The organism is Halomonas sp. GT (assembly GCF_002082565.1).
GTDB lineage: Bacteria > Pseudomonadota > Gammaproteobacteria > Pseudomonadales > Halomonadaceae > Vreelandella.
Map to the genome: position 1 here is coordinate 2,470,235 of NZ_CP020562.1, position 461,373 is coordinate 2,931,607.

A 461,373-nucleotide genomic window follows, 5' to 3' on the forward strand; every position below is an offset into this window, starting at 1 on the left:
ACTCTCTACTGACAGCGATTGGTCAGACACTTACCAAGACCTAGGCAGCCATGGTGTCAGCAGCGAAGGGCCTGACTTTGAGCGGCAAGCTGCTGGCCAAAGTTTGCATGGCCACTTACTTTGGCAACTCGCCATGACAGACTTTTCGCCACGCGACCATGCCATTGCTGAAAGCCTTATCGATGCACTGGATGCCAATGGCTACTTAACCCAGCCTCTCAATGACCTTCGCGAAGGACTTAAAGCCCAAGGACATGAAGGCCTTAGCCAACGTGAGGTTGAAACAACCTTGCTTCGTCTTCAACAGTTTGAGCCAACCGGCGTGTTTGCTCGCGACCTGCGGGAATGCTTAATGCTGCAGCTCGCTTCACTACCCGAAGATACACCGCTGCTCATGCCTGCCAAGCGGTTAGTACGTCAATTTCTTGAAGCACTCGGCAAAGATGATGTGCGTCTGCTAAAGCGGCGGTTAAGTCTGGATGATGAGCAGCTTGATGACGTAATTCGCTTGATCCGCAGCCTTGATCCTCGCCCAGGAAGTGCCTTTGGCGACACCGATGACAGCTATGTAACGCCAGATTTAGTCGTACGCCATGACCACGAAGGATGGCACCTGGAGCTAAACCCAGAGGCGTTGCCTCGCTTACGCATTCAACCTGACTACGCAAGCCTCATCAAACGGGCTGACAAGAGCCAGGATAACCAATTTTTAAAAGAGCATCTTCAAGAAGCTCGCTGGCTCATCAAGAGCCTTTCTAGCCGAAATGATACGCTACTGCGGGTGGGCCGAGAAATCATAGCTCGCCAGATAGGCTTTCTGGAACACGGCGAAGAAGCCATGAAACCGCTGATTTTAGCCGATATCGCAGACGCCGTAGAAATGCATGAATCCACTATTTCCAGGGTCACCACCCAGAAATACATTCATACTCCGCGCGGAGTGTTTGAACTCAAATACTTCTTTTCAAGCCAAGTAAGTAACCAGGACGGCGGTGACAGTCACTCCAGCACCGCCATCCGGGCTCGAATCAAAAAACTGGTGCAAGATGAACCGCCCGGGAAACCTCTCTCAGACAGCCGCCTCGTGTCGCTATTGGAAGAGGGTGGCATTAGTGTGGCAAGGCGAACGGTGGCCAAATATCGCGAGTCGATGGGCATACCCTCTTCAAGCGAACGCCGCCGTTTACGCTAATAAAGCAGTGCTAACGAACAAAGTCTGTCTAAGGGCTTTGCAATAGCGCAAAAAGGGTTACAATCGAAGAACAGTCCGATGGATAAGGAGCACGTCAATGCAAGTAAATATCACTGGTCATCACGTAGATCTGACTGACGCCTTGCGTGACTATGTAAATGAGAAGCTGGAACGCGTTGAGCGCCATTATGACAATATCACCACCGTACAAGTGACCTTATCTGTTGAAAAGGAGCGTCAGCAAGCTGCCTGCACCCTGCATGCTGCAGGTGCCGATCTACACGCAGAAGCATTAGACAACGATATGTACGCTGCGATTGATGCACTAGCGGACAAAATTGACCGTCAACTCGTTAAACACAAGGAAAAAGCACAAGCTCGCGCCCAAGGCGCTGGCGTGCGTTAACTCAATGACGTTGGAAACTATTCTTCCCCCGGAGCGCGTGCTGTATGACGTCCCCGGGGGCAGCAAAAAAAGAGTGCTGGAGTTTTTCAGCACCTTTATTGCGCAAAACACGCCAAGCCTAGATAGCCAAGAAGTCTTCAGCCGCCTGATTGGTCGCGAGCGCCTGGGCAGCACTGGAATAGGCAACGGCGTTGCTATTCCTCACGCCCGTAGCCCTCATTGCAGCTCACCTATCGCTGGTTTTTTAAAGTTAGCTGAGCCCGTGGATTTCGATGCTATCGATGGCGATCCCGTCGATCTTGTTTTCGTCCTTTTAGTTCCCGAAGAGGCAGACGACACGCACTTAGCCTTATTAGGGCAAGTAGCGTCTATCATGAACAGCGTTGACACACGTCAGCAGCTTCGTAAAGCGGCTAGCCAGCGTGAGCTATTGGACCTTATAACAGCAAAAATTCGTGAACAATCTGTTACCTAGATGGTCCACCGCTAGACACTGCCTACTAATTTAACGTTAACCTCCATTTTTATTGGCATGCCAAGAGAAACTCTATGCAACTGGTGATCATTAGCGGCCGTTCAGGGTCCGGTAAATCTATCGCCTTACAAGCGTTAGAAGATCTTGGCTATTGTGCCATCGATAATTTGCCCGCCATGCTACTCGGCTCCCTTGTGGATGAGCTTCGTGAGCAAGGCGCACGTCCCCAACTAGCGGTAAGTATCGATGCGCGTAATTTACCAGCTGCGCTAAAGCAGCTGCCAAAAATGCTTGAATCTTTGCGTCAGAAAAGCATTCACTTCCAGGTTATCTATCTAACCACCGATGCCAGAATTCTTCTTGAGCGATACTCAGCTACGCGTCGTCGTCACCCTCTTACGCGTGATAGTGACATGACGCTTGAAGAGGCCATCAATAAAGAAGAAGAAACCCTACTCGACATCCGTGATCTTGCTGACCTAATGATCGACACATCGCGTCTATCGGTTCATGACCTCCGCCGCAGGATAACGGATCAAGTTGCCCAACAGCGTGAAGATAGATTAACGCTGACCCTAGAGTCATTTGGCTATAAACGCGGTGTCCCACTTGATGCCGATCTCGTCTTTGACGTGCGCTGCTTACCAAACCCCTACTGGGACCCTACGCTGCGCCAATACACTGGGCGTGACGCGAACATCATCAACTTTCTGAAGGGATATCCCGTCGTAGAAGAAATGCGCAATGATATCCAGACATGGTTGGAAAAGTGGCTACCCGCTTACCAAAATAGCCAGCGCAGTTATATGACGATTGCTATTGGCTGTACCGGCGGGCAGCACCGCTCTGTCTATATGGTGGAACAACTGGCGCAAATGCTGGTTAAACAAGCGGGAGAGGTTCAACTCCGTCATCGTGAGCTAGGCTTGCAGTACACTCTTAGTGAACAGCAGCCCTCCACATCCTCGCCTTCAACAAACGCACAATAAGCAACGCTTTTTCTTCACGACCCCACTCGGCAAAAAGGAACCAGAGTGCCAGAAAGAACCTTAACACTCACTAATCAGCGCGGCCTTCATGCTCGTGCAGCGACGAAACTCGTCAAGTGTGGCCAACAGTTTTCGGCCAATATTCACGTTTACAAACAACAGCAAATGGCAGATGCGGCCAACATTATGTCGTTATTGATGCTGGCCGCTCCCTGTGGCACTGAACTTAGAATCCATGCGGAAGGCGACGACGCCGAACAAGCACTAGAGGCCATTGAAGCACTGTTCGACGCACGTTTTGATGAAGACCACTAACATCAGTAAAACAGCGTCAGCCAACGTGTTAACTGAACTGTTACCTCCGTTGTTAGTTACCAGCGACGGTCATTGCATCAATTAGCCAGCTACCCGTGTGAATACTGCCACGGGTATCAATGTCATCACCGACAGCTACCAAACCCGCAAACATGCTATTCAAATTACTGGCAATGGTGAACTCCTCAATAGGGTGCTGTATTTCGCCATTTTCAACCCAAAAGCCGGCAGCGCCTCGCGAATAGTCGCCTGTTACGCCGTTAACCCCCTGCCCCATTAGTTCAGTCACCCAAATGCCACGCCCCATCTGCTTCAGCAAGTCATCGCGGGGCGTCAGCGGCGCTAACAAACGTAAATTACGCGCACCGCCAGCATTACCTGTAGATTGCATGCCTAAGCGCCGCGCACTGTAAGCAGACAGCATATAGCTGGCAACGCTACCCTGCTCAATAAAGCGATTGTTGCGAGTCTGAACGCCCTCAGCATCAAACGGCGAGCTAGCCGTCGCTCCGACCTCCATAGGCCGTTCTTCCAGGCCAAACCAGCTCGGGAATAGCGAGCTACCTAAACGATCACATAAGAAAGAGGATTCGCGATAAAGCGCTCCACCTGCCAACGCCCCCATTAAGTGACCTACCAGGCCGCTGGAAAGTGACGGGTCGAATAGCACCGGGAAGGTGCCTGTTGGCGGCCGTTGAGCACCTAACCGACGTAGCGTGCGTGACGCCGCTTCGCGGCCAACCTCCGCAGGGTCTCGAAGCATGGCAGGATTACGAGCCGAAGTATAATCGTAATCGCGCTGCATCCCCTTCTCATCCTGTGCAATCAGCATGCAGGAAAGTGAATGACTACTGCCTTTCTGGGTACCGAGGAAACCGTGGCTGTTAGCGTAAACTCGCACTCCCTCACCGCTAGATAGCGAAGCGCCTTCCGACTGGTGAATCCCCACCACATCACGCCCTGCTTTCTCACACGCCAGCGCCAAATCGATTGCTTCGTCTGTCGTCAACGCCCATGGATAATGTACTTTAAGATCAGGCAGGTCAGTTGCCATTAGCGACGCATCTGCTAACCCTGCGGCAGGATCCTCACCTGTATAACGAGCAATTGCCAGGGCCTTCTCCACCGTGGCTTTAATTGACGCACTGCTGGCATCGGTAGACGAGGCGCTGCCCTTGCGCTGCCCAACATATAGCGTAATGGCAATTCCTTGATCACGTGAAAGTTCGACAGTTTCCACCTCACCAAGACGCACGCTTATCCCAAGGCCTTGATCTACACTAGCGCCGACTTCAGCAGCATCTGCGCCTAATTTTTTTGCTAGCGCAAGTGCTTCTTCAGCGCGTTGCGTTAACAGTACCTGCTGGGCCGCTGCATCAAATGCTTGTGCCATATTGGCCTCCTTTTCGCCTGAATCGCATTGGCGGATCAATGTTGTGGTCGCAGCCTGATATAATGCTGCAAACGAAACTAATTAGTGAGTTCTAGTATGCCTAAGCAACGCCCCGAGCCCTTCGATAATGATGAACAAGAAGAGCGCCCTAGTAAGTCTCAGCTCAAGCGAGAAATGCATGCCCTCCAAGCACTTGGCGAAACGCTTATCGCGATGAAACCTGCCGAGCGCGCAAAATTTCCGCTTTCTGATGACATGTTGCGCGCTATAGAAGAAACCTCGCGCATCCGCTCCCATGAAGGCCGCCGTCGCCATATGCAATATGTGGGCAAGCTTATCCGCAAAGAGGATCTTACTGCCATACAGGGTGTCTTCGACGCTATCGAGCAGGAAAAAGAGCAGCGCGATCATGCCTTTCACCGACTAGAAAAATGGCGCGACCGGTTAGTCGAAGAAGGTGACAGCGCTGTAGATTTATTTATGGCGGAATATCCAAACGCTGACCGTCAGGCAATACGACAACTGGTGCGCAATGCACGCAAAGAGCGTGAGCAAAGTAAACCGCCGACCAGCTCGCGCAAGCTGTTCAAACACTTACGCGATACCCTGGCACTCTAACCCCTGTATGCCTTAATGACTGGGTCATAAAGACTAGGTCATAAAGACCAAGTGATGACAATCAAGTCACGCAGACTGGGTTCCGCCGACCGTCAGCTCATCCAGCTTAAGGGTGGGCTGACCGACGCCTACTGGCACACCCTGTCCCTCTTTGCCGCACACACCTATACCCGTGTCCATTTCCATATCATGGCCAATCATTGAAACACGCCCCATTGCCTCAGGACCGTTGCCAATCAAGGTAGCCCCTTTGACAGGCGCAGTAATTTTGCCATCTTCAAGGAGATAGGCTTCGCTGGCTGAAAAAACGAACTTGCCTGATGTAATATCGACCTGACCACCACCGAAGCTGACCGCATAAATACCGCGCTTAACGCTTTTAATAATGTCAGCAGGCTCATCTTGCCCTGCCAGCATGACAGTATTGGTCATACGCGGCATCGGCAAATGGGCAAAAGATTCACGCCGCGCATTCCCAGTTGGTGCCATATTCATTAACCGTGCATTAAGCTTGTCTTGCATATAGCCCGTCAAAATACCGTCTTCAATCAGCGGCGTGTATTGCCCAGGCGTGCCTTCATCATCCACGCTTAACGAACCACGGCAGTCAGCAACGGTAGCATCATCGACGACCGTCACCCCTTTCGCCGCAACGCGTTTCCCCATACGCCCAGAAAAAGCTGAACTGCCCTTGCGATTAAAATCGCCTTCAAGCCCGTGGCCCACCGCTTCATGAAGCAAAATGCCGGGCCAGCCAGCGCCAAGAACAACAGGCATTTGGCCAGCAGGTGCATCGACTGCCTCTAGGTTAACCAAGGCTTGGCGAACAGCCTCTTTCGCATAACGTTCCGCTACGTTTTCATCCCGCAGCCTAGACATTGAGTAACGGCCACCACCTCCAGCACTGCCACGCTCTCGACGGCCGTTTTTAGCCGCAATGACACTCACGTTAAAACGTACTAATGGGCGAATATCTGCCGCCAAGGTGCCATCACTGGCACGCACTAATACCACTTCATAAGTACCTGACAATGAGGCGCTCACTTGGCTAATGCAGGGGTCAGCCGCGCGTGCTATACGGTCTGCTTCTTTCAACATCGCCACTTTTTCGTCAGCGGTAAGTCCCGCAAGCGGGTCAAGCCCTGCATAACGACCAGCAGCACTAACAGCCACTACCGGCTGCCCGGGTAACTGCTTCCCACTACGTACAATACCAGCTGCCGTGCGGCCAGTATTCATTAGTGCATCTGCGGTAATTTGGTTGGAGTAGGCAAAGCCTGTCTTCTCGCCCGCTAAGGAGCGCACGCCAACACCGCCATCAATGTTATAGCTGGCTTCTTTTACTTCACCATCTTCCAGCACCCAACCCTCTTGCCAAGTACGCTGAAAGTAAAGGTCTGCATAATCAATGCCTCCGCCCATGGCATAAGACAGCCCTGTATCCAGGGCATCTAAATCCAGTCCACTTGGTGTTAACAAAATGGAAATAGCGGTATTTACATCGCTCTTATGTGCAGTCATTAAGGGCCTTCTAGAGTAATCTGCGGCGACGTCCACGGACCTCGCACGCGATAATGAATAGTGGTCGCTTGATCTAACGCGTTACCAAAAAGCTGGTCCGCTATAAAAAGAGCGCCACCCACAATCGGAGCACCTACGGCAATGGCTGCGATAGGCAAGCTTTGGCTAATAGGTAGTGTGACGCCTAGCCGCTGATCAAGTTCACGTTGTATAAGATTGACGCTTCCCGTCAGTGTTAACGTGGTAGATGGCGCTTCAATGGAAAGCGGCCCACGCAGCAGTAATTGACCCGCGGCGACATCTGCCGTGCCATGCACCCTATCAAACGCAGTCCCTTGACCTGTCACGTCCGAAAAATCGAAACGCAAGCGGCGCAATATATTGTCGAAGTTAAGAAGACCAACCAGGCGAGCCGGTGTAGATTCCAGCGTTACAAAGCGCCCATCACGCACATCGGTGCGAATATCCCCTTCCGCCCGACTTAACTCAAATTGCCAAGGGGCACCTGGCCACGTCAGCGCTGCGCTAACATCCGTGGCACGGCTACGCATGGCGACTGGTTGACCTAAGCGCTCTAACGCAGTCCCCACATCACCACCTTGTATCGAAACATCAGCGCGGGTATGGCTATTAATAGCGTTGCCTTCCCACACCAATTCTCCGCGGGCAGAGAGCTGCCCTAATGTCAGGCCGACTGGTGAAAGAGTAAAGCGTTGGTCCTGGCTTTGCCAATAAGCGGTTAACGGACCAAAACGTCCTTCACTAACGCTAATATCAGCTACTCTGAGCCTGCCATCCGGCAACTGGTTAAGCCATTCTGGCATCGCCCTCGGAGTGGCGTGCTGAGTTTCGATGGCATCCATCCACGAGCCTGGCGTTGGAGCACTGCTGTCATGTGCTGCGGCAGGCATATCAAACAGCCGATCCACCTCCAACGACGAGATGGCAATATCAAGCGGCAGCGCGCTATCGGGCTGATAATCCACTCGACCTGATATAAGGTCGCCGCTTAACTGCATCGCCAAGCGTTTTCCTTCAATATTGCCTGTCGCTTCTAACCGACCAAAACACGCATCACGGAAATGCACGCAAGGCGTACCAAGCATCACTGATATTGGCGCATCCCCACTACCGCCATTCGATGAAGACGGCGCCTGCATCAACGGTGACAGCGCTTCCTGCCAGTCATCAATAGGCAACTCATCAACCTGCGCGACAACGCTCCAACCTAGCTGCGTCGGCCAGTTATCAGGTGCGGCAGCACTGCCCAAAGCAATCACCCCAGCCAGGCCGTTATGACCAAGCTGTACGCGAGCATTGACGATGTCGGCTAACTGCGTTGTTAAGCGGCCACTATCAAAGTCCGCACTTAACCGCCATGGCCATGGCTGCTCAGCCAACTTACTAAAAGGCGGCGGCAATCTGCTTGTAATACCAAGCAAACGGCTTTCAAGGACGATCGAAGGTGATGGCTGCAGGTTGACCTGCCCACGCCACTGAGCACGCCCCTCAAACAATTGGCGAGCTTGCTCAGCGGGAATATTGACCAGCTGAAATAAGGTGGCGACATCAATGTTCCCACGCAGAGCAATACCGTCGTCCGGAACATCGATTTCTGCCTCTATAGAATTACCTGACAACTGACCTGACACATGCCCGAGCAAAGCACTTTTTTTATTGTGCTGCTGCCACGTCATCTCCCCCTGAAGGTCTTCTAGCGGAATGTCGATAGGCTGAAAAGCAAGCGTTGTAAAATTCGGTCGAGCATTAATTTCTAGCGCCAATGAGTCTGGCGCATTCAGCGGTAACGATAAAGCAATATCACCCTCAACACTGCCCTCTGCACGGACCTCATTAAGCAGAGGCATATCTATCTCAGGCATCGCCTGGAGAAATGCCAAAAGTGAATTACCATCACTGCTGACACTTCCCGACAAATTAAGCGTCTCATCAGCCATCTTTAGCATCCCGTCAGAGACGTCAATGCCCAGACTTTCAGCGTGCTGAATAGTCGCCTCCAGCACCTGATCTTTCCAAACCAATCTGCCCTCAATCTCCTCAAGCATGGGCCACTCAGGCGCGATAGGTAATCGTCCTTGCGTGACAGAGAGGGCCAACGTGGAAGAAATGTCTTCAGCAAACTGGCTTTCTGAATCAGCCTCTTCCCCGGTAAAGGGAAAGCTAAGCTTTAGCGAGCCATGGGGAACAACACCACCTACGTCAGTTAATAGCCACTCACGAAGCTCAGGCTCAAGGGCTTTAACAGGCAACCACTGAGAAAGTGGATAATTAAGTGCATCAACATTTGCAAACGCAATATCAAGCCCAAACTGGCCGCCTTGCTCACTCGCAATAAGACCAAAACCTCCACTTACCTTGGCACCATCCCAATCTAAGCGTAAATCTCTGCCACTGATCATGGTGCTTGGGCCGTCATAAACCCACTCCACCACGCCCTCTGCATGGCTCAACAGCATGGGTGACTCAAACAGTTCAGGAAAATTCAGCGAACTGCTACCGGCACTGTTAAACGTTACCCTGCCACGGAAGTCTCTTGCCTGCACCCAGGCATCTAACGGCCCCCCTCCTGGCGCTTGCTCCCAAGGCAGCACCGCCACATTGGTTAACGCCGCATCAACCCCCCAATGCCCCTCATGCTGACCTAAACGCAAACCCTGAACCTGGCCGCGGGGTGACAATGTCTGCAACACTCGAGTAAGCGATTCAGGCAGTAAAATATAGTCACGCCAAGCCGCCAAGGAAGCCAGTTCAAAGGCGCTGGTGCGTACTTCCCAACGATCAGGCTGATGAGACAAGTACCAATGCCGCGGCAACGCAGGGCCACCACTTCCGCCTTCAGGTCGTGCCCACTCGACATTTTCAGCATTACCACTAAGCCAGGCTTCGCCGCCATCACCGTCTCGTTGCCAAAGGGCATTGGCCTGAATATTTTGAAGTACAGCGTATTGAATCTCGTGACGCAGGGTCAGCTGTGGTACATCGACAACCAAGCGAGCTTCATCTAAGCGCCCTCTATGCCAACGTCCCCACAACGTAACCTCACCTCCCGCTTGCTCTAGGGATGGCATCCGATCGGAGCGTAAAACAGCGGCCAATGCCACTAAGTGATCCAGCTGCATGTCCAGTTGAAGCGCCGCTGAAAAATCACGGAAACCCTGTTTTCCAGGCTGCATTTCCACGTTCATCGCAATGGCCGGCAACGTTTCTTGGGCTTCTTGAGTCTCCATTTCTTGAGACCCAACTCTCTGCGAACCTTCGCTTTGAGATTCTAAAATTTTGACGGCACCTTCCAGGCGCGTCCGCCGCTCATCGCCATTGAGCAATAAGGTAGGCGCGTGCAAGGTGACGGCTTGCTGACTTCCATGCAGCACCAAGCGAGTATTATCTACCCACAATCGCTGGCGAAGAATCAGGCCAGCCCAGGCGTCCAACGCCTCTAAATCAACAGTCGGCTCCTGGGACATAACAATCGGCAGCTCTGCTGGTGCCGGCCAGCCCCAAGCAGCATCTTCCTGTTGGTATAAATGAAACTCAAGGCCTGTGATACGCGCGTCATTAAACACGGGCGCAATACTTTTCAACGTCGCCCAACCATCGAGCCGTAAATGTGCACTTTCAAGGGATATTAATTGCTGTCCATTAGGTGCCGCTGAATGCACGCCATCCAATTGCAAAACTAGGTCGTTACGAGCCAATGATAGCGATAGGTGCTCTATAATAACGGGCACTCCCACACGGGCCTCTAATAACGCTTCTATTTTCGGGGTTAACAGACTGGATTGACTAATTAATAAGCGGGCCAATAACAGGAAGACAGCAAGGCTTCCTAGTAGCGAGGCGATCACTACCAGGCACCATCGAGATAACGAACGTAGCGCTAACATTACATTAGTACGATGTCGTACTGTTCTTGGGAGTAGTGCTGCTCTACTTGAAAACGAATGGTTTTATTAATAAACGTTTCAAGGTCAGCCACCGCAGCAGACTCTTCGTCCAACAGCCTGTCAACCACCGGCTGAGAAGCAAGCACCATATACGTTTCTGCACTGTAGGCACGCTCTTCGCGTAATATCTCGCGAAATATCTCGTAACAAACAGTTTCAGGCGTTTTCAACGTCCCTCGCCCACTGCATGTTGGGCAAGCTTCGCACAATGTTTGCTCTAGGCTTTCCCGAGTGCGCTTACGGGTCAACTGCACCAAACCGAGCTCAGTCACCCCGGTACATTTCGTCTTTGCATGATCACGCTCTAGCGCTTTCTCAAGCACACGTAACACCTGGCGCTGATGCTCTACATCCGCCATATCGATAAAATCGATAATAATGATGCCACCAAGATTACGGAGCCTTAGCTGACGTGCAATCGCGGTCGCCGCTTCCAGGTTCGTTTTAAAAATCGTTTCTTCAAGATTACGATGACCGACATAACCACCCGTATTCACATCAATCGTGGTCATCGCTTCAGTCGGGTCGATAACCAGATAGCCACCGGACTTCAACTGAACCTTACGTCCCAGTGCTTTTTGAATTTCATCTTCAACACTATACAGATCAAAGATGGGGCGCTCGCCAGGATAATACTCGATACGGTCTACCGCATCTGGCATAAACTCTTCAGCGAACTCGACCAGCTTGACAAAGTTCTCGCGAGAGTCGATACGCACTTTTTCAATATCATCGCGCATGACATCCCGCAACGTACGCATAAACAACGGGAGATCGTCGTAGATCACACTGGGTGATGCAGCCGTTATTTTACGCTCACTTACTTTTCGCCAAATACGCAGCAGGAAGTACATGTCACCTGCCAGCTCTTCATCGCCGACGCCCTCTGCCGCCGTGCGCACGATAAAGCCGCCGGTTACTTCGATAGTCTGCTCATCAATTCCTTTATCTAGCAGCGCCTTCAATCGCTCCCGCTCTCGCTCATCTTCAATGCGCTGAGACACACCATGATGGGGAGAGTCCGGCATATAGACGAGATAACGCGAAGGAATCGAGAGATGGGTAGTGAGCCTGGCACCCTTGGTGCCAATGGGATCTTTGGTAACTTGAACGACAAGCGCCTGACCTTCATGTAACAGCTGACCAATAGTCTGCTGCTCATCATTAGGGGTGCCAGGGGGCATTACCTCATGGGCATGAATAAACGCTGCACGCTCAAGGCCAATATCAACAAAAGCAGCCTGCATACCAGGCAGTACACGCACTACTTTGCCTTTGTAGATATTACCTACAATTCCCCGCCTACGTGAGCGTTCAATGAGTGCCTCTTGTAAGACACCATTTTCCACCAGCGCAACGCGGGTCTCCATTGGCGTTAAATTGATGAGGACTTCACCGCTCATGCAAAATTCCTTATTGAGTCACAGTATCCTTGCCAACACAGCAGGCGGCGAAATGGCGGTTATCTTTGCTGATAGTAGCCCGACCAGATTGGCACCCCTTGCTGGCACAACAAACGTGTTGTTTCATATAGTGGCAGCCCTACAACTGCTGAATGGCTGCCCTTTATTTCTTCAACAAACACAGCGGCTAAACCTTGGATGGCATAGCCTCCAGCTTTGTCGACTGGCTCGCCGGTTTGCCAATAGTCAGCAATTTCCTGTTGACTGATTACGCGCATTTTGACGACCGTGGTTACACAACAAGAGAGTACACCCTTGGGGCCAGCCACAGCGACCGCTGTTAATACATTATGATGACGCCCCGACAACTTCTTAAGCATAACGGCTGCATCATGTTCATCAATTGGCTTACCTAGTATTTGCTCATCAATCACCACGGCTGTATCTGAACCCAATACAGGAAGGGTGGTTTTTGAAACAGCTGCTTGCGCTTTAGCACTAGCCAAACGCTCCACATAAGCTTGGGCAGACTCCCCCTCAAGGGGCGTTTCATCTACGTCACTTGGCATGACCTCGACCGTCACGCCTATCGAAGCTAACAGCGCCTTGCGTCTGGGCGATGCCGAAGCAAGGCATAACACAGGCGACGATATGGTGGCTGCGGCAGAAAGTGAACCATCCATTAAAGCAACTCCAGCAGCTTATTAAACTTCAATGCCCTCATGGACTATAAACCATTACACGCTTGCTAAACGTCGTTCGAGTGCTTTTAGCATGGTAGACCACCACGGCCACAGAATGGCGCTGATCAGTGACGGAATCAGAAAAGACAAATGGATAGAAAAATCCCCCGTCAGTGTGCGTAACCACTGCTCAATCAGCTGCACCAAGCCTAATAAGACCAGCACAAGAACAGATTGCTGCACTAGAGAATAAGCACGAAAGCGGGGGTAAACCAAAGCACATAGGAAAGCCAACAGCGATAATATTAACGCATGCTGACCGAGTGCAGTCCCTTCGATTAAATCCATAAGAATGCCAATAACAAACCCATGGAAAACGCCAACTCTATCAGGCGTTCGCATGCACCAGTAAATCAGCATTAGCCCTATCCACTCAGGACGATATACTTGCCACCCTTCTGCTAAAGGCATGACCTGTAAGCACAATGCAAATACAAGCGTAAACCATACGAAGATAAGCGACACTACAGGCGTCTTAGCCATTACTGCACCTCCCGTGCCGCATCCTGCTGCAAACCAATACGTTGAGCAGCGTGCAGTGCAGCGGCTGAAATCTCCATATCTTCACCCCAAACAGTATCCTCTATTTCTTCGCGGGGCGGCGGGAACAGCAATAGGAAGTGACGTGAACGCTGCAACTGAGCAGTTGGCTCTGCAGTTACTTGAGCAAAAGGCTGGCCTGGGTCGTGATAAACGTCAGTCACCCTAGCGACAGGATGACCGGGTGGGAAGCGGCCTGCCAACCCCGACGTAGTTAGCAGATCACCTTCGCGTATATCTGCCGTATCCGGCACATGCAAAACATTTACACTTCCGTAACGACCGGCACCCTGTACGATAAATCGCAGGCCATTACGGTTCACCTGAACGGGTAACGCATGGCTCGCATCAGCCAGTAACAAAACGCGGCTTGAGTACGCCGATACAGCGGTCACCTGCCCTACTAAACCAAAAGCATCAATCACCGGCTGACCAACATAGGCTCCATTTCGATGCCCTCGATCAACTACCATCTGATGACTAAAAGGGTCATTATCTAGCGACAGTAGCTCAGCGGTTATGTAAGGAATATCTCTACGTTGAGCTGCTTTCAGAAGATCACGTAATTCGGCGTTCTCCGCGGTCAAATTAGCCAACCGCTGCCCACGATGTGAAAGCGTCAAAATTTGCTCACGCAGGCGTCGATTCTCATCGACAAGCGCCTGCTGATCTGAAAGCGCAAGCGCACCCCAGTTAAGCAGATCGCTAGGCACGCTAACGACCCACTGAATTGGGGCAACAATCATCGTCATTTGGGCGCGCACATCTTCCATGCGGGTAAATCGCTGATCGGCAAACATTAAAATGCTTGCTAATAGCACACAGAAGAATAGCCGATACCCCGGCAATGACTCGTGCGAAAATAGCGGTTTAATAGGCAATCCCCCGCGATAAACCGCTACGATCAGTCGCTCGACAGCAACTCGAAGGTATGCTGATCAATCATTTCCAGCGCCTTGCCGCCACCTCGGGCCACACAAGTGAGCGGATCTTCAGCCACAATTACCGGCAGGCCTGTCTCTTCAGCGATCAATTTATCGAGATCGCGCAACAGCGCGCCGCCACCGGTCAGCACCAAACCACGCTCAGCGATATCGGAAGCCAACTCAGGTGGTGATTGCTCAAGAGCACTCTTGACCGCTGCCACAATAGATCCCAACGTTTCTTGAAGCGCTTCGAGAATCTCATGGGAGTTCAGTGTGAAACTACGCGGTATACCTTCCGCTAGGTTACGACCACGCACGTCAATTTCGCGCAGTTCGCCACCTGGATAGGCACAGCCAATCTCTTCTTTGATTCGCTCGGCGGTAGCCTCACCAATCAAGCTGCCATAGTGACGACGCACATATGCAGTGATGGCCTCATCAAAACGGTCACCGCCGACACGGATAGACTCTGAATAGACCACGCCGTTTAGCGAAATAATGGCAATTTCGGTAGTACCACCACCAATATCAACCACCATTGAACCCTGCGCTTCTTCAACCGGAAGCCCGGCACCAATTGCGGCGGCCATCGGCTCTTCGATCAAAAACACTTCACGTGCGCCAGCACCTTCTGCTGACTCGCGAATCGCGCGCCGTTCAACCTGCGTTGACATGCAGGGAACGCACACCAAGACACGAGGACTGGGCGTTAAGAAGGTGCTTTGATGCACTTTACGAATAAAGTGTTGAAGCATCTGCTCAGTCACGGTGAAATCGGCAATAACACCATCTTTCATCGGGCGGATGGCGGTAATATTGCCTGGCGTGCGACCGAGCATACGTTTAGCGTCGGTACCAACCGACGCCACGCTGCGCATGTTGCCAGACTGGCGGATAGCGACTACGGACGGTTCATCGAGCACGATGCCACGACCGCGTACATAAATCAGTGTGTTGGCCGTACCCAAGTCGATCGACAGATCGCTGGAAAACAGCCCCCTCAAACGTTTGAACATGGATGTTGTTACCTAGTGCAGACCGGGAACCCTGTGCGGATGCAAACGGTATCACCGCTACCCCTTGGCAGCAAGCACGAGTCGTGCCTAATACTGCCCGTTAGGGTCAATATGTGGTACCTTTTGCGGCTATTTTCTACGTCTGCTACACAAGACGAATTTAAGATGACCGTATGTATACCGCTGAACGCGGAATATGTTCCATTACGTTTGCGAGGAAAATTCGATCATGGCGCTTGAAGAATCTCATGTGCGCCGGGCCGCACACTTGGCCCGACTCGCCGTTAGCGATGACCAAGCCAGTGGTTTTGTCGACGATCTAAGCCGCATTCTGGACATGGTCGACCAGCTACAAAGCCTGGACACCGATGGCGTTGCGCCGCTTGCGCACCCGCTGGATGCCACGCAACGGCTGCGAGCCGACGAAGTCACGGAAACTAATCAGCGCGACGCTTTCCAGCGCTGTGCTCCGGCAGTAGAAAATGGCCTATATCTCGTCCCCCGCGTGGTGGAGTAGTCATATTACCACGCAAAGGCCGCTATTTTCTGCTCTTTCTATTCGCCCCCGAACGGAGCTTCCGGGTCATGCATGATAAAACCGTAACGCAGCTTGCCGCCTCTCTGAAAAGCGGTGAACTATCCAGCCGAGAGCTGACTTCGCATTTTTTACAGCGTATTGAAAAAGCTGATGGCTCGCTCAATAGCTTTATTACTGTCACCGCCGAGCAAGCACTCAATCAGGCAGAAGCTGCCGACAATGCTCGTGCTGCTGGCAAGGCTGGCAAGCTAACAGGCATTCCATTCGCACTGAAAGATATTTTTTGTACGCAAGGGGTGAAAACCAGCTGCGGTTCGAAAATGCTCGATAATTTTATCGCCCCTTACAATGCCACCGTGGTAGAAAAACTTAACGCTGCGGGCACCGTTAGCCTGGGCAAAACCAACATGGACGAGTTCGCTATGGGCTCTTCCAATGAAAATAGCTATTTTGGCGCGGTCAAAAACCCCTGGAACCTTACTGCGGTTCCCGGTGGCAGCTCAGGTGGCAGTGCCGCAGCAGTAGCAGCAGGCCTTGTACCTGCTGCGATGGGCACAGATACTGGCGGCTCTATTCGTCAGCCTGCAGCGTTTTGCGGCATCACTGGCTTGAAACCTACGTATGGTCGAGTTTCTCGCTATGGCATCATTGCCTACGCGTCTAGCCTCGACCAGGCTGGCCCAATGGCGAAAAGTGCTGAAGACTGCGCGCATCTACTCAATGTCATAGCGGGACATGACGTGCGCGATTCTACCAGCGTTGCCCGCGGCGTTCCCGACTACACAGAAACGCTCAACGCACCGCTTTCCGGTCTCAAAATCGGCCTGCCGAAGGAGTACTTTGGCGATGGTTTAGACCCTGAGGTTGAAAAAGCAGTCCGCGAAGCAGTGAGCGTATATGAATCACTGGGAGCGACTGTACGTGAAGTAAGCCTACCGCATACTCACTATGCGATTCCGGCTTATTACGTCATCGCCCCCGCCGAGGCTTCCTCGAATCTCTCTCGCTATGATGGCGTGCGCTTCGGGCATCGCTGTGATGCACCGGCCGATCTCATTGATCTCTACACGCGGTCTCGTGCGGAAGGCTTCGGTGATGAAGTTAAGCGGCGCATCCTGATTGGCACACACACGCTTTCTGAAGGTTTTTTTGACGCCTACTACACCAAAGCGCAGAAAGTGCGTCGTTTGATTAGACAGGACTTCCTGGACGCCTTTGAAGATGTAGACGTGCTGATGGGGCCAGCATCGCCAACGCCCGCGTTTGATCTTGGCGCTAAGAAAGATCCGGTGTCCATGTATCTACAGGACATTTACACCATCGCCGTTAACCTAGCCGGCATTCCTGGCATCAGTGTTCCTGCAGGCTTTTCCAATGGCCGCCCGGTTGGCCTGCAAATTCTGGGCACCCACTTTGCAGAAGCACAGCTGCTAAACGTGGCTCACCAATTCCAGCAAGCCACTGATTGGCACTTACAACGCCCTGCTTTTGCCGAGGAGAACGCCTAATGCAATGGGAAACCGTGATTGGGCTGGAAGTACACGTTCAGCTCGCAACTCGTTCGAAAATTTTCTCCGGCGCTTCCACCGCTTTTGGTGCAGAACCGAATACTCAAGCCTGTGCTGTTGACCTTGGCCTACCCGGCGTTCTGCCTGTGCTAAACGAGCAGGCCGTTGCCATGGCCGTTCAATTTGGGCTTGCGGTACACGCCGACATTCCTGAAGTATCGGTGTTCGACCGTAAAAACTACTTCTATCCCGATTTGCCCAAGGGCTACCAAACCAGCCAGATGTATCATCCGATCGTCGGCGCAGGTGATGTTGAAATCACCCTAGATGACGAATCGACCAAGCGTATTCGTATTCATCACGCCCATCTTGAAGAAGACGCTGGCAAGTCGCTGCACGAAGACTTCCACGGCATGACGGGCATCGACCTTAACCGAGCGGGCACACCGCTACTGGAAATTGTCTCTGAACCGGATATGCGCAGTGCAAAAGAGGCCGCCGCGTATCTCAAAGCGATTCATTCTATTGTGACCTATTTGGGCATTTCCGACGGCAATATGGCGGAAGGCTCAATGCGCTGCGACGTTAACGTTTCAGTGCGCCCAAAAGGCCAAGAAGCCTTCGGCACTCGCGCGGAAATCAAAAACGTCAATTCGTTTCGCTTTGTTGAGCGCGCCATTGCTTATGAGGTCGAGCGCCAGATTGAGCTGATCGAAGACGGCGGCAAGGTCGTACAGGAAACCCGCCTGTTTGATCCTGAACGCGATGAAACCCGCAGCATGCGCACCAAAGAGGAAGCTAACGACTATCGCTACTTCCCCTGCCCCGATTTGTTGCCCGTAGTGTTAGATCAAGCTTACCTTGATCATCTTCGCAGCCAGTTGCCAGAGCTTCCTGCCGATAAGCGGGCGCGTTTCCAGAATGAGCTAGGCTTATCAGCCTATGATGCCCATGTACTATCTGCTAGCCGTGAAATGGCCGAGTTTTTCGAAGAAGTACAGCAAGTGTGCGGCGATGCTAAACAGGCTGCCAACTGGGTGCAAGGTGAACTTTCGGGTGCGCTTAACCGTGAAAACCTAAGCATTCAGAACAGCCCTGTTTCCGCAAAACAGCTCGGCGAGCTGATTAGTCGCGTACTTGATGACACCATTAACGGCAAAGCTGCTAAGCAAGTCTTTCAAGCATTGTGGAATGGCCAAGGCGATAGCGCCGACGCCGTCATTGACGCAAAAGGCTTGAAGCAAGTCACGGATACTGGCGCGATTGAAGCAATGATTGATCAGGTTATCGCTGAGAGTCCTGCTCAGGTTGCCCAATATCGTGATTCTGAGCCAGAGAAACGCGGCAAGATGATTGGTTACTTCGTTGGCCAAGTCATGAAGGCATCCCGCGGCACAGCGAATCCTCAGCAAGTCAATGGCTTGTTAAAAGAGAAGCTGGACGCATTGCTATAACGTCGACCAACAAGTGACCGCAATGTCATAGCGGCTGCTTCTGCAGCCGCTTTTTTGTGTCTATTAGCTTTATAGCAACTGACTTGGCTGGGTAAAGCGCTTTAGCTGCCCGCAACCGGCGGCCCATACCTCAGCCTCCAACTCTGCAATAGCGGCGGTAGGAAAGCCAACCCCCTGGCTCGGTACACCTTCCACTAAAAGCCCCACCAATTCGCCCACCAGCGGCATATGGCTGACGAGCATAATCGGGGCATCTGCAGATTGATTTAGCAACCAATCAATCACATCAGAAGGCGAATCTTCCGGGGTAATAAACGCCAATGTGTTTAGCGGCGCGCCCAAGGCATCACAAATCTGCTGAGCAGTCTGCTGTGCTCGCAGAAAAGGGCTGGCATAAATCGTCGGGCAAGGCAGCTCGTCCTGTTTAATACGCAAGGACAGCCAGTGAGCCATCGTGTCGGCCTCCTGCTCTCCCCGCTGCGTAAGTGGTCGAGCATGGTCTGGAAACCCTGACGCAGCTTCCCCATGTCGCATAATCAGCATGTTAGTTAGACCTCGACTCAAGCCACTACTCATGCTCGCCTCCACTATCGGCAGTCGCCTGATCACGATGGGCCTGCTGAACATCTTCACGAGGCAGAATAAATTCCACATCACTACTTTGCTCGCCCATCATCAGAGTACGCGCCATCTCCTGGGCGGGCACACCGTCAAACAGCACACGATTTAGGCCCTCAGCCAACGGCATATAAACACCCATTTCACGCGCTTTAGCGCAAACAAGCTTGACGGTATTTACCCCTTCAGCTACCTGACCTAATGCCGACACTGCCTCATCAAGACCTCGCCCCTCCCCCATGGCGTAACCAACCCGATAGTTGCGGGATAGATTTGAAGAGCAGGTAACAATTAAATCACCGACGCCAGCCAAGCCTAAAAACGTCATTGGGTTAGCACCTTGCGCAACTGCGAAGCGGCTCATTTCTGCTAATGCTCGCGTCATCAACATGCTTCGAGTGTTTTCTCCCATTCCCAGCGCTGCGGCCATACCTGCCGCAATGGCATAGATATTTTTAAGCGCCCCACCTAGCTCAACGCCATGACGATCATTGCTGGCATATACACGAAAATAGCGACAGCCTAACGCTTGCTGCACTCGCGTTCTGGTAAGCGCATCGGCGCTAGCAATGACGGTAGCGGTCAACTGCTTATCAGCGATTTCAGACGCTAAATTAGGCCCCGCAATGACGCCAATATGGGGGAAGCCTGTTTCCTGCTCAAGCACCTGGCTCATTAACAAAAAGCTATCTTGCTCAATACCTTTGGTAGTGCTGACTAAAATTTTCTCCGAAGTTAACCAAGGCTTTGCAGCCTGAACCACACTACGGAACGCTTTGGAAGGAATAGCAATCAGCACTAGTTCAGCGTCTTCTAGCACTAACTGGAGATCGGTGGACGCGATAACCGCGGGATTGATTACATAATGTGGCAGGTAGCGCCCATTGCGATGCTCGTGATTTATTTGCGTCACCAAAGCTTCATCGCGCATCCACTGACGCACCTTTGCGCCATTATCTGCTGCAATACTCGCCAAAGCGGTGCCAAAACTTCCGCCCCCCAGCACTGCGACATTCATCTGCTGCTCATCAGCCATGACGATATCCTGATCATTGGTCTCGTACGTTTAACACTTACTTTATCATCATCTCTATTAAAACAAGCGGCCCGCTTGGATATCCAAGCGGGCCGCATCAATCAACTACTGACTCATCACGCCGTTAAGACGTTATTAAGCCGCTTAACATAGGCGGCGGGGTCATCCAGATGACCACCTTCAGCAATAATCGCTTGATCCAGCAATATATGCGCCAACTGGCCAAACAGATCGCCGTCAGCATTTTCCAGACGCGCCACCAGGGCATGGTTGGGGTTCAGCTCAAGAATCGGCTTCACCTCAGGCAATGGCTGGCCAGCGGCTTCCATAATACGACGCATCTGATAGCCCATTTCGTGCTCAGGAAGCACCACACAGGCAGGCGAATCCGTCAGACGGTGGGTGATTTTCACTTCTTGAACACCACCGCTTAACGCTTCTTTGACGCGCTTAACCAAGTCTTCTTTGGCTTTAGCCGTTTCTTCCTGTGCTTTCTTCTCTTCCTCGTCTTCCACATCGCCAAGGTCCAATTCACCTTTAGCCACATCGGCAAACGACTTACCATCAAACTCAGTGAGATGGCTCATTAGCCACTCGTCAATACGGTCTGATAGCAGTAGCACCTCGATACCTTTCTTACGGAAGATCTCTAAGTGGGGGCTGTTTTTCGCCGCATTAAAGCTGTCGGCGACCACATAGTAAATCTTCTTCTGCCCCTCTTTCATGCGCTCAACATAGTCGGCAAGAGACTGCTCCTGGGCGGCAGTGTCGGTGTGCGTTGAGGCAAAACGAAGCAGGCCCGCAATCTTTTCGCGATTGGCAGCATCTTCACCGGGCCCTTCCTTTAGCACACTGCCAAATGTGTTCCAGAAGGTCTGGTACTGCTCGTTGTCTTTCGCCAGCTTTTTGAGCATATCCAGCGCACGCTTGGTCAGCGCACCCTTGATCTTATCGACTTTAGGATCTTGCTGGAGCAGTTCACGAGAAACGTTCAAAGAGAGATCGCGGGTATCTAATACGCCCTTGATAAAGCGCAAGTACAGGGGCAAGAACTGCTCGGCGTCATCCATAATGAACACACGCTGAACATAGAGCTTGACGCCTCTCGCACCATCACGATCAAACATATCAAACGGAGCACGGCCTGGCACGTAGAGTAGGCTGGTGTATTCCAGTTTGCCCTCAACCTTATTATGGCTCCAGGTTAGCGGGTCACTAAAATCGTGGGCAACATGCTTGTAAAATGCCTTGTACTCATCCTCAGTCACATCGCTTTTAGGACGAGCCCACAATGCAGTCGCTTCGTTAACCGTTTCCCACGTGGTGATTTCACTGCCTTCAATATCGTTGCCTTCGTCGTCCTTCGCCGTTTCAGTTTTCGGCATACGCACGGGCACTTCAATATGGTCGGAGTATTTGCGCACCAACCCTTGCAGACGATAGTCATCGGCAAACTCTTTGGCATCGTCTTTAAGATGCAGCGTGATTTCAGTGCCGTGACGCTCACATTCAATATCAGCAACAGTAAATTCACCCTCACCCTTCGAGCGCCACTCCACCCCTTCTGAGGCATCAGTGCCCGCTTTGCGAGTGCGCACCGTCACTTCATCTGCAACGATAAATCCAGAGTAGAAACCCACCCCGAACTGGCCAATCAACTTAGCATCTTTTTGCTGCTCGCCAGAGAGTTGCTTAAGGAACTCTGCGGTACCTGAACGTGCGATAGTGCCAAGATTCGCAATAACGTCATCGCGGTTCATGCCAATGCCGTTATCACGCAGTGTGATGGTGTTAGCCTCTCGATCATGCTCAATTTCAATGCGCAGCTCGCTGTCACCTTCATAAAGCGCATCGTTATCCAGCGCTGCATAGCGCAGCTTGTCACAGGCATCAGCTGAGTTAGAGATTAGCTCGCGTAAAAATATCTCCCGGTTGGAGTACAGGGAGTGGATCATTAAGTTTAGAAGTTGCTTAACTTCCGTTTGAAAGCCAAGAGTTTCTTCGTGGGTCGCCGTCGTCATGCGCTTAGCCCTCATTAATCACGTTGTGCTTGGCGCTCCTGACTAACGTTAGGCAGGAGCGGAAAAGGTTGTGAACTCAATATGGGGATAAGCGACGGGATTTCAAGAAGGTGAGCGAGAAGAAGCAGCTGGCGCTTCCTCTGCATATTTCCAATCACGATATTCTGACAGCTGGGCATCGACACGATTAAGCAGCCAACCTACGATCAAAACATCATCAACAACGCCAATCATTACTAGAAAATCGGGAATAAGATCAAAAGGCATGACAAGATAAGCAAGTGCTAGTGCCATCAGACCAAAAGCCGACCAGGGAATAGGGCGAAAGCTACCTCTTAGCACGTCACGCGTCATAGGCAGAAACAGCTTAAGTGCTCGGCCAATGCGTTTCACTGCCCATACACGTGTTTTGAGTCGTCGAAACAACCACCACGTAGACATTCGTGCCATCGTTATTGAATCCTCTAGGTATCGTAATTGTCAGAACATTATTTACACATTTAGTTCATCATCGACCCAGCAATAAAGTCCTAGCAATATAGCGGCTAGACACCATTAGCGAGCAAGAGGGAGCGCCATGCAAGCTTCGCCATTTCGATTAACGTTTCGCAGCCTATGTGCGGCGGTGTTCATCGGTTTACCAACTGCCTCCTGGGCAACATCTGACTCAGCGATGCGTGAGGCACTTGAAGCAGCACGCCAACAGCAATGGCAACAGATCAATGACCGTGCAATAGAAGGACATATTCTCAGCGGCTACGTTGACTACCACCGTCTGCGTAGTCAGTTGCCTAATGCCGCCCCCAGTCAAGTGCTGCAGTTTATCGAGCGCCATGCTGATTCACCGCTATCAGAATGGATACGCGGCCAAGCGATAGCAAAGTATGGTTATGCGGGCCGATTTGGCGACCTGCTTGCCGTTGCTGACGGCGTACCAGCAGGCACTGCTCGTCAGTGTTACTACTACACTGCTCTCTTGGATAGAGCACCTGCTGAAGCTCGCGAAGCGGGGCTTGAACTGTGGCTTGTAGGTAGCTCCCAGCCGGATGCCTGCGACCCGCTGTTCAATCGCCTTCGCGCGGATGGCACCATTGGTGCCACGGCAATTTGGGAGCGTAAAATGCTCGCTTGGCAGGCGGGCGAAGAGCGCTTAATCAGCTATCTAGGCGGGTTACTGAACAGTCAGTGGCAAACAGCACTGAATACAGCCGAAACGGTCAATAACTCACCAAGCGCACTTGCCTCAGCGCCTACCTGTCTTGGCCCTGAATGCGCTGCCACGGCGGCGTTTTATAAAGCTGCCATGCAGCGCTACACGCGAGAAAATACGCCAGCAGCCTTCTCAACGTGGCAAGCCATTGGGCCACGCCTCAACTTAGCCCATACTGACCGCCAAGCGATCGAAGAAGAACTTGCATTTTATGCACTCGTGCGTAGCGTCCCAGGCACCCTTTCCTGGGTCGACAGCGTCTTACCCTCGCTGAACAGCGAACGCGTATTAGAACTGCGTGTTCGCGACGCTCTGGCCAAAAGACAGTGGACCGATGTCGTCCACTGGATCACTGAAATGCCTAGCAGTCAGCAGGAAAGTAGCCGCTGGCAGTACTGGCTAGCAAGGGCCAATGAGCAACTGGGTAATCGTGACGCAGCGTTAGCGCGTTACCAACAAGCAGCAACCGACCGGAGTTTCTATGGCTTTGCTGCTGCCGAAAAACTCAACCAACCCTACCAGCTCAACTTAGAACGCAACCATTTTGACGAAGCCACCAGGGCACAAACGGCACGCCTACCGGTGGTTCAGCGCACCGAAGCACTCCTACGTATTGGCGAAGATGGTCTAGCCAACAGCGAGTGGCTGTATGCCGTACAGAATGGCACACCTTATCAGGCGCGGGCGCTCGCCGATTACGCCGCTCACCAGCAGTGGCATGCTCGCTTAGTGCAAACCACGATTGCAGCTGAAATGTGGGACGCGCTGGATTGGCGTTTCCCAGCGGCTTATCGTGATAGCTTCCTGCACTGGGGCCGCATAACCGGCGTCGACCCTTATTTACTGATGGCCATTACCCGTCGTGAAAGTGCTTACAACCCAGTCGCGCTCTCGCCTGCCGGTGCTCGGGGGTTAATGCAATTAATGCCAGGCACGGCAAGCCAAGTTAGTCGTCAACTGGGGCTAAATGATCCAGGCCCTTACGGCGTTTTAGAACCTGAACTTAATATTCGCTTAGGAAGCACTTACCTGCGCGACAAGTTGGAACGTTATCAAGGCAACCGGCTGGCCGCCACCGCCGCTTATAACGCAGGACCAGGCCGAGTAGATCAATGGCTGGGCAACAACAGCATGGAGTCATTTGACCTGTTTGTAGAAAGCATTCCTTTCAGGGAAACCCGAGATTATGTACAGGCCGTTTTGAGCTACCGGGTCATTTTCGAAAGCCTGGCAAACGGCGGCAACAGTGAAGGTGTTTCGCTGCTTAGTGAGAGTGAGCAGGCCGTTCGCTATGATCACGCACTGCTTGTAAGCCGATAAACTCGACTACCCGCCACTGGCACAGCGCTCGGTTATACCGGGCGCTGTTCTAACGCTAAACGAATGCCAAATACCACCAGCACCACACCGGTTGCGGCATTAAGCGTTTGTGCAAATCGAGCGCTAGCCAGCCATTTACTTGCCCCACCCACCATTAGCACCACGCTAATTTGCCAGATGTTGGCAATCACGAAATGAATCCCTGCAAGCCATAATGATTTCAGCAGCGCAGGATCAGTCGGTGAGATAAATTGGGGTAAAAATGCCATGTAGAACACGACGGTTTTGGGGTTCAAGACATTGGAAAGCAACCCTTCTTTGATGGGTTGCCAAAACGGCACTGGTGAGCCGCTTGTCATTACGCCCCGAACAGGCAAGGGAGTACCACGACGTGCCGCCAGCAAGCTGGAGATACCTAGCCAAATCAAGTAGGCCGCCCCCGCCAGTTTTAGCATATGAAATGCCCAGGCCGACTGCAGCAGTATCAGCGAAATCCCCAACGCTGAAATAGTCGCATGGACAAACAGCCCGCAGCAAATAGCAATACTTGTTGCAACACCATCTCGAACACCTCCGCGTGCAGTGTTGCGGATGACGAGCAGCGTATCAACGCCAGGGCTTATTGATAGCAGCGTTATCGCCACAAGGAACGAGACAAACTGAGCATCGATAAAGCCGATTTGCGTCATAAGAGAAAGCCCGCCAAAAGTTAAAAAATCTTAAGTTTGCAACTGGACGTCTGAATTATTTGCTTCTACAGTAATTTTGGCAGGCATTCACAACGGGTGCTTGCCCAATCATTAAGCATGTTAAGGATATGGACGATGGCGACTGGCACTGTCAAGTGGTTTAACGAAACCAAAGGTTACGGCTTCATCTCTCCTGATGACGGCGGTGACGATCTGTTTGCCCACTTCTCCGAAATTCAAGCTGAAGGTTTCAAGACCCTGCAAGACGGTCAAAAAGTCAGCTTCGAAGTAACTCAGGGTAAAAAAGGCCTTCAGGCTTCTAACATTCGTCCGGTCTAACGCCAGAGGAATACAACAAGGCCCGCTTAAAGGCGGGCCTTATTTGTCTTTATTGATAACACATTATTCCTGAGCGCGCTCAGCCTCTTGTCCCTCACCACCACGGTTCATACTTTCACTGACCGGCTGCTCACGTTCTAGAGCCTCGAACTGCTCTTCTAAGCGTTTTTGCGCCTCTTCAAAACGACGCTCAGTGTCTTCGATCAGCGCATCTACGTCAGTGGCTTCCAAATTATCATCTAAGTCAGACGTACCGGGTAAGCTGGACTCCGTTTCCCAACTAGGGGCTGGAGCGTCGCCGTCCATCGGCTCTAAGACGGATGTCTGCTGCTCTACTTCTTGAAATTGCTCATCTAAGCGACGCTGAGCTTCTTCAAAACGGCGCTCGGTTTCAGCAATAACATCATCGACATCTGAACGGGTGGTTTCACCAGGCATAGCACTGGCTTCATCGAGCGCATCTTCTGGGTCGGCTGCAAGCGTGTCTTCACCTGCCTGCATCTCTTCGTTATTAGGCAAGCTTGAGGCTTCTGATGCATTATTATCATCTCTTAGTGCCTCTGCTTCTTCTAGCTGCTCCGCCGCTTGGCGTGCTTCAATATCATCCTCGCTATCTTCAGCACTAGCAGCCTCATCTGCTTGTTCGCTGCCGTCTGCTGCGGTAGGTGCCTGCTGGGCATCAACATCACTGCTAGAGGCACTCTCTTCACTTTCTGTTGTAGTATCTTCCTGAGCGTCGCCGCAGGCACTTAGCATAAGCGCGAGACTGGCCAATAGCGGCATCCAAAAGCGATTTACCATTGGATTTTCTCCTTAACAGTGATTTAAATAATAAAAACGATTAGTGGCGATCATTAGCCGTCAATAGTGAGCACTCTTCCGGCAGCAGCACTTTAAGGGCAAGCGGCACTACTTCGACGCGAAATCGCTCATAGCGACGCGCCTCTCCGTCTAAGGTTAACGGCCAAGGCTCGTCATCTGGCTGAGTCGTCACCGACAGCTGGCTGGCGGTAAAATAACGTACAAAATGCCCTTCAGAGGGGAACTGTTGCAGCTCATTCAGCAACGTCGGCAACTCTGCTGCTGATGAAAAGTCCTTGACCAGTAGTACATCGAAACGGCCATCGTCGAGCTTAGCTCTTGGCGCTAATACTTGCCCGCCGCCAGATTGGCGACCATTACCTAGCGCGAGAAGTAATAGCGATGCTTCTTGCTCCTGTTCACCCCAATGCAACGTGCCACGATAGCTACGGTGACGCCATGCTTTTAAAGCGCCCATCAAGGAATATGCGCCACCGCCTAACATGCGCTTCAACGTCTTGGGGGTTGATGAGGTAATTTCAGCGCCAAATCCACCGGTTGTCATATTGACGTAATAACTAACCGCTTCTTCTGCGCCTGACTGAGCGGTCATTCTGATCACATCAATCGGCGATGGAGACAAGCGTCTTGCAGCTTCAAGCGCTGGCCCTGGCTCTAGCGGCAAGCCCAGGGAAGTAGCAAAATCATTGGCACTACCTAGCGGCACAATGCCTAGTGCTGGACGCAAATCGTGGGCAATCTGCATGAGTCCGTTAACCACTTCATTAACGGTCCCATCGCCGCCACAGGCAATTACCCGTGTAGCACCCAGCTCGACCGCCTGAGCGGCGAACTCAGCGGCATCGCCGCCTTCCCAAGTTGAGCGTACGGTAATCAACATCCCTGTCTTGCGCTGCTCTTCAACAGCTTCGCGTAGCGCCGGGTTTCCGGCAGACTTACCGTTAATAATCAGTAAATAGTGCTGCTGTGTATCTGTCACCGGCGCATTCCCTCTCCATGGTTAGTTCGCTGGCTTACCTTATGCCAGCGCTTTCTCAACAACTTCGAACACGTTTGACGATAAAGGCTCCTGCTTAATACGCACAAGCTCATCGCGCATTAACTGTTGACGTTCTTCGTCGAAACGCTGCCAACGGGTTAACGGTGTCACCAGCCGTGCGGCTATTTCGGGATTCAGGCGATTTAGCTCAATAACCACATCGGCTAACAGTGCGTAACCCTTACCGTCTAAGCGGTGGAAGTTAACCCGGTTTTGGGCAAAGGCTCCTATCAGGGCACGCACTTTATTAGGGTTCTTAATTGAAAATGCTGGGTGCTGCATTAGATATTGAACACGTTCAAGAACATCTGGCTGCGGGCGTGACACCTGTATGGTGAACCACTGATCCATAACCAACGGGTCATGTGCCCATTTTTCGCCAAAGGCCTTCAGTGCTGGGGACGCGATATCATCACGGTCACTATGAACCAACAAGGTCAGCGCATGACGAACATCGGTCATGTTATGTTCCGCAGCAAACTGCGTTTCGCAAAACGTAATGCCCTCTTCGTCCTCAATCGCCATTAAATAAGTTAAGGCGACGTTTTTGAGGCTACGCTGGGCGATCTGTTCGGGCGTTGGCGCGTAGGGTTCATCGCTTTGGTTCGCTTCATACACGGCGACAAATTCATCACGCAGCGCAACGGCTAACGACTGACGCACAAATTCGCGAGCGGCGTGTATTGCGTCCACATCTACAATCGGCTGCTGCTCGGCAATATAGGCTTCAGAGGGTAGTGTCAGCATTTCTGCCAGCACCGCTTTATCGCTCATAGAGCTGGTAAGCAACGTTCTGAATGCTTCCACAACGCGGCTGTCCATGACCTTTTCAACACCATTACGATGGGCAGCGATCAGATCATCTAACGCCAACATAGCAAGCCGCTGGCCCGCATCCCAACGGTTAAAGCCATCGCTGTCATGCGTCAGCAAAAATGCTAGGTCTTCGCGTGAATAAGGAAAGTGTAGCTTTACGGGTGCAGAAAAATCGCGCAGCAGTGAAGGAACAGGCGCTTCAGCAACATCAGTAAAAACAAACGTCTGTTCATCTTCAGTGAGATGAATCACAGCGTCTTTGCCTAGCGCCTCACCCGACAGTGTTAATGACAGGTCCTGCCCCGACTTGGTTCCCACAAGCCCCATACGCACGGGTATGTGGAGTGGCAGCTTGTCAGGCTGCCCGGGGGTCGCGGGGGTACGTTGACGCAGAGTCAGGTGATACTCCCCATGGGCATAATCGTACTCACCGTGCGCATCGATTTCAGGCGTACCCGCCTGGGAGTACCAACGCATAAACTGGCTGAGGTCCACATCAGACACCTCGGCCATGCAGCCCACAAAGTCTTCAATGGTCACTGCCTGCCCATCAAAACGCTCAAAATAAAGATCTGAGCCACGACGGAAGTCTTCCCAACCCAGTAAATTACGCAACATGCGCACAACCTCTGCGCCCTTTTCGTAAATCGTCAGGGTGTAAAAGTTGGTGATTTCAATAAAATGGTCTGGTCGGATCGGGTGCGCCGTCGGTCCTGCATCTTCAGCGAACTGAGCAGTACGGAAAAACGAAACGTCTTGAATTCGCTTAACGGGAGCCGAATTAGTATCGGCGGAAAAGCACTGATCACGAAATACAGTAAAACCCTCTTTTAAAGAGAGTTGAAACCAGTCACGACAAGTCACTCGGTTGCCTGACCAGTTGTGGAAATATTCATGGGCAACAATCCCTTCCACATTTTGAAAGGCGGCGTCTGTCGCGGTATTGGGATGGGTTAATACCGCAGCAGAATTAAATATATTAAGCCCTTTGTTTTCCATTGCCCCCATATTGAAGTCATTCACTGCCACAATCATAAACAGATCAAGATCGTATTCACGGCCATAGGTCTGCTCGTCCCATGCCATAGCACGCTTGAGGGAAGCCATGGCATGCTCGGTTTTATCTAGGTTTTCTTGCTCGACCCACAGCTGCAGCGTCACGTTGCGACCGCTCATAGTCTCAAAAAAATCTTCCACCTTATGCAAATTACCGGCAACTAAAGCAAACAGATAACAGGGTTTCGGGTGCGGGTCTTCCCAGGTCGCAAAGTGGCGCCCATTCTCCAGCGCACCTTGATCAATAGGGTTACCATTGGCGAGTAGCACTGGCTCACTGGTAGCGTCACCAATCACCGTTACCTTAAAAGTGGCCATCACATCAGGACGATCGGGGTAATAAGTAATTCGCCGAAAGCCTTCTGCTTCACACTGGGTGCAATACATGCCGTTAGATTGGTACAGCCCTTCCAACGCAGTATTACTGCTGGGAGCTAGCTCCACCTCACTCTCCAGCATAAAGGTCTCTGGCACATCTGTTATGTGCAGCACCTCATCCGTTAACTGATACGCAGCATCAGCCAAAGGGCTACCATCGATAGCGAGTGATATCAGCGTCAGATGTTCACCGTTAAGCACTAACGGCGCTTGTGAATCAGCGCTTGGATGACGCTCTATTTGCAGGCGTGCTTTCACGCGGGTTGCTGCAGGGTCAAGATCAAACGTCAGCTCGGTATGGGTAACTAGGTAGGCGGGCGGCTGATAGTCGCTTAAATAAACCGGCTGCGGATCAGACATAGTGCGTGACTCCTGTAAGCTTATAAATTATTTGATGATGCAGCGCCTAACGCTGCATCATCGTATTACTGTCGATCGAGTTAATTAATCACGGAAGTTATCGAATTGTAACGGTAGTTCAGGCCCCTCTTCGCCACGTAAAAGCGCCATCACGCTCTGAAGATCGTCGCGTTTTTTACCCGTAACGCGCACTTTTTCACCCTGAATCTGAGCCTGTACTTTTAGCTTACTGGCTTTGATACGCTTAACCACATCTTTTGCTTCAGCTTGGTCAAGCCCCTGCTTTAGAACAACCTCCTGTCGGGCTTTCACACCAGACAACACCGGGTCTTGAATATCCATACAACGGGCATCAATCCCACGTGCGATCAGCCGATTGCGCAACACATCGAGCATTTGCTTTAGTTGGAAATCAACCTCAGCCTCAAGCTGAACTTTCTCTCCTTCAAGTGAAAAGCTGGCATCAACACCTTTAAAATCAAAGCGCGACTGCACTTCACGATTTGCTTGGTCGATAGCATTGGACGCTTCGTGCTGATCAAACTCTGACACAATATCAAATGAGGGCATGGCACCATTCCTAGTAAGACATGACCCACTATTCTAGAGCAGCTAGCCCCCAACCGGCCAATTTCTTACATTGTGTATCTCAACACCTCAACCCTAAAAATCTATACAATATCTATAACTCATTGTACAAAACTGTTCATGGTAATGTTCAATTGCTTCTGAATGAATTAACCTAGCCATTATTTACTTAATCACCTACCGATGGACACCGACAATGAGCGATCGCGATGCACGTCACAAAGCGTCGATGGAAAAACTGAAAGCCCGAGTTGACGAGAAAGTTGCCAACGCTACCGAGCAGCGTGGGATGCTACTGATAAATACGGGTAATGGTAAAGGCAAAACCACCGCTGCCTGGGGAACCGTCACTCGCTCGCTTGGCTATGGTTATAAAGTCGGTGTCGTGCAGTTTATCAAGGGATTGTGGGAGTGCGGTGAACGCAATCGACTAGAAGAAGACGCAAATCTCAGTGTTGCCATCATGGCCACGGGTTTTACTTGGGACACCCAGAATCGCGAGTCAGATACCCAGGCTTGCCAAGAAGTATGGCAAGAAGCTGAAAAAATGCTTTCAGATCCAGCCACTTACCTCGTCGTACTGGATGAAATTACTTACATGCTGAAGTTTGGTTATTTAGATATTGATACCGTTACGCAAGCATTGATCAATCGACCGCAAGAACAAACGGTAATTATTACCGGACGCAATGCGCACCGGGATTTGGTGGCAATGGCGGACACTGTGACAGAGATGCAAGAGGTACGGCACGCGTTTAACAATGGCCTGCAAGCCCGTCGCGGTATCGATTTTTAGTTTTAATAGGCTTGCTTTAAAGAACTTGCTTTAAAGAACTTACTTTAAAGAAAAAGGGGCGATTTAATCGCCCCTTTTTCAATCGCCTAACAGCTTCAAACACTTACAGTCACACTAACTATTCGAGGAAGAGTGCTGGTCGTGAAAGAGTGCTGGTTTAGCCATCAAACGGATTACGCAGAACAATGGTTTCCATACGGTCAGGACCGGTTGAGATAATATCGATGCTGGTGCCTACCTGCTCTTCTAAGAAGCTGATGTAAGCACGCGCATTGGCGGGTAGATCCTCAACCTTTTTAGCGCCCAGGGTAGACTCTTTCCAGCCTGGTAGATCTTGGTACAGCGGCTCTACAGCTTCGTAGCCTTCTGAATCAACCGGATTATCCAGAACATCGCCATCTTTACTGCGATAGCCCACGCACACACGAATATTTTCCAGGCCATCCAAAACATCAAGCTTGGTTAGGCAGATACCAGAAACCGAATTGATCTGTACTGCATGACGCAACGCTACGGCGTCAAACCAACCACAACGGCGCGCTCGGCCCGTGGTTGCACCGAACTCATGCCCACGCTCAGCTAAATGACGGCCATGGTCGTCAAAAAGCTCCGTTGGGAAAGGGCCAGAACCAACGCGGGTGGTATAGGCTTTAGTAATACCCAGTACGTAGTCTAGGTAAAGCGGGCCAACACCGGAACCGGTAGCCGTTCCACCAGCCGTGGTATTAGAGCTGGTGACGTAGGGATAGGTACCGTGATCAATATCCAACAGCGAGCCTTGAGCACCTTCAAACAGGATATTCTCACCGGCTTTACGCAGATCGTGCACCATACTAACGGTGTCTGTGACCATAGGCCGTAGCTCTTCGGCCATCTGCATAGCAGTATCCAGTACTTCCTGGAAGTCCACCGCTGGCTCGCCGTGATAGTTCACCAACACAAAGTTGTGGTAGTCCAATACTTCGCCAAGCTTCGAGGCAAAGCGCTCACGATGAAGCATATCGCCTAAACGCAGACCACGACGTGCAACTTTGTCCTCGTAAGCGGGCCCGATCCCACGACCAGTGGTGCCGATCTTAGCAATGCCGCGCGCTTTCTCACGCGCCTGATCCAAGCGCACATGGTAAGGCAGGATCAACGGACAAGCCGGTGATAAACGCAGGCGCTCACGCACCGGCACGCCTTTTTCTTCAAGCTCACGAATCTCTTTGATCAGCGCTTCAGGCGACAATACGACGCCATTACCAATCACACAGGTTTTGCCTGGACGCAGCACACCAGAGGGAATCAGGTGAAGAACCGTTTTCTCACCGTCAATCACTAAGGTATGGCCTGCGTTATGACCGCCTTGAAAGCGCACCACTGCTGAGGCTGACTCGGTGAGCAGGTCAACAATCTTGCCTTTGCCTTCATCACCCCATTGGGTACCCAGGACTACGACATTCTTACCCATTATGCACTCGTCTCTTGTGTCAGGGTCATTGTCTGCCAACGACCGTCAATAAACTCAAGACGGCGGTCACAACTGTGCTCCGCCGGCCCAGTACGCTGCCCAGGCAGCGCTTGAATCACGCGTTCACCCTGCTCACGCAGCGCAGCAATGGCAGCGTTAAGCGACTCTTCTTCTTGGGCAGGCGCCCAAACAGCACCCTGGCTGGGTGAAGCCAGCGCCAGGGAGGCCAATTGTTTTAAATCCATAGAAAAACCGGTCGCCGGACGCGCACGGCCAAAAGCACGACCAGTATCATCATAGCGCCCGCCTTTGGCCAATGCATGACCATAACCAGGCACATAGGCAGCAAACATCATACCGGTGTGGTACTGATAACCACGCAGCTCCGCCAAATCAAAATAGAGCGAAACATCAAAGCGCGCCAATATGCCTCTATACAGCGCTTCCAACTGGTCAAGTGCCGCCATCACCGGCGCAGGCGCACCGGCAAAACGGTCACGCGCCTGCCTTAGCACGCTCGCATCACCATGCAGTTCACCAAGCGCCATCAGCATATCTGCCAGGGCTGGATCGCTGACACTACGGCGAACTAACTCAGCTAACTGTCCCGGTGATTTCAGCGCCAATGCTTCAAACAGCGCCCGCTCCTGCTCATCACTTAGCGCGGCTGCCTCAACAAGGCTACGATAAATGCCAATATGCCCCAGCGCCAGGTGAATTTCATCTGCGCCCGCTGCTTTTAAACTAGCCAACGCCAAATGAATAATTTCACCGTCAGCTTCTAAACCTGCGTGTCCAAATAATTCGACGCCTACCTGCACAGGGCTTCGACCGCCCTGGTGTTGGTCGGCTTTAGCACGCAACACATTCGTGCAGTAGCACAACCGAACCGGCCCTTGTCGCTTTAGCGAGTGAGCATCCATACGCGCCACTTGAGGTGTCACATCGGCAGATGCACCCATCATTCGGCCCGTTAGCTGGTCAGTTAATTTAAACGTCTGAAGATCTAAATCGGTGCCGGTACCCGTAAGCAAGGAGTCCAAAAACTCCACCGGCGGCGGCATTACTTGGTCGTAGCCCCAGCAATGGTAGAGATCAAGCAGCGCACGGCGCAACTCTTCCATGCGGCTTGCCTGAGGCGGCAGCACCTCATCCATGCCGTCGGGCAATAGCCAGCGGTCAGCGATGGTCATGTGAACAATCCTGCGAGACAATGAAGGCCCAAACAAGCAGCTACATCAAGACGCGTTTTAAGCGTTCATAGACAAGCGCTAGCGAAATGAGGGCCACAAAAAAACCGGGCGACGCCCGGTTAATTAAGTCTATCACGTTTGTGCGCCAGATGAACCCCGCTAAAACTGCATAACCTTGCGGGGCTGGATACACATATAATTACTCACCGCTGCTTGGTACCGCGCTGCGCAGATAGCGGAAGAAGTCACTATCTGGCTCAAGCACCAGCAGGTTGTTATCACCTGCGAAGCTTTCACGATAAGCGTTCAAGCTGCGCCAGAAAGCGAAGAATTCCTGATCCTGACCATAAGCCTGGGAGAAAATTGCTGCCGCTTCTGCGTCACCTTCACCACGTAGCGTTTCGGAACGCTCATTGGCTTGGGCAAGCAGTACCTGGCGTCGACGATCAGCGTTAGCGCGAATACGCTCAGCCTCTTCTTGACCTTGTGCACGCCATTCACGAGCTTCACGCTCACGCTCAGAACGCATCCGCTCAAATACTGCAGCCGATACATCTTCTGGCAAATCGATACGCTTGATACGAATATCACGAACTGCCACACCAAGCTCGTCTCTCATCAACTCATCAAGCTCAGCGGTAGGCCCTGTCATCAGATCATCGCGACGTTCGGCGATAATTTCCTGAAGATTTAAGCGACCAAACTCGTTACGTAAGCTTTCATCTACACGCGGTTGAATCAGGCGAATTGCCATCATTTCATCGCCGGCAGTGGCCTCGTAATAGCGAGTGGGGTTAATCACTTGCCATTTTACATAGGAGTCAACGATAACCGCTTTTTGCTCAAGGGTCAGGTAGCGGCTGGTATCAGTATCAAGGGTCAGCAAGCGCGTATCAAACTTACGAATCGTTTGCGCAATCGGAATTTTGACATGCAGCCCTGGCTGAATATTCTCTTCGATGACTTCACCAAAGCGTAGCTTTACAGCACGCTCAGTTTCATCCACTACATACAAGCTATTACTAGCTAGCCAAGCCACAGCGGCCAAGCCACCTACAATTAGCAGGGATCGATTATTAATCATTTAGCGGCCCTCCCTGCGAATGGGATTACTGGATGACGAGGATGAAGAATTGCTCTGACTTCCCCTCAGTGAATCCAGAACCCGCGGATCAATCGACTCACCACTACCATCACCACTGTTACTAGAAGAAGTATTACTGCCACCAGCATTACCACCACGCATTTGATCTAGTGGCAGATACATCAAAGGCGCATTTTCACTTACATCCAGTAGTACTTTAGGAGTATTACCAAAGACGTCTTCAATCGCATCCAAGTACATACGCTCACGCATAATGTCAGGCGCGTTGCGATACTCAGTCAATAATGCGTTAAAGCGGTTAGCCTGACCTTGTGCTTCAGCCACGACCGACTCTCTATAACCTTGACCTTGCTCAACGACACGCTGCGCTTGGCCTTGAGCCGCTGGGATAATGGCATTGGCATAAGCCATCCCTTCGTTAATGGTGCGCTGCCGATCTTCACGTGCGCGGATAACATCATCGAAAGCATCGATAACAGGCGCAGGCGCTGAGGTTGACTCAATGTTGATCGTCTGCAGACGAATACCAGCACCGTAAGCATCCAAATAAGATTGGAGGCGGCTTGCCACAGAACTACCTAAAATTTCACGACCAGAAGTTAAAATATCGATCATGTCAGTGCCGCCGACAACGTGTCGTAAAGCGGAGTCCAAGGCATTTTCGATAGAAAGTGCTGGATCACGTACATTCAATACAAAGTCGCGGGGATTAGCTACTTGATACTGAGCAGAAATCTCCACTTCAACGATATTTTCGTCTCGGGTCAGCATAGACTGTGTTTGGGAAACTGACCGAACACGGGTTACGTTCACCATACGAACATCGTCAATTAACGGCGGATTCCACTGCAGACCTGGGTCTACAATCCCCTGATACTCACCAAAACGCAGCACGACGCCACGCTCAGACTGGTCGACCAGATAAAAACCGGATGCGGCCCAGATAGCTAAAGCGACAACGACTAGCAAACCAGGTAGCGCTAGAGAGTTACGCGGTTTACCACCACCACTTTTACCACTCCCGTTACCACCATTACGCTTTTTGCCACCACCACCCAGCATTCCGTTTAACTTATCTTGGAATTTCTTCAGTGCTTCATCGAGGTCGGGAGGACCTTGATTATTGCCACCATTATTACCTCCACCATTATTTCCGCCGCGATCACCGTCGTTGTTACCACGTCGGCCACCACCGCTCCAGGGGTCGTGCTGGTTGCCACCACCGGGCTCATTCCAGGCCATACTTCTTCTCCACTAAGGTGTTCACCTGCACTTAGCCTCACGGTTAGCAAGGCCGGTGCTTTTAATATTATTACTATATAAATCTTGTACCATACTTCTACCCTGGTTCACATATACGCAAGCTCTTAAACGCCACATAGCCTTTTGGCTACCATTCGTCATTCTCGCGCAAAGCGACAGGTAAGTAAGTGTTGGCACGCTCACCAAGTTGAGCCATCAGTTGATTAAAATCGCGCCTGGGCAAGCGCACGTCTAGAACAGACTGTCCTTGCTCATCAAAATATTCTTTACGAACTGCGTTCAGCTCATGTAGGCCAGCACGAAGCTTACCTTGTTCCGGCGATAGCGTAAGCGAGAAGCCAATAACATCATTGGCTAGACGCTCGGTTAGTGCCTCATGAAGTAAGTCAAGGCCTTGCCCCTGCTGCGCAGAGAGCCACACAACCTCGGGGACGCCGTGGCCATCGCGCTCTATTCGCGGCGCACTGTCTAATCGGTCGATTTTATTCATGACTTTGAGAACCGGCACACTATCTGCGCCTATCTCTTTAAGCACACGATCGACTTGCTCAACGTTAGCATCACGATCAGGGTCAGCAGCATCAATTACATGTACCAACAGTGATGCTTCTGCAGCCTCCTGAAGCGTCGCTCGAAAAGCCTCAACCAACTTGTGGGGCAAATGGCGAATAAAGCCGACTGTATCAGCCATAACCACTGGGCCGACGTCTTCAATTTCGAGACGGCGAAGTGTGGGATCAAGCGTGGCAAATAGCTGATCAGCCGCATACACTTCGGCATTGGTAAGCGCGTTAAACAGCGTCGATTTACCAGCATTGGTGTAGCCAACTAATGACACACTATGAATTTCAGCACGCGACCGGGCGCGGCGGTTTTGGTCTCGCTGACTGCGAACCTTATCCAACCGTTTATGGATAGACTTAATGCGCCCACGTAACAAACGTCGGTCAGTTTCTAGCTGCGTTTCGCCAGGGCCGCGTAAACCGATGCCGCCCTTCTGACGCTCTAGGTGGGTCCAACCGCGCACTAGGCGAGTGGACATATATTCAAGCTGGGCAAGCTCTACCTGCAACTTGCCCTCATGGGTTCTTGCCCGCTGCGCGAATATGTCGAGGATTAAACCAGTACGATCGAGTACTCGACACTTGAGCTCATGCTCAAGATTGCGCTCTTGGGAGGGGCTTAAGCTGTGGTTGAAGATCACCAACTCTGCTTGGTGAGCTGCGAGCAGTGCTCGCAGCTCTTCCAACTTGCCTGACCCGATGAACGTTCGGGAATCAGGGCGCTGTCGGCTAGCGGTGAGTAACGTCGCAGGCTCTGCACCAGCAGAGCGCACGAGCTCTAAGAACTCACCCGGGTCTTCACGTGCTTGCTCATCATGAAAATCAACATGAACAAGCACTGCCGTTTCACCGGCATCTGGGCGCTCAAAAAACAATCAATACCTCGTGGACTCTCTAGCTATCCAACGGTGTTAGATTTCCGCGTCGGGCGCGGCGGGATCTTGTGCCGGCAAACGCACATTGCGCGAAGGCACTACCGTGGAAATAGCGTGTTTATAAACCATCTGACTGACGGTATTGCGCAATAAAATGACAAACTGGTCAAATGATTCAATCTGGCCCTGCAATTTAATGCCGTTCACCAGGAAAATAGAGACCGGAATGCGCTCCTTGCGCAAAATGTTCAGGTACGGGTCTTGAAGGGACTGCCCTTTGGACATGTTGCTCTCCCTAAAACTGTCGTTGGGGTTGGTTATAAATGGCGCGCCCTACTGGTGCTGCGCCGCAATCTTGTTGCCCGAAAGGCCTGGTGTTGTCAAAAGAGCCAGCCGGCCACTCGAAAACACTTGCTTACGAAATCACTATCTTACGCTAAGCACCGCTTTCACGCACGAATTTCAGCACCTTATCCAACACGTCAGGCTGCTGCGAGTCTACCCACGTAAGCGACGGCCAACTTCTTAACCATGTGAGCTGCCGCTTGGCGAGCTGGCGAGTTGCTATCACGCCGCGCTCAACTAATTCGTTTTTGTCGTACTTACCGTCTAAGTGCTCCCATACCTGACGATAGCCAACACTCTTCATTGCTGGCAAGCCAAGATGGATATCAGAACGTTGTTTGAGGGCGGCTACTTCATCTATCAAGCCTTCAGCCAACATTGTTTTAAAACGCACCGCAATGCGGTTATGTAGCAATTGGCGATCACTAGGGGCTAACGCTATCGACATCACCCGCCAGGGAAAGGTTTCTGGCTGCTGTTCCGCCCATAGTTCGCTCATAGGACGCCCACTTACATAATATACTTCAAGCGCACGCATTAGGCGCTGTGGATCATTAGGATGTATGCGCTGCGCTGAATCAGCATCCACTTCAGCCAGTATGCGATGAAGCGCCGCCAAACCTTCATTCTGCCTAATAGTTTCCAAGCGTTGACGTATGGCGGCGTCTGCAGCAGGCAAGTTAGCAACGCCCTCCACTAGACGCTTAAAGTAGAGCATCGTCCCGCCAACCAATAACGGCACGCTGCCCGCCGCGCTGATTTGCCGCATCTCCTGTAGCGCATCTTCACGAAAATCAGCCGCCGAATATGGCTCAGACGGGTCGCGAATATCAATCAAACGATGCGGTGCACGCGCCAACTCGGCAGCACTCGGCTTGGCACTGCCAATGTCCATCCCGCGATATACCATCGCGGAGTCTACGCTGATCAGCTCATGCCCCAAACGTTCATGCAGAGCCATCGCCGTGTCGGTTTTACCGGCTGCCGTAGGCCCCATTAGAAAAATCGCCCAGGGGCGTGTGTCAACCATCTGCTCTCAGCACTCCATTCGTTGTCTTCACCGACCCGCATCTATTGTCCACGTAAGAACAGGCGGTCGAGTGCTTTCATGCTCATTTGCGTCCAGGTTGGACGGCCATGATTGCACTGGTCGCTTCGCTCAGTGCGTTCCATATCTCGCAGCAAGGCGTTCATTTCATCAATGGTTAAGCGCCGATTTGCGCGAACGCTTCCATGGCATGCCATGGTCGACAGTAGCTCATGAATGCGTGCTTCAACCTGATGGGTTCGTCCAAACCGCGATAACTCTTCGAGCATTTGACGTATTAAGGCTTCGGGGTCTGCCTGAGCCAATAGGGCTGGTAATTGCCGAACTAGCAAGGTTTCTGGACCCGCTACATCTAGCTCAACGCCTAACTGGACAATGGCGTCGCGCTCGCTTTCCGCCGTTGCCACTTCGGCGCGACTGGCGGCCAGGGAAACAGGCACCAGCAGCGGCTGTGTATCAATTCCATTGGCTGCGGCCAATTGGTTTTTCATGCGCTCATAAACAATTCGCTCGTGAGCAGCATGCATGTCTACGAGCACCAACCCTTGAGCGTTTTGCGACAAAATATAAACACCGTGCAACTGCCCTAGCGCAAAGCCCAACGGCGGCGCCGTGGTTGCATCATGCGCAGGCATCGCCAGCGGAGCCTCGCGCACTTCCGTCGCTTTTGATGTGTTAATGCTTGGCGCACTCGGCTGCGGCGTTAATAGCGACGCTTCATGATCCGGATGCAGCGCTTGATAGCCCTGCATGAAGCGGCGAACTCGCTCTGCCCCAGGGTGGCGGTCAGGAGGGTCTGATAGCGCCATGCCCTGCTGCTGCCAACGGGGAGCGGGCGCTTGAGCATCAGCATCACCGGCATTGCCCTTGGCAACTGCATCTACTACTTCCCCCCCACGCTCACCTTCATGCTCATGAGGTGTGCTCTGTTCTTCTTCAGCAGGCTTAGAAGAAGCTAGACAATGATGCAGGCTAGAGTAAAGGAAGTCGTGCACCATCCGACCATCGCGAAACCGCACTTCATGCTTAGTTGGATGCACGTTGACGTCGACGACGTCTGGATCAAGCTCCAGGTAAAGCACAAACACTGGATGACGACCGTTATACAACACGTCGCGATAAGCCTGACGAACGGCATGGGCTACCAAACGGTCACGCACCACACGTCCGTTGACAAAGAAATACTGCTGATCTGCTTGGGAGCGAGAGTGCGTGGGCAAACCAACCCAGCCACTGATGCGCAACCCACCCGCTTCTCGCTCGATGTAGCGGGCATGCTCAATAAAGTTTTTACCCAACAGCGAAGCGATACGCCGCTCGCGAGCGGCTGGCGTCACACCCGGTGGCAATTGATGAACCACTTTCTGGTTATGACGCAGCACCCAGGCTACGTCATAACGCGATAGCGCCTGGCGACGAAAAGCTTCTTCAACATGGGCAAATTCTGTTTTTTCGGTGCGTAAAAACTTGCGTCGCGCAGGCGTATTAAAAAACAGATCCCGCACTGCGACACTGGTACCACGGGGGTGCGGCGCAGGCGTCACTCGCGCCTCCATGCCACGCCCCTCAGCAACCACTCGCCACCCTTGACGCGGGTCCTCTTCAGCATTAGAGATCAGCTCCAATCGCGAGACAGAGCTGATCGAGGCCAGCGCCTCACCACGAAACCCCAGCGAGCTCACGCCTTCTAGATCTTCCAGGCTATTGATTTTACTGGTCGCATGACGAGCAAGCGCCAGGGGTAAATCCTGCTCACCAATACCGATGCCATCGTCGCGCACTTTAATAAGCCGAGCGCCGCCTTGCTCTATCTCTACTTCAATTCGCTGACTGCCAGCATCAATAGCGTTTTCAATTAGCTCTTTCGTCACTGACGAAGGGCGTTCGACAACTTCACCCGCAGCAATTTGGTTTGCCAAACGAGGATCAAGCACATGAATGCGCGTAAGCGAAGAGATCAATTCAGACAACCGTCACCTCGGAAACTTATGATCATGAACGTGGAATGCGGAGCACTTGGCCAACACGAATAACGTCGCCGTTGATATCGTTGGCCTGTTTAAGTTGATTCACTGGCACACCATGGCGCACGGCAATAGCTGACAGTGTATCTCCCGATTGGATACGGTATTCGTTACCGCTCGGCCGACGCTGATTGTCACGCTGCCACGCCAATAGGCTCGCTGGCGGCGGGTTGCGCTCGAAATGATCACGCAAACCATTGAAAATAGCTGTTGATAACCCACTCTGATGAACCGGATCACGCAGGCGACGCTCTTCATCAGGGTTAGAAATAAAGCCTACCTCGATAAGTAGCGACGGAATATCGGGCGATTTCAACACCATAAAACCCGCTTGTTCAACACGAGATTTATGGAGGCGGTTGATACGACCTAATTGGTCGAGCACTTGACCACCAATCGACAACGAATCGTTTAACGTTGCCGTCATAGTGAGGTCTAGCAACACACCTCGCAGCACTTGATCTTTGTCGCGCAAAGAAAGGTTGCCGTCAACACCACCAATCAAGTCGGAGCGGTTTTCGCTATCAGCCAGCCATTGGGCAGTTTCGGACGTTGCGCCTCGCTGGGAAAGTGCATAAACAGAGCTCCCCTGGGGCCGCGGACTCGTAAACGCATCGGCATGTATTGATACAAAAAAGTCGGCTTTTTGTTCTCGAGCTAGCTGAGTTCGCTGACGCAGACCTAGATAGTAATCACCATCTCGAATGAGCACTGCTTTAAAACCATGAGTGCCATTCACTTCTGCCGCAAGACGTCGAGAAATTTCCAATACAACGTCTTTTTCACGAGTTCCAGCAGGACCAATGGCACCAGGGTCTTCACCACCATGCCCTGCATCAATAGCGATAATAACATCTCGCTGCGGATGCGGCTGTGCGGGCTGAACCTCGACAGGTGGTTGCTGCTGGGGTGATGGTGCTTCGTAGGTCACCTGCTCTTGAGACTGCTCTTGAGATTGAGACTGGGCTTGAGCCTGGGCCTGAGTATTTGCTCGTTGGGCAAGGATTTCTTGATCGCGAATCATCGCCTCAATGGGATCAATTGGATTTTCAACCGCACTCTCGCCAGGATACTCAAGATCGACAACCAAACGATGGCCATACTGATCGTTAGGTGGCAGCGTAAAATGACGTGGGGATATTTCACGATTCAGCTCCAGAACAACGCGAAGTCCGCCGCCGTCCCGAACACCCGTTCGTACTTCGTCGATGGCGCTTCCATCAAGTGGCAGCGTAGATACATCGGTATCTAAGTAACTTTCATCCAGATCAATGACTAACCGTGATGGATTCTCAAGGGAAAATACATTAGCGTTCGCCGCTGCCGTCAAATCAAACACCAAACGCGCATGATCAGGAGCCGCCCACAGCCGCATGCTCTCTACTGTTGCCGCTTGCAGCGATGACACGCCTGCCACCATAAGAACACAGCCAAACGACACATTGCGTGCCAGATAGTTTAATGCGCTGTTTATAGCCATTGAATTACACCACTTTCAAGCTTTTCACTGCCATGCTTGCTAACCATCTCGCTGATCACCCGTTCACCCAAGTCAGTTTCTGCGGTTAGCGTAATTAAGCGACCAGGATCAGCCACCTCCAGCGCCACTCGCAAATCAGGCGCGGGAAGCCAACCCTCACCTCGGCTCGGCCACTCAATCAAACAGAGCGCGTCATCGGCAAGCACATCTCGCCCACCAATGAACTCAAGCTCTTCTGGGTCTGCTAAACGATACAGATCTAAATGATAAATGCGTTGCGCACCCAGCTCATAGGGTTCTACCAGGGTATAAGTAGGACTTTTAACCGCCCCCTGATAGCCATAAGCTCGCAATATACCACGCGTCAATGTTGTTTTTCCTGCGCCTAAGTCGCCCTCTAAATAAACACGCCCGTGACCTTGCAGCGCCTGCCCCAACGCCTCACCAAAGGCAACGTGAGACACTTCATTATTCAATTGCACTTGCATGTAGGCCGCCTTCACGGGTTAATTAAGACTCGTGCATAGGATGCCAGATCACTTGCCAGCAAGCCACGCTCACCCGTTGCTTTAGCCGCTTCATCTCCAGCCTGAGCATGCACCATGACGCCAAGCCATGCTCCGCGCTCCATATTATCGCTCTGGGCAACCAGTGTTCCTAGCATACCGCTCAGCACATCTCCCATGCCGCCACTGGCCATACCAGGATTGCCATACGGGCATATTACTAACCCGCTAGGGCCAGCCACTAAGCTACCCGCCCCCTTTAAAATCACGACGCCGCCTCGCGCTCGCTGCAAGGCTCGGGCAGCCGCCGGGCGGTCTGCTTGAATATCTGCGACAGAACAGCCTAGCAACCGAGCCGCCTCCCCCGGGTGCGGTGTTAATACCCAATTATCACGACGCTCCTCAGGCCAGCGACTAGCCAATAGGTTGAGTGCGTCCGCATCAACAATTAATGGCACGTCTAATTGCAAGGCACTCTGCAGTATCGCTTGCCCCCAGGCTTCTTGCCCCAGCCCCGGCCCAACAACGATCACATCTGCCTGGGAAGGCAGTTGGCTTGCATCGGCGCCACCGCGAATACCATGGGCCATTACTTCAGGACAGCGCATCAAGCTGGCGGTCACATGCTCAGGCGCCGTTGCCAAGCTGACCCTGCCTGCACCTAAACGTGCGGCCGCTTGTGAGGCGAGCAACGCCGCACCACCAAACCCTGGCGCGCCTCCCATTACCACGACATGCCCCAGATCACCTTTATGGCTGATACGGGAGCGAGGCGTGAACACCTCGCCCAAAAGCTCATCGTCCAAACGCCATGCACTGGGCGGTATATCAAAAAATGCTTGCGCCTTGACACCTAACGGACGGAAGTCAATTTCCCCGGTATAAGCAGGGGCGTCGCCAGTATGCAGGCCAATTTTGTCGCCTATAAAGGTTACCGTGCAGGCTGCATTGACGGCCATCCCCATAACGGCACCTGTGTCTGCCGAGATTCCAGAGGGAATATCCAACGCCAATACCGGCTGATGCGACGCATTGATCACCTCAATCACTTGCCTTATTTGTCCGGCAACATCACCTGCTAGCCCGGTGCCGAGCAGTGCATCAACAATCACTTCGCCAACCAACGTGGTGTTTGACTGCCATTGGTCCAAACCAACGCCCGCCGCCGATGCCAGTTCGGCTGCGCGGGCAACATCCCCCGTCAGCGCCTCGAAAGGCCTAAGTGAGATGCGCTGCACTTTAAGCCCAGACTGCATAGCCAACGCTGCAAGGACATGGCCATCACCACCGTTATTACCGCTACCACAAAGCACTGTCACGCTTCGTGCATGCGGCCAACGGGAGCGGAAACTGTGCCATGCGCTGGAGGCTGCTCGCTGCATTAAGGCAAAACTTTCAATGCCGCCGGCAATCGTACGCCGATCAAGTTCACGTACTTGAGCCGCTGTATAAAGGGGGCGTAGCGAGGAAGTACTTAACGTGGGCACGATCTCTCCTTAATCTGGTGACGGTTAGCCGCTAGTATGTTGATAACTACTTATGCGTTAGCATAGCGCGCTTAACGCGCTACCGTTGATTTACCATGCAAAACTCCACCACCTTTTCACTATCTGATGATGACTTAACGCGTCTTACGGACCTAATCAAAATATGGGGCCGAGAGTTAGGTTTTCAGCAAGTAGGTATTACAGACACTCAGCTAGCAGCTCATGAAAAGCACCTAGATGCCTGGCTTGAAAAAGGCCACCACGGTGACATGAGCTTTATGGCGAAACATGGTACCAAGCGCACCCGCCCGGAGGAGCTTGAACCCGGCACCCAGCGAGTTATCAGCGTGCGCATGGACTATTTACCCGCTGAAGTAGAAAGTACAAAAGTGCTTGGCCAACCTAGCCGTGCCTATGTCTCACGCTATGCACTGGGCCGCGACTATCATAAATTAATGCGCAAACGCTTGGCGCAGCTAGCTAAAAAAATTGAGCAGGAAGTCGGCGCATTTGGTTATCGCGCATTTGTAGACTCAGCGCCCGTTATGGAGCGCGCCTTAGCGCAAAAAGCTGGCCTTGGTTGGTTTGGTAAAAATGCCATGCTACTCAATCCCAAGGCGGGCTCGCTTTTTTTCCTCGGCGAGCTGTATACCGACTTGCCGCTTCCTATCGATGCACCCTTTACTCAGGAACACTGTGGCAGCTGTAGCGCCTGTCGCACCGCCTGCCCAACCGGTGCCATTGTAGATGACAAGGTCGTCGACTCGCGCAAATGCATCTCTTATCTCACTATTGAACTGCATGGCGCGATACCCACGGAGTTTCGCCGCGCCATGGGCAACCGTATTTACGGTTGCGACGACTGCCAGTTGGTGTGTCCTTTCACTCGCTTCACCCGCGTTACCCAGGAAGATGACTTTGCGCCGCGCCATGACCTTGACCGCGCAGACCTCCTTAGCCTGTTTGCCTGGGGCGAAGACGAATTTTTGGATAAAACAGCAGGCAGCCCCATTCGGCGTATTGGGTACGAGCGCTGGCTGCGCAATCTCGCCATTGGCCTGGGCAATGCCCCCTGGAGTCGCGCGGTAGAGGCAGCCTTGTGGGCAAGAAGAGCCTACCCAAGCAGTTTAGTGCGTGAGCACGTTGCTTGGGCGCTCGAGGAGCAGCGCCTCAAGCGCGGTGCGAGAATTGCCACTGAAGACGCTTAGCCGATTTTCTAAACTATCTTACTCCTCTTCGTCTGTTACCGTTTCGAGGCGTAAAAACGTACTGCGATAGTGAGCTAACTCGGCAATCGACTCCTTGATGTCATCCATCGCCAAATGGACATTCTGCTTTTTAAATCCTACTAAGGCACCTGGATTCCAGCGCTTGGCCAACTCCTTAACGGTCGATACGTCCAAATTCCGGTAATGGAAAAACGCCCAAAGATCCGGCATTTCACGTTCAAGAAAGCGCCGATCCTGGTGAATGCTATTACCACACATAGGCGATGAGCCAGAGACCACATAGTGGCGCAGAAAATCGAGCGTTTGCTGCTCGGCCTCAGCAGTAGTCACCGTGCTCGCTTTGACGCGCGCCACCAGTCCACTTTCCCCGTGGGTCTTCTGATTCCAGTCATCCATTTGTGCCAGTTGGCTGTCAGGCTGCTTCACCGCAATCACCGGCCCTTCTGCTACGACGTTTAAATCGGCATCGGTAATTAGTGTGGCCACTTCAATGATGCGCTCTTTATTTGGATCCAGACCGGTCATTTCCAAGTCTATCCACACTAGCAAATCATCTCGCGGGGTAGCGTTGTAAGCAGTTTGCTCGCTCATTACATTCAATCCTTGACCAGTACCGCCACTTAATACGGCGATTAGAGTTAAAGTGTGGCTTATATTGCCTTAACCAGCACCCAATACAGGACAGTAGACTGCACAGGTGAGTACAATGCCACTATTGTACCGAGCATCAGGTGGTCATGAGCAAACGTAAATTAAGTCGCCAGCAACAGTGGCGAGTCGATAAAGTCCAAGCGGAACGTGCACAACGTGCTGAAAAGCGTGATGTGAAAGACGCTGAAAAACTTGCCGCTGGCGAATATGGTGCCGAACAACCGGGCCGAGTCATGGCTCACTTCGGGCGAACATTAGAAGTGCGCGATGCCGATGGTACGCCCGTGCGTTGCCACCTTCGTGCCAACTTAGATGGCTTAGTCACCGGCGATCGAGTGATTTGGCGAGCAGGCCAGGATGGCTCTGGTGTCGTCGTGGCCCGTGAGGAGCGCGATAGCGTGCTAAAGCGCCCAGACCCGCGTGGCCAGCTTAAACCTGTGGCGGCCAACATTGATCAATTACTGATCGTCTTTGCGGTAGAACCCGCCCCGCACCCTAACCTGATTGACCGATATTTAGTTGCTGCAGAAGCAACAGGTATTGCCCCCGTGCTGGTGCTCAACAAAACAGACTTGCTACCAGAAGATGGTGGCAAACTAGGAGAACTGCTTGAGCGCTACCACTCTCTGGGCTACACCGTGGTTCGCACCACCACTGCTAATGAAGCTGGCTTAGATGATCTACGCCAGCAGCTTGAAGGGCGAACATCGGTGTTTGTCGGCCAGAGTGGCGTTGGCAAATCATCACTGATCGATCTTCTGCTACCCGATGAAACCTTGCGCATTGGCGCGCTGTCAGAAGATTCGCGTAAAGGCACCCATACCACCACTACCGCTCGGCTTTATGCGATGAGTAGTGACGAAGTGACTGACGGCGAGCTTATTGACTCACCGGGTATTCGCGAGTTCGGCTTGATCCATCTTGATGAACAGGAAGTGACCGATGGATTTATTGAGTTTCATCCGTTCATTGGTCATTGCCGCTTCCGGGATTGCCGCCACCGCAACGAACCGGGCTGCGCTTTACTTGAAGCAGTCGAGGCAGGCAAGATTCATCCAGAACGTTTTGCCAGCTATCGGCGCATTCTCGATAGCTTAAACGCATAATTTTTATTAGCTTGATGCCTAATATGTCAATTGCTAAGGATAGGGAGCTGTCAATGAGCACCGCTAGCCATTCATCGGAAACCAACCTGCTGCCGCTGATTGTTGAGCCCGAGGAGCTTCAAGAACACCTGGATAATCCACAGCTGCTGATTATCGATGTACCAGCGAATGGCGATAGCTATCGCCAAGGCCATGTACCAGGTGCCCTTTACCTTGATTTTCGCTACCTAATGCGTGGCGAAGGACCGGTACCCAATGATGTGCCTAGCACCGAATTTCTCTCACAACTGTTCAGCGCACTTGGCCTAACACGAGATACTCACGTCGTCGCTTACGACGATGAAGGTGGAGGCTGGGCAGCGCGACTGCTATGGACGCTGGAGCTAATCGGTCACACCCGTTACTCGTATTTGAATGGCGGCATCCATGCATGGAGAGGTTCCGGCTTGGCAGAAAGCACTGAACCCACTGCTCCAACACCAAGTGAGTACCGAGCTGAAATCCTAAATCCGCATGCCTTAATCACCTGCGATGAAATCAAACAAAAGTTAGAAGATAAGCAGTTCGCCGTTTGGGATGCTCGCTCTAAAGGCGAGTTTGATGGTGAAAGAGGCAATAACAAGCACCTTGGTCATATTCCAGGAGCGGTCAACATGGACTGGCTCAACGTCATGGATCGCAATCGCGCACTTCGCATCCGCGATTACGCTGAGCTAATGACCGAACTAGGCGCGCTCGGCCTAACGCCCGAAATGGAAATTGCTACTCACTGCCAAAGCCATCATCGCAGCAGCTTCACGTGGTTAGTCGGTAAAGCGCTGGGCTTTAATATACGTGGTTACGCGGGCTCTTGGGGCGAATGGGGCAACCGCGACGACACACCGATTGAGAAGTGAAGATACGACTGTGACTGTTTCCCAAAAAGCGTTTTCTCTAATTCAGTACCCTCTCCCTCACCATGCGCTTTCGCGTTTAACAGGTAAGCTTGCCCAGTGCGATGCCCCCTCGGTGAAGAACAGGTTAATTAAAGCATTTATCAAGCGTTTTGACGTGGATATGAGCCAAGCGCTGGAGCCAGATCCCACCACTTATGCAACGTTTAATGACTTTTTCACCCGCGCTTTGAAAGCCGATGCTCGTCCATTGGGAGAGGGCCTGCTAAGCCCTGCTGATGGCACCCTGTCACAGTTCGGGCGTTTACAGGCAGGCCAGTTAGTACAAGCGAAAGGCCACACGTTTTCTGCCCAAACCCTGCTGGGTGGCGACAGCGCGCTAGCCGAAGAGTTTATGGGCGGCAGTTTTGCGACTGTTTACCTCTCTCCTCGAGATTACCACCGCGTACATATGCCGGTTACAGGCACACTGCGCGAGATGATTTATGTGCCAGGGCGGCTCTTCTCGGTCAACCAAGCAACCGCTAACTACGTGCCAGGGCTGTTTGCGCGTAACGAGCGATTGGTGTGTATTTTTGATACCGAGCACGGCCCAATGGCCATGGTATTGGTAGGTGCAATGATCGTCGCGGCGATCGAGACTGTCTGGGCAGGCCAAGTGACGCCGCTTTCAGGCCACCCTCAGCGCATGCGTTTCGGGCAACCCATTACGCTTGAAAAAGGCGCTGAAATGGGCCGCTTCAAACTGGGCTCAACGGTGGTGATGTGCTTTGCCAAGCCGGTGATTTTTGAAGACAACCCGCTGGGCGCCAAGGTACAAATGGGCCAAACACTGGGCGAGCCTTAAAACGCGAGAAATTAGTGTTAACAATTAGCTGTTGAAAATGTAAGCACGTCTTCCAGGCGTGCTTTACCCAGCGCCAGTTGAATAAGACGATCCATACCCAACGCCACCCCGGCGCTTTCTGGCATTCCATGGTCGAGCGCTGCTAGCAGCTGCTCATCCGTATCCACCTCAGGTAAACCTAAACGGCGACGCTCGGCATTATCTTCACTGAAACGCAGTCGCTGCTCCTCGGCATCAATTAGCTCATCATAACCATTTGCCAGTTCAACACCATTGAGATAAAGCTCAAAGCGAGAGGCTACCCATTCACCATCTGCGTCTTGATGGCGGCGTGCCAAGGCCGCCTGGCTGGCAGGGTAATCCACCACAACACTCAGTTCGTTTTGGCCAAGCGTTGGCTCAATCACGATGCTCATTAACAGATCTAGACAGGTGTCGCGCCCCTCTTCCGCTAGCGCATACGCTGGCATTTGGCCACGCTCTGAAGCCAAAGTGCGCAATGTGTCAATAGACGTCGTAAAGGGGTCTACCGCTAGGTAAGTATGAAACAGCTCACGGTAACGATAGTGCACCACAGGGCCTGCAAAACTCGGCAGAACGTTAGCAACCAGCGTGACCGTCTCATCAATCAGCTGTGCCAGAGTAAACCCTGGGCGGTACCACTCAAGCATAGTAAATTCAATATTATGGCGGCTGCCAATTTCACCATCACGAAAACTTTTAGCTAGTTGAAATATCGGCCCACTACCTGCGGCCAATAGGCGCTTCATATGAAACTCTGGCGACGTTTGCAGCCAAAGCCTACGCTGGCCTTTATCCGTACGCGCCAAGCTAGCGAGCGAGACTAAGTGCACATCGGTGCTGCCACCCTGCCCCAGTATCGGTGTTTCCACCTCCAGCACACCCCGCTCAGCGAAAAATGCACGCACCCCAGCGAGTAAGCGCGCACGCTCGCGCAACGTTTCGATACTTGCCGTTGGCTGCCAGCTAGCCGTCATTTACGTCCCCTCCAATGCTATAAAGCCACGCATGGTCATCACGTGGCTTTATAAAGTAGATGCTTTCGCGGCTAACTAACTACCGGACACTCGGCAGCGCTTATGTTTGAAAAACGCTTAGGCTCGAGAAACATAGTCGCCAGAACGCGTATCAATCTTCAGCACTTCACCCTGGTTGATAAACAACGGTACGCGGACAACCGCACCTGATGAAAGTGTGGCAGGCTTAGAACCACCCTGGGCAGTGTCACCTTTCAAACCTGGGTCCGTCTCAACCACTTCCAGTTCAATGAAGTTAGGCGGCGTAACGGAAATCGCTTTATCGTTCCAAAGCGTAATAATATAAGGCACCTGCTCCTTGAGCCATTTTTCAGTATCGCCCAACGCTTTCTTTTCAACAGCGTACTGCTCGAAGGAGCCATCTGTCTTCATGAAGTGCCACATGTCGCCGTCGGTGTAGAGATATTCCATCTCCAAATCCATGACATCGGCACCTTCCAGTGAGTCACCGGATTTGAAAGTACGCTCGCCAACACGGCCAGTCATCAGGTTGCGTAGCTTAACGCGGTTAAATGCCTGCCCCTTGCCTGGCTTAACCAACTCGTTCTCGACGATAGAACAAGGATCGCCGTCGAGCATTACTTTCAAACCGCCTTTGAATTCATTGGTAGAATAGTTCGCCATGATGCCTCTCAGTGTTTTATTTCAGTAACGTAGTGCGCGAAGCCATGCTTCGCCGTTGATAATGTCGTTGTAAACGTCGTCTAATAAGTGCGCGCATGATAACCCGAAGGAGGGCTTTTTTGCAGGAGAACATTATTATCGCTGATAAGCGCCCGTCTACCCAGATTTACGCGTCATGGCAGCGGCAGCTTTCCCAAGCGATTCGCGACCCGGCCACTTTGTGCAAACGCTTGAACTTGGACGACAGCTGGCTACCTGGTGCTTCTACTGGGCACCAGCTGTTTGAGATCTGTGTTCCCGACGCCTATCTTACGCGCATTGTCCCCAACGACCCCAATGACCCTCTGCTCCGCCAAGTACTGCCGGTAAGCGATGAAGCCTCAACACCGCAAGGTTACGTCACCGACCCGCTAGAAGAAGCAGAGCATCAGCCTGTTAAGGGGCTCATTCATAAGTACGCTGGCCGCGTGCTGTTAATTGCCAGCCCCGCTTGTGCAATCAATTGCCGCTACTGCTTCCGGCGCCATTTTCCCTACAGCGACAACTCTCCTTCCAGAGCGCAGTGGCAGGAAGCGCTGGATTACCTGCGCGCCGATACCACCCTTCGCGAAGCGATTCTTTCTGGCGGAGACCCGTTGGCCGCCAACGATCGTCAACTGGCGTGGCTGGTGGAGCAACTTGAAAATATTCCGCATCTCAAGCGGCTGCGCATCCATACGCGCCTACCCGTGGTGATACCCGATCGGGTTGATGACGCCCTTCTTGCCTGGCTAGCGGCGACACGCTTGCAAAAAGTCATGGTACTGCATATTAACCACGCCAATGAGATTGACCAAGCGGTCATTGATGCCTGCACACGCTTAAAGCAAGCGGGTGTGACGCTGCTAAACCAAAGCGTGTTACTACGCGGAATAAACGATAGCGTCAGCACGTTGGCCACTCTGTCCGAACGCCTGTTTGAAGCGGGCGTGTTGCCCTACTATTTGCATGTGGTCGACCCCGTACAAGGTGCCGCCCATTTTGACGTCCCCGATGAGGAAGCCAAAGCACTGGTTAAGCAGTTACTTGAGCACTTGCCAGGTTTCTTAATGCCCCGCTTAGTGCGCGAAGTGCCTGGCAAGACTAGCAAGACGCCTCTGTAGTTCCCATAACCATGCTAGCTGTCATCACCACATTAGCTAACGATAAGGAGGCCAACGCCTCCTTATCGGTCTGCTAGCGATCACGTCCATCAGGTATTTACTCTAACGTTTCTGCAGTGACATTGGCAGCCGGCGCTTGGGTGGAGTGATGACGGTTAATGGCACTAAGCACACCTTTCATCGACGCGCTGGTGATGCTTTCGTCGGTACCAACACCAAACACTGCTTTGCCATCAATACGCACCTCAACATAGGCGATTGCTTCGGCATCGGCCCCTTGTCCGCGGGAGTGCTCATGGTAGTCGATTATTTCCACGTCCTGACCGCTAGCCGCTAGCGCTTTGATAAAGGCAGCCAGTGGGCCATTGCCCTTGCCGGTTACCGTTTGGCGCTCGCCTCTGCTTTCCAGTATCGCTTCAATCGCAACTTTTGGGCTTTCTGGCTCCGAAGAAAGGCGATGGCTAATCAACACCAGCGGCGAATGCTGCTCCAGGTACTCGTCAGCAAACGCCTGGTAAATCATTTGTGAGGTAATTTCACGCCCAGTGCGATCAGCGACTTCCTGCACTACTTGGCTAAACTCAATCGACAGCCTGCGCGGCAGTTCAATGCCGTGCTCTTGCTCCAGCAGATAGGAAATACCGCCTTTACCAGACTGACTGTTAACGCGAATCACCGCCTCATAGCTACGCCCCACATCCAGCGGGTCGATAGGTAAATAGGGTACATCCCAAGGCGCCTCAGGGTGAGCACGACGATCTGCCATACCTTTTTTAATCGCATCCTGATGCGACCCTGAAAACGCAGTAAATACTAAATCGCCAACGTAGGGATGGCGTGGATGGACGGGTAACTGATTGCAGTACTCCACCTCACGCATGACGGGTGTAATGTTGGAGAAGTCCAGATTCGGGTGAACACCTTGAGTATAGAGGTTCATCGCAAGCGTCACGATATCCACGTTACCAGTACGCTCGCCATTGCCAAACAGCGTACCTTCCACCCGGTCAGCACCGGCCATTAGCGTCAATTCTGCCGCCGCCACGCCAGTACCGCGGTCATTATGAGGGTGCACACTAACAATCAGCGTGTCGCGCTTTTTAACATGGCGACAGAACCATTCAATTTGATCAGCATAGTTATTAGGGGTTGCGACTTCTACGGTGGCCGGCAAATTGACGATCATACGGTTATCAATGCTTGGCCCGAAGGTATCCATCACCGCTTCGACAATTTCCACCGCAAAGTCCATCTCCGTGGTGGTGAATAGTTCAGGCGAGTACTGGAAGGTCCAGTGAGTCTCTGGATTAGCGGCCATTAAATCGCGAATTTGCGCCGTAGCATCAACAGCGATCTGAACGCACTCTGTTTTATCTACATTAAACACTACTCGCCGAAACAACGGGTCGGTGGCATTGTAGACGTGCACAATGGCGTTTTTAGCGCCTTTAAGAGCTTCAAACGTGCGTTCAATTAAATGCGGACGCGCCTGCGTCAGCACTTGAATCGTCACATCATCAGGAATTTTATCCTGCTCAATCAACGAACGGACAAAGTCGAAGTCAGTTTGTGATGCCGATGGGAAGCCCACCTCAATCTCTTTAAAACCAACTTTTAACAGCAGGTCGAACAAACGCTGCTTGCGCTCTTGATCCATGGGGTCAATTAACGACTGATTGCCATCGCGCAAATCAACACTGCACCAGATCGGGGGCATGTCGATGCGCTGGTTAGGCCAATGACGATCAGGCAAATCAACAGCCACGAAAGGGCGATATTTTTTAGAGGGATCGGACAACATCATGGCGGCGCTCCTTTCGTTACTCTTTTTTGGCAACCCAGTTTTAGGTTAGTCGGCCTGGTCACTTGAAGTTGATGCAGTACCTTTATGGGCCATGGCAGCCTCCATACGATCAAGCTGCGCTTTTAATGTATGCACGTCGCTACGCAACGCTTGAAGCTGAGCAGAATCTCCTTCCCCGCTATCCAACTCCATCTGCGCACTCTCCTTCTGCATAACATCGAGTACGATACCAATCATCATATTGAGGAAAATAAACGCATTGAGAAAAATGAAGGTCAGAAAGTAAATCCATGCGTAGGGATACACTTCCATCGTGGGGTAAAGCACTGCGGTCGCCCAGCTTTCAAAGGTAGCCACTTGAAACAGCGTTAGCATGGCAAGTGAAATATTACCCCACAGCCCCTCATCAACATTATGAAATAAGAAGCTACCAACAGCCCCATAAATATAAAAGATAATAAACATCAGTAGCACGACGTAGCCCATCCGGGGGATCGACTTCAACAACGCCCCCAGCAACATTTGCAGCTCAGGGATCATCGACACCAAGCGCAAAACTCGGAAAATTCGCAGTAAGCGTGCCAGCAGTACCATCTCCGAGTCGTCCATGGGGATCAGGCTAGCGGTCACTATCAGAAAATCGAAAACATTCCAACCTTTCTTAAAAAAGCTGACTAAGTTGCGCTCGGCTGCCATTCTGATCAAAATCTCAATCAGAAAGAACACGGTTACGGCAATATCAAGATAAAGCAGCCACTGCTCTATTCGGGAGGTTTCCTCATAGGTTTTCGCGCCTATTACCAGGGCTGAAATCACAATGATGGAAATCACGACACCTTCAAACAGCTTGTTTGAGCGCAGCTTTTCGAAGCGGGCTTGCCAGGTATTGAATGGTTCACTCATGGAACTGGAGGTCTCTAAACGGTTGACGGCAACACTTTATACTAAAATCACGTACTTACTATACAAGTGATATCCTGTTGTTTCACTTGATGTATATCCGCCTCCCAGGTCGCTATTGCAACCTTGGTGTTTCACGATTTTTTTGCGCTGGATAAGCCCATGACACTGCTGTGGATAGCCTTACTGCCCCTGTTAGGCGTGCTGGTGCCGGCATTAAATGCCAAACGTGGCCGCACCCTGTGCTCGCTAGCGACAAGCATACTGCCCGCTGTTGCCCTGCTGCTGACACTGTTGCAGATCCCTGCCCTGTTAAAAGGTGAAGCGCTGCGTTTTAACGTGGCATGGATGCCTGAGCTAGGCCTTGAGCTGGCATTTCGTTTAGATGGCCTGTCGTTGCTCTTTAATCTTTTGATTATGGGTATCGGTCTTCTAATTTTATTATATGCACATTTTTACCTGGCCAAAGATGAGCCATTTGGTCGTTTTTATGCCTTTCTAATGCTGTTTATGGCATCGATGGTGGGCATTTCGATGTCAGACAACCTCATCTTACTCTGGTTATTCTGGGAACTAACCAGTCTTTCGTCATTTTTGCTGATTGGCTTTTGGTCGTACCGTAGTGATGCACGTAAAGGTGCACGCATGGCGCTTACTGTTACCGGCGCTGGCGGCTTGGCCCTACTAGCAGGTCTACTGCTACTGGGTGACATGGCGGGTAGTTACCGAATGGACGACGTACTTGCCAGTGGTGCTGTGATCGTAGCCGACCCTCGCTATCCGCTGATGCTTGGGCTGGTTCTACTCGGTGCATTTACCAAATCAGCTCAGTTTCCCTTTCAGTTTTGGCTACCTCATGCCATGGCGGCCCCAACGCCAGTCTCAGCATATCTGCACTCAGCCACTATGGTGAAAGCGGGTATTTTTCTGATGGCACGTTTACACCCTGCCATTGCAGGCAGCGAGCTTTGGAGCGTAGTGGTGCCGCTAATAGGCACTATCACGCTGCTCTACGGCGCTTGGTTTGCACTATTTAAAACCGACCTAAAAGGAATTCTGGCGTTCTCAACCGTCAGCCACCTAGGCTTAATCACCGTATTATTGGGTATTGGTAGCCCGATGGCGGTGTTAGCAGCCCTGTTTCATATTTTGAATCATGCGGCCTTCAAAGCGGCCCTGTTTATGAGCGCAGGAATTATCGACCATGAAACAGGCACCCGAGAACTCAAGCAATTAGGCGGTTTAAAAAAGGCGATGCCTGTTACAGCACTGCTGACCACATTGGCCGCTGCTGCCATGGCAGGTGTACCATTATTTAACGGATTTCTTTCCAAAGAGATGTTCTTTACCGAGACGCTAGCAACCCCGGTACTAGGTGGGCTTAGCTGGCTACTCCCTGCGCTAGCAGCGTTAGGAGGCATTCTTTCTGTGGCCTATTCGGTGCGCTTAGTGCATGCGGTATTTTATAAGCCTGCTACAGAAGCAACGCCTAAAGCGCCTCACGAACCTCCTCATTTGATGCGGTTACCGGTGGAAATCCTCGTAGCGCTTTGTGTCTTAGTCGGGCTTTTCCCCGCCTTTTTTGCCACTGACATTTTACAACTAGCGACACAAGCCGTTCTGGATGAGCCACTTGATTTCCACTTGGCTATTTGGCACGGCATCAACTTGCCATTGATGATGAGTGGGCTGGCCTTTGTTGTAGGCATCACACTGTATTGGCGTCATGCGGATCTACGCCGTTTTGTGCAACCATTCCCCAGTATTGATGCGCGTCGCGTCTTTGAACGCTTTATCGTTACCCTTGGTTATCGTGCCGAACAACTCATCACAAAGCTTGAAGGCAACTCTCTTCAGCGCTATATGGGCTGGCTGCTTTTTGCGGCATTGCTGATGGGTGTCATTGGCTTGGCAAGCATTGACGACTTAACTGGCTCGAAAGGCAATCAGCCAATTGATGGTATTGTTTTATTAGGTGCTGGCATGCTGATATTCGGGGGAATAGCAACGGCTGCTACCCATCGATACCGGTTAATCTCACTACTGATGCTTTCAGTGGTGGGGTTATTCGTAGCTCTCACTTTTGCTCGTTTTTCTGCCCCAGATCTAGCACTGACTCAGCTATCGGTAGAGGTTGTCACCATGATACTGCTGATGTTAGCGCTGTTTTTCTTACCCCAAAAAACACCGCGCGAATCAAGTCCCAAGCGCAACGTACGAGATATGTTACTGGCGGGCGCATTAGGCTTAGTAGTCGCTAGCCTCAACTATGCAGTGATGACGCGTGAAACGCTGTCGATTTCTGAGTTTTTCGTTGAAAACAGTAAACCCGGCGGCGGCGGGTACAATGTCGTCAACGTGATTTTGGTCGACTTTCGTGGCTTCGATACGCTTGGTGAGATTACAGTACTGGCCATTGCAGGCTTAGCCATCTTTAAACTGTTAAATCGGCTACGTTTGTTTATCCCACATAGCGATGGAGAAGGTCGCGTTTGGTCGCCGGATCGTTACCCCGCCATTTTAACGTCTATTTCAATGACATTACTGCCGCTGGCACTATTGGTTTCTGCGTTTATCTTCTTACGCGGCCATAACCAGCCTGGCGGCGGATTTATCGCCGGCTTGATTACTGCTGTCGCACTTATCTTGCTGTATATGGCACGCGGCGTAGAGTGGGCACAAGAGCGCCTAAACTTCCCCTTCCAGCCGGTGGCCGTAGTAGGCGTGGCTGTTGCAACACTCACGGGGCTCGGCAGTTGGCTTTTGGGCTATCCGTTCCTGACGTCATCCTTCGGATATTTTACGCTGCCACTGATTGGCACCTTTGAACTAGCCACCGCTCTGCTATTTGATCTCGGCGTTTATTTAGCGGTTGTGGGTGCAACGCTGATGATTCTGGCCAATCTGGGTAAAGTCACCACCCCACACCGCCCTGTCACCGAGCCCAAAGCAACTGATGATTCGAGTGCGCCTAATAACAAGGAGTCCCACTAATGGAAATGCTCTATGCCATTACGACGGGCATATTAACTGCGTGCGGACTCTACCTAACACTACGTGGGCGAACATTCCCCGTCGTAGTTGGTCTGACGCTGCTCTCCTATGCGGTCAACCTGTTTTTATTTTCCATGGGAGGCTTAACCACGGATGGCGCCGCCCTGGTAAATGAAAGCACGAACATTGCTGATCCGCTGCCTCAAGCACTGGTATTAACAGCGATTGTGATTGGTTTTGCGATGACTGCTTTTGTGGTCATCCTAGCCATGCGTGCACGCAGCGAAGTAGGTAACGACCATGTCGACGGCAAAAAGGAAGACCACGAATGATCCAGCATCTGATTGTTTTACCCGTGGTGATACCGTTAGTCGCGGGTATTTTGTTGCTTTATCAACGCCAGGGCTTGGTGCGCTATAAGCGTGCCGTCAGCGTTGCCGCCTCGATACTCCTGTTGTTCGTCTCAATAGCGCTGGTTAACCAAGCGGCGAGTGGCGACATTACTTACTACGCGCTGGGCGACTGGCAACCACCATTTGGCGTGGTGCTGGTGTTGGATCGCTTGTCGGCATTGATGGTGTTAGTAACCGCTATTTTAGCGGTCGGTGCGGTTATTTTTGCCTGCGGCGGTGATGATGAAAAAGGCAGTAACTTCCACGGCCTATTTCAATGGCAATTGCTAGGCATTAACGGTGCTTTTTTAACCGGTGACCTGTTTAACCTCTTCGTATTTTTCGAAGTGCTACTTCTGGCCTCTTACGCATTACTGCTGCATGGTGGCGGTAAAGCACGTATCCAAGCCAGTGTTCACTATGTCGTGCTTAACTTAGCGGGCTCCTCACTGTTTCTGATCGCCGTAGGCATTTTATATGGTGCAACGGGCACGCTGAACATGGCTGACATGGCGAATAAGCTGCCCAACCTACCCGCTGAGCGCGAAGGCTTAGTCACCGCTGGGGCATTGATGCTGCTGGTGGTTTTCGGTTTAAAAGCCGCTATTTTGCCTCTCTACTTTTGGTTGCCACGCGCTTATGCTGCCGCGCCAGCGCCAGTGGCAGCGCTATTTGCCATTATGACAAAAGTAGGTATTTACGCGATTTTGCGCGTTTATTCACTAATATTCAGCGATCAGGCGGGTGATTTAGTAGCGCTAGAACAACCTTGGGTATGGTGGTTAGCGCTAGCAACGCTAGCCGCAGCAGGTGTAGGCGTTATGGCCGCCCGTGATCTTCGTCTGCTAATAGCGTACTTGGTGCTTATTTCAGTAGGCACGTTACTGGCCGGAATTGGCATGCGCACTCCAGCGGCGACATCTGCACTGCTTTATTATCTTATTCATACGACGTTAATTACTGGCGGCCTTTTCCTACTAGCTGAGATGATTGGCCTACAGCGGGGAAAACCAGGCACCCGCATCGTCAAAGGCCGCCCATTGGTTCAAGGGAATGCACTGGCACTTACTTTTTTTATCGGTGCCATTGCCGTGGCCGGGTTACCGCCGCTATCCGGTGCTTTAGGGAAGGCGCTGATGCTTAACGCCGCCGGGGGTGGTGAGCGCCTGTGGCTTTGGCCTCTGTTACTATTAACGAGTCTGGCGTCGTTAATTGCGCTATCTCGTGCAGGCTCTACGCTATTTTGGCGCAGCCACCGTGGCAACCCAAGTGGTAGCCCTCTATCCCGTTACCAGTGGATTGGCATGCTTTGGCTGCTTAGCGCGGCCCCCCTTATGGTGGCCTTCGCAGGGCCCGTCAGTAGCTACACTCAAGCCACCGGAGAGCAGTTGGCCAACCCCCAACAGCTGATTAATTCGCTTCTGCCAGATGCTGGAGACGCCCAATGATTGCCCCCCGCGCTTGGCTCCCTACGCCGGTACTATCACTGCTGCTACTGTTGGTATGGCTATTACTTGTGCGTAGCTTTGCGTTTGGTCAGATTGTGCTAGGCGGCGCGCTGGCCATCCTCATCCCGTTATTGACCCATCGCTTTTGGGACGCACGCCCACGCATTGGTAAACCGCTCAAACTGTTGCGTTTTGTACTTCGCGTTTTAGGCGATATTGTCATTGCCAATTTCGAAGTTGCTTACTTAATTGCTAATCCCTGGCGTAAAGTCAAACCACACTTTATTGAATACCCGCTAATGCTTGAAGAACGCTTCACCATTACACTTCTCGCAAGCACCATTAGCCTAACCCCAGGAACAGTTTCAGCGAATTTGAGAATGGATGGAAAATCGTTGCTCATTCATGCACTTGATGTAGATGACGAGGACGCCTTAATTGCCCAAATTCGCGAGCGCTATGAGCGCCCCCTTAAGGAGATTTACGAATGCTAAGCGTTGCACTCGTGATCACTTTAGCGCTGGTAGTAATGGCGCTACTGATGAATCTTTATCGCCTTACTATTGGCCCTGACCTGCCAGATCGCGTGCTGGCACTCGACACCATGTATGTCAATTCGATTGCGCTAATCGTTCTGCTGGGACTGTGGCTCAACAGCAAGACCTACTTTGAGTCTGCGCTGTTAATTGCCATGCTTGGTTTTATCAGCACGGTGGCCGTATGTAAGTACATTTTACGCGGGGATATTATCGAATGAACCGTGTAACGCCTCAGGAGATGCGCCAATGTCGTTTTTTGTCGAAGCGCTAATTTCATTACTGTTGGTAGCAGGCGGCATTTTCGTCTTTATCGGCTCACTGGGTCTCGCTCACCTGAGAGACTTCTACATGCGTCTGCATGGCCCCACCAAGGCCACCACACTCGGCATAGGCTGCATGCTTGTCGCCTCAATGGGTTACTTTTGGAGCATCGACGGTAAGCCTGACGCGCAAGAACTGCTAATCACTCTGTTTTTGTTCATTACTGCACCAGTTAGTGCTCACTTGCTTGCCAAAACGGGCCTTCACATGCAGCTAAAGCACGCAGATAAGACCCAAGGTAAGCCAGTAGAACTTCGCTCAGAAGAAGTCGGTGAAAAACCCGTTCCGCACCCTGACAAGGGACATGGGTAAAAGGCAAGAACATTCGTTCTTGGTTGCTTAGCGCTGGCTGAAACGCCAGCGCTTTTTATATTTCAACGACGCGAGACAGTAGTGGGAAGCGACACTTTCCGGTAAGCTCCTTGCGTTTTGTTAGCCTGTTTTGAGGTAATTATATGTGGAGCCTGCTCAGGTTGTCGGCACTGTCATTAACCACGTTGATGATAGCGGGTTGCTCAGACCCCAAAATAGACACAAGCTCAATGCCAGCCGCCGTGGTATCCGTTGAGAAAGTGCGCGACTCACTCCCCACCTACAAGCGCGATGAGTTTGATCAAGCATTAACGATCATTGCCATGTCCTCGTTTAGCGGCATCGATTTACTCAATGCCCAACGTATGAATGCCGCCGAAATTGCCGAGTCAGCGAATGCCTACATGCATGGCCTAACGGGCGATGAGATTATAGAGCGCGCCGATAAAATGCTGCGCGAACGTCGTGCCCGCGAACGCGAGCAGGCGCTTCAAACGCTTGATCGTCTAGAAACCAAACAAGCACGAGCTAAGCACGACCAACAACAGCGCGCCCGAGTGAGCATTGAAAGTGCCGACTACTACATCAGCACTAGCCCCTACGGTGCATTCGAACCCGTCATTGATCTTCAGGTAACTAATAGTTCTGACCAAGAGGTATCAGAACTGTTTTTACATGGCGTATTGACCAGCCCAGGACGCGAGACACCGTGGGTCGATGAAACGTTTTACTATGTTATTGCTGGCGGCCTGGCACCCGGCGAGACCGCACAATGGAGCCTTGCCCCAAACCGTTTCGGCCCCTGGGGAAATGACCAGATTCCCCGTGATACAGAGCTAACCATAACGCTACAGGGGGTAAATAACGCGCAAGGTGAGCCACTTTGGGATTCACCATCGCTTAGCGAAAATGAGGCCGCGAAACTAGAAGCCCTTCGTGCGGAGTATGGCGGGGTTAACGCCCATACTGACAGCTAGGGCTAGGGCGGTGCTAAGGCGCCGCCTGCTCACTTGGTAGCATTATCAGTTAGTCGATCAGATCTGCTTCCCGATACCCAATTAAATACAGTACCGCATCAATTCCCAACGTTGAAATTGCTTGGCGAGCTTGTGCGCGAACCATCGGCTTGGCACGAAACGCAATCCCAAGCCCCGCTTTTGCCAGCATTTTAAGATCGTTAGCACCATCCCCAACGGCAATGGTCTGCTCTAAGGTGAAGCCTTCCCGTAACGCAATTTGCTCTAATAGGTCGGCTTTTCGCTGCGCATCGACAATCGGTTCTTTCACGTCACCGGTCACTTTGCCATTTTCAATGACCAGCTCGTTAGCGTGAATTTCATCAAAGCCAAGCTTGTCCTGCAGATGGCGGGCAAAGTAGGTAAAGCCCCCAGACAATATCACCGTGCGGTAACCAAAACGCTTTAAGTTAGCCATTAACCGCTCAACGCCATCCATTAATGGCAGTTCGGCAGCAATTTCTTTTAAGACCGACTCGTCTAAACCGGCTAGTTTACTCATACGTTCGCGGAAGCTTTCTTGAAAATCAAGCTCACCACGCATCGCTCGTTCGGTCACATCAGCGACTTCATCTCCGACCCCATGTCGGCGGGCTAGCTCATCAATCACCTCGGTCTTGATCAGCGTAGAATCCATATCAAAGCACACTAAACGACGATGCCGACGCCAGATAGTATCTTCTTGAATAGCAATATCGACACCATGCTGCGCACCTAGCGCAAGCGCCTTTTCGCGCAAGGCTTCTAACTCTGCATCACTTCCCCTGAGCCAACATTCAACACAAGCACCGTTAGCAGGCGAGTCACCTTCAAGCGCTTCGCGGCCTGAAAGACGGTGAATGAGTTCAACAGTGAGACCAAACTCTGCGGTCAGCGATCCTACTTCAGCTAATATTCCGGCAGGCAGCTTAGGGGCTAGCAGGCTCAAGATTAGTCTTGGTTGACTGGCCTGCTCACTCCAGCGCTGATAGTCGTCACCACTCACCGCAATGGCCTGCACGTCTAGCCCTAGCGTATCTCCCGCTTCACTAAGGGCGGCTTCCAAAGCGCTGTCCTGATCAAGCCCCACCAGCATTTCCAAAGAGAGCATGCCAAACGTCACGCTTTGATTAATATCCAACAGCCGGGCACGCCCAGCCGCCAACGCATTACCCAAGCCAGCTAACTGCCCTGGGCGCGCAACTCCAGTCGCACGAATCAAATAACGTGTTGCCATGACTTACTCCCCTGCCTCTAAACAATCTACTTTTTGGAAACCACGGGGCAGTTTGCTGCCTCGTCTACCGCGTTCACCACGATAATACGCGAGATCGTCGGCTTTCAGGGTTAGCTTACGCTTACCAGCATGGATAATGAGTTCACCACCCTCTGCCACAACGGCCATATCACGTACAAACTCCTCACGTCGAGCCGCACGCGGGCCAGGAATATCGAGCATTTTGTTGCCTTTCCCTTTGGCCATTTCAGGCAGTTGGTCTAACGGGAACAGCAGCAGCCTGCCTTCATTGGAAACCGATGCTACCCAATGGCCTTCGCCTTCCGGCACTTCCATGGGGGCCATGACGCTGCACCCTTTAGGAACACTCAGTACCGCTTTACCGGCTTTATTTTTGCCTGTCAGGGCCTCGAGCTGCGCGACAAAACCATAACCACCATCACTGGCCAACACGTATCGCTTGGTGGGCGGCGCCAGCATTAGCCCTGCCATGCGCGCACCTGCCGACACGTTAACACGGCCGGTAACGGGTTCACCCTGGCCTCGGGCACTAGGCAGGTTATGCGCCGCTAGGGTATAAGCGCGGCCAGTATCGTCTAACAACACCAGCGGTTGATTGGTTTTACCACGAGCCGCCAGTTGGAAACTGTCACCGGCCTTGTAGGAGAGCCCTTCCGGATCGATATCATGGCCTTTCGCCGCACGAATCCAGCCTTTTTCCGACAACACGACGGTAATCGGATCAGCACCTAACAACTCAACTTCAGAGAGCGCTTTTGCTTCACTACGCTCAACCAGCGGCGAACGACGCGCATCACCATGCTCTTTACCCGCCGCGCGAATCTCCTTTTCAATTAACGTGGTTAGCTTGGCTTCACTACCTAGCAAGCCTTGCAGCGACTTGCGCTCTTTCTCAAGCTCATCTTGCTCGCCGCGAATTTTCATCTCTTCTAGCTTGGCAAGATGGCGCAATCGCAGCTCTAGGATCGCCTCTGCCTGCCGCTCAGAAAGATCAAAAGCAGCGATCAACGCTGATTTAGGCTCATCCTCTTCACGAATAATACGGATCACTTCATCAAGATCGAGGTAAGCCGTTAGTAAGCCTTCTAGAATATGCAGACGGTCTTCGACTTTACTTAGACGATGTTCTAAACGACGGCGTACTGTCGCTCGCCGAAAACGCAGCCACTCGCCCAGCATATCGGGTAGCGGCATCACGCGGGGGCGGCCATCCAGGCCAATCACGTTCATGTTCACCCGCACATTCTTTTCTAAATCCGTGGTGGCGAACAGGTGTGCCATCAACGATTCAACATCCACACGGTTAGAACGTGGCTCAATTACTAGGCGAGTAGGCTCTTCATGGGTAGACTCATCACGCAGGTCGGCTACCATCGGCAGCTTTTTGGCCTGCATTTGCGCAGCGATCTGCTCCAACACTTTGGCACCGCTGACCTGATAAGGCACAGCGGTAATCACGATATTAGCCTCTTCACGCACATAGCGAGCGCGCAGTTTGACCGAACCACGGCCTGTTTCGTAGAGCTTACGTAGGTCTTCTTTCGGCGTGATGATTTCGGCATCGGTGGGAAAATCGGGCGCGGGTACAAATTCCATCAGATCGACAGTGGTCGCTTCCGGGTTCCGCAACAGATGACAGGTCGCCTCTACCACCTCAGACACGTTGTGAGGCGGTATATCGGTTGCCATTCCGACCGCGATGCCTGTACCGCCGTTAAGTAACACATGCGGCAAACGCGCTGGAAGCACTACCGGCTCTTGCATCGTGCCATCGAAGTTGGGAGTCCAGTCCACGTTGCCCTGGCCTAACTCGCTGAGCAGCACTTCAGCAAACTTAGAAAGCTTGGCTTCTGTGTAGCGCATGGCAGCAAAGGATTTAGGGTCATCAGGGCTACCCCAGTTGCCTTGCCCGTCTACTAGCGGATAGCGATAGCTAAACGACTGGGCCATTAGCACCATTGCTTCATAGCAAGCGCTATCGCCATGGGGGTGAAACTTACCCAGTACATCACCGACGGTACGTGCCGACTTTTTGTATTTGGCATTAGCATGCAGCGCCAATTCACGCATGGCATAAATAATGCGCCGCTGCACAGGTTTCATCCCATCGCCAATATTGGGTAAGGCGCGGTCTAAAATGACGTACATCGAGTAGTCGAGGTACGCTTTTTCGGTGTAATCGCGCAGGGACAGCCGTTCGACGTCACCCTCTGCTACCTGAATATCCATGTCGATCATATCCTACCTTAACAACAAAACCGCCCCAGTCGGGGCGGCTGATAAGCGGACACGCGGCCACTTAGCATGGCGCGCTATGTTAATTGATACCTTTCATGCGACGCACCCGACAGTGCAGGAGCCTGCGATACCGCCTGCGCACCGCCGTGAAACTCATCTAGCAAGCCTTTTAAACGCTGGGCCTGTAACGAAAGTTCATTAGCAGCCCCTGCGGCCTGGCTAACTAAGCCCGCATTCTGCTGGGTCACCGTATCCATCTGCGTTACCGCACGGTTAATCTCGTCAATGCCGTTGGTTTGTTCGCTCGAAGCTTGGCTGATTTCACTAATACGTGCTGTTACTTCCTCAATGGCGACTACAATCTCTTTCATAGCGGATTCAGCCTCTTGAGCATAACCGCTGCCCGTCGCGATCTGCTCAGACGTGGTTTTAATCAGCCCATTAATATTTCTAGCCGATGCAGCACTGCGCGAGGCAAGCTCACGTACTTCACTGGCAACAACCGCAAAACCTCTCCCGTGCTCACCCGCACGCGCTGCTTCTACCGAGGCATTCAGCGCTAGTATGTTGGTTTGAAAAGCAATATTTTCGATTACTTGAACAATTGAAGCGACTTCAACAGAGCTTTCGTTGATCGCTTCCATAGATTGCGCCAGCCTCGATACCTGTTGGCCGCCACGCTTTACTTTATCCGCTGATTCTTTTGCCCGCAGGTCGGCCTCTTGAGCGTTGTCAGCGTTTCGCTTCACCGTAGCCGCCATCTCTTCCATCGTTGATGACGTTTCCTGAAGAGAAGCCGCCTGTTGTTCTGTTCGGCTAGAAAGCTCCGTATTGCCTGCCGCTATTTCGGTGGATTCGCTGGCGATGGCATCGGCCACACTCCGCACATCACCAAATAGCCGCTGCAGTTTCTCCGAATATCGATTAACAGCACGACGCAGCTCGCCAATCTCATCTTCACGATAGATCGTTAGCTCTCGACTCGAGTTATCCTGACCCAGCTGATCGATTTGACGCGTAGTACTGCGTATTTGCGCTGGCAAAATACGGCCACCCCACCAGCCAAGTCCCAGCAAGAGTGCCAGCAAGGGAACGATAAATAGCAGCAGGTCACGTGTTAACGTGCGCGCCAAAGCTGTGACTTGCTCGCTAGGCGTTACTAGCCCAAGCGTCCACCCCGTACGCGGCATGTCAAACAAGCGTACCTCAGCAGGCTCTGCTAACACGCCTGCGCTTTCGATGCTCGCTTGTTCCCGGCCAGCAGTTATCGCCGTAACAACAGGTTGAAGCCAAGGCATATCACGGACAACGTCAGCTAAACCTTTCATCTCATCAGAGGCTTGCTCTACTCCAGGCAGATCAATGACATTGCGCTCATTATCCAGCACAAAGGCGTAACCGCCAGTACTACCGCCATTTTCCGCAAGAAACTCAGCCACACCGCCTAGCTGCATATCAATGGTGGCTACACCTGAAAAAGCGCCATCGATATAATACGGAACACTACAGGTCACCATGGCAACCCCTGTCGCTGGGTCGCGGTACGCGGCAGACCAAACGCACTGCCCTGGCGTCGCATCGCGAGCACTGCTATACCATGCTTCGTCGTGGTATGGCGCAATAGTGCTTGCGTTATAATCATCCAGAAACTCCAACGCTCCCTGAGCATTACGTGCCCAGAAAAAACTGAAGCGCTCGACACCTGGCGAAAATGCGCCTGGCTCAGGCCAAATACCGCCTCCGGCAATTGTCATATTGCCGTTATCATCGACCACATTGGGCAGTGCTTGTTGGTAAATCGCTTCATCTTGAGGAAGCGACTCGGCTAACGCCGCTAAGCTCGAGGTATTCCCCTCGACGCGAGCCAGCTGGCCATTCAGCGCATTCACGATAGAGCCGCCCGTACGCTCGATCAGTGACTGACTTGCATCGATCACCAGCGGCTGGCCACGCCATGCCATCACGCCGTAAATACTGACAGCCATTAGTAGTGTTAACACCACTGCAGACAACGTTAACTGCCGAGAGATTGTGTTGAACAAAGCTATTCCCCTGTCTATGAGCGTTTTTTACGCGTCTTAGTATGTAAGCTACCTAATTCAACTATCGGCCAAATAGCATGGCACTGTAATAATGCCGGTTAACGTCTGCCTGACGAGTTGGCTTCACATCTCTGGTCGTTAAAATAAGGCTGATGACACCTTTATAGGGATAACTAAACGTCTACATCAGCAAGATTGCCGTAATCCTCCAGCCATTTTTTGCGGTCACCGGCGCGTTTCTTGGCCAGCAACATATCCATCATTTCCATCGTGCCATCTCCCTCTTCCAGCGTTAACTGCACCAGGCGACGGGTTTCCACTGACATGGTGGTCTCACGCAGCTGTAGCGGGCTCATTTCACCCAAGCCTTTAAAGCGCTGAACGTTAGGCGTGCCACGCTTTTTCGCCAGCTGTTTGAGAATGGCTGCTTTTTCGCTCTCATCCAGGGCATAGTGCACTTCTTTACCTAAGTCGATTCGGTAAAGCGGCGGCATGGCAACAAACACATGCCCGGCATCCACCAGGCTGGGAAAGTGCTTTACAAACAGCGCACACAACAGCGTCGCAATGTGCAGACCATCGGAGTCCGCGTCGGCCAGGATGCAAATTTTGTGATAGCGCAGTTTCTCAAGATCTGCGCTGCCGGGGTCGGCACCAATCGCCACGGCGATATCGTGTACTTCCTGAGAGCCATAGATATCGTGAGTATCAACTTCCCAGGTGTTAAGGATTTTTCCGCGCAGCGGAAGAATAGCTTGAGTTTCACGGTTGCGCGCTTGTTTGGCGCTACCACCTGCCGAGTCACCTTCGACTAAAAACAGCTCACTCAGGGCAGGATCCTGGCCGGAACAGTCAGCAAGTTTGCCTGGCAGCGCGGGGCCAGAAGTGACTTTTTTACGGGCGACCTTTTTGGATTTTTTCTGGCGCTGCTGAGCGGCACTGATCACCATTTCGGCCAGCTGTTCGGCCTGTTCAATGTGGTGGTTAAGCCAAAGCGAGAAAGCATCTTTCAACACCCCAGACACGAAGCCCGCAATCGTGCGTGAGGAGAGCCGCTCTTTGGTCTGTCCTGCAAACTGGGGATCCAGCATTTTCACCGAGAGCACAAAAGAGGCTCGCTCCCATAAATCATCGGCGGTTAGCTTAATGCCCCGGGGCAACAGGCTGCGGTATTCACAGAACTCCCTCAGCGCTTCCAACAAACCTGAACGGAAGCCATTAACATGCGTGCCGCCCTGGGGCGTGGGAATCAGGTTCACATAGCTTTCCAGCAACGCGTCGCCGCCTTCGGGCAACCACTGAATCGCCCAGTCAACACCATGCTCGTCGTCGCTAAAGTGGCCTATAAAGGGTTCATTTGGCACCACGTCATAGCCATCGGTAGCTTCTGCTAGGTAGTCCTTTAAACCATCGGCATAGGCCCACTCAGTTTTGGTGCCATCAGGCTCTATCAGCGTAACCGCCAACCCTGGACACAGTACCGCCTTGGCACGTAACAAATGCTTTAACTTTGAAAGGGCAAGCTTTGGGCTGTCAAAGTAGCTCTCATCTGGCCAGAAACGCACGAGAGTGCCCGTCGCTTTTTTCGCCGCTTTGCCAATTTCATGTAGCTCTTCAACTTTTTCGCCAAACTCAAAGGCCATGGCATGGCGCGCGCCATTACGGGTAACTTCAACATCTAAACGGCGCGATAAGGCATTAACCACCGACACGCCAACCCCATGCAAACCGCCCGAGAAGCGATAGCTGGAGGAGGAAAACTTGCCACCAGAGTGGAGCTTAGTAAAGATTAACTCTACGCCCGACACGCCATGCTCAGGGTGCAAATCGATCGGCATACCACGGCCGTTATCCTGCACTTCAATGGCGCCATCGGGATGCAGCACCACGCTGATAGCCGATGCATGCCCGGCGAGGGCTTCATCAACACTATTATCAATGACTTCTTGAGCGAGGTGATTTGGCCTTGAGGTGTCGGTGTACATACCGGGACGCTTACGCACCGGCTCGAGCCCTGACAGGACTTCGATGGAACTCGCGCCGTACTGGGAGGCATCAAACTGGGTCATGTAACATCGGTTCCTAAAAAAATAGCGCTAGCAGCCGCTCTTAATTACTGAAACAAGTCATTAGCGGCTGGCAAAAGGACACAGGATAGCGGAAAAGAAAAAAGCTGTATATCCACCCATGAAAATGATGGATAACGTGCTACTCCTGTTCTGCCGCCCAAAACGCCTCAATTAGGCCACGACTGGAAGCATCCATCCGGGAAATATCACCGCCTCCATCAATAATCGCCTGGGTGTCGGTGGCAATTTTCTTACCTAGCTCAACGCCCCACTGATCAAACGGATTAATATCCCAAATGACGGCCTGTACAAACACTTTGTGCTCATACAGGGCGATCAGTGCCCCCAACGTAAAGGGTGTTAGCTTATCCAACAGAACCGTTGTAGAGGGCTGGTTTCCTCGATAGCGCTTGTGCTCTGGGCGGGGGCCTTCATCCTCTAGGGCGTCATCTCCCAGCATTAACACTCGTGACTGAGCAAAGCAATTTGCCAGCGCTAAACGGTGCTGTGCTTTTAAATGGCGACGTGTATCTGGGTCTTCCACCTCATCGTAGCGCTTCAGCGGTGCTATAAAATCACACACGACCGGCTGGGTGCCCTGGTGAAGCAGCTGATAGAAGGCGTGCTGAGCGTTGGGACCGAGTTGCCCCCACAGCACTGGACACGTTGAATAATTCACCGCCTGGCCTTGGCGAGTCACCGACTTACCATTGGACTCCATCTCAAGCTGTTCAAGATAAGCGGCAAAGTACTCTAAGCGCCCATCATAGGGCAGTATGGAATGGGCACGAATATCCAGGAAATTGACGTTCCAGATACCAGCTAACCCCAGCAGTACTGGCAGGTTTTCTTCCATCGGTGCATCACGGAAGTGACAGTCCATTGCATGGGCACCCGCCAACAGTTCGCGGAAGTTATCCATACCTACAACGAGCGCAATCGGTAGGCCAATGGTGCCCCACAAGGAGTAACGCCCGCCGACCCAGTCCCAGAACATCAGTTGATGATCTGAGGAAATACCCCACTCACTCATCTTTTCAGGGCTCGCCGACACGCCAATGAAGTGCTGGCGAACAATTAACTCTGCGCTTAATGGTGCGGCATTGGGGAGATCGCCATGCTCAGAGAGCTTTCCTAACAACCAGTCTTTGGCCGTATTAGCATTGGAAAGCGTGTCGATAGTGGTAAACGACTTGGACGATAAAACGAACAGGGTTGTTTCAGGATTAAAGCGACTTAAATAATCCGCAAGCTGGGAGCCATCCATGGTCGACGCAAAGTGCACGTCCAATGGATGCCCCTCTTTTGGACGATAATCTGCCAGCGCATGGGTGACCATTAACGGACCAAGATCCGAACCGCCGACACCTAAATTCACCACATGACGGATTGGCTTTCCAGTTGCACCACGCCACTGCCCCGCCTGCAAGCGCTGAACCAAGCGCTCCATTTGGGCAAGGCTGTCATGCACAGCGGCCACCACATCTTCCCCTTCTACTTCAAGCGTGGCATCAGCAGGTAACCGTAAAGCGGTATGGAGTGCGGGGCGATTTTCACTGACGTTGACACGCTTCCCACTTAGCAACGCATCAATCGCCCCAGGCATTCCTGCTTCATGCGCCAGCGCCAGCAAGTGTTCAAGGGTGTCATCATCCCAACGCTGTTTAGATAAATCCAAGGTTAAACCTGCCACTTGGCGCGTAAAGTTCAGCCAGCGACTACCATCATCACCGAATAAGTTTTTTAAGTGCATGTGTTGTAGCGTGTCAGCATGATGCTTCAACGTTTGCCATGCGGGTAGTGTATCGGGAGTCGTGCGTGTTGCTGAAGCCATATGCCCTCTCCTGTGGCGTCATTCCATGCAGCAGGAATCTGTTATAAACAGGTCTGTTCTGGTGTATCAAGGGCGCGTAAACTACGCAGCCTCATTAATAATCCTGGCTTGCCCATGAGTGATGCATCTTACCGCGACGCTATCTTTTCAACACCCTTAGATAAGGTGGCAAGGTTCTCCTTCGACGAACAGGTCGTTGCGTGTTTCCCTGATATGATCCGCCGTTCGGTGCCCGGTTACGGGCAAATCCTCGGCATGTTGAGCTTAATTGCCCAACGCCATTTGCGCCATGGCGCTCACGTATACGACTTAGGTTGCTCGCTGGGCGCATCTGGCCTAGCGCTGGCGGGCGCACTCCCCGCCGATGCCTTTCGCTATACTGGCGTGGATCTTTCACCCGCCATGGTGGCTAGGGCTAAGCAAACCTTTTTGGAAGAGTGCCCAGATCATGCCATGCAGATCGAGGAGGCCGACATACGCACCCTTGAGTATGCACCTTCCGGCATGATCATTCTCAACTTTACACTGCAGTTTCTCCCCCCCGCCGATCGCGATGCGCTGCTGAAGCGGCTTTACGATGCCCTTGAACCGGGCGGCGTACTGATTTTATCGGAGAAAACCATCGATGCCGATGAACGGGATAACGCGTGGCGGGTTGAGCGCTACCATGACTTCAAGCGCGCCAATGGCTACAGCGATATGGAAATCAGCCAAAAGCGCACTGCGCTGGAAAACGTACTGATTCCCGACACGCTTGATGCCTTACATGGCCGCTTAGCCCTAGCGGGCTTTCCTCGCTCAATGACCTGGTTCCAGTACTTGAACTTTACCTCGCTGATCGCCTTCAAGGAGGATTAAGGTGCCGCTGTTACCCGATGATCACCGCGCGCTTTATCAGGCATTTTTAGATCAAGCCAGCCAAGATGCCACACTGACACCCTGGCTTGCCAAGCTGCCAGAACAGCTGGCCAATGGATTAGATCGCCAGCGCCATGGCGACCTTTCCGCCTGGGAGAAGGCGGTTGCCAAATTACCTGCTTTGCCCGAAGATCGCCACGTCGATCTTACCAGCGATACAGTGAGCGTTGATGTCGCTTTGAGCGATAGCCAAAAGCGCCAGTGTTTTAACCTGCTGCGCAAACTGTCGCCCTGGCGTAAAGGTCCCTTTCGGTTAGGCGGTATTGATATTGACACCGAATGGCGTTCTGACTGGAAATGGCAAAGAGTCGCTCCGTATCTTGCGCCGCTAAAGTACCGTAAGGTATTGGATGTTGGCGGTGGCAGCGGCTACCACGCTTGGCGCATGGCCGGAGAAGGCGCAGCCTTTGTACTTGTCATTGATCCTTCACCACGTTTTTATTGGCAGTTTCAGGCGGTGCGCCACTTCGTTGGCAATGCCGACGGCGGCCGCACGCAGTTTCTACCGATAGGTATTGAAGATGTGCCTGAAAAGCTGGGATTTTTCGATACAGTATTTTCTATGGGCGTGCTCTACCACCGTCCTTCGCCACTCGAGCATTTACAGCAGCTAAAAGAGGCATTAGCCCCCGGTGGCGAGCTGGTGCTAGAAACATTGGTCGTTGAAGGCGATGAACAAACGGTATTTGTACCCGGTGAACGCTACGCCGCGATGCCTAATGTTTACTTCTTGCCTTCTTCAAAAGCGCTATGCCACTGGCTAGAACGGTGTGGCTTTACTAATGTGCGAGTGGTCGACGAAGCGCTAACAACACTTGACGAGCAACGCTCAACCGAGTGGATGACCTATCAATCGCTAGCCGATTTCCTCGACCCCAACGACCCAACCCGCACCATTGAAGGCTACCCCGCCCCACGCAGAGCGGTGATTATCGCCAACCGACACTAATACGGATACGTTATGTCGTACTTTCAGCAGGATAAGCTTTAATGAAACAGTTCTTAATTACATAGCCAGTCATAACTTAGTTCATAATGACGTGCTCAGTAACGACATAACGACGCTTGTTGTTACAGTCTCACTAATAGAACATCGAGGAGCAAAGATGGGTTTTTTAGCGTGGATTTTGTTCGGCCTTATTGCCGGCGTTATTGCAAAAGTAATTATGCCCGGTAAAGATCCAGGTGGTCTTATTGTGACTATTCTCCTCGGTATTGCTGGGGCATTTGTTGGTGGCTGGATCGGCTCACTGGTTGGGCTTGGCACCATGGGTGACTTTAGCTTTGGCAGTTTTGTGACCGCCATTGTAGGTGCATTGGTATTGTTAGCTGGTTACCGCATGATTAAGAAGTAATTTGTCTGCATCCAACGCACAACGCTGAAAAGCCGCTCAAACAAAGCGGCTTTTTTGTTACTCATCGAGGCTTTCCAAGCTTTAGCCAATCTCAACGCCGCAAAATCACCAGCCAGCGACCAAGGTTCATCACGCTGGCTAACGAAGCAGCAACGTAGGTGAACGCGCAAGCAGTAAGCACATGACGAGCGCCGGGCATGTCATAGGGCGGCACGTACTCTTTAAGCAGTGGCAACGCGCGGTTAAAGCTGGCATCGAACTCAACAGGTAGCGTCACTAAGTGCACCAGTGCGGCGGTGCCAAAACTAATGACGGCCATGGCGATAACCGCTGCCAGCCCACCGGGCAGCCTTGTGAGCACAAACAGAAAAGGTGCAGCCATCATTAAAATAGCACCTAACTTTTCTGCCTTTTGCGCTACTTGAACCAAACGGCTTCTGGCTAGCAGGGGCGCGTAGCCTTCATGGTGTTGAATAGCGTGCCCGACCTCGTGGGCAGCGACGGTCACCGCCGTCAGTGAACGGCCATCATAGTGGTCGGGAGTAAGTCGCACGCATCGCGATTCCGGGTCGTAATGATCACCAAACTCGGTACGCTCAACCCTCACACCATCAATACCCAAACGGCGAAGCAGATGCTCAGCAAGCTCCGCGCCGGTGCCAGGATAGTCATCTCGACCACGGGTATGGCGTTTTAATACCCACTTTGCCCATAGGTTAGGCAGAACAAAAATGGCCAGCGCCAACACAATTAACACAATGACCATGATCACACTCGCCGCTGATTAAGAACCTAAACTAACGACCTGCTAACTCGTGTTTAGTTTTACCATGAGCGCAAAACAGGCGCACTCATCTAAAGCATCTACTCAGGGTCATTGTGATGCGCGTCTACATCCCGCTGCACAGCCTGCAGCCCTCTGGCAGAAATATCGCCTTTAGAGTAGGCATGTTTGGCGATCAAAATACTGTCAGCGGCGAGTACTAATTCGCAATCAGTATGGGCAAGTTCATCTCGTAAACGCTGAATCGCCTCTTCACGCTGAGGATCTTTATCAACCCGACGAATATAGATCGCCTTGATTCGTGTCGGATATGCCTTCACCACCTCGGTATAAACTTCTGGATCGTGCTGGCCGCTGTCACCGATCAAAATGCAGGGCATATCGTGATAAAGCGCTAACATCCGGTCGATCAAATCACGCTTATGCGCTTCAGCCCGCCGCGGCCAAGGGCGGCGCAGAGAAATTCCCCACTCGCGTAGGAATAGAATAGGCCCAACAGGAATACGGTTAAGCTGAAAGAAGGTTTCCAACATCTCATAGATTGCCCAAGGCCCTCGGGAAACATACAAAATAGGCCGTTCAGCTTTCTCTGTTTCCCCTCGATACAGTGCCTGATAAAGCGATGCCACCCCAGGAAAAGCCGTACGTCGATGAGGTTTACGGACAAACAAGCGATACAGCATTTTGAGTTTTTCAGCGACACCGGTGAACATGACGGTATCGTCAATATCGCTGATCACTAGCAGATCTGCTTCAGGAGGCGGCACGTAAACTTCGACACTGGTCCGGATTGGCGAGTGGCCGTTAGCATGAACCATGATATCGGCACGATGCCAGGAAACATCAACAGGCAACGCGGTACTGATTGGCAGGTGTGCATCAAAATAACCATCACGGTCAGTTGTTAAACACAGCTGATTATCGCCAATGCGTATATCTACTTTGGCATCAGCAAGACCGCGCCGAAAGATACGCCGAGCAACATCTGCTGTGTCCCGCAACATACCTCGCCGAGGGATCGCCCGTCCCAGCGCGGCCTGACGAAACACGCGCCCCATGACAAACACCTCTCGCTGGGAACCGTAACCACGGTAGGGATGCACCATCATCCCGCCATGACCACTGTCCCGCTTCATAGGCTTTGCAATAACGTGGGCAAGCCTTTTGGCAAAGCTTGCCCACTGGTGGTACCACGCCATTAAGCGTGCTGACCTGAATGACGACCTTCCTGCAGCTCTTCAAGCAGCTTGGCGTTGAAAGCGTCCAAATCTTTTGGCGTCCGGCTGGTAACTAAGCCGCTATCCACAACGACAGACTCGTCGACCCAATTAGCGCCGGCATTTCGCAAGTCTTGAGCCACACTCGCGACCGACGTCATTTTGCGACCTTTCACTAACTCTGCGTTAATTAATATCCATGGGGCGTGACAGATAGCAGCCACTGGCTTACCCGCCTGAAAAAACGCTTTTACAAAAGACAGCGCATTATCATTAAGCCTAAGCTCATCAGGATTAAACAAACCACCGGGAAGTACCAACGCATGGTAGTCAGACTCGTTGGCGTTAGCTAGCGACCTATCGGCCTTATACGTATCGCCCCAGTCTGTTTCCGCCCAAGCCCGTATGGCGTCACCGTCAACAGAAACGACGTGCACCTCGACACCCTCTTTTTGCAAGGCAGCGCGGGGCACGCTTAACTCAGATTCCTCAAAACCATTGGTAGCCAAAATAGCCACGCGTTTACCATTGAGTGCTTGTTTCATCATGCTCTCCTTTTCGTGATGATAGGTATATCTACAGCACCTCTCCAGTGTGACGCATCTTATACAATCGTCAAGCGCAGTTACCCAAACACACTAGTAGTTAAGCGCCTAGGCGTTATACAGCACTTCTCCCAAGCCGCTCACGTTATAGCCTTGCAAAGTCCTCGCCCGCTGGATAAAACGCTCTTGACGAGTAAACGAGATAAGCGCTTGAACCGCTGGCTCGAAGTAGCTTCGCCGGTGCATAACCAAATCAAATGATTCTTCAATTAGCGGTATGAAGTGTAGGTGTTGACGGTGGGCTGCTGCTTCGACCCCAAGCCCAACGTCCGCTTCACCTTGGGCAATGGAAAGGGCCAAATCATCTTCGCTCAACGAAACGTTAGCTGCCAAGTTTAGTGTCTTCGGTTCAATCGCTGACCGCTGTAGCAGGCAACGCAGCAATTGAGCCGCACCTGCATCAGGCTGACGGTGGGCAAGCGTAGCCTTTTGCCGGGAAATATCTTTAAGCGTTTGAATGCCCAGTGGGTTTCCCGGCGCCACCAGCAACCCTTGTTGGCGCTTCGCCCAATGCAGCACGATTAAGTCCCGCACACCACCCAGCCCTAGTGCCGCTGGCTCGTTATAGCGCCCGGATTCAAAGTTGAGTAAGTGAATACCCGCCAGCATCGCTTTTTCTTCCATCAAACGGCGCAGGCCATCGCCACTGCCGTGGCACAGCGAAGCCAAATCACTACCGCTTTCGCGAACCGTCCACTCCAACAGTGGATCTTGGCTACCCGCCAATATCAACGGCAGCGGTGAACGCAGCGCTTGGTCACCTTCTAAATGGCTGAGCACCCACATATCGATATGCTGACGAGGAAAGAGCAATTTTCCGGTAGCGCGACTGCAAGGTATCTGGCCCTGACGCACCAAGTCATACACCTTTCGCTCTTTTAAGCGCAGGTAGTCGGCCACCTCTGCCGTAGTAAGAAATTCCTTTAACATACTCAGGCGCCTCGCAATTTACTGCATAAAGCTGCATATATTTCAGGCCAAAGTGCATTACATCAAGTTTACGTACATTATGCTAGCGGATGCACCTAAGGTGATTGAACTCATATGATGTCGGCTGCTAAAAAATGATGCTGAATAACAAAAACAAGAGTGCGAACGGCAATGACCCCAAGTGATAACCCATTTTACACAGCGTTTGCATTGATTCTGGGCATGGATCAGGGGCTAATCGCTATCGTGACGCTGTCATTGCAGGTATCACTCATTGCAGTACTGCTTGCTAGTGCACTGGCATTACCACTAGGCGCTGCACTCGCCCTTTGGCGCTTCCCTGGCCGCAATGCGTTGATTGTGCTGCTCAACGCGCTTATGGGCCTTCCCCCAGTGGTCGCTGGGCTATGTGTTTATCTGCTGCTTTCCCGCGCGGGGCCACTAGGTCAGTTTGGGCTGCTGTTTACGCCAACGGCCATGGTGATTGCACAAGTCATTTTAGTATTCCCGATTATTGCCGCCCTTACTCGCCAACAAGTAGAGACACTACATAACGAGTATGCCGAACAGCTGCGCTCTCTTGGTCTGAAGCCGCTACGCATGATGCCTACACTGCTGTGGGACGCGCGTTTCGGACTATTAACCGTGATACTCGCAGGCTTTGGTCGCGCCAGTGCTGAAGTCGGTGCAGTGATGATTGTTGGTGGCAATATCGATGGCGTCACCCGTGTAATGACCACCAGCATTGTGCTGGAAACCAGTAAAGGCAACCTCCCCCTCGCGCTGGGATTAGGCATAGTGCTGCTTAGCCTTGTGACGCTCATTAATGCATTGGCTCACACGGTCAGTGAAACGGCTAAAAGGCGGTTAGGATGAACGCCTCGTTTTCCCCACCGTCCCTGATGACGACCGTGCCCACGCTACATTTTGAACAGGTGAGCTTTGCGCACCGTGGCCACCGCTTGCTCGCCCCCACCACGCTGTCACTCTCAGGCTGCCAGCGCACACTTATTATGGGCCCCAATGGCGCTGGGAAGAGCCTGTTAATGCGTCTAGCTCACGGCCTGCTAACTCCCAATAGTGGTCACGTTAATTGGCAAGGAGTGCCGCCAACCCAAGCCATGGTTTTTCAGCGCCCGGTGCTACTACGCCGCTCGGCAGTTGATAACCTGACGTATGCCTTGGCAGTTAGCGGAGTGCCACGTCGGCAACGCAAGTGCATGGCCCTGCAGGCGCTCGAAAAATTTGGCTTAATCGCGCTTGCCAAGCGCCCAGCACGGGTGCTTTCCGGCGGTGAACAGCAGCGTCTTGCGCTTGCTCGTGCTTGGCTACTCAATCCTGCCGTGCTGTTTTTAGATGAACCAACCTCTGCCTTAGACCCTGCTGCGATCAAGGCGGTTGAAGATGCAGTGAACGAGTTTCACCAGAATGGCACCCGTATCATTATGACTACCCACGATCTGCATCAAGCCCGCCGCTTAGCCGATGAAGTGGTGTTTATGTATAGCGGCCAAGTGCTAGAACACACGCCTGCCCATCGCTTTTTTGACACGCCAGCTTCCGCCCAAGCGGGAGCCTTTATCCGCGGCGAACTTGTTTGGTAACCCCAGGAGCACCCCCTATGAAAAAAACTATAACGTTGGCTACCGCTAGCTTATTAACCTCTGGATTAGTAGGCCTCTCGTGGAGTGTCTCACTGCTCGCTGACGATGATTTCATCACCTTAGCGTCAACCACTTCCACTGAAAACTCAGGGCTATTTGACGCGATTATTCCTGTTTTTACTGACACAACGGGCATTGGCGTGCGTGTGGTCGCTGTAGGGACAGGGCAAGCGTTTGAGATTGCCCGCCGAGGAGATGCCGATAGCCTGCTGGTGCATGACACAACGGGCGAAGAGCAGTTTATTGCCGATGGCTACGCCAGCGAGCGTCTGGACGTGATGTATAACGACTTTGTGGTTGTCGGACCCAGCGATGATCCCGCAGCCATTAGCAGTAGTGCCAACGTCACCGAGGCGTTTGCACGTATCGCGGAAAGCGAATCGCCCTTTGCATCCCGTGGAGATGATAGTGGCACCAACCGTGCCGAACTGCGTTTATGGGAAGGCGCAGCGGTGACTCCTCATGGTGAATGGTATCGCGAGTTAGGTAGCGGTATGGGGCCAACCCTAAACACCGCTGCAGGGATGAACGCCTACACTTTCACTGATCGTGCAACTTGGGTAGCGTTTGAAAATCCGCAAGACTTAACACTGTTATTTGAAGGCGACGATGCGCTGTTTAATCAGTACGGCACTCTTCTGCTTTCTGAACAGCAACACCCGCACTTGAAGCATGATTTAGCGGCCCAGTGGCACCAGTGGTTGGTATCTGAAGAAGGACAGCAAGCGATTGCCGATTTTGACGTCAACGGCCAACAGTTATTTTTCCCTAACGCGCAGTCTTCGTCTAACACACAGTAGCGCTACTCCTTACGTAAAAGCCGCCTTGGTCTCGGTGACCAAGGCGGCTTTTTGGTTCAGCTCACGTACCTGCTTACCAGTACTTGCTAACAGTACCTGTTAACGCAGCAAGTCGCGCACATCCTTCGCTTCCCAATGCGGAAAATGCTTACGCACTAGCGCGTTCAAATCACGCTCAAAGGCTGCCCAATCGGTAGCGCCACTAACCTGCTCGCGGGCATCGGCTGTTCCGCGAATCATGCCAGCGCCAACCGTTACGTTGGTCAGTCTGTCGATGATAATAAAGCTACCAGTACCAGGGCTGGTGCGATAGTCATCCACTGGGATCGCGGCTGTTAACTCAACCTCACAGCGAGCAATCGCGTTTAACCCCAGCGAATCAGTGGCATGTCTTTCAAGTGTATTAACATCGATCTGATACTCGATGGCACTTACCTGCCCAGATAGATCTCGGGTGGCGAGCTTAAAGTCATAAAGCTTGCCCGGCGCCAATGCATCTTCATGCATCCATACAATATCCGCCATGAACGCATTAGAAAGCGGTAGGTCGGCGTCAGCACTAACAATCCAATCACCGCGGGAAATATCAATCTCGTCTTCCAGGGTGACGGTGATTGCTTGGCCTGGATAAGCGGCGCTTAAGTCGCCGTCAAACGTTACTATTCGCTCAACCCGTGACGTTTTACCCGATGGCAGCACTTTCACTTCTTGGCCTGGGTGTAGAATACCTGCCGCCAATGTGCCGCAATAACCGCGAAAATCCAGATTCGGGCGATTAACGTACTGTACCGGCAAACGTAAATCAGTGAGGTTTTGGTCACGACTGATTTCGACACTTTCCAGCAGCTCAATCAGCGTTTTACCTTCATAACCCGTACCGAAATACCAGGGCGTCTGATCACTGGGATTAACTACGTTGTCGCCGTTCAGTGCTGACATCGGTACAAAGCGGATATCCGGCGCACTAAGATTGGTGGCAAACGCACGGTATTCATCAACAATCTCGTTGAAGCGCTGCTCGGAGAACTCCACCAAGTCCATTTTATTTACCGCAATCACCAAGTGCTGAATGCCCAGCAAATCGGCAATAAAGCTATGGCGACGGGTTTGAGTCTGCACCCCATAACGCGCATCAATCAAAATAATCGCCAGGCTTGCCGTTGAAGCGCCCGTGGCCATATTTCGGGTGTACTGCTCATGCCCTGGAGTATCAGCAATGATGAACTTACGCTTTTCGGTGGAGAAGAAGCGATAAGCAACATCAATGGTAATACCCTGCTCTCGCTCTGACTGCAAGCCATCCACCAACAGCGCCAAATCAACCGTATCACCAGTAGTGCCACTGGTTTTAGACGCTTGGGTAATTGCCGCCAGTTGATCTTCAAAGATCATTTTAGAGTCGTGCAGCAGTCGCCCGATCAGCGTGGATTTACCGTCATCAACGCTGCCACAAGTGATAAAACGCAGTAGGTCTTTGTTTTCGTGCTCGTGAAGGTACTGCTCGATATTGTCAGCAATTAAATTGGATTGATGAGCCATTAGAAGTACCCCTCGCGCTTTTTCTTCTCCATTGAACCGACCTGGTCACGGTCAATGGCACGGCCACTGCGTTCACTGGTTTTGGTCAACAGCATCTCTTGAATAATCTCGGGTAGCGTGGCCGCCGTTGATTCCACGGCACCGGTCAGTGGGTAACAGCCCAGCGTCCTGAAGCGCACAAACTTCTCTTCAGGCACTTCATCGGGTGCCAGGGGCAAGCGATCATCGTCAACCATAACCTGCATGCCATCACGCTCAACTACCGGACGCTTGGCGGCGTAGTAAAGCGGTACAATCGAAATAGACTCAAGATAGATGTACTGCCAGATATCGAGCTCTGTCCAATTCGAAAGTGGGAAGACGCGAATTGACTCGCCCTTGTTAACGTTGGCGTTATATACATTCCAAAGCTCAGGACGCTGACTTTTCGGATCCCAGCGGTGGTATTTATCGCGGAAGGAGTAGACACGCTCTTTAGCGCGTGAAGCTTCCTCATCACGCCGTGCGCCACCGAAAGCCGCATCAAAGCCATGCTTATCCAGCGCTTGCTTTAGCGCCTGGGTTTTCATGATGTCGGTATATTTCGCACTACCGTGGTCGAAGGGGTTGATATTGGCGGCCCGCCCCTCTTCATTGGTATGCACAATCAGCTCCATTCCCGCTTCTTCTGCCATGCGGTTACGAAACTCGATCATTTCACGAAACTTCCAGGTGGTGTCCACATGCATCAAAGGGAATGGCGGTGTCCCTGGATAGAAGGCTTTACGCGCCAAGTGCAGCATTACCGAGGAGTCTTTACCGATGGAGTACATCATGACCGGGTTACTAAACTCAGCGGCGACTTCCCGGATAATGTGGATCGATTCAGCTTCTAGCTGCTTTAGGTGGGTCAAGCGTGCCGCATCAGGTGCGGCAGGCACCTCACGCTGGGACGCCGACGGCGCAGAAAACTGGTTCATTACCTACTCCCTCACAAAACGGTGCTTGCACGTGCAAACGCTATTTGCCGCCTGACGGTAGCGTTGCCGAAAGACGGTTATTTGAGAGTAGGGTAACGCCGAGTTAATAATAACCCAAAAGAATTAATAACTATCTTTTTATATCTTTATTGCCTAACCGTGTCTTAACAGAAGTGACATCACACAACGACACGCTCCACCCAGGTCTGCCATTCACTGCCATGGAGGTCAATAATTCGATAGCCGGGCCGAGAAGCTTCATCAATCGCAAACTGCTCAGCGCCGGGTAAGAACTGGTCCGCGATGGCAGGACAACCATACACGTCAATCTTGCCATCTGCGGTACAGTGTAACTGGGCATAGGCTTGGTGGGCATGACCAAACAAGATGATCTTAACCTGAGGATAACGGTTTAACAGTTGCCAAAACGCATCGCGATCTTTAAGGCCGATAGCATCCATCCACGCAGCGCCTACATCAACAGGAGGATGATGCATCACAATCACAGCTGGACGATCATCTTCTTCTAGGCGCTCAGCCAGTGCATTTAAGCGCTCAGCACCTAATTCGCCATGTGGCTGGCCAGCCACATGGGTATCCAACAGTAGTAATCGCCATTGGGCAAGATCGACCTCTTCCACCAGTGAATGCTCCGCTTGCATGAAAGCTAGCTGGTCGTGATTGCCAGGGATCCAGAACCATGGGCATGGCAATGATGCCAGCGCTTGGCATGCCAACGCATAAGAGGCAGCCGTTTCATCTTGGCTCACATCCCCGCTAAATACGACGATATCGGGCCGCTCAGCGATCACCGCTTCCAGCACACGCTCAAACTGCTGCCATGGAATTCCCGCTCGAGAGCGAGCCGACTTATCGGCATGCAGGTGCGAATCAGTTATCTGAACCAGTCGCATCAGGGTAACTCCGGCATATCATAGGCATGGCCATGGGCTAAGCCATGCGCCAGCCACTCACCTAGGAAGCGATTTAGCTGCAGCTTCTCATCTGGCTGGTGCATTCTGGCATTCGGATAACGATAGCGACCGCTAAAGTGGCGCTCACGTTGAAAATCAGTCACCTCTGCCATACGTACATCATGGTAAAGATGGACACGCATTCTGGGGACTTCGATAACCGCATCCAGCGGCCCACTCTGGGTTACTTCCACCATCGTGGTGTAGGGCGCCTGCTCCAGAATCTTAAGATGTAAATCGCCGAAATGTTGGTCATCGCCATGCAGCGCGATATCGCGTCGCTGGCCACTTTCCATATCACCTACCAAACGAAGCATGCGCATATAGTTGGCGCTACATTCGCCCTGCAGGGACTTTAAATCGGTGACATAGGCGGTTCTAGCCATGTTCACTCCTTTTCAGATTCGCTTGGCATTGTCGCTGCTCGATGAGAAGCAGCGCGCAGCGAAGCGCGCTGGCTCGCTAACCAATGTAGCCCAATCAAACACATGGCGTTATCGAGTCTTCCCTGCTCCAGGAGTTCCCATGCTGTTGGGAAAGTCACCACATGAACACGGATATCTTCGTGCTCATCATCAAGACCATGAATTCCCCCCATACCCTGGGTATCGACTAAACCACAAAATAGCGTCACGCGTTCGTTACACGCCCCTGGGCTTGGGTAATAGGTATGCAGTTTAGTCAGTTCGCCAACCTGGCAGCCAGACTCCTCCATGGCTTCGCGGCGGGCAACATCTTCAAGGGATTCGTCTTTATCTGCTAGCCCCGCCACCAACTCTAACTTCCAAGGGGAAAGCGGATCGTCAATCGCGCCAGCACGAAACTGTTCAACAAGTACTAACGCGTCACGAGCAGGGTCGTAAAGCAGCACGCCAACAGCATCGAAGCGGTTATGCACCTCACGCCGCATCGTGCCGCTCCAGCCGCCTTCAAACAGACGATGACGAAGCTCTAAGGCTTCCAAGCGGAAAAACCCCTGATAAAGAATTTCTCGCTGAATAAGCTCGACATCGTCTCGGCCTAACTGAGGCGGCGCTGACGCATCGGGCACTAATGAATTAGGGCTAGATGCCATGAAGCACTCCCAGTGTTAACAATCGTTCTATTATCAATGCTTACCACTGGGAATGCCAATGCGCCTATCAACCTTAGCGCTAGACGCCTTGGCTAAGAGTCTACAGCTCGCCGAGCAATACTTCGGCATCGCGGCGTAGTGCCTCATCAGATGCTTGGCGATTCTCTCGTGCAGTGCCGTTCACGGCACGCTGCGCATGCTCACGAGCAGCTTGGGTATTCCCCTCTTCTTTCAAGAACGCCGCGTAGTAATAGTTCACATCAATACCGTCTGGGCGGATCTCTAGCGCGCGCTGAAACATACGCTCAGCGGTATCGCTGTTGCCAAAGCCTAGCGGCCTGCCTGGTGCACGGTCATATAGCGCTCCTAGCGTGACATAAGCCGAACCATTGCCGCCTTGTGGGTCGATCTCAATAGCACGCTCCAGTACATCGCGGGCATCGCCAGCGGTGCCTAGTGCACCAAGCCCGCCGCGTTCACGCGCATAGGAAGCCAGTACGATGCCTTGCCAGATTAATACTTCCGCTTGATCAGGATGTTGGCTAGCCAGCTGTTCAGCCTCATTGACTAGCGCTTTAAGGGTACTCTCGCGCTCGTTAGCTGGCATCTCAGTGACGGTGTGCTCCCAACGGTTTTTTAGCGAGAATACATCGCCTTCATAGGCCGACACGCTTAATGGGGCTAGCGCCAAGGTGCTACCTAAGGCCGCTGCAATGAGTAAACGAGAAAAAGGGGGTGTGCGCATAATAAGCTCCTGGTTTATTTTTGTGCTTTCTAGCAAGTAATACGTCTGGTTTTGGGGCCTTAAATCGCCCACACCCATAATGTAACGAACGTTTGAATGAATCGCCAATAAATAAGCGCTTTGTGAACAACACTGCCATTAGCGTAAGCTGGTACTCTTTGAAGAGGTGAAAAACGCAATGAAAGGCCGAAATATGACGCGCTGGCGCGATCCAGCGAAAGACCCGCGCCAAGAACCCAAGAGCAACCTGATCACAGCAAAGGGTGCGGCTCGCCTGCGCGCTGTCCTGGATCATCTATCGCGAGTTAAACGCCCCGCCATTTCGGCCAAAGTCGGCGAAGCCGCCGCCCAGGGTGACCGCAGTGAAAATGCGGATTACACCTATAACAAAAAAGAGTTAAACCGCGTTATTGCGCGTATTGGGTACCTAACAAAACGGTTAGACGAACTGCAAATTGTTGATCGTCTGCCCGCTGACACCAGCAAGGTTTTTTTCGGCGCGTACGTAGATTTGGAAGATGAAAGCGGAGAGCAAGTTCATCTTAGGATTGTTGGCCATGACGAAATCGATACCAAAAAACGCTGGATCAGTATCGACGCCCCCATGGCCAAAGCACTGCTCGGGAAAGAAGTAGACGACGATATTACGGTGCTCACACCCAATGGCGAGACGTTCTACACCATCACGGCGATCCGTTATCCGGGCATGTAATCATCGCCTACTTAGGGCGGTAAGGACTACTCTTCTAACGAGTAATCTACCGTAGTGACGACTCTGATTCGTTTGATGTGGGGTGTATAGCTATCAAGATCCTCAATAGAAAAGTAGCCCTGGGTCGCTTGGCGTATTCCCCCGACACCGCTACCGGAATCTTCGGCAAACTGCTGAGCTGCATTGCGCGCATCAGCAGTCGCTTCAGCAATCATTTCAGGCTTGATCGCGTCTAGACCCGTAAACAAAAACTCGGTCCGGTATTCGTAGCTAGGCGATAGCAGCACGCCTTGACGTACCAAGGCAGTGGCTTGGGGCACTGCATCTATCACACCACTGACATCATCAGTACGCAGCAGCAACGTGGCCTCAGCACGATAACGCTCGTCTGGACGCTCGCCACCACCATACATATTGCTAAATTGATCAGTAATACGCGGTGGCGTTACGCTTACATTGCCCATATCGAAACCACGGGCATCCAAAAATTGGCGAATCAATTGCTCATTGCTGGAAAGTTGCTGTTCCAGGTCAGCAAGCGAATTTGCATTAACGGTATAGTTAAGTGGCCATAGCACCATATCCGCCGCCACTTCGCGCTCGGCCAAGCCACGTACAGTGACGCTGCGTGAAGATTGCTGCCAAACCTCAGCAGCCCCCTTGAAGTAACTGCCTCCCCACACTAAACCCAGCGCCAGCAAACCGCCCAAGATCAACGCACTGCCTATAATGGCCGTCGTACGAACGTTTCCTGTCATTTCCATCCCCTTCACACGTGAAGCCGAAACGCGGCTCACTATTGGCATCATAGACGCAAATAGTCGTCTCAGCGGTGGCGCTTGCTATTTGCCGGCACGATACACTTTAAAGCGCCGATTATCTGCCAAGATCTCAAAACCACCGAAGGTGCTTTCCAGTACATCGGGATAAGGAAGAAAGGCATTCGCGACTAGCAGAAGCTGGCCTCTGGCCGATAAATGATTGGGCGCTTCTGAAATAAGGCGCGAGCTAGGGCTATAGGTAATCTCTCGCTCCTGGTGAAACGGAGGGTTACTCACTATCAGATCAAACTGCTCGCCCTCAAGCGCTGAATAGACGTCGCTCTCCAGCACCCGACCACTAAGCTGGTTAGCCGCTAACGTTCGGCGGCACGCTTCCACCGCAAACGCACTGACATCCACGGCAGTGACCTGATGGCCTCGCGCTGCAAACCAAGCACTAATAATGCCGTCGCCGCAGCCCACATCCAGCACGTTGAGCGGCTTTTTAGGCAAGCTAGTCTCTATGCTTTCGAGCATTAAACGCGTGCCTTCATCAACCTTGCCGTGGCCAAAGACGCCAGGATGGCTCACCAGTTTTAAATCCAGCGCTTCAAAAGTTTGCCACGCATTGTCCGGCAGCTCCATCGCTACCGTACGAGTGGCAAATAACGAACAACGACGAGCGTTATCGAGCTTATCGCAGCGCATGCTCAACTCGCTGAGTATTTTTGGCACACGCTTAATGCCGCCCTGGTGCTCGCCTACAACGTCGACTGGGGTGTTTTCAGGCAGCACGTGGCATAGCCATGTTAGCCACCAAATCCCCAATTGATGGGCTTTCGGCCAGAACAGCACTACCTGCCCAGCCTGCTCGACAAACGGAACATCAAATGGGCTGGCGGCTGCTTTACCACTGGCCACCCACTGCTCACGCAGCGCCACGTCACCACTTATCATTGCCGTGGAGCGAGCTTGCAACCATGCATCAGCAGGCGGTGCAACAGGCCATAAATTAGCCGATTGGCCATAGAAACGTTCAAGAAGTTGGCAAGCAGGCAGTTGCGCGCTCATACATCAGCCTCGGGTTTGATGAAGGTATAAAGTAGATAGCGTCCTAGCCGCCAGTGAGGATCTTGGCGGCAATACTGCTTTTCGAGCGCCAGCAGCGTTGCCTGATCACTCTCCTCTGCAGAAGGATGGCGTAAATAATCCTGAAAAATTCGTATCCCGGCAACGGAATCCATGAGCAGACCGTTATTCGTTGCCCACTGGCACACTTCGTCGTGGGTAACCGGTGAGATAGGCGTCAACCGCTGTCGCTTCCCTTTGCCTTCAAGCTGGTCACTCAGGGCTTTTTGTAGGTTACCTTTAATGACGTTGGAGAAACGCAACGCATCGCGGTTAAACACCATCAAACTTAACTGGCCGCCGGGGGCAAGTAGACTAGCAAGCGTTTGCACGGCCTGCTCAGGCTCTCCTAGCCACTCAAGCACAGCGTGACAGGTGATGAGCGGCCAAGGCCCAGGCGCTTGCTGCGGCAGCGTCTGAAGAGGCGCAGCAAGATAACGAATCTGTTCTGGTGGCCAAGCACCTGCAGCAAATCGCTCGTCATGCCATGCGCTGGCATGGGCCAACATATCCTGAGAAGGCTCTGCCATGGTGACCGCGTGTCCACGCTGAGCAAACCACCCCGAGAGCTGTCCTAAACCACCACCAACATCAAGCACTGGCTGTGCTGTCAGGCGCAGCATTTGCGGCAGCAAATAATCCAGCATCGCCAGGCGCAGCTCGCCACGGGGCGCTTGATAAAGCGAACGAGAAAACTTATCGACCAAACCGTCAAAATAGCGATCTCCCGCCTGAGTTAGCTCATAGTCTTTTGAAATATGGTCTTTTGAAATATGGCTTTTTGAAGTAGGACTTGTTGATGTATTAAGGGGATGCATGCATGGCGCCAAGCGTTGACTTAAAGTCGCGTAGTTTAACCTGCCTGAGAGCAGAAGGCTTGCTCCGATAGTGGAGACGACGAGGGTTAAGTGTCGATGCCAAGCCATACCACGAGTATTGTCTTTCGGATCGAAAACAGCTAATTTGGGAACGTTCCCATTTATTTAAGAAACGCGCCACTTATGCCGTCATCTCGGGCCACCCTCATTGAAGTTGCCAAATTAGCGGGTACATCCAAAACCAGCGTCTCACGTTATTTCGGTTCAGAGCGCGAACGGCTAACCCCCAAGCTCCAGTCACAGATTGAACAGGCAGCTAACACATTGGGCTATCAGCCCAATCTCATGGCGCGTGGTTTAAAAGGCGGAGGCTCACGGCTGCTGGGTATGCTAGTGGCTGATATACGTAACCCTTTTTCTGTTGCCGCTGTACATGGCGTAGAGCAAGCCGCTCGAGCCCACGGCTATTCGCTGATCGTGTGTAATACCGATAACGACCCAGAGCAAGAACAAACGCACCTAGCATCGCTGGCCGCCTATCAAGTGGAAGGCCTGATTATCAATGCGGCAGGGCAACCTGAATCTCAGTTGCAAGCATTAATGCACAGCGGTATTCCGTTGGTGCTTCTTGACCGCGAAATTCGCCAGCTCGATGCCGAGGTTATTGGGCTCGATAACACCCAAGCGATTGATATGGCACTGGATCACTTAGTGCAACAAGGCTATCGCTCAGTGCTTTATGTAAGTGAAGCGCCTGAACATGCCAGCGCTCGCCAAGAACGGCTGAAACGATTTAAGCAGCAAGTAAAAACTCTAGGCCTGGACAACCAGACGCTAGTGCTAAGCAGCCTAGATGAACATTCACCCATACCAACATTAACCGAGTTTACCCAACGTCCTGCCAGCGCTCCCAAGGCAGTATTGTGCGCCAACGGCAACGTAACGCTCACTATGGTGCGCAGCTTTCAGCACCTTGGCCTCACGATGGGATCAATCGGCTTACTTGGCATAGATGAGTTGGAGTGGTGTGAACTCGTGTCGCCAGGCATCACCACCCTTGCCCAGCCAACCGATGCGATTGGTCAAGCCGCCGTTGCCTGCCTGCTTAATCAGCTTCCCCAACACGCAGGTAAGCTCGCCGTGCAAGCCCGACACTCACCAACGCTGATTGCCCGGGGCAGCACCATCCGCTAAGGATAGCCCTTACCTGCAGCGTTGCGAGACTCAGTACAACTGACAGCTCGAAATGGTATCGTTCCCAATCAGCAACAAAACGAGTGAGACACCCTATGACACAGTCTGCTTCTGCACCCAAAATACTGACCTTCGGCGAAGCCATGGCCATGTTTGTCGCCGATGCCCCCGGCCCTCTTGCAGACATTGAGCACTTTCATCGCCGTTTGGCGGGTGCCGATAATAATGTCGCGATAGGCCTCTCCAGGCTGGGCTTTCAGGTCAGCTGGCTAAGCCGCGTGGGCAATGACAGCTTTGGCCAATTCATTCGCAAAGCGCTGGAAGCTGAGCATATCGATAGTCAGCATATTCACACTGACTCACAGCGCCCCACAGGGCTGCTCTTTAAAGAGCGTGCAAAGGACGGTGCTGACCCACGAGTTGAATATTTCAGACAAGGCAGTGCCGCAAGCCATCTCTCTATAGAGGATGCTAAGAATGTCGACTTTCAGGCGCTTACCCACCTACACGCAACAGGCATTACCCCAGCCTTATCTGAAAGTGCTTGCCAGCTTACCCGTCATTTAATGAAACAGGCGCGTGCTCATGGGGCAAGCATTTCCTTTGACCCCAATCTCCGTCCGTCACTTTGGCCCAACGAGAACGTCATGCGCACTACCTTAAATGAACTTGCCAGCCGTGCCGATTGGGTATTGCCAGGGCTGGCCGAAGGGCGCTTGCTCACTGGCTGCGAATCGCCCGAAGCAATTACCGACTTCTATCTGGCGCGCGGTGTTAAGGCTGTCATTATTAAACTGGGGCCAGAAGGTAGCTACTATCGCGGCAACATCAACGGCTCACTTGAAAGTTATTTGGTCCCTGGTCAACCAGTCGCTGAAGTAGTCGATACCGTTGGCGCAGGCGATGGCTTCGCAGTGGGCGCGATTAGCGCCTTATTAGATGGTCTTACGCCTCAGCAGGCATTGAACCGCGGCAACCTGGTGGGCGCCCAGGCCGTTCAAGTAGTGGGCGATATGGAAGGCTTACCTAGTCGCCAACAGCTGCAGGCACTAGAACAACGCTAAGCCACTCGCATTCGCAAACACCATCCAAGCGACAGGAGGCAGCATGAAAAAGAGCGTCATCGTACTAGGGCGGCTCAGCTCATCCCAATGGGCGGAACTTGAACAGTACGCCCAGTTAGTTGGACTATCCAAACCATTAGACCTCACTCAACAAGACGTGCTTTCCAACCTAGCGCAAGCGCATGGCATTATCGGCTCCGGCTTGGCGATCACCCCTCAGTTGCTGGACGCAGCCCCCAACTTGAAAGTCATCGCGACCGTCTCTGTTGGCTATGACAACATCCCCGTTGATGAACTGACCCAGCGCGGCATTATGCTGTGTAACACGCCTGATGTGCTTACCGAAACCACCGCCGATACTGGTTTTGCTCTGATCATGGCCACGGCGCGCCGGGTAGTTGAATTAGCCGAGTGGGTCAAAGCGGACAAATGGCAGGCCAGCATTGGCCCTGCACTATTTGGTAGCGATGTGCATGACAAAACCCTCGGCATGGTGGGATTTGGGCGTATTGGTCAGGCTGTTGCCAGGCGCGGAGCCTTGGGTTTTGGGATGCAGGTACTTTACTCCAATGCATCGCGCAAACCTGCCCTTGAAAAGGAGCTGGGTGCGCAGCGCCGCGAACTCAACGAGCTGTTGGCCGAGGCCGATTTCGTCTGTGTCACAGTGCCACTCACCGCCGATACCGAACATTTGCTTGGTGCGAATGAGTTCGCGCTGATGAAGCCCTCCGCCATCTTCATCAATATCGCTCGCGGCAAAGTCGTCGACGAAAACGCGTTAATAGACGCCTTGGAAAATGGCGTTATTCAAGCAGCCGGGCTGGATGTATTTGAGAACGAGCCGCTACCCTCCTCGTCACCGCTAACGAAGATGCCCAATGTGGTCGCACTGCCGCATATCGGCTCTGCCACCCATGAAACCCGCGACGCCATGGCCCAGCGGGCGGTGGATAATATTTGCTTGGCACTTCAGGGTGAGCGCCCTATCAGCTTGGTCAACGAGGAAGTATGTCGATGAGTGCTGTTAACACCACATCTACACCTCTCTGCTTACTGTTCGATTGCGATGGCACCCTGGTAGATAGCGAAGTACTGCTTGCCGAGGTGATGGGTGAAATCCTTCCCGAATTTCACCTACCCTTCTCAGCACAGCAATATATGGATGAATTTCGCGGGGTACGTTTCCTGACAATCGTCCAAACGCTGGAACGTCGTTTTCAGACATTGGAAGACGGCAAGCTTTCTCAGCTTGAGTCAGACATGCGGGGACGTATGGAAACCCGCATGCGTGCCGAGCTGGTGGCGATACCGGGTATGCCCGCCGCATTGGAGCAGTTAAGCAGCCACCCCAAAGCAGTGGTGTCTAATGGCCCCGAACCCAAAATTCGCTGTGCGCTGGAAAGCACCGAGCTAGGCCACCATTTTGGCGACAAGCTGTTTAGCGCCTATACCTTAAACGTCTGGAAACCCAACCCTGAACTTTATCGCCAAGCCGCCACCGCGATGGGCCACTCACCCCAACAGTGCGTGGTGATTGATGATGCGGCGGTGGGAGTGGAAGCAGGGTTGGCAGCAGGCATGCACGTCATTCACCTCAACCACTTCCCTAACGAGGAAGTTACCCCCGAAGGTGCCATTGGCATTCAATACGCCCATGAACTACCCGCCGCTATTGCGCGCTTAGCCGCGTAAGCGACGTCGCGGCGAGTGATCATAGAGCCTCTTTTAAAAGTAGGTGGCCAAACGCTCTTTAACGTTTAACTGGTCATCCACTAACAGCAGTTGGCGCCATTTATCGAAGGTTAAACAGGGATGAGAGGCGCCAAACGCGACGATATCACCGACTTCGACATCCAGAGCCTCTTCGGGCAGGCGCACAAAAGTGTGCTGATCCATAATTTTCGTCACTTCCCAACCAGTCACAGGCAATGGCTGCGAGGGGCTACCTCCTTCCCGGAAACGACGCAGGGCAATCGGTAACTGGTCATGACCAATATCACGCTTACCGAGCGCCACAATGGCAAGCCCAGGTTCGGGAAGCGACTGCACCTGGGCAAACACTTCCAGGGCAGGCTCAAGCCCCTGCTGTAAATCCGGTCGGCGATCTAATACCGCTGACTGCGCTTCACGATAAAGCCCATGATCGTGGACGACATAACACCCAGGCCGTAGCACGGGGGTAAATCGACCCTGCAGCGGTGCGCCCTCAAAGACTTCTGCAATCACGTCATACCAAGCAGAACCTGAGGCCGTTACGATTGGGTTTTCTTCCGCAAAGCGGCCAGCCGCTTCAAGCTCTACCGCTACATCCACCAGATATTGAGCATAAGCACGAATACCCGCTTCGGGGTTATCCCCGTGAACCACCCCTTCATAGCCTTCCAAGCCCACCAGTGAAAGCGCAGGCTCATCAGCAATTGTCTCTGCCAGAGAAAGAATCTGCTGCTTATTGCGGCAGCCACAACGCCCCCCAGTGACCCCTACCTCAATAAGTAGCGCCAAATTCAAATCACGCTCCGCAAAGAAACGCCCGAGCTGACGCACGTTTTCCTGACTATCGACCACACAGTAAAACGTCGCGCCCTGCTCAATCAGACTGGCGATGATGGCCATATTGGCCTGACCGACCAGTTGGTTCGCCATCAATATCCGAGTGGCACCATTGGTGAAGGCCGCACGACACTGGGGTGCAGTGGCAAGTGTGATACCCCACGCCCCCGCCTGGAGCTGTCGATGGAAAAGCGCGGGCGTCATGGTGGTTTTGCCATGAGGCGCCAAATGAGCGCCATGATCCTCGGCGAATCGTTGCATCCACGCTACGTTATGAGCCAGTGGGCCTTCATGCACCACGGCAGCAGGCAGGCTGACACCTGATAGAAGGTTTGATCCCAATTCCTCACCGCCTTTATCCATTACCAATGGCATTGTCTGCATTCGCCCATTTCCTCTTTTTTAAAAAAACATTAATGTTAGATACTTTCACAACTATTGACTTAAGGTTAGAAACTAACATACTTTCTAAATCAGGCAACCATTAGGAGTCCACGGTGAGCCAAGAAATCGACATCTTGTCACGTATTACCACTGACTTTGCTGCCCTACGCGAAGCTGAAAAGAAAGTCGCCGAGCTGATATTTGCTGACATCGAGTTTGTCACCGAAGCAAGCATCGGTGATATCGCCCAGCGCGCGGGGGTAAGTGATGCCAGCGTCACCCGATTTGCACGCGCTATCGGCTGCACGAATGTGCGCGACTTAAAAACGCGCTTAACACGCGCTTTAGCAGCAGGTCGTCGTTTTATACAAGAAGCGACCCCCGAAGACAGTTCAAGCGTGGTGTATGACATTGCCACGCAAACCTTGGCGCTTAACCGTGACCTACTCGCCCAGGCCGATGTGGCAGGCGCGGTTGAACTGCTGGATCAAGCGCGCCAGATATTGGTATTTGGCGCAGGAGGCGGTTCCAGCATTCTCAGCCAAGAGTTTCAGTTCCGTTTAGTGAGACTGGGCTATGCGATCTGCGCTTACCCTCAAGCACTCTTGCCCCGCATGGTAGCGTCAACCCTTGAGCCGAATGACGTCGTCGTTGTGCTATCAGTCACCGGCTACACCCCGGAGATGGTGGAGTCTGCACAAATTGCCAAGCAGTACGGCGCAAAAGTGATTGCCATCACCGCTATGAATTCTCCTTTAGCCGACACATCCGACATAGTGCTACCGATTACCTCGCGTGAGACCGACTTCATCTATCACCCTTCAGCTTCCCGCTACGCCATGCTGGCGGTCATCGACGTGTTAGCGCTTGAACTTGCCATGCGCCACCGTGAGCGTTCACGAACTAAATTACGCCGTCTCAAACTTAGCCTCGATGACCATCGCGGTGGCGACAACCGCCAGCCACTAGGAGATTAAGATGGTTTACGACCTGCTGATTCGTAACGCCAACGTACTGGATGGCTCCGGCGCAGCCCATTTTCGCGCCGATGTGGCTGTTCAAGGCGAACGTATCTGCGCCATCGGTGATATGCCCTACGCCACCGCCACCACCATTATTGACGCCCAAGAGCGCTATCTGGCTCCTGGCTTTATTGACGTCCACACTCACGACGACACCAATGTTATTCGTACTCCCGAAATGCTGCCAAAGCTGACACAAGGAGTAACGACGGTGGTGGTGGGTAACTGTGGAATCAGCGCGAGCCCCGTGACGCTCGCTAGCGAAGTTCCCGACCCCATGAATTTATTGGGCAAGCTAGAAGACTTTCGTTACCCAAGCTTTAGCGCCTATGCCAACGCCGTGGACGCTGCCGCACCAAGTATTAACGTCGCCGCCTTGGTGGGGCATACCAGTCTACGCAGCCAGGTGATGGATAGCTTTTCCCGGCCTGCGAATCGAGAAGAAATTGCCAACATGGAAGCGTTGCTAAGCCAAGCGCTGGATGAAGGTGCATTAGGGCTTAGTTCGGGGCTTGCCTACCGCAACGCGATACACGCGCCGACCACCGAAATGGCTCCCCTGGTGGCCGCCGTTGGGAAATCAGGCGGCGTCTATACCACCCATCTTCGTGATGAGTTTGCGGGTTTGCTAGATGCAATGGACGAAGCATTTGCCACTGCTCGCAGTGGCCAGGTACCTCTGGTGATCTCGCACCTAAAATGCGCCGGCGCGGGTAATTGGGGAGGCGCTGGTAAGGCGTTGGGTAAATTAGAGGCAGCCGCCCAATATCAGCATGCTCACTGCGACTGCTACCCCTACACCGCTGGCTCTTCCACCCTCGACCTCGGCCAAGTGACAGATGAGATTGAGATCACCATTACCTGGTCGACACCGCACCCAGAGCAGGCGCGCCGCCCGTTAAAAGAGATCGCCGCCGAGTGGGGAGTATCTCTTTTAGACGCTGCCAAGCAACTACAGCCGGCGGGGGCGGTTTACCACAACATGAGTGAAGCGGATATGCAGCTAGTGTTAGCGCATCCGCTCTCCATGGTCGGTTCCGATGGTTTACCGAACGACCCGCACCCTCACCCACGTCTTTGGGGTGCATTTCCGCGTGTACTGGCTCACTACAGCCGCGATTTAAAGCTAATGCCGCTGGCCGAAGCGGTGCGCAAAATGACCAGCCTTTCGGCAGCTAATTTTGGCTTAACAGATCGCGGCGTGATCCGCATAGGCGCCTACGCAGACCTCACCCTTTTTGATCTGAAAACTCTTGAAGATATAGCCAATTACGAGACCCCTATTGCGGCCGCTAGAGGCATCGAAATGGTCATAGTGAACGGCAAAATCGCCTATCACCAGGGCACAATTTCAGACCAACGCGCTGGCAGGATGCTGCGCAGAACAGAGCGCATTTTGCAATCCATTCCCACCTTTCAACCCAACCAGGAGCAAACCTAATGAGCATTACGCGATACGGCACCGAAGGCGGCGTAGGCACCGGCGGTCAGAAGCTGCCCTTTGCCCGCGCTGTAGAGGCAGGTGGCTGGCTATACGTCTCCGGCCAAACCCCCATGACTGATGGCGAAGTCGTTGAAGGCGGCATTGTTGAGCAGACTCGCCTCGCCTTCAACAACTGTCTGGCCATTATGCATGAAGCTGGTTACGGCGTTGAAGATGTCGTACATGTCACCACCGTGCTCACCGATGCGCGCTATTTCAGCTCTTTCAACAAAGTGTTTAAGGAGGTCTTTGGCGACAACCCACCGGCACGCATCTGCAGCGTTCAAGACTTGGTGGTGGATTGCAAAGTTGAGGTTGACGTGAAGTGCTTCCGCGCTGATCGCGCCTAAACACCTAAAAATAACTACCACAAAAAAGCGCCGCACCCCGGCAAGGGCACGGCGCCAGATTACCGCGTGATTAAGATAAAAAGCCCTGCGGTAATCGCATCCATTGTCTACCTCCGGCCGCGGCAACGGCCGGATAAACAACAACAAGAGGTTAACATGAACAGTCAACTATTCCTTACCACCTTTGTGCTCTACATCGTCGCCATGATTGTGTTTGGCTGGTGGGTTTCAAGACACAAACGGGGCAGCGGCGACGACTTCTTACTCGGCGGGCGAAGCGTACCGCTCTTTCTTACCGTCGGCACCACGGTTGCCACCATGGTAGGTACTGGTTCAAGTATGGGTGCTGTTGGGTTCGGTTACGCCAACGGCTGGGCAGGCGCTTTATATGGCATTGGCGGCGCGATTGGAGTTTTACTACTCGCAGTCTGTTTTGCCCCCGTTCGTAAGCTGCGTTTTATGACCATGAGCGAGGAACTCGCCTACTACGTCGGCGCCAACCGGCTGGTGCGTAACGTGGTCGCGCTACTTATCTATATTGCCTGTATAGGCTGGCTGGGCGCCCATATTCTTGGTGGTGGCCTTTACCTCTCTTGGATGGCGGGTATTGATCTAACCACTGCGCGTATTCTGGTTGCTCTGGGCTTCGGCATTTACTGCGTGGTCGGCGGTTATTTCGCAGTTATCTGGACGGACACTATTCAAGCGGTCGTACTGTTCGCGGGCTTTATCTTGATGGCAATATTGGCACTGATCGAGGTTGGCGGCTTCTCAGGCCTTACAGCAGGTATGGATGCAGGAGCCACTAGCTTTCTAGGCATTGGCCAGATTGGCGGACTACCGGCACTGTCACTGGCTGCCGTCATTGCCATTGGCGTGCTTGCTACGCCCTCCTTTCGTCAGCGCATCTATTCAGGCAAATCAGTCAAATCGGTACGCCGCTCGTTCTTAATCACCGGCGTTCTTTACCTGGGCTTTTCGATCATTCCGGCGATTATTGGCATGGCCACCCACGCCCTTAACCCTGGACTTGAAAATAGCAACTTCGCCTTCCCTTTCCTGGCCACTGAAATCATGCCGCTTGGGCTGGGTTTATTGCTGCTGGTAGCGGGCCTCTCCGCCACCATGTCGAGTGCAAGCTCCGATGCGATTGCCGGTGTTTCCACGCTGATTCGCGATCTGTATGTGCTGGCAACGGGCCGGACGCCCTCCGCACGAAATGTAGTGCGCTTCTCGCGTATTGCACTCGTAGCAACCATTGGTCTGGCACTGCTGTTCGCACTAGCCTCGGATAATGTCATCACCTACATCACCCGCATGATCTCGACGATTCTGTCAGGGCTGTTTGTGAGTGCCATGCTCGGTCGCTTCTGGCCCCGCTACAACTGGCAGGGCGCGATCGCCACGCTTATTTGCGCGTCGGTGACTTCTTTAACGATTATCGCCAATAGCGACTGGACAGCCTTCTGGGGTAACCCAAGCATTCCGGCGGTGCTTGTAGCACTGGTAGCAGGCGTGATGGTAAGCCTAGTGACACCCGCTTCCCGCGTTACCCCAGAGCAGGCGCTAGCGATTCTTGACCAAGAGCGCCAGCGAATGGAGCAAGTCCCCGAGCCAACACTCACCAGTGATGAAGTGCCCGCTGCATCTCGCTAATCGTTAGCCAGTAGTGCGCCAAAAAGCCCCGCTGATGAATTACCTCAGTGGGGCTTTTATATGCTGAAGAGTAACAATGGGTTATCGAGCGGTTAACTGCCGCACCGCAAGCTCTACACCACGTAACTCAGCTAGGCCGCGCATGCGCCCGTAAAGCGGGTAGCCGGGTGCCGTATTGCGCTGTTGATCATCAAGAAGTTGATGGCCATGATCTGGGCGCAGCGGTAAACGCGCCCCGCCCTCTCTTTCACGTCTCCGCTCCTCTTCAACCAGTGCTTGAATAACACCTACCATATCCACATCACCGGCCAAGTGCGGAGCCTCGTGAAACGAGAGCGTATCCACCTCGCGCTGGGTGGCGCGCAGATGAATAAAGTGAATATGCGCAGCAAAGTGGCGAGTCATCGCCACCAAATCATTGTCTTCACGAACACCGTATGAGCCCGTACAAAGCGTCAACCCATTGGCGGGGCTGGGCACACGATCGATAACCCACTGGGCATCCTCACGAGTCGAGACAATCCGGGGAAGCCCCAGCAGCGGCCGAGGCGGATCATCTGGGTGGATGGCCATACGGATGCCCACTTCTTCAGCGACCGGGATAACCGCCTGCAGAAAATAGCCAAGGTTTTCCCGCAGCCGAGCGGCATCAATATCAGCATACCCTTCCAAAACCGCGCGAAACTGTTCAAGGGTGTAGTGCTCTTCGGCACCCGGTAGCCCGGCGATCAGCGTATTGACCAGTTTGTCACGCCCTGCGCTATCCAATGCGTCCAGATAGCGGCGTGCCAGAACTTTCTCCTCGTCGCTATACTCCGCTTCGGCGGCTGGCCGCTGAAGCAAATAAAGATCAAAGGCGGCAAACGCCACCTGGTCAAAGCGTAGCGCCAAAGCACCATCGGGCAGTTCGTAGGTCAGGTCGGTGCGCGTCCAGTCCAACACCGGCATAAAGTTGTAGCAAACGGTGTCGATACCACAGGCCGCCAGATTGCGCAGTGTCTGACAATAAGTTGCGATCAGCGCATCCCGCTCGGGCAGCCCCTTTTTAATCGACTCATGTACCGGCACACTCTCCACCACCGACCATGTCAGACCTGCCGCTTCGATCATCTGCTGACGCTCACGAATCGATTCAACCGGCCAAACCTGATCATTGGGCACCTCATGCAGTGCCGTGACGATACCGGTTGCGCCTGTCTGGCGAATCTCTCCCAGGCGAATCGCATCGTTTGGGCCAAACCAGCGCCAAGTATGCTCCATGGAGATCTCCTAATGTTAGTTGCGCTCAAGCGCTGCGAGCGCTCCAGCCAGTCCATCTTGGGTCAACGTCTGATAAGCGGTCAGCACAGCCTGGGCAACCCGCTTATCCGTTGCCAGCTCACTAGGCACCACGTCGTCCATGGCTAAATAGGCCGCTACCAGAGCGCAGGGATCACTACCATGCGCTTGGTGCAGCTCCGCAAAGCGTTTGGCTAACGGATCATCCACAGGGTAACTATTGCCGTGTAAGTCTTGGCCTGCGGTGTAGCGAATCCAGGCAGCCATCCCCAACGCTACGCAGGGAGATGATTGCCCAGCGACACTGCGTTCCAACATGCCCGAAAGCCAACGTTGCGGGAGTTTTTGGCTACCATCCATCGCAATTTGCTGCAGGCGATGACGTAAACTGTCATTGGCGAAGCGTGCCAGCAGCGAGTCAGCATAGACGTCTAAATCGATGCCATCGGGCATCTCAAGAGTGGGAGCCGCCTCTTCAAGCATATAGCGGCGTAAGGCAGCACGAAGCTCGGAATGATTGACGCCGTCAAAGACCGTTTCAATACCCGCTAATGCCCCCAGATAAGCCAGTAAGGAGTGGCTGCCATTGAGCATACGTAGCTTCATGGTTTCAAAGGGCGCCACATCGGCGACCATCTCCACGCCCTCAACTTCCCAACTCGGCCGCCCGAGTGAAAAGTTATCTTCGACCACCCACTGCGTAAACGCTTCGCATACCACAGCGTTTGGATCGGAAACTCCCAGTGCCGTTAAACGCTCAAAGTCGGCATCGGTCATCGCGGGCACAATACGATCCACCATGCTGCAGGGAAATGCCACTTCACTGGCAATCCAACTGGCCAATTCTGCATCTCGATGCTCGGCCAGTTGTACCACCGCCTGACGTGTTCGTTTGCCGTTATCCGGCATATTGTCGCAAGACAGCACCGTAAAGGGGGCAATGCCAGCCTCGCGCCGCCGTGCTAACGCTTCCACCAATAGTCCTGGGGCGGTACGCGGTTGTTGGGGCGAGGCTATATCACCGATGATCATCGGATCATCGACTCTTAATTCACCGCTGGCTGGGTTTAGAAAGTAGCCCTTCTCGGTCACCGTTAGAGTCACAATACGCGTATCAGCAGAGGCCATTCGCGCCAGCAGCGTCTCTCGGTCTCTGCCCCAGCTATCCATACCTTCGTCCGCGTCATCACGGCCCGAGAATAGCGTCTCTTCGATCACGCCTATTTCACGCAGGGTCAGGGTGTCACTGTCAGCGTATTCGGCTACCTGGTAACGGTAGTCAGCATCACGCAAGCCATCGACCAAGCCAACGCTTGAGCGTAAATTCGCGCTACACACGCCCCACTCAACGTCGCCACTACGCTGGCGATAGCGCTCTAAATACACGGCTTGGTGAGCTCGGTGGAAAGCCCCCAAGCCCAGGTGGACGATAGCGACCTGGTCACTTTTTGGCGAAGCGTCAATACGTTGCAGGGCCATCGTTAATTACTCCCCATCAGCAAGTTAGGCAACCAAAGCGAGATCGCGGGGACATAAGTTACCAGCAGCAACACGGCTAAGTTGCACAGCAAAAATGGCACGATGGCTTTTGCCACCGTCAACATAGGCAGTTTGCCAATCCCTGCTACTACAAATAGACATACCCCTACCGGCGGCGTTGTTAGACCAATCATCAGGTTTAATACCGCGATGACCGCAAAATGCACCGGGTCAACACCAACGCCAGTGGCCACACCCACCAAGGCGGGGAAAAGAATAATCAGCGCTGCAATGGTTTCCATAAAAGCGCCGACAAATAGCAGAATCAGGTTAAGGATGAGTAAAACAATCAGCGGGTTGTCGCTAATAGAGAGAATCAGTGCGGCAATCATTTGTGGGATCTGTTCGCTGGTCAGTATCCAGCCAAACAGGTTGGCTAACCCCACCATCAACAGCAGCGCCGCAGAGGTTAATACCGTGTCAGATAAGATTGACGGTAGGTCTCTCCATGCCAGGCCTTTATAGACGTACATGCCCACAACTAACGCATAAAGAGAGGCAACGATAGACGCCTCCGTTGGGGTAAAGAAACCACCGATGATGCCGTAGAGAATAATCACGGTCATCAGCAGCGCCCAGAATGCTGTTTTCGCTTCACGCAGCAGTTGCAGGAAAGGCACCCGCTTCTCTTTAGGGTAGCCACGGCGAACGGCCAGAATATACACCGTGATCATCATCGCCAGGCCCATTAGCAGCCCCGGTACGGCGCCTGCCAGGAACATCCGCCCTACCGAAATACCACTTAGCGAACCAGCGATAATCATCGGCACGCTGGGCGGAATAATGGGCCCGATGGTAGATGACGCCGCGGTCACCGCAGCAGCAAACGGTTTATCGTAGCCTGAACGGGCCATACCGGGGATCATCACTGAACCGATGCTGGCAGAATCCGCCACAGCGGTACCTGAAATACCGCCAAAAATCATCGATCCACCGACATTCGCCAGCCCCAACCCCCCACGAATATGGCCTAACAATGCGTTGGCAAAGCGCACAATATGCTCAGTAATATTGCCCGCATTCATCAGATTACCGGCCAATACAAAGCCGGGAATACAGAGCAGCACAAAGGTATCGATTCCCGCGTACATGCGTTGCGGCACAATCGTCAATGAAATGCCCTCTAGAAGGAGGTAAGAAAGTGACGCCAGCCCCAACGCAAATGCTATAGGCATGCCTACCAATAGCAGAACCAAGAAAACACTAAACAGGATAATGACTTCCATGCTTACGACTCCTGAAGGGAGGCAGAAGAGCGACACATTGCGATAATCCCCTCAAGGCATCCCAGTAAGCTGTAAACCAGGAGTAGCGCAAAGGTGATAACCGTTGAGAAAAAGATATACAGCATGGGTACACGCAGCGTTGGTGAGGTTTGCCAGGTACCGTTTTGCGCATACTGCCAAGCGTAAGGCAGCACCAGAAAGGCAAATAGGCCAACCAACAAGCAGATCAATACCTGGAAAGCCGCTTTCATACGTGGGCTCAGCAGATGATGAAAAAGCTCAACGCTGATGTTGCGGTTTTGGCGTAGCACCACCCCGGCAGATAACGCCACCATATATACGAACAAGTAACGCGAAAGCTCTTCCGTCCAGGCAATCGAAAACGGTAAAAACAGCCGCGAACATATTTGCAGCAGTACCGTGGCAGCAATGGCTATCAGCGCCATGACAGCCAAGGTTAAAAAGCATTTATCCACCCAGCCGATCACACGCCCAATGGAGCCTTTAAACTTAGGCACCGCCGACATTGAATCCAGACTCTCCAACGCTTGCTGTTCAAGCGCTTTGTGATCCGAGTTCATAACCATATCCTCAGGGGCAAGCCGCTATTGCAGTAGAAACTGGGCTGTCGTGCTACCCGCCCAGTTTCATTAGTCATTCACTACAAAATCTCTACTAGCGCCTTATAAGTCTTGGATAGCGTCAAAAATCTCACGCTGTTCTGGCGTTAAAGCGTCAAGTACGGCGGGGCGAGCTTTCTCAGCAAAGGCATCAACATCAACCTCTATAAGCTCCATGCCGCGATCTTGTAATGCTTGTTCAAGGCGTGCCTGATCCTCAGTAAACAGTTCAGCTTCATACGCTTGCATGGTCTGCGCAGCATCTCGGACCACTTGCTGTAGATCTTCGGGCATACTCTCCAACTGGTTGCGGCCAATCACTACATAGATCCAGCTGCGCACATGGCCGGTCATGTTGACGTAGTCCTGCACCTCATTGAAGCTGGCGCTTTCAATCAGGCTAAGCGGATTTTCTTGGCCTTCCAGGGTATTTTGCTGAAGCGCGGTGAACACTTCGCTGAACGCCATTGGCGTAGGGCGTGCGCCCATTGCCTGCCATGTATCAACAAACAGCGGCACGTTAGGTACGCGAAGGCGTAACCCATCAAGCTCGTCTGGATGACGGATGGGGCGATTGGAGGTCAACTCGCGGGGGCCACGCTCAAACCACGCCAGAGGGACTAAGTTAGTACGCTCAGTGATTTGCGCTTCAATCTCAGCACCGATATCGCCGTTAACGGCAGCATGGAGATGCTCGGAATCTCTAAAGGCGTATGGTACTGCCATCATGGCGGCTTTGGGCGCCCAGTTCTGTAGGCTCTCCCCCGTAATAGTCATATCCGCTGTGCCCAGTTGAATGCTATTAATCACGTCCATTTCATTACCCAACTGCTCGCTGGGATAAAGACGCACCTCAATCTGCCCATCCGAGTTAGCTTCAACTTCCTGTTTAAACTTTTCGGTAGCTTGGTGCCAAATGTTCTGCTCATTGGCCAAATGACCAAAACGCAGAGTGAAATCTGCTGCCAATAAAGAATGGCTGCCTAGTATGGCGGCCCCCAGAACAGCGCTGGTAATCAGTTTTTTAATCATTGTATTTCTCCTGCACACGAGTGTTGTTAGTTGTTAATTGCAGCGGTTAACTACGCGTGGGTTGGCATGCGTTGGCGTAGCCCCTTCAAGCGCTGATTTCAATCAGCACCTTACGGGCCTCTTCTGGTCGGTGATCAAGCATATCGATAGCACTAGGCATGTCGTTTAGCGGCAACCGATGGCTGACAAGCGCCAACGGATCCAACTGCCCGCTTGCCATTAGCTCAAGCACCTCCGGAAACTTACGGTTGTTAAGGCGCGACCCCACTAGGGTCAGCTCTTTCTTAATCACTTCTAGCTGCACAAGGTCGCTGGGCTGGGCGCTAAAGCCCAGTAAACCAATGCGCCCTGCCGGCGATGCTAGGCGCAGCATTTGTGGCAACAGCGCAGGCACGCAGGCCGCATCGGCAATCAGTGGCACACCTTCGCCCTGGGTTAGCGCGAGTACTTTTTTTTCAACATTTTGCTCTCGGCTATTTAATACCTGCGTCGCCCCAAGCTGCTTCGCGACAGCTAATCGCTCGTTGATAACGTCCGTGACGATGACCTCTTCAATCCCCTTGGCCAAAGCCATCTGTAGAATCGTCATACCAATTACACCCGCTCCCAAAATCATCAGCCGATCACCGGAGTGTGGCTGCATCCGATCAAGCACATTGGCCGCAATGGTGTAGGGCTCAACTAAGGCAGCAGCGTCTAGCCCGATATGGTCAGGCAGGTGATGCACATTAGCGACAGGCACGGCGACAAACTCTTCAAACCCACCATCGCGATGCACGCCGATTACTTCCAGCGAGCTGCACACATTGGGACGGCCAATACGGCAGGGGTAGCACTCACCACAGCTGATAACGGGGTCAATGCACACCCGATCCCCGACGGCGACCTCAGCCACGCCTTCTCCCACCGCTTCCACAACACCGGCGAACTCGTGGCCAGTAATGCGCGGAAAGCGCACAAAGGCGTTATCGCCATGGATAATGTGCATATCCGAGCCGCAGATACCGGCAAATGCTACGCGTACCAGCGCTTCACCAGCGGCCACCTTGGGCGGCTCAACTTCCGCGACCTGATAGTCATGGGGCGCCTTTACCTGAAATGCTTTCATTGAGATGGACTCCTTCACCAGTGCCACAAGGTGCCGTCTTCTAGCCGGTTCACCGGTAGGCTGGCGCGCTTATAGGGGTATTGCTTGGCTAACTGCTCATCGATATCAACACCGTGCCCAGGCTTTTCACCGACGATGAAATGGCCATCCTCAAAGCGATAATCGTGGGGAAAAACCTCGTCAGTGGCGCTGGTATGCGGCATATATTCCTGAATGCCAAAATTAGGCACCCAGGTATCAAAATGAATTGCAGCGCCCAGGCAGACAGGCGAAAGATCCGTTGGTCCGTGGAAACCGGTACGCACGTGGTAAAGGCCAGCCAAATCAGCGATACGGCGCACATGGGTAATACCACCAGCATGGGTTAAGGTGGCGCGGATATAGTCGATCCACTGGTTTTCAATCAGTGCTTTAGCATCAAACAAGCTATTAAAGACTTCGCCCACCGCCAGCGGCGTGGTGGTGTGTTGACGAATAAGCCCAAACGCCTCCTGATTCTCAGCCGGTACGCAGTCTTCAAGCCAGAATAGGTGGTAAGGCTCAACCTCCTTACCTAAACGAGCGGCTTCGATGGGCGTCAGACGGTGATGAACATCGTGGAGTACATGCAGATCGTCGCCGAAACGCTCACGCACGGCGGCAAATAGCTTAGGCACATGATTCAGGTATTTGCTGGTACTCCAGACGTGCTCGGCGGGCAAATCAGAGTCGGCAGGCTCGTAAGGCTCGCCATCTTTTTTGGCGACGCCATAAATGCTGGCAATACCGGGCACACCGGCCTGCACACGTACCGCTTTGTAGCCCTCATCCACATGGCGGGCGACCTCTTCCAGGCACGCTTCAATATCACGCCCCGTTGCATGGCCATACACCATCACCCGATCACGGCTCTTGCCTCCAAGCAATTGATACAGCGGCATGCCTGCGAGCTTTGCTTTAATGTCCCACAGCGCCATATCCACAGCGGCAATGGCACTCATGGTGACCGGCCCACGCCGCCAGTATGCACCGCGATAAAGGTAGTGCCAGATATCCTCAATGCGCTGGGGGTCTCGCCCAATTAGCATCGGAATAACATGCTCTTCCAGATAAGCCACCACGGCCATTTCACGGCCATTGAGAGTGGCATCACCAATGCCATACTCGCCTTGATCGGTGACAATTTTCAGTGTTACAAAGTTGCGGCCTGGCGATGTCACGATGGTATAAGCGTGCTCAATCTTCATTGCGTCAGCTCCTGCTTCAGCACGGGGAAGTCTTGTTCTTCAAACGCTGCTTGTTCTTCAAACATGGCAGGGAAACGACGAATCAAGTCAGGCATCGAGACCAAAATTTCACGTAAATGAAGTGACATCGCCTGCTCTGCTTGGGATATATCTCGTGCTTCAATGGCGGCAATAATGTTGGCGTGCTGATTCACAAGCCGTTCCAGCGGGGTGCTATGCGGCACACTGAGGTAGCGTACTCGGTCAAGCTGAGCACGAACTTCTTCAATGACTTTCCAAGCCGCGTACTGCTGAACACCCAGTGAAAGCGTCCGGTGGAATTCTTCATCAAGACGATAAAAGCGATCATTATCATTAGGTTCAATACAACGGCGCTGACGTGCTAGCAAATCATGTAGCTCCACCAGTACAGCTGGCTCAAGCCCTTTTTCAGCAGCTAGCTTCACGACCGCGACTTCCACCGCCTCACGCACAAAGCGCGCTTCAAGCACCGCCCGTTGAGAGATCTTTACTACGTAAGTACCGCGCTGAGGTTTTACCTCAACCAATCCTGCCTCAGAGAGCCGAATGAAGGCTTCCCGCACTGGCTGGCGGCTGACCGAAAAAGTGTCAGCAATTTCCTTTTCCGATAGCGCCTGACCTGGTGCGAGTACCATTTGAATAACCGACTGACGTAATACTTGATAAAGGCGCTGCCGAACGGGATCGCTTTCGCGAGTCTCCCCCCACAGTGCTTGAAGCGTATTCATAACGAGCCTCCAAATTCGATGACCGCTATACGGCCCTCACCTGATACAACTAGTATGGTAGTATGGCGAGACAAGCGAAAGCCCCATTTGTTTATACTTTGGTTGCAGAAACAGCCAGACGTTGAACCGCTGACGGTGTATCAGTTTTAACCGTCAGCGATTTCACATAGGCAAGAGAGGTAGTTTTAGGGGGGACTCACACCAAACTTTAATGTTGGCATACACGACACTGCCAATCACCATGCCGCTCCATATCCGCCGCCAGCTGTAGCAGTTGCTTATCCTCACCCAGGCGCCCTACCACTTGCACCCCAACGGGCAACCCATTGGCCGCCACATGGAAAGGTACCGACATAGCAGGCTGGCCGGTAAGATTCGCCAATTGCGTGAACGGGGTGCGGCTGAGCGCATCCACCGCTAGGTGCTTTAACACCCCTGCTTTTAATGCCAGCGCTGATGCGCCAGGAACAGCTAACAGAGACATCAATCGCTCGCGAGCCGCAGAGGGATAAAGTTCGCCTATTTTGGGAGCAGTATCCGCGGCTACCGGCAACACCATGGCGTCATAACGCTGGTGAAACTGGCTCATCTGCTCGGCAGCCTCGTGCCAATAGCGCTTGGCTAGCTCGTAATCTTTCGCCGACAGCTTAGCGCCTAGCCTGCCAACGGCGCGGGTAGACGGCTCAATGGCTAACCGGTGCACCGGCACACCGGTTTGCTGGCTTACCCACTGAAGATCAGCGGCTAAATGGCCAAGGTAGAGCGTCAGGTAACTATCGGCCAAGGCATCGCCATCAACCGGTGGCTCACACCACTCCACCTCGTGCCCCATGTCGGCCAGTGCCTTTGCGGCTTTCTCAACCGCCACTCTCACATCTGTGCTTAATTGGGTGCCCAACCCGTGACTTAAAAAATCACCCAGCGATACGGCGATGCGTAGCGGCTTAGAGGAAGCTGATAAGGCATCCACATAGCCCGTTTCCCGCGGTACTGGGTAAGGGCCAGAAGGTGCCATGCCGTTAATCTGTTCTAGCAATGCTGCACTATCGCGCACGCTGCGGGTGATGGCATGCTCGACCACCGCGCCCTGCCATACTTCACTGTGGGCAGGCGCTAACGGCACCCGTCCGCGGGAAGGTTTAAAACCGAACAAACCACAATAACTGGCAGGAATACGGATAGAACCACCGCCATCGCCTGCCAGCGCAATAGGCACCATTCCGCTTGCGACCGCCGCTGCGGCGCCACCGCTTGAGCCGCCAGGGGAATAGCCCTTTTTAGATGGATTCTGCGGGTGGGGAAATGCCTTAGGTTCCGTAATCCCCATTAGCCCTAATTCCGGCGTGGCCGTTTGCCCCACCACCACTAACCCTGCCGCCCGCACACGCTGAATAATCAGCGAATCTTGCTTAGGACACCACGCTGATAACGATGAACTTCCGAACGCCAGCGGCTCGCCTTCTAGCGCCATCAATAAGTCTTTACTTAGCGTGGGGACACCCGCAAATACCGAGCTTTCCAGCACGTGGTCACCCTCGTGCTTCGCTTTTTCAAAGCGTGTTCTTACCACTGCATGAAGAGATGGATTAAGCGTTTCAATCGCAGCTACTGCCGCATCGAACACCTCCGTTTGACTTACCTCTCGGCGGCGAATCAGGTCAGCAAGACCAGTGGCGTCAAACTTTTGGTAATCCTCAAGATGCATCGCATTAACTCCACTTATTAATAACGACGCTTTGTGCATATTTAACGTCGCTTAATGTCAATTCTAATCACGCTATTTAGCCATACTGAAGCACGTTACTTAGAACCACTTTCAAGGAGCGGCCAATGAACCGCAACGTTATTTTAACTTGCGCTGTTACCGGCGCAGGCGATACCACCGGCAAAAACCCACATGTGCCGATCACACCTAAACAAATCGCTAACGACTGCATTACCGCAGCGAAAGCCGGTGCCAGCGTTGCTCATATCCATGTGCGTGATCCTAAAACGGGAGGGATCAGCCACTCCTTAGCTCACTTCCGCGAAGTGATGGAGCGCGTACGCGAAGCGAACGTGGATATTGTCATGAATATTACCGCTGGCGGTGGCGGTGATTGGATTCCTGACGCCCAAGACCCGACTCGTGGCGGGCCCGGCACGGACATCCAGACGCCTGCCCAGCGCCATGAGCCAGTCGGTGAGCTTTTGCCCGAACTCTGCACCCTAGACTGCGGCAGCCTTAACTTTGGCAATATGGTCTACGTAAACCCTGCCGACTGGCTACGCGAGCATGCTCGCTTGGTGCAAGCAGCTGGCGTCAAGCCAGAGCTGGAATGTTTCGACCTGGGCCACGTTTGGTTCGCACGCCAGCTACAGCAGGAAGGGCTGATTGATGGCGACCCTCTTTATCAACTCTGCTTGGGCATTCCCTGGGGCGCTGAAGCCGATACTGAAACGATGTTGACCATGCGCAATAAATTGCCGGAAAACGCTCAGTGGGCAGCTTTCGGCATCGGTCGACATCAGATGCCCATGGTGGCTCAGGCGGTTCTACTCGGCGGCCATGCCCGCGTCGGTCTTGAAGATAATCTTTATCTTAAAAAGGGCGTAATGGCGACTAATGGGCAATTAGTTGAGAAAGCCGCCACTGTCATCGACAACCTTGGTGGCCGAGTGATGACACCCGCAGAAACTCGCGTGCATCTCAACTTGCGCGATCCGCATACCAGCCACTCCAACACACTAACCACGGAAGGTCAGGCATGACTCAACAGCTATCGGTTATAGGCACGGGAGTTATTGGCAATGGCTGGATCGCGCGCGCCCTAGCGCGTGGCTGGGACGTCGTGGCCTTTGATCCAGCCCCTGATGCACCACTGCGTACTCGCGCCTTCGTTGAGAATGCATGGGGATCTTTGCAGCGTCAGGGTCTAGCCGAGGGCGCCAGCCCCCAGCGGCTGCGCTTCGTGGAAAGCCTTGAGGCAGCTGTTGAAGGCGCCGACCTGATCCAGGAAAACGTACCCGAGCGGCTCGCGCTTAAGCGTGAGGTGCTTGCCGCCCTGGATGCCGCAGCAGCCCCAGAGGTCTTAATCGGATCGTCAACGTCCGGCTTCAAACCCACCGATTTGCAGCATGCCTGCACACGGGCACCGGGGCGCGTGATCGTCGCACACCCCTTTAATCCCGTTTATTTACTGCCGCTCGTAGAACTGGTGGGCGGGGAAGCCACCACGCCTGATGAGTTAGAGCGTGCCCATGCGCAATACCAAGCACTCGCCATGCGCCCACTGATTGTGCGCCGAGAAATTGAGGGGCATATTGCTGACCGCCTAATGGAAGCGCTATGGCGTGAGGCGCTGCATCTAGTCAACGATGGCGTGGCGACAACCGAGGAAATAGATGCCGCCGTCGTCTATGGCTGTGGTTTACGTTGGTCACTAATGGGCACCTTTCTCACTTTTCACTTGGCTGGCGGTGAGTCAGGGATGCGCCACATGCTTGAACAGTTCGGTCCGGCGTTAAAACTTCCATGGACAAAGCTTGAAGCTCCCGAGCTTACCAACGAACTTATTGATCGCGTGGTAGAAGGCTGTGAGCATCAAGCCGCTGGTCGCTCAGTAGCCGAGCTTGATCGCCGCCGTGATGACTTTCTGGTGGAACTGCTCGGTTTAGTACACAAATATTGGCCTGAAGCAGAAGGCTTGGAAGGACGTATCTAATGATTATTTTGCAAAGCTGCGTTGCCTCAGAGTGGGTCGACTACAACGGTCATATGAACGATGCCGAATACGCCCGAGTATTCTCACTGGCGGTAGAAGCACTCATGGAACATATTGGCCTGGACACCGCCGGGCGCGCTCGCCATGGCTATACCATCTACACCCTTGAGACGCATCTTTGTTATCGCCGCGAGGCCCACGAAGGACAGCCTCTCAGCGTGGAGCTGACCCTGCTGGATCACGATACCAAACGCCTGCATGTTTTCTTTAAGCTACAGGATGAGGCAGGCAACCTACTTGCCACCAGCGAGCAGATGCTGATGGGCATTGATATCGATACCGCTCGCCCTGCGCCTTTCCCATCCCCCGTTGAGGAAGCCATTTCTGCGTTACCTTTAGCAGCGCCATCAACATGGCCAGAGCTGGCCGGCCGCACTATTGCCATACGGCGATAACGACACGGCAAAACGGCATAGTAAAACCACATAGCAAAGCAACACTAAAAATAATGAGAGCCGTCCGTCAGCACGGACGGTTGACCGGGATTGCCGGCCCGACGTCCGGCCCAAGAGGACAAGCATATCGCTACGCCAACTCCCTCTCACCAACCCACGCCGCCTTCGCATAACAACTCACCCAAGGCCGAACTCAGTACAGACTACATGGTGACAGAGCTCGCCCAAGGCGGGTTCTTCCAAGGCATGCACAAGGGAATGACGTTAACCGCTAGCGGCCTAGTGCTGCTTTTCGTACTTTTCACCGGACTTGGCTCAGACACAGCGGGCAGCGTGTTCGGAGCAACACGCGCCTGGATCGAGAGCACGTTTAGCGGTTATTACCTAATTACCGTAATGCTGCTGCTAGCGGTCTGCGCCTTCATTGTCTTCAGTCGCTATGGCAGCGTAAGGCTTGGCACTGACGACAGCCGCCCTGAGTTTAGCAATTTTGCATGGTTTTCCATGCTTCTCTCTGCGGGCATCGGCATTGGCATCCTATTTTTTGGCGTCGCTGAGCCCGTGTTTTACCTTGACGATACCGGCGCCTTTGGCTACCCCAACAACCCTCATGCAGACATGGCAGGTGCCGCCGCCATCGGCCACGAGCGCGCTATCGATGCGTTACGCGTTACCCTATTTCACTGGGGGCTTCACGGCTGGGCCATCTATGTCATTGTCGGTATGTCGCTGGCGTATTTTGCTTATCGAAAAGGGTTGCCGCTCGCACTGCGCTCGGCGCTTTATCCTTTTATCGGTGAACGTATCTTCGGCCCTATAGGCCACCTGTTTGATATCCTTGGGGTGCTGGGCTGCGTCTTTGGCGTCGCTACGTCGCTGGGGCTTGGGGTTAGCCAAATGGCTGTTGGCTTAGAACGGTTAATAGGTGTCGACCCAGGGCTAAATACCCAGTTAATGCTTATCGCAGGTATTTCAGTTATCTCAATACTCTCAGCCGTATCCGGCGTACGCGGTGGTATTCGTCTTATTTCCGAGATGAATATCTGGGTGTCCCTAGTGGTCGTGAGCATTTTCCTAATTGCAGGCCCCACGTTGTGGCTCATCATGGCGTTCGGCGAAACCATGCTCGACTACGCTATCAATTTCATCCCCATGGGGCTTTGGTACGCTGATAAGGAAGGAACCGCCGCTTGGCAACAAGGTTGGACAATCTTCTACTGGGGCTGGTGGCTAGCCTGGGCTCCCTTTGTGGGCCTTTTCATCGCGCGAATTTCTAAAGGACGTACGTTACGTGAGTTTGTATTGGGCGTTCTGTTAGTACCTACCCTGATCATTTTTGTTTGGCTGATCATCTTTGGCGGCAACGCCATGTATCAGGAGCTCTACGCTACGGGCGGCCCAGGTAGCGCCGGTATTATTGAGCTGGTTAACGCTTGGAACCTGCCCTCCGCCCTGTTTGCCACGGCTGATAACATTGTCGGCAGCGGCACGTTTGGGTGGATACTCTCCGCCATGATGGTATTTCTGCTAATGAGCTGGTTTGTCACCTCTTCAGACTCCGGCACGTTAGTGCTGACCACCATTTTGTCATTAGGTGACAATGAACCGCCTAAACGCTTCCGAGTGTTCTGGGGCGTGGTGATTGGTTTAGTGGCGGCGGTACTGCTGATTGCCGGTGGTCTTACGGCGCTACAGACAGCACTTATCGCGGCCGCCCTTCCACTCAGTATTGTAGTGCTCGTGATGACGGCTGGTGTGCTGATTTCGCTGTTCCGCGAGACGCTCGATGCCCGGCGCAGAAAAACAACCTAACACTCCGCCCTATAACGCCAGGTGCGCTTAGCTGCGGCGCCTGGCGTAACTTCCCTTTTTAGCAACAGCCCTCCTTTCAAGCACCGCGTGAGGCACGCGGCGAACTGCCAAAATGGGCACGGAAAGCACGTGAAAAGCTGGAGCTCGAGCCAAACCCACACGCCACGCCCACCGCTAAAATTTCCATATCAGTTTCAATAAGTAAACGCTTTGCCCGGGCTAAACGAAGTGACAAATACCATTGGCGGGGTGTTTGATGAAGATGATCCTCAAACAGCCGCTGAAGATGGCGAGAAGACACCCCAACACGTTCGGCAATCTCGAAGAGAGGTAAAGGCTCTTCGAGATGCCTTTCCATTAGCGCAACGGCGTCAACCAAACGCCGATGATGGGTGCCTAAACGCTGAGCCAGTGACATCCGTTGCTGATCGCTGCGACTGCGTAAACGCTCGTGAATGAGCTGCTCGGAAACATCAACCGCCAGCTTGGATCCGTGTCGTCTGGCGATGACTGCTAAGGCCATATCCATGGCAGCGGCTCCCCCTGCACAGGAAAAACGTCGCTCCCCGATCTCAAATAACTCGTCGGTCGTTTCAATCGTTGGAAAACGCTCACGAAAGACCGGCAAGCTCTCCCAATGCAAGGTGATTCGCTCCCCCTTCAATAACTGAGCGGCGGCTAATATAAAGCCTCCGGTGTCCAACCCACCTAGGGCACATCCCGCTTGATCAAGCCGGTGCAGCCATGAAATGAGCGCTCGGCTTAAATGATCTTCAGGTTCAAAGCCGCTACACACAGCCAACGATGGCAGATCGAGACCTCTACCCATGGCCTGATCGACTAATAGCGTCATGCCATTGCTTGCAGTGACAGGCTCACCATCACAACTAAAGAGCGTCCACTCAAATAACGCTTGACCACTAATACGATTGGCAATTCGCAACGGCTCCACCGCAGAAAAAAACGCCATCATGGAAAAGCGCGGCAACAATAAAAAACCGACGCGCTCGGGCAGTGAACCAGAATAGTGCAGGCGCAAAATAACTCCTCAATTTCAGTGTTTGTTCTGCTATTGCTCACAGTTATCAGCGATTTAAATAAGCATGTTAACAACAATAAATAAGCGCCATCGGGATATCACCACTGTTGTTAACGCTTATTGACCATTGCTTTCTACAAAAGCGCTAAGCGTTTGCTAAACACCAAGTGGCAGTGGTAGTTTTGAAAAAAACGATAACAAGCAGAAGCGTTTCCTTATGCCAAACGATTGCCTGTCATTACTTTCGCCTACCTATCGGCTGTTACTTAGCCGCTGGGTTGATGCGGTCGTGCGTACAGGTGCGTACCCCCTCACCCGTACTGCCCTCAGCGAGTGGTATAACGAATAGCTTGATCGATCCGTCATCAGATTTTTTCCGAATTCGTCAATCACTGACGAAACGAGACGTATTGATTAAGGAAGCTATTCATGTCAAACACCATGACTCGCCGTACCCTGAAACACTCGCTTCTCGCCCTCTCACTGGGTAGTGCATTAATTAGCAGCCAAGCAGCCTTTGCCGACTCACCCGGGGCGCTCATTATCGCAGGTGGTTTTTTACAAGAGAGCCACCAAGATATCTTCCAAGCAGTCATCAATCCCGTCGATAAGCCTGCCGAGGATATCCGCCTTGGCGTGGTGCCTGCTGCTACCGGCAATATTTCCGGCAACTACGGCAAAATAGTTGAGGCGTTCACCCGCCTGGGTCTTACAGAAGAGAATATTCGCCTGCTTCCGCTAGCGGTTAACGATGATAGCCGTACCGAAGAAGTAGATGAATCAACCTGGGCGAACAACGGACAAGATGAAGCACTTGCTGACGAGATCAGTGAGCTAGATGCCATCTGGTTTCTAGGCGGCGATCAAACTCGTATCACCGCAGTTCTACTCGCAGAAGATGGCAGCGATACGCCGGTGCTAGCCGCTATACGTGATTTCCACACGCGCGGTGGCGTTCTGGCAGGCACCAGCGCTGGGGCAGCAATTATGTCGTCTGCCATGCTCGCAGGTGGCGATAGTCAAGGCGCCCTTTTTAAGGGGTTCAGCGATGACTATGAGAGCATGAATAATCAAGAGTTTGGCCCTGCCGTTGTGCGCCCAGGGTTAGGCTTCTTTGAAGACGGCTTGATCGATCAACACTTCGACCGCAAAGCCCGCCTGGGCCGACTGCTAGCCGTCATGCTGGAACATGAAGATGGCCAGCCATTAGGGATCGGCATTGATGAAGGCACCGCGCTCATTGTTGATAACGACGAATGGCAAGTGGCAGGCAGTGGCGGCGTAACACTGGTGGATACCAGCGAAACGACTCGCCCTTCAGCAGGATTTCCAATCAGCGTGGAAAACGTTCGCCTAAGCTATTTACTACCGGGAGACCGCTACCTGCCTGAAAGTGGTGAATATCATGTTCGCGAGGGTGCTTATGAAACCTCAGGAAATGAGTATTTCGATGTCCCTGTGAGCTTGCAGAGTGGCTTACTCAGCGCTAACCGTAACGTGCAGGAACTTATTGGCTTTGACCTACTAGACAACTCAGCCACCGAGCAAGTCACTTCCCTGCTAATAGGCGATGAAAACCAAGCTCTTCGGATCGTTTTTAGCCAAGACGAACAAACCCAAGGCTACTGGAGCCAGGATATGACGCTAGACCGCTACAGCTTTGAGAACGTCCGGATGGGCCTAGAACCACTGCGCGTAGAGTTGCAAACACCTTAAAAGTGGTTATGAACGACCACCACTAGCGATAAAAAAACATGTTGCCGCCGGGCCTTTTTATGGCCCGGTGTGCCTTCAGCAACAGGATGCTCTCAGCCTTCGCACAAGGTACACTGACTATGGTTAGACACTAGATTCATTTGAAAGGCACTTCATGACCAGCGCTCCCCCACTTTATCTGCAAATACAGCAGCACCTGTTAGAGAAAATCCAGGGCGGTGCCTGGCCAGCACACCACCAGATCCCTCCTGAAGAGCAGCTAGCCCGAGATTTTGGGGTAAGCCGAATGACGGCTAATAAAGCGATTCGTGATCTCGTCCAAAAAGGCTACCTTACACGCCAGCCTGGGTTAGGTACCTTCGTGACAGATCGCAAAGCAGAATCCTCCCTGGTCGAGGTCTACAACATTGCCGATGAAGTACGCTTCAGGGGGCACCATTACAGTAATCACGTACTCATATGTGAAGCCATTGAAGCGGATGACGAAGTCGCTTTGCGGCTAGGCGTTCGCCTGGGTAGCCGCGTGTTTCAGACACTGCTGGTGCATTTGGAAGACGACACGCCGATTCAGCTTGAAAATCGCTACGTTAACCCTCGCTGGGTGCCCAACTACTTAACCAGCGACTTCTCACTGCACACACCCAATGAAGTGTTGGTAGCGGCCTGCCCAATTACTGACGTAGAGCACACTGTTGAAGCCGTGCTTGTCGATCAGCAAACTGCCGATTGGCTTGCTATTGATACCGCCACCCCCTGTCTAAGCATGGTACGGCGCACGTGGTCAGGCGAGCAGCTCATCAGCTATGCCCGCCTACTGCATCCAGGCGACCGCTACAAGCTGCGCTCCTCGGTGCATCGCCAAGCGTCATAAAGACTTAGATGGTAAAAACTTAGCTGGTAAAGATCTAGCTGATAAGCGCTTGCACCAAATATCCGGTGGGAATGGCGAGCATTAAGCTTAAAGCAACACGAATAAACCACACTACCACCATGCGCCCTACAGAAAGCGGAATGCTCGTAGAAAGAATGCAAGGAATTGAGGCGGAGAAGAACAGCACAGCGGATACTGATACAACGCCTGCAGCAAAACGCGAAACAAAGTCCGCTTCTGCCATTAACAGTGCTGGTAAAAACATTTCGGCAAGACCAGCAGCGGATGCCTGGGCAAGTGCAGCCGCATCAGCAATGCCCCACACTGCAACAAAGGGGTAAAACAGCCAACCCAGCCACTCAAATAACGGCGTGTATTTAGCCGCAAGCAATCCCAATAAACCTACCGACATAATCGAAGGCAGGATACTAATCGCCATCACGAGCCCTTCTTTAAAGTTAATCGCGACACTTTTATGCAACGCCGGTGCTCGGGCGGCCACTTCCAATCCGGTCTGCCATGCCGTTAGCAACCGTTTGCCTGCTACCGCCGTCGGTTCTCCGTCGTCAGCACTGTCATCTATACGCGATAAGGGCGGCAAGCGAACAGTGACGGCTGTGACGATAAACGTGATCAATAACGTTAGCCAAAAATAGGCGTTCCACACCGCCATTAAATCCAGCGTGCGTGCCACGATAATCATGAATGTTGACGAGACGGTAGAGAACCCCGTGGCGATAATGGCGGCTTCCCGCGCGGAATACTGACCCGCCTGATACACCCGATTGGTAATCAATAGGCCGATAGAGTAACTACCCACGAATGAGGCGACAGCATCAATCGCCGAGCGCCCTGGCGTTCGCCAAATGGGCCGCATTACGGGTTGAACCAGCACGCCAATAAGCTCAAGCAACCCATAGCTGATCAACAAGGCCAGGAAAATCGCGCCAATAGGAACGATCAAGCCGACGGGAATCACCAGCTTTTCAAACAAAAAAGGCAGCATATCCGGTTCATGCAGAAAGGCAGGCCCCCAGCCAGTCAGCGCCATCAGGGCGGCCACTACCCCAAGTAATTTTAGAACGGTAAAAATGCGTTCGGTAACATTTCGATTCCAGTAACCTCGAATCAACGGGTACGCAGCCCCAGCGGCAATCAGCGCCAGCGCATAGAAGCCACTGGCATCTCCTAGCCAGCGTCGGGCTCCGCTCACCATATGATCGAGCAATATAGTGCTGCGACCGCCTATTTCGACAGGCACGAAGAAAATCAAAATCCCTAGCGCACTTGGCAAAAACAGTTTGAGGATCAGCGCGGCACTGGGCCGCTGACGGGTGGTGGTATTAGGGGGGAGCATGTGCATGCCTCTTGTTGTGTAACAGCGTTTAGTGAGCCTTCCACGCATCTTCAACACATAATGTATATACATATACACACCAATTGAAGAGCATCCCCCAGCCAATATAAATAGACATTAGTCTAATAATTCATCTTAAAAACACGCTTAATGCAAATTAAAAAATTCATAAACACCTGTTTAAAAACATAAATATAATATTCTGCCTTTTTGCACATTCCACCATGCACTCTATTTTTAAACAAGCGTCTTGACGAATCGGCTCATATTGACCTTAATTGTATATACATTAAGTTATGAATAAATTTTTTAATTGCCTTTGAAAGGAGCTCCTCATGCCGAATGCAACGGATCGTCGCCTCTGGCGCGATATCAGCATCTTCGATGGCTTGCGGACATTGCCCGACCGCATGGCCGTTATTACTGAAGGCGCGCACATCATCGCCTTGTCGCCCATGAGTGAGTTCAATGAGCAGCTCGCCAATAACTGTACAGAGATGGGCAGCGGCGGTGTGATGACCCCAGGCCTCGTGGATTGCCACACCCACCTTGTATTTGGTGGTTCTCGGGCTGAAGAGTTTGAAGCGCGGCTTGAAGGGGCTAGCTATGAAGAGATTGCTAAACGCGGCGGCGGCATCCTCAGTACCGTTCGCGCTACGCGTGAAGCTAGCGAAGATGAGCTGCTAAGACTCGCGAAACCGCGTCTTGAAGCACTGATTGCTGACGGCGTTACCACCGTGGAGATTAAGTCTGGCTACGGGCTAACCCTGAAAGATGAACTCAAGATGCTGCGCGTCGCGCGTCGCCTCGGCGATATGCTGCCAGTCAACGTCGTCACGACGCTATTGGGCGCCCATGCCCTCCCCCCAGAATACAAAGATGATAGCGACGGCTATATCGATCTTGTCTGCCAGGAAATGATCCCCGCAGCAGTGGCCGAAGGTCTGGCAGATGCGGTTGATGTGTTCTGCGAAAAGATCGCCTTTTCGGTGGAACAGTGCGAGCGAGTGTTTGAAGCCGCCAAAGCCCATGGCTTACCCATCAAGGCTCACGCCGAACAGCTCTCTAACCTAGGTGGCACAGCCATGGCCGCTCGCCACGGTGCATTATCTGCTGACCACATTGAGTACCTGGATGACGCAGGCATCGCTGCCATGCGTGAAGCGGGTAGCGTGGCGGTCATACTGCCTGGTGCCTTCCATACCCTGCGTGAAACGCAACAACCGCCTATCGCCGCCCTGCGCACCGCAGGCGTTCCAATGGCAGTGGCGACCGATGCAAACCCTGGCAGCTCCCCACTGTTTATGCCCACGTTGATGCTCAACTTGGCCTGCACGCTGTTCCGCCTAACACCCCAAGAAGCACTGACGGGCATGACAGCCCATGGGGCAACCGCGCTAGGGCTGCCAGGTAAAGGGCTCATTCATGAAGGGGCAGAAGCCGACATCTGCGTATGGGATATCGATGCGCCCGCAGAGCTCGCGTACGCCGTACAGCCAGGACGCCTTCGTCAGCGCCTGTTCCAGGGAGTGCTTACCCATGGCAACTAACAGCCCCTCTAACAGCCCCTCTAACAGCCCCTCTAACAGCGCCTCTAACCATACGTTTAGCAGTACATCCGCTGAAACAGCGCTCGATATGTCGCTCTGGGCGGGCAGAACAGACCCAGAACCCAACAGTGAGCGGTGGCATCAAAAGATCCAGCCGCTCAGCCAAACGGCAGCGCCGGGCTGTGTTTTATTAGGTTTTGAAAGCGATGCAGGTGTGGCCAGAAACCAGGGACGTACCGGTGCTGCGCAAGGCCCTTCGGCATTGCGTAAAGCGCTGGCACCACTGGCATGGCACCGCACAGGGCCAGCCTATGATGCGGGAAATGTACGCTGCGAAGGCGATGCCCTAGAAACCGCCCAACAAGCCCTCGCCGATCGATTAGCAGCGTTGCTTAAGGCTGAACACTTTCCCGTTGTGCTAGGTGGCGGCCATGAGGTGGCCTACGGCAGTTGGCTGGGGCTTGCCCAGCATCTCGCTGATAACGGTGAAAAAGCACCACGCATCGGCATTATCAATTTTGATGCCCACTTCGATCTGCGCGATCCCTCTCATGTTCGCTCTTCGGGCACCCCCTTTACGCAAATTGCTGATGAATGCGCCAAGCGCGGCTGGCCGTTTCGCTACGCCTGCTTAGGCATAAGCCGCGCTGCCAACACGCGCGCACTGTTTAACCGTGCTGCACAACTCGGCGTCATGGTTCGTGAAGACCGGGACTTTCAACCGGCCCACCTTGAGTGTATTCGACGCGACCTGGAACGCTTCATGGTGCGTTGCGATCACCTCTATCTAACCATCGACCTGGATGTACTGCCCGCTGGGGAAGCCCCTGGCGTTAGTGCTCCCGCCGCTCGCGGCGTCTCACTCGCGTTGATAGAACCACTGATTGAAACCATCCGCGACAGCGGCAAGCTCCGCTTAGCTGATCTCGCCGAGTTAAACCCGGATCACGATATCGATAGCCGTACTGCACGCGCGGCGGCTCGGCTCGTTTTTCAATTAGCGCTCGATACCTAGCGCCCGGATTCGTTAATCCATCTATTACTCGCCCTTTAATAACAAACCAATGACTCAAGAGGAGTTTCGCCATGTCCACTAACGATAAACGTCACGACGCTTCCCGTAAGATAGCTGCCCCTACCGGTAGCCAGCTCAGCTGCAAAAGCTGGCTGACCGAAGCCCCGCTTCGCATGCTAATGAACAACCTCCATCCTGACGTGGCTGAACGCCCCGAGGATCTAGTGGTATACGGCGGCATTGGCCGCGCCGCGCGTGACTGGGAGTGCTACGACAAGATCGTTGAGACACTGCAGCGCCTAGAAGACACTCAAACCTTGCTGGTGCAATCCGGCAAGCCGGTAGGTGTATTTGAAACCCATAAAGACGCCCCGCGAGTACTTATTGCCAACTCCAACCTAGTCCCCGCCTGGGCCAACTGGGAACACTTCAACGAGTTGGATCGCAAAGGCCTGATGATGTATGGCCAGATGACCGCAGGCTCATGGATTTACATCGGCTCTCAAGGCATTGTCCAAGGCACTTACGAAACCTTTGTGGAAGCAGGCCGGCAACACTTCGACGGCAACCTGACAGGCCGCTGGGTTCTCACTGCGGGCCTGGGAGGCATGGGGGGCGCTCAACCGCTCGCCGCTACTCTGGCCGGTGCCTGCTCGCTGAATATCGAGTGTCAGCAAACCAGCATCGACTTCCGCCTGCGCACACGCTATTTAGATGAGCAAGCGGACGATCTCGACGATGCATTAGCGCGTATCGAACGCTATACCAACGAAGGCAAAGCCGTCTCGATTGGCCTGTGTGCGAATGCGGCAGATGTATTGCCAGAACTGGTCAAGCGTGGCGTGAAGCCCGACATGGTGACTGACCAAACCAGTGCCCACGACCCACTACACGGCTACTTGCCTGCAGGCTGGACTTGGGAAGAGTACGTTGCCCGCGGAAAATCCGAACCACAAGCCACCGTAAAAGCGGCTAAGCAATCAATGGCAGTGCATGTACAAGCCATGCTCGACTTCCAGAAGATGGGCGTACCCACGTTCGATTACGGCAACAATATTCGCCAAATGGCTCAAGAAGAAGGCGTTGAAAATGCCTTCGATTTCCCAGGTTTTGTACCCGCCTATATCCGCCCCTTATTCTGCCAGGGAATTGGCCCCTTCCGCTGGGCCGCGCTATCAGGCGACCCGGAAGACATTTACAAAACCGACCAGAAAGTCAAAGAGCTGATCCCCGACGACCCACACCTGCACAACTGGCTGGATATGGCCCGGGAGCGCATCAGTTTCCAAGGCCTTCCGGCACGTATTTGCTGGGTCGGCCTGAAAGATCGTGCGCGCCTTGGCCAAGCCTTCAACGAGATGGTCAAAAACGGGGAGCTTAAAGCACCCATCGTGATTGGCCGTGACCATCTGGACTCCGGTTCCGTGGCAAGCCCCAACCGCGAGACCGAGTCGATGATGGATGGCTCCGACGCCGTCTCCGACTGGCCGCTGCTGAATGCCCTACTTAACACCGCTGGTGGCGCGACATGGGTCTCGTTACACCACGGTGGTGGTGTGGGCATGGGCTATTCCCAGCACTCTGGGGTAGTTATCGTCGCTGACGGCACCGATGATGCCCATGCACGCCTTGGTCGCGTACTGCGTAACGACCCGGGTACTGGTGTTATGCGTCATGCCGATGCAGGCTACGACATTGCCAAACAATCCGCCCGTGAAAACGACCTCGATTTGCCGATGCTGAACAGCTAATTCAACAACGACAAGGAGCACTAATAATGGCCCATCTTGATATTCAGCCCGGCAAAATGACACTGGCGCAGGCGCGCCAGGTCTTTCAATCACCCGTCACCGTTAGCCTGCCAAGCAGTGCTGACGAAGCAATCCAAAAAAGCGTCGATTGCGTCAATCTTGTGGTCGAGGAAAACCGCACGGTCTACGGTATTAACACCGGGTTTGGGCTGCTTGCTCAAACACGTATCGCCGATGAAGACCTGGAAGCACTGCAGCGTTCGCTAGTGCTTTCTCATGCCACCGGCGTTGGTGCTGCAATGGATGACAGCCTTGTGCGGCTCATCATGGTACTGAAAGTGAATAGCCTGGCACGCGGCTTTTCCGGTATTCGTCGTGAAGTGCTTGATGCGCTGATCGCATTGATCAACGCCGAGGTGTATCCGCATATTCCGCTCAAAGGCTCTGTGGGTGCGTCAGGTGATCTCGCGCCGCTGGCTCATATGAGTGTAGTGCTGATCGGCGAAGGCAAAGCACGCTACAAAGGCGAATGGCTCAGTGCCGAAGAAGCGCTAAAAGTCGCCGGTCTTAGCCCGATTGCACTAGCTCCAAAAGAGGGTTTGGCGCTGCTTAACGGCACCCAGGTATCAACGGCTTACGCGCTACGTGGACTGTTCGATGCCGAAGACCTCTATGCCGCGGCCACGGTTTGCGGCTCACTGACAGTTGAAGCCACGCTAGGGTCGCGCTCACCGTTCGATGCGCGCATTCATGAAGTACGTGGCCAACGTGGCCAGATCGATGCGGCGGCGGCCTACCGACATTTACTCGGCGAGCACAGCGACATCGGCAACTCCCACGCCAACTGCGATAAAGTGCAAGACCCTTACTCCTTGCGGTGCCAGCCGCAGGTGATGGGGGCTGCGCTTACCCAAATTCGCCATGTTGCCGACATACTGGCGGTGGAAATCAACGCCGTGTCTGATAATCCCTTAGTTTTTACTGGCAGAGGGTTTGAAGATACCGACGACATCATCTCTGGCGGCAATTTCCATGCCGAACCGGTGGCGATGGCCGCTGATAACTTAGCCTTGGCGATTGCCGAGATCGGTGCGCTGGCGGAACGACGCATCTCGCTGATGATGGACAAACACATGTCCCAATTGCCGCCCTTCCTGGTCGAGAAAGGCGGCGTCAACTCCGGGTTTATGATCGCACAGGTAACAGCAGCAGCCCTTGCCAGCGAAAACAAAGCCCTAGCGCATCCACATAGCGTGGATAGCCTGCCCACCTCAGCCAACCAGGAAGACCATGTTTCCATGGCCCCGGCGGCGGGTAAGCGATTATGGGAAATGGCCGATAACGTACGCGGCATTCTCGCCATTGAATGGCTAGGTGCCTGCCAGGGGCTGGATATGCGCCACGGCCTAACCACCACTGCACCGCTAGAACAAGCCAAGCAGTTGCTGCGTGAACATGTCACCCACTATGAGCAGGACCGTTTCTTTGCACCAGATATCGAAGCGGCCAGCGACTTGTTGGCAGCCCGAACACTGAGCCATCTACTTCGTCCTGGCACCCTGCCAAGCCAGCACTAAGCGGCTATCCCTCCCCCGCAGCAATCGGCTGCGGGGGTTCACCGCATTCAATCCCAGCTAAATCACATTTCAGCTAAATCTAAATCCAGCTAAATCTAAATCCAGCTAATTCTAACTCCAACGACAAGAGTAGCTATTCATGAATGCTATCGTTTTGGCCATTTTAGTGATGGTCAGCCTCAGCTTGGCTCGCGTTTCCGTTGTCTTTGCTTTAATCGTCGCTACGCTGGTCGGTGGGCTTTATGCGGGCATGCCCATCAATGCCATCCTTGATGCCTTTAACGACGGCCTTGGCAACGGCGCCACTGTGGCCCTGGCCTATGCCGTACTGGGCGCTTTCGCCGTCGCGCTCTCACGTTCGGGCATCACCGAGGTGATGGCAAACCGCGCTATTGCGCGTTTTCATGTTGATGATTCTGGCAGCAGTCGCCGCATGGTGACTTATACCCTGCTGGCGGCCTTGCTAGCTGCGGCGGTCAGTTCGCAAAACCTTATTCCGGTGCACATTGCCTTCATTCCAGTGCTGGTCCCGCCGTTACTGAAACTAATGAATCACCTTCAGCTCGACCGCCGACTCGTTGCTTGTGTGATTACCTTCGGTATTACCGCCCCCTATATGCTATTACCGGTGGGGTTTGGCGCTATCTTCCTGAACGATATTTTGCTCACCAACCTCAATGAAAGTGGTGCCGAACTTGGTCTGGAAGTCACCCGTCAGATGGTTCCGATGGCAATGGTGATTCCCATTGGCGGCATGGCACTAGGCCTTGCCGTTGCAGTGCTGTTTAGCTACCGCAAGGGGCGTAACTACCAAGACCGAGACCTGGCCAAGGGTGATGAAACCCCAGCGCAAGCGGCCCAGCATTTGAAAGGTTGGCAAAAAGCAGTACTGGCAATCGCACTGGTTGGCACCGTGGCCGTTCAGCTTTATACCGGCTCCATGGTATTGGGTGGGATTTTCGGCTTTGCACTACTGTCACTCAGCGGCGTCTTCCGCTGGCATGAGCAGGACGGTATTTTCACCGAAGGTATGCGCATGATGGCTCTGGTCGGGTTCATTATGATCACCGCAGCGGGCTTCGCCAGTGTGATGCAGGCCAGTGGCGAGGTTGAAGCGCTGGTTAGCAGCTCTACAGAAGTAATTGGTGACAACAAGGGGTTGGCGGCATTGATTATGCTGCTTGTGGGCCTTTTCATTACCATGGGTATCGGCTCTTCCTTCTCAACGATCCCGATCATCGCATCACTTTACGTACCGCTTGCGCTGAATTTTGGCTTTTCGCCCCTGGCCACCGTGGCGCTAGTAGGCACCGCGGCCGCTTTAGGCGATGCAGGCTCTCCGGCCTCTGATTCGACGCTTGGCCCGACCGCCGGTCTCAATGCCGACGGCCAGCACGACCATATCTGGGACAGCGTTGTGCCGACCTTCCTGCACTACAATATCCCGCTGATTGCCTTTGGGTGGATAGCCGCCATGATCCTATGACGCGCAGCCCCTGCCTCTCACCACAATAACCTTTCCCCAAAACGACATCACCCCGCTCATTTGAGCGGGGTGATGTCATTAACCAATGCGAGTGCATCATTGTCTTTATTAGCAAATCACTCGCTATTGCTATTCATGTCACTTTCACTACTTATTCGCTATCGCTTGGACGCAACACCTTCGGATTTGAGTTTCCCCACACCGTGTAAAGGTCGGCGAGTAACGCACTATTGAGGTCTTCAAGTTCACCAATGGTAATTCGCTCGTCACCCTGGAGTCCGTAAAGCACGACTTCATCACCCGGTACCACTCCCTCCACATCCGTCACGTCTACCATGGTCGTGTTCATCGACACTCTTCCCATGACCGGCACTCGCTCACCGTTGACCAGTACAAATGCAGCGTCACTGAAAACACGCCGATAGCCGTCAGAATAACCGACGGGCAAATTCGCCAGTAGGCTATCGCGCTCCAGCACCCTGACGTTATCGTAACCAACTCCGCTGCCTTGCGCGTAATTGTTAACCGACGCTACCCGCGTGCGAAACGACATCACCGGTTTAAACTGCTCATAATGGGGTAGATCGCCATACAGCAAGCCACCTGGGCGCACCATATCAAGGCGTGCTTCAGGCACTTCCATGGTGGCAAATGAATTGGCGGCATGCAGCGTTAGCGCATCTCGATCCAGGTTAGCCGTCTCGATTAACCAATCACTTTGCTCGTGAAACGCCTCTAGCCCTTGGCGAACAAAATCTTCATCTTCAAAAGCGAAGTGGGTCATGATGCCCACCAGCTCCAACGATGCCAAATCTTGAAGCTCTAACGCTTCCTGGCGTCCTGCTTCACTATCAAGCGCCATGCCGTTACGCCCCATACCACCGGCATTCAGGCCCAAATGATAGCGCAGTGTTACCCCTGCCTCGGCTGCATCGCTGGATGCTTGCCGAGCGGCGGTTATGTCCCCGAATAGCTCTTCCATACTGTAATCAAATGCACCGCGAACTTCTTCTGGTGTTGCACTGCGTACGCGCATTAAACGCCCATCGAAACCAGATGCCCGAACAACCCGCGCTTCTTCGTTACTCGCCACACCAATACAAGGAATACCTAACGCGATCACAGAAGGCATTAAATTCGCAATGCCATGACCATAAGCATCAGCCTTCATAATGGCGCAAAGGTCAGCTTCTTCGCCAAGCAGTTCCTGGACACCACGAACGTTCCCTTCAAAAGCCGATTGCGAGATTTCTACCCAGGCATTGGCACTCAAGTGTTCTGGGCTATCAACCAACAATGCTTGGTCACTGAGCAGCGGCGCCGCATAACTCGTACTGGCGATAGTGGCAGCAACAGCGGCAGCTAACAGGGTTAGTGGATATTTCATTATCAAATCCTTGATTAGTTTTCATTGTTAAGAACCCACAGCTCACACTAACCCGCCTTAACAATTCTTAACGATAGCGCGTGCCGCGTTTATTAAAAAAAGCAGCACTAGGACGCAATAACCTGATGGGGGCGAAATATCGTTGGCTGATGACTGTGATTGTCGAGGGGCGCAATTTCTCTACTCTTTGTGTACCAAGCGCTATAAAACGAATTATATTTAACCGACATTCCGAGGGCTGTCTCAAGGGCTGTCTTAAGGGCTGTCTCAAGGGCTGTCTCAAGGGCTGTCTCAAGGGCTGTTTAAAGAGCTGTCCCAAAGAAGGTTTAGGCCACTAACAGACTTGACGATCTGTTGGCTACACCTTTTATCAACGCTTCCGTTATAAAACAACTGGAAAACCTTGGCTCAAAAATACACTAACCAACTGAAATTAAATAAAAAAATTGCACACTTTTATCAGTTAGGTTTGGCTGCTCATCAATCAACGTAATGCAAAAATGTTGATGTTAGACGATTTTATAGAAATTTTTTATGGCATGAGCACCATGCGTGTGATTAAACTGGAGGTGCAACATGATTTCGAAACTGAAGCATGGATGCCCTCTATAACTCTAAACGCTACCAACACAGAGGTTTTATGAAGCTCTCAACATCCGTGAAATGCGCTCTTGCGACGTCCATCGCCGCTTCTATCATGGCTAGCCAAGCGCTCTATGCCGATACTATTCGTTTACGCATGCACACGTTTTATGGCACCGAAGTGGATCAGATTGCAGCTGATTTGCGGGATCGGGTAAGTGAAGCGAGTGATGGCACTATCAATATTCAATTCTTCCGTGGTGGCGAGCTGGTGAGCAGTGATCAGTTTGTCGAAGCTGTTGCCCGTGGGAGCATTGATATCGGCCATGGTGTTGGTAGTTACTGGCCTGGCACGGTTGGTATCGGCACTATCGAAGGGGGTCTTCCTGGTGCCTGGGTAAACGCTGAAGAAGCACACGATATATTTGCCAATCAAGGCCTCGATGAACTCATCGCGGAAGCTTACGAAGAACAGGGCGTTAAGCTCATTGGCCGTGGCTTTGGTAGCGATTATGGCTTGGTCACCCGGGAGCCGGTTTCCAGCCTTGAAGACCTGTCCAGCATGCGCATCCGCGCCACCAGCTCCATTGCAACGGTGTTAGAAAAATTCGATATACCAACGGCCTTTATTCCTGGTGAAGAACTCTACGTAGCGCTTTCGACTGGCGTTATTGATGGTGCCGTTTACGGTGGCCCTGTCGAGTACGAACAGCTGCGAATTAATGAAGTGGCGGGTTACTACACCGATATCAACTTACTCAACCCTGGCTGGACAGAAAATGCGTTCATCAATCCTGGCACCTGGGAACGCATGAGCGAAGAGCAGCAGCAAATTTTGGTAGATGAACTGGCTCACTATCTGGAAGACGTTCACAACTGGCTTGAAGAAGGCAACCAACGCATCATCGATGAAGGTGAGCTGTTTGAATTTGCCACGCTGCCAGAAGAAGATTCAAAACGCCTAGCTGAAGCATCTTTGCCTATTTGGGAAGAAGAGGCGGCACGCTCTGAGCGAAATGCACAAGCCGTTGAAATCTTGATCAACAACGCCAAAGCGCAAGGAAGATTGAGTGAGTAAGATCAACCGATATCTACGCTTTCAGGATGGGCTTTCCGACTGGATCGGACGAGTCACCGCCTGGCTGACGCTAGGTATTATCGGTGTACTGCTCTATGAAGTGGTCGCTCGCTATATACTCAATGCCCCCACTGTGTGGGGGCACGAACTAGCGACGATGTTCTTCGGTGCGCTGAGTATCCTGGCTGGCAGCTATACCCTACGCCATCAAAGCCACGTGCGCAGTGATGTCATCTATCGCCTACTGCCCTTCCGCATGCAGGCGTTCTGTGACGTGATTGTGTTTTCACTGGGTATTTTGGTGCTGGGCATATTTTTCACCATGGCCGTGGAATTTGCCCACCGCTCCTGGCTAATCGGCGAATATTCCAACCGTAGCATTTGGCGTCCAGCGCTTTGGCCGATAAAAGCGACCATTCCAATTGCCGTTGGATTTCTAATTCTTCAGAGCGTAGCAGAGCTAGTGAGGGCCATCGTGCGTTTACTTGGCATTCCCTATGATGATCCGCGAGATGACATTAGCGACGCTGATTAAACACAGCCTAACGCTGTTTAAACCTCGACTTATCATTGTTTACAAGCCCTGTTTAAACATCGTGCTGCTTAACCCTCGCTCTATTTCAACGTGGCTTTACCGTGAAAAATAAGAGACACACCCCGGCATGTCCTTGTGGATATGCCATGCAAAGGGTATCCCTATGTTAAATTTAGACCCCATGATAATTACGGCGATCATGTTTCTCTCCATGATCGTCCTAATGGCAATAGGCGCTCCGCTAGCGTGGGCGTTGATGATATCGGGCATGGGTAGTGCCTATATGATGTTCGGCCCTGGGGGCTTGGACTTCTTGCTATCATCGGCATACAGCACCATGGATAACTTTCTCCTGGTGGCCCTCCCGCTCTTCATCTTTATGGGATTGGTACTGGAACGCTCCGGTATTACCGATGACCTTTTCGAAATGATGCATAAGCTGATGGGAAGCCTTCCGGGCGGACTTGGGATTGGCACCATTCTTATCTGCGCCCTTATCGCTGCCATGGCGGGGGTCTCAGGGGCAGCTACCGTTAGCCTTGGAATCATTGCATTACCGGCAATGCTCAAACGCGGCTATCACAAGCGGCTAGTCACCGGCACCATAATGGCAGGTGGTGCATTAGGTTTTCTAATCCCGCCTAGTATCTTAATGATTGTCTATGCGTTTCTTGCCCGCGAATCCGTAGGAAAGCTATTTGCGGCTGGCTTAGTTCCCGGCCTGATGCTTGCCGGTATTTACATGGCATATATATTAATACGCTGCCGCATAAACCCGTCACTGGGTCCCGCTGCGCCAGTGGAAGAACGCTTTAGTGCCAAAGAGAAATTGATGTCTTTGCGTCACGTTATTGCCCCTGGCCTTTTGGTCACTGCCGTGCTCGGCTGCATTATCGGAGGGGTAACCTCGCCTTCCGAAGCCTCTGCTGTTGGAGCAGGCGGTGCAATGCTTATTGCAGCACTAAGAGGTCGTCTAAACTGGAGCCTGCTGCGTTATGCAATGCTAAGCACGACCAAAATAACGGGCATGTTGCTTTGGATTGCCATTGCAGCGGTATTCTTCAGCCGTATCTATATGGGATTAGGCGCTGGCATGATCGTCAGTGATTTTATTGATGACTTCTCGCTGTCGCCCTACACCGTCATCATCATCATGCTGATTAGCTTTTTTGCACTTGGCATGTTTTTGGATGACTTTGCGATCCTATTCATCACGATTCCATTATATGTGCCCATCGTACGTGACTTAGGGTTCGATACTACCTGGTTTGCGGTGCTGTTCATTATAAGTATGCAATCCGCTTATCTGACGCCACCCTTTGGGTATAACCTGTTCTATATGCGATCAGTCGCACCAAAATCCATTACTATCGTCGATATCTATCGCTCAGCATTGCCCTATGTTGCTCTACAAATATTGGGTTTAGCACTTATCGTACTATTCCCAAGTATTGCGCTGTGGTTGCCCAACTTACTGTTCTAAACAAGCGTATCAAACGATTATAAATAGCGCTCAACCAAAAAAGGCCCTAATTATTAGGGCCTTTTCTTTTTATTCTTTCTTCTATTTCTTCTTATACCTTGCCTTATGCCGCGCCTTGTTGGCGCATCACCTGTGTAATGATCGGCACTGGAGACATCAAATGTTCGTGCATCAATGCCACTGCTGCCTGCTTACGCCGCTCTAACGTGGCGTCGACTAACGCGGCATGCTCTTGGCGCTTTTCTTCAAGGGCCTGAGCAGAAAACACGGTTTCCTTAAGCCACAGAAAACGGTAGCGCTGAACTTTATCGAAGAGCCCGGCGCGTACTTTCATCAAATGTGGAGAGTTACAGCCAGCGACCATCGCAGTGTGAAAATCACTATGCCGACGATCCCAAATATCTAATAGCCCTTCTGTCGAGCTCATTTCCGTCAGCTTTGCTAATTGATAAGACTTTGCCAAAATATTGGCTTCCCAGGCATCATCGCCACGCTCTATAGCAAGCCCCAACATCATCGCTTCAACCTGCGCCCGGGCATCGTAAATATCTTCAAGTTCAGCGAGCGACATGGGTGCTACACGATAGCCACGCTGGCTAATAGCCACCACTAGATGCTCAGCAACAAGCTGGGATAGCGCTTCTCGCAGCGGGCCAATACCCAGGTCATAGCGCGCTTTAAGCACACTCATACGCAATTTTTCGTCAGGCTGAAAAATGCCTTTAATAATGTCTATCTTAAGTAGCTTGTAAGCACGAATACCCAAGTTTTCCTTGGCATCCGCCGTTTCGTCTGGGAAGAAAGATGAATTCATGAGTATGCATTTCGCAAAATGGATCAAAATAATAGCACAATTTGTAACACCTGTTTGAACGTATTCACCCCCTCGCATTTAATAACAAATGCAACAAGAAATAAAAAAGCCGATGCAGACTAGCTGCACCGGCTTCTATCAACACTCACTCTAACATCTTAAAACTCTGTTAAAGCTTAAATCTAATCGCTTAAAAGCAAGAGCTCGAGTATAAGAACTTAAAAAATAAGAACTTAAAAGAAGTCGCTTAAGGTTAGGAGCTCAAGTAACCAATAAGACATCAGTCACTACGCTGTAAGTTCTTCTAGCAACGCTTCAACGATCGCTAAACCTTCTTCAAGTATGGTGTCTTCAATGGTGACCGGCATCAAGAAGCGGATCGTATTGCCGTAAAGCCCACACGACAACAGAATAAGCCCCTTCTCCCGTGCACGTTTGCACATGGCTGCAGCGAGCTCTGGGTCTGGCGATTGATCAGCTGAAACAATATCCAATGCTGCCATCGAACCTAAATGACGCACGTTTTCGACACAGGCAAAACGTTGCTGCCACTGAGTAAAGCGCTGCCCCAGCACTTCTCCTAGGGCTTGGCTTTTCTCAAGAATTTTTTCCTCTTCGAATACTTCAAGCACCGCCAAAACGGCAGCACAAGAAACCGGGCTTCCTGAGTAGGTGCCTCCCAGCGAGTTAGGGCCAGACGCGTCCATATGCTCAGCCGTTCCTACGACTGCTGAAATCGGCATGCCACCGGCCATGCTCTTGGCCATGGTCATGAGATCAGGCTCAACACCACTGTGTTCAATGGCAAAAAGCTTGCCGGTACGGCCAAAGCCAGACTGAACTTCATCGACGATCATCAGCATGCCGTGCTCGTCGCAAATTTCACGCACCGCTTTAAGGAAGCTGGCCGGTGCAGGATAGAACCCACCTTCACCCAACACAGGCTCAATGACAATAGCCGCGGTGTCTCTTGGGTTGGCATCGGTCTTCAGCGTCATTTTAAGACCGCGAATAGCGTCTTCTTCGCTGACACCATGGAACGGAACGGGGTAAGGCGCACGGAAAACATTCCCAGGCATGCTGCCGAAATCAGCCGAGTAAGGCGCCACTTTTCCGTTCATTGCCATGGTCATAAACGTACGGCCATGATAGCTGCCATCGAAGCAGATCACGTTATTCTTGCCGGTAGCAGCACGTGCAATCTTAACGGCATTCTCTAGCGCTTCAGCCCCGGAGTTAACCAGCATTACTTTGCCATGACCGCGCACGGGAGTGAGCTGACTGAGCTTTTCAGCGACTTTAACGTAGCCTTCGTAAGGAATAACGGTCTGGCAAGTGTGCATCACTCGACCTAACTGTTCCCTAACAGCTTCGACTACTTTTGGATGGCAATGGCCGATATTAAGCACGCCAATACCACCCGCGAAATCAATAATACGATTACCATCCGCATCCCAGATAAGCGCGTTCTCAGCACGGTCCGCAAATTGCGTTGCAGGGCTGGCGGCACCATTAGCGACATATTTCTGTTTAAGCTCATTCAGCTGTGCATTGCTCATCTTCATTTACTGCATTCCTCAATTAATTAGTGAAAATCGCTTACAGGCCGCCAACACAGACGTATTTCAACTCGGTAAATTCATCAAGGCCATGACGTGAGCCTTCACGGCCCAGCCCGGACTCTTTCACCCCACCAAAGGGCGCTAGCTCGGTGGACAGAATTCCTTCGTTAACCGCCACCATGCCGTACTCCAGCCCTTCCATGACGTGCCAAATCCTGCGGTAGTCACGTGCATAAAAGTAGGCTGCTAGCCCGAACTCAGTCGCATTCGCCATGGCAATGGCTTCGTCATCCGTCTCGAAACGGAACACAGGCGCTAAGGGGCCAAACGTCTCTTCACGGGCAACCCGCATGTTGTCGGTCACATCAGCAATAATCGTTGGCTCGAAGAACGTGCCGCCCAACGTGTGAGGCTTGCCACCACAGACCAACCGCCCACCCTTTTCCATCGCATCAGCAATGTGGGACTCGACCTTTTCAACTGCGGCCTGATTGATCAACGGGCCTTGCATAACGCCTTCATCCAGCCCATTGCCCACGTTCAGTTGCGCCACGCGCTTAGCCAGCTTTTCGACAAAAACGTCGTAAACGCCACTCTGAACCAAGAAGCGGTTCGTACAGACGCAGGTCTGGCCAGAATTGCGATACTTGGAGGCAACAGCACCCTCAACGGCGGCGTCTAGGTCGGCGTCATCAAACACGATGAAAGGTGCGTTACCACCTAACTCCAACGATACTTTTTTGACCGTACCTGCACATTGAGCGAGCAGCTTTTTACCAACAGGTGTGGAGCCTGTGAAAGAGAACTTACGCACGCGGGGATCGGTGGTTAGCACCTCCCCTATCGGTGCAGGTTGGCTGGCAGTGACCACATTGATCACCCCAGCGGGCAAGCCAGCAAGCTCAGCCAAGCGCGCCACTGCCAACGCCGTTAGAGGCGTTGCTTCTGCAGGTTTGATCACCACCGTACAGCCTGCTGCTAAAGCGGGGGCGCACTTACGAGTGATCATTGCCAGCGGGAAGTTCCAAGGCGTAACAGCGGCCACAACGCCAATGGGTTCGCGAAACACCAGAATGCGTTTATCGACACCATGACCCGGCAAGGTTTCACCTGCCATGCGCTTGGACTCTTCGGCATAAAATTCGACAAATGATGCGCCATAGGCCACTTCACCCCGGGATTCTGCCAGCGGCTTGCCCTGCTCCAACGTCATTAGCCGAGCCAAGTCTTCTTGGTGCGCCATGATGGCATCGAACCAGGCGCGCAACAGCGTCGCACGCTCTTTCGCTGTACGCTTTTTCCAGCCAGGTCCTGCTGCCTCCGCTGCGGCAACCGCTGCTCGTGCACCATCCGCATCCAGGTCTGGAACTTCTGCTAATAGCTCACCATTTGCAGGGTTAGTGACCGCAAAGCGCTTTTCAGCACCGCACCACTCTCCGCCAATAAATGCGTCAGGTATCAAAATATCGGGTAACTCACTCATCTTGTTTTCCTTTTTGCCATGACATTAGAGCTTGCTCTCGAACGCTGGCCGCGCCTCCCACGAACTCACTGCAACGCCATTGCCTGTACTTCCGAAAGCACTACCGAGCCAGCTTTTTCATTTTTCAGATAGGCAGTATCAACCGTAATGACCAACAAAAATATCTACATTTAAAAAAAACGTCAAAATATATTTTTAATATTTACATAAAAAAGTGCGGAGATATTTGATGACATCGAAAATGATGACTAGGCTGCTAACAGGATTTGTACAAAAAGCGAATCACCTCAGACAGCTTTGGTATAAATTCTTGTCAACGAAGATGGATCAAAATCGGCATCTTGAAACTGTCGTTCTTGAAACTGTCGTTCTTGAAAACATGTCGTTCTTGAAAACATGTCGTTCTTGAAAACATAAGGAGTGTGACGCTATGTCCAGCCCGGAGCATAAGCAGAAAATCTGGAAGATGATCAAGGATATTAAAGTAGGTATGTTGGTGACGTTGGATAACGAGGTTCCACGAGCGCGCCCCATGCACCTGGTGCAAGACGAGTATGATGGCAAGCTGTGGTTCTTCACACGACGCAGCGCCGAAAAGGTATTTGAAACAGAAAGCGATCACGACGTGTGCCTTAGCTTCTCCGACCAGGAAGATGGCGTTTATGTATCGCTTTCAGGTAAAGCCAACCTGACCGATAACCGCGAGCTGATTGAGCGCTACTGGAACCCCTTTATTGCCGCTTGGTTTCCAGAAGGTAAAGACGACCCTGACGTAGCACTGCTAGAAATTGACGTGCAAATGGGCGAGCACTGGAAAGCAAAAGAGAGCAAAGCCTTCCAGCTCTATGAAATCGCGAAAGCCAATCTGAAAAAAGATGCCACCCCCAACATGGGCGAAAATGAAAAATTCGGCGGCTAACGTCACCTTAAAGCGCCCTACCCACTGGGCGCTTTTTAGTCTGGTAACACTGATGCTGATAGGCAGCGGAACGTGGGCCGATGATGACTCCCGCGCCGACAGTACTAATAGCGGCAGTACTAATAGCGACAGTACTAATAGCGACAGTACCAACAGTGACAGTGCTAACAGCGAGTGTGGCCTGACTGATCAGCAACAGGAAATGCTAACGCGGGTGAACGAGGCACGAAACAACGCCCGTCAATGTGGTGATCAATCATTTCCAGCAGCCAGCCCGTTAACCTGGAGCTGTAAACTGGAGGCCGCTGCCGCCATGCACGCCAACGATATGGCCAACAACGACTACGTTAGCCATTCAGATCCTGACGGCGCAGGGGTTGAGCAACGCGTCAATCAACAGGAGTACGCATGGCAAGCGGTGGGTGAAAATATTGCCGCTGGGCATACGTCTGTCGCTGCCGTGGTTAACGGTTGGTTAGAGAGCCCCAGCCATTGCAGCAATATGATGAACGACACCTTCACCGAGATGGGCATGGCAAAAGCCGACAATGCTGACTCGCGGTATACCACCTTTTGGGCACAGGTGCTGGGACACCCCCGCTAACCCTTCTTAAAACTCACCGTAGTTGACCGCTGAAATTGCGTTCTTAGGCGAACCATCTACCAGCTTGGTGCTGTAGGTCAAATACACAAAGGTTTCAGTTTCGACATCGTGCATACGCACCACGCGCATGTTTTTGAAAAGTGCGGATCGACGTTGGTTAAAAACAACCTCTTGCTCGTCTACCTCGTCAGGGTCGAAGACGATCTCTCCCGTTTGCCGACACGCCACGCTCGCCTCGCTAGCTTCCTCAGCAAGCCCTACCGCACCTGAAATCCCGCCCACTTGGGAGTAGGAAAGATAGCAGGAAATCCCTTGTACTTTCGGGTCGTCAAAGCGCTCCACTTCAATCGTACTGTTCGGTCCGATCAACCTAAACTCTGTACGCACGCTGCCAATATGGGCATCCTGCGCCAAAAGCGAAGTAGGCAGCAGCAACGAAGACATCATCACAAGCGATGTAATGGCAACCGGTGTTGAGAAACGCATAGCAATGTCCTTAGCAGGTGCAGCAGAAACGGCAAGCCAAGAGCATACCTGATACCGGCAGAGTCGGGGCAGTCAAGAAAGGCTAAATGTCGAAATGGGAAGCGGTGGCAATGGAAGAATGAAGTGGGAGCCCGTTAGGGCGTGTGTAGCGCAAACGCCAACCACGGCTGCCATTGGGTGAGATCCTAAGTTCTAATCCCAGGCCATCAGAGAGGGTAATAATTTTCGTGCTAGGTTTGGTTGAGTTTATCTGTCGAACGGTTAGTGCCATGGCGGTATACCGAGCATCTTCGAATGGGGGCATATACCATTCTGTATACCATTTAGCAGCGGGATTTGGAAGGAACAGCTAGGAACGATGAGGAGCTAAAGACTTTTTATTTCAGAGTATTGTACTCTTTTTAGGCCTTCTCAGGACTTCTCAATAACCCCAGTTGGCGTCCCTGGCAGGAGTCGAACCTGCGACCTGCCGCTTAGGAGGCGGCTGCTCTATCCTACTGAGCTACAGGGACTTATGGGGCGCATAGTATAGCGTGTTGGTGAGTTTCAGCCAACCGCGCAGTTAAATCCATCCTAGAAGGCGCAGCACAAAGATACCCGTGGTGACGGTGACGCTTGCCATTAAGGTGGTTATCGCGATGATATTGGCGGCCAGCGCTACATTGCCGTTAATTGCTTTTACCATCACAAAGCTGGCGGCAGCGGTTGGGCTGGCGAAGAATAGAAATAACAACCCCAACTGTTCACCGGAGAACCCCACCGCCCATGCGGTTAGTGTGGCGAGTAACGGCAGCACAATCATTTTCATGCTACTGGCGCTTAGTGCTGTTTGACTGCCGCTACGCATGGTGGCGATCGAGAGCGTGGCGCCGACACAGATCAATGCCAGTGGTAACGTTAACGAGGCGAAGTAATCGCCGGAAGTAATTAGCCAACTGGGCAGCGGAATCGAAAACGCAGTGAATGGCAGCGCAGCAACCACAGAAATGATCAGTGGGTTAGTGACGATATGCTTTAGCAGGCTGCGCCACTCTGTTGACTGGCCGGGCTGATAGGCCGCCAGAGCCACCACCGAAAGTGCGTTATACATCACAATAACCACACCAAGCAGCAGGCTACCGGCCGAAAGCCCGTAGTTGCCGTACATCCCCGCCGCCAGCGCTAACCCAACGATACCGCAGTTACCACGAAACGCGCCCTGCACATAAATACCGCGGTCGGCTTTGGGCACCCGATAGCTAGCCCATACCCAGCTGATAAAGAACTGGCCGAGGGTAGCGGCGGCAAAAAACAGCAGTAAAGGGACATCCAACGCAACGCTTAGGTCGGCTTTTATTAAACTCAAAAAAATCAGCGTGGGAAGCGTTGCTTTGAAGACGAGAGCTGACGCTGTGGAGACAAATTCTCTGTCGATCCATTTTAGGCGTTTTAAGCCGATGCCGACGAATACCATGGCAAAAACAGGCAACGTGACATCCAGCGTGCGGGAAAATAGCTCAAGTAAGTTCACGAAAGCCCTCTCAATCGAATAAGCAGACGCTTATATTCTACCGTCACCCGAGGTTTGTCGACTGATGAGAGTGAATAAGAGACTTAACAGAGGGTTAACCCGAAGACGCAAAGGCGACGGGTTATTCAAATAACGACAGTGGGTCTAATGTCTTTGGCAGTTTGACCACCACACTGTCACGCCCCCTTCCTTTGGCATCGTAACTGGCGGCATCCGCTCTCGAAAGCGCCGCGTCGACGTTAGTGTCGGTCTCATCGAAGCTGGTCACACCAATGCTCAACGTCACGGTGTACTCTTTACCGTCATGCACAACCGATACTTCGCTCACCGCTTGGCGTAGCGATTCCGCGATGCGTTGCGCTTGGCCTAATGTGCAACTAGGCAGCAACACCCCGAATTCATCGCCACCTTGACGCGCCACATGATCGCTGCGACGAACTTCCCAGGCCACCACCTGAGCGATGCGACGCAGCATTTCGTCCCCTAACGCATGCCCGCCCTCATCATTAATGGGCTTGAAGTGGTCAAGGTCGAACAATAGCAGCGCCGAGGGTGTGCTGGTTTTCTGAAAATCAGCAAACGCTTCTTCAAGACGACGCTCAAAACCTCGACGGTTGAGCAAGCCAGTTAATGGGTCATGCTCTGCTTCCCAGCGTTGAAGCGCTTCTTGCTCCCGGCGCTCGGTAATGTCTTTCACCACACCAACCAGACCAAGCGAATGCCCGCCCTGGGAAAGCATGACCACACGGGCGTGAACATCCAGCCATAGCATCTCTTTGTCACTGCGAATAAAGCGCAGCTGACGCATGTAATCATTGCCGGTTTTTAAGCTATGCACCCACATATCTTTCGCCCCGGAACGATCATCTATATGGATTTGCTCAAGCCAGGCTTCCATAGGCATATCAGATTCGATACCTAAAATGTCTAATAGCGCGGAGTTCATATAGGTAATGTTGCCGCCAAAGTCAGCCACAAACATTCCCTGGGGCGAGGCATTGAGCACCGAATCTAAAAATGCTTCACGCTCTTGGAGGTGCCCTACTAGCTGCTGACGCTCACCTTCAACACGATTAAAGGTGCTGGCTACTTGTTCCAGCTCTTGCATGTTGGTTGCAAGATCGACAGAAGAACGGCGACCGAGCCCCACTTCGCCAATTTGTGTTTCCAAGCGATTTAATGGCATTAAAATGCGCGCTAGCAGCCACCACAAAAGGGGCATCATTAACACTGCAGCAACGCACCAGATCCACCATAGCTTATGGATAAAGCCAGATAGCGGTAACTGAGCTTGTTCAAGAGGCAAATAAAGCCCAACCACCCAGTTCGCAGGCCATACCTGGGCATAAGACTGAAGACCAATTCGACCATCAAGCAACATCCCAACGCCATCGCCCTGCCAACCATCGAGGGCTAAGTCCAACAGCGGGATAGCCGTCGCATCAAAGCTATCGTTATTAATTAGTGTTCTATTGGGGTGATATAACACTTGGCCAGAGGAAGTGGAAACCGCAGCATAACCTTCACTGCCTAGACGAATAGTAGCCAACCGTTTGAACAGCCCGCTGCTATCTAAACTAACCACCCCGCCAATGATGCCTCCGAACCGGCCTTCACTGTCTAATCGCGGCACGCTCACTAATATCATTGGCATGTCGCTTGCCCGACCAACAAACGGCTCACTGACATAAGGCCTGCGCGTGCCTTTCAGCATTTTATAATATTCAAGTTCTGCTGTTTCTAAGCCAACACGCCCCGCCACTGCTGGCCAGTCAGACACAACTTTTCCGTTGTGATCAGTGACAACAATAGCGTCAAACCACGCCAATAGTGCGTCGTTTTTGCGCAGCTCATAGCCAAGCCACCCAGGGTCGTTCGACATTCCAAGAATGTTGCTTAGTCGCTCTAGCGATTGAAAACGGTGGTCAATTTGCTGGGTTACTTCATCTGCAATCAGGTCAGCTTCGTAGCGCATGTGGGCCATATTAGCTTCTTGCACCATGGTTTTACCCACTTGCCAGGCCATTCCCAGCACCAAGCCAGCCAGCAACAGCAGCGCACACAAAAGCCCCAACAGTAGCCGGCCTTTTAAAGAACCAAGTATCAATCCACTAATCATCGATTTTTTAAGCATCAATCTTATAAAGATCGATGTTTTGCAGACAGGGGCCAGACGCACCGATCACCCTATACTTGTTGAAATTTACTGCCACTGCGTCCAATGAATCTGCCCCAATCGCGTTGTAAACCGATAACTTACCAAAATGGAATGAGAAGTGCGCGTTAGTGAAATTCAACGTGGCTGTTTTTTTGAGATGTATCATTATGTAACGAAAAACCCTCTTACCGTAAGACCACTTTAGGCTTAATTGATAAACTAGACCTTTTCACGTATGTTCGCCGCTTTATTTGTTTGCGTTTATATTTACGCTTGTTTTTGACACCATTCGGCTCTTTCATGGCAAAACTAATAGCAGGCTATACATCTCCCGGTATTACCAAGATCCATGCACTTGCTTCTTTTTTGCCTGAATACTCGCATTTTTCACGCATAAGGCCCCTGAGTCCTAAACCGAATGTGGTCATTGGCTGGGGGCTTAAGCCCACAAGTGACGGCGCGCGTAATTATGCCTCTCGTCATAGCCTACCGTATGTCGCTCTAGAGGATGGCTTTCTTCGTTCTTTAGGACTAGGCGTTGAAGGCTATCAGCCTCATAGCATGGTCGTCGATTATACGGGCATCTATTATGACGCCTCTCGACCTAGTGATTTAGAAAACTGGCTCAACCATGCCACGTTTGATGCTGAAGAACTTGCCCAAGCCACGCGCTGTATTGAGCAACTATCGCGTTATCGCTTATCGAAATACAACCACGCACCTGATTATTCGCTTCCCATTGCTGAAACCATCAATGCTAAAACCAACAATGCTGAAACCAACAACGTATTAGTGGTGGATCAAACCGCAGGTGATGCTTCTATTCACCATGGTGGTGCGGATGCAGACAGTTTTCAGCAAATGTTAGACTGCGCTTTAAATAACCATCCTGATGCCGATATTTTTATCAAAGTACATCCTGATGTTATCGCAGGCAAAAAGCAGGGGCATTTAGCAGGGGGTCATGAAAACCCTCGCTGCCATATCGTTAGCGACAACATTAACCCTTGGGCACTATTCGACAAGGTTAAAACCGTTTATGTGGTGACAAGCCAATTAGGTTTCGAAGCACTGATGGCAGGCAAACAAGTGCACTGCTTTGGTCTCCCCTTCTATGCAGGCTGGGGGTTAACCCATGATCAGCTCAGTTGCACGCGCCGCAGGGTGACTCGGCGCTTAGAAGAAGTATTTGCCGCCGCCTACCTTCGTTACACTCGGTATGCCAACCCCTACACAGGCAGTGCTGCAACGCTAGAAGAAACAATTGCCCTGATTGCCGACCAAAAGCGCCAGCAAGAGCGCCTGCGTGGCAAATGGCTAGCCTGTGGCTTCTCTTCATGGAAAAAGCGTTTTATTGGCCATTTTCTTGGCCCAGCGGCCACCATCGAATATCAAAAAGAGCTGCCAGCGGCTTTAGCAGTGGATGTTGAAAAACCCAATCTGTTGGTATGGTCCAGTCGTATTAACGATGACTTTAAAACCCGCCACCGCGACCATCTAGCGGCATTATGGCGAATGGAAGACGGCTTCATCCGATCAATCGGTCTTGGGGTAGACCTCGCTCAACCGCTATCCTTGGTCATTGATCGACAGGGCATTTACTACGACCCCAGCCAGCCCAGCGAGCTAGAAACGCTGCTTAACACCGCCGATTTCAGCGATGACTTATTAGAGCGAGCGGCACACCTGCGCGAACGGTTGGTCGCATTAAAGCTTTCCAAATATAATGTACCGGGAAAGGAAGTCATTGAATTACCCGCCAATAAGCACATTATTTTGGTGCCTGGCCAGGTAGAAAGCGATGCGTCAATTGCAACAGGTTCACCAGAGATTAGGACTAATAGTGCGCTGTTAAAGGCCGTACGACATGCCAATCCTAATGCTTTTATTGTTTACAAAGCCCACCCTGATGTAATCACCGGCGCACGCATCGGAGCACTCGATACCAACGCCAAACGCCTGTATGATCTCGATGCCAGCCATATCGATATCACTGTGCTGCTAGCACGCGTTGATGCCGTGCATACTATGAGTTCGCTCACCGGCTTTGAAGCACTGCTTCGTCGGCGCCAAGTGTGCACCTATGGCCTCCCGTTTTACGCAGGCTGGGGATTAACCCAGGACGCCATGCACTGCCCAAGACGAAACCGGGCTTTATCATTGGATGCGTTAGTAGCAGGAACTCTGCTTCTGTACCCCAACTACGTCGACCCCGACTCTCGGCAGCTGTGTAATGCTGAAACGGTAGTCAGCCTGTTGGAGCAGGCTAAATTAGAACAAGTTAAGTCTCATAAACATATGCTTACATGGAAGCAGCGATTATACCGCTGCTATCGTAACTTATTTATTGGAAGTCATTAAGTTGAAGCAAAAGCGTGCATTCTTATTTTTACAAGGCGTCTGCTCGCCCTTCTACCAGCGTCTAGCCCGCCGGCTCACCGACGACGGCCACCGCGTGGTAAAGGTTAACTTCAACGCTGGCGATATCATCTACTGGCAGCGCACCCACAGCCAGAACCATTTGTTTCGCGGCCAACTAAGCGAGCTTCCAGCTTATATTCAGTCGCTATGGCAACGTTACGACATTACCGACCAAGTACTGTTCGGTGATCGCCGACCGATTCACCGCCCAGCCGTTGACTTAGCGCCCGCCGCAGGCATTCGCACACACGTCTTTGAAGAAGGCTACTTTCGCCCGTTCTGGGTCACGCTTGAACGCGAGGGCGTTAATGGTCACTCTCTGCTGCCTAGAGACCCTAAGTGGTTTTTCGAAACGGGCAAGGCTCTGCCCAAACTCCCTGCACCGGTTCGCTTTCGCTCCTCTTTTAAAATCCGTGCTGCTCACGACATGTGCTATCACCTGGCGGGGTTAGCGAATCCGCTGGTGGCTCCCCACTATCGTAATCATGCGCCCATCACTGCACCGGTAGAGTATGCAGGCTACGCCAAACGCTTTACCTTACTTCGGCATTGGAAAAAGCGCGATGCAGAGCGGATTAAAAACCTGATAGAAGGCGGAAAGTCTTATTTTATGTTGCCGCTGCAACTCAACACCGATGCGCAAATTCGCGACCATTCACCTTATTCCAATATGGAAGAAGTGATGGATCATGTGATGGGATCATTTGCTCTCAACGCCCCTAGCGACGCCCTCCTGTGCATAAAAAACCACCCACTCGACATGGGGCTGGTTAATTACCCAAACATTATTAAAAGGCTGGAAGATTTTTACGGCCTGCAGGGGCGTATCGTTTACCTGGAGTCTGGCAACCTCAATCCATTGCTGAAACACGCTACGGGCACCGTTACAGTGAACAGCACGGTCGGCATTGTTTCCCTTGAAAAACAGTGTCCCACCTTTGCGCTCAGCGACCCCATTTACAATTTGGCGGGCCTCACCTACGAAGGCTCTCTAGACGAGTTCTGGCACCAGCCGCCGCGCCCCAGTGAGGCGCTATTTAGCTATTTTCGCAACACTGTCATGTACACCACGCAGATTAATGGTGGCTTTTACTGCCAGCCCAGTATCGATTTAGCAGTGAACAATGCTGCGCGTATACTAGAAGCCTGCCCTTCACCGCTGGAGAAGTTGCTGTGAGCGCTGGCGTAACGACACCTCTCTCTTCTCACCCCCCCCGCTGCGTGCTGATTACGGGTGCCACCGGCGCAATAGGCGGGGCGCTAGCCCATGCTTACGCAACCCTTAATACGCACTTGGTGCTACATGGCCGCAACCAGCAGGCGCTTGAAGCGTTGGCACTGATGTGTCGAGAAAAAGGCGCACAGGTGTCGCTCTCATCGGCCAGTCTAACAGACGAAACCGAACTCAACGCCTGGCTTGATGCGCTATGTGCCGAACACGTTCCCGATATTGTGATTGCCAATGCGGGTATTAATACTCATCCAAGCGCAACCACACTAGAACCGTGGGACGAGGTTCAAGCGCTATTAGATATCAACTTGAAAGCACCGATGGCAATGGCGCAGCGGCTGGTCCCTGCCATGCAAGCGCGGGGCAGCGGCCAGTTGGTGTTTATTAGCTCATTGGCGGGCTGGCACGGCCTACCGACAACGCCAAGCTACAGCGCCAGCAAAGCGGGCATCAAAGCCTACGGAGAAGGCCTAAGAGGCTTGCTTGAGCCTCATGGCATTGGTGTGACCGTTGTCATGCCTGGCTACGTCACCTCCGCCATGTGCAATGCTATGCCTGGGCCTAAGCCTTGGGAGTGGTCGCCAGAGCGAGCCGCTAACGCCATACAGCGTGGCATTACCACTAACCGCGCCCGAATCAGCTTCCCTTTCCCCCTGAATTTCGGTACTTGGTGGCTGGCCGTTCTACCTGCTGGCATTTCTCAATGGCTCGTTAAACGCTTTGGCTTTAATCATACCGGGGGCGTGTAGCGTGGCGTTCTTTCTATCATCCACGTTTGTTAGCCCACTGTTAGTAGGCTTGTTAGGTAGCTTGTTATTCGAGGCACTGCTAAGCCCTCGTCCGCGACCGTTTTGGAAGCGTGGTGTAGCCGCCAATATCCTGCACCTTGGTAGCTGGTTACTGCTATTTGGCACCTTTATTCTGCTGCTACAGCGCCCTTGGTTTGCTGTTGTGTTTATCTTATCGCTGCAACTTGTGGTCGTGCAGTCCAGCAATACCAAATCACGCACGCTGAACGAACCTTTTATTTGTCACGATTTTGAATACTTTTGGGATGCGGTTTTGCACCCACGTCTCTATGTGCCTTTTTTCGGCATTGGCCTCGCTATTGCTGCCAGCAGTGCCGGTGCGGTTGCCATTGGTAGCTTTTTGATATTTGAACCATCGCTGATCCGCCAATGGGGCGGCACCGTATTTCTAATGAATAGCCTAATGCTGATAGCCGCTGGCGCGTTACTCGTTTGGCTGGGGTGGCGAAAACTGCCGTCAGTCTCATTGAACCCTGTCATGGATCTAGATCAGCTGGGACTATTTTCTAGTCTTTGGGCATATGGTATCGCCTTGGCACACTCCCAACCGCCCACGCCCGACGCATCGCCCTTTCAGCCACTTTCTCAGCCACTTTCTCAGCCACTTTCTCAGCAGCGCCTTGAGCTAGACGCCGATGCGGCAAAGCCAAACGTTGTGTTGGTGCAGAGTGAATCGTTTTTTGATCCTCGCCCATGGTGTAGCGAGATTGCCGCTGACTTATTGCCGAATTATGATGCTACCTGCAAAGAAGCTATCGTAAAGGGAGCACTGAATGTGCCCGCATGGGGCGCAAACACCGTGCGAACCGAATGCGCCGTTTTAACGGGCATTGCGCCTAATGCATGGGGGGCGCGCCAATTTAACCCTTACCGCACGCTGTCACGCCACACACTACCCAGCATTGCGAGTGCATTTAAGGCCCAAGGGTATCGAACTGTTTGTGTTCACCCCTACCCGGCTACCTTCTATATGCGTGACAGCGTTATTCCAATACTGGGCTTTGAGACGTTTATCGACATTAGCGCATTCGAAAGCCAGGATAAGCATGGCCAGTACATTGGTGACCAAGCCGTTGCACGAAAAGTTGGACGCCTGCTTGAAGATAACGATAATAGGCCTCTCTTTGTGTTTGTGATTACCATGGAGAATCACGGCCCTTTACACTTAGAAGCACCGGAAAAGGCTAGGGTAGCGTCAACATTGCCTACTGCACCGTGGCCGCTACCGCATCATTTACGGGATTTAGCTGTTTACCTGCACCATTTGGGTGAATCAGATAAAATGCTTGGAAGCGTTAAAGCAGCGCTAAACTCTGCTATAAGACCAGGGCTGCTGGGCTGGTACGGTGACCACGTACCCATACTGCCTGACGCCTATAGGCACTTTTCGCCTCCTGCTAGCAGCACCCCGTACATGATATGGTCAACGGAAATAGATCGTAATTTGCACGACAAGCCGCCCATTGAGCGCGCGTCGTGCACGCTGGAAGCAAACGAACTTGGCGTCTACCTATTTAAACGAGCGTTTGGACGCGATATAAGTAGCGATGTGATCAAGGCAGAACCAGAACCTCAGGAGCAAGAATGACTAAACGCGTTGCCATTATCGGCGCCGCCCATCGTTTCCCCGGCACCACACCTGAAACGTTCTGGCAGGACCTGCAAGCCGAAAAAGACCTCGTCACCCAAGTGGCCCACGACCGTTGGAGCCATGATGCTTTCTTGCATCCGGACAAACGTCACCCTGGCACCAGCGTCACGTTTGCCGCGGGTAGCCTAGGCGATATAAGCGGATTCGACGCAGAGTTTTTCGGTATTTCGCCTCGTGAAGCGGCGAACATGGACCCGCAACAGCGCATGCTGCTAGAGCTTACCTGGGAAGCCATGGAAAGCGCGGGCATCGTGCCTAGCACCCTGCGTGGTAGCCAGTGCGGCGTTTTCGTTGGCGTCGCCAGTCTTGATTACTCTTATCGCCTGGCCGATGACATGTCGGCGATCGATGCCTCGACAGCGACAGGTAATACATCAAGTATCGCCTCTAATCGGCTTTCTTATGTCTTTGATCTGCATGGCCCCAGCATGTCGCTGGATACCGCCTGCTCATCTTCCATGGTGGCGTTCCACCAAGCGTGCCAATCGATTCGCAGCGGCGAAACCAATATGGCGTTAGCAGGTGGCATCAGCCTGCACCTGCACCCCTATGGTTTTATTATTTTCTCGAAGGCCAGCATGCTCTCGCCCACCGGGCGCTGCCAAGTCTTCGATGAAGCGGGTAATGGGTACGTGCGCTCCGAAGGTGCCGGGCTATTTTTGCTAAAGGATTATGATCAAGCAGTAGCCGATGGCGATAACATCCTGGCCGTGGTGGCAGGCTCAGCAGTTAACACTGATGGCCACAAGTCCGGCCTGACGGTACCCAACCCCAGCGCGCAAATTGAGTTAATGCGCCGTGCCTACGAACAGGCAGGCATTTCGCCAGACGAAATCGACTACCTTGAAGCTCACGGCACTGGCACCGCTGTTGGCGACCCGATTGAAACTCGGGCTATCGGCGAAGCACTCGGCAAACACCGTAAAACACCGCTGCTGATTGGCTCAGTGAAAAGTAATCTCGGCCATTTAGAAACGGCGTCAGGCGTTGCCGGGCTGGCTAAGGCGCTATACAGCCTGCAGCACCGTGAAGTGCCCGCCACCATTGGCATACGCAATCTGAATCCACGCATCAAATTTGATGAGTGGAACATTAGCGTTGTCACCAAAGCCCAAGCACTCAAAAAACAGGGCCGTTTGGTCATCGGCGTTAACTCCTTTGGCTTTGGCGGTGCCAACGCTCACGTCATACTGGAAAGCGCCCCCGAAAAAGCACCGACATCTCGCCAAGTACCCGATGCTGCGCTACCCATTCTTATTAGCGCACGAAGCCAGGAAGCACTGGCGGCTAATGCCAGTGAATTAGCGAGCTACCTGCGCGAGAGCAATCATGCTTTCTATGATATCGCCCATACGCTGAGCAGCCACCGTGAGCAACACACGTTTGGCGCGCTCTGTTTCGCCCAAACGCCAGACGCCGCCGCCAGTGCGCTCAGCCAGTTTGCCGAAGGTGAAAACAACGGCGTTGTGACACTTGAGCGCTTAGCTAACGCTCGCGGCCCTGTGTTTGTTTACGACGGTAACGGCTGCCAATGGGAAACCATGGGCCGCGACCTGTTAGACAGCGAACCAGCGTTTAGTGACGCTATTGATCGTGTGGATGCCCTGTTCCAGAAACATGGCGATTTTTCGCTGCGTGACGAACTCGCGGGCCGTAACCAGGAAGAAGCCAGTGGCGGCCGTTTTGAGCGCACTGAGATCGCTCAACCGGCTCTGTTTGCACTGCAAGTCGCGTTAACCGAATGGCTTAAATCCAAAGGCATCATGCCTACTGCAGTCTTTGGCCACAGTGTTGGCGAAGTTGCTGCCGCGTGGGCGTCCGGCGCATTAACGCTAGAAGACGCCGTTAAGGTTATTTACTATCGTAGTTTCTACCAAGGCAAAACCCGTGGCCTTGGTGAAATGACGGCCGTTGCTATGAGCGCGGAAGAAATCGCCCCTTGGCTTGAAAAGCCTGAGTTTAGCAACATCAGCTTGGCAGGCATTAACAGCCCCAAAGGCATTACCTTAGCGGGTGATCGAGACCAATTAAGCGCCATTGAAGCAGCCCTTAGCGAGCAGAGCACCTTTGCGAAGCGCCTACCGTTGGATTACGCCTTCCACAGCCCCGCTATGGACAGCATCAAAGCAGGCGTCGTGGAAGCGTTAGCTGACATTCGTCCCCACACCACGCAGATTCCTTATGTGTCCACTGTGACGGGCACCATCAGTGAAGGCACACAGTTGGATGCCCATTACTGGTGGCTCAATATTCGTGAACCCGTCCTGTTTGATAGCGCCGCTACAGTGCTTATTGAGCAGGGTTACAATGTGTTTGTGGAAGTCGGTGCCCACCCTATCCTGCGCCGCTATCTGAACGAGTCTTTGCGCCAGCAAGAGCGCAGTGGATTAGTGCTAGGTACTATTGAGCGCCATATGCCGGGCGTAGACGGTTTAACTCGCTGCCTCGGCCAGTTGCTGCTAAGTGGATTAGCCCTTGATAACCATCACTTCTTCCCCGTAGAAGGCGAGCGGGTACTGCTGCCACGCTACGCTTGGCAGCGCACTCAGCTTTGGGTGCAAGGCACCAATGATGGCCAAGGGCTGCTTTCCCGTTATTATCAGCATCCGCTACTTGGCTACCCATTGGCGCAGCAGGATCACACCTGGGAAAGCCAGTTGGATACCAAACGCCAGCCATGGCTGGCCGACCACGTTGTCGGCGAAGGCGCAGTCTTCCCCGGCGCGGGGTTTGTGGAGCTTACGCTAGCAGCGGCCCTGCAGCAGAAAGATACACCGATTTTAGACATTGAAGAGCTGGAAATTCGCGCCCCGTTATTACTGGATGGCCCCAATGGCCGCACCATGCGGTTAACGCTGGACCCAGACGACGGACGCTTAGCCATCCACTCCCGCGAGCCAGCCACCGGTAGCGAATGGCAGTTGAATGCTGTCGCCCGACGCATGCGCGAAAGCCGAGGCTTCTTGCTCAACCGAAAAGCGCCAAACCTGCCTAGCCGCACGCCAGACTATACCCTGGTCGAGCACTTGCAGATGGCCGAACGTATCGGACTGCATTACGGGCCGGCGTTCCAAGCCATTAGCCGTGGCTGGATCGAAGGCGACAGCGTCATAGGGGAAATTACCCTATCTGATAGTGTTCAGTCGCAGCTCGATACGCTCCACGTTCATCCGGGCATTCTGGACAGTGCTTTCCAGATGTTCATTCCGCTGCTGGCTCAGCACAACGAGTTTGCAGCGCAACTAGCCTTCGTGCCGGTTCGTGTTGGGCGCATCCAGGTTAACGCTGAAGCCGGTGCCCCCGTGTTAGCACGAGCAGTGATGGGTAAACGCGCGCCCCACTCCTTCACCGCCGACTTCGAACTGTATGACGCTGCCGGGAACGCCGTGGCCGTGCTCAGCGAAACCCGCTTTAAGGCGATTCGCTTGAACCGCGCTCACCATCAGCACTTTAGCTATCTGGATGTTGAGTTAACGCCCGCCCCGCTAAACGCGACGACGCTTTCGCTGCCAGGCAGTGCACTCGCTCGACTGGCTGGGCTAAGCAATGCGTTTACCGCCAGCACCGGTCAGCGCTATGCCCAAGAAGTGTCACCGCTACTCGACAGCCTGAGCGAAGCCTTTGCTGGCGTTAATGTTAACGGCGGTGAAGATCAGCTCGCACCGGAAACCATTTGGCAGTTACTGGTGCAGGATTATCCCGATTATTTTGCCCCTATTCATATGGTGGGGCGTTTAGGGCTTCACCGTGAGCAACTTAACAGCGGCAATGACACGCTTGAAAGCCTAGGCATTACCACTGAGCACCTAGCAGGTATTAATCGCGTCCTTATCGGCGAAAATGGCTGGCAAGTATTAGCTGCCGAGCTTGGTGCATTAATGGAAGCCACGCTAGCCACGCTGCCCACCGCTCAGCGGCTGCAGTTGCTAGAAGCAGGCCCCTGCGCTCCTGCCCTTGGCCAGCGACTGCTCGAACAGTTAGCGAATACGACTATCGCTAAAGATGGGCACCACTACCGTGCCATCACCACCAGCGACACGGCTCGCCATCAGGCGGAACAGCTTCAAGAGCGTTTCCCGCTGATGGATATCCAGCCGCTGGAAGATTCGCTGCCGACACTTAGCAATGCAGAGAAAGCCCAACTGGCGTTTATCAGCGTAGACGTGACCCAGCCTGAGCGCACCCGCCAGTTGATTGAAGCGTTGCCAGGCCAGCTTGCACCAAGTGCTCAGGTAATGGTGATCGGTGTTCACCCAAGCCGCTGGCTTGATGATTTACTGGCCACACCCGGCATCGACCAAACCGCCCTGGAACAAGACACTCTCATTGAGTGGTTAGCGCAACAAGGTCTCAGCGTTTCACCGCCGGTTGAGCTGGAAGAAAATGGTGCTTACCTATTGCATGGCCAATACGCAGCAGATAATGACTCGCTGACACAAACGGCAGCAGAAGCTTACCATTTGATTGTCTCTGACGCTGAGCACGAAGCACTTGCCGCCCAGCTTGCAGAGCGGTTAGGCACCGCCAACACATGGCTAACCGTCAGCGATGCCGCTCCGCAAGCACTGTTAAATACAGCGCTAGGAGAGCATCAAGATGCACCTGCCGCACTCAATGTGGTTGATCTACGTGGGCTAAAGGGCTGTACAACCGCCGCTCAAACCCAACGTTGCTACACGGCACAGCAGTGGTCACTGGCATTAGAAGCAAGCGGGCTTGAAAGCCTAGGCAGCCGTGTCACGCTTTGGCTGCCGACCCAGGAAGCCAGCATCGGCGATGACGCCGCGCTATGGGGCTTTGGCCGCTCTCTAGCAAATGAAGCCGTTGGCCATAGCGTCACGTTGATCGACCTGCCAGATACACCCAGCGATGCGACGTTAAACACGTTTGCAGCGTCACTTACTGCGCCAGATAGTGAAAACGAGCTGGTAATAACGGTTGAAGGCGAGCGATTTGCGACACGCCTTCGCACGTTGCCTGCGCCTCACCCGGTCAAGCAGGCAAGTGCTGCGCCTCATCAAGCAATGACGCTGGGCTTTGCCCTACCAGGGCAATTACGTCAGCTGCAGTGGCGGCCACGCCCACTGCCTGAACTTGGCTCGGATGAAGTGGAAATTCGTGTCAAAGCGACCGGACTCAACTTCCGCGATGTCATGTACACCCTTGGCTTACTGTCTGATGAAGCGATTGAAAATGGCTTCGCTGGCCCGACTTTGGGGCTTGAGTTCTCGGGAGAGGTGCTGGCAGTTGGCACCAATGTTAAGCACGTTGCGCCCGGCCAAGCGGTTGTCGGCTTTGGGCCTGCCAGTTTTAGCGATCGTCTCATTGCCAACCAGCATGCCGTCGCGCCTCTGCCAGAGGGCATCAGCTATGCTGCTGCCGCAACAATTCCCACTACGTTCTTCACGGTGTACTACGCGCTGAAACATCTGGCGCGCCTGGAGCCCGGCGAGAAAGTGCTGATTCACGGTGCCGCTGGCGGCGTTGGTATCGCCGCGTTGCAAATTGCCCAGTGGCTGGGTGCCGACATTTACGCCACGGTGGGGTCAGAAGAGAAGCGCGACTTCCTGCGTCTCATGGGTGAAGAGCGCATTTACGACTCCCGCTCGCTGACGTTTGCCGAAGAGATCCTAGAAGACACGCAAGGCGAAGGCGTGGATATAGTACTGAACTCGCTGGCAGGCGAAGCGATTAACCAAAACCTCCGTGCCTTGCGCCCGTTTGGTCGCTTCCTGGAACTAGGTAAACGTGACTTCTATGAAAACACTCATATTGGTCTTCGTCCGTTCCGCAACAACTTAAGCTACTTTGGCATCGACTCTGACCAGTTGATGAAGGTGCAGCCTGCCCTCACCCAGCGCCTGTTCGGTGAAATGATGGCGCTATTTAACGATGGCACACTCAGTCCGCTGCCATTCACGGCGTTTAGTCACAACCAAGTGATTGATGCCTTCCGTTATATGCAGCAAGCACGCCAGATCGGCAAAGTTGTGGTGACCTATGAGCAACCCATTGCACCGCCGCGTAACGAACTATTAGGCACCGGCGCTATGACACTCGCTACCGACGCCAGCTATCTAGTGACCGGTGGTTTGGGTGGCTTTGGCCTAAAAACCGCCCAATGGTTAGTCAGCAAAGGCGCACGACAGCTTGTTCTACTTAGTCGAAGCGGCCCCGCTAGCGATGAAGCCCAGGCCGCGATGACTGCCTTTGAAGCCCAAGGCGTGAAGGTACTGGCTGCAGCCTGTGATATTACTGATTACGATGCGCTAGCAAGCGTTATGGAACGCGTGCAACGCGAACTTAGTCCGCTGCGTGGCATCGTGCATGCCGCAACAGTGATCGACGATGGCTTGATTCGTAACTTAGATGCCGAGCGTATTCAAAAGGTGCTCGCTCCTAAAATCGACGGTGCTCGTCACCTGGACGCCCTCACCCGCGACATTGAGCTGGACTTCTTTGTGCTCTACTCTTCGGCGACCACGCTATTCGGTAATCCTGGACAGGCCAATTACGTCGCCGCCAACCACTGGCTAGAAGCTTTTGCTGCCCGCCGCCGTGCCGCTGGCCTAGCGGCTACCTGCGTACGCTGGGGGGCGATTGAAGATGTCGGCTTCCTGGCACGCAACACGCGCACCCGAGATGCGCTGCAAGAGCGCTTAGGCGGTTCTGCACTTCGCTCGGATGACGCCCTCAACGTGCTTGAGCAAATGCTGCTGACCCCAGGGCCAAGCCTTGGTGTTCTTGAGCTTGAGTGGGGTGCACTTGCACGCTTCTTACCCACCGCCCAGGCACCACGGTTTAACGAAATTGCCCGCGCCAGCGATGATGACGGCAGCGTTGACCACGATGATGATATCAGCGCGCTACTGGCCGACCTCTCGCCGGAAGAGTTGCATAGCACTATTACTGATCTACTGCGTGCAGAGCTGGCTAGTATCCTGCTGATTGATGAAGAGAAAATCGACATCAATCGCTCGGTGTACGATATGGGCTTTGATTCACTCATGGGCGTTGAATTGATGACCGCTATCGAGAACCGCCTAAACGTGCAAGTGCCGGTGATGGTGCTGAGTGAAGCGTCAACGTTGAACAAGCTGGCAGGTGTGCTGATTCAAAAGTTACATCAGCATGACAATGATGTTGAAGAAGCGCCACAAGATGCGTTAGCCTCTCTGGCCGCCCGCCACGGGGCGGACGGGCTCAATAATGAGACGGCTTCAACATCGACCACCGAGACACCATGACCGTAAAGCGCTCTGAACTGAAACGACAGCTGCTGGAACAGGCACGCAAGCGCCCAACGCCCCGTGCCGCCAGTACCCAAGCGCCTGCTAACTTAGGCGCTGAGGCCACTCGGACTGTTCCCGAGCGCTTTACACGATTTGATGCCCACCCGGGTTATCAACAGCTAGTCATGATGCGCCAGGGTGCAAAACAGCTAGGGGTGATAGACCCGTTCTTTAAAGTCCATGATGGCCTCGCGGGTGCTACCAGCGTGATTGATGGGCATGTGTGCCTTAATTTCGCCAGTTACAACTACCTGGGTTACTCCGGTGACCCACGGGTTGTTCAAGCGGCATCTGACGCCGCAGCTCACTACGGCACCTCCGTCTCTGCCAGTCGCGTGGTATCAGGTGAGCGCCCTATTCACGGTGAACTAGAGAAAGCGATCGCCAATATTTATGGTGTTGAAGACGCAGTAGCGTTTGTCAGCGGTCACGCGACAAATGTGTCTACCCTTGGTTATCTATTAGGCCCGAAAGACCTCGTGCTTCACGACGAGTACATCCACAACAGCTCATTGGTCGGCGCGCAGCTGTCAGGCGCAAAGCGCATGTCCTTTAGTCATAACGACCCTGCCGCACTCGACGCGCTGTTAAGTCGTCATCGCCATCAATTTGAACGCGTTCTTGTGGTCATTGAAGGGCTTTACAGCATGGATGGCGACATCCCCGACCTACCCCGCTTTATTGAACTAAAGCAACGCCATCAGGCTTGGTTGATGGTCGATGAAGCGCATTCGTTTGGCGTCATGGGCGACACTGGCCTAGGCTTAAGAGAGCACTTTGCGATTGACCCAACCGATGTCGATATCTGGATGGGTACGATGAGCAAAACGCTATCAGGCTGCGGGGGCTATATCGCAGGCAATAAAGCGCTGGTCGAAACACTGCGCTACTTTGCACCCGGTTTTCTTTACAGCGTCGGCATGCCCGCCCAAGTGGCCGCGCCTTCACTTAAAGTACTGGAATTGATGCCCCAGGAAACCGAGCGCGTTACCCAGCTACAGGCTATTTCGCGCTACTTCCTAGAGCAGGCTCAAGCGAGAGGAATGGACACCGGCCACAGTATCGGCTCTGCCGTCGTGCCCGTTATTGTAGGAAGCTCGCCGCTCGCGGCTCACCTCTCCCACGCACTGCTTGCGCAGCACATTAACGTGCAGCCTATTCTGTATCCTGCGGTTCCCGAGAAAAGCGCTCGGCTGCGTTTTTTTCTTTCCTGTGAACACACCAAAGACCATATTGACCAAACGCTGGATGCACTCGCGCTACTGCTCGCCAATGCCAAAGGGTGATTTATGGATGAATTCGAAACCCAAGCAGAGTGGATTAAACCCTGCTGGTATGTAATTCAATGCAAAGGTGGTGAGTCATTTCGCGCCGCTGAACACCTCACCAATCAAGGATACGAAGTGTTCCACCCAGTGCTGAACGCCAAACGTAAGCGCCAAGGCAAGCTTTCACTGGTGACCGAGCCACTTTTCCCCTATTACCTGTTTATCCGGCTGGATCAAACCGTCAGCAACTGGCGGCCAATTCGCTCCACCCGCGGGGTACTGCGCCTACTCACCTTTGGCAACACGCCCATTGCCGTGCCAGATGCACTAGTAGACACCCTACGCGCACAGCCGCATCACCAGGAAGGCAGCCACAGCTACTTCTGCGCAGGGGAAACAGTGACGATCACCGACGGCCCCTTCAAAGATTTAGAAGCCGTCTTCAAACGGTGTAAAGGCGAAGAGCGCGCTATCGTGCTGCTTAACGTGCTACAACGCCCACAGGATGTCGAGATTTCAGTCGACAACCTACAGAAAAAATAACCCGTTGCCCGAGGCAAAACAGCACCTCGGGCAGGGAAACATCACATGCTCTGGTCAACCACTTCCTCAGCACTCAATCCGTCTTCACTATCGACAGCATCGAGCTGCTCCAAGAAGAAGCCGCGCGCGGCTTCACCGTTAACACCACGCTCCTTAGCCCCGGCCTCCCACTGACTTGGTAGATCTGCAGCTATTTGTTGGAAACGCTCAAGTTCTTCGGCCGGCAGCTCCACAAACGTGTTGTCCTGCTCTTTCGCAAACTCGATGCCACGCTCATCTACCACGTCCATCATGTAGCCAAACAAACGAGAAAGTCGTTCTCCCGACACGTCTTCAATGGCCGCACGATCCTCTTCAGACAGCGAGGCCCATGTATCAGGATTGATGACCATCGAGAAACTCCCCCGATAAAAACCACCCGGCATCTGAACGGTGTAGGGCAACACTTCCGCTAGACGAAAACTTTTGAGCCCTTCAAGGGTTAGCATTGCGCCGTCAATAACGCCCTGTGTAGCAGCCTCATAGGTGCTGGCTGGAGGGAGCGCAACACCGGTAAGATCAAGTGCATTCGAAATGTCCGCCATAATGCCGCCACCGATACGAACACGCTTACCGTCTAGGTCGTCAAGGCTATCAATCTCTTCGGTAAGATAAAGAGCGCCAGGTCCATGTACCCCAACCCCAATCACCTCAACCCCTCGGTGCTCATTAGCCTCGGCCAGGAACTCGTTATGGGTGCGCCAATACGCCACCGAGGCAGACTCGGAAGAGAAGTCCTCAAACGTGGGTAGTTCGGGCAGTTTGGTTAGCTCGAAACGGCCCGGCATTAATCCATGAAAAAGCCAGGTAACGTCGGCAACGCCATCTGCGATTAATTCCATTTGAGAGCCCGGCGGGCCCATATCGTGAACAACGTTCACAGTGACGCGCCCTTCGGTAGCTTCCTCTACCCAACTTCCCCATGTCGGCCAAACAATCGTGTTAACACCGTGATTAGGGCCCGCCCAAGTACTAATCTGCAATTCAGTCGCGGCGGCGGCATGTTGTAACGTGCCTAATGCCATCAAGGCAGAAAGCGTTGTCAGTGTGGCGAGTTTTTTCATTATTAATGTCCTCTCGTTCATTAAAGGATTGGCGTGCAAGGTGCTGCGTTTTAATGTTGTTAGTTGTTGCTTGTTAATTATTAATTGTTAGCCATTAGAGAGCGAGAACAAGACGATCCCCCTTAGCTCTCGAACAGCAGGCCATCATACGATCACTGGCAGCCCGCTCAGCACGGCTGAGTACCAAGTCACGGTGATCAATATCCCCCTCGACAACAGCGACTTCACACGTACCACACAACCCTTCGCAGCAGTCGCTGGGCACATCCACGCCAAATGCCGTCAGTGCTTCAAGCAAGGTCTGATCATTCCCGACCTGAAGTGTCACGTTAGAGTCGGTAAGCACTACCTCGAAGGCATGCTCTTGTTCAGGATCAAGGATGTTAGAACGCGCCGAAAAATGCTCAACATGTAAGGTTCCTTCCGGCCAGTTCTGCGCCACTACCTCGAGCGCCTCTAACATTCGTTCAGGGCCACAGCAGTAGACCTGATCACCCTTGGCTACGCTGCTAAGTGCGGTCGAGATATCAAGCCGACACCCCTCATCACTCGCATGAACGGTTAGCGCTTCGCTGTGGTCGCGCTCGACGCGCTCCAAAAAGGCCATGGTTCGCCGCTCGGCACCGCAATAGTGAAGTGTGTACGGCTTACCTAACGCCTTAAGTTGATCGGCCATGGTGAGAATCGGCGTAATACCAATTCCGCCGGCTATCAAGGTATAGCGTTCTGCCGTCTCATCCAGGTGAAAATGATTCTTTGGGCCAGCAATATGCAGTACATCACCTGGTTTGATCGTCTCGTGAAAATATAATGAGCCGCCACGCCCCGTAGGCTCACGTAGGATAGCAATTGACAAGCGATGCCGGTCATTGCGCTTTCCACACAAAGAGTAATAGCGCCGCCATTCGCCTGAGACCAACTCGATATGCGAGCCAGGTGACCAGTCCGGCAGCTCACGGCCATAGGGGTCGACAAGATCGACCCGGACGACTTCCTCGGCTTCACGCGCTACCTCTGCGACTAAAACCCGACGCACAATATCCTCTTTAATAGGCGCACCAATGTGGAAATGTGTCGGGTTCTCTAACACTGCACGGTTACAACGTTCAGGGTTCTGCTCAGGGTCCCACTCCACCCAAAGCGAGGTTGGGCCACGGAAGGAAGTATTGGGCAGATACTCGAATGCTTGGTCCTTAATGAGGTGTATATGGGGTAAACGGCGGACAAATTCATCAAGGATAATACGCATTTCCATACGCGCAATATTCTTACCCATACATTGATGCGCACCGTAACCAAAGGTGAAGTGTTCTGCTGAGTTATGCCGGTAAATATCAAACTCGTCGGGGTTTTCAAAATGGCGTGGATCACGGTTAGCCGACGCTTGTACCAGTAACAGCTTGCCACCTTTTGGGATTGTCACTCCCCCAACGTTAGCATCCTCAGTAGCAATACGGCGCCAAGCAACCACGGAGCCAGCAGCACGAAGACACTCCTCAATCGCGCTGGGTATTAGCGTGGGGTTCTCACAAATATCGTTCCAAGAAGCACGGTTCGATAGCAGGATGCGGAAGGCATTCGTGGTGGCGAAAGCGGTCGTCTCATGGGCAGCTACCAAAATCGCCATCATCATTGAGCGCAGGTAACTCTCAGGCACAACGTCGGGGTGCTGGTTGTGCATACGGATCGAATCGTACATCCACCCCTCACCGGTTGGCTCTTCTCGCATGCGATCGAGAATAGCCTGTGCCGTTTGCCAGAATTGCCCCACGTCTTCAGCAATCTTCAGCTGCTGTTCTGGCGAGGGGCGGCCCCAGGTGTTAAGCGTGTGGGCGACCGAGAATTTGCGAAGCTCTTTAGCATCTTCACTGGGCACCCCCAAAAAGCGCAGCGCCACGGTCATGGGAATTTCCCGAAACATCTCCTCTACCAGATCCGCGCGGCCTTTATCGATGAAATGATCCATATAGCTACGCACTAATTCGCGAACCCATGCCTCATGCTTTTCGAGGTTCTCAGGCAGGAAAGCATCCATCAGCAGGCGGCGGCGCTCCATATGGTCTGGCTCATCCTCGTTGACCATGGTGCGACGCATTGCAAAGCCATAGCTTTCGAGAATTTTCACCGCTTCTGGCGGCGCTGGCGTCAGCTTCTCCAAGGCAATCGCGGGCGAAAAGGTGAGATTGTCACGGAAAACAGCTTTTACCTCGTCATAGCGGCTCACGACCCAATACCCAAGCTTAGGGCTGAAGAACACCGGCTCCTGCTCGCGAGACCAGCGTAGCGCCTCAGCGGGGTCAAGCTGGTAAGACGCACCGAAGGGATCAAAAGCAGCAGCATCCCCGGAGACGGGGCATCCCGTCGGTGATGTCACGGGCGCTTGGCTAGTTCCATGGCTAGTGGCATGAGCTGGCTGATGAAAAGGACAGCCTTCTGACATTCTATCGGGCTGGCGTGCAGGTGTGGTCATGATGTCTCCAAGGGGGAACGCTCAACAAGACGTTTGTTTTATTTTTGTCTCTATTAACGCACAATCATTATCTATTATAGAAACAAAAAATAGATGAAGTGTCGCGCATCGTCAATACGTGTTTGCAGCCCCAAGGTACTACGCCATACTTGTCGATCCTTCATTATCCAAACGCCAACGTCTGTTCGAGGTTCTCCACTGATGTCGTCCACGCTTCAAACGCTTGATCGCGGCCTGCTCGCCTTAAAAATAGTTTCCGAGCACAATGAAGGCATCAGCATCGCCAAGCTTGCTGAGGAGCTTGAAGTGCACAGAGCGATCGCCTATCGCATCGTCGCTACGCTCGAGTCACATGCCCTGCTTACCCGCACACAGGGGGGCACCCTTAGGTTAGGCGCAGGCATTACTTTGCTAGCCTCTCGTTTTGAACCTCAGCTCCATGCGGTCGCCCTGCCATTATTAAAAACCCTGGCCAAAGCAACACGCGCGACTGCCTTTATCTCTCTTGCCCAAGGGGAAGAGTGCATGGTGACGCTGGTCGCTGAGCCTGAAGAAGGAATGCTGCGAGTGGGATATCGCGTTGGCAGCCGCCACCCATTAACACAAGGTGCGGCGGGTATCGCAATTCTGGCAGGACGAGCACCGAAGGAAGAGGACAGCTCTGAGGTAAAGCAAGCCCGCGCTGATGGCTATAGCCTCACGCGGGGACAACTGCAACGCGGCGCGGTTGGCGTAGCCACCCACATCCCGACTACCCGATCTCGTAGTGGCATGGAAGCGTGTGTCGGCGTCGTCGCGATGGATGACCTGGATAGTGAGCGAGCAATTCGCGAGGTAAAGATTTCCGCGATACAGCTAGCAGAGCTGATTGGCCAATAGTCATAAGGACAGTAGTGATCAAGACAGTAGTGATCAAGACAGTAGTGATAAAGACAGTAGCGATAAGGACACGGCGATCGGCTTTAGCCTTAAAATCGCCTTCCATACCGGCGAACTGACGCACGTTGCTGTCTGTTCGCCATTGAGTATCCGTTCGTACTTGTCAGTTCGTACCTGTCCATTCGTGCTTAACAGCTTTACTGAAGAGCCCCCTCCAGGTCGGAGAGCAGCCACCACTTACTTATCGATGGAATTGCTTCTCCCGCTCGGGTTGCCAGAAAATCGCATCAATGCGCAGGCGCACCTCAGTGTTGTTGGGTAGTGGCCACTCAATTACATCGCCTACTCGTAAGCCAATTAACGCCGCGCCAATTGGGGCCATCACTGAAATGCCATCTTCAACGCTTTCAAGCGCATGTGGATACACTAACGTACGAATCATCTGACGCTCGCGGGTCAGGTCAGTAAAGCGTATCTGGCTGTTCATACTGACCACATCCTCAGGGATATCCTGAGGGTCAAGCACCTCTCCGCGGGCCAACTCTTCTTCCAGTAGCTCCGCCACCATCATGTCTTTTTCAGATGCAGTATCAATCAGGCGCTGAAGTCGTTCAGCATCAAGACGATTAATGATAATAGGAGGACGCTGCCCCATCTCTACTCTCCTCGGAAAGCAATGAATAGTGATGCCAGTGGTATAAAACGCACCAACGAAAACAGCCCTTCCCCAGAGGGAAAGGACTGTATTACGACAGTGTATGTGGTTTAGTTAATAAAAGCGATTAGATAACGCCCTGCTCAATCATCGCATCGGCCACTTTGCGGAAGCCCGCAATATTGGCACCCAATACAAGATTGTCAGGTTCACCAAACTCACTTGCTGTATCAGCACACTGGCGATGAATATCGGCCATAATCTGTTTAAGTTTCAGATCCACTTTCTCTAACGGCCACTGCTCCATACTACTGTTCTGAGCCATCTCCAACTGACTAGTCGCTACGCCACCCGCGTTAGCTGCCTTGCCAGGACCGTAAGCAATTTTAGCCTCCAAAAAGACATCTACCGCCTCTTTGGTGGAAGGCATGTTAGCCCCTTCGCTCACGCAGGTAACGCCATTGGCTAACAACGTTTTGGCATCGGCTTCGGTCAGCTCATTTTGCGTCGCACAAGGGAACGCTACCTCGCCTTCAATTCGCCAAACCGCGTGGCCATCCTGCGGGTAATCCCGAGCCGAAATGTACTGGGCTTCCGGATGGTCATGGAGATAGCTTTCCAGCGATACACGCTGGACTTCCTTTAACTGTTTGAGCAGACCTAAATCGATGCCGCTAGGGTCGTGAATAGTCCCTTTGGAATCACTACAGGTAACGGGCTTGGCTCCCAACTCATAAAGCTTCTCGATCGTATAAATCGCCACATTGCCCGCGCCAGATACCAAACACGTTTTACCCTGTAACGTTTGATCTTTGGTCGCCAGCATGTTTTCGGCAAAATAAACCGCACCGTAGCCAGTGGCTTCTTTACGCCCAAGAGAGCCACCCCAGTTTAGGCCTTTTCCAGTTAGTACGCCCTCGTAACGCCCCGTTAAGCGCTTATACTGACCAAATAGGTAACCAATTTCTCGTCCACCAACACCAATGTCGCCAGCGGGCACATCAGTGTGCGGCCCAATATGACGATAAAGCTCCGACATAAACGCCTGACAGAAACGCATGATTTCATTGTCAGACTTTCCTTTCGGGTCAAAATCAGCGCCACCCTTACCACCACCAATAGGCAAGCCCGTTAGCGCATTTTTGAAGATTTGCTCAAATCCTAAAAATTTAATGGTGCCCGATGTCACGCTGGGGTGAAAACGCAAACCGCCCTTATAAGGGCCAAGCGCCGAATTAAATTGCACGCGATAGCCTTTGTTTACTTGCACACGGCCAGCATCATCCACCCAACTCACCCGGAACATTACCTGTCGCTCCGGCTCAACAATACGCTCAATAATGCTGTGCTGATGGTAATGCGGCGCCCGTTCGAACAATGGGCGAAGACACTCAAGCACTTCTTCCGTTGCTTGATAAAACTCAGTTTGTGCAGGGCTACTTTTCGCTAAACGTGTCAGCGTATCGTGAACATAAGGCATATACAGTCACCCTTTTATAGTTAAAAACGTCGATTTGCTGGCCAGAGCGATGACGTATTTAACTCCGATCACGAAAAACTGCATACCCTATGCAAGTTCGGTATAGCCCAAAAAAACGACAAAGCTAGACTAAAGTGGAAATTAAATTGCACCTTTATCGCGCAATCAGAAAACTCTAATAAACGATAATTTAACTATAAATGGCAATATATTGTCGCCCGATGCCGACCTCACCCCAACTAACAAATACGCACATAAAGAAACCAAAGCGACTGAAAGCGCGATGGGAACTTGTGTCTTAATATGATCAATATGATCGGAGCCAGCCTCTACTGAGAAGACAACGTTGTTAACTGTCGCCACCTTAAAGGTAGCAATATGATTTGACTGACACCGTGTGGCCGAGCACTAAAAGATAAAAAATGGGTCAGCCCGACCTTTCCAAAACCAATTGCAGACTTTTGCTTGATAAAAAAGCAGCCTTCCCGCTGAAGAGAAAAGATACACCGCATTCACTAAGATCAGGGGGATAACGTCGCTACCTATCTAGTGTCTTTGAAAGGATAGAAACAAAAGGCATAAACTCAGGCCTTTGCATATCTAAGTGATGAAACATAAGTTCTGAAGCGAGACTATCATCTCTTTCAGCAATGGCTTTCGCGATCGCTAAGTGCTCCCTTGCAGACATCGCCGTCATTCCAGCAACCCGGTGTATATGTTTACGGTATGGAGAGACTTTTCTCCTGACGCGATAAACCATATTCACCAGTTCATCATTCGTTGCCATTCTATAAATTGTCTCGTGAAAATCCTTGTTTGAAGATGTGTATTCTTTTGCGCCCGCCTCCGCTGCATCAACTGTAAGCTTTGCCTTTATAGTTAACAGTTCCTTATCATCTGCATGGCCTGATCTAGCAGCTAATCTAGCACATGATGATTCTAAAACTGCCAGTAGTTCTAAAAGACTGAGCACATAGGTGAGACTACTCCTTCTAATGTAAACTCCCCTCCTAGCAAAGTGCTCTACTAGGCCCTCAGCCTCCAAGCACCTCAACACATCTCTAATTGGGGTTCTAGAAACACCGAATTCAGCTGCAAGATCTCTTTCATTCAGTTTTTCACCAGGCAAAAAATGTCCATCAAGGATCCTTTGCTCAATTTCCAGTTTTATTTCATCTCGCCCCATACCAACTCCGCTCATCATCGTTTTCAAATAGGAAGCCCTCCGAAGCTTCCAGAGGGCCATTAAATGAATCTTTCTAACTAAAGGTGGTTTTATAAATATTCGTTAAATAACTCGACAAGCCTCTCACCTTCATCACCATATTCGTCAGAAAATTGCTGCAAATATTTATTTCTAATTTGGCTCGCTTGATCAAGGTCTTCATCCGAAAGAGCATAAACTTCTGACGCTTCAGATCTAACTTTTTCTCCCAGCCTTTCCGACTCTTCTTCAAAGTTTTCGATTGACCAAGCTACCGTTTCTGCTGCAGCTGTCATCAATGCCTCCTGCTGATCAGACGAGAGCCTATCCCATTTTCTTTTATTCATAATCAGAGGATATGGCGTACGTACTATAGAGCCGTCCATCATAACAGGAGCCACCTCGGAAAGACCAAGGTTCGCATAAGAAGAATCAGTTGTAATTACCCCGTCCACTCCTCCTGTCTGAAGCTGCAAAAACTGCTCTGCAGCGCTCATAAACACTACAGATGAACCTAAATCCTGTAATGCAGGATCAGTATACCCACCTACACCTCGAATTCGCTTTCCCCTAAGGTCCTCAAGGCTATCGATTGAATCAGCCAAGAAGACGGTGGTTTGACCAGATGAATTTATAAACCCCAAGAGCTTTACATTCGAACGCTCAAATTCTTCATCCAAAATATCAAGCGTTCTTTCATCATTTGCAAACTCAAGTAACTTACTATCAGTAAACTCATCAGGAGGAAATGGAATAGTAAAAATTCTCATTAAATCAACACTTCCAACCGCATAACCACCAAAAAGGCTATAAATATCTACGCTGCCTCTTGCTGTCGCCATAAAACCATCTCGTCCCCTAACTAAGGATTCGGACGGATAAACTTGGATGTCAAATAGCTCTTGATCAACAGCATCTGCAAAATACTGAGCCGTTTTTCCTCGAAAGTCCTCTGCTGGAAAATAGTGACCTAGCCTAAGCGACTCTTGGGCAATTACAGTTGTAGAAAACGCAACAATTGAAGCTGCAAGTACGGATTTTTTAAAATTATTAATCATGGTGTTATTCCTTTAGTTGTTAATATTATTTATTACCATCAAAACAAATTATCTTTTTAAACACCTCCATGCTATCAGGTTGAAACAAGACCAGGAAAGACAGAAAGAATCACTATAGAAATTACATATAGTCCAATAAAGGGCAATGTACCACGAACTACTTGATGCAATTTAAGACCGATCACACTATCGCGAACGACATACAAACACAGTCCTACTGGCGGAGTTATAACGGCAAAACACATATTTACCATCATAACAACACCAAGCCAAACTGGGTCAAATCCATAAAGCATCATTGTAGGAAAAACAATGGGCACAGCGATTATAACAAGAGAGATTGCATCTAAAAGCATCCCCATAAAGAAAAGCATAACCATTACTATGAAAAAGAACGTCCACTTATTTAGCTCTGCAGAAATTACATACTCAGCAATTTTTTGTGGAACCTGTGCATTGCTTAAAGCATAACTGAAGACCATAGCACATGCTAAAATGGTTAACAGCATACAACTTATCTTGGTTGATTTAACAAAGGCTTGAGTTAGATTCTTTAATGTGAGCTTACGTTTGGAAAGCGCAATTAATAACGACCCCACAACACCAATTGCCGCAGCCTCAGTAGGTGTAGCTATTCCATTGTAAATACTACCGATGACCACGAATATCAATAATACAACGGGGCCTGCCAGTAATAATGAGCCAACAAAACTAAGGTCATCCTTCTCTCTTTTAGGCTTATAAGTCTGATAACCACGATCTTTATGAGCACCAATTAGCGATATTGAAAAAACATAAGCACACATAACAAGCATAATCACAATACCAGGAATAATTGCTCCCGAAAAAAGCTTCGCTATTGACGTTTCTGTCACAACACCATACATAATTAAAGGCAAACTAGGTGGTATAATCATGCCTAACCCACTAGATGCTGCCACTGTCCCTGCAGAAACCTCATTAGAGTAATGCCTTTTTAACATTTCTGGTATTGCCACTGCCCCAATAACTGCCGCAACACCAATCGCAGTACCACTAACAGCACCAAATATTGCTCCAGCTACAATTGCGCTCATTGCTATCCCACCAGGCATCCGACCAATCCACTTATCCACACTTCTAAACAAGTCTTTGCCCACACCTGATGTATTGATAATTTCGCTCATCAAAACAAAAAGTGGTATCGCAACAAGCACAAACTCTGAAACTGTTCCCCATACAATGTCTGAGATCGCAATTGATGACTCGAAACCACCAACATAAATAATCCCAGCCAAAGCGGATAACGCTAAGGAAAAAGCAACAGGCACACCAAGAACTAAAAGAAAGATTAGTGATAAAACAACAACTATGACCATGATAACCTCCTCGTTATATTTATTGTTCGGTCAGGAACCTAGTTGCCAGCATCCTTACTGCTTCAATAGCAAGAATAGAGCTACCAATTGGCATAAAGGACTGGGGGAGATATAAAGGCATAGCCAGCGTGGTCGAGGAACGCCAGCCAAGCTCATAAGAGAGCATGGCCATATCGTATGTGGCCCACGCCATTACGAGTGCAAAGACAAATACAAAAAAATCTACCAGCCCAAGCACGAGATAATGAAGCCGAGCGGGAAGCCTATCTACGAGTATGGTCATACCCACATGTCCATTTTCTCGATACACTTTACCAGCGGCCATAAAAAGAATACCTGCCACTAAATACCCAGAAACCTCTGACACCCATACTGAAGAAACACCTAATAAAAACCTGTTTAACACCTCCCAAGATATAGAAATTACTAAAAAAAACATTATAAAGAGAGATATATAAAAACTTGCATCACCAACTTTTCTTACTATAAAACCAGGCATACTCATATCTACTTCCTCAGAATTAATTGTTATTAACTTAAAGACCAATAGGAAGTGAAATTATTTATGATAATAAAGCTCTGAAAGATCCTGGCGTAGCCTTGCTTTTACTACCTTTCCCATTGCATTTCTAGGAAGCTCGTCATAGAAAACAATGCATTTAGGATTTTTATAAGAAGCAAGCTGCGACTTGCACTCTCGAAGAACATCTTCCTGTAACAATTGACTGCTATTTTCACAGACAACTACTGCTGTTACCGCTTCACCAAAATCACTATGCGGAAGTCCTATTACTGCAGATTCACTAACACCTTCCATAGCGTCAATCACCATTTCTACTTCTTTAGGGTAAACATTGTATCCTCCAGTTATTACTAGATCCTTCTGTCTTCCAACAATGTAAAGGTAACCTTCCGAATCCTGCTTACCTATATCACCTGTCTTGAACCAACCATCATCTGTAAACTCTTCAGCTGTTTTTTTTGGCTTTCTCCAGTATCCTTTCATAATTGCTGGGCCTCTTATCTCAACACCTCCTACCTCTCCTACTTCAGCTAAATCCCCAGACTCTTTTCTTACTCTTAATTCAACTCCATCGATTGGTTTGCCAACCGCCCCTAGCTTTCTATTTCCAATGTAGGGGTTAGAAGTAATAATAGCTGACTCCGTCATCCCATATCTTTCTAAAATAACATGGCCTGTCCTGCTATAAAATTCTTGCCCAACTTCCTCAAGAAGAGGTGCTGAGCCCGAAATAAACAGACGCATTGAGCTCGTTGACACTTTGTTAAACTCATCACATGAAAGCAGCCGAGTGTAAAACGTAGGCACCCCCATCATGACTGTGCACTGAGGAAGATAATCAACAACTTTACTGGCATCAAACTTATCTAGAAATACCATCTTACTTCCTGACAGTAGCACGCAATGTGTTGAAATAAACAATCCATGAGCATGAAAAATAGGCAGTGTATGCAGTAGTGTGTCGCTACTAGTGAAGCTCCAAGCTTTTGTCAAAGCGTGACCATTTGAACTTAAGCATCCATGTGTAAGCATCGCTCCTTTTGGTTGGCCCGTCGTGCCAGACGTATACATTATGATAGCTATATCATCAGCACTTCTAGGTACCACATTGTGAGCAGATGATTGTTTTTTTGCCCCTATAGTAAACGAACCTTCACCACATTTGTCTAAGGTCAATACACCCAAGCGAACATTCTTTTTTACCGCCTCAGAGTTTTCTTCTGCTTTTTCTTTAGATGCAATAAAAACTACTGGCTCTGCATCACAAAGAAAATACTCCATTTCTTTGGCCGTATAGGCAGTATTAAGAGGTAAAAATATCCCACCCATGCGCAATACCGCCAGATACAAAAAGAAACCCTCTGGACTTTTTTCTAATTGAGCAGCTACTCGGTCACCAGGCTTAACACCTAAGCAAGTCAAAAAATTTGCATATTTTGCAGTCAGATCATCTACATCTTGATAATAGTATTTATAATTATCACCACCAATCATAAATAACTCACTTGCTTGATCATTAGCGATTTCAAGCACTTCTGAAATAAAATTATTATTCATAAAGACCTCAGAAAAAACAATCAACAACTCCTGACTCCAAAAGGCAAGAGTTACTTACAAAAGAACTTCCATTATCATTTTTTTTAATGGCGCTGACTATTTGAGATGGAAGAGATTCAACCTCAACTCCTTTTTTTGCATATATCTTATCACTACCAGCTGATAGAGCTATATAAATACCACCTGATATATTATCTAGCAGATAGCAAACAACACTATTCCCAGATTTTCTTTTTTTATACAACACTTCCGAAAGCATATATAAAATCTTACTTTGATAGCTTTCTTCATGCTTAGCTAAAATACTATGAGAAGACCATTCACAATTTATTTTTATTACACCAGGCAATACCCAATCATCAATAACGCTTGCAAGTGATAGTAGGTCAAGAGGGCTCGGAGGAGCATTACCTAAACAGCTCACACCTTCAGCCTCTATGACAATTCTATTCGATAAAAAGCCACTCCCTTTTAACATTCTTGAAACAGAGTAAAATTCTTCATATAAGTTTCCCGAACATGAAAACAATGCATTCTTTAATACATCTTCCGCTTCTTTATCGCTACCATAATCAAGGTATACTGCGCCCGGGTCTGCTTTTACGCGCACATCACGCGATATGATACTTTCAACATACTTTTGATCTTCGTCTTCTTTAACTATAAGAACCCTTGGCCCCGTCATTGAAACCCGAGTATCTTCAGAGTAAAATCTAGCATCTCCAGACATTGCAAGAATACTTGCACCACCAAAAATATTTCTTCCTAACAGAAATACTAGCTTACCCCCTGTTTGCTTAAACTCCAGAGCTCTTCCAATTAATTTTCTGAAAGAAGCTTGTATGGCAATACCATCATCTAATTTTGCACCGGACGAATTCAAATAAAAAACGATAGATAGTTTTTCTCTATCAGCAAAGTCAAAAGCATCGCAAATCAATTTTATGTCGCTTATGCCTAAAGCTCCTTTTACTGAGTTATCCTTTGAACTTATAAAGACAATATCATTATTAAAAAACTTTCCCAGCTGCCAATAAACGGAGTACGCACTCCGCTCTTGCACTGGTGGCCCTTGGCTTTCGTCAGATACATCAATAGTCGTTAGAAGTTTTAAGGCATCCATTATTCTTATCCTTATATTTGGTATACCAAAGGTAGAACTTGGAGCACAATACAACTAGTAGACTATAGTCTATGTTTTTGACAAGACAATGTAATTAATTCCTAAGCGACTGTTTATTAAAACTTTAATTTCCAGACGCGGTGAAAAATATTTAAAAAACGGTACTCTCGAGTCCTTTTTATCCTCGTCTTGGTGTCGTTTCTATGAATGCCAAGGATTCCTCCAGGTATAACGGGCACATCCAAGCGGGCGCGTCGGAAGGCTTGCCTACATAAAATAAACACATCTTTTCTTACTGGATAAATTACCAAAAAATGAAAATCAAATTCTTACAGCACACCGAGGCAGTGTGAGGATTGGGCAATACTTGGTAAGCAGTATTTAATGATGGGCGGATGCAGAATCTGAGTGCAACACACTCATTGGATGGTTGATGGGCTCTCATGGTATATGGTTATCCTCTCGCTCATCACTTCTATCGGACATTTAAAATCAAAGCATTTTCTAGGCCGCATATTCACCTTAAAGGCAATGACATCAAGCACTTCCTGGCTATGCACTAAGATCTATTCCTTTCGGTAAATATTAGCGAATAAGGCCATTGATATTCTTGTTGGCATTCGGTTCAGGGCGACACTAAAACCTGCTACGGCGAATTGCGTGTGGTTTTACCCTGTCGCTAGCGCGAATTAGTTTCTTGCGAAGGTGGCCAACAGGCAAAGCATAAATAGCCGTGTAGATGATCTCTCGGCAGACGTAGGCATCGCGCAAATCAGGTAGTTTCATCGTCTTGAGCTTGCCGCAACATAGGCACGATGAAATCAAACCGCTCGGTGCTTGGCAAAAGCTTACGCGCAGGACGACAAATCACTCGACGCTTTTTTCGCTGACGCTGGGGAATATGCCGAGACTCATACCTTGGGCTTGACCCACTTGGATGCTGGCACGTACTTCAATGCTGAGTTCGAGGTAAGACATGGGACAACAGCTAGCGAAATGCTCAGGTGTTGCACTCAGTTTCTGCGGCCAAGCATGCGGGATAGCAGTAATGGTGCATGAAGCGACTGGAAACCCACGCATCTAATATCAAGATGCGTAGGAGCGTTAGGAAAAGCCCAATAGCGTAATGGAGCCTAGCGTTCTGCATTCATACCAAAATATCGTCCCACCAGCTGCCGGTACCAGAACATTCTAAAAATATTGATTATCCCAAGAAGCAACGGCAATAGATAAACGATGAAGGACGCATTTTGCATAGCAGGAAAGAAATTAGGCAGCATAAACACCACCATGACGCCTAAAAAAACAATGAGATTAAAGTAAAACGCTTGTCGCTCATACCCACATAAATTAATCATGACGGACTCAACAACACCAAGCTGCGCGGTGGCAATATAAAACCCAAGTGCAACTACAAATACAACCGATGTTAAAAAGTCATTGATCTCGACAAAGACATACAAGTAAACAAAAATAAAAAGCGTTAAAGAAGGAAATAGCGTAGCGATAATAACTTTCACCTTGCGACGCAGGCTCAATACAAACTGACTGTCAAAATGTTTTGCCAATACCATTTTAGATAATGCAGCCGTGCCGTTATTGATCACTCCCCTAGGAACAGCAGAGATAGAGCTAAAAACCAAGGCTGCAATGGAAGCAACAACCGCAATCTCACTCCCGCCCAAAGCGGCAAAAAAGGAAGGAAGAATAAAACTCACGCCTCCGCTTGCCGCATTCGACAGGCCCACCACCAAGCTAGAGACCGTTTTATCCTTAGAGATCAAGGCCACACTACCTTCACTAGGCGTTTCATACGATTGATAATAACGCCAGAAAAAGACAACACACAGCGATGCCAAATATGAAAAAGACAGGAAAATAAAAATGGCAGAGCTGTCAATATTATCTTTATATACATACGCCACCAACATACAAGCAACGAAAAAAAATCCTATTAAAATATCGTTCACCAATAGCCGATAGAAATCTTTCTTAAAAATAAGATAATTCCTAAACACCTGATAAACGGATGTTGAAATCACCAAGAAAAACAGTGAAAAAAAATCTGGAACAACCAGAAACCATGACACTAACAGTAAAGCAACGAGAGATACCGCACCTCCAACAACAACAGATGACAACGAATAACTTAAAAAGGTAGTAACGCTACTTTCTTTCGCCATACCTTTAACGAGTATCGTAGAAAATCCTATCCCACAAATCATCACAAAAAACGCAGCAAGCGTATACTGCGTGGAAAAAGTTACCACCTCTTCGCTGGCAATAAAAAACATTGAAAATGTAATAACAAATATTCTAAAAGCACCAGGCGTGGCTGCTGTAAGGATCGGTAGTGAACGTAAAACAAAGCTCGGCAGCGGTGCCATAAAGCAATCTCTTGTAGCCAAATGAAGAAACTAGCACGGCTCAAAGTATACGCACCAATCGCTATACGATGGAAATCAATCTAAGAATAGCCGCTCTCGATGCAACGACGAATCTCGTGAGGGACGAGCGAAGGGGGCAATCGCGTCATTCCCGAGTGGGATTATCGGGAATGACAGAACGGCGGGAATGCCCCGCATTCCTACTAAGGCACCCGCGTCGTAACTAAGTAAGCAACAGTTGATGAAGCCCTCGCATCACTCCACCGTGACGCTTTTCGCCAAGTTACGGGGCTTGTCTACGTCGGTGCCTTTTACCAGCGCTACGTGGTAAGACAACAGTTGGAGTGCTACCACGTGCAGTACGGGCGAAAGCAAACCGTAGTTTTCCGGCATCACCAGCACATTAACGCCCTCACTTGGCTTAACGGTGCTACCGCCATCAGCAAACACATAAAGCTGCCCGCCACGGGCACTCACTTCTTGCATGTTGGCTTTTAGCTTTTCAAGTAGCTCATCATTGGGCGCCACCACCACCACAGGCATATCAGCATCGACTAATGCCAACGGGCCGTGTTTCAACTCCCCTGCAGGGTAAGCTTCCGCATGAATATAAGAGATTTCTTTTAGCTTCAGCGCCCCTTCCAACGCAATCGGGAAATGGCGGCCACGGCCTAAGAACAGCGCATGCTGCTTATTGGCGAAATGTTTCGACCACGCCTTGATGCTCGGCTCTAGCGCCAGCACTTTTTTAACCGCGATTGGCAAATGGCGTAGCTCGTCTAGATAAGCTTTCTCAACTGTTTCATCTAACCGATGATTCGCTTTTGCCAACAAAAGCGTAAGCAAAAATAGTGCACTCAGCTGAGTGGTAAAGGCCTTCGTAGAAGCAACACCAATTTCCGGGCCAGCGCGAGTAATAAAACGCAGCAGGGTTTCACGGACAATGGCTGACTCAGGCACATTACAAATCGCAAGTGTATGGGTGTGCCCCATTGATTTAGCGTGCTGCAATGCAGCCAGCGTATCAGCAGTTTCACCCGACTGAGAAATAACCACGACGAGCTGATTGGGATTCGCTACGCTTTGGCGATAACGGTATTCGCTGGCAATTTCAACATTGCACGCAATACCAGCGACTTGTTCAATCCAGTATTTAGCCGTCATGCCTGCATAACTAGACGTCCCACAGGCTAGGATCAGTACAGAACCTACTTTATCAAAAACGTCTTGCGCTTCTGCGCCAAAGATACCCGGCTGCAGTTGACCGGCGCCGCTCAGCATTTCCAACGTGTTGCCCAACGCTTGGGGCTGCTCAAATATTTCTTTTTGCATGTAGTGATTAAACTCGCCTAGCTCAACCGCATTCGCAGAAAGGCTAGAGATAACCACTTCTCGCTGAGCGGGCTGGCCAAGCGTATCAACCAATGTGATCGAATCACGCGTTAAGCGCGCCACATCACCGTTTTCCAGGTACATCATACGCTGAGTGACAGACAGCAGCGCCGAGGCATCTGAAGCGGCATAGTGGCCATCATCACCAATACCTAACATCAGCGGCGAACCTTCACGAGCCACGACTAAGCAATCCGGCTCTTCTTCGCTGACCACCGCCAGCGCGAAAGCACCATGCAAATGCGCCACAGCACAACGTACCGCAGAAAATAGGGATTCCGCTGGCTCGCCAATTTCGCCTTTAAAGCAGGCTTGGATTAGGTGCGCAATGGTTTCAGTATCGGTGTCAGAAGTAAACTCGTAGCCAAACCCCTGAAGCTTTTCACGTAGGGTTTCATAGTTTTCAATGATGCCATTGTGCACAACGGCTAACCCGCTAGAAATATGGGGATGAGCGTTACGTTCAGCAGGCACTCCGTGGGTTGCCCAACGGGTGTGAGCAATGCCTACTTTCCCCTCGACTCTTTCCTCCTTAACGCGGGCTTCAAGTACCGACACTCGGCCTTTAGCGCGGGCACGTGCTAACTTACCAGAGTCACTTAACACTGCTAACCCAGCAGAGTCATAGCCGCGGTATTCAAGCACTTTCAAGCCTGAAAGCAAAAACGGGGTACATTCCATTACGCCAACAGCGCCAACGATTCCGCACATACTAAATCCTTTAATAACGACTTATAACGACGATGGCATTCATCGTATGTAAAGAGCCATGTGCAAAACACAGCTAGCAAAGAACCATCTGCAAAGGGCTATTTACAAACATCCGTGACACAAACCAGCTACAAGAGACTGATCATAGCCAGCTCCAAAGGAACAACCATAGCAAGCACCCCATAAACAGACTCTTATAAGGGGAGCATATTACACTCCCCATAGCCCAGAGCCTTCAAAGCTCGGTCTTTAAAACTCGGTCCTCAAAGCATAGCCTTTACGCATTTCCCCAAACAACAAAATACGGATTCAGCTTTTCACTGGGGTTGGCATAGCTAAGCGGCTCGCCTTCTAACGTTTCAACCCGGCCACCCGCTTGTAGCACGACCGCATGAGCAGCGCCAGTGTCCCAAAGGCAGGTAGGGCCTAAACGGGGATAAGCATCGGCCTTTCCTTCTGCAATTAAGCATAGTTTAAGCGAACTGCCCATGGGCAGCATTTCGTGCTTGCCTAGCTTTTCAAGCCACGCTGCCAAGTCCGGACTGGGGTGCGAGCGACTACCCACGACACGCCAAGTGGAAGCTGCTTCCGGCCTACCTGCAACTCGAATCTCATGGCGTTCGCCATTCGCTTCCACCTTAAATGCACCTAAACCTTCAGCGGCGACATAAGCGGTTTCAAGCGCCGGAGCGGTAACAACGCCTAACACGGGTTTGCCGTTTTCAATCAGTGCAATATTAACGGTGAACTCACCGTTGCGCTTGATAAACTCTTTTGTGCCATCAAGCGGATCTACCAGCCAATAGCAACCATTGCTGTCCACACCAGCAAAGCCTTCTGCATCCTCTTCAGAGAGTATAGGCAACTGTAAAGAAAGCGCCTGCAAGCCGCACACAATCACATGGTGAGCTGCTTGATCCGCTTCAGTTAATGGGCTTTTGTCTTCTTTCTCTTCCACGCTAAATTCGCGTGCATAAACCGTCATAATGGCATCGCCCGCGTCACGAGCAATACGTTCCACAGAATCCAATAACGCTTGATCAATCATCTTGTCATTTCCTTATGATTAAGCCACCAAACAGGGACTGGCTGCTTGGTGGCTTATCAGTATTTACATTACGTGTTTAACCTACACTGCATGGAAATCAGCTAATTAGGCCACGCTCACGCAACGTCTTAATCACGCTATCAGCCGCTTCTTCGGCACTCATTTCTGAGGTTTTCAGATGAATATCTGGCGACTCAGGTGCTTCATACGTTGAATCAATGCCTGTGAAGTTTTTCAGCTCACCGCGACGAGCCTTTTTATAAAGACCTTTAGGATCACGAGCTTCTACTACATTTAGCGGTGCATCTACGAAAATCTCGATGAATTCACCTGCTTCCAGCAAATCTCGCGCTAGTTGACGCTCGCTACGGAAAGGCGAAATAAACGCGGACATAACGATCAACCCAGCATCAACCATCAGCTTGGCAGTTTCCGCTACGCGACGCACGTTTTCAACGCGATCAGCATCAGTAAAGCCTAAGTCACGGTTTAAACCATGACGAACGTTATCACCGTCTAGTAAGTAGGTATGCTGGCCCTGGGTAAATAGCTTTTTCTCAACCAAATTAGCGATCGTTGATTTACCAGCACCAGAAAGACCTGTGAACCACAGAACTGCGGGCTTCTGGCTCTTCGCCAACGCACGTGCCTGTTTATCAATATCCACGTGTTGCATATGAATATTCTGGCTACGACGAAGGGCAAAATGCAGCATACCTGCACCCACCGTATTGTTCGTCATACGGTCAATCAGGATAAAGCCGCCAGTGTCGTGGTTGTCTTTATAGGCATCAAAAGCAACCGCACGGTTGAGGCTAATCGTGCAGACACCAATGCCGTTCAAATCAAGCTGCTTGCCAGCCGTGTGTTCCAGCGTATTAACGTTAACCTGATATTTAATATCGGTAACGGTCGCTGACACCATTTGGGTGCCTAGCTTCATTAAGTAAGGGCGGCCTGGCAGCAGCGGCGCCTCATGCATCCACACTAACGTTGTTTCGAACTGATCAGCCGTATGCGCAGGCTGCTCTACACCGGAGATGACATCGCCCCGAGAGATATCAATTTCATCTTCCAGCAGCAGTGTTACCGACTGTCCTGCCACCGCCTCATCCAAATCACCATCAAAGGTATAGATGCGTGACACCGTGCTGGTTTTACCAGAAGGCTGAACACGAATCTGATCGCCAGGGCGAACAACACCACTGGCTACCATGCCACTAAAGCCACGGAAGTCCAGGTTAGGACGGTTCACCCATTGCACTGGCATTCGGAAGGGAGAGCGCTGCAAATGCTCAGCATCCAGCTCTACCGTTTCCAAATAGCCCATCAGCGTAGTGCCGTGATACCAAGGCATGTGCGGGCTCGGCTCAATAACGTTATCGCCTTTCAACGCCGACATAGGGATAAACGTAATGTTTTCCAAACCGAGCTGTTTGGCAAACGTACGGTACTCTTCAACGATCTGGTCGAAACGCGCTTTAGAGTAATCCACCAAGTCCATTTTATTGATGGCAACGACGACATGCCGCATGCCCATCAATGACATTAAAAAACTGTGGCGACGCGTCTGCGTTAAAATTCCGTGGCGCGCATCAACCATCAAAATAGCTGCGTCTGCCGTGGAAGCACCAGTCACCATGTTACGGGTGTACTGTTCATGCCCAGGCGTATCAGCAACGATAAACTTACGCTTTTCAGTGGAGAAAAAGCGATAGGCCACATCGATAGTGATGCCTTGCTCACGCTCTGCTGCCAGACCATCAACCAGCAGCGCAAAATCCATATCGCCGCCCTGAGTACCATACTTTTTAGAGTCAGCTTCAATAGCAGCCAACTGATCTTCAAATAACAGCTTGGATTCAAACAACAAGCGACCGATCAGAGTACTTTTGCCGTCATCGACGCTGCCACAGGTAATAAAACGCAGTAAGCCTTTGTGCTCATGAGCCTTCAGATAACCTTCGATGTCTTCGGCAATGAGTTCAGATGAATGCGACATTAGAAATACCCCTCTTGCTTTTTCTTCTCCATAGATGCTGCGCTGTCATGATCAATCACTCGCCCCTGGCGCTCAGAGGTCTTAGTCAGCAGCATCTCTTGGATAATAGCTGGCAGCGTATCGGCGTCAGACTCCACCGCTCCTGTTAGGGGGTAGCAGCCTAGCGTGCGGAAACGAACCTTGCGCATCATCGGGACTTCACCCGGCTCCAGCGGCATACGCTCATCGTCTACCATGATCAGCGCACCATCACGCTCAACTACGGGGCGCTCTGCCGAGTAGTACAGCGGAACAATGGGAATATTCTGCAGATGGATATACTGCCAAATATCCAGCTCAGTCCAGTTAGAGATGGGGAATACGCGAATAGACTCTTTAGGGTTCTTACGCGTGTTGTACAGCTTCCACAGCTCAGGACGCTGATTTTTCGGGTCCCAGCGGTGCTGAGCAGAACGGAAAGAGAACACACGCTCTTTAGCACGTGACTTCTCTTCATCACGGCGGGCACCGCCAAAAGCCGCATCGAACCCGTACTTATCAAGTGCTTGTTTCAGGCCTTCGGTTTTCATCACATCGGTGTGAATCGCCGAGCCATGTGTAAACGGGTTGATGTCTTTCTCAACGCCTTCCGGGTTGATATGCACCAGAAGATCCATACCGATCTCTTCGGCCATTTTATCGCGGAATTCATACATCGCACGGAATTTCCAGCGCGTATCCACGTGTAACAATGGAAACGGCGGCGGCCCAGGCGCAAACGCCTTACGTGCCAAGTGCAGCATGACCGCAGAGTCTTTACCTACGGAATAAAGCATTACCGGGTTTTCGGCCTCGGCGACCACTTCGCGCATAATCTGGATGCTTTCCGCTTCCAGTCGCTGTAAATGGGTGAGTGATGTCATCATCTTTCCCGACGTTGTGTTAAAAACTGTTTTCAAGTGGTCGCTCGCAGCACCGCCTTAAAAACCCTGTAAAATTAGCAGCATGTTGATGCTGAATAACGACTTACCTTGCTTACCTCAGGACTTACCTCAGCTGCTGTTAGGCGCTAAGCGCTAAATCAGCAGACACAGGCACTAGACAAAACGACGCCTGCTGCGCCAACCAATCGGTAATGTCAGGGCTAGCGGTTAGCAACGCCCCATGAAACACCAGCACCTTCACGCCATAAGCCTTCAAGGCGGCAAATACAGATAGATATGCCTGAGCGTCTGGCGGGCTTTCAAAGCAACGCATCAGCAAACGGCCTCTCGACCCATGCAAATAAATCTGGAACAGCGACTTCGTAGGATGGGCAATATGTCGAACGCCCCCCTGCCACCGCTGATCAGCCTCTTTCAACTTATTGAAGCGCGGAGCTACTGCGGTTCGAAACCAGCGGCCCTGTTGTGAACGCTGCGTTGCTAAGGCACTTAGCTTCCAAGGCTCATGCTTTAGCCCCTGCGCTTCCCACCAATGTTCAATGGCCCGCTGAGAGAGCACAACACCATGCTGAATAGCCAACCACTCGGCTAATCCGGCACTGCTCCAGCCTGGCTCAATCAAATGCGGCGTATCTTCTGCCCGTTGGATTGGAACTTGTTCTGGCACTTGAACAGGTTGTTGAAAAAGCGCCTGCCACAATAACGCCTGAACATCCGCACTAAGCACATTTGCCTGACCCTTTAACCGTCCGCGTGGCTTGACAGGTACAGCCGCCCACCCGCCTTCTCGAAAGGCTTTCCACGCTGCCGAGACAGTAGGCGCTGATAACCCTGTTTGTTGACTGACCACCGCGACAGTGTAACCATCTAAGCGTAGCTGAACAGCCTGCTTACGACGCGCATTCAACAGTTCAGGCGATAAATGTTTAGTGCTCAATATGTATTTTAACCTTTTGATTTTTAATCAATATTTAGCGTTGAAAAATACTATTTAAATCAATTATTAGACACCATCATAAAAGCCTGCGTAAAATCCATCAAGCACCTAGTGTATTTTTTGGTTTTATAAGGACCCATCATGACCCCCTGGGCCGTTTTATTTTCAATTACCGTTTTGCTCGTCCTATTAATCAGCGGCAAGGTTAAGCCCGCTATTGCTTTTGTTACGTTTGCCAGCATGTTTTTGCTGCTAGGCTTTGTCGACACAAGTACGCTACTAATGCAATACACCAACCCAGCACTTGCTACCTTGCTATTATTGCTGCTTGTATCGCTTGCATTAGAGCGCTCGCCATTACTCGATTGGCTTTCCCGCCACCTGCTTAAAGGCCATCCACGTCTTGCTACGGCTAAATTAATGGGCAGCACTGCGGTTCTGTCGGCATTCTTGAATAACACTGCCGTCGTCGCTGCTTTTTTAGGTGCCATCTCGCGCCAAGAGCGTATTGCTCCTTCACGACTGTTAATTCCGCTCTCTTATGCCTCGATTTTAGGCGGGATTACCACCCTGGTCGGTACGTCTACCAATCTAGTAGTGAACTCCTTTAACCTCAGTGCCAGCGGTAGTGAGCTAGGCATGTTTCAATTCAGTTTAGTGGGCGTGCCTGTCGCATTAATTACGCTGTGCATACTGTTATGGCGCGCAAGCGCTCTACCTCACCATCGCCTGGAAGATACTGACGAAAAACTCTCCTACTTTCTCGCTGCCGATGTAGAAGCCGACTCACCGATGATTGGCAAGAGTATTGAAGAAAACGGCTTAAGAAGCCTAAATGGGCTGTATCTATTAGAAATTGAACGTCAAGGCCGCCTAATCAGCCCCGTCGCGCCAGAAGAACGCCTTCAAGCGGCCGATACGCTAGTATTTACTGGAGAAGTAAGCAAAGTTCAGGCACTACAACGCTTTCCCGGACTCAATCTATTTGGACATCAAGCCGATAACCTGCTCGCCACTAATTTGGTAGAAGTGGTGATTTCCCATGAATCAGAACTTTCCAGCAAAACACTACAGGACGTCGATTTCCGTAGTATGTTTAGTGCAGGCGTTGTTGGCATACGCCGTGGCGGCAAACGCTTAGAAGGCCAGCTTGGCAAAATCCCACTGCGGGTGGGCGACTGCTTGCTGCTGGCCGTGAGTGCTGACTTTCGTCAACACCGCAATATAGACCGCAACTTTCATCTGCTCAGTGGTAGTTTTACACGACCACAACTCACGCGAAAAGAAAGCATCATTACGCTAGGCGGGTTTGCAACGGTTATCGCACTGGCGACTGCCAACTTACTGCCGCTGTTTCATGGCTTGCTACTGTTACTGGGCGGCCTATTGCTATTAAAAGTGATTAGCTTGGCAGAGCTACGCCGCCGCTTTCCGTTTGAGCTTTGGCTGATCATTGGTTCTGCATTGGGAATAGCGCAAGCGTTAGAAAATTCGGGGGCCGCCTCTGTTCTGGCAGAGGGAATGCAGTGGATGTTTAGTGGTTACGGCGTTTACGCCGCTTTTATTGGCTGCTACCTACTAACATTATTGTTAACCGAAACAGTTACCAATAACGCTGCCGCCGCACTGGCTTTTCCTATTGCCTGGAGCACCGCCCAAGCCTTTGGTGTCGACCCTTTGCCATTTGTGATGGCAGTTGCCTATGGTGCCAGCGCCTGCTTTTTAATTCCCTTTGGCTATCAGACCCACCTGATGGTGTATTCCCCAGGGCGCTATAAAATTACAGATTTCTTCAAAATCGGCTTGCCGGTTAGCCTAACCTACTCAGCCGCGGTCTTAGTGATTACCCCAATGGTGTTTCCTTTTTGAGCACGACCAAAAAAAAGCCGCTGCAGTGTGAACTGAGCGGCTTTTTTTAGCATTGGTTATACAGGCGCGCTTTACACCTCATAACCCGCTTCGCGAGCGAGCGTCGTATTGGCTTTTAACCATCCTTCAATATGTCCACAATCAAAAGTACGGCCATGCATACGGAACGCTTGTACAGTTTTGCCTTCTTGCATCAACCGGTCAATCGCATCGGTCAACTGGATTTCATTACCAGCACCAGGCGGTTGGTCGCGCAATAACTCCATGATGCGATAAGGAAGCACATAACGACCAATGACTGAAAGGCGAGAAGGTGCTTCTTCAGGCGATGGCTTTTCTACAACACCGCGCATGTTGGCGCTTTCCCCCGCGGCTGGCTCGTCACAATCAACAATGCCATAGCGGTAAACATCTTCTTTGGGCACGGCTTCAACCATAATTTGCGAAGCATCGTTGGCATCCCAGCGCCCTACCATGCTGCCTAAATCACAGGCATTGCTACCCACCTGGGGCTTTACCAACACATCAGGAAGGATGACAGCAAACGGCTCGTCTTTATCCAACAGATGCGCAGCACAGAAAATTGCATGGCCTAAACCTTTTGCATTGGGCTGGCGGACACTGGTCACTTTGAGTTTTTTGGGAGAAATAGCAGACAGTGTTTCCAGTAACGCATCTTTTCCCTTACTGGCAAGTGAATGCTCAAGTTCAAAGTGGGCATCAAAGTGGTCTTCTATGGCTGATTTACCCGCTCGCGTCACCAAGATTATTTCATTGATACCCGCCGCCAGCGCTTCTTCTACCACATGCTGAATCAGTGGACGATCCACAACAGGCACCATCTCCTTAGGGATCGCTTTGCTGATGGGCAGAAGGCGTGTGCCAAAACCAGCTACCGGAATAATCGCTTTGCGCACTTGAGTCATTAACTACTTCCTTTATCATTTCGTTGCTTACGCCACTCATTCACTTTATGCAGCAGTTGAGTAGTACTCGGATCTTCTACATTTTGATGCTCAACTGGCTCATTTGCCAACGTTTGGTACAGGCTTGTTGCCAATCGCTTTCCAAGCTCGACCCCCGGCTGATCGAAAGGGTTCAAATTCCATAAGACCGATTGAACAAACACCTTGTGTTCATAAAGCGCCAGCAAGGCTCCAATTGACCATGCATTTAACGTTTTCAACAATACAACAGAATTGGGCTGATTGCCCCGATACCCTTGAGCCATATAGCCACGAAGCGATGGAGGAATCGCATCATCACCCAACGCAAATAGCTGCGATTGCGCCAAACAGTGAGCTAAGGTTAGCTGCTCCTGGGCTTCCAGTGCACGGCTTACTTTTTCACAGGCCGCCACTGGGCGCTGCGTAACCGCCACAAAATCAGCGCTCACCGTGTGGCTACCTTGATGCAAAAGTTGGTAAAACGCATGCTGGCCATTAGGCCCCACATCTCCCCATAAAATGGGGCATGTTGCATGGGAAACAGAACGCCCATCCAAGCCAACACTTTTACCGTTAGACTCCATTTCTAACTGTTGCAAATACGCGGCTAAGCTCTTCAAACGGCCATCGTATGGCAGCACGGCATGAGTGGGAATATTCAAAAATTGCGAGTTCCACGCCCCTACCAAGGCCATCAATACTGGTAAATTTGATGCTAACGGCGCCTCCAAAAAATGCTTATCCATGGCATGCGCCCCTTCTAATAGCGCATCGAAGCACTCCAAGCCAAGCTGCATTGCTACACTTATCCCAATAGGCGACCACAGCGAAAAGCGACCACCGATCCACTCCTTGAACACCAACTGCTGCGATTCAGGAATGCCAAAATCCGTCATTTTTTCAGGCTTAGATGACACACCAATCAACTGATAACGACAAACGGTCGCTTCATCTACCTCTAGTGCGTGACTTAACCACGCCAGCGCCGTACGTACGTTAAACTGAGTATCTGCGGTAGTGAAGGATTTGGAGGCCAACACCAACAGCGTAGTCGCAGGGTTTAAGCTCTCCATCAAGGGCAGCAGCTGCGCGCCATCCATCGTAGAAACATAGTGCACGTCTACTTTAATGCTACTGGGGCGATCTGCTAACGCTTCACTGATCAGTTTTGGCCCCAAATCAGAGCCCCCCACACCAATATGCACAATATCGGTGATCGCTTGCCCGGTAGCGCCATACCACTCACCACGATGGACCCGCTTAACCATCTCCGACATACGTTCACGCTGGTGCTGACAAAAAGCTGCTGCACTTTCCATGCCCTCTGGTGGCACTTCGTTAGTTGGCCACCTTGCAGCCACATGCAGTGCCGCCCGCTTCTCAGAAGGATTGACTTCAGCACCAGCAAACAGCGCCTGCCGTTTAGCAGTTAGCCCACAGCTTTCTGCCCATGCCGTTAAAAGCCCGATGGTTTCAGTCGTTAAACGCTGCTTACTGAAATCAATATGCAAGCTACCGAAGGTGAATGCCAATGCACGGGCACGCTGTTGAGCACAGCCGGAATCATTACCTAAAAGATCACTTAAGGACTGGGCATAAAGATGTTCTGCATGCACATGCAGTTCATTTACTGGTGTATAAACACGTGGATTTACGTTAGAAAGCGGTGAGTTCATATTGTCTTCCTTGATTAATTAAGGGATGACCTGACAAATATACAAGGCAAAAGCTAAGCCAAATCACCCCTCATCACATTCAACGCGAGAGTTTACAATAGGATGACAAAGAATTGTTAAGTATGAGTAGCAATCTCGTACTCCGATAGCTGCTTTTGCGTGTACGTTGGTCCAGGTTGAAGAGCCTCAATCATCGCGAGCTTAAGCTACCTCCCACAAGGTACCGTGCCGCTGTTCTATTGTAGGAAGCCGATTTATCGGTGGTCCGACATCCCGGCGATGGCGGCGTAGCCGCCCCGCTGTTTACCCCTTTAGCACACTGGAAAGCAGCGTGGTGGCACTATCAATCAGTTCATCTAAATGCTGCGGGCCTTTAAAGCTTTCAGCGTACACTTTATAGAGCGATTCAGTACCGCTGGGGCGCGCAGCAAACCAGCCACTGTCAGTGGTTACCTTCAAACCACCAATGGCCTCTCCGTTGCCCGGGGCATTAACCAACACAGCGGTAATCAGGTCACCGGCTAACGTGGTTTCCGTAACACTGTCAGCAGTAAGCTTCTTAAAGGCCGCTTTTTCTTCTGCTGTACAGGCAGTATCTACACGCTTGTAGAATGGCTCACCAAAGCGCTCGGTTAAGGAACGGTAGTATTCACTGGGTGTTTTCCCAGTGACTGCGGTGATTTCAGCGGCTAACAAGCAAAGCACAATGCCGTCTTTATCGGTAGACCAAGCATTTCCATCGCGAGTTAATAAGCTCGCCCCAGCACTCTCTTCACCACCGAAGGCAAGCCACCCCTGGTGCAGCCCTTCAACAAACCACTTAAAGCCAACCGGTACTTCATAGAGTTCACGATGATGAGAGGCCACAACCCTATCAATCATCGAAGAGGACACTAGCGTCTTACCGATGTTGAGCGTTTCAGCCCACTCAGGTCGATGGCCAATCAAATAGTCTACGCACACCGCTAAAAAGTGGTTCGGGTTCATTAAGCCATTGGCATCAACAATGCCGTGGCGATCAGCGTCAGGGTCGTTGCCAAAAGCGAGATCGAATCGATCTTTAATCTTTAACAGGTTAGCCATGGCATCAGGACTAGAGCAATCCATACGAATCTTACCGTCATGATCCAGTGGCATAAAACCAAAGCTGGCATCGACAGACGTATTGACCACCTCAAGATTCAAGCCATAGTGTTCAGCCACTGCTTGCCATACAGGCAAGGCGGTACCGCCCATCGGGTCGACACCCAACGTAAGATTGTCTTTTTGAATAGCGGTCATATCCACTACGCTACTCAGCTGAGCCACATAATGGGCCGTGAAATCGTACGCTTGCGCGTGCGCTAGCGCCTGCTCTAGCGGGGCTGGAGAAATGTCACATAACTGTCGTAGCAAATAGGCATTGGCGCGAAGCTCAATCCATTTAGTTACTTCAGTGTCAGCAGGCCCACCATGAGAGGGATTGTACTTAATACCGCCATCTTCAGGTGGATTATGGGAAGGCGTAATAATTAAGCCATCAGCCAATGCAGCGTCTGGTGCTGTCAGGTCATTAATGTGGTTATGCTGCAAGATCGCTCGACTTACAAGCGGCGTTGCCGTAAAACCATGATTTTTTTCGATAAGCACCGGTACTTTGTTAGCCGCAAGCACCTGTAAAGCACACTCCCATGCGGGTTTTGAAAGGGCATGAGTATCATAGCCAAGGAACATAGGGCCTTGGTAACCTGCCTCATTCCGGTAATCTACTACAGCTTGAGTAATCGCAAAAATGTGTGCCGCGTTAAAGGTGCGATCTGTGGCACGCCCTCGGTGACCTGAGGTTCCAAATGCTACACGCTCTTTTGCGATGTTGGCATCTGGGGTTTCATCAAAAAACGCCTTAACGATGGCATCCATTCAACTTGCTCCCTCATTTACATTTGATTGGTTCGCGCGTGCCTGCCAAAAGTTTATAGCACGCTGCGGATTACCGATTTCACTGGCATCTTTCGCGGCTTGGTGCGCCATTTTAGCCGTCGCGATAGGATTATTAAGTAGCTGTTCAATAGCAGCTTGCCAAGCCTCTGGGTCATCCTCTACTAACAGCCCATTAATCCCATCATTTACCACGTCGGTATAAGGATAACGGTTAGAGTAGACGCCCACTCCGCCCATCGCAGCAATATCCAGAAACTTAATAAACGACTTGCCCTGATTAAAGGGCGTATTTAATAACGGCGCCAAACCAATGTGCAGGTGGCACTTAGCCTGATAACTGCGAAAAGCGTGCCAAGGTAGCGGGCCTGGTGCCAAAACATTGGGTAATTCTACCAAGGCGCTTGGTGTATGCTTACCCAGCATCAGCTCAAGCTGTGTGTCGTCGCGAGTGTACTGAATAGCCTGCAAAGCAGGAGCAATGTTCAACAAGTCATCCAGGTGGGCTCGAGTACCGTGGAAACCGATTCGCCACGGTGCCGAGGCTGAAGGAGATGACTCAAAGTGGGTCTTCATTGGCAGCGTAGCGATAAGAGGCGGCGTTAAGACTGATACGCACGGGTGATGAGGACGAAAACGCTCAGCCAAAACATCGCTGCACGCAATTACTTCATTGCTTAATACCATTAAGCGGGGCTGAAACTTAGCAACGCGCGCCATACGTTTTCGGTAAGCTGGCGGCAACGTAGTGTCATGGGCGGCCGCCCCAATATCATCATCAATTAGATAACCGATATAGCCAAATGCTTGGCGATGCCGTTCTAGCCAGCGCAGCCAGCCCAACGGCAGCGAGCGGCATAGCAACAAATTTGCGCCAGCATACTGGTGTAAAAAAGAGCGGCCATGACGCCAAGCCGCACCAAAAGAGCGCGAAGCAACAGCGCGCTCAATCGTTGCCCCCTGACGTCGCAGCGCCGGAGCTGCTGATTCGAGAAAGTAGATATCTTCAGTGGGCAGGCCACTATCGCTAAGAACGATAAACGTATTATTTTGCACATAAAACCTGTACAGGCCGGATAAGCACTATTCTGCGCTAAGAACGACTTTCTTTTCCCAAGCCCATGCATGACGAATAATTGTTTCTAAATCAGCATATTGTGGCCGCCAATCCAAAGCTTCTTTTGCCAGGGTAGCATCTGCCACTAACGTTGCAGGATCACCAGGACGCCGCTGACCTTCTTCGACAATGACCTCTTTGCCATCTTCAGCCACTACCTTTTGCACAGCAGAAATTACTTGTTGAACAGAATATCCCAGCCCATTACCCAAGTTATAAGCAAGCGCTCCCTTTAACTGTTGCGCGTTCAATGCATGTAATGCAAGAGCATGAGCAGAACACAAATCTTCGACATGGATATAATCACGTACACAAGTGCCATCTTCGGTCGCGTAGTCGCGTCCAAAAACTGTAATGTGACTGCGTCTGCCTGATGCCGCCTGTAAAATAATAGGTATCAGGTGCGTTTCAGGATCGTGGCACTCACCAATATCGCCTTCAGGGTCTCCTCCGCAGGCGTTGAAATAACGCAAACAAACGGAGTTAAGGCCATGAGCATTGTAAAAATCCTGCAATATACGCTCAACCATTAGCTTGCTAGCACCGTAAGGGTTGATAGGTGTTTGAGCATGGGCTTCATCAATAGGCACATACTCTGGCTCGCCAAATGTGGCCGCAGTGGAAGAAAATATAAAGTGTCGTGTGCCATGCCTAACCATCACCTCTAGTAGGTTAAGCGTGTTGGATACATTGTTACGGTAATACTTACCTGGTTGCTGAACAGACTCGCCCACTAAGCTTGCAGCAGCAAAGTGCATCACGCCATCAAAAGTATATTGTTGGAATAGCTGCTCAAGTAAATTGGTATCAGCTAAATCGCCAACTACCAGTTTTCCGTACCTGGCCAAAGAACGAAAACCGGTGGAAAGATTATCTAAAACCACCACATCATGACCTTGGCGAGCTAACTGCTTCACCATATGAGATCCAATATAACCTGCGCCACCCACTACCAATACCTTCATGCTGCCTCCTTAATGTCACGCCGATACCAAAATAGCTCTTGCCTACCCGACACTTTAAAATCTAATAAAAAACCAGCGTCAATAAGCGTTTTGTAAATAGCAGTTAACTCAGAATCCGTTAGTATCTGCGGATGAATTTCAACAATAATCTTCATAACACTGTTTAAATTCAATCCTTCAAAAAATGCAGATTCACCACCTTCAATATCAATAATAAGCACTGTGGGAAGCAGCTCTGCCATAACAAGATGCTTATTAAGTGCCGGAACTTCTACCTGCTGATACGCTCCTTCTTTAGGCTGTAGTAAGCTACTGCCCCAAAACGCAGGTGTTACATAAAATGGCTGTGTACTTTCTTCCTCTAAAAGCACAGCATTATGTATATCAAAACTAATATTATTTAATTTTTGATTATGTTGAATATAAGAGAGCAGCTCTGGATTAGCCTCATACGCCACGTAATGAGCAGGTTCGCAGCAACGCATCACCGTTATCCCCATAAACCCAACCCCCGCGCCAAGCTCGAGAACACGATCGTCTCGATCAATAGCATATGCTACCAGCTCGGCCTCCTTATGTTCATAGCTGCCATCTGCCAGAGATCGAAGTAAAGATATAGGTGGCTGCTTCGGAAAAGAGAGTGAAACACCATTTACCTCACACAGGCCGTTTTTAGCTACTTCTAAATACCGACAATATTGTTGCATCTTTTTGTTCAGAAAAGGCCCATCTGGACGATAATACAAAGCACGCTTCATTAACTTGTGCGCCTGAACAAGATCCAACCACTCCAAAGATGTCGCCATATCACGCAATACATCGGCAATATCATGGCGTTGACGAATTGACAGCACGCCGTCAATCGACATGCTTGTCAATAAGTTATATGCCTTATCGTTTAACAATTTTGAGAGATCATAATTCCCTAATACATCTTCAATAAGGTTAACATCTGATTTTAAAAAAATAATATTCACACTTGCCCTTAGCTAGTACGAGTAAAGCGACGCAACCAAGACCTAAGTAACGACTTAGTTGTAGGACTGCCTGCGGTAGTTGATTGCTGCTGAAGCAAATCATAGCGCCGCTGCAAATTCCGATGAGAACGATCTAATGACACTAAAGCATGCATAGCATTTTTAGCAATTAATTCTACGTCGTTTATATAAAGTGGAGTCTGATATGGTGACTCTAAACAATAGTCGCTATAATAATCAGCTGCCCACCAGGCAGAGCATTGTCTCATTTCTAATTTCTGCTTTTCATTAAGAGCATTCAAAAGCTTAAGGTTACTCGATTCATAGTAGCTTAAGCAAAAAGAAATATGCTGGTCACTAAGCACCCAAGGTGTAGATGCTTTAGGAAAATCAACATGACGAGCCATTACAAACTCAATTTCAGAGGAGTGCGCACCACTCCGAAGCTCTTCATGCTGTTGAAAGAAACGTAACAAATAAGCAGGCAAACTTGCATTTGCGCGAGAAGTAGCAGCCTCAGGCTGCTCCAAGAATTGATTAAAGTCGGAAACGACATCATTAGGAAGCAGTCGTACCGTAACATTATCTACACCGGGAACTGCTAACCATTCTTGATAAACATTAAACCAATCGGCTTTCTGTATACTACTTTTGAACCATAAATCAAAAGGTTGTCCAGTCCAAGCGCCCCACTGCCACCAGGCAGAGTTTAACCACTGTACTTGAGGGCGAACATACATAACAACATCTGCTTTTAAACCTAAGCGTCTTAGTATATCTAACTTAGCAAACTGAGAAAATTGATTGCCCCAAGCTTCATTGGAAAAAACTGGAATATTTCCCAGCTCGGCAATCTTAGCGATAGCATTTCTACAATCCTGCCACTGCGTAGACTTCCAATCAGCGATTTTTCGCGCAGAAACAGAGGGCATATACCCAGTTGCAGAAGTTTTCGCCAAACGTTTGACTAGCTCTCCATTAAGCACTTCTGCATTTTCACGGATCACAGTATAGCTGTATGAACCGCTAAGGAGATGGTTAGACAATGCTATTTGTAAAGCACTGCTACCACATTTTGGCATACCAACATGTATAATGGCATGTACTGCATGGCTAGCCATTCAATTGCTCCATTACGTCAACCACGTGCTGAGCGATCTCTTCATGGGAAGGCCATGGAACACTTTTCCACTCGGGATCTAGGGCTGGAAGTGGTTCATAAAATAATCGGCCATCTTCACGACCCAAGTACGTCTGAGCTATATAATGATAGGAAGCTAACTGCTCTTCTATTAGCCGTATACGAAACTCGGGCTTAATCATATCTTGAATATGTCTTGATACATCATCAAAAGGCACTTTTTTAGCATGCTTTAAAAGAGCATATCGCAGCTCTTTACTGGCATTTAGTCGTTGAAAAATATCCATTAATTGAAGTGAACGAATTGGCAAGGATACATTATCTCGCTGTGCCATGTTTGGTAATTTATAGAGTAAATTTTGCTGGCCTATAGCCGTAATAAAATCACTAGCTAAATCAGGTTGATTTTGCTCAAATTCGTATGGACGAACAATTATATTTTCTTTTCCAACTACCTCTGCCCACCGATCAATTAAGTGACGGTAATCACCATAACGGGGATTTTTTTTACGTTGAAAATTAATAAAGCCATAGGCCCCCTTATTCCAAGGGGGGAGGTGCTTCATTTTAACCGCTTGGGCATAGGCGGAAAGCCACCAATGGTCGTGACGGCGTAAGTAAATAACGACCTTTAACGGGTAGCCTTTAAAAAATTTATTCAAACGGTCAAATGGTTTGTTAAGCAAAAAATCTTCAGAACTGATAATAATTTGTTGGGTATCGGAAGTGATTTCATTTTCTAAAGATTTTAAGAGTGCTTCAGGCGAACATATCCACTCTGAAGGAACTCCAGGATTACAAAAACCGAGGGAAGCACTTAAAGAGTAATGTGCCGCTCCAATACGACCTGTCTTAGGATACAAAATACCGTGCTTAGCTAGCTTATCACTGGCTTGTTGAAAATAAGCTTGCAGCGCGGTGGTACCAGTTTTATTCATACCAATATGCAAAGTAATATTTGGCTTAGATTTTTTAAAATATTGACTAATCATTACCTAACCTTCCATAGCCCTAGTAAACACCTGGCTTTGTGGGATGCAAAAAATAGCTATGAATACCCTACGTGACGGTGTTGGTTACGTGCTGCCATCAAAAATGGCTGATCAAACAAGTTGGATCCTTTGAGCGGATTGATCCAATTAATGAGCTAAATAGTTTCTAAGGCAATGCCTACGTGACCGATGAGAAGAACTTCAGCCATCAGAAAAAACATTAGCACTTACTAATTTAATTTAAAATAATTTTTATAAATTTGGCTACAAATATCCTTAATTAAAACAATCTTTAATGGAATCGTTCAGACTCGCGAAGTCCAAACCTGCATCGAGTCAGCAGAGTTAAGTGCCGAAAAACTTGTTTAAGTGGCCGCCAGAAATGATTCGAAGAGAATATGTAACACCTCACAAGAAATTTTTGTAAGGACTTAAGTGATTCAGATACAGCGGTATGCCATCAGTTTTTTGATCGGATTGGACTTGGCCTAGCAACTTGCATTAGCCGCATTGAAGAAGCATAAAGGGAATAGCAACTTTCTATTTCTATTGGAAATACCCACGCAATGCCTCATCCTTAAAGGCTGCCTCTGAACCATGGATCATGACTCTAGCAGGTTTTTATAGAATCATAAAACACAATATCAAGGTGAATTGTCCGCACCAGCCAGGATAATTAAGCGCAACAAAATGTCATGGCTAAGAATATAACTTTTAAAATCACATTAAAAGCCTATAAAATCGGCCATTAGGAGCTCAAATGTTTGATTTCATGTCATAACTCAAAGTCAGAAATACTGTACATACTGACAAAAAATAGCAGAGAGTTGATACTGAGCCTCTCATAGATAATTAAAATTATAGAAAAAATAGAAATACAACACGACAAAGCAGTTAATGAAGAAGTTAACACTTAGATGGATACTTTAAATCAATCTTATTGGGCGCTGCAAAACCGCGCTGAGCGCGGTTTTGCTTGCACTTTCCTAGACTAATAGATTGTAAAATCAAGTGGAGCATTATACAAGCAACACTAGATCAATCTATACCTGAGTTAAACACCAGCTTCACTAAGAGCTTTAGCTCTATTTATCGAAACAGCTTTGGATTAATGAAGTATTCTGCTTTTCATTTCAATTAAAACAATAAATCTGAGAGCAATGTCTTACATCTCGATTTTAAGGACTGCATTATAAACAGACCTTGAAACAAGAATATAAACCGTACTCAAACAATCAAACTGCTACGATAATTTTCACTCAAAAACTGATCGACATTATTAACCTTCAAATATCTAGCAAAATCACTTAATCGATTATCAAAAGCGTTCCAGTAACTAGAGTAATCACACAGCTCATACAACTCATCAGCACTAGAAAATTGCTGCAGTTTATCATGCATTATATAAGGAAGTTTCAAATGCTCACACAGTTCAAAAGTTCTCATATCATGCGCTATCCAAAGCGAAGGAACACCGGCCCAAAAAGCGATCATATTACCATGGAAACGGGTTCCATAACAGAATCCATATCCATCTGAAAAATGGTTAACCCAATCTTCTACAGTATAGAACTTATAAAAACTTTTTTTAATGTAATTAAAATAATCACTCTTGCTTACCTTACCACTTTCGAACATCCTAAGTAAATAAGGTGGTTCCCAATGAGCATTACCATTTTTCAAAAAGTCTTCACGACTTAGATCTCCAGTAGAAATTCTCTCTTCAGTTGGATCACCTTGACCAATAATATTACTCCCACTATTAATTGCGATTTCCAGCAACTTGCTTTCATCAGGCCCAAGAGACAGGTACACACCAGATTTTTCTTCGCTAGCATTAAATTTATTAAAGAAAGCATCTTTTCTATCTCGGTTTTGAAGTCCTCCAAAATAAGCAGATTGACAACCTATGACTTCGACATTCTTGACGCCATATTTATTACAAAGCTCCGCTGTAAATTCACCTCTTACTGCAATTGATTCTGCGCGATCAGATATAGCCTTTAGAAGTCGAACTGAACGATCATCGACTTTAGCGTCTTTAATACTCTGCCCGAGTTCTGCTTGACATCCAAATCCAAATGTAGTGACTGGTAAATCAAGTTTTTCAATAAAATCAGCCACATTTTCGTGTGAAGCAATATATTTAGGAGTCCTGTTTACATGTAGCATAGTTGCTGTAACGAATCCCAAATGAGTAATACTTTCACGAGTCCTAGCAATATTATCTGCGCTAGTATTTGTCCCTACCTTAACCCAATCTTTAAAAAAAGAACGGGCAGCATATCCATGAACAATATTTCCCGTATTATCTTTGCTGCCATGAGGAAGACCACTAGGATTGCCAATAAATCCAATTTTACTAGCATTTTGCATAACATAATCCTTTTCTAGTTAACTAATTCACTCAAAAAAAATCAAGCTTTACATTAGGTAAAGATTGATCCGGCTTTAAATCTAAAACCCCAGACTCAGAATCATTTTGAAACATTCCTTCAGTCTCAAGAGATGGAAGAGTTAGTTTGCCATTTGCGACATCTACTCTAACCACAATTTTAATTATCTCACAACAAAATATCTGAAACAAATATTTCCTACAAGACAGAGTTTGTTAAGCATAGATTATTATTTAGTATAACTTATATTTAAAATCTCGAAAATTATCTTGATTTTGGCAAACAATAGAGCATGCGGTAGAAGCTTTTTTTATTATACTTAACAGAGAGCCGCTAATAAGAAAAAAACCCAGAAAATAAAATCATTTCAAAATCACTAGCCGTAATTATCCCCAGTCATCAATAAAGCATAGTTGTTTTTCGCTCCCTTCGTAAGAAAGAATTAGCCACCCTGGTGACTTTTGAATAACCGGGGATATAAATCTGGCAACAGATGAGTAAGATTTATTTTTAAATTTTTCTTCAATCCTTGGAGAAGGCAAACCAAATTTAATCTCAACATCACAACCATTTTCGCTTCTAAAAATAATCTTAAAATTCTTTTCTATATCCGAATCAAAGAAAACACCGGAAAAAACAGTTTCATCTTCTCGGACACCAGGCAGAGCACTCCAGACTTCAAAACAATCCAGTGAATATGAATAATCGCTATACGTCAGACTAGAAACCGGAAGCTTAACGAGATTAAACTTACCCAAACTTTGTGATTGCTTTACTAAGATATCGGAACCAGGAAACACTAAGTACTTATCTTTTGTACCTTGACCTCCTCCCCTAAGCATTTTTTTCAACACATCCGCAGTTGGAGTACTTTCTTTAACTCCCAAAATCTTAAATGCTTGCTCTGCCAGACTCTGGCTATAATGATAAACTCCTGTATACAAGGATTCAAAAGTTAGTGAGAGAGGCTTTGCTCCTGTTTTATTTAAATAGTCATACACAAACCTCATCTTTCTTCTAGATTCAATCTCGTGTGAAATCAAGCTACTTACATTCACATCAGACTGATAAACCTCTTCATTAATTCTTTTCTTATTCTTATGCTCCCTCCCCCATATGCCTGTTTTTTGGGCATAATTCAAACTCAAAAGCCTATCAGTAGAATACTCCCTATACAGAAACAAATGACGATAACCGTACTCAATGCTTTTTTTCATTAAAGCTAAATTCAGCTCATCCGGCATTATTTCAAGACAATGCTTTATCAAGGGCTTACTTTTAAGAATATCATCTATACTTTCCTCAAGTTCACAATAATTTTTATTTTTTTTCCAGTTCAGGGTAACATTCCCATAAATTCTATCTATATTAAACGGCTCATGCTCGACAGTTGGAAAAGGCATTGCTTTAAAAAGGGCTTGACCTAAATTAGTTCCCCCAGATCTGCGAAAGGTCCAAATAATCAAAGGCTTTTTATCAGACATAGCATACTCGTAAAATTAAAATTTAACAGAATTTTCACTGCAACCAAAACTTCCATTAGCCTCAGCTAACATACTTGCATAACGTTGGTACTCTTTAGCACCACCATAGTGCTGCTTGCGTTTGATCTCTTCTTTTACCTTGGCTTTAAAACCAGCATGATACTTAAAGTGAGCAAACCATACGTTATCGCTCAGTACATTAACATTTGCAATATCGTGAATGCCTTGAGATGTACGAATCCATGGTGTGTACTTGAGTAACGCATATTTTTGCGATGTAAAGGCATTTGGTTCAGCATTTTGATCAATTCGATGGCGCAGGCTGCTTACAGAGCTAATATTATTAGAATAAAAACCACTGCCAATACACCAGTCCACCAAGGGTTTTTTATCGTGCCAATTCGCTACTTCAAATGGTTTATCGACCGTAAAATCGGCATTATTCAAATCACCGAATGGGTACATATCAATCATATCCGTACGAATGCAATCGTATCCTTTTGACTCTACTTCCTCTACATAGCTTTGCAGTGAACGTTGCTGGTAGCCAGGGAATACCAGTAGCTCATCTGCATCGGCAATCAACGCCCATTTTCCTATGCAGTGGTTGGCTAAAATAGCCTGTTGCCAAGCTACTCCATAATGTGAGTATTTATACTCAGTGTCTGCTGAGTAGAGCACAACATCCGGTTGCTCATAGAGGTATTCTCGCGTGCCATCATCCGAACAATTATCAGAAATGATAAATGCTTTAACCCCTAACTTCCGGTAATGATCCAAGAAATGTGGCAGCATAATCATTTCATTACGCACAGTGGCTACGACAATAACACAGCTGCTAGTAAGCTCTTGTACTTTTTCCAGTGAAGAAATCAATTCAAGCTGGTTACTTTTCTCCTTAACTGAAGCCCCCCAACAAGATGGCCATATTTTTTTAGGCCATAGTTGATCTGTTCCTTTTACTTGATAGGCAATCTTTTGATGTTCCGCAAGATCTAGGTGGGTAACCTGAGTAGGCGTAGCCGCAGATGGCATAAATGTATTTTCAAACATGCCGATAGGTACAGCAGCGCCATAAGTCCGGCGGCGCTGATAACATTCGTAATCTTCATTATTTGGTGCAATTCCTTGCATCGCTAGCAAGTCGCCTACCAACTTATCCTCCATGAAGGAGTTAACGATTAAGCGTTTACCCTCAGGCGTTGCTTTCGCTTCTATTAGTGCTTTAAGCGCTATGCGTGAAAGAGTATAGGCACCGCCGCCATCTGCATATAAGGAGGGTTCTGGCGATTTATCCAGCGCTTTTTGGGCACGCATAGTCTTAGATTTTGTATGGTGCCAACTTCGGTCCATACCACCAATAGGGCGATAAATTACCCGCCCATAATAATGGTGCTTGCGGTAGGCTAAGGTATTGAAGTAATTGTCTACATCCAAATAGCAGTCATCGTCAATTTTTAATACGTATTGAGCAGCCGTGTTCTGATACACCCACTCCATCAACTTTAGCGATTTATGGGGTAAATCTTCATAGGTATCTGAAACGTTAAGCTCTAATATGTCCCCCGTTAGCGTGTCATTGCCGTCACCAACCATAATCACATAAGGTATTCCACGTGCCTTTAGGTCTTGCAGCCAGGTTTCACGAATTGCCTTAATACGGGTGTCCAAATAAGCACGGCAAGAGTAGATCACCACTAAGGTGTCTTGCGGCCAAGCCGGCTGAATGCTAAGTTTTTTTGCACTGAGCGCAACCGGTGTGATTTTAGAAAACAGTGCATCGTGAATATTACCAAATTTAGCTTCTAACGTGGCACGTATCCCTTTTAACCACTGCTTAATCATAGCGTGCTGATTCGATAACTGCTGGAGGTTAGCCAACGCCGTACATGCAGGTGCAGGTAACCAATAGGCCGGATTCGAGTCTGCTATTATTTGCTGGAGACAGTGATCGATAAGCTGTAAGTGTGTAGAGGCGTCTTCTGGATAAAGACTTAAAGCACTAGTCAGCATATCTACACTTAAGAACATGGCGTGCCAGTTGTGAATTGCCATGAGTTGATCATTACCAAGCCGGTTTTCTAACAACGCTTTTGCGGCAAAATTTTGTGCATTATTTGAAACACTGCTGGCTCGTTCAGTATTTTGACGCAGTACGCTACGAATATCATCACGATATAATGCTACTAACTGTTCACTAATGGCCTGATTAATCAGTGGGTGTGCGGCATAACGCACAGCTTCCATGTGATCGGCACCAATAACATCCTGCAGTAGTTCGAATAATTCTTGATTTCCAAGAGTTTGTTTTGGTAGAAGCGCTGCTACCAATTCACGCTGCATAAAACGCGCTTCAGGGTTGCGTTTTAGTTTGAAATATTCGAGCCCACGATGAACCTGACGCCACTGTGTAGTGAGTTCATCAAGATGAGTAAACGCATATTGAATAGTCTGCCAGTGCTGATGCGCTCTTACCAAGGAAGCAGGCGCGCTAGGCATCATGCCCGCTTGATCTAACTTCTGCCAAAAAGAGGGTGAAAGACCATAGTGACGAACAGCTGCTAAAGCGACATCTTTTTGCTGGTAATCGGTCATCTGTGGAAGCTTACTCAGCATCGCTACCAATGAGTCTTGTAACAATGCATCATGAAGCCGCGAAAACCATTCGCCCTGAAGGTTATCTAATAGTGTTAATACGGCATAACGCATTTTCTCGGCTTGTGCCTGGGTAGCCTCCCCTCGCGATTCTAACACTTGTATATGATGAACTGCATACCAAACACACTCTGTGTTAAGCCAACCTTTGTCCAGCATTTTTCCCAACCGCCACATCGCATCGGTTGCCCGACCTAGCTGACGGTCGGCTACCAACGGAGCAATTGCTAAGGAAACCGCCCAGGTATTATCAGCATGATCAAGTGAGTAGTAACCCGTAAAATCCGTCAACTGCTTTAAGCTAAGTAGCTTGGCTTCTTTGGCCATCAGCGGAATAACAGACTGCAAGAAAGTTTTTTTAACGTTACCTACCAGTTGAAGCTCGTGAACAACCGCTGAAATCGCATCGAATGTATTGCTGTGTTTTTCCTGGAGTTTATGATTTAATTTTTTTTGCGCCTGCCACATTAATTGCGTATCAAAGCCAACAGAATAGGAGGCTATAGAAATTTCACTTTCTTCCTGCCCACCCCCTGCATTCAAAAAACTATCTAGCTGCATAGTAGTTGCAAAATCACGATAATAAGCTTGGGTACTTTCCTCCAGTGAAGTTAATGCCCCAGAAAAACGTAGGTGCTCTAACGCCAATAAGCCTAGATACTGCTTATTGTCTGATTCTTGCAATTTGGCGATATCTTCAAGCCATAAAAATTTCTGTTCGCTTGTGAGGCTAAGTTTAAGTGCCCCCGGATAACTTACAGAATGAATACTTATCTCAATAGTGTTATTAAGAGCCGATTTACAATTTTCCCAAACATACCCAGGCACTTCAATTTCAAATGGATGTTGTACAGTTGCTTTGATTGATGCAGCTTTCTGTATGGCACTACCTATCTTTGCGAGCGAGCCCGATGCCTCAGTGCTTATATCACTAATAGGGGTGCGAAGTAGTACTGGCCAATCCTGAGTTTCTTTACCTAACTTTACTGTTAATAGAGGTGTCTCGTGAGTAGCTAACGTAATGAAACCTTTGATAACAAAATGATCAAAGCCTTCAATTCCTGCTATCACATCGCCATGTTTGCTATTTATTGTGCTTATCAACGCTTCCTTATTAATCTCTGAACTTATAGTCGCCTCAGACGAATAGCTAGCGCTAGAAACTTGGTTTGTTTTTTTTTGTAAGCTTGGCAAATCACCAGTAATTTTTATTTCGTGACTATCAGCCAAAACTACCAGCATTGTTTTATCTATCTTTTTGCTAATTAATGCGTTTTTAACTTTATCAGGTAACTCAGCTGTAAATCCTGACGTATGAAAGTCATTACCATGTTGAGCCGCAACATCATCTCTTGTATGCCATTGTGGAGCCAGTGTGTATTCTTGCCCCTCAAGTTTTATACTCAGTGACAACGGTTTTCTGTCGAGATGAATTACCCAACCTTCTATACCTTCATGTGTTACACGCTCGACGTAGCCTTCAACTCTTTTTTCTACTTTTTTGGATTGAAAAAATGCTTTAGGCTTTTTTACTAACTGCTTCATTGGAATCATCCTTGCGTACTCTCAATTCTTTAATATTGGTTTAATTTATCAATTAAAAAATCATTTATTCTTTTAGGCTCACTTGCATAATTTAACGGTAGAAGATAATCACTACGGTTGTATTTTTTTAAACGCGTCTCAATTGCTCCTATCTTAAAGGAAACAATAGGCGTTACGGTTTGCAATGCAATGGATAACGTATAACTATATGTCTCTGGCCATATAGATGGTAACCATATCGTATCTGGCTTTAATTCAGCTAAAATACTCAATGCATCAGACTCTTTGTACTGACCAGTAAGCTCTACACCCTGGGCGCGTAATAACAAGTCATTCATAGAGAAACCCATTACGGTAAAACGAATAGGTAACTTTCTTTTTTTTGCATCTACTGCACAATTTAGAAGCACTTCAAAGCCTTTCAGCTTACTGATCGCACCAATTACTACAACATGTAAAGTGGAACCCGGTTTTTGTATATTTCGTTGTTCTTTAATAACAGGGAGTTGGTCATGAGGAATAACTTGGTAGGCTACTTCTGAGTAGTATTTTTCAAGTCTACGCTGAACGTCCTCATCAGGCACTGTCACTATATCAGCGAATTTCATAATATCTCGGTGTATCGAACGCCAATTCTCAATACTTTCCTCTCCAAAGTCGTTCCCTCTCTCTTTGAGGCAGCGGTTACATTGTTTTGAAGAAGGCTCTCCACAGTAGAAGCCATGCTCGTCAGCTAGATTAATCCTTGGACATATTACTTTATAGTCATGAATATCAATGTGCAGTGAGGCATTTAATTGCTTAGCTAACTCCATCAAGTGCAATGGTGCATCTATCGTAAAATCCACCATGCCATGAGGGTTAATAATACTGATATCTAGAGGTTCTAGTAACTTACACATTGCTTCCGTGTTAGAAAGAACTACTGAGTCTAGGTTTAGTAACTGCCGACAGTAAGGGTGCTGAAGTCTCACTCTGAAAGGTTTATGACGTTCAGGCCTAAGATAAAAAACACCTTTACCTTCTTGCATTGCTTTAGCCGCATCTTCACGCAAATGTCGCTCAGCCCCTCCTCCTCTATTATGACAAACCATTAAAATATTGTGCTCTTGAGTAAAGGTAGATAGTCGTGCCACATCTAACCTCATACGATACTTCTTTAAAGGATCACTTTTTATAAAATCGTCTACTTGCTTTTGATAATCAGGATATCGTTTTGATAAAACTTGTAGTGCATTGGTGATACGCTTTCCTTTTTCACCGAGAAAGGAAGCACCACCTAGGTGCCTTACAAATACATCTGTCGCAATTATGTTTTTCCAACCAGCTGCTATTGCACGCTGGCAAAAATCATTTTCTTCACCATAACCTTTCCCAAAAGCGTCTTCGTCAAACGAACCTAGGTGGTTTATTGCATCACGCCTGATATACATACAAAAGCCAACACCTGTAGGCGCTTCAACGTATTGGCATTGATTATACTGACTTGCTAATTGATCCAGATGTTTATAAGACGTTTCTAACGGATAGGGATTATCATGCAAAAATCTAGGATAGCTACAAATGGTGGCATTATTAGATAGTGGCGTGACAGTGGCAGTGGTCACTTCTTGGTAAGCAGCATAGCGAATCCGATCTAGCCAATGATTGTATACTTCCGTATCTGAATTTAATAACAACACATCTCTATCGCCATGAAGCGACATTCCTTTATTAACAGTACCTACAAAACCTAGGTTTTCTGCATTCTCATACAAGCTAATTAGTCCTCGCTCAGCCAGTTTCTGAAGCTCAGCGGTTAACTCTGGATCGGGGCTTTTGTCATTAATAACCACAAGCTCAATAGGCGTCGTGTACTCTGCCATTAACACACTAGCAATACAGCGCAGTGTTAAATCTTTATCTTTATAGACAGGTATAATAATATCTATTTCTAACATACCTTCAAACTGCAAGGGCTTTAACAATTTTGAAATATCTTCCCAAGGTTGATGCATTACATTAACTACTGAATTACAATTTTCCTCCCTTGTTGGTAGGCCCGAATAGTGCCCTTCTTGAAGATAGTGAACGAGTGGGTTTACTTTGGCTATTTTTACTTCAGGATTATTATCTAGGTACCATCCACCATCGAATTGAGGATTAGGGGATCTACCTTCCACGCCCCCAAAATGCAAATAGTGATATAGCGGTTCCAACTGACTTTTACGTACGTCTTTATTATTAGACAAATAGTAATTGATATCAAACCAACTACTTGGTGAATATTTTTTATGCCATCCTATCATTGTGTAATCAATCAAGGTATTGACGAACCTACCTCTGCTTTTAGACTTAGCTTTGTAAAAAGCAGGGTTAAACAACGGCATTGGTGCCCTACCTTCTCTATCGCCGTATGTTGCGTAATGTAGATAGGGGTTAATATCAGCATCGGCCACATCAGGATTATTTTCCAGATACCAACTCTCATCAAAAAGCCTATTTTTCTTGAGCAACTTTGCGATAAATGCATAATACTGCTTTTTACCACCAACTCTTATCACTACTTGTTTCAGCAACCACAGCAGCGTCATCAATGCAGCCCCATAGTACGGACTTATTTTTTTCTGTAATTGCTTTAACTTCACAGATACACCTTCATAAAATTCTATATTTGATGTAAAAAATTTAACCAGTCAAAATATTTCTTTTATATCTCTTCAACACTGAAAAAATTCAATGTATTTTTCTTTCGAAACCGCCCCTTCAGCTTTAGTAGAATAAATTTAATTCTTTATTCACTTCAACATAAGCTTTTCAAAAAACTGTCAGATATAGCCAAAACTAATATTTATTAATAACTTTCTAACAACAAACCGATTCACTAAACGCTTTACCTTGTGCATCTTTCACTGAAACAATAGGGTATTTGTTATTCGTGAATGGCCACGGGATGGATAATTCAATGTCATTCCAGATAATACAGTGCTCATCGGCAGGGTTGTAATAGTCAGTGCATTTATATTGAAACTCTGCCTGATGACTTGTTACGTAAAACCCATGAGCAAATCCTGGCGGTACCCACAGCATTTGCTTATTTTGTTCGCTTAACATTGCTCCAACCCACTGGCCGAAGGTTGGAGAGCTTTGACGCATATCCACAGCAACATCGAAAACTTCGCCTTGCGTTACCCGCACTAGCTTGCCTTGGGGCTGTTGGTGCTGGTAGTGCAAGCCACGCAAAATGCCATGGGCAGATTTGCTATGATTATCCTGCACGAACGTGTGATGACCGCAGTGAGCTTCGAATTCGCTTTGGCGAAAGGTTTCCATGAAAAAACCGCGCTCATCACCGAAGACTTGGGGTGTAATGAGCACGACATCAGGAATGGCAAGTTTTTCGTATTGCATATCTAAACCGTAAGGTGTGAAGGATGAGACTACCTTCTCCTCAACTCACCCCTCACTTATTCCCCTTTGTTTTGCGTAGGCGTTGCAGGTATTGACCGTATTGGGTTTTGGCAAGTGGCTTGGCTAGTTCGGCTAGGCGTTCGTCGCTAATCCACTGGTGCTGCCAAGCGATCTCTTCCAGGCAGGCGATTTTTAGACCTTGGCGGTGTTCAATGGTTTGCACGTATTGGCTGGCTTCTAGCAAGCTGTCGTGGGTGCCGGTGTCTAACCAGGCAAAGCCGCGGCCAAGGCGTTCTACGCGTAAATCACCACGCTTTAGATAGGCGTTATTCACACTGGTAATTTCTAGCTCGCCACGCTCAGAAGGCATTACGTTTTTGGCGATTTCAACAACATCGTTATCGTAGAAATATAGGCCAGTAACAGCATAAGCCGACTTGGGCTTTCTCGGTTTTTCTTCGATAGAGATCGCGTGGCCCTGCTCGTCAAATTCCACTACGCCGAAGCGTTCAGGGTCTTTCACCAAATAGCCAAATACCGTCGCGCCCGACGTGTGTGAACTAGCGCGCTTTAACTGATCGGAAAAGTGCTGCCCATGGAAAATATTGTCGCCTAATACCAAGCAAACGGGGCTTTCGCCGATAAACTCTTCCCCAATGATAAACGCTTGGGCTAGTCCATCGGGGCTAGGCTGCTCAGCGTATTCCAGGCGAATGCCAAAGTCTTCGCCAGTGCCTAGTAGGTTTTGGTACTGGGGAAGGTCTTCCGGTGTTGAGATAATCAGAATATCGCGGATACCTGCCAGCATAAGCACCGAGATCGGGTAGTAGATCATCGGCTTGTCATAAATTGGCAGGAGTTGCTTGGATACACCGCGGGTAATGGGGTGTAAACGCGTGCCAGAGCCACCGGCCAAGATAATGCCTTTACGGTTTTGGGGGGTGCTCATACTCAACTCACTTTAATGATTTTTTGCCAAGGATACACAGGGAAAGGCACGGATAAGGTCAACAACGAAAAACCAAAATACAAACATTAAGAATATAGTTTTATCTGTATCTTCCGTGGCAAAACTCGTGCCTTCCGTGGCTTAAAAATTATCTAGGTGTTCTTTAAGCGTTAATGCTAGCTGACTTTGCCAGGATGGCATGGTGATGCCTAATGCTTTTTCCAGCTTGCCTAGTGCCATGCGTGAATTCAGTGGGCGCTGGGCGGGCGTTGGATATTCTGCCGTGGGGATACCAGCCGTTTTTTCAGGCGTAATCGCTAGTGCTTCCCCTGCTTCACGGGCTTGGTTGAAAATCTCTCTGGCAAAGCCGTGCCAGCTGGTTTCACCGCGTGGGGCGAGATGATAAACCCCTGATGGTATATTGATGGTCAGTGGTGAGCCTTGCGTGGTGAATGCCAGCGCGGTGACTTGAGCGATTAGCCGTGCTGGCGTAGGCGCGCCGATTTGATCATTAACGATGCTCAATGCAGCCCTTTCGCGGCCCAGGCGCAGCATGGTTTTCATAAAGTTGTTGCCACGCGAGGCGTAGACCCAGCTGGTGCGAAAAATCAGGTGGCTGGCACCGCTTTCAGGCACCGCTTTATCCCCTTCCAACTTAGTTTGGCCGTAAACGCTTAGCGGCCCCTTGGGGCTATCTTCCTGCCAAGGTGATGCGCCGTTGCCTGGGTAAACATAGTCCGTTGAGTAGTGCACCAGGGGTATGCCCTGCTTCGCTGCATATTCCGCTAGCTGCGCGGGTAGCTCGGCATTTAGGCGCCTAGCCTGCTGTGGCTCACTTTCGGCTTTATCCACCGCTGTGTAGGCCGCCGCGTTGAGTATTAAGCCGGGCTGGTGCTTTGCAAGGTAAGCGTCTACAGCCTCAGGGTTAGTTAAATCGAGTTCTTGGCGTGTCGGGGCTAGGTTAATGCCGAAAGGGGCAAACTGACGCTGGAGTTCAAAGCCGACTTGGCCATTGCCGCCGGTGATGAAGATGTTCATGAAATACTACCCAGCCGTTGGCCTTGATAGCTGCCGTCTTGCACACGTTTCCACCAGGTCTCGTTGGCGAGGTACCACTGCACGGTTTTTCGTAAGCCAGTTTCGAAGGTTTCTTCAGGCTTCCAACCCAGCTCGCGTTCAATTTTACTGGCATCGATGGCGTAACGAACGTCGTGGCCTGGGCGGTCAGTGACGAATGTTATTAACTCACGGTATGAACGCTCTCTCGGCACTAACTCTTGTAGCAGATCGCAAAGCGTTTCAACGACAGTGAGATTAGCCTTTTCGTTGTGGCCGCCAATATTGTAAGTTTCACCTATACGACCTTCTGTGGCGACCTTGATCAGGGCGCGAGCATGATCTTCTACGTAGAGCCAATCACGGATTTGCTGCCCATCGCCGTATACCGGTAGCGGCTTACGAGCCAAGGCGTTGAGGATCATCAACGGAATTAGCTTTTCTGGAAAGTGGTATGGCCCATAGTTGTTAGAGCAGTTGGTGACCAGAGTAGGCAAGCCATAGGTACGTTGCCAAGCACGAACTAAATGGTCTGAGCTGGCTTTACTCGCCGAGTACGGTGAACTGGGCGCATAAGGTGTGGTTTCGGTAAAAAGGTCGTCAGTGCCTTCCAAATCGCCATACACTTCATCGGTACTGATGTGATGGAAACGAAAAGCCTCTGCCTTGGCTGCATCTTGCTGCTGTAGGATTTTCCAGTAGGCTCGAGCAGCTTCTAGCAGAACGGCTGTGCCAACAATATTGGTTTGAATAAACTCTGCAGGGCCATCAATAGAGCGGTCTACGTGGCTTTCTGCTGCTAAGTGCATCACCACATCCGGCTGGTGCTGTTCAAACAGTTCCTGCATGGCCGGGGCATCGCAAATATCTGCTTTCACAAACGTGTAGCGTTCGTTGCCTTCAACGCTTACCAGCGATTCTAGGTTGCCTGCGTAAGTGAGTTTATCAACATTCACGACACTGTGGCCGCTATTATGAATTAACTCACGAATAACGGCAGAGCCAATGAAACCAGCACCACCCGTAGTCATAATTACCTTAGGCATCACTGTTACCATTACGCTTTTGCTGCTGCTCAGTTATAAGTGATGGTACAACTTGCTTCAAAGCTTCTTTCTCTTCCAGTGCCCTTAAATGTTTAAAGGCATCTTCAGTAGCTTTATATCGCTGTGCAACATCCTTCTCTATGAACTGCAAAAGCCTTGGTAAAAACTGTTGTTCCTTTGCAGTTTGCAAAGCTTCATTGGCTTTTCTTTGCTTATTTCTACACTGTTTAAGATATTTTCGAGCACCATTCAAGTCACTGGGCAAGTCTGGAGCTAATTCAACAGCTGTATTTTTCCGCTTGGCTTTTTTTGCATCTGTGTCTTTATGATAATCTCTAATTGCTTCTTCTACGCTGTCATACCAAAAAGCTTCGCCATCTTTAATGTACACACCCGCTTGACACAGATCTTTTAAAATACCTTCAGAGTGCGAAACCATGATAATAGAGGCTTGACCTACTTTAGATTCAAAAAGTGCTTTGGCTTTTGCTTTAAAGGCGCGGTCGCCTACTGCCGTTGCTTCGTCGGAAATATACACGTCGAAATCGAATGAAAGTGACAATCCAAAGGAAAGCCTCGCGCGCATCCCCGATGAATAGGTACGTACGGGTTCATCGAAGGCATCGCCTATTTCAGCGAAATTTTCAACAAAGGCAATCACGCGCTTTACTTCGTCAGGCCTACAACCTTGTGCGCGGGCAACGAACTTTACGTTTTGCCGCCCAGTCATGTTGTTTTGCATACCGCCAGCTAATCCAACCGGCCAGGATACGCGGCTATGGCGTATAACCTCACCACGCTCTGGTGAGTCCATACCTGCTATCAATCGCAGTAGTGTTGATTTACCCGCACCATTGGGGCCAATCAACCCGACACTCACCCCTTGTGGAATCGTCAGGTTAATATTTTTTAACACCCAGTCACTTCCATGGTGGTTGTGATAGCGCTTGTAGAGATTTTTAACTTCTATCATGTGATTTGCTTTTAGAGGTGCCAAGTGGGGAGTTTAGTCGCTGCCGAACAGATCGCGAGTGTAAACTTTTTCTGCCACGTCCTCTAACTCACTGCTCATACGATTGCTAAGAATCAGGTCTGCTTCTTTCTTAAACGCTGCCAAGTCGTTAATAACTCGTGAATTATAGAAGTCTTCTTGGTGAAGTGTTGGCTCATATACAATCACTTCAATTCCTTTTGCTTTAAGGCGTTTCATTACCCCTTGCATCGCGCTTGCTCGAAAGTTATCAGACCCTGCCTTCATGATAAGCCGATAAACCCCCACCACCCGTGGGTTACGCTTGGAAACTGCTTCAGCAATAAAATCTTTGCGGGTGCGGTTGGCATCTACAATGGCTTGAATCATGTTGCTGGGTACGTCTTGGTAGTTGGCGAGTAGTTGCTTGGTATCTTTGGGTAGGCAGTAGCCACCATAACCAAAACTGGGGTTGTTGTAGTGCTTGCCAATGCGTGGGTCTAGCCCTACCCCTTCAATGATTTGCCGCGTGTCTAAGTTGTGGGTTTCGGCATAAGTGTCTAGCTCATTGAAATACGCGACGCGCATGGCTAAGTAGGTATTCGCAAACAGCTTGATAGCTTCGGCTTCGGTGCTGTTGGTAAGCAGAATGGGGGCATCTTTTTTGATGGCACCTTGCTTGAGCATATTGGCGAATTGCTCTGCCCGCTCAGAACGCTCGCCTACAATAATCCTTGATGGATGAAGGTTATCGTACAGGGCTTTACCTTCACGCAGAAACTCTGGCGAAAATATCAGGTTCTTAGTATTAAATTTTTCGCTAGCGCTTGTGGTATACCCGACCGGTACCGTTGATTTGATCACCATTAATGCATGGGGATTAACCTTTATAACTTGCTGTATTACGGCTTCCACGCTTTGGGTGTTAAACGTGTTGGTGCTGGCGTCGTAGTCGGTGGGTGTGGCAATGATGACAATATCGGCATTGGCGTAAGCGTATTCAGCGTTTGTGGTGGCCGTGAAGTGCAGGTCATCACGCTGAAGAAATTGGCTGATCTCGGTGTCTTCAATGGGTGACTGCTTTAAGTTAAGTTTATCTACTTTTTCTTTAACGATATCTACCGCAGTCACGCTGTTGTGCTGAGCTAGCAGCATGGCATTTGAAAGGCCTACGTACCCTGTTCCTGCTACCGCAATATTTTTCATAGGATCTCAAGCATTAACGTTGTGTGACTGATTTTGGGCGGCTGCGCCGCCGTTGGGCTCGTTACACCGCATTACATATTGATATTTAGCGGTTTGCTGTTGCGCTGATAAAGCGCTTCTAGTTCATATTTGAGCGCGTTCTTGGCGGTTTGTTCGCCGTGCACAAGGTGTATGGTGTGGGGCCAGCGGCGCATGCGTTTTACGAAATTGAGCAGGTCTTTTTGATCGGCGTGGGCAGAGTAGCCGCTGATGGTAGTAACCCCTGCTTTGATGTCGATACGTTGGCCATCAATGTCCACCCAACCACCTTCTGGGCCATAGTGCTGTATCGCTCGCCCTGGGGTGCCTGCACCTTGATACCCAACGAACAATACCTGGTGCCGTTCATCACCTAACATGGCTTTTAGGTAGTTCATGATACGCCCACCCGCACACATGCCGCTGGCAGCAATAACCACTGCTGGGCGGCCGGTTTTCGCAAGGTATTGAACAGTTTGCTCGTGGACTTCGTGGCTTTCTACCGTGTAGAGATTTTCAAAGTTGAGCGGGTGGCGGCCACTGCGTAAGCGGCGATGGGCTTCCTTGTCCCAGTAGGGTTTTAGCTGGCGGTACACGCGGGTAAAGCGCGCTGCCAAGGGGGAGTCGACGATAATTTCTAGCTGTTGCCACTGGCTGTTTTTGTTGCGCTGGGCTTCAAAAATGATGCCTTCAAGCTCGTATAACAGCTCTTGCGTACGGCCTATACTGAAGGCAGGTACCATCACTGTACCGCCGTTACCAAGGGCTTGCTCGATGGCATTTTTAAGCGTGGCGCGGCGCTTACGGCGGTTGACGTGCTGCCGGTCGCCGTAGGTGCTTTCGAGAATTAGCTGGTCGCAACCGTAGGGTGATTTAGGCGCGGGTAGCAGTGGTGCGTAGGGTGCCCCTAAATCACCGCTGAAGACGATTCGCTCTTTCGTGCTATTGGTATGCTGATGCGCTATTTCTACGTAGCTAGAACCGAGTATATGGCCTGCCTGTTTGAGCTTGACGCGGGTAGTAATGCCCTGCTTACCCTCTTCTAGCTCATTCACAACCGTGTGCCATTTGCCGTAAGGCAGGCTGACGATTTGTGATTCAACCTGCACTTGAAAGCGCTGGATCAGGTCTGCATCACGCGTGAAGCCAATCTTTAGGGCATCTTCAATCACTAGCGGTAGCAGTATGGCCGAGGGAACCGAGCAGATAATGGGGCCTTTATAGCCCGCCGCTAGCAGGTAAGGCAGCCGCCCTACGTGGTCAATATGAACGTGGGTAATGATAAGCGCACTAATCGTGCTGATATCAAATTCAATTTGCAGCTGCTGGAAGCTGTCTTGAGCTGCATCTTCGCCTTGAAAGAGACCGCAATCTATCAGCAACGAGTGTTTACTATTGAGAATGAGCTGGTGACAGCTACCCGTTACGCCTGTTGCGCCACCGTGGTGGATGATATCTAACATCGAAAAGTCCTTTTTCGGTGGCGTTATCAGGCGACTGGGCCAATGTTTTGCAAAAAATGAAAGTCCTGCTTACCTCTTACTCCTCACTCTTCACCCCTGACTCATCAATCCCTATGATCCTTCACGATCATCATAATCATGCTAATAATAAAGGCTAGGAAGATAGTGATGATAGCGAACACACTGCTGTTATAAAGGCGGTTTGGTTCGGTGGGGTATTCTGGGAATAGCGGGCTTTGCAGCACGCTAACCTGTTTGAGCTGGCGGGCAGCTTCTAAGCGGGTGTTTTCCAACGCGGCTAATGCGCTTGAATATGTTTCTTGAGCAAATTGAGCTTGAAGTTCTAGTGTTTCGTATTCAGCCGATACGCGGTTTAACGAATCACCCGTTGCCTGCGCTAAGCGGTCGCGCTGCTCAACAATTTGGTCACGTAGTGCCGTGATGCTGCGCTCTACTTGGCGTAGCTCGGCTGACTGCGAGCTTTGAAAGCTTGCCAATGCATTGCGTTGCGCTTGCAGGCGAGCTAAGTCACCTTCTAGCGTAGCGACAACTTGGTTAATACTTTCTACCGTTGAGGTGGGCGATACTAGGCCGTACTCGTTTTGAAATTCGAGTAGTTCAGTACGCGTTTCGCGAAAACGATCTTCCAGGCGAATCATCTGCTGCTCTAAAAAACGCACCTGCTCTTCGGCTAAGCGATGGCCCATTTCATTCATATGGTTTTCGCCTGCTTCTAACAGCAATGCAGCCATATCATGAGCAAATTCCGGCGTGTAACCTTGTACATGAATATTCAGAACACCCGCATACTCATCCAACTCTATCTCTACACGGCGTAGGTAATATTTATGTAAGTCTTCAATCGGTACATCGGGGTCGCGTAACTTGGCAAAAATATCGCCGTGCTCATTGTAGTGCTGGCGAATATCGAGCTGTTCATCTAGTAAACGCAGCATATCGACAGACAGCAGATGCTCACGTAGCAATAGAAGATCGGCTGTATTGCCCCCGCCACCGCCCATCAATGAAGAAAGACTGAATTCTGGTGTGGCGACCTGAGGGCTTTCCAGAACCACTGTGGCCCGAGATACATAGCGGTCTTCTGCCCATATGAACCAATAGAAACTTACCAATGCAATCGCTAAAAAGGCTACGGCCCATTGTGGAAACTTTTTAATAAACTGAACTATTGAACCTTGCATGAATTATTTAGCCTTTAACCGATCAACAAAGCGGAGGTGCATCACTAGCCCAAGGGCGTTTAATGAGAGCGTTACTAGCCAGAAATAGAGCATGCTGGTGCCATGAACTGTTTGGTAATTTTCAAAAAAACCCAAACGCAACGTTTCTAGCCCGTGTGGAATAGGGTTTAGCATTAAGTATTCCAGCAGCCAATGGGGGAGCTGATTCAGTGGAAAGATAACACCTGAAATAATTAACAGTGGTAGAGAAAGCATACGAATTATCTTGCCAACTTCGGGCACCATGGTGGTGGTTACAGAGGTCACTAAGCCTAACCCCAGCCCTAAACTCCATAACGATAGCCAAGCGGCCATCGCACGAATGGCATTATCCGGGTAAAGCTCTAACCCGAGCATTAACCCGCCAGCGATAAAAATCAAAAACACGAATGTTCGTAGCATGCCTTCAAGGAAATTACGCACTAGCACTGGGTCTACTGGCTGCACTTGCCGATAAGCAAACAGCGCGCTATTACCTTCAATTGCCCCCATACCACGCAACATACCTTCACGTACCAGAAAAAAACCCATCATCCCCGTAATCATCCAAGGAATGAATGGAGCATTCACAATTAGCCGATCGCCGCTGATAAAGCTCCTTATCCCGACCATGATGGCTACCAAAGCAAACGGCTCAAAAACCATCCAGAACCAGCCCATTCTGTCAGCCATAGTGCGGGAAATAGCTTCCCGCATAAACATGGCGTACCAAACGCTACGAGTGACTTGCCAAGGCGTGCGGGTGCCCTTCGGCGCACCTTTTACATTTGCCATAGCTCTACTTTTAGATAAGTGAGATGTGAGACGAAAGGCGTGAGGTGTTAGTGGTTTTACCCTTCACACCTCACACTTCACCCTTTACAGATCAACTGCGACGCGGGTGGCAACAGCGATTTGGAATAGAATCTGCGTGAGCGTAGACGCTAGCTGCAGGTTGTGGGTAGGTGCGGCAGGCATGACGAGGATTTCATCGCCAGGGCGCAAGTTGACGTTGCGTGCATTCTCTACTGCGCCGTTCTGACGAACCACTAGAATGTGGTCTTCATCCGCACGGTTAGTGAACCCACCAGCGCTTTCGATGTAGTCAATCACGTTCATGCCAGGGCGAAATACAGCTGCTTGGGGCACAAGCACTTCACCGCTGATGAGCATCGAATCGCTCAACTCAGGAATGGTGATAACATCGCCATCTTGCAGGCGAATGTCAGAAATTTGGTCGTTGTAAGCAACTACCAAACGGCCGCTGGGCTCTAGCTCACGGGCACGCTCAATGAAGTTTTGGATAAGCTCAGCTTCTTGGGCACGAATTTGCGCTTCTTCATTAGTACTGGATTCAGCACTGAGATAGGTAGTTTCTAAGCGTCGCAGGCTGTCTTCCATAGACTGCTGCTGCTGCTGCCTAACGCTTTCGCGCTGTAGCGAGATACTTTCCACCGCGGTCATGTTTTCCGGTACGGGGATGGCATCTAACAGTTCGCTTAAGCGTGCATCGCGGGGTAACGCGTAACGTGAAGGCCCGTAGTAACTGCCCTCTACTTCAACCACGATGGTTTCACTACGCTTGTCGGCGCTAAACAGCACTTCATCGCCACTACGAATGGTTTGGCCGTAGAACATGTCGATAGGGAAATATTGTGCAATAGGCCCATCTTCTCGGTTGCCGCGCAGCAGAACATGGGAAACACCGCTTCTTAAGCGTGCCAGATTCACTAACTCAGCACCACTTAACTGATTGCCCAGCAATTCATAACGGTGTTCGCGGTGCACATCGCCACCCACCGCAATCGCGGGGCCGCGCTCTTCGACGACGATAGTATCGCCATCTTCAAACTGCGGCCGGGCAATAGAGCCATTGATAAGGAAATCGTAGAGGTCGACCGTGGCAACCGTACGGTCGTTACGCATTACGCGAATTTGCCGGTAGCTGCCCAAGTCTTGGTCGATGCCGCCTGCTTGATCGAGAAAATAGAGTACAGAATCGTTCGGCGTGCCTGCAAAACGGCCAGGGTTTTCAACATAGCCGGTGACGAAAACAGCAACAGGCTGAATCCCTTGTACGTTGGTGTAAACCTGAACGTTTTCTGGGTAAACCGATGTGATGGCACCGCGCACACTACTTTCTACCTGCTGGCTGTTTTGGCCTTCTACATTTAACGGGCCAGAACCAGGAATAAAGATATTGCCTTGGGCATCCACCGGTAGCACGCGTTCAAACTCAAACGCACCCCAGGCACGCACGGTAATTTGATCACCGGGCTTTACTTGGTAGCTAGCATTCAAGCCATCGCCCATCGCGCCACGAAAGCCACCGCTAAACAGGTTGGCCCCGAACGGGGGTAATTCATCTGGGTTTTGCGGCTGTGCGCTGACGGGCCCATAGGTGCCGCTACGCCAGTCGGCACGTGGCGTATCATCTACCTGTTCTTGCTGCTCACGGGCCTGCCCTTCCGGCAAAATAGTATTGGGTAGGCTAATGCTTTGTGCCCAACCCGTCGTGCTTACGGCACTACTCATAATAACCAGAGAAGCAACGGCAAGAGGGCGTTTAAACGAAAGCCGTTTAAGAAGACGAATAGCGTTCATTATTAGCGCCCTTGTGCTGCTGTTGATGTCGCGGAAGTGCTTTGGCTCAGCACTCGCTGATTTACCCAACCATTGGGTGTCTCACAGGTAAGTGCAGTACGGGCAGCGCCACTTCCTGACTCTACTACTCGCAACTGCCGACACGCTCTACCACTGGCCGCGAGGTAGGGGGCATCTGCAATAATTTCGACATTATCGCCCCAGGGGCTGCGTACTAGATTCATGACTGCCCCAGCAGGCGCTTGAGATAAAAAGCCATTGAGGTTGTCGTCGCTCAGCAGTTTGGCTGAGTCGGTATTCAGCACGTACTGCGCTTGCTGTTGTGTGCTGTTGGGATAGGTAGCGCAGCCGCTTACTACGGCAACGCTTAACGCTGCCAGCAGCATGCGAGCTGGCCGCGTTAGAAAAAATGGGCTATTTGACATGATGATTTCCAGTAAAAAGGCACGCTACCGCCCAGGGATTCTAACGGGCGTATTCCCTTGCCCTACGCTGTGCGGCTTAAAAAGTGGTTAACCTGTGCTATCAAAGCGATGCCATTGTAAGGGATTAACTGGCGAGGCTCTACGTTGACAAACCTTATACAGTTAATTAATTAAATTTTGCTACATTACCAATGAGGCACATAAAAAAAGCCAGGCCTGTAAGAGCTGGCTTTTTTTGCTACAGGATCAACAGCTTAAAAGTTAGCTTTGAAACTTGGTATGACTTGCTTCTCTAGTAAGATTTGCATAGATACCCCAAAACGAGGCTAGTAAAAAAGCATACATCATCACGCCACTATTATGAGTTAAGAATGCTTGAGACAAGCCAAAGTCGATATAAGTGACGGGGAGCAATACCCCGCCAGTGGCAATGGCGCGAATGGCTAAGTTTTCGGCCCGTATCTGCCTGGCAAACAACCGCATTGGAATGAGGTATAGCGCTAACAAAGCTAATAAACCAAGCAAGCCCCGCTTGGCAAAGGCATCTATAAACTCGTTGTGCGCATGGCCGTACGAAGCGGCCTCTTGGTCAATAACGCCCTCTTCTCCCAGTGCTGCCATCGCCTGCTCGTAGCCATTGCTTCCCCAACCTATTAACGGCTTCTCTTGAATTAACAGCGTTGCTCCACGCCACATTTCAAATCTAGAACCCACCGAGGTGGAGCGGTTTTCACCTAATATATATAAATTGACATCACTAAACGCTTGGTGGACACGGCTTTGCACACCAAACTGAGGCACGGTATAAACGGTGACACCGGCGATTAACACCGCCACAACCGCCGCGACTTTTAGCTTTGGCGAAAGTCCTGTTCCATAAGCGCGGTATAGCACCAGTAATACGATAGGAAAGCCTACCCACCCCCCTCGACTGCCTGAAAATAGCGAGCCCAGTATGCCGCCCAACGCACCTAGCAGCATGAAAGCCACCCACACATTGCGCTGTCGTTGAACAGCTGCCCACCCAAGCCCGGCCAAACAAAGCACCCCAAGCAACATACTTAGGTTGCCGAACTGGATAACGTGGGTGTGGCCACCTGCGCGAGCGACGCCTTCAAACAGCTTTTGCCACCCCGCCCAACTGCCAGCGGATATTGCTCCAACGGCAATCCCCCCCCACAAAAAAGCCAGTTTAGGCGGATGGGCAATCACCCACCACAGAGCAGGGACGGCGAGTATAAAGCGGATGGGTTTATCAATCCCCCTGCTGCCTTGAGCGTCCCACCAGGCTTCAGCAAGGCTAACAAATGCATAGGCTAATAAAGCGGCGATGACCCAACGATCCTGGACAGTAAGCTGCGGCAAGGCTCTCATTATCAAAAGACCAACGCCCGCGAAAAACAGAACCACAGCCCCCAGCGAATAGCCACTGGGGATCACCAGAGACAGGGCACCTAACAGAAAAATCGCCACACTAGTTAACCAGTGTGGCGCGTATAACGTGCCGTTTGTAGGCGATTTTTGAGACACCATTAAAGCAAGGTTCCTGATGACTGTTGAACACTCGCAAAAGCCGATAAGCCTTCACACAGGCTTGCATTATTACAGGGCTTATACTGCCGAGCCAACCACCACCTTGAAAAGATTACGTCAACATCATTCTATTAGTAAGCGTTTTTATTGATAAAACCTTTAAAAATAGTCATTACAATGATCTTTAGATCTAGCCATAAAGACCAGTTATCGATGTACCAAAGATCATACTCAACGCGACGTTGCATTTTTTGTAAGGTGTCCGTTTCTCCGCGCAAACCGTTGACCTGCGCCCAGCCAGTAATGCCAGGCTTTACCTTGTGGCGTCGCATATAAGACTCAACCAACTCTTTATACTGCTCGTTATGAGCCAATGCATGGGGGCGCGGCCCTACTATCGACATTCTTCCCTGCAGTACATTAAAGAACTGCGGCAACTCATCAAGCGATGTACGCCTTAAAAACGCACCAATTTTTGTAATACGGCTGTCGTTTTTCTTTGCTTGGGTAACCTGCCCATCATTTTCATCGTGCACATGCATTGAACGAAACTTATAGACCTTAAAGTGCCGCCCGTTGGAGCCTTCTCGGTACTGCTTGAAAAGTATTGGCCCTGGCGATGTACACTTAATGGCTAATGCAATCGCTACACATACCGGCAATATAAGCAGGGAAATTAGCGACCCGATCACAATATCTTCAGAGCGCTTGATAAATCGTGACATGCCACTCATTGGCGAAACACTTAAATCTATAGCGTAATGACCCGCCACTTCCGACATGCGATGGTTCAGCAAGTGCATATCTTGAAAAGCGGGTATAAAACGCACTTCTGCGGTATGGTTACGCAGCGCGTAAAACAGCCCCCGTACCGTTTCCCCCATTTCAAACGGTACGCAGATCCACACTTCGCGGGCGTTAGATTCACTAATACGCCGTGCGATGCGATCAATACAGACACTGTTCAATGGTGATTTAATACGCTCGACTCCGGCAATCGTGTGGCCTTCCCAGGACGCACTACGAATTCCCTTGGCAACATCGAGCACGTTTTGACTTGGCCCAATTAGAAATACAGGCCGACGCGCACCACCCCGTAAACGCACATGCCGTAGCCCTAACTGAACCAGCAGTCGCGCTCCTCCCGCCATTAGAAAAGACGCCACTAGCGTTAACCCTATCCACAGCCTTGAGTAACGCTCTGCGGCGTGAGCGAAATAGATTAAGGATGCGGCAGTAATTCCAACGGCTAACCAAACCAACAAGAGCTTTGCCAGCATGTGATAAATGGGCGTGATACGCCAACGTTTATAGCTATCTGACATACTGTTGATTACTAGTACCAGCAATGCGATGCAGATCAGCGCCAATACATATCGCTCATGGAGCTGAAATGAGCCGAAGCGCAAAAAGTGCGCTAGCCAACCACCAACAAAAATGGAGAACACATCGAAAAACGGAAAGACCACCTGCGGTGGGTAACGCTCCGAAAACGTCATTGTTTTTGGATTACCCATTGCTGTTATCTCCTGGCACGTGTTTTTTCATCATTGGCTAGCGCCCTGCTGCCTACCCAGAATTAGACTCACGCCTTGCGTAAAGACCTGTTCGTAACTAAATTGCCTGCCTACCAACATGGACTGCTCTGATAGCGCCAAGCGCTGGGCTGGTGACAGAGCATAAAACGTCTCTATGGCTTCTCGGAGCCCTTCTTTCCCATTGTCATAAAAAAAGCCATTTCTTGCTTCTTCTAAATACTCCTTTGCTGCATGCAGCTTGGCGTTAGCAATCACGGGTACGCCGCACGCAAGCGCCTCTACTGCGACTAAACCAAAACTTTCTTTAACAGAAGGAAATACAAACACAGAAAACTGAGCAATTTTATTCGGCAGTTTGGTACGCGGAAGTGCCCCTGTAAATGTAACAAGCTCCCTTACATTGAGCCGCTCCGCTAACATTTCTAGCGCTTGCCGTTGAGTACCATCACCAATCATCACCAAACGCTTGTTGGGTATTGTTAGCTCCGCAAAGGCGTGCAGTAGCTCTTGGCAGTTTTTATTGAGCTCCAACCTTGAAACACAGCCAATCGTAAAGGCGTCTTCGGTACTGATATTCAGTGCCTTACTGGCGGCAATGAACTCCTCACCAATGTTATCAGGGTAAACTTTAATGATCCGCTCAATGGGAAAATGAAGCTCATGGCTTAGTTTTTGGCGAAAGTAGTCTGAAGGAGCAACACACAGGTCAATTCTTTTTTGTATGCGCTGAAAAAGCATGCGAAACAGTGACGACTGCACGATCTGATCCAAATCGGTGCCATGAAAACGCAGTACGATGTAAAAGCGCTTAGCCTTCATCAAACTCGCTAAATACAAAACGGGTAGAAAGTAGACGGGATAATGCACTTCGAGCACGGTTCCCACTGGCTGCTTAAAAAGCGACACACAGCAGCGGCCCAGCAGACCAGCGTAAAGTTTTATTTTACTTAGCGCACCGCTAGGCTTTTCTTTAATAGCCACTAACTCGACATTTTCATCACCGAGAGCTTTTCTCCACGCCTGCTCAGTTGAACGCACAAATGTACCGTAGTGCGGTGCTGACGCCGTTGGATACATATTAGTCCAAAGCAAAACATGGCTCACAGCAAGGGTCCTTTTATACCAAGGTATGTCGCAATATTATCGCCAAGCTCGCTGCTGGTTTCTTTGTCTACCGTTGCCACCTGAGAGTCATGTGTAGCAATAAGCTTGTTTAGGGCACTAAAGAAAGCGGGCTTGTCTGCACAAAATTCCAGCGTGGGATATTTACCAGCAAAGGCTTGAGCAGTATCAAGCTGATGATCGTTTCGATGCTCGCCTAAGGCATATTGGCGAGGTAAAAACACGCCTCTTTTATCATGATCGAGACATGACAAAATGCTGCCCATCCCCGCATGAGACACGATACCGTCTGCCTGGCAGAACCAGTAATAGTACTGTTCGCTTGATAATGTTTTAAAAATCTCTATCGAAGGACTACTAAAGTGGCTGTCTTCGCCTATCTGGGCAACCACCTTACCTGTGTAGCCAACCTCAGTACGCCATTCGTCAAAATACTCAAGCAGTCGATCAAAAGGCAGCTGGGTACCCACGGTGATAAAGATCATAATACTTTCCCCCAGTAACCAATGCGCTTGTCGTTCTCAGATAAATGCTCCCACTGGGTTAGGCATACGTCACAGAAAAATTTTGCGATATTGCCTGAAAAAGACAGCTTCTGATAATTAGCCATGCTATCTAGCCAAATGACTTTATTACCTTTTAACTTAGCCACAAAACAAAAGATAAGCCCCGGTAACGCACCGGTTGAGATAACGACATCCGGCTTAGCCTGCTTAAGCAGTGCTGACGCTTGGCGAAAGGCTCCTAGAATATTCCATATTCCACTATCGCGATGCACATTCGTGAAGTAGAGCGCTTTTACATCATCCACCTGAACATCCTGTTCAGTGACTGCAAAAACGAACGTTGCATCACCATCGTTCGCTTCACTCTTAATTTGTTTATACAAACGTTTAAGCTGTATAAAATGACCGCCAAAAGAAGCTACCATCAAAATTCTCATCTACCTTCTCCTTGAAACGAGGTGTGCTTCTCTTTCACTCTATAGACATAGCTGACTAAAAAAGCGGTAGCGCTGGACGCGATGCCGGAATTCACCACATGCCCCGCGGTTAAGCTGACACCTATCAGTGTAATAGCCAACAAAATAAAGCAAATGCCATCTTTTGGACTAATTGCGAATAATTGAGTTGACCACTTAAGCATCAACAACCACGGCAAATAAAAAACAAGCGGCCCTACTATTCCAAAAGCAATAAACACATCGACTAAATCAATTTCGACCAACGAACCTCTAACTGCTAACAAGTGATCTACACCAGCACCGAGAAAGATATCAAGAAAATTAAAATTGATAACCACTTGATCAAAGGCATCTTGCAAGAAGGTAATACGACCACTAAGTAGCGCCCCCCAGATACCGCCATGCAGGCTGTAAAGGTATAAGATTCGATCAAGTAAGCCAGTAACTTGAATAAACTGATACCCAAGCACCAATATAACGAACGTACCCAAAAGGCCTAATATATAAATGACAGGAATACGTTTTACATTAAAGTAACCGCCGTGAATCAAAGCATATAAATAGGCAAGACAAATCCCAATCATGGCAACTTTAGTGGCCTTCATCAGGAAAAAAAGCAGCAGCACCAGAAATACACCGGAGAGTATCCAAACGTTTCTATTTTCAGCGATATAAAAAAGAACGATGCTTGCTGAAGCAAGCATTAAATAACTCATTTCATTACCCGCAATAATAAAGCCCTTACCGCCTATTCCACCCGCGTACTGAGATTCCCCTATACCAAAAACACCCAGAGTGACATTCGCCGCCATAGCGACAAAGTATAAAAGCATCAGCGCAGCTATCTTTCTACCACTCCAAAAGCCACCATTATCACTCTCACCTATCAGATAAAACAACAGTGCAAGCGTTAAAAGGCCTCGTACAGCCCAGGTAATACTTTCCGTTACAGCACCATAGGCAAACAGTTGGTAGGCAATACTAGCCACTACCAATGTGATCATGATTAACAATTGAAAAAAGCGCCAAGGGTGGTATACCAGCAGCATCAGCACAACACCAATGAAGCCTATTGCTTTATAGGGAGCAGATATACTCGGTATTGCCGTCTCCTGGTAATAGAAGTAGCCATTCAAGGTATCTACTGCTGGCCATAACACCAGAAATATCAACAGTGTGATATCAAGGCAGGTCTTAACCTTTACATCCATGACTAATCGCCACGTTGGTAAGCAACGCGCACTTTTTTCGCAAAAATGCTCATTACCGCAGCAATGGGTGCGAATAGCAACGCTAATAACAAGCCTACTGCGACGATAAAGCTCCTCCCCAATCCAACTGGCTCCAAGCTTCTTACTGCAAGCTGGGATGCCTCGCCTTCATTAATGCTGTCGATACGGCGTTCTAATAAAAACACTTTTTCGAAATAGGCGGCCTCAAGCTCACCAGCCGTTTCACTGTTGCTGGTGCGAGCAGCCTCTAATGCTTCTGAATACGCTTCAAATTGATATTGAAGATTATTCTTGAGCATATTAACTGAATTTCTTTGATCATTTTCTATCGCTTGAACAAGGCCATCATGAAAGCGTTCGATAAGCGGTTGAAATTTTTCTTCTGATACACTGGTCACTCTTAGTAGAAGAGTATTCCGCGGATTATTAACATTAACCTCGAAAGGCAGCTCTGAAACATTGCTGTCTGACAACATATTACGCCGCTGCTGTTCTAAAAAAACATTGTTAACTTTTGCAATAACTTCCTCTGGTGTTTCTAAGCCTCGCTTCACGCCTTCAACTGTTTCATAGGAAGCGACGCTATACATTGTTGTAAATCCATACTTAACCGGCTTTAAAATAGCAATTAGCACAGTGGTTATTAACACTATCATGATACAGCTCAACATCACCCTCCATTGCTGGAGCAAGAGCACCACAAAGTCAACCAGTGTTATGTCGCCTGCTTTGTTCATGTCTTTATTATCCATACACCTTCCCTTGCCCTCATTGAAACTTAAAACATAACTTATAGGTAACGGTCATTATTTCTAGTTATTAATTATCAATATGAACTGATTAAACACTCACACTTTCCAGCCTTTTTTTAACCATTTCACTGAACAGCCGTAATCAATAACGTAAGCACCCCGGCAACCCATTCTCATTTTTCTATGATAAAAAGCACCACTAATTCTTAGCGTTATCATACCTGTTTGCTCGTAGCTATGTAACTCAGTGTAGCTAAGATTAACTCAAGCTCTCTTCATTTTGGTTCAAAAAGCGCTTAGTCGCGAGTTCAAAATTTTTATACTCCCAGGGAAGCACCCAAGCAAATCAAGCAACTTAGCTCAGAAGGCTAAAATGAGGCCTTTTCGGACTTACGTATTGGGGCCAAAAAAAACCGGCCTCACAATGAGGCCGGTTCTATTTCTACTTACAGGGGTTACCTGCTAAGCATGGCGATAGAGCCAAGCTTAGAAGTGGTAACGTGCGCCTGTCAGGTAGTATACGTCGTCGCCATCAGCGTTGACTTCAGAGTCAAGGCCGTCAAGAGTAACGTTGATTGACTGCTGGTCAGCTTGGTTCAACTCAACGAATACGTCGAAGTTGCTGGAAACTTTGTAGTAAGTACCCAGAGACCATGCAGTACGGTCGTCGTCTTGACCATCAGGATCTACATTGTAGATGTCTGCAGCGAATGCCCAAGGACCAGTGGTGTAAGTACCACCCAGACCAACGGTGTCGTAACCGCCGCCAAGAGTATCGCTGTTTTCACGACCTTCATAACCTAAACGCAGAGACAGTTGGTCGCTAACGGCGTAAGAACCGATCAGACCACCCAGCATTTCGCCGTTGCCGCCGCCACGCACTACGTCGTCAACAAAACCTAGACCAACAGTGATCGGGCCTTGCTCGTAACGTACGCCACCTTGTGCAGCAACTACGTTACCTTCGTCACGAACCGGCTCAAGCTCGCCACGCTCGCTGTAGTGTTTCAGCTGCAGGAAGGCAGTCCAGCCTTGAAGATCAGGCGTGTAGTAACCGATAGAGTCGCCACGCGACTGTTTCGGGTGACCAGCAAATTCTAGACCACGGTCGATGTAAACATCGAAAGGCAGAGAAACAAACTGGTTGTAGAAGCTGTCGAAGTTACCAGCTTGAACAGTACCGTACTGCTTGCTCTGCAGACCTAGGTAGCTTTGACGAATTTCAGTGAAGCCAGACTCGGTGTAACGCTCGTCACCACGGAAGCGCCACTCTAAACGACCGAAAGCGGTCAGGTCAGAGTTAACTTCTTGGCTCATACGCAGGCCAAGACGAGAATAGACGTCAACGAACTCTTCGCTGTTGTCGATTTTTTCGTTAGCGTCGTTGTACTCGGGACCGCCACCAGCGATACCCATGGCGATACGGCCATAGACGTCGAGTTTGGTGCCGTCTTGGTCATAAACGGTAGCTGCTTGAGCGGCAGCAGAGGCACCGAGGGCGCCAATGATAGCAGTCGCTAAAAGTGTCTTTTTCATGATGTAGGTTCCTTAACTAGCTTACTGTTTCGATCGTTACCGCAAACTTATTGTGAAGTCTGCAGCTGGCTTGCGGGCCATGCTCTTTATGCCATCCTCCGGTTTTTCCCGGTGGTATGCGGCATGTCCTCAACTAAGCCTTGTTATAGTCCAATGCTCGCAGGTCAAACTCTATACTGGGATTCCAGTGAACGCAATAGAAAAAAACAGTGTTTTTTTACGATTTGCATTTTTTTAAGGAACCCATGGGCAACTGGCTGGTCTCAGCGCCCGGTAAATTTCTGCTGAAGCCCCCTTAATTTATCCTCTAAGCTAAGCGGTTTAGCTGCTTCAACTTTTTCCGTCGCTTCATTCTTCCCCTGCTGCTCATGCGTTTTCACAGGTGCTGGGGTAGCATTTTCTGATGCCTTTTGAAGCGCTTGTTTCGATGCCTGTTTTGAAGACTGTCTTGGAGACTGTCTTGGAGACTGTCTTAAAGACTGCGTTGAAGATTGTTGCGACTTTCTGTTTTCTAAAGACTGCCTATTTTCTAAAGACTGCCTATTTTCTAAAGGCTGCGCTTGCTTTGGTGTATTGCTGCTTAGCTTAACTTTTCGTCGCTCGCTGGCATGTCGCGCCGCTTCTTTATCGACTTTCCCCGCTGGGTTTCCATCCAAGTCAATACGCTCAGCACCTTCTCGCATGGATTTCACATAGCGGGGCAGATTCACATAGTTAGCTAATGCTCGGCGAATCAACTTCCCCGACCAGGGTTCTCGCTGGGCTAAATCCTGATGAATACCCACTTTCAGCGGTTTAGTATGACCAGTGAAAAACGCTTGCGGGTAACGTTTGTACCACTGATTCAACAACATTTGCGGGGAAGGCGGCTGCGGCGCTGCTGCAGTTTCTGTTTGTTTTTCTGTCGCTGCTGTTTCTGCCACTGCTGTTTCTACTGCTACTTTCTCTTCACCCATGGACCTTGAGGCTAACGCTTCTTCTGGCGTTTTTTCTACGGCCATTGCGTCGGACTTTTCTGAAGAGGGCTTTGCATCTACTGCAGACAGCTCAGACTGGGCAGGGCCTTTTAGCGCCGGTGCAGGCGGCGGGATCTGTGCTACTTGATCAACCAACTGCCTTTTGAGCATTTCGTTTTCTTCACGCAACGCGTTCAGTTCGGCTTTGGTCTGCTCAAGGTGCGTTTCTAATGTTTCTAACAGATCCAGTACTGTTGCGGCCATAACCCCTCCCTCTTTGCGCTGATCAGTCGGCGACCCGCTCGTAGACTACAAAGTCGTATTGGGGCTGCCCTTCTGCTGGTTTGCCCGCCACACGCTGAACTTCCTGCCACTCATCCATAGAGAATTCTGGGAAAATGGCATCACCATCGACATCGACATCTACTTCAGTAATATAGAGGCGCTGGGCATAAGGAAGCGCTTGGCGATAAATCTCTCCCCCTCCCATCACCATAATTTCTTCTGCGGCTTCAATAGTGGCCTGCTGGTCGGCTAAAGCCAATGCCGCAGGTAGCTCATGGCATACCCGCACACCTTCAACGGCAAAATTTGCATCACGCGTTACCACAATATTGAGCCGATTGGGCAACGGTTTGCCTATTGATGCATAGGTTTTGCGTCCCATGACGAGTGGTTTGGCCTGAGTCATACGCTTGAAGAACTTTAGATCTTCAGGCAAATACCAAGGCAACTTACCGTCGACACCAATCACCCTATTTTTAGCCATCGCCACAATCATCGCTATTGGCACCAGGGGGTCATAAGCATGTTGCTGCTGACTCATACGGCTACCTCTGCTTTGATATGGGGGTGTGATTCGTAGTCTTCGATATGAATGTCGTCAAAGGTGAAATCAAACAAATCAGTTACCTGGGGATTTAGCACCAAGCGTGGCGGCGTTTTAGGTGTGCGGCTCAACTGTTCCTGGGCTTGATCCAAGTGATTGCTATAAAGGTGGGCGTCGCCCAGTGTGTGTACAAACTCCCCGGGCTCTAAGCCTGTTACCTGGGCCACCATACTGAGCAGCAATGCATAGCTTGCAATATTAAACGGCACACCTAAAAAAATATCTGCACTGCGTTGGTAAAGCTGACACGATAAACGCCCATTGGCCACATAAAATTGAAATAAACAGTGGCAAGGCGGCAGTTTCATTTCATCAACTTGACCTGGATTCCAGGCCGACACAATCAGTCGCCGTGATTGAGGTGTGGTGCGAATTTGCTCTAACACGTTAGAAATCTGATCGACGCTACCGCCATTGGGATTCGGCCAACTGCGCCACTGATAACCATAGACCGGACCCAGATTACCGTTTTCATCAGCCCAGTCGTCCCAGATGCGTACGCCATTCTCTTTGAGATACCCGATATTGGTATCTCCTTTTAGAAACCACAGCAGCTCATGAATAATTGAGCGCAGGTGCAGCTTTTTAGTGGTTAGCAGCGGAAAACCACGAGAGAGGTCAAAACGCATCTGATGACCAAACACTGAGCGCGTACCAACGCCAGTGCGATCATTCCGGTCAACGCCTTGCTCCATCACGGTGCGCATTAGATCGAGATACGGCTGTTCAAGCGCTTCTTTTGGCGGGGGCGTTATTGCAGTCACAGAAATTCCAGATTAAAAATCAATTTGGGTACATATTCTATACGCGTAAGCATCATGCGACCAGAAGCATTCCTGTGACCCTCACTCCTCACTTTCTACACCTTGGCATCAATGGGTTGATTGCGGGACCAGACGATGAGAACAAGGCCTAACGCAATCATTGGGAGCGTAAGGAGCATACCCATGGTGAACCAGCCAAAGGCGAGATAACCGATGTGGGCATCAGGCATGCGTACAAATTCAACCATAAAGCGGAAGACGCCGTAACCTAACAAGAACAAGCCAGAGACAAATCCTCGGGCGCGCGGCTTGGCAGATACCCACCATAAAATAGCAAACAGCACGACACCTTCCAGAAAGGCTTCGTAAAGCGCTGAAGGGTGGCGTGGCTCTGGCCCCATACCAGGGAAGGGCATGCCCCACGGTAGTGACGTCACCCGCCCGGGTAGCTCATGGTTGATGAAATTACCAATTCGCCCTGCACCTAAACCAATCGGTACCAGCGGGGCAATGAAGTCCGCGAGGGTAAAAAAAGCTAGTTGTTTACGACGGGCAAATAACCATGCGGCAAGCAGTACGCCTAATAAACCACCATGAAAACTCATGCCGCCATCCCATACGCGGAACACCCATAACGGGTCAGCCGTCCACTGTCCTAGTCCGTAAAACAGTGCGTATCCTAATCGCCCCCCCACCACCACACCAATGGCGCAGTAAAAAAGCAAATCACCGATATCATCTTTCGTAAGCTCAATACGTGGCGCCCGTTTACACCCCAGCCACCATGCCGCAACAAACCCCACCACATACATTAAGCCGTACCAATGCACCTGCAACGGGCCAAGTGAAATCGCTACAGGGTCGATCGTTGGATAATTAATCATCGAGAATCTCTAAAGCAAACAGAAAGAAAACAGCAGTGTGGCATCAGTGAATTACGCCAATATGAAGCGCAAACCCACCACGGCCAACAGCGTTGCAAATGAAAACCTAAGCACGTTGGCAGGGAGAATATGGGCCAAGCGTACGCCAAGCCGCGCAAAGGGAACGCTTGTTAGCACAATTCCAAGAAAGGCTGGCCACAGGATAAAGCCTGTCGCCCACTGGGGAAGAAGCGGATTCCCCCACCCTACAACAATAAACGTTAACGCCCCAACCGCCGCTATTGGTAAGCCACACGCCGCAGAGGTTCCCACCGCTTGGGTCATGCTTGCACCACACCGTGAAAGCCAAGGCACTGTCATTGTGCCTCCTCCGATACCAAACAGTGCTGATATGGCCCCCACTACGCCACCTGCAATGGTCATAGAAACTTTTCCCGGTGGCGTACTGCCTGGCTTTGGCGAAAGGCCAACAATCATTTTGGTTGCCAACAGCAATACGAACACCCCGAATAATGTTCCCAAAACGGTGCCAGAAAGGTTGCCAGCAATAAATACACCCCCGATGGCTCCCAACATAAGTCCGGGCAACAACGCCATGAACCATGGCTTATGAATACTGCCTTTCCGGTAGTGCCCTAATGCTGACGAAGCCCCTGTGATTACAATTGTTGCCAGGGAGGTGCCTACCGCAAGATGCATGATGATGTCAGGAGCAACCCCTTGCAGGCCAAATGCAAAGACAAGCGCAGGCACAATGATTAAACCGCCCCCTACTCCAAACAAACCAGCCATGGTGCCTGCCACTGCGCCTAGCAACAAATACCCTGCCAAAATACTTAATATTGTCATTTATTTTGCACCTGACTATTCGCGACAGGAACCCATTTGCTAATCATGCTGAGCAGTGTTTCAGGTTTATAGGGCTTGGCTAGTACGTCATCCATTCCTGCGGCGTTATAAGCGCCATGACCAGCATTATCAACGTTCGCGGTGAGAGCAATCAAAACACTGCGCCGCTGACTGCCACTATGACGCTCAAAGTTTCGCCAGCGGCGTGCGGCTTCTAGCCCGTCTAAGGTTGGCATAAAAATATCCATAAACACGAGATCATAAAAAACCGTTTGCTGGCAGTCTAAAGCCTGCTCACCACTACTGACGCCGTCTACCTGAAACCCCTGGGTTTCGAGCATTTGGCGCGCAAGCATTAAATTAACAGGGCCATCGTCAACTACCAAGATACGTAGTTTGCGCTCAGAAGCTGGAAGCGGCTGCTCATAAGCATCTGTTTCATTAGCACTTTGCTGAACAAAATTAGTAAGCAGTGCGCGTATATCCGCGAGTCGCTCTCGCACGTGAGTAATATTCTTGTGACATGTTTCTGAATTATCCATCTGTAACATATCGCTCAAATGATCAAACAGATTGTCGGCTTCGCGCTGAAGTAACGTTAGATAACCAGACTTCAAGCGTGACTCTTCCCGCGCACGGTCGCGCCCAGCAATGAGGTGCTTCAACTGTTTTTGCTGGTGATGAAGGTCATCAAGCAAGGTTTGATCGGGTCGGAATGGCCCGCTTGAAGTAGCTAGGTGCTGGACATCCTCACCTGCACGAATGACGTCTGCTAACAGCTGATTGACCATTGCTAAGCGCTTAAGTGGTAGCTCCTCACCGATATCTTTCGCCTTTGAAGGAGCCTGCCCCGCTTTTCGATTAACCAATGTGGCGGCATGGCGCTCTAACTCAGCCAACTCTTGCATGAAACGGGTGTCTTTTTGCTTTGCGCGACTCTTAACCAGCATCAAAAAAACACCGACGTTCAAACAGCTGCCTAGTAGCAACGCGAGGGTCAACCACAGAGTGGTACTCCACGATGTTTGGCTGGGGGAGAGCCCCCAGACCACCAGCCCTACCAACACACAAAGCAGTACCAAGGCCGCCTGAATGAGTAAAAGAGGCCACAGAACAGGCCAGACAATCGCATTCCAGAAGTGCTCTCGCTGATAGCATTGCATAGTGTGTGCGCCTTCCTAGGTGGCTTTTTAAACATTTCGCCTTAACATGTTGGCAGTCATAGCATGGCTGAGCATATTTATATTAATGTTAAGTGTATGTCTACGCCTCAATACTGTCATGCCACACTGACTGATTGAGGTCCTGTTACTATTCGTGAGCCTTACTTATGTGTTTAATCACCTTCTCTTGGTCCCCTGGCTCGTCAATACCATTACGCTTGGCAGGCAACCGAGATGAATTCCATCAGCGGCCTACTGCACCTCTTGCTCACTGGGGAGAACACACCGCCTTACTGGGAGGGCGCGACTTGGAAGCCGGGGGTACGTGGCTAGCCGCCAATTCACAAGGCGTTGTTGCAGCGCTGACCAATGTGCGTGACCCCGACCTGGTGACACCCACTAACGCGCCGAGCCGAGGCGAACTTGTTGCTAGCGTTTTACAAAGTGACGATGTGGAAGCATGGCTTAAAACACAGGAGCGCACGACCGCACATCGTTATGCCGGATTTAATCTTTTGGTTGCGACACAACACCGCATGTGGCACCTGCACCGTGGCCGTCATGGGGTAGCGCTTAATAGCGTGCCCCCGGGAGTACATGGCTTGTCAAATGCAACCCTGAATACCCCCTGGCCAAAATTAAATCTGGTTCGCGCCGCCTTGTTAAATAGTAATGACGAACAGTGGCAGGCCGCGACGCAATTTGCGCTGCATAACCCTCAAACCGCACCTGATGAGCAGCTACCCGATACGGGTGTCGGCTTAACGCTGGAGCGCCAGCTCTCCTCCGCATTTATTGTTGGCGAACACTACGGCACTCGTGCAACCACTTGGCTAACGCTAAACAACCGGGGAGAAGTGGAGATAACCGAGCAGCGGTTTGGACCACTCGGTCGTTTTGAGGGAGAAACCACATTGATAGCACCACGCCCCCAGTCGCTATACTAGCCCCAGCACTAATCTCGCGGCGGCATTAAGTGTGAAAGCTGCCACTCATCCATACGCTGATTAAGATGCTCATGTACTAATGCTGGAGTATCCAGATCCATGATCTCTTTAAGCAGCGTTTGTGCATCGTGCATCGGCACTCGGCGGATAGCGGCCCGCACTCTAGGCAGACTAGGAGCATTCATAGACAGGCTGGTGAATCCCATGGCCATTAATAGCAGCGCACCAGCAGGGTCACCCGCTAATTCCCCGCAAAGCGATATAGGCTTTTCTAGCCGAGTGGCATCCTGGGCGAGTTCTTGCAGCGCCCCCAGCAGCGCCGGGTGCAACGCATCGTACAGGCTAGATACGCGAGGATTGTTACGATCCACCGCTAGCAAATATTGCGTAAGGTCGTTACTACCCACCGAGAAGAAATCGACCCGCTTCGCCAGCGCATCCATTTGATAAATAGTGGCAGGTACTTCAATCATAACGCCCACTTTAGGCCGTTTGACGTCAATACCTTCTTCGCCTAACTCTAAAATGGCACGATCCAGCAGACGAATCGCTTCATCCACCTCTTCCACATTGGTAATCATCGGGAAGAGCACATAGAGATTATTCAAGTCATGCGATGCTTTCAGCATCGCACGCAGCTGTACCATCAATACTTCTGGGTGATCGAGGGTTACCCGCATTCCCCGCCAACCCAAGAATGGATTAGCTTCTTCAATGGGAAAATAAGGCAGATCTTTATCGCCGCCGATATCCAGTGTTCGCATTACCACCGGCAATGGTGCAAAGCCTTCCAACTGCTCGCGGTACATGCGCATTTGTTCTTTTTCACCGGGAAAGCGCTCGGTAATCATAAACGGCACTTCGGTTCGATATAGGCCTACGCCGCCGATACGGCTTTTAAGCAACGCCGAAGCATCAACCGCTAGCCCAGTATTGACCATTAATGGCATGGCATGGCCATCTGGCGTTTCGCTGGGCAAGTCTTGTTCGTGCTCCAGTAGCTCGCTCAGCGCTGCTTCCTCAGCAATCAAGCTTTCGTAGCGAGTTCTTAGCTCTGGCGCTGGTCGCACAAACAGCCGCCCTCGGTGGCCATCAAGCACTACTGGCGCGCCGTTTAAACGTGGCAGCGGGAGATCCACCATCCCAAGCACCGTCGGAATACCCATGGCACGGGCGACAATAGCAACATGCGAGGTACTTGAACCGCGCACAGACACCAAGCCCTTTAGCTTGTCCCTTGGCACCTCTCCCAACATGGCAACGCTGATTTCATCGCCTACTAAAATGGCGTTTTCTGGGTAGGTTTCTGGGGTCGAAGGCGTGTCTTCTTGCAGATGAGCCAACACACGACGACCAAGATCACGAATATCCGCCGCTCGCTCACGCAAATAATCGTCGTCTACGCGTTCAAGGTATTGCACATGGCGGCGCACGACATCGGCTAACGCACCAGGTGCCCACTGCCCTTCACGAATACGCTTTTCCACTTCTTCAGAGAGCGCCGCTTCGCCAAGCATTTGCTGGTAAACGTCGAATAGCGCCAGCTCTTGGGAAGAAATACGATTAACCAAGCGCTCTGCCGCTGCGCGGATTTCATCGCGTGTTTTGCCAATGGCTTCCTTTAGTCGTGCGACTTCATAGTCTTGATCGCTCGGAATAAGATCAGGCACGCTGTTAAGATCAGCGGGCGGCGTGATCACCACCGCCTCCCCCATGGCCATTCCTGGGGAAGCAGCCACGCCTTTAAACATGGCTTGCCCACCCGGAAGCGCAGGGCGAGCAAGGTTGCCGGTAGCAAGCGCGTGAGCTAGCACGCCTGCCAACTGAGCAGCCATGGTGACGAGAAAAGCTTCATCTTCGTCGTCGTACTGACGTTTTTCAGCTTGCTGTACGACCAAAACGCCCAGCATGAGGCGCTGATGGATAATCGGCACCCCTAAGAAGCTTGAGTAACGCTCTTCGCCAGTTGCTTCAAAATAACGAAAGTGAGGATGACTCTGTGCATCTTCTAAATTAAGCGGCTCGCTGCGCTTAGCCACTAGACCTACCAAGCCTTCGCCAAGCGGAAGCACAACGCGACCAACTGCTTGCGTGCGCAGGCCAATTGTTTCCATCAATACGAGTGACTCAAGCTCCTTATCATATAAATAGAAGGAGCATACATCCGTCTGCATGGCCTTTCGTATGCGGCGTACCATCGTTGACAGCGCGGCGTCGAGGTTTCGAGCGCCATTCACTTCTTGAATGACGCGTCGCAGTACCTCAAGCATGGACGTTTTCCTATTCACTATTATTTGCCTCGCTGAGGGATTTTCGGCCAGCTGTCACTGCGTCCTTCGAAGCGTCGCCTTTGAACTGTTTCTTTTGAACAGTTTACCTAGAACAGCTTCCTGAAACAGTGGAGCGCACGTTACCCATCGTAATCTTGTTGCGCCAAACGCTGAACGCGAGGAGAAAGCTCCCGTAGCGCGCGTCGATATACCTCTCGTTTGAACGGCACCACTTGCCCTAGTGGGTACCAGTAACTTACCCACCGCCAACCATCAAACTCGGGTTTAGGCGTTGCCGTCATGCAGATTCGGTTTTCTTGGCAGCGAATCTTGAGTAAAAACCATTTCTGCTTTTGGCCGATACAAACCGGCCTTGAGTGGGTGCGTATCATGCGTCGTGGCAGACGGTAGCGCAGCCATCCCCGGGTGCAGGCGACAATATCAACATCGTCGGCGGTTAGACCGATCTCCTCAAAAAGCTCACGAAAAAGCGCTTGATGTGGTGTTTCGTTAGCCTTGATGCCTCCCTGGGGAAACTGCCACGCGTTTTGCCCTACACGACGCGCCCAAAGCAGCTGCCCCTGGCTATTGGCAATAATAATGCCAACATTGGGGCGAAAGCCGTCAGCGTCGATCACGGACATCACCTTAATAAATTTTCAGTTGTCCCCATTTTTCCACAAGGGAGACAAGCGTATCAATACAATATAACGCTAAGTGGTTAAACCAAGGTGACTCTGCGATAATCCGCCGCTTTGCGAACCATCGCCAACGACCAATATTGACGACTAACTTAACCATAAGGGGAGCGCCGTGAGTCTGGCTATTTTCGATTTGGATAATACGCTGATATCCATCGACAGCGATCATGCCTGGGGCGAGTTTTTGCTCGAACAGGGGGCCGTTGATCCAATTGCCTACCGCGAGGCCAATGAGCGCTTCATGGCGGACTACAATGCAGGCACGCTAGACATGGCGGCTTTTTTGGAAATGGCATTGAAGCCACTGGCTGAAAATACGCCGGAACAGTTGGCCGCTTGGCACCAGCAGTTTATGGCCAGCAAAATCGAGCCGAATATCTTGCCTAAAGCAGAAGAGCTATTGGCTCGACACCGCACAAAAGGCGATACGCTACTGATCATCACCGCCACTAATCGCTTTATTACTGCCCCCATCGCTAATCGTTTGGGCGTGGACGACTTGATTGCTGTTGACCCAGAAATAGTAGACGGCCGCTATACCGGTCGAGTGGCGGGCACTCCCAGCTACCGTGAAGGCAAAGTGACTCGTTTAAAGCAGTGGCTTGAGGGCCAAGAGTTCACCATGGACGGCGCATGGTTTTACAGCGACTCTCACAACGACCTTCCCCTCCTTGAACAAGTAGAGCATCCGGTTGCTGTCGACCCCGACGACACCCTCCGCCAAATTGCTGAAGAACGCCAATGGCGCATTATGAGCCTGCGCGATTGAGCCAACTGATTCGCGGGTGCGCTGACGCTTACACGTGCTACAAACCCGTTAATTCAGTACGTTAACCGTAGCGCGTGGTAACGAATCTTGCGGGGAACGAGCAAATGAGGCACCCGCGAACGGCGCAGCCGCCCAATAAAAAACCCCGCAAGCACTATGATTGCGGGGTTTGGTATTACTAGGCATTGTTCTTAAAACTGTTTTTAGAACAGTTCAAAGAACGCCAGCCAGCGTACTTAGCCGAGCAGGTGCTCAACGGCCGCGCGCTCTTCACGCAGTTCTTTCTCGGTAGCCTGCATCTTCTCTTTGCTGAACGCGTCCAACTCAAAGCCTTGAACGATTTCATACTTGCCACCCTGACAACGCACTGGGTAGGAGTAGATGATACCTTCTTCAATGCCGTAGCTGCCGTCAGACGGGATCGCCATGCTAACGATGCCATCGCAACCCAGCGCCCAATCACGCATGTGATCAATCGCTGACGATGCCGCAGATGCTGCAGAAGACGCGCCACGGGCTTTAATAATCGCCGCACCGCGCTGCTGTACTGTCGGGATAAAGTCGTTTTCGTACCAGTCACGCTCGACCAGATCGAAGGCGGCTTTGCCGTCTACTTTGCACTGCGCCAGATCAGGGTACTGAGTAGCACTGTGGTTGCCCCAGATAATCATGCTGTCAACGTCAGTAACGTGCTTGCCGGTTTTCTGAGCCAACTGTGTCAGCGCACGGTTGTGGTCCAAACGCGTCATCGCAGTGAACTGGCCTGCATCGAGGTCCGGCGCATTGCAAGAAGCAATCAATGCATTGGTGTTAGCCGGGTTACCGACAACGAGTACGCGCACATCACGGCTAGCGTGATCGTTCAGCGCTTTACCTTGTACAGAGAAGATCGCGGCGTTGGCTTCCAGCAGATCTTTACGCTCCATACCCGGGCCACGCGGGCGTGCGCCTACCAGCAAGGCGAAATCGGCATCTTTGAAGGCAACGTTCGGATCATCAGTGGCAACGATGTCTTGTACCAACGGGAAGGCACAGTCGTTCACTTCCATGACAACGCCATTCAGGGCGTCCATGGCCTGGGGAATTTCGAGAAGCTGGAGAATGACTGGCTGATCCGACCCCAGCATATCGCCAGCGGCGATGCGGAAAATAAGAGAGTAGCTGATCTGGCCGGCACCGCCGGTAATCGCAATACGTACTGGATCTTTCATCATTGCTCCTTGATGGTTCGCCTAGTGTGGGTTCTCGCCTGAGAGTGGGACGACAGAACTCAAGACGCAAAGATGGTATGCCCAGATGTGCAAAAACTCAATCATACATGAGACTACTACCCATTCTCTCAGCGGCTTGGTACTCGCTGCCAGACGTCAGTTGCGCTATGGTGTGTCGGTCACTAAGCCGTAACGCTTAGTATGACTTACCCCTCAGCATGACTTACCTTGTGTGATTTTTTTGGGTTAATACGGATATAACTACCCCATGCGACGAATCCCCTACTCTTACGCGCTTGCTAGCCTGCTAGTTCTGGCGCTTGTGATATGGCTAGCGGTTGGCGATTTCCAACGTTTCCAAAGCAGTCCACCTGACGTAAATGCCACTGAGCGCGACTCAACACCTCGTGTAGAGGTGATAACCCAGCAGAGCGCGCCCTATATTCCTAACCATGTGCTGCAAGGCCAGCTAACCGCGGAAAGAGAGACACTGTTGCGGGCCAACGTGACGGGATATGTTGCAGAAAAACCGGTGGCCCAAGGAGAAACCGTCAACCGAGGTGATACACTGCTGGTACTGGACAACGACGCGCTGCCCCAACGCCTACAGCAAGCACGTGATGAGTTAACACTTGCAGAAGCGGAGTACGCGGGTGCTCAAAGCCTACGCCGCCGTGAGCTGATTTCTCAGCCAGAATTGTTGCGTCTGCAGAGTGCACTAAGCGCCAGCGCCGCCCAGGTAGCTCAGCTGGAAAAGCAGTTAAGTGATACCCGCCCAACTGCGCCCTTTGAAGGCGTGCTAGACCGCGTCCAAGTTGAGTTAGGCGACTTATTGCAACCCGGCGAAGAGTGGGCACGACTGATAGACGACCGGCAGTTAACCGGTACCGCTTGGGTGTCCCAACAGCAAATAGGCGAATTGAGCGTTGGCTTGCCAGTCACAGCACGACTGCTCAATGGCCAGTCGCTTTCCGGTGAAGTGTCTTACATTAGTAGCCGCGCAGAAGAAGCCACTCGCACGTTCTATATCGAAATAACACTCGACAACCCAGAAAGGCAGCGCTTAGCAGGGAGCAGCGCTGAATTCACCATAACGCTACCACCTCGTCAGGTGCATACCTTATCCCCCGCGCTATTTAGCCTCAATGAGCAGGGCCAATTAGCCATCAAACATGTTGTTGAGAATAACCGCGTTGCCCAAACGGCTATTGAGCTGGTCAGTGCTGATACCGAACGTGCCTACGTTACCGGCTTACCTAACTCCGTGCAGTTGATCACCCTCGGCGCAGGCTTGGTCAACCCAGGCGAAACCGTAACGCCGGTGTCTCCCCATACCCAGGAAGGTGGTCATGCGGCAGTTGATTAATGCGGCGTTAACCCACACACGCACTACCCTACTGCTTCTGGCTGGTCTGCTGCTGGCGGGTACAACTGCCTGGCAGATGATTCCGAAAGAGGCGAATCCAGACGTCACTATCCCGATCATTTACGTCTCTCTTTCTTTGGAGGGCGTTAGCCCGGAAGATGGCGAGCGCCTGCTGATCCGCCCTATGGAGCAGGAGCTGCGCGGAATTGAAGGGCTGCGCAAATTTACCGCCCAGTCCAGCGAGGGACATGGGTCGGTGACGCTGGAGTTTGATCCTGGCTTTGATCCGGATACAGCGCTTTCTGATGTACGCGAACGCGTGGATATCGCCCGCAGCAGCTTACCGGATGAAGCTGATGAACCACGGGTCATGGAGGTGAACGTCTCCGAGTTTCCGGTGCTGAGTATCGGCCTTTCTGGCGAGCTGGATACCCGCGAACGGGTAACTATTGCGCGGCGTTTGAAAGAGGAAATAGAGGGCATTGCTGACGTCCTGGAGGTCGACATTGCTGGCGACCGAGAGGACTTACTCGAAATCGTCGTTGATCCGCTGGTACTGGAAAGCTATGGTGTTGATTTTGATACGCTATTTAATCAAATTTCACGCAATAATCGTTTGGTCGCTGCAGGGAGCTTGGATACTGGTGCTGGGCGACTAGCACTAAAAGTACCGGGCATTATCGAATCGTTAAACGATGTCATGGATATGCCGGTGAAAGTTGACGGCGATCAGGTCGTCACGTTTGGCGATGTTGCGTGGATATTACCGACCTACAAAGACCCCGAAGGATTTGCCCGCATCGACGGCCAGCCTGCAGTAGTGCTGGAAATTTCCAAACGCGCTGGGGCGAATATCATCGCCACCATTGACGCAGTGAGAGAGCGCTTTGCTCAAGCGGGAGACCTGCTGCCGGATCAGCTACGTATCACTACGATTTTAGATAAGTCGGTTACCGTTCAAAATATGCTCTCTGAGCTATTAAATAACGTGCTCACCGCGGTGGTATTGGTATTGATTGTCGTAGTAGCCGTGATGGGCTGGCGCATGGCGCTGCTGGTAGGCCTGACTATACCCGGTGCGTTTTTAACCGGCATTCTGCTGGTTTGGGCGTTTGGGTTTACGCTCAACATTGTGGTGCTATTTGCGCTCATCTTAGTCGCTGGCATGCTAGTGGATGGGGCGATTGTGGTCAGCGAGCTTGCTGACCGCCACCTTCATGAAGGGCAATCTCCCCACCAGGCTTGGCTGAATGCAGCGACACGCATGAGCTGGCCGGTTATTGCCTCCACTGCGACAACGCTTGCGGTATTTGTGCCGCTGCTGTTTTGGCCAGGCGTGGTAGGTCAGTTTATGAAGTACCTACCTGCTACTGTTATTTTATGCCTGCTTGCGTCGCTCGCCATGGCGTTGGTGTTTTTGCCTACCCTGGGTCGACTATTTACCCGCACATCCCATACAGCTACTGCTGGGGCCGGCCCAGTCGATGAAAGCACGTCGCTTGGGCGCGCCTATCGCCGCTTGCTAGGACGCTTGCTGCAGCACCCTGCCTGGGTATTAATGTTTGCAGTGCTGCTCATTGCACTGCTATACACTGGCTATGCACGCTTTAATCATGGTGTCGATTTCTTCCCCAATGTAGAACCAGACAGCGCTCAGGTTCTGGTACGCGCTCGTGGCGATTTTTCCGCTGACGAAACCGATACCATTCTACAACGGGTAGAGGCTCGCTTAGGCAGCATGGGGGAAGTCGAAGCGCTTTATGCACGCTCCTTTGCAGTACCCGACCAACAAATGGGTAATGATGTGATCGGCATGTTGCAGTTTCAGTTTGTGGACTGGTATCAGCGTCGCCCAGCCCGCACGATTTTGGCGGACATGGCCGAGCGCACCCAGGACCTACCGGGGATAACGCTAGAGTTTCGTGAGCAGGAGATGGGGCCTGGCGGTGGCAAACCTATTGTGCTCGAAGTCAGCGCCACTGATCCAGACATCGCAAACGCTGGCGTTGACCAGATTACGGCACTAATGCACGAGCTAGGCGGTTTTACCGACATCCAGGATAACCGCAGCCTGCCCGGGGTCGAATGGCAGGTAAAGGTTAATCGTGAAGCCGCTGCCCGCATGGGCACCGATATCACCACCATTGGTAGTGCCGTACAGCTACTGACCACTGGCCTTCAAGTTGCAAACTACCGCCCCCCCACAGTTACTGACGAGGTGGATATTCGCGTGCGCTTACCGGAACACTGGCGCACGCTCAACCAGCTTGAACGACTGACGATCAACACCCCACGAGGCCAAGTGCCTATTGCTCACTTTGTAGACATTACGCCCGCCCCCAAAGTAGGCACCCTGAATCGTATTGATGGACGCCGTGCGATTACTGTTGAAGCCGATTTAGCACCTGGCTATTTAGCGGATGAGCGGTTGCGAGCACTACTAGAGGCAGGCCAAAGCCAACTTGACGATAGCTTGATGGTTAATGTGGCGGGTGAACAAGAAGATCAGCAGGAATCCATGCAGTTCTTGATCAGCGCTTTCTTGATCGCGATTGGGCTAATGGCACTGATTCTGGTGACACAGTTCAATAGCTACTATCAAGCAGCACTGGTGCTATCGGCCATTGTGTTCTCCACTGCGGGCGTTTTGATGGGGCTGCTCATTACTGGCCAAGCGTTTGGTATTGTCATGGTGGGCATGGGTATTATCGCCCTGGCAGGTATTGTCGTTAACAACAATATCGTCTTGATCGACACTTACAACGAGCTGCGCGGCCAAGGCATGTCCCCGACAGAAGCGGCTTTAGAAGCAGGCACCCTGCGCTTACGGCCAGTGCTTCTCACCGCCATTACCACCGTACTGGGGTTAATGCCGATGGTGCTAGGGATCAACGTTAATCTTTTTGCACCCGCGCTAGGGTTTAACGCCCCTTCCGCCCAATGGTGGACACAAATGTCCAGCGCGATTGCAGGCGGCCTTACTTTCGCCACTGCCCTGACACTCTTATTAACCCCTTGCATGCTAGTGATAGGCGGCAAGCTAAGGCGTGAGAAGTGAGGCTGCAGCTGGGACACTGTTCGCGGGTGTCTCAGTTGCTCGTGCCTCGCAAGATTCGCTACACCGCGCTACAAAACATACTGAATTCACAGGGGTTGTAGCGCGTGGCAAGCGAAGCGCACCCGCGGGGCAGCGCAAAGCGCTACGCAGGTGACTTCATCTGTTGAGGGCTGTGGGCGGCGTGCAGGCGTGCAATTAGCTGATCCTCCAGGGCGAAGCGCTCTGCTAACCCTTTCGCTAAGCGATCAATCCAGGCAGGTAAACGCACTAGATTCTGCTGGCAGCGTACCGGTGAGGCGAAGTCTTCATCGAACTCCAGTACCATGGCCGTTGACATTTCTAAGCGCTCAAGGAGCTTTGCCGCAATGTGTAGCGCGCTCTCATCATCAAATGCCTTCGCTTCCTCAGCAAGCTGGGGGTAAATCTCGAAGTGCCCAGCGCTGATGTAGTCCATCAACAACTCACTAAAGGTGTCTATGCGCGCTTTGCTAATCGCCTCTAATTCGGCGTCACAAGCTTCTTTCAGCTCAATGAAGCTGACTAACAGCGAGCGGCGCTGATCAAGCCAGCGATCAATCAAGCTATGCACGCCCCCCCAGCGCTCCAGGGCATTTTTGCAATCTTCGAGCATGGGGCTTTCTCCTTGCAGATAGCCGTCTCCAACTAAGCTAGACTCGCGCGTCCGTAGACACCTGTCAATCCTAGCGGGTACGGTTTACTTAATTAAATGAGGCCAATCAATTGACGTAAACCATACCACTTATTTAACTCTTTTTTACAGACCATATTTTTACAGACCATATTTTTACAGACCATATTTTTAAAGACTATGTTTTTAAAGACTATGCTTTTACAGACTATGTTTTTACAGACTATGTTTTTAAAGACCACAGAATACGCAGAGGCGCGATCGCGAGCAATAAAAAGCCGATCAAGGTCCATGCAGGCAGCGACAGGCCTAAGAACATGAAATCGATTTCAGCACACTCACCTGAGCCGGTAAGCACCATGGCAACGACTTCTTGCATCGGCAAGATATCCATCATGTACTCAAGGCCTGGGCCACAAGTCGGCACTTCGTCAGCGGGCAAGCCTTGAAGCCATACATGCCTTCCCGCAATAAAAGCACCCGTGCCAACTGCGGCCAACCCCAGTAAACCGTAAATAGCCTTGCCTACTTTACCATTGGGGTTATGAAGGGCGGCCACACCCAACACGATCCCTGCCGCAATTACCGCGACCCGCTGAAAAATACACAATGGGCAGGGCTCCAGCCCCATAATATGCTCAAGCCCCAGGGCTACCGCCATCATTAGTATGCAAAAGGCGAACCCTGCTAACGCGATGGGGCGAACTGCTAATGATGTCATTGACCATCCTCTGGTGAAATAGCAGACAGCGCTCTGGATTCACGGGCTTTGGCAAAGTAAGTGCTTAAGAACTCACTAAAGCTCTCTTGATCGGCTTCTTCAATATCGTGCTGCTGTTGGTGCGAGGTTTCGATCAACTGAGCAAGCAGTGCTTCACGAGAACGCAGCATGGGCGTAGATTTCAACTTGTCGGCCTGCTCTTGAGCTAATTGCAACAACGTATCGCTAAGCGAGCCATTACCAGCCTCCAGGCGCGCTAGCAGCTGCGCAGAGGGTGTTAAAGAAGGATCTTTCAGCCGCGGCGCTAACGCATCGAGTGCCGACGCATGAGGGGTACCCTCTTCTACTGCATCCAATAGCCGTGCTACCTCAGCCATTTCCGCAAAAATCTGCTCGCCCCACTCGCAGACAGAGGTTGCTATGCCGTTGTGCACCAGGCTTAACGCGGGATCACGCCCACGCTCTACCACTAAGCGGCGATTGTCGTCTAAGCGGTCGCACTCTTCGTCTGAAATCCATGGGCTATCGCTTAACAGACACCACATTAAGAATGTGTCCACAAAGCGCATTTGGTCTTCAGTGACACCCAATGGATCAAAGGGATTAAGATCCAGACAGCGTACTTCAATGTACTCCACACCACGTGCTTCCAGTGCTTGACTGGGCGTTTCGTTGTGTTTGGCCACTCGCTTGGGACGAATGTCGCTGTAGTATTCGTTTTCAATCTGCAAAATATTGGCATTTAATTGCTGCCAATCATCGCCGTTCTTCACGCCCAGTTTTTCGTAGTCTGGCCATGGGGTGGAAATAGCGTGCCGTAGCGTGTTGACGTAATTCGACAATGAGTTAAAGCAGATTTTAAGCTGCGACTGCACTTTGTTCTGGTAACCCAAATCTGACATACGCAGCGTGGTCGCATAGGGGGCGTAATAAGTATCGTCGCTCAGCGACTGAAGTTTTTCAGGCACGGCGCCTGTTGGCAGAAAGCTTTTGTCGATGGCGGGTGATGCGCCGAATAGATAGAGCAGCAGCCAGCTATGACGACGAAAATGCCGAATCATGCCGAAATAACGTGTAGAGCGATAATCGTTAAAAGGAATATTGGTGGCTTTTTCAAGCTCACGCAGGGCGTGCCACATATCATCGGGTAAAGAGACGTTGTAATGCACCCCAGCGATGGCCTGCATAATACGCCCGTAGCGCACATCTAACCCTTTACGATAAACATGCTTCATGGTGCCTACATTGGAGCTGCCGTAGTCGGCAATCGGCACGCTATCGTTACCAGAAAGCCGAGATGGCATGCTGCCTGGCCAGATCCACTCATTCTCCAAGTGGTGATAGGTAAACGTGTGCAGGTCGGATAAAAACGCCAACGCCTCTTTTGGCTCTGAATACACTGGCGTGATGTATTCCAATAGCGCTTCGGAGTAGTCAGTGGTGATATGTGGGTGGGTTAGCTTAGAACCCAGGGCGTAAGGGTGCGGCGTTTGAGCAATATGGCCATTGCCGTCAACCCGCAGGCCTTCTTTTTCCAACCCGCGACGCAGGCGACCTAGACGCCCTAAGCGCGCGCTCGGAAGCAATCGCTCTACCTGGGCAGTCAGTGTAGATGGCACGGTGAGAGGTTCAGACAAGGTGAACACTCCTTGTTAGTAAGGCCTGCGTATAGCAGGCCTTGTTGAAATCAGTTGGTATCGCCATGTGGCTCATCACGTTTTTCATCAAGAATAGAAGGCAGGATATGGCGGCAACCATTAAATATTCAAGACGCGCGACTATTTGCCCTGCTTTGCTTTAAGCAGCGCTGCACCGAGCGCTCCCATTGGCGCGGCTGCTTCGCTGGGCTTTCCGCCTTGGCGCTGACCGCCCTGTCCGCGACCATTCTGCCCAGCACTCGCCGAACGCTGGCTACGCGCAGACTTGCGAGGCTCGCTGCTGGTGGAACTTGATGCTGTTTGCGCCTGCTCTGGCTCATCATCCAAACGCATTGAAAGTCCTACTCGCTTACGGGGAATATCCACGCTCATCACCTTAACGGTAACGATATCGCCTGCTTTGACTACACTGCGTGGGTCATCGATAAAGCGATCGGAGAGAGCCGAAATGTGTACGAGTCCGTCCTGATGAACCCCAACATCTACAAAGGCACCGAAGTGGGTCACGTTGGTAACGGTACCTTCCAGCACCATTCCCAGCGTCAGATCTTTGAGCGTTTCGACGCCTTCACGGAATTCAGCCGCTTTAAACTCAGGACGCGGGTCGCGGCCAGGCTTATCCAGCTCTTTGAGAATATCGCTGACGGTAGGAACACCAAAACGCTCATCAGCGAAGTCGGCAGGCTTCAATGCTTTTAGTGTCGCGCTATCACCAATCAGACCTTTTATATCTCGACTATTCTGCTTGGCGATACGCTCTACAAGCGTATAAGCCTCTGGGTGAACAGCGCTGGCGTCCAACGGATTTTCAGCATTGCTGATACGTAAAAAACCAGCACACTGCTCAAACGTTTTTGGCCCAAGGCGGCTAACTTCCAACAGCTCTTTACGGCTTTTGAACGCCCCTTTAACGTTGCGCTGAGCAACAATATTTTCAGCTATGACAGCACTTAGCCCGGCAACACGTGAAAGCAGCGCGCTAGAGGCAGTATTGAGATCCACACCGACTGCGTTAACACAATCTTCTATCACGACTTCCAGGCTACGTGAGAGTTGCACCTGGGAAACATCGTGCTGGTACTGACCAACCCCAATAGATTTCGGCTCGATTTTCACCAGTTCTGCAAGCTTGTCTTGCAGACGACGGGCAATAGAGACAGCGCCGCGTACAGTGACATCAAGATCCGGCAGCTCGCGGGATGCGTATTCCGACGCAGAGTAAACCGACGCACCGGCCTCAGACACCATTACTTTACTTAAACGATGCTCGGGTGCTGACGCTTTCAGCAGATCACCTGCCAGCTTGTCGGTTTCACGACTGGCGGTGCCATTGCCAACAGCAACGAGTTGAACGCCATGCTGTTTAACCAGCTTGGCGAGCACGTTGAGCGATTCGTCCCAGCGATTTTGCGGCGCATGAGGGTAAATGGTGGCTTGGTCGATAAATTGACCGGTCGCATCTACCACCGCGACCTTACAGCCGGTTCTTAAACCTGGGTCAATCGCTAGCGTCACTTTTTGCCCAGCAGGCGCTGCCAGCAAAAGGTCTTTCAGGTTGGCGGCAAACACCTCAATAGCGGTGAGCTCAGCCTGCTCGCGCAGACGGCCCAGCAACTCGGTTTCAAGCGCGGTATAGAGCTTTACACGCCACGTCCAGCGCACTACTTCACCCAACCATTTATCGGCGGGGCGGCCTTCATCGCTAACACCTACTTGTTTGGCAATCGCCACTTGGGCAGGGTGAATCGGTGCGTCCTCTTCACCTGGCAGACGAATCGCCAGACTTAGAATGCCTTCGTTGCGACCGCGGAACATAGCAAGCGCACGGTGAGATGGCACTTTGGCCAGTTTCTCGTCGTGCTCAAAGTAGTCTGAGAACTTCGCGCCCTCCTGCTGCTTGCCGTCTAGCACGCGGGCACTTAGCTCGCCTTCCTGCCACAGACGTTCACGCAACCGGCCAATGAGTTCTGGGTCTTCGGCGAAGCGTTCCATGAGAATTTGCTTAGCACCATCAAGGGCGGCTTTGGCATCTTCAATGGCGGGAATATCACCTTCTGCTGGGCGCAAATACTGCGCTGCTTCGCTCTCGGGAGTAAGCTGCGGATTAGCCAACAGAGCATCAGCCAATGGCTCTAAACCCGCTTCACGGGCAATTTGTGCTTTTGTACGACGCTTTTTCTTAAACGGTAGGTATAAGTCTTCTAGGCGCTGCTTAGTTTCAGCTGCCTGAATCGTTGCTTTTAGCGTGGTATCAAGCTTGCCCTGCTCGTCGATAGCCGCTAATACGGCTTCACGACGCTCTTCAAGCTCACGCAAATAGCGCAGGCGCTCATCCAATTGGCGCAGCTGAATATCATCAAGGGCACCCGTCACCTCTTTACGGTAACGAGCAATAAACGGCACGGTAGCGCCACCATCCAGAAGTTCTACCGTTGCGGAGACCTGTTCAGGTCGTACGTTTAGCTCAGTGGCTAAGCGTAAAATAATGCGTTGTTTGACATCCATAACGTGCAACTAACTCATGCAGCATTCGAGGTGCCGACAAGGTACCACAATCGCTGCATGAACGCCCTACACAGGCACAAACCGCAGTGCTACACCGTTGTTGCACCAACGCAAGCCGGTGGGCTCAGGGCCATCACCAAAGACATGGCCTTGATGACCTCCACAACGTGCACAGTGATATTCCGTGCGTGGCCATACCAGTTTGAAATCCAACTTGCTTAACAAGTGGCCTTCAACATGCTCGAAAAAACTTGGCCAACCTGTGCCAGAGTCATACTTCATTGCGCTGGTGAAAAGTACAAGATCGCACCCAGCACAGCGGTATTCCCCCTCCCCAACCTCTCCGTCTAAGGGGCTTGAAAAGGCACGCTCAGTTCCCTCTTCACGCAGCACGTAAAATGCTTCATCAGACAAGCGTTCCCGCCATTCGTCTTCGCTTAATTCAAGCTTTTCAAGGTCGGGGGCTGCTTCAAGGTCTAATCGCGGAAAGCCAAACGAGACGCCAGGAAGAATCCCTGCCAGCCCCGTTAGTCCCGCAAGACCTATAAAATGACGTCGCTTCATTTGCGCACTCCCTCAACACGTCAAGGACGCAGACATAAAAATGGGACAGCGCCGTAGCGCTGTCCCATTTTGACTGCTTGACTGTCCAAACGTTCGATTAGCTATCCAAACATTCGACAACCCTTACCCTGTTGTACATATCAGGTTAACTGCGGGCCTGCCTTGATAATTGCTTCGTTAACGCCTTCAAACTTCTTGAAGTTATCAACGAATTTGGTAGCAAGATCTTGCAGGTGACGATCATAGGCATCTTTGTCAGCCCACGTTTCGCGAGGATTGAGCAGGCTAGAATCCACACCCGGCACCGCTACAGGTACTTGAAGGTTAAGGCCATCGATGTGCTGGGTTTCAACATCACGAAGCACACCTGACTGAATGGCACTGATAATAGCGCGAGTGGTTGGGATAGAGAAACGTGAACCACCTTCACCGTAGGCACCACCTGTCCAACCGGTGTTGACGAGATAAACCTGAGCGTCTTTCTTATCTACCCGCTTGATCAGCAGGTCGGCGTATTCACGCGCAGGACGTGGGAAGAACGGCGCCCCGAAGCAGGTTGAGAATGTAGCAGCCAAGCCTTCAGATGAACCCATTTCGGTAGAGCCTACTTTCGCAGTGTAGCCTGACAAGAAATGGTACGCGGCAGCTTCTTTAGAGAGAATCGATACGGGGGGCAACACGCCAGACATGTCGCAGGTCAGGAAGACGATAGCGTTAGGCTCACCTGCCAGGTTCTCAGGTACACGCTTTTCAACGTGCTCTAGCGGATAGGCGGCACGAGAGTTTTGAGTCAGGCTGTCGTCGGCGTAATCCGGCTCGCGACGATCGTCAAGAACAACGTTCTCCAGCACGGTACCAAACTTAATTGCGTTCCAGATAACCGGCTCATTCTTCTCAGAAAGGTCGATACATTTAGCGTAGCAGCCACCTTCCATGTTGAAGACGATGCCGTCGCCCCACGCGTGCTCATCATCGCCAATCAGGTAGCGTGCTTGATCAGCGGAAAGCGTGGTTTTACCTGTGCCCGAAAGACCGAAGAACAGGCAGGTTTCGCCGTCTTCACCGACGTTCGCAGAGCAGTGCATCGGCAGAACGTCAGCTTCTGGCAACAAGTAGTTCTGCACAGAGAACATTGCTTTCTTCATTTCACCGGCATAGCGCATACCGGCAATTAACACTTTGCGCTCGGCAAAGTTGATAATGACACAGCCATCAGAGTTGGTGCCGTCGCGGCTTGGATCACACTCAAAGCCCGCGGCGTTAAGAATCGTCCACTCTTCTTTAACCGCTGTGTTGTATGCCTGCGGGCGCACAAACATGGTGCGGCCAAACAGGTTTTGCCAAGCAGTTTCTGTGGTAACACGAACTGGCAGGTAGTGTGTGTTATCGCTGCCTACATGAAGTTCAGCTACGAAGTGCTCACCGCTACCCAGATAATCTTCTACACGTGCCCAAAGCGCTGAAAACTTCTCAGCATCAAATGGGCGGTTCACGCTTCCCCAATCGATGCTATCGCGAGTAGAGGGCTCGTCGACGATATAGCGATCTTTCGGTGAACGCCCTGTGCGTAGACCGGTGTTTACCACCAGCGCACCGTTAGCCGACAGGCGGCCTTCACCACGGGCCACGGCGCGCTCGATCAGTTCGGCGCTGCTAAGATTAACGTGGGCTTGGGGAGCGGCTTGAGTCGTGGTCATGTCGATTCCTGGGTCTCGAATTTACCGGGCGTCAACGACGCCTTGAGAAATCATCTCAGCCACCTATTGTTTCCAATACCATGGGCTGAGTGCGCTGAAGTCCGGCGCATTATGGCAAAAAGAAAGCCCCCGGGAAACGGGGGCTTTCATCAAATATCTTGTAGTTAAACTACTACAATGACACTACATTTTGTGTTGCAGCGCAGTAAATTTTCAAACAATCGTTTGGCAGGCGTCCTATAGGCTTTGCTATGACTAGCGCGGTAGACATACGGCTTCAACACTCATGCCATCATCTGCGACTACACAATCAATGAATCACCGGGGGTGGCGCGTCCGGATTTTCTAATAAAATTTCAATATCTGCGGCTGTGTAGTGATATTTCGTGTGGCAAAAGTGGCATTGCGTATCGATTGCGCCTTCTTCGCGCAAAATATCGCGCAGTTCCTCCTCGCCAAGCGTGTATAACGCATGGCTCATTCGCTCCCGCGAGCAGGTGCAACCAAAGCGTAGTGCTTTCGGTTCGAAGACTCTAACCGTCTCTTCATGATAGAGCCGGTACAGTACTTCGCGCTGCTCCAGCCCTAGAAGCTCTTCAGTCTTAATGGTGTCGGCGAGATGAACGCTGCGTTCCCAGGCGTCCACATCTTGGTTTTGTGAAGCATCGGGCAGGCGCTGCAGCAGCAATCCACCTGCACGCTCGCCGTCAGCCGCGAGCCAAAGGCGGGTTGGCAACTGTTCTGATTGGCCAAAGTAGGCTTCTAGGCAGCCACCCAAGGTAGCGTGATCAAGCGCAACAATACCTTGATATCGATGCCCTTCCCTTGGATCTAGGGTAATCACGATTTGGCCTTCACCCACCAGCTCTCGGAAACTGGCATGTTCGCTGGGCAGCACAGCGTCTTCCGCAATTCGTGCGATCGCACGCAGCTCTCCACCGGGGTTGGACTCGGCCATTAATAGTGCAAGCGAGCCTCGCCCACGCACTTCAATGCTTAAGGTGCCATCTAGTTTTACTGTGTCGGTTAGCAAAGCGACCGCAGCCAACAGTTCACCCAGCAATTCATTAACCGCTGGTGGATAGGCGTGACGGTCTAACACCTCATGATAGGCCGTGCTGAGCGTGACGATTTCACCACGCACGTTGGTTTGGTCAAACATAAAACGTTGGATTTGATCAGACATAAGGAAACCGTCGGAGAAGTAGAGAGAAGGCTTACCGCCATGAGGAATAAACGCGTGTTTAATCGCCCTGTTGGCGCTGGAAGCGCTGGATATCACGCCGCTGTTTTTTATCAGGGCGTTTGAGTGGGTGCTGCATGGCTTCATTGGTGAGACGACGCGCTTCAGCTTCTTTGGCACGGCGCTGCACGCTTTCCTCTGTTTCAGCGTAGAGCTTGCGGGCTTCTGGCGCGCCGCGACGCTGGTCGGAAAGTGAAGCCACTTCCACCTCAAAAATATCCCACCCCTGAGGAACACGAATAAGCGCCCCCAGTTCAACATTTTTGCTGGTTTTTACGCGGGCACCGTCATAGTGGACTTTACCGCCTTCTATCGCTTTTTTGGCTAAGGCACGTGTTTTGAAAAAACGCGCTGCCCATAGCCACTTATCCAAGCGAACGCTGTCGCTCATTTAACGCTCTCCTCGCTGCCCTGGCAGGTTATCTGGCAGCAGTTGGGCAAACCGGTCTAGGGCAATAAACTCTTGCAGTTCTTTTTCAGGCCGCTGGCTATCTGGCTGCTTAATACCTAACAAGTGCTTGATACCAAACTCACGGGCACTTTCGAGCACGTGTGCATTATCATCGATAAACAGCGTTCGCTTAGAATCGAACGGCTCTCGCTCTTGAAGCGCAAACCAGAAAGCCTGTTCTTCTTTGGCAGCGCCAACATCTTCTGATGAGATGATGGCGTCGAGGTAGTTTTCCAACCCTGTCAGCGGTAATTTTAGCGCGAGGCTGGCACGGTCTGCATTGGTCGCTAGAATGACACGGGGATGGGCTTGCTTCAGCCAGGTTAAAAAGTCTAGCGCATCGCTTCGCAAGCCTATCAAGTGCTGTACTTCACGTTTCAGCGCTACGATATCCACTCCGAGTTCGCGGCTCCAGTATGCAAGACTGTACCAGTTTAACGTGCCCTGCTCACCGATAATGCGGGCACGCAGCGCTTCTTGACTCGCTGCGTCTAACTGATGAAGCTCAACGTAGCGTTTTGGCAGGTGCTCTAGCCAGAAATGGCTATCGAAGTGCAGGTCCAGCAGCGTGCCATCCATATCAAGTAAGACAGTATCAATCTCGCGCCAATCAATCATTGCCGCTCCAGTATGAAAGAATAAGCATGCTATTGTAGCGTAACCCGTTTTTTGCAGCCACGGAGGCATGATGTCACTCCACGACGGTTCAACAGGCAATACCCCAGGCTACCTGAAAAAGCCGCAAATTTTGGCGCGAACGAATGTCGCCAAAAGCCGTTTATTCCAGATTGAGTCGCTTGACTTGCGCTTTTCTAATGGTGAAGAGCGCCAGTTTGAACGCTTAACCGGCGCAGACCGAGGCGCGGTAATGATTATTGCCATGCCCGACCCGGAGCACGTACTGCTTATTCGTGAATATGCGGCTGGTTTTGAAGATTATGTGCTGACGCTGCCAAAGGGGCTAGTTGACCCCGGTGAAGACATTGTCACTGCTGCCAACCGCGAGCTGATGGAAGAGTGCGGCTTTGGCGCGCATCGCATTGAACCGCTGGTAGAGCTATCTCTTGCGCCTAACTATATGCGCCACCGTATGCAGGTGTTAATGGCCACCGACCTTTACCCCAAGCGCCTTCCGGGCGACGAGCCAGAACCGCTGGTTGTCGAAACCCATGCCATTGAGGAACTACCGGCACTGCTATTACGAGAGGACTTCCACGAAGCCCGCGCCATCGCCGCGCTCTATATCGCAAGAGATAAGCTACGCGAAGAGAAACGTAATAACGCAATGGATTTACTCTAAAGCGTTAACGGTCAACGCGGGCAAATAGTCTAGAAGGGAGCTTCAGCTCGCGATGGTTTGGCCTCCTAAAATAGATCAGTGGCACGGTACCTTGTGGGAAGGAGCTTCAGTTTTGGTTCGACACTTCGACGATGACCCAGGCTTTTCTGCCTGGGCGGCTGCGCCGCCATCGCCGAGATGTCGGACCACCGATAAATCGGTCTCCTACAAAGATGACCCCAGGGGTGCCTGGCCACTGCCAAAAGGCTTTCCATCCAATGCTTACAAATGGTGTTTTAGCGGTATCCAGCGCCGTTGGCGATGGCTGTCTAAGCCAGCTTCTAAGAGCGTCATGCTACGCAGCGCATCGTCAATATCAACAGGCAGCGGTGCTGTATCGCGGATTGCGACGGCCACGCCTTGATAATAAGCGAGATAGTCACCCGCCTGAGTAGCATGTTCGTGATGAACTAGCGGTGCATCCTCACCGTCTCCCTCGCGAAGCGTCAGCGTGCCTGGGGAATCGGTACCCCAGGCAGGTGTTGGCATCTCACCCGCTTTTAAGCGATCTTCTTGAGGATCTAGGCCGTATTTAAGGTAGCTGCCTTTCGTTCCATTAATGCGGAAGCGCGGTGTTGATTCGGCAACCAGCGTGCCAGCACTGAGGCTAACGCGACAGCCGTCGTACTCCAGCAACGCTAAAAAGTCATCATCGGCTTTGGCGTCATCTCTGCGCACGCCCAGATCCAGCATGATGGCATTTGGCATCCCAAACAGTTCACAGGCCTGGTCAAGCAAGTGAGGGCCTAGGTCATACCAAATTCCCCCACCTGGTGTAGCTTTTTCGCGCCAGCGGTCACGAACTTCAGGACGAAAGCGATCAAAACGCGACTCAAACCCAGTCACACGGCCTAACGTACCGGCTTCAAGCAGCGCTTTAATGGTAAGGAAGTCACTATCCCAGCGACGGTTATGAAACACCGATACCAAACGCTCTTTATCAGTCGCCAGCGCTTTTAACTGCTTGGCTTCTGAAAGTGTGACGGTAAACGGCTTATCGACAACTACGTGTTTACCCGCCATCAACGCTGCTTTGGCGAGCGGAAAATGCGTGTCATTAGGTGTAGGGATAACAATGAGATCAATATCGCTGCGCTGACATAACGCCAGCGCTTGGCGTTCAACTTCAACATCCAAGTCAGCATGCACTTTGGCGGCATCACTGGAGGATACTGCGACCAAATCCAGGCCTTCCGTTGCCTGAATGAGTGGCGCATGAAACGTTTTACTCGCAAATCCATAGCCAACGAGGCCAACGTTGATAATCGCCTTCATTACATTCCTTAGTCATTTTGACGGTTTGCATTGGGCACAAAATGCAGTCCACATAAAGCAGACCACATAAAACAGCCCGCTTTGCACGGGCTGTTTTACATAAGGCCTAACCCTAGTCGAGCTTGGAAAGGTCGCGAACCGCGCCTTTGTCTGCTGATGTGGCTAGCAATGCGTAGGCTTTCAGCGCAGGAGTTACCTTACGAGGACGATGTTCGACGGGCTTCCAAGCGTCTTTGCCTTTAGCTTCCATCGCCTCGCGACGCTTCGCTAATACTGAATCAGGAAGTTGCACGTTAATAGTTCGGTTGGGAATATCGATCAGAATGGTATCGCCCTGTTCAACCAGACCAATCGCGCCGCCTGCCGCTGCTTCGGGGGAAACATGACCAATGGAAAGCCCAGAAGTACCGCCAGAGAAGCGGCCATCCGTCAGCAACGCACAGGCTTTACCCAGCCCTTTGGATTTTAAGTACGAGGTCGGATAGAGCATTTCCTGCATGCCCGGGCCGCCCTTAGGACCTTCGTAGCGAATGACCACTACATCGCCCTCTTTGACCTTACCGTCCAATACATTAGCGACTGCTTGATCTTGGGATTCAACGACGTGAGCTTTACCTTCGAATACGAGAATCGAGTCGTCAACGCCTGCCGTTTTAACCACACAACCATCGAGGGCGATGTTGCCGTAAAGCACAGCCAAGCCGCCTTCTGTTGAGAACGCATGCGCTAGGTCGCGAATACAACCGGTAGCACGATCACCATCTAGACTTGGCCAGCGGGCGCTTTGTGAGAAAGCGGTTTGAGTAGGGACGCCACCAGGGCCTGCTTTAAAGAACTCGACCACCTCAGCGTTTGGCGAGCGCATAATATCCCACTCTTCAAGCGCCGCTTTTAGGCTATCGCCGTAAACAGTTGGCACTGACGTGTCTAGCACTCCCGCACGATCTAACTCGCCCAGAATGGCCATAATGCCACCCGCACGATGAACGTCTTCGATATGGTATTTCTGGGTGTTGGGGGCCACTTTACATAGTTGCGGCACTTCCCGAGAGAGCCGATCAATATCCGCCATGGAGAAGTCGACTTCCGCTTCCTGGGCCGCCGCCAGCAAATGCAAAATCGTATTCGTAGATCCGCCCATGGCGATATCTAACGTCATGGCATTTTTGAACGCAGCCTTATTACCAATTGCACGGGGCAACAGGTGGGCTTCTTCGCCTTCATAGTAGCGCTTGGCCAGCTCTACAATACGATGACCAGCGGTTTCAAACAAACGACGACGGTCTGAATGGGTCGCTAACACGGTACCGTTACCAGGTAGCGCCAAGCCTAATGCCTCCATCAGGCAGTTCATAGAGTTAGCGGTAAACATACCCGAGCAACTGCCGCAGGTGGGGCAAGCGCTGCGCTCGACTTCAGCCAAGGTTTCATCATCAACGCTATCGTCAGCTGCCATGACCATGGCGTCGACCAGGTCTAGGCCGTGATCTAACAGCTTGGTTTTGCCTGCTTCCATGGGCCCACCCGAGACAAAAATTACCGGGATATTGAGGCGCATAGCGGCCATTAGCATTCCAGGGGTAATTTTGTCGCAGTTGGAAATACACACTAGCGCGTCAGCACAGTGGGCATTACACATGTACTCAACGCTATCAGCGATAATATCGCGGCTGGGCAGCGAATAGAGCATGCCGTCGTGCCCCATCGCAATGCCGTCGTCTACCGCGATGGTGTTGAACTCTTTAGCAACACCGCCTGCTTTTTCAATTTCACGTGCGACCAATTGGCCCATGTCTTTTAAGTGAACATGGCCCGGCACAAACTGAGTAAACGAGTTCGCAACCGCAATAATGGGCTTATGGAAGTCGTCATCTTTCATACCGGTGGCGCGCCAAAGGGCGCGGGCGCCGGCCATATTGCGGCCAGCAGTGGTCGTACGGGAGCGATACTCGGGCATGGTGTCCTCTTCTACATCTTTATCGTGGCCTGCCGCATTCTTGGCGACAGGCAAGTGAATCCAGCGGCCTTAGATTGTGGCATGAGCGCACCGTGGAGACTAGATGCTGAGAGCAACCGCCGCTCCCTATTCGTCAGCGTCTATTTTCTATTTGTCAGAGTTAAAACGTCTCCCACTGTGCAGAGGGCTCGTGACTAGCCAACCCTCTTACCGCGGTACCTCCCCCGGCAGGCAGTTTCGGTGACGCTTTTTGCTGCGCTTGATTAACCTTCTGCAGCTTTTCCCGGGCAGAATGCACATTTTCTTCCTGGGCACCTTCCAGGCGGAAGGCATCCACCACATTCGCCAGCTCAAACGTCTCTAGCGCTAAGTTATCCGCAGAGGCCGCGATGGTTTGTACTTTGGTGGCATTTTGCTGAGTCACATTATCCATTTCAGCAATCGCAGAATTAATTTGGCCAATGCCGCTGCTTTGCTCGCTTGAGGCGGTGCTAATCGACTCCATCAACTCACTGACACGGCTCACCTGCTGCATTACATTATCAATGGCTCGTTCAGCTTGCTCAACCGCGCCACGGCCGCCACTCACCTCTTGTGTCGTGCTCTCAATCATCTTGCGAATTTCTTGGGCCGCATCAGCGCTCCGGCTCGCCAAGTTGCGCACTTCACTAGCCACCACCGCGAAGCCTCGACCGTGCTCACCGGCACGTGCAGCTTCGACCGAGGCATTGAGCGCCAGGATATTTGTTTGGAAAGCAATGCCGTCAATGACGCCTATCATCTCCGCCATTTTTTCAGCACTTTGGGCAATACGCTGCATTCTTGCGACCAACTGCTGCATTTGCTCTCGGGTATCGCGGGTACTTGAGGCATTCTGCACCGCCAGCTCTGTCGCTTGGCGGGCATTCTCAGTGTTTTGCTGCACTGTGGACGTCATTTCTTCCATGCTAGAGGCCGTTTGCTGCAGTGACGACGCCTGCTGTTCAGTGCGTGAAGCAAGCTCTTCATTTTCTGCGGCAATTTGCTGAACAGCGGGCGTAACAACCGACACCCGATACTCTACGTCACCGACAATACTCGCCAAGCTAAAGCGCATGGTGTCCAACGAATAAAGCAGTTCGCCCAGCTCGTCTTTCGTCTCACGGCGCTCGCGAGCAGCCAAGTTACCTGCTGCAATTTGAAAAGTAATATGCCGCGCTCCTTCTACACTGCGCAACACGGATCTTAAAATCACGATGCTAAGGCCTACCATCAACAGCAAACCAATAACCATCAGCACTACTTGGGCAATCAACATTTGCTGACGCCCCTGCTGTGCCTGACCCACCAGCGCTTCCGCACTTGCTCGCTCATCGCTTACTAACTGGCTACTGCCCTCTCTTAGCTGCTCTGTAGTAGGTTGTACGCCGTCGTTAAAAGCTTCGAAAGCAGCAAAGCCATTTGCGTCACTGATCGCCGTCAACGTGGTATCGACACTGTTTCCCCAGGTCGCTAATCCAGCACTAAAGGCTTGTAGCCGCTCAGTACTGGCATTACTGTCGGCAAGGTAATCGTTCCAAAGTGTTTGTATTGATTGGGAGTAGTCGCTAACTGACGCGGCAACTGCATCAACATCGACCCGACGGGGGTTACGAACAGCAGGTTCCAACTGGGTCACAACCTGTCCGATTTGGCGCTCTATTCGTTGAAGATTGGCGACGGCTTCTAGCCCCGAGCGATTTAACGTATCAAGACGCTCACCCGAAATCATTAAACCGTACATCCCTAGACCGCCTGCTAACCCCATTAGGACAAGTGATGCTACCACCATGCCCGTTAACTTAGCTTTTAGGCTATTAAACTGAAAGCGAGCAAAAAAGCCTCCTACACCACGGCGCTTTAGCGCACCTTGCGCCAGCGTATAGCGGCGAGATTTACCTTTTTCGCGTATTTCTTTATAGACGGTTTCTGCCAGCGCAATACTATGAGCCGGTGCTTTGCGCCGCAACGAGGTATACCCTACGATACGATCGCCATCTCTGAGCGGTGCCACGCTAGCACTGACCCAATAATGATCGCCGTTTTTACGACGATTTTTGACCGTTCCCTGCCAAGTCGCACCTGACTGTATGGTTTTCCAGAAGTCTGCATAGGCTGCTTCCGGCATATCCGGGTGGCGAATTAAGTTATGGGGGCTTCCCATTAACTCATCCCGGGTATAGCCGCTTACCTCGACAAACGCTGCATTAGCGTAGGTCACATTGCCCTTCAAATCTGAACGTGAAATCAGCACAGTCTCATCGTCGAGCGTGTACTCACGCTGAGTGACGGGTTGGTTGTTGCGCATGCAGAGACTCCCCTGGGGCTTTTAATTTTGATTTGGCTCTATTATCACTTGCCGTAAGGGAATTTAACCTCTGAATAACCCCACAAAAACGCCGCACTCTTCGGTGCGGCGTTTTAACTAAACGGGTGTTTTTACGCTCGATTGAAGAGCCTACGTGAAGACCACATTGGCAACATCACGATAGCGGTTTGCAAAATGCACTGTCATTCCCTCTTTCAAATAATCGGGAAGCTCTTCGTAATCGCGCTTATTGGCTTCTGGCAGTATCACCTCAAAAATATCGCTGCGGCGTGCGGCAATAATCTTCTCTCGGATTCCCCCCACCGGTAACACTTGTCCGGTTAGGGTCAATTCACCGGTCATTGCCAAGGGGCGATTAATCGCCTGGTGCTTAGCCAGCGAAAGCAGCGCCGTGGTCATTGTGACCCCTGCCGACGGGCCATCTTTAGGTGTCGCCCCTTCGGGCACGTGCAGATGCACAAATGCTGAATCAAAGAAGTCGGCATCGGCACCATACTCTTGCAAGTGACCCAACGTGTAGCTGTAGGCAATATTGGCAGACTCCTTCATCACATCGCCAAGCTTGCCGGTGAGTTTAAAACCGCGATCCAGAGCATGAACTTTGCCCGCCTCAATAGGCAGCGTTGCACCGCCCATCGAAGTCCAGGCAAGCCCGGTAACAACGCCTTCGCCTTTCAGCACTTTCTCTTTGCGGAATAGGGGGGCTCCCAGGAATTCCTCCAGGTTTTTAACCGATATTTTTACCGTCTCTACTTGCTCTTCCAGAAGCTTCACAGCTGCCTTGCGAACAATACGGTGCAGTTGTTTTTCAAGCTGGCGAACGCCTGCCTCACGCGCATAGCCGTCAATAACCTGCTTGAGCGCAGCATCTGTCAAGTTGATACGTTTTTTAGGCAGGTTGTCGCGTTTCAACAGCTTCGGCCAAAGATGATGCTTAGCGATCTGCAACTTCTCTTCCGCGATATAGCCTGACAGACGGATCTGTTCCATACGATCCAGTAATGGACCTGGAATAGAGTCCAGCGTATTCGCGGTGCACAAGAACAGTACTTTGGATAGATCCATGCGTACATCGAGATAGTGATCTAGGAAATCGACGTTTTGCTCAGGGTCTAACACTTCAAGCAGTGCAGATGCAGGATCGCCCTGGAATGATTGGCCCAGCTTATCAATCTCATCGAGCATAATGACAGGGTTCTCGACTTCGACTTCTTTAAAGGCCTGCACTAGCTTGCCGGGCATTGCGCCTACATAAGTACGACGATGGCCTTTAATTTCGGCCTCATCGCGCATCCCACCCACGGAGAAGCGGTAAAACTCACGGCCCAGCGCTTCAGCAATAGAACGTCCAATAGAGGTTTTACCGACCCCTGGAGGGCCGACCAACAGCACAATCGAGCCACCCACATCGCCCTTGAAGGTACCTTCGGCAAGAAACTCAATAATCCGCTCTTTCACATCTTGTAAGCCGTCGTGATCGCGGTTGAGAACTTCCCTGGCATGAGCCAAGTCAAGCTTGTCCTGGCTGGTTACACCCCAGGGCAACGAGGTGAGCCAATCAAGATAGTTACGGGTAGTGCCGTACTCTGGCGAGCCGGTTTCTAACACGCTGAGCTTGTTGAGTTCATCATCAATACGCGCTTGAACGCGCTCTGGCACCACCAATGACTCTAGGCGGTTTCTAAACGTATCAACATCATTTTCGCGGTCGTCTTTGGAAATACCCAGCTCACGCTGAATAACCTTAAGCTGCTCACGCAAGAAAAATTCTCGCTGCCGCTCCTGCATCTGAGCATTTACCTGCTCACTGATCTCGCTTTGCAACTGTGCAACATCGATTTCTTTGCGTAGCAATGGGAGAACTTTATGCATACGCTCAGCCACCGACAGCGTGGCGAGTACATCCTGCAGCTCAGGGCCTTTGGCAGATGTGATAGCGGCTGCAAAGTCAGTTAGCGGACCGGGCTCATGAGGACTAAAGCGGTTGAGATAATGTTTAAGCTCTTCGCCATACAGTGGATTAATCGGCAGCAACTCTTTGATGCCGTTAATAATGGCCATCGCATACGCGCGAGTTTCTTCGTTTTCAGCGTCTACGGGTTCTTTGGGATAACTTACTTCTACCAGATAAGGCGGCTCTTTAGACAGCCAGCGCTGAATTTTAAAACGCTTAACCCCCTGAGCGATAAACTGGATCTGTTGATCTTCGCTCTGGAGTTTATGTACTTTGACCGCCGTGCCAATCTCAGGAAAATCGTTGTGATCCAACGACTCAACACCTTGTTCGCCAACAAAGGCAACGCCAATAGTGTGGTGAGGAGTATTACCTACCCGACGCATGGTTTCTTCCCAGCGCTCGCGGTTAATGACCAGCGGCTGTACCTGAGCGGGAAAGAATGGCCGGTTATGAATCGGCAATAGATAGATGCGCTCTGGGAGCATATCGCTAGCAGGCACTAACGAATTAACTTTCTCACCGTCTGAACGGTGCTCTTCACTGTTCGAGGTATCGTCTTGCTGTGCGTCGGACTCATCGTCCGTCTGCCAATCGAGGTGTTCGTGATCGCGGTCGTAATCCTGGTCGCTCATGCGCCCTCCCATAACAGTGACTAGCGGATTGATCCGCTTAGCAATGTCTAAGGAATGTGGGCACAGGGTGTGAACTTCAACCCTTGACACCATTTGTAGCAGTGTATTCTAAGAGTGGTAACAGCTTTAGAGCCCATCACTGTCTAGTAGCAAACATTGATACTCAAAACGGTGATACTCAAAATGACTATGGCCAAAGTTGGGGCATCGGGCGTCCATTAACACGCAATTCGCCACGAACAACATCAAACTCCAACTCTCGCGTACCAAGGGGAAGGCCTAGCCAAAGCGCTGCCACGGTTGGTGCATCGTACCAAGTGAAATCACCATCAACACGATCTAACCAGCGAGCGCGCTCTTCTGGCTTATCCAGCCTCGTCATCATAAGCTCATCAAGCCCACGCGCATCAAAAAAGAGCGCACCATCTGCATTAACATTGATACCTAGCAGCGGACTTTCAATCGCGATCGTTGTCACGTCTAAACGAGGTGAGTCACTCAACACACCTTTTAAATCAGGGGCTAAACGCACCAGCAGCCCTTCTGCCATCGGTAGGCTCGCATCGCCCCACGAGGCTTCTTGTCGCAACCGTAGAATTGTTGCGCGAACAGCATCCGCATTTAAGCGTGAAAGCTCGGCCTCAATCCGCCCGCTTAACAAAGGAGTATCGGGCGCTTCGCTTGGGACGCTCACCTCGCCAATGATCAATTCGCCATTCAATCGAAGCTCTTGTTCATCAAGTACCATGTGGCTGTGAACATCAAGCGGCGACACATGAATATCATAGGCAGGATAGTGAAGCGATAACGACTCAACATGCAGATGGTCGCGCTGAGCAAAGTGATAGGCATCGTCAATGTAGGTATAACGGCTTTCAAGGGACGAAGGTCCCAGCGTTAACTGAGCGGGGCCATCCGTTAGCGTGAGCTGGTCGAGCAGCGCGCGCAACCGCCAATCACCAAACACGCCCTCTAAACGCATACGGGCACCGCGAACAGATAGCTCACGACCATTTTGCTGGATCACAAAAGGAGCAAGTGCCAACCTCAGTTCACTGTGACCACTTAGCGTATGGTAGCGCCCTTGCCAGCGCGGAATAGATGGCGCAGAGACCTCTCCCACTGCTTTTTGCAAAACGGTATCTAAACGAGGTAGAACCGTTCCTTCAACATCGGTACTTAACGCACCATGACGGGCACGATACGTAAGCTCCAACCGCCACGGCCGCCCCAATAAGGGCGATAAAAGTAGCTTTCCCTGAGACGTTAACCACCCTTGGCGGCTCTCCGTCCGACTAACTCGCCACTCCCCTCGCGCTTCCAGATCTTCTAGTGCTTGACGAAGGCTGCGTTCAAACAAAATGCTCGATAGCAGTTGTGCCACCACCCACGCTACCACCAAGGCCGCGAGAATAGGGACGATCAGTCGTTCCTTGCGCATGCGATCTCCTTGAACACCCCCACGATTGGAGCCATTCGCCACCGACGTTGCGTGATCAGTTTTTAGTGGTTATTTAAGTCCATTCATTATTATATAAGGGGTACGCTTAACCGCTCATGCAGTTAGGTTTATTTATGCAAATAGATTTATCAGTGTAGCCAAAACCATAAATGCATCGTACTCCACGCATAAATGCCCGCCATGACGTCATCAATCATAATGCCAAATCCACCGGCAACCCGGCGATCTGCCCAACGGATAGGCCATGGCTTGAAGACATCGAAAATACGAAAAACAATGAAACCCCATAGCGCCGCTTCCCATGAAAATGGCACTGCCGCCATGGTTATCCAGTAACCAACAAACTCATCCCAAACAATGCCGGAGTGATCATGCACGCCTAAGTCATGGGAAGTTTTGTCACACAACCACACCCCAACCACAAACGCCACAAAAACGATGCTGAGATACCAGGCCAAAGGGAGGTCGGCCATCATCCAGTAGAATGGGATTGCTGCTAGCGTCCCGAAAGTGCCAGGTGCCCAAGGCACCGCACCACTGCCTAGGCCAAAGGCAAAAAAATGGGTTGGCCGACGCCAAACGCTCGCAGGTGCTCGGTTCATGGCGCTTCCTCGCTAAAATGCTGCCATCCTTCGTAGTCACTGGCGGCAACGCCAGTCACGCCTAGGGCTTCGGTACAGTGGCCTATCACCGTTAGCGAGAGGCCAAGATCGGCGAGCCGCTGCTGGGCGATAGCGAGGTTCTTTGGTGAGAGTGTTACCAGCAGTTCATAGTCATCGCCACCCGACAACGCGGCTTTAATCGCGTCATCGTGGCCTAACGTTTCTTGCAATCCTACTGCTAACGGTAGCGCGTCGACATCTAGTGCACAGCCTACGCCAGATGCCTTACGCAAGTGCGACAAATCGGCTAGCAGGCCATCCGAAACGTCCAGTGCCGCCGTTGCAATACCGCGCAGTGCAACACCCGCGGCTAAGCGTGGCTGAGGCAACAAATAACGAGCCAGCAGTGGGTGTGACAATTCACGTTCGCCCTGACGCCAAAGCGATAGACCACCGGCACCACCACCCAATGCACCGGTCACGGCGACAACATCACCGACCTTTGCACCTGAACGAGTTAACGCTTGGCCAGTTGGCACTTCCCCCATCACCGTCACACCAATGGTCAGTGCCCCAGAGGTGACATCGCCACCAACCAGCGCAGTAGCATGCTGCTGACAAAGCGAGTGAAATCCATCGGCGTAACCTGCTAACCATTGCTCGGCAGCTTCACGATTATTAAAGATGCTCTTATCCAGCGTCATTGCCATCAGGCACCAACGAGACGTCGCGCCCATGGCTGCTAAGTCGCTAAGCGCCACCGCCAGCGCGCGATGTCCTACCGCGTGTGCTGGCGCATCGTGAGGGAAGTGTATGTTACTCACCGACGTGTCAACGCTAACCACAAGCTGTTGACCTGCCTGGGGCACCAAAAGCGCTGCATCGTCGCCATTTTCAAGCGCTATGCCAGCTGTCGCGTGCGCCTCCTGCGGCGACATGAAGTAGCGCTGAATCAGTTCAAATTCGCCAAGCACAAAGGCCCCTTAAACGCATTATCAGGAAGCTCGCCTTAAAGACGGCGAGCGCTGACTTCGGCACTTCGTAAGCGATTTGCTAGCTTATCGAGAATGCCGTTCACGTATTTATGGCCGTCGGTGGCACCAAATGATTTGGCCAGCTCAACGCCTTCGTTAATCACTACTCGGTAGGGTACTTCCATCCGCCGAGAAAGTTCGTAGGCACCCAAGCGAAGGATGGCTAGCTCAACGGCATCAAGGTCTTCTAGGCGTCGATCGAGTAACGGCGCAATTTCACGGTCTAGTTCTGCTTTAAATCTGACCGTGTTATGCAGCAGCTCATGGAAAAGCGCCTTATCAGCGATTTCCATTACCTTCACCCAGTTTTCGTAATCTTCCAGGTCATCATCCGCTACTTGGCTACGGAACTCAGCTTCGATAGTGGTGATTGATTTACCTGTCATTTGCCACTGGTAAATCCCCTGAACCGCTAACTCACGCGCGGCGTGGCGCCCTAGCTGCGCGGCAGAGGGCTTACGCTCACGACGTTCGCTCATTGGTTGTCTCCTAACGGCATTGCACGCAGTAACGACACCATCTCCATCGCGGCCATTGCAGCTTCCGTACCTTTATTACCCGCTTTTGTGCCTGCCCGTTCGATTGCCTGCTCAATAGATTCAACCGTCAACACACCGTTTGCTACCGGCGTATCGAATTCAAGCTGGAGGTGGTTGATGGCTGTGTTACAGCCACCTGCCACATATTCAAAATGCGGTGTACCACCACGAATAACCGCGCCCAGCGCGATAACAGCATCGGGCTTCATAACGTTAAGTACGCGCTTGACTGCCAGCGGTAATTCCCAGGCACCGGGTACGTGGACAAGATGAATATTGTCCGCATCAACGCCATGACGAGTCAGGCTATCGATAGCGCCTTCCACCAGACTATCCACCACATGATGGTTAAAACGACCTACGACGATGACATAACGGCCATCGACATCCACAAAAGTGCCTTCAATTTGCGAAAGGGATTGCATCAATTTATTCCTGCTGAGAAGTTGGCTCATACGCCGTGTCATTTGGCCCCAGACGCTCGACAACTTCGAGATCAAAACCGGAAAGCGCTGAGAATTTCCACGGTGAGCTGAGTAGCCGCATTTTACCTACTCCTAAATGGCGTAGGATTTGCGAGCCAGTACCAATCGTTAAGTAGTTACCTGAACCATCTGAATCGCTGGTGCGTGGTTGACGCACGCGATCCAGAAAAATATCGAGTTGATCTTTCAAGTCTTGGTGAGGGCGACCATCGTCAATCAGCACAAAGACCCCTGCAGGCGAATTAGCAATCTCTTCCAGCGCACGATGAGCATCCCAACGGCACTGTTCGCCTTTCATTAACCCTACAATATCACGCAGCGTATCCGCTAAGTGAACACGCACCGTCGTCGCCTGCTCTGGCGTCGGCTGCCCCTTAACTAACGCCAAATGATGAGCACCTTGTATACGGTCGCGGAACACATGCAGTGCCAGCTCCCCATGGGCCGTCATTACATTCGTGGTTTCAACCGCATCAACCGTTTGTTCATTAACGATACGGTAGTGAATCAAATCGGCAATCGTGCCAATTTTAATACCATGCTTTTTAGCGAATACTTCAAGCTCAGGGCGGCGCGCCATACTGCCATCATCATTCATGATTTCACAGATGACGCCGCTGGGATCACAACCTGCTAAAGAGGCCAAATCACAGGCTGCTTCAGTGTGACCAGCACGACGCAGAACGCCACCTGGTTCGGCCATCAGCGGAAAAATATGCCCTGGCTGTACGATATCCGTCGGTTTGGCATTCGCCGCCACTGCCGCTTGAACAGTACGCGCACGATCAGCTGCTGAGATGCCGGTGGTCACACCCTCGGTCGCCTCAATGGAGAGCGTAAACTTAGTGCCAAACCCAGAGCCATTATCACGCACCATCAGCGGTAGGTTTAGCTGCTCGCAACGCTCGCGAGTCATGGGCATGCAAATAAGCCCACAGGCATAACGCGCCATGAAGTTGATATGCTCGGCCTGAACTTTTTCGGCCGCCATGATGATATCACCTTCGTTTTCGCGATCCTCATCATCCATGAGAATCACCATTTTTCCCTGGCGGATGTCTTCCACCAGCTCAGCGATAGGGGACAAACCCTCTGAAGAGGAATGCGCCATGGAATCTCCAAAAATAAGTGGTCGCAACACATGCGATTTCGCGCGTCAGGGTACCTTGCTCTGGCCCGGCGCGCTAGTCAGTGCACGGTTTAGCGATGATGCGCCAGTCACTCCCCACGGCTCGAATTTCTTGAATAGTTAAGCGTTTTTGGTCGGCCATACGGGTCATTCCGGGCAACGCAAATAGTGGTCGAGCCTCACCTCCCAAAAGCGTGGGGGCGACAAATAACTGCAGTTCATCCACCGCATTCGCATCTAATAGTGCGCCAGCCAGCGTAGCGCCGGTTTCCACGAGCAGCTCGTTTACCAGCTCATGCTCAGCCAACCAATTCAGCATATCCCCGAGGTCGATTCGGCCTTCTTGAGCCGCGGGCAATACCTTAATGTCAGCACCTGCAGCTTCCAGCTTTTGGCGTTTTTCTTCACTGTGGTGTTCAGTGGTAATAATCAATGTGCGGCCGGGTTCACGAAGACAAGCTGCCGCTAACGGTAACCGCAGACGCGAATCCAAGATAATGCGTAGTGGCTGCCGCTGACTTACCGTATCTGCGTTATCGAGTCCCAGCTGTTCCGCACGCACTGTTAGCCGTGAATCATCCATAATGACGGACTCAACGCCGCTCAAAATAGCGCTTGAACGCGCTCTCAGACGCTGCACTTGTCTACGAGCTTCTGGGCCAGTAATCCATTGTGACTCTCCAGAGCCCATGGCGGTGCGCCCATCTAGGCTCATGGCCATTTTTAAGCGTACAAAGGGGCGTTTGTGCTGCATACGGGAAATAAAGCCAGGATTTAGCGCACAGGCATCTTGTTCCAACAGCCCAACATCTACCTGAATCCCCGCTTCCCGGAGCCGATTGATACCGCGTCCACTAACGCAAGGGTTAGGGTCAACCATTGCGACGACCACGCGGGCAACGTTGGCATCCGCTAACGCAACGGCACAAGGTCCTGTGCGCCCTGTATGGGAACAAGGTTCCAGCGTGACATAAGCCGTTGCGCCTTCCGCCTTTGCGCCAGCGGCGTTAAGCGCGTGAATTTCTGCATGAGGCTCGCCAGCACAGAGGTGAAAGCCCTCGCCAACCACCTGCCCTTCTGCGTGCTGATCGTAACGGACAATAACACAGCCTACCCGAGGGTTAGGATCTGTTGTATACAGTCCTTTCGCCGCCAACTGCAGAGCACGCGCCATGAATTGATGATCAGCGCTGGTATAGCCCTTATCCGTCAACTCTTTCATTGACTCTTTCATCAACCTTCTCCGCGATGGGGGTCGCTGGGGGCTGATGCAGGATGATCACCAGGATCTTGAGAAAGACGGTCTATCTCAGCGCGAAATTCGTCTAAATCCTGAAACTTACGATATACCGATGCAAAGCGGATATAAGCCACCTGATCCAGGTTACTTAACGCTTTCATGACGGCTTCACCGATATCCCGCGCATTCACTTCGCGATCGCCACGGGCGCGCAGTGACTGGCGAATACGCTCAACGGCAGCTTCTATAGCCTCCGCACTTACTGGGCGTTTTTCCAACGCACGAAGCATGCCTGCCCGAAGCTTGCTCTCATTAAACGTCTCGCGGGAGCCATCCGATTTTACAACTCTCGGCATGATGAGTTCAGCAGTTTCATACGTGGTGAAACGTTCATGACAGCTAGCACATTGGCGACGACGGCGCACCTGGTCACCGTCGGCTACCAGCCGCGAGTCGGTCACTCGAGTATCATTAGCACCACAAAAAGGGCAATGCATGGCAGTCAACCTGTTGTCAGTACGTGCAGCGTGTCAGCCTGTGCGGATAACGGCACATATAAGCATATTGTGAACTATTATTAGCAGCGGAGTAGCCACGCGCTACAACGACATGCAGTTTAAGGGCGCTTGCAAGCAAAAATAGTCGCTTCTTTAAACGCGGCGTTAACCTAGCATTGTAACGATTTGGCACACAAGCTGCAGCGTTTGTCGTAGGTTGTTTAAGAGGACACCCCTATGACCCCATTTGAGCAGACAGTCCACCATTTCCTTTCGCACCTCTACGGCCCCCGCGCCAGCGAGGTACAGCGCCGTCTTGGACAACATATTGAACACTTTCACCGTGCGTCGCGCGCGCCAGCCAAAACAGAAAATATTGCGGCTAAAGACGATAATGCACCAACGTGGAGCGAAAAAGATCAATGGGTCATTAGCTACGGTGATTCCATTGTGGCAGAGGAAACGCCTCCTCTTGCTGTGCTGAATGAGTTTCTTCAACGCTATTTGGGGGAGCGTATTAGCGGCGTGCATGTACTGCCTTTTTTTCCTTGGAGCAGCGATGACGGCTTTTCAGTCATTCATTACCGCGAGGTTAATCCAGAGCTAGGTGATTGGCAGCACATCCGTGAGCTAGCAAGCCACTATGACGTGATGGGCGATTTAGTGCTAAACCACGTTTCTCGCGAGTCTCTGTGGTTTGTGGATTATTTAACCGGGAGTTTGCCAGGTCGTGATTACTTTATAGAAGTAGACCCAGAAACCGATGTTTCTGACGTGGTTCGACCACGTAGTAGTCCATTGCTAGTGCCCATTTCCACGCGCCGGGGCACTCGCCATGTATGGGCAACCTTCTCAGAAGATCAGATCGATTTAAACTTTGAAAATCCTGACGTATTGCTCGAGTTTATTGGCATCTTGTTGTTTTACCTCCAACAGGGCGTGCGTATCATTCGCTTGGATGCAGTGGCATTTTTATGGAAGCGCCTGGGAACGCCATGCATACACCTTCCCGAAACCCATACGGTTGTCCGTTTACTGCGCGCCATTGTGGATGAAATAGCGCCGGGCACGCTGATAATTACCGAGACCAATGTCCCTCACGCAGAAAACATCAGTTACTTTGGCCTGGAACGGTTAGCCAAGGGGGCGCCAGACGAAGCCCATATGGTCTATCAGTTCGCCCTCCCCCCCCTGTTATTGCATACGCTCACCCGTGGTGAAGCCATTACCCTTCAAACATGGCTTTCCAGCCTGCCAATACTGCCCAGACACTGCACCTATTTAAACTTCACTGCGAGCCATGATGGTATTGGCGTGCGCCCTTTAGAAGGGTTGCTACCCGACCATGAGCGAGATGCGCTGCTAGAATTGATGCATCGCTTTGGTGGCTTTGTCAGCATGCGGAGCAATCCCGATGGCAGTGACTCGCCCTATGAAATTAATATTACTTGGTTTGAGGCTATGCGCGGTACGCGCAGAGGGCCAGATCCCTGGCAAATTGCCCGCTTCCTTTGCAGCCAAGCTATTATGCTGACGCTCCAGGGCATTCCTGCCCTCTATATTCATACATTGACCGGCACGCTTAATGACGTCGAAGGGGTGGAGCGCAGCGGCAGATTGCGCTCAATTAATCGACGCCGCTGGCAGCGTGATGAGCTAACACTGTTACTTGAAAGCCCCTCAACGCCCACCCACGATGTGTTTCATGCCCTTAGCCGCTTGCTGGAACTTCGGCGTGCAGAGCCCTGCTTCCACCCCAACGCCCCACAGCGCGTACTGCCTACGCCACCTGACGTGCTAGCCATTGAGCGAGGCCCCCTAAGCGACGGCCGCCGCCTGCTTGCCCTGTTTAATGTCACAGACACGCTGCTGCCATTAGACAAGGTGGGAGAAGCACTTGAGCAGGTACTAAACCAACATGCTTGGCGTGCTTTAGATCTGCAAAACGTTCTGGAGGAAATCGCGCTCCCGCCTTATGCGATAAGGTGGATGGTGGCAGACACGTGAAAGATGCATTGCGGCATAATGTCTCAGTCATTGGGCAATATAATCGTCAAATAATCGACTGCTGAGATACTGCAGCATTCAACATTGACTGAGATAATAGTTAATTATGCTGCAACAAAGCATCGCAATTGGCCCTTTGGGCTTCAGCCTCCATCAGATGGTTTTAATAGTGACATTTTTGATAGCGCTTCTGGTGGGGGCGTTACTAGGGCGGCGACACAGCGTAGCGGTCAGTGATACGCTTATAACGATATTTTTTATTGCCCTCCTCGCTGCACGGGTAGTGTTTGTCGTGCGTTACTGGGAAGCGTATGACGGTATTATTTCCCGATTAGATATTCGTGACGGTGGCTTTGATTTAGCGGCCGGTCTTATTGCTGGACTTGGTTACGCGAGCTGGGTTCTATGGCGCTCTTCTCGCCAACGCTGGCCCTTAAGCGGTGCTTTACTTGCGGGATTTCTCACATGGGGAATGTTAGTTGGTAGCACTCTGTTAATTGAACAACAATCGCGCCCACTACCACACACTGCTTTATTAGATCGGAACGGCCACTCTGCTAACCTTCCACAACTTGCCACGCAAACGCAGCAGCCTCTTGTTGTTAATCTTTGGGCGAGCTGGTGCCCCCCTTGTATTCGTGAAATGCCTGTTTTTGAGGAAGCTCAAAATACCGAGCAGGACATCACATTTGTGTTTGTTAATCAGGGTGAAAGCGCCCAGCACATTGAGACGTTTATGAATCACCATGACCTCTCACTTGATAATGTGTGGCTTGACCAAAGCAATGCATTAGGGAGCGCAACGGGTGCTCACGCCATGCCCACTACCCTTTTTTATAACGCAGAAGGAAAACTCGTGAACACGCATTTTGGCGAACTTTCCCGAGCAACTCTTCAACAAGGCTTGGAACGTTTACGTTGAGACTGCCTCCTACCTTTGTTCCTAATATCAACGACTTACACTTACAGTGCGCATCTTTCACACACAAGGACTTACTAATGAAATACCTTTCCCTGTCTCGTTTAAGCACTTTGTTACTAGTAACGAGCATTGGCAACATCTCGACAGGCTATGCCGAAGAGCTGCCTGCACCCGTTCAAGCGCTAGCCAACCAGGGACTAACGATTCACGGTCAGTTTGAGGCACCAGGGGGCATGCGTGGTTACGGTGCTAGCGTCCAGGGTCAGGATATGGCGATTTATTTAACCCCTGATGGCGAACATGCCATTGTCGGTACGCTGATGGATGACCAGGGCAACGACCTTACCGAAGCGCAGCTAGATGAACACGTTCGAGTCCCCTTGGAAGCGCAAACCTGGGAACTACTGGAAGAGAGCCACTGGATTCAAGATGGCGATGAAAACGCGCCGCGGGTTATCTATACCTTCACCGATGCTAACTGCCCTTACTGTCGACAGCTGTGGCAACAAAGCCGCCCTTGGGTAGAGGCTGGAGAGGTGCAGCTGCGCCATATTATGGTGGGTATCTTGGCACCGAACAGTCCCGCCCTTGCGGCCACCCTGCTAGGGGCAGATGATCCCTCTGCCGCGCTACATGATCACAGCAACGGCGAGTCGCTTTCAGCAAGCGCCCAACCTAGAGATATTGAAGAACAGGTATATACCAACAATCAGCTTTTTGAGGAGCTAGGCCTTTACGCTACGCCCACCAGCGCCTTCCAGCGCAAAACGGACAGTGGCAATTTACGTATCGACCGAATTCAGGGCTTACCGAGCGATGAGCGCTTAATTGAAATGATGGGCAGTGAATCGCCTTAGTGCAGGCAATGTAGCTAGGCTCTAAAGCTCCCGGCCAAAAACCTCATATCAATAATTAGCCCGTGGTGTCATACCACCGCGGGCTAATATTTTCTCCTGATCCGATGCTTTGGTCGCTGCTCGCCAAACAGATTACTCGCCTGACAGGTTCTCAAAACGGGGCATCCCCACATTCCAAGGTTCGATGTCGCCTTTTTCGCCAAAGTTAGCATGGTCGCCAAGCACATGGCCGTCATGCTCGCGGGTTTGCCCATAAAGCGAACGCTTATGAAAAGTAGGGCCGAAACGCTCTAGTGTCTCAGCAACATCACCCGTGTAACGGGGGTCTTGCGGTCGCTCTTGGCTACTCATGTAATAGGCAATGTCCCAGGCATCCTGGTCACTTAACGAGCGCGGCTGACCTAGCGGCATATTGTTGTAAATAAACCCTGCGGCGGTATCGACTCTCACAATGCCTGCGCCCCAGTTATTAGAGCCATCTCCCCAGGGAGCGGGGAACACATACTCACCGTTTTCATAGTGTCCAGCGCCGTCGTCTTGATGACAAATGGCGCAATTTTCTTGGTACGCTGCTTCACCACGAGCGTAATCAGGGGCTTCATCTGGCTCATCTGGCGCAGGAAAACCGCGGCCATAAATAGGCTGACTGGGGTACATTGGCGCACCAGTAGCCAGCCATTGGTGATAAGCGCTCAGTGCGAGCATCTCATCACTGCCATAGTCAGGCGGCGTTCCATTCATCGAGTAAGCAAAACAGCCAGCAATGCGCTCTTCAAGATTGTTAACGTGCTGATTTTTACCCCTGAAGTCAGGAAGCGTGACCGCTGCTGCCCAGACCGGTGCACTAAACGGCTGACGCCCTTCGCCTAAGTGGCAGCTTGAGCAGTTCATGTCGTTGAAAACGTTTTCACCCCTTAGCTGCTGCGTGTTGGTAAATAGATCATAGCCATACCGAATGACTTTTTTTAGCTCTGGATGGATGTCGGCGTCTTCCAGGTCTGCCATGGTCGGCGGAACATGAACTAGCTCGCCCTCTTGAGGAGCAGGGAAGCCAAGTTCCACTAACCCCTGATAGGGCGTTTCGTTTGAGGGGTCGGCATCGTTGGCAGCGAAAGCGCTGACGGCTAGACCCGTCGCTAATGAACAGCCTGTTAGCGCTAACACGAGACGTTTTTTATGAAAAATCATTGTGCTGCCTCCCCTTCTTCATTGCCGATTTGGGCGCTAACATCCTGGCTGGCATACCATGCGGACACCGCCTGGATATCCTCATCGCTCATACGTTTGGCAATGGCCCCCATCAGATGCTGGGGATCATTATTGCGCTCATCATTTTGCCAAGCATGCAATTGGTTGCTTATATAACCTGCGTGCTGGCTTGCAATACCGGGAAACGCTTCGCCAACGCCATTGCCACCAGGGCCATGACAGCTCTTACATGACACAATGTAAGCGTCCCAATCTCCGCGCTCAGCCAACTGTTCGCCACGGGCTAATAGCGCCTCGTCCACATCATCGCTACCTTGCCCAGGAGTGACAGGCATTTCGCTGTAATAGGCAGCAACGTCAACTATTTGCTGATCATCAAGCATATTAGCAAAGGGCATCATGGTGGCGTTTTGGCGACGACCCTCTTTAAAATCGTGTAGCTGCTTAACGATGTAATCGGCATTAAGCCCAGCCAAACGCGGCCAAGATTCGCCTCCCGGTATATTCATCCCGCTACCGTTTGCTTGATGACATGCAGTACAGGTTGCCGCGGCGGCCTGGCCACGCTCGGCATCGCCTGTTTCGGCAAAGGCCGTGCTTGCGACAGTGCTGGCCCCTACAAGACCGGCTCCCATCAACAAGCTGAACTTGCTCCATTGTTTTTTATTCATATATCCCCCTGACTGCTTCGTTATTTACTTACCTGCCCGTTATTTACTAGTCGTTACCCATTGACTGCGATGACGCAGCGAGCGCTATCGAATAGCCTCAGGTCTTTCTCGTTGCTCATCCTCTACCGTGGGAATGGTTAAGTGGGCGCTAAACCCGCCGGTCTGGACATTCTCAAAACTTACCCAACCCCCAAAACGCTCAGCAATTGCCGCCACAATCGCCAAGCCCAAACCGCTACCTTGCTGCTTGCTCACACGCCAGAAGCGCTGAGTTAACTGTTTTAGGGTAGCGTCATCGACACCACCACCCTGGTCATGCACAGTGAACGTTACGTGATGCTGATCAGGGGTATACTGCACGCTTAGCGCGACAGGCAGCTCACTTGCCCCATGGTGTAGTGCGTTATCCAGTAAATTACGTAGTGCGGTTATTGCTAGCTCTCTGGGCATAGCAACGCACACATGGGGTAATTGAGAGGGAAGCTGGCACTGCCCTGCGTTTGCCATACTGTCCGCGATCGCAACGTCAACAATCTCACCTACCTGGCTTGGCTCGCCGTCATCAAAGCGCATGCGCCCTTCAACTCTTGCTAACGTCAGTAACTGATCTAGCGTATGCGCCAGACGTACCACCCCCGCCTCTGCGTATCTGAGTGCTTCTTTCGCCGTTTCGCCGTCGGATCGCTGCGCTACTTGAAGATGGGTTTTAATCGCAGTTAAAGGAGTGCGTAGCTCATGAGCGGCATCGTTGGTGAAACGCTGCTCACGGACAATGGTTTGCTGAATTCTTACGAGTAACCCATTGAGCGTCTCAATCAACGGTTTAATCTCTTTCGGCACACCATAAGTAGACACAGGTGCCAGCGCTTCTGGATGACGACTGGCAAGCGACGCGCGAAGCCTTGTTAGCGGTGCCAAACCACGCCAAACAACCACCCAGAGCGCAATCAAACTTCCCGTCAATGCCACCACAAACGGCACGACAGCGACGCGAAACACATCGCTAAGCAACATGTCTCGCTCATCCATCCGGTCGGCGGTAGTTATGACCAGATCGCCACGTTCATAGGTGAACACACGCCAGGTAGTATCACCCTCCTGCCGATAAGCATGGCCACGCTCACCCGGGGCCAGTATGGTTTCCATGTTGGCATGTGTCCGGGCAATGATATCGCCACGCGGAGAGTGCACCTGACAAGCCAACCCCTCGATGGGTGGGATAGATAAAGCGCGCGCTTGGCTCTGTTCCCAGACATCTTCAGGCAGTTGAAGCACGAGCCCGGCGACCATGCGCGCCGACTGAGCAAGGCGCTGATCCAGTGTTTCTACGAATTTTTTTTCTAAATCATTAAGCAACCAAGCCGCAGCAACACCCCATAGCAATGCCAGCGTTACCCCCAGGGTGAGCAATAGGCGGGCTCGTAAACTCATTGTTGCCCCTTATAAGGCGTGCCTGGAATATGGACAGCCTCAGGCTTGCCTAACCGATAGCCCAACCCGCGAACCGTCTCAATGATGCCACTGCCTAATTTTCGGCGTAGGTGGTGGATATGTACGTTCAGTGCATTGCTCTCTACATCGTCACTCAAACCATAGAGGCTATCTTTTAGCTGGTCGGCAGAAAGCACGCTGCGCGGCGAGTGCAGAAAAGCCTCTAAAAGCACCAGTTCTCGGCGCGATAGCATTACCAACTGGCCAGAAACTTTCACTTCACGCGCATTGGGATCCAGTGTTAACGCCCCATGTATCGTCATACCCTGGCTACGGCCTGATACTCGCCGAAGCAGCGCATGAAGGCGGGCCACCAACTCATCAAGATCGAAGGGTTTCACCAGATAGTCGTCTGCTCCGCACTGCAGGCCGTCAACACGGTCTCGTACTGCATCACGCGCTGTTAGCATTAACACCGGGGTAGCGTTGCCTTGGTCACGCCACGATTGCAGCAGTTGCAAGCCGTCACCATCGGGAAGACCGCGATCAAGTATCACAACGTCACTTGCCACTGACTGCATGATCTGTCCCGCGGCTTGAATCGTGGACACATGATCGACAACAAAGTCGTACATCATTAAACCGGAACGTATTCCTGATGCGACAAGTGGATCATCTTCGATGAGCAATACGTGCATGACGGTTTTCCTTTTATTACTACTAGCATGGCAAACGCACATTAACCCAACATTAAGCTAGCGGGCTGTGCCATAAACTCGTTTACCAAAGCTCATTTACAAAAACGCCCTTGCCTAAAGAGACAAGGGCGATAGCAGTTGTTTATACATTAACGCTACTGGCTAATACGTTTTGCGACAAACCAGCCTGCCACCATCGCGGCCAACAACGCCAATAACGGCAATAACGGCAATGAGAGCCCACCAATTGAGGCGATGGCAGGGCCAGGACAGTAGCCAGAAAGACCCCACCCAATGCCAAATAGCGCAGCGCCACCCAGCAGTTTGCCGTCTAGCGTTTGCTTAGCTGGAAGCTGAAAATTAGGGCTAAACAGCGGCTCACCACGGGCAAACACCAATCGGTAGCCCACAAACGTTGTGCCTACCGCACTGCCCAATACAAACATCAGCGTTGGATCCCAAGCACCAGCCACATCAAGGAAGCCAAGTACACGGGCAGGATCCGTCATACCCGAGATAGCTAACCCAAGCCCGAATAGCAAACCAGCGATATAACCAGCAGCGGTTTTTACTGTTGCACTATTCATATCAGCACTATTCATATCAGCACTATTCATATCAGCACTATTCATATCATGCGCCTCATACACCACCTCCAATCATATGACGCATCACATAGACCGTGGCGACCGCTGTGAGTAGAAACACCCCTGTGGCGGCCATAGAACGGGGGGATAAGCGTGCTAAACCACAAACGCCATGGCCGCTGGTACAGCCGCTGCCAAGCCCAGTACCTAACCCGACTAGCAGACCGGCTATCAACATCAGCGGCACACCGCCAGCTGGCGCACCGATCACCGCACCAGGAGCATCCGCAACGTTGCCCAACCCGCCTCCCATTGCCATGACCAGTAACGGGCCACTCACCAGCCCGAACAAAAAGGCTAAGCGCCACGCGCTGTCGCCTTTAGGTCGCTGGGTTATTAAGTTTCCAATAATGCCGCTAATACCAGCAATGCGCCCCAAGGCTCCCATCAACCACACAGCGGATAAGCCTATAAACACACCACCAACGAGCCCTTGCAGGCTTGCCATCCAGTCCACAGGTGTCTCCTTGATATGTTAATGCCTGTTTTTGCAGGTTGAGATGCCCAGCAGAGGATACAACGGGCAAAAGTTAAACAGCCCAGTGGCAAGTGGCACGACGCCAATCCATCCCCATGCGCCGATGGTGCCGGTAAGCGCCAGTATGATCAGAATAAGACCAACAACGATTCGTGCCACTTTGTCGATACCGCCGACGTTTGCTTTCATTTCCTGCTCCTCAATAATCAACATCTGTCAAAAACGGTTGATAGGGACTTTCAGATACACAACACCATTGTCGTCGGCAGGCGGCATTTCGCCCGCGCGCATGTTGACCTGTACGGAGGGAATAATGAGCTTAGGCATGCCTAGCGTGGCATCGCGCTCCGTGCGCATTTTCACGAATTCATCTTCTGAAATGCCCTCATGTACATGAACGTTTGCCTCACGCTGCTCTGCAACACTGGTTTCATGCTGATAAACGTCTCGGCCTGGCGCTTTATAGTCATGGCATAAAAACAGTCGCGTTTGCGTTGGCAATGCCAACACCTTTTGGATAGAGCGGTACAGCGTACGTGCATCGCCACCGGGGAAATCACAGCGTGCGGTGCCATAATCTGGCATAAACAGTGTGTCGCCAACAAAGGCCGCATCGCCTATCACATAAGTAAGGCAGGCGGGCGTATGGCCTGGTGTATGAAGCACGCGCCCTTGAAGACTGCCAATGGTGAACGTATCACCTTCGTTAAACAGAGCATCAAATTGGCTACCGTCCCGGGCAAACTCGGTGCCTGCGTTGAATGCTTTACCAAAAATTTCCTGTACGTCGACAATGTGTGCGCCAATCCCGGTTTTTCCACCTAGCGTTTGGTGTAAATAAGGCGCAGCAGAGAGGTGATCAGCATGCACATGAGTTTCTAAAATCCATTCCACTTCAAGACGATTATCGCGAATGAATTCAATGATCTCGTCCGCAGAACGTACATCCGTATGCCCCGCGGCATAATCAAAATCCAGTACCGAATCTAGAATAGCGCAGGCATTACTACCTGGGTCCTGCACCACATAGCTAAAGGTGTTAGTGGGCTCATCAAAGAAGTGAGTAACAATCGGGTGTTGCATTCTGTGCCTCCCGCTAATGGCAAGTAATGATGTTGCTATGCAACCATCATAGACCATAAAATGTTATATGTTTATACTTTTTTGGAATTTAAAACGGTTTCTTGAGCATGATCAATATTGCTCGTCGGCTAATAGCCGCGAAACAAAAAAGCACCTCGCTACCAGCGAGGTGCTTTGATGAAAATAACATGGTCGATTAAGCGAAATTCACCCGCTGCTATCTGCTTAACCCGCTTCTATCTACTTGAAGCCTTGTATACTTTGAAACCTGATACGCTTAAAGATTTATAGAAACAAACAGGCATAGAGCGTTAAACCTTACCTTGGTTATCAAGTTCTACCGCTTCATGCATACGGGCTAGCACATCAGGCATCGCCGCTTGTACACGGTTCCAACTGGGAATAAAGGGACGTTCACGAGGGTTATCTAAAAACAGATTGCCAGCTTCTAGTAAATTGCTGGCAAATAGCTCAACTGCCTGTTCTTCACAGTGGCGATCTAAGCTTAGTCCATTCATCGTCGCGTCGTGATCATAGGCTTCAATGAGGTCTAAGGCTAAACGGTAGTAGGTTGCTTTGAGCGTCCGGAAATCTTCGCTGCTAAAGCTAACCCCTTGGGTAGCCAGCTTACGATAAAGCGCTTTTGCGATATCCAAACTCATTCGGTTCAAACCACTAGTAGCATCCTCTTCACTAACGGGCTGATGCTTATGGTCATAGGCGTCGGCAATATCTACCTGACATAGCTGACGGTGGGAGTAATTGCGCTGCAACTCGGACAGCACGCCGATTTCCAACCCCCAATCAGCGGGAATTCGAATGCCCTCTAGCACATCACTGCGCATGGCAAATTCACCAGATAAGGGGTAACGGAAGCTGTCTAGATAATCCAAATAAGGTAACGGACCACAGACGGTTTTTAAAGCACGTAACAGCGGCGTCACCATTAACCTAGAAACGCGGCCATTGAGCTTTCCTTCGGCGATACGCGGGTAATACCCTTTACAAAAACTGTAATTAAAACGGGGATTCGCGACGGGGTACATGAGGCGTGCTAGAAGGCCACGGTCGTAGGTAAGAATATCGCAATCGTGAAGACCAACGGTGGTGGAGCGACCTGAACTAAGCACATAGCCAGCGCAATACCATACGTTTCTTCCTTTTCCTGGCTCTAAAGCCCCTAAACCATGACTTTCTAATTCTTGGTCGATGGCACGTAAACGCGGACCGTCATTCCATAGAATTCGAGTGTGCTGGGGCAAGCGTGAAAAGAATTCCCGTGCATATAAAAATTGATCGCGGTCTGCTCTGTCCAAACCAACGACAATTTCATTGAGGTAAGGCACTTTCACCAGCTCATCAACAATCGCCGACAGCGCAGGCCCTTCCAGTTCAGAAAAAAGCGAGGGTAAAATTAGTCCCATTGGGCGACGTTTGGCAAACTGGCAAAGCTCTTGTTCAAGGGCTTCAACTGGCCGGCGCGTTAAGTTGTGAAAATCGGTTATCACACCATTTTGATGGAAATCACTCATACGCTAGCCTCCCGTGGCTTGTAATCTGATGCAGCGGCGTCATTCACTGGCGCCATTTCTAGACGCCCGTCATCTCGCCCCCACCAGTGGGCTACCCCCTCAGCCCAGCCAGTCGGCCCAGTTGCATTTGTTCGATATAACGCGCTGTTGTGCGGCTCAACGTTAAGAGCGTGGCAACCTCGAATCACCACAGCTTGATCGACAGTTTCCAGCATCGTGATATCGTTTGGGCCATCGCCCAAGCCCAATGAAAGTGGCGGACTGCCTCGTAATGCAGTAAATCGTTTAATTAGCCACTCTACGGCACCCCCTTTATCAGACAAGCGCCCAATCACATGCCAAAAGCGGCCCCCTTGCGTGAGTTCAAGGCCATCGCCTTCAAGCGCAATGCGGAACGTTTCAAGTGCGGCTGCATTATCTTCCCAAATAAGTGGCTCACTCCCCTCCCGCTGCCGCGCTGCTTTCGCACGGGTTTCATCAAGCCCAGTTAACGCCATTACCTGTTGAAGACTTAAGTCGCCCATTCGAGTAAACCGAACCCCCAGACGCTTACGCCAAACGTTTAGTCGCGCTTTAATGAAACCACTATCAACACCGGTATGTTTAATAACGACGCCATCTCGGCCATTACCAGGGCGATCTAGACGCGCATGACACCATCCTGGGGGCAGTCCGATAACGGCACCGTTTTCGGCAATAAAGGGGGTCGCCGTTAGCCCAAGGGCTTCTCGTAGAGGAATGAGTTCTGCGCGAGTTTTACTGGTGACCGGAATGACCGGAACCCCTAGCTGTTTAAGGCGAGCAAGCCAGGGCTTGGCAGGTGAGAAATCATAACTGTGGTGATCTAGTAATGAACCATCTAAGTCGGTGACTACCAAACGCGGCTGAAGCGCTGGATCCAAGTCGCTTGGTGACTGAGCATCACTGGGCAACGCAGTACGCTTGTGTTCGGTCATAGCACCACCTTTTTGCAATCTTAAAAGTCGTTACACACGTCCACTTTTAGATAAGCAACCAAGCAGTTTGTATGCCAATACAATTTTATCTTTAATAATCAGAAGATTGGCTCATAAAAATCTGCCTTCTTCGTATAAGCACCAAAACAACGCAATCTTTCCGCACCAAAATAGCGCGCAAATAAATAGAAAAAAATTCGACAAGCCCTTGGCAAAAGCTCGCAAATAGCTATACTCGAATTGTACCCACTGGCAACCTTGTACACCCCTCACCTGATGCCAGTGGGCTGCAGTGAGCCAAGCCCTTTCATACCCGCCTCCCCCGGCGGGTTTTTTTTGACTTATCCCTTAGTCCACATGAATAACCACCTCAACGCGACGATTTCGCGCTCGCCCTTCGACAGTATCGTTATCTTCTAGCGGCTGAGTTGCGGCTAGTCCAACGGCTCGCAAACGCTCCGGAGCAACCCCTGCGGCTTCAAGTGCCTCAACGATCGCAATCGCACGCGCACTTGAAAGCGCCCAGTTGGACGAAAATTCTGGGGTATTGATAGATTGGCTATCGGAGTGTCCCTCTACCCACACTTCCCCCTCGAAGCGCTGGATGGTATCCATCAATGACCCTACTAACGATGAGCCACCTTCTGTCAACTGAGCATCGGCAGAGGGAAATAGCAACCGATCTTGTACACGCAGGCTGATACCTTCAGCGACTCGCGAAACTTCAACGCCTTCCAGGTTAGGGAGGTACGTCGAAGCCTCCACACGCTCAGACAATCTCTCATCAAGTGCTAATGCGCTATTAATCGCCACGTCAGACACTTTTTGTACATTGATAGGTGGACGGTCGGTGAGTAGTACCATGTAATCCGCCAACGGCGAAACAGACTGACGCTCATCGGTGGGCAGTAGTAACTGCGGAAGCCTACTATTGGCAGTCAATGGCTCCTTATCTCTCGATACTTCTTCAATTCGCGCCAATAAAGGAGGCACCTCCACAACAGCAGTGCGAGCGTTAGGCAACCCTGCCACTCCCAACGCAGCGCTAATCGCAAACGGGCTGAGCGTATCACTGCTAGGTGATACGCCGAGTACCGTGCGTTGCTGACGGGCTTCAGCAAGCGCATCCGGCAGGGGTATTTCTCTAGCAGGTGACGACTCATAGCCGTACTCATCGGCTGTTTTTTGCTGAAACAACGATGGGCTTGTCACATTAGCCGCAGCAATAATAATAACGAACAGGGCTACCAGTAGCGTCATAATGTCAATATAGCTAATCATCCAACCGCTATTACTTTCATCTTCTGGATAAGCGGTTAACAATGAATCATGACGCGGACCAGCGCGGTGGTCTTCAAGCATGGGTGTTTTCACTCATTCAAGTTTTTAACCTCGTGGCCGATCTAGGGTAAGCATGGCAAACTAGTCTATCAAAAGCCGTTTCGTAGCGAGAAGGAACAATCAGGTGCGCACCCGACCTATGTCATCAAGAGCTCATTCATTAAGAACTGAGCCATCATCGACCCAATCGTCCATTGGCCGACTATTTCGCCCTGTCGGTGTTGGACTAGTGGGCCTGATGCTAAGCGGCTGCTTTTATGCCAACACGTCTCAGGCTCCCATTGCGACCACCTATCCTTATAGTGAGCAGCAGCGCATGCAAGCGGCTCAGCACTGGGAAGTGCTAGCCCAACACGAAGCGGCTGGCATTCTTCGCAGTGAACGGGTTCGCTTTAGGGATCTCCATATCCCAGCACAAGAGCATACGTCAGTTAGCGCCTACTACGGTGGCGAGTTTGAGCGTGGCTTTCGTACGCTATTAACAAGCGAACTGGTGTCGCGAGGAGGAAGCGTGATGACGCAACCCAACACTGGCGGTGCCACCGTTCAAGTGGACGTGGAAGTTGTTGAGCATCGTGATCGCGGCTATATACGCCCACCGTTTGGTGCATACACCGCCCTTGCCGGTGGCGTGACCGTGGCTAGCATGGCACTAGGAAACTGGAGCGAGCCTGCGCTTGCATTAATCCCCGCTGCGATGGTGGCAGATACGACCAGCGGCAGTTGGACATATGAGGGCAAAGAGGAGGTTATCATCACTACCCAGATCGTTGATAATGACCGTATTCTCTACTCCTCCTCTAATATCTATTACATAAATGCTGGTGACCGACGTCACTATGCGCCACATCGTGTTCCTCAAGCGCCTGCAACCCCAACTGTTTCTATCACCGATACTTGGTAATTACATGCTTTCACTCTCCTACTCTCTGGCTCCACTGCGCAGCTTAGCAGTTGGTGCACGTCTGCTTATCGTTGCGTTGTTGATGCTGTTTTTGGCTGGCTGCACTGCACTTGGCAATAACAATAGCATGCGAAATGCCGAGCCTCAGCCAGACCTTTCCGAACTAGCCCATGAAGCCGCCGCACAAATGGTGGCCAGCAATCCAGATCTTACACGCCATAGCCCAATGATTGCGGCTACCTTTGTAAGTATTGATAACTTAAGCCAGTCGTCTACGTTTGGCCGTATTAGCTCTGAAATTATGGCCTCCGCGCTCGCAAGGCAAGGCATGCAGGTACGCGAAGTCAAAATGCGTGACAGCATGTTTATTGAAGAAACCGTTGGCGAATTAATTTTATCCCGCCAAGTCCAACGTCTTAGCGCTCAGCACAACGCACGCTCCATACTGATGGGTACTTATGCACAAGGCCAGGACTATCTCTATGTGAGTGCACGGGTAGTTCGCGCTGGTGATGCGATGGTGCTTGGCAGCGCTGACTTTAAGCTGCCGCTGGATAATAACACCCGAAGCTTATTGGAAGGCCAAGGCGGCTGGTAATCGATTCACCTCTTGCCGCGACACGAATGAAAAGGATGAACATGCCCACCCGCACAAGCAAACCACTTATCGTGGCCACTAGTCGCTTGATAAAGCTATGCGCAAACATTACCAAGCTGCTTAGCTATATTTTTCATGCCGTGCTGCCGAACAAGCGCTTCACGCTGCCAGCCTATGCCGCGCCTTGGCTGACACCTAAAAATGATTCGACTATTCCGCGTATTATTTGGCAGACCAACTTCACTAATAGAGTGACCCTTCCGGTTTACCTGAACTACTTGTTTAATCGTCTCATGGCTCCTCGTTTCGAATATCGTTTCATGATTACCGAGGCGCGGAGTGACTTCATTAAAGAAAATTTCGACGACACCCTATTCACCAGCTATTCAAAGTTACAAATTGGTGCGGCACAGGCTGATTTTTGGCGCCTCATGGTGCTTTACAAATACGGCGGTGTTTACCTCGATATTGACGCACATGCCATCTGGCCGCTTTCCCGCGTTGTTCCTGCCGACATTGACGAACTCTATGTCACGACACGCAAGGGTGAGCTGAGCAATTACTTTATCGCCAGCAAACCAGGCAACCCCAACCTACGCAGACTGATTGATCAAGTGCAGCAAAACATTGAAGAGAACACGCTCACCAATGTGTTTGAGCTCACAGGTCCTGGCGTATTTATTCAGCTATTAGATCAACACACCGTACCCACGGTGTCGTACCGCCACGCCTGCAATCAAGGTAATTTCACGAACGAGCACTTCCAGTACATTGATAAAAAAGCGGGCAAATGGACCAGAGAGCAGAAAAAAATCAGTATCATTCGCCAAGAAGAGCCTTGAACTTCAGATCGACTTGATACCAATAAAAAAGCGCTAACCTATATGGTTAGCGCTTTTTTTATCGCTTCTTGCTTTATCTAGATTTGCCATGCCATGCCACTACTGTTCGGCCTGGCAAATCGAGCACATGTTACTTGTAAACAGGGAAGCGGCCACATACTTGGGCCACTTTATCCAGCACTTGGGCTTCGATTGAACGGGTGTCCTCACCTTTAGCAAGTACATCTAAGATGTCACAAATCCAACCGGCAAGTTGACTGCACTCATCTTCACCGAAACCACGGGTAGTAACGGCAGGCGTACCAATACGCAAACCAGAGGTCACGAATGGGCTTTGCGGATCGTTAGGCACCGCGTTTTTGTTCACAGTGATGTGAGCGCGGCCCAGGGCAGCGTCTGCATCTTTACCGGTCACGCCCTGCTTGATCAAAGACAGCAGGAACAGGTGATCTTCGGTACCGCCAGACACGATATCGTAACCGCGATCGATAAATACCTTGGCCATCGCCTGGGCGTTTTTAACCACCTGCTGCTGGTAAGCTTTGAATTCAGGGGCCATGGCTTCTTTGAAGCAGATCGCCTTGGCGGCGATAACGTGCATCAACGGGCCGCCCTGACCACCAGGGAAAACAGCTGACTGCAGCTTTTTCTCGATATCCGCATCGTTTTCAGCGGAGAGAATAACGCCGCTGCGTGGGCCACGCAGGGTTTTGTGCGTGGTGGATGTCACTACATGAGCATGGGGCAGCGGGCTCGGGTAAACGCCTGCAGCAACCAAGCCAGATACGTGCGCCATATCAACCAGCAAGTAGGCACCGACTTCATCAGCGACCTCACGGAACTTAGCCCAATCGACAATTTGCGAGTAAGCGGAGAAGCCAGCAATGATCATTTTGGGCTTGTGCTCGCGAGCAAGCTCAGCCACCTGATCATAATCAATGAAGCCCTGCTCGTTCAGCCCATACTGAATAGCATTATAGTGCTTGCCAGAGAAGTTAGGCTTGGCACCATGGGTTAAGTGACCACCGGCATCCAGGCTCATCCCCAAGATGGTGTCGCCCGGCTTTACCAGCGCTTGAAAAACCGCACTGTTGGCCTGTGAACCTGAGTGAGGCTGAACATTCACGTAGGTCGCGCCGAACAGCTGCTTGGCATAGTCGATCGCAAGATTTTCAGCGATATCAACAAATTCGCAGCCGCCATAGTAGCGCTTACCTGGATAGCCTTCGGCGTATTTATTGGTCAGCTGGCTGCCTTGCGCTTCCAATACGCGGGGGCTGGCGTAGTTTTCAGAAGCAATCAATTCAATGTGAGCTTCCTGGCGTGCAACTTCTTTTTGCATCGCGTCAAAAAGCACATCATCGAATCCGGCAATTGTCATATCGCGGCTGAACATCGGCGGGAACCTCGTTACGAAAGGATCATCATGGAGAAACTAGGGCGCTATCATAACGCAGCCTGACGCGACTTTCATCGCATCCGCGTCAGGTCGTGCATGAGCGTATTTCATGTTGCACCTGCCATCAAAAAACTGACTAACTGGTCAACCATGCTACTTTAGCTCAAAGGTGAACGTAAACCGCTCGGTGTGTACCATTGGATTCATCATGAATTGGTTAAAAGTAAACGGATTGGGCAAAGCGACATTGACCGTTAATGCTTGGGAATGGCCAGCCATAATGTCGACCATCCCGGTCATTAATTTGGTTATTTGCGAGCCTAACAAGGGCTCAAGCTGACGAGCCTGCCCCAATGCCATGGAGATTGCTTGTGCTTCGGTAATGTTCTCGTTCGCAGCAATCTCAGTGGTTAATCGCGGCAGCAAACCTTCATCGGTATAAGCCACAACGACCTCACCACCATGCAACGTGGCTGATTCAAACAACTCGGGATTTTGCATTACCCGCTCAATGGAAACGCTTTTTGGCAAACTGATCGGCAAATCAAGGCTGTATTCAATTCCCGCGGCATCACTCAAACGCACGTATCCCTCAGAGATTAACCGGTCGATTTCCCCCTCGTCATCCCATCGGGAGTGGCTGCGCCCTTCAGCCCGAAACTGACCACTTCCCCCTGTAAGTATTTTGTTGAAGGTTTCGAACTCTTGTCGTTGATCGAGTGGCAGTAAAGGCAGCAGCCCCCCAATATCAAAAAATGCGCCTTCGAAGCCTGCATCACCTACATAGGAATTGCCTTCTACCCAGGCGCTATCCAGCACTACGCTCCACCCCTCTCCGGATAGGTTTACGCCATTCAACTCAGCGTGTTCAACACTCTCTTCCCCAGGCGTGTCGATCCCGGTTAATTGCTCAATTCGCAAATTAGCGAGCGAAAGAACCGAACTAATTCCACTTTCCAAGTCATTAAAATCGGCACTGACGCCCTGTATATCGAACAAGCCAATGGCGCTACTGCTGGCCTCTTCAATCGTGAGCGTTTCAATGCGCAACCGCCCCTCAAGCAGAGGAGAGTCTAGCTCACTAAAAAACTCCTCCGCCGCCTCACCTTGGAGGTGCAGCGTGATGTCACGAGCATTCATCGCCTTCCATACAAAGTCAGGCGCGCTCATTTCCTCAATGGACGGCACGGCTTGCACTGCGTTAGGCAGTTCAATGGAGGCGACACTGAAAAAAGGCAGTGAGCTGCCAGCCTCGCTAACGGCCATACCATCAATAACTACGTTATCAGGACGATGATAGTCGCCTTCAACGAGATAGCGTTCGATAGTAAACACGTCGCCATTGGCATAAGTGATAGCAATGTCTTCAGCAATAACAGCCTCAGACTGTTCATACACTTGAGCAACCGTGAATGCGCTCGCTTCATTGCCAAGCCGCTCGCGAAGCTCCGCTTCAAGTTGCTGAGGCGACGCATTCACCACACCGGAAAGTAGCAGCAACGAAACCCCAGCCGTAAGCTGGCGATGACCTAAAGACACGGGCATGTCATGACCTCCTTGTGAGAAGCGCTAAGCATAGCACTTGGCAACGTGCTGTTAAGCTTCTCCAAGCAACCCCAAGCTAGCCGCAGGTGCTTGGCGCCGCAGGCTGTAAGAAAGGGCATGTCCGATAATACCAATCAACAACGCGCCCCCTAAGGGTAAAACAATCCATAACCCCACATGCAGGCGCGGTGTCAAATCAAGCCAATAGAGATAAAGTGCAGCGGTGGCAAACTCTGCAAGGAAGGCCCCCATTAAACCACTGGCGAAACCAAGCAGTGCGTACTCAGCCCCTTGTACCCGAGAAATCATTCGGTTTCCCGCACCGAATACACGCAGCAAGCCACTCTCATGGGCGCGTACCGGCCGACTAGCTGTCAGTGCTGCATAAAGCACACTAACTCCTGCCATCAGGACCAGAATAAGCACTAGCTCTACCGCTCGGGTGACTTGGGTAAGCACCTCGCGCACTTGGCCTAAAATGGCATCTACATTAAGCAGTGATACGCCTGGAAAATCATTGACTAATTGTCGGATTAAACTCTGCTCTTCTTCTGGCAAGTGAAACGCCGTGATAAAGCTATGACCGAACGATTCGAGCACGCCAGGTGGAAAAATGACAAAGAAATTTGGGTTAAAGCTATCCCAGTTAAGGCTGCGCAAGCTCTCAATACGGGTGGTGATGGTATCACCGCCTACAGAGAACGTTAGCTCGTCCCCTAACCCAAGGCCAAGACGCTCTGCTAGTCCATCTTCCACAGAGATGGGCACAACGTTAGAGGCTTCCTGAGGCGTGGCCTCCACCTCACTCAACCATCCCTGTGGCTCACTCGATTGTGAAAACCACTCTCCAGCGACGACCTGATTACCATCGGGCAACGCTGATTGCCAGGTAAGGTTCAGCTCACGGCGCAGTGAGTTATCGCCTCTGGCATCGGGTGGAACGGCTTCTATTGGTGGCTGACCATTAATAGCACTGATTCTTCCACGCACCATCGGATATAGGGTGCTTTGGGTCTCCACCCGTGGAGCAACTGCATCTTCGAAGGCATCTCGCTCACTGGGCTGAATATTGATAGCAAAGTAGTTAGGGGTATTCTCTGGCAACTGATCTTGCCAGGTGGACAATAAATCACCTCGCACCAGTACGATCATCGCCATCGCAAAAAACGTGACCGAAAACGCCAGCAGTTGCCCAAGTCCAGCCTGCTTTCGGCGGGCCAACTGCCTGCCTCCCAGCCGAAACGCTTGGCCCCATTCACTTCCACCGGAAAGCCGCTGAACAGCATTCAACAGACCGTTTAGCAACAGCGTGCTAGCCATCCATAAAAGCCCTAACAGGGCCGCGCCACCGATGAGTAGCGCCAGTGCAAGCGAAAAACTACCTGAGTAAAGCCACAACAGGCCACCAAACACTAGACTCGCCACTCCCACGACTAACCAAGCAGACGGCGGTAGTGGGTCAAACTCACGACGTAACACTTTCAGCGCACTGACACGTTTAATACGTAACAGTGTGGGGCCAGCAAAACCAACCAGTACCGCAAGTGCAGTAAAAATGCCCAGCCAGAGCGGCATAATGCCGGGAGGCGGCAGTGTCATAGGTAAAAAACTTGTTAAAAGCCACAACAACACAGCTTGACCAATAAGCCCCAACAACGCGCCAATAATCGCAGCGATTAGTGCGAGCCCCATTAATTGCAGGGTAAAAATAGTCACCAGCTGATATTGACTAGCGCCGAAGCAGCGCAGCAACGCCGCGGTGTCCAGATGACGTTCAACGTAACGGCGAGTCGACATAGCCACCGCTACGCCCGCTAACAATACGGCGGCTAATCCGGCAAGCCCCAAATAACTCTCAGCGCGTTGAAGCGCGTTGCCTAACTGAGGACGGTCAACACGTACATCACGTACGTCTACCCCATTACGCCTTAGTTCGGCCAGCAAGCCCTGCACTTGCTCCAGTGCTGCGGGAGGCCCAGCAGCAAGCAATTCAAACTCAAGTCGTGATCCCAACTGCACTAACCCTGTAGCCTCCAAGTCGGCAGTGTTGAGCATTAAACGCGGGTTAAAATTACCAAAACCGCCAGACTGATCCGCCTCGCGCTCGATAATCCCACTAATTAGCAGTTCCGTTTGACCTACCTGAACACGGTCGCCTATCGCAATGTCAATCAGTTGCGCTAACCGAGGGTCTGCCCAAGCCTCCCCAGCTGGTGGACCTGATGCAACTTGCTCAACCCCGTCCCCACGATCCACATGGGAAACACCATAGTGAGGATACACCTCATCCACCGCTTTCAAGCTAGCTGGCTGGAAGCGCTCGCCACGGCTAATCATCGACACCAAATCAACCTGATCACTTAGCGTAAACCCCGCTTGCTCTAGCGTCGTGCGTAGCTCCTCAGAGAATGGCTCGCGTTGTTCAAGAACTAAGTCGCCTCCCAGCATTTGTCCTGCTTGGCGCTCTAACCCACGCTCTAGCCGGTCTAAAAAAAAGGCGATCATAGTAGAGGCGGCAACGGCCAACACCAGCGCGACAAACAGTGCGCGAACATCAGCGGCACGTAGGTCACGTTTCAAACTACGTGCCGCAAGCCGCCAGTTTATATCACTCATCGCCACCCCCGCTGACAGCAGCCGTTGGTTCGAACGGCATTAACTGCCCGTTAGCCAGACGTAAGCAACGGTCGCAACGGCGCGCAAGTGCGTGGTCATGCGTTACTAAAATAAGTGTGGTGCCTGCTTCACGGTTCAGTGTAAAAAGCAGGTCAATAATCTGTGCGCCCGTATCGGGATCAAGGTTGCCCGTTGGCTCGTCGGCAAAGACTAGTTCAGGGTCGGTAACGAACGCACGTGCTATAGCTACGCGCTGCTGCTCGCCTCCCGAAAGCTGTTTAGGCAGATGCTCTGTGCGTTCACCCAGCCCGACTCGCTCAAGCCATTGAGCCGCTGCCTGAGTTTCTCCCGCTCTGGGAGACAGCTCCAACGGCAGTAGCACATTTTCTAATGCGCTTAACGTCGGTAGTAACTGAAAGTTTTGAAATACAAAACCGACTCTTCCGGCACGCAACGCTGCACGCCCATCTTCATCCATCTGGCTCAGCGGCTGGCCAAAAAGTGTAAGTTCGCCGTCACTGGGTGTATCCAACCCAGCCAATAACCCTAGTAGTGTCGACTTACCAGCACCGCTTTTACCTAGAATGGCAACACTTTCTCCCGCTGCCACGCTCAGCGAAAGGTCGTGTAAGATAGTTAGCGAACGCTCTCCACTTTTCACCTGTTTAGATAGTTTCTCAGCATGCAGGACTGGCTGGTGAGCTTGCTTGTGAGGAACATTGCTAGCGGTGATGGTGTCGGTGGTGGGCTGATGCGAAGAGGCCGCATCAGTTGGCAAATTAGCGGCTGGGTCCAAGTTAGCTTTTGGATCCAAATTGGCTTGTGGATCAGAGGAGTAAGACATGAAGCATGGCATCCCTATAGCGAGGCAAAGACTAAACCGCATGGTAACCGGAGGGTTGCTGGCACTGATAGTCATCTTTAGCGCACCAGCACTCAGCGCCGACCAACGCCCAACACTTTTAGTCATGGGCGATAGTCTTAGTGCCGCCTATGGTATAGAGCAAGAAATGGGTTGGGTAACGTTATTGGCTGAGCGGCTAGACGGTGAAGCCCAGGTTATCAATGCCAGTATCAGCGGTGAAACGACATCCGGCGGTGCACAACGATTAGCTAACATTATCGGACAACGACAGCCTGATATCGTTCTGTTAGAGCTTGGCGGCAATGATGGATTACGTGGCCTCCCGCCTGCTCAAATGCGTTCTAATCTCGCTGGCATGATTGAACAAAGCCAACAGGCAGGTGCTGATGTACTGCTTCTCGGCATTGATATTCCGCCCAACTATGGCCAAGCCTACCGTGATGCCTTTACCGGTGTTTTCCATTCGTTAGCTGATGAGTATGACGTACCTCTCGTGCCGTTTTTGTTGGAAGATGTAGCGCTTAATGAGCAACTGATGCAAGACGACGGCATTCACCCCACTGCAGAAGCCCAACCAATTATTTTAGACAACGTTTGGCCAGCACTTGAACCCCTGCTCGATAGCGTGTTTCAAGCATCCACCGAATGAAATTACGACAGCTCTTTTTGCTCGTTTAGTACTAGTACTTTTTAATAAGGAGATGTCACTAAGGAAATAGTGCACTTCAACGCCGTAGCTTGTAGGCTTAACGCTTATTAACTATTACTCATGGCGTTTATGCCTGCCTCCTCTCGCTCCCAACTTAAACAACTTTCGCGTCGACAGTTTTTAGCCACTGTCGGCGCGGTTGTGCTGGGCGCAGGGCTAGGTTTTCACGCCTCGCCTGCAACCGCCTTCAACCCCCAACGATTACGGCAGAGCATGCAACAGCAGTACGGCCAAAGTGGGCTTACTGTTTTAGAAGAGTGGTTTGCCATGCTAGAACGTTTGCGTGGTCAAGAAGTACAAACGCAACTTCGTGAGGTCAACGACTTTTTCAACCGCCGAATACGCTGGGTTGATGATATTCACGTATGGGGGCAAGAAGACTTCTGGGCAACGCCATTAGAGGCCATGGGTAAAGCTCAAGGCGACTGTGAAGATTACTCCATTGCCAAGTACATCACCCTGAAGCAGCTCGGTGTTCCCGGTGAACGCCTGCGCATGATTTATGTACGGGCACGCATTGGTCGAAGCCAAATCACCCAGGCACATATGGTACTTGGCTACTACTCAACGCCCAGCGCTGAGCCGTTAGTACTTGATAATATTTCACCTTCTATCTCCCCCGCTTCTCAACGCACCGACCTAGACCCAGTATTTAGTTTTAATAGTGAAGGGCTGTGGGCTGGTGGCACAACGCAATCACGTGCAGACCCGTTAGCGCGGCTCTCACGATGGCGCAATGTCGTTGAACGGATGCAATCACAAGGTTTCATTTAAGAGGATTAAGCACTATGTCGCTGATTAAACAGCTCTGGCTGGCCATTATTGCGCTACTGTTGCTTTCATTTATCGGCAGCCTTGCGATCAGCATCACCTCGGGCCGCGACTATATCGAGCAGGAAGTGCGCATTAAAAACGAAGACAATGCAACGGCATTGGCACTTTCCATGAGCCAGCTCGACAAGGACGTGGTGACGCTCGAACTGTTAATTTCCGCACAGTTTGATACTGGCTATTACCGTCGCATGACGCTAAGAGACACCGAAGGTCAGGTGCTCATTGAGCGTTCGGCCAACGAATACAGTGGCGATGTACCCGCTTGGTTCCGCAACGTTATTCACTTTGATGTGCCGATCGGCACGGCAACGATTCAAGACGGCTGGCGGCAATTCGGCACGCTTGAACTCGAAAGCCAGCACAGTTTCGCCTACGCTTCGTTGTGGCGCATTATGCTTGAGCTTGCAGGCTGGTTCTTGCTAGCTGGCGCGATCAGCCTCGCCATCGCCACAGTGGTAGTGCGCGGTATCAAGCATCCTCTTGTGCGGGTGGTCGCCCAAGCAAAAGATATCAGCGCCCGGCGCTTCACCACCATAAAAGAACCCCGCACGTTAGAGCTACGTGAAGTGGCCCAAGCAATGAACGTTTTGTCTGCGAATGTGCGCCAAATGCTCAGTCAGGAAAGCCAAAAACTGGATGAGCTACGTCGACATCTGCAACACGATCGTGTCACAGGAGCACTCAATCGCGACGTGTTTATGGGCCGTTTGTCATCATTACTAGGGAGTGAAGACGCCCGTGCCACGGGGCTAATGATAATGACCAGAGTGGAGTCACTTGAAACGCTCAATGAGCAGCTAGGCCACCAAGCCACTGATCAGTTACTCAGTGGGCTAGTAATACAACTCTCCCAGCTAGCACCCACGCCAGAAGAAGCACTAGTTGGGCGATTAAACGGCAGTGATTTTATCCTGATGCTGCCTTTAGAAGCAGATACTAGCGCACTCATACCGCGCCTTCGCCAAGCACTTGATACCATCGCGCTCAAGGCGCCCAATATCGGCATGCGTTTACCGACCGCTGTGGTTGCCTACACGCCTCATGATGACCGAGGTGGGTTATTAGCTACGTTAGACGACGCCCTTGCTGAAGCCGAAAGTGCGAGCGCCCACACCACAGTTGCTGTACGAGAGCATCAGCATAACTCTCTTTTTGGCAATCATGCCGAATGGCGTTCGGCGCTCAATGCCGCGATTATGCTGGGCCCCCAGCTCGCTTATTTCCCTGTTATTGATGCCCATCATAACGTATTGCATTATGAATGCCCTGCTCGCCTAGAGCTTGCCAACAACTGGCAAACAGCCGGCATGTTTATTCCCTGGATCTCGCGCTTTCACTTAGAACCCGCACTCGATATTGCCGTGGTCAAAAAAGCCCTTGAGCAACTTACTGGCAACCCCGCACAAACCCTTGGTATTAATCTTTCAATTGCCTCCATCACCAATGCTGAGTTTGTGATTGAGCTAAGAAGGTTACTCGAAAAACAACCTCAACTAGCCAAACAGCTGTGCTTCGAAGTACCCGCTATTTTGAATACTCATGCTATTGGCAGCCTTCGCGGCTTATGTACAGCACTCAGACCGTTAGGTTGTCAGTTTGGCATTGAGCATGTTGGGGCAGAATTCACCAAGCTGGCTGATTTACATGACATCGGGCTTGCCTATCTAAAAATAGATAGCAGCTTGATCGGAGGGATTCACATATCTCATGAACAACAAACCATCGTGCGAGGAATGGCAACACTATGCCACTCCCTTGGCATTCAGGTGATAGCAGAAGGTGTGACTGAACAAGCCGAATTGGAAAGCCTCTTCAGCGTGGGCGTTGACGGTGCCACTGGCCCAGGTGTACGCGCGTGAGCACCTTCGATAAGTAAGCCAAGAACAACACGGCGTTACCTACCCTGTGACGCCGTGTTAGATAATACCGCCGTCATCGCTAATCAAATTGACGTCATTCTTCGCCCGCAATGACTTACGTTCCATGATTTTACTCTGCGCTGCCGAAGGCAAGTCAGTAAAACTAAGGACCCCCTTCTCTAGCAACACTTCCAGCATATCTTCCACCACCCGTACGAAAGCCAAGTCGGATGCAATAAACTGCGCTGACTGCCCCGTTTGCTCTGCTAAAAAAGCAAACACTTCGGGTGAATCATCATTGATAGTGTCATTACACTCAGGCGATGGCTCTTTGCTGAGCATCACAATCTCCCCTTGGGCGTTGCGTTTGATGTAAAGCATAGCGGCTTCCTCTGTAAGTAAAAGCGCTTAAGTGTAGCTAAACGTAATTCGGCATTGAATACAACAAGGCCGCCCAGTGGGCGGCCTGTTGAGGTAGGTAAAGGTTATTCGATATCTAGCTTTCCATTTTGGATCATATGGAGGATTACATCCTGTGATCCGCCACCACCAAAGTCAGAGAAGCTCTTACCCTCTAAACGAATAACTTGATCAGCATTCTCTTTATCGCCTGCCAAGCCCCCTTCAGAGTTGACATACAGCACTGTATCACCGCTGTCTTCTTCCGCGACAATATAGGCATCTAGCGAGTCACCGTTTTCATAATCCAATAACTCACCAATATCCAGTTTATCGCCTTCACCCGCGTTGAAGTCCATCACTGTATCAATGGCAGGATTATCCGCAGTGCCCTGGTCATTTAACTCCCACTTGAAGGTGTCAGCGCCTAGGCCACCGAAGAGTAGATCGTTACCTTCGCCACCAATGAGAGTGTCGTTACCAGCGCCACCGATCAAGATATCGTTCCCAGCACCACCATCGATAGTATTACCACCACCATCAGTACGAACTGTGTCGATTAAGGATTCCCAGTTCTCTCTAACATAATCGAGAATCTGATCATCATTAGGCACTGCTCCATTATTAACTTCCCACTTCAGGAACTCTCGCAGCCCTTGGTAACCCAAGCCGTCGTGACTTCCTGCAGCAAATAAGGTGCCTGTGTCTTGGTTTGTCCACTGGAGGTGGTCAGTATTGATAGCATCACCGAAGATAATGTCATCTCCTTTCCCTCCAGTAATGATGTCATCCCCCAGAGATTCAAGCTCATCGAACTCCGAACTACCTTCCAAAGCAGCGGCTAGCTCACTAGCATTATTGACAATATCCACACTGCCCGCCGGGGCAGTGATTGTGCCTGAATAACCTCTCGCACTGACATACTGAGTAGCAGAAGAATCTACAACATCCGTATTGTCAAAAAAGCGCAGTAAATTTTCATTTACGCCGTTACCAATCCCAATTGCATTCACTGAGCTTTTAGAAGACAAGCTGGTAAAGGCATTAACAGCATCTTCCATTACGTAGTAGTCAGTGTCCCGTCCATTCCCCCACAGCGATCCGTTATAGTAAGAATATGTTGGATTTCCGTCAGTGAGGAAAAATGACAAGTTTTCGAAATTGCCACTTCCCTGCTGCGCATTCTGCGCATTAAACCAAGCCACTGACTGCTGGAAAGCCGCCTGATAGTTAGTACCTCCGGAAGCTTGCAGTACATTAATCGCATTGATTAATTGGTGCACATTGCCAGGATTTAGTCCTTGGATAACTACAGGTGTAGAAGCATTAGTTGAGAAAGTAACTAACTGTACATTTATCACACCCTCATGATCTTTCAATTGGTTAGACAAGTTCACTAAGGCCTGCTTAGTTAGATTCATTCTTGACAACCCGGGCGTCCCAGACCCACTCGTCATACTTCCCGACACATCTACTATTAAAGATATATTGTAGTTAGCCGCAGGATCGACAATGGTTACTTTGCCACCACGATCACCAATGATGACATCGTCACCGCCACCACCTTCAATGGTGTTATCTCCGTTTCCTCCCACATTGAGCGACGCAGGCGGCTGAACTTCAAATGGCCGATCAGTCTCCGCCTCATAGGCATTACCGTATTGATCCACACCTATGACGTTAGCCGTAATCTCTCCTGAGCCCAGGCCAGCGACTTTATCCGATGGCACACTCACAGACCAGGAGCTGCCATCACCATCGACGGTGGTGGTATAGACCTCGCCTCCGATAGTAACCTCGATCGCGTCGCCAGCTTTGGCATCGCCGCCTACGCTACCGGTAATCGGCTGAGCCTCTTCGGCCTCGCTATTGCTCAGGAAGTCATCACCCCCGAAGGCTGGATCAATGGTGATCGTGGCTTCAGGCGCAACGTTGGCGACGCCTTTACTGTCATCATCGCTGGCACTATTACCCGCAGGATCCGTGACCGTGGCACTAACACTCACGTTAGTCGCCCCTTGGCTCACAGCTACCCAAACAGTAACACCGTTATTAATGTCTTCCTGATCCAGCACTACGGTGGTCAGCGTGTTACCGCCTGCATCTTTAACGACCAACGTATCCCCAACCTTAGTACCTGCTTGGAAAGTAACTAAGGCTTCTACGCTATCAGGCTCGCCAGCAGCAATCTCATTAATGTTGTAGACATCATCGTCACCAGCGCCCTGCAGCGCCACGCTGACCGTTGGCGCGGTGGCGTCGATAACGCCGTTATCCGTATCGCTGTCGCTGTTGCCTGCTGGGTCGGTAACCGTGGCAGTCACGCTCAGTGCCGTATCCGTGCCGTCCAGGTCGGTGATGGTGACGGTGACACCGTTATCCAGGTCGTCCTGCGTCACTTCACGATCAAGGAGCGTGTTGCCCTTGCCGTCGGTGACCACCAGGGTGTCGCCCACTTCGGTGCTGCCGCCCAGAGTGACGGTGGCGTTCACGCCATCAGCGATTTCGTCGGCGCTGTAGATGTCGCCAGAGGCGTCTTCCAGCGCAACGCTGACCGTCGGCGCGGTGGCGTCGATGGTACCGGTGTCGCTGTCGCTATCGCTGTTGCCTGCCGGGTCGGTGACCGTGGCAGTCACGCTCAGTGCCGTATCCGTGCCGTCCAGGTCGGTGATGGTGACGGTCAGGCCGTTGTCCAGCATCGCCTGGGTGACGTCGCCGTTGAACAGCTCGTTGCCTTTGCCATCCACCACGACCAGGGTGTCGCCCACTTCGGTGCTGCCGCCCAGAGTGACGGTGGCGTTCACGCCATCAGCGATTTCGTCGGCGCTGTAGATGTCGCCAGAGACGTCTTCCAGCGCCACGCTGACCGTCGGCGCGGTGGCGTCGATAACGCCGTTATCCGTATCGCTGTCGCTGTTGCCTGCCGGGTCGGTGACCGTGGCGGTAACGCTGATGTCGGTATCCGTGCCGTCCAGGTCGGTGATGGTCACGGTGACACCGTTATCCAGGTCGTCCTGCGTCACTTCACGATCAAGGAGCGTGTTGCCCTTGCCGTCGGTGACCACCAGGGTGTCGCCCACTTCGGTGCTGCCGCCCAGAGTGACGGTGGCGTTCACGCCATCAGCGATTTCGTCGGCGCTGTAGATGTCGCCAGAGGCGTCTTCCAGCGCCACGCTGACCGTTGGCGCAGTGGCGTCGATAACGCCGTTATCCGTGGCGCTGTCGCTGTTGCCTGCTGGGTCGGTGACCGTGGCGGTAACGCTGATGTCGGTATCCGTGCCGTCCAGGTCGGTGATGGTGACGGTGACACCGTTATCCAGGTCGTCCTGCGTCACTTCACGATCCAGTAGCGTGTTGCCCTTGCCGTCGGTGACCACCAGGGTGTCGCCCACTTCGGTGCTGCCGCCCAGAGTGACGGTGGCGTTCACGCCATCAGCGATTTCGTCGGCGCTGTAGATGTCGCCAGAGACGTCTTCCAGCGCCACGCTGACCGTCGGCGCGGTGGCGTCGATAACGCCGTTATCCGTATCGCTGTCGCTGTTGCCTGCCGGGTCGGTGACCGTGGCGGTAACGCTGATGTCGGTATCCGTGCCGTCCAGGTCGGTGATGGTCACGGTGACACCGTTATCCAGGTCGTCCTGCGTCACTTCACGATCCAGTAGCGTGTTGCCCTTGCCGTCGGTGACCACCAGGGTGTCGCCCACTTCGGTGCTGCCGCCCAGAGTGACGGTGGCGTTCACGCCATCAGCGATTTCGTCGGCGCTGTAGATGTCGCCAGAGGCGTCTTCCAGCGCCACGCTGACCGTCGGCGCGGTGGCGTCGATAACGCCGTTATCCGTATCGCTGTCGCTGTTGCCTGCTGGGTCGGTAACCGTGGCAGTCACGCTCAGTGCCGTATCCGTGCCGTCCAGGTCGGTGATGGTGACGGTGACACCGTTATCCAGGTCGTCCTGCGTCACTTCACGGTCAAGGAGCGTGTTGCCCTTGCCGTCGGTGACCACCAGGGTGTCGCCCACTTCGGTGCTGCCGCCCAGAGTGACGGTGGCGTTCACGCCATCAGCGATTTCGTCGGCGCTGTAGATGTCGCCAGAGGCGTCTTCCAGCGCCACGCTGACCGTTGGCGAGGTGGCGTCGATGGTACCGGTGTCGCTGTCGCTATCGCTGTTGCCTGCCGGATCGGTAACCGTGGCAGTCACGCTCAGTGCCGTATCCGTGCCGTCCAGGTCGGTGATGGTGACGGTGACACCGTTATCCAGGTCGTCCTGCGTCACTTCACGATCAAGGAGCGTGTTGCCCTTGCCGTCGGTGACCACCAGGGTGTCGCCCACTTCGGTGCTGCCGCCCAGAGTGACGGTGGCATTCACGCCATCAGCGATTTCGTCGGCGCTGTAGATATCGCCAGAGGCGTCTTCCAGCGCAACGCTGACCGTCGGCGCGGTGGCGTCGATGGTACCGGTGTCGCTGTCGCTATCGCTGTTGCCTGCCGGGTCGGTGACCGTGGCAGTCACGCTCAGTGCCGTATCCGTGCCGTCCAGGTCGGTGATGGTGACGGTCAGGCCGTTGTCCAGCATCGCCTGGGTGACGTCGCCGTTGAACAGCTCGTTGCCTTTGCCATCCACCACGACCAGGGTGTCGCCCACTTCGGTGCTGCCGCCCAGAGTGACGGTGGCGTTCACGCCATCAGCGATTTCGTCGGCGCTGTAGATGTCGCCAGAGACGTCTTCCAGCGCCACGCTGACCGTCGGCGCGGTGGCGTCGATAACGCCGTTATCCGTATCGCTGTCGCTGTTGCCTGCCGGGTCGGTGACCGTGGCGGTAACGCTGATGTCGGTATCCGTGCCGTCCAGGTCGGTGATGGTCACGGTGACACCGTTATCCAGGTCGTCCTGCGTCACTTCACGATCAAGGAGCGTGTTGCCCTTGCCGTCGGTGACCACCAGGGTGTCGCCCACTTCGGTGCTGCCGCCCAGAGTGACGGTGGCGTTCACGCCATCAGCGATTTCGTCGGCGCTGTAGATGTCGCCAGAGGCGTCTTCCAGCGCCACGCTGACCGTTGGCGCAGTGGCGTCGATAACGCCGTTATCCGTGGCGCTGTCGCTGTTGCCTGCTGGGTCGGTGACCGTGGCGGTAACGCTGATGTCGGTATCCGTGCCGTCCAGGTCGGTGATGGTGACGGTGACACCGTTATCCAGGTCGTCCTGCGTCACTTCACGATCCAGTAGCGTGTTGCCCTTGCCGTCGGTGACCACCAGGGTGTCGCCCACTTCGGTGCTGCCGCCCAGAGTGACGGTGGCGTTCACGCCATCAGCGATTTCGTCGGCGCTGTAGATATCGCCAGAGGCGTCTTCCAGCGCCACGCTGACCGTCGGCGCGGTGGCGTCGATAACGCCGTTATCGCTGTCGCTATCGCTGTTACCTGCTGGGTCGGTGACCGTGGCGGTAACGCTGATGTCGGTATCCGTGCCGTCCAGGTCGGTGATGGTGACGGTCAGGCCGTTGTCCAGCATCGCCTGGGTGACGTCGCCGTTGAACAGCTCGTTGCCTTTGCCATCCACCACGACCAGGGTGTCGCCCACTTCGGTGCTGCCGCCCAGAGTGACGGTGGCGTTCACGCCATCAGCGATTTCGTCGGCGCTGTAGATGTCGCCAGAGGCGTCTTCCAGCGCCACGCTGACCGTCGGCGCGGTGGCGTCGATAACGCCGTTATCCGTATCGCTGTCGCTGTTGCCTGCTGGGTCGGTAACCGTGGCAGTGACGCTCAGTGCCGTATCCGTGCCGTCCAGGTCGGTGATGGTGACGGTGACACCGTTATCCAGGTCGTCCTGCGTCACTTCACGGTCAAGGAGCGTGTTGCCCTTGCCGTCGGTGACCACCAGGGTGTCGCCCACTTCGGTGCTGCCGCCCAGAGTGACGGTGGCGTTCACGCCATCAGCGATTTCGTCGGCGCTGTAGATGTCGCCAGAGGCGTCTTCCAGCGCCACGCTGACCGTCGGCGCGGTGGCGTCGATAACGCCGTTATCCGTATCGCTGTCGCTGTTGCCTGCTGGGTCGGTGACCGTGGCAGTGACGCTCAGTGCCGTATCCGTGCCGTCCAGGTCGGTGATGGTGACGGTCAGGCCGTTGTCCAGCATCGCCTGGGTGACGTCGCCGTTGAACAGCTCGTTGCCTTTGCCATCCACCACGACCAGGGTGTCGCCCACTTCGGTGCTGCCGCCCAGAGTGACGGTGGCATTCACGCCATCAGCGATTTCGTCGGCGCTGTAGATGTCGCCAGAGGCGTCTTCCAGCGCAACGCTGACCGTCGGCGCGGTGGCGTCGATAACGCCGTTATCCGTATCGCTGTCGCTGTTGCCTGCTGGGTCGGTAACCGTGGCAGTCACGCTCAGTGCCGTATCCGTGCCGTCCAGGTCGGTGATGGTGACGGTGACACCGTTATCCAGGTCGTCCTGCGTCACTTCACGGTCAAGGAGCGTGTTGCCCTTGCCGTCGGTGACCACCAGGGTGTCGCCCACTTCGGTGCTGCCGCCCAGAGTGACGGTGGCGTTCACGCCATCAGCGATTTCGTCGGCGCTGTAGATGTCGCCAGAGGCGTCTTCCAGCGCCACGCTGACCGTCGGCGCGGTGGCGTCGATAACGCCGTTATCCGTATCGCTGTCGCTGTTGCCTGCTGGGTCGGTGACCGTGGCAGTGACGCTCAGTGCCGTATCCGTGCCGTCCAGGTCGGTGATGGTGACGGTCAGGCCGTTGTCCAGCATCGCCTGGGTGACGTCGCCGTTGAACAGCTCGTTGCCTTTGCCATCCACCACGACCAGGGTGTCGCCCACTTCGGTGCTGCCGCCCAGAGTGACGGTGGCGTTCACGCCATCAGCGATTTCGTCGGCGCTGTAGATATCGCCAGAGGCGTCTTCCAGCGCCACGCTGACCGTCGGCGCGGTGGCGTCGATGGTACCGGTGTCGCTGTCGCTATCGCTGTTGCCTGCTGGGTCGGTGACCGTGGCGGTAACGCTGATGTCGGTATCCGTGCCGTCCAGGTCGGTGATGGTCACGGTGACACCGTTATCCAGGTCGTCCTGCGTCACTTCACGATCAAGGAGCGTGTTGCCCTTGCCGTCGGTGACCACCAGGGTGTCGCCCACTTCGGTGCTGCCGCCCAGAGTGACGGTGGCGTTCACGCCATCAGCGATTTCGTCGGCGCTGTAGATGTCGCCAGAGGCGTCTTCCAGCGCCACGCTGACCGTCGGCGCGGTGGCGTCGATGGTACCGGTGTCGCTGTCGCTATCGCTGTTGCCTGCCGGGTCGGTGACCGTGGCAGTCACGCTCAGTGCCGTATCCGTGCCGTCCAGGTCGGTGATGGTGACGGTCAGGCCGTTGTCCAGCATCGCCTGGGTGACGTCGCCGTTGAACAGCTCGTTGCCTTTGCCATCCACCACGACCAGGGTGTCGCCCACTTCGGTGCTGCCGCCCAGAGTGACGGTGGCGTTCACGCCATCAGCGATTTCGTCGGCGCTGTAGATGTCGCCAGAGGCGTCTTCCAGCGCCACGCTGACCGTCGGCGCGGTGGCGTCGATAACGCCGTTATCCGTATCGCTGTCGCTGTTGCCTGCTGGGTCGGTGACCGTGGCAGTGACGCTCAGTGCCGTATCCGTGCCGTCCAGGTCGGTGATGGTGACGGTCAGGCCGTTGTCCAGCATCGCCTGGGTGACGTCGCCGTTGAACAGCTCGTTGCCTTTGCCATCCACCACGACCAGGGTGTCGCCCACTTCGGTGCTGCCGCCCAGAGTGACGGTGGCGTTCACGCCATCAGCGATTTCGTCGGCGCTGTAGATATCGCCAGAGGCGTCTTCCAGCGCCACGCTGACCGTCGGCGCGGTGGCGTCGATGGTACCGGTGTCGCTGTCGCTATCGCTGTTGCCTGCTGGGTCGGTGACCGTGGCGGTAACGCTGATGTCGGTATCCGTGCCGTCCAGGTCGGTGATGGTGACGGTGACACCGTTATCCAGGTCGTCCTGCGTCACTTCACGATCAAGGAGCGTGTTGCCCTTGCCGTCGGTGACCACCAGGGTGTCGCCCACTTCGGTGCTGCCGCCCAGAGTGACGGTGGCGTTCACGCCATCAGCGATTTCGTCGGCGCTGTAGATGTCGCCAGAGGCGTCTTCCAGCGCCACGCTGACCGTCGGCGCGGTGGCGTCGATAACGCCGTTATCCGTATCGCTGTCGCTGTTGCCTGCCGGGTCGGTAACCGTGGCAGTGACGCTCAGTGCCGTATCCGTGCCGTCCAGGTCGGTGATGGTGACGGTCAGGCCGTTGTCCAGCATCGCCTGGGTGACGTCGCCGTTGAACAGCTCGTTGCCTTTGCCATCCACCACGACCAGGGTGTCGCCCACTTCGGTGCTGCCGCCCAGAGTGACGGTGGCGTTCACGCCATCAGCGATTTCGTCGGCGCTGTAGATGTCGCCAGAGGCGTCTTCCAGCGCAACGCTGACCGTCGGCGCGGTGGCGTCGATGGTACCGGTGTCGCTGTCGCTATCGCTGTTGCCTGCTGGGTCGGTGACCGTGGCAGTCACGCTCAGTGCCGTATCCGTGCCGTCCAGGTCGGTGATGGTGACGGTGACACCGTTATCCAGGTCGTCCTGCGTCACTTCACGATCAAGGAGCGTGTTGCCCTTGCCGTCGGTGACCACCAGGGTGTCGCCCACTTCGGTGCTGCCGCCCAGAGTGACGGTGGCGTTCACGCCATCAGCGATTTCGTCGGCGCTGTAGATGTCGCCAGAGGCGTCTTCCAGCGCCACGCTGACCGTCGGCGCGGTGGCGTCGATGGTACCGGTGTCGCTGTCGCTATCGCTGTTGCCTGCCGGGTCGGTGACCGTGGCAGTCACGCTCAGTGCCGTATCCGTGCCGTCCAGGTCGGTGATGGTGACGGTCAGGCCGTTGTCCAGCATCGCCTGGGTGACGTCGCCGTTGAACAGCTCGTTGCCTTTGCCATCCACCACGACCAGGGTGTCGCCCACTTCGGTGCTGCCGCCCAGAGTGACGGTGGCGTTCACGCCATCAGCGATTTCGTCGGCGCTGTAGATGTCGCCAGAGGCGTCTTCCAGCGCAACGCTGACCGTCGGCGCGGTGGCGTCGATAACGCCGTTATCCGTATCGCTGTCGCTGTTGCCTGCTGGGTCGGTGACCGTGGCAGTGACGCTCAGTGCCGTATCCGTGCCGTCCAGGTCGGTGATGGTGACGGTCAGGCCGTTGTCCAGCATCGCCTGGGTGACGTCGCCGTTGAACAGCTCGTTGCCTTTGCCATCCACCACGACCAGGGTGTCGCCGATTTCGGTGCTGCTGCCCAGGGTGACGGTGGCGTTCACGCCATCAGCGATTTCGTCGGCGCTGTAGATGTCGCCAGAGGCGTCTTCCAGCGCCACGCTGACCGTCGGCGCGGTGGCGTCGATAACGCCGTTATCCGTATCGCTGTCGCTGTTGCCTGCCGGGTCGGTAACCGTGGCAGTGACGCTCAGTGCCGTATCCGTGCCGTCCAGGTCGGTGATGGTGACGGTCAGGCCGTTGTCCAGCATCGCCTGGGTGACGTCGCCGTTGAACAGCTCGTTGCCTTTGCCATCCACCACGACCAGGGTGTCGCCCACTTCGGTGCTGCCGCCCAGAGTGACGGTGGCGTTCACGCCATCAGCGATTTCGTCGGCGCTGTAGATGTCGCCAGAGGCGTCTTCCAGCGCAACGCTGACCGTCGGCGCGGTGGCGTCGATAACGCCGTTATCGCTGTCGCTATCGCTGTTACCTGCTGGGTCGGTGACCGTGGCGGTAACGCTGATGTCGGTATCCGTGCCGTCCAGGTCGGTGATGGTGACGGTGACACCGTTATCCAGGTCGTCCTGCGTCACTTCACGATCCAGTAGCGTGTTGCCCTTGCCGTCGGTGACCACCAGGGTGTCGCCCACTTCGGTGCTGCCGCCCAGAGTGACGGTGGCGTTCACGCCATCAGCGATTTCGTCGGCGCTGTAGATGTCGCCAGAGGCGTCTTCCAGCGCCACGCTGACCGTCGGCGCGGTGGCGTCGATAACGCCGTTATCCGTATCGCTGTCGCTGTTGCCTGCCGGGTCGGTAACCGTGGCGGTCACGCTCAGTGCCGTATCCGTGCCGTCCAGGTCGGTGATGGTGACGGTGACACCGTTATCCAGGTCGTCCTGCGTCACTTCACGATCCAGGAGCGTGTTGCCCTTGCCGTCGGTGACCACCAGGGTGTCGCCCACTTCGGTGCTGCCGCCCAGAGTGACGGTGGCGTTCACGCCATCAGCGATTTCGTCGGCGCTGTAGATGTCGCCAGAGGCGTCTTCCAGCGCAACGCTGACCGTCGGCGCGGTGGCGTCGATAACGCCGTTATCCGTATCGCTGTCGCTGTTGCCTGCTGGGTCGGTAACCGTGGCAGTCACGCTCAGTGCCGTATCCGTGCCGTCCAGGTCGGTGATGGTGACGGTGACACCGTTATCCAGGTCGTCCTGCGTCACTTCACGATCAAGGAGCGTGTTGCCCTTGCCGTCGGTGACCACCAGGGTGTCGCCCACTTCGGTGCTGCCGCCCAGAGTGACGGTGGCGTTCACGCCATCAGCGATTTCGTCGGCGCTGTAGATGTCGCCAGAGGCGTCTTCCAGCGCAACGCTGACCGTCGGCGCGGTGGCGTCGATAACGCCGTTATCCGTATCGCTGTCGCTGTTGCCTGCTGGGTCGGTGACCGTGGCAGTGACGCTCAGTGCCGTATCCGTGCCGTCCAGGTCGGTGATGGTGACGGTCAGGCCGTTGTCCAGCATCGCCTGGGTGACGTCGCCGTTGAACAGCTCGTTGCCTTTGCCATCCACCACGACCAGGGTGTCGCCCACTTCGGTGCTGCCGCCCAGAGTGACGGTGGCATTCACGCCATCAGCGATTTCGTCGGCGCTGTAGATGTCGCCAGAGGCGTCTTCCAGCGCAACGCTGACCGTCGGCGCGGTGGCGTCGATAACGCCGTTATCCGTATCGCTGTCGCTGTTGCCTGCTGGGTCGGTAACCGTGGCAGTCACGCTCAGTGCCGTATCCGTGCCGTCCAGGTCGGTGATGGTGACGGTGACACCGTTATCCAGGTCGTCCTGCGTCACTTCACGGTCAAGGAGCGTGTTGCCCTTGCCGTCGGTGACCACCAGGGTGTCGCCCACTTCGGTGCTGCCGCCCAGAGTGACGGTGGCGTTCACGCCATCAGCGATTTCGTCGGCGCTGTAGATGTCGCCAGAGGCGTCTTCCAGCGCCACGCTGACCGTTGGCGAGGTGGCGTCGATGGTACCGGTGTCGCTGTCGCTATCGCTGTTGCCTGCCGGATCGGTAACCGTGGCAGTCACGCTCAGTGCCGTATCCGTGCCGTCCAGGTCGGTGATGGTGACGGTGACACCGTTATCCAGGTCGTCCTGCGTCACTTCACGATCAAGGAGCGTGTTGCCCTTGCCGTCGGTGACCACCAGGGTGTCGCCCACTTCGGTGCTGCCGCCCAGAGTGACGGTGGCATTCACGCCATCAGCGATTTCGTCGGCGCTGTAGATATCGCCAGAGGCGTCTTCCAGCGCCACGCTGACCGTTGGCGCAGTGGCGTCGATAACGCCGTTATCCGTGGCGCTGTCGCTGTTGCCTGCTGGGTCGGTGACCGTGGCAGTGACGCTCAGTGCCGTATCCGTGCCGTCCAGGTCGGTGATGGTGACGGTGACACCGTTATCCAGGTCGTCCTGCGTCACTTCACGATCCAGTAGCGTGTTGCCCTTGCCGTCGGTGACCACCAGGGTGTCGCCCACTTCGGTGCTGCCGCCCAGAGTGACGGTGGCGTTCACACCATCAGCGATTTCGTCGGCGCTGTAGATATCGCCAGAGGCGTCTTCCAGCGCCACGCTGACCGTCGGCGCGGTGGCGTCGATAACGCCGTTATCGCTGTCGCTATCGCTGTTACCTGCTGGGTCGGTGACCGTGGCGGTAACGCTGATGTCGGTATCCGTGCCGTCCAGGTCGGTGATGGTGACGGTCAGGCCGTTGTCCAGCATCGCCTGGGTGACGTCGCCGTTGAACAGCTCGTTGCCTTTGCCATCCACCACGACCAGGGTGTCGCCGATTTCGGTGCTGCCGCCCAGAGTGACGGTGGCGTTCACGCCATCAGCGATTTCGTCGGCGCTGTAGATATCGCCAGAGGCGTCTTCCAGCGCAACGCTGACCGTCGGCGCGGTGGCGTCGATAACGCCGTTATCCGTATCGCTGTCGCTGTTGCCTGCTGGGTCGGTAACCGTGGCAGTCACGCTCAGTGCCGTATCCGTGCCGTCCAGGTCGGTGATGGTGACGGTGACACCGTTATCCAGGTCGTCCTGCGTCACTTCACGGTCAAGGAGCGTGTTGCCCTTGCCGTCGGTGACCACCAGGGTGTCGCCCACTTCGGTGCTGCCGCCCAGAGTGACGGTGGCGTTCACGCCATCAGCGATTTCGTCGGCGCTGTAGATATCGCCAGAGGCGTCTTCCAGCGCCACGCTGACCGTCGGCGCGGTGGCGTCGATAACGCCGTTATCCGTATCGCTGTCGCTGTTGCCTGCTGGGTCGGTGACCGTGGCAGTGACGCTCAGTGCCGTATCCGTGCCGTCCAGGTCGGTGATGGTGACGGTCAGGCCGTTGTCCAGCATCGCCTGGGTGACGTCGCCGTTGAACAGCTCGTTGCCTTTGCCATCCACCACGACCAGGGTGTCGCCGATTTCGGTGCTGCTGCCCAGGGTGACGGTGGCGTTCACGCCATCAGCGATTTCGTCGGCGCTGTAGATGTCGCCAGAGGCGTCTTCCAGCGCCACGCTGACCGTCGGCGCGGTGGCGTCGATAACGCCGTTATCCGTATCGCTGTCGCTGTTGCCTGCTGGGTCGGTGACCGTGGCAGTCACGCTCAGTGCCGTATCCGTGCCGTCCAGGTCGGTGATGGTGACGGTCAGGCCGTTGTCCAGCATCGCCTGGGTGACGTCGCCGTTGAACAGCTCGTTGCCTTTGCCATCCACCACGACCAGGGTGTCGCCGATTTCGGTGCTGCTGCCCAGGGTGACGGTGGCGTTCACGCCATCAGCGATTTCGTCGGCGCTGTAGATGTCGCCAGAGGCGTCTTCCAGCGCCACGCTGACCGTCGGCGCGGTGGCGTCGATAACGCCGTTATCCGTATCGCTGTCGCTGTTGCCTGCTGGGTCGGTAACCGTGGCAGTCACGCTCAGTGCCGTATCCGTGCCGTCCAGGTCGGTGATGGTGACGGTGACACCGTTATCCAGGTCGTCCTGCGTCACTTCACGGTCAAGGAGCGTGTTGCCCTTGCCGTCGGTGACCACCAGGGTGTCGCCCACTTCGGTGCTGCCGCCCAGAGTGACGGTGGCGTTCACGCCATCAGCGATTTCGTCGGCGCTGTAGATGTCGCCAGAGGCGTCTTCCAGCGCCACGCTGACCGTTGGCGAGGTGGCGTCGATGGTACCGGTGTCGCTGTCGCTATCGCTGTTGCCTGCCGGATCGGTAACCGTGGCAGTCACGCTCAGTGCCGTATCCGTGCCGTCCAGGTCGGTGATGGTGACGGTGACACCGTTATCCAGGTCGTCCTGCGTCACTTCACGATCAAGGAGCGTGTTGCCCTTGCCGTCGGTGACCACCAGGGTGTCGCCCACTTCGGTGCTGCCGCCCAGAGTGACGGTGGCATTCACGCCATCAGCGATTTCGTCGGCGCTGTAGATGTCGCCAGAGGCGTCTTCCAGCGCCACGCTGACCGTTGGCGCGGTGGCGTCGATAACGCCGTTATCCGTATCGCTGTCGCTGTTGCCTGCTGGGTCGGTAACCGTGGCAGTGACGCTCAGTGCCGTATCCGTGCCGTCCAGGTCGGTGATGGTGACGGTCAGGCCGTTGTCCAGCATCGCCTGGGTGACGTCGCCGTTGAACAGCTCGTTGCCTTTGCCATCCACCACGACCAGGGTGTCGCCCACTTCGGTGCTGCCGCCCAGAGTGACGGTGGCGTTCACGCCATCAGCGATTTCGTCGGCGCTGTAGATATCGCCAGAGGCGTCTTCCAGCGCCACGCTGACCGTTGGCGCAGTGGCGTCGATAACGCCGTTATCCGTGGCGCTGTCGCTGTTGCCTGCCGGGTCGGTAACCGTGGCAGTGACGCTGATATCGGTATCGCCATCCGTGAGGTCGGTAATGGTCACGGTCAGGCCGTTGTCCAGCATCGCCTGGGTGACGTCGCCGTTGAACAGCTCGTTGCCTTTGCCATCCACCACGACCAGGGTGTCGCCGATTTCGGTGCTGCTGCCCAGGGTGACGGTGGCGTTCACGCCATCAGCGATTTCGTCGGCGCTGTAGATGTCGCCAGAGGCGTCTTCCAGCGCCACGCTGACCGTCGGCGCGGTGGCGTCGATAACGCCGTTATCCGTATCGCTGTCGCTGTTGCCTGCCGGGTCGGTAACCGTGGCAGTGACGCTCAGTGCCGTATCCGTGCCGTCCAGGTCGGTGATGGTGACGGTGACACCGTTATCCAGGTCGTCCTGCGTCACTTCACGATCCAGTAGCGTGTTGCCCTTGCCGTCGGTGACCACCAGGGTGTCGCCCACTTCGGTGCTGCCGCCCAGAGTGACGGTGGCATTCACGCCATCAGCGATTTCGTCGGCGCTGTAGATGTCGCCAGAGGCGTCTTCCAGCGCCACGCTGACCGTCGGCGCGGTGGCGTCGATAACGCCGTTATCCGTATCGCTGTCGCTGTTGCCTGCTGGGTCGGTAACCGTGGCAGTCACGCTCAGTGCCGTATCCGTGCCGTCCAGGTCGGTGATGGTGACGGTGACACCGTTATCCAGGTCGTCCTGCGTCACTTCACGATCCAGTAGCGTGTTGCCCTTGCCGTCGGTGACCACCAGGGTGTCGCCCACTTCGGTGCTGCCGCCCAGAGTGACGGTGGCGTTCACGCCATCAGCGATTTCGTCGGCGCTGTAGATATCGCCAGAGGCGTCTTCCAGCGCCACGCTGACCGTTGGCGCAGTGGCGTCGATAACGCCGTTATCCGTGGCGCTGTCGCTGTTGCCTGCTGGGTCGGTGACCGTGGCAGTGACGCTCAGTGCCGTATCCGTGCCGTCCAGGTCGGTGATGGTGACGGTGACACCGTTATCCAGGTCGTCCTGCGTCACTTCACGATCCAGTAGCGTGTTGCCCTTGCCGTCGGTGACCACCAGGGTGTCGCCCACTTCGGTGCTGCCGCCCAGAGTGACGGTGGCGTTCACGCCATCAGCGATTTCGTCGGCGCTGTAGATATCGCCAGAGGCGTCTTCCAGCGCCACGCTGACCGTCGGCGCGGTGGCGTCGATAACGCCGTTATCGCTGTCGCTATCGCTGTTACCTGCTGGGTCGGTGACCGTGGCGGTAACGCTGATGTCGGTATCCGTGCCGTCCAGGTCGGTGATGGTGACGGTCAGGCCGTTGTCCAGCATCGCCTGGGTGACGTCGCCGTTGAACAGCTCGTTGCCTTTGCCATCCACCACGACCAGGGTGTCGCCGATTTCGGTGCTGCCGCCCAGAGTGACGGTGGCGTTCACGCCATCAGCGATTTCGTCGGCGCTGTAGATATCGCCAGAGGCGTCTTCCAGCGCAACGCTGACCGTCGGCGCGGTGGCGTCGATAACGCCGTTATCCGTATCGCTGTCGCTGTTGCCTGCTGGGTCGGTAACCGTGGCAGTCACGCTCAGTGCCGTATCCGTGCCGTCCAGGTCGGTGATGGTGACGGTGACACCGTTATCCAGGTCGTCCTGCGTCACTTCACGGTCAAGGAGCGTGTTGCCCTTGCCGTCGGTGACCACCAGGGTGTCGCCCACTTCGGTGCTGCCGCCCAGAGTGACGGTGGCGTTCACGCCATCAGCGATTTCGTCGGCGCTGTAGATATCGCCAGAGGCGTCTTCCAGCGCCACGCTGACCGTCGGCGCGGTGGCGTCGATAACGCCGTTATCGCTGTCGCTATCGCTGTTACCTGCTGGGTCGGTGACCGTGGCGGTAACGCTGATGTCGGTATCCGTGCCGTCCAGGTCGGTGATGGTGACGGTCAGGCCGTTGTCCAGCATCGCCTGGGTGACGTCGCCGTTGAACAGCTCGTTGCCTTTGCCATCCACCACGACCAGGGTGTCGCCGATTTCGGTGCTGCTGCCCAGGGTGACGGTGGCGTTCACGCCATCAGCGATTTCGTCGGCGCTGTAGATGTCGCCAGAGGCGTCTTCCAGCGCCACGCTGACCGTCGGCGCGGTGGCGTCGATAACGCCGTTATCCGTATCGCTGTCGCTGTTGCCTGCTGGGTCGGTGACCGTGGCAGTCACGCTCAGTGCCGTATCCGTGCCGTCCAGGTCGGTGATGGTGACGGTCAGGCCGTTGTCCAGCATCGCCTGGGTGACGTCGCCGTTGAACAGCTCGTTGCCTTTGCCATCCACCACGACCAGGGTGTCGCCGATTTCGGTGCTGCTGCCCAGGGTGACGGTGGCGTTCACGCCATCAGCGATTTCGTCGGCGCTGTAGATGTCGCCAGAGGCGTCTTCCAGCGCCACGCTGACCGTCGGCGCGGTGGCGTCGATAACGCCGTTATCCGTATCGCTGTCGCTGTTGCCTGCTGGGTCGGTGACCGTGGCAGTCACGCTCAGTGCCGTATCCGTGCCGTCCAGGTCGGTGATGGTGACGGTCAGGCCGTTGTCCAGCATCGCCTGGGTGACGTCGCCGTTGAACAGCTCGTTGCCTTTGCCATCCACCACGACCAGGGTGTCGCCGATTTCGGTGCTGCTGCCCAGGGTGACGGTGGCGTTCACGCCATCAGCGATTTCGTCGGCGCTGTAGATGTCGCCAGAGGCGTCTTCCAGCGCCACGCTGACCGTCGGCGCGGTGGCGTCGATGGTACCGGTGTCGCTGTCGCTATCGCTGTTGCCTGCCGGGTCGGTGACCGTGGCAGTCACGCTCAGTGCCGTATCCGTGCCGTCCAGGTCGGTGATGGTGACGGTCAGGCCGTTGTCCAGCATCGCCTGGGTGACGTCGCCGTTGAACAGCTCGTTGCCTTTGCCATCCACCACGACCAGGGTGTCGCCCACTTCGGTGCTGCCGCCCAGAGTGACGGTGGCGTTCACGCCATCAGCGATTTCGTCGGCGCTGTAGATGTCGCCAGAGGCGTCTTCCAGCGCAACGCTGACCGTCGGCGCGGTGGCGTCGATAACGCCGTTATCCGTATCGCTGTCGCTGTTGCCTGCTGGGTCGGTAACCGTGGCAGTCACGCTCAGTGCCGTATCCGTGCCGTCCAGGTCGGTGATGGTCACGGTGACACCGTTATCCAGGTCGTCCTGCGTCACTTCACGGTCAAGGAGCGTGTTGCCCTTGCCGTCGGTGACCACCAGGGTGTCGCCCACTTCGGTGCTGCCGCCCAGAGTGACGGTGGCGTTCACGCCATCAGCGATTTCGTCGGCGCTGTAGATGTCGCCAGAGGCGTCTTCCAGCGCCACGCTGACCGTTGGCGCGGTGGCGTCGATAACGCCGTTATCCGTATCGCTGTCGCTGTTGCCTGCTGGGTCGGTAACCGTGGCAGTGACGCTCAGTGCCGTATCCGTGCCGTCCAGGTCGGTGATGGTGACGGTCAGGCCGTTGTCCAGCATCGCCTGGGTGACGTCGCCGTTGAACAGCTCGTTGCCTTTGCCATCCACCACGACCAGGGTGTCGCCCACTTCGGTGCTGCCGCCCAGAGTGACGGTGGCGTTCACGCCATCAGCGATTTCGTCGGCGCTGTAGATATCGCCAGAGGCGTCTTCCAGCGCCACGCTGACCGTTGGCGCAGTGGCGTCGATAACGCCGTTATCCGTGGCGCTGTCGCTGTTGCCTGCCGGGTCGGTAACCGTGGCAGTGACGCTGATATCGGTATCGCCATCCGTGAGGTCGGTAATGGTCACGGTCAGGCCGTTGTCCAGCATCGCCTGGGTGACGTCGCCGTTGAACAGCTCGTTGCCTTTGCCATCCACCACGACCAGGGTGTCGCCGATTTCGGTGCTGCTGCCCAGGGTGACGGTGGCGTTCACGCCATCAGCGATTTCGTCGGCGCTGTAGATATCGCCAGAGGCGTCTTCCAGCGCCACGCTGACCGTCGGCGCGGTGGCGTCGATAACGCCGTTATCCGTATCGCTGTCGCTGTTGCCTGCTGGGTCGGTAACCGTGGCAGTCACGCTCAGTGCCGTATCCGTGCCGTCCAGGTCGGTGATGGTGACGGTGACACCGTTATCCAGGTCGTCCTGCGTCACTTCACGGTCAAGGAGCGTGTTGCCCTTGCCGTCGGTGACCACCAGGGTGTCGCCCACTTCGGTGCTGCCGCCCAGAGTGACGGTGGCGTTCACGCCATCAGCGATTTCGTCGGCGCTGTAGATGTCGCCAGAGGCGTCTTCCAGCGCAACGCTGACCGTCGGCGCGGTGGCGTCGATAACGCCGTTATCCGTATCGCTGTCGCTGTTGCCTGCTGGGTCGGTAACCGTGGCAGTCACGCTCAGTGCCGTATCCGTGCCGTCCAGGTCGGTGATGGTCACGGTGACACCGTTATCCAGGTCGTCCTGCGTCACTTCACGGTCAAGGAGCGTGTTGCCCTTGCCGTCGGTGACCACCAGGGTGTCGCCCACTTCGGTGCTGCCGCCCAGAGTGACGGTGGCGTTCACGCCATCAGCGATTTCGTCGGCGCTGTAGATGTCGCCAGAGGCGTCTTCCAGCGCAACGCTGACCGTCGGCGCGGTGGCGTCGATGGTACCGGTGTCGCTGTCGCTATCGCTGTTGCCTGCCGGGTCGGTGACCGTGGCAGTCACGCTCAGTGCCGTATCCGTGCCGTCCAGGTCGGTGATGGTGACGGTGACACCGTTATCCAGGTCGTCCTGCGTCACTTCACGATCCAGGAGCGTGTTGCCCTTGCCGTCGGTGACCACCAGGGTGTCGCCCACTTCGGTGCTGCCGCCCAGAGTGACGGTGGCGTTCACGCCATCAGCGATTTCGTCGGCGCTGTAGATGTCGCCAGAGGCGTCTTCCAGCGCAACGCTGACCGTCGGCGCGGTGGCGTCGACACTGTAGTCACGCTCGATATCAGCACTGTAGATGTTGCCTGCGTCGTCTTCACCAATCACGTCAGCAGTGATGCTGTCATTGTCGGCCAAAAGCGCGCCTGGGACATCAATGGCGTAGTTCAGGCTTTCATCGACTTGGCCTGTGAATGTCTCACCACCCACAGTCAGAGTGACAGTGTCGCCTTCGCGGGCGTCGCCACCCACGGTGCCAGTGATAGTGACGTCACCGTCAGCTTCTGAACCGTTGATCACGTCGTCACCGGCTATGGTATCGATGGTGATCGTAGCTTCTAGCTCGATATCTGCATCTGCATCTGCATCGGCGTCAGCATCGGCGTCGGCATCAGCGTCCGCGTCGGCATCTGCATCGGCATCCGCATCTGCATCGGTATCCGCGTCCGCATCAGCATCAGCATCGGCATCGGCATCGGCATCGGCATCAGCGTCCGCATCGGCGTCGGCATCCGCATCGGCGTCCGCATCAGAATCGGAGTCGGCATCTGAATCGGCGTCAGCGTCCGCATCTGCATCCGCATCCGCATCCGCATCTGCATCTGCATCCGCATCCGCATCCGCGTCTGCATCGGCATCCGCATCTGCATCGGCGTCCGCATCAGCATCAGCGTCAGCATCTGCATCGGCGTCTGCGTCTGCGTCTGCGTCTGCGTCCGCATCGGCATCGGCATCGGCATCGGCGTCGGCATCAGCATCTGCGTCGGCGTCAGCGTCAGCGTCAGCGTCAGCATCAGCGTCAGCGTCAGCGTCAGCGTCCGCATCAGCATCGGCGTCCGCATCAGCATCGGCGTCCGCATCAGCATCAGCATCAGCATCAGCATCGGCATCGGCGTCCGCATCAGCATCAGCATCGGCATCGGCATCGGCATCGGCATCGGCATCGGCATCAGCGTCCGCATCGGCGTCGGCATCCGCATCGGCGTCCGCATCAGAATCGGAGTCGGCATCTGAATCGGCGTCAGCGTCCGCATCGGCATCTGAATCGGCATCTGCATCTGCATCGGCGTCAGCATCCGCGTCAGCGTCGGCATCCGCGTCAGCATCTGCATCCGCGTCAGCATCTGCATCTGCATCTGAATCGGCGTCTGCATCTGAATCGGCATCTGAATCGGCGTCGGCATCTGCATCGGCGTCTGCGTCTGCATCAGCGTCAGCGTCCGCATCGGCGTCCGCATCGGCGTCGGCGTCAGCATCTGAATCGGCGTCAGCATCAGCATCAGCATCAGCGTCAGCATCTGCATCAGCATCAGCATCAGCGTCAGCATCTGCATCAGCGTCGGCATCGGCATCGGCATCGGCATCGGCATCAGCATCAGCGTCGGCATCTGAATCGGCATCTGCGTCCGCATCCGCATCTGCATCGGCATCGGCATCGGCATCGGCGTCAGCATCGGCATCGGCATCCGCGTCTGCGTCTGAATCGGCGTCGGCATCGGCATCCGCGTCTGCGTCTGAATCGGCGTCGGCATCAGCATCAGCGTCGGCGTCCGCATCTGCATCTGCATCGGCGTCCGCATCAGCATCAGCATCGGCATCGGCATCGGCATCAGCATCGGCATCAGCGTCAGCATCCGCGTCGGCGTCTGCGTCTGCGTCGGCATCGGCGTCCGCATCAGCATCGGCATCAGCATCAGCATCAGCATCGGCGTCCGCATCAGCATCAGCATCAGCATCAGCATCAGCATCGGCATCGGCATCAGCGTCGGCGTCAGAATCTGCGTCCGCATCAGTGTCATCTAGTGCTGCAGCAGCGGCTACGCCACCATCAAATTCGACGAACTCAGCCCCTTCAAGGCCTCCTTCAGTGCTAAAACTAAGCGGGTCGGTTTCTTCGGCGATACGGGCAAGGCGCACAAAGCTGTTACCGCCACCACCACCGCCGCCAGCGCCGCCGGCTGCGGTAGCATCTAGCAGTTCAAGTAAATCGCCATCTTCATCATCAAGAGCGGCGAGCAGTGCTTCTAAATCGTCGTCTTGGGCGCTGGCATCGGTGGCTACAATCGCATCAAGATCAAGCTCGGGAGTGACAGCAACTTCTTGGCCGCCTTCAACAACGTTAACACCTGTTCCGTCGGCAAAGTCTAAATCTACACGACCATCCGCAGACGTGATGATCGTTTCACCTTCCTGAAGAACATCGCCAATACGGAGCTCTCGCAGATTGCCATCTTCATCACGTGCCCAAGCCTGACCTGAAATCGCGATAACTGTCGCCATGTGCTGTATCCCACCCGCCGTTTCATTAAAGAGTTTGCCGCTTTTGTAAAAACCAATGAAAGTAAATATTCATTAACGGCATTTTGCAGCAAGGCTAATCTTGATGACGGCGAATTCATATTGTACCGGTGGACAGTACTAGCACAGTGATAGGAGGGGCCTGACGGATATGCTGAAAATTATGATGATTTTTTAATACTGAACGGAGCGTTCTACTACGGCTTTTTGTTCATCAACCAGCCCAATGGTTTCATAGGCTTTTATAAGCCCGGACATCATATTGAGTGCGCCTGAATCATTATTAAGATGACAGCGTTGGCAGAATTCATGAGCGCGCGCAGCGAGTGCGACACAGTTCGCCGCCATGGTGGGTGAAGCGAACTCCGACCAACCTTGCTGATTATTAGGGCTTTCCCATTGAGTGCTGATTAGCTCAAGTACTTCCGCATTTAGCTTTGCAGATAGCGGCCAGTGGGCCCCCAGCGTGTCATACACCCAACCATGCCAGTCCAGCAGAAGCATATACTTGCCTATGGTTGCCATGCGCGCGCTACTCGCATTTTGCACCGTCAAGCATTTGGGGAGCCTTTCTATCTCAACGATCATAAGCGGCCATAACTTCATGAAACGCTCAACTTGAAAGGTCTGATTGTCTTCTTGCGTCAGATAGGAAAAATGCGATGCCTTAATATTTCTCATGCGTTCAGGTAATGAGGCAAACGTTGCAGCGTACTGGGTAATGATATTGTTTGGCACAGGGACATGTCGTAAGCCTTGACGTAGCTCACTCATCCAAGGCTTACGTTCTTCAGAGTTTTTCCATTGAGGAGGTGTGTCCCCCACTTCCAATAACAAAAAGGAGCACCAGGGCAAACGACCGCTGGCTAGTAACACAGGCACAGTAGGGATGACTCCATAACAATAGCCACCGACTTCACTCAATAGCGATATTTCATGAAGCGCTTCATTTTCCCGAGCAGGGATGTAGCACTTCAACAACCTATAGCGAGGGAAGCCATTGCTATCCACATCCCGAACCAACACGTGTGCGATGGCTCGCCCAGAAAGCAGGCGACACTGCAAAATTTCAGGATCGCGGTGGCAATAATGACACTCAACTAACCATGGCAATAGCCAACGTTGAAGCGTTGCTTGTTCAAAACGTTGTACAAAATCCGTGGTTGAAAAGAGAGATATCTGCTGGGAGCGAGGCAAAAGCAGCATATTAATCTGCTGAAAATACTTGATGATACTCAAGAAATTGACCAATCCATTAACACTGGCCGCCATTAATTGGCGCATTCCCAGCAGCAATATGAACAGTGTCAAGAGTGGACGCATCGTCCCATTGAAATAATCTAGGACAATAATTAAAAACCCTAACGCAAAGCTGATATTGATGACTGTCAGAACGTTGCCTTGCAACATATTCTGAATTTTCGTCACCCGCTCAAAGCGATAGTAAAAGCCAACGATCATCACCAGCCCCAACACACAAGTAACTGCTAATAGCGCTAGCAGAGGATGTAGAAGAGCGATTAAAAGACAGAAAAGCAGTGCAATCACCGTTGATGACAAAGCACCTATCACAATGCCTAACACGCGTTTGCCAAGTAATCGGTGGTTGGCAACTAACCGGGTTTTATTCAAATGACCAAGAATTAGGGTCGAAAAATGCGCAATGGCTTTTTTGACTAGCCATTGAAGTAAGGCGTAGGTGCAAAAGCAGAGCACTGCCAATGCGATTAATACCGCTATCTTGCCACCATGGTTATCCACCCTGGGAACCCAACCATCTATACGACTATGCCCGGTGATCAACACTTGAAGCAGTTGCCAGGGTAGCACTAGGCTTGCCAACAGCATGACCTGACTTACAATTTGTATTAGCAAGATAGTCAATACGCGCCAACGAAATGGCCACAATACCGCACGAGCTAACGCAGCCATCAGGTCGAGAACTTGATCTCCGTGAATCTCGTTTCTCTCACTGTTAGTCATTTGGTTGCTCATCGATCAATCATGGGTTCAATAAGTTGCATGAATGTGCGTAATTCGTCAGGTTGATCGGTTATCGGCATATATAGGGAAACAGCATGGTGCACTGCGGATAGGATGGCTCTATTGTGCCGCAGGTCACGCTGTTCTGCTTCTGCCCAACCATACACGGGCCATTGTTCTTGATGGGCCAGTGCCTCCCCCGCTTCATTTAGCGAGGAGAAAAGTAACGGTAGAAATGCGCTGCCATAACGCTCACTCACTGCCACTACTTGGCTGCCATCGTGATAGCGCATCTCTCTTAGTGCCTTTGGGATAGAGCTGTCGCCTTGAGGATCAAGCAGATAAAACAGTCTCTGCCAAAAGATTGTGGCGCCGTAGCTATCTTGCATTACTACTTCCAGCGCTTCGGCACTAGTAGGTAAGGGATCCCCTTTTTGTATATCCCCTCTAAGTAGCGATTCTGACCAGCGGGCTAACCCTTCATGCACCCAACCTTGCTTGAACATCATGTGTGCATTTTGATACAGATGAAATAACTCATGTGCAGGGGTTAAGTTTTCTGCTGCATTCACTTGACCACCTAGGGCCATGCGAATATGGCAATCAGACACTGCGGGGCTGCGTACCACTTCATCATACGCTTGCCCGCCGCGCACTTGGTCAGCACGCAACATCACAATAATGAAATTTGCACGCTGATAGCGTGGCATAAGTAAAGGTGGTGTGAGCCCCAATACTTCACGATAGAGTATATCGGCGGCTTCAAGCTGTATTTTCAAGTCATTAAGTCTTGTCGCGCTTAGCGGCACGCTCTGATCAGTTGCCTCGACAAAGAAGTGAATATGCTTCTCTATCCCCTCGGTTTGGTTCGGCTCACTTGCCACTACCTCAAGCGATCTGTCGCGCTGTAGATAATGGCACTCACCTGCTTCCGGGGTCGGCTGGGCAATCACTGGCGTTAACTTGCCGATCATGGCGCAAAGTATTATTAGTGCAACCCACCCACGCTGGTATGACGATAGCTGTTTAATCATGAGGTAGCTGAGAAAAAAGTGCGTGCAGTCCGATGCCATGGGACGCCTTAACAAACACGCTATCTTGAGGCACTAGATGGTCAGGCAATGCAGCTTCAAGAGCCTCAACATCGGCGAAGTGAAACACGCCAGAAGCCTCTCCACCCAGCAACGGCAACAACGCTTGGCAGTGCTTACCACAGAGCAGTATGCTTCTAGCTGATTGCGCAGCAAGGATTGGGGCAAGCTCCTGGTGCAAACGTTCTGACTCTGCCCCTAGCTCTAGCATATCGCCAATAATCAACAGCTTTTTATTGGCGTCCACAGGGAGTGAGGAGAAGGCCTCCAACGCCATACGCATCGATAGAGGATTGGCATTGTACGTTTCATCGTACAGAGTGATTGGCATCCCGTAGCAGTCTATAGCCCGCACCTCGCCCCGCCCTGCCACCGCTTGAAAAGATGCCAAACGGGATATGACGATGTCTAAAGGTAAATTATCTTGCCTAGCCACGGCTAATACTGCCATCGCATTCAGCAGCATATGTCGCCCAGCAGCACTCAAGCCAAGTTCATACACAACGCCATCACACATAATGCGACCGCTATTCCCTGCAAATTCAAGCATGCGTATGTCTGCGTCAGGATGTTCACCGAAACTGACCACCTGTAGGTGATAGCGCCTCGCCTGCTCAGCCAGATAAATATAGTGAGGCATATCACGGTAGAGAATAGCGATCCCATTGGGTGGCATACCCTGAAAAATAAGCGATTTCTTTCGGGCAATTTCGTCCAGAGATCGGTGATACACCAGATGCGATGCAGCAATATTAGTAACAATGGCGATGTCAGGGCGGGCAAGATCGGTATTCTGGGCCATGGAGCCAATGGCCATTTCAACCACCCAGTACGGTGCTTTTTGTGGCATCGAAGCCATGTTCCAAGCAATGCCTATCGGTAAGTTGGCACTGCCTTGCGTTTGTCCGACAGCACCGGTGTAGTTCAACACATGGGCTAGCATCGCTACTGCCGTTGTTTTACCTGCACTGCCGGTAACACCGATGACACGCCCAGCGTAATTCCGGCGCTGCCACTGACCTATCGCCAACGTCGCTGCACGCACATCAGCTACGTGCAGCACGGGCACACCGATATCACGATATGTCTCACGATCATCACAAATGACAGCGGAAGCACCTTTACTTACCAGAGACTTGACTGCGGCGAATGGCAAAAAACCTTTATCCATTTCTTTGCTACGAGCGACAACAACCTGCCCAGGTTGAAAAGATTTTGGCCAGCAGCATAGTCCTATCGCCTGCCAATCATCAGGCGGCACTGATGCCCATACTCCCTCAGTTGCTGAGGCGATGGCCTTGGCATCCAGCCGATTCCCTACTCGTGGCTTGACACTGGCATAGCTTGCCTCACGCAGCATCTGCTGGTACGCCACCAGCCCTGATAAGTAGTGCTCTACATCGTCTATCCTGACGCGAAAACTGTGATGACGAATAAAAAAGCCATCCACGATGGTCGCCGGGGCCTTAAAATACATAGCGACTTCCGGCCAGAAGAAACCGTTGAGTAGGTAATTCGCCCTGGCGTGAAGCGCACGGTAAAACGCATTGATATCAAAGCCGTTTAACACATCGGCTAAATCAGGGCGTGCCCCCAGCTTGAGCAGCGTTTTGTGAAACGCCATTGATAGTTCAAGCAACGTTGGAAACGTCGTGGCCCGCTTGTGAATAAAGTCGACATAACCAGTGATATTGCGCACCGCAAACGCAAAATACTTGCGCTCTGGACGATGCGTCACCAGTTCATTAGAGCAATACGCAAGCCAATGGTCGTGAGCATTTTCGTGACCACTAGCAATAAAGTAGTCAAATGCTTTGACCACACACTCCAGCCACCGGTTATTTCCGGTATGGTCGTAAAGCCGCATTAAGGCAAAAGCAGCTTCGCCATCGTAATAAATGATCCGTGTTTTTTCCTTAACCGATAAATCCGCAGCATTGAGCACGTGCACAAAGCTACCATCGGCTTCCTGCATTCTCGTCATCCCCTGCGCCAGCGCATCCGCCAAATCAGCATAGCGACCATCCCCCGTGACTTGGTGATATTTCACTAGTGCAAGAACAGCGACCGCATTGGCTCCCAGCTTGATAATGTCGCCTGCATCCACCACATAGGCAGCGCCTTGGCGATGAATAACGAACCTGGAACATAACCCCGAAAGCGCGCTAGTAATCTGCTGGCGTAAAATGTCTAGCTGCTCATTACTTAAAAGCCCTTGCTCCACACAGACTTCATAGCCTTCCAATAAGGCATAGGTACTACTGGCGTGGCGTAATACGTTGTAGGTGTTAATACGACGATCAAAGCAGGGAAAATAGCCATACACATAGCGGCCATCTTCATTTACTTGTTTGCCTAAGAAGCGGGTGGAACGTGCGATTAACTCGCCTGTGGATACCGCTGTTAGAGGAGGAGCTTCTCGCCTGCCCCAGCATCTCGGCTGAGTCTCCAGGGCATAAACGTTAGCATTTTCGCCACTAACATCCACAAATACGCCAGCGGTAGAAAAGCTCCAAGCTGGCATATTATCGGCAAAGTCTGGCATCTGACTTGAGCCATGACGCGCTTTTATATAGCGCTCTAGGTGAGCCTGATTAATATCAGCATGCGCCACCTGATTGCCTGCATACAAACAGGCATTAGCGTTAAGCTCCATCTCTGTTAGCAAGAGTCGAGGAAGCTTCTTGCCCACAAAGGCTAAGCCACTACGGAAATAGTTGCGCTTGTAACGCTTAATATCTTGTTTTAGGGCTTGCCATTGCCATTCACGCACGGCAAAAGGCCACTCCAACCGACACCACACTAATGGACGTGGGAACTTTCGCTCAAGCTGTTCTAGTGCCTGCTTCAACGCGGGGAGTAAGGCTGCCCAATTGCCTGTCTGTAAGTCGCACAAATCAAGCTGCACAGAAGCAACTTGAGCGCGCTCATAGCCATCGCTTACAGAGATCAGCATTAGCTGAACAAACTCTGCTGGCTGCGCATGCCGGTTCAACCACATAGGCATCACCGTTTCGCCGATACCATCTAAAGCATGCGCTAAGTCAACCTGTCGGGCAGCCTGTATAGCTTTCCCAGCACCCTGCTGACGTTGTATAAGCGAGCTAGGCAGTGAATAACGTTTATTATCGGGCATTCAAATGCTCAAAAATATGGGCTAATGCAAAAGCCTGAAGTTTAGCGTTTTCGTGCTAACACCTTTCGATACATCGCTTACATTCAGGCATGATCATTAGAGTCGTTCTGAAAAACTCTCAGCAACGGGCGCTAACTTCAGAATTAACTGCAGGCGGTCACGAACGGATAGCTTCTTAAATATGGCGCTTAAGTGGGCTTTTACCGTGCGCTCAGTAATATCTAATTGGCGAGCAACTTCTTTGTTGGTTGCACCACGTGTAACGGCTAACGCTACGCCCCGCTCGCGCTCCGTGAGCAGGTTCAAATATTCGCTGTGTTGATAACTTTCACCATTCTGACGATTTTGCAGGGCCTTAAATGTCCCGCCCATCACTTTCGCAAGCAACTCTTGGCCCACCCATACGCCTTGATTAGACACCACAAGAGCCACTTGCTTAAGCACATCAGGTGCCGCCAGTGTGTGCACGTAGCCACGCGCCCCAAGGTCAAGCGCCTTCAATGCCTCGCGATCATTAGGTGCATAGCTGAGTAACACCACAATTGCCTTTTTTGCGGCTATCGTCGGAATCAACTCATCCCAGTTTTCGACCATCGTTGTTAGCCAGACCACGTCACCTGACTGTATCTGGTACAACACTTTATCTGGCGTGGTGGCTGTGCTTACAGGAAAAGCACTTTCCCAGCGTGCCTTGAGGCTACCATCCGTTGTTACAAACCAATGTTTCATTAGCGCTCCCCCATGGAATCTCGCCACGCCCTCAAAACAGGTTTTAGTAAGAACTGCATAACCGTTCTTTTGCCTGTGACAATATCTACCTGTGCCGTCATCCCTGGTATAACCTGAAGCCGATCGGCAATGCTTTCATCTTGCAAACTACGAACACGTACCAAGTAAAAGGTATTACCTTCTTCATCCGTAATCGTATCTGCGCTGATGTGATCAAGCTCAGCCTGCAAACCGCCGTAAATAGCATAGTCATAGGCAGTGAGCTTAATCGTTGCTGGCTGACCAGGGTGGAGAAAAGCAATATCTTGGGGAGCAATACGGGCTTCAACCAGTAGTTGATCATCGCTAGGTACGATATCCAATACTTCTTGCCCTGGCTGGACCACCCCGCCAATCGTACTGATATGAATACGCTGAATCACACCATCGACAGGCGAGCGTATTTCGGTAAGTCGCACCCTGTCCTGAAGCCCCGTGCCTGACTGCTGAAGTGCATTTAAGTCGCCTAACGTCTGAGCAAGCTCATTTCGCCACTCACTTCTACGTTCGGCACCTAGCTCAAGTAGCTGCCCCTCTGCTTCTTCTACTCCCGCTTCCAGACGTGAAACAGCAGCGGCAGCTTGATTGCGCTCACCGGTGGCACGCGATACTTCACGCTGTAAGCGCAATACCTCCACTTCTGAAACAGCACCTGAGGCGAGTAGTGGGCGCGTTAGGTTAAGCTCTTGCCCTGCCATACTTGCTTCACGCTGGGCCGTATCACGACGTGCCTGCGCTTCCCGAAGCTCCTCTCGACGTTGCCGAATACGATCGTTGAGCACGTTTTCTTGTTCGCGTAGCTCTTCGCGGCGGCTTTCATACACTTCTCGTTCCTGCATCACGATACTAGGCACTTCTTGACGCAGCTCTTCAGAAGGCTCAAATGCTGTTCCAGCGGCTAACGCCCGCAGCCGTTCTGCTCGTGCTTCAAGTGCAAAACGCTGAGCACGGTTTTCGCGAAAATCAGAAACAAACCGCGTTGGGTCAATTTGCATTAACACTTCACCAGCGCTGACCACCTGCCCTTCTCGCACCATGATCTGTTCTATCACACCGCCGTCAAACGACTGGATGCGCTGCAATTGGCTTGCCGGAATAACGCGCCCTGCACCACGGGTTACTTCGTCGATGGCAGCAACCGATGCCCAAACCACCAGCACAATGATGGTTAATAAAACAGTGTAGAGAAATAGCCGCGCACGTATGGGCTCTTGCTGCATACGCGCCCAATCAGTGTCGCTTGCCCAATCACGATTAAGATGCGCAGAGGTGACACGGCGAGCAAAGAGACGGTCCATAAAAGGACGAAACGGCTTCTTCCCTTTCTCAGAAAATCGGCCAATGGCCTCAAAGCCTTTTTGCTCACTCGTGGAGGTGGTTTTTTTCGCCATTATGACGCCCTCCCGATCTGGCCTTTACGCAATGCCTCTACAACCGTATCGCGAGGACCATCCGCCACTACTTTTCCAGCATCCATAACAATGATGCGATCAACGAGGGATAGCAGCGATGTACGATGAGTAACAACTAGAATGGTTTTTCCTGGCGCAACACTCGTTAGATTCGCTTTAAACGCTTCCTCACTAGCGTTATCCATTGAGCTGGTTGGCTCATCAAGCAGCAATATTGGTGGGTCTTGGACCACGGCCCTTGCGATGGCTACTGCTTGTTTTTGCCCGCCTGAAAGCGCCTGCCCTCGTTCACCCACCTCAAGATCAACGCCTTTAGGATGGCTGTTAACCAGTGATTCAAGGCCAGCAATTTCGATCGCCCGAAGTAACGCCTCATCATCAACTCGGTCGTTTCCACCACCCGCGACAATATTATCCCGCAGCGTGCCAGCGAATAGGCTGACGTCCTGAGGCACATAGCCAATATGACGACGAAGTTGCAGAGGATCTAACTGACGAATATCAACGCCATCCACCAGCACCGCGCCGGATGTGGGCTGATAAAAACCAAGTACCAGTTTGTTCAACGATGATTTTCCACAGCCAATACGGCCGAGTAACGCGACCTTTTCACCGGCTTTGATAGAAATCGAGACATCACGCAATGCCTCTCTTTCTTCATTGGGATAGCGCAAGGTGACTTTCTCTAAGCGGATGCTGCCAGTAAAGTTGGGCTTTTCGACATACGCTTTGCCTTCATGACGCTCCACACTTTTAGCCATTACGCCATTTAACGACTCCAGGGCCGTTGACGACTGATGATATTGAGCCAGTAAAGCAGCCGCTTGACTGACGGGCGCCATTGCTCGTGAAGAGAGCATGTAGGCAGCAATCAAACCGCCCTGAGTCAAGTTACCTTCAATAATTTGATAGACACCGATGATAATGACGCATACGGCCACGCTGTGCTGAGCCCACTGGGCAACGCTTGAAACCGAGGTACTCACCATTTTTAGCTGAGCGCCGGTTCTCGATAAAAAGGCGGATGCTTTTTCCCAGTGGCGTTGAATACGGCTTTCTGCTCGCAACGCCTTAACGTTTTCTAATTGGGAAACAGATTCCACCAACAAGGCGTTACGCTGCGCCCCCACTTCCCAGGTCGTTTGTGAAAGCTCGTGCAGCTTACCTTGTGCTGCAAGGGCATATAACAGCACGAAAACGATACCAACGAGCACAGGTAACACAAGCCAAGGATTGATGAGTGCAATGATGGCCGCGAAAAGTAGTACAAAGGGTAAATCGACGATACCAAGGATAGTTGCAGAGCCAATAAATGCTCGCACCGATTCGAAAGATTGAAGCGTTGAGGTAAAAGACCCCGTCGACGCTGGCCGCTCTTCTAAACGCAAGCCTAACGTTTTCGCCATAATCGACGATGAAAGCTTTACGTCTGCCCGGCTGGCTGCCAAATCAACAAAGCTGCTACGCATTAAGCGCAGCGCCAAGTCAAAACACAGCACGATGAAAATACCGATTGCTAGCACCCAAAGCGTTTCAGTGGCCTGATTGGGGACAACACGGTCATAAACGTTCAACACAAACAGCGGCATCGCCAGCGCAAACAAGTTGATCGCTACTGAACCAAGAACGATGTCGCGATAGAGGCGTCGATTTTCACGAATAACGCCCCAAAACCAGTGCTGATCTCGGCGTTTTTTAACACCAGGCTCAGAGGTACTGTCGGCCCTAAACTTTGGCCGCACGTAAATAGCTTCACCGCTGTACCCCGCGTGAAGCTCTTCTAGCGATATTTCCGTATCAGCCTCAGACAGCTCAGGAAAAATTACTTTTGCTTTTTGCTGCTTGAGATCCAGCCCGAGCAACACACAAGCACGCCCTGGTTCCAGCAATAAAATTGCCGGAAACAGCGCAGGATTTAGCGCCGAGAGCTTACTTTTCACAATATGCGCAGTAAGCCCAGCTCGCGAGGCTGCCCGCCCAAAGACAGAAGGAATCAATTTTCCTTGCTCTAAAGGCAGGCCCGCTTTTAAGGCCTCGGATGACACTTCGTGCTGATAATATGAAGCAACTGCCTTTAAACACTCCAGTAGCTCATCGTGTTCTTCCTGACCATCGCTGCGGTCAGTCCGAGATACTTCCAGCTTACGTTGCGTCACTGAGACCTCATCATCCTAATGAATTCGTCGGAAAAAACATTCACTGAAGCTTCACCAGTGGGCATGCCTAATGCGACGACCTTACGGCCGCCGCTCATCAGCAATTAAATGCCACTGGTAAAATCTTCAAGGGTGAACCCACGCGGCCCATCGACGGCGCACGCCATCTCTGCGCGAGACGAAGCGTCCTCATAGCCAAGCTCGTCAAGACTAGGAATATCATCACGGGCTACTTGTAGGGTTTGCATTAGCTGCCCCATCGACGCCAGAGTTCGTGCTTGAGCCAGCGTTAAGTCAAACTGCGCGTTCGCATAGGCACGACTCGCTTCAAAATACTCGTTCTCACTGTCCAGCACGTCTAAAAGCGTGCGCTGGCCAATATCGAATTGCTGTTGATAAGCACCACGAACACGGTCAATTGACTGCCGGTGTTCGTTTAAATACTCCAACTGTTCGTTGAGACGCTGCGTGTCGTTATAAGCGATTTGTGTTGTTTGTCTAACATTGGTACACGCTGTTTCGCGCTGACTATCAGCTTCTTCAATTCGTGTCGTTGCCGCGTTAAAGGCAGCATAGTCAGAACCACCCCGGTAAAGATTCATACTCGCAACGAGCTGAATACTGTGCTCATCACGACGACCACCCACGGAATCGTCTTGGTTATTAGTGCCGGTACGTCCTTGAATATCTAGGCGAGGCATAAAGGCAGCGCGGGCACCTTCACGCTCAGCGCGTTGCACCGCGATATTCTCAATTGCCGCATGAAACTCAGGATTCCCCTGAAACGCCAGCTCAATGGCTTGGCTGACATCTGCGGGAAGTTCAGCGGCAAGAGACGGCGCGGGCGCCATATTTTGTGCTGGCAGCGCACCAACAATTCGTTGGAAGCGAGCAGTAACATCGTGAAGGTTTGACGCTTCCGACATTAGGTTTGATTCGGCTAATGCTAAGCGGCCACTGATCTGTTCAAGGTCAACACCCCGCCCTGCACCAGAAAGCGCACGCTCTTCAATCTGAGCAAATACCCGCTGATGTTCACGGTAGTTATCCTGCGCTAAACGCACCAACTCACGATAGCGCAACACATCCAGATAGGTACGAAAAGCCTCAAGCGTTATTTCTTCACTGACGCCTAAAAGCTCGAAATAGGCGACCAGGCGAGCACGATCTAAGCGCTCAACCTCACTGCGAGTTGCAAAGCCATCGAAAACCATCTGGGTTAAGGTCAGCTCAGCAAAATCACTGTCGTAGCTGCCACGCCCATCATTTTGCTGATCTTGCCTGCCGACACCCGCACTGACATCGATCGAGGGCAAATAGCCGCCTTGTGCAACACGGATATCACTGCCAGAGGCACTAAAATTGGCCCAGGATGCATTTACCTGTGGATTGGTAACGATAGCCTGCTGAATGGTGCTCGACAGATCGGTGGTACCCGGCGCGTAAAGCGTCGCTGGTAATGACTGAGCCAAAGCAGAGAGAGGGAGACAAGCCAGAGTAGTAACCGTAAGCGGTCGAATAGCGCGCTGTAAAAACAAAGTTTTTAGTGTCGTTTTAATACCGTCTTTCATCGCCATAGATCCCTAATGAATATTTACGCTGCTGAAGAAATAGCTGCTAAACGCCACCAACCCTGGGGCACCCTTGACTCTCTTGCTTCGCCCTCTGGTCAATACCTCATACTAATTAGTATTGATACGACTCAGTGATACGAATTAGCGCATTTACTTAGCTTAATTTAATAGCATTAGCTGTAAAGCTAATACTATGAAGCCAAGAGTCACAAAATTTTACAATAAAAATCCTAAAAAAACATTACAAAGCATTTTTTTGCTCTTTCAAAGGGCTGATTTTTTTAAGAGCGAGGCTTTAAGAAGAGCCAAGCTATAGAACTAGGCTTTCGAAGATTGCAGCTGCTGCAGCGCCAGCCCTGAAAGGATGAGCATCAACCCTACCAACGTGGATGCTAACAATGGTTCATTAACAACCAGGTAGAGCAGCAGCAGCGAGACAGGTGGGGAAAGAAAGATCAGATTAGACACCTTGGCCGTACGCGAGACCTTGCGCACCGCCATCTGCCAAAGAATAAAAGCGACTCCCATTTCGAAAAGGCCGACGTAGACACCTGCGCCTAAGGCTTGCCAGCCATGCCAACTAAACCCTGGCCCGGCTATCAATAACAGCGTTAAAACAGGCAAACCGACGCTGAAATTTTGCCATTGCGCAATTAAGGGCGCTCTTTTATCCCGTGCGTTGAGTAGCCAGTAGAGCGCCCATAACAGCGTCGATACAAGTGCAAAAACGACGCCAAGCGGGTCTGCGAAATCAACATTGAAAACGTTGCCGCGGGTAGCTATCACCCAGACCCCCGCGTAGGCAATAAGCCCCGCAACCACATCCATTCGCGTGAGCCGTTGCCCTAGGATCGGTACCGCTAGAAGCGCCATTGCCAGCGCCCAAGTATAGTTGAGCGCCATTGCCTCTTGCCCAGGCAGCCTATCGTACGCGGCAAACAGCACCAGATAATAGGCAACAGGATTCATCAACCCAGCCCAGGCCGCAGTACGCCAGCCATGACGAAGAGCTTCTGTTAAATGCCCTTGCTTCACTACCAGCACGAACATGAACGCCCAAGACACAAGGGCCGCGAGCCACATCAACTCAAGCGGACTCATCCAGGCAAGAGCAACCTTAAACGCAGTAGCAACCGTCGACCATAGCGCCACCGCTCCAAGACCATACAACACGGCTTGACGATCTTGGCTCATCGGTCGATATGTCCTAAATCTCGAGCTGGCTCGATCTTATCCCGCACGCGTTGCTTTAGGGCTTTGATATCAGGAAAGCCACCATCGCGCTTTCTTTCCCATAGCAATGCATCGTCGCACCATATTTCAAAGGTGCCACCATGAGAGGGAGACAATGCAACCTCTGCAAGGCTTTCACCAAAGGTTGAAAGCAGTTCTTGAGCATACCAAGCACTGCGCAATAACCACTGGCACTGCGTGCAGTAACGTATTTGAATGCGTGACATACAGGGGTTCCTAAACGTTTTAATGTGGCATCCTTGTTTTTCATTCTGTCACCTTACATTAGCAACTGCCAAGGGAACGCAATGACCAAGCAACATGTTTCTCAAACCCGTGTGTACGAGTGGCTGACAGGTGATGATGACAGCCGAATGTGCGATGACATTCCCGATGAGGCATGCCATGAGCAACCGCATAACTTTTTTCTGCATCTTGGCGCCTCGTTAGGCAATAAACTCGCTGACGAGGTCTCCAGCGCCCGCTTGGTATTGCCTTGGTTAATGGGCATTATTGGTGCCCCCGTATGGATGGTTGGCCTACTGGTACCTATACGCGAAGCAGGCGCCCTGTTACCACAACTGTTTGTGGCTGGCTTTATTCGCTTAAAACCAACGCGTAAATGGGTATGGGTAGCAGGCGCGTTGATACAGGCATTGGCAGCATTAGCGTTAGCACTGCTGGCACTCGTGGGCAGCGGATCTTTAGGGGGCGCGATGGTGCTAAGTGCACTGGTGTTGCTATCGCTGGCCAGAGGACTCTCATCCATAGCAACAAAAGATGTGTTGGGTAAAACCATCGCTAAGCGACGCCGTGGAACCTTAATGGGATGGAGTGGCAGCGTAGCAGGCGCCGCAACCCTGGTAGCTGGCGGCGTTCTGATGTGGTTTGGCGACCAGCCCGGCAACGTAGCACTCGCTATTTTACTGGTTGTTGCCGCCGCAGGATGGCTACTAAATGCCGTGAGTGCGGCGCGCATAGCGGAAGTACCCGGCGCTGTGGAAGGCGGGGAAAATGCATGGGACAGCATTAAGCTAGGGCTTTCTTTACTCAAAGAAGATCGCAATTTTCTAAATTTCAATCTGGCTCGCGCCCTGCTTCTCTCCAGCGCACTGGCACTCCCCTACTTAGCTCTACTCGGTCAACAACAAAGCGGTACTAACTTAGGAGGCCTTGGCCTGCTGGTAGTGGTATCAGGCATTGCTGCGATGGTGGCAAGCCCTGTATGGGGAAAGCGAGCAGACCAATCGAGTCGCCGTGTGATGAGAGATGCGGCCACCGGGACCGCCATTTGCTGTCTGCTGGGCGCAAGCCTGGCATGGTTCCCAAGCCAGTGGAGTGAAAGCGTTTGGCCTTATGCGATTATTTACGCCCTTCTGGTTATCGTTCATCACGGCGTACGACTAGGCCGTAAAACCTACTTAGTCGACATTGCCACGCAGGAGAATCGCGCGCTGTATGTGGCACTATCTAACACCTTGACAGGGGTGTTGATGCTGGTGGTAGGCGGGATAATCGGTGGGTTGGCTCAGTGGCTTGGTAGCGCTCCGCTGTTGTTAATACTCGCTGGGACAGCACTCTGTGCAATGTTATCGGCCCAACAATTACCTGAGGCAGAATAGCGCTGTCGATTGCAATGCATCACAACGCTCGCCATGATGGTAGGTAATTAGCGGTGATTAGCTGGGTTTTTGCTATTCTACCTTTATTAAGCAATATGAAATGCCGCTTAGCTCCGCGTTGATGGACAGCGCCATAGCTACGGAAGAACGAGAGCAGCAACAGGAACCCATTGATGAAACGATCTCCTTTGATCAGCCCTGAGTTACTCGAACGCATTGTTGACGCTTCCGAGGATGGCATCGTCGTTGCAGAGCAAGAAGGCGACGAAAACATTCTTATCTACGTCAACAAAGGATTCGAACGTCTCACAGGCTACAGTGCAGATGAAATTCTTTATCGCGACTGCCGTTTTTTGCAAAACGAAGACCGTGACCAAGATGCGCTGACCTCTATCCGCGAAGCGCTGAAAGAGGGTCGCCCTTCTCGTGAAGTACTGCGCAATTATCGCAAAGACGGCACCATGTTCTGGAACGAGCTCTCCATTACACCCGTTTATGACGAAGCTGATAACTTGATGTACTACATCGGCGTACAGAAAGATGTGACGGAACGCGTAGAAGCACAGCAAGCCTTGGCCGCCCTTCAGAAGCGCCAAGAACTGACAGAATAAATAAAAACGACAATAAAGTAGCCTCAGGGGCTTGAACTTCAACCTAAGTGGCGGTATATAGCGGCTAAGCGCATAAAAGCGCTAGGCGCTTCTTGTTTCATCTATCGATTGAAAGAAGAGGCCGTTGTGATGCCGGTGCGCCGGCTTGGGTTGGAGGGCATACCATGAGCCGTGACCCCTTAAATCGTGAATCTTATACCAGTGATGCAATCGATGCCGATGAGTTCGATAACTTAGACGCTGTAAACGATGACCATTACGGCAAAAGCAAACCCAGCAAAGCAGATACGCTTCGCGCCCGCCGCCAAGTAGAAGCATGGCTTGAAGAGCGCCGTTTGCAGCGCGCTATTGAAGATGATTGGGATGAAGAGGAATAACCTGATCGCCTCAATCACTTTCATTGATTAGCAGCTTAGTTACGATGTCTAGTTACTCACCGTAATTGTCGCGCACGGAGCCTTCACTAGGCTGCTGATCAACGTATCAAAACGACTTATCTTCTGTGCTTCTGGCCTTTGCCCGCGCGGAGCACTATCATCTTAGCCCTACGCCAGCACACAGCTGCGACTCTTTTCTCCAACAACCTAACGGATTTCCATGGCGCAATACGTATTCACCATGAACCGGGTTGGCAAAGTTGTGCCGCCCAAAAAGCAAATTCTCAAGGATATTTCGCTATCGTTCTTCCCTGGCGCCAAAATTGGCGTACTTGGCTTGAACGGTTCCGGTAAGTCCACACTGCTACGCATTATGGCCGGTGTCGATAAAGAGTTTGAAGGTGAAGCTCGTCCGATGCCTGGTATTAATGTGGGCTACCTTCCCCAGGAGCCACAGCTTGATGACGAAAAGAACGTCCGCGATACGGTAGAAGAGGCGTTAGGCGCCATAAAAGAAGCTCAGGAAAAATTGGATGCGGTTTATGCCGCGTATGCCGAGCCTGATGCAGATTTTGATGCCCTAGCGAGCGAACAAGCACGCCTTGAAAACATTATCGAAGCCGCCGATGCGCATAACCTTGAGCGTAAGCTGGAAGTTGCTGCTGAAGCGCTGCGTCTGCCGCCCTGGGATGCCAAAGTAGGCAATCTTTCTGGGGGCGAGCGCCGCCGTGTAGCGCTGTGCCGCCTGCTGCTTTCAAGCCCCGATATGCTCTTACTCGACGAGCCTACCAACCACTTGGATGCTGAATCCGTTGCTTGGTTAGAGCGCTTCTTGCACGACTATAACGGCACTGTCGTGGCCATCACCCACGACCGTTACTTCCTGGACAACGTTGCCGGATGGATTCTGGAACTTGACCGCGGCCAAGGCATTCCTTTTGAAGGCAACTACTCTCAGTGGCTGGAGCAGAAAGAACAGCGTCTGAATCAAGAAGCCAAACAGGAAGTATCGCGCCAGAAAGCTATCAAGCAAGAGCTTGAGTGGGTGCGCAGCAACACTAAAGGACGCCAAGCAAAGAGCAAGGCGCGCCTTAATCGCTTTGAAGAGATGCAGTCTGGCGACTTCCAAAAACGTAATGAAACGAACGAGATCTATATTCCACCTGGCCCGCGCCTGGGTGATAAGGTCATCGAGTTTCATAACGTGACCAAGCGATTTGATGACAAACTGCTCTACCAGGATCTCTCCTTTACCATTCCTCAGGGGGCGATTGTAGGGATTGTAGGTGGTAACGGGGCTGGTAAATCAACACTGTTCAAGCTAATCACCGGCCAAGAACAGCCGGATGCTGGCGAAGTAGTGATTGGTGAGACTGTTGATATTGCGTACGTTGAGCAGTTGCGCGACGCGCTTGACGACAAACAAACTGTTTGGGAAGCCGTCTCTGACGGACAGGATATTCTAAACATTAACGGCTATGAAGTTTCTTCGCGCGCCTACGTTGGCCGCTTTAACTTTAAGGGCAACGATCAACAGAAGCGCCTAGATGAGCTTTCTGGTGGTGAACGCGGTCGCCTTCAGCTTGCCCAAACGCTCAAACAAGGCGCGAACGTACTGCTGTTAGATGAACCTTCAAACGATCTGGACATCGAGACCTTACGCGCCCTGGAAGAAGCGCTACTGGCCTTCCCAGGCTGCGCAATGGTGATTTCTCACGATCGCTGGTTCTTAGACCGTATCGCTACGCACATCCTCGCCTTTGAAGGCGATTCTGAAGTCGTCTTCTTCGATGGTAACTACACCGAATATGAAGAAGACCATAAAAAGCGCGTGGGTAACGACACGCCTAAGCGGATGAAGTATAAGCGCATCGACGCCTAACGATTTGTTGCTATACCGCTAGTACGTAAAAAGCCCCTTGTACGCTAAAAACGCACAGGGGCTTTTGCTTTTGTTGGGCTATAAAATAAATAGAACCTGCTATCAGCCTGCCGGCCAAGTAAACTGCCGACCTCCCAATAAATGCATATGAATGTGATAAACCGTCTGACCACCCATTTCATTACAATTCATCACCACACGATATCCATCTTCCGAGAAGCCTTGTTGCTTGGCCAGCTGTGCGGCAGTGTGCTGCAAACGCCCAACCAAGGCTAGGTCTTCAGGGGCAATATCGTTAAGCGTAGCAATATGCTTTTTAGGAATGATCAACTGATGCGTTGGCGCCTGAGGGCTAATATCATTGAACGCGAGCACATGCTCATCTTCAAACACGATATCTGCGGGAATTTCGCGGTTTATGATTTTGCAAAACAGGCAATCCATACGGCCTCCTTCATTTTTGTAAGTGGCGAAAACGTACTAACGAGCGAAAACAGTCTTAGCGAAAACGGCGCTGAGAAAGCAAGTGGCGAACCAGGGGAGCTAGGATCAGCTCCATCGCTAACGACATGCGTGCGCCAGGCACCACTAACGTGTGCGGACGTGTCATAAATGAATCTTTTATCATCGCCAATAACCAAGGAAAATCCACCGTTGAGGGATCTCTAAAGCGAATCACTACAAACGATTCTGCATCGGTCGGAATATCCTGAACCTCAAAGGGATTCGACGTATCGACAGTGGGCACACGCTGGAAATTAATGTGGGTACGGGAAAACTGCGGCTGTATGTAGCGCACGTAATCATCCATGCGCCCTAATATGGTATCGATGACCGCTTCCTGGGAATATCCGCGCAGCTTGGTATCACGATCAATTTTTTGAATCCATTCAAGATTCATGGTCGGCGCAACACCCACTAATAAATCTACGTGACGAGCAATATCATACTCTTGTGTCACCAAGCCGCCATGCAGACCTTCGTAAAAGAGTAGATCAGTACCACAAGGCAGTGACTGCCACTCAGTAAACGTCCCTACCCGATAGCCTGCCTCAATTTTCTGCTTATCTTCTGCATGAATGTAGTGACGGAACGTACCCGCTCCATGCTCACCGTACTCAACAAAAAGCCCTTCCAACCGATCAAGCAGATTGGCTTCTACTGCAAAGTGAGAAAGCTCATCTTTACGCTCAGGCTCGTCACGAAAAATCCGCTGGAGATCATCACGGGTATAGCGGTGAAAGGCATCGCCGTCCACCATGGCAGCGTGAACATCTTCACGCAGAAACATGCGCTCAAAGCTGCGACGCACCGTGGTGGTACCCGCACCTGAAGAACCTGTGATGGCAATGATTGGATATTCCCGCGACATTAAGCACCTCTCTCCTGAGCTATCGCCCGAGCTATCGCCTGCACAACGTCATCAGGCACTTTGACAGGCCGCCCTGAAGAAAGGTCTAAAAGAAGCTGGTTAACCCGAGCAGTTGCCACCATCTTCTCGGTTTCTGCATGACAAATGCGGTGATAAACCGTCAACGCTTTGCCTTGTGGTTCAGGGACAGCGGTTTCAATTACCAAAGCATCTGGCCAACGCGCTTCGCTCTGATACTGAACCGCCAAGTCGACAACAACACTCGGGTACCCTTTCATATCCCACTCAGGCAAACCTAGCGCAGCGAACGCATGCACGCGGGCTTCATGTAGCAGCGATACCAAAGCATCATGTCCCAGGTGGCGGCCGTAATTCATATCCGTGACGCGCACCGTTAAAGGATGCCGATGAATAATCGCTGCCGAGGGGAAATCCAGCGTGACACGCTCCATGCCTAGCTCCTTGTCGGTGGTGGTTTAGCGCCAGCGGTATCATCGCTGATCGCTATTTTTCCCGGGCGATAGCACGGAAAGCGATATCACGGCGGAACTCAGCGCCCTCCCAGTGAATCGCTTTGACACCCTGATATGCTTGCTGTTGAGCAGCCGATACCGTGTTGCCTAATGCGGTTACACACAGCACTCGCCCACCTGCTGTTAAGATACTGCCGTCAGCAGCCTGAGTAGTGCCTGCATGAAATACTTTGCACTGCGCCAGGCCTGCTTGTTCCAAACCGTGAATAACATCGCCTTTGCGGTAACTGCCGGGATAGCCACCGGCCGCCATCACAACACCCACGGCTGCGCGGGAATCCCACTCACACTGCTTATCGGCAAGCTCACCCTTAGCGCCTGCTAAGCAAAGCGCGGCTAAATCTGACGTTAACCGCATCAAGATCGGCTGAGTTTCAGGGTCACCAAAACGGCAATTATATTCAATAACCTTCGGATTGCCTTCAGCGTCAATCATTAGGCCCGCATATAAAAAGCCGGTATATGCATTACCCTCTTCAGCCATGCCGCGCACGGTAGGAAGAATAACCTGCTCCATAATACGCGCGTCGACCTCCGGCGTTACCACCGGGGCTGGGGAATAAGCTCCCATGCCGCCCGTATTGGGGCCAGTATCGCCGTCATAAGCACGTTTGTGGTCTTGGCTAGTGGCCATGGGCACCACATTCTCACCATCCACCATAACGATAAAGCTAGCTTCTTCGCCTTCCAGAAATTCTTCGATAACAACGCGCGCACCTGCATCGCCAAATGCATTCGCCTCTAACATATCGCGAATAGCCGCTTCAGCTTCGGCTTCGCTCATCGCGACAATGACACCCTTACCCGCCGCCAAGCCGTCAGCTTTGATGACAATGGGCGCGCCCATCTCGGTTAAGTAAGCCAAGGCCGGCTCTACCGCCGTAAAGGTTTGATACGCGGCAGAAGGAATCTGGTGACGTGCCAAAAAGTCTTTGGTGAACGACTTAGAGCCTTCCAACTGTGCGGCACGCTGTGAAGGACCAAAAATTGTCAGGCCAGCCGCTTGAAAACGATCTACCACCCCTTCAACTAACGGCGCTTCTGGCCCTACCACTGTTAGCGCTACTTGCTCGCGCTGGGCAAATGCTACCAACGCGTCCAAATCAGTTGCTTCAATAGCTACGTTGGTCAATTTAGGCTCAGTGGCAGTACCTGCATTACCAGGCGCTACGAACACCTGTTCGACGTCACTAGACTGCGCTAGTTTCCACGCCAATGCATGCTCGCGACCACCGCCACCTATCATTAAAACGTTCATTATCATCCTTCTCAAACGGGAGTGCCTAGCTGAGATTAGCTGAGAGCGTAACTACGTTAATCGGCGTATTATGCCACAACGACTCAACCAGCGGCGTCAGGAGCTTTTATCTGGCGTGTCGTCATCATCTGTTTGATTAGGCTGATTAGGTTGGTTAAGCGTTTTTTGCCAAAAACGCATATTTTCTTCGGCCAACTCGCGCATAAATTCCATGGGGGAGTGGCGTATCGCTTGTTGCCACTGACTCTGCATGCGCTTTTGCTGCTCCAGCATAAGCTGGGTACCTTGTTCTAAATAACGTGCTAACGGTAAAGGCGATGACATGTCGTACACACGAATCAGTTGGGCAAGCAAATCATTCGAGAAAACCTCGGCTTCACTATCAGCCTGCTCTTGCTCGATAATGATCGACAGCAAAATGGTCCGCGTAAGGTCTTCACCACTTTTTGCATCCTCGACGCGGAAGGGTTCTTCTTCGATAATTAAACGCCGCAGATCCTCAAGCGTAACGTAACGACTTTGTTGAGTATCGTATAACCTACGATTGGCATATTTGCGAATTACGCGCACAGCGCATCTCCTTAAACGCGGTAGAGGCTTTGTCGCCGTTGCTGCTATTGTGCCTGCAACATGCGCCTATGCAAGCCAGCTTAACGGATTAGTAACGTTAGGCGTGTCTTCCTTATGACCAATAGACGACAATCATGAATCTTATTCTGCTTGATCCGAGCGAAGTGAAGGGAGCTAACGCTTACCTTACTGACGCACGACGTATCACCCATTTACGCGAGGTGCACCGCGCTTGTGTAGGGGACGACTACACAGTCGGCCTACAGGGTGGCAAGATGGGGAAAGCGCAGCTAACTGAACTGCACGATACTCAGGCAACCTTTACGCTAGACAACCTGAATGAGTCTCCCCCGCCGCCCCTACCAGTACACTTAGTACTGGCGCTTCCTCGGCCCAGAATGCTGGCACGTACCTTAGAGCATGTCACTGCCCTTGGCGTAAAAAATATTACACTGCTTCATACCAAGCGAGTGGAAAAAAGCTACTGGCAGTCCCCAGAACTCCGTACAGAGAAAATTCATCACCACTTAGTTCTAGGTCTGGAACAAGCGCGGGACACACAATTGCCTACTGTGACAATGTGCAAAGGCTTTCGCCCTTTTCTAGAAGAACAACTGCCTGAACTGCTAAAAGAACGGCGTGGTTTGATGGCACACCCTGGCATGCCAAATGCCTGCCCGCGGAATATTGACGGAAAAATACTTCTTCTTGTTGGACCGGAAGGCGGATTTATTCCCTGGGAAGTTGAAAAACTCCTTGAGGCAGGATGCGAGGGCATGCACCTAGGCCCTCGCATTTTACGGGTAGAAACTGCCGTCACTGCACTTTTATCACGACTTTTTTAATCGCTGATTAGACCCGTATGCAGCATAACGAGACTGATATACTCAGAGAGGCCTGATCAGGACTGTTCATCTTCTGGATCGTGGGGAACATAGGCCGAATCTTCCCCGCATTCAGGGTCTTGAAGGAAGGTATCGCGCACATCTAATAACCCTAGGTGGCTAATTGTGCGACGCCCCAAGAGCAGTGGGTAAATCATCTCTTCACGATCTCGCAGACTAAACTGCTCTTCATATACCGAATTACCCATGCAAACGTCCATTAGCACCACCGGACGCTCATCACGACCACCGGCGCCACGCACCTTTTGCTCTCGGTAGAGGGGACGCTCAATCTGATCGCTAAACGTTTCACCGTTTTCCTGATCCTCGAGTTTCAGGCGGAAGCGAACCCACTCCTCGCCGTCTTTCTCGAACATCTCAATGTCACGAGCATCTAATGAAGAGGTTAGCGCACCGCTGTCTAGCTTCGCTTTTACAGCGATACCCCATGGCTCAATTGATGCATTTTCAACCCAGCCAAAGACTTTCTCATCTGCCTGGATTGCCGTACTCACTGACAATGTACTGAGCACTGCACTGGCAGCCAGCACACCTAAAAAAGTTTTTCCCATTTCATTTCGTCCTTGGTGAGAAGTTTGCCTAACGTGAGACATTCGACTAGCTAAAGAGACTCATCGAAACGAAACATTAACGCAGCCGTTCTAACAACGCCTGAGTGGCAAAACCATCAGGCGTCAACCCTTGGTCACGCTGGAAGGCACGTAAGCCCTCACGCGTATTAGGCCCCATAATACCGTCCGCAGTACCCACCGTATATCCAGCATTATTTAGGCGTTGCTGCAGGGTACGAACATCATCACGCGTCAGTGGTGCCTGATCTCTGGGCCAGGATTGGGCAATTCCGTCACGTCCAGCAATAGCATCCGCCAAAGTAGACACGGCTAGCGCATAACTAGTTGCGTTGTTATAGCGCAAAATTGCCCGAAAATTAGGCCCTACCAAAAATGCTGGGCCATTTGCTCCTGCTGGCACAATTACCGCAGCGCTATCGAATGAGGGGAGTTCACCACTCAATGAGCGCACCCCTTGTGCCGCCCACTCAGCACTGCTGCGACGTTGCGTTTGTGAGTAATCGAAGGAATCAGGCAAACGGACTTCAACGCCCCAAGGCTGGCCGGCCTGCCAACCTGCCCTCGCCAGATAGTTAGCCGTAGAAGCCATGACATCAGGAATACTGCCCCAAATATCTCGACGGCCGTCATTATCACCATCAACTGCATATGCTTCAAAACTACTGGGTATAAACTGCGTATGCCCCATGGCACCAGCCCAGGAGCCTTTCATTTGCTCGGCGGCAATATCGCCCTGATCGATAATACGCAACGCAGCTAACAGTTCACCCCGTGCAAAATCACGCCGACGACCGTCGTAGGCAAGTGTTGCGAGTGACTCAAGTGTCGAGAAATCACCAAAATTACTGCCGTAGTTACTTTCGATACCCCAAATTGCGACGATGATTTCCGCAGGAACTCCATAACGTTGCTGCATTTGTTGCGCGGTATCGCGGTGAGCCGCAAGCTTCTCTAGACCGTTATTAATCCGGGTGCTGGAAACCGCTGTATCAAGGTATTGCCAAATGGGACGAACAAACTCTGGCTGATACTGATCAAGCTCAATGACGCGTTCACGATAGCGAAGACCATCGAAAGCAGAGGCAAGGGTTGCCTCACTGATACCCTGCTGAGCAGCATAGCGGCGAAAATCAGCCAACCACTGGTTAAAGTTGGCATAGCTAACTTGTTCTGACGCCTGTGCATCCACCTCGCTCATCAGTTGCTGATTAGCGACTGCATTAGTGCTTAATGCCCCACTGCCTGCTGCGAGTGCAAACGATAAATACAATGCAGGGCGAATACTCACTGAACCTTTAACTTTCAAAGACATAGCATTAATCTCTTGGCAATCCTTGGCGTGCGTCCGATAATGGCTCAGAAATAGCTTAGATACTAGCCCTACCTACCTAGCCGCAGCAAAACAATCAGATGAAACACCACCACGACGCCAGTCAGTACACAACGAAGCTTAAGATACCAACGTGGAAATCCTTCTCGGCCATCACGACTGAGATCGTAGCCACCGATTAGAACAAATCCTGCCAGTAATACCCATAGCCCAGTCATGACGTTGAACATTAACGCAGGCCAAGCGATTAAGCTGGGCACCATTGCAATGATCAAACGTCGGGTATTACCTGGGCGAGGCACTTGAAGAGCACTCCCCCAATGAACGCCACCCAAAAAAGACAGAATAACTGCACTGTAATAGCTAAAGGCGTATACCGCCGTTACCTGCCATACAGGGGGTGCCCACCAGGCTAGGAGCCCTCCAGCAATAAAGGGTACTAAACCCGCAAGGCCTAGAAACCAAGCAACGCGGCGGTCACTACTTATCTCACTCATATTGCACAACCTATCTTTTGGGCTCTATCGTCCGTGTTTGAGTGAAATCTTACTCATCCGTTTCTTGAAGCTCTGTTTTAGCCACTAACCAACGCTCCCACTCAGCGGGCTCTACGCAAGGAGCATCAAACTTAGAAGACGCTACTCGCCAGGGTTGGTGTCGCTCCATTCCTAACGGAAGCGAATCCAGCTCAGGCAGCCAATAGGCAACGTAAAGCCCGTTTGGATCATAATGCCCTGCTTGCTTCAGCACATTAAAGTAACGGTCTTGGCGGGGATCACGACCAACACCGGCAATATAACGCCAGTTGCCCCAGTTACTCGCCACATCGTAATCAATCAGGCAGCGCTCAAACCACGATGCACCAAGGCGCCAATCGACGTTTAGATCTTTAACTAGAAAACTGGCGACATTTTGGCGTGCTCGATTAGATATCCACCCGGTAACTTTCAGTTCTAGCATGGCAGCGTCTATAAATGGCACGCCGGTTGTAGCGTTGCGCCACGCATCAAAAGCACTGTTAGCGGGCGGTAACTCTTCATGACCAAATAATGCAGCACCTTCCAGTTGAGCCGCTCGATGGAAATAATCTCGCCACATTAATTCGAAAATAATCCAATAACTTGATTCACAGCTCCCGTGGATGGCCTCCCAGTTTTTTACTTCTTGGCAGACTTGGCGTGCAGATAAGCAGCCACGTGCCAGCCAAGGGGAAAAACGTGTGGAAAAATTGGCGCCCAGCAAACCATTCCGGGTTTTCTTATAAGACTCCGCTCCGTTTTGCCTCCAAAGATATTGCTGAAAACGATCGCTAGCTGCCGACTCCCCTCCCACAAACACAAAGCCCTGTCGCTTGTCGGGCTGCCAACCGGCACTCTCTTTGCATACTGCTTTAAGGGGGGGGAACCCTCGAGGAGCAGATTCTGGCCAGGGTGGTAGTGTCACTGGCGCAGGCAGGGGCGCTAAAAACGTACAATGCTTTTCAACACGTCGCCGAAATGCCGAAAAGCTGGGTGGCAACTCACTCAGCGCAAAGGGAAGCTCGTCTTCGGCCATTAAATAACCGCTATCAGCACAAAATAACTGACAGGCCGATGGGAGCTGTTCAACGACCCGAGCAATATGCTGTGACTCTTCATACCCGGAATGCGCTGCTACACGCACTTCTCTTGCACCGAGCATGGCAACAGTCTCTAGCACGATCCTGGCAGGATCACCGATGCGAACTAACAAATCACTGCCACGCTGAAGCAGTTCGCCACGAAGCTCCATCAAACTTTGCCATAAAAAGCGTAGCCGAGCAGGACCCAGCCTAGGAGAAACATCATCGGTAATCGAGCTTTCGAACCATCGTTGGTCTAGTACATAGAGACAAAGCAACTCTTCAGGAGGGGAGTCAAAATGTAACAAAGGGTTATCAGCTATCCGCAAATTATCCTGAAGCCATACAATATCAGTCGTGCCGCTCATGTATTTGCCTCCCTGGTGCGCTGGACTGCTTGGCTTCGCGACGGCAGCGTTCGCTGCAATAGCGCACTTCATCCCAGCAGCGCGCCCACTTTTTCCGCCAAGTAAAAGGACGCTGGCATTGAACACAGTCTTTTTGCGGTAAATCCTGTTTACGTTGCATAGACTCCATCTCGCTGCCTAACACTTACACGCCACACGTCAAAAACATAGACACATTATCCTATACAGTATAACTATTGTATATAAAATGGCGTACATGTTTTGACACGGCACTATTTTCTATCTGTTTTACCAAAGCTTTTCCCCATCCTTCATTCAAGATGCTGAAAATAAAAAAGCCATCCGAGTGGATGGCTTTTCGATGAGATACATCAGCAGGGGGGGACGTTAGAAAATGACAGTCAATCAGGATCTGTGGTGCGCGGATGCCGTTTGGCATTTTCATGGGTTTCTAAGCCACTTTTAAGCTCATGAGTAAGCGGATCATAATTGGGCCTCAGCTCATCCTTAACGGTGCCGCTCCAGAGACGTGAGCCAACAAAATAGCCTGCCCTACCAATAACATGGGCGGCTATCGGTGCCGTTATTAAAATAAACACAATAATCGCGAACGAGCGCGCAACCACACCAACTTCGGCAAAGTGCATGGCTGAGGCAAGCATAATTAAAATAACGCCAAGCGCTGCAGCCTTAGTAGTCGCGTGCATTCGGGTCAGTAGATCCGGTAACCTTAGCAAGCCGATGGCAGCAAGCAACATAAAACTCGACCCGACTATCAACAGCGTGCCTTTGATAAACTCAATCATCTCGCGGCCCCCCTCGTTCCAGAAATCGAGCAAACCCAATGGCTGCTAAAAAACCCATCAGAGCAATCACGATTGCCGCATCCAGAAAACTTGCCACACCCGATTGAATAGCATACACACCAACTAAGCCCACCACGGTAGTGGAAAACAGCTCAAGTGCAACGACGCGGTCGGGTAAGCTGGGGCCACGCACGACACGTACGAAGGTCAGTATAAGTGCCAGCCCCATAATTACCTGGCTTATCAGAATAACGGTATCCATTAACGAAATAGCTCCAGTGCACGATGTTCCATCTCTTTTAAATTATTTCGAAGCTCTTCTTCATCATCCAAAAACATGGCGTGGATATAGAGCACTTTCCGATCGTCAGAGACATCAAGACTTAACGTGCCCGGCGTTAGCGAGATCAAATTAGCCACCATGGTAATTTCCATCTCAGTATGCGCAGAAAGGGGGAAAGCAATAACACCGGGCTTCATATGCCAGGGTGGTGTCAATATGTCGAAGGCAACCCGAAGGTTCGCCTGCACTAGTTCCTTAATAAAAAAGCCAACAAACCCGATAATCCTCGGCACACGAGCCGGATAGCCTTTTAGTGCATCGACTTGAGGTTCGATTAACAACAACGCTATATAGCCGAAAATCATCCCCACCAGAAGATTAAGCCCGGTAAAATCGCCACTTAATAGCACCCAAGCTAAGCCAAGTAAAAGGTTCCAGATCGCACCAGTCATGGGGAGTCCTCCGTACGGTCACCTATTTGCTCCGCCTGCAACTCAATCGGGTCAAGCAATGCAGCTTCAGCGCTTGCAGAGACGCCCATTACAGCCTCAATGTAACCTGATGGGGACATTAACTGATCACCAATTAGGGTCATCACCTGCATCATTGGCTCAGCAAAAACACCTATTAATAACGACATCATGGCCAGCACAATGACCGGCGTATACATCATCCATAGGTTTGGTTTTAGTAATCGACCGTCATCACCAACGGAGGTTTGGGAGGCAGGTACATTGTTTTCTTCTGGCAAGGCTTTCCAAAATACATCGTTCCAAATTTTCACCATTGAATAGAGCGTCATGAGCCCGACTGCCAGTGCAAACCCTGTCGCTACATACGCCTCTGCTTCCAGGCCAGCTCGAACTAGCACAAACTTGGCAAAGAAACCTGATAGTGGAGGAATGCCCGCCAGCGAAAACGCCGAGATAAAGAACGCCACGGCTAACCAAGGACGCTCTCGATAAAGGCCACCCATTTTTTTAAGCTGATAAGTACCTTGCAGACGGTGGGTAATGCCACTGATCAGGAACAGGTTCGTTTTAACAACGATGTTATGCACGATGGCGAATACACCACCCGCAATCGCTAGCGGTGTGTAAAGCGCCAAGCCCAGAATCATGTAACCAATCTGGCTGACTATATGGAATGAAAGAATGCGCCGGAACTCATACTGAGCGGCAGCACCAAGCACGCCAGTGACCATCGTTAATACAGCGCCCCAAAGCATTATGTCCTGCAGATACCCCATCGTTTGATCGAAAATAAGGGTGAACACACGAAATAATGAGTACACCCCCACCTTTGTCAGCAAACCAGCAAACAGTGCCGATACCGCTACTGGCGGCGTGTGATAAGAGGCAGGCAGCCAGAAAAAGAGCGGAAAGGCAGCAGCTTTAATACCAAATGCCACCATAAACATAACGGCAAGCACCTCGACCATCCCACTATGCTCTGCCTCATCCATACGCAGCGCGATGTCAGCCATGTTTAGCGTGCCTACCGTGCCATACAGTAGCCCTACAGCTGTTAAAAAAATCACCGAGGCCAGCAAGTTCAACGTGACATATTTGATAGCGCCTTCCATCTGCGCCCGCTCACCACCCAAAATTAACAGTGCAAAAGACGCCACCAGCATTACTTCAAACCAAACATACAGATTGAAAATGTCGCCGGTTAAAAAGGCTCCCGCCACCCCAGCTAACAGCAAATGCATCAGCGGATAGTAGCCAAATTTTTCATGCCCTCGCCCAGTAGTGGCTAACGAATAAACCCCCATTGCCAAACCAATAATGCCCGTCATTAAAATCATGACGGCACTCAACATATCGGCAATTAGCGTAATACCAAACGGAGCTGGCCAGCTGCCCATCTGCATGGTGATGTAACCATCAGCTAACACAGCAACAAACAGCCATATACTCACTAGCAATAGCGCCACATTACCCGCTACCGCGATAAAGCGCTGGACGGGACGAGAACGCCAAAAAAGTAATGAAAGAGCGCCAGAAAGCAGTGGCAGCAGGACGGGCAATGCAACTTCAGGCCTCACGTGTCTGTATCCTTCATTTTGTCCAAATCATCTGCCTTTACAATTTCGTAGGCACGGCGAATTAACACGACAGCAAATGCCAGCACCCCAAATGCAATGACAATAGCTGTCAATACAACGGCTTGGGGTAATGGGTCTGCTACCTCGCCTAATGGCTGTAACATGCCCTCCGGTATTAATGGCGGCGCTCCACGCGTCATACCTGCTGTGGTAAAAATCAGCAAATTGGCAGCGTTCGAAAGCAGCAGCAGGCCAATCACCAACTTCACAATAGAGCGACGTAACATCATAAAAATAGCGGCGGCGTAGAGTAGCCCTATCGCTAATGCCATTAGCGGTTCCATACGGGGCCTCCTGAGTTACTAAGGTTCATCCTTATCCACCTCCATCAGCGCCATCACCATTCCCATCACCGAACCAAGTACCGCAAGATAAACCCCAACATCGAAAATGAGCGGTGTAGACGCTTTAAAATCGATCACGGGGATAGTCCACCACTGAGCAGTTAAAAACGGTTGATCCATAAACCAAGCTGGCACCACCGAAATCATCCCCAGCAGCAGCCCAACCCCAATTAAGTCGCGTGGATCAACCATACGCAGCACATCTTTGGTGGCACTAACGCCAAAGGCAAACAGGTAAAGCGTGAAAGCCCCTGCTGCTACTAGCCCAGCAATAAATCCACCACCGGGTTCATCGTGTCCACGCAGCAATAGGAAAATTGAAAACATCAGCTGTAGCGGCATCAAAAACCGCGCCGCAGTGTTGAGAATAATGGTGCCGGATTTAACCATCGTAGGGCTCCTTAACACTGGCTTTTTCGCCATCTACTGCCTTGCCTTCATCTGTGTCGTGACGCAGTTTAAGCATGGCGATAACCCCAATAGCAGCGAGCGCAAGCACAAACATTTCACCTAGCGTGTCGAGGGCGCGATAGTCCACCAAGATGACATTTACGATGTTGCGACCATAGGCAAGAGGTGCACTATTTTCGATCATATACGCTGAAATCGGCTCAAACTGGTCGATACTCCATGCGGTCATAATTAGTAGGAAAATCAGAACCCCCATCGTCGCCGCTACAGCACCATCGCGAATTCGTTCAAGGTTGGTAGATAGATTAGAAAAACGAGGCAACCTGAAGAGCACCAAAACCAATAAAATAACGGTTAGCGTCTCAACCAGAAGTTGGGTAATGCCTAAATCGGGAGCACTGAAGAGAATAAAAATAAGCGCAATCGAGAATCCCATGATGCCGACCGACACCACAGCTCCAAGACGTGAACGGGAAATGGTGGCAAACAAAGCCCCCATTACCATGGTGCTAGCGACAATTACCTCATGGAAGCGCACGTCCAGCGTTAATGCCAGCTGGGGTGCATGGCGCACAAGTATTGAGTTACCAATCAAAACGATCAGCACCACCAGCATGACGAGAATATAGTTGCGCATATAACCGTTTTGCAGCAGGCGTGTTTGCCATTCGGAAAAACGCACAATGCTATTCATCAGGCCCTCATAACCTGCTTCAGGGCCATGCCGCATTAGCGGTGCCAGCATCGCTAGCTTACAGCGCACAGCATCCCAGCGTTTAAACAGTAAAAAGCCTAGTCCAAGACTGACGATCGACATAATTAGCGCCATGTTAATGCCATACCAAAGCGATAATGAAACCGGCAACGACTCGCCCGCCACTGCTGTTGCGGCTGAAGTAAGTAACGCATCGGCCCCTAACATGGCTGGTGCCAGCCCTAACACAAGTGAACCAAGCGCCAACACCGCGGGCCCAACTAGCATACTAAAAGGCGCTTCATGGGGTGTTTTGGGGGTTTCAATTTGCCGACCATAAAAAGGACGGAAGGCGATAATGGCAGCCACCGCAATCGTCAGAATAGCGGCCAGAAAGGCAAATAAGACTAACAACATTTTAAAACGCTCTGCCCCCAGCGCCGCCTCTAGCATCAACTCTTTACCAATGAAGCCAAATAGCGGCGGCACACCTGCCAGTGACAGTGTCGCGACACAAGCAATCACCGCCGTGATTGGCATGGCAGACTTCAATCCGCCCATTGCGGTGACGTCTTTGGTGCCAGTTTCATGGTCCAAAATACCTGCGACCATAAACAGCGCCCCTTTGTACATCGAATGGGCAAGCAAAAACGTAACAAATGCCGTCATGGCGTACTCAGAACCAATGCCTAAAAGCATGGTTAACGTGCCAAGTGCCATAATGGTGGAATAAGCCAATAGCTTTTTAATATTGGTGTGATAGATCGCCAAGAAGGCACCTGTCAGCATCGTAGTAGCACCGACAACCGACAATATTCCGACCCACAGCGCTGTACCACCCAACTCAGGTTGTAAGCGTGCCAGTAAGTAAATACCCGCTTTGACCATAGTGGCGGAGTGCAAGTATGCCGATACAGGCGTCGGCGCCGCCATGGCGTTGGGTAACCAAAAATGAAAAGGAAACTGGGCTGATTTTGTAAATGCACCCAGCAGCAAGCAAATGAGCATAGGGGTATAAAGCGAATGCTCACGGAGATCGCTTTCCATTTGACCAATCTCATAAAACGACCAGCTACCGCTTGCTACTCCCAATAACACCAAGCCTGCCATCAGTGCCAATCCCCCGGCAACTGTCACAAATAGCCCCTGACGCGCGGATTTTCTTGCCTCCATATCGGTATGGTTAAAGCCAATCAGCAAATAAGAGGTGATGCTGGTTAATTCCCAAAAGACGAAAAGCGTAAGCAATCCATCGGCAAGCACCAGCCCCAACATAGAGGCCATAAAAGCTACAAGCGCTATATGAAAGCGCGCGATATCGGCATGGCCTTTGAGATAACCACCTGCATAAATCAACACGAAAGTACCAATAACGGTAATCAGCAGCCCGAATAACAGTGACAGCCCATCAAGCAGAAAGCTCAAGCTGATACCTAATGACGGCACCCAAGACCACTCCAACAGTAGCGGCCCTTCACTTATAACGGCGGGAGCCTGACTTAATAGCCAAGTAGCCATCAAGGCAGGAAACAGAGCCAGCACTAGGCTCGTTCGTTCTCCAAACCAGCGGTTGAGCAAAGGCGACGACGCTGCCAGCACAAAGCCCATTAATACAGCGAATTGCATCCGGTGGTTTCTCCCTGTAAGAACATGTCAGTTAACCCTAAGGCAGCAGCAACATTGAGCAGCCCTAAGCGTTGAATAAATGTGACTTTTAATGCACAGACCTTATACCAAGGTTGGTCAAAATTCTAGAAATCTAGGACCCATAAAAAAAGCCGCCTTAGTTAAGCACCTTGGCGGCTTAAGACAAAACGCACTATTTGGAAACGGAAAGCCACCCCGCCAGCTCGTTGTTAACAACCGCTAGCAAAGCATCAATGTGATCGTCTCGATCATTCAAGCAAGGAATATAACTAAACGTCTCGCCTCCTGCTTCCATAAAACTATCGTGAATCTCTTCTTTAATCTCTTCCAGCGTTTCAACACAATCAGAAGAGAATGCAGGCGACATAATCGCAATGTGCTTGTGCCCTTGCTTGGCAAGCTCAGCCACATGATCGACAGTTTGCGGGCCTACCCACTTCTCTGGGCCGAACTGAGACTGGAAGGCGGTATCTACCTCCTCTTTGCTCAGCCCTAGTTTTTCACGCATTAAGCGCGTCGTTTTCTGACATTGACAGTGGTAGGGGTCACCTTCTAATAGGTAACGCTCAGGGACACCGTGGTAGCTAGCCACCAGTTTCGTCGGACGCGTTTCAAAGCCCTCATAGGCTTCCTGAACAGAATTCGCTAGCGCTTGAATATAGGAAGGGTGCTCAAAATAAGCCGGCACCGTACGAATATAGGGCTGCCACTTCATTTTCATCAGCGTACGAAATGCCTGATCATTTGCAGTCGCAGTGGTAGGCGAGCCGTACTGAGGGTAAAGCGGAAAAAAAACAATCCGCTCACAGCCCTTCTCTTTCATACGATTAAGGACACTTTCCGTCGACGGATTGCCATAGCGCATACAGAAATCAACTTCAATGCTATCACCATAGAGTGCTTTCAAACGTGCGGCCATTTTTTCAGTTTGAGCACGCGTCGTCGTCAACAACGGGCTCTCATTTTTCTCGTTGTTCCAAATACTTTTGTAAGCGTGGCCAGAAGAAAATGGGCGCTTGGTCAAAATAATCAGTTGCAAAAGTGGTTGCCACTTCCAATTGGCATAATCGACAACACGCTTATCAGACAAAAACTCATTAAGATAGCGCCGCATAGACCAATAGTCGGTTGCGTCCGGGGTGCCCAAGTTAGCCAACACCACGCCCACTTTTGCAGGGGGAACGGCAGGATGATCACTTGGCGCATGGGCCAAGCGCCCTTCGCCCGGCTGATCTTTCACAACGCTATCGACCATGTCGCTAACTCCTCAGATACTTTAAATAGTTGACAAAATCTTAACACTTTTCGGCAAAGTTGCGGCATAAAGTTATACTATCAGCATTATTTGTATAACTGCGGGCCAACTCATGTCTAAGCCTTTATTGTTAGTTCTTGGTGATCAGCTTTCGCTTTCATTGGCAACCCTGCGCAATGCGCCGACTGACGCAGTCATTGCGCTTTGCGAAGTCGCCGAAGAAGCGCGTTATGTGCCTCATCATATACATAAAATCGGCTTATTCATGGCCGCCATGCGACACTTTGCTCAGGCGCTGCGCGATAAAGGTTATAACGTTCACTACAGCCGCATTGATGATGCTGACAATACCCAGTCACTCATCACAGAAGCCGAACGTATTGCCATTCAGTACGGCTGCCATGAAGTGTGCGTAGCAAGACCTGGCGAATGGCGACTCTGGGATGCTATGCAGCAGCGCCAAGCAGCCACCCTACCCTGGAAAGTGATCGAAGATGATCGCTTTTTCACCTCACCTGATGACTTTGCCAACTGGGCTAAAGGACGTAAACAGCTTCGTCTGGAGTATTTCTATCGGGAGCAGCGCAAACGAACTGGGCTACTGATGGAAGGTGATACACCTGCAGAAGGGAAATGGAACTTTGACCATGACAACCGTGAGCCAATGAAAGCAACGCTCAGCTTTCCATCGCTTCCCACCCACCGTCAAGATGCACTAACCCAGGAAGCGCTCACTGATGCCAAGCATCATTTTAGCGAACACATGGGGTCTCTGGATAACTTCAACCTCCCCGTTACCCGTCGACAGGCGCTAGTGGATTTAAACCACTTCCTTGATCATGGACTAGCCGACTTTGGGCGCTACCAAGATGCGATTAGCGATGAAGAGCCGTTCCTTTTTCACTCCAGACTATCGGCGGCACTCAATATCGGCCTGCTTACACCTCATGAAGTCTGTGAGGCCGCTGAGCAGCGCTATCTAGCAGGTCATGCGCCTATCAATGCAGTCGAAGGATTCATTCGTCAAATACTGGGTTGGCGAGAGTATGTTCGAGGGCTTTATTGGACACAAATGCCGACTTACAAGCGAGAGAACCGGCTTGGCTTTGAGCGAGAATTGCCAGCATTTTACTGGGATGGCAATACCGATATGCGCTGCTTACAGCGCGCTATCCAAATGACTATCGAAAACAGCTACGCTCATCATATTCAGCGCTTGATGGTAACTGGCAACTTTGCCCTGCTGTGCGGTGTTAAGCCTGAAGCACTTTGCGACTGGTATCTAGCAGTGTATGCCGACGCCTGCGAATGGGTGGAGCTGCCTAACACTCTGGGTATGGTGCTGCATGCTGACGGCGGTCTAATGGGCTCCAAACCTTATTGCGCCTCCGGCAAATATATCGACAAGATGTCTGACCATTGCCAGCACTGTCGCTATTCCCCGAAACAAGTAACTGGTCCAAAAGCGTGCCCATTTAACAGCCTTTACTGGCATTTTCTGGAAACCAACGCTGAACAGCTGAACCGCAACCCACGCATGAAACTGATCTATGGGTCACTCTCTCGCATGAAAGACGAAAAGCGTGACGCGATGCGTCAGCAGGCTGAACAATTTCTTGCCTCGCTACCCACCAGTCCAGGCTACGGCCAGACCTCCCACACACAAGGCTATCTATCAAAGGGTACTCAATGAGCCGTTTCTCTACGCTTCACGCAACGTCACCTGTCACGCTATATCACGATGGCCACTGTCCTTTTTGTCGCGTGGAAGTCGCGTGGCTTGCAAAGCATCGCCATCAAGAACGTGTCGCTCTAGTGGATATTCAGAGTCGTGATTTCAATGCAGCCGATGTAGGACGCAGGTTTGACGACATGATGGGGCTACTGCATGTCAAAGATAACCAAGGGAATTGGTATATCGGGATGGATGCCAGCCGGGCCCTCTATGCAGTACTGGGCTACCGGTGGCTAGTGTGGCTTTCTTGCTTACCAGGCCTGCGAGGAATAATGGATGCAGGCTATCGTTTTTTTGCCCGTCGCCGTGTGCGGCTAGGACAATGGTGGGAGAAGCGTCACGCTAACAAGTGAGGACGCCATAAGGTACCGAAACGTTTGTAGTGTTAAAACACTAAGGGCATACGTGACGTTAATGGCGAGCTGTAATGAGCATCGCGCCCAATCACTTCATCCTGGGGCACATGCTGCACTAAGTAAGCGCGATGAATCCCTGCGCGTTTTAGCTCAAGATAAACATCATCTAGCGAGCGGAACAGCATTGGCTTACCACGCTGCGTCAACATATGCCGCTCGCCCTCTACATCTTCAAGCTCTACTTGATAAAAACGGCTGCCCGAATGCGTTATAACGCGTATTTCAAAATTGTCGTGACCCGCAACAAATTGCTTCAGTTCTTTTAGTTCCATGGTTCCCTCCTATGATTGTTCATCATCATGGGGCACAGCATGACGATACCCCATGACAATTTTATTACCTTGGCACTAACTGCCTAAGACGGCAACTTCACAAAAGAGTTCCTGACCAAAACGTCAACTTATTCGTCGAATTATTGATACTCAGAGGGGTCGATTGCTTTACCTAACGAGTTACGATCTATCCAGTTACCGCCTTTAGTTTCCTTGTAACGGAAAACCACTTTATCGCCCACCGTTACCGGCAGTTCTGAATCTTCAGTTTGATAGCTATATTTTTCCCCTTCGACTACCAGGAAGTAACGGTAGAGGTCAGGCATTCCCAACCACTCTTTAAATGGCCCTTCTCGCTCTAGTGACTGTAGCTCCCCGCGGCCTTCCAGCTTAGGAAGACGCTTACGGTTACCACGTCTAAAACCACCTGCCATTTGCTACTCCTGTCTATCTGCTTCGTCGAGGAGGAGCATTATACGTTCTCCCCCCTAACGCTCAAGTTAATCGCCGAACGCTTCGCCATAGCTATCGGGCGCAAGGTCTTCAAAGCGTGTGTATTTACCAATAAATGCCATATGTACCGTACCGATAGGCCCGTTACGCTGTTTACCAATAATAAGCTCGGCAATCCCCTGGTTATCAGGATTGTCAGGGTTATACACCTCATCTCGGTAAACAAACGCAATAACGTCGGCATCCTGCTCAATCGCACCGGACTCCCGCAAATCCGACATGACAGGACGCTTATTGGGACGCTGCTCCAACGACCGGTTAAGCTGTGAAAGTGCTACAACAGGACATTGAAACTCTTTTGCCAGCCCTTTCAGCGAGCGGGATATCTCTGATATCTCACCGGTACGGTTTTCAGAGAAGCCAGGAATCTGCATTAGCTGCAGATAGTCAATCATGATGAGCGCCATATTGCCGTGCTCACGCACCACTCTACGCAGGCGGGAGCGCATTTCATTAGGTGAAAGCGCCGCAGTATCATCTATAAATAGCTGCTTGTCTTTGAGCAGATTGACTGCAGACGTTAGTCGCGGCCAATCTTCATCTTCCAACTGCCCCGAACGCACGCGGGTTTGATCAATCCGACCCAACGAAGAGAGCATACGCAGCATTAGAGATTCTGCGGGCATCTCCATGGAGAACACCATCACCGGCTTATCGCTAGCAATAACCGCGTGTTCGACTAGATTCATGGCAAAAGTGGTTTTACCCATTGATGGGCGGCCCGCAATAATCACCAAATCTGAGGGCTGTAAGCCTGAGGTCATTTCATCGAGGTCACGAAACCCCGAGGAGAGACCTGTCATTTCACCTTTTAGATTGAACAGCTCATCAATGCGATCAACGGCTTTGGTCAGCAGTTCGCTCATTCCGATAGGCCCACCGGTTTTCGGTCGCTCTTCAGCAATCTGAAATACTAATCGCTCAGCTTCGTTAAGCAGCTCATCAGCAGGCCGGCCCTGCGGGGAAAACGCCCCATCAGCAATTTGATTGGCCGCACGGATTAATTTACGCAGCGTTGCCCGCTCGCGAACGATATCGGCATAAGCGCGAATATTACTGGCAGAAGGCGTATTGCGGGCCAGCTCAGCTAAGAATGCTAAACCACCCACAGTATCCAACTGGTCACGCGCTTCTAATGCCTCTGACAGCGTTATAACGTCCAACGGCTGTCCAGATTCAGCCAAATGAATCATCACATTGAACACCAAGCGATGCTCATAGCGGTAAAAATCATCCGCCACTAACCGTTCCGAGACATTGTCCCAGGCTTGGTTATCCAACATTAGCCCACCTAGCACCGACTGCTCCGCCTCAAGAGAGTGCGGCGGCAGCTTTATCGCTGCCGTTTCCTGATCAGCAGAAGGCTGGTCCTGCATAGTGAGCTCCTTAATCATAAAGCGTAGCCAATAACGATGACTATCTTAGCGGGACAATCTCAAACCCACCATAAGCGACCTATCTACGCAAAGCGACGTTCAAAAAAATTCGACCCACACCTCAAACATTTTTGACCGTGCTTAGAGCGACATAGATTAAAAAGACATGCGGTTTGAATGACCAAGATCTTAAATGGTAAAGATCTTAAACCTTAAATGACAAAGGGCGCGGGAAGACCCGCGCCCTTCGAGGCGTCAGCGTTGGCGAGAGCGTTTACTCTGCGACAACAACCACGCGAACAACAGCATCTACATCTGCATGCAGGTGTAGAGCGATGTCGTATTCGCCAGTTTGGCGAATCGGACCTTGCGGCATACGTACTTCGCTCTTGGCAACTTCGATGCCAGCAGAGGAAATAGCGTCGGCCAAGTCACGAGGACCGATAGAGCCGAACAGCTTGCCTTCATCGCCTGCTTTAGAAACCAACGACAATTCGATGTCGTTAAGCTGCTCAGCACGCGCTTCAGCTTCTGCTTTACGCTCAGCGGCTTGGGCTTCAAGCTCAGCACGCTGGGCTTTGAATGCTTCAACGTTATCTTTGGTTGCCGGCACGGCTAGGCCGTAAGGAACCAAATAGTTACGACCATAACCGGGCTTTACAGTGACTTTGTCACCCAGGCCGCCCAGCTTACCAATGTTGTCGAGCAGAATGACTTCCATCTCGTAAACCTCTTGTCAGTTGCTGCGGGCAAGGCGTGCGCGAACGTTCGCGAATGTATCAATCAGCCCCAACAGCAGCACAATGAGAATCGTGGGCCAGGTCGTGATCAGCAGCACATAAAATGCCACCAGCCACAGCCCGTTCATCCCCTTTATTCCAATAAACCCATGCACTAGCGCAATGCCAGCTACCAGCAGTGGAATCCAACCAAGCATTGCCAGAGCGTGCGCTCCCAACACCATACCCACCACGCCAAGTACGACTAAAACAGCGAACTCTTTGGGCGATAGGCGAAGTGCGTGAAACTCTTCGCGGAAGCCGCCTGGGTTATAAAGCCCAGCTTGCCAGCTTCGCGCCAACGCTAAACACGCTATAGCGGCCAACAATACCACCAAGCCTGTTACACCACCGATCACCATAGCGGCGAGCGTAGGCGCATCAATACCTTGGTTAGCAAACTCTGTCAGCATGCGATCAATCTCGGTAGAGCTTTCTCGCAGTTGCTCCAGCATTAACTGTGTTCCACCTGGCGGTATAAAAATGCCGAGTTGAACCATAACCGCTGCCGCTAATGTGCCAACGATTAACGCTTCACTCCAACGCATCCTCTCACGCAGGATAACCGCCATCAGCGTCACTAGCAGTACGCTAGCAAGTGGAATGACGTCACCTTGAGACCACCAGAAACCCGCAGGTAGTGCGGCAGCGATAATGACCGGAAGCGCAGGTGCAAAGCCTTTGCGTAAGGTTACTAGCGCGGCAATGGCTGCCCCAAACCAGAACAGCCAAGGCACTAGTGTCGCTAACGCCGCCCCGCCAATGGCATAGGGCGTGCTCCGCATAAGCCATCTCGCCAGTGCCAGCATCACGTTAAACGCTTACTGATGGCTATCGGAGTAGGGCAGCAGTGCCAGGTAACGCGAACGCTTGATAGCAGTCGCCAACTGACGCTGATAGCGTGCTTTGGTGCCGGTGATACGGCTTGGAACGATCTTGCCGGTTTCGGTGATGTAAGCCTTCAGCGTGTCGAGATCTTTGTAGTCGATCTGCTTGACGCCTTCAGCAGTGAAGCGGCAAAACTTACGGCGACGGAAAAAACGTGCCATGGACTAGCTCCTTAAAACGTGCGGTGGATGAAATTAGGCAGTTTCTTCTTCAGCTTCTTCAGCGCGCGGTTTGTCTTCGCGACGCGGACGCTTTTCTTCTGCCGGCTTCATCATCGGAGAAGCTTCGGTGATCGCTTCTTTACAGCGAACAACCAAGCTGCGGATGATGGCGTCGTTGAAACGGAAGATGTTCTCGATTTCTTCGAGAGTCTCGCCGGTGCACTCAACGTTCATCAGCACGTAGTGGGCTTTGTGGATCTTGTTGATCGGGTAAGCCAGGTGACGGCGGCCCCAATCTTCCAAGCGATGCACAGTGCCACCGTTTTCGGTAACAATGCTGGTGTAGCGCTCGACCATAGCCGGCACTTGCTCGCTCTGATCCGGGTGGACCATAAACACGATTTCATAATGACGCATGGAATCTCCTTGCGGTTTGACAGCTTCCGGTGTGTATTGATACAGCTGTATCAATGACGACAGGGAAGCAAGGAGTTAACTGAAATGCCCTTTGTTCACCGTGAACGGTGTCATTTGGGACATCAAGCAGAACTGTTTTTCGTATTAACTGTTAACCAATACGAGCGCCCGCTTAAAATTAAACGGGCGCAGGCATTCTAGTGGGCTGGTGCTTAACTTGCAAGCTGCCTCTGTCGAACTGCTTCAAACAAGCAAATGCCTGTCGCGACCGATACGTTCAGACTGGACACCTGCCCGGCCATGGGCAACTTTGCCAAGTTATCGCAGGCTTCCCGAGTTAACCGACGCATGCCCTTCCCTTCAGCCCCCATCACTAACGCAGTCGGGCCGGTCATATCAATCTCAAACAAGCTAGCTTCCGCTTCACCAGCGGTACCGGTAATCCATACACCGGCATCTTTTAGTTTGGCCAATGTACGAGATAGGTTAGTAACCTGATAAACAGGCACTACCTCGGCTGCGCCGCAAGCTACTTTCCGCACCGTCGCGTTCAGCGGCGCGGCTTTATCTTTGGCAACAATCACACCATGGGCCCCAGCGGCATCCGCGCTGCGCAGGCACGCACCGAAATTATGCACATCGGTAACACCATCCAGCACTAACAATAACGGCGGTGCAGACGCTTGCCATGCGCGTAGCTTCAACCATAGCGACTCCTCCCCTTCAGGAACCAACGGGGGGCAAAAAGCCACAACGCCTTGGTGGGCTGCACCTTGAGTAAGCTGATCTAACAGGTCACGGGGCTGCTCTTTAATTCGTGCGCCACGGGACTGAGCACTCGCAACCACTTCCTTCAAGCGGTTACCCGCTCCCTGCTGCACCCACAACTCAACCGGCGTTTCGTCCCGGTCCAGCAGACTTTCCAGGGCGTGAACGCCATACACTTGGTCTAGCCCATCCGGAGTACGAACAGCCGGACGCGAGCCACGTCGAGACGACGACGATTTCATGCTCAACCCTTATTCGGTGATGGTTTACGCGGGCCATTACGCGTGCGTCTTGGCCCGCGGCGCGTCGGCTGCTTATCAGCTGATGCCGCTGCCTTGTCAGCGCCCGCCTCTCCTCCAGCACCACCTTCTCCACCGCGGCGCTTGCGCGGCTGGCGGCGAGGACGGGGCTTCTCGTCAGCTAGTCCAAAGTCGATCTTACGATCATCCATGTCTACCCGCGCGACCTGAACCGTAAGCCCGTCACCCAAACGGTAGGTTGTGCCTGTGCGCTCACCTTTGAGGCGATGCTTTTCTGCTTCATAGTGGTAGTAGTCAGAGGGCAGCGAGGTGACATGCACCAACCCTTCGACATAGAAGTCATCCAGACGTACAAACAGGCCAAACTGAGTCACTGAGGCGATAGTACCTTCGAACGTTTCGCCTAGCTTGTCGGACATGAACTCACACTTGAGCCAGCTTTCAACATCACGAGTTGCCTCATCAGCCCGCCGCTCGGTCATCGAGCAGTGCTCACCCAGCTCAAGCATTTGCTCGAAGGTATAAGGGCACCACTTGCTTGGCGGATCGACAGGCGCGCCTTCTACCCGAACAACCGTATTGGTTTGTCGTGGCCCACGAATAACCGAGCGAATAGCACGGTGTACCAACAGGTCGGGATAACGACGAATCGGCGAAGTGAAGTGCGCATAGGCCTGGTAAGCCAAGCCAAAATGGCCCTCATTCTGGGGTGAATACACCGCCTGGTTCATTGAGCGCAACATGACAGTTTGTATGATGTCAGCATCTGGGCGATCAATTATCGCCTCACGTAACGCTTGATAATCCTGAGGCGTCGGCATGTCGCCGCCACCAACGGAAAGCCCCAGCTCGCTTAAAAACAGGCGCAGCTTATCAAGGCGTTCTGGCGTCGGGCGCTCGTGAATACGATAAAGAGCGGGCAGGTCGTGCTTATCAAGGAACCGAGCGGTAGCCACGTTGGCCGCCAGCATACACTCCTCAATTAACTTATGAGCATCGTTACGGGTGCGCGGTACGATTTTTTCAATTTTGCGCTCATCATTAAAGATAATCGCCGTTTCGGTGGTATCAAAATCAATTGCACCACGCTCTTCCCGGGCACTACGAAGCAGGCCATAAAGCTCGTGCAAATTTTGCAGCGGCTTCACTAATGCCTTGTGTTCATTGCGCAGCACTTCACCCTCGTCACTCTCATTATCGAGAATGGCCGCCACCTTGTTATAGGTCAGGCGAGCATGGGAGTTCATTACCGCCTCATAGAATGAGTAGCGGCTAATAGCGCCCGTCTTGGAGATATTCATCTCGCAGACCATCACAAGGCGATCTACTTGGGGATTTAACGAACACAAGCCATTTGAGAGCAGCTCAGGCAGCATCGGCACAACTTGGCCTGGGAAGTACACCGAGTTACCCCGCGTACGCGCCTCATCATCAAGCGCGGTGCCAGGGCGCACGTAGTGCGATACATCGGCAATCGCTACCAGCAGCTTCCAACTGCCCGACTTGGTCTTCCAAGCGCACACCGCATCGTCAAAGTCTTTGGCGGATTCATCGTCAATGGTAACCAACGGAAGCTCACGCAGATCGACACGGTGTTGCTTATCTTCCTCTAATACTTCTGCTGAAATACCGCTAGTTTGGTCAAGCACTTCTGGCGGAAACTCAGCGGGTATATCGTAGCTACGAATCGCGATATCTATTTCCATGCCAGGATCCATCCGTTCACCCAGCACTTCGATAACTTCACCAACTGGCTGAACTCGCGTAGCCGGTTGCTGAACGATTTTCGCTGATATCACCTGCCCGTCTTTTGCACCAGCACTTGCGGTATGAGGAATAATAACTTCCTGGGTAATGCGGGGATTCTCAGGAATCAGCACGCCAAACTCAGGTGAATTACTACGGTATACACCCACGATTGTTTGGGTATTTCGCGCAATTACATCGGCAATGGTGGCCTCATCACGACCGCGACGGTCTCGGCCACTAATACGCGCCAGCACATAATCGCCATGGAAAACACGGCGCATCTGACGCGGCGGTAATACTAAGTCCGGCTTTTTACCATCATCACGCAGCAGGAAGCCAAAGCCATCTCGGTGGCCAAGTACCTTCCCTTTAATAAGGTCAAGCTTGTCAATTAATGCATAAGCACCGCGGCGATCGCGCAGCACCTGTCCATCACGCTCCATGGCAGCCATACGTCGGCGAACAGCTTCAAGATGATCTTCATCTTCAATACCGAGCATGCGACTCATGTTTTCGTGGGTAATTGGCTTGCCGTACGTTTCCAGGGCAGCTAATAAATACTCGCGGCTGGGCGCAGGATTATCATACTTTTGCGCCTCGCGCTCGGCGTGCGGATCATCACTCAACGTCCAGTACTTCATGCGATCAACATCCTTGATTGCGTTTGCGGGAGGCAGACAGTTTGCGCAGGCGCAGTGCGCTGCGGGCGGGGGGATTCAGCCATTGATCGACTGAAAAACATCATGTTTTGTTTGGTCATAACTGCATTATAGCGCTGCCCGCTCAATCACCCAACCACCTAGCACGGCAATTGTACGATTTTAGTGATAAAAAACAGTTACCGGGTCTTGCAATTAAACGAGGCCTCGGTATCATACGCGCCACTTGCCCAGATGGCGGAATTGGTAGACGCGCTAGCTTCAGGTGCTAGTGTCCGTATGGACGTGGAGGTTCAAGTCCTCTTCTGGGCACCATCTTGTATCATGTTACCCCCTTTTCATGATGTAAATGGTGCAGCAGCAAGCAGTCGTATTAGAAATAGTAGTGAGAAAAAGCATTAGCAAGATGTTTGTATTCGCCCAGGTGGCGGAATTGGTAGACGCGCTAGCTTCAGGTGCTAGTGTCCGTATGGACGTGGAGGTTCAAGTCCTCTCCTGGGCACCATACGAATACAGACAGCAGTAAGATCCAGTAGCAAAAATGATGTGCCCAGGTGGCGGAATTGGTAGACGCGCTAGCTTCAGGTGCTAGTGTCCGTATGGACGTGGAGGTTCAAGTCCTCTCCTGGGCACCATTTCAAGGGTTCAATTCACATCAGCTCTGATCAACATTTCATCATCCGCTTCTCAGCAATTTATCTGCCACATTCTCTTTTTGCCACACTCCTTTTCTACCACGCACATTTCTTGCCGTTATTACTATTTATCTAGATATCTAGAAAGGCCTGCTAAAAAACCGCTCAAGCATAACTCTTCGCTCTCACGGTGTTTTGTATTATTGAAAACGCCCTGGACGTCGCGCCACCTCTTCTAGCGCCCAGCCTTGAGTGCGCAATTGCCCTTCCAATACAGCTTCACGCTCTGCCGGCAAATCAGGGAAAAAATTCAGCCCTGTACGCGTCTCTATCTCATCGATAGTTACCAGATAATCATCTAACGGTTCATTACCACGAACGTCTTGCGGCATGATAAAGGCAAGCGCCAGCGGAGCCTCTTCATCTGGCACAACGATGATCTTATAAAATGCTTCTGGCACTTCCACAAAACCAACGCGATTAAATGCATTGTCCATAAAGTGCTCGGGAAAAATTGGCCCAGTAATCACCTGCAAGCGATCAAAGCGTGGTGCAAAGTGATCCATCACCGATTCTTCAAGACGCTGCCAAAGCTGGCGATTCAAATTAGGCCGCTGAGGTGTCATGTTACTCATCAAGAAGGTATCGACCTGAGCGTTACGACCATGGACCGCTGCAATGGCATAGTTAGGTGCTAAGTGTCCGCGATCATAACCACTGCCGGAATAGCTATCCGTACCTATTGGCCATAACGTGCGCCAGTCAGCTTTAAAATTAGGCCGCGGCCCAATACGAGTATCATCAGACACTGCTTCAACCTGATAACTGACCCAAAGTGGGTTTGCCCGCACATCCGACCACCCCGCTAAGAAGCCATCGTTTCTCAGCACACGGTGAAATGTTGTTGGATGAAACCCATCCCAAGTAGGCACCCCCATCCATGTATAGTCGTCCTGAAGCTGACGCTCCTGAAACTCCCAAAGCCCCGTTCCCACAATGACAAAAAGCACGGCGATACCAAGGCGTTTTCCCTGACGACGCCAGCGCGAAAGCGATCTCCCCAACAGACTTACTCCCTATAATAATGATTCTGCATCCTGCTTTTTATGTCAGGTTATTTATCGGTTACCAGCCCAGGGAGAACATCGTTTCTAGGTCGTGACGAGAGTGCACCTGCATTGCATTAAGCGTTTCGGTATCGCTAATACCCTCGACAGCATTTAGGCGTTCAGTGACCAGTTCGGCAAGGCTTTCAAAATCAGGGGTTCGAGCAATAGCGACCAAATCATAGCGACCACACGTCGAATAGACTTCACTGATACCGTCTACATCAGCAAGGCGCTCCGCAACTGCTTTTACCTGGCCTTTCTCAGTATTGATTAAAATCACAGCGTTTTGCATAGCACCCCCAACAACAGCGTTAATAACAATCTAATCAGCAACCAGAGGCGAGTATAACAGGCTGTTTGCCAAGACCAAGCACCACTCCATGGCGTGGCCAATTGTCGCGCTTTTCATAAGGTTATTCGCACTAATTTTGAGCATGCGCTAGCATGTACTGGAGAACTCCGGCTTATAAGCTTTGTCGGAGTATTAGAGGTGGTTCACCACCCAATAACATAAGCAAAACGTCAAACCGTGACGCTAAGGAGACACCATGGCTAATCAGAGCCGCCGTAAGTTCATGCGTAACAGCGTAATGGGCCTCGCCGCCCTGCCATTTGGTGCTGGTATCCTGTCAAAGACTGCTTTTGCCCAGGAACTGCCTCGCCTTGACCCATCTGACTCTACTGCCCAGGCACTTAATTACGTTGAAGTAGCCAGTGACGCAAGCGATCACCCTGCCTATGAGGAAGGGGAGCTGTGCTCAAACTGCATGTTCTTTAATGCAGAAACTGAAGGTTGCCAGCTGTTCCCGCAAAACAGCGTAGAACCGGACGGTTGGTGCCAGTCCTGGACTGCCCAGAGCTAATGTTAGTAGTCAACTAATATTGATGAAATAACTAGGCTTGAAGACTACCCCGCGCTTGCCGCGGGGTAATTGTTTAACGTTAACTCACTTCTTTGTTTTCCTCCTCAATCGGCCACTGGTAACGCCGCGTTACGCGCCCCTCTTCCATTGAGACCAAATGCACCGGGAATCCCCATAGCTGCTGCAAATGGCGAATCACAGGATATACGCTGCGACCAAGGGGCCGACGGCTATCTTGTACATGGTGCAAAGTCAGCGAACGATCCCCACGTATAGCCGCTTCGACAACTTGAATATTGGGCTCACGCACCGATAACGCGTATTGAGTTGAAAGCGCCTCTCGCACTCGCCGGTAACCCCGCTCATTGTGAATTGCGGCGACTTCCAGTGTTTCCATCTGATCATCATCAACAATTAAGAACAGCTTGAGATCGCGTATTACCTTAGGGGATAAAAACTGCTGTATAAACGATTCATCCTTGAAGTTTCGCATTGCAAACTCAACGGTATCACGCCACGGACTACCCGCTATATCGGGAAACCACTCCCGGTCTTCATCCGTTGGCGCATCACAAATCCGCTTAATATCCATAAAGATCGCAAATCCCAACGCGTAGGGATTAAGGCCGCTGTAGTGCGGGCTATCAAAACCTGGCTGATTGATAACCGCGGCATGGGATTGCAAAAACTCCAGCATCAAGCCTTCATCAACCTTTCCTTCATCATACAAGCGATTCATCAGCGTATAGTGCCAAAAGCAAGCCCACCCTTCATTCATTACCTGGGTTTGTCGCTGGGGATAAAAATACTGCGCCAGTTTACGCACGATACGCACAATTTCACGCTGCCAGGGAGCCAAAAGCGGCGCGTTTTTTTCAATAAAGTAGAGCAAGTTCTCTTGTGGTTCAGAGGGATAAAGCCCCCCACTGTGCAAGCCTAGTGGGTCTGCATCACTGTGCAGGCTACCCGGCAGCGAAGGAATTCCATTAGGCGCATCAGGGATTGTGCGCCACAACATATTGACCTGGGTTTGCAGGTAGGCTTCGCGCTCTTCTTGACGCCTTACCTCTTCTTCAGCAGAAATAGGTGAGGGGCGCTTGTAACGGTCGACACCGTAGTTTTGGAGAGCGTGACAAGCATCTAACAATTGCTCTACTGCATGGACACCGTGGCGCTCTTCGCACTGAGCAATATACTTACGAGCAAATACTAGGTAATCAACGATGGAATCAGCATCGGTCCAGGCGCGGAACAAGTAATTGCCTTTAAAGAAAGAGTTATGCCCATAGCAGGCATGCGCAATGACCAACACCTGCATCATTAGCGTGTTCTCTTCCATTAGATAGGCGATACATGGGTTGGAATTAATCACCAACTCATAGGCAAGCCCCATCTGGCCGCGCTTATAGGCTTGTTCAACGGCAAGAAACTGCTTACCAAACGACCAGTGGTGATAGCCTACCGGCATCCCTACGCTCGCGTAGGCATCCATCATCTGTTCAGTGGTAATAACTTCTATCTGATTTGGATAAGTATCTAGGCGGTACTCATCGGCGAGCCTAGCGAGCTCCTCATCGAAGCGCTCCAACACACTAAAATTCCAGTCGGAACCGGTCGCTATTGGCTTACGGGCTACACTCATGGCGTACTCCTCGGTTCGCGTTACTGCTCTTGACTCAACCGACGTTTAAACAGCTCACGGAAGACAGGATAGATATCCCCGGCATCGACAATTTGGCGCATCGCAAACCGTTCGGGGAATTGCGCGGCGACCGTTTCATATTCATGCCACAGCGACTGATGCTCATGGGGGGTAATTTCCACATAAGCGTAGTACTGCAACTGCGGCATAAGCTGTTTAACCAGTAAGTCCCGACAAATATTCGAGTCATCATCCCAGTTATCGCCATCCGACGCCTGGGCGATATAGAGATTCCACTGCCCAGCGGGATAGCGTTTTTCGATGATTTTATTTACCAAGGTGAGCGCGCTGGAAACGATCGTGCCACCGGTTTCACGGGAGTAGAAAAACTCCTCCTCATTGACCTCTCGTGCTGCCGTGTGGTGGCGCACAAATACCAGCTCTACTTTTTCGTAATGCTTTTCCAAAAACAAATAGAGCAGTAAGAAGAAGCGTTTAGCGATATCTTTGTGGTTTTGAGTCATGGAACCAGAAACGTCCATGACACAGAACATCACTGCCTGACTCGAAGGTTGAGGTTGGGCCGATAACTGGTGATAACGCAGGTCATAGGTATCGATAAACGGTACCCCTTCAATGCGCTTTTCCAAGCGTTCTATTTCTGCCTTTAGCTCAACAATTCTCGCCGGGTTGCGCAACACCGGATCCTTGCGTTCTTCTGCAGCGAGCGCCTCTTGAGCTTCTTTCAAGGCTCGCTTAATGGGCGCGCGCATGGCAATGCGGCGCGCGTAAGCTTCACGCATTGATCGGGTAATACTGATTCGCGACGGAACCCCGTCACGCGCAAGCCCCGCACGCACCATTTTTATTTCTTCAAGTGACTTCAATGGTTTGCGCTGCAAATGCGGCAACTCAAGACCATCAAACACAAACTCCAAAAACTCCTCGCGGCTCAGGGTAAATGCAAACTCGTCGTCTCCTTCTCCTTGATTGGAAGCTCCTCCTTCGCCAGTACCATCTCCGCCGCCCTGACCACCAGGGCGGCGAATTTTATCCCCTTCTAAAAACTCTTTGTTGCCTGGCGATACGATATTGCGCGCACCACCCGGACCATGCTGAAACACCGGCTCAGAGATATCCTTGGTTGGAATAGATACCTTTTCCCCTCGTTCCATATCGGTAATGGAGCGGCGGTTAACCGCCTCCTCCACCGAGCGCTTGATATGCTTGCGATAACGTTCCAAAAAGCGCTGCCGATTGACCGCACTTTTATGCTTAGCGTTAGGCCTTCGATCAATAAAGTAGGTCATACGACCTCCCGATTATCCGCTACTGGGACTTGCGCACGCGTAGGTACCACTCGGAAAGCAGCCGAACCTGTTTCTCGGTATAGCCACGATCCACCATGCGCGCCACAAAGTCCTCGTGCTTCTTCTGATCCGACTTCGACGCCTTCGCATTAAACGAAATAACCGGTAATAGCTCTTCAGTATTAGCAAACATCTTATGCTCGATAACGCCTTTGAGCTTTTCATAAGACTGCCAGCTGGGATTCATGCCATTGTTTTGCGCACGTGCCCGTAATACGAAATTAACCACTTCGTGCCGGAAGTCTTTCGGGTTAGAGATACCTGCTGGTTTCTCAATTTTTTCCAGTTCGTCATTCAGTGACTGACGGTTCAACAGTTCGCCCGTTTCGGGATCGCGATACTCCTGGTCTTGAATCCAGAAATCCGCGTAGGTCACATAGCGATCAAAGATGTTCTGCCCATACTCGCTGTAAGATTCCAGGTACGCCGTTTGGATTTCCTTACCAATGAAATCGACATAGCGCGGTGCCAGAAACTCTTTAATAAAGCCGATGTAGCGTTCAAACACCTCCGAAGGCAGCTGTTCCCTCTCTAATGCTTGCTCAAGTACGTACAGCAAATGCACAGGGTTCGCTGCGACTTCAGTGCCATCGAAGTTAAACACTTTAGAAAGTATCTTGAAGGCGAAACGGGTAGACAATCCCTGCATGCCCTCATCCACACCCGCCGCATCACGATACTCCTGAATCGACTTCGCTCGAGGATCGGTGTCTTTCAGATTTTCACCGTCATAAACGCGCATTTTGGAGTAGATGCTAGAGTTTTCTGGTACTTTTAGCCGCGAAAGCACTGAGAACTGCGCCAACATACGCAGCGTATCAGGGGCGCAAGGAGCTGCGTTAAGCGAGGAGTCTTCGAGCAGTTTTTGGTAAATCTTGATCTCTTCGGAGACCCGCAGACAGTAAGGCACTTTGACGATATAAACACGATCCAAAAATGCCTCGTTATTGCGGTTATTGCGAAATGCCTGCCATTCCGATTCGTTAGAGTGCGCTAAAATCACACCGTCAAAAGGAATTGCTCCCATGCCTTCGGTAGGGTTGTAGTTACCTTCTTGGGTGGCGGTAAGTAATGGATGCAGCACCTTAATCGGCGCTTTAAACATCTCAACGAACTCCATCAACCCCTGGTTAGCGCGGCAAAGCCCCCCAGAGAAGCTATAGGCGTCGGGGTCATCTTGAGAGTAAAGCTCCAACTGACGAATATCGACTTTACCCACTAGCGAAGAAATATCCTGGTTATTTTCATCGCCAGGCTCAGTTTTAGAGATGGCAATTTGATTCAACCGCGAGGGATAAAGGCGCACCACTCGAAACTGAGAAATATCGCCGCCCGCTTCTTTTAAGCGCTTCGCCGCCCATGGCGACATCACACTGCGCAGATAGCGCTGGGGAATGCCGTACTCTTGCTCCAGAAGCTCACCATCTTCTTCTGGCGAAAAAAGTCCTAGTGGTGATTCATACACTGGCGAGTCTTTAATGGCATAGAACGGAATACGTTCCATCAACAGCTTCAAGCGCTCAGCCAGCGACGACTTACCGCCACCGACTGGCCCCAGTAAATAGAGAATTTGCTTACGCTCTTCTAATCCCTGCGCGGCATGACGGAAGTACGACACAATTTGCTCGATAGCTTCTTCCATACCATGAAATTCAGCAAAAGCAGGATAGCGGCGAATCACCTTGTTCGAGAAAATGCGTGATAGACGCGGGTCTTTCGCCGTGTCGATCACTTCAGGCTCGCCAATGGCTTCCAGCATACGCTCTGAGGCGCTGGCATAAACCTTTGGATCACGGCGACAAAGCGCCAGATACTCCTCTAGGCTCATGTCCTCTTGCTGAACGCGGGCAAATCGGTCTTGAACGTGATCAAAGATGCTCATGGAACTCTCCTGTGGCCCATCCCCCAGCAGCTACCGCCAAGCCCAAACATCAAGCGGTGTGCAATACGAGGTGTTGCTCTATCAGCGTAGTCAGCATTAGCAAAAAGTGATGACTAAACCTTCAACGCACAATGTTTAACAATTTGAGCACAGTAGGAGAGATTAAGTTGCGTTGAATGTGCGGCGCCCTTGAAAACGCTGCTCAGAACGCACAGCGCCGCCTGAAAGGCGGCGCAATGGCGGGCAACAATGCGTCTAGTAGACGCTGCTTAGGCAGTATTATTCCAGCACTTCTTTCACATCTGCCAACAGTTGATCCAGCAATTCAACGGTGGTGTTCCAAGCGCATACAAAACGCGCACCGCCCGCTCCAATAAAGGTATAGAAAGTCCATCCTTTGGCTTTCAACGCCTCGATTGCATGAGGAGGAAATTCAACGAAAACACTATTCGCCTGGGTCGGAAACATCAGGGAAACGCCAGGTAGTGCTTGCAGCCCTTCGGATAAATAACGTGCCATGGCATTCGCATGCTCAGCGTTGGTTAACCACGCGCCGCTTTCCAACAATCCTAGCCATGGGGCAGAAACGTAGCGCATTTTCGAAGCCAGTTGACCTGCCTGTTTGCAGCGGTAGGAAAAATCCTCAGCCAAATCACGGTTGAAAAACAGAATCGCCTCACCAAACGCTAACCCGTTTTTGGTTCCCGAAAAGCACAACACATCGACGCCTACCTGCCACGTTAGCTCGGCAGGGCTTGCATTGAGACCAGCGCAAGCATTGGCGAACCGCGCGCCGTCCATATGCAGGCGTAAATCGTGCTTGTCTGCCATGGCACGTATCGCGAGTAACTCTTCTCGAGAGTAAACCGTGCCGACTTCTGTCGCCTGGGTAAGCGACACCACTTTAGGCTTAGGATAATGAATATCGCTGCGTTTAGTGACCAGCGCCTCAATACCCTGGGGCGTTAGCTTGCCGTTAGCCCCCGAAGAGGTCAGCAGTTTAGCGCCGTTAGAAAAGAACTCAGGGCCACCACACTCATCGGTTTCAATGTGGGCCAATTCATGACAAATAACGCTGTGGTAGCTGCGCCCCATTGCGGAAAGTGCCAGTGAGTTTGCTGCAGTACCGTTAAACACAAAAAAAACATCGCAATCGTAGTCAAACATTTCACGAAAACGATCTGCCGCACGGGCAGTCCAACGGTCATTGCCGTAGGCCAAATCATCGGCTTGATTGGCTTCCATCAGGTATTCCATAGCCTCTGGGCAGATACCTGAGGTGTTGTCACTGGCTAAAAATCGTGGGGTACACTCCGAGGTCATGACGATAGTCCTTTTATCTGACGGTCTTACGGCGCGAGCTGGGTGCCACTCACGCCTTAATTTGTTAACTGTGGTTAACAGCTACACTGATCGACCAGTCTATCGCCATTTCAACGCTTACGTCACCCGCCTGACTCGCTTGTGCCTACCGCTAAAGGGAAGCGGCAAGACGTGTGCCTTGATCAATGGCCCGCTTTGCGTCTAGCTCAGCAGCTTCATCGGCACCGCCAATCACATGAAAGCATGCTCCCGCCTGGCTTAAAGGCGCGATAAGCTCGCGAACCGACTCCTGCCCAGCGCATACCACGACAGTATCCACCGCCAGCACCTGCTCCTCGCCATCTCGGCGAATGTGAAGGCCGGCATCATCAATTTTCAAATACTCGCAGCCAGTGAGGGTTTTAACGCCCCGTTGTTTTAGTGATGCGCGGTGTACCCAACCCGACGTTTTACCTAGGTTCTTACCTGGTTTAGAGCTTTTGCGTTGAAGCATAACAATGTCACGAAGAGAAACTGGTGGCATTGGCGGTTTCAGACCACCACGATCGCCCACGGCAAGGTCAACGCCCCACTCATCACACCAGGCTGCCACATCCATTTCAGGATGCCCCTGGTCGGCGAGCAGCTCTGAAACATCAAAGCCAATACCACCCGCGCCAATCACGGCTACGCGCCGGCCCACACGCTCAGGGTGCTCAATGGCCTCAGCGTAGCTAAGCACGCTGGCATGGTCAGCCCCTGGTAGCGCAAGTTCACGGGGAATCACGCCGGTGGCAATCACTACCTCGTCAAATTCAGCTAATGTATCGAGGGTAGCCGCTGTATTTAGGCGAACATCCACCGCATGTTTTTCTAGCATTACTCGGAAGTAGCGCAACGTTTCGTTAAATTCTTCTTTACCTGGAATTTTACGGGCGTAATTAAACTGCCCACCCAGCTCGCTACGTCGCTCAAACAGCACCACGTTATGCCCCCGACTGGCAGCGGCCACGGCGGTGGCAAGCCCCGCGGGGCCCCCACCGACAACCGCTACCCGCTTAGGTGTTTGCGTGGGTTCGAGGGTTAACTCTGTTTCATGACACGCCCTGGGGTTAACCAAGCATGATGTGAGCTTGCCCATAAAGGTGTGGTCTAGGCAGGCTTGGTTACAGGCAATACAGGTATTAATTTCGTCTGAAAGGCCCGCCTCGGCTTTACGCACCCATTCAGGGTCAGCCAAAAACGGGCGTGCCATCGACACCATATCGGCATGCCCCTCTGCTAGCACGCGCTCAGCAACCTCGGGCATATTGATACGGTTGGTGGTGATCAGCGGGATGGATAGTGCTGATTTAATACGTTTGGTAACTTCGGTAAACGCTGCACGAGGTACGCTGGTTACAATGGTTGGCACTCGAGCTTCGTGCCAGCCAATACCAGTGTTAATCACATTTGCGCCCGCAGCTTCAATGGCCTGGCCAAGCTGCACCACTTCTTCCCATGTGCTGCCTTCTTCCACCAGATCAATCATCGACAGGCGAAAGATCATCAAGAAGCGCTCGCCCACCGCCGCGCGAATACGTTTCACAATTTCGATCGGAAAGCGAATACGTCGCTCAAAATCACCGCCCCACTCATCATCACGCTGATTGGTGCGACGACAAATAAACTGGTTGATCAAGTAACCTTCAGACCCCATCACTTCAACACCGTCGTAACCCGCCTGCTGGGCGAGCTGTGCACAGCGTACATAGTCGTCTATCTGCTGCTCAACCTCATCGCTAGACAGAGCCCGGGGCATAAACGGGTTGATCGGTGCCTGTAGCGCAGAGGGAGCCACCAGTTCAGGTGAATAGGCATAGCGCCCGGCATGGAGAATCTGCATACACAGATGCCCGCCCGCGTCATGAACGGCATCAACAACGCCCTTGTGCTCAGTTAGCTGAGACTCGTCGGTGAGTGCATTTGCCCCTTGGAACACAGCGCCTTCAGCATTAGGAGCAATACCGCCCGTTACAATCAGACTAACACCCGCGCGAGCTCGCTCAGCATAAAAGGCTGCCAGACGCTCAAAACCGTTGGGAGCTTCTTCTAAATTGGTGTGCATTGACCCCATTAATACGCGATTAGGTAGCGTTAAATGGCCAACAGTCAGTGGTCGAAACAGATGCGGGTAAGCGGGCGAGTGGTTCATCACGGGACTCCTTTATATTATTAAGCACATTCAAACAAGCGTATGACATACACCGCCTCACGTACAGTCCTTTACACCCCTTAATCTGTCACCCTTTAGGCGCCTTGCGAAACCATCAACCTTTGTGGCAAAGCACTTGCTCCCCTTGCAAAAGCACGTCACATTACCAGGCTAACGATAAGGGAACGCGCTATGCCATTGATTTACTTTTTACCTCCACTGGCCACTGTGTTGATTTGGTCAGGGAATATGACGATTAACCAACTGACAGTGGGTGCCATTGCGCCAAGCAGTATCGCTTTTCTACGCTGGCTGCTGGCACTGGCGGTAATGACACCGTTTGTGCTTCCTGCCGTGCTACGTCATCGCGATGAAATACGCCGTCACTGGCCGAAACTGGCGCTGCTAGGGTTGCTTGGCATGGGGCTGTGGCAAGGGTTAGCGTATATGGCCGCGGAAACAACGACTGCCACCAATATGGGTATTTTGGCTGCCATGGTGCCGCTTCTCACCGTACTGTTAAGTGCTCTAATTTTGCGCGAGCCGCCGACGCTTGGCGGTGTTTTCGGAGGTGTTTTGGCGTTTATTGGTGTAACGGTGTTACTTGGCAGAGGCAACCCTTTATCTCTGTTGCAACTGCAGGTAGCCACTGGCGACGCATTGATGGTGGTAGCCGCCACCTGCTACGCCCTATACGGTGTAATGCTGAAGCGCTGGGCGATGAACTTACCTCCTTGGGTAATGCTCTATGCCCAGGTCTGCTTTGCGGTTTTATTCCTGCTGCCGCCCTATTTAATGGGCCCTATGACGCCAGTAGATAGCCACAATATATGGCTAATCCTTTATGCAGGCATTCCAGCCTCCATCATTACCACTTTTTTATGGATGCGCGCGGTACGTCAAATTGGCGCGAATCAATCAAGTATATTTATTAATTTGATGCCGCTATTTAGTGCTCTGATTGCCATGGCGTTTTTAGGGGAGCAGGTGGCAGGATTCCACTTTATGGGTGGGCTACTCATCCTGGCGGGTGTCATCATGGCGCAAACGTTGACACGCCCTCTGGTGCGCACTCCCGCGACGGATAAAACGAGCAGCGCTCAGCAATGATACAATAGGCTAACTTCATTCGACGGCCGGGAACCCCTGAATATGTCCCTAGAAGAACTGCACCTTAATCTTCGCAACCTTACCAGCGATGACTACGAACAGCTCAAAACGCTGATGGACGCGGTGTACCACGACATCGGCGGTTCATGGCCAAAACACACTATTGATAAGCTCATCCAGGAATTTCCCGATGGCCAAATTGCCATTGAAGACGATGGCATGCTGGTGGGCGTAGCGCTGACGGTTCAGGTGGATTACGACGAGTTTTCCAACCCGCATAAATATGATGACCTAATCGGTCATCGTGAAACCATCCTTAACGACCAAGATGGCGATGCCATGTACGGGCTGGATGTATTGATCCACCCCGACTACCGCGGCTATCGTTTGGGTCGGCGTTTATATGAAGCTCGCAAAGAGCTGTGCCGCTCGCATAACCTGCGTGCCATTCTGGCAGGTGGACGCATTCCCGAGTACCACCAGCACGCTCAAGAACTCACCCCAGCAGAGTACATCGAAAAAGTCTCTCGCAAAGAGATTTACGACCCGATTTTATCGTTCCAATTAGCTAACGATTTCCAAGTAAAACGCTTACTGCGTAAGTACCTACCAGAAGATGAGCAGTCTCGCGGTTATGCCACTCTCTTGGAGTGGAACAACATCCTATTCGAGCCTGCTGAGAGCGTGCTAGATACCCGCCCGACTCAGGTACGAGTGGGAGCAGTACAGTGGCAAATGCGTGAGTTCGCTTCAGTGGAGGCAGCCCTTCAACAAATTGAATACTTTGTTGACGCATTATCAGATTATCAAAGTGACTTTGCGGTATTTCCGGAATTGTTCAATGCGCCATTGATGGGCCTACAAGACCGCTCGGCCCAGCAGGATCAAATGGGCGCGATTCGTTTTTTGGCAGGCTTCACTGAGCGTTTTAAAACCGAGCTTTCGCGGATGGCGGTGTCGTATAACATCAACATCGTCGGTGGCTCCATGATTGAAGTCGGTGACGATGACCGACTATACAATATTGCCTACTTGTTCCACCGGGACGGCGAAATCGAAAAGCAGTCGAAGCTGCATATCACCCCCCAAGAGCGCCGCGACTGGGTGATTGAAGGGGGTGATAATTTGCAGGTCTTCGACACCGACGCAGGCCGCGTGGGCATTTTGATTTGCTATGACGTTGAGTTCCCTGAACTTGGCCGTCTACTAGCCGATCAGGATATGGATATTCTATTTGTACCCTTCTGGACAGATACCAAAAACGGCTATCTGCGGGTACGCCACTGTGCCCAAGCTCGAGCCATTGAAAACGAGTGCTACGTAGTACTGTGTGGCAGCGTCGGCAACTTACCTTCGATTGAGAACCTGGATATCCAGTATGCCCAATCAGCCGTGTTCTCTCCGTCTGACTTCGCTTTCCCCCACGATGCAGTGCTGGCGGAAACCACGCCTAACACTGAAATGATCTTCTTCTCAGACCTGGACCTGACTCGCCTTACTGTTGTACGTGCCGAGGGCTCAGTAACCAACCTGAAAGATCGCCGCAAAGATCTATTTGATCTACGCTGGCGCGACTGGTCCTGGAAGTCCGGGGCTAATCTGGAAGAGTAAACCAACAACGCCGTCGAATGAACTGACTCTCAATAGTTGGGCGGCGTTATATTTAAAGCGCTTCAGGCTCAATCCGGCCAGACAAGGTGAGCAGGCACACGCCCTTTGCTATCAAACATAACGCCTTCATCACGCAATTTCTGATGTTGACGGTCAGCACCGCCGTGGTCGGCAAGCTTTAACGACGCGGCAATGACGCGATGCCAGGGAAGCTGATGCCCTTCTGGTAAGTGGCGCATCGCCGAGCCAACCATGCGCGGCGTGGCGCCCTCGGTCATCGCCGCGATACGCCCATAAGTCGTTACCCGCCCAGCAGGAATCTGATCAACAATGGTATAAATCTGTTCGAGCAGTTCTGGGCGTGGCATTGTTATCTCGCGTAAACCAACGTGTTACTAGAGTCTTTCAACTAATTGATCGATTGCTTGGAACGCTTCTTTCAGCGCAGCATCACGCTGAGCGTCACCCGTATTCAACCCTTCCGCAAAGACCACATCCACATCGCTAATGCCCATTAAACCGAGCATGGCTTTTAGGTGTGGCGTCTGGCTGTCTAATTCAGTCCCCGCGTACTGCCCACCACGAGCAGCTAAAATAATCGCACGCTTGCCTTCAATCAAACCCTGAGGACCGTTTTCAGTGTAGCGGAAGGTTTCACCAGCGCGCAGCACGCGGTCAAACCAAGCTTTCAACTGGGACGGAATGCCTAAATTATACAGCGGAACCGCCAGTACCAGGACATCACTCGCCCGCAGCTCTGCCAACAATTCGTCAGAGTGAGCTGCTAATGCCTGCTGATCGGCGTTGCGCTCGTTTGCTGGCGTCTGCCATGCACCGAGCTCTTCGATCGCAAGGTGCGGTAACGCATTAGCCACTACATCACGATGAGTAACCACTACATCGTGGGCTTCCGTTTTAGCTTTAAAATGGTTGGCTAACGCATTGGACTGGCCGTTTTCGCCTAGAATAGAAGAAGTTACAAGCAGTGCACGAATGGTCATTGAGAATTTCCTAACGTATTAGTGGGAACAATGAAAGCTATTTTACGGCGCTTTTCAATTAACAAAAGCGAAACGTTTCTCCTATCTCATTCTAAAAAATCGAATTAAAAAACAACAAAAAGCCCCGTCCTGCTGTGCTCGCAGTAACGGGGCTTTCGTCTATCACGTCAAAAAATAGCGGTTATTTCCGCTTTGGCCACGCGTTAGGGTCTACCTTGTTTGCCAATTTAGGGAATTTACTTGGATCAAATACAGGCTCTTGACCCGCTTTCAATTGAGCGTCGTAATCACGGAACAGTGCGAAGGCAATCGGCGACAGCAGCAAAATAGCCACTAAGTTAATCACTGCCATCATACCCATGGAAAGATCGGCAAAATTCCAGATAGCACCCAAGCTGGCAACCGAACCTACCATCACCATGCCCAGAACTGCCAAACGATAAATTAGTACGGCAACAGGCGCACGACGCCCTGCCAAGTACTCAATATTAGATTCACCATAAGAGTAGTTAGCGATCACCGAGGTAAACGCAAACAACAAGATCGCGACGGCAATAAACATACCGCCCCACTCACCCACATGGCTAGAGAGCGCCATTTGGGTAAGTTGAATACCGTTGTTTTCCTCGCCAGCCAGCAGCTCAGGCCCTGCCATAATGATGATAGCTGCCGTAGCAGTACAAATAACCAAGGTATCTAAGAACACGCCCAGCATTTGAATAAAGCCCTGGGCAGCGGGATGATCTGGCCGAGTGCTAGCGGTCGCGGCAGCATTCGGGGCCGACCCCATGCCTGCTTCGTTAGAAAACAGGCCTCGCTGAATACCGTTCATAATGGCTTGAGAAATGGCATAACCCATTGCACCGCCAGCCGCCTGCTCTAAGCCAAACGCACTTTTAATAATGGTCATAAAGGCAGCGGGCAAGTCGCTAATATTGAGCGCCACCACCGTTAGTGCCAACACTAAGTACAAGAGAGCCATCAGAGGCACCACTAACTCAGCTACTTTAGCAATCGACTTTAGGCCGCCAAATATAATGGGGGCAACCACTGCCATCAGGACTAACCCCATGGCCCAGGTGGGAATGGCAAATGCCTGTTCCATGGCCTGGGCGATGGAGTTGGCCTGTACGCTGTTAAACGCCAATCCAAACGCGATGATCAAGCAGATTGAAAAAAGAACCGCTAGCCAACGCAGCCCCAGTCCACGTTCAATATAGCGGGCCGGCCCACCACGGAACGTGTTATCACCGTGATCAACTTTATAAGCCTGTGCCAGAGTGGACTCCACAAAACTGGTCGCCATACCCACCATGGCGGTCATCCACATCCAGAAAATCGCGCCGGGACCACCAAAATAAATCGCTACCGCCACACCAGCTAAGTTACCAGTACCTACCCGTGCCGCCAGACTGGTAGAAAGTGCCTGAAAGGAAGAGATACCGCCGTTAGATTGACGCGAACTGCGCAGCAGTTTGAACATGTGCCCGAAATAACGTACTTGGATACCACGGGTCATGATGGTGAAGTAGAGGCCAGCACCGATCAGCAGGTAGATCAGCACACTGCCCCATAGCAACCCGTTGCCGCGATCAACCATCGCCGTCAACAAGGGAGGGAGAGTAAAATCCATAGGTAACACGCCTTTTTTACAGTTATTAAAACAGTGGAGGCGCCTCATTCTTCACGGCTGCACCAAAATGGCAAGAAAAATGGAAAAATTCCTATCAGACAGCCATTACTACTAACTAAACTGGTCTCATTAGCCGCGCTTAAACGCCGAACATAATTTCATCCTGTTACACCTCTAACGTATGCTCTCGCTTTTTTAGTACAAGCGGCGGGGAAATATGTAACGCACGTTACTAAAGGGTATTGGGTTAGTCATTGTAGTGGTAACGCTGGGTATCATGTGGCGCTAGCTTCAGCAGCAAGGCTTACTCACCGAAACCCACCTTACCGAGCTGGCGCCCACCCTCAGTCAAGGGAAGCAAGCACCCTGGATGAAGGAATCAAATTATCAATTCGCTTCACAGCCATTTATGGTTGCCAACAGGCGACGCGAACCTCCTTGCTCTCGATGCTCACCTAACCACAACCCCTGCCAGGTGCCCAGCGCCAAACGACCGTCACGTACGGCTAGCGTAAGCTGAGTGCCCAGCAAGCTTGATGCAACATGGGCAGGCATATCATCAGGGCCTTCAAGGGTGTGGCGAAAATAGCTCAGCTCTTCAGGCACTAATCGGCGAATAAAGGCATCCAGGTCGTGACGGACATCAGGATCGGAGTTTTCATTTAGCGTAAGTGAGGCAGAGGTATGCATTAACTGTAGGTGCAGTAGCCCTTGACTGCATTCGGCCAAGCATGGCAGCGCCCTGGCTACCTCATCCGTGATTAGATGAAAGCCCCTAGACATTTCGGGTAAGTGAATCTCTTGTTGATGCCACATAAACACTCCTTTGTTGTAGCTATTGTAAGGGCTTATTCGGTACAGAAATACCATAGCCTATTTTCACTTCCTTCCGGCAATAGCACCTTCAAAAGAAACCGTTAATAGCGCTTATTTCGCCATACTGATAGATTTAACACTTATATATCATGCAGTCATTAGGAGCCTGTAATGCTCACTTCCGCCCAAACACCAAAGAAGAAAGTGGGGAAAATCGTTGGGCTAATAGCCTTCAGCAGCCTTGTATTAACTGGCTGCACCGGCATTCCTGACGGCACCGAGCCTGTCACAGGTTTTGAACTTAACCGCTATCTGGGTCAGTGGTATGAAATCGCCCGCCTGGATCACTCCTTTGAACGAGACTTAGACTGCGTAACGGCTAGCTACAGCCTACGTGACGATGGCGGTGTACGCGTTATCAACCGGGGCTACAACGTCACAGAGCAAGAGTGGAATGAAGCTGAAGGCCGCGCCTACTTTATTGACGAAGAAAACATCGGGCGGTTAAAAGTCAGCTTCTTTGGCCCTTTTTATGGCGGCTATAACGTTTTAGAACTGGATGAAGATTATCAGTGGGCGCTGGTATCAGGCCCCAACCGCGATTACCTATGGATTCTCTCGCGTACACCAGTCATGGAAAGCGCGGTGGAAGAGCGACTACGCCAGCGCGCAGCCGAGCTTAATTTCCCCACTAATGAATTGATTGACGTCGTACAAGATCAAACCTGCCCCGAACGCTAATCACAGAAGGAGCCACTATGGCCCACCGCATTGCAGTCATCGCTGGCGACGGTATTGGCACCGAAGTCATGCCCGAAGGCATTCGCGCCCTGGAAGCTGCCGCAAAGCGTTTCAACATTGACCTAGCATTCACAACGTTTGAATTTGGCAGCTGTGACTACTATCAAGCGCACGGCAAAATGCTGCCCGACGACTGGTTCGAGCAGCTCAAGGATTTTGATGCGCTGTTTTACGGTGCCGTCGGCTGGCCCGACAAAGTGCCCGACCATATTTCACTGTGGGGCTCGTTGCTACAGTTTCGCCGCCAATTTGATCAGTACATCAACCTGCGTCCCTGCAAACTCATGCCCGGCATCAAAAGTCCATTAGCGGGCCGCGAGCCAGGCGATATCGACTTTTACGTAGTCCGCGAAAACACCGAAGGCGAGTATTCAAGTGTCGGCGGCAAAATGTTTGAAGGCACCGAGCGTGAAATTGTTCTTCAAGAGACGGTGATGAGCCGAGTCGGCGTCGACCGAGTTCTGAAGTATGCGTTTGACCTTGCCCAAACCCGCCCGCGTAAAAAGCTCACCTCGGCCACCAAATCCAACGGCATTTCAATCACTATGCCCTACTGGGATGAGCGTGTTGCTGAAATGGCCAAGCAGTATCCCCACATTGCAGTGGATAAGTTTCACATTGATATCCTAACCGCTAACTTTGTGCTGCATCCAGATTGGTTTGATGTGGTGGTTGGCAGTAACCTGTTTGGCGATATTCTTTCAGACCTTGGCCCCGCCTGCACGGGCACTATTGGCATAGCTCCCTCTGCTAATATCAACCCTGAAGGCACATTCCCCAGCTTGTTTGAGCCGGTTCACGGCAGCGCACCAGACATCGCAGGCAAAGGAATTGCTAACCCCATTGGCCAAATCTGGTCCGGTGCCATGATGCTGGAGCACCTGGGTCATCACGCAGCGGCTGATGCGATGGTAAACGCTATTGAAGACGTGTTGAGCGAAGGCAATAGCCAAGTGCTCACACGAGATATTGGCGGGCTGGGCAATACACTAAGCCTAGGCCAAGCGATTGCTGAACGTATTAGCGGCTAACCAAAAATGCCTCACTGTAAAAACAGTGAGGCATTGCGTTTCAAGCGTGTTGGCAGCCGGGCGTTAGCTCGCCAGCTTCGCAGCAATTTCTGCGACATGCTTACCTTGGAAACGGGCAATTTTCAGTTCACGATCATCTGGCTGCCGCGAGCCGTCGCCACCGGCAAGCGTGGCCGCGCCATAAGGTGTTCCACCGCTCACTTTGGAAATATCAAACTGCTCTTCAATACCATAACCAATCGGCACAATCACCATGCCGTGATGGGCTAACGTTGTCCAAGTGGAAGTAATGGTCATTTCATCACCGCCGCCGGTCCCGGTAGAGGTAAACACACTAGCCACCTTACCGCGCAGCGCGCCCTTGGCCCACAACCCGCCGGTTTGATCTAAGAAGGTACGCATCTGACCCGCCATATTGCCGAACCGCGTTGGCGTACCAAAAATGATTGCGTCGTAGTCAGCAAGCTCCTGTGGCGTCGCTTCTGGCGTGGTGAAGTCCTGCTTACCGCCAGCATTCTTGAAGGCTTCGTCTGGCATAGTCTCAGGAACACGTTTAACAGTAACGTCAACACCATCAATACTTTTAGCACCCTCAGCCACCGCAGCAGCGAGCGTATCTATATGTCCGTACATGGAATAATAAAGAACTAATACCTTTGCCATTACTTACTCCTTGTGGTGTTTGCTAACTCTAATAGACAGTACTAATAGATAGTCCTGATAGACAGCTCTAATAAACAGCATTGAGCCTTATTTTTTCAAGCTTGTGAAAATCTATTAACAAAATAGCTCAGCTTAGCGTAGAAAAAAGCGAATGTTTTCGACGCCTTCCTTCGATTTTGTCGATGACTCCCCGTCCTCACCTTGCGCTTTCAGTGCTTGAGCACTAGCTTTTCAACATCCACACCACTTGCATTCATTTTTTAACATTACTGCTAGAAAAATAGCCACGGAGAGAGGCATGACGATTTTCGAAGCATTACGAAAAGATCACGACATCCAGCGGGATCTGTTGTCACGCTTGGTAGAAACCCATGGCGATAGCGAAGAGCGCGAAAAGCTCTATCAAAAAGTGCGCGCCGAACTTAAATACCATGCCAACGCCGAGGAACGCTCACTCTATATCCCCATGATGGATATCGACCTGACCCAAGAAAAAGCTCGCCACAGTGTTGCAGAGCATCATGAAATTGATGAAATGATAGAACTCCTCGACGAAACTGATTACAGCGCAACCAACTGGCTAACCCACGCCAAACAGTTACAGCACTTAGTCACCCATCATCTGGATGAAGAGGAGCAGGAGGTATTTCAGCTGGCAGGTCGTGGCCTAAAAGAGCAGCAGAAAACATCGCTTGCGACACAATATCAATCAGAAATGAAGCGACAACGCTCAGAATAAACGCCTTAATTTAGCAGTGCCTAAAAATGAAAACGCTTATGCAAAGCGGCGCATAAGCGTTTTTTTATCGATGGATTTTCATGTTCGCACCTGCGTTTTTCATGCTATCGACGTCCCCCCTTGTGGTTAAGCTTCAGCGTGTTAAAGGTACAACATTACAAAAAGCTGACGCTCCCTGCTCAAGGAAAACTTCATGCTTGGCCAATGGCTTGATTGGACTCTCGATGACAAACACCCTTCTCCGCGGTCCGGCCGCTTTGGCAGCGGCACCTACCAATTGCATGCACCGGGGATTTTAGAGATAACTCCGGCGGCTGTTCGTCCCGCGGCTCACGCTTGTGTTTTTTCTGCTGCGATACATGGTAACGAAACAGCCCCCGTGGAACTGTTGGGTAACTGGCTATCTGCGATAGAGGCCGGCACGATAACCATTGGCGCACCTATACTAGTGATTTTAGGCAACCTGCCTGCTTTAAAAGCCCAGCAGCGATTTATCACGACTAACCTCAACCGCTTATTTCAGCGCGAACTAACCGAAACAGGCCAAGAACCTGATCGGGCACGTGAGTTAATGTCAGCGGTAGATAGTTTTTATAATCGTCATCAGGCCTTTCCCAAACTCCACTACGATTTACACACGGCGATTCGCGGTAGCCTATACACTCGCTTTGTCGTAGAGCCCTTCGCAGAAACCATGATCAACCCAGAGCAGTGGGAATGGCTCGCAGCGGCAGATATGCAAGCGGTGCTACATCAACACCAGCACAGTTGGACGTTTTCTCACTACAGTAAGCATTACCACGCTGCCCAAGCCTTCACTTTCGAATTAGGCCGCGTTGCGCCCTTTGGAGAAAACGACATGGCTGCATTAGCGCCGATGCTAACGCTTATTAACGCACTTAGCGCTGGAGAGCAGCCACCTAAAAAGCCCACTGACACAATGACGTTTTTCCAAGTTCAACACGAGCTAATGCGTCAGGCAGAAACCTTTTGTCTCTGTTTCGATGAAGATGTCCCCAATTTCAGCCGCTTTGAGCCGGGCACTTGTCTCGCTAAAGATAGCGTAGCGGGTGATTTTATTGTTGGGGACACGCCTTTGCATGTGGTATTTCCCAATGCAAAGGTAGAGATTGGTGCACGGGCAGCACTGCTAGTTGTCCCCTCTCACGCCAGCTAACGACCCACGCACCACACCAAGAAAATAATTGTTAAAAATGCTTTAACAACAATAACGTAGAGGCGTTTCCAGGTTTATCAATGTGTGTTGAAACGAACGTTTTTCTTATAAATCGCATAAGGAAAGCACGCAATATGCACAAGGCCTGATAGAATCGCCCCTTTTTTCGCGCCAGCCGCCTATCAAGCACGTGTTTTAAACCTGTTGCTGCTGCGGCAACCCTGTACTGGAGCCACTGTTATGGCTGATACGCCTACCCCCCTTGAAGTGCGCAATATAAAAAAGCGCTTTGGCGATACAGAAGTTCTCAAAGGCCTCTCTCTCGAAGCTCAAAAGGGTGATGTCATCACTCTCATTGGTGCATCAGGGTCTGGCAAAAGTACCTTCTTGCGCTGTATGAACCTATTGGAACAACCTGACGAGGGTGAACTGTTCGTTCATGGCGAACAGATTCGCTTTAAAACGACCAGACATGGCCGCGAACCTGCCGATTGGAAACAAGTCGTGCAAATGCGTGCCAAGCTGTCGATGGTTTTCCAGAGCTTCAACCTCTGGGCTCACATGACGTTGCTTGAGAACATTATCGAAGCGCCTATTCATGTTCTGGGAAAACCCAAAAAAGAAGCTATTGAACACGCACGTGCACTGCTCGAGCGGGTTGGGCTAAGCGCACGCGCTGATGCCTACCCGGCGCAAATGTCAGGAGGACAGCAGCAGCGCGGAGCAATTGCCCGAGCGCTCGCGATGGACCCAGAAGTGATGTTGTTCGATGAACCCACGTCTGCTCTTGATCCAGAACTGGTCGGCGATGTTTTGAAAGTAATGCACGGCTTGGCAGAGGAAGGGCGCACCATGGTAGTGGTCACTCACGAGATGAGCTTTGCCCGAGATGTATCTAGCAAAGTGATTTACCTGCACCAAGGTTTAGTAGAAGAAGCTGGCGCGCCTGCTGATGTGCTAGGCAACCCGCAATCACCGCGCTTAAAGCAATTTCTGGCCCCCAAATATTGATCAGCGAGGCACACCATGCTTGATTTGCAAGGTTATGGCCCCCGCCTGATCGAAGGGGCGGGCGTTACACTTCAATTAGCGGTTCTATCACTCATTCTTGCCATTGTGCTTGGCTTGTTAACGGCGACGGCTAAAATGTCACGCAACTGGTTCCTACGACGCACAGCGACGGTGTATACAACCGTAATTCGCGGCGTACCGGACTTGGTGCTGATGATGCTACTTTTCTTTGGTGGTCAGATCGGTGTTAACGCCATTAGCGACATGCTGTATGACAATTATGACATCGATATCTATATTAATTTCAATGCGTTTGCGGCGGGCGTTATCACCATAGGGTTCATTTTTGGCGCCTACATGGGTGAAACTTTCCGCGGTGCTTTCATGGCGGTTGATAACGGTCAGATCGAAGCAGGAAAAGCGTATGGCATGAGCAATGCCTTGGTATTTAGGCGTATTCGTTTTCCGCAAATGATGCGCCACGCACTACCCGGCTTATCCAACAACTGGATGGTACTGCTCAAAACAACCGCACTCGTATCCGTCATTGGTTTGACAGATATGGTTCGCGTGGCCGCAGAAGCTTCCCGGGCCACCCATGAACCCTTTGCTTTTCTACTTCCTGTAGCGGCAGTTTACTTGCTGATTGCTAGCGTATCCGAGTGGATTTTCGTGCGGCTACAAAAACGTTACGACATCGGCTTTGGGGGGCAGTGAGATGCTGGATATTTCTGCGTGGTTCAACGACCTGCTAGCTGGCAACCTGATTTTTACCCCAACCACATTAGGCTACTACTGGGAAGGACTAGTCACGACGACCCAACTGGTATTCCTCTCGTTGGTAGCGGGCCTAGTGCTGGCAGTACCGCTTGCCATTATGCGCAGCTCAAAGCATAAATGGATTAGCTTACCCATCTACTTTTACACCTATGTCTTTCGTGGCACGCCACTGCTGATTCAGCTATACATCATTTACTATGGCGTGGTGTTTATTGATGGTATCCAGGAAACATTTTTGTGGCCCATCCTTCGGGAAGCTTTCTACCCTGCCTTAATCGCCTTTACGCTTAACACGGCAGCGTATACCACCGAAATTTTCCGCGGGGCAATCAAAGCCACATCCAAAGGGGAAATTGAAGCAGCCAGAGCCTACGGTATGTCACAAGGCCTGATGATGCGGCGTATTATTCTGCCCAGTGCCTTCCGTCGCGCCCTGCCCGCCTATGGCAACGAAGTCATCTTTATGCTGCATGCCAGCGCTATTGCCAGCGTTGTCACGCTAATGGATCTGACAGGTGCCGCGCGCTTTGTTTATGCCCGTTTCTATGCGCCATTTGATGCATTCCTATTTGTAGCAGCGATCTACCTTTGTCTTACGTTTGCCATTTTGTACTTCTTCCGTTTCTTGGAGAAAAAGCTGCTGGCCCACCTACGGCCGCAAAACACCTAGTATCAAAAGTACATGAAAACAAACGCATCTAATAACAAAAGTACCTAGCGACAAAAACAGCCTCGTTTGTTTTACCGTCAAACAAACGTTGGTTCATAGCAACGCTTCCTCTTTTCGTTCGCCTCAACCTAGGGTACGTTAAAGGGGATCAACTCTAGTGAACCTGCTTTCTACGGAGTATAAGAATGAAAAAACTACTAACAGTATCTGTGCTTGGCTTAGCCATTGCTGCTGCCTCTTCTGCCCAAGCACGAGATTACGACCATGTGCGCATTGGTGTCGACGTGCCCTACGAACCAATGGAATTCCGCACAGCCGATGGTGAGCTGACCGGTTTTGATATCGATCTTGGCAACGCACTTTGTGAGCGCATCGGTGTAACCTGTGAATGGGTTGAGCAAGAGTGGGACGGCATTATTCCTGGCCTAATGTCGCGCAACTACGATGCCATCATGTCCTCCATGACGATCAACGATGAGCGTCGCGAGCAGGTATTGTTCTCAGACCCCTACATCACTATGCCGTCCGCCTGGTTCGCACCAAGCGGCTTTGACATCAGTGAAGCCAATGAAGAAACCCTCGCAGGGAAAACGATTGGTGTGCAGCGCGGTACGCTGCAAGATAACTACGTGACTGACAACTTCAACAGCGTTGCCAGCATCAGCCGCTACTCCACCGCCGATGACATGGTGCTGGATATGGAAGCACAGCGTTTGGACATCGTGTTCCTCGACTTCCCGATCGGCCAGTCCACCCTGTTAGAAAGTGAAGAAGCCGAGTACGTTGTGATTGGCGAACGTATCAGCGAACCAAAAGAGTATTTCGGTGACGGCTTTGGCATCGCTTTCCGTCAGCGTGACGAAGCACTCGCTGAAAAATTCAATGAAGCCCTTGCAGAGCTTCAAGAAGATGGCACTTACGACGAAATTTTCGCTCGCTACTTTGGCGAAGAGTAAGCGCTAGCAGCATGTGTACGCCTCCCCATACCGGGGAGGCTTATACCGCGAGAAGCTATCATGCACACTTATCTTCTTTCAGCGCCATTATTGTTGCAATTGCCAACTCTTTGCGCGCTCCGCCCAGGTACTAGCGGTGATATCGCCTGCTTTTATCTGAGCGAATGGTTCGACGAATAGCCTTCCCCTCTTGGCACGCCCGTGCCATTCCACGCCCCTGCGCGTGATCTTTGTAATGCGGAAATAACGCATTACGACCCTGCGCTTAGCGCACCCCACATGCTTTAGCTCATAAAAAAATCGCCGCTAGGCATGTAATCAATACCTAAAAAACGCTTCAGGAGACTACTATGCGTTATGCAACGCTTCCCCTTGCCGCTATCTTCGCGGTTGGTTTTTCGACGGCTTTTGTTTCCCCCCAGGCTGATGCCCGGGACTACGACGAGATTCGTCTTGGGGTCGATATCCCTTACGAACCCTTTATGTACCGAGAAGCAGACGGCACGTTGACTGGCTTTGAAATCGAGTTGGGTAACGCGGTTTGTGATTACCTAGAAGCAAGCTGCACCTGGGTCGAGCAGGACTGGGACGGTATTATTCCCGGCCTTCTCGCTCGTAATTACGACGCCATTATGTCATCCATGGCGATTACCGATGAACGCGCCCAACGCGTGCTGTTCTCAGAGGCCTATTACACAACGCCCAGCGCTTGGATCACCACGCAAGAGCGTGACATCGACATTGAAGACCGCGCCAGCCTAGAAGGGCTAACCGTTGGTGTTCAGCGGGCAACGCTGCAGGATAACTACGTCACTGAACTTTACGGTGACATACTGGAAATCCGCCGCTATACCGGCGTAGACGATGTGGTGACCGACCTGATGGCCGGGCGTTTAGACCTCACCTTTATGGACTACCCAATTGCTGAAGCCGCGATTGAAATTGATACGCCGGAGAGTGATTTCCAGCGTATTAGTGACTTTATCAAACAGCCTGAGCATATCTTTGGCAAAGGGGTAGGTGTTGCGTTTCGTCCGCGGGATGAAGCCTTGGCAGAGCGTTTCAATGAAGCATTAAGCGCGCTAAAAGAAGACGGCACCTACGATGAAATCATGAACCGCTACTTCAACTACGATGTGCGCTTATAAGTACAATTTGTAAGCACGACCTCTGCGCCGACCGCTGGTCGGCGCATATTTACCACCTGTTGATTCCTCTGGGAAGCACATGCTGACTCTTGTTAAAAACGCCCAGCTTTTCTCGCCAGAACCCCGCGGTCTTTGCCATCTGCTTATCGCTGACCAGCGTATTGCCGCGGTAATAGATGCGTCTGAACCGGTGAATCTAGGGCCATTAATTACCACCGTGGATCTTGAAGGGCGTCGCGTAATCCCTGGCTTAGTCGACCCCTTGGTACACTATATTGGTGGCGGCGGTGAAGGAGGTTTTGGCAACCGAACGGCAGAACTCAGTTTAGAAGATGCCTGTGCCTCAGGCGTCACAACGCTGATTGGCGCCCTAGGCACCGATGCACTAACCCGCACCCCCGCCAATTTAATTGGTAAAGCACGAGAACTCGCCGCTGGGGGCTTAACCGCCTACGCCTATACCGGTTCTTATCAACTTCCCCCAGTAACACTTACCGGCTCCATCGCTAGCGATATTCTTTATATTCCAGAGTTTATTGGTGTGGGCGAAGTCGCCATTAGCGATCATCGAGGCTCTCAACCGACGACCCAAGAGTTAACGCGACTTGCCTCGGATGCACGAACAGCAGGCTTGCTGGCAGGAAAATCAGGGATTGTCTTCATCCACACGGGCGATGCCGACACTCACTTGGAACCACTTCGCAACGTTGCTAAACATAGCGCGATTCCGCTTGCACAGTTCTACCCTACCCACATCAATCGTACCGCTGAACTATTTGAGGATGGCCTACGCTTTGCTCGTGAAGGTGGCTTTATCGACTTCACTACCAGCACAACACCAGAGCTATTAGCAGGCGGCGAAGTACCAGCCTCAGAAGCCGTTGCCAGAGCGCTGAAAGCACGTATTGACCCCCGCCAGATAAGTCTCTCTTCAGATGCCAATGCCTCGCTGCCAGAATTTGACGAACAGCGCCGCTTTGTTGGCTTAAAACCCGGTAGACTAAGCAGCCTCTTCGAGGTGCTCGGTGAATGTATTAATGAGCATCATGTCAGTATTGAGCATGCATTAAGATGCGCCTCGACAACTGCTGCCGATACGCTAAAGCTGCCCCGGAAAGGACGGCTTGTAGAAGGAACGGACGCCGATTTTATCGTACTTGCCGAAGAGCACTGGGCCATTGATCAAGTGTGGGCATTGGGCAAAACCATTTACGACAGTAAAGCATGCTACTAAAAAGCCCAGTTGACATGCTATGCCACCTTAGCACTTGAACCTGTAACGAACTTGCTCAGTCAAATCGAGTCTGTAATCCATTAAGGAAACTCACAAGGAAGTCTCATGGCTGAACAAACCAATGCAAACGTCTCCACCGAGGCGGCTTACGATTCGCGCCCCTCTTCACACTGGACCGCCTGGGGGCAATGGCTGGCGTTATTCACCATGACCGTGGATCACCTTACCCGTTATGTGTTGCCGGGTGACTGGGACTTAGGTTGGGCAGGTTCGTCCATTGGCCGCATCGCTTTTCCCCTCTTTGCGGCAATGGTGGCCTGGCACGGGCTGTTTAATACCCGCAACCCATTACGCTACTCGCGCCGCATACTGATCATTGGTCTAGTGGCTCAGTTGCCTTATATGCTGATGCCACGCACGTCTGACGATTTTATCCTTAACGTCTGCTTCACACTTGCCTGCGGCCTAGCGTTGGGGGCGTTGGTTCGCCAAGGTTGGCAGCACTATCAACAGCAGACGCTAGGGTTAGCATGGCTAATGCTTGGTGCGGCGGTAGGCGTAACCGTCTGGTATCTACTGGGTTTCTGGGTGGAGTACGGCCATAACGGTTTGCTACTGATTCCACTATTAATGTTCGCCATGCAAGCGCTTAGCGAAACCCGCAACGCGCTGAAATCGCGCTTATGGGCAGGTTTAGCCGCGTTTCCCTCACTTTGGATAGCCGGTCAAATGAATGCTTCGGACATGGCAAAGTCGTTCACCGTTGGCACCTGCGTAGTAGTATTATTACTGGCAGCAGGTGCCGCCCAACGCGTACCTCCCGTAGCACTGGCTATGCCACGCCGCCTATGGCTCGCTTGGTATCCAGGACACTTTGCTTTAATTGCGCTGTGGCTGCTGCTTAGCGGCCAGCTTATGGGGTGATGACTGATTCCGAGATGCGTTTATTTAATTCTTCGCTCATCCAGGGTTGGTAACGGCGTAACCGAGCCCGCCCCTCCATTTTGGCTTGATACATAGCGATATCCGCCTGCTTTAAAACGTCACCATGATCACACTCAGTCGCATTAAAGCAGGTATACCCCATACTCGGCGTTACCGTTAACCACCGGCTCTCCAGTCGGTACTGTTCTGATAATACCTGCTGAACATTACGCATATAACGCTCAGCTTGCTCATCCAACTGCTCTGAAGAAACCTCTTCAAATAACGCTAGCAGTACGAACTCATCACCGCTTAGGCGGGCTGCCATGTCCTCTTCTTTTAAGCATAGCTCTAAGCGCCGTGCCACCTGCACTAATAAATCATCGCCTGCCGCATGACCCATGGTATCGTTAATCAACTTGAAACGATCCATATCTAAAAACATCACCAATCCATAGCGCTGCTCACTGCGCTGCTCATTACACAGGCTTTCTAAACGTTCAATAAATAGTCGTCGATTAGGTAAATCGGTTAAGGCATCATAATAAGCTTGACGATATATGATCGCTTCGTTGCGCTTGCGCTCAGTAAAATCTTCGATAATTGCCACCCCGCCAATCATTTGGTTACTGGCGCTCAGCACTCCGTTAAAAAACGCCCTTAACGGTATACCTTCCGTTGCTCTAGGCAGTCGATAAGTACCTTCGTAATAGCCCGTGCCTTTTTCTAATGCATCATTAACTGCTTGCGCGACATCATGATCTGCCGAACGGGCCAGCATTCGGTAGCCAATAAGCTGTGCACGTCCCACGCCTAAAATAACTAACAACTTGTTGTTACAGTCAGTAATAGTGCCTTGCTCATCAAAGTGTAAAACACCGAGCGGAGAGTGCTGAAAAATAGAGCGATAGCGATTTTCACTTTCGCGTAGCTGCGCTTCTCGCGAGGCCATGCTTACTCGCAGTGCAATGTTGTCGTGAATAGTGCGACTAAAACGGCGGCTAGTGGTGGCAATCAAGCCTAAAAAAAGCACCAGCATTAATCCTATCAAAACAGAGAGTGGTGATCCCTGCAGTAAAAATTGCAATTTCAGAGGCAGCAAAATTGGTATCACGAACCCTATCGATACCCACCAAACCGAAGAAAGCGTAGTAACGCCCCCAGCAGAAATACCCGCTAAAACGATCGAAAGCGCCGCGATTTGCTCTGGATGGTCATTACTAAAGAGTAAAAGGCCTGTTGCTCCCCAGACGCAACCAGACGTAATTGCGCCGACAGCAAACCAACCCAACCAGCGGCGGTGCTGTTGGTGCGCAGCCGGTAAACGCATAAAGCGCTGTGCAAGCAACAAACGAAGACCAGAAATCGCGGTAAGCGCTATAAACCAGCCAATTAACACGCTAGCGTCCACCACCGGCCACATCGCGGCGACCAATAGCCCCCCGGCAACCACGCTGCTTAACACAGGCTGCCAAAGATTGTCGTACAGCAAGCGTACTTTTTCACCGCGCAAGCGCAATTGTGTTAGATGATGTTCACGTTGATAGTCACTACGCAGACCGGAGGCTGTCGCTGCTTCTGTTGCGAACGCCGCATCAGAAATTATCGCGGGGGGTGGCATATAAACTCCCTTTCAATGAGCTGGCTTATAAACCAATCTTATTCGTTCATTCAAACTATTCCTTTAGTATCTCTTTTAGCACGTTTACCAAGTAAAAGTAGCCTAAACATGCAATAAAAAAGCCGCTCCATTTGAGCGGCTGTTAAGCAATACGAGGCTATAGTGAGCTTTCAAAACTCCACGCCACCGGCGGTGCATCAGGTAGTAATGCCTGGCAAGCACGCACTTTTTCAAGCAGCTCGGCATGCGTGTCAGCGACGACATTCACATGCGCCAGCTTACGCCCTGCACGCTCTTCCTTGTCATAACGGTGCAAGTGAGTATTGCCAATCGCCAGCATCGCGGCATTGTCACCTTCCTGGCCAATGACGTTCACCATGCAAGTAGGCGCAATGGCTTGGGTGCTGCCAAGCGGTAGGCCTTGCACAGCGCGCAGATGATTTTCAAACTGGCTCGTCACCGAACCGTCCATCGTCCAGTGGCCAGAATTATGCACGCGTGGAGCCATCTCGTTAGCCAAGAGGCTGCCATCACGCGTTTGGAATAACTCCAACGCCATCACGCCAACATAATCAAGTTCATCTAACAGCATGCGAATGTAGCTGTCGGCTGTCTCTTGAACGCTGGCAGCTAAATCCGGTAGCGGCGCAACGGAATAGCGCAAAATGCCATCTACGTGTTGATTTTCCGCCATGGGATAAAACACCACATCCCCATCACGACCGCGCACGGCAATCATCGAGACTTCCCGTACAAAATCGACAAACGCTTCAACGATCAGCTGACGGTGACCAATGCTCTTCCATGCCTCTTCAGCCTGCTCTGGCGTTTTCAGCACCGCTTGCCCTTTACCGTCATACCCCTCAGTCACTGATTTGGCGACCACGGGGCAGCCCAATTCATTCGCTGCCGCTTCAAGCTGTTCGGCACTCTCAACGACGCGGTAAGCCGGTGTAGGAATACCCAAGCGGTCGAATAAGGCTTTCTCTTCAACACGGTTTTGGCACACCGCAATTGCGCGGCTTCCTGGGTAAACGGGCTTGTGCTGCTCAATTTGCTCAACCAGCGCTACGGGCAGATGCTCAAACTCATAGGTCACTACATCGACCTTATCGAGAAATTCTGCCAAATGCTGGTTGTTGGGATCGACAATCACGTCGCCAATGCCCGCGCTGGGGTTGCCGGTCGTGTCTAAAAACGTGAAGCGATTACCTAGCGGATAGCCAGCCAATGCCAGCATGCGACCAAGCTGGCCTGCACCTAGCACACCGATGTTCTTTGAGATGCCAGAGTTCATTACCAGGACTCCTTAGTTCGCTTCCGCATCGGGACGAGGGTCTGGGTTATCCAGCACCATTTGAGTTTGCTCAGCGCGGAAAGCCTCGACCGCTTCACGCACGGTGGTGTCTTGCAAACCGACAATCTGTGCTGCCAACAGGCCTGCATTGGTCGCCCCTGGTTTACCAATCGCCAGTGTGCCAACAGCGATTCCACCAGGCATCTGCGCAATTGAAAGCAATGAATCCAAGCCTTTAAGCGCTTTGGATTCTACTGGCACGCCCAGAACCGGCAACGCCGTTTGGGAAGCCACCATGCCGGGCAAATGGGCGGCACCGCCCGCTCCTGCCACAATCACTTGCAGGCCACGTTCAGCGGCGCTTTTAGCATAATCAAACAACAAGTCAGGGGTACGATGAGCGGAGACGACGCGAGTCTCATAAGGGACGCCCAGCCGCTCTAACATCGCCACCGCGTGTTCCATGACGGGCCAATCAGATTTTGACCCCATGATCACGCCCACTTTGGGTGCGCTGTTTGACATGCAAAAACTCCTCGGCCAAAGGGCCTACTAAAGCAATCAAGCGTTTAATGTGCCGTGTGCCGCAAGCGGCTCACCAGGAAATTAGAAGGCGCATAGTCTACCAGAGCTAGTCGCTTAGAGCGCGTTTGTAAATAGATCGAAATTTTAATCAAAGTAGCATTGAAAAGCGCGCGACTTGGCGGCATTGTGTGTTTGTCATTTCAGACTGATGGAGTCCCATGAGTACGGCATACTCAACTGCTCACGCAGAAACGCTAGATCCTCCGCGAAGCAGCCCTGACCTTGATGTCAGGGACTTAGAAAAACGTACGCGCCTCATGCGTATCATTACCCGCCTGATCGCCGTATCAGATCTGGGAAGCCGCGAAATAGCCCGCCGGGCGGGGCTTCCAGTACAAAAGATCAGCGACCTGCTCGCCGGAAGGCTAGAGCACCTAGATGTTGATGAACTCAATGTCTTGCGTCGCACGTTAGAGCTGGAGACGCCATAGCAACAGTTGCTACCTAACGTGATCATTCATCCCTTTTGTTTGTTAACAGGCTTGCCCAGTGGGCAGGCCTGTTTTTGTTTCAAAACAGATAATTAGCGTTTTAAGATTAAGGGAGCATTAAGAAACCCCCTCTAACTCATTGACACGCATCAATTTTTTATAATACCAAAGGCGTAACCTTAGCGTATTCACCTCATTCGCCTGTAGCAACGACGTTTTATTAGCGACGTTGATAACAGCGATATTTTTATTAGCTAAGGAGGCGTTATGGACGCCATACGCCGGTCGTTACTAGGCCAGTTGGCCCGACTAAGCGCGGGCGCTGCGCTAGTCCCGCTATCCAGCCTTGCCCCAGCCAGCCTTGCCCAAGCTGGCATTAATCAGCAGCCTGCCCGCCGCGAGGGCGACTCTAGCAAACGCTACGGCATGCTAATCGACCTTCGCCAATGCATCGGCTGCCAGGCCTGCACCGTGTCGTGTCATATCGAGAATGCTGCACCGCTTGGCCAATTTCGAACCACCGTCTCTCAGTACGAAGTGCAACACCATGAAAGTGGCGAACTGGCAACGTTTATGCTGCCGCGGCTATGCAACCACTGCGAAAATCCACCCTGTGTTCCGGTTTGCCCTGTTGAGGCGACCTATCAACAGCAAGATGGCATCGTTGTCGTAGATAGCGACCGCTGTGTCGGCTGTGCTTACTGCGTCAATGCCTGCCCCTACGATGCCCGCTTTATTAATGAGCGCACTCAAACTGCCGACAAATGCACCTTCTGTGCCCACCGTTTAGAAGCAGGGCTACTGCCTGCCTGCGTTGAAAGCTGCGTGGGCGGCGCCCGCATTATTGGCGATATGCGCAACCCAGACAGCCAAATCAGCCGTCTGATCAACGAGCACCGCGACGCGCTCATGGTGCTTCAGCCAGAAAAAAACACCCTTCCCCAAGTGTTCTATTTAGGTATGGACGAACGATTCACTACACGCCCCGTGGCAGAACCCGTGGCGCTTGAAGTGCTCGACCCCCACGGCCAGGAGATGGGCTATGAATTCCACCATTGAACTACTCGCCCCACGCTATGACATCGCCTGGTATCCCTGGGCAGTTCAGTACTTTTTTATGATCGCGGTCTCCTATGCAAGCCTTTGGCTGGCGGCGCCCGCACTAGTGTTTGGCAAGCAATCCTGGTTGCCTACAGCACGTCTAGCGCTCATCGCCTGCGTCAGCACAACGTTAGTCGCACCGGTGGCCTTATTGGCAGATCTACACCAGCCACTGCGCTTTTGGCATTTCTACGCCTACGCCAATACGCATTCGTGGATGTCGATTGGCAGTGTGGTACTGCCGCTGTATCTGATCAGCGTTTTAGGCTTCGCCTGGCTGGCTTGGCGTCCCGCACTGCAAGCTCGGCAACAGGCAGCGGGGCTGAGCGGGTTGATCGCCAAGTGGCTGAGCATGGGCAGGGGTGCAACACCCAAAGCACTGGTTGCCCTGGTGGGGTTGGCCGCGCTGATGCTCTCAAGCGGCATTATGCTCTACACCGGAGCGGAGTTAGCTATCGTCAAAGCTCGCCCCTTATGGAACACAATTTGGCTACCGCCCATGCTGGTAGCGAGCGGATTTATTGCCGCCGCTGGGTTAATACTGGTCCTCAACCGCGTGAGTAGAATCTGCGCGCCCGACGCCACCCGGCAGATGCTCTATGTCCTGCTAGCCTTCTGTGCGCTAGCGGGGCTTATCGCGCTCAGTTGGTTGTTAGATGGCTTGAATGCCCACGTTGGCTCAGTGGCGGCGGCATTGGAATCTGTCCGTTTCAGCCCCTCTTGGCGCAGCACCGCACTTTGGGGTGGCCTTACCGGCGTTGTGCTATTTGCCAGCGTAGTATTTCTGTTAACGCGTTCGGCTCAGCGCCAGCCAGCACTGTTTGCCTGGGCATGGTTGCTAGGCCTGGTGGCAATCCACATGGGCTGGATGTTCCGTTGGGTAGTGCTGATGGATGTTCAACATGTAGCCCGTAACAGCGCAGGTTTCCATCACTACGGTATCCCTGCTGGCTCTTCCGGCATCTTAGGCATTGTAGGCACTTTCGGGCTGTGGCTGGCGGCCATTTTACTGATCGAGCTATTTATTCCATGGCGACAGGCCCAACAAGGCAGTCAGCTACCAGGCAACGACCAAGCTGCATCTCGCGCCCCACTCACTGCTAACAAAGGAGCGCCTAGTCATGGCTAAGTCTGCTCAAGATCCCTCACGCCGTCGCTTTCTAAAAGGTGCAGCTGCCGCTGGTGGTGCTGCTACCTTTGCCGTGGGCTACGCCGACCCGTTGGCTAAAATGGCCAAAGGCATTACCGGCAGCGCAGGTGAAAAACCGCAGCATAATATTCATGGCAATTCGCTAACGCCTGAATATCGTGTCAATTTAGCGACCGGCGAACTAACGCTCACCCCCGATCAACGGGTCGCTTTTACTATTTGCTACGGCTGCACCACCCAGTGCGGTGTGCGCGTGCGGGTCGATGACACGCGTGGCGAAGTGCTGCGAGTAGCTGGCAACCCCTATCATCCACTTTCTGCCGATGACCATTTGCCAATGCGCACACCGGTGGCAGATGCATTACGCAGCGTGAGTGCTTACCAAGAACAAGGGCAAGTTAACCGCTCTACCGCGTGTGCCCGTGGCAACGCAATGATGAGCCAGATCACCAACCCGTTCCGTATTGATCACTGCCTTAAACGGGTCGGTGAACGAGGCAGTCGCGAGTGGCAAAAAATATCGTTTGAGCAACTTATCGAGGAAATTTGCGAAGGAGGCGATCTGTTCGGTGAAGGTCAGGTAGACGGCCTACGTGACATTCGCGACCACGACACGCTGATTGACCCCGACAACCCTGAGTACGGCCCCAAGGCTAATCAACTGATGGTCATGGAAGCCACCGACTACGGGCGCTCGGATTTACTTAAACGCTTCACCTTAAACGCCTTTGCGACCCGCAACTATGGTCATCATGGCGCTTACTGTGGCCTAGCGTTCCGCATGGGCTCTGGGGCAGTGATGAACAACATCGTCACTAATGCTCACGTAAAGCCAGATATACAGAACGCACGCTTTATCATGTATATCGGCTGCGCACCCAGCCAGGCAGGCAACCCGTTTAAACGCCAGGGCCGCTTGCTTGCACAGGCACGCGCCGCCGGCACGCTGGAATATGTGGTGGTGGATCCCGCGCTTAATTCTGCAACTTCCCATGCCGCAGACAACAACCGCTGGGTGCCGATCCGCCCTGGCACCGACAGCGCCTTTGCCATGGCGCTTATTCAGTGGCTATTGGATAACCACGGCTATGCAAAGGAATTTCTTGAACTACCCGGTCAAGCCGCCGCCGATGCAGCAGGGGAAACCACTCACTCCAATGCCACCCATTTAGTGATTGATACCTTCGAGCACCCGCGCCGAGGCTACTTTTTGCGCGCCAGCGACCTTGGTTTTGCCGAGCCAGGTAGCGATGCCGACCTACCCGTCGTGGTGTCAGAGGGCGACCTTGCACTATGCGAAGAGGTAATGACCGCGGACCTGTTTGCCGAACGCCCAGTGGAGCTTGCCGACGGCACCACCGTCACCGTCAAAACCAGCCTAGCGCTGCTGCGTGAATCCGCCAATCAGTACGACCTGGACACCTACGCTGAACATTGTGGCATTCCCAAGGCAACGATTATCGAGCTTGCCCAACGTTATGCTAGCCATGGCAGAAAAGCTGCCGTTAACTGCCACGGCGGCATGATGTCAGGCAATGGCTTTTACGCCGCGTTTAGCGTGCAAATGCTTAACTTGCTGGCTGGCAACTACAATATGAAAGGTGGCAGCGCCGTGGGCGGCGGCACCTACAGCGGCACCGGAGAAGGCCCCCGCTACGACCTCGCCAACTTCCCTGGCAAACGTGGGCCCCAAGGCGTGTTTCTCTCCCGTTCACGTTTTCCCTATGAGAAATCATCGGAGTACCAGCGCAAGGTCGCGGCAGACGAAAACCCCTATCCCGCGAAAGCGCCCTGGCGTTCATTGGCACCGCCAACGCTCACCGAGCACTTACCTTCCGCATTGGATGGCTACCCCTATCCGATCAAAGCGGTGATTGGCTGTATGGCTAACCCAATTTATGGCCAAGCGGGCCTGAAAGGGGTAATTGTCGATAAGCTGAAAGACCCCAAACGGTTAGGGCTCTTTGTTGCAATCGATGGGTTTATCAACGAAACCAACCGCTATGCCGACTACATTGTGCCTGATTCGGTGATGTACGAAGTATGGGGCTTTGCAGGCTCCTGGAAAGGCACGCTGGGTAAACTCTCCACCGCTTGCTGGCCAGTGGTAGAACCCCGCCAGCAAAAAACCGCTGAAGGTGAGCCGGTATCTATGGACAGCTTCTTTATCGCCGTTGCTAAACGGCTAGGGCTGCCAGGCTTCGGCGACAACGCTATTCCCGATGCCGACGGCAATCTTCACCCGCTCAACCGCGCTGAAGATTATTACCTACGGGCGGCCGCCAATATTGCCTTTCAAGATGAACCACTGCCAGAAGCGAACGCCGCGGACATTACCCATGGCGGCATTGCCCCGCTACTGCCCAAACTCGAACGTACACTTAAAGCCGACGAGCGCGGCCGCGTTGCCTACCTTTACGCCCGGGGCGGGCGCTTCGAGGATGCCAGCGAACACTTTGTTGGCGAACACCTGAAACATCAGTGGAAAAAAACGCTGTGTATTTACAACGAAGCGGTGGGCACCAGCATTGATACCACTAACGGGTTACCCAACAGCGGCGTGCCCTGCCACAAGTTGCCCCAGCTCGCCAACAAGCAACCCATGCGTGAGGTATTTTCAGAGCAGGAGTGGCCGCTGCTAGCGTTTTCATTCAAATCTAACCTGATGAACTCTTATGCCATTGGTAACGAGCGGCTAAGAATGATCAAGCCGTATAACCCTGTGCAAATGCACCGCCAAGATGCCGAGCGCTTCGGCATCCAGCATGGCGACACCATCCGTATTGAAAGCCCAGGCGGCAGCGTGGTGGGGCTTGCTCTGGTGAGCGAAAGCGTTGTACCCGGTGCACTGGGTATTGAACACGGCTACGGGCACAAAGATTTAGGTGCCACGCCACACGTCATTGACGGTCAATCCCAGCCAGATATGCCCTGGATGCGCGCAGGCATCAACATCAACGACCTAGGCTTTCAAGACCCAACACGGGAGGTAGGCGGTACATGGCTAGAGCCCATCAGCGGTGCCAGCGTGCGTCAAGGTTTACCGGTTAAAGTGAGCCGGGTGTAACGTGGATGGGGTAGTGACGCTACAGCGTGATCACTACCCCACCCAAGGCGATGACGATCACCACAATCCACGCAGGTAGCTTCCATACGGTCAGCAGTAAAAAGCCCGTCAGCGCCAGAAAAAATTCATAAGGCCCGATAATCGCGCTGGTCCATACTGGCTGATAGAGCGCCGTGCCTAAAATACCCACCACTGCCGCGTTAGCGCCGCGCATCAACGCCTGAGCGCTCTGCCAGCGGCGAAAGTGATTCCAAAAGGGCAACACCCCCACCAACAGCAAAAAGCCAGGAATAAAGATCGCCAACAACGCCAGCAGCGCGCCAACAACGCCATTCATACCGGGCAGTAGCGCGCCTAAATACGCTGCAAAGGTGAATAGCGGGCCTGGCACCGCCTGGGCAGCCCCATAGCCTGCCAAAAACTCATCTGCGGTAATCCAGCCGGATTGCACCACTTCCGCTTCCAGCAGCGGCAGCACCACATGCCCACCGCCAAATACCAGCGCGCCAGAACGATAAAACGCATCGGCCACCGCTAGCCACGCAGCGCTGCCTGCCAACAACGGTAGTAAGATCAGCAGCGCAGCGAACAGCCCCAACGCCACAGTGCCTGCACGGCGAGATACTGGAAACTGCAGTGGCTCGCTGGGCGTAGCCGCGGCAACCATGCGGCACAGTGCCAACCCGGCGATACCGCCTAGCACAATCGCAGCGACCTGCCCCAGCGGCCCGCTGACCATGACGACCACAAGCACTGCCGCCAGCGCAATCCCCACCCGGGTTTGATCGGGGCATAGGTTACGCGCCATGCCCCACACCGCGTGGGCCACAATGGCCACAGCCACCACTTTTAAGCCATGAATGATGCCGCTAGCAATCGGACCATCCAGTACCGCCGCGCCAAACGCAAACAGCGCCAGTACTATGGCGGAAGGCAGCGTAAACGCCAGCCACGCCATGGCCGCGCCCCAAGGCCCGGCGCGCATCAGGCCTAAGGCAAAGCCCACTTGGCTACTAGCAGGTCCCGGCAAAAATTGGCACAGCGCCACAAGATCAGCGTAGGCGCTTTCGCTTAACCACTGGCGGCGCTCTACAAAGGCCGTGCGAAAATAGCCCAGGTGCGCCACCGGCCCGCCAAACGAGGTCAACCCCAAGGCCAAAAACGCCCAAAACACTTCGCTTACCCGCCCACGTGGCGATGCTAGTTCAGCCATTGTTCCCACCATTTACCAATGAAAAAGCGCAAGGCTTTTATATTAAGCCTTGCGCTTGACTGCTTTATGACACGTTTAATGCCTAACGTTAAAAAGGAAGTTAAGTCATTTTACACTTAGTCTGTTACCGCACCGGTACTGGCAGAACTGACCAACTTGGCATACTTCGCCAGCACGCCTTTGCGATAACGCGGTTCTGGCTGCTGCCAGGCGGCGCGGCGACGCATCATTTCTTCATCACTGATGTCCACTTCAATGGTGTCGGCTTCCGCATCAATGGTGATGGCATCGCCATCCTGCACCAGCGCCAGCGGGCCGCCATCGAAGGCTTCCGGTGACACATGACCAACCACAAAGCCATGGCTGCCGCCGGAGAAACGCCCATCGGTAATCAACGCCACATCATTTCCCAAGCCGCGCCCCATAATCGCAGACGTTGGCGTAAGCATTTCGCGCATGCCGGGGCCGCCTTTCGGGCCTTCATAACGAATCACCACGACATCGCCCGCCACCACGGTGCCATCGTTAATGCGCGCCTGGGCCTCTTCTTCAGAGCCAAACACCCGAGCGGAACCGCTAAAGCGTGTACCTTCCTTACCAGTAATTTTGGCCACTGCACCTTCCGGTGCTAGGTTGCCAAACAGAATACGCAGGTGGCTTTCGGCTTTAAGCGGGTTACCCAGCGGCGCAATAATCTGCTGATCCATGGGATAAGGCTCAACTTCTTCCAGGTTTTCGGCCAGCGTTTTACCCGTCACCGTTAAGCAGTCGCCATGCAGTAACCCAGCATCCAGCAGGATTTTCATCAGCGGCTGAATACCACCAATCGCCACCAGTTCGCTCATCATATAGTGGCCGCTGGGACGCAGGTCAGCGACTACCGGTACACGCTTGCCAATTTCAGTAAAGTCAGAAAGCGCCAGTTCAACGCCAATAGTGCGCGCCATGCCAATTAAATGCAGCACCGCGTTAGTAGAACCACCCAGCGCAATTACCACAGTAATCGCATTCTCAAATGCTTCGCGGGTCATGATGTCAGAAGGCTTGATGTCACTGGCCAGCAGTGCCAGCACGGCCTCACCTGCCGCTTTACAGTCATCGCGCTTGTCTTGGGAAATAGCGTTCTGCGCCGAGCTACCCGGCAGGCTCATACCCAATGCTTCAATAGCAGATGCCATCGTATTGGCCGTGTACATACCGCCACAGGAACCCGGGCCAGGAATCGCGGTTTCTTCGATGTTTTTGAGTTCAATCAGATCAATATCACCACGGGAGTGCGCGCCCATCGCCTCAAATACCGACACGATATCGGTATGGCCTTTACCAGGCATAATGGTGCCTCCATACACAAACACGCTGGGGCGATTCAGACGCGCCAAGCCCATCACACAACCCGGCATATTTTTGTCACAGCCTCCAATCGCCACCAGCCCATCAAAGCCTTCACAGCCCGCTACGGTTTCAATGGAATCGGCAATCACCTCGCGGGAAACCAGCGAATACTTCATGCCTTCGGTGCCATTAGCAATGCCATCGGAAATAGTGATGGTATTAAAGATCACCCCTTTACCACCCGCCGCGTCGGCACCGTCACGGGCGAACTCTGCCAACTCACCAATGTGGCTATTGCACGGGGTTACCATGCTCCAGGTAGAGGCAACGCCCACCTGGGGCTTAGTAAAGTCATCATCGTTAAACCCCACCGCCCGCAGCATTGCGCGGCTGGCTGCCTTGCCAGGGCCATCCACCACCTGGGCTGAATGGCGGCGGGTATTATTAGTAGGCTCGGTCATGGGGAATTCCTCTTTGCTTGACTCACATCGCTTTACGCACGGTATCCACATAGCTTGGCGATATAACGCGCATCCCGCAAGACACTTAACTTATGGCACCATAGCGCTACGCGCTATTCCCAATGCCTAATGCCGCGAAGGAACACCACCGCATGTCTGCCAATTCACACTGCTCACCAACGCCATTCTCGCCAACGTCGCTTACCCCTGGCTTTATGGTGGTGCACGCTAATCGCCTGGAAGACTTGCGCGGGCTGGCGGTGCAGTGGATGCGCTTGCACCCGCTGGGACCACTGGAAAACGAAACCATTCTGGTACAGAGCAACGGCATTGGGCAGTGGTTAAAGCTGGCGCTGGCGGAAGACCCAGAAAACGGCGGCGCAGGCATCGCCGCCGCGCTGGATGTCATGCTGCCTGCGCGGTTTTTATGGCAGGCCTACCGCACGGTGCTCACCCACGTAGATCAAGATGGCGACGCGGTGCCTGAAACCTCGCCGTTTGATAAATCGCGCTTGGTATGGCGGCTGCTACGCCTGCTGCCCACGCTAGCTGGGCAGGAAGTGTTCGCGCCGCTGGCCCAGTTCTTGGAAGTCGACCGCGACCAGCGCAAACACTACCAACTGGCCGAGCGGCTGGCAGATTTGTTCGACCAGTATCAGGTTTACCGCGCCGACTGGCTGGATGCCTGGGCCAACGGTAACGACGTACTGATTACCGCTCGGGGCGAACCCCGCCCGTTAGAAGAGCACCAGCGCTGGCAGCCTGCGCTCTGGCGCATATTGCGCGAAGATGTCGCCGCCACCCAAGGCGATGCAGGCCTTAACAGTAGCCGTGCCCAGGTGCATCGGCGCTTTTTGAAAGCGACAGAACAGCTGGAAGGCCAGCCTTGCCCGCGCGGCTTGCCTCGGCGGCTGATTATTTTTGGTATTTCATCGCTGCCCCAACAAACCCTGGAAGCCCTGGCGGCACTCTCTCGCTGCTGCCAAATCGTGCTGTGTGTGCACAACCCCTGCCAGTTCTACTGGGCAGATATCATCGAGCACAAAGACTTACTGCGCGCCAACCGCTACCGCCAGCGGCGCAAAACCGGCATGCCCGAAGCGTTGGATGTACTGGGCACTGGTGACGCCGACGATGCCCTACATCTGCACGCTCAGCCGCTACTCGCCGCTTGGGGCAAGCAGGGCCGCGACTACCTGCGCCTGCTGGATGAACACGACGATTCGGGCAATTATCAAACATTGTTTGAGCAGCAGGCGCTGCGTATTGATATGTTCGAGCCGTTTAACGGCGTTGATCGCGACTGCCTGCTCAGCCAACTGCAAGATGATATTCGCGAACTGCGCCCCGTGGCGGAAACCCAAACTCACTGGCCCGCGCTAAGTTCGGCAGATGACTCCATGGTGTTTCATATTGCCCACGGCCCTCAGCGGGAAGTTGAGATTCTACACGACCAGTTGCTGGCCGCCTTCAGTGCCGACCCCAACCTGCGCCCGCGGGATATCATCGTCATGGTGCCAGATATCGACCGCTACGCGCCGCATATCGCCGCGGTGTTTGGCCAGCTACAAAATGACGACCCGCGGCATATACCCTATACGCTTTCCGACCAAGCCAGTCGCCACCGCCTGCCACTAATGATTGCCCTAGAAAAGCTGCTGCGCCTGCCAGAGCTGCGTCTTTCGGTCAGCGATTTGCTGGATCTGCTCGATGTACCCGCTCTGCGCCAGCGCTTTGGGCTGGAAGAGCGTGACCTACCGGTACTAGAGCGCTGGATGGAAGGCGCTGGAATTCGTTGGGGGCTGAATGCCAAGCAGCGCCAGACTCTCGAACTTCCCGGCGGGCTAAGCCAAAATACCTGGGCGTTTGGTCTGCGCCGCTTACTGCTGGGCTACACAGTGGGCGAAGGCCACGCATGGCAAGGTATCGAGCCGTTTGACGACATCGGCGGGCTGGAAGCAGGCCTTGCCGGGCCGTTAGCCACCTTGTTGGAAAAGCTCGAAGAGACCTGGGAAACCTTCTGCCAGCCCACCGATGCCGCTAACTGGGTAGCGCGGCTACGCACGCTGCTGGAAACCTTCTTTCTTACCGACGACGCCCAAGAAAGCGTGATGCTCACCAAGCTGGAAAACGGCTTGCAGCAAATGCTGGAAAGCAGCGAGGAAGCCCAGTTAAACGAACCGCTGCCGCTCTCCATGGTGCGCGAACACTGGCTGGCACAGATTGATGAACACAGTCTTTCCCAGCGTTTTCTAGCTGGTGCCGTCAACTTCGCTACGCTAATGCCCATGCGCGCCATTCCGTTTAAGCGCGTGTGCCTGCTGGGCATGAACGACGGTGAGTACCCCCGCTCCCAGCCACCGTTAGATTTTGACTTAATGGGCAGTGACTACCGCCCCGGCGACCGCTCCCGCCGGGAAGACGACCGCTACCTGTTTTTGGAAGCGCTGCTCTCCGCCCGCGACCAGCTCTATATAAGCTGGGTAGGCAGAAGCCAAATCGACAACACCCCGTTACCGCCTTCGGTGCTGGTCGGCCAACTGCGTGACCACCTGGAAGCAGGCTGGCAGATCGAGAAAGGCACGCCGCTGTTGGAAGCGCTCACTACCGAGCACCCGCTGCAGCCGTTTAGCCGCGTTTATTTTGATGCCAACACGCAAGTCACGCGACTGTTTACCTATGCGCATGAATGGCGCGAGGTACACGCACTGCGCACGCCTCAGGCTACCCTCCCCACACTTCCCCCACCGGAAAACATCCCATCCAGTCTGACGCTTGGCCAATTGGGCCAATTCCTACGCGAGCCAGTACGCGCCTTCTTCAATACCCGGCTGGGGGTGTATTTCGAGCAGGAAGCGATTGCCGAGCTAGACGAAGAACCATTCGCCCTGGATGGCCTGCAAAACTGGCAGCTACAAGACCAACTGATCGCCGCCCAGCGCCACGCCATTGATCGTGGCGAGCCACGCATTGAAGCACTGCACGCAGCCCTTGAGCGTTTTCAGGGCCAAGGTGTACTGGCCATGGGTGCCTTTGGCGAGCGCATGCGCGATGCCTTAGCAGAACCCATGGAAGCCCTGTTCAGCGACTACGAAGATGCTTTGGGCGCTTGGCCGATTGCGCTAGGTGACCCAGCAGCCATTCACCTGGAAGGCAGTAACGGTATTACGCTGGAAGATTGGCTGGGCGAGCTACGCCAGGATGACGCGGGCAACCGCTGCCGTCTGTTATTACTCAGCAGCAGTCTGATCAAGAACAACAAGTACCAGTGGCATCTGCTGCTACGCCACTGGGTTGCCCACCTTGCGGGCAATCTCAGCGGCCCGATGACCACCCAACTGCTCTCCAAAGCGGGCAACATCACCCTGGAACCTATCGCTGCCGACACCGCCCGCGCGCACCTGGAAACCCAGCTAAGCGCTTGGCAACACGGCCTGGAAGTGCCGCTTCCGCTGGCTCCCCAAGCCGCCTTTGCTTGGCTGACAAAACTGGGCACACCTGACATTGCGATTGAGAAAGGCAGGGAAAGCGACGCCTACGCCGCGGCCGAGAAAGTCTATGAGAGCGGATTTAAAACCACCGGCGAAGCCGACCAAAGTCCTTATCTCGGTCACCAATGGCCCCGCTTCGAGCGACTGTTTTTCGACCGCACCGCCAACGAAAAACACACCTTTGCCGAACTCACGGAAGCGCTGTACGCCCCGCTGTTTTACGCTGTGAAAGGTAATGCGAAGAAAGATAATGGGAACAAAGATAACGCGAAGAAAGCGGCATCGTAATGCGTTAAGCGCCTCTTCTAGCCCCTGTTCAAGCTCAGCCGTGTCCATGGGGTGAACAAGGTTTACTCCCTTTCTGCTTGGCCCGGCTGTTCTTCTGCGTAAGGCGCTTTTTCTGCTCAGGCTTACGCCCAGCCTGGCGAGCCAATGCGATGCGCATTAAGCGCTGAAATGTCGGGCACTCCAGGTGACTCGGCGCGGTGCAGGTCGCCACATGACGCAAACCGTCACGAAGGGCTGTCAGCTCGTTAATGCGGCGGTCCAAGAGATCCGCCTTAGCACTCACCGCTTCACGGTCGATTTCCGGCTGCCGTTGCGTGCCAAGCATGTCGCGCATCTCGGCCAGAGAAAAACCCGCGACCTGCCCCAACGCAATCAGCGACAAGCGTGTTAAAACGCTGGTCTCAAAAACCCGCCGCAGACCATTGCGCCCCACCGACCTAATCAGGCCAACTTCTTCGTAATAACGCAATTTCGAGGCAGGAATACCGCTTTTTCGCGACAGTTCGGAAATATCGAGCATGGCACTTGACTTAAAGTTGACTTGAAGTAATAGGCTACAACGCTTCTCCCTTACGTATCCACCCACGCTTCTACCCACACTTCTATCCACACTGTCTGGAGTCTAACAAGCATGCCTATTTTCAATACGCACAGCCGCCCATACGCCGTTGCTAAACCGTTAACAAGAGCAAGGATAACAAGCACAAAGATGAGCGAGGCAAAAATGCCTGGAGTACAGCAATGAATGGGCTGTTGACCAATGCGCTACTGCTCGGCCTGGGAGCAACCGCTTTTATGGATATGGTCGCGCTGCTGCAGAAACGGCTGCTGGGTATTCCCTCGCTGAATTACGCCATGGTCGGGCGTTGGCTGGGGCACTTGCCGAGAGGCAGGTTCATCCACCGACCTATAGGTGAAAGCGCCAAGATCCAGGCAGAGCTAGTACTAGGGTGGCTGGCGCATTATCTGATTGGCGTCGCTTTTGCGATGACATTCTTAGTGCTGGTTGGGCCAAACTGGCTGGCACGTCCCTCGCTCATACCGGCGTTAGGCTTCGGTGTGATAACGGTAATTGCGCCATTTCTAGTTCTGCAGCCGGGTATGGGCGCAGGGGTTGCCGCTCGCAAGACGCCGCAGCCAACCACCGCCAGGCTGCGCAGTCTTTTCGCGCATGCCAGTTTTGGCGCTGGCCTCTGGCTGGCAGGCATCATAGCGATGATGGTTCTGTAGGCCAGAATGAAACCGACTTAAAGTCTCGTCTCGCTTAACGAGAGTATCCGTTTTGCTAACGAAATCATCTCCGGGTCGCCGGTATGCTTATCCGGCACGTCGGAGAGTTTGATCACCGGCAGCCAGCCCTGCCCTTCGGGGCGCGCCTCGACCATTTTGATCACCATATTCATCGGCTCAACGCCGACATCATTAGTGAAGTTGGTGCCGATGCCAAACGCCATCCCAATCCGTTCCTGACAAAACGCTTGAATGCGCTCGACTTTTTCCGGCGTTAAGGCATCCGAAAAAATGATGGTTTTGCTCAGCGGGTTAATACCCAGGCGTTCATAGTGAGCGATGGTTTGAGAGGCAAACTCAATCGGGTCGCCGCTATCATGGCGTACGCCATCGAACAGCTTGGCGAATTTTTTATCGAAGCTGTCGAAGAAAGCGGACGACGTGAAGGTGTCCGTTAGGGCAATCCCCAAATCGCCACGATACACATCCACCCAGTGCTCTAGGGCAAGACTGTTGGCCATTTTGAAGCCAAAGCGGGCACCGTGGAACATAAACCACTCGTGCGCGTGGGTGCCTATCGGCTTCACATCGTGGCGCATGGCCAGCAGCACATTGCTAGTGCCGCTAAAGGCTTCACCACCGTAGTGGCGCAGTGCTTCCACCACTCGATCGTGAACCGCAAATGAGAAACGGCGACGCGTGCCGAACTCGGCAATTTTCAGCCCTAAGCGGCGATAAAGCTCGATCTTCTCCTGGGTGCGTTGCTCGATCAGGGCATCGTCATCATGGGTCACCGAGATGCCACGTAGCCGATACCAAAGTTCGCTGATCAACGCCATCAGCGGCACTTCCCATAAAATAGTGCGGTACCAAGGCCCCTCGATGACCACCGAAAGTTCACTGCCCTGCTGCTCGATAATTATCTCGGAGGGTTCGTAACGAAAGCCCGCCAGAAAATCGAGATAGGTCGGGTCAAGATAAGGGCAGGTAACTTCCAGGTAGCGCTTTTCCTGGTCGGTCAGGCGAAGCGCCGCCATTTTATCGATCTCGTGACGAAGCGCAGCACCAAAGCCTTCAGGAAACGCGTGCTGGCCACGATTGATAAATGCGTAACGTGCATGTGCATAGGGAAAGCGTTTGATCACGGCGTTCTGCATCGTGATTTTGTAGAAGTCATTATCCAGAAGCGAGGTCAGCATGAGATCTCTTCGTGTGAGTGAACCGAAGCCGCTGGTAGCGTAAACTGAGCGTCCTAAGAGTGGCTTGGCGACAAGATTATCAGGTGGCGAAGCACTCATACAGTCTAGGCCCCGCGCCGGGGCGCTTTGCTTTCGGAGACCCGTGATGAGTCAGCCCGCCCCGCTTAACCCTCTTACGCTACCGCTTCACGGCAGCCGCTTGATTGAAGCCAGCGCGGGCACGGGCAAAACCTTCACCATCGCGCTGCTCTACGTGCGCTTGGTGCTGGGCGGGCAGCACAGCGAAGACGACAGCGCCTTTGTACGCCCGCTCACCCCGCCGGAAATTCTGGTAGTCACCTTCACCAATGCCGCCACCCAGGAACTACGCGAACGTATCCGCCACCGGCTGGTAGAAGCTGCAGCGGTGTTTAGGGCCACTGATGATGCTGGTTCGGATTCCTTGCTCCTCCAGCTCCGCGAGCAATATGCAGAGGCCACTTGGCCCGCCTGCGCCCGCCGCCTGGAGCTAGCCGCCGAATGGATGGACGAAGCCGCCGTTTCCACCATCCACAGCTGGTGCTATCGCATGCTGCGCGAACACGCCTTCGATAGCGGCAGCCTGTTCTCGCTCAACCTGGAAAACGACCAGCGCGAGCTGGAACAAGAAGTGGTGCGCGACTACTGGCGCACCTTCTACTACCCGCTGGATGCCGACGCCCTGGGCAGCATTACCAGATACTGGAAATCGCCGGATAAACTCCACGAAGATGTACGCAAGCTGCTCCACGAAAGCGACGCCCTCGGCAGCCAACGCCCCGCGCCAGCCGACACACTAAGCGCTGCCGACGCCGAACGCAGCGCACGCCTTGAAGAACTAAAAGCTCCTTGGCGAGCGTGGGTACATGAACTACGGCAGCTTTTTGACGATGGCCAAACAGCCAAGCACTTTGCCCCTGGCAAAATGCGCAAAGATCATCGAGGAAAATGGCTGGATAAAATTCAGCAATGGGCGGAAAGCGACCTTGTCAGTCCTGATATGGATAAGAAGGCCACTGCATGGAAGCGACTGACACCGGCGGGCATTGCTGAAATCTGGAACGGAGAGCCACCGAACCACCCAGCGTTTGAGGCGTTTGAGGCACTGCCCGCCGCCCTCAACGCCTTACCCGAACCGCGCAAAGACTTGCTGATTCACGCCGTGCAGTGGTGCAAAGTACGTATGGAGCGCGAGCAGGAACGCCGCGCTGAAATGGGCCCCAACGACCTGCTCACCCATTTAGACCGCGCCCTGCAAGGCCCCAACAAAGATGCCCTGGCCGCGCAGATTCTGCGCCAGTTCCCCGTCGCGCTGATTGATGAGTTCCAGGATACTGACCCGATTCAGTACCGCATTTTTAACGCGGTCTATGACGTCGCCAACCCCCGCCGCGACGCCGCTATGCTACTGATCGGTGACCCCAAGCAGGCCATCTACGCCTTTCGCGGTGCGGATATCTTCACCTATCTGCAAGCCCGCCAAGACACCGCAGGCCGCCACGTCACGCTGGGCACCAACTTCCGTTCCAGCCGCGCCATGGTGGAAGCCGTCAATCACTGCTTCCACTACGCCGACCAGCACCCGGCTGGGGCGTTTCTATTTCGCGATGAAGGCGGTGAGAACCCCCTGCCGTTCTTATCGGTAGCCGCCAAAGGCCGCGACGAACAGCTGGTCCACCAAGGCCAGCCGCTGCCCGCCATGACACTTTGGCCGTTAACAAGCGAAGAACCACTTTCCAAAACCGCCTACCAGACCGAGATGGCCGAACGCTGCGCCTCTTATATGGTGGAATTGCTCGCGGCAGGCCAAGGTGGCAATAAAGAAAGCCAAAGCGGCTTTCAGCAAGGCGATGACCTGACCCCGCTAAAACCTTCCGATATGGCAGTGCTGGTCAACGGCCTTCAGGAAGCCCGCGCCATTCGCTTAGCGCTGGCCAGCCGTGGGGTAAAGAGTGTTTACCTTTCCGACCACGACAAGGTGTTTAGCTCGCCCATGGCAAAGCAGGTAGAACGCTGGCTGCGCGCCTGCGCCGAGCCGCTAGCCAGCTCCCGCCAGGCCGAAGCCCACCTGCGCGCCGCCTTGGCCACGCCAGTATTGGGGCTAAGCCTAGCCGACCTTGATCACCTGCAACAAAACGAACTGGCCTGGGAAGCGCGGGTAGAGCAGTTCAGCCACTATCATCGCCTATGGCAGCGCCAGGGTGTGCTGCCCCTGGTACGCCGTATGATGGTGGATTTCGACATTCCCGCCCGCCTACTGGGGGAATTCGAAGAGGGTGAGCGCTTGCTCACCGACCTGCTGCACTTGGGCGAATTGCTGCAGCAAGCCAGCGCAGAACTGGACGGCGAACACGCGCTGATTCGCTTTCTGTATGAAGCCATTGCCGACCCGGAAAGCCACGGCGACAGCCACAAGCTGCGCCTGGAAAGCGACGCGGATTTGGTCAAAGTGGTCACCATCCACAAATCCAAAGGGCTTGAGTATCCGCTGGTATTCCTGCCGTTTATCGCCAACCACCGCCCGGTAAGCGATAAAGACATACCGCTGCGCTGGCACGACGCCCAAGGCAACCTTCAGCTCAGCCTAAACGCCGATGAAGAAACGCTGGCCACCGCCGACCGCGAACGTTTAGGGGAAGACCTGCGCAAGCTTTATGTGGCGCTCACCCGCGCCCGCCACGCGACTTGGCTGGGGCTAGCCCCGCTGCAAGGGTTGGAAAATAGCGCCCTCGGCTACCTGATTAGCGGCGGAAAAATGATTGCACCGGCAGAGCTAACTAGTGCGCTGGAAGCGCTGGCTCAAGGCAGCGAGATTGCTGTCAGCGAGCCACCGGCCCCTACTGCACAGCGCCTTGCACTCTCTGCACAAAGCGCCACGCTTGGCCACGCCCGCACGCCCGCGCGCCCAGCCAAGGAACACTGGTGGATTGCCAGCTACTCGGCGCTGCGCCTTTCCGGCACACTCACCGCCCCCACGGCCACGCCACTGGAGCCCACCACCGCCCAGGAAGCCACAACATTTGAAGTACTGGATGAACCACAAGATATTTCGCTCATGCCTGATGACATGGAAAGTCTTCGAGCGAAGGCCAGTCTAGGCAATCTTTCGCGAGAAAGCGGAGTTTACGAGGGGTTAAATGAGCATTTCGAGCGAACGATTAACAACGAATGGGCGAGCGCAGACACTTTCCACCTGCATAAATTTCCCAGGGGGCCAGGGCCGGGCACATTTTTACACGGGCTGTTGGAATGGGCAGGCAGACAAGGCTTTGCAGCCGCTGCTAACGATCAAGATTCACTCAACGATATGCTATGGCGGCGCGTGCAGCTGCGCGGCTGGCAAGCATGGCAGGAACCGCTGGCTGGCTGGCTTGCAGCGCTACTCACCACACCGTTGCCGCTGGCCGCGCCGAACCAACAAAGCGTCGCGCTCACCGAACTCAGCAGCTACCAAGTAGAGCTAGAATTCTGGCTGGCCGCCCAACGGGTCAACACCCAAGCGATTGATGCACTGATAAGCAAGCACTTACTGCCAGGGGTTGAGCGCCCAGCGCTGGATGCCGATACCCTAAACGGCATGCTCAAAGGCTTTATCGATTTAGCCTTCGAGCACCAAGGGCGCTTTTACGTGTTGGACTGGAAATCGAACTATTTAGGGCCGAATGACAGCGATTACGAACCGGACGCCTTGCGCCATGCGCTGCTGGCCAAGCGCTACGATCTCCAGGCCGCGCTTTACCTGCTGGCTATGCACCGGCTGCTAAAAGCGCGCCTGCCCAACTACGACCCGCACCAGCACTTGGGTGGCTCGATGACGGTATTTCTACGCGGCAGCCGCAGCCCAGGGCGCGGGGTATTTTCCGAGCCCGCCCCGGTTGAACTGATCGAAGCACTGGATAGCCTGTTCGCAGGCGCATCGTTTTCAAGCCCCGCACAGGAAGCGACGGTATGAGTAAGCCCAAAGACACCCACACCTTCGACCTGTTTGGCGATGCCGTCGAGACACAGGATGCCCAGCCTTCAATGGCCCCCGCCCCAGTGAGCGCTCACCTTGCGTTAAGCGATACCGCTGAATTGCTAACCCTATGCGAGCGCTGGGTAGCCAGGGGCTGGCTGCGTGATTTAGACCGCGCCCTGGTGCGCTTTTTAGCGGCAGAAGCACCGGATGCCCCCGCGCTGCTGCTGTTAGCCGCCGCCCTGGCCAGCCACCAGCTAGGCCGAGGCCATGTGTGTCTGGACTTAAACGCCACGCTTAACGCACCGGATTTCGCCCTTTCGCTACCGCCAGAAGGGGATGATTTAACCGACCCGCCACCGCTGCCTAGCGACGTGCTGGCAACGCTCACGCTAAGCGAATGGCAAGCCGCGCTGCACCACCCGCTGCTCACCAGCGAAGGCCCCGGCAACACACCGCTGGTGGTAGTGACCACTCACTCAGGTTCAGACACGCGGCTCTACCTGCGCCGCTACTGGCAGTACGAGCAAACCCTGCACCAGCAAATCGCCACACGGTTAGAAGCGATGGGTGACGACAGCCAGCCCGACCTTCTTTCCCAGGCTCTGAACGTTCTGTTCAAGCCAAGCGACGGCCTCGACTGGCAAAAAACCGCCTGCGCCCTGGCCGCCCGCAGCCGCTTCGGCATTATTACTGGCGGCCCCGGCACCGGCAAAACCACCACCGTGGTGCGCCTGCTCGCCCTTCTGCAAACCCTGCAACTGGCTCACTCACCCAGCCAGCCGCTGCGCATTCGCCTAGCCGCCCCCACCGGCAAAGCCGCTGCCCGCCTGAATGAATCCATCGCTGGGCAAGTCAGCAGTTTGCCAATTGCTCAGCTAGAAACGCTGCTAAGTGAACACTCACCTTCCGCGGCCCCCAGCGCAATAGCAATTCCCACTGAAGTGACAACGCTCCATAGACTTCTAGGCGCCCGCCCCGATACCCGCCACTTCCGCCATAGCGCTACCAACCCGCTAGCGCTGGATGTACTGGTCATCGACGAAGCGTCCATGGTGGATATCGAAATGATGGCCGCCGTGCTGAGCGCCCTGCCCGCCAATGCACAGTGCGTGCTGCTGGGGGATAAAGACCAGCTAGCCTCGGTAGAGGCTGGCTCGGTACTCGGCGATTTATGCCGCCGTGCCGAAGCCGCCCACTACACCCCAGCAACCGCCCAATGGCTGGAAAGCGCCACCGGCCAGCCGCTGCCAGAAGAGTACCTGGATGCTGACGGGCAGCCGCTCGACCAAGCCATTACCATGCTGCGGGTAAGCCACCGCTTTAACGAACACAGCGGCATCGGCCAGTTGGCCCAGGCGATTAACCAGCCCAGCCATGCCCAAACTGATTGGGAAAAACAGCAGGCCGTTAGCGCCGTGCTGCGCCACGGCTACCCAGACTTACACCACCTAACGCTTGCTGAGGACACCGCGCTGGATAAGCTGGTGATTCACGGCAGCGCGGATAAGTTTCTCAATGGAGGTGAAGGCCGCACCAACCACAAAAATGAACCCATCGCCCCGCCCACTGGCTATCGCCATTACCTAAAGGTGCTGAACGCACAGCGCCCGCGTGGGGAATCGTTTGAGGACAACCCTGCGGCCTATAACGCCTGGGCCTTTGATGTGCTAAGTGCCTACAGCCACTTTCAACTGCTATGCGCGCTGCGCAAAGGTCCCTGGGGGGTAGAAGGCTTAAACCTGCATATCGCCAAAACCCTACGCAGCGAAAAGCTGCTGTTTGGCAGTGATTACACGCTGGAAAAAGGTTGGTATGAAGGCCGCCCGGTACTGGTCACCCAAAACGACTACGGCCTAAAACTAATGAACGGCGATATCGGCATAACCCTGGCGATGCCGGATCCCCGCAATCCGCAACAAAAGCTGTTAAGAGTCGCCTTTCCTTCATCAAGTGCCACGAGCGATGCCGATAACCCCATCCGCTGGGTGCTGCCCTCCCGCTTGCATGCGGTAGAAACCGTATTCGCGATGACAGTACACAAATCCCAAGGCTCGGAATTCCTGCACACCGCCCTGCTGCTACCGCCGACGATCAATCCGATTCTCACCCGCGAGCTGGTCTACACCGGCATCACCCGCGCCCGCGATTGGCTCACGCTGGTGGAAGCCAAACGCGGGGTGTTGAATGAGGCGGTGACTAGGGAGGTTATGAGGGTTAGTGGGATAGGATGAATTTAACGTCCACGTAAAGCACACGAGATATACGAGCGTCGTATTTAACGCGCTTGTTAAGGAGTTTCTCGAAGATGATCCAAGTATGGGCTGCACAAAGTAATGAACGTAGATTTCCAACCACCAGGCAAATCAACAAATGCATTCCCCCAATTATTCTGTATATGCAGATGAGCTTTATACGGTTTTTCACTACTTGAAACCTCATAGCCCAACAAATCTTCAATACACTCCTCAATCATAACCCTTCGGTCATTTCCAGTTTGAGCCAATATTGGGGCATTCATCGCTTCTGCACGCTCTGTTCCTGCGTCTCGGTCGTGCATAAAAATGTAGTTCACATCTAGTGCATTCAAATATTTTGCAATTGATATAAGTACTGCCTTTCCTCTAGCCCTTAGAAACTCACAGTTTCCTATAACTTTTGCCTTGTCCTCATGAGACAGCCTTTTAATCGTCTCTCGCACGACGACTTCTTCTGTATCACCTTCGACAAACACACACTTTTTCGAGAAGAACATTCTTGATATATAGTCATCAACCTTTAAGAGCATTTTTAGGTTTTGTTTTTCATCTCCGACGAGCGTAACGAAGGCCTTTTCGAGATTAAAAGAATTTGCTGTCGAAAAACCACCTTCAGTAAAACTAAATTTCGTGAGACTCATACTCTTTTCTGATCCAAGATCAACCATATAAGGCGAATGAGTAGTTGCTATTATCTGACAGTTCGGGCCAGCCAAGTCATACAATGAGTCCCGCATTTGGCTTGCAGCCGAAGGGTGCAAATATATTTCAGGTTCCTCAAAACAGAATATGGTTGCCCGAGGGTTATCAGTATTTCTATTTATAAAATCTTGCACAAATCTTAGCAGCTGGAATGCTGTTGCCCTGATCATTCCATGCCCCTGATAGTCAACGGAGGTTTTTACATTACTCTCCATTTCCACTTTAAACTGGGGCTTTATAGATTTATCTGGCACATCGAGTGTCGCGCTAACATGTACAGACGAATCAGGAAAAAGGGTATCTACCATTCCATTCAGATCGCGAATTAGCTGCCCAAAATCCGTTTCTTCATCATTTGGATTAAGCTCGGAAGCTAGGGCATTAAGAAAAGTCTGTGCTTGAGCGTAGTTTTTAGAGTTGCTTCTAACCGTATCAAATAGCCCCCCCAACAGGTTAAACAATGCTCCACCAGGACTTGTTAGCTCTGAAATACACGACTCTGCTGGTATTACGACGATAATAGGAAGCTTAGACAACACGTTGCCGGGGATGCCACCTGGATTCTCTACCCAAGTAGGTTCTTCGTCTACTTGAACATCCCAACATTCTGGCAAATCTAATAGCTTTGGCTTTGTTGCTGCAGTAGTTAGATTTTTCTCAAAATTAGCTTCGCCAAAATGCTCTTTTAGAAATGCTTCCGAGTAATGCTCTCCTACAAGATCCGATACTTTTCTGCAGTCAGCATACATGGCACTTCTTGTTCTCGGGTATTCCTTCATAAATATCTTCGGCCTACTTTGATTAAGAGACCAAACTTTTTTATAAACAATAGAATTCCCCGTCTCTCCTTCCAGTTCATTTCTAGAGAATAGAACTCTACCTTTAAACCCCAACCAACTATTGGCTTCATTCGGCAAATTGTGATATTCCGCTATAATCTCAACGTCTTCTTCGTAAGTATAACTCTCTTCCTCTTCATTATACTCTTTTGAATAGTCCTCTCTATCCAAATTTGAATTTTTGTGAAAATGTTCCAGTGCGGAAAATACGCTGGATTTTCCAGCATTGTTTGGCCCGATAAGAAAGGTAGTATCTCTAAACTTGATGTGGCAATTCTTGAGTTTTCTAAAATTTCTTATTTGGAGCTCATGCAATCTCATTTAAAAATCCTTATTTTTATTTGGCAAACCAGCCCTTAACTCCCAAACAACTAGCGTACGTTTTTACGCATCCGACATCATATACGCATAGTTAATTCGGTAATTATATCTTTTATAGATCAAACTCTCTCAGTCTAGACTCTCTCAAATCTTTTGGTAAAAACTGCAGCCACTTTGACAATCCATAAACCTGTTCCCTAGTCAAACTACAGTGCATCTTTATTCCATTTTCTCCATTGAGCAAATCACTGACATATGAAACTCCACCAGCATTATCTTTAGCACCCAATGCTGCTATTGTTCTTTCTAAAATATATTGGTATGCATAACAGGTGGAAAGATTTTTTAGGGACAATCTCTTATTAGCTTTTGATGCTTTGTTTTCAATATTCAATATATGCGATACAGAACCCTCTGACAAATCATTATGCTCATTGTATTCACTATAATAATTCTTAAGCACATCGTACGACAAAGACTGGCCTTTAATCTTATAATCAGAAAGCTTTTCTTCCCTTAGAAGAATATAAGCCACTGCTTGAGACTTAGATAAATCATTTTTATTGCCACTTGATTCTGTGGTACTACCACCTTTTAAGTGCCCCTCGCGGCGAGCAATTAATGACTTAGTGAGGTCTGGTACTTGGCTTAAATCGTTGGCTCCGTGCATTTCGGCGCATTGTTTTCCACCAAAGTGTATATTTCCGTTCTTGTCTTTTAGGAAATACGCTTTCCCAGAAGAAAGTTTCTTACCTTTTGCACAATATGACTCGGTGTTTTCATCTATAAAATCCTTTTTCAATATATACATTTACAGACCATCTCCATTTCGGTATAACAGATATTAAACAGCGCGTTATATGATTGGATGAACGCACCAATAAGCTTGTCGAATAAATGCGGCCCATCCTTTCTAAAACAACCAACTGATTCACAATATAATTAATAAAAATTAAGCTAAATTTTCAGAATTCATGAATGCGCGGCATTTGCCATTTCAACAACACTGGGTAAAGAGTTAATTTTCCTTTCTCCATTCACTACCGCCACGCCTTCACCACTAAACACCACCCTACCCGCAATCGGCTGCTCATAACTCCAAGCAATATCCCAATGCTCACCCAGCGAGAAATACACTGTGTGCCCTTTAAACGGGCAATACGTGCTGGTTTCTGACACGGTGAGTAAGTCCATCCGCACGTCTTCACGTGGAAAGTAGTGGCGTGGCGGATAGCCGCGTTCGCGGAGTTCAAGCGTATTGATGGAGTCAGCGATTAGCGTGCCATCAACATGCGCCTGCACGCGTTGGCTAATAGGGTGAAGCTCAATGCGTGGGGGATTTGGCATTAGGTTGTTCCCTGCGGCGTTGTGCGCTCTAGTAAAATTAGCCTAACAGTTAATTTAGATTAAGCCCACCGAAGGGTAGTAGCACTTTAGGCTACGGATATGACCTGGATCAGGCTTGTGGGATGATTGGCTTACTACCTGCTCTGTATGTTGGTGCCTACTTCATCGTCGAAGTGTCGAACTAAAGCTAAAGCCCCCTTATACAACCGGGATCAATTTGGGTGGATAAGCATGTTTCGCGGGTGCCTCATTCGCTCGTTCCTCGCGAGATTCGTTACCGCACGCTACACGTTGCTTCCATTTTTGATAACGGCTCAGTTTACGTTGGGGCTCTATCATCGCGGCCTGAAATCGCTTCCTTCAATGCTACGTGTTGAGCGGGCCATTAACCGTTGAGGTTAATATCGATTCCTTTACGTTTCATGGCGGTGAGGAAGTCATACAGCGATTCGTTATCAAAGGCGTTCATGGCGAAATCGAGTTTGAAATAGTCGCCGTTGCTTAGCACAACCGTCAGCCGCGAGGCGGCTTTGCTTTTAGCGCCACCCTGCCCTGATGTTGGCTTTTGCATGGTATGGGTATGCGTGCCGATGTGTATTTTTTTAACGTCATTCACCGGCAGTTCATGTTCAATGGTTCGCCGCCCCGAAATGCCTTTCACAATGAGCTGATTGCCTCTCAGGGAAAACTGGTATGACGACAGCGCTGTCAGCAGCCACTTCACATAGATGTAAAACAAGCCACCCAGGAACAGCACTCCACTTGGTAGCCCGACTGTTTGCGCGACTGCTTGCTCCATGCCAAACAACTGCATTAGTAGCCATATAGCGAGCCCGACAAATAATGCGCCGTAGAGAATGAGCGCGACCAGCACCATGGGCAACCAGGAGTAAAATGACTTCACGATCTGTTCTTGCGTGTTGAGTCTGACGTCCATGATGGCCCTCTAGGCGAGTGAAGGTGATTCAGGCTTTTTTCACAAACTGGGCGGTGACCATCATGTCGCCAGCGCCATCGACCTTGCAGTCGAGCTGGTGGTCTTTGCCTTCCTTAAGCCGCTTGATAACGGCCTTAGTGCCAATCTTAAGCACGATTGAGCTGCCTTTGACCTTGAGGTCTTTGATTAGCGTTACCTTATCGCCTTCAACAAGCAGGGTGCCATTGGCATCTTTCACCGTGACGGTGTCTTCCGCTTCAACCTCGGAAGGGTTCCATTCGTGAGCGCATTCCGGGCAGATGAACAGGCTTTGATCCTGGTAGACGAATTCAGATTGGCAATTGGGGCAAGGTGGGCATGACATGGAAGGTGACTTCTGTGGTTGGGTTGGCTGCTTATGATACTGAGCCTCTGCAGCCTTGGCGAATGCATCCAGGCAGGTGCAGCCTGTTGATGGCTCAGTGCTTGAATCGTCGCGGGCTAAAGCCACCTCCTACGGGGCGTGTGGTAGGAGGTGCAGTACGATCAAACCGGCTCCAGGTGCCAGCCTTGTTCGGTTGCTAGCAGGCGATCTGTTAGCGCTAGGTTTTCCAGAAAGGCATCGTCGTGGGATACCACCACTAACGCGCCTTGGTAACTGCGCAGCATGGTTTCCAGTGCTTGTGCTGAAGGCAAATCAAGATGGTTATTCGGCTCGTCCAGTAGCAGTAGTTGCGGTGGGGAATCGGCATAGAGGATGCAGGCTAGCGCACCTTTCAGGCGCTCACCACCGCTTAGCAATCCGCTGGGTGTGGTGATTTTTTGCGCGCCTAGGCCTAGCTGGGCTAACCGCATGCGTAGGTCTCCTTCACTCGCGGTTCGGTTGGCCCGTTGCAGCTGTTCGAGTAGCGTCTTTGCTGGGTCTAGATTCCCCAGTTGCTGGTCGAGATAGGCGCTTTCGGGCGTTATGTTGTAGGTTCCTGATAAGGGCTCAATCTGGCCCGCCAGCACGCGGAGCAGCGTAGATTTACCACAGCCATTCGGCCCTATGATGCCTAGTCGCTGCTGCCCTTTCAGCATTAGATTAATGTGCCGAGTGGCTCCCATGACGAACGGTAGCTCAACCCTTTCTAATTCTGCTAAACAGCGCTTGGCGGCCTGGGTAACGGGTATTTCATGCAGGTTGATTTGTAGCTCGTTTTCAACCTGCTTTGCGGCGTCACGCACACGTTGATTTAGCTGCGCCTGACTAACTGCCTGCTTTTGGCGCAGCGCGCCCGCCGAGGTTTCGCTGCGCTCTTTCTGACGATCTAACAGAATCTTAGCCTGGTTGGCTTCCTTGCCCAGCCGATTGCCGCGCGCCTGTCGTTTCTCCTGACGTTCACGCTGCTTGCGCATCGCTCGCTCTTCGCGTTGGCGTTCGAGCTTTCTCTGGCTGAGCTGATCAAGGGCAGCCTGATGTTCATGCGCTTTCGCTTGGGCATAGAACGTATAGTTGCCGCCGTAGCTGTTCAGCCCTAAGGGGGAGAGTTCCACGATACGTTCCATGGCTTCCAGCAGTTGCCGATCATGGCTAACCACTATCAGCCCACGTGGCCAGCGCCGAAGATGTTCGATGAGTGCCAGCCGATGGGGTCGGTCGAGATGGTTACTTGGCTCATCAAGAATCAGGCAATCCGCGCCAGAGAGCATGGCGCCTATTAAGGCAACGCGCATGGCTTCGCCGCCGCTCAATGTGTTCGCTGGAGTGCTGGCCTCAAGATAGCCCAGGCTATTGCGTTCGAGTTCATGGCGAAATCGCTGGGGCATGTCCCAGCGATCATCAACTGCTTCAAAATCCTCAGGCACTGTGCTGCCAGCCTCAATGCGGGCTAGCGCATCCAGCGTTGTTCGAACATCGGCAAGATCAGCGACACAAGTGCCCTTCGGCTGCGCCACCTGCTGGGCAAGATAATGAACGCTGCCGGGGCGCTGACAATGGCCAGTGGTTGGCTGCAATAGGCCAGCAAGGATTTGGGCTAGGACTGTTTTGCCGACACCATTACGCCCCACCAACCCGGTTGGGCGGCTATCGAACCGCTCGTGAAGATCAGTGAAAAGCGTTCTGCCATCCGACAGAACGTAGGAAACACCTTTTAAGGTGAGATAGGTATTTGTCATATGTGATTCCAACGATGCCAAGAACTTTCTCTAGAGCCCTCCCAAGGACCATTTCAAGGACTATTTCTCAAGGACTATTCCAAGAACTATTCCAAGGACTATCCTTGCTGCTGGGGGGATGGAGACTGGCCGTTATAGCAACGGCGGCATCAATGGTTCATTGGACAAATACCTCTGCTAAACGTGGGAAGACTTAAACCATAATACAAATAACACTCGCTAGCTATGAGGTGTTAGGGAGATTTTCGCTCACCATTCCTTCGACAATATCGGCCCCCATTATCAGGTCAGATCCAACCCCAAAAATTGGGTTCCTGGGACAGGGTTATTCGTCACGGGTGGGTGTGGAACGAACCCATATGACTGGTATAACGCCAAGGCCGTTTCGAACTCAGGCAGCACATCAAGGCATATTTTCTTATACCCACTGCTGATGGCTTCCTGCAATATTCGCTCTACCAACCTAGCGCCCAACTTACTTCCACGAGCAGTTGGACGAACATAAACCCGCTTCATTTCGCAGGTATTATCGTTCACCTTGCGAAATGCAGCACACCCCACCGGTATCTTATTAATTGTTGCTAAAAATATCTTTGACTCATCCGAGCTATACTTTTCAGATAAGTTATTAAATTCTTCATCGTTACCTTGAAAAGCAAGGTCAACTGACGTGCTCGCTATATATTCTCGATACAAATCAAGTACAGCATTTAAGTCAGCGGGAAACGTTGCTCTTTCTACTTTATACACACCTTCCTCCTAGTTGCATGATGCGTAACGACAACCAATTCTGAATGGCGCACTTTTAAGCACTATTACAACGAGGCGATAACCGTTAATGATGAGTACGCTAACAGACATTAAACCACATAAAATTGCTAAGCTTTTGTGACTAGCTTCGCTCCCGCCATCTTCCTGAAAACTGATGAAAACGCCACTAGTTAGCTGTTGAAAGCAATCGCTATTGGCTTATCCCCGCCTCGGCTCCTAGACTGAAAGCTCATTTCTTTTGAGTTACCGACCTATGCGTGTGTTTTCTAATCCGGTCGGTGCCGGTTCACTCTGGTTTGATAATTTGGTGACCGCCGACGGCGTTCCTGTGGCTTACGACCCGCAAGCGCGCGCCTTTCTGCCAATGCCGCCCTTCTGTGCCAACCGCGAAGTGATCGGTTGCAACTGGATTGCCCCTAAGCAAGGTGAATTCTGCCGTGCCTGCGCAATGACTGCCCTTGCACCAGACCCTTCTATTGCTGATGCCATGCCCAACTGGGCACAAACGGAGGCGGCGAAGCGCTGGGTGATCGATAACCTTGGCCGTTGGAACTGGTTTCGCCCGGAAGACCCCGGAACACCGCCGATATTTCATATGCTGGCCGAAGGGGGAACGCCGGTGCCCATGGGGCATGTCGGTGGCGTGGTGACCATCAGTGTGGCGGAAGCGGATGCTGTGTTGCGCACGACCCGCAAAGAAGCGTTGGAAGAGCCTTACCGCACAATGATTGGCCATATGCGCCATGAAATCGCCCATATGCTGTGGTGGCGGCTGAGCTTACGGGATGACTTTCTTGATGAGTTTCGTGAGATGTTTGGCGATGAGCGGGAGGATTACCCAGCAGCGTTGCAGCACTATTACCACAATGGCCCACCTGCGGATTGGCGGCAGCGTTTTCTTTCCACCTATGCGTCCTCCCACCCCCATGAAGATTGGGCGGAAACCACTTCGCACCTGCTGCATCTGACCGATATCACCGATAGCTTTGTGTCAGCAGGTATGACCTCTCCTGCCTTGCCCAACACCTATGGCTGGGATGCTTACGCTGAACCGGATGCTGAGCGTTTGATCCATATTGCGGCATCATTAGTCGCCGGTGTTAACCATGTGAACCGCTCGATGGGGCTTTCGGATCTTTATCCGTTTGTGCTTTCCGACCCGGCAATGCGCAAGCTAGCCTTCGTGCATAATTGGCTGCGGCGCGGTGCTCAAGGGCTTTAAACCTGCACTTACAACAGGCCCTGGGGAAAGCAGCGCTTTAGCCAGGGCCTGTCATCCATAAATGCGTTAGCTTAGCTGCAAAGCGTCAATCACCGCCGCTACCCTTTTCCGTGCATCGCCCTGCAGCGTTTGTAACGGCTGGGGCAAACAAGGCTGGCTTACTTTTCCGGTAAGTTCTGCAATAGTAGCGACTACTCGCAGGCTGCCGCCGAAGTCCCGATAGAGTGCCCATAACGGTTCAAGCGCAGCGGAAAGCGCATGGGCATGTTGTTCGTCTCCCGCTTGGGCGGCACGGGTTAGCGCCAGCGCAGTGTCGGGGTATAACCCACCAATCACCGAGTACCAGGCATCGCAGCCAGCAAGTAGCCCTGTGGCAGCGGCTGGGTCGCCACTAATGCCAATTGTCACGTCGTTGGAAATCAATCCGCGCAGCCGTGCCACGCGCGCCTGTGCGGCGGCTATATCATTCTGCACTGGGGGAATTTTAATCGAACGAACCTGGGGCAGTTGGGCGATGCGTCCATGCAGTTCATCGCTAAATTCAAAGTGCGTAGTGCCAGGGTTGTCATAGACACATAGCGGCACGCTCAGCGAACGACAAACCGTCTCGAAAAGACCAAACACCTCATCCTCGGTCAGCTTTTGATAGGAAACCGGTGCCAGCAGCACACCGCTAGCGCCTGCTTGCTGCGCGCTTTCAGCATTGGCCAGCACATCCCGGGTGCGTAGCGCGCCTATGCCCACTACCACTGGTACGTCAGCGGCATGCTCAACGCATAGCTTGGCCACTCGGGCGCGTTCTTCACCACTTAAATAAGCATAGCTGCCCGTCGACCCCAGCACGCCGATAGAATCCACCCGCGCCTCCACCAAGCGTTCCACTAAACGAGTAAACTCATGCTCATGAATGCCCTGCTCGTTCATGGGGGTTAGCGGAAATGCGCTCAGGCCGGTGAACATGGTGAATGATCCTTTTAAGAGGGTAGATAAGAAGCTTTTAACATACGTGATGCTGCTTGCTGAGGCTAGAGAGTCTCTCAAGGTTAATCAGAGGTTTCTTAGCAATTATGTACAAGCATTTGATATCCAGGAGCACATAAGCTAGGTGGTGTGACTCATCAGGAGGGTTTGGCATGGCGAATGCAAGCCGGTTTCAATTCATCAAAAGTCAGCATGTGCCAACACTAACGGTGCTTCAGGCAGCGATTAAAGACTTCAGCTATGACCGTCACGCCCATGAGGAATTTGCTTTCGGCGTAACGCTATCTGGGCGTCAGGATTTTTTTAGCGGCGGGCAGTTCCACAAAAGCCCGCCGGGCAATGTGATTCTGTTCAATCCTGAGGAGGTTCACGATGGCCAACCGGGCGGTAAGCACGCACTGGACTACCTGATGGTTTATGCTCACCCGGACCAGGTCAAGCCGCTGTTCGCTGATGCGCTTGGACGTGAACATGCCACGGATTTTCGTTCCAACCAAACGCTGATTCAGGATGCTCAACTGCGTCACGCCATTTTGGAACTGGCGCGCTTGGTCACCTCCCAAACAGGTAGCTGCATTGATCAGGAAAATGCGCTTTATCGGGTTATCGAGAGAACCGTTCAACTCGGCGGCATTTCACAGCCCAGCCCCGTCACAAATCGTCCTGACACCCTGCTACGTCTGGCTAAGGAGTATATCCATGCTCACCTAGAAAGCGATATGTCGCTTGATGATATTTGCCAGGCAGCGCATTTATCCAAGTACCACTTCTTGCGCTTGTTTCGCCAGCATTACGGTATTACACCCCATCAGTACGTGATTAACTGTCGAATCAATGCGGCCCGTACTGCACTAGACATCGGCGCCCCGCTTAATGAAGTGGCACTACGCTTTGGCTTTGCCGATCTTAGCCATTTTAATCGGCGTTTTAAGCGCATTTATGGCATGACTCCCCACCAGTACCAACGCGATATCGCGCGTTAATCCTCAGTTTAAGAACTGCCATTAAACAAACGAGGCCTTACCATGCTAGGAATCGTCGCCTATGCCCTGGGCGCTATGTATACGCCTGGGCCTGTGAATCTGCTGGGCTTAAACGTTGGCATCAATGGTCAAGCCAAAAAATCGCTCGGTTTTTGTCTGGGAGTAGGCACCGCGATGTTTGCTTACTTATTACTGTTGGGCTGGGCAGGCGCCGCTTGGATCGACGATGAGGCACTGATCGTCGTGAGCGCGTTGGGGTGTAGCTATATTGTTTATCTCGCAATAAAAATTGCCTGTTCAAGCGCTGATTTAAGTAGCGACTTAAACACCCAGTTAAACAACCATGACCACACCGCACATCTGCTGCGTTTTCGCGATGGGTTGGTGATGCAACTGCTTAACCCAAAAGCCATTATTGCCACCCTACCCCTTGCCACACTGCAATTTCCTGCGGCAGGTATTGAGGGGATTAGCTTGGTGGTTTGGGCATTCGGGCTGGCAATATTAGCCGCTGGCGCACCCGGCAGTTATGTCTTGATGGGCAGTTTGGTTGGCCAGCGCATTCAAAGCGCAGGGATCATTAAGAGCTTCAACTGGGTAATGGCGGGGCTGCTGGTCGCCGTGGCGTTATCGATTGGCTATGAGCATGTTTGGCTGCCGCTTAACGCTAGCTAGCCTGATGACACAGGTAGCGAGCATTCTAACCATTGATTGCTCGCTACATTTGCGGTGTGTCACGCACCTTCTTGCGCCCTGGCAATAGCGGCAGAAATAGCAGACGTTGCCTGCGGGCTGTTTTTCCAGCAGGTGGTGTGCAGCATGGCGGCCACCATTTCCGCTATCTCATCAACTTGGCGGGCGGCCAGCTCAGCAAATGAGTCGATACCAACCTCTTCAAAACGCTTAATGACAGTGGGACCAACGCCTTTCACACTTAAAAGTGCATCTCTTTCTGCATCAGTAAAGGCCACTTATATCATCCTCTTGAATCTGTTTTAAAAGGGGAAGCGATAGTAGCACCTTATGTGAGCACCTCTGACCAAACCGCAAACTCATTGCCACTGGGTTCTAGGAAGTGAAAGCGAAAGCCGCCTGGGAATTCGAAAATAGGCTGAATGACGTCACCACCGTTTTTCTCTACCTTAGCAAGTGTTGCGTTAATATCTGCGCTGTAAAACACTAACAATGCGCCGCCATTAGCGGTTCGGCTGCAAGCATCTGAATGATAAAAGCCGCCATCTAACCCCTGGTTGGAAAATGCACTGTATTCAGGGCCGTAATCAACGAACTCCCAGCCAAACACCACCGTGAAAAACGCTTTTGTCGCCGCTAAATCTTTCGCTGCAAATTCGACGTAATTAAGTTTTTCATGCGTGTGCATTGGCTTGTTCCTTTAAGCTTAGTCTAGCGTGATTGTTTAATAACCAGCTCAACCGCTTGCTTAACGTACGCATACATTACTGGGCAAGTACTGGCTCTGGGGCCTGCCACGTTTAAGACGCTAATGTTGCGGTCATGCACAAAGTCGGCAAGCAGCATCGCCGCGTGCAGTGGGTCTATCAGCTCAACATCAATTAGTTTGTAGGGTTTTGATTGCTGAATACAGAAAAGTGCAGTGGCTTCTGTTCCCCCTTGAAGATAAGACGCATAGAAGATGGCGGTGCCATCCGCGTTCTGTACATTTTGATGGTTGCGCTGACGGTAATCACCGCTCACTTCTTCGAGGGTATAGATACTGCTCATTGGCCCATCTTCGGCCATTCTGCCCACTGGGCAAGTTCCACCAATGGGAAAATCTAATGTTAAGGCAGCATCAAGAGCCGCCCTATCAGCGCCTGTTTGGCCGCCACTCATAATTTTGGAAAGCATAAATTAGCCACGTGTCTCTGATCGAGCGGCAAACGCGTTTGCCACGCGGTGTTGTAAGTGAAAACGGACGTTGTAAAACCTACTGCCCGAAGCCTATCCCCAAGCTCAGTGCTTGAAGACCATCGAACTCAACGCTAACGTCGTCTGAAAACACCGGGTGCCCTTGCACCACCATGTTCACGGCTGCCTGAGAACCGCGGTAAGTAACGGTTACTGTCAGTTCTGCAGAGGTGTTAATCGGCGCGAATAGACCATATTCAACGTTATCAACACTTACCGAAGACAGACCGCGATCATCCAATTGCTGCTGCACTTCTTGTTTTACGGCGACTCCGTAATAGATATAGATGCCCACGTAGCCAATTGCCAGTAGTACAACCAATGAAAAGAGCTTTCCCATTATTATCCCTCGGGGTGATGAAATCCTTATGGTTGCGGCCTTCGGCCAGCAATCGCGAGCGCTGATAATGCCTGCCGTAGTATGTAGCTACAAGCACTGAAAAATGAACATTATTTACAAACTAGAGAGTAGGGCTCTAATGGAGAGGTGTCGGGAATGGGTGGCATGTTGTTCACGGCGAACATTTCGCTACCGTCATCCGAGACTACGGTAACGATCGGCACGAGGCACCAGAGGATTTTTGCTGTGTTCATTCCTCATCGTTGGACATGAACTAAAATGGTCGCCTCCTAGGCTGGTAGCAAGACGCGAAAAAGAGCAGGCGCTGTTAGCCTGCTCTCTTAACGTATCGTTCTTTTTACTCTGCTTCTATAAACCGGCTTCTATCAACAGGCTTGTGGCTCGCTCGCTGTTCGGCATGCCCTAACGCTTTCAGCCAACTCACTGACTAAGCTATGCACCCGCTTGACGGCTTCGTCAGGCGTATTGGCATGTTCAATACAGTCAACAAGGGCAGAGCCGACCACCACTGCATCGCTAAAGCGGCCAATGGTCGCGGCTTGCTCGGCGGTGCGAATGCCAAAGCCGACAGCAATCGGCAGTTCGGTGTGTTCACGTAGTTGGGCTACCGAGCGCTCTAACCGTTCTGGTGTAGGGGCACTGCCGCCGGTAACCCCCGCTACGGATACGTAATAGATAAATCCAGAGGCGTTACTCAATACGTTGGGCAGACGTTTAGCATCCGTGGTCGGGGTCGCTAGGCGAATAAAATCAATGCCATGTTGAGCCGCTGGCTGGCAGAGTTCTTCGTCATGCTCGGGGGGTAAATCCACCACAATCAGGCCATCGACCCCTGCACTGGCAGCATCAACAAGAAAACGCTCAACGCCATAGCAGTAGATAGGGTTGTAGTAGCCCATCAGCACGATTGGTGTGGTGCTGTTCTGTTCGCGGAAACGGCGCACCATGTCCAACGTTTTAACTTGGGTTTGGCCGCCTTCAAGTGCACGCAGCGCGGCTTTTTGAATGGCAGGCCCATCGGCCATGGGATCACTGAACGGCATGCCAAGTTCGATGATATCCACCCCGGCTTCTGGTAGCCCATGCAGTAGGCGGCGAGAAGTCTCAGCATCCGGGTCCCCTGCCGTCAGGTAGCTGACCAGTGCTGGGCGATTTTGCTGTTTGAGCGCCGCAAAGCAGTGCTCAAGGCGAGACGTGTTATTCATAGCAGGCTCCTTGTGCGCACTCATAGGTTTTTAACGCCGAATTTGTCGCCCAGGTGATGGGCCACGCTCATCATGTCCTTATCGCCACGACCGCTTAGATTGACCACCATTAAGTGGTCGCGTGGCAACGTAGGTGCTCGCTTGGCGACTTCAGCCAGGGCGTGGGCGGTTTCAAGAGCAGGAATAATGCCTTCTTGGCGGCAGCATATCTGGAAGGCTTCCAGCGCTTCGTCGTCGGTGGCGGAAACGTACTCTACCCGCCCCTGCTCATGAAGCCATGCATGTTCTGGACCGATGCCGGGGTAATCCAGCCCAGCTGAAATTGAGTGGGCATCGATAATTTGGCCATCCTCGTTTTGCAGCAGGTAGGTGCGATTACCATGCAGAACGCCTGGCGTGCCGCCGTTCAAGCTGGCCGCATGCAGGCCACTTTTAACCCCCTTCCCGCCTGCCTCTACACCTATCATCTTGACGTCTGGATCGTTGATGAAGGGATAGAACAGCCCCATTGCATTAGAACCGCCGCCGACACAAGCGACCAGTGAATCCGGCAAGCGGCCCTGCTTTTCGAGCATTTGACTGCGGGTTTCATGACCAATCACGGCTTGGAAGTCTCGCACCATGGCAGGGTATGGATGCGGCCCAGCCACGGTACCGATAATATAGAAAGTGTCATCGACGTTGGTCACCCAGTCGCGCAGCGCTTCATTCATGGCATCTTTGAGGGTACCTGTGCCTGAAGTGACCGGCACGATTTCCGCACCCAACAATTTCATGCGAAAAACGTTGGGCTGCTGGCGTTCGATGTCGGTTGCGCCCATATAGATGACACAAGGCAAGCCAAAACGCGCTGCTACCGTGGCGGTGGCCACCCCATGCATACCTGCGCCGGTTTCGGCAATGATGCGCTTTTTGCCCATCTGCTTGGCGAGCAGTACTTGGCCGATGCAGTTGTTGATCTTGTGCGCGCCTGTGTGGTTAAGCTCTTCGCGCTTGAGATAAATACTCGCCCCGCCGAAATGCTCGGTCAGACGTTCTGCGAAATAAAGTGGGCTCGGCCGCCCCACGTAATCCCCTTGAAAATAGGCGAGCTGGCGCTGGAATTCGGGGTCATTTTTAGCGGCGGCATATTCATCTTGCAGCTCTAAAATGAGCGGCATGAGCGTTTCAGCGACAAAGCGGCCGCCGAAGCTGCCAAATAGTCCGTTGGCATCGGGCAGATTCACGAATTGGTTCATCACGACCTCTAAGTGCAATATGAGAATTGAGAATGCATTGAAGGTAGCGCAGGCAGGCGGGGATAAAAATCGATAAGATGTCATCAATAGGTGAGTTTTAATCAACTGTTAAAGCAGGTCTATTACACAGGCCTGTCACGACAGGTCTATCACATAGGACAAGCCATGCAGAACAGCATGCCGCCGCTTAGCGCCCTGCGCGCTTTTGAAGCCACAGCCCGATTGGGCAGCGTGACTGCCGCCGCTGATGAGCTAAACGTCACTCATGGCGCGGTTAGCCGCCAGTTAAAAAGTCTGGATGAACATTTTGGTGTGGCGCTGTTTGCCAAAGCGGGGCGTGGTCTGATGCTTACTCATCACGGCGTGCAGCTGCAGAGCGGCGTGGGCGAGGCGTTCTCACGACTGCGCGATAGTTGCGCAGCACTCAAGCATGAGATAGAAGAAACGCCCTTTACCCTGGCCTGCCCTGGCAGCCTGCTAGCGCGTTGGTTGATTCCTCGACTGGATCGTCTTCACCGTGAACTACCCGAACTAAAACTGCAGGTGGTGGTGAGTGACACCGAACAACCCGGTACGTCTTCTGATGCCAGCGCTACCCTGGCATTTACGGAGCCGCCTTGGCCTGCCGATATAGAAGTTATACCACTGATGTCTGAGCAGATTTGTGCCGTGGCGAGCCCAGTGCTGGCAGCACACATCGACCCAGCCAAGCCAGAATCGTTATTTGCCAACAAGCTGTTAGTGACCGCTTCGCGTCCACAGGCGTGGCCACAGTGGGCGAGCGCGAAAGGTCTGGAACAACGCGCCTTAGAGGTGGCTCTTCAGCAGGGCCAAGGGTTTGGCCATCTTTATTATCTGATTGAAGCAGCCGTGGCCGGTTTGGGTGTCGCCATTGCACCCAAACTATTGGTAGAGGATGATTTGAGCAGCGGGCGGCTAATAGCTCCGTGGGGATGTATCGAAACGCCCGCACGACTCTGTCTGTTGCTACCTAAACACGCCAACAGTCGCCGCAGCGAGCCGCTGGCGGAGTGGTTTAAGCAGGCGCTTAACGATTGAGTTATATCAAGTATTTATTACGCAGGGCGGCTACACAAATGCCGTCTGCTGAAAACTATCCCGGGTTATCACTGCAGCATGCCACGCCTGGAGCTGAGGGTACGCTTCCTTCCAATGCACCTCTGGCAATCTGAAGGCTATATAATCTAGCGCAACGGCACTGGCGATTTCACCAAGAGTAATCGACGGCGTCAGCTGGCTTTCGTGAAGCTCGCTGTTCAGTTGCTCCACAATTCGTTGCATAGCTCGCTGGCGTCTTCGTCCAAGCTCACTTTGATCAATCTCTGTACCATAGTGTTTTCTCGCGATAACGGTCGTAAACGCAACATCCATAAGATTCTGACCAAGCCCGGCCAGGTGCAATACATCCGCTAATCGGGATTGGGGAATCATAGGCAAGCTGGGGCTGACGCTATCAAGATAAACAGCAATCAGCATCGACTCACTAAGTGTCGTGCCATCGTTTGTCACTAGCGCGGGGATTCGTCCAGCGGGATTAACGTCTAGCAACGCTTTGTCATCTGCCCAGGGATCGCACCAGCGCAATGTAACGTCATCCACCAGATATTTCTCAAGTAAGATGATCCGCGCTAGGCGCGCATAGGGTGACGTTGCGTTAAGGAAAAGTTGCATTATTACCTCCGCTTCTTGGTAGTGAGAGGATCAGGAGAATGAGCAACAGGAGAGCGAGGAGCGTGGCGCTGCTGTAGGACTCGGCTTAGCAGCACCAGTACAAAGCCGCCTACCAACACCAAGCTGCTAATCGCAAATAGCGGTGAATAAGTGCCCCAGGCTACATATAGCCCAGCCATCGCGTAGCCAGAAAACGCCTGAGCTGCAGCGAAGGCAGCCGTCGCTTGCCCCCAGATTTTTTTGTGGCCACTGGGGCCAACTAACTCAGCAAGTCGCCCAGACGTCAGCGCCACAATGCCAGGGATCATCGCGCCCACCACAAACGAAGAAACTGACTGACTAAGAAACGCGAGCGAAAAGATCGGCAGAGATACAGCGGCAGCCTTGGCTAAAAAAGCGAGGGTTAAACCACGATGCCAGCCCACTCTTCGCGCCAACGCGCCTATCATCAGTGGCCCGCACACAGCGCCCAAGCCGAAAATCCCCCACTGAAGAGAAGCAGCTTGATGTCCTAAGGCATTTTCTCTGGCGAGATAATCCACCCAAAACACGGTATGGGGAACAAACCCGATGGCGTCCAGGGCATACGCTCCAATCACCAGTAGCACGGCGATTTTTACTCCTGCATACCCTTTCTGGCTCGCCGCCCCTTCCTTACCTGCCACCGGAGGTAAGGAAATCCGAGTAATACCACGGTCACCTAGCAACCCCGCCGCGATGCAGAGCAGACCAAGCGCCCCCCAAGTCGCTGTTAGGCTTAACTCCAGCAGCATAGGCACTACCGATGCTGAAAGCAGCGCACCGAGCCCAATGCCAGTGAATACCAGGGCTCCGATAACGGCTCGTCTTTCCGAGGGCGTTGCCGATAGAGCCATCGATGGGCCAACCACCATCAGAGTAGCGCCAGCAATACCTGAGACTAATCGCCAAAAGAAGAACCAACTGAAACTACCAGCCCCCGCACAGAGGAAAAAACTAAGGGCAATCGCCACGAAACTTGCCCCCAACACCGCGCGAACTGGAAAGCGCTCACTCAAGGAGTGAGCGGACAGCGCACCGATAAAGTAGCCCAAAAGATTGGCAGCCCCTAGGTAAGCCCCTTGGCTGGCGGTAAACCATCCCTGTTCAATCAGTGCAGGTAATAGCGGCGTGTAGGCAAAGCGGGCAATGCCTATGCCCGCCAACGTTGCCATCACGCCGGTAACCAGGGCAGGCAAATCTTTGCTGTTGATCATGTTGCGTCCTTACTGAATCGCTGTGGGGCGAGATTGGCGACGAGCGTATTTGCCTGTAGCCTACCCACACCGTCAGTTCTTTAAAAACGATTTATAATGATAGTAACTATCTCAATTTGAGATGAAAGCCATTTTGAGGGAAATAAGGATGCACTTTAAATCGTTGCGGCTGTTTAAGGCGGTGGCAGAAACCGGCAGCTTTATGGCCGCCGCGAATCAATTGCACACGGTGCAATCTAACGTGACTACGCATATCAAAAAGCTTGAGGAAGAGTTAGGCGCGCAGCTGGTTCATCGCGCTGGTGGCGTGCGCCTTACGTCTGCCGGGCAAGCATTACTGGAGTACGCAGAACGGCTGCTAGCAGTACATGACGAAGCGTTAGCGCTATTTCAAAGTACAGGGAATGCTGCTGGGCAACTGCGCTTAGGATCGATGGAAACGACGATGGCGCTGCGTCTTCCCCCGATACTGGCGGCCTATCATGCCAACTTTCCAGACGTTGATATGACCCTGGCGACAGGCCCCACCGCCAGCTTGATCGAGAAACTCATGGCCGGCCAAGCGGATGGCGTGTTTGTGGCAGGCGCTATCGATCATCATCGCTATCATTCGCTCAAGGTCTTCAGCGAACAGCTTGTACTGGTAAGCTCAACCCCCTTGACGAGCGTGCCCAGCGCTGAAGAACTGCTGACAGCAACGTTTCTGGCGTTTCGTCAGGGATGTAGTTATCGCCAACGCATCGAATTACTGCTGGCTTCTCAGGGAATTAATGCCGTGCGTGTTTTTGAATTTGGCACGCTGGACGCCATGCTTGGCTGCGTCGCGGCTGGGATGGGGTACACCGTGCTGCCACGTATTACTATTGAAGCCCACCGGCACCGCTTCGGCATTCACACGATGGAACTGCCCTCCGCCATTGCCAATATCGACACCTACTTTGTGACAGCAGAACCCGCTACCTGGTCGCCCGCATTAGCGCGTTTCGTCGATACGCTACACCAAGAGGCCAGGCTATAGATCCTGCCTCACTCTTCGTCTCATGCCTTTTGAGCAATCAAGTATGCGTGCAGTTCAGGATGTTGGTCATACTCTAGATGCTTGCATACGGCACCTAGCTTTATCAACAGAGATAAAAAACCGTTAGTACCGAGCGATGAGTAGTAAACCGGTGGCCCCATGAAGCTGTCGGTGTGATCACCGGGTTCATCGGTGCCACCGAAGGAGAAGATAAATACGCCACCTTCGTTCAGGCTATTAATAATCCTGGTTATCACAGCTTCCTGCTGAGCCAATGGAATATGCCAGATACTATCCCAAGCAGTAATGACGTCGTAGTTGCCCGGCGGCTGCCACTGACAAATATCCTGGTGGTGAAAAGTCACGTCTGGATGTTTCTGTTTAGCCAGCCGCACCATTTCAGCAGAAATATCCACCCCTTCTGGTGTAAAGCCTTCTTGCTTTAGTAGGTCAATAAAACGTCCCGTACAACCACAGCCAATATCCAGCGCCCTGCCTCGATTCTTCACAAACGCTAGCGCTCTTTTGTGCGCGTCTATACCGTTCGTGAGGTTAAATTTTTCGCTCTGCCAGAGATGAGTGATCTGGTTGTATGCACGGCCAATATCGGCAGGAGTCATCGGGGCCCTTTGAGTAAAAAGTGAACAATTGGGCACGTTAAGCCCTTTTTAAGACGAAGTTATTAAACAACCTCCTCAATCGAGCGTTTGCCATCCAGCAATGTGTATTCCTGGTTAATTATGCTCGACGTTTGCACCACATACAGCAGCGCGTGCGCAACGTTAGCCCGTGAGATTTGGTTATCGCCTGCTTCATCTATTGAGCTAGCAAACTGGCGGCTGGCTGTTCCGTCGGTCAGGCGTCCTGGTTTAAGGATCACATGAGGGATATCGCTGTTGCGTAAATGCGCGTCGGCAGCGAATTTAGCCGCCATGTAGGGGCGCAACTTTTCCGGTGCTTCCAGCGGGTTTTCTGCTCTCATGGCACTAACCATGATATAGCGAGATAGGCCTTTTTGACTGGCCACATCGGCGGCGCGCATGGCGCCAAAAAGATCAATCATCAACGTTTTATCTGGCCCGGTGTGCGGGCCAGATCCTGCAGTAAAGACGACTTGGTCGCAACCTTCAAAGGCATGTTCAAATTCACCTTCTAAATCCGCCACGACGCTATCAATGCCACGCTCCTTAAACCAAGCTGCCTGCCCTTCGCTGCGGATCATCGCTTTTATAGGTGTACCCTCCTGCTGCGCCAACTCGCAAAACTGCTTGCCAATCTGCCCATTTGCACCGATTACTAGCGTTGTCATCATTGCTCCTTTTGAGTGTCTTCAGTCCTTTAGTTGCAGGCATTTTTGTTCAATTCAACCTTTACCAAGGTGCTGCTTGTTGATACTGCATTGACTTAGCGTCTACCGATGAGGATAGACGACAAATGCCAGTTTGTTGCCGTCTGGGTCTCGTACGTAAGCGGCGAAAAAGCCTTCACCATACTGAGGGCGGTAGCCTGGCGGACCTTCATCGCTGCCCCCGTTATGCATCGCTAACTGATAGAGCGTATCGACTTCTTTAGGATCAGAAAATTGAAACGCTGTCATGCTGCCGTTGCCAACGCTAGCGGGATAACCATTAAAAGGAAAACCAACAAAGAACCTCGGCACACTGACATCATCCGGGTCGCCGAAAGAAACGCAGGCATCGTCTTGCCAGCACACATCCATCCCCATACTGCTGAACAACGGCGCATAAAAGTGAAGTGCTCGCTCTAGGTTATGCGTTCCCACCATTGTGTAAGCAATCATTGCGGCTACCTCTTATCGTCAATCTCCCCGTTTATCTGCTTATTTGATCTACTTATTTCATCTACTTCAGCCAGTCAACCTCCGATCGCAAGGCAATCAGTGGGAGGATTAACAGCCGCTCCCGCCCCTACCCTGGCACCAGAAAGCCACTCTTTTAGCTCGCCTGGATAAAGCGCTATTGCTAAGTAAGCAATGAGTAGCATCCACTTAAGAGTAGCTGATGCTGTGTTAGACCAAGCGTTTAAAGGCAAGAGCACCTGCCAAAGCAGGCTTTTCTTTAACAAACACAAACAAGTTACCTATTTGGTATTTTCACAAGGAGACCTGTAGGATAATTGAACAACCATTCAATTAAGGAGTTTCTATGCAACGTCATCCGTTGATTGCTGCCGTCTCATTGGGTCTTTTTGCTGGTGCTGCTACGTCCACTGTAACCGCAGAGACAACGCCACTAGAGCAGCAGCTAAAAGATCTAGAGTCGTTTCAGGTGATCGCTCATCGCGGCGCCAGCGGCCATGCGCCCGAAAGTACCATGGCAGCCTATGAACTGGCGCATGAGTGGGGTGTGGATTACTTGGAACTGGACGTTCAGCTCACCTCCGATGGGGAGCTAGTGGTATTTCATGATGATGCTATTGGCCGCACAAGTAACGGAGAAGGCAGGATTAATGATTACACGCTAGAAGAACTAAAGGCTCTGGATATCGGTACGTGGTTCAACGAAGCCAATGCTGACAAAGCAGATGCGGCCTTTGAAGGGGCACAAATACTCACACTGGAAGAGCTATTTGACCGCTTTGGTCACGATGCTCGTTACTACATTGAAACCAAGTCCCCCCAGTTAAACCCAGGGTTAGAAGAAGCCTTGGTTGAGACACTCGAAGACCACGAAATGATTGAAAATGGCCGCGTGTTGGTGCAATCGTTTGAACAGGGAAGCCTACTTAAAGTACGTCAGCTTAATGAACAAGTCCCACTCATTCAGTTGGTATGGTACTCGCCCAGCGAGAATGATAATGCTCGTTTAGCGGAATGGACAGGCGTTACCCCAGCGCCAGCAGACATCACTGACGAAGACTTTCAGGCGATTGCAGAGTACGCGGCAGGTATCGGCACGAATGTGACATATAATGGCGATGACGTTATTGATGCTGATTTTATTAGCCAAGCTCAGGAAAATGGACTTCCCGTTCACATATACACCATCAATGAAACGGATGAGATGAAGCGTTTACAGGACTGGGGCGTCAACGGTTTGTTTACTGATTACGCAGACCGACTTCTTGAACTCGCGGACTAATCCGTCGTTGGTTTACCGCTTTACGCCCGGCTTTGGCCGGGCGTTTTAGTTGATTGGGTGAATCTGTATACGCCTAACAAGCTTAATAGCAATTAGCTTCCAGTTAACTATCGAAAGTAGATCTGTTGAACACATGTATTTAACGCTTTAAGTCCTGCCCTTGTGTGTCATTGTTCACTAACCTTGCAATGCGATATTTCTAGACAATTCATACTTTTGTCGTGGGACGTTTCGTTGATTGTAATGTAGGTAAGTTCAACAAAATTGATGTAGGGTTTAAAAATTGTGCTGTTTCGACTTACCGATGCCGAGCAGAGATTCTAAAAAGTTCACTTGCCGTCACGCAAAATATCTATAAAACAATAGTTTGCCTCTAAAGACTGAAGAGGAGTAAGCGTCATTATTTCACACACAGATAGCGTGCTAGTACGGATAGCATGGTGCTTGAACTTGGCGTTCAACAGGCGATGGAAAAGACGCGCGCTATGCCGTTTCTTTACTTGATACGTATCGCTTGCCAACGAATCACACAGAGCCTTGCATGGCTGATACTGGCTTTTCTTTTTGCCGGACATACCCATGCACAATCTGTTGATCAGGACGCAGCCATACTTCTAGTGGCGCACCCAACGGTCGCCACACAATGGCTAAACCGAGACACGACAAGGGCTATGTTTGCCATGAGGCAACGTACATGGCCTGACGGCGATGCTGTACAGGTGTTTGTGCTGCCAAACCGAGATCCTGTACATGCGCGCTTCACAAAAGAGCAGCTCGCCGTTTATCCACACCAGCTGCAACTGGCATGGGATCGAATGGTTTTTTCTGGCATGGGGCAAGCGCCTAATCGCGTTGCTGATCAGCTCGAAATGCGCGAGAAAGTTGCGAATACTCCTGGCGCGCTGGGATATCTTGAAAGGGAGTATCTGGATGAAAATGTCCAAGTTATTTCAATGGAATGAACAATGGTCAGTTGCCTGCAGGCCCAACATAGCTGTACTCGCAAGTTTGCTAGCGCTGCCTGTTTGCTCGTCTGCCTGGGCAAATGAAAGCGTGATCGACACTCTACAAGTACATGGATTTCTGAGCCAGGCGCTTATCATCACCGACGACAACGATTTCTTCGGTAGTAGCAGTGAGAATGCAGGAAGTTTGGAGTATACCGAAATAGGTGTTAACGCCTCTATCCGCCCTCACCGTAATGTGCTGGTGGCCGCTCAGGTGCTTAGCCGTCGCGCTGGCGGTGAAACTAGCGATGCCATCCCAACGCTAGATTATGGCGTGGTGGATTATCAGATGGTCTCCAACCAGCAACGTACGCTTGGCCTTCAGGTAGGTAGATTTAAAAACCCCTTCGGTATTTATAACCAAACGCGTGACGTTGCATTCACGCGCCCCGGTATTTTATTGCCGCAATCAATCTATTTTGATCGAACTCGATCGTTAGGAATGGCTGGCGATGGCGCCAGTATTTATCATGAAGAGAGAACCACGTCAGGCGTTTTTCGCTTTCAAGCAGGCGTTGGCAAAACACGCATAGAAGACGATGTCGATCAAGCGCTTGGGCTGAAGCGTTTTCCAGGATCGTTACAAGCGGGCTCTTCTGCGATTGGCCAAATTCGCTACGAAGACAACGGTGGTCACTTTCTAATGGCACTCAGCACCGCGAGTGCTAACGCCGACTATGAAGACGCTAACCCGCCACTAAATAATGGCAGCTTCCAGTTTCAGCCTTGGGTATTTTCATTGCAATACAATGACGAGCTGTGGAGCTTAACCTCTGAGTATGCGCTGAGAACAATTGAACTAGATGGCTTTAATCCCGCCATTGATCAGAAAAAAACCGGTGAAAGCTGGTATGTGCAATATACACGCCGTATGGACAATGACTGGCAGTGGTTAATTCGCTTCGATCGTTTGGTAAACGACCGAAATGACCGTTCAGGTACTACCTACGAACAAAGCGGCTTGGGCCCTGCCCATTCCCAATTTGCTGATGACATTACCTTTGGCGTTCAATGGACACCCAGACCTAACCTAATGTTGGCAGGTGAATATCATCATGTGGATGGTACTGGCTGGCTACCCTTACATGAAGACGCGGATGCGTCGGAAACAAGCCGACACTGGAATATGCTGCTCTTCCAGCTTTCACTGCGCTTTTAGCATTACCTGAACGGGATACGCCGAGATGACCACACGTTCGTCTTCTAAAACGCGCTATCGGCTTAGTTTGACTTGGCGTGTTATCGCGCTGAGCAGTCTATTACTGCTAGCGCTTGTGGCACTCTTTATTTGGTTGGGCCAATACCATCTCACTCAGCAGTTAGAAAGCAGTCGGATAGAAAGCCATGAGCGTCAGCAGCGCGAGATAAGTCTAGCAATGCAACGCTCATCTGATAACTTACGCCAGTTGGCGGGCTTAACCGCTGCGGTGCCAGAGCTTGGAAGCGCGCTACAAGAGAATAACCAGGATGAGTTAGCCGATGTGCTAAGAGCTCAGTGGCCTTCTCTGCAATTAGAAGCGGGGATTGATGAAATCTTTGTTTTTAATACTCAAGGAACGAGAGTGGGTTACTCAGGTACCAACGACCCGCTCATCGACCTGCCCATTCAAGGCTGGATAGGTAGTGTACTGACCACCGAGTCCCCCATTACTACACTGCGCTGTGCAATGGCATGCCAGCAGTTTGCTGCCGTTCCTGTTCTTATGGAGGGCACTAGCATCGGAATGGTGGTGTTATCGCGCTCACTTGCTGATGTTACGCGACAAGCTAAAGAAGTCTCCAATAGTGAAATAGCACTGGTAGTGACAGGTCGTATTGCGGGACAAACGCCTGCCGAGGCGCTTCTGCTGGAGGATTGGAACGGCCATATACTAGCGCTTACGAACCGCGATCAGACACTCTCCGTACTTCAACGCGCGTCTAAAGACGTCTTTCTAAATCAACTGGTTCACATGCCTTTTAGCCTTGAATACTTGGACCGGTATTTTGAATTAAGCGCAGTGTATATGGAGGAAGACGCCGACTGGCGCAGCACTGGGTATTTCCTACTCATTTCAGATATCTCTCCTCAGATCGCAGCCATTCGTAAAGCGACGAATACACTGCTTATAGTCGGCTTGGTTGGTTGGTTAGCTGCCGAGCTATTGTTGTTAATTATCCTACTAGGCCCGATGGCGCGACTACGACGAGTCGCCAGCCTATTACCCGAGCTGGCAAGCGGTGAGTTTCGTCGTGTAAGAGATAAACTTCCTTTATCTCGGCGCCATTTTTCCAATGAAATTGATAGTTTGGAGGACTCCACCCGAGAGCTTTCCCATCAGCTAGAGGCGCTGGAGCAGAGTGTCCAAGAACATAGCGGACAGCTAGCCGAACGCGTTGATGAGCTAGCCAAAGAGCGTGATTTTGTTAATAGCCTGCTCGACACCGCACAAGTCTTTATTGTTGTCCAAAATAACAAAGGGCGTATCCAGCTAATTAACGACTACACGCTAGAAAGGTTAGGGTTAAAAGATGCCGATATCATTGGACGCCATTTCTCTGACATCTTTGATCAAAATGCCCACTTAGCACTACCTGGCAACAATAGGGAGGGGATTAACAGCGAGAATAATACCAATGGCCGTACTGTGGCTCACCTCAGTGCACCCAACCAGGAAGAAAAGACGTTTCAAACGCCGGATAAACGCTTTTTTACTGTCGTTTGGTACCACGCTCTTTTAGCGAACAGTAACAACCTCAATGCTTCTAAAATATCCGTTGGGTTAGACATTACCGAACGTAAAGCTGCTGAAGCACGTTTAACATGGCTTGCAGAACATGATCCATTAACAGAGCTCTATAATCGTCGCTATTTCCAAGATGCCTTGCAGCGCACTATCGCTAATCAAGCCGAAGGCGCTGTTTTATTACTAGACCTGGACCAGTTTAAAGAGATCAACGAACTCAGTGGCCACCATGTGGGCGACCGCCTATTACGAGAAGTCGCTGATACGCTTTTTCTAAACCTCAGTCAGCGAAGCATTATTGCCCGCCTAGGTGGTGATGAGTTTGCCCTACTGCTGGAAGACATTGGCAGCGAACAAGCGATCAACGTGGCGGAGTATATTTCTCAGCTGCTGGACGGTCTTGGCTTTACAGCTGCTGGACGCAAGCACCATGTTTCCGCCAGCATTGGCATAGCGCTGTTTCCCGTTAATGGGCAAACACCGGCTGATCTGTTGGCTAGTGCCGATATGGCCATGTACAAAGCGAAAGAGAGTGGCAATCAGCATTGGTATCTCCTCAGGCAGGCGGAAAATGCTAAAGATGAACTTCAAGAGCGCGTCTATTGGGTTGAGCGGCTGCACAAAGCGCTCGAAAATGATGAATTTGAACTGTGGGCACAGCCCATTGTTCGACTGAAGGATCGCGACATTAAGCATTACGAAGTATTGCTACGCATGCGTAATGATGATGGTAGCTTGGTCTCTCCAGCACAATTTATACCCGTTGCTGAACAAAGCGGTTTAATTGTTCAAGTTGACCGCTGGGTGCTGCGCCGTAGCCTAGAAGCGCTGGCGTCACTGCAAAAAGAGGGCTTGTCATTGGCTGTGAACTTATCAGGCCAGTCTTTACATGATTTAGGTTTAAAACAATATCTAGCAGATCAATTAAAAATCAGCGGCGCTGACCCCCACCATCTCATTTTAGAAGTAACAGAGACGGCGGCTATTACAGATTTCTCAACAGCGCGCAACGTGTTGCAAACCGTAAGGGATTTAGGCTGCCGAACAGCACTAGATGATTTTGGAATTGGATTTAGCAGTTTTCACTATCTAAGTCAGCTCCCAGTGGACTATATTAAAATCGATGGCTCTTTTATTCGCAGCTTACTTATCGATACGGATAGCCACACGCTTGTCAAAGCGATTGCCGATATAGCGAGAGGCTTCGGTAAGCAGACTATTGCTGAATTTGTTGATCAAGAAGCACTGATACCGGTTCTTCTTTCATACGGCATTCAGTATGGACAGGGTTATCATCTAGGGAAGCCTGAAAGAATTCGATTTTAGTAAGTAGCCGCACTCAAAAGGAAGCAACAGATGCTAGCAGGGAAAACCACCCAAGGGAGTGAATTTGAAGATAAAAGCAATCGCAAAGGGATGATAGATAAATTTATCGACGAGTATCATTTTTTTATTGCTAACACCGATGACCAAAAGCGACGTGCCTTCCGGCTACGGCATGATGTTTTTCTAAAAGAGTTCAACTATGAGATGCGTGAAGATGAAGCACGTTTGTACGAGTCTGATGAGTATGACAATTACTCGGTTCATTGCCTCATAGAACACAAACGTAGTGGCATTCTTGCTGGGTGTGTACGATTAGTCATGCCTTTAGCCAGCAACACTAATCCAGCTGACCATTTGCCTGTTCAAAACAAAGGCGAGCAGTTACTTAACCACCCCACATTAACACCGTTTAAGTTACCGTCCCTTGAGACATGTGAAGTATCACGATTAGCTATTTCTAAAAACTTCAGAACGCGAAAATCTAGCACTCCAGAAGAAGTAGCAGGTGAGGAAATTGTATTATTTTCACAAGATGAGGCAAAGACATTTTCACTCGTCGCCCTGGGTCTTTTTTTATGCACCTACTCTATCGTTGGCTTAACTAACCGCCGTCATGTTTTTGCAATGATGGAACCTCGCCTTCCCCGTTTATTGGCGATATCAGGTTTTAAGTTTACCAAAGTGAGTGAGCCGATTGTGTATCACGGGACTCGCCATGCTTACTACATCGACTACCATGTGGCGAAACAAGAGATGAGTGAGCGTCTGATCCCGTTATACGAACATATCGTAAAAACATTAAAGCCTCAGATCGCCCACACATTTATCTCTTAACGCATCTTTTCTAACCCGGCTTATTCAAACATCTAAGAAAGCGCCGTTTGCCGAAAATCCTGAACTGAAACACTGGCGAATTTTTCTAAAAAAAACACTAGCGTTTCAGGATGCTGAAAGCGGCGTTCAAATGTCTCTTGCCCGTTTTTGCCACGCCGCGTCACTTTGGCATGATATTGACTGCCTACTTTAGTGACATTAACGCTATTTTCTTGCTCACCTTCGTAATGAACAGCAGATAAGGGCGAAGTGCTATCAAGCAATTTTGTAAGCTGCTTTGCAGCGTCTGCCTCTACAGGCGTTGCCCACAGAGGCTGATCACGTTTGCCATAGTGAAATAGTACGATGATCAACAATACGGAGAAGATACTGCTTGTTAACATCCAAGTAAGTGCAACGTTAGAAACCGGCATAGTGAAGATCACCAGCAATTGCCCTACTGCCATGACTGCCAGTACTACCGCTAAAGGTTGCCACATGCGGGGGTTCATAAACCCACGCTTGAGTATGTAGCCCCACAGCCCTATCACGGCGAGCACTCCCAATGCGAGGTGAGCCACTGCAAGCGGTGTTCCCCCGCCTGCAAAAATAGCCACGAGCCCGATAAGTGGAAGCAGGCTGTAAAAAGCCGCTAGCAGGTAATAAGCACGCTGAAGGTTCATCAATAGCTCCTTTTATTGTTATCGCCACTACTTACCGTAGTATGCAACCAGTATAGATGAACGCCGTAAGCGTGCAGCGCAAGAAATCTGCTCTTTTAAACGCCTTGCCACACAGCGACGACAGCCTGCTTCATGCTCGATTCTTTTTCGCGCCCAGCTCGTTTTCTACTTCATTTCAAAGCCGCGTTTAACTAAAAAGTTACGCATGTGAGGACGCAGTTTTGAATCGAAGAGCGGCGTTAGGTTATGAGACCAGTCAGTGGTTTTGTTTCCGGTGCTGCGTGTTTGATAGTAAGCCTGCATAGTGCTGTCAAACGCCTCGACTTGCTCAGTATCTTCACAGTAAGTGTCTTCCTTGAGAATAGCCTCTACTGGTAGACGCGGCTTAACCTCAGGATCATGAGCCGGATAGCCAAGGCACATACCAAACACCGGATAAACATGGTCTGGCAAGTGCAAAAGCTCGCTGATCGCTTGGGGATTGTTGCGGATACCACCGATGTAACAAATCCCGAGCCCTTCAGACTCGGCGGCCACTGCAACGTTTTGTGCCATCAGAGCAGTATCAACGGTGGCGACCAATAGCTGCTCTGTCATACCTCTTTCAACATTCGCCCCTGTCCGTTCGGACGCCTCTGTCGGGCGCTTCATATCCGCACAAAATACTAAAAAAACCGCGCTACTTGCGACATAGCTTTGGCCACCGGCGTATTCAGCAATCTTTTCACGATTCGCTGAGTTGGTAACATTAATAATAGTGTAGGCCTGAACATGGCTTGATGTCGCTGCGGCTTGGCCCGCTCTGACGAGCTCTAACAGCAGCCCACGCGGAACTTCCTGATCGGTAAATTTACGAATAGAGCGGTGGGATTGAAGTAGTTTGATTACATCATTCATTTCGTCTCGCCTCTTGATACTTGATATAACGGATATGACGACTAAGTTGCTTCCGCCCATTTGGCGGTTCCATGCTTTTGCTCCAGAATTCAGGCTTAACGCATGTTATTGATGGCAAGCTATACTAAATGAAGCCATTGGGTCACCCCCTAAGATAAATAACGCCGCTAGGAAGCCAATATGTCTAACGCCCCTCACACACCGCAAGGGCAGGAATGGAACGCCAGCCACTATGCGGAACACGCGAATTTTGTTCCCACGTTGGGAAGCGATGTAATGAAGCTTTTAGCACCGCAGCCTGGACAGCGCATATTGGACCTTGGCTGCGGTGATGGCGCACTCACCGAACGCATTATTCAATTAGGTGCCGATGTGCTGGGTGTCGATGCCTCTGCAGAGATGGTCGCCGCAGCCCAACAGCGCGGGGTCACTGCACGGGTTGTCGATGGTCATCAGCTACCCTTTGATCAAGAATTTGATGCGGTCTTTAGCAACGCAGCGTTGCACTGGATGCTGGACCCGCAAACAGTATTGGCCGGCGTAAAACGCGCACTAAAACCCGGCGGGCGTTTTGTTGCAGAGTTTGGGGGACATGGCAACGTGGCCGCTATTTGTACAGCGCTTATTGCCTCGCTGCAGTTTCGCGGCATTAGCTCACGTGGCCGTCATCCTTGGTACTTTCCCACACCGGAAGAGTATACAAACCTGCTTCAAACGGCAGGCTTTCATGTCGATTCTATCGAGCTAATCCCTCGCCCCACACCACTTCCCACCGGAATTGCTGGCTGGCTCGAAACCTTTGCAAGCCCGTTTTTGCACGGGTTAGATGAAGACCTGCAAGACGCCATTATTGATAATACGATTAACCTGCTCTCCCACAGCTTAAGTGATGGACAGGGCAACTGGACAGCCGATTACGTCAGACTGCGGGTCTCTGCCCACATCTGATAGCCTCGACGCCCAGTAGTTCTCACGCGAAAACCCCACCGTTAGTCAACGGTGGGGTTATTGATGACAACTCGCTACGCAGCAGTATCTTTCAGCGTTGCCATATCAATCACAAAGCGATAGCGCACGTCACCTTTCTCCATACGCTCAAAGCCCTCATTGATGTTGTTAATATCCAGCATCTCAATATCGCAAGTGATGTTCTGCTCTGCACAAAGCTTGAGCAGCTCTTCCGTTTCAGCGATACCACCAATCAGCGAGCCAGCTACCACGCGACGCTTAAACACCAAATTGAATGCTTCAATAGCAGGCTCAATCGGTTCTAACAGGCCGACAATAATATGCGTGCCGTCATATTTCAGAGAAGTAAGGTAGGGGTTTAGGTCGTGCTGAACCGGAACGGTATCTAGCATGAAATCGAACGTTTCTGCGACAGCCTTCATTTGCGCCTGGTCACTGGATACCACTACGTGATCCGCACCATTGCGCTTTGCTTCTGCTACCTTGGCATCCGAGCGAGTAAAGACGGTGACTTCCGCACCCAATGCTTTGGCTAATTTCACGCCCATATGACCGAGGCCGCCCATGCCTATCACGCCTACTTTGTGACCTTTACCAACGCCATGATGTTTGAGCGGTGAATACGTCGTAATTCCCGCACAGAGAATAGGTGCCGCGGAGGCTAGATCAATACCCTCAGGCATTTGCAGCACAAAATGCTCACTCACCACGATGGCATCTGAATAGCCGCCTTGGGTTAGCGTGCCGTCTTGGCGGTCAGGGCTGCCGTAGGTCATCGTAAACCCTTCCAGGCAGTATTGCTCCACGCCATCTTTACAAGCAGAACAGGTGCGGCAAGAGTCGACCATGCAACCTACGCCGACTAAATCACCCGCCTTAAAACGTGTCACCTCATCACCAACAGCGGTTACACGGCCGACAATCTCATGGCCAGGTACCACAGGGTATTGACTCATGCCCCAGTCATCGCGGGCAAAGTGTAGGTCACTGTGGCAAACACCGCAGTAAAGGATTTCAATGGCAACATCATCTGGACGGGGCTCACGCCGATCAAAGGTGAATGGCGCGAGTGGTTTATCAGCAGAAAAGGCAGCATAAGATTTTGCTTGGCTCATGGAAACTCCTTAACAAGTATTCCGCAAAACGAGAAAGTGTTTTCATTATTCGCTGCTAAGCACCAGATAGCGATGAACGAAGCTACGTATTTTTTGCTCATTCCTCCATCAGCACGCAACAAAATAACAAAAAACCTCAAAAAAACATCATAATTGTCGTTTAGCTCTAATGTACACTCAGGTTAGGAGTTTCTATGGTGGCCAACACAGAACTCGTCGGCAACGCACTCGCTGATTTGATCTCACCGCTAGTAACGGGGGATGGGCTAAGTGTGTCTCGGTTGCCCAGAGTGGGGCTACTTTGCCTTGGGCGGCGTCAAGAACGAACCCCGTTGATGTACGAACCTAGTCTTATCATCATCGCCCAAGGTCGCAAAATAGGCTATTTAGGCGATCGTGAGATTCATTACAATCCTGGCCACTATCTCGTACAAACCCTGCCGCTACCCTTTGAGTGTGAAACTCACGGCTCGCCGGAGGCACCTTTGCTAGGTATATCGGTGAAGCTAGACCCAGCGTTACTGAGTGAGATGGTCACCGCTATGGGCGATATGAGCCATTCACACCTGGCTCCTAAGCCGATGGCGTCAGTGGCAATGAATGACGGCATGCAAGCCGCGGTGTTGCGCTTGGCAAATGCATTACACGATGAAATCGAGTGCATTGCCATGGGCGAAGCTAGGATACGAGAGGTGGTGTTTGAAGCGTTAAAAGGCGAGCAAGGCCGCGCCTTACGCGCACTGGTTAAAGGCCACGGTCACTATTCACGTATTGTGCAGGTGCTATCGCAGTTGCATGTCCATTTTGCTGAGGACTTTACCGTCGACCAGTTAGCCCAGCAGGCCAATATGAGCATATCGACGTTTCACCAGCACTTTAAGCAGATTACACGTTCGTCACCCGCGCAGTATTTAAAAAGACTGCGCCTACTTAAGGCGCAGCAACTGTTGTTGCAGGATAGCCACAATGTGAACCAAGCGGCACAAGCGGTCGGTTATCGCAGCGTGCCTCAATTTAGCAGAGACTATAAGCGCTACTTTGGAGCATCACCGCTGCAGCATAAGCGCCAGGAGCAGGCCCTGCGTGCCTAACCATACCCGCTAACATTCCCTAGTTTAGATATTTTCCCAGAACACGTTTACTTGGCAAAAATCTGGCCCTGATCTTTAAACGCTTTAAACTCCAACGCATTACCACAGGGGTCGAGTAAGAACATGGTGGCTTGCTCCCCTACTTCGCCTTTAAAGCGAATGTATGGCGCAATCACGAAATCGGTATTCCGCGTTTTTAAGCGCTCGGCTAAGGCTTCCCACTCACCCCATTCTAGAATCACACCAAAGTGTGGCACCGGTACATTATGACCATCGACTGGGTTGGTGTGGGCACTCTGCTGGCCGGGTGTTTTCGGATGTTCATGAATCACCAACTGATGGCCGAAGAAATTAAAGTCGACCCAGTGATCGCTAGAGCGCCCTTCTTCCAGGCCAAATACATCGTTATAGAATGCTCGGGCTAGGGCGACATCGTAAACAGGGATGGCGAGATGAAAAGGGGAAAGACTCATGGTTATCTCCTGTTGCAGCGCATTTATTCGTTGCGTTATTTGCAATGGTCAGCCGCATTCCGCTGCCACTGTGTAGCCATCCTAGAGCGCGCTATGCAAAAATAAAATCAATTGTTTTTTGACCCATCCACAAATATTTTTGATGAGTGTTCTTATGACAGTCCTTATGACAGTAACAACGAATGATACGAGAACTTAAAACGCTAGTAGCCGTGGCGCAGCACGGTACATTTGCGGCAGCAGGTCTCCAGGTTGGCCTCACCCAAGCCGCAGTAAGTGCTCAAATGAAGCGCCTGGAAGAGGGCCTCGGCATTGTGCTATTTGAACGCAGCGGCCGAACTGCGGTGCTTACCCAGCGGGGCGAAGAAACGTTGTTTCAGGCCCAAACTCTACTAGCGTTATACGCCACGCTAGGCGCTTCACCGTCAGGCCAAGGGCTTGGCAGCCGTATTTCTATTGGTGCTATTGCCTCTATCCAGCGTAGCGTATTGCCAGATATTGTAGCGCGCTTTCATCAGCAATTTTCCGAGTGTCGCACCCGTATCGTGCCAGGTCTTTCCATGGACTTAATGAACCAGGTAGATGCAGGCGAGCTGGATATGGCTGTTATTATTCGGCCACCTTTTTCGCTGCATAGCGATCTGTGTTGGACGCCCCTTGCCCACGAGCCGTTTCGCTTGCTTGTCCCGCAAGCGTTACCCGATGATGGCTGGCGGCAGTTGCTAGCCCACTACCCTTTTGTTCGCTACGACCGCGCTTCTTTTGGTGGACGCCAAGTAGACCGTTTTTTAAGGGACAACCACTGCCAAGTTCGCGACGTGTGTGAGCTGGACGAGCTTGAAGCCATTGTGAAGTTGGTAGGTAACGCGGTGGGCGTTGCTTTAGTACCACAGCCGATAGCGCTAAAACGCTGGCCCCAAACAGTTCGCGCCATCTCGTTAGAAGAGCATACGTTTCATCGGGATATTGGGTTAGTGCATCGCGCTGCTGGCCACCTAAGCGAACCTGCCCGTGCATTTGCCCAGCTTCTAGCTGAATCATCACAGCCTCTATAAACTGCGAACGTTCAACTGCCATTGATAAAGAGATTTAGCTCATGAACCCCGAAGACCTTGAGAAGCTGGTAACGCGTACCATGCCCTTTGGCAAATACGAAGGCTGGCTTATTGCCGATTTGCCTGGCCCTTATTTGAACTGGTTTGCTCGGGAAGGATTTCCAAAAGGAGAAATTGGTCAACTCCTGCATTTAATGCATGAAATCGACCACAATGGTTTGAGTGACTTGCTAACCCCGCTGCGCAAAAACTGATTTTATTTTAAAACTTTTTCTTAAAACTTTTTCTTAAAACTAAGAGCGACACCATTCGTTAATGGCTTGCTCACGTTCGACATAGTAAAACGCTTCTTGTTGGGATGGCGCTGAAGGAAAACGTCCTAGTTCCACGGCAAGCTCAAAAAAGCCTGCCGCTGGAAGCCCTTTGCCGCTCCGGCTAATCACAAGCGTTGCAATAAAAGGCTTTCCTGCGGCGGCGTCTTCTCTCATTAGCTGTTCGAGTGCTTGTGCAATACGCTGAATAGTTCTGGGTGGCGAAAGGCCTAGGGCATTCGCCGCTTGCTGGTAGGTTATAGGTAACGCACTGCTCGGTGTCGTCGCCAGTAACTCTCGCAAGGGTGGTGCTAATGCAGTCGCTAATGTCATGCTTGCCTTAATCTCTCAAATTGTAAAAAGCTCGAGTCGTAAAACGTACGTCTATTTGCATCACAGCGACTACTTGCGCTACTGATAACAGCAGAATAGTAGGGTGTCTTAGCCCACTCGTCTAACGAAGACAGATAGACTGCCGCAACCTATGCTAAGTAAGTCAACATCGTATTAATCATGAGGGAAGACATATGGCAAAGGAGCGCTCAGCACGTTCGCGTAGAGGAGGCGTTTGGCCAACGCTGCTGGCCTGGCTCAGTGTTATTGCACTAATCGCATCAGCCCTATTAATGGCTGGTGCTGGGCCAGCCTATCGCTGGGAGTTAATTGGCCTGGGCGACGCCTTCAACCTGATGCGTAATGGTGTCTATGCAGCAACCGTAGCCGTGGCAGTCAGCATCTTGCTGTTGCTCATCAGCGCCCTTGCCCGCCGCCTGGGCGCTGGCATAGTGGCTATCTTCGTTATTGTTGCAACCGCTGCTTTGCTATATATGCCTTGGCAGCAATGGCAACGCGCACAGCAGGCACCGGCCATTCATGACATTACCACCGACACGCAAAACCCACCCGACTTTGTCGCGTTAAGAGACGCTCGCGAGGCAGCGCCTAATGCGGTTGATTACCCTGGCGAAGCCACCGCGCGCCAGCAACAAAATGCTTATCCTAATGTACAGTCTTTACAGGTAACTGCGCCTAAAGCGACCGTTCTTGCGGCAGCTCAGGCTGAAGTAGAAGCGTCCGGCTGGCAGATCGCCGCGATAACAGACAGTACTATCGAAGCGACCGCAACAACCCGCTGGTTTGGCTTTGAAGATGACATCATCATTCGTCTCACTGAACAACAAAATGGCGTGCAGGTGGACATGCGCTCAGCATCCCGACTGGGAGCCAGCGATGTCGGCACCAACGCGCTGCGTATCGAGACCTTCCTGAATAATCTGGGTAAGCGGTTAGAATAATGGTCTTATCCGATGCGGCTTTCATATGTCGACTGGTGTAACGGTAGCAAACCAATTTCAGTGCATTTCTTTCAGTGCATTTCTTTCAGTGCATTTGGTTAGTACGCGTGGCCGCTTCTCTGCTCAGAATTTGCTGCGCGTCTAACGAGCCAATGGCTACCTCTACATTTTTTGGAATATCACCACTAAGTTGTAGCGCTTGGTAGCGCAGCGCGCAGACACGCAAAAATGAGGTGAAATTTCCAAGATCGTGGCCAGCATCAATCGACTCATGATAGAGCCGCGTGATGAGTTGAGCCGTGTTCATCCCATCTCGTTGAGCCATCTCTTCCAGGAGGTGCCAGAAGTAGTTTTCCATGCGAACGCTAGTCACCATGCCATCAATGCGCAGTGAGTGTGTGGCGCTGCGCCATAGCTCAGGGTCTGCATCAATAAACAGTTTGCACATCGCTATGCTCTCTCTGCTATCAAGCTCTCTGCTACAAGCTCTGCTATCGAGTAAATTGCCTGCTCTTCAGCATAGCGGCTAACAGAAAACGCGCCCAACCGCGTTGAACTCAATATCGCTGGGCGCGAAAGGGGTCGCCTATTAGTACTACTTATCATTAGTACTACTTATCCAATAGCGCCATAAATTGAGCAAGCCAAGCAGGGTGTGCAGGCCATGCAGGTGCAGTGACCAAGTTGCCATCCGTCACTGCATCGGTGACCTCCAGGTTTGCAAAGTGGCCACCAGCAAGTTCCACTTCTGGCTGGCAAGCCGGATAAGCGGAACACTGCTTGCCTTCTAGAACCTTCGCTGCTGCCAGCAACTGGGCGCCATGACAGATAGCAGCGACAGGCTTCTGGGCTTCAAAAAAGTGCTTCACCATCGCCAGTACGTCTTGATTTAAACGCAGATATTCTGGTGCACGACCACCAGGAACCACCAAGGCGTCGTAGTCTGCGGGGTTAACTTTGGCAAAATCGGCATTCAGAGCGAAACGATGGCCGGGCTTTTCAGTGTACGTTTGGTCACCTTCAAAATCATGAATTGCCGTTGCCACGGTATCACCGGCTACTTTGTCGGGACACACCGCGTCGACTTGATGCCCAACCGCCATTAGCGCCTGGAAAGGCACCATTGTTTCGTAATCTTCAGTGAAATCACCGGTAATCATTAAAATTCGCTTGTTGCTCATCTCACTTCTCCTTGTCGTTATTGATCGAGGCGCAAAGCACGCGCATGGCGTGTTCAATGAGAGTAGCAAGCACGGTTATGCAGCGGGTAGTAAGCCGCTACTACATGTAAATTCGGCGACGATGAAAGATAATAGGTCACCCGCCTCTAATCGGCTCCTTTGGGGGAAGTGTACTAGCCTTACGAGCCACACGCGACATAAAGGAACTGAATGCTCACTATCTCAAATAACGTGACGATAGCGGACTGGGAAATCGATATTAGTCAGATCAGAGCTCAAGGCTCGGGCGGCCAAAACGTCAATAAAGTCGCCTCTGCGGTGCATTTACGTTTCGATATTCAAAGCTCTACGCTACCGCCAATTTACAAAGAGCGACTAATGGCTCTGTCTGATCAGCGAATCAGTAAAGAGGGCGTGGTGATTATCAAAGCGCAGAGTTATCGCACCCTGGAATTGAATAAAGAGGATGCGCTTGCACGCTTAAAAGCACTGATTCAAAGTGCAGGCAAGCAGCAGAAAACACGGCGTCCAACTAAGCCCACCAAAGGCTCACAGCGACGCCGCGTGGATCACAAAACTCGTAAAGGCAAAACGAAGTCGCTGCGTGGTAAAGTGCCACTCTCATAAGACGTGAACTGAATTTAAGCTGCGCACTGTCCATAAGAGGTGAACAGAGTAAGTAATGCTCACCTAGCGCCGTTTTCTCACTACTGCATTGAGCTTAGCCATCATGTCCAGCGACTCCCCCACTACACTCTGCGTTATTCGCCCACTGACGCCCTGTATTCAGGTGTGCAGCATTGATTCCACTTATTCATTATGCCAAGGCTGCGGTCGCACGCTAGATGAGATTGCCTGCTGGGGGAGCATGACCGAGGCCGAGAAGGCCCCGGTATGGGAGCGACTTGAGCAAACAGGCTATGTCGATACATTACGCCCTGAAGAGCACTAGTCCTCTTCTGTATGCCGGTCACCCAGAATGTGATGAAGTTCGCCACACGCCACCATTGGATCATCGCAGTTAATCACGATTTTTGATTCTGCCAATACATAGCTACGTCCAGTCGTGGTGTTCTCCACCACTTGATAAGCGCCTTCTTGATGTGTGCCAGTGAAGGTGCCGATAAACCCTGTTTCACGTAGTGATACGGTTTCTAACTTATCACCGATTGTCAGCCGGCCTTCATAATTCATCAGCGCCAACCGCGCTGAGGTGCCCGTGCCTGTGGTGCTACGACAAATAACCCCAGGGTGTACATACGTTGTTGAACGCGAGCGAATATAGCCTTCTGCCACTTTCTCTTCCGGCCCCATAAAATGTAAAAACGGCAATGGCCCTACATCTCCCAGGGTGTAATGAGAAAAGCCGCGCTGCGCTTGTATCGCCTCAACAATTTTATAAGCGCAAGCGGCAAGCGCTGGCTCTTCATTTCGCACGAGCTTAAAACCCAGTTCTTCGGCATCTACCAACGCATAAAAGCCACCGCTGTAAGCGACTGAGTAGGTAACTGTCCCTATTTCAGGTACTTGAATCGTGTCGCGATAGGTGTCGATATAGCTTGGCAAACCTTCACAGGTAACGGACTCCACTACCCCATTGCTCACCCTTGCTTCAATTTGCACCAAGCCTGCGGGTGCCTCCAGTTTAAAGCGTTGAATCCCCTCTTGCTTGGGGACAAGACCGCTTTCCAACACAGCAGTGGCTGTACACAGCGTGTTAGAACCCGAATAAATCGGGTAGCCCATGACTTCCATAATGATATAGCCCGCGACGGCGTCAGGGTGCGAGGAAGGCACCAACAGGTCTACCGACATCTCCGGAATACCATACGGCTCTTCTAGTAGAAGCCGCCGCAAACCATCGGCATCATCACGCAGAAATTCCATTTGTTGGCGTACCGTGGCACCAGGAAGCACGTCGATACCTCCAGTAACAATACGGCTAACATCACCACCGGCATGAGTATCCATCAGTTGAATCGTATGCAGATTCTTCATTAACATTGCTCCTAGGCAGTGGTGAGGGCAAACGGCGCACCATGGGTTTCCCACTGCGCGTCAGGAACAATAACTATTTTTCCCAAGTAGTTACTGCCACGATTCACAAAGTAGCGCTCAGCGTTATGTAGATCTGATAGTTTAAAGGCAGCATGCAGCACTGGTTTCAGCGCCCCGCTGCGAATCCACTCAATCAGTTGTTCTGCCTCTTCGCGAGTGCCGTGAGAAACACCAAAAATCTGCACTTGGTACAGGTAGACTCGAGTCCACATAATCTCGCTGATATTGCCGCCACTTGCACCTGCAATGGAAAGCCGCGGATAACTGCTACGGCTCTGCATATCGACAATCATGGTATCGATAAACAAATCGGTCATCTGCCCGCCGACTAAGTCCATCACTGCATCAATTGCCTTACCCTCCGTGGTCGCCAATACACGCTCAACAAACGTCGATAAATCACCTCGATCGATGACTGCCTCAGCACCTAACGCCAGAAGCGCATCGGCTTTGTCCGGCTGGCTGACAGCGTAAGGAATAGCGCCAACGATCCGGCACAGCTGAATTAACGCCGTTCCAACACCGCCACTGGCGCCTGTCACTAACACACGCTCACCCGCACTTACGCTGGCAGACGTCATCATGTGATAAGCCGTCTGATATGAGCACATACCCATCGCAGCAAGCTCTGCATCGTGCAGCTCAGGGTTGGAAACATGATGGAACTGATCAGCAGGCACTACGACAAAGTCAGCGTAGCCGCCATCAGCTCCGTGGCCGTAATAATCTGGCGTTAAATTGATATCGCGGCGCTCATCAGCGTAAATATTAAAGTCAAGCAAGCCCCGCTCTCCAATACGAGAAGCATCCACGCCCTCGCCTACCGCCGCCACGCGGCCAGCAATATCTGCCCCTTGGATACGAGGAAACGTCAGTGTGGGCGAGCCTCCCATCGCAAACGATGTGACCTCTTCTTTCCCTTTCGTAGGGTAAAGTCCTTCACGCGCTTTTCGGTCAGTATTATTTTTGGCCGTTGCCGTTACCTGAACTAGCACTTGCCCCGGCCCTGGCTTAGGGGTAATGACATCCTGCCGATACTGCAGCTTATCTACACCACCGTGGCCAGTTAATAACATAGCAGACATCGTCTTCGGTACTTGAGGCGCAGCGTCGACCATAAATAATCTCCTGTTTAAAACATTGAATGAACCTGTCTGACAATAACAAACTTTTGCCATTACTAAAGAGTTAAAAACAAAAACGGCGTCAACGGATATAAACCATTGACGCCGTTAATTTTTATTAATAATTACTAGCTAAAAACAGGTACACCAATTACTAATGTGTGCAGATAAAGTGCGAATAAAACATACGTTATCAAGCCAATAACGACGGTGGCTATTGTTGCGGAAACTGAGGTTGGCACTGGGTTAACGGGCTGCAGGCGATCACGCTTTTTGGCTGCCTTAAATGCCAGAATAGCCCACACCAAAAATGCTGCGAAAAAGATGATATCGCCTAGTCGTCCATTGGCAAGCAAGTGTGAAAAGGCCCAAATTTTAACGGCCAACATCATCGGATGACCAAGCTTCGCTTTGATAGCATTGTGCGGCACGTAGGCTGCCACCAGCATAATAAAGGCAGGCACCATCAGCAGTGCTACCGCATGGCGTAAGCCCATAGGAGGAAACCAAATGTAGATAGGATCTAGCCGCATTTGGCCAAAACCGTAAATAGCGATTGCCAGTCCAATCACGGATACTACGGAATACGCTAGCTTCCAGGTAGTTTCCCCGAGTTTAGCAATCTGTTGCTGACGCCAGTCTTCAGCAACAATACGCACAGAATGGCTGCCAAGAAAAATCAGCAGGCCAATAATCATGATGGTCATAAAAGTGGCTCTCAGGTTGTTTGCAGGTCATTGGTCGTCTGCGAGGATGCCACACTAACGTTCAAACCACATGGCGAACTATCAACTTTTCGCCGCCAGCGACCATCTGGCTCAGTTTAAAACCAATTTTTACGTTTAAATAACCAAATTAAACACCCACCGATACCCAGCATGGCTCCCCAAACAAAAAAGTATCCGTACTGATAGCGCAGCTCTGGCATATACTCAAAGTTCATCCCATAAATACCGGCAATAAACGTCAGTGGCACAAATATGGCGGTAATTACCGTCAATACACGCATGGTGATATTTAGCTGGTGAGAGGAAATAGAAATGTAACCATCAATGAGATCGCCGCAAATGTCGTAATACATTTGAGTCAGTGTATATAGGCGCTCAAAACGCTCCTCTACATCCGTGATGGCATGCAGCGTTTCACTTTCTCCGCGAGGCAGATGGGCATAGTCATAGGCAGTAAGCTCTTGGGTAATGCCTTTGTGGTAGCTAAAAATACGGCGCATCTTTACCAATCGTGAACGATAGGCGGTAATTTTACGCATCAGCACATCGTTACCATCTTCCAAAAGCTCATCTTCTATATCGCTTAGCTCACTCTCAAATTCCAGTAAGCTATCGATATAGAAGCCTGCCGAGATATACATAATTTTCAGCGCGACATGCTCGGGAGATAGCGCCAGCAGGGTTTTACCGTGCTCATTAAAGAGCCGTTCAATACTAAGCGCCTCACCGGCGTGCAGCGTGATTAGAAAACGCTCTCCAATGAAGAAACACACCTGCTGAGGCACGAAGTTTAGCTGAGCATCAAACGATGAAATACCTCGGTAAATAATCAACGTGTGGTGCTCAAACTCTTCAATTTTAGGCGGATGTCGCTCCTTGTGAGCATCTTGAATTGCCATTGGGTGGCAATCAAAACGCTCCAATAGCTGGCGCTCACGCTCCTCAGGCTCACCTTTCATGTCTATCCATAGGTGGCTGCCGGGCATTGCTTGCCAGTCATCTACTAGGCGTTCATCGCCTTCGCGCACATCACCGTCTGACGTCGTTAGTAGGCTGCGAATCATGATCGTCCCTGTTAAGTTGGCTCACGGCTTAACGTTACGTCCTAACGTTTTGACGATTAGGCAAGTATGCCAGTGTCATGCTGACGACTATAGACGCCAGCAATGCCCCTAAAAAAGGCCCTAACGTTGGAATACTGCCTGGAAAGGTAGCCGCCATGATGCCAGCTGCGATGCTTCCCTGGCTTAGCCATCCCGGCAGTATTGCCCCTACCAATCCAGCGATACCGCCACCAATCGCCGCCACTGGTGTCATACGTTGCCACAGGCCGAGCAGCACAGGCACCACGATGGCAGCGCAAAGTAGGTCAGCTATCAAAAAGAGTCGCAGCACTGACAGTCCTTGCAGTGCAATAAATACCACCGGCACCATCATTGCGACCGTTATCCAACGTGCGGTAGTTAAAGATGCTGCATGTTGTTCACCGCCACGCCCAACTATCAGGGACGCTATACCGTTTTGCAGCGTATCGACACTTGAGGTCACTAGCGTGACTGCCAAGACTAATGCAGGTAATGCCACCCAGGCAGGCGCATCTGTTAACAACGCAAAGAAAGGAATAGGTGGTTCTCCTAGCGAAACACCGCTCATGGCGGCCATTATACCGACACCACCAATTACCATCACAACAAGCACGGTCAAACCACCGCCTAGCCAAGCGCCTCGACCTAAACTCTGATCATCCTGGGCAGCCCATACACGCTGCCAATAGCCTTGGTGAAAAAGATTGGCGGCGGTTACCGCAATCACGAGCGTTAGAGCAACACTAAGCGCACTTGCGATAGGAATAGAGGGCATGACTGCGTCATTCGGCATGGTTGGTAACCGCCAAATCGCAACGCTACCCACGGCTAATAACAGGGCCAGCAAAAGCCATGCCTGCCAACGATCAGTTGCGAGGCTTGCACGCAATCCACCAATCACCGTATACACCAAGGTAGTGAGCGCAACGCCAATAATCACCAGTGCGGGAGGTACATCTGAAAGCAGCGCGGTAATAGCACCTATCGCTGTCAGCTCCGCTGCTAAAAAACAGCCCATATAGGCCACGGACACTAGTAACACCCAATGGCGCACACCTTTACCGTAACAAGCGTGGGCAAATTCGGCGATGCTTCTGCCTTCCGGCAATGCGCGACGAATTTTTGGCCCGTACAACCCCAACACGATAAACGGCAGCGCAGAGCCAATGGCATATCCTGCCAACGCTAACGGACCAACAAAGGCACCAATTTCAGGCGGCGCAAATAGAATCCAGGCACCCATTCCCGATGCTAGAAAAGAGAACCCCAATGTGGACGCAGTTTGTGAGTTTCGTGCCGTAACATAGTCATCAAGCGACCCTTGCACATGGCGTGCACGCAGGCCCAGAAAAGCGAAACAGAGTAGCGCCGCACCAAGTACGGCTGACGTTAGGTAAGGCATGTCGCACTTCCTCCGCCGGTATGAACCGGATCAGGTTCCAGGGTCTGCGCAGTGCGCATTCTCAGCCCAACAGGTGCGGGCTCCCCTGGCGACAGTGAATGGAGACGCTATCCTCGGCGAAAGCGACTCGTTAGTAAAGGCTGGGCGTTAGTAAAATATGTCGGCGAGTAACGCCTAGGTGTGCGTCTTTTCCCTACTAGCGTGGCAGGCGTCCCATCAAATAAAACTCCTCGTTGGGGGGCGTACCCGCCATTGTAACTAACCGATTCGACATACCGAAAAAAGCAGCAATGGCGCCAATATCCCAACAATCCTCTAGCGTAAAACCTGCTTGCTCTAATGTTGTTTGCCACATAGTAGAAAACTCACCAATCTCAATCCCACAGTGCAATGCAAAATCCAGCATTATACGATGGCGTTCGCTCAGCCCTGCCGTCAGATGATTGATAGCGACATTGTCAGCGACTAAAGGGTCTTTACTATAAATTCTCAATAACGCGCCATGGGCAACAACACAATAGAGGCAACGATTGCGAGCACTGGTGGCCACAACAATCATTTCTTTCTCAGCTTTAGTCAGCGTGTCAGATTCACGCTCCATCAAAGCATCGTGATAAGCAAAGAAAGCACGAAACTCCTCAGGGCGGTGCGCCAGCATTAAGAACACATTGGGCACAAATCCCGCCTTGCTTTGTACTTTTAATATTGCATCACGGATATCGTCAGGCAGCTCATCCAGCGTTTCTGGTACACGAAAACGGCTCAGTCGATTAGTCATCGTTACACCTCATTTCCTGATTTAGCTTTAAATTTTTGTTTTGATTAAACAATTATGTTGTTGGATAACGCGATTCGGTAACAAAATACTAAACAAAGTGACTTTCAATCGCGGCTAACGCTGTCCATACTCTCAACTATTCAATGACATATAAGCCGTGCAGTGAATGCGTCAAGCGGCAATTAACAGGGACACCAATATGCATTATTCCGAAGCCAAAGAGCATACGCCTGGGCGCTTGCATACTCTTTTTGCGGACCCTTATTGTGCGTTTAAAAACGACACTGATGAGCGACAGCTTCATATTCGGATAATGCTACACATCCTTCTCGCACTGCCTATGCATCAAGCGCGTGCTACGCTCCGCGTTATCCATGGCTGGGAAAACGGCGGCTTCGAGCCAAGTGATCTAAAGCACAAAGACTTTCCGCTTGCCTCGTTAGATGATTTCCACCGAGTGGTTAACGAGGTCTCCTCGAACCCTCAAGAACACGAGACGTCGTTAAGCGCTAACACGTCGCTTCTTTCAGCACCACTGGCTAGCGTATTCGCCAACGCAGAAGCCGAGGGCAGCATTGTTTCTGATACGCTGCGCAGTACGCCTTCCCGCTGGCCTGCTTTGAAAGGCGGTTTAGCCATTTATACGCTCTTCAAGATGTATCATCGCTTAGTTTATGGCGAAGATGATAACTACCGCTGCTCTCAGTGCGAAACACCCGATGGCTTGCGTGAGCTCCATGAATTTCATCTCGAAGAAGGTGAATTTGCGCTGCTAGTTCCTCACAATGCAAAAACGCAAACTGTCACTCCGACCATTCTTGTCATGCACGCCAGTCAGCTTGGCCCTATCGGCCAGCTCCTAAAAAGAAGCCTGCCACTATTTCAGGATACTTGAGTCGACACTGTAAAAGCCCCACTTATTGCGGGGCTTTTACATAGTGCAATTAACTCAACGAAATAGTGCTATTAATCCCACTAGATACATTTTCTGGCTCAAACCAGCGGGCCGTGACCGTTTTGGTTTGCGTCCAGAAGGTAATTGCCTGCTTGCCATTCGGCCCCAAGTCGCCAAGCTTGGAAGCTCGCGAACCCGTAAAGCTGAAGTACGCGACGGGTACAGGAATCGGAACGTTGATACCAATTTGGCCTACGTCGATGTCGGTTTCAAAGCGCCGAGCTACCCAGCCTGAGTTGGTAAATATCGACGTACCGTTGCCGTTAGGGTTAGCGTTGATAAACGCAATGGCGTCATCCAGCGTTTCCACACTGACCACACACAGCACTGGACCAAAAATCTCTTCCCGGTACACCGTCATATCAGCGGTCACATCGGCAAACAGCGTTGGGCCAACAAAATTACCGTTTGGATAGCCATCTACCGTGCAGCCACGGCCGTCTACCAGTAGTTTAGCGCCCTCTTTTTCACCTGCTGTAATCAGGCGTTCAACGCGCTCTTTCGCTTGAGGTGAGACAAGCGGCCCTAGGTCTGCATCGCGCTGAGTGCCAGGACCGACTTTCATGCTACGTGCGCCTTCCTCAATATCTTTTAGCCACTCACGAGCCTCGCCTACTAGCACGACAACCGAGTTAGCCATGCAGCGCTGACCAGCAGCACCAAACGCCGAACCAAGTAGGCTATCAATCGCCTGACTACGGTTGGCATCCGGCATGACAACACAGTGGTTTTTAGCTCCCATCATCGACTGCATACGCTTACCTGCGGCGGCTGCACGGTTGTAAAGCAAGGAGCCCACATGGGTCGAGCCAATAAACGAAAGTGCTTTAATATCCTGATGATCGGCGATCTGGTTGGCAACATCTGGGCCGCCATGGACTACGTTTAAAACGCCTGCCGGGACGCCCGCCTCATGGGCAAGTTCAACCAGTCGCATGGTGGAACTAGGATCTTGCTCAGACGGTTTCAATACAAAGGTATTTCCCGTTGCGATGGCTAGCGGGAACATAAAACAGGGCAGCATTATCGGGAAGTTGAAGGCGGTAATGCCTGCGCCAACGCCCAATGGCTGGTGCATGGTGTAAACATCGACTTCATTCGCGGCGTTTTCCGCCAGCTCACCCAGCTGCAGCGACGTAATTGAACAAGCGTGCTCAACGACTTCTAAACCGCGCCCCACTTCACCCTCAGCGTCAGGCAGGGTTTTACCGTGCTCTTCCGTAATCAGCGCGGCTAATTCAGCAGTATTTTCGCGTATCAGTGCCTGAAGTTTCAGCATGATGCGCATACGCTTGCCAAGCGGCACTTTACGCCAGCTTTTAAAAGCTGTTTTAGCACTGGCAATCGCACGCTCCACTTCTTCAGCGGTACAAAATGGCACTCGGGCTACCACTTCCTGAGTCGCAGGATTAACCACATCACGCCAATCCTGGCTTTGTGACATTACTGGTTGGCCATCGATATACATTGGAATTTCACGAACGGACATGACTACCTTCCTCATCGTTGTGTTTATTATGAGACGCAAATATGAACCCTAGGGTATATCAGCAAGTTGACGTAAACGTCAATTAGCCACTTGATAAAGAGTTAGGCAACTCAGCGTTAAGATTTACGCTTTCCATAGTCGCACTGCCCTCGCTATGCTGGCTATTAGCGCTAACGCTACACAGTGGAGCGTGCGTTTTTCAGATGCAGGTGGCCGTCGCACAGGTCATCACCCAAGGAGGCATCCATGCAGACCTTTAGCTGCCGCTGTGGCAATCCGCTATTTTTTGAAAACACGCATTGCTTGGCCTGCGAATCTGAGGTTGGCTGGTGCCCTGCTTGCACGTGTATTGTGGCACTTGAACCGCTACAAAATGGGGGATACCGCTGCACTCACCCAGGCTGCGGGACAGCCTTAATGAAATGCCACAACTATGCGGTTGAGAATGTGTGTAACCGTATGGTGGTGATGGCAGAAGGACATGCCGATACGCTGTGTGACTGTTGCCGTTACAATGAAATGATTCCTGACTTAACTATCAGTGGCAACCGAGAACGCTGGGCTGCACTTGAAGCTGCCAAGCGACGGTTATTTCACACACTTGATTTATTAAAGCTTCCTCACGGTATTAACGGGGAAAACATTCGTGTCCCACTAAGCTTCTCGTTTATGGCGGATGCTCTGCCCGATCAAGGGCTTTGGCGTTCTACTGCCAGCCAAGAGAAGGTATATACCGGCCACGCTAACGGCCATATCACCATCAATGTAAAAGAGGCCGACGACGTTGAGCGCGAGCGGCTGCGGGTTGATATGAATGAGTCCCACCGCACATTGATCGGCCACTTCCGACATGAGATTGGTCATTACTATTGGGATTTACTGGTAAAGGGCCGGGATGAAAATGCCTGCCGCAACGTGTTTGGTGACCATAATAACCCTGCCTACATTGACGCATTAGAGCGGTACTATCAGCAAGGCACACCTTCCAATTGGGCAACCCAGTTTATTTCCGCATATGCCACCATGCACCCCTGGGAAGACTTTGCCGAAACCTTTGCATTTTATCTGGACATGGTGGCCGTGCTTGATACAGCGTTGCATATGGGACTTTCTCGAGCTGAGTGTGATGGTACTTTGGACGGCATGCTAAGGGCGTTTCACCAGGTAGGCATGGCGGTTAACGAACTTAATCGTGATATGGGCTTGCTCGATTTAGCACCCGGCGTAATTGTACCTGCAGTGCGTGAGAAGCTGACGTATCTGCATCAACTGGTTCAGAGTGCAAACGCCAGCCCCTGCATGCTTAGCAACCGTTAATCGTTATCGTCATCCCCTGTGTGGCTTTGCGATTGGAACTGCGTAACACGGGGTACCCCGTCACTATTAACAAAGTAAGTTGCACTTAATGTGTCGTGTATAGCAGCGAAGCCAATCTGTAGTTCATCCACAAAGGCGTGTAGCTTGCTTGGCGAATGGGCGAGTGCCTGAATATCGGCGTCCACCACATCTGCTCGAACAAGCGATACCGTTGCTGCCACGCGATCTTGTCGGGGTAACAGCTGAAGTTCGTGCCCTACCGTTTCCAAACTGCAAGCGATAGAGCGAGGAAGATTAGGATCTTGCAGTAAAAAACGCAGCACATCGGGTCCGCGCACCCGCAAACGTACTTGCTGGCGATACATCTGGTAAGCAGTGAGCGACTTCAGGACACTCATCCATTGCAGGTTTTCAAATGGCAGCAGCTCTTCAGGGTTTTGTGGAAGCAGGCTGGCTGAACGAACATCAACAATGCGAGTGGTCATGTCCGCTCGCTCTAAATGGCGCCCCAGTTTAATAAAGGTTCGAGCAGGGCCATAACTAAGTGTCCCTTCGATTAAACCAGTTAATGTTTGGCAACCACGAATCACACTCTTTAAAAAGGTGTCCCTACGCCGCGGACTAACGCCATTTTCCGCATGCTCTGCAACACTAAGATAGAGTTGATTGACCTCCTCCCAGATTTCCCTCGGCACGACATCGCGGGTTGTGCGCAGGTTTTCTCGGGCGCTCGCTAAGGCGGCCAAAATAGAGCTACCATTTTGCGCATCGGCACACAAAAAGTGCACTACGCTTCGCTCATCAAAGCTTGAATGGCGCTCATTAAATGCTTCCAACGTACCGGTCATCTCTATTAACGGCGCCCAGCCAAGGGGCAAGTGCCGCGGTAGATCCAACATTAAATGGCTATTAACGCTCAGTAACCGAGCAGTGTCTTCGGCCCGCTCGATGTAACGCGCCATCCAATAAAGGTTTTCAGCAACGCGTGACAGCATGGCGCTAGGCTCCTTCGTGCTCAGCGGCAGCTGCCGCGTTCTCATCGGTTTCAACAATCCAGGTATCTTTACTGCCGCCACCTTGAGACGAGTTCACCACCAGCGAACCCTCCACCAGGGCGACTCGGGTCAAGCCACCGGTGGTCACATGGGTTTCGGGGCCAGACAAAATAAACGGTCGAAGATCCACATGACGCGGCTGCGGCAACCCATTCGCCAACGTGGGCGTGGTAGAGAGAGCCAGGGTAGGTTGAGCCATATAGTTGCGAGGATTGGCTTTAATCAATTGAGCAAATTCATCGCGCGTTTCTTTCGTGGAGCGTGGGCCGATCAGCATGCCATAGCCGCCAGACTCGTTTGCTGGTTTCACAACCAGTTCATCCAAATGCTCCAATACATACTTGCGATCATCTTCAAACATGCACAAATAGCTAGGCACATTTGGCAGCAACGGCTCTTGGTCGAGGTAGTAGCGAATGATCTCAGGTACAAAAGCATAAACGACTTTATCGTCGGCGACCCCTGCTCCTGGCGCATTGGCAAGTGCCACTTTCCCTGCTCGCCAAGCGCGCATTAACCCTGCTACACCCAGCATTGAATCTGGATTAAACGCCTCAGGGTCAAGAAACTCGTCGTCTACACGACGATAAATCACATCAACACGACGCAGCCCTTCAACAGTACGCATATAAACCACGTCATCGTCATCGACCAGCAAGTCGCTACCCTGTACTAGTTCAACCCCCATTTGCTGAGCAAGATAAGCATGCTCAAAGTAGGCGGAGTTATAGATACCAGGTGTTAACACCACAACCTGAGGATCATCGCCGGGACGAGGCGACATCGACGCTAACATGTCATATAGCTGGGCAACATAATCATCTACTGGAAGAATTTTGCCAGACGCAAATAGTTCAGGTAGCACACGCTTAGTAACGTTACGGTTTTCAAGCATGTAAGACACACCCGAGGGAATACGCAAATTATCTTCCAGCACATAAAGCGTGCCATCACCACCACGCACTAAGTCTGATCCGCAAATATGCGCCCAAATACCATGAGGAGGGTTAATACCGACACATTGAGGCCGAAAGTTTGCCGATTGAGCCAATACTTCAGCAGGTAACACTTTGTCTTTAATTACTTTTTGACCATGATAAAGATCGTCAATAAATAGATTAAGTGCTTGAACGCGTTGTTTTAGACCCGCTTCAGTTTTACGCCACTCGCTGGCAGGAATGATCCGCGGAACAATATCAAAGGGCCATGCCCTGTCAATCATGGCACCCTCAGAATAAACGGTAAACGTAATCCCCATGGTGCGGATGGCAATTTCTGCTGCCGTCTTACGCTCTGCCAACTCTTCCGCACTAAACCTTGCCAACATATTGCACAGCTCATCAGCCGAGGCACGTGGCTTGCCTGGTGCCGCTAGCAACTCATCGTAATAATCGCGACACGCATAGTTATTCCAATTCACTTGGCTCATGGGCGCTCTCCTGGCGCAATGGTGGAAGCGGCAACTTCCTCTAACGTAGTGCAGGCCAACCCCGCGCAATCTACGCAGTTCTCTTCATATATAAGCACGCAAAATACATACCATCTTTTTCGATATTTCAACGTTAAAAGGATTCACTTAATGCGCGCGCCACTCAACTCATCTACTGAATTGTTGCTTTTAGTTGATGCTTCAAAGTTAAACTTAAAACCATCCACAAAAGCACCAAAACAGTGCAATTAGCTAACACTAATGGTGCATTTTATATTTTTTACACTTCTTAAACGGCTTAGCGAATTTTGCAGCTGCAAAAAAACCTAACTACAACGATACTGCCGTAACTTACTTCTTTTAATCGAGGCGTCTTAATGACAAATCGGTTGATATAGACTTAATTTTGAGGGTGGCTTATGACCATTCGTGTTGCCTTGCATCACCGAACGACTTATCACTTTGACCGTCCGGTGAATTTGTCACCCCATGTTGTTCGCCTCCGTCCTGCGCCTCACTGCCGGACTCACATTGATGCCTACTCGCTGAATATTTCAGGAGGCGATCACTTCCTTAACTGGCAGCAAGACCCGTTTGGTAACTTTAATGCACGCATCGTATTTCCTGAGCCACGTAAAGAGTTAACCATTGCGGTCGAGCTGATCGCCCCGATGACTGTCATTAATCCGTTTGACTTTTTTCTCGACGACATCGCGCAAAAAATTCCGTTTGTCTACCCAGAAGAGCTCACTAAAGAACTAGGCCCCTATCTTGAAGTCACTGAGGCCGGCCCACAGCTGATGGCCTGGCTTAAGGATGTCCCCAGAGAACCCACCACGAGCGTTGATTTTTTGGTGGCTCTTAATCAACGCCTTCAAAACGACATCAGCTATCTGGTACGCATGGAGCCTGGCGTTCAGAGCTGCGAGGAAACCTTAACTCTTGCCAGTGGATCCTGTCGCGACAGCGCCTGGTTATTAGTGCAAATTCTGCGACACCTGGGGCTAGCTGCGCGCTTTGTTTCAGGCTATTTAATCCAGCTGACCCCTGATGTAAAAGCCCTGGATGGCCCAAGCGGAACCGACGAAGACTTCACCGACCTGCATGCCTGGACAGAGGTATTTCTTCCCGGCGCAGGGTGGGTTGGCTTAGACCCTACGTCAGGCTTGTTTGCCGGCGAAGGACATATCCCGCTTGCCGCCACGCCAACTACCGGTAGCGCTGCCGCGATTACTGGTTTTTCTGATAAGTGTGAGGTGGCGTTTAATGTGGAAATGCGCGTCGAGCGTATTCACGAAGACCCACGGGTAACCAAACCCTATAGCGATCAACAGTGGCAAGAAATTTTGCAGCTCGGCGATCAGGTCGATAATGAGCTTAATCTTCAGGACGTACGCCTCACAATGGGCGGTGAGCCCACCTTTGTTTCCGTCGACGATATGGAGAGCCCACAGTGGAATACGGAAGCGCTTGGCGAACATAAACGTGAACGCGCTGAAGTACTGTTAAGCCGCTTACAGGAAGCCTATGCCCCTGGCAGTGTGATACAGCAGCAGCAAGGCAAATGGTACCCAGGCGAACCGCTGCCCCGCTGGGCGTTAGCGTGCTACTGGCGCAAGGATGGAGTACCACTGTGGCGCGACCCTAAATGGCTCGCCTGCATGGAAGGTGCGCCGGTGGTGGAGGTTGATGACGCTATGGCTAAGCGCTTTACCCAAGCGCTTAGCGAACGTTTAGGGGTGGACTCACGTTACTGGATATCTGCTTTTGAAGACGCCTATTACTACCTCTGGAAAGAACAGACACTGCCAGTAAACATCGACCCGCGAAAAGCCGATTTGAAAGATGACGCCGAACGCCGTCGTCTTGCACGACTACTAGAACAAGATTTAGCCGCGGTAGTTGGCTATGCATTACCTTTGCGCCACTCGATTGCTCAGTCGCACCGCTGGGAAAGCGGACGTTGGCCTCTCAAGCGTGAACATTTGTTTTTAGTTCCCGGCGACTCTCCCATGGGGCTGCGGCTCCCCCTTTCCGCACTTCCCTGGGCTGATCCAGAAGAGCAACCGCAGCCTGAGTCACTCTTTGCGCCACGCCCCGAGATTGGTGATATCCACGGAGAGGTCGCTAGACGACATGCTGAACAGCATCGCTTTAGCAGCGCCGAGCGCCATGGTCAAAGCGTACACCAAAGCCTTAGCCACCCGGAAGGAGAAGCCGTACAACAGCAACCCCATCCTGAGAACGATCGCGACCATAAAGTGATACATACCAGCTTATGTATTGAGCCTAGAGACGGCCGCCTGCATATTTTCTTACCGCCGCTCACCCAGCTGGAGCACTATTTAGATCTGCTCAGCAGTATTGAAGAGTGCGCGCGAACACTTGGCTGCCCGGTAATGATCGAGGGCTATTCCCCACCCCGTGACCCGCGGCTGGAGAATTTTATGATCACCCCTGACCCAGGTGTGATCGAAGTGAACATTATGCCAGCGGCTAGCTGGCCAACCCTAGTCGCTCAGACCGAGCGGCTCTATGACGAAGCTCGCCAAGCGCGCCTATGCACCGAGAAGTTCATGCTGGATGGACGACACACGGGCACCGGTGGCGGCAACCATGTCACGCTTGGTGGCGTTACGCCTGACGATTCGCCCTTCCTTCGCCGCCCTGATTTACTGGCAAGCCTGGTCACCTATTGGCAGCACCACCCGAGCCTTTCTTATCTTTTTTCAGGACTCTTTATTGGTCCTACCAGTCAAGCACCACGGGTAGATGAAGCTCGCCATGAAGCGCTTTACGAGCTGGAAATTGCACTACAACAAATGCCAGAGGGAGAAGTTGTTCAGCCTTGGCTGGTGGATCGCCTACTGCGCCATTTACTCACCGATTTAACCGGCAACACCCATCGTGCTGAGTTCTGTATTGATAAGCTTTATTCACCGGATAGCGACAGCGGTCGTTTAGGGTTACTCGAACTACGTGGCTTTGAAATGCCCCCCCATGCACGTATGGGTTTGATGCAGATGCTGCTTATTCGGGCGCTTGTCGCCCGCTGCTGGAAAACGCCCTACCGCGCCAAACCGGTGCGATGGGGAAGCGCTCTGCAAGATCGCTGGATGCTGCCCCACTATTTATGGGAAGACTTGAGCGACGTGCTAAGCGATCTTGGCAATCATGGCTTTGCTTTTAAGCTTGAGTGGTTTGCACCCTTCCTTGAGTTCCGCTTCCCTGTTCATGGGCGGCTGCATACGCCCATGCTTGATA

Annotated in this window: 382 protein-coding genes, 4 tRNA genes, 1 pseudogene and 1 riboswitch (2 of these 388 only partly in view); of the genes and pseudogenes, 130 read left to right on the forward strand and 257 right to left on the reverse strand. The window is 51.8% G+C overall.

Translation table 11 applies throughout. The annotated features are described in order from the left end of the window. The 5 genes from B6A39_RS11600 to B6A39_RS11620 form a co-directional block, all read left to right on the forward strand. Nucleotides 1–1,192, forward strand: the 3' portion of a protein-coding gene (locus B6A39_RS11600) for an RNA polymerase factor sigma-54 (protein ID WP_083005816.1). Its footprint begins 224 nt before the window's first position; the window shows 1,192 of its 1,416 coding nt (coding positions 225–1,416); its start codon lies off the left edge, out of view; the stop codon is at nt 1,190–1,192. Between the two features lie 97 nt (nt 1,193–1,289). Then, nucleotides 1,290–1,598: a ribosome hibernation-promoting factor, HPF/YfiA family gene (gene hpf, locus B6A39_RS11605; protein WP_009721972.1), complete on the forward strand. Its 309-nt coding sequence runs from the start codon at nt 1,290–1,292 to the stop codon at nt 1,596–1,598. Between the two features lie 4 nt (nt 1,599–1,602). Next, nucleotides 1,603–2,073, forward strand: coding sequence for a PTS IIA-like nitrogen regulatory protein PtsN (gene ptsN, locus B6A39_RS11610; RefSeq protein WP_083005819.1), 471 nt, complete (start codon nt 1,603–1,605; stop codon nt 2,071–2,073). 74 nt (nt 2,074–2,147) lie between these two features. Next, nucleotides 2,148–3,062: an RNase adapter RapZ gene (gene rapZ / locus B6A39_RS11615; RefSeq protein WP_083005822.1), complete on the forward strand. Its 915-nt coding sequence runs from the start codon at nt 2,148–2,150 to the stop codon at nt 3,060–3,062. 45 nt (nt 3,063–3,107) lie between these two features. Continuing rightward, nucleotides 3,108–3,377 (forward strand): HPr family phosphocarrier protein, encoded by a 270-nt coding sequence (locus B6A39_RS11620; protein WP_083005825.1) that lies wholly within the window; start codon nt 3,108–3,110, stop codon nt 3,375–3,377. 52 nt (nt 3,378–3,429) lie between these two features. Here B6A39_RS11620 and pmbA read toward each other — a convergent pair whose 3' ends face one another. Continuing rightward, nucleotides 3,430–4,770 carry a metalloprotease PmbA gene (gene pmbA, locus B6A39_RS11625; protein WP_083005829.1) on the reverse strand — a complete coding sequence of 447 codons (1,341 nt, stop codon included), beginning with the start codon at nt 4,768–4,770 and terminating at the stop codon, nt 3,430–3,432. A gap of 96 nt (nt 4,771–4,866) precedes the next feature. Between pmbA and yjgA the strand changes: the two genes are divergently transcribed. After that, nucleotides 4,867–5,388 carry a ribosome biogenesis factor YjgA gene (gene yjgA / locus B6A39_RS11630; protein WP_083005833.1) on the forward strand — a complete coding sequence of 174 codons (522 nt, stop codon included), beginning with the start codon at nt 4,867–4,869 and terminating at the stop codon, nt 5,386–5,388. Between the two features lie 66 nt (nt 5,389–5,454). Here yjgA and tldD read toward each other — a convergent pair whose 3' ends face one another. From tldD to B6A39_RS11665, 7 genes are read right to left on the reverse strand one after another with little or no spacing between them, the layout of a single operon-like run. Further along, nucleotides 5,455–6,909, reverse strand: a complete 1,455-nt coding sequence (gene tldD, locus B6A39_RS11635) for a metalloprotease TldD (protein ID WP_083005837.1) — start codon at nt 6,907–6,909, stop codon at nt 5,455–5,457. Further along, a complete protein-coding gene (locus B6A39_RS11640; protein ID WP_083007898.1) occupies nt 6,909–10,775 on the reverse strand; it encodes a YhdP family phospholipid transporter in 3,867 nt (1,288 codons plus the stop codon). The genes tldD and B6A39_RS11640 overlap by 1 nt, the downstream gene beginning before the upstream one ends. Nucleotides 10,776–10,813: 38 nt before the next feature. After that, nucleotides 10,814–12,277, reverse strand: a complete 1,464-nt coding sequence (rng, locus tag B6A39_RS11645) for a ribonuclease G (protein ID WP_083005840.1) — start codon at nt 12,275–12,277, stop codon at nt 10,814–10,816. Between the two features lie 59 nt (nt 12,278–12,336). Then, complete coding sequence (locus B6A39_RS11650; RefSeq protein WP_083005843.1) at nt 12,337–12,960, reverse strand: Maf family protein; 624 nt, start codon at nt 12,958–12,960, stop codon at nt 12,337–12,339. A gap of 54 nt (nt 12,961–13,014) precedes the next feature. Further along, complete coding sequence (mreD, locus tag B6A39_RS11655; protein WP_083005845.1) at nt 13,015–13,503, reverse strand: rod shape-determining protein MreD; 489 nt, start codon at nt 13,501–13,503, stop codon at nt 13,015–13,017. Then, nucleotides 13,503–14,441: a rod shape-determining protein MreC gene (gene mreC / locus B6A39_RS11660; protein ID WP_083005847.1), complete on the reverse strand. Its 939-nt coding sequence runs from the start codon at nt 14,439–14,441 to the stop codon at nt 13,503–13,505. Before mreC ends, mreD begins: the two co-directional genes overlap by 1 nt. A 23-nt stretch (nt 14,442–14,464) precedes the next feature. Continuing rightward, nucleotides 14,465–15,502: a rod shape-determining protein gene (locus B6A39_RS11665; RefSeq protein WP_009721960.1), complete on the reverse strand. Its 1,038-nt coding sequence runs from the start codon at nt 15,500–15,502 to the stop codon at nt 14,465–14,467. Between the two features lie 229 nt (nt 15,503–15,731). On the opposite strand from B6A39_RS11665, the gene gatC reads away from it, so the two are divergent. From gatC to gatB, 3 genes are all read left to right on the forward strand, one after another. After that, nucleotides 15,732–16,019 (forward strand): Asp-tRNA(Asn)/Glu-tRNA(Gln) amidotransferase subunit GatC, encoded by a 288-nt coding sequence (gene gatC, locus B6A39_RS11670; protein ID WP_083005849.1) that lies wholly within the window; start codon nt 15,732–15,734, stop codon nt 16,017–16,019. Nucleotides 16,020–16,087: 68 nt separating this feature from the next. Continuing rightward, nucleotides 16,088–17,548, forward strand: coding sequence for an Asp-tRNA(Asn)/Glu-tRNA(Gln) amidotransferase subunit GatA (gatA, locus tag B6A39_RS11675; RefSeq protein WP_083005851.1), 1,461 nt, complete (start codon nt 16,088–16,090; stop codon nt 17,546–17,548). Further along, nucleotides 17,548–19,002 carry an Asp-tRNA(Asn)/Glu-tRNA(Gln) amidotransferase subunit GatB gene (gatB, locus tag B6A39_RS11680; RefSeq protein WP_083005853.1) on the forward strand — a complete coding sequence of 485 codons (1,455 nt, stop codon included), beginning with the start codon at nt 17,548–17,550 and terminating at the stop codon, nt 19,000–19,002. The genes gatA and gatB overlap by 1 nt, the downstream gene beginning before the upstream one ends. Before the next feature lie 69 nt (nt 19,003–19,071). Here the strand turns inward: gatB and sixA are convergent, their stop codons facing one another. From sixA to B6A39_RS11700, 4 genes are all read right to left on the reverse strand, one after another. Further along, nucleotides 19,072–19,578 (reverse strand): phosphohistidine phosphatase SixA, encoded by a 507-nt coding sequence (gene sixA, locus B6A39_RS11685; protein ID WP_156886225.1) that lies wholly within the window; start codon nt 19,576–19,578, stop codon nt 19,072–19,074. Beyond that, nucleotides 19,571–20,656 (reverse strand): NAD(P)H-dependent glycerol-3-phosphate dehydrogenase, encoded by a 1,086-nt coding sequence (locus B6A39_RS11690; RefSeq protein WP_083005855.1) that lies wholly within the window; start codon nt 20,654–20,656, stop codon nt 19,571–19,573. Before B6A39_RS11690 ends, sixA begins: the two co-directional genes overlap by 8 nt. A gap of 116 nt (nt 20,657–20,772) precedes the next feature. Next, complete coding sequence (gene htpG / locus B6A39_RS11695) at nt 20,773–22,677, reverse strand: molecular chaperone HtpG (RefSeq protein WP_083005857.1); 1,905 nt, start codon at nt 22,675–22,677, stop codon at nt 20,773–20,775. 102 nt (nt 22,678–22,779) lie between these two features. Next, nucleotides 22,780–23,127, reverse strand: coding sequence for a YkvA family protein (locus B6A39_RS11700; protein WP_083005859.1), 348 nt, complete (start codon nt 23,125–23,127; stop codon nt 22,780–22,782). Between the two features lie 127 nt (nt 23,128–23,254). Here B6A39_RS11700 and B6A39_RS11705 point away from each other — a divergent pair, with 127 nt between their 5' ends. Further along, nucleotides 23,255–25,207, forward strand: coding sequence for a transglycosylase SLT domain-containing protein (locus tag B6A39_RS11705; protein ID WP_083005864.1), 1,953 nt, complete (start codon nt 23,255–23,257; stop codon nt 25,205–25,207). Nucleotides 25,208–25,239: 32 nt separating this feature from the next. Here the strand turns inward: B6A39_RS11705 and B6A39_RS11710 are convergent, their stop codons facing one another. After that, the gene (locus tag B6A39_RS11710) at nt 25,240–25,896 is read right to left on the reverse strand and encodes a LysE family translocator (RefSeq protein WP_083005867.1); all 657 of its coding nucleotides are present in this window, start codon (nt 25,894–25,896) and stop codon (nt 25,240–25,242) included. 135 nt (nt 25,897–26,031) lie between these two features. Here B6A39_RS11710 and B6A39_RS11715 point away from each other — a divergent pair, with 135 nt between their 5' ends. Next, nucleotides 26,032–26,235: a cold-shock protein gene (locus B6A39_RS11715; RefSeq protein WP_009721950.1), complete on the forward strand. Its 204-nt coding sequence runs from the start codon at nt 26,032–26,034 to the stop codon at nt 26,233–26,235. 63 nt (nt 26,236–26,298) lie between these two features. On the opposite strand, the gene B6A39_RS11720 is transcribed toward B6A39_RS11715, so the two are convergent. The 4 genes from B6A39_RS11720 to B6A39_RS11735 all read right to left on the reverse strand — a co-directional run bounded on the left by B6A39_RS11720 (nt 26,299) and on the right by B6A39_RS11735 (nt 31,276). Continuing rightward, the gene (locus B6A39_RS11720) at nt 26,299–27,036 is read right to left on the reverse strand and encodes a hypothetical protein (RefSeq protein WP_083005869.1); all 738 of its coding nucleotides are present in this window, start codon (nt 27,034–27,036) and stop codon (nt 26,299–26,301) included. A gap of 40 nt (nt 27,037–27,076) precedes the next feature. Continuing rightward, a complete protein-coding gene (gene yegS, locus B6A39_RS11725; protein WP_083005872.1) occupies nt 27,077–28,036 on the reverse strand; it encodes a lipid kinase YegS in 960 nt (319 codons plus the stop codon). A gap of 39 nt (nt 28,037–28,075) precedes the next feature. After that, a complete protein-coding gene (pepN, locus tag B6A39_RS11730; protein ID WP_083005875.1) occupies nt 28,076–30,706 on the reverse strand; it encodes an aminopeptidase N in 2,631 nt (876 codons plus the stop codon). 84 nt (nt 30,707–30,790) lie between these two features. Continuing rightward, on the reverse strand, nt 30,791–31,276 hold the full coding sequence (locus tag B6A39_RS11735) for a YajQ family cyclic di-GMP-binding protein (RefSeq protein ID WP_038485589.1): 486 nt from the start codon (nt 31,274–31,276) through the stop codon (nt 30,791–30,793). A 214-nt stretch (nt 31,277–31,490) separates the two neighbouring features. Here B6A39_RS11735 and cobO point away from each other — a divergent pair, with 214 nt between their 5' ends. Continuing rightward, nucleotides 31,491–32,090: a cob(I)yrinic acid a,c-diamide adenosyltransferase gene (cobO, locus tag B6A39_RS11740; RefSeq protein ID WP_083005878.1), complete on the forward strand. Its 600-nt coding sequence runs from the start codon at nt 31,491–31,493 to the stop codon at nt 32,088–32,090. A 157-nt stretch (nt 32,091–32,247) separates the two neighbouring features. Here the strand turns inward: cobO and B6A39_RS11745 are convergent, their stop codons facing one another. The 11 genes from B6A39_RS11745 to B6A39_RS11795 form a co-directional block, all read right to left on the reverse strand. Continuing rightward, nucleotides 32,248–33,543: an adenylosuccinate synthase gene (locus B6A39_RS11745; protein ID WP_083005882.1), complete on the reverse strand. Its 1,296-nt coding sequence runs from the start codon at nt 33,541–33,543 to the stop codon at nt 32,248–32,250. After that, nucleotides 33,543–34,736: an ATP phosphoribosyltransferase regulatory subunit gene (locus B6A39_RS11750; protein WP_083005887.1), complete on the reverse strand. Its 1,194-nt coding sequence runs from the start codon at nt 34,734–34,736 to the stop codon at nt 33,543–33,545. The genes B6A39_RS11745 and B6A39_RS11750 overlap by 1 nt, the downstream gene beginning before the upstream one ends. 199 nt (nt 34,737–34,935) lie before the next feature. Continuing rightward, nucleotides 34,936–35,820, reverse strand: coding sequence for a protease modulator HflC (gene hflC / locus B6A39_RS11755; RefSeq protein WP_083005891.1), 885 nt, complete (start codon nt 35,818–35,820; stop codon nt 34,936–34,938). Continuing rightward, nucleotides 35,821–37,083 (reverse strand): FtsH protease activity modulator HflK, encoded by a 1,263-nt coding sequence (gene hflK, locus B6A39_RS11760; protein WP_083005895.1) that lies wholly within the window; start codon nt 37,081–37,083, stop codon nt 35,821–35,823. It abuts the gene before it with no gap. A 148-nt stretch (nt 37,084–37,231) separates the two neighbouring features. After that, entirely contained in the window at nt 37,232–38,542 is a 1,311-nt protein-coding gene (hflX, locus tag B6A39_RS11765; protein WP_083005898.1) for a ribosome rescue GTPase HflX, read from the reverse strand. 36 nt (nt 38,543–38,578) lie between these two features. After that, nucleotides 38,579–38,827 carry an RNA chaperone Hfq gene (hfq, locus tag B6A39_RS11770; RefSeq protein ID WP_083005902.1) on the reverse strand — a complete coding sequence of 83 codons (249 nt, stop codon included), beginning with the start codon at nt 38,825–38,827 and terminating at the stop codon, nt 38,579–38,581. A 151-nt stretch (nt 38,828–38,978) separates the two neighbouring features. Continuing rightward, nucleotides 38,979–39,917 (reverse strand): tRNA (adenosine(37)-N6)-dimethylallyltransferase MiaA, encoded by a 939-nt coding sequence (miaA, locus tag B6A39_RS11775; RefSeq protein ID WP_083005906.1) that lies wholly within the window; start codon nt 39,915–39,917, stop codon nt 38,979–38,981. Between the two features lie 41 nt (nt 39,918–39,958). Beyond that, on the reverse strand, nt 39,959–41,905 hold the full coding sequence (gene mutL / locus B6A39_RS11780; RefSeq protein ID WP_442906240.1) for a DNA mismatch repair endonuclease MutL: 1,947 nt from the start codon (nt 41,903–41,905) through the stop codon (nt 39,959–39,961). A gap of 22 nt (nt 41,906–41,927) precedes the next feature. Then, nucleotides 41,928–43,379 carry an N-acetylmuramoyl-L-alanine amidase gene (locus tag B6A39_RS11785; RefSeq protein WP_083007901.1) on the reverse strand — a complete coding sequence of 484 codons (1,452 nt, stop codon included), beginning with the start codon at nt 43,377–43,379 and terminating at the stop codon, nt 41,928–41,930. A 50-nt stretch (nt 43,380–43,429) separates the two neighbouring features. Further along, a complete protein-coding gene (gene tsaE, locus B6A39_RS11790; protein WP_083005909.1) occupies nt 43,430–43,927 on the reverse strand; it encodes a tRNA (adenosine(37)-N6)-threonylcarbamoyltransferase complex ATPase subunit type 1 TsaE in 498 nt (165 codons plus the stop codon). 11 nt (nt 43,928–43,938) lie between these two features. Continuing rightward, nucleotides 43,939–45,432, reverse strand: coding sequence for an NAD(P)H-hydrate dehydratase (locus B6A39_RS11795; RefSeq protein ID WP_083005912.1), 1,494 nt, complete (start codon nt 45,430–45,432; stop codon nt 43,939–43,941). Between the two features lie 95 nt (nt 45,433–45,527). On the opposite strand from B6A39_RS11795, the gene queG reads away from it, so the two are divergent. After that, a complete protein-coding gene (queG, locus tag B6A39_RS11800) occupies nt 45,528–46,640 on the forward strand; it encodes a tRNA epoxyqueuosine(34) reductase QueG (protein ID WP_083005915.1) in 1,113 nt (370 codons plus the stop codon). An 18-nt stretch (nt 46,641–46,658) separates the two neighbouring features. Here queG and orn read toward each other — a convergent pair whose 3' ends face one another. Next, on the reverse strand, nt 46,659–47,252 hold the full coding sequence (orn, locus tag B6A39_RS11805) for an oligoribonuclease (RefSeq protein WP_083005918.1): 594 nt from the start codon (nt 47,250–47,252) through the stop codon (nt 46,659–46,661). 146 nt (nt 47,253–47,398) lie between these two features. Between orn and rsgA the strand changes: the two genes are divergently transcribed. Genes rsgA through asd form a run of 3 tightly spaced genes read left to right on the forward strand, consistent with a single transcriptional unit; the run spans nt 47,399 to nt 50,158 of the window. Next, nucleotides 47,399–48,418 (forward strand): small ribosomal subunit biogenesis GTPase RsgA, encoded by a 1,020-nt coding sequence (gene rsgA / locus B6A39_RS11810; RefSeq protein WP_038485630.1) that lies wholly within the window; start codon nt 47,399–47,401, stop codon nt 48,416–48,418. Between the two features lie 53 nt (nt 48,419–48,471). Then, nucleotides 48,472–49,314 (forward strand): sulfurtransferase, encoded by an 843-nt coding sequence (locus B6A39_RS11815; protein ID WP_083005922.1) that lies wholly within the window; start codon nt 48,472–48,474, stop codon nt 49,312–49,314. A gap of 10 nt (nt 49,315–49,324) precedes the next feature. Further along, nucleotides 49,325–50,158, forward strand: coding sequence for an archaetidylserine decarboxylase (gene asd, locus B6A39_RS11820; RefSeq protein ID WP_083005926.1), 834 nt, complete (start codon nt 49,325–49,327; stop codon nt 50,156–50,158). Between the two features lie 17 nt (nt 50,159–50,175). On the opposite strand, the gene epmA is transcribed toward asd, so the two are convergent. Then, nucleotides 50,176–51,156 carry an EF-P lysine aminoacylase EpmA gene (gene epmA / locus B6A39_RS11825; protein ID WP_083005929.1) on the reverse strand — a complete coding sequence of 327 codons (981 nt, stop codon included), beginning with the start codon at nt 51,154–51,156 and terminating at the stop codon, nt 50,176–50,178. Nucleotides 51,157–51,273: 117 nt separating this feature from the next. Continuing rightward, complete coding sequence (gene efp, locus B6A39_RS11830; protein WP_009721928.1) at nt 51,274–51,840, reverse strand: elongation factor P; 567 nt, start codon at nt 51,838–51,840, stop codon at nt 51,274–51,276. A 119-nt stretch (nt 51,841–51,959) separates the two neighbouring features. On the opposite strand from efp, the gene epmB reads away from it, so the two are divergent. Then, the gene (gene epmB, locus B6A39_RS11835; protein WP_083005933.1) at nt 51,960–52,982 is read left to right on the forward strand and encodes an EF-P beta-lysylation protein EpmB; all 1,023 of its coding nucleotides are present in this window, start codon (nt 51,960–51,962) and stop codon (nt 52,980–52,982) included. Nucleotides 52,983–53,079: 97 nt separating this feature from the next. On the opposite strand, the gene leuA is transcribed toward epmB, so the two are convergent. Next, nucleotides 53,080–54,786 carry a 2-isopropylmalate synthase gene (gene leuA, locus B6A39_RS11840; RefSeq protein ID WP_083005936.1) on the reverse strand — a complete coding sequence of 569 codons (1,707 nt, stop codon included), beginning with the start codon at nt 54,784–54,786 and terminating at the stop codon, nt 53,080–53,082. Between the two features lie 45 nt (nt 54,787–54,831). Next, nucleotides 54,832–55,689, reverse strand: coding sequence for an ion transporter (locus B6A39_RS11845; protein WP_083005939.1), 858 nt, complete (start codon nt 55,687–55,689; stop codon nt 54,832–54,834). 159 nt (nt 55,690–55,848) lie between these two features. Here B6A39_RS11845 and B6A39_RS11850 point away from each other — a divergent pair, with 159 nt between their 5' ends. From B6A39_RS11850 to B6A39_RS11880, 7 genes are all read left to right on the forward strand, one after another. Further along, nucleotides 55,849–58,680: a monovalent cation/H+ antiporter subunit A gene (locus tag B6A39_RS11850; RefSeq protein ID WP_083005941.1), complete on the forward strand. Its 2,832-nt coding sequence runs from the start codon at nt 55,849–55,851 to the stop codon at nt 58,678–58,680. Beyond that, complete coding sequence (locus tag B6A39_RS11855) at nt 58,680–59,012, forward strand: Na+/H+ antiporter subunit C (RefSeq protein WP_009721923.1); 333 nt, start codon at nt 58,680–58,682, stop codon at nt 59,010–59,012. Before B6A39_RS11850 ends, B6A39_RS11855 begins: the two co-directional genes overlap by 1 nt. Next, nucleotides 59,009–60,520, forward strand: coding sequence for a monovalent cation/H+ antiporter subunit D (locus B6A39_RS11860; RefSeq protein WP_083005944.1), 1,512 nt, complete (start codon nt 59,009–59,011; stop codon nt 60,518–60,520). Before B6A39_RS11855 ends, B6A39_RS11860 begins: the two co-directional genes overlap by 4 nt. After that, nucleotides 60,517–61,014, forward strand: coding sequence for a Na+/H+ antiporter subunit E (locus B6A39_RS11865; RefSeq protein ID WP_083005947.1), 498 nt, complete (start codon nt 60,517–60,519; stop codon nt 61,012–61,014). Before B6A39_RS11860 ends, B6A39_RS11865 begins: the two co-directional genes overlap by 4 nt. After that, on the forward strand, nt 61,008–61,277 hold the full coding sequence (locus B6A39_RS11870; RefSeq protein WP_083005951.1) for a K+/H+ antiporter subunit F: 270 nt from the start codon (nt 61,008–61,010) through the stop codon (nt 61,275–61,277). Before B6A39_RS11865 ends, B6A39_RS11870 begins: the two co-directional genes overlap by 7 nt. A 28-nt stretch (nt 61,278–61,305) precedes the next feature. After that, nucleotides 61,306–61,692, forward strand: coding sequence for a Na+/H+ antiporter subunit G (locus B6A39_RS11875; protein WP_009721919.1), 387 nt, complete (start codon nt 61,306–61,308; stop codon nt 61,690–61,692). A 143-nt stretch (nt 61,693–61,835) separates the two neighbouring features. Continuing rightward, nucleotides 61,836–62,669, forward strand: a complete 834-nt coding sequence (locus B6A39_RS11880) for a DUF6694 family lipoprotein (RefSeq protein ID WP_332308446.1) — start codon at nt 61,836–61,838, stop codon at nt 62,667–62,669. A gap of 49 nt (nt 62,670–62,718) precedes the next feature. On the opposite strand, the gene serB is transcribed toward B6A39_RS11880, so the two are convergent. From serB to pgi (B6A39_RS11905), 5 genes are all read right to left on the reverse strand, one after another. Next, entirely contained in the window at nt 62,719–63,924 is a 1,206-nt protein-coding gene (gene serB, locus B6A39_RS11885; protein ID WP_083005958.1) for a phosphoserine phosphatase SerB, read from the reverse strand. A gap of 3 nt (nt 63,925–63,927) precedes the next feature. Further along, a complete protein-coding gene (gene parC / locus B6A39_RS11890) occupies nt 63,928–66,183 on the reverse strand; it encodes a DNA topoisomerase IV subunit A (protein WP_232318701.1) in 2,256 nt (751 codons plus the stop codon). Between the two features lie 74 nt (nt 66,184–66,257). Continuing rightward, nucleotides 66,258–68,225: a methyl-accepting chemotaxis protein gene (locus B6A39_RS11895; RefSeq protein WP_083005965.1), complete on the reverse strand. Its 1,968-nt coding sequence runs from the start codon at nt 68,223–68,225 to the stop codon at nt 66,258–66,260. 173 nt (nt 68,226–68,398) lie between these two features. Continuing rightward, a complete protein-coding gene (gene parE / locus B6A39_RS11900; protein WP_083005968.1) occupies nt 68,399–70,294 on the reverse strand; it encodes a DNA topoisomerase IV subunit B in 1,896 nt (631 codons plus the stop codon). Between the two features lie 139 nt (nt 70,295–70,433). Next, the gene (pgi, locus tag B6A39_RS11905; protein ID WP_083005971.1) at nt 70,434–72,128 is read right to left on the reverse strand and encodes a glucose-6-phosphate isomerase; all 1,695 of its coding nucleotides are present in this window, start codon (nt 72,126–72,128) and stop codon (nt 70,434–70,436) included. A gap of 114 nt (nt 72,129–72,242) precedes the next feature. Here pgi (B6A39_RS11905) and cmoA point away from each other — a divergent pair, with 114 nt between their 5' ends. The 3 genes from cmoA (at nt 72,243) to B6A39_RS11920 (ending at nt 74,401) form a co-directional block, all read left to right on the forward strand. Next, nucleotides 72,243–72,986, forward strand: a complete 744-nt coding sequence (gene cmoA / locus B6A39_RS11910; protein WP_083005974.1) for a carboxy-S-adenosyl-L-methionine synthase CmoA — start codon at nt 72,243–72,245, stop codon at nt 72,984–72,986. 1 nt (nt 72,987) lies between these two features. Continuing rightward, nucleotides 72,988–73,995, forward strand: a complete 1,008-nt coding sequence (gene cmoB / locus B6A39_RS11915) for a tRNA 5-methoxyuridine(34)/uridine 5-oxyacetic acid(34) synthase CmoB (protein ID WP_083005976.1) — start codon at nt 72,988–72,990, stop codon at nt 73,993–73,995. 157 nt (nt 73,996–74,152) lie between these two features. Next, the gene (locus tag B6A39_RS11920; RefSeq protein WP_038485698.1) at nt 74,153–74,401 is read left to right on the forward strand and encodes a GlsB/YeaQ/YmgE family stress response membrane protein; all 249 of its coding nucleotides are present in this window, start codon (nt 74,153–74,155) and stop codon (nt 74,399–74,401) included. Nucleotides 74,402–74,492: 91 nt separating this feature from the next. Here the strand turns inward: B6A39_RS11920 and B6A39_RS11925 are convergent, their stop codons facing one another. The 4 genes from B6A39_RS11925 to B6A39_RS11940 all read right to left on the reverse strand — a co-directional run bounded on the left by B6A39_RS11925 (nt 74,493) and on the right by B6A39_RS11940 (nt 77,937). Then, complete coding sequence (locus tag B6A39_RS11925) at nt 74,493–75,167, reverse strand: zinc metallopeptidase (protein WP_083005978.1); 675 nt, start codon at nt 75,165–75,167, stop codon at nt 74,493–74,495. A gap of 98 nt (nt 75,168–75,265) precedes the next feature. Next, a complete protein-coding gene (locus B6A39_RS11930; RefSeq protein ID WP_083005980.1) occupies nt 75,266–76,384 on the reverse strand; it encodes an App1 family protein in 1,119 nt (372 codons plus the stop codon). Then, nucleotides 76,384–76,947 carry a type 1 glutamine amidotransferase domain-containing protein gene (locus tag B6A39_RS11935; RefSeq protein WP_083005982.1) on the reverse strand — a complete coding sequence of 188 codons (564 nt, stop codon included), beginning with the start codon at nt 76,945–76,947 and terminating at the stop codon, nt 76,384–76,386. Before B6A39_RS11935 ends, B6A39_RS11930 begins: the two co-directional genes overlap by 1 nt. Before the next feature lie 108 nt (nt 76,948–77,055). Continuing rightward, nucleotides 77,056–77,937: a helix-turn-helix transcriptional regulator gene (locus B6A39_RS11940; protein ID WP_083005984.1), complete on the reverse strand. Its 882-nt coding sequence runs from the start codon at nt 77,935–77,937 to the stop codon at nt 77,056–77,058. A 171-nt stretch (nt 77,938–78,108) separates the two neighbouring features. Between B6A39_RS11940 and B6A39_RS11945 the strand changes: the two genes are divergently transcribed. From B6A39_RS11945 to B6A39_RS11955, 3 genes are read left to right on the forward strand one after another with little or no spacing between them, the layout of a single operon-like run. Continuing rightward, entirely contained in the window at nt 78,109–78,813 is a 705-nt protein-coding gene (locus tag B6A39_RS11945; RefSeq protein ID WP_083005986.1) for an ABC transporter permease, read from the forward strand. Further along, complete coding sequence (locus tag B6A39_RS11950) at nt 78,810–79,541, forward strand: ATP-binding cassette domain-containing protein (RefSeq protein WP_083005988.1); 732 nt, start codon at nt 78,810–78,812, stop codon at nt 79,539–79,541. The genes B6A39_RS11945 and B6A39_RS11950 overlap by 4 nt, the downstream gene beginning before the upstream one ends. Before the next feature lie 17 nt (nt 79,542–79,558). After that, a complete protein-coding gene (locus B6A39_RS11955) occupies nt 79,559–80,401 on the forward strand; it encodes a substrate-binding domain-containing protein (protein ID WP_083005990.1) in 843 nt (280 codons plus the stop codon). Nucleotides 80,402–80,500: 99 nt separating this feature from the next. Here B6A39_RS11955 and cysN (B6A39_RS11960) read toward each other — a convergent pair whose 3' ends face one another. The 6 genes from cysN (B6A39_RS11960) to B6A39_RS11985 all read right to left on the reverse strand — a co-directional run bounded on the left by cysN (B6A39_RS11960) (nt 80,501) and on the right by B6A39_RS11985 (nt 85,693). Next, nucleotides 80,501–81,940 carry a sulfate adenylyltransferase subunit CysN gene (cysN, locus tag B6A39_RS11960; RefSeq protein ID WP_083005992.1) on the reverse strand — a complete coding sequence of 480 codons (1,440 nt, stop codon included), beginning with the start codon at nt 81,938–81,940 and terminating at the stop codon, nt 80,501–80,503. Then, entirely contained in the window at nt 81,940–82,899 is a 960-nt protein-coding gene (cysD, locus tag B6A39_RS11965; RefSeq protein WP_083005994.1) for a sulfate adenylyltransferase subunit CysD, read from the reverse strand. Before cysD (B6A39_RS11965) ends, cysN (B6A39_RS11960) begins: the two co-directional genes overlap by 1 nt. A 179-nt stretch (nt 82,900–83,078) precedes the next feature. Continuing rightward, a complete protein-coding gene (locus B6A39_RS11970; protein ID WP_083005996.1) occupies nt 83,079–83,813 on the reverse strand; it encodes a phosphodiesterase in 735 nt (244 codons plus the stop codon). After that, a complete protein-coding gene (locus B6A39_RS11975) occupies nt 83,813–84,259 on the reverse strand; it encodes a DUF1249 domain-containing protein (protein ID WP_083005998.1) in 447 nt (148 codons plus the stop codon). The genes B6A39_RS11970 and B6A39_RS11975 overlap by 1 nt, the downstream gene beginning before the upstream one ends. A 2-nt stretch (nt 84,260–84,261) precedes the next feature. After that, entirely contained in the window at nt 84,262–84,948 is a 687-nt protein-coding gene (locus B6A39_RS11980; protein WP_083006000.1) for an NUDIX domain-containing protein, read from the reverse strand. Between the two features lie 100 nt (nt 84,949–85,048). Further along, nucleotides 85,049–85,693: a hypothetical protein gene (locus B6A39_RS11985; protein ID WP_083006001.1), complete on the reverse strand. Its 645-nt coding sequence runs from the start codon at nt 85,691–85,693 to the stop codon at nt 85,049–85,051. Between the two features lie 178 nt (nt 85,694–85,871). On the opposite strand from B6A39_RS11985, the gene greB reads away from it, so the two are divergent. After that, nucleotides 85,872–86,405 (forward strand): transcription elongation factor GreB, encoded by a 534-nt coding sequence (gene greB / locus B6A39_RS11990; RefSeq protein ID WP_083006003.1) that lies wholly within the window; start codon nt 85,872–85,874, stop codon nt 86,403–86,405. Between the two features lie 26 nt (nt 86,406–86,431). Here the strand turns inward: greB and B6A39_RS11995 are convergent, their stop codons facing one another. The 3 genes from B6A39_RS11995 to B6A39_RS12005 form a co-directional block, all read right to left on the reverse strand. After that, nucleotides 86,432–87,163, reverse strand: a complete 732-nt coding sequence (locus B6A39_RS11995) for an SIMPL domain-containing protein (protein ID WP_083006005.1) — start codon at nt 87,161–87,163, stop codon at nt 86,432–86,434. 84 nt (nt 87,164–87,247) lie between these two features. Further along, a complete protein-coding gene (locus B6A39_RS12000) occupies nt 87,248–88,237 on the reverse strand; it encodes a methyltransferase (RefSeq protein ID WP_083006007.1) in 990 nt (329 codons plus the stop codon). Then, the gene (locus B6A39_RS12005; RefSeq protein ID WP_083006009.1) at nt 88,234–89,112 is read right to left on the reverse strand and encodes a methyltransferase domain-containing protein; all 879 of its coding nucleotides are present in this window, start codon (nt 89,110–89,112) and stop codon (nt 88,234–88,236) included. Before B6A39_RS12005 ends, B6A39_RS12000 begins: the two co-directional genes overlap by 4 nt. 183 nt (nt 89,113–89,295) lie before the next feature. Between B6A39_RS12005 and B6A39_RS12010 the strand changes: the two genes are divergently transcribed. The 4 genes from B6A39_RS12010 (at nt 89,296) to B6A39_RS12025 (ending at nt 93,062) form a co-directional block, all read left to right on the forward strand. Beyond that, nucleotides 89,296–90,306: a LacI family DNA-binding transcriptional regulator gene (locus B6A39_RS12010; RefSeq protein ID WP_083006011.1), complete on the forward strand. Its 1,011-nt coding sequence runs from the start codon at nt 89,296–89,298 to the stop codon at nt 90,304–90,306. 95 nt (nt 90,307–90,401) lie between these two features. Continuing rightward, complete coding sequence (locus B6A39_RS12015) at nt 90,402–91,370, forward strand: sugar kinase (RefSeq protein WP_083006012.1); 969 nt, start codon at nt 90,402–90,404, stop codon at nt 91,368–91,370. Between the two features lie 43 nt (nt 91,371–91,413). After that, nucleotides 91,414–92,388, forward strand: coding sequence for a 2-hydroxyacid dehydrogenase (locus B6A39_RS12020; RefSeq protein WP_083006013.1), 975 nt, complete (start codon nt 91,414–91,416; stop codon nt 92,386–92,388). Beyond that, nucleotides 92,385–93,062 carry an HAD family hydrolase gene (locus B6A39_RS12025; protein WP_083006014.1) on the forward strand — a complete coding sequence of 226 codons (678 nt, stop codon included), beginning with the start codon at nt 92,385–92,387 and terminating at the stop codon, nt 93,060–93,062. The genes B6A39_RS12020 and B6A39_RS12025 overlap by 4 nt, the downstream gene beginning before the upstream one ends. A gap of 33 nt (nt 93,063–93,095) precedes the next feature. Here B6A39_RS12025 and B6A39_RS12030 read toward each other — a convergent pair whose 3' ends face one another. Continuing rightward, the gene (locus B6A39_RS12030) at nt 93,096–94,304 is read right to left on the reverse strand and encodes an amino acid deaminase (protein ID WP_083006015.1); all 1,209 of its coding nucleotides are present in this window, start codon (nt 94,302–94,304) and stop codon (nt 93,096–93,098) included. A 113-nt stretch (nt 94,305–94,417) separates the two neighbouring features. On the opposite strand from B6A39_RS12030, the gene B6A39_RS12035 reads away from it, so the two are divergent. The 4 genes from B6A39_RS12035 to B6A39_RS12050 all read left to right on the forward strand — a co-directional run bounded on the left by B6A39_RS12035 (nt 94,418) and on the right by B6A39_RS12050 (nt 98,815). Then, nucleotides 94,418–95,281, forward strand: a complete 864-nt coding sequence (locus B6A39_RS12035) for a MurR/RpiR family transcriptional regulator (protein ID WP_083006016.1) — start codon at nt 94,418–94,420, stop codon at nt 95,279–95,281. Nucleotide 95,282: 1 nt separating this feature from the next. Further along, nucleotides 95,283–96,767, forward strand: coding sequence for an N-acyl-D-amino-acid deacylase family protein (locus B6A39_RS12040; protein ID WP_083006018.1), 1,485 nt, complete (start codon nt 95,283–95,285; stop codon nt 96,765–96,767). Then, nucleotides 96,767–97,159: a RidA family protein gene (locus B6A39_RS12045; RefSeq protein WP_038485767.1), complete on the forward strand. Its 393-nt coding sequence runs from the start codon at nt 96,767–96,769 to the stop codon at nt 97,157–97,159. Before B6A39_RS12040 ends, B6A39_RS12045 begins: the two co-directional genes overlap by 1 nt. 156 nt (nt 97,160–97,315) lie before the next feature. After that, on the forward strand, nt 97,316–98,815 hold the full coding sequence (locus B6A39_RS12050) for a sodium:solute symporter family protein (RefSeq protein ID WP_083006020.1): 1,500 nt from the start codon (nt 97,316–97,318) through the stop codon (nt 98,813–98,815). Nucleotides 98,816–98,896: 81 nt separating this feature from the next. Here B6A39_RS12050 and uxuA read toward each other — a convergent pair whose 3' ends face one another. The 9 genes from uxuA to B6A39_RS12095 form a co-directional block, all read right to left on the reverse strand. Then, nucleotides 98,897–100,075: a mannonate dehydratase gene (gene uxuA, locus B6A39_RS12055; RefSeq protein WP_083006022.1), complete on the reverse strand. Its 1,179-nt coding sequence runs from the start codon at nt 100,073–100,075 to the stop codon at nt 98,897–98,899. Nucleotides 100,076–100,090: 15 nt separating this feature from the next. Further along, complete coding sequence (locus B6A39_RS12060) at nt 100,091–101,572, reverse strand: mannitol dehydrogenase family protein (protein ID WP_083006023.1); 1,482 nt, start codon at nt 101,570–101,572, stop codon at nt 100,091–100,093. Between the two features lie 2 nt (nt 101,573–101,574). Further along, nucleotides 101,575–102,858: a TRAP transporter large permease gene (locus tag B6A39_RS12065; RefSeq protein ID WP_083006025.1), complete on the reverse strand. Its 1,284-nt coding sequence runs from the start codon at nt 102,856–102,858 to the stop codon at nt 101,575–101,577. Between the two features lie 2 nt (nt 102,859–102,860). Beyond that, nucleotides 102,861–103,439, reverse strand: a complete 579-nt coding sequence (locus B6A39_RS12070; protein WP_083006027.1) for a TRAP transporter small permease — start codon at nt 103,437–103,439, stop codon at nt 102,861–102,863. 102 nt (nt 103,440–103,541) lie between these two features. Further along, nucleotides 103,542–104,510, reverse strand: a complete 969-nt coding sequence (locus tag B6A39_RS12075; RefSeq protein WP_083006029.1) for a TRAP transporter substrate-binding protein — start codon at nt 104,508–104,510, stop codon at nt 103,542–103,544. An 85-nt stretch (nt 104,511–104,595) separates the two neighbouring features. Next, complete coding sequence (locus B6A39_RS12080) at nt 104,596–105,618, reverse strand: Zn-dependent oxidoreductase (RefSeq protein ID WP_083006031.1); 1,023 nt, start codon at nt 105,616–105,618, stop codon at nt 104,596–104,598. A 14-nt stretch (nt 105,619–105,632) separates the two neighbouring features. Further along, complete coding sequence (gene manD / locus B6A39_RS12085) at nt 105,633–106,844, reverse strand: D-mannonate dehydratase ManD (protein ID WP_083006033.1); 1,212 nt, start codon at nt 106,842–106,844, stop codon at nt 105,633–105,635. Then, on the reverse strand, nt 106,841–107,593 hold the full coding sequence (locus B6A39_RS12090) for a GntR family transcriptional regulator (protein WP_083006035.1): 753 nt from the start codon (nt 107,591–107,593) through the stop codon (nt 106,841–106,843). The genes manD and B6A39_RS12090 overlap by 4 nt, the downstream gene beginning before the upstream one ends. Before the next feature lie 208 nt (nt 107,594–107,801). Continuing rightward, nucleotides 107,802–109,298, reverse strand: a complete 1,497-nt coding sequence (locus tag B6A39_RS12095) for an amidase (RefSeq protein WP_083006036.1) — start codon at nt 109,296–109,298, stop codon at nt 107,802–107,804. Between the two features lie 125 nt (nt 109,299–109,423). On the opposite strand from B6A39_RS12095, the gene B6A39_RS12100 reads away from it, so the two are divergent. The 4 genes from B6A39_RS12100 (at nt 109,424) to B6A39_RS12115 (ending at nt 113,564) form a co-directional block, all read left to right on the forward strand. After that, nucleotides 109,424–110,344, forward strand: a complete 921-nt coding sequence (locus B6A39_RS12100) for a 3-keto-5-aminohexanoate cleavage protein (RefSeq protein WP_083006038.1) — start codon at nt 109,424–109,426, stop codon at nt 110,342–110,344. After that, entirely contained in the window at nt 110,341–111,297 is a 957-nt protein-coding gene (locus B6A39_RS12105; RefSeq protein ID WP_083006040.1) for an L-carnitine dehydrogenase, read from the forward strand. The genes B6A39_RS12100 and B6A39_RS12105 overlap by 4 nt, the downstream gene beginning before the upstream one ends. Beyond that, nucleotides 111,297–111,752, forward strand: a complete 456-nt coding sequence (locus B6A39_RS12110; protein ID WP_083006042.1) for a thioesterase family protein — start codon at nt 111,297–111,299, stop codon at nt 111,750–111,752. The genes B6A39_RS12105 and B6A39_RS12110 overlap by 1 nt, the downstream gene beginning before the upstream one ends. 90 nt (nt 111,753–111,842) lie before the next feature. Continuing rightward, nucleotides 111,843–113,564 carry a BCCT family transporter gene (locus B6A39_RS12115; RefSeq protein ID WP_442906241.1) on the forward strand — a complete coding sequence of 574 codons (1,722 nt, stop codon included), beginning with the start codon at nt 111,843–111,845 and terminating at the stop codon, nt 113,562–113,564. A 76-nt stretch (nt 113,565–113,640) separates the two neighbouring features. Here the strand turns inward: B6A39_RS12115 and B6A39_RS12120 are convergent, their stop codons facing one another. Further along, a complete protein-coding gene (locus B6A39_RS12120) occupies nt 113,641–114,603 on the reverse strand; it encodes a GlxA family transcriptional regulator (protein ID WP_083006046.1) in 963 nt (320 codons plus the stop codon). Between the two features lie 429 nt (nt 114,604–115,032). Here B6A39_RS12120 and B6A39_RS12125 point away from each other — a divergent pair, with 429 nt between their 5' ends. After that, entirely contained in the window at nt 115,033–116,319 is a 1,287-nt protein-coding gene (locus tag B6A39_RS12125) for a cyanophycinase (protein ID WP_083006047.1), read from the forward strand. A 154-nt stretch (nt 116,320–116,473) separates the two neighbouring features. Next, nucleotides 116,474–117,190, forward strand: coding sequence for a histidine utilization repressor (gene hutC / locus B6A39_RS12130; protein ID WP_083006049.1), 717 nt, complete (start codon nt 116,474–116,476; stop codon nt 117,188–117,190). Nucleotides 117,191–117,224: 34 nt separating this feature from the next. On the opposite strand, the gene B6A39_RS12135 is transcribed toward hutC, so the two are convergent. Further along, a complete protein-coding gene (locus B6A39_RS12135; protein WP_232318702.1) occupies nt 117,225–118,547 on the reverse strand; it encodes a YjiH family protein in 1,323 nt (440 codons plus the stop codon). A gap of 335 nt (nt 118,548–118,882) precedes the next feature. Here B6A39_RS12135 and hutI point away from each other — a divergent pair, with 335 nt between their 5' ends. The 5 genes from hutI to B6A39_RS12160 all read left to right on the forward strand — a co-directional run bounded on the left by hutI (nt 118,883) and on the right by B6A39_RS12160 (nt 125,926). Beyond that, entirely contained in the window at nt 118,883–120,097 is a 1,215-nt protein-coding gene (gene hutI, locus B6A39_RS12140) for an imidazolonepropionase (protein ID WP_083006053.1), read from the forward strand. Then, nucleotides 120,087–121,112: a formimidoylglutamase gene (gene hutG, locus B6A39_RS12145; RefSeq protein WP_083006055.1), complete on the forward strand. Its 1,026-nt coding sequence runs from the start codon at nt 120,087–120,089 to the stop codon at nt 121,110–121,112. The genes hutI and hutG overlap by 11 nt, the downstream gene beginning before the upstream one ends. A gap of 71 nt (nt 121,113–121,183) precedes the next feature. After that, nucleotides 121,184–122,863 carry a urocanate hydratase gene (hutU, locus tag B6A39_RS12150; RefSeq protein WP_083006057.1) on the forward strand — a complete coding sequence of 560 codons (1,680 nt, stop codon included), beginning with the start codon at nt 121,184–121,186 and terminating at the stop codon, nt 122,861–122,863. A gap of 26 nt (nt 122,864–122,889) precedes the next feature. Further along, nucleotides 122,890–124,440: a histidine ammonia-lyase gene (gene hutH / locus B6A39_RS12155; protein ID WP_083006059.1), complete on the forward strand. Its 1,551-nt coding sequence runs from the start codon at nt 122,890–122,892 to the stop codon at nt 124,438–124,440. A gap of 139 nt (nt 124,441–124,579) precedes the next feature. Continuing rightward, nucleotides 124,580–125,926 carry a Na+/H+ antiporter family protein gene (locus B6A39_RS12160; RefSeq protein WP_083006061.1) on the forward strand — a complete coding sequence of 449 codons (1,347 nt, stop codon included), beginning with the start codon at nt 124,580–124,582 and terminating at the stop codon, nt 125,924–125,926. Nucleotides 125,927–126,077: 151 nt separating this feature from the next. On the opposite strand, the gene alr is transcribed toward B6A39_RS12160, so the two are convergent. Continuing rightward, on the reverse strand, nt 126,078–127,313 hold the full coding sequence (gene alr / locus B6A39_RS12165; RefSeq protein WP_083006063.1) for an alanine racemase: 1,236 nt from the start codon (nt 127,311–127,313) through the stop codon (nt 126,078–126,080). Nucleotides 127,314–127,953: 640 nt separating this feature from the next. Here alr and dctP point away from each other — a divergent pair. From dctP to B6A39_RS12180, 3 genes are all read left to right on the forward strand, one after another. Next, on the forward strand, nt 127,954–128,973 hold the full coding sequence (gene dctP, locus B6A39_RS12170) for a TRAP transporter substrate-binding protein DctP (protein ID WP_083006065.1): 1,020 nt from the start codon (nt 127,954–127,956) through the stop codon (nt 128,971–128,973). Next, nucleotides 128,966–129,508 carry a TRAP transporter small permease subunit gene (locus B6A39_RS12175; protein WP_083006067.1) on the forward strand — a complete coding sequence of 181 codons (543 nt, stop codon included), beginning with the start codon at nt 128,966–128,968 and terminating at the stop codon, nt 129,506–129,508. Before dctP ends, B6A39_RS12175 begins: the two co-directional genes overlap by 8 nt. A 163-nt stretch (nt 129,509–129,671) precedes the next feature. Further along, nucleotides 129,672–130,991: a TRAP transporter large permease gene (locus B6A39_RS12180; protein ID WP_083006069.1), complete on the forward strand. Its 1,320-nt coding sequence runs from the start codon at nt 129,672–129,674 to the stop codon at nt 130,989–130,991. Nucleotides 130,992–131,094: 103 nt separating this feature from the next. On the opposite strand, the gene csiR is transcribed toward B6A39_RS12180, so the two are convergent. The 3 genes from csiR to B6A39_RS12195 all read right to left on the reverse strand — a co-directional run bounded on the left by csiR (nt 131,095) and on the right by B6A39_RS12195 (nt 134,850). Continuing rightward, nucleotides 131,095–131,805, reverse strand: coding sequence for a DNA-binding transcriptional regulator CsiR (gene csiR / locus B6A39_RS12185; RefSeq protein WP_083006071.1), 711 nt, complete (start codon nt 131,803–131,805; stop codon nt 131,095–131,097). 287 nt (nt 131,806–132,092) lie between these two features. Continuing rightward, entirely contained in the window at nt 132,093–133,364 is a 1,272-nt protein-coding gene (gene gabT, locus B6A39_RS12190) for a 4-aminobutyrate--2-oxoglutarate transaminase (RefSeq protein ID WP_083007902.1), read from the reverse strand. A gap of 40 nt (nt 133,365–133,404) precedes the next feature. Then, entirely contained in the window at nt 133,405–134,850 is a 1,446-nt protein-coding gene (locus tag B6A39_RS12195; protein ID WP_083006073.1) for an NAD-dependent succinate-semialdehyde dehydrogenase, read from the reverse strand. 430 nt (nt 134,851–135,280) lie between these two features. On the opposite strand from B6A39_RS12195, the gene B6A39_RS12200 reads away from it, so the two are divergent. Together B6A39_RS12200 and B6A39_RS12205 are read left to right on the forward strand one after the other, a co-directional pair. Next, nucleotides 135,281–135,769: a pyridoxamine 5'-phosphate oxidase family protein gene (locus B6A39_RS12200; protein ID WP_009721863.1), complete on the forward strand. Its 489-nt coding sequence runs from the start codon at nt 135,281–135,283 to the stop codon at nt 135,767–135,769. Next, the gene (locus B6A39_RS12205; RefSeq protein WP_083006075.1) at nt 135,750–136,373 is read left to right on the forward strand and encodes a CAP domain-containing protein; all 624 of its coding nucleotides are present in this window, start codon (nt 135,750–135,752) and stop codon (nt 136,371–136,373) included. The genes B6A39_RS12200 and B6A39_RS12205 overlap by 20 nt, the downstream gene beginning before the upstream one ends. Nucleotides 136,374–136,379: 6 nt before the next feature. Here B6A39_RS12205 and B6A39_RS12210 read toward each other — a convergent pair whose 3' ends face one another. From B6A39_RS12210 to B6A39_RS12225, 5 genes are all read right to left on the reverse strand, one after another. Beyond that, complete coding sequence (locus B6A39_RS12210) at nt 136,380–136,859, reverse strand: CreA family protein (protein WP_083006077.1); 480 nt, start codon at nt 136,857–136,859, stop codon at nt 136,380–136,382. An 82-nt stretch (nt 136,860–136,941) separates the two neighbouring features. Continuing rightward, the gene (locus tag B6A39_RS19220) at nt 136,942–137,163 is read right to left on the reverse strand and encodes an Arm DNA-binding domain-containing protein (RefSeq protein WP_442906242.1); all 222 of its coding nucleotides are present in this window, start codon (nt 137,161–137,163) and stop codon (nt 136,942–136,944) included. 131 nt (nt 137,164–137,294) lie between these two features. After that, nucleotides 137,295–137,371: transfer RNA gene (locus B6A39_RS12215), tRNA-Arg, on the reverse strand. Nucleotides 137,372–137,421: 50 nt separating this feature from the next. Continuing rightward, a complete protein-coding gene (locus B6A39_RS12220) occupies nt 137,422–138,369 on the reverse strand; it encodes an AEC family transporter (RefSeq protein ID WP_083006079.1) in 948 nt (315 codons plus the stop codon). Nucleotides 138,370–138,490: 121 nt separating this feature from the next. After that, on the reverse strand, nt 138,491–140,503 hold the full coding sequence (locus B6A39_RS12225) for a sensor domain-containing diguanylate cyclase (protein ID WP_232318703.1): 2,013 nt from the start codon (nt 140,501–140,503) through the stop codon (nt 138,491–138,493). A gap of 324 nt (nt 140,504–140,827) precedes the next feature. On the opposite strand from B6A39_RS12225, the gene B6A39_RS12235 reads away from it, so the two are divergent. The 7 genes from B6A39_RS12235 to rfaH are packed head-to-tail and all read left to right on the forward strand — an operon-like array spanning nt 140,828 to nt 155,742. Further along, nucleotides 140,828–142,888 carry a capsular polysaccharide biosynthesis protein gene (locus B6A39_RS12235; protein ID WP_083006084.1) on the forward strand — a complete coding sequence of 687 codons (2,061 nt, stop codon included), beginning with the start codon at nt 140,828–140,830 and terminating at the stop codon, nt 142,886–142,888. Between the two features lies 1 nt (nt 142,889). After that, nucleotides 142,890–144,125 (forward strand): capsule biosynthesis protein, encoded by a 1,236-nt coding sequence (locus B6A39_RS12240; RefSeq protein WP_083006086.1) that lies wholly within the window; start codon nt 142,890–142,892, stop codon nt 144,123–144,125. Beyond that, complete coding sequence (locus tag B6A39_RS12245) at nt 144,122–144,928, forward strand: SDR family NAD(P)-dependent oxidoreductase (RefSeq protein ID WP_083006088.1); 807 nt, start codon at nt 144,122–144,124, stop codon at nt 144,926–144,928. The genes B6A39_RS12240 and B6A39_RS12245 overlap by 4 nt, the downstream gene beginning before the upstream one ends. Nucleotide 144,929: 1 nt before the next feature. Then, nucleotides 144,930–146,576 carry an LTA synthase family protein gene (locus B6A39_RS12250; protein WP_083006090.1) on the forward strand — a complete coding sequence of 549 codons (1,647 nt, stop codon included), beginning with the start codon at nt 144,930–144,932 and terminating at the stop codon, nt 146,574–146,576. Next, nucleotides 146,573–153,886, forward strand: coding sequence for a type I polyketide synthase (locus B6A39_RS12255; protein ID WP_083006092.1), 7,314 nt, complete (start codon nt 146,573–146,575; stop codon nt 153,884–153,886). The genes B6A39_RS12250 and B6A39_RS12255 overlap by 4 nt, the downstream gene beginning before the upstream one ends. Beyond that, complete coding sequence (locus tag B6A39_RS12260) at nt 153,883–155,217, forward strand: aminotransferase class I/II-fold pyridoxal phosphate-dependent enzyme (RefSeq protein WP_083006094.1); 1,335 nt, start codon at nt 153,883–153,885, stop codon at nt 155,215–155,217. The genes B6A39_RS12255 and B6A39_RS12260 overlap by 4 nt, the downstream gene beginning before the upstream one ends. A 3-nt stretch (nt 155,218–155,220) precedes the next feature. Next, nucleotides 155,221–155,742: a transcription/translation regulatory transformer protein RfaH gene (rfaH, locus tag B6A39_RS12265; protein ID WP_083006096.1), complete on the forward strand. Its 522-nt coding sequence runs from the start codon at nt 155,221–155,223 to the stop codon at nt 155,740–155,742. A 41-nt stretch (nt 155,743–155,783) separates the two neighbouring features. Here rfaH and B6A39_RS12270 read toward each other — a convergent pair whose 3' ends face one another. Together B6A39_RS12270 and B6A39_RS12275 are read right to left on the reverse strand one after the other, a co-directional pair. Next, entirely contained in the window at nt 155,784–156,845 is a 1,062-nt protein-coding gene (locus B6A39_RS12270) for a TRAP transporter substrate-binding protein (RefSeq protein WP_083006098.1), read from the reverse strand. A 94-nt stretch (nt 156,846–156,939) separates the two neighbouring features. Beyond that, nucleotides 156,940–159,315, reverse strand: coding sequence for a cytochrome P450/oxidoreductase (locus B6A39_RS12275; protein WP_083006100.1), 2,376 nt, complete (start codon nt 159,313–159,315; stop codon nt 156,940–156,942). Between the two features lie 201 nt (nt 159,316–159,516). Here B6A39_RS12275 and B6A39_RS12280 point away from each other — a divergent pair, with 201 nt between their 5' ends. After that, nucleotides 159,517–160,194 (forward strand): IclR family transcriptional regulator, encoded by a 678-nt coding sequence (locus B6A39_RS12280; RefSeq protein ID WP_083006102.1) that lies wholly within the window; start codon nt 159,517–159,519, stop codon nt 160,192–160,194. Between the two features lie 241 nt (nt 160,195–160,435). On the opposite strand, the gene rnk is transcribed toward B6A39_RS12280, so the two are convergent. The 15 genes and pseudogenes from rnk to B6A39_RS12355 form a co-directional block, all read right to left on the reverse strand. Next, nucleotides 160,436–160,849 carry a nucleoside diphosphate kinase regulator gene (rnk, locus tag B6A39_RS12285; RefSeq protein ID WP_009721838.1) on the reverse strand — a complete coding sequence of 138 codons (414 nt, stop codon included), beginning with the start codon at nt 160,847–160,849 and terminating at the stop codon, nt 160,436–160,438. A gap of 127 nt (nt 160,850–160,976) precedes the next feature. After that, complete coding sequence (gene gdhA, locus B6A39_RS12290) at nt 160,977–162,329, reverse strand: NADP-specific glutamate dehydrogenase (protein WP_083006104.1); 1,353 nt, start codon at nt 162,327–162,329, stop codon at nt 160,977–160,979. A gap of 538 nt (nt 162,330–162,867) precedes the next feature. Further along, nucleotides 162,868–163,575 (reverse strand): GntR family transcriptional regulator, encoded by a 708-nt coding sequence (locus tag B6A39_RS12295; RefSeq protein WP_083006106.1) that lies wholly within the window; start codon nt 163,573–163,575, stop codon nt 162,868–162,870. Between the two features lie 29 nt (nt 163,576–163,604). Beyond that, on the reverse strand, nt 163,605–164,591 hold the full coding sequence (locus B6A39_RS12300) for a TRAP transporter substrate-binding protein (protein ID WP_083006108.1): 987 nt from the start codon (nt 164,589–164,591) through the stop codon (nt 163,605–163,607). A 74-nt stretch (nt 164,592–164,665) separates the two neighbouring features. Further along, the gene (locus B6A39_RS12305; RefSeq protein ID WP_083006110.1) at nt 164,666–165,949 is read right to left on the reverse strand and encodes a TRAP transporter large permease; all 1,284 of its coding nucleotides are present in this window, start codon (nt 165,947–165,949) and stop codon (nt 164,666–164,668) included. A gap of 19 nt (nt 165,950–165,968) precedes the next feature. Further along, a complete protein-coding gene (locus tag B6A39_RS12310) occupies nt 165,969–166,454 on the reverse strand; it encodes a TRAP transporter small permease subunit (protein WP_083006112.1) in 486 nt (161 codons plus the stop codon). A gap of 54 nt (nt 166,455–166,508) precedes the next feature. Next, entirely contained in the window at nt 166,509–168,029 is a 1,521-nt protein-coding gene (locus B6A39_RS12315; RefSeq protein WP_083006114.1) for an AMP-binding protein, read from the reverse strand. A gap of 7 nt (nt 168,030–168,036) precedes the next feature. Continuing rightward, nucleotides 168,037–169,152 (reverse strand): hypothetical protein, encoded by a 1,116-nt coding sequence (locus B6A39_RS12320; protein ID WP_083006116.1) that lies wholly within the window; start codon nt 169,150–169,152, stop codon nt 168,037–168,039. A gap of 419 nt (nt 169,153–169,571) precedes the next feature. Then, nucleotides 169,572–170,130: pseudogene (locus B6A39_RS12325) on the reverse strand (hypothetical protein). 155 nt (nt 170,131–170,285) lie between these two features. After that, a complete protein-coding gene (locus B6A39_RS12330) occupies nt 170,286–171,539 on the reverse strand; it encodes a hypothetical protein (RefSeq protein WP_083006118.1) in 1,254 nt (417 codons plus the stop codon). 255 nt (nt 171,540–171,794) lie between these two features. Continuing rightward, nucleotides 171,795–173,642: a glutamine--fructose-6-phosphate transaminase (isomerizing) gene (gene glmS / locus B6A39_RS12335; protein ID WP_083006120.1), complete on the reverse strand. Its 1,848-nt coding sequence runs from the start codon at nt 173,640–173,642 to the stop codon at nt 171,795–171,797. A 277-nt stretch (nt 173,643–173,919) separates the two neighbouring features. After that, nucleotides 173,920–174,690 carry a 3'(2'),5'-bisphosphate nucleotidase CysQ gene (cysQ, locus tag B6A39_RS12340; RefSeq protein WP_083006122.1) on the reverse strand — a complete coding sequence of 257 codons (771 nt, stop codon included), beginning with the start codon at nt 174,688–174,690 and terminating at the stop codon, nt 173,920–173,922. Between the two features lie 97 nt (nt 174,691–174,787). Next, nucleotides 174,788–176,692, reverse strand: a complete 1,905-nt coding sequence (gene cysN, locus B6A39_RS12345; protein WP_083006124.1) for a sulfate adenylyltransferase subunit CysN — start codon at nt 176,690–176,692, stop codon at nt 174,788–174,790. After that, nucleotides 176,692–177,630 carry a sulfate adenylyltransferase subunit CysD gene (gene cysD, locus B6A39_RS12350; protein WP_332308447.1) on the reverse strand — a complete coding sequence of 313 codons (939 nt, stop codon included), beginning with the start codon at nt 177,628–177,630 and terminating at the stop codon, nt 176,692–176,694. Before cysD (B6A39_RS12350) ends, cysN (B6A39_RS12345) begins: the two co-directional genes overlap by 1 nt. A 103-nt stretch (nt 177,631–177,733) precedes the next feature. Next, nucleotides 177,734–178,552, reverse strand: a complete 819-nt coding sequence (locus B6A39_RS12355; protein ID WP_198036713.1) for a helix-turn-helix domain-containing protein — start codon at nt 178,550–178,552, stop codon at nt 177,734–177,736. 141 nt (nt 178,553–178,693) lie between these two features. Here B6A39_RS12355 and B6A39_RS12360 point away from each other — a divergent pair, with 141 nt between their 5' ends. Continuing rightward, nucleotides 178,694–180,421 (forward strand): SLC13 family permease, encoded by a 1,728-nt coding sequence (locus tag B6A39_RS12360; RefSeq protein WP_083006133.1) that lies wholly within the window; start codon nt 178,694–178,696, stop codon nt 180,419–180,421. Nucleotides 180,422–180,492: 71 nt separating this feature from the next. Here the strand turns inward: B6A39_RS12360 and B6A39_RS12365 are convergent, their stop codons facing one another. From B6A39_RS12365 to B6A39_RS12545, 37 genes are all read right to left on the reverse strand, one after another. Next, a complete protein-coding gene (locus B6A39_RS12365; RefSeq protein WP_083006136.1) occupies nt 180,493–181,347 on the reverse strand; it encodes a UTP--glucose-1-phosphate uridylyltransferase in 855 nt (284 codons plus the stop codon). Beyond that, nucleotides 181,347–183,044 (reverse strand): glucose-6-phosphate isomerase, encoded by a 1,698-nt coding sequence (gene pgi, locus B6A39_RS12370; RefSeq protein WP_083006138.1) that lies wholly within the window; start codon nt 183,042–183,044, stop codon nt 181,347–181,349. The genes B6A39_RS12365 and pgi (B6A39_RS12370) overlap by 1 nt, the downstream gene beginning before the upstream one ends. Before the next feature lie 303 nt (nt 183,045–183,347). Beyond that, the gene (gene pgm, locus B6A39_RS12375; protein WP_083006140.1) at nt 183,348–184,943 is read right to left on the reverse strand and encodes a phosphoglucomutase (alpha-D-glucose-1,6-bisphosphate-dependent); all 1,596 of its coding nucleotides are present in this window, start codon (nt 184,941–184,943) and stop codon (nt 183,348–183,350) included. Next, a complete protein-coding gene (locus B6A39_RS12380) occupies nt 184,944–186,017 on the reverse strand; it encodes a glycosyltransferase (RefSeq protein ID WP_083006142.1) in 1,074 nt (357 codons plus the stop codon). Between the two features lie 27 nt (nt 186,018–186,044). Continuing rightward, nucleotides 186,045–187,043 carry a UDP-glucose 4-epimerase GalE gene (gene galE / locus B6A39_RS12385; RefSeq protein WP_083006144.1) on the reverse strand — a complete coding sequence of 333 codons (999 nt, stop codon included), beginning with the start codon at nt 187,041–187,043 and terminating at the stop codon, nt 186,045–186,047. After that, nucleotides 187,040–188,020, reverse strand: a complete 981-nt coding sequence (locus tag B6A39_RS12390) for an FkbM family methyltransferase (protein WP_083006147.1) — start codon at nt 188,018–188,020, stop codon at nt 187,040–187,042. Before B6A39_RS12390 ends, galE begins: the two co-directional genes overlap by 4 nt. An 8-nt stretch (nt 188,021–188,028) precedes the next feature. Continuing rightward, nucleotides 188,029–189,141, reverse strand: a complete 1,113-nt coding sequence (locus B6A39_RS12395; RefSeq protein ID WP_083006150.1) for a hypothetical protein — start codon at nt 189,139–189,141, stop codon at nt 188,029–188,031. Continuing rightward, on the reverse strand, nt 189,134–190,153 hold the full coding sequence (locus B6A39_RS12400) for a hypothetical protein (RefSeq protein WP_083006152.1): 1,020 nt from the start codon (nt 190,151–190,153) through the stop codon (nt 189,134–189,136). The genes B6A39_RS12395 and B6A39_RS12400 overlap by 8 nt, the downstream gene beginning before the upstream one ends. A gap of 1,227 nt (nt 190,154–191,380) precedes the next feature. After that, nucleotides 191,381–192,529: a polysaccharide pyruvyl transferase family protein gene (locus B6A39_RS12405; protein WP_083006154.1), complete on the reverse strand. Its 1,149-nt coding sequence runs from the start codon at nt 192,527–192,529 to the stop codon at nt 191,381–191,383. A gap of 406 nt (nt 192,530–192,935) precedes the next feature. Continuing rightward, nucleotides 192,936–194,033, reverse strand: coding sequence for a hypothetical protein (locus tag B6A39_RS12410; RefSeq protein ID WP_083006156.1), 1,098 nt, complete (start codon nt 194,031–194,033; stop codon nt 192,936–192,938). A 15-nt stretch (nt 194,034–194,048) separates the two neighbouring features. Then, a complete protein-coding gene (locus B6A39_RS12415) occupies nt 194,049–198,233 on the reverse strand; it encodes a glycosyltransferase family 2 protein (RefSeq protein WP_198036714.1) in 4,185 nt (1,394 codons plus the stop codon). A 29-nt stretch (nt 198,234–198,262) separates the two neighbouring features. Further along, nucleotides 198,263–200,860 carry a glycosyltransferase gene (locus B6A39_RS12420; RefSeq protein ID WP_198036715.1) on the reverse strand — a complete coding sequence of 866 codons (2,598 nt, stop codon included), beginning with the start codon at nt 200,858–200,860 and terminating at the stop codon, nt 198,263–198,265. Between the two features lie 217 nt (nt 200,861–201,077). Beyond that, a complete protein-coding gene (gene rfbC / locus B6A39_RS12425) occupies nt 201,078–201,623 on the reverse strand; it encodes a dTDP-4-dehydrorhamnose 3,5-epimerase (RefSeq protein WP_083006162.1) in 546 nt (181 codons plus the stop codon). Nucleotides 201,624–201,675: 52 nt separating this feature from the next. Next, nucleotides 201,676–202,572, reverse strand: a complete 897-nt coding sequence (gene rfbA, locus B6A39_RS12430; RefSeq protein ID WP_083006164.1) for a glucose-1-phosphate thymidylyltransferase RfbA — start codon at nt 202,570–202,572, stop codon at nt 201,676–201,678. A gap of 141 nt (nt 202,573–202,713) precedes the next feature. After that, complete coding sequence (rfbD, locus tag B6A39_RS12435; protein WP_083006166.1) at nt 202,714–203,610, reverse strand: dTDP-4-dehydrorhamnose reductase; 897 nt, start codon at nt 203,608–203,610, stop codon at nt 202,714–202,716. After that, the gene (rfbB, locus tag B6A39_RS12440) at nt 203,607–204,674 is read right to left on the reverse strand and encodes a dTDP-glucose 4,6-dehydratase (protein ID WP_083006168.1); all 1,068 of its coding nucleotides are present in this window, start codon (nt 204,672–204,674) and stop codon (nt 203,607–203,609) included. The genes rfbD and rfbB overlap by 4 nt, the downstream gene beginning before the upstream one ends. Continuing rightward, nucleotides 204,667–205,647: an ABC transporter ATP-binding protein gene (locus tag B6A39_RS12445; protein WP_083006170.1), complete on the reverse strand. Its 981-nt coding sequence runs from the start codon at nt 205,645–205,647 to the stop codon at nt 204,667–204,669. The genes rfbB and B6A39_RS12445 overlap by 8 nt, the downstream gene beginning before the upstream one ends. A 33-nt stretch (nt 205,648–205,680) precedes the next feature. Next, nucleotides 205,681–206,850: a nucleotide sugar dehydrogenase gene (locus B6A39_RS12450; protein ID WP_083006172.1), complete on the reverse strand. Its 1,170-nt coding sequence runs from the start codon at nt 206,848–206,850 to the stop codon at nt 205,681–205,683. A 71-nt stretch (nt 206,851–206,921) separates the two neighbouring features. After that, nucleotides 206,922–208,331, reverse strand: coding sequence for an MBL fold metallo-hydrolase RNA specificity domain-containing protein (locus B6A39_RS12455; protein ID WP_083006174.1), 1,410 nt, complete (start codon nt 208,329–208,331; stop codon nt 206,922–206,924). Between the two features lie 104 nt (nt 208,332–208,435). After that, nucleotides 208,436–209,533, reverse strand: a complete 1,098-nt coding sequence (locus B6A39_RS12460; protein WP_083006176.1) for a chain-length determining protein — start codon at nt 209,531–209,533, stop codon at nt 208,436–208,438. A 3-nt stretch (nt 209,534–209,536) separates the two neighbouring features. Beyond that, on the reverse strand, nt 209,537–210,346 hold the full coding sequence (locus tag B6A39_RS12465; protein ID WP_083006178.1) for an ABC transporter permease: 810 nt from the start codon (nt 210,344–210,346) through the stop codon (nt 209,537–209,539). Nucleotides 210,347–210,430: 84 nt separating this feature from the next. After that, nucleotides 210,431–212,155, reverse strand: a complete 1,725-nt coding sequence (locus B6A39_RS12470) for a polysaccharide biosynthesis/export family protein (RefSeq protein WP_083006180.1) — start codon at nt 212,153–212,155, stop codon at nt 210,431–210,433. A gap of 2 nt (nt 212,156–212,157) precedes the next feature. Next, a complete protein-coding gene (locus B6A39_RS12475; RefSeq protein ID WP_083006182.1) occupies nt 212,158–212,580 on the reverse strand; it encodes a DVU3141 family protein in 423 nt (140 codons plus the stop codon). 261 nt (nt 212,581–212,841) lie between these two features. Beyond that, a complete protein-coding gene (locus B6A39_RS12480) occupies nt 212,842–214,113 on the reverse strand; it encodes an O-antigen ligase family protein (RefSeq protein WP_083006184.1) in 1,272 nt (423 codons plus the stop codon). A 131-nt stretch (nt 214,114–214,244) separates the two neighbouring features. Next, nucleotides 214,245–215,630, reverse strand: coding sequence for an undecaprenyl-phosphate glucose phosphotransferase (locus B6A39_RS12485; RefSeq protein ID WP_083006186.1), 1,386 nt, complete (start codon nt 215,628–215,630; stop codon nt 214,245–214,247). 30 nt (nt 215,631–215,660) lie between these two features. Beyond that, the gene (locus B6A39_RS12490) at nt 215,661–216,755 is read right to left on the reverse strand and encodes a glycosyltransferase family 4 protein (protein WP_156886227.1); all 1,095 of its coding nucleotides are present in this window, start codon (nt 216,753–216,755) and stop codon (nt 215,661–215,663) included. Further along, entirely contained in the window at nt 216,752–217,258 is a 507-nt protein-coding gene (locus B6A39_RS12495) for a glycosyltransferase (RefSeq protein ID WP_083006190.1), read from the reverse strand. Before B6A39_RS12495 ends, B6A39_RS12490 begins: the two co-directional genes overlap by 4 nt. Beyond that, a complete protein-coding gene (locus B6A39_RS12500; RefSeq protein WP_083006193.1) occupies nt 217,255–217,716 on the reverse strand; it encodes an oligosaccharide biosynthesis protein Alg14 in 462 nt (153 codons plus the stop codon). Before B6A39_RS12500 ends, B6A39_RS12495 begins: the two co-directional genes overlap by 4 nt. Next, nucleotides 217,713–218,948, reverse strand: coding sequence for a hypothetical protein (locus B6A39_RS12505; RefSeq protein WP_083006195.1), 1,236 nt, complete (start codon nt 218,946–218,948; stop codon nt 217,713–217,715). Before B6A39_RS12505 ends, B6A39_RS12500 begins: the two co-directional genes overlap by 4 nt. A 2-nt stretch (nt 218,949–218,950) precedes the next feature. Next, nucleotides 218,951–219,721: a lipopolysaccharide biosynthesis protein gene (locus B6A39_RS12510; protein WP_083006197.1), complete on the reverse strand. Its 771-nt coding sequence runs from the start codon at nt 219,719–219,721 to the stop codon at nt 218,951–218,953. A gap of 486 nt (nt 219,722–220,207) precedes the next feature. Further along, nucleotides 220,208–221,257, reverse strand: coding sequence for a porin (locus B6A39_RS12515; RefSeq protein WP_083006199.1), 1,050 nt, complete (start codon nt 221,255–221,257; stop codon nt 220,208–220,210). Between the two features lie 263 nt (nt 221,258–221,520). Then, a complete protein-coding gene (locus B6A39_RS12520; protein WP_083006201.1) occupies nt 221,521–222,477 on the reverse strand; it encodes a ProQ/FINO family protein in 957 nt (318 codons plus the stop codon). 22 nt (nt 222,478–222,499) lie between these two features. Further along, complete coding sequence (locus tag B6A39_RS12525) at nt 222,500–223,039, reverse strand: dihydrofolate reductase (RefSeq protein WP_083006203.1); 540 nt, start codon at nt 223,037–223,039, stop codon at nt 222,500–222,502. Further along, a complete protein-coding gene (locus B6A39_RS12530; RefSeq protein ID WP_232318774.1) occupies nt 223,036–223,809 on the reverse strand; it encodes a thymidylate synthase in 774 nt (257 codons plus the stop codon). Before B6A39_RS12530 ends, B6A39_RS12525 begins: the two co-directional genes overlap by 4 nt. Nucleotides 223,810–223,961: 152 nt before the next feature. After that, nucleotides 223,962–224,750: a prolipoprotein diacylglyceryl transferase gene (lgt, locus tag B6A39_RS12535; RefSeq protein ID WP_083006207.1), complete on the reverse strand. Its 789-nt coding sequence runs from the start codon at nt 224,748–224,750 to the stop codon at nt 223,962–223,964. A 51-nt stretch (nt 224,751–224,801) separates the two neighbouring features. Next, nucleotides 224,802–225,599 carry a sulfite exporter TauE/SafE family protein gene (locus B6A39_RS12540; protein WP_083006209.1) on the reverse strand — a complete coding sequence of 266 codons (798 nt, stop codon included), beginning with the start codon at nt 225,597–225,599 and terminating at the stop codon, nt 224,802–224,804. Next, the gene (locus B6A39_RS12545) at nt 225,596–226,762 is read right to left on the reverse strand and encodes a response regulator (RefSeq protein ID WP_083006211.1); all 1,167 of its coding nucleotides are present in this window, start codon (nt 226,760–226,762) and stop codon (nt 225,596–225,598) included. Before B6A39_RS12545 ends, B6A39_RS12540 begins: the two co-directional genes overlap by 4 nt. A gap of 167 nt (nt 226,763–226,929) precedes the next feature. On the opposite strand from B6A39_RS12545, the gene B6A39_RS12550 reads away from it, so the two are divergent. Beyond that, entirely contained in the window at nt 226,930–227,709 is a 780-nt protein-coding gene (locus B6A39_RS12550) for an NRDE family protein (protein ID WP_083006214.1), read from the forward strand. 8 nt (nt 227,710–227,717) lie between these two features. Here the strand turns inward: B6A39_RS12550 and ptsP are convergent, their stop codons facing one another. Together ptsP and B6A39_RS12560 are read right to left on the reverse strand one after the other, a co-directional pair. Then, nucleotides 227,718–229,979, reverse strand: coding sequence for a phosphoenolpyruvate--protein phosphotransferase (gene ptsP / locus B6A39_RS12555; protein ID WP_083006216.1), 2,262 nt, complete (start codon nt 229,977–229,979; stop codon nt 227,718–227,720). A gap of 140 nt (nt 229,980–230,119) precedes the next feature. Further along, the gene (locus tag B6A39_RS12560; RefSeq protein ID WP_083006218.1) at nt 230,120–230,617 is read right to left on the reverse strand and encodes an RNA pyrophosphohydrolase; all 498 of its coding nucleotides are present in this window, start codon (nt 230,615–230,617) and stop codon (nt 230,120–230,122) included. A gap of 175 nt (nt 230,618–230,792) precedes the next feature. On the opposite strand from B6A39_RS12560, the gene B6A39_RS12565 reads away from it, so the two are divergent. After that, nucleotides 230,793–231,449, forward strand: a complete 657-nt coding sequence (locus B6A39_RS12565) for an HAD family hydrolase (RefSeq protein ID WP_083006220.1) — start codon at nt 230,793–230,795, stop codon at nt 231,447–231,449. Nucleotides 231,450–231,685: 236 nt separating this feature from the next. On the opposite strand, the gene B6A39_RS12570 is transcribed toward B6A39_RS12565, so the two are convergent. Beyond that, entirely contained in the window at nt 231,686–232,660 is a 975-nt protein-coding gene (locus B6A39_RS12570; protein WP_083006222.1) for a malate dehydrogenase, read from the reverse strand. Nucleotides 232,661–232,928: 268 nt separating this feature from the next. On the opposite strand from B6A39_RS12570, the gene B6A39_RS12575 reads away from it, so the two are divergent. Next, entirely contained in the window at nt 232,929–234,026 is a 1,098-nt protein-coding gene (locus B6A39_RS12575; RefSeq protein ID WP_083006224.1) for an efflux RND transporter periplasmic adaptor subunit, read from the forward strand. Further along, nucleotides 234,010–237,084 (forward strand): efflux RND transporter permease subunit, encoded by a 3,075-nt coding sequence (locus tag B6A39_RS12580; protein WP_083006226.1) that lies wholly within the window; start codon nt 234,010–234,012, stop codon nt 237,082–237,084. Before B6A39_RS12575 ends, B6A39_RS12580 begins: the two co-directional genes overlap by 17 nt. Nucleotides 237,085–237,226: 142 nt before the next feature. Here the strand turns inward: B6A39_RS12580 and rsd are convergent, their stop codons facing one another. From rsd to yrfG, 9 genes are all read right to left on the reverse strand, one after another. Beyond that, complete coding sequence (gene rsd, locus B6A39_RS12585; RefSeq protein ID WP_083006228.1) at nt 237,227–237,715, reverse strand: sigma D regulator; 489 nt, start codon at nt 237,713–237,715, stop codon at nt 237,227–237,229. 241 nt (nt 237,716–237,956) lie between these two features. Beyond that, complete coding sequence (locus tag B6A39_RS12590) at nt 237,957–238,454, reverse strand: disulfide bond formation protein B (RefSeq protein ID WP_083006230.1); 498 nt, start codon at nt 238,452–238,454, stop codon at nt 237,957–237,959. Further along, nucleotides 238,451–240,091 carry a glutamate--cysteine ligase gene (gene gshA, locus B6A39_RS12595; protein ID WP_083006232.1) on the reverse strand — a complete coding sequence of 547 codons (1,641 nt, stop codon included), beginning with the start codon at nt 240,089–240,091 and terminating at the stop codon, nt 238,451–238,453. The genes B6A39_RS12590 and gshA overlap by 4 nt, the downstream gene beginning before the upstream one ends. Nucleotides 240,092–240,232: 141 nt before the next feature. Continuing rightward, nucleotides 240,233–242,617, reverse strand: coding sequence for a Tex family protein (locus B6A39_RS12600; protein WP_083006234.1), 2,385 nt, complete (start codon nt 242,615–242,617; stop codon nt 240,233–240,235). Nucleotides 242,618–242,683: 66 nt separating this feature from the next. Then, a complete protein-coding gene (msrB, locus tag B6A39_RS12605; protein ID WP_083006236.1) occupies nt 242,684–243,181 on the reverse strand; it encodes a peptide-methionine (R)-S-oxide reductase MsrB in 498 nt (165 codons plus the stop codon). Nucleotides 243,182–243,321: 140 nt separating this feature from the next. After that, the gene (locus B6A39_RS12610) at nt 243,322–244,878 is read right to left on the reverse strand and encodes a phosphoenolpyruvate carboxykinase (RefSeq protein WP_083006239.1); all 1,557 of its coding nucleotides are present in this window, start codon (nt 244,876–244,878) and stop codon (nt 243,322–243,324) included. A gap of 310 nt (nt 244,879–245,188) precedes the next feature. Continuing rightward, complete coding sequence (hslO, locus tag B6A39_RS12615) at nt 245,189–246,064, reverse strand: Hsp33 family molecular chaperone HslO (RefSeq protein ID WP_083006241.1); 876 nt, start codon at nt 246,062–246,064, stop codon at nt 245,189–245,191. Between the two features lie 58 nt (nt 246,065–246,122). After that, a complete protein-coding gene (gene hslR, locus B6A39_RS12620) occupies nt 246,123–246,512 on the reverse strand; it encodes a ribosome-associated heat shock protein Hsp15 (protein ID WP_083006243.1) in 390 nt (129 codons plus the stop codon). Continuing rightward, nucleotides 246,513–247,190 carry a GMP/IMP nucleotidase gene (gene yrfG, locus B6A39_RS12625; protein ID WP_083007905.1) on the reverse strand — a complete coding sequence of 226 codons (678 nt, stop codon included), beginning with the start codon at nt 247,188–247,190 and terminating at the stop codon, nt 246,513–246,515. Nucleotides 247,191–247,260: 70 nt separating this feature from the next. Between yrfG and nudE the strand changes: the two genes are divergently transcribed. Continuing rightward, entirely contained in the window at nt 247,261–247,872 is a 612-nt protein-coding gene (gene nudE / locus B6A39_RS12630) for an ADP compounds hydrolase NudE (protein WP_083006245.1), read from the forward strand. Between the two features lie 261 nt (nt 247,873–248,133). Here nudE and B6A39_RS12635 read toward each other — a convergent pair whose 3' ends face one another. The 12 genes from B6A39_RS12635 to nrdR all read right to left on the reverse strand — a co-directional run bounded on the left by B6A39_RS12635 (nt 248,134) and on the right by nrdR (nt 263,067). Continuing rightward, nucleotides 248,134–249,186, reverse strand: coding sequence for an oxidoreductase (locus tag B6A39_RS12635; RefSeq protein WP_083006247.1), 1,053 nt, complete (start codon nt 249,184–249,186; stop codon nt 248,134–248,136). Between the two features lie 112 nt (nt 249,187–249,298). Then, nucleotides 249,299–251,143 (reverse strand): dihydroxy-acid dehydratase, encoded by a 1,845-nt coding sequence (ilvD, locus tag B6A39_RS12640; protein ID WP_083007906.1) that lies wholly within the window; start codon nt 251,141–251,143, stop codon nt 249,299–249,301. Nucleotides 251,144–251,303: 160 nt separating this feature from the next. Beyond that, nucleotides 251,304–253,469 carry a methyl-accepting chemotaxis protein gene (locus tag B6A39_RS12645; RefSeq protein WP_083006249.1) on the reverse strand — a complete coding sequence of 722 codons (2,166 nt, stop codon included), beginning with the start codon at nt 253,467–253,469 and terminating at the stop codon, nt 251,304–251,306. A 150-nt stretch (nt 253,470–253,619) separates the two neighbouring features. Then, nucleotides 253,620–256,079, reverse strand: a complete 2,460-nt coding sequence (gene lon / locus B6A39_RS12650) for an endopeptidase La (protein WP_083006250.1) — start codon at nt 256,077–256,079, stop codon at nt 253,620–253,622. A 187-nt stretch (nt 256,080–256,266) separates the two neighbouring features. Beyond that, nucleotides 256,267–257,520: a DUF945 family protein gene (locus B6A39_RS12655; protein ID WP_083006252.1), complete on the reverse strand. Its 1,254-nt coding sequence runs from the start codon at nt 257,518–257,520 to the stop codon at nt 256,267–256,269. Nucleotides 257,521–257,669: 149 nt separating this feature from the next. Beyond that, nucleotides 257,670–258,143: a phosphatidylglycerophosphatase A family protein gene (locus B6A39_RS12660; RefSeq protein ID WP_083006254.1), complete on the reverse strand. Its 474-nt coding sequence runs from the start codon at nt 258,141–258,143 to the stop codon at nt 257,670–257,672. Further along, complete coding sequence (gene thiL / locus B6A39_RS12665; RefSeq protein WP_083006256.1) at nt 258,140–259,117, reverse strand: thiamine-phosphate kinase; 978 nt, start codon at nt 259,115–259,117, stop codon at nt 258,140–258,142. The genes B6A39_RS12660 and thiL overlap by 4 nt, the downstream gene beginning before the upstream one ends. A gap of 35 nt (nt 259,118–259,152) precedes the next feature. Next, on the reverse strand, nt 259,153–259,656 hold the full coding sequence (gene nusB, locus B6A39_RS12670; protein ID WP_009721754.1) for a transcription antitermination factor NusB: 504 nt from the start codon (nt 259,654–259,656) through the stop codon (nt 259,153–259,155). Beyond that, nucleotides 259,653–260,141, reverse strand: coding sequence for a 6,7-dimethyl-8-ribityllumazine synthase (ribH, locus tag B6A39_RS12675; RefSeq protein WP_083006258.1), 489 nt, complete (start codon nt 260,139–260,141; stop codon nt 259,653–259,655). Before ribH ends, nusB begins: the two co-directional genes overlap by 4 nt. A 4-nt stretch (nt 260,142–260,145) precedes the next feature. Further along, complete coding sequence (gene ribBA / locus B6A39_RS12680) at nt 260,146–261,312, reverse strand: bifunctional 3,4-dihydroxy-2-butanone-4-phosphate synthase/GTP cyclohydrolase II (protein ID WP_083006260.1); 1,167 nt, start codon at nt 261,310–261,312, stop codon at nt 260,146–260,148. Nucleotides 261,313–261,385: 73 nt separating this feature from the next. Continuing rightward, a complete protein-coding gene (gene ribD, locus B6A39_RS12685) occupies nt 261,386–262,564 on the reverse strand; it encodes a bifunctional diaminohydroxyphosphoribosylaminopyrimidine deaminase/5-amino-6-(5-phosphoribosylamino)uracil reductase RibD (RefSeq protein WP_232318705.1) in 1,179 nt (392 codons plus the stop codon). Then, nucleotides 262,564–263,067, reverse strand: a complete 504-nt coding sequence (gene nrdR, locus B6A39_RS12690) for a transcriptional regulator NrdR (protein ID WP_083006262.1) — start codon at nt 263,065–263,067, stop codon at nt 262,564–262,566. The genes ribD and nrdR overlap by 1 nt, the downstream gene beginning before the upstream one ends. A gap of 237 nt (nt 263,068–263,304) precedes the next feature. On the opposite strand from nrdR, the gene B6A39_RS12695 reads away from it, so the two are divergent. From B6A39_RS12695 to dsbG, 3 genes are all read left to right on the forward strand, one after another. Next, nucleotides 263,305–265,074, forward strand: a complete 1,770-nt coding sequence (locus B6A39_RS12695) for a sugar phosphorylase (RefSeq protein ID WP_083006264.1) — start codon at nt 263,305–263,307, stop codon at nt 265,072–265,074. Between the two features lie 106 nt (nt 265,075–265,180). Further along, the gene (locus B6A39_RS12700) at nt 265,181–265,996 is read left to right on the forward strand and encodes a TlpA family protein disulfide reductase (RefSeq protein WP_083006266.1); all 816 of its coding nucleotides are present in this window, start codon (nt 265,181–265,183) and stop codon (nt 265,994–265,996) included. Nucleotides 265,997–266,073: 77 nt separating this feature from the next. After that, a complete protein-coding gene (dsbG, locus tag B6A39_RS12705; RefSeq protein WP_083006268.1) occupies nt 266,074–266,853 on the forward strand; it encodes a thiol:disulfide interchange protein DsbG in 780 nt (259 codons plus the stop codon). A 132-nt stretch (nt 266,854–266,985) separates the two neighbouring features. Here the strand turns inward: dsbG and B6A39_RS12710 are convergent, their stop codons facing one another. From B6A39_RS12710 to B6A39_RS12760, 11 genes are all read right to left on the reverse strand, one after another. Continuing rightward, nucleotides 266,986–268,041 carry a c-type cytochrome gene (locus tag B6A39_RS12710; RefSeq protein ID WP_083006270.1) on the reverse strand — a complete coding sequence of 352 codons (1,056 nt, stop codon included), beginning with the start codon at nt 268,039–268,041 and terminating at the stop codon, nt 266,986–266,988. Then, entirely contained in the window at nt 268,038–268,733 is a 696-nt protein-coding gene (locus tag B6A39_RS12715; RefSeq protein ID WP_083006272.1) for a c-type cytochrome, read from the reverse strand. The genes B6A39_RS12710 and B6A39_RS12715 overlap by 4 nt, the downstream gene beginning before the upstream one ends. An 84-nt stretch (nt 268,734–268,817) precedes the next feature. After that, nucleotides 268,818–270,164, reverse strand: a complete 1,347-nt coding sequence (locus tag B6A39_RS12720) for an ATP-binding protein (RefSeq protein ID WP_083006274.1) — start codon at nt 270,162–270,164, stop codon at nt 268,818–268,820. After that, entirely contained in the window at nt 270,161–270,862 is a 702-nt protein-coding gene (locus B6A39_RS12725; protein ID WP_083006276.1) for a response regulator, read from the reverse strand. The genes B6A39_RS12720 and B6A39_RS12725 overlap by 4 nt, the downstream gene beginning before the upstream one ends. A gap of 155 nt (nt 270,863–271,017) precedes the next feature. Further along, the gene (locus B6A39_RS12730) at nt 271,018–271,449 is read right to left on the reverse strand and encodes a DUF6691 family protein (RefSeq protein WP_083007908.1); all 432 of its coding nucleotides are present in this window, start codon (nt 271,447–271,449) and stop codon (nt 271,018–271,020) included. A 55-nt stretch (nt 271,450–271,504) separates the two neighbouring features. Next, entirely contained in the window at nt 271,505–271,966 is a 462-nt protein-coding gene (locus tag B6A39_RS12735) for a YeeE/YedE family protein (RefSeq protein ID WP_083006278.1), read from the reverse strand. A gap of 18 nt (nt 271,967–271,984) precedes the next feature. Further along, nucleotides 271,985–272,176: a YgaP family membrane protein gene (locus tag B6A39_RS12740; protein ID WP_083006280.1), complete on the reverse strand. Its 192-nt coding sequence runs from the start codon at nt 272,174–272,176 to the stop codon at nt 271,985–271,987. Nucleotides 272,177–272,203: 27 nt separating this feature from the next. Then, on the reverse strand, nt 272,204–273,070 hold the full coding sequence (locus B6A39_RS12745; protein WP_083006282.1) for an MBL fold metallo-hydrolase: 867 nt from the start codon (nt 273,068–273,070) through the stop codon (nt 272,204–272,206). A 311-nt stretch (nt 273,071–273,381) separates the two neighbouring features. Next, nucleotides 273,382–274,602, reverse strand: a complete 1,221-nt coding sequence (locus B6A39_RS12750) for a glycosyl transferase (protein WP_038486105.1) — start codon at nt 274,600–274,602, stop codon at nt 273,382–273,384. After that, nucleotides 274,599–275,558, reverse strand: coding sequence for an HAD-IIB family hydrolase (locus B6A39_RS12755; RefSeq protein WP_083006284.1), 960 nt, complete (start codon nt 275,556–275,558; stop codon nt 274,599–274,601). Before B6A39_RS12755 ends, B6A39_RS12750 begins: the two co-directional genes overlap by 4 nt. Before the next feature lie 348 nt (nt 275,559–275,906). After that, complete coding sequence (locus B6A39_RS12760; RefSeq protein WP_083006286.1) at nt 275,907–276,920, reverse strand: OmpA family protein; 1,014 nt, start codon at nt 276,918–276,920, stop codon at nt 275,907–275,909. 217 nt (nt 276,921–277,137) lie between these two features. On the opposite strand from B6A39_RS12760, the gene B6A39_RS12765 reads away from it, so the two are divergent. Genes B6A39_RS12765 through B6A39_RS12775 form a run of 3 tightly spaced genes read left to right on the forward strand, consistent with a single transcriptional unit; the run spans nt 277,138 to nt 279,243 of the window. Beyond that, nucleotides 277,138–277,803, forward strand: a complete 666-nt coding sequence (locus tag B6A39_RS12765; RefSeq protein ID WP_156886260.1) for a hypothetical protein — start codon at nt 277,138–277,140, stop codon at nt 277,801–277,803. Nucleotides 277,804–277,807: 4 nt separating this feature from the next. Next, complete coding sequence (locus tag B6A39_RS12770; protein WP_083006288.1) at nt 277,808–278,401, forward strand: FlgO family outer membrane protein; 594 nt, start codon at nt 277,808–277,810, stop codon at nt 278,399–278,401. A gap of 41 nt (nt 278,402–278,442) precedes the next feature. Next, nucleotides 278,443–279,243 carry a glycosyltransferase family 32 protein gene (locus B6A39_RS12775; protein WP_083006290.1) on the forward strand — a complete coding sequence of 267 codons (801 nt, stop codon included), beginning with the start codon at nt 278,443–278,445 and terminating at the stop codon, nt 279,241–279,243. 130 nt (nt 279,244–279,373) lie between these two features. Here B6A39_RS12775 and glyA read toward each other — a convergent pair whose 3' ends face one another. The 4 genes from glyA to B6A39_RS12795 form a co-directional block, all read right to left on the reverse strand. Then, complete coding sequence (gene glyA, locus B6A39_RS12780) at nt 279,374–280,639, reverse strand: serine hydroxymethyltransferase (RefSeq protein ID WP_083006292.1); 1,266 nt, start codon at nt 280,637–280,639, stop codon at nt 279,374–279,376. A 156-nt stretch (nt 280,640–280,795) separates the two neighbouring features. After that, nucleotides 280,796–282,187, reverse strand: coding sequence for a hypothetical protein (locus B6A39_RS12785; protein ID WP_083006294.1), 1,392 nt, complete (start codon nt 282,185–282,187; stop codon nt 280,796–280,798). 51 nt (nt 282,188–282,238) lie between these two features. Beyond that, nucleotides 282,239–284,803 carry an ABC transporter permease gene (locus B6A39_RS12790; protein ID WP_083006296.1) on the reverse strand — a complete coding sequence of 855 codons (2,565 nt, stop codon included), beginning with the start codon at nt 284,801–284,803 and terminating at the stop codon, nt 282,239–282,241. Next, a complete protein-coding gene (locus B6A39_RS12795) occupies nt 284,796–285,647 on the reverse strand; it encodes an ABC transporter ATP-binding protein (protein WP_156886229.1) in 852 nt (283 codons plus the stop codon). The genes B6A39_RS12790 and B6A39_RS12795 overlap by 8 nt, the downstream gene beginning before the upstream one ends. On the opposite strand from B6A39_RS12795, the gene B6A39_RS12800 reads away from it, so the two are divergent. The 3 genes from B6A39_RS12800 to B6A39_RS12810 all read left to right on the forward strand — a co-directional run bounded on the left by B6A39_RS12800 (nt 285,646) and on the right by B6A39_RS12810 (nt 289,070). Beyond that, nucleotides 285,646–286,317, forward strand: coding sequence for an arylesterase (locus B6A39_RS12800; protein WP_083006298.1), 672 nt, complete (start codon nt 285,646–285,648; stop codon nt 286,315–286,317). The two genes, B6A39_RS12795 and B6A39_RS12800, sit on opposite strands and share 2 nt — an antisense overlap. Nucleotides 286,318–286,437: 120 nt before the next feature. Then, entirely contained in the window at nt 286,438–287,151 is a 714-nt protein-coding gene (locus tag B6A39_RS12805) for a transglutaminase-like cysteine peptidase (protein ID WP_083006300.1), read from the forward strand. A gap of 14 nt (nt 287,152–287,165) precedes the next feature. Then, on the forward strand, nt 287,166–289,070 hold the full coding sequence (locus B6A39_RS12810; protein ID WP_083006302.1) for an EAL domain-containing protein: 1,905 nt from the start codon (nt 287,166–287,168) through the stop codon (nt 289,068–289,070). Between the two features lie 57 nt (nt 289,071–289,127). On the opposite strand, the gene B6A39_RS12815 is transcribed toward B6A39_RS12810, so the two are convergent. The 11 genes from B6A39_RS12815 to B6A39_RS12865 form a co-directional block, all read right to left on the reverse strand. Further along, a complete protein-coding gene (locus B6A39_RS12815) occupies nt 289,128–289,451 on the reverse strand; it encodes a hypothetical protein (RefSeq protein ID WP_038476863.1) in 324 nt (107 codons plus the stop codon). A gap of 104 nt (nt 289,452–289,555) precedes the next feature. Further along, nucleotides 289,556–310,813, reverse strand: a complete 21,258-nt coding sequence (locus B6A39_RS12820; RefSeq protein ID WP_083006304.1) for a hypothetical protein — start codon at nt 310,811–310,813, stop codon at nt 289,556–289,558. Nucleotides 310,814–311,005: 192 nt separating this feature from the next. After that, entirely contained in the window at nt 311,006–312,814 is a 1,809-nt protein-coding gene (locus tag B6A39_RS12825; RefSeq protein ID WP_232318706.1) for an ABC transporter ATP-binding protein, read from the reverse strand. A gap of 8 nt (nt 312,815–312,822) precedes the next feature. Further along, on the reverse strand, nt 312,823–313,788 hold the full coding sequence (locus tag B6A39_RS12830; RefSeq protein WP_232318707.1) for a hypothetical protein: 966 nt from the start codon (nt 313,786–313,788) through the stop codon (nt 312,823–312,825). Between the two features lie 52 nt (nt 313,789–313,840). Then, nucleotides 313,841–317,041, reverse strand: a complete 3,201-nt coding sequence (locus B6A39_RS12835; protein ID WP_083006308.1) for a UDP-N-acetylmuramoyl-tripeptide--D-alanyl-D-alanine ligase — start codon at nt 317,039–317,041, stop codon at nt 313,841–313,843. Nucleotides 317,042–317,137: 96 nt separating this feature from the next. After that, nucleotides 317,138–317,770: a response regulator transcription factor gene (locus B6A39_RS12840; RefSeq protein WP_083006310.1), complete on the reverse strand. Its 633-nt coding sequence runs from the start codon at nt 317,768–317,770 to the stop codon at nt 317,138–317,140. Then, on the reverse strand, nt 317,770–319,200 hold the full coding sequence (locus tag B6A39_RS12845; protein ID WP_083006312.1) for an HlyD family type I secretion periplasmic adaptor subunit: 1,431 nt from the start codon (nt 319,198–319,200) through the stop codon (nt 317,770–317,772). The genes B6A39_RS12840 and B6A39_RS12845 overlap by 1 nt, the downstream gene beginning before the upstream one ends. After that, nucleotides 319,200–321,377 (reverse strand): type I secretion system permease/ATPase, encoded by a 2,178-nt coding sequence (locus B6A39_RS12850; protein ID WP_083006314.1) that lies wholly within the window; start codon nt 321,375–321,377, stop codon nt 319,200–319,202. Before B6A39_RS12850 ends, B6A39_RS12845 begins: the two co-directional genes overlap by 1 nt. A gap of 104 nt (nt 321,378–321,481) precedes the next feature. Continuing rightward, a complete protein-coding gene (locus B6A39_RS12855) occupies nt 321,482–322,948 on the reverse strand; it encodes a TolC family outer membrane protein (RefSeq protein WP_083006316.1) in 1,467 nt (488 codons plus the stop codon). Between the two features lie 321 nt (nt 322,949–323,269). After that, a complete protein-coding gene (locus B6A39_RS12860) occupies nt 323,270–324,145 on the reverse strand; it encodes a DMT family transporter (protein WP_083006318.1) in 876 nt (291 codons plus the stop codon). Beyond that, the gene (locus B6A39_RS12865) at nt 324,142–324,411 is read right to left on the reverse strand and encodes a SelT/SelW/SelH family protein (protein ID WP_083006320.1); all 270 of its coding nucleotides are present in this window, start codon (nt 324,409–324,411) and stop codon (nt 324,142–324,144) included. The genes B6A39_RS12860 and B6A39_RS12865 overlap by 4 nt, the downstream gene beginning before the upstream one ends. 81 nt (nt 324,412–324,492) lie before the next feature. Here B6A39_RS12865 and B6A39_RS12870 point away from each other — a divergent pair, with 81 nt between their 5' ends. From B6A39_RS12870 to ettA, 4 genes are all read left to right on the forward strand, one after another. Further along, nucleotides 324,493–325,806, forward strand: coding sequence for an MFS transporter (locus tag B6A39_RS12870; protein ID WP_083006322.1), 1,314 nt, complete (start codon nt 324,493–324,495; stop codon nt 325,804–325,806). Nucleotides 325,807–325,979: 173 nt separating this feature from the next. After that, entirely contained in the window at nt 325,980–326,417 is a 438-nt protein-coding gene (locus tag B6A39_RS12875) for a PAS domain S-box protein (RefSeq protein ID WP_083006324.1), read from the forward strand. A gap of 164 nt (nt 326,418–326,581) precedes the next feature. Then, entirely contained in the window at nt 326,582–326,794 is a 213-nt protein-coding gene (locus B6A39_RS12880) for a PA3496 family putative envelope integrity protein (protein WP_038476896.1), read from the forward strand. Nucleotides 326,795–327,014: 220 nt separating this feature from the next. Beyond that, entirely contained in the window at nt 327,015–328,676 is a 1,662-nt protein-coding gene (gene ettA / locus B6A39_RS12885) for an energy-dependent translational throttle protein EttA (RefSeq protein WP_083006326.1), read from the forward strand. Nucleotides 328,677–328,778: 102 nt separating this feature from the next. Here the strand turns inward: ettA and B6A39_RS12890 are convergent, their stop codons facing one another. From B6A39_RS12890 to phaR, 5 genes are all read right to left on the reverse strand, one after another. Next, a complete protein-coding gene (locus B6A39_RS12890; RefSeq protein ID WP_083006328.1) occupies nt 328,779–329,120 on the reverse strand; it encodes a histidine triad nucleotide-binding protein in 342 nt (113 codons plus the stop codon). A 55-nt stretch (nt 329,121–329,175) separates the two neighbouring features. Continuing rightward, nucleotides 329,176–330,048 carry a phosphoribulokinase gene (locus B6A39_RS12895; protein WP_038476906.1) on the reverse strand — a complete coding sequence of 291 codons (873 nt, stop codon included), beginning with the start codon at nt 330,046–330,048 and terminating at the stop codon, nt 329,176–329,178. Continuing rightward, nucleotides 330,048–330,500 carry an acyl-CoA thioesterase gene (locus B6A39_RS12900; protein WP_083006331.1) on the reverse strand — a complete coding sequence of 151 codons (453 nt, stop codon included), beginning with the start codon at nt 330,498–330,500 and terminating at the stop codon, nt 330,048–330,050. Before B6A39_RS12900 ends, B6A39_RS12895 begins: the two co-directional genes overlap by 1 nt. A 52-nt stretch (nt 330,501–330,552) precedes the next feature. After that, nucleotides 330,553–331,839 (reverse strand): phosphoribosylamine--glycine ligase, encoded by a 1,287-nt coding sequence (gene purD, locus B6A39_RS12905; protein WP_083006333.1) that lies wholly within the window; start codon nt 331,837–331,839, stop codon nt 330,553–330,555. A 96-nt stretch (nt 331,840–331,935) separates the two neighbouring features. Further along, nucleotides 331,936–332,409, reverse strand: coding sequence for a polyhydroxyalkanoate synthesis repressor PhaR (gene phaR / locus B6A39_RS12910; protein ID WP_083006335.1), 474 nt, complete (start codon nt 332,407–332,409; stop codon nt 331,936–331,938). Nucleotides 332,410–332,543: 134 nt separating this feature from the next. Here phaR and B6A39_RS12915 point away from each other — a divergent pair, with 134 nt between their 5' ends. Continuing rightward, complete coding sequence (locus B6A39_RS12915; RefSeq protein WP_083006337.1) at nt 332,544–333,254, forward strand: 16S rRNA (uracil(1498)-N(3))-methyltransferase; 711 nt, start codon at nt 332,544–332,546, stop codon at nt 333,252–333,254. A 56-nt stretch (nt 333,255–333,310) separates the two neighbouring features. On the opposite strand, the gene rloA3 is transcribed toward B6A39_RS12915, so the two are convergent. From rloA3 to hemH, 13 genes are all read right to left on the reverse strand, one after another. Continuing rightward, complete coding sequence (rloA3, locus tag B6A39_RS12920) at nt 333,311–333,865, reverse strand: retropepsin-like aspartic peptidase RloA3 (protein ID WP_083006339.1); 555 nt, start codon at nt 333,863–333,865, stop codon at nt 333,311–333,313. Between the two features lie 76 nt (nt 333,866–333,941). After that, nucleotides 333,942–335,198, reverse strand: coding sequence for a lytic murein transglycosylase (locus tag B6A39_RS12925; protein WP_156886230.1), 1,257 nt, complete (start codon nt 335,196–335,198; stop codon nt 333,942–333,944). Nucleotides 335,199–335,266: 68 nt separating this feature from the next. Continuing rightward, nucleotides 335,267–335,713, reverse strand: a complete 447-nt coding sequence (locus B6A39_RS12930) for a DUF3429 domain-containing protein (RefSeq protein WP_083006341.1) — start codon at nt 335,711–335,713, stop codon at nt 335,267–335,269. Between the two features lie 49 nt (nt 335,714–335,762). After that, nucleotides 335,763–337,184 carry a DASH family cryptochrome gene (locus B6A39_RS12935; RefSeq protein ID WP_083006343.1) on the reverse strand — a complete coding sequence of 474 codons (1,422 nt, stop codon included), beginning with the start codon at nt 337,182–337,184 and terminating at the stop codon, nt 335,763–335,765. Then, the gene (locus tag B6A39_RS12940; protein WP_198036716.1) at nt 337,168–337,344 is read right to left on the reverse strand and encodes a DUF2256 domain-containing protein; all 177 of its coding nucleotides are present in this window, start codon (nt 337,342–337,344) and stop codon (nt 337,168–337,170) included. The genes B6A39_RS12935 and B6A39_RS12940 overlap by 17 nt, the downstream gene beginning before the upstream one ends. Before the next feature lie 241 nt (nt 337,345–337,585). Further along, on the reverse strand, nt 337,586–337,990 hold the full coding sequence (mnhG, locus tag B6A39_RS12945) for a monovalent cation/H(+) antiporter subunit G (protein WP_083006347.1): 405 nt from the start codon (nt 337,988–337,990) through the stop codon (nt 337,586–337,588). Then, a complete protein-coding gene (locus B6A39_RS12950; RefSeq protein ID WP_083006349.1) occupies nt 337,983–338,252 on the reverse strand; it encodes a monovalent cation/H+ antiporter complex subunit F in 270 nt (89 codons plus the stop codon). Before B6A39_RS12950 ends, mnhG begins: the two co-directional genes overlap by 8 nt. Next, nucleotides 338,252–338,725, reverse strand: a complete 474-nt coding sequence (locus B6A39_RS12955; RefSeq protein WP_083006351.1) for a Na+/H+ antiporter subunit E — start codon at nt 338,723–338,725, stop codon at nt 338,252–338,254. Before B6A39_RS12955 ends, B6A39_RS12950 begins: the two co-directional genes overlap by 1 nt. Further along, the gene (locus tag B6A39_RS12960) at nt 338,722–340,323 is read right to left on the reverse strand and encodes a Na+/H+ antiporter subunit D (protein WP_083006353.1); all 1,602 of its coding nucleotides are present in this window, start codon (nt 340,321–340,323) and stop codon (nt 338,722–338,724) included. The genes B6A39_RS12955 and B6A39_RS12960 overlap by 4 nt, the downstream gene beginning before the upstream one ends. Then, complete coding sequence (locus B6A39_RS12965) at nt 340,320–340,667, reverse strand: Na+/H+ antiporter subunit C (RefSeq protein ID WP_009721692.1); 348 nt, start codon at nt 340,665–340,667, stop codon at nt 340,320–340,322. The genes B6A39_RS12960 and B6A39_RS12965 overlap by 4 nt, the downstream gene beginning before the upstream one ends. 18 nt (nt 340,668–340,685) lie before the next feature. Further along, a complete protein-coding gene (locus tag B6A39_RS12970) occupies nt 340,686–341,117 on the reverse strand; it encodes a Na+/H+ antiporter subunit B (protein ID WP_083006355.1) in 432 nt (143 codons plus the stop codon). Then, the gene (locus B6A39_RS12975; RefSeq protein ID WP_083006357.1) at nt 341,110–343,458 is read right to left on the reverse strand and encodes a putative monovalent cation/H+ antiporter subunit A; all 2,349 of its coding nucleotides are present in this window, start codon (nt 343,456–343,458) and stop codon (nt 341,110–341,112) included. Before B6A39_RS12975 ends, B6A39_RS12970 begins: the two co-directional genes overlap by 8 nt. Before the next feature lie 193 nt (nt 343,459–343,651). After that, a complete protein-coding gene (gene hemH / locus B6A39_RS12980) occupies nt 343,652–344,734 on the reverse strand; it encodes a ferrochelatase (RefSeq protein ID WP_083006359.1) in 1,083 nt (360 codons plus the stop codon). Nucleotides 344,735–344,846: 112 nt separating this feature from the next. Here hemH and B6A39_RS12985 point away from each other — a divergent pair, with 112 nt between their 5' ends. Both B6A39_RS12985 and B6A39_RS12990 read left to right on the forward strand, forming a co-directional pair. Continuing rightward, entirely contained in the window at nt 344,847–346,427 is a 1,581-nt protein-coding gene (locus tag B6A39_RS12985) for a cryptochrome/photolyase family protein (protein WP_083006360.1), read from the forward strand. Further along, nucleotides 346,424–346,822 carry a thiol-disulfide oxidoreductase DCC family protein gene (locus B6A39_RS12990; RefSeq protein WP_083006362.1) on the forward strand — a complete coding sequence of 133 codons (399 nt, stop codon included), beginning with the start codon at nt 346,424–346,426 and terminating at the stop codon, nt 346,820–346,822. The genes B6A39_RS12985 and B6A39_RS12990 overlap by 4 nt, the downstream gene beginning before the upstream one ends. 32 nt (nt 346,823–346,854) lie before the next feature. Here the strand turns inward: B6A39_RS12990 and B6A39_RS12995 are convergent, their stop codons facing one another. The 9 genes from B6A39_RS12995 to rnr all read right to left on the reverse strand — a co-directional run bounded on the left by B6A39_RS12995 (nt 346,855) and on the right by rnr (nt 354,709). Then, nucleotides 346,855–347,157, reverse strand: a complete 303-nt coding sequence (locus B6A39_RS12995) for a DUF6482 family protein (RefSeq protein WP_009721686.1) — start codon at nt 347,155–347,157, stop codon at nt 346,855–346,857. 140 nt (nt 347,158–347,297) lie between these two features. Then, nucleotides 347,298–347,591, reverse strand: coding sequence for a hypothetical protein (locus tag B6A39_RS13000; protein WP_009721685.1), 294 nt, complete (start codon nt 347,589–347,591; stop codon nt 347,298–347,300). Between the two features lie 66 nt (nt 347,592–347,657). After that, the gene (gene dnaB, locus B6A39_RS13005) at nt 347,658–349,046 is read right to left on the reverse strand and encodes a replicative DNA helicase (protein WP_009721684.1); all 1,389 of its coding nucleotides are present in this window, start codon (nt 349,044–349,046) and stop codon (nt 347,658–347,660) included. Between the two features lie 274 nt (nt 349,047–349,320). Beyond that, nucleotides 349,321–349,767, reverse strand: a complete 447-nt coding sequence (rplI, locus tag B6A39_RS13010) for a 50S ribosomal protein L9 (protein WP_083006365.1) — start codon at nt 349,765–349,767, stop codon at nt 349,321–349,323. A 15-nt stretch (nt 349,768–349,782) separates the two neighbouring features. After that, the gene (locus B6A39_RS13015; RefSeq protein ID WP_083006367.1) at nt 349,783–350,634 is read right to left on the reverse strand and encodes a hypothetical protein; all 852 of its coding nucleotides are present in this window, start codon (nt 350,632–350,634) and stop codon (nt 349,783–349,785) included. Nucleotides 350,635–350,646: 12 nt separating this feature from the next. Beyond that, the gene (gene rpsR, locus B6A39_RS13020; RefSeq protein ID WP_009097135.1) at nt 350,647–350,874 is read right to left on the reverse strand and encodes a 30S ribosomal protein S18; all 228 of its coding nucleotides are present in this window, start codon (nt 350,872–350,874) and stop codon (nt 350,647–350,649) included. Between the two features lie 33 nt (nt 350,875–350,907). Further along, complete coding sequence (rpsF, locus tag B6A39_RS13025) at nt 350,908–351,291, reverse strand: 30S ribosomal protein S6 (protein WP_009721681.1); 384 nt, start codon at nt 351,289–351,291, stop codon at nt 350,908–350,910. A 212-nt stretch (nt 351,292–351,503) separates the two neighbouring features. Continuing rightward, nucleotides 351,504–352,301: a 23S rRNA (guanosine(2251)-2'-O)-methyltransferase RlmB gene (gene rlmB, locus B6A39_RS13030; RefSeq protein WP_083006369.1), complete on the reverse strand. Its 798-nt coding sequence runs from the start codon at nt 352,299–352,301 to the stop codon at nt 351,504–351,506. Nucleotides 352,302–352,303: 2 nt separating this feature from the next. Beyond that, nucleotides 352,304–354,709 (reverse strand): ribonuclease R, encoded by a 2,406-nt coding sequence (gene rnr, locus B6A39_RS13035; RefSeq protein WP_083006372.1) that lies wholly within the window; start codon nt 354,707–354,709, stop codon nt 352,304–352,306. A 246-nt stretch (nt 354,710–354,955) separates the two neighbouring features. Between rnr and B6A39_RS13040 the strand changes: the two genes are divergently transcribed. The 3 genes from B6A39_RS13040 (at nt 354,956) to B6A39_RS13050 (ending at nt 355,362) form a co-directional block, all read left to right on the forward strand. Then, nucleotides 354,956–355,042, forward strand: a tRNA-Leu gene (locus B6A39_RS13040). A 103-nt stretch (nt 355,043–355,145) separates the two neighbouring features. Next, nucleotides 355,146–355,232: transfer RNA gene (locus B6A39_RS13045), tRNA-Leu, on the forward strand. A 43-nt stretch (nt 355,233–355,275) separates the two neighbouring features. Beyond that, nucleotides 355,276–355,362, forward strand: a tRNA-Leu gene (locus tag B6A39_RS13050). A gap of 200 nt (nt 355,363–355,562) precedes the next feature. On the opposite strand, the gene B6A39_RS13055 is transcribed toward B6A39_RS13050, so the two are convergent. Together B6A39_RS13055 and B6A39_RS13060 are read right to left on the reverse strand one after the other, a co-directional pair. Beyond that, a complete protein-coding gene (locus B6A39_RS13055; protein ID WP_083006374.1) occupies nt 355,563–356,426 on the reverse strand; it encodes a DNA/RNA non-specific endonuclease in 864 nt (287 codons plus the stop codon). A gap of 61 nt (nt 356,427–356,487) precedes the next feature. Continuing rightward, complete coding sequence (locus B6A39_RS13060) at nt 356,488–356,763, reverse strand: Lrp/AsnC family transcriptional regulator (protein ID WP_009721675.1); 276 nt, start codon at nt 356,761–356,763, stop codon at nt 356,488–356,490. A gap of 256 nt (nt 356,764–357,019) precedes the next feature. Here B6A39_RS13060 and B6A39_RS13065 point away from each other — a divergent pair, with 256 nt between their 5' ends. After that, nucleotides 357,020–357,334 carry a high-potential iron-sulfur protein gene (locus tag B6A39_RS13065; protein WP_083006376.1) on the forward strand — a complete coding sequence of 105 codons (315 nt, stop codon included), beginning with the start codon at nt 357,020–357,022 and terminating at the stop codon, nt 357,332–357,334. 79 nt (nt 357,335–357,413) lie between these two features. Here B6A39_RS13065 and B6A39_RS13070 read toward each other — a convergent pair whose 3' ends face one another. From B6A39_RS13070 to B6A39_RS13090, 5 genes are all read right to left on the reverse strand, one after another. Then, nucleotides 357,414–358,976, reverse strand: coding sequence for a SpoVR family protein (locus B6A39_RS13070; protein WP_083006378.1), 1,563 nt, complete (start codon nt 358,974–358,976; stop codon nt 357,414–357,416). Nucleotides 358,977–358,996: 20 nt separating this feature from the next. Next, a complete protein-coding gene (locus B6A39_RS13075) occupies nt 358,997–360,286 on the reverse strand; it encodes a YeaH/YhbH family protein (protein WP_083006380.1) in 1,290 nt (429 codons plus the stop codon). A gap of 19 nt (nt 360,287–360,305) precedes the next feature. Then, nucleotides 360,306–362,228 carry a PrkA family serine protein kinase gene (locus B6A39_RS13080; RefSeq protein ID WP_038476995.1) on the reverse strand — a complete coding sequence of 641 codons (1,923 nt, stop codon included), beginning with the start codon at nt 362,226–362,228 and terminating at the stop codon, nt 360,306–360,308. 279 nt (nt 362,229–362,507) lie between these two features. After that, nucleotides 362,508–363,551 (reverse strand): threonine aldolase family protein, encoded by a 1,044-nt coding sequence (locus tag B6A39_RS13085; protein WP_083006382.1) that lies wholly within the window; start codon nt 363,549–363,551, stop codon nt 362,508–362,510. Nucleotides 363,552–363,702: 151 nt separating this feature from the next. Then, complete coding sequence (locus B6A39_RS13090) at nt 363,703–365,724, reverse strand: NADPH-dependent 2,4-dienoyl-CoA reductase (RefSeq protein WP_083006384.1); 2,022 nt, start codon at nt 365,722–365,724, stop codon at nt 363,703–363,705. A 192-nt stretch (nt 365,725–365,916) separates the two neighbouring features. Here B6A39_RS13090 and B6A39_RS13095 point away from each other — a divergent pair, with 192 nt between their 5' ends. Both B6A39_RS13095 and B6A39_RS13100 read left to right on the forward strand, forming a co-directional pair. Further along, complete coding sequence (locus tag B6A39_RS13095; protein ID WP_083006386.1) at nt 365,917–366,834, forward strand: DMT family transporter; 918 nt, start codon at nt 365,917–365,919, stop codon at nt 366,832–366,834. 42 nt (nt 366,835–366,876) lie between these two features. Next, nucleotides 366,877–368,445 carry a carbon-nitrogen hydrolase family protein gene (locus B6A39_RS13100; RefSeq protein ID WP_083006388.1) on the forward strand — a complete coding sequence of 523 codons (1,569 nt, stop codon included), beginning with the start codon at nt 366,877–366,879 and terminating at the stop codon, nt 368,443–368,445. Nucleotides 368,446–368,513: 68 nt separating this feature from the next. Here B6A39_RS13100 and B6A39_RS13105 read toward each other — a convergent pair whose 3' ends face one another. The 4 genes from B6A39_RS13105 to B6A39_RS13120 form a co-directional block, all read right to left on the reverse strand. Then, the gene (locus tag B6A39_RS13105; RefSeq protein ID WP_083006389.1) at nt 368,514–368,813 is read right to left on the reverse strand and encodes an MGMT family protein; all 300 of its coding nucleotides are present in this window, start codon (nt 368,811–368,813) and stop codon (nt 368,514–368,516) included. Nucleotides 368,814–368,840: 27 nt separating this feature from the next. Next, on the reverse strand, nt 368,841–369,446 hold the full coding sequence (locus B6A39_RS13110) for an FMN-dependent NADH-azoreductase (RefSeq protein WP_083006391.1): 606 nt from the start codon (nt 369,444–369,446) through the stop codon (nt 368,841–368,843). Nucleotides 369,447–369,627: 181 nt separating this feature from the next. Continuing rightward, nucleotides 369,628–371,079: an alanine/glycine:cation symporter family protein gene (locus tag B6A39_RS13115; protein ID WP_083006393.1), complete on the reverse strand. Its 1,452-nt coding sequence runs from the start codon at nt 371,077–371,079 to the stop codon at nt 369,628–369,630. Nucleotides 371,080–371,466: 387 nt separating this feature from the next. Continuing rightward, nucleotides 371,467–371,895: a secondary thiamine-phosphate synthase enzyme YjbQ gene (locus tag B6A39_RS13120; protein ID WP_083006394.1), complete on the reverse strand. Its 429-nt coding sequence runs from the start codon at nt 371,893–371,895 to the stop codon at nt 371,467–371,469. Between the two features lie 171 nt (nt 371,896–372,066). Between B6A39_RS13120 and B6A39_RS13125 the strand changes: the two genes are divergently transcribed. Both B6A39_RS13125 and B6A39_RS13130 read left to right on the forward strand, forming a co-directional pair. After that, nucleotides 372,067–372,636, forward strand: a complete 570-nt coding sequence (locus tag B6A39_RS13125; RefSeq protein WP_083006396.1) for a lipocalin family protein — start codon at nt 372,067–372,069, stop codon at nt 372,634–372,636. A 17-nt stretch (nt 372,637–372,653) separates the two neighbouring features. Then, nucleotides 372,654–373,727, forward strand: a complete 1,074-nt coding sequence (locus B6A39_RS13130) for a tartrate dehydrogenase (protein WP_083006398.1) — start codon at nt 372,654–372,656, stop codon at nt 373,725–373,727. 63 nt (nt 373,728–373,790) lie between these two features. Here the strand turns inward: B6A39_RS13130 and wrbA are convergent, their stop codons facing one another. Further along, nucleotides 373,791–374,390 carry an NAD(P)H:quinone oxidoreductase gene (gene wrbA, locus B6A39_RS13135; protein WP_083006400.1) on the reverse strand — a complete coding sequence of 200 codons (600 nt, stop codon included), beginning with the start codon at nt 374,388–374,390 and terminating at the stop codon, nt 373,791–373,793. A gap of 298 nt (nt 374,391–374,688) precedes the next feature. On the opposite strand from wrbA, the gene B6A39_RS13140 reads away from it, so the two are divergent. From B6A39_RS13140 to B6A39_RS13185, 9 genes are all read left to right on the forward strand, one after another. Continuing rightward, nucleotides 374,689–375,129 (forward strand): hemerythrin domain-containing protein, encoded by a 441-nt coding sequence (locus B6A39_RS13140; protein ID WP_083006402.1) that lies wholly within the window; start codon nt 374,689–374,691, stop codon nt 375,127–375,129. Between the two features lie 193 nt (nt 375,130–375,322). Then, on the forward strand, nt 375,323–376,306 hold the full coding sequence (locus tag B6A39_RS13145; RefSeq protein WP_083006404.1) for a succinylglutamate desuccinylase: 984 nt from the start codon (nt 375,323–375,325) through the stop codon (nt 376,304–376,306). Between the two features lie 240 nt (nt 376,307–376,546). Continuing rightward, nucleotides 376,547–377,317, forward strand: coding sequence for an ABC transporter ATP-binding protein (locus tag B6A39_RS13150; protein ID WP_083006406.1), 771 nt, complete (start codon nt 376,547–376,549; stop codon nt 377,315–377,317). 15 nt (nt 377,318–377,332) lie between these two features. Then, entirely contained in the window at nt 377,333–378,034 is a 702-nt protein-coding gene (locus B6A39_RS13155; RefSeq protein ID WP_083006408.1) for an ABC transporter permease, read from the forward strand. Nucleotide 378,035: 1 nt separating this feature from the next. Beyond that, nucleotides 378,036–378,767 (forward strand): ABC transporter permease, encoded by a 732-nt coding sequence (locus tag B6A39_RS13160; RefSeq protein WP_083006410.1) that lies wholly within the window; start codon nt 378,036–378,038, stop codon nt 378,765–378,767. A gap of 185 nt (nt 378,768–378,952) precedes the next feature. Beyond that, on the forward strand, nt 378,953–379,723 hold the full coding sequence (locus B6A39_RS13165) for a transporter substrate-binding domain-containing protein (RefSeq protein WP_083006411.1): 771 nt from the start codon (nt 378,953–378,955) through the stop codon (nt 379,721–379,723). Between the two features lie 350 nt (nt 379,724–380,073). Next, nucleotides 380,074–380,871, forward strand: a complete 798-nt coding sequence (locus B6A39_RS13175; protein ID WP_083006415.1) for a transporter substrate-binding domain-containing protein — start codon at nt 380,074–380,076, stop codon at nt 380,869–380,871. Between the two features lie 79 nt (nt 380,872–380,950). Continuing rightward, entirely contained in the window at nt 380,951–382,105 is a 1,155-nt protein-coding gene (gene iadA / locus B6A39_RS13180) for a beta-aspartyl-peptidase (RefSeq protein WP_083006417.1), read from the forward strand. A gap of 105 nt (nt 382,106–382,210) precedes the next feature. After that, the gene (locus B6A39_RS13185) at nt 382,211–383,029 is read left to right on the forward strand and encodes a TraX family protein (RefSeq protein WP_083006419.1); all 819 of its coding nucleotides are present in this window, start codon (nt 382,211–382,213) and stop codon (nt 383,027–383,029) included. On the opposite strand, the gene B6A39_RS13190 is transcribed toward B6A39_RS13185, so the two are convergent. From B6A39_RS13190 to purE, 3 genes are all read right to left on the reverse strand, one after another. Next, a complete protein-coding gene (locus tag B6A39_RS13190; protein WP_083006420.1) occupies nt 383,019–384,650 on the reverse strand; it encodes a diguanylate cyclase domain-containing protein in 1,632 nt (543 codons plus the stop codon). The two genes, B6A39_RS13185 and B6A39_RS13190, sit on opposite strands and share 11 nt — an antisense overlap. Before the next feature lie 157 nt (nt 384,651–384,807). Further along, nucleotides 384,808–385,947 (reverse strand): 5-(carboxyamino)imidazole ribonucleotide synthase, encoded by a 1,140-nt coding sequence (locus tag B6A39_RS13195; protein ID WP_083006423.1) that lies wholly within the window; start codon nt 385,945–385,947, stop codon nt 384,808–384,810. Between the two features lie 12 nt (nt 385,948–385,959). After that, the gene (gene purE / locus B6A39_RS13200) at nt 385,960–386,472 is read right to left on the reverse strand and encodes a 5-(carboxyamino)imidazole ribonucleotide mutase (protein ID WP_083006425.1); all 513 of its coding nucleotides are present in this window, start codon (nt 386,470–386,472) and stop codon (nt 385,960–385,962) included. 218 nt (nt 386,473–386,690) lie between these two features. Between purE and B6A39_RS13205 the strand changes: the two genes are divergently transcribed. From B6A39_RS13205 to B6A39_RS13220, 4 genes are all read left to right on the forward strand, one after another. Beyond that, nucleotides 386,691–386,963 (forward strand): XRE family transcriptional regulator, encoded by a 273-nt coding sequence (locus tag B6A39_RS13205; protein ID WP_038477068.1) that lies wholly within the window; start codon nt 386,691–386,693, stop codon nt 386,961–386,963. Nucleotides 386,964–387,230: 267 nt separating this feature from the next. Beyond that, complete coding sequence (gene dsrO, locus B6A39_RS13210; RefSeq protein WP_083006426.1) at nt 387,231–388,022, forward strand: sulfate reduction electron transfer complex DsrMKJOP subunit DsrO; 792 nt, start codon at nt 387,231–387,233, stop codon at nt 388,020–388,022. Beyond that, on the forward strand, nt 388,006–389,193 hold the full coding sequence (gene nrfD, locus B6A39_RS13215; protein ID WP_083006429.1) for an NrfD/PsrC family molybdoenzyme membrane anchor subunit: 1,188 nt from the start codon (nt 388,006–388,008) through the stop codon (nt 389,191–389,193). The genes dsrO and nrfD overlap by 17 nt, the downstream gene beginning before the upstream one ends. Further along, nucleotides 389,186–392,281 (forward strand): molybdopterin dinucleotide binding domain-containing protein, encoded by a 3,096-nt coding sequence (locus tag B6A39_RS13220; RefSeq protein ID WP_083006431.1) that lies wholly within the window; start codon nt 389,186–389,188, stop codon nt 392,279–392,281. Before nrfD ends, B6A39_RS13220 begins: the two co-directional genes overlap by 8 nt. Before the next feature lie 19 nt (nt 392,282–392,300). On the opposite strand, the gene chrA is transcribed toward B6A39_RS13220, so the two are convergent. Continuing rightward, on the reverse strand, nt 392,301–393,494 hold the full coding sequence (gene chrA, locus B6A39_RS13225) for a chromate efflux transporter (RefSeq protein ID WP_083006433.1): 1,194 nt from the start codon (nt 393,492–393,494) through the stop codon (nt 392,301–392,303). A 116-nt stretch (nt 393,495–393,610) separates the two neighbouring features. Next, nucleotides 393,611–395,287, reverse strand: a complete 1,677-nt coding sequence (gene ilvD / locus B6A39_RS13230; protein WP_083006435.1) for a dihydroxy-acid dehydratase — start codon at nt 395,285–395,287, stop codon at nt 393,611–393,613. 152 nt (nt 395,288–395,439) lie between these two features. Here ilvD (B6A39_RS13230) and recC point away from each other — a divergent pair, with 152 nt between their 5' ends. Further along, entirely contained in the window at nt 395,440–399,066 is a 3,627-nt protein-coding gene (gene recC / locus B6A39_RS13235) for an exodeoxyribonuclease V subunit gamma (protein WP_083006437.1), read from the forward strand. 34 nt (nt 399,067–399,100) lie between these two features. On the opposite strand, the gene B6A39_RS13240 is transcribed toward recC, so the two are convergent. Then, nucleotides 399,101–399,586: a helix-turn-helix domain-containing protein gene (locus tag B6A39_RS13240; protein ID WP_083006439.1), complete on the reverse strand. Its 486-nt coding sequence runs from the start codon at nt 399,584–399,586 to the stop codon at nt 399,101–399,103. A 221-nt stretch (nt 399,587–399,807) separates the two neighbouring features. Here B6A39_RS13240 and B6A39_RS13245 point away from each other — a divergent pair, with 221 nt between their 5' ends. Continuing rightward, a complete protein-coding gene (locus B6A39_RS13245; RefSeq protein ID WP_083006441.1) occupies nt 399,808–400,296 on the forward strand; it encodes a DUF2938 domain-containing protein in 489 nt (162 codons plus the stop codon). A gap of 17 nt (nt 400,297–400,313) precedes the next feature. Here B6A39_RS13245 and pncB read toward each other — a convergent pair whose 3' ends face one another. Beyond that, nucleotides 400,314–401,495 (reverse strand): nicotinate phosphoribosyltransferase, encoded by a 1,182-nt coding sequence (gene pncB, locus B6A39_RS13250; protein WP_083006443.1) that lies wholly within the window; start codon nt 401,493–401,495, stop codon nt 400,314–400,316. A 145-nt stretch (nt 401,496–401,640) separates the two neighbouring features. Here pncB and recB point away from each other — a divergent pair, with 145 nt between their 5' ends. Together recB and recD are read left to right on the forward strand one after the other, a co-directional pair. Beyond that, entirely contained in the window at nt 401,641–405,465 is a 3,825-nt protein-coding gene (gene recB / locus B6A39_RS13255; RefSeq protein ID WP_083006445.1) for an exodeoxyribonuclease V subunit beta, read from the forward strand. Continuing rightward, entirely contained in the window at nt 405,462–407,702 is a 2,241-nt protein-coding gene (gene recD / locus B6A39_RS13260) for an exodeoxyribonuclease V subunit alpha (protein WP_083006447.1), read from the forward strand. Before recB ends, recD begins: the two co-directional genes overlap by 4 nt. Before the next feature lie 56 nt (nt 407,703–407,758). On the opposite strand, the gene B6A39_RS13265 is transcribed toward recD, so the two are convergent. The 7 genes from B6A39_RS13265 to B6A39_RS13295 all read right to left on the reverse strand — a co-directional run bounded on the left by B6A39_RS13265 (nt 407,759) and on the right by B6A39_RS13295 (nt 414,761). Continuing rightward, nucleotides 407,759–409,588 carry an AAA family ATPase gene (locus tag B6A39_RS13265; RefSeq protein ID WP_083006449.1) on the reverse strand — a complete coding sequence of 610 codons (1,830 nt, stop codon included), beginning with the start codon at nt 409,586–409,588 and terminating at the stop codon, nt 407,759–407,761. A 112-nt stretch (nt 409,589–409,700) separates the two neighbouring features. Further along, on the reverse strand, nt 409,701–410,399 hold the full coding sequence (locus B6A39_RS13270) for a hypothetical protein (protein ID WP_083006451.1): 699 nt from the start codon (nt 410,397–410,399) through the stop codon (nt 409,701–409,703). Between the two features lie 161 nt (nt 410,400–410,560). Next, a complete protein-coding gene (locus B6A39_RS13275) occupies nt 410,561–410,935 on the reverse strand; it encodes a DUF427 domain-containing protein (protein WP_083006453.1) in 375 nt (124 codons plus the stop codon). A 385-nt stretch (nt 410,936–411,320) separates the two neighbouring features. Next, entirely contained in the window at nt 411,321–411,872 is a 552-nt protein-coding gene (locus B6A39_RS13280; RefSeq protein WP_083006454.1) for a hypothetical protein, read from the reverse strand. Between the two features lie 28 nt (nt 411,873–411,900). After that, nucleotides 411,901–412,236, reverse strand: coding sequence for a zinc ribbon domain-containing protein YjdM (locus B6A39_RS13285; protein WP_083007913.1), 336 nt, complete (start codon nt 412,234–412,236; stop codon nt 411,901–411,903). 161 nt (nt 412,237–412,397) lie between these two features. Further along, nucleotides 412,398–414,011 (reverse strand): ABC-F family ATP-binding cassette domain-containing protein, encoded by a 1,614-nt coding sequence (locus B6A39_RS13290; protein WP_083006456.1) that lies wholly within the window; start codon nt 414,009–414,011, stop codon nt 412,398–412,400. A 282-nt stretch (nt 414,012–414,293) separates the two neighbouring features. Beyond that, complete coding sequence (locus B6A39_RS13295) at nt 414,294–414,761, reverse strand: GNAT family N-acetyltransferase (RefSeq protein WP_083006457.1); 468 nt, start codon at nt 414,759–414,761, stop codon at nt 414,294–414,296. A 274-nt stretch (nt 414,762–415,035) separates the two neighbouring features. Here B6A39_RS13295 and B6A39_RS13300 point away from each other — a divergent pair, with 274 nt between their 5' ends. Beyond that, nucleotides 415,036–416,004, forward strand: coding sequence for a zinc-binding metallopeptidase family protein (locus tag B6A39_RS13300; protein WP_083006459.1), 969 nt, complete (start codon nt 415,036–415,038; stop codon nt 416,002–416,004). A gap of 66 nt (nt 416,005–416,070) precedes the next feature. On the opposite strand, the gene B6A39_RS13305 is transcribed toward B6A39_RS13300, so the two are convergent. Further along, nucleotides 416,071–416,964, reverse strand: coding sequence for a dihydrodipicolinate synthase family protein (locus B6A39_RS13305; RefSeq protein ID WP_083006461.1), 894 nt, complete (start codon nt 416,962–416,964; stop codon nt 416,071–416,073). A 173-nt stretch (nt 416,965–417,137) separates the two neighbouring features. On the opposite strand from B6A39_RS13305, the gene B6A39_RS13310 reads away from it, so the two are divergent. Then, the gene (locus B6A39_RS13310) at nt 417,138–417,968 is read left to right on the forward strand and encodes a helix-turn-helix transcriptional regulator (RefSeq protein WP_083006463.1); all 831 of its coding nucleotides are present in this window, start codon (nt 417,138–417,140) and stop codon (nt 417,966–417,968) included. A 42-nt stretch (nt 417,969–418,010) separates the two neighbouring features. Beyond that, nucleotides 418,011–418,643: a LysE family translocator gene (locus tag B6A39_RS13315; protein ID WP_083006465.1), complete on the forward strand. Its 633-nt coding sequence runs from the start codon at nt 418,011–418,013 to the stop codon at nt 418,641–418,643. Nucleotides 418,644–418,702: 59 nt separating this feature from the next. Here the strand turns inward: B6A39_RS13315 and B6A39_RS13320 are convergent, their stop codons facing one another. The 6 genes from B6A39_RS13320 to trpB form a co-directional block, all read right to left on the reverse strand. Then, complete coding sequence (locus B6A39_RS13320) at nt 418,703–418,939, reverse strand: helix-hairpin-helix domain-containing protein (protein ID WP_083006466.1); 237 nt, start codon at nt 418,937–418,939, stop codon at nt 418,703–418,705. Between the two features lie 50 nt (nt 418,940–418,989). Further along, nucleotides 418,990–419,349, reverse strand: coding sequence for a VOC family protein (locus B6A39_RS13325; protein WP_083006468.1), 360 nt, complete (start codon nt 419,347–419,349; stop codon nt 418,990–418,992). 23 nt (nt 419,350–419,372) lie between these two features. Next, entirely contained in the window at nt 419,373–419,837 is a 465-nt protein-coding gene (locus B6A39_RS13330; protein WP_083006469.1) for a YpsA SLOG family protein, read from the reverse strand. A gap of 79 nt (nt 419,838–419,916) precedes the next feature. Next, the gene (locus B6A39_RS13335) at nt 419,917–420,237 is read right to left on the reverse strand and encodes a hypothetical protein (RefSeq protein ID WP_083006471.1); all 321 of its coding nucleotides are present in this window, start codon (nt 420,235–420,237) and stop codon (nt 419,917–419,919) included. A gap of 386 nt (nt 420,238–420,623) precedes the next feature. Then, entirely contained in the window at nt 420,624–421,463 is an 840-nt protein-coding gene (trpA, locus tag B6A39_RS13340) for a tryptophan synthase subunit alpha (RefSeq protein ID WP_083006473.1), read from the reverse strand. 20 nt (nt 421,464–421,483) lie between these two features. Next, a complete protein-coding gene (gene trpB, locus B6A39_RS13345) occupies nt 421,484–422,701 on the reverse strand; it encodes a tryptophan synthase subunit beta (protein WP_009721614.1) in 1,218 nt (405 codons plus the stop codon). A gap of 165 nt (nt 422,702–422,866) precedes the next feature. Between trpB and B6A39_RS13350 the strand changes: the two genes are divergently transcribed. Next, nucleotides 422,867–423,760 (forward strand): LysR family transcriptional regulator, encoded by an 894-nt coding sequence (locus B6A39_RS13350; RefSeq protein ID WP_083006475.1) that lies wholly within the window; start codon nt 422,867–422,869, stop codon nt 423,758–423,760. A 30-nt stretch (nt 423,761–423,790) separates the two neighbouring features. Here B6A39_RS13350 and B6A39_RS13355 read toward each other — a convergent pair whose 3' ends face one another. Both B6A39_RS13355 and B6A39_RS13360 read right to left on the reverse strand, forming a co-directional pair. Beyond that, nucleotides 423,791–424,393 carry a glutathione S-transferase N-terminal domain-containing protein gene (locus tag B6A39_RS13355; protein ID WP_083006476.1) on the reverse strand — a complete coding sequence of 201 codons (603 nt, stop codon included), beginning with the start codon at nt 424,391–424,393 and terminating at the stop codon, nt 423,791–423,793. 2 nt (nt 424,394–424,395) lie between these two features. After that, nucleotides 424,396–425,628 carry a YbfB/YjiJ family MFS transporter gene (locus tag B6A39_RS13360; RefSeq protein ID WP_083006478.1) on the reverse strand — a complete coding sequence of 411 codons (1,233 nt, stop codon included), beginning with the start codon at nt 425,626–425,628 and terminating at the stop codon, nt 424,396–424,398. Nucleotides 425,629–425,776: 148 nt separating this feature from the next. Here B6A39_RS13360 and B6A39_RS13365 point away from each other — a divergent pair, with 148 nt between their 5' ends. Beyond that, nucleotides 425,777–426,646 (forward strand): LysR family transcriptional regulator, encoded by an 870-nt coding sequence (locus tag B6A39_RS13365; RefSeq protein ID WP_083006480.1) that lies wholly within the window; start codon nt 425,777–425,779, stop codon nt 426,644–426,646. Nucleotides 426,647–426,666: 20 nt separating this feature from the next. Here the strand turns inward: B6A39_RS13365 and B6A39_RS13370 are convergent, their stop codons facing one another. From B6A39_RS13370 to B6A39_RS13380, 3 genes are all read right to left on the reverse strand, one after another. Then, nucleotides 426,667–427,266 carry a class I SAM-dependent methyltransferase gene (locus B6A39_RS13370; protein WP_083006482.1) on the reverse strand — a complete coding sequence of 200 codons (600 nt, stop codon included), beginning with the start codon at nt 427,264–427,266 and terminating at the stop codon, nt 426,667–426,669. 62 nt (nt 427,267–427,328) lie between these two features. Then, nucleotides 427,329–427,955 (reverse strand): SDR family oxidoreductase, encoded by a 627-nt coding sequence (locus tag B6A39_RS13375; protein ID WP_083006484.1) that lies wholly within the window; start codon nt 427,953–427,955, stop codon nt 427,329–427,331. A gap of 102 nt (nt 427,956–428,057) precedes the next feature. Further along, nucleotides 428,058–428,447: a VOC family protein gene (locus B6A39_RS13380; protein WP_083006486.1), complete on the reverse strand. Its 390-nt coding sequence runs from the start codon at nt 428,445–428,447 to the stop codon at nt 428,058–428,060. A 364-nt stretch (nt 428,448–428,811) separates the two neighbouring features. On the opposite strand from B6A39_RS13380, the gene B6A39_RS13385 reads away from it, so the two are divergent. The 5 genes from B6A39_RS13385 to B6A39_RS13405 all read left to right on the forward strand — a co-directional run bounded on the left by B6A39_RS13385 (nt 428,812) and on the right by B6A39_RS13405 (nt 435,640). Continuing rightward, nucleotides 428,812–429,747, forward strand: a complete 936-nt coding sequence (locus B6A39_RS13385; protein ID WP_083006488.1) for a glycerophosphodiester phosphodiesterase — start codon at nt 428,812–428,814, stop codon at nt 429,745–429,747. A 437-nt stretch (nt 429,748–430,184) separates the two neighbouring features. Further along, nucleotides 430,185–430,709, forward strand: a complete 525-nt coding sequence (locus tag B6A39_RS13390) for a hypothetical protein (RefSeq protein WP_232318708.1) — start codon at nt 430,185–430,187, stop codon at nt 430,707–430,709. After that, nucleotides 430,678–431,913, forward strand: coding sequence for a hypothetical protein (locus B6A39_RS13395; RefSeq protein WP_198036717.1), 1,236 nt, complete (start codon nt 430,678–430,680; stop codon nt 431,911–431,913). The genes B6A39_RS13390 and B6A39_RS13395 overlap by 32 nt, the downstream gene beginning before the upstream one ends. Before the next feature lie 25 nt (nt 431,914–431,938). Further along, nucleotides 431,939–434,806 carry a bifunctional diguanylate cyclase/phosphodiesterase gene (locus B6A39_RS13400; RefSeq protein WP_083006490.1) on the forward strand — a complete coding sequence of 956 codons (2,868 nt, stop codon included), beginning with the start codon at nt 431,939–431,941 and terminating at the stop codon, nt 434,804–434,806. A gap of 30 nt (nt 434,807–434,836) precedes the next feature. After that, nucleotides 434,837–435,640 (forward strand): PEP-CTERM/exosortase system-associated acyltransferase, encoded by an 804-nt coding sequence (locus B6A39_RS13405; protein WP_083006493.1) that lies wholly within the window; start codon nt 434,837–434,839, stop codon nt 435,638–435,640. Between the two features lie 32 nt (nt 435,641–435,672). Here the strand turns inward: B6A39_RS13405 and B6A39_RS13410 are convergent, their stop codons facing one another. Beyond that, the gene (locus B6A39_RS13410) at nt 435,673–436,302 is read right to left on the reverse strand and encodes a hypothetical protein (RefSeq protein WP_083006496.1); all 630 of its coding nucleotides are present in this window, start codon (nt 436,300–436,302) and stop codon (nt 435,673–435,675) included. Nucleotides 436,303–436,467: 165 nt separating this feature from the next. Beyond that, on the reverse strand, nt 436,468–437,199 hold the full coding sequence (nfsA, locus tag B6A39_RS13415) for an oxygen-insensitive NADPH nitroreductase (protein ID WP_083006497.1): 732 nt from the start codon (nt 437,197–437,199) through the stop codon (nt 436,468–436,470). 180 nt (nt 437,200–437,379) lie between these two features. Between nfsA and B6A39_RS13420 the strand changes: the two genes are divergently transcribed. Beyond that, nucleotides 437,380–438,147, forward strand: a complete 768-nt coding sequence (locus tag B6A39_RS13420; protein WP_083006499.1) for a class I SAM-dependent methyltransferase — start codon at nt 437,380–437,382, stop codon at nt 438,145–438,147. A 74-nt stretch (nt 438,148–438,221) separates the two neighbouring features. Here the strand turns inward: B6A39_RS13420 and B6A39_RS13425 are convergent, their stop codons facing one another. Next, on the reverse strand, nt 438,222–439,283 hold the full coding sequence (locus B6A39_RS13425; RefSeq protein ID WP_083006501.1) for an NAD(P)-dependent alcohol dehydrogenase: 1,062 nt from the start codon (nt 439,281–439,283) through the stop codon (nt 438,222–438,224). A 194-nt stretch (nt 439,284–439,477) separates the two neighbouring features. On the opposite strand from B6A39_RS13425, the gene B6A39_RS13430 reads away from it, so the two are divergent. Beyond that, nucleotides 439,478–440,374 (forward strand): AraC family transcriptional regulator, encoded by an 897-nt coding sequence (locus B6A39_RS13430; RefSeq protein ID WP_083006503.1) that lies wholly within the window; start codon nt 439,478–439,480, stop codon nt 440,372–440,374. A gap of 47 nt (nt 440,375–440,421) precedes the next feature. On the opposite strand, the gene B6A39_RS13435 is transcribed toward B6A39_RS13430, so the two are convergent. After that, nucleotides 440,422–440,847, reverse strand: a complete 426-nt coding sequence (locus tag B6A39_RS13435; RefSeq protein ID WP_083006505.1) for a VOC family protein — start codon at nt 440,845–440,847, stop codon at nt 440,422–440,424. A gap of 182 nt (nt 440,848–441,029) precedes the next feature. On the opposite strand from B6A39_RS13435, the gene B6A39_RS13440 reads away from it, so the two are divergent. Beyond that, a complete protein-coding gene (locus B6A39_RS13440) occupies nt 441,030–441,902 on the forward strand; it encodes a LysR family transcriptional regulator (RefSeq protein WP_083006506.1) in 873 nt (290 codons plus the stop codon). A 41-nt stretch (nt 441,903–441,943) separates the two neighbouring features. Continuing rightward, nucleotides 441,944–442,156: a DUF3820 family protein gene (locus tag B6A39_RS13445; RefSeq protein WP_083006508.1), complete on the forward strand. Its 213-nt coding sequence runs from the start codon at nt 441,944–441,946 to the stop codon at nt 442,154–442,156. 39 nt (nt 442,157–442,195) lie between these two features. On the opposite strand, the gene B6A39_RS13450 is transcribed toward B6A39_RS13445, so the two are convergent. Next, nucleotides 442,196–442,546 (reverse strand): hypothetical protein, encoded by a 351-nt coding sequence (locus tag B6A39_RS13450; RefSeq protein ID WP_083006510.1) that lies wholly within the window; start codon nt 442,544–442,546, stop codon nt 442,196–442,198. 194 nt (nt 442,547–442,740) lie between these two features. On the opposite strand from B6A39_RS13450, the gene B6A39_RS13455 reads away from it, so the two are divergent. Next, complete coding sequence (locus tag B6A39_RS13455) at nt 442,741–443,508, forward strand: DUF1499 domain-containing protein (RefSeq protein ID WP_083006512.1); 768 nt, start codon at nt 442,741–442,743, stop codon at nt 443,506–443,508. A gap of 85 nt (nt 443,509–443,593) precedes the next feature. Here B6A39_RS13455 and B6A39_RS13460 read toward each other — a convergent pair whose 3' ends face one another. Further along, the gene (locus B6A39_RS13460; protein ID WP_083006513.1) at nt 443,594–443,956 is read right to left on the reverse strand and encodes a ribbon-helix-helix domain-containing protein; all 363 of its coding nucleotides are present in this window, start codon (nt 443,954–443,956) and stop codon (nt 443,594–443,596) included. A 163-nt stretch (nt 443,957–444,119) separates the two neighbouring features. Then, nucleotides 444,120–444,689: a DJ-1/PfpI family protein gene (locus B6A39_RS13465; RefSeq protein WP_083006515.1), complete on the reverse strand. Its 570-nt coding sequence runs from the start codon at nt 444,687–444,689 to the stop codon at nt 444,120–444,122. A gap of 210 nt (nt 444,690–444,899) precedes the next feature. Here B6A39_RS13465 and arfB point away from each other — a divergent pair, with 210 nt between their 5' ends. Both arfB and B6A39_RS13475 read left to right on the forward strand, forming a co-directional pair. Then, nucleotides 444,900–445,316 (forward strand): alternative ribosome rescue aminoacyl-tRNA hydrolase ArfB, encoded by a 417-nt coding sequence (gene arfB, locus B6A39_RS13470; RefSeq protein WP_038477244.1) that lies wholly within the window; start codon nt 444,900–444,902, stop codon nt 445,314–445,316. Between the two features lie 103 nt (nt 445,317–445,419). After that, entirely contained in the window at nt 445,420–445,641 is a 222-nt protein-coding gene (locus B6A39_RS13475; protein WP_083006517.1) for a DUF1289 domain-containing protein, read from the forward strand. Here the strand turns inward: B6A39_RS13475 and B6A39_RS13480 are convergent. The 6 genes from B6A39_RS13480 to B6A39_RS13505 all read right to left on the reverse strand — a co-directional run bounded on the left by B6A39_RS13480 (nt 445,638) and on the right by B6A39_RS13505 (nt 451,864). Beyond that, a complete protein-coding gene (locus tag B6A39_RS13480) occupies nt 445,638–446,687 on the reverse strand; it encodes a proline racemase family protein (protein ID WP_083006519.1) in 1,050 nt (349 codons plus the stop codon). The genes B6A39_RS13475 and B6A39_RS13480 overlap by 4 nt on opposite strands. Before the next feature lie 11 nt (nt 446,688–446,698). Further along, a complete protein-coding gene (locus B6A39_RS13485) occupies nt 446,699–447,865 on the reverse strand; it encodes a zinc-binding dehydrogenase (RefSeq protein ID WP_083006521.1) in 1,167 nt (388 codons plus the stop codon). Between the two features lie 134 nt (nt 447,866–447,999). Further along, on the reverse strand, nt 448,000–448,578 hold the full coding sequence (locus B6A39_RS13490; RefSeq protein WP_083006523.1) for an NnrU family protein: 579 nt from the start codon (nt 448,576–448,578) through the stop codon (nt 448,000–448,002). Between the two features lie 116 nt (nt 448,579–448,694). Beyond that, nucleotides 448,695–449,663, reverse strand: coding sequence for a magnesium/cobalt transporter CorA (corA, locus tag B6A39_RS13495; protein WP_083006525.1), 969 nt, complete (start codon nt 449,661–449,663; stop codon nt 448,695–448,697). Nucleotides 449,664–449,697: 34 nt separating this feature from the next. Beyond that, nucleotides 449,698–451,086 (reverse strand): sodium:solute symporter, encoded by a 1,389-nt coding sequence (locus tag B6A39_RS13500; protein WP_083006527.1) that lies wholly within the window; start codon nt 451,084–451,086, stop codon nt 449,698–449,700. Further along, a riboswitch (TPP riboswitch) is annotated at nt 451,076–451,183 on the reverse strand. Its footprint overlaps the gene before it by 11 nt. 99 nt (nt 451,184–451,282) lie before the next feature. Beyond that, the gene (locus tag B6A39_RS13505; protein ID WP_083006529.1) at nt 451,283–451,864 is read right to left on the reverse strand and encodes a peroxidase-related enzyme; all 582 of its coding nucleotides are present in this window, start codon (nt 451,862–451,864) and stop codon (nt 451,283–451,285) included. A 199-nt stretch (nt 451,865–452,063) separates the two neighbouring features. On the opposite strand from B6A39_RS13505, the gene B6A39_RS13510 reads away from it, so the two are divergent. Further along, nucleotides 452,064–452,759, forward strand: a complete 696-nt coding sequence (locus tag B6A39_RS13510) for a hypothetical protein (RefSeq protein WP_083006531.1) — start codon at nt 452,064–452,066, stop codon at nt 452,757–452,759. Nucleotides 452,760–452,808: 49 nt separating this feature from the next. Here the strand turns inward: B6A39_RS13510 and B6A39_RS13515 are convergent, their stop codons facing one another. Continuing rightward, nucleotides 452,809–454,308, reverse strand: coding sequence for a CoA-acylating methylmalonate-semialdehyde dehydrogenase (locus B6A39_RS13515; RefSeq protein ID WP_083006533.1), 1,500 nt, complete (start codon nt 454,306–454,308; stop codon nt 452,809–452,811). A 246-nt stretch (nt 454,309–454,554) separates the two neighbouring features. On the opposite strand from B6A39_RS13515, the gene B6A39_RS13520 reads away from it, so the two are divergent. Beyond that, nucleotides 454,555–455,625: a zinc-binding metallopeptidase family protein gene (locus B6A39_RS13520; protein WP_083006535.1), complete on the forward strand. Its 1,071-nt coding sequence runs from the start codon at nt 454,555–454,557 to the stop codon at nt 455,623–455,625. On the opposite strand, the gene B6A39_RS13525 is transcribed toward B6A39_RS13520, so the two are convergent. Both B6A39_RS13525 and B6A39_RS13530 read right to left on the reverse strand, forming a co-directional pair. Then, on the reverse strand, nt 455,622–456,620 hold the full coding sequence (locus B6A39_RS13525; RefSeq protein ID WP_083006537.1) for an alpha-E domain-containing protein: 999 nt from the start codon (nt 456,618–456,620) through the stop codon (nt 455,622–455,624). The genes B6A39_RS13520 and B6A39_RS13525 overlap by 4 nt on opposite strands. Before the next feature lie 4 nt (nt 456,621–456,624). Beyond that, nucleotides 456,625–458,109 carry a circularly permuted type 2 ATP-grasp protein gene (locus B6A39_RS13530; protein WP_083006539.1) on the reverse strand — a complete coding sequence of 495 codons (1,485 nt, stop codon included), beginning with the start codon at nt 458,107–458,109 and terminating at the stop codon, nt 456,625–456,627. Between the two features lie 419 nt (nt 458,110–458,528). Here B6A39_RS13530 and B6A39_RS13535 point away from each other — a divergent pair, with 419 nt between their 5' ends. After that, nucleotides 458,529–461,373 carry the 5' portion of a transglutaminase family protein gene (locus B6A39_RS13535; protein WP_083006540.1) on the forward strand. It continues 506 nt past the right edge of the window, so only the first 2,845 of its 3,351 coding nucleotides appear in the window; the start codon lies at nt 458,529–458,531; its stop codon lies off the right edge, out of view.

Excerpts from the sequence above, each read along its gene's own strand:
- hpf (WP_009721972.1), top strand. The coding sequence starts at position 1,290 with ATGCAAGTAAATATCACTGGTCATCACGTAGATCTGACTGACGCCTTG.
- ptsN (WP_083005819.1), top strand. The coding sequence starts at position 1,603 with ATGACGTTGGAAACTATTCTTCCCCCGGAGCGCGTGCTGTATGACGTC.
- rapZ (WP_083005822.1), top strand. The coding sequence starts at position 2,148 with ATGCAACTGGTGATCATTAGCGGCCGTTCAGGGTCCGGTAAATCTATC.
- pmbA (WP_083005829.1), bottom strand. The coding sequence starts at position 4,770 with ATGGCACAAGCATTTGATGCAGCGGCCCAGCAGGTACTGTTAACGCAA.
- yjgA (WP_083005833.1), top strand. The coding sequence starts at position 4,867 with ATGCCTAAGCAACGCCCCGAGCCCTTCGATAATGATGAACAAGAAGAG.
- tldD (WP_083005837.1), bottom strand. The coding sequence starts at position 6,909 with ATGACTGCACATAAGAGCGATGTAAATACCGCTATTTCCATTTTGTTA.
- rng (WP_083005840.1), bottom strand. The coding sequence starts at position 12,277 with ATGAGCGGTGAAGTCCTCATCAATTTAACGCCAATGGAGACCCGCGTT.
- B6A39_RS11650 (WP_083005843.1), bottom strand. The coding sequence starts at position 12,960 with ATGGATGGTTCACTTTCTGCCGCAGCCACCATATCGTCGCCTGTGTTA.
- mreD (WP_083005845.1), bottom strand. The coding sequence starts at position 13,503 with ATGGCTAAGACGCCTGTAGTGTCGCTTATCTTCGTATGGTTTACGCTT.
- B6A39_RS11665 (WP_009721960.1), bottom strand. The coding sequence starts at position 15,502 with ATGTTCAAACGTTTGAGGGGGCTGTTTTCCAGCGATCTGTCGATCGAC.
- gatC (WP_083005849.1), top strand. The coding sequence starts at position 15,732 with ATGGCGCTTGAAGAATCTCATGTGCGCCGGGCCGCACACTTGGCCCGA.
- gatA (WP_083005851.1), top strand. The coding sequence starts at position 16,088 with ATGCATGATAAAACCGTAACGCAGCTTGCCGCCTCTCTGAAAAGCGGT.
- gatB (WP_083005853.1), top strand. The coding sequence starts at position 17,548 with ATGCAATGGGAAACCGTGATTGGGCTGGAAGTACACGTTCAGCTCGCA.
- sixA (WP_156886225.1), bottom strand. The coding sequence starts at position 19,578 with ATGAGTAGTGGCTTGAGTCGAGGTCTAACTAACATGCTGATTATGCGA.
- B6A39_RS11690 (WP_083005855.1), bottom strand. The coding sequence starts at position 20,656 with ATGGCTGATGAGCAGCAGATGAATGTCGCAGTGCTGGGGGGCGGAAGT.
- htpG (WP_083005857.1), bottom strand. The coding sequence starts at position 22,677 with ATGACGACGGCGACCCACGAAGAAACTCTTGGCTTTCAAACGGAAGTT.
- B6A39_RS11700 (WP_083005859.1), bottom strand. The coding sequence starts at position 23,127 with ATGGCACGAATGTCTACGTGGTGGTTGTTTCGACGACTCAAAACACGT.
- B6A39_RS11705 (WP_083005864.1), top strand. The coding sequence starts at position 23,255 with ATGCAAGCTTCGCCATTTCGATTAACGTTTCGCAGCCTATGTGCGGCG.
- B6A39_RS11710 (WP_083005867.1), bottom strand. The coding sequence starts at position 25,896 with ATGACGCAAATCGGCTTTATCGATGCTCAGTTTGTCTCGTTCCTTGTG.
- B6A39_RS11715 (WP_009721950.1), top strand. The coding sequence starts at position 26,032 with ATGGCGACTGGCACTGTCAAGTGGTTTAACGAAACCAAAGGTTACGGC.
- B6A39_RS11720 (WP_083005869.1), bottom strand. The coding sequence starts at position 27,036 with ATGGTAAATCGCTTTTGGATGCCGCTATTGGCCAGTCTCGCGCTTATG.
- pepN (WP_083005875.1), bottom strand. The coding sequence starts at position 30,706 with ATGTCTGATCCGCAGCCGGTTTATTTAAGCGACTATCAGCCGCCCGCC.
- B6A39_RS11735 (WP_038485589.1), bottom strand. The coding sequence starts at position 31,276 with ATGCCCTCATTTGATATTGTGTCAGAGTTTGATCAGCACGAAGCGTCC.
- cobO (WP_083005878.1), top strand. The coding sequence starts at position 31,491 with ATGAGCGATCGCGATGCACGTCACAAAGCGTCGATGGAAAAACTGAAA.
- B6A39_RS11745 (WP_083005882.1), bottom strand. The coding sequence starts at position 33,543 with ATGGGTAAGAATGTCGTAGTCCTGGGTACCCAATGGGGTGATGAAGGC.
- B6A39_RS11750 (WP_083005887.1), bottom strand. The coding sequence starts at position 34,736 with ATGACCATCGCTGACCGCTGGCTATTGCCCGACGGCATGGATGAGGTG.
- hflC (WP_083005891.1), bottom strand. The coding sequence starts at position 35,820 with ATGATTAATAATCGATCCCTGCTAATTGTAGGTGGCTTGGCCGCTGTG.
- hflK (WP_083005895.1), bottom strand. The coding sequence starts at position 37,083 with ATGGCCTGGAATGAGCCCGGTGGTGGCAACCAGCACGACCCCTGGAGC.
- hfq (WP_083005902.1), bottom strand. The coding sequence starts at position 38,827 with ATGTCCAAAGGGCAGTCCCTTCAAGACCCGTACCTGAACATTTTGCGC.
- miaA (WP_083005906.1), bottom strand. The coding sequence starts at position 39,917 with ATGGTTGACACACGCCCCTGGGCGATTTTTCTAATGGGGCCTACGGCA.
- B6A39_RS11785 (WP_083007901.1), bottom strand. The coding sequence starts at position 43,379 with ATGGTGGCAGGCGTGTCATCGCTGCAAGCGGCAACAGTAGAGAGCATG.
- tsaE (WP_083005909.1), bottom strand. The coding sequence starts at position 43,927 with ATGCAAGTGCAATTGAATAATGAAGTGTCTCACGTTGCCTTTGGTGAG.
- queG (WP_083005915.1), top strand. The coding sequence starts at position 45,528 with ATGCAAAACTCCACCACCTTTTCACTATCTGATGATGACTTAACGCGT.
- orn (WP_083005918.1), bottom strand. The coding sequence starts at position 47,252 with ATGAGCGAGCAAACTGCTTACAACGCTACCCCGCGAGATGATTTGCTA.
- rsgA (WP_038485630.1), top strand. The coding sequence starts at position 47,399 with ATGAGCAAACGTAAATTAAGTCGCCAGCAACAGTGGCGAGTCGATAAA.
- B6A39_RS11815 (WP_083005922.1), top strand. The coding sequence starts at position 48,472 with ATGAGCACCGCTAGCCATTCATCGGAAACCAACCTGCTGCCGCTGATT.
- epmA (WP_083005929.1), bottom strand. The coding sequence starts at position 51,156 with ATGACGGCTAGCTGGCAGCCAACGGCAAGTATCGAAACGTTGCGCGAG.
- efp (WP_009721928.1), bottom strand. The coding sequence starts at position 51,840 with ATGGCGAACTATTCTACCAATGAATTCAAAGGCGGTTTGAAAGTAATG.
- leuA (WP_083005936.1), bottom strand. The coding sequence starts at position 54,786 with ATGATGTTGTCCGATCCCTCTAAAAAATATCGCCCTTTCGTGGCTGTT.
- B6A39_RS11845 (WP_083005939.1), bottom strand. The coding sequence starts at position 55,689 with ATGAGTGAACCATTCAATACCTGGCAAGCCCGCTTCGAAAAGCTGCGC.
- B6A39_RS11850 (WP_083005941.1), top strand. The coding sequence starts at position 55,849 with ATGACACTGCTGTGGATAGCCTTACTGCCCCTGTTAGGCGTGCTGGTG.
- B6A39_RS11855 (WP_009721923.1), top strand. The coding sequence starts at position 58,680 with ATGGAAATGCTCTATGCCATTACGACGGGCATATTAACTGCGTGCGGA.
- B6A39_RS11860 (WP_083005944.1), top strand. The coding sequence starts at position 59,009 with ATGATCCAGCATCTGATTGTTTTACCCGTGGTGATACCGTTAGTCGCG.
- B6A39_RS11865 (WP_083005947.1), top strand. The coding sequence starts at position 60,517 with ATGATTGCCCCCCGCGCTTGGCTCCCTACGCCGGTACTATCACTGCTG.
- B6A39_RS11870 (WP_083005951.1), top strand. The coding sequence starts at position 61,008 with ATGCTAAGCGTTGCACTCGTGATCACTTTAGCGCTGGTAGTAATGGCG.
- B6A39_RS11875 (WP_009721919.1), top strand. The coding sequence starts at position 61,306 with ATGTCGTTTTTTGTCGAAGCGCTAATTTCATTACTGTTGGTAGCAGGC.
- B6A39_RS11880 (WP_332308446.1), top strand. The coding sequence starts at position 61,836 with ATGTGGAGCCTGCTCAGGTTGTCGGCACTGTCATTAACCACGTTGATG.
- serB (WP_083005958.1), bottom strand. The coding sequence starts at position 63,924 with ATGGCAACACGTTATTTGATTCGTGCGACTGGAGTTGCGCGCCCAGGG.
- parC (WP_232318701.1), bottom strand. The coding sequence starts at position 66,183 with ATGATCGACATGGATATTCAGGTAGCAGAGGGTGACGTCGAACGGCTG.
- parE (WP_083005968.1), bottom strand. The coding sequence starts at position 70,294 with ATGACCCAGTTTGATGCCTCCCAGTACGGCGCGAGTTCCATCGAAGTC.
- pgi (WP_083005971.1), bottom strand. The coding sequence starts at position 72,128 with ATGGCTTCAGCAACACGCACGACTCCCGATACACTACCCGCATGGCAA.
- cmoA (WP_083005974.1), top strand. The coding sequence starts at position 72,243 with ATGAGTGATGCATCTTACCGCGACGCTATCTTTTCAACACCCTTAGAT.
- B6A39_RS11920 (WP_038485698.1), top strand. The coding sequence starts at position 74,153 with ATGGGTTTTTTAGCGTGGATTTTGTTCGGCCTTATTGCCGGCGTTATT.
- B6A39_RS11925 (WP_083005978.1), bottom strand. The coding sequence starts at position 75,167 with ATGGTCATTGTGTTAATTGTGTTGGCGCTGGCCATTTTTGTTCTGCCT.
- B6A39_RS11930 (WP_083005980.1), bottom strand. The coding sequence starts at position 76,384 with ATGGCGTGGTACCACCAGTGGGCAAGCTTTGCCAAAAGGCTTGCCCAC.
- B6A39_RS11935 (WP_083005982.1), bottom strand. The coding sequence starts at position 76,947 with ATGAAACAAGCACTCAATGGTAAACGCGTGGCTATTTTGGCTACCAAT.
- B6A39_RS11940 (WP_083005984.1), bottom strand. The coding sequence starts at position 77,937 with ATGTTAAAGGAATTTCTTACTACGGCAGAGGTGGCCGACTACCTGCGC.
- B6A39_RS11945 (WP_083005986.1), top strand. The coding sequence starts at position 78,109 with ATGACCCCAAGTGATAACCCATTTTACACAGCGTTTGCATTGATTCTG.
- B6A39_RS11950 (WP_083005988.1), top strand. The coding sequence starts at position 78,810 with ATGAACGCCTCGTTTTCCCCACCGTCCCTGATGACGACCGTGCCCACG.
- B6A39_RS11955 (WP_083005990.1), top strand. The coding sequence starts at position 79,559 with ATGAAAAAAACTATAACGTTGGCTACCGCTAGCTTATTAACCTCTGGA.
- cysN (WP_083005992.1), bottom strand. The coding sequence starts at position 81,940 with ATGGCTCATCAATCCAATTTAATTGCTGACAATATCGAGCAGTACCTT.
- cysD (WP_083005994.1), bottom strand. The coding sequence starts at position 82,899 with ATGAACCAGTTTTCTGCGCCGTCGGCGTCCCAGCGTGAGGTGCCTGCC.
- B6A39_RS11970 (WP_083005996.1), bottom strand. The coding sequence starts at position 83,813 with ATGCGACTGGTTCAGATAACTGATTCGCACCTGCATGCCGATAAGTCG.
- B6A39_RS11975 (WP_083005998.1), bottom strand. The coding sequence starts at position 84,259 with ATGGCTAGAACCGCCTATGTCACCGATTTAAAGTCCCTGCAGGGCGAA.
- B6A39_RS11980 (WP_083006000.1), bottom strand. The coding sequence starts at position 84,948 with ATGGCATCTAGCCCTAATTCATTAGTGCCCGATGCGTCAGCGCCGCCT.
- B6A39_RS11985 (WP_083006001.1), bottom strand. The coding sequence starts at position 85,693 with ATGCGCACACCCCCTTTTTCTCGTTTACTCATTGCAGCGGCCTTAGGT.
- greB (WP_083006003.1), top strand. The coding sequence starts at position 85,872 with ATGAAAGGCCGAAATATGACGCGCTGGCGCGATCCAGCGAAAGACCCG.
- B6A39_RS11995 (WP_083006005.1), bottom strand. The coding sequence starts at position 87,163 with ATGACAGGAAACGTTCGTACGACGGCCATTATAGGCAGTGCGTTGATC.
- B6A39_RS12000 (WP_083006007.1), bottom strand. The coding sequence starts at position 88,237 with ATGAGCGCGCAACTGCCTGCTTGCCAACTTCTTGAACGTTTCTATGGC.
- B6A39_RS12005 (WP_083006009.1), bottom strand. The coding sequence starts at position 89,112 with ATGCATCCCCTTAATACATCAACAAGTCCTACTTCAAAAAGCCATATT.
- B6A39_RS12010 (WP_083006011.1), top strand. The coding sequence starts at position 89,296 with ATGCCGTCATCTCGGGCCACCCTCATTGAAGTTGCCAAATTAGCGGGT.
- B6A39_RS12015 (WP_083006012.1), top strand. The coding sequence starts at position 90,402 with ATGACACAGTCTGCTTCTGCACCCAAAATACTGACCTTCGGCGAAGCC.
- B6A39_RS12020 (WP_083006013.1), top strand. The coding sequence starts at position 91,414 with ATGAAAAAGAGCGTCATCGTACTAGGGCGGCTCAGCTCATCCCAATGG.
- B6A39_RS12025 (WP_083006014.1), top strand. The coding sequence starts at position 92,385 with ATGAGTGCTGTTAACACCACATCTACACCTCTCTGCTTACTGTTCGAT.
- B6A39_RS12030 (WP_083006015.1), bottom strand. The coding sequence starts at position 94,304 with ATGCAGACAATGCCATTGGTAATGGATAAAGGCGGTGAGGAATTGGGA.
- B6A39_RS12040 (WP_083006018.1), top strand. The coding sequence starts at position 95,283 with ATGGTTTACGACCTGCTGATTCGTAACGCCAACGTACTGGATGGCTCC.
- B6A39_RS12045 (WP_038485767.1), top strand. The coding sequence starts at position 96,767 with ATGAGCATTACGCGATACGGCACCGAAGGCGGCGTAGGCACCGGCGGT.
- B6A39_RS12050 (WP_083006020.1), top strand. The coding sequence starts at position 97,316 with ATGAACAGTCAACTATTCCTTACCACCTTTGTGCTCTACATCGTCGCC.
- uxuA (WP_083006022.1), bottom strand. The coding sequence starts at position 100,075 with ATGGAGCATACTTGGCGCTGGTTTGGCCCAAACGATGCGATTCGCCTG.
- B6A39_RS12060 (WP_083006023.1), bottom strand. The coding sequence starts at position 101,572 with ATGGCCCTGCAACGTATTGACGCTTCGCCAAAAAGTGACCAGGTCGCT.
- B6A39_RS12065 (WP_083006025.1), bottom strand. The coding sequence starts at position 102,858 with ATGGAAGTCATTATCCTGTTTAGTGTTTTCTTGGTTCTGCTATTGGTA.
- B6A39_RS12070 (WP_083006027.1), bottom strand. The coding sequence starts at position 103,439 with ATGAACTCGGATCACAAAGCGCTTGAACAGCAAGCGTTGGAGAGTCTG.
- B6A39_RS12075 (WP_083006029.1), bottom strand. The coding sequence starts at position 104,510 with ATGATTAAAAAACTGATTACCAGCGCTGTTCTGGGGGCCGCCATACTA.
- B6A39_RS12080 (WP_083006031.1), bottom strand. The coding sequence starts at position 105,618 with ATGAAAGCATTTCAGGTAAAGGCGCCCCATGACTATCAGGTCGCGGAA.
- manD (WP_083006033.1), bottom strand. The coding sequence starts at position 106,844 with ATGAAGATTGAGCACGCTTATACCATCGTGACATCGCCAGGCCGCAAC.
- B6A39_RS12090 (WP_083006035.1), bottom strand. The coding sequence starts at position 107,593 with ATGAATACGCTTCAAGCACTGTGGGGGGAGACTCGCGAAAGCGATCCC.
- B6A39_RS12095 (WP_083006036.1), bottom strand. The coding sequence starts at position 109,298 with ATGCATCTTGAGGATTACCAAAAGTTTGACGCCACTGGTCTTGCTGAC.
- B6A39_RS12100 (WP_083006038.1), top strand. The coding sequence starts at position 109,424 with ATGAACCGCAACGTTATTTTAACTTGCGCTGTTACCGGCGCAGGCGAT.
- B6A39_RS12105 (WP_083006040.1), top strand. The coding sequence starts at position 110,341 with ATGACTCAACAGCTATCGGTTATAGGCACGGGAGTTATTGGCAATGGC.
- B6A39_RS12110 (WP_083006042.1), top strand. The coding sequence starts at position 111,297 with ATGATTATTTTGCAAAGCTGCGTTGCCTCAGAGTGGGTCGACTACAAC.
- B6A39_RS12125 (WP_083006047.1), top strand. The coding sequence starts at position 115,033 with ATGTCAAACACCATGACTCGCCGTACCCTGAAACACTCGCTTCTCGCC.
- hutC (WP_083006049.1), top strand. The coding sequence starts at position 116,474 with ATGACCAGCGCTCCCCCACTTTATCTGCAAATACAGCAGCACCTGTTA.
- B6A39_RS12135 (WP_232318702.1), bottom strand. The coding sequence starts at position 118,547 with ATGCTCCCCCCTAATACCACCACCCGTCAGCGGCCCAGTGCCGCGCTG.
- hutI (WP_083006053.1), top strand. The coding sequence starts at position 118,883 with ATGCCGAATGCAACGGATCGTCGCCTCTGGCGCGATATCAGCATCTTC.
- hutG (WP_083006055.1), top strand. The coding sequence starts at position 120,087 with ATGGCAACTAACAGCCCCTCTAACAGCCCCTCTAACAGCCCCTCTAAC.
- hutU (WP_083006057.1), top strand. The coding sequence starts at position 121,184 with ATGTCCACTAACGATAAACGTCACGACGCTTCCCGTAAGATAGCTGCC.
- hutH (WP_083006059.1), top strand. The coding sequence starts at position 122,890 with ATGGCCCATCTTGATATTCAGCCCGGCAAAATGACACTGGCGCAGGCG.
- B6A39_RS12160 (WP_083006061.1), top strand. The coding sequence starts at position 124,580 with ATGAATGCTATCGTTTTGGCCATTTTAGTGATGGTCAGCCTCAGCTTG.
- alr (WP_083006063.1), bottom strand. The coding sequence starts at position 127,313 with ATGAAATATCCACTAACCCTGTTAGCTGCCGCTGTTGCTGCCACTATC.
- dctP (WP_083006065.1), top strand. The coding sequence starts at position 127,954 with ATGAAGCTCTCAACATCCGTGAAATGCGCTCTTGCGACGTCCATCGCC.
- B6A39_RS12180 (WP_083006069.1), top strand. The coding sequence starts at position 129,672 with ATGTTAAATTTAGACCCCATGATAATTACGGCGATCATGTTTCTCTCC.
- csiR (WP_083006071.1), bottom strand. The coding sequence starts at position 131,805 with ATGAATTCATCTTTCTTCCCAGACGAAACGGCGGATGCCAAGGAAAAC.
- gabT (WP_083007902.1), bottom strand. The coding sequence starts at position 133,364 with ATGAGCAATGCACAGCTGAATGAGCTTAAACAGAAATATGTCGCTAAT.
- B6A39_RS12195 (WP_083006073.1), bottom strand. The coding sequence starts at position 134,850 with ATGAGTGAGTTACCCGATATTTTGATACCTGACGCATTTATTGGCGGA.
- B6A39_RS12200 (WP_009721863.1), top strand. The coding sequence starts at position 135,281 with ATGTCCAGCCCGGAGCATAAGCAGAAAATCTGGAAGATGATCAAGGAT.
- B6A39_RS12205 (WP_083006075.1), top strand. The coding sequence starts at position 135,750 with ATGAAAAATTCGGCGGCTAACGTCACCTTAAAGCGCCCTACCCACTGG.
- B6A39_RS12210 (WP_083006077.1), bottom strand. The coding sequence starts at position 136,859 with ATGCGTTTCTCAACACCGGTTGCCATTACATCGCTTGTGATGATGTCT.
- B6A39_RS19220 (WP_442906242.1), bottom strand. The coding sequence starts at position 137,163 with ATGCCCCCATTCGAAGATGCTCGGTATACCGCCATGGCACTAACCGTT.
- B6A39_RS12225 (WP_232318703.1), bottom strand. The coding sequence starts at position 140,503 with ATGCTTAAAAAATCGATGATTAGTGGATTGATACTTGGTTCTTTAAAA.
- B6A39_RS12235 (WP_083006084.1), top strand. The coding sequence starts at position 140,828 with ATGGCAAAACTAATAGCAGGCTATACATCTCCCGGTATTACCAAGATC.
- B6A39_RS12255 (WP_083006092.1), top strand. The coding sequence starts at position 146,573 with ATGACTAAACGCGTTGCCATTATCGGCGCCGCCCATCGTTTCCCCGGC.
- B6A39_RS12260 (WP_083006094.1), top strand. The coding sequence starts at position 153,883 with ATGACCGTAAAGCGCTCTGAACTGAAACGACAGCTGCTGGAACAGGCA.
- rfaH (WP_083006096.1), top strand. The coding sequence starts at position 155,221 with ATGGATGAATTCGAAACCCAAGCAGAGTGGATTAAACCCTGCTGGTAT.
- B6A39_RS12270 (WP_083006098.1), bottom strand. The coding sequence starts at position 156,845 with ATGAAAAAACTCGCCACACTGACAACGCTTTCTGCCTTGATGGCATTA.
- B6A39_RS12275 (WP_083006100.1), bottom strand. The coding sequence starts at position 159,315 with ATGACCACACCTGCACGCCAGCCCGATAGAATGTCAGAAGGCTGTCCT.
- B6A39_RS12280 (WP_083006102.1), top strand. The coding sequence starts at position 159,517 with ATGTCGTCCACGCTTCAAACGCTTGATCGCGGCCTGCTCGCCTTAAAA.
- rnk (WP_009721838.1), bottom strand. The coding sequence starts at position 160,849 with ATGGGGCAGCGTCCTCCTATTATCATTAATCGTCTTGATGCTGAACGA.
- gdhA (WP_083006104.1), bottom strand. The coding sequence starts at position 162,329 with ATGCCTTATGTTCACGATACGCTGACACGTTTAGCGAAAAGTAGCCCT.
- B6A39_RS12295 (WP_083006106.1), bottom strand. The coding sequence starts at position 163,575 with ATGGCCCTCTGGAAGCTTCGGAGGGCTTCCTATTTGAAAACGATGATG.
- B6A39_RS12300 (WP_083006108.1), bottom strand. The coding sequence starts at position 164,591 with ATGATTAATAATTTTAAAAAATCCGTACTTGCAGCTTCAATTGTTGCG.
- B6A39_RS12305 (WP_083006110.1), bottom strand. The coding sequence starts at position 165,949 with ATGGTCATAGTTGTTGTTTTATCACTAATCTTTCTTTTAGTTCTTGGT.
- B6A39_RS12310 (WP_083006112.1), bottom strand. The coding sequence starts at position 166,454 with ATGAGTATGCCTGGTTTTATAGTAAGAAAAGTTGGTGATGCAAGTTTT.
- B6A39_RS12315 (WP_083006114.1), bottom strand. The coding sequence starts at position 168,029 with ATGAATAATAATTTTATTTCAGAAGTGCTTGAAATCGCTAATGATCAA.
- B6A39_RS12320 (WP_083006116.1), bottom strand. The coding sequence starts at position 169,152 with ATGGATGCCTTAAAACTTCTAACGACTATTGATGTATCTGACGAAAGC.
- B6A39_RS12330 (WP_083006118.1), bottom strand. The coding sequence starts at position 171,539 with ATGGCACCGCTGCCGAGCTTTGTTTTACGTTCACTACCGATCCTTACA.
- glmS (WP_083006120.1), bottom strand. The coding sequence starts at position 173,642 with ATGTGCGGAATCGTTGGCGCTGTTGGCGTAATGGAATGTACCCCGTTT.
- cysQ (WP_083006122.1), bottom strand. The coding sequence starts at position 174,690 with ATGATTGATCAAGCGTTATTGGATTCTGTGGAACGTATTGCTCGTGAC.
- cysN (WP_083006124.1), bottom strand. The coding sequence starts at position 176,692 with ATGTCGCATTCATCTGAACTCATTGCCGAAGACATCGAAGGTTATCTG.
- B6A39_RS12360 (WP_083006133.1), top strand. The coding sequence starts at position 178,694 with ATGACCCCCTGGGCCGTTTTATTTTCAATTACCGTTTTGCTCGTCCTA.
- B6A39_RS12365 (WP_083006136.1), bottom strand. The coding sequence starts at position 181,347 with ATGACTCAAGTGCGCAAAGCGATTATTCCGGTAGCTGGTTTTGGCACA.
- pgi (WP_083006138.1), bottom strand. The coding sequence starts at position 183,044 with ATGAACTCACCGCTTTCTAACGTAAATCCACGTGTTTATACACCAGTA.
- pgm (WP_083006140.1), bottom strand. The coding sequence starts at position 184,943 with ATGGATGCCATCGTTAAGGCGTTTTTTGATGAAACCCCAGATGCCAAC.
- galE (WP_083006144.1), bottom strand. The coding sequence starts at position 187,043 with ATGAAGGTATTGGTAGTGGGTGGCGCAGGTTATATTGGATCTCATATG.
- B6A39_RS12395 (WP_083006150.1), bottom strand. The coding sequence starts at position 189,141 with ATGGCTAGCCATGCAGTACATGCCATTATACATGTTGGTATGCCAAAA.
- B6A39_RS12400 (WP_083006152.1), bottom strand. The coding sequence starts at position 190,153 with ATGATTAGTCAATATTTTAAAAAATCTAAGCCAAATATTACTTTGCAT.
- B6A39_RS12405 (WP_083006154.1), bottom strand. The coding sequence starts at position 192,529 with ATGCAAAATGCTAGTAAAATTGGATTTATTGGCAATCCTAGTGGTCTT.
- B6A39_RS12410 (WP_083006156.1), bottom strand. The coding sequence starts at position 194,033 with ATGTCTGATAAAAAGCCTTTGATTATTTGGACCTTTCGCAGATCTGGG.
- B6A39_RS12415 (WP_198036714.1), bottom strand. The coding sequence starts at position 198,233 with ATGAAGCAGTTAGTAAAAAAGCCTAAAGCATTTTTTCAATCCAAAAAA.
- rfbC (WP_083006162.1), bottom strand. The coding sequence starts at position 201,623 with ATGCAATACGAAAAACTTGCCATTCCTGATGTCGTGCTCATTACACCC.
- rfbA (WP_083006164.1), bottom strand. The coding sequence starts at position 202,572 with ATGAGCACCCCCCAAAACCGTAAAGGCATTATCTTGGCCGGTGGCTCT.
- rfbD (WP_083006166.1), bottom strand. The coding sequence starts at position 203,610 with ATGAACATCTTCATCACCGGCGGCAATGGCCAAGTCGGCTTTGAACTC.
- rfbB (WP_083006168.1), bottom strand. The coding sequence starts at position 204,674 with ATGCCTAAGGTAATTATGACTACGGGTGGTGCTGGTTTCATTGGCTCT.
- B6A39_RS12445 (WP_083006170.1), bottom strand. The coding sequence starts at position 205,647 with ATGATAGAAGTTAAAAATCTCTACAAGCGCTATCACAACCACCATGGA.
- B6A39_RS12450 (WP_083006172.1), bottom strand. The coding sequence starts at position 206,850 with ATGAAAAATATTGCGGTAGCAGGAACAGGGTACGTAGGCCTTTCAAAT.
- B6A39_RS12455 (WP_083006174.1), bottom strand. The coding sequence starts at position 208,331 with ATGTTAGATATCATCCACCACGGTGGCGCAACAGGCGTAACGGGTAGC.
- B6A39_RS12460 (WP_083006176.1), bottom strand. The coding sequence starts at position 209,533 with ATGCAAGGTTCAATAGTTCAGTTTATTAAAAAGTTTCCACAATGGGCC.
- B6A39_RS12465 (WP_083006178.1), bottom strand. The coding sequence starts at position 210,346 with ATGGCAAATGTAAAAGGTGCGCCGAAGGGCACCCGCACGCCTTGGCAA.
- B6A39_RS12470 (WP_083006180.1), bottom strand. The coding sequence starts at position 212,155 with ATGAACGCTATTCGTCTTCTTAAACGGCTTTCGTTTAAACGCCCTCTT.
- B6A39_RS12475 (WP_083006182.1), bottom strand. The coding sequence starts at position 212,580 with ATGTCAAATAGCCCATTTTTTCTAACGCGGCCAGCTCGCATGCTGCTG.
- B6A39_RS12480 (WP_083006184.1), bottom strand. The coding sequence starts at position 214,113 with ATGGTGTCTCAAAAATCGCCTACAAACGGCACGTTATACGCGCCACAC.
- B6A39_RS12485 (WP_083006186.1), bottom strand. The coding sequence starts at position 215,630 with ATGGGTAATCCAAAAACAATGACGTTTTCGGAGCGTTACCCACCGCAG.
- B6A39_RS12495 (WP_083006190.1), bottom strand. The coding sequence starts at position 217,258 with ATGATCTTTATCACCGTGGGTACCCAGCTGCCTTTTGATCGACTGCTT.
- B6A39_RS12500 (WP_083006193.1), bottom strand. The coding sequence starts at position 217,716 with ATGAGAATTTTGATGGTAGCTTCTTTTGGCGGTCATTTTATACAGCTT.
- B6A39_RS12505 (WP_083006195.1), bottom strand. The coding sequence starts at position 218,948 with ATGGATGTAAAGGTTAAGACCTGCCTTGATATCACACTGTTGATATTT.
- B6A39_RS12510 (WP_083006197.1), bottom strand. The coding sequence starts at position 219,721 with ATGGATAATAAAGACATGAACAAAGCAGGCGACATAACACTGGTTGAC.
- B6A39_RS12515 (WP_083006199.1), bottom strand. The coding sequence starts at position 221,257 with ATGAAAAAGACACTTTTAGCGACTGCTATCATTGGCGCCCTCGGTGCC.
- B6A39_RS12520 (WP_083006201.1), bottom strand. The coding sequence starts at position 222,477 with ATGGCCGCAACAGTACTGGATCTGTTAGAAACATTAGAAACGCACCTT.
- B6A39_RS12525 (WP_083006203.1), bottom strand. The coding sequence starts at position 223,039 with ATGAGTCAGCAGCAACATGCTTATGACCCCCTGGTGCCAATAGCGATG.
- B6A39_RS12530 (WP_232318774.1), bottom strand. The coding sequence starts at position 223,809 with ATGCGCACCGTGATGGAGCAAGGCGTTGACCGGAATGATCGCACTGGC.
- lgt (WP_083006207.1), bottom strand. The coding sequence starts at position 224,750 with ATGATTAATTATCCAACGATCGACCCTGTAGCGATTTCACTTGGCCCG.
- B6A39_RS12540 (WP_083006209.1), bottom strand. The coding sequence starts at position 225,599 with ATGACAATATTAAGTATTTTGGCAGGGTATTTGTTGCTAGGCGCAGTG.
- B6A39_RS12545 (WP_083006211.1), bottom strand. The coding sequence starts at position 226,762 with ATGCAATGCTATCAGCGAGAGCACTTCTGGAATGCGATTGTCTGGCCT.
- B6A39_RS12550 (WP_083006214.1), top strand. The coding sequence starts at position 226,930 with ATGTGTTTAATCACCTTCTCTTGGTCCCCTGGCTCGTCAATACCATTA.
- ptsP (WP_083006216.1), bottom strand. The coding sequence starts at position 229,979 with ATGCTTGAGGTACTGCGACGCGTCATTCAAGAAGTGAATGGCGCTCGA.
- B6A39_RS12570 (WP_083006222.1), bottom strand. The coding sequence starts at position 232,660 with ATGAAAGATCCAGTACGTATTGCGATTACCGGCGGTGCCGGCCAGATC.
- B6A39_RS12575 (WP_083006224.1), top strand. The coding sequence starts at position 232,929 with ATGCGACGAATCCCCTACTCTTACGCGCTTGCTAGCCTGCTAGTTCTG.
- B6A39_RS12580 (WP_083006226.1), top strand. The coding sequence starts at position 234,010 with ATGCGGCAGTTGATTAATGCGGCGTTAACCCACACACGCACTACCCTA.
- rsd (WP_083006228.1), bottom strand. The coding sequence starts at position 237,715 with ATGCTCGAAGATTGCAAAAATGCCCTGGAGCGCTGGGGGGGCGTGCAT.
- B6A39_RS12590 (WP_083006230.1), bottom strand. The coding sequence starts at position 238,454 with ATGACATCATTAGCAGTTCGCCCCATCGCGTTAGCAGGGTTCGCCTTT.
- B6A39_RS12600 (WP_083006234.1), bottom strand. The coding sequence starts at position 242,617 with ATGGATGTCAAACAACGCATTATTTTACGCTTAGCCACTGAGCTAAAC.
- msrB (WP_083006236.1), bottom strand. The coding sequence starts at position 243,181 with ATGAAGCGACGTCATTTTATAGGTCTTGCGGGACTAACGGGGCTGGCA.
- B6A39_RS12610 (WP_083006239.1), bottom strand. The coding sequence starts at position 244,878 with ATGACCACGACTCAAGCCGCTCCCCAAGCCCACGTTAATCTTAGCAGC.
- hslO (WP_083006241.1), bottom strand. The coding sequence starts at position 246,064 with ATGTCTGATCAAATCCAACGTTTTATGTTTGACCAAACCAACGTGCGT.
- hslR (WP_083006243.1), bottom strand. The coding sequence starts at position 246,512 with ATGAGCGACAGCGTTCGCTTGGATAAGTGGCTATGGGCAGCGCGTTTT.
- yrfG (WP_083007905.1), bottom strand. The coding sequence starts at position 247,190 with ATGATTGATTGGCGCGAGATTGATACTGTCTTACTTGATATGGATGGC.
- nudE (WP_083006245.1), top strand. The coding sequence starts at position 247,261 with ATGTCACTCCACGACGGTTCAACAGGCAATACCCCAGGCTACCTGAAA.
- B6A39_RS12635 (WP_083006247.1), bottom strand. The coding sequence starts at position 249,186 with ATGAAGGCGATTATCAACGTTGGCCTCGTTGGCTATGGATTTGCGAGT.
- ilvD (WP_083007906.1), bottom strand. The coding sequence starts at position 251,143 with ATGCCCGAGTATCGCTCCCGTACGACCACTGCTGGCCGCAATATGGCC.
- B6A39_RS12645 (WP_083006249.1), bottom strand. The coding sequence starts at position 253,469 with ATGCGCAACAACCAACCCGTCACTCAGCGTGAGTACACGCTCGACGAT.
- lon (WP_083006250.1), bottom strand. The coding sequence starts at position 256,079 with ATGAGCGACCAGGATTACGACCGCGATCACGAACACCTCGATTGGCAG.
- B6A39_RS12655 (WP_083006252.1), bottom strand. The coding sequence starts at position 257,520 with ATGCGCAAGGAACGACTGATCGTCCCTATTCTCGCGGCCTTGGTGGTA.
- B6A39_RS12660 (WP_083006254.1), bottom strand. The coding sequence starts at position 258,143 with ATGAACCGAGCACCTGCGAGCGTTTGGCGTCGGCCAACCCATTTTTTT.
- nusB (WP_009721754.1), bottom strand. The coding sequence starts at position 259,656 with ATGAGCGAACGTCGTGAGCGTAAGCCCTCTGCCGCGCAGCTAGGGCGC.
- ribH (WP_083006258.1), bottom strand. The coding sequence starts at position 260,141 with ATGCAATCCCTTTCGCAAATTGAAGGCACTTTTGTGGATGTCGATGGC.
- ribBA (WP_083006260.1), bottom strand. The coding sequence starts at position 261,312 with ATGGCGCATTCCTCTTCAGAGGGTTTGTCCCCTATCGCTGAGCTGGTG.
- ribD (WP_232318705.1), bottom strand. The coding sequence starts at position 262,564 with ATGAAAGAGTCAATGAAAGAGTTGACGGATAAGGGCTATACCAGCGCT.
- nrdR (WP_083006262.1), bottom strand. The coding sequence starts at position 263,067 with ATGCATTGCCCTTTTTGTGGTGCTAATGATACTCGAGTGACCGACTCG.
- B6A39_RS12695 (WP_083006264.1), top strand. The coding sequence starts at position 263,305 with ATGACCCCATTTGAGCAGACAGTCCACCATTTCCTTTCGCACCTCTAC.
- B6A39_RS12700 (WP_083006266.1), top strand. The coding sequence starts at position 265,181 with ATGCTGCAACAAAGCATCGCAATTGGCCCTTTGGGCTTCAGCCTCCAT.
- dsbG (WP_083006268.1), top strand. The coding sequence starts at position 266,074 with ATGAAATACCTTTCCCTGTCTCGTTTAAGCACTTTGTTACTAGTAACG.
- B6A39_RS12710 (WP_083006270.1), bottom strand. The coding sequence starts at position 268,041 with ATGATTTTTCATAAAAAACGTCTCGTGTTAGCGCTAACAGGCTGTTCA.
- B6A39_RS12715 (WP_083006272.1), bottom strand. The coding sequence starts at position 268,733 with ATGAATAAAAAACAATGGAGCAAGTTCAGCTTGTTGATGGGAGCCGGT.
- B6A39_RS12720 (WP_083006274.1), bottom strand. The coding sequence starts at position 270,164 with ATGAGTTTACGAGCCCGCCTATTGCTCACCCTGGGGGTAACGCTGGCA.
- B6A39_RS12725 (WP_083006276.1), bottom strand. The coding sequence starts at position 270,862 with ATGCACGTATTGCTCATCGAAGATGATCCACTTGTCGCATCAGGAATA.
- B6A39_RS12730 (WP_083007908.1), bottom strand. The coding sequence starts at position 271,449 with ATGAATAGTGCAACAGTAAAAACCGCTGCTGGTTATATCGCTGGTTTG.
- B6A39_RS12740 (WP_083006280.1), bottom strand. The coding sequence starts at position 272,176 with ATGAAAGCAAACGTCGGCGGTATCGACAAAGTGGCACGAATCGTTGTT.
- B6A39_RS12745 (WP_083006282.1), bottom strand. The coding sequence starts at position 273,070 with ATGCAACACCCGATTGTTACTCACTTCTTTGATGAGCCCACTAACACC.
- B6A39_RS12750 (WP_038486105.1), bottom strand. The coding sequence starts at position 274,602 with ATGAGTGATTTCCATCAAAATGGTGTGATAACCGATTTTCACAACTTA.
- B6A39_RS12755 (WP_083006284.1), bottom strand. The coding sequence starts at position 275,558 with ATGACCGAACACAAGCGTACTGCGTTGCCCAGTGATGCTCAGTCACCA.
- B6A39_RS12760 (WP_083006286.1), bottom strand. The coding sequence starts at position 276,920 with ATGCTTGAAGACCACCGCGCTGGTCCGCGTCATGATTCATTGTTAACC.
- B6A39_RS12765 (WP_156886260.1), top strand. The coding sequence starts at position 277,138 with ATGCTAAGCGGCTGCTTTTATGCCAACACGTCTCAGGCTCCCATTGCG.
- B6A39_RS12770 (WP_083006288.1), top strand. The coding sequence starts at position 277,808 with ATGCTTTCACTCTCCTACTCTCTGGCTCCACTGCGCAGCTTAGCAGTT.
- B6A39_RS12775 (WP_083006290.1), top strand. The coding sequence starts at position 278,443 with ATGCCCACCCGCACAAGCAAACCACTTATCGTGGCCACTAGTCGCTTG.
- glyA (WP_083006292.1), bottom strand. The coding sequence starts at position 280,639 with ATGTTCAGCCGCGATATGACAATTGCCGGATTCGATGATGTGCTTTTT.
- B6A39_RS12785 (WP_083006294.1), bottom strand. The coding sequence starts at position 282,187 with ATGCCCGTGTCTTTAGGTCATCGCCAGCTTACGGCTGGGGTTTCGTTG.
- B6A39_RS12790 (WP_083006296.1), bottom strand. The coding sequence starts at position 284,803 with ATGAGTGATATAAACTGGCGGCTTGCGGCACGTAGTTTGAAACGTGAC.
- B6A39_RS12800 (WP_083006298.1), top strand. The coding sequence starts at position 285,646 with ATGAAGCATGGCATCCCTATAGCGAGGCAAAGACTAAACCGCATGGTA.
- B6A39_RS12795 (WP_156886229.1), bottom strand. The coding sequence starts at position 285,647 with ATGTCTTACTCCTCTGATCCACAAGCCAATTTGGATCCAAAAGCTAAC.
- B6A39_RS12805 (WP_083006300.1), top strand. The coding sequence starts at position 286,438 with ATGGCGTTTATGCCTGCCTCCTCTCGCTCCCAACTTAAACAACTTTCG.
- B6A39_RS12810 (WP_083006302.1), top strand. The coding sequence starts at position 287,166 with ATGTCGCTGATTAAACAGCTCTGGCTGGCCATTATTGCGCTACTGTTG.
- B6A39_RS12815 (WP_038476863.1), bottom strand. The coding sequence starts at position 289,451 with ATGCTTTACATCAAACGCAACGCCCAAGGGGAGATTGTGATGCTCAGC.
- B6A39_RS12820 (WP_083006304.1), bottom strand. The coding sequence starts at position 310,813 with ATGGCGACAGTTATCGCGATTTCAGGTCAGGCTTGGGCACGTGATGAA.
- B6A39_RS12825 (WP_232318706.1), bottom strand. The coding sequence starts at position 312,814 with ATGACTAACAGTGAGAGAAACGAGATTCACGGAGATCAAGTTCTCGAC.
- B6A39_RS12830 (WP_232318707.1), bottom strand. The coding sequence starts at position 313,788 with ATGATCGGCAAGTTAACGCCAGTGATTGCCCAGCCGACCCCGGAAGCA.
- B6A39_RS12835 (WP_083006308.1), bottom strand. The coding sequence starts at position 317,041 with ATGCCCGATAATAAACGTTATTCACTGCCTAGCTCGCTTATACAACGT.
- B6A39_RS12840 (WP_083006310.1), bottom strand. The coding sequence starts at position 317,770 with ATGAAACATTGGTTTGTAACAACGGATGGTAGCCTCAAGGCACGCTGG.
- B6A39_RS12845 (WP_083006312.1), bottom strand. The coding sequence starts at position 319,200 with ATGGCGAAAAAAACCACCTCCACGAGTGAGCAAAAAGGCTTTGAGGCC.
- B6A39_RS12855 (WP_083006316.1), bottom strand. The coding sequence starts at position 322,948 with ATGAAAGACGGTATTAAAACGACACTAAAAACTTTGTTTTTACAGCGC.
- B6A39_RS12860 (WP_083006318.1), bottom strand. The coding sequence starts at position 324,145 with ATGAGCCAAGATCGTCAAGCCGTGTTGTATGGTCTTGGAGCGGTGGCG.
- B6A39_RS12865 (WP_083006320.1), bottom strand. The coding sequence starts at position 324,411 with ATGTCACGCATTCAAATACGTTACTGCACGCAGTGCCAGTGGTTATTG.
- B6A39_RS12870 (WP_083006322.1), top strand. The coding sequence starts at position 324,493 with ATGACCAAGCAACATGTTTCTCAAACCCGTGTGTACGAGTGGCTGACA.
- B6A39_RS12875 (WP_083006324.1), top strand. The coding sequence starts at position 325,980 with ATGAAACGATCTCCTTTGATCAGCCCTGAGTTACTCGAACGCATTGTT.
- B6A39_RS12880 (WP_038476896.1), top strand. The coding sequence starts at position 326,582 with ATGAGCCGTGACCCCTTAAATCGTGAATCTTATACCAGTGATGCAATC.
- ettA (WP_083006326.1), top strand. The coding sequence starts at position 327,015 with ATGGCGCAATACGTATTCACCATGAACCGGGTTGGCAAAGTTGTGCCG.
- B6A39_RS12890 (WP_083006328.1), bottom strand. The coding sequence starts at position 329,120 with ATGGATTGCCTGTTTTGCAAAATCATAAACCGCGAAATTCCCGCAGAT.
- B6A39_RS12895 (WP_038476906.1), bottom strand. The coding sequence starts at position 330,048 with ATGTCGCGGGAATATCCAATCATTGCCATCACAGGTTCTTCAGGTGCG.
- B6A39_RS12900 (WP_083006331.1), bottom strand. The coding sequence starts at position 330,500 with ATGGAGCGTGTCACGCTGGATTTCCCCTCGGCAGCGATTATTCATCGG.
- purD (WP_083006333.1), bottom strand. The coding sequence starts at position 331,839 with ATGAACGTTTTAATGATAGGTGGCGGTGGTCGCGAGCATGCATTGGCG.
- B6A39_RS12915 (WP_083006337.1), top strand. The coding sequence starts at position 332,544 with ATGAATCTTATTCTGCTTGATCCGAGCGAAGTGAAGGGAGCTAACGCT.
- rloA3 (WP_083006339.1), bottom strand. The coding sequence starts at position 333,865 with ATGGGAAAAACTTTTTTAGGTGTGCTGGCTGCCAGTGCAGTGCTCAGT.
- B6A39_RS12925 (WP_156886230.1), bottom strand. The coding sequence starts at position 335,198 with ATGTCTTTGAAAGTTAAAGGTTCAGTGAGTATTCGCCCTGCATTGTAT.
- B6A39_RS12930 (WP_083006341.1), bottom strand. The coding sequence starts at position 335,713 with ATGAGTGAGATAAGTAGTGACCGCCGCGTTGCTTGGTTTCTAGGCCTT.
- B6A39_RS12935 (WP_083006343.1), bottom strand. The coding sequence starts at position 337,184 with ATGAGCGGCACGACTGATATTGTATGGCTTCAGGATAATTTGCGGATA.
- B6A39_RS12940 (WP_198036716.1), bottom strand. The coding sequence starts at position 337,344 with ATGCAACGTAAACAGGATTTACCGCAAAAAGACTGTGTTCAATGCCAG.
- mnhG (WP_083006347.1), bottom strand. The coding sequence starts at position 337,990 with ATGATTGAGTTTATCAAAGGCACGCTGTTGATAGTCGGGTCGAGTTTT.
- B6A39_RS12950 (WP_083006349.1), bottom strand. The coding sequence starts at position 338,252 with ATGGATACCGTTATTCTGATAAGCCAGGTAATTATGGGGCTGGCACTT.
- B6A39_RS12955 (WP_083006351.1), bottom strand. The coding sequence starts at position 338,725 with ATGACTGGTGCGATCTGGAACCTTTTACTTGGCTTAGCTTGGGTGCTA.
- B6A39_RS12965 (WP_009721692.1), bottom strand. The coding sequence starts at position 340,667 with ATGGAACCGCTAATGGCATTAGCGATAGGGCTACTCTACGCCGCCGCT.
- B6A39_RS12970 (WP_083006355.1), bottom strand. The coding sequence starts at position 341,117 with ATGGTTAAATCCGGCACCATTATTCTCAACACTGCGGCGCGGTTTTTG.
- B6A39_RS12975 (WP_083006357.1), bottom strand. The coding sequence starts at position 343,458 with ATGCAATTCGCTGTATTAATGGGCTTTGTGCTGGCAGCGTCGTCGCCT.
- hemH (WP_083006359.1), bottom strand. The coding sequence starts at position 344,734 with ATGGTCGATAGCGTTGTGAAAGATCAGCCGGGCGAAGGGCGCTTGGCC.
- B6A39_RS12985 (WP_083006360.1), top strand. The coding sequence starts at position 344,847 with ATGTCTAAGCCTTTATTGTTAGTTCTTGGTGATCAGCTTTCGCTTTCA.
- B6A39_RS12990 (WP_083006362.1), top strand. The coding sequence starts at position 346,424 with ATGAGCCGTTTCTCTACGCTTCACGCAACGTCACCTGTCACGCTATAT.
- B6A39_RS12995 (WP_009721686.1), bottom strand. The coding sequence starts at position 347,157 with ATGGAACTAAAAGAACTGAAGCAATTTGTTGCGGGTCACGACAATTTT.
- B6A39_RS13000 (WP_009721685.1), bottom strand. The coding sequence starts at position 347,591 with ATGGCAGGTGGTTTTAGACGTGGTAACCGTAAGCGTCTTCCTAAGCTG.
- dnaB (WP_009721684.1), bottom strand. The coding sequence starts at position 349,046 with ATGCAGGACCAGCCTTCTGCTGATCAGGAAACGGCAGCGATAAAGCTG.
- rplI (WP_083006365.1), bottom strand. The coding sequence starts at position 349,767 with ATGGAAGTCATTCTGCTCGACAACATTGGTAAGCTGGGCGGCCTGGGT.
- B6A39_RS13015 (WP_083006367.1), bottom strand. The coding sequence starts at position 350,634 with ATGCTGGCACTGGCGAGATGGCTTATGCGGAGCACGCCCTATGCCATT.
- rpsR (WP_009097135.1), bottom strand. The coding sequence starts at position 350,874 with ATGGCACGTTTTTTCCGTCGCCGTAAGTTTTGCCGCTTCACTGCTGAA.
- rpsF (WP_009721681.1), bottom strand. The coding sequence starts at position 351,291 with ATGCGTCATTATGAAATCGTGTTTATGGTCCACCCGGATCAGAGCGAG.
- rlmB (WP_083006369.1), bottom strand. The coding sequence starts at position 352,301 with ATGAAATCGTCGTCGTCTCGACGTGGCTCGCGTCCGGCTGTTCGTACT.
- rnr (WP_083006372.1), bottom strand. The coding sequence starts at position 354,709 with ATGAAGTACTGGACGTTGAGTGATGATCCGCACGCCGAGCGCGAGGCG.
- B6A39_RS13060 (WP_009721675.1), bottom strand. The coding sequence starts at position 356,763 with ATGCAAAACGCTGTGATTTTAATCAATACTGAGAAAGGCCAGGTAAAA.
- B6A39_RS13065 (WP_083006376.1), top strand. The coding sequence starts at position 357,020 with ATGGCTAATCAGAGCCGCCGTAAGTTCATGCGTAACAGCGTAATGGGC.
- B6A39_RS13070 (WP_083006378.1), bottom strand. The coding sequence starts at position 358,976 with ATGAGTGTAGCCCGTAAGCCAATAGCGACCGGTTCCGACTGGAATTTT.
- B6A39_RS13075 (WP_083006380.1), bottom strand. The coding sequence starts at position 360,286 with ATGACCTACTTTATTGATCGAAGGCCTAACGCTAAGCATAAAAGTGCG.
- B6A39_RS13080 (WP_038476995.1), bottom strand. The coding sequence starts at position 362,228 with ATGAGCATCTTTGATCACGTTCAAGACCGATTTGCCCGCGTTCAGCAA.
- B6A39_RS13085 (WP_083006382.1), bottom strand. The coding sequence starts at position 363,551 with ATGACCTCGGAGTGTACCCCACGATTTTTAGCCAGTGACAACACCTCA.
- B6A39_RS13090 (WP_083006384.1), bottom strand. The coding sequence starts at position 365,724 with ATGAACCACTCGCCCGCTTACCCGCATCTGTTTCGACCACTGACTGTT.
- B6A39_RS13095 (WP_083006386.1), top strand. The coding sequence starts at position 365,917 with ATGCCATTGATTTACTTTTTACCTCCACTGGCCACTGTGTTGATTTGG.
- B6A39_RS13100 (WP_083006388.1), top strand. The coding sequence starts at position 366,877 with ATGTCCCTAGAAGAACTGCACCTTAATCTTCGCAACCTTACCAGCGAT.
- B6A39_RS13105 (WP_083006389.1), bottom strand. The coding sequence starts at position 368,813 with ATGCCACGCCCAGAACTGCTCGAACAGATTTATACCATTGTTGATCAG.
- B6A39_RS13110 (WP_083006391.1), bottom strand. The coding sequence starts at position 369,446 with ATGACCATTCGTGCACTGCTTGTAACTTCTTCTATTCTAGGCGAAAAC.
- B6A39_RS13115 (WP_083006393.1), bottom strand. The coding sequence starts at position 371,079 with ATGGATTTTACTCTCCCTCCCTTGTTGACGGCGATGGTTGATCGCGGC.
- B6A39_RS13120 (WP_083006394.1), bottom strand. The coding sequence starts at position 371,895 with ATGTGGCATCAACAAGAGATTCACTTACCCGAAATGTCTAGGGGCTTT.
- B6A39_RS13125 (WP_083006396.1), top strand. The coding sequence starts at position 372,067 with ATGCTCACTTCCGCCCAAACACCAAAGAAGAAAGTGGGGAAAATCGTT.
- B6A39_RS13130 (WP_083006398.1), top strand. The coding sequence starts at position 372,654 with ATGGCCCACCGCATTGCAGTCATCGCTGGCGACGGTATTGGCACCGAA.
- wrbA (WP_083006400.1), bottom strand. The coding sequence starts at position 374,390 with ATGGCAAAGGTATTAGTTCTTTATTATTCCATGTACGGACATATAGAT.
- B6A39_RS13140 (WP_083006402.1), top strand. The coding sequence starts at position 374,689 with ATGACGATTTTCGAAGCATTACGAAAAGATCACGACATCCAGCGGGAT.
- B6A39_RS13145 (WP_083006404.1), top strand. The coding sequence starts at position 375,323 with ATGCTTGGCCAATGGCTTGATTGGACTCTCGATGACAAACACCCTTCT.
- B6A39_RS13150 (WP_083006406.1), top strand. The coding sequence starts at position 376,547 with ATGGCTGATACGCCTACCCCCCTTGAAGTGCGCAATATAAAAAAGCGC.
- B6A39_RS13155 (WP_083006408.1), top strand. The coding sequence starts at position 377,333 with ATGCTTGATTTGCAAGGTTATGGCCCCCGCCTGATCGAAGGGGCGGGC.
- B6A39_RS13160 (WP_083006410.1), top strand. The coding sequence starts at position 378,036 with ATGCTGGATATTTCTGCGTGGTTCAACGACCTGCTAGCTGGCAACCTG.
- B6A39_RS13165 (WP_083006411.1), top strand. The coding sequence starts at position 378,953 with ATGAAAAAACTACTAACAGTATCTGTGCTTGGCTTAGCCATTGCTGCT.
- B6A39_RS13175 (WP_083006415.1), top strand. The coding sequence starts at position 380,074 with ATGCGTTATGCAACGCTTCCCCTTGCCGCTATCTTCGCGGTTGGTTTT.
- iadA (WP_083006417.1), top strand. The coding sequence starts at position 380,951 with ATGCTGACTCTTGTTAAAAACGCCCAGCTTTTCTCGCCAGAACCCCGC.
- B6A39_RS13185 (WP_083006419.1), top strand. The coding sequence starts at position 382,211 with ATGGCTGAACAAACCAATGCAAACGTCTCCACCGAGGCGGCTTACGAT.
- B6A39_RS13190 (WP_083006420.1), bottom strand. The coding sequence starts at position 384,650 with ATGCCACCCCCCGCGATAATTTCTGATGCGGCGTTCGCAACAGAAGCA.
- B6A39_RS13195 (WP_083006423.1), bottom strand. The coding sequence starts at position 385,947 with ATGAACTCTGGCATCTCAAAGAACATCGGTGTGCTAGGTGCAGGCCAG.
- purE (WP_083006425.1), bottom strand. The coding sequence starts at position 386,472 with ATGTCAAACAGCGCACCCAAAGTGGGCGTGATCATGGGGTCAAAATCT.
- B6A39_RS13205 (WP_038477068.1), top strand. The coding sequence starts at position 386,691 with ATGAGTACGGCATACTCAACTGCTCACGCAGAAACGCTAGATCCTCCG.
- dsrO (WP_083006426.1), top strand. The coding sequence starts at position 387,231 with ATGGACGCCATACGCCGGTCGTTACTAGGCCAGTTGGCCCGACTAAGC.
- nrfD (WP_083006429.1), top strand. The coding sequence starts at position 388,006 with ATGAATTCCACCATTGAACTACTCGCCCCACGCTATGACATCGCCTGG.
- B6A39_RS13220 (WP_083006431.1), top strand. The coding sequence starts at position 389,186 with ATGGCTAAGTCTGCTCAAGATCCCTCACGCCGTCGCTTTCTAAAAGGT.
- chrA (WP_083006433.1), bottom strand. The coding sequence starts at position 393,494 with ATGGCTGAACTAGCATCGCCACGTGGGCGGGTAAGCGAAGTGTTTTGG.
- ilvD (WP_083006435.1), bottom strand. The coding sequence starts at position 395,287 with ATGACCGAGCCTACTAATAATACCCGCCGCCATTCAGCCCAGGTGGTG.
- recC (WP_083006437.1), top strand. The coding sequence starts at position 395,440 with ATGTCTGCCAATTCACACTGCTCACCAACGCCATTCTCGCCAACGTCG.
- B6A39_RS13240 (WP_083006439.1), bottom strand. The coding sequence starts at position 399,586 with ATGCTCGATATTTCCGAACTGTCGCGAAAAAGCGGTATTCCTGCCTCG.
- B6A39_RS13245 (WP_083006441.1), top strand. The coding sequence starts at position 399,808 with ATGAATGGGCTGTTGACCAATGCGCTACTGCTCGGCCTGGGAGCAACC.
- pncB (WP_083006443.1), bottom strand. The coding sequence starts at position 401,495 with ATGCTGACCTCGCTTCTGGATAATGACTTCTACAAAATCACGATGCAG.
- recB (WP_083006445.1), top strand. The coding sequence starts at position 401,641 with ATGAGTCAGCCCGCCCCGCTTAACCCTCTTACGCTACCGCTTCACGGC.
- recD (WP_083006447.1), top strand. The coding sequence starts at position 405,462 with ATGAGTAAGCCCAAAGACACCCACACCTTCGACCTGTTTGGCGATGCC.
- B6A39_RS13265 (WP_083006449.1), bottom strand. The coding sequence starts at position 409,588 with ATGAGATTGCATGAGCTCCAAATAAGAAATTTTAGAAAACTCAAGAAT.
- B6A39_RS13270 (WP_083006451.1), bottom strand. The coding sequence starts at position 410,399 with ATGTATATATTGAAAAAGGATTTTATAGATGAAAACACCGAGTCATAT.
- B6A39_RS13275 (WP_083006453.1), bottom strand. The coding sequence starts at position 410,935 with ATGCCAAATCCCCCACGCATTGAGCTTCACCCTATTAGCCAACGCGTG.
- B6A39_RS13280 (WP_083006454.1), bottom strand. The coding sequence starts at position 411,872 with ATGGACGTCAGACTCAACACGCAAGAACAGATCGTGAAGTCATTTTAC.
- B6A39_RS13285 (WP_083007913.1), bottom strand. The coding sequence starts at position 412,236 with ATGTCATGCCCACCTTGCCCCAATTGCCAATCTGAATTCGTCTACCAG.
- B6A39_RS13290 (WP_083006456.1), bottom strand. The coding sequence starts at position 414,011 with ATGACAAATACCTATCTCACCTTAAAAGGTGTTTCCTACGTTCTGTCG.
- B6A39_RS13300 (WP_083006459.1), top strand. The coding sequence starts at position 415,036 with ATGCGTGTGTTTTCTAATCCGGTCGGTGCCGGTTCACTCTGGTTTGAT.
- B6A39_RS13305 (WP_083006461.1), bottom strand. The coding sequence starts at position 416,964 with ATGTTCACCGGCCTGAGCGCATTTCCGCTAACCCCCATGAACGAGCAG.
- B6A39_RS13310 (WP_083006463.1), top strand. The coding sequence starts at position 417,138 with ATGGCGAATGCAAGCCGGTTTCAATTCATCAAAAGTCAGCATGTGCCA.
- B6A39_RS13315 (WP_083006465.1), top strand. The coding sequence starts at position 418,011 with ATGCTAGGAATCGTCGCCTATGCCCTGGGCGCTATGTATACGCCTGGG.
- B6A39_RS13325 (WP_083006468.1), bottom strand. The coding sequence starts at position 419,349 with ATGCACACGCATGAAAAACTTAATTACGTCGAATTTGCAGCGAAAGAT.
- B6A39_RS13330 (WP_083006469.1), bottom strand. The coding sequence starts at position 419,837 with ATGCTTTCCAAAATTATGAGTGGCGGCCAAACAGGCGCTGATAGGGCG.
- B6A39_RS13335 (WP_083006471.1), bottom strand. The coding sequence starts at position 420,237 with ATGGGAAAGCTCTTTTCATTGGTTGTACTACTGGCAATTGGCTACGTG.
- trpA (WP_083006473.1), bottom strand. The coding sequence starts at position 421,463 with ATGAATAACACGTCTCGCCTTGAGCACTGCTTTGCGGCGCTCAAACAG.
- trpB (WP_009721614.1), bottom strand. The coding sequence starts at position 422,701 with ATGAACCAATTCGTGAATCTGCCCGATGCCAACGGACTATTTGGCAGC.
- B6A39_RS13350 (WP_083006475.1), top strand. The coding sequence starts at position 422,867 with ATGCAGAACAGCATGCCGCCGCTTAGCGCCCTGCGCGCTTTTGAAGCC.
- B6A39_RS13355 (WP_083006476.1), bottom strand. The coding sequence starts at position 424,393 with ATGCAACTTTTCCTTAACGCAACGTCACCCTATGCGCGCCTAGCGCGG.
- B6A39_RS13360 (WP_083006478.1), bottom strand. The coding sequence starts at position 425,628 with ATGATCAACAGCAAAGATTTGCCTGCCCTGGTTACCGGCGTGATGGCA.
- B6A39_RS13365 (WP_083006480.1), top strand. The coding sequence starts at position 425,777 with ATGCACTTTAAATCGTTGCGGCTGTTTAAGGCGGTGGCAGAAACCGGC.
- B6A39_RS13370 (WP_083006482.1), bottom strand. The coding sequence starts at position 427,266 with ATGACTCCTGCCGATATTGGCCGTGCATACAACCAGATCACTCATCTC.
- B6A39_RS13375 (WP_083006484.1), bottom strand. The coding sequence starts at position 427,955 with ATGACAACGCTAGTAATCGGTGCAAATGGGCAGATTGGCAAGCAGTTT.
- B6A39_RS13380 (WP_083006486.1), bottom strand. The coding sequence starts at position 428,447 with ATGATTGCTTACACAATGGTGGGAACGCATAACCTAGAGCGAGCACTT.
- B6A39_RS13385 (WP_083006488.1), top strand. The coding sequence starts at position 428,812 with ATGCAACGTCATCCGTTGATTGCTGCCGTCTCATTGGGTCTTTTTGCT.
- B6A39_RS13390 (WP_232318708.1), top strand. The coding sequence starts at position 430,185 with ATGGTGCTTGAACTTGGCGTTCAACAGGCGATGGAAAAGACGCGCGCT.
- B6A39_RS13395 (WP_198036717.1), top strand. The coding sequence starts at position 430,678 with ATGAAAATGTCCAAGTTATTTCAATGGAATGAACAATGGTCAGTTGCC.
- B6A39_RS13400 (WP_083006490.1), top strand. The coding sequence starts at position 431,939 with ATGACCACACGTTCGTCTTCTAAAACGCGCTATCGGCTTAGTTTGACT.
- B6A39_RS13405 (WP_083006493.1), top strand. The coding sequence starts at position 434,837 with ATGCTAGCAGGGAAAACCACCCAAGGGAGTGAATTTGAAGATAAAAGC.
- B6A39_RS13410 (WP_083006496.1), bottom strand. The coding sequence starts at position 436,302 with ATGAACCTTCAGCGTGCTTATTACCTGCTAGCGGCTTTTTACAGCCTG.
- nfsA (WP_083006497.1), bottom strand. The coding sequence starts at position 437,199 with ATGAATGATGTAATCAAACTACTTCAATCCCACCGCTCTATTCGTAAA.
- B6A39_RS13420 (WP_083006499.1), top strand. The coding sequence starts at position 437,380 with ATGTCTAACGCCCCTCACACACCGCAAGGGCAGGAATGGAACGCCAGC.
- B6A39_RS13425 (WP_083006501.1), bottom strand. The coding sequence starts at position 439,283 with ATGAGCCAAGCAAAATCTTATGCTGCCTTTTCTGCTGATAAACCACTC.
- B6A39_RS13430 (WP_083006503.1), top strand. The coding sequence starts at position 439,478 with ATGGTGGCCAACACAGAACTCGTCGGCAACGCACTCGCTGATTTGATC.
- B6A39_RS13435 (WP_083006505.1), bottom strand. The coding sequence starts at position 440,847 with ATGAGTCTTTCCCCTTTTCATCTCGCCATCCCTGTTTACGATGTCGCC.
- B6A39_RS13440 (WP_083006506.1), top strand. The coding sequence starts at position 441,030 with ATGATACGAGAACTTAAAACGCTAGTAGCCGTGGCGCAGCACGGTACA.
- B6A39_RS13445 (WP_083006508.1), top strand. The coding sequence starts at position 441,944 with ATGAACCCCGAAGACCTTGAGAAGCTGGTAACGCGTACCATGCCCTTT.
- B6A39_RS13450 (WP_083006510.1), bottom strand. The coding sequence starts at position 442,546 with ATGACATTAGCGACTGCATTAGCACCACCCTTGCGAGAGTTACTGGCG.
- B6A39_RS13455 (WP_083006512.1), top strand. The coding sequence starts at position 442,741 with ATGGCAAAGGAGCGCTCAGCACGTTCGCGTAGAGGAGGCGTTTGGCCA.
- B6A39_RS13460 (WP_083006513.1), bottom strand. The coding sequence starts at position 443,956 with ATGTGCAAACTGTTTATTGATGCAGACCCTGAGCTATGGCGCAGCGCC.
- B6A39_RS13465 (WP_083006515.1), bottom strand. The coding sequence starts at position 444,689 with ATGAGCAACAAGCGAATTTTAATGATTACCGGTGATTTCACTGAAGAT.
- arfB (WP_038477244.1), top strand. The coding sequence starts at position 444,900 with ATGCTCACTATCTCAAATAACGTGACGATAGCGGACTGGGAAATCGAT.
- B6A39_RS13475 (WP_083006517.1), top strand. The coding sequence starts at position 445,420 with ATGTCCAGCGACTCCCCCACTACACTCTGCGTTATTCGCCCACTGACG.
- B6A39_RS13480 (WP_083006519.1), bottom strand. The coding sequence starts at position 446,687 with ATGAAGAATCTGCATACGATTCAACTGATGGATACTCATGCCGGTGGT.
- B6A39_RS13485 (WP_083006521.1), bottom strand. The coding sequence starts at position 447,865 with ATGGTCGACGCTGCGCCTCAAGTACCGAAGACGATGTCTGCTATGTTA.
- B6A39_RS13490 (WP_083006523.1), bottom strand. The coding sequence starts at position 448,578 with ATGACCATCATGATTATTGGCCTGCTGATTTTTCTTGGCAGCCATTCT.
- corA (WP_083006525.1), bottom strand. The coding sequence starts at position 449,663 with ATGATTCGCAGCCTACTAACGACGTCAGACGGTGATGTGCGCGAAGGC.
- B6A39_RS13500 (WP_083006527.1), bottom strand. The coding sequence starts at position 451,086 with ATGCCTTACCTAACGTCAGCCGTACTTGGTGCGGCGCTACTCTGTTTC.
- B6A39_RS13505 (WP_083006529.1), bottom strand. The coding sequence starts at position 451,864 with ATGACTAATCGACTGAGCCGTTTTCGTGTACCAGAAACGCTGGATGAG.
- B6A39_RS13510 (WP_083006531.1), top strand. The coding sequence starts at position 452,064 with ATGCATTATTCCGAAGCCAAAGAGCATACGCCTGGGCGCTTGCATACT.
- B6A39_RS13515 (WP_083006533.1), bottom strand. The coding sequence starts at position 454,308 with ATGTCCGTTCGTGAAATTCCAATGTATATCGATGGCCAACCAGTAATG.
- B6A39_RS13520 (WP_083006535.1), top strand. The coding sequence starts at position 454,555 with ATGCAGACCTTTAGCTGCCGCTGTGGCAATCCGCTATTTTTTGAAAAC.
- B6A39_RS13525 (WP_083006537.1), bottom strand. The coding sequence starts at position 456,620 with ATGCTGTCACGCGTTGCTGAAAACCTTTATTGGATGGCGCGTTACATC.
- B6A39_RS13530 (WP_083006539.1), bottom strand. The coding sequence starts at position 458,109 with ATGAGCCAAGTGAATTGGAATAACTATGCGTGTCGCGATTATTACGAT.